This window comes from Arthrobacter sp. DualSoilB13, assembly GCF_055389195.1.
This window is the reverse complement of the sequence record NZ_AP035865.1, coordinates 3485156-3938614: the sequence shown is the minus strand read 5'-3', so window position 1 is coordinate 3938614 and position 453459 is coordinate 3485156. Positions and strand designations below refer to the sequence as shown.

422 protein-coding genes, 1 tRNA gene, 6 rRNA genes, 2 pseudogenes and 3 riboswitches (1 of these 434 running past the window's edge) are annotated in these 453459 nt (G+C 62.6%); of the genes and pseudogenes, 205 read left to right on the top strand and 226 right to left on the bottom strand.

From position 1 onward, the window contains the following. Positions 1–34 precede the first annotated feature (34 nt). Together ACZ5J0_RS18155 and ACZ5J0_RS18150 are read left to right on the top strand one after the other, a co-directional pair. Positions 35–1225, top strand: a complete 1191-nt coding sequence (locus tag ACZ5J0_RS18155) for an NAD(P)-dependent malic enzyme (RefSeq protein WP_166842475.1) — start codon at positions 35–37, stop codon at positions 1223–1225. A gap of 120 nt (positions 1226–1345) precedes the next feature. Beyond that, complete coding sequence (locus ACZ5J0_RS18150; RefSeq protein WP_142937605.1) at positions 1346–1855, top strand: DUF456 domain-containing protein; 510 nt, start codon at positions 1346–1348, stop codon at positions 1853–1855. A 62-nt stretch (positions 1856–1917) separates the two neighbouring features. Here the strand turns inward: ACZ5J0_RS18150 and ACZ5J0_RS18145 are convergent, their stop codons facing one another. Beyond that, positions 1918–2865, bottom strand: coding sequence for a polysaccharide deacetylase family protein (locus ACZ5J0_RS18145; protein ID WP_464093731.1), 948 nt, complete (start codon positions 2863–2865; stop codon positions 1918–1920). Continuing rightward, a complete protein-coding gene (locus ACZ5J0_RS18140) occupies positions 2862–4421 on the bottom strand; it encodes a purine-cytosine permease family protein (RefSeq protein ID WP_464093730.1) in 1560 nt (519 codons plus the stop codon). The genes ACZ5J0_RS18145 and ACZ5J0_RS18140 overlap by 4 nt, the downstream gene beginning before the upstream one ends. A 108-nt stretch (positions 4422–4529) precedes the next feature. On the opposite strand from ACZ5J0_RS18140, the gene ACZ5J0_RS18135 reads away from it, so the two are divergent. Beyond that, entirely contained in the window at positions 4530–5990 is a 1461-nt protein-coding gene (locus ACZ5J0_RS18135) for a PucR family transcriptional regulator (RefSeq protein ID WP_250821416.1), read from the top strand. A 93-nt stretch (positions 5991–6083) separates the two neighbouring features. On the opposite strand, the gene purU is transcribed toward ACZ5J0_RS18135, so the two are convergent. Genes purU through glyA form a run of 7 tightly spaced genes read right to left on the bottom strand, consistent with a single transcriptional unit; the run spans position 6084 to position 15009 of the window. Further along, complete coding sequence (gene purU / locus ACZ5J0_RS18130) at positions 6084–6983, bottom strand: formyltetrahydrofolate deformylase (RefSeq protein ID WP_250821415.1); 900 nt, start codon at positions 6981–6983, stop codon at positions 6084–6086. Positions 6984–6985: 2 nt separating this feature from the next. Next, positions 6986–8377, bottom strand: coding sequence for an L-serine ammonia-lyase (locus ACZ5J0_RS18125; protein WP_464097206.1), 1392 nt, complete (start codon positions 8375–8377; stop codon positions 6986–6988). Next, on the bottom strand, positions 8377–9015 hold the full coding sequence (locus tag ACZ5J0_RS18120; RefSeq protein WP_464093729.1) for a sarcosine oxidase subunit gamma: 639 nt from the start codon (positions 9013–9015) through the stop codon (positions 8377–8379). Before ACZ5J0_RS18120 ends, ACZ5J0_RS18125 begins: the two co-directional genes overlap by 1 nt. Continuing rightward, positions 9008–11953, bottom strand: coding sequence for an FAD-dependent oxidoreductase (locus ACZ5J0_RS18115; protein WP_142937612.1), 2946 nt, complete (start codon positions 11951–11953; stop codon positions 9008–9010). The genes ACZ5J0_RS18120 and ACZ5J0_RS18115 overlap by 8 nt, the downstream gene beginning before the upstream one ends. A gap of 2 nt (positions 11954–11955) precedes the next feature. Then, positions 11956–12372: a sarcosine oxidase subunit delta gene (locus tag ACZ5J0_RS18110; protein ID WP_142937613.1), complete on the bottom strand. Its 417-nt coding sequence runs from the start codon at positions 12370–12372 to the stop codon at positions 11956–11958. A gap of 22 nt (positions 12373–12394) precedes the next feature. After that, entirely contained in the window at positions 12395–13615 is a 1221-nt protein-coding gene (locus ACZ5J0_RS18105; RefSeq protein WP_142937614.1) for a sarcosine oxidase subunit beta family protein, read from the bottom strand. Next, positions 13612–15009: a serine hydroxymethyltransferase gene (glyA, locus tag ACZ5J0_RS18100; RefSeq protein ID WP_223941144.1), complete on the bottom strand. Its 1398-nt coding sequence runs from the start codon at positions 15007–15009 to the stop codon at positions 13612–13614. The genes ACZ5J0_RS18105 and glyA overlap by 4 nt, the downstream gene beginning before the upstream one ends. Positions 15010–15159: 150 nt before the next feature. On the opposite strand from glyA, the gene ACZ5J0_RS18095 reads away from it, so the two are divergent. The 4 genes from ACZ5J0_RS18095 (at position 15160) to ACZ5J0_RS18080 (ending at position 20132) form a co-directional block, all read left to right on the top strand. Beyond that, on the top strand, positions 15160–15831 hold the full coding sequence (locus ACZ5J0_RS18095; RefSeq protein WP_011776428.1) for a GntR family transcriptional regulator: 672 nt from the start codon (positions 15160–15162) through the stop codon (positions 15829–15831). 755 nt (positions 15832–16586) lie between these two features. Beyond that, a complete protein-coding gene (locus tag ACZ5J0_RS18090) occupies positions 16587–17939 on the top strand; it encodes an MFS transporter (RefSeq protein WP_142937627.1) in 1353 nt (450 codons plus the stop codon). A 28-nt stretch (positions 17940–17967) separates the two neighbouring features. After that, positions 17968–19224: an aminopeptidase P family protein gene (locus tag ACZ5J0_RS18085; protein WP_250821412.1), complete on the top strand. Its 1257-nt coding sequence runs from the start codon at positions 17968–17970 to the stop codon at positions 19222–19224. Between the two features lie 92 nt (positions 19225–19316). Continuing rightward, positions 19317–20132 (top strand): IclR family transcriptional regulator, encoded by an 816-nt coding sequence (locus ACZ5J0_RS18080; protein ID WP_142937629.1) that lies wholly within the window; start codon positions 19317–19319, stop codon positions 20130–20132. A 106-nt stretch (positions 20133–20238) separates the two neighbouring features. Here ACZ5J0_RS18080 and ACZ5J0_RS18075 read toward each other — a convergent pair whose 3' ends face one another. Then, on the bottom strand, positions 20239–20718 hold the full coding sequence (locus ACZ5J0_RS18075) for a DUF4383 domain-containing protein (RefSeq protein ID WP_142937630.1): 480 nt from the start codon (positions 20716–20718) through the stop codon (positions 20239–20241). A gap of 157 nt (positions 20719–20875) precedes the next feature. Between ACZ5J0_RS18075 and ACZ5J0_RS18070 the strand changes: the two genes are divergently transcribed. The 3 genes and pseudogenes from ACZ5J0_RS18070 to ACZ5J0_RS18060 all read left to right on the top strand — a co-directional run bounded on the left by ACZ5J0_RS18070 (position 20876) and on the right by ACZ5J0_RS18060 (position 22783). Further along, entirely contained in the window at positions 20876–21847 is a 972-nt protein-coding gene (locus ACZ5J0_RS18070) for a hypothetical protein (RefSeq protein ID WP_223941140.1), read from the top strand. 135 nt (positions 21848–21982) lie between these two features. Next, positions 21983–22300 (top strand): annotated as a pseudogene (locus tag ACZ5J0_RS18065) (ArsR/SmtB family transcription factor); the annotation flags it as partial. A gap of 15 nt (positions 22301–22315) precedes the next feature. Then, positions 22316–22783, top strand: coding sequence for an SRPBCC family protein (locus ACZ5J0_RS18060; RefSeq protein WP_464094748.1), 468 nt, complete (start codon positions 22316–22318; stop codon positions 22781–22783). An 11-nt stretch (positions 22784–22794) separates the two neighbouring features. Here ACZ5J0_RS18060 and ACZ5J0_RS18055 read toward each other — a convergent pair whose 3' ends face one another. After that, positions 22795–23436: a LysE family translocator gene (locus ACZ5J0_RS18055; RefSeq protein WP_464093728.1), complete on the bottom strand. Its 642-nt coding sequence runs from the start codon at positions 23434–23436 to the stop codon at positions 22795–22797. A gap of 103 nt (positions 23437–23539) precedes the next feature. Here ACZ5J0_RS18055 and ACZ5J0_RS18050 point away from each other — a divergent pair, with 103 nt between their 5' ends. Continuing rightward, the gene (locus ACZ5J0_RS18050) at positions 23540–23995 is read left to right on the top strand and encodes an Lrp/AsnC family transcriptional regulator (protein ID WP_011776419.1); all 456 of its coding nucleotides are present in this window, start codon (positions 23540–23542) and stop codon (positions 23993–23995) included. Between the two features lie 4 nt (positions 23996–23999). On the opposite strand, the gene ACZ5J0_RS18045 is transcribed toward ACZ5J0_RS18050, so the two are convergent. After that, positions 24000–24458 (bottom strand): Lrp/AsnC family transcriptional regulator, encoded by a 459-nt coding sequence (locus ACZ5J0_RS18045; protein WP_024818488.1) that lies wholly within the window; start codon positions 24456–24458, stop codon positions 24000–24002. 324 nt (positions 24459–24782) lie between these two features. Here ACZ5J0_RS18045 and gluQRS point away from each other — a divergent pair, with 324 nt between their 5' ends. Then, positions 24783–25670, top strand: coding sequence for a tRNA glutamyl-Q(34) synthetase GluQRS (gene gluQRS / locus ACZ5J0_RS18040; RefSeq protein WP_464093727.1), 888 nt, complete (start codon positions 24783–24785; stop codon positions 25668–25670). Between the two features lie 25 nt (positions 25671–25695). After that, complete coding sequence (locus ACZ5J0_RS18035) at positions 25696–26814, top strand: serine hydrolase domain-containing protein (RefSeq protein WP_464093726.1); 1119 nt, start codon at positions 25696–25698, stop codon at positions 26812–26814. A 14-nt stretch (positions 26815–26828) separates the two neighbouring features. On the opposite strand, the gene ACZ5J0_RS18030 is transcribed toward ACZ5J0_RS18035, so the two are convergent. Continuing rightward, a complete protein-coding gene (locus ACZ5J0_RS18030; protein ID WP_142937636.1) occupies positions 26829–27440 on the bottom strand; it encodes a TetR/AcrR family transcriptional regulator in 612 nt (203 codons plus the stop codon). A 103-nt stretch (positions 27441–27543) separates the two neighbouring features. Between ACZ5J0_RS18030 and ACZ5J0_RS18025 the strand changes: the two genes are divergently transcribed. After that, on the top strand, positions 27544–28335 hold the full coding sequence (locus tag ACZ5J0_RS18025) for an SDR family NAD(P)-dependent oxidoreductase (protein WP_464093725.1): 792 nt from the start codon (positions 27544–27546) through the stop codon (positions 28333–28335). Between the two features lie 110 nt (positions 28336–28445). Next, positions 28446–28982, top strand: coding sequence for an HD domain-containing protein (locus tag ACZ5J0_RS18020; RefSeq protein WP_464093724.1), 537 nt, complete (start codon positions 28446–28448; stop codon positions 28980–28982). A gap of 88 nt (positions 28983–29070) precedes the next feature. On the opposite strand, the gene ACZ5J0_RS18015 is transcribed toward ACZ5J0_RS18020, so the two are convergent. The 4 genes from ACZ5J0_RS18015 to ACZ5J0_RS18000 all read right to left on the bottom strand — a co-directional run bounded on the left by ACZ5J0_RS18015 (position 29071) and on the right by ACZ5J0_RS18000 (position 33616). Then, positions 29071–30315, bottom strand: a complete 1245-nt coding sequence (locus tag ACZ5J0_RS18015; RefSeq protein WP_142937639.1) for a low temperature requirement protein A — start codon at positions 30313–30315, stop codon at positions 29071–29073. Positions 30316–30448: 133 nt separating this feature from the next. After that, positions 30449–31774 (bottom strand): ATP-binding protein, encoded by a 1326-nt coding sequence (locus ACZ5J0_RS18010; RefSeq protein ID WP_464093723.1) that lies wholly within the window; start codon positions 31772–31774, stop codon positions 30449–30451. Positions 31775–31935: 161 nt separating this feature from the next. Further along, positions 31936–32703: an SDR family NAD(P)-dependent oxidoreductase gene (locus ACZ5J0_RS18005; RefSeq protein ID WP_464093722.1), complete on the bottom strand. Its 768-nt coding sequence runs from the start codon at positions 32701–32703 to the stop codon at positions 31936–31938. 4 nt (positions 32704–32707) lie between these two features. Continuing rightward, positions 32708–33616, bottom strand: a complete 909-nt coding sequence (locus ACZ5J0_RS18000) for a fumarylacetoacetate hydrolase family protein (protein WP_464093721.1) — start codon at positions 33614–33616, stop codon at positions 32708–32710. Positions 33617–33758: 142 nt separating this feature from the next. Between ACZ5J0_RS18000 and ACZ5J0_RS17995 the strand changes: the two genes are divergently transcribed. Genes ACZ5J0_RS17995 through ACZ5J0_RS17975 form a run of 5 tightly spaced genes read left to right on the top strand, consistent with a single transcriptional unit; the run spans position 33759 to position 38481 of the window. Then, on the top strand, positions 33759–35063 hold the full coding sequence (locus tag ACZ5J0_RS17995) for an L-fuconate dehydratase (protein WP_464093720.1): 1305 nt from the start codon (positions 33759–33761) through the stop codon (positions 35061–35063). Continuing rightward, positions 35060–36367: an alpha-L-fucosidase gene (locus ACZ5J0_RS17990; RefSeq protein ID WP_142937644.1), complete on the top strand. Its 1308-nt coding sequence runs from the start codon at positions 35060–35062 to the stop codon at positions 36365–36367. The genes ACZ5J0_RS17995 and ACZ5J0_RS17990 overlap by 4 nt, the downstream gene beginning before the upstream one ends. Continuing rightward, positions 36360–36674, top strand: a complete 315-nt coding sequence (locus tag ACZ5J0_RS17985) for an L-rhamnose mutarotase (protein WP_464093719.1) — start codon at positions 36360–36362, stop codon at positions 36672–36674. The genes ACZ5J0_RS17990 and ACZ5J0_RS17985 overlap by 8 nt, the downstream gene beginning before the upstream one ends. Next, complete coding sequence (locus ACZ5J0_RS17980; RefSeq protein WP_166842456.1) at positions 36671–37615, top strand: aldo/keto reductase; 945 nt, start codon at positions 36671–36673, stop codon at positions 37613–37615. The genes ACZ5J0_RS17985 and ACZ5J0_RS17980 overlap by 4 nt, the downstream gene beginning before the upstream one ends. Then, positions 37612–38481, top strand: coding sequence for an amidohydrolase family protein (locus tag ACZ5J0_RS17975; protein WP_464093718.1), 870 nt, complete (start codon positions 37612–37614; stop codon positions 38479–38481). The genes ACZ5J0_RS17980 and ACZ5J0_RS17975 overlap by 4 nt, the downstream gene beginning before the upstream one ends. Here the strand turns inward: ACZ5J0_RS17975 and ACZ5J0_RS17970 are convergent. The 6 genes from ACZ5J0_RS17970 to ACZ5J0_RS17945 all read right to left on the bottom strand — a co-directional run bounded on the left by ACZ5J0_RS17970 (position 38478) and on the right by ACZ5J0_RS17945 (position 44465). Then, positions 38478–39149 (bottom strand): FadR/GntR family transcriptional regulator, encoded by a 672-nt coding sequence (locus ACZ5J0_RS17970; RefSeq protein ID WP_142937648.1) that lies wholly within the window; start codon positions 39147–39149, stop codon positions 38478–38480. The two genes, ACZ5J0_RS17975 and ACZ5J0_RS17970, sit on opposite strands and share 4 nt — an antisense overlap. A 141-nt stretch (positions 39150–39290) precedes the next feature. Further along, positions 39291–40799, bottom strand: coding sequence for an amino acid permease (locus tag ACZ5J0_RS17965; protein WP_142937649.1), 1509 nt, complete (start codon positions 40797–40799; stop codon positions 39291–39293). A gap of 138 nt (positions 40800–40937) precedes the next feature. Then, positions 40938–42353 (bottom strand): aspartate ammonia-lyase, encoded by a 1416-nt coding sequence (aspA, locus tag ACZ5J0_RS17960; RefSeq protein ID WP_142937650.1) that lies wholly within the window; start codon positions 42351–42353, stop codon positions 40938–40940. A 13-nt stretch (positions 42354–42366) separates the two neighbouring features. Beyond that, positions 42367–43395 carry an asparaginase gene (locus ACZ5J0_RS17955; protein WP_374207001.1) on the bottom strand — a complete coding sequence of 343 codons (1029 nt, stop codon included), beginning with the start codon at positions 43393–43395 and terminating at the stop codon, positions 42367–42369. Further along, positions 43392–44111: a FadR/GntR family transcriptional regulator gene (locus ACZ5J0_RS17950; RefSeq protein ID WP_142937651.1), complete on the bottom strand. Its 720-nt coding sequence runs from the start codon at positions 44109–44111 to the stop codon at positions 43392–43394. Before ACZ5J0_RS17950 ends, ACZ5J0_RS17955 begins: the two co-directional genes overlap by 4 nt. Before the next feature lie 129 nt (positions 44112–44240). Beyond that, entirely contained in the window at positions 44241–44465 is a 225-nt protein-coding gene (locus ACZ5J0_RS17945; RefSeq protein WP_464093717.1) for a helix-turn-helix domain-containing protein, read from the bottom strand. Positions 44466–44637: 172 nt separating this feature from the next. Between ACZ5J0_RS17945 and ACZ5J0_RS17940 the strand changes: the two genes are divergently transcribed. From ACZ5J0_RS17940 to ACZ5J0_RS17930, 3 genes are all read left to right on the top strand, one after another. After that, complete coding sequence (locus ACZ5J0_RS17940) at positions 44638–45144, top strand: hypothetical protein (protein ID WP_142937652.1); 507 nt, start codon at positions 44638–44640, stop codon at positions 45142–45144. Between the two features lie 93 nt (positions 45145–45237). After that, positions 45238–45846 carry a hypothetical protein gene (locus ACZ5J0_RS17935; protein ID WP_223941127.1) on the top strand — a complete coding sequence of 203 codons (609 nt, stop codon included), beginning with the start codon at positions 45238–45240 and terminating at the stop codon, positions 45844–45846. 86 nt (positions 45847–45932) lie between these two features. Further along, positions 45933–46394 (top strand): DUF3817 domain-containing protein, encoded by a 462-nt coding sequence (locus tag ACZ5J0_RS17930; RefSeq protein ID WP_250821398.1) that lies wholly within the window; start codon positions 45933–45935, stop codon positions 46392–46394. Positions 46395–46521: 127 nt separating this feature from the next. Here ACZ5J0_RS17930 and ACZ5J0_RS17925 read toward each other — a convergent pair whose 3' ends face one another. The 3 genes from ACZ5J0_RS17925 to ACZ5J0_RS17915 form a co-directional block, all read right to left on the bottom strand. Then, positions 46522–47304, bottom strand: a complete 783-nt coding sequence (locus ACZ5J0_RS17925) for a PKD domain-containing protein (RefSeq protein WP_223941125.1) — start codon at positions 47302–47304, stop codon at positions 46522–46524. Positions 47305–47465: 161 nt separating this feature from the next. Beyond that, positions 47466–47894: a DUF6318 family protein gene (locus ACZ5J0_RS17920; protein ID WP_464093716.1), complete on the bottom strand. Its 429-nt coding sequence runs from the start codon at positions 47892–47894 to the stop codon at positions 47466–47468. Between the two features lie 350 nt (positions 47895–48244). Further along, the gene (locus ACZ5J0_RS17915) at positions 48245–48625 is read right to left on the bottom strand and encodes an RNA-binding S4 domain-containing protein (RefSeq protein ID WP_250821396.1); all 381 of its coding nucleotides are present in this window, start codon (positions 48623–48625) and stop codon (positions 48245–48247) included. 320 nt (positions 48626–48945) lie between these two features. Between ACZ5J0_RS17915 and ACZ5J0_RS17910 the strand changes: the two genes are divergently transcribed. Next, positions 48946–50337 carry an MATE family efflux transporter gene (locus ACZ5J0_RS17910; RefSeq protein WP_223941123.1) on the top strand — a complete coding sequence of 464 codons (1392 nt, stop codon included), beginning with the start codon at positions 48946–48948 and terminating at the stop codon, positions 50335–50337. A 70-nt stretch (positions 50338–50407) separates the two neighbouring features. On the opposite strand, the gene ACZ5J0_RS17905 is transcribed toward ACZ5J0_RS17910, so the two are convergent. Together ACZ5J0_RS17905 and ACZ5J0_RS17900 are read right to left on the bottom strand one after the other, a co-directional pair. Continuing rightward, a complete protein-coding gene (locus ACZ5J0_RS17905) occupies positions 50408–51511 on the bottom strand; it encodes a sulfite oxidase (RefSeq protein ID WP_223941122.1) in 1104 nt (367 codons plus the stop codon). Positions 51512–51675: 164 nt separating this feature from the next. Continuing rightward, complete coding sequence (locus ACZ5J0_RS17900; RefSeq protein WP_464093715.1) at positions 51676–52710, bottom strand: aldo/keto reductase; 1035 nt, start codon at positions 52708–52710, stop codon at positions 51676–51678. A 247-nt stretch (positions 52711–52957) separates the two neighbouring features. Here ACZ5J0_RS17900 and ACZ5J0_RS17895 point away from each other — a divergent pair, with 247 nt between their 5' ends. Then, entirely contained in the window at positions 52958–53449 is a 492-nt protein-coding gene (locus ACZ5J0_RS17895) for a flavin reductase family protein (protein ID WP_464093714.1), read from the top strand. A gap of 4 nt (positions 53450–53453) precedes the next feature. On the opposite strand, the gene ACZ5J0_RS17890 is transcribed toward ACZ5J0_RS17895, so the two are convergent. Beyond that, positions 53454–54302: a hypothetical protein gene (locus ACZ5J0_RS17890; protein WP_464093713.1), complete on the bottom strand. Its 849-nt coding sequence runs from the start codon at positions 54300–54302 to the stop codon at positions 53454–53456. A gap of 187 nt (positions 54303–54489) precedes the next feature. On the opposite strand from ACZ5J0_RS17890, the gene ACZ5J0_RS17885 reads away from it, so the two are divergent. Further along, positions 54490–54894 carry a YchJ family protein gene (locus ACZ5J0_RS17885; RefSeq protein WP_464093712.1) on the top strand — a complete coding sequence of 135 codons (405 nt, stop codon included), beginning with the start codon at positions 54490–54492 and terminating at the stop codon, positions 54892–54894. A gap of 120 nt (positions 54895–55014) precedes the next feature. On the opposite strand, the gene ACZ5J0_RS17880 is transcribed toward ACZ5J0_RS17885, so the two are convergent. Together ACZ5J0_RS17880 and ACZ5J0_RS17875 are read right to left on the bottom strand one after the other, a co-directional pair. After that, positions 55015–56979: an acyl-CoA dehydrogenase family protein gene (locus tag ACZ5J0_RS17880; RefSeq protein ID WP_464093711.1), complete on the bottom strand. Its 1965-nt coding sequence runs from the start codon at positions 56977–56979 to the stop codon at positions 55015–55017. A gap of 62 nt (positions 56980–57041) precedes the next feature. After that, on the bottom strand, positions 57042–57476 hold the full coding sequence (locus tag ACZ5J0_RS17875) for a hypothetical protein (RefSeq protein WP_464093710.1): 435 nt from the start codon (positions 57474–57476) through the stop codon (positions 57042–57044). Between the two features lie 160 nt (positions 57477–57636). Here ACZ5J0_RS17875 and ACZ5J0_RS17870 point away from each other — a divergent pair, with 160 nt between their 5' ends. From ACZ5J0_RS17870 to ACZ5J0_RS17860, 3 genes are read left to right on the top strand one after another with little or no spacing between them, the layout of a single operon-like run. Then, positions 57637–59094 (top strand): DUF3375 family protein, encoded by a 1458-nt coding sequence (locus ACZ5J0_RS17870; RefSeq protein ID WP_464093709.1) that lies wholly within the window; start codon positions 57637–57639, stop codon positions 59092–59094. Continuing rightward, positions 59087–60022, top strand: a complete 936-nt coding sequence (locus tag ACZ5J0_RS17865; protein WP_464093708.1) for a DUF4194 domain-containing protein — start codon at positions 59087–59089, stop codon at positions 60020–60022. The genes ACZ5J0_RS17870 and ACZ5J0_RS17865 overlap by 8 nt, the downstream gene beginning before the upstream one ends. Next, positions 60019–63483, top strand: coding sequence for an ATP-binding protein (locus tag ACZ5J0_RS17860; protein ID WP_464093707.1), 3465 nt, complete (start codon positions 60019–60021; stop codon positions 63481–63483). Before ACZ5J0_RS17865 ends, ACZ5J0_RS17860 begins: the two co-directional genes overlap by 4 nt. A 99-nt stretch (positions 63484–63582) precedes the next feature. Here the strand turns inward: ACZ5J0_RS17860 and ACZ5J0_RS17855 are convergent, their stop codons facing one another. Continuing rightward, positions 63583–64077 (bottom strand): FBP domain-containing protein, encoded by a 495-nt coding sequence (locus ACZ5J0_RS17855; protein WP_142937666.1) that lies wholly within the window; start codon positions 64075–64077, stop codon positions 63583–63585. 491 nt (positions 64078–64568) lie between these two features. On the opposite strand from ACZ5J0_RS17855, the gene ACZ5J0_RS17850 reads away from it, so the two are divergent. From ACZ5J0_RS17850 to ACZ5J0_RS17825, 6 genes are all read left to right on the top strand, one after another. Then, on the top strand, positions 64569–65639 hold the full coding sequence (locus ACZ5J0_RS17850) for an iron-siderophore ABC transporter substrate-binding protein (protein ID WP_166843161.1): 1071 nt from the start codon (positions 64569–64571) through the stop codon (positions 65637–65639). A gap of 5 nt (positions 65640–65644) precedes the next feature. Beyond that, complete coding sequence (locus ACZ5J0_RS17845) at positions 65645–66775, top strand: FecCD family ABC transporter permease (RefSeq protein ID WP_223941114.1); 1131 nt, start codon at positions 65645–65647, stop codon at positions 66773–66775. A gap of 95 nt (positions 66776–66870) precedes the next feature. Beyond that, on the top strand, positions 66871–67854 hold the full coding sequence (locus ACZ5J0_RS17840; RefSeq protein ID WP_142937678.1) for a FecCD family ABC transporter permease: 984 nt from the start codon (positions 66871–66873) through the stop codon (positions 67852–67854). A 1-nt stretch (position 67855) separates the two neighbouring features. Further along, positions 67856–68680, top strand: a complete 825-nt coding sequence (locus ACZ5J0_RS17835; RefSeq protein WP_142937669.1) for an ABC transporter ATP-binding protein — start codon at positions 67856–67858, stop codon at positions 68678–68680. Beyond that, complete coding sequence (locus ACZ5J0_RS17830; protein WP_464093706.1) at positions 68677–69732, top strand: siderophore-interacting protein; 1056 nt, start codon at positions 68677–68679, stop codon at positions 69730–69732. The genes ACZ5J0_RS17835 and ACZ5J0_RS17830 overlap by 4 nt, the downstream gene beginning before the upstream one ends. Positions 69733–70003: 271 nt before the next feature. Beyond that, positions 70004–70870, top strand: coding sequence for an SGNH/GDSL hydrolase family protein (locus ACZ5J0_RS17825; protein WP_464093705.1), 867 nt, complete (start codon positions 70004–70006; stop codon positions 70868–70870). Between the two features lie 18 nt (positions 70871–70888). On the opposite strand, the gene ACZ5J0_RS17820 is transcribed toward ACZ5J0_RS17825, so the two are convergent. Then, positions 70889–71176 carry a YciI family protein gene (locus ACZ5J0_RS17820; RefSeq protein WP_464093704.1) on the bottom strand — a complete coding sequence of 96 codons (288 nt, stop codon included), beginning with the start codon at positions 71174–71176 and terminating at the stop codon, positions 70889–70891. 67 nt (positions 71177–71243) lie between these two features. Here ACZ5J0_RS17820 and ACZ5J0_RS17815 point away from each other — a divergent pair, with 67 nt between their 5' ends. After that, positions 71244–71723 carry a MarR family winged helix-turn-helix transcriptional regulator gene (locus tag ACZ5J0_RS17815; protein ID WP_017198795.1) on the top strand — a complete coding sequence of 160 codons (480 nt, stop codon included), beginning with the start codon at positions 71244–71246 and terminating at the stop codon, positions 71721–71723. 53 nt (positions 71724–71776) lie between these two features. Beyond that, positions 71777–72541: an SGNH/GDSL hydrolase family protein gene (locus ACZ5J0_RS17810; protein ID WP_166843157.1), complete on the top strand. Its 765-nt coding sequence runs from the start codon at positions 71777–71779 to the stop codon at positions 72539–72541. On the opposite strand, the gene ACZ5J0_RS17805 is transcribed toward ACZ5J0_RS17810, so the two are convergent. From ACZ5J0_RS17805 to ACZ5J0_RS17795, 3 genes are read right to left on the bottom strand one after another with little or no spacing between them, the layout of a single operon-like run. Further along, positions 72538–73326, bottom strand: a complete 789-nt coding sequence (locus ACZ5J0_RS17805; RefSeq protein ID WP_464093703.1) for an FAD:protein FMN transferase — start codon at positions 73324–73326, stop codon at positions 72538–72540. The two genes, ACZ5J0_RS17810 and ACZ5J0_RS17805, sit on opposite strands and share 4 nt — an antisense overlap. Next, entirely contained in the window at positions 73310–73849 is a 540-nt protein-coding gene (locus tag ACZ5J0_RS17800) for an FMN-binding protein (RefSeq protein ID WP_250821387.1), read from the bottom strand. The genes ACZ5J0_RS17805 and ACZ5J0_RS17800 overlap by 17 nt, the downstream gene beginning before the upstream one ends. Continuing rightward, complete coding sequence (locus ACZ5J0_RS17795) at positions 73846–75306, bottom strand: ferredoxin reductase family protein (RefSeq protein ID WP_464093702.1); 1461 nt, start codon at positions 75304–75306, stop codon at positions 73846–73848. Before ACZ5J0_RS17795 ends, ACZ5J0_RS17800 begins: the two co-directional genes overlap by 4 nt. 395 nt (positions 75307–75701) lie before the next feature. Between ACZ5J0_RS17795 and rpmB the strand changes: the two genes are divergently transcribed. From rpmB to rrf (ACZ5J0_RS17765), 6 genes are all read left to right on the top strand, one after another. After that, entirely contained in the window at positions 75702–75938 is a 237-nt protein-coding gene (gene rpmB, locus ACZ5J0_RS17790; protein WP_011776361.1) for a 50S ribosomal protein L28, read from the top strand. Continuing rightward, entirely contained in the window at positions 75938–76105 is a 168-nt protein-coding gene (gene rpmG, locus ACZ5J0_RS17785) for a 50S ribosomal protein L33 (protein ID WP_003798558.1), read from the top strand. Before rpmB ends, rpmG begins: the two co-directional genes overlap by 1 nt. A gap of 4 nt (positions 76106–76109) precedes the next feature. After that, positions 76110–76415, top strand: coding sequence for a 30S ribosomal protein S14 (rpsN, locus tag ACZ5J0_RS17780; RefSeq protein ID WP_011776360.1), 306 nt, complete (start codon positions 76110–76112; stop codon positions 76413–76415). A 1041-nt stretch (positions 76416–77456) separates the two neighbouring features. Continuing rightward, positions 77457–78977: ribosomal RNA gene (locus ACZ5J0_RS17775) — 16S ribosomal RNA — on the top strand. Positions 78978–79540: 563 nt separating this feature from the next. After that, positions 79541–82682: ribosomal RNA gene (locus tag ACZ5J0_RS17770) — 23S ribosomal RNA — on the top strand. Positions 82683–82838: 156 nt separating this feature from the next. Then, positions 82839–82955, top strand: a 5S ribosomal RNA gene (gene rrf, locus ACZ5J0_RS17765). Between the two features lie 69 nt (positions 82956–83024). Here the strand turns inward: rrf (ACZ5J0_RS17765) and ACZ5J0_RS17760 are convergent. After that, the gene (locus ACZ5J0_RS17760) at positions 83025–83402 is read right to left on the bottom strand and encodes a nuclear transport factor 2 family protein (protein WP_166843163.1); all 378 of its coding nucleotides are present in this window, start codon (positions 83400–83402) and stop codon (positions 83025–83027) included. 92 nt (positions 83403–83494) lie between these two features. Between ACZ5J0_RS17760 and ACZ5J0_RS17755 the strand changes: the two genes are divergently transcribed. The 4 genes from ACZ5J0_RS17755 (at position 83495) to rrf (ACZ5J0_RS17740) (ending at position 90412) form a co-directional block, all read left to right on the top strand. Beyond that, positions 83495–84451 (top strand): RNA polymerase subunit sigma-70, encoded by a 957-nt coding sequence (locus ACZ5J0_RS17755; protein WP_166843164.1) that lies wholly within the window; start codon positions 83495–83497, stop codon positions 84449–84451. A gap of 459 nt (positions 84452–84910) precedes the next feature. Next, a 16S ribosomal RNA gene (locus ACZ5J0_RS17750) occupies positions 84911–86431 on the top strand. A 563-nt stretch (positions 86432–86994) separates the two neighbouring features. Next, positions 86995–90135, top strand: a 23S ribosomal RNA gene (locus ACZ5J0_RS17745). Positions 90136–90295: 160 nt separating this feature from the next. Then, positions 90296–90412: ribosomal RNA gene (gene rrf, locus ACZ5J0_RS17740) — 5S ribosomal RNA — on the top strand. Together the 16S, 23S and 5S rRNA genes form the textbook arrangement of a ribosomal RNA operon. 137 nt (positions 90413–90549) lie before the next feature. On the opposite strand, the gene ACZ5J0_RS17735 is transcribed toward rrf (ACZ5J0_RS17740), so the two are convergent. Continuing rightward, entirely contained in the window at positions 90550–91578 is a 1029-nt protein-coding gene (locus tag ACZ5J0_RS17735; protein WP_464093701.1) for a patatin-like phospholipase family protein, read from the bottom strand. A 200-nt stretch (positions 91579–91778) separates the two neighbouring features. Between ACZ5J0_RS17735 and ACZ5J0_RS17730 the strand changes: the two genes are divergently transcribed. From ACZ5J0_RS17730 to ACZ5J0_RS17710, 5 genes are all read left to right on the top strand, one after another. Continuing rightward, positions 91779–92342 (top strand): GNAT family N-acetyltransferase, encoded by a 564-nt coding sequence (locus tag ACZ5J0_RS17730; RefSeq protein ID WP_142937681.1) that lies wholly within the window; start codon positions 91779–91781, stop codon positions 92340–92342. Between the two features lie 229 nt (positions 92343–92571). Next, positions 92572–92859, top strand: a complete 288-nt coding sequence (locus tag ACZ5J0_RS17725) for an HU family DNA-binding protein (protein WP_011776355.1) — start codon at positions 92572–92574, stop codon at positions 92857–92859. Between the two features lie 124 nt (positions 92860–92983). Next, a complete protein-coding gene (locus ACZ5J0_RS17720) occupies positions 92984–95293 on the top strand; it encodes a bifunctional copper resistance protein CopD/cytochrome c oxidase assembly protein (protein ID WP_464093700.1) in 2310 nt (769 codons plus the stop codon). Beyond that, complete coding sequence (locus tag ACZ5J0_RS17715; RefSeq protein ID WP_464093699.1) at positions 95293–97266, top strand: NHL domain-containing thioredoxin family protein; 1974 nt, start codon at positions 95293–95295, stop codon at positions 97264–97266. Before ACZ5J0_RS17720 ends, ACZ5J0_RS17715 begins: the two co-directional genes overlap by 1 nt. A 164-nt stretch (positions 97267–97430) precedes the next feature. Then, the gene (locus tag ACZ5J0_RS17710) at positions 97431–98270 is read left to right on the top strand and encodes a DUF559 domain-containing protein (protein WP_464093698.1); all 840 of its coding nucleotides are present in this window, start codon (positions 97431–97433) and stop codon (positions 98268–98270) included. 126 nt (positions 98271–98396) lie between these two features. On the opposite strand, the gene ACZ5J0_RS17705 is transcribed toward ACZ5J0_RS17710, so the two are convergent. The 4 genes from ACZ5J0_RS17705 to ACZ5J0_RS17690 all read right to left on the bottom strand — a co-directional run bounded on the left by ACZ5J0_RS17705 (position 98397) and on the right by ACZ5J0_RS17690 (position 103792). Next, positions 98397–99425, bottom strand: a complete 1029-nt coding sequence (locus ACZ5J0_RS17705) for a hypothetical protein (RefSeq protein WP_142937684.1) — start codon at positions 99423–99425, stop codon at positions 98397–98399. 115 nt (positions 99426–99540) lie between these two features. Continuing rightward, complete coding sequence (locus tag ACZ5J0_RS17700; protein WP_464093697.1) at positions 99541–101250, bottom strand: helicase HerA-like domain-containing protein; 1710 nt, start codon at positions 101248–101250, stop codon at positions 99541–99543. 9 nt (positions 101251–101259) lie between these two features. Next, positions 101260–101778, bottom strand: a complete 519-nt coding sequence (locus ACZ5J0_RS17695) for a GNAT family N-acetyltransferase (RefSeq protein ID WP_464093696.1) — start codon at positions 101776–101778, stop codon at positions 101260–101262. Between the two features lie 43 nt (positions 101779–101821). Continuing rightward, a complete protein-coding gene (locus ACZ5J0_RS17690) occupies positions 101822–103792 on the bottom strand; it encodes an FAD/NAD(P)-binding protein (RefSeq protein ID WP_464093695.1) in 1971 nt (656 codons plus the stop codon). A 288-nt stretch (positions 103793–104080) separates the two neighbouring features. Here ACZ5J0_RS17690 and ACZ5J0_RS17685 point away from each other — a divergent pair, with 288 nt between their 5' ends. The 8 genes from ACZ5J0_RS17685 to ACZ5J0_RS17650 are packed head-to-tail and all read left to right on the top strand — an operon-like array spanning position 104081 to position 111508. Further along, positions 104081–105046, top strand: a complete 966-nt coding sequence (locus ACZ5J0_RS17685; protein ID WP_187697092.1) for an amino acid ABC transporter permease — start codon at positions 104081–104083, stop codon at positions 105044–105046. Further along, positions 105043–105954: an amino acid ABC transporter ATP-binding protein gene (locus ACZ5J0_RS17680; protein WP_464093694.1), complete on the top strand. Its 912-nt coding sequence runs from the start codon at positions 105043–105045 to the stop codon at positions 105952–105954. The genes ACZ5J0_RS17685 and ACZ5J0_RS17680 overlap by 4 nt, the downstream gene beginning before the upstream one ends. A gap of 9 nt (positions 105955–105963) precedes the next feature. After that, positions 105964–106956 (top strand): ABC transporter substrate-binding protein, encoded by a 993-nt coding sequence (locus ACZ5J0_RS17675; RefSeq protein WP_142937689.1) that lies wholly within the window; start codon positions 105964–105966, stop codon positions 106954–106956. After that, positions 106953–108119, top strand: coding sequence for an LLM class flavin-dependent oxidoreductase (locus tag ACZ5J0_RS17670; RefSeq protein WP_464093693.1), 1167 nt, complete (start codon positions 106953–106955; stop codon positions 108117–108119). Before ACZ5J0_RS17675 ends, ACZ5J0_RS17670 begins: the two co-directional genes overlap by 4 nt. Further along, positions 108103–108930 carry a DUF1684 domain-containing protein gene (locus ACZ5J0_RS17665; RefSeq protein ID WP_142937691.1) on the top strand — a complete coding sequence of 276 codons (828 nt, stop codon included), beginning with the start codon at positions 108103–108105 and terminating at the stop codon, positions 108928–108930. The genes ACZ5J0_RS17670 and ACZ5J0_RS17665 overlap by 17 nt, the downstream gene beginning before the upstream one ends. Next, complete coding sequence (locus ACZ5J0_RS17660) at positions 108927–109994, top strand: LLM class flavin-dependent oxidoreductase (RefSeq protein WP_464093692.1); 1068 nt, start codon at positions 108927–108929, stop codon at positions 109992–109994. The genes ACZ5J0_RS17665 and ACZ5J0_RS17660 overlap by 4 nt, the downstream gene beginning before the upstream one ends. A 9-nt stretch (positions 109995–110003) precedes the next feature. Then, positions 110004–111347, top strand: coding sequence for an NtaA/DmoA family FMN-dependent monooxygenase (locus tag ACZ5J0_RS17655; protein WP_464093691.1), 1344 nt, complete (start codon positions 110004–110006; stop codon positions 111345–111347). Beyond that, the gene (locus tag ACZ5J0_RS17650; protein ID WP_464093690.1) at positions 111347–111508 is read left to right on the top strand and encodes a hypothetical protein; all 162 of its coding nucleotides are present in this window, start codon (positions 111347–111349) and stop codon (positions 111506–111508) included. Before ACZ5J0_RS17655 ends, ACZ5J0_RS17650 begins: the two co-directional genes overlap by 1 nt. A 14-nt stretch (positions 111509–111522) precedes the next feature. Here the strand turns inward: ACZ5J0_RS17650 and ACZ5J0_RS17645 are convergent, their stop codons facing one another. The 3 genes from ACZ5J0_RS17645 to ACZ5J0_RS17635 form a co-directional block, all read right to left on the bottom strand. Beyond that, positions 111523–112728: an FG-GAP repeat domain-containing protein gene (locus ACZ5J0_RS17645; protein ID WP_464093689.1), complete on the bottom strand. Its 1206-nt coding sequence runs from the start codon at positions 112726–112728 to the stop codon at positions 111523–111525. A 131-nt stretch (positions 112729–112859) separates the two neighbouring features. Then, positions 112860–113303 carry a GNAT family N-acetyltransferase gene (locus ACZ5J0_RS17640; RefSeq protein ID WP_464093688.1) on the bottom strand — a complete coding sequence of 148 codons (444 nt, stop codon included), beginning with the start codon at positions 113301–113303 and terminating at the stop codon, positions 112860–112862. Between the two features lie 36 nt (positions 113304–113339). Further along, the gene (locus ACZ5J0_RS17635; protein WP_166842153.1) at positions 113340–113678 is read right to left on the bottom strand and encodes a ribbon-helix-helix protein, CopG family; all 339 of its coding nucleotides are present in this window, start codon (positions 113676–113678) and stop codon (positions 113340–113342) included. 395 nt (positions 113679–114073) lie between these two features. On the opposite strand from ACZ5J0_RS17635, the gene ACZ5J0_RS17630 reads away from it, so the two are divergent. Then, positions 114074–115003, top strand: coding sequence for a threonine/serine dehydratase (locus tag ACZ5J0_RS17630; RefSeq protein ID WP_166842154.1), 930 nt, complete (start codon positions 114074–114076; stop codon positions 115001–115003). 97 nt (positions 115004–115100) lie between these two features. Here ACZ5J0_RS17630 and ACZ5J0_RS17625 read toward each other — a convergent pair whose 3' ends face one another. Beyond that, on the bottom strand, positions 115101–116093 hold the full coding sequence (locus tag ACZ5J0_RS17625; RefSeq protein WP_464093687.1) for an ABC transporter substrate-binding protein: 993 nt from the start codon (positions 116091–116093) through the stop codon (positions 115101–115103). Between the two features lie 280 nt (positions 116094–116373). On the opposite strand from ACZ5J0_RS17625, the gene ACZ5J0_RS17620 reads away from it, so the two are divergent. Beyond that, a complete protein-coding gene (locus ACZ5J0_RS17620) occupies positions 116374–117363 on the top strand; it encodes an LLM class flavin-dependent oxidoreductase (protein WP_142937697.1) in 990 nt (329 codons plus the stop codon). 10 nt (positions 117364–117373) lie between these two features. Here ACZ5J0_RS17620 and ACZ5J0_RS17615 read toward each other — a convergent pair whose 3' ends face one another. Genes ACZ5J0_RS17615 through ACZ5J0_RS17605 form a run of 3 tightly spaced genes read right to left on the bottom strand, consistent with a single transcriptional unit; the run spans position 117374 to position 121427 of the window. Next, positions 117374–118810 (bottom strand): amidase, encoded by a 1437-nt coding sequence (locus ACZ5J0_RS17615; protein WP_464093686.1) that lies wholly within the window; start codon positions 118808–118810, stop codon positions 117374–117376. After that, positions 118807–120039: a M20 family metallo-hydrolase gene (locus ACZ5J0_RS17610; RefSeq protein ID WP_142937699.1), complete on the bottom strand. Its 1233-nt coding sequence runs from the start codon at positions 120037–120039 to the stop codon at positions 118807–118809. The genes ACZ5J0_RS17615 and ACZ5J0_RS17610 overlap by 4 nt, the downstream gene beginning before the upstream one ends. Positions 120040–120083: 44 nt before the next feature. Next, entirely contained in the window at positions 120084–121427 is a 1344-nt protein-coding gene (locus tag ACZ5J0_RS17605; protein WP_142937700.1) for an MFS transporter, read from the bottom strand. A gap of 53 nt (positions 121428–121480) precedes the next feature. Between ACZ5J0_RS17605 and ACZ5J0_RS17600 the strand changes: the two genes are divergently transcribed. Continuing rightward, the gene (locus tag ACZ5J0_RS17600; protein WP_208096876.1) at positions 121481–121693 is read left to right on the top strand and encodes a hypothetical protein; all 213 of its coding nucleotides are present in this window, start codon (positions 121481–121483) and stop codon (positions 121691–121693) included. A 73-nt stretch (positions 121694–121766) separates the two neighbouring features. On the opposite strand, the gene ACZ5J0_RS17595 is transcribed toward ACZ5J0_RS17600, so the two are convergent. Together ACZ5J0_RS17595 and ACZ5J0_RS17590 are read right to left on the bottom strand one after the other, a co-directional pair. Continuing rightward, positions 121767–122684, bottom strand: a complete 918-nt coding sequence (locus ACZ5J0_RS17595) for a LysR family transcriptional regulator (RefSeq protein WP_166842158.1) — start codon at positions 122682–122684, stop codon at positions 121767–121769. A gap of 29 nt (positions 122685–122713) precedes the next feature. Then, entirely contained in the window at positions 122714–124354 is a 1641-nt protein-coding gene (locus tag ACZ5J0_RS17590) for a PucR family transcriptional regulator (RefSeq protein ID WP_464093685.1), read from the bottom strand. A 113-nt stretch (positions 124355–124467) separates the two neighbouring features. On the opposite strand from ACZ5J0_RS17590, the gene ACZ5J0_RS17585 reads away from it, so the two are divergent. The 3 genes from ACZ5J0_RS17585 (at position 124468) to ACZ5J0_RS17575 (ending at position 130163) form a co-directional block, all read left to right on the top strand. Then, on the top strand, positions 124468–125955 hold the full coding sequence (locus tag ACZ5J0_RS17585) for a CoA-acylating methylmalonate-semialdehyde dehydrogenase (RefSeq protein WP_142937704.1): 1488 nt from the start codon (positions 124468–124470) through the stop codon (positions 125953–125955). A 43-nt stretch (positions 125956–125998) separates the two neighbouring features. Continuing rightward, entirely contained in the window at positions 125999–127360 is a 1362-nt protein-coding gene (locus ACZ5J0_RS17580) for an aspartate aminotransferase family protein (protein WP_166842161.1), read from the top strand. Between the two features lie 166 nt (positions 127361–127526). Next, positions 127527–130163 (top strand): trehalase-like domain-containing protein, encoded by a 2637-nt coding sequence (locus tag ACZ5J0_RS17575; protein ID WP_464093684.1) that lies wholly within the window; start codon positions 127527–127529, stop codon positions 130161–130163. Between the two features lie 20 nt (positions 130164–130183). Here the strand turns inward: ACZ5J0_RS17575 and ACZ5J0_RS17570 are convergent, their stop codons facing one another. From ACZ5J0_RS17570 to ACZ5J0_RS17545, 6 genes are all read right to left on the bottom strand, one after another. Further along, positions 130184–131110, bottom strand: coding sequence for an AEC family transporter (locus ACZ5J0_RS17570; protein WP_464093683.1), 927 nt, complete (start codon positions 131108–131110; stop codon positions 130184–130186). 160 nt (positions 131111–131270) lie between these two features. Further along, complete coding sequence (gene panD / locus ACZ5J0_RS17565; RefSeq protein WP_178995752.1) at positions 131271–131702, bottom strand: aspartate 1-decarboxylase; 432 nt, start codon at positions 131700–131702, stop codon at positions 131271–131273. 155 nt (positions 131703–131857) lie between these two features. Further along, positions 131858–133369 (bottom strand): rhamnulokinase, encoded by a 1512-nt coding sequence (locus tag ACZ5J0_RS17560; RefSeq protein ID WP_464093682.1) that lies wholly within the window; start codon positions 133367–133369, stop codon positions 131858–131860. A 9-nt stretch (positions 133370–133378) separates the two neighbouring features. Next, positions 133379–135415: a bifunctional aldolase/short-chain dehydrogenase gene (locus tag ACZ5J0_RS17555; RefSeq protein ID WP_464093681.1), complete on the bottom strand. Its 2037-nt coding sequence runs from the start codon at positions 135413–135415 to the stop codon at positions 133379–133381. 2 nt (positions 135416–135417) lie between these two features. Then, the gene (rhaI, locus tag ACZ5J0_RS17550; protein ID WP_142937712.1) at positions 135418–136584 is read right to left on the bottom strand and encodes an L-rhamnose isomerase; all 1167 of its coding nucleotides are present in this window, start codon (positions 136582–136584) and stop codon (positions 135418–135420) included. After that, positions 136581–136985, bottom strand: a complete 405-nt coding sequence (locus ACZ5J0_RS17545) for an L-rhamnose mutarotase (protein ID WP_464093680.1) — start codon at positions 136983–136985, stop codon at positions 136581–136583. The genes rhaI and ACZ5J0_RS17545 overlap by 4 nt, the downstream gene beginning before the upstream one ends. Before the next feature lie 126 nt (positions 136986–137111). Between ACZ5J0_RS17545 and ACZ5J0_RS17540 the strand changes: the two genes are divergently transcribed. Then, a complete protein-coding gene (locus ACZ5J0_RS17540; RefSeq protein ID WP_166842166.1) occupies positions 137112–138122 on the top strand; it encodes a LacI family DNA-binding transcriptional regulator in 1011 nt (336 codons plus the stop codon). A gap of 108 nt (positions 138123–138230) precedes the next feature. On the opposite strand, the gene ACZ5J0_RS17535 is transcribed toward ACZ5J0_RS17540, so the two are convergent. The 7 genes from ACZ5J0_RS17535 to xylA form a co-directional block, all read right to left on the bottom strand. Next, entirely contained in the window at positions 138231–139127 is an 897-nt protein-coding gene (locus ACZ5J0_RS17535) for an aldose 1-epimerase family protein (protein ID WP_166842167.1), read from the bottom strand. Next, on the bottom strand, positions 139124–140659 hold the full coding sequence (gene araA / locus ACZ5J0_RS17530) for an L-arabinose isomerase (RefSeq protein ID WP_464093679.1): 1536 nt from the start codon (positions 140657–140659) through the stop codon (positions 139124–139126). Before araA ends, ACZ5J0_RS17535 begins: the two co-directional genes overlap by 4 nt. Positions 140660–140773: 114 nt before the next feature. Then, positions 140774–141481 carry an L-ribulose-5-phosphate 4-epimerase gene (locus tag ACZ5J0_RS17525; protein ID WP_142937718.1) on the bottom strand — a complete coding sequence of 236 codons (708 nt, stop codon included), beginning with the start codon at positions 141479–141481 and terminating at the stop codon, positions 140774–140776. After that, the gene (gene araB, locus ACZ5J0_RS17520) at positions 141478–143208 is read right to left on the bottom strand and encodes a ribulokinase (protein ID WP_464093678.1); all 1731 of its coding nucleotides are present in this window, start codon (positions 143206–143208) and stop codon (positions 141478–141480) included. The genes ACZ5J0_RS17525 and araB overlap by 4 nt, the downstream gene beginning before the upstream one ends. Before the next feature lie 227 nt (positions 143209–143435). After that, on the bottom strand, positions 143436–144419 hold the full coding sequence (locus tag ACZ5J0_RS17515) for a LacI family DNA-binding transcriptional regulator (RefSeq protein WP_464094747.1): 984 nt from the start codon (positions 144417–144419) through the stop codon (positions 143436–143438). Between the two features lie 67 nt (positions 144420–144486). Beyond that, positions 144487–145917, bottom strand: a complete 1431-nt coding sequence (locus ACZ5J0_RS17510) for a xylulokinase (RefSeq protein ID WP_142937720.1) — start codon at positions 145915–145917, stop codon at positions 144487–144489. Between the two features lie 90 nt (positions 145918–146007). Then, the gene (gene xylA, locus ACZ5J0_RS17505) at positions 146008–147195 is read right to left on the bottom strand and encodes a xylose isomerase (RefSeq protein ID WP_142937721.1); all 1188 of its coding nucleotides are present in this window, start codon (positions 147193–147195) and stop codon (positions 146008–146010) included. Positions 147196–147277: 82 nt separating this feature from the next. Between xylA and ACZ5J0_RS17500 the strand changes: the two genes are divergently transcribed. From ACZ5J0_RS17500 to ACZ5J0_RS17490, 3 genes are all read left to right on the top strand, one after another. Continuing rightward, positions 147278–148546 (top strand): ROK family transcriptional regulator, encoded by a 1269-nt coding sequence (locus ACZ5J0_RS17500; protein WP_166842171.1) that lies wholly within the window; start codon positions 147278–147280, stop codon positions 148544–148546. Between the two features lie 132 nt (positions 148547–148678). After that, positions 148679–149758, top strand: coding sequence for a YihY/virulence factor BrkB family protein (locus tag ACZ5J0_RS17495; RefSeq protein ID WP_464093677.1), 1080 nt, complete (start codon positions 148679–148681; stop codon positions 149756–149758). Positions 149759–149779: 21 nt separating this feature from the next. Then, positions 149780–149989, top strand: coding sequence for a hypothetical protein (locus tag ACZ5J0_RS17490; protein WP_464093676.1), 210 nt, complete (start codon positions 149780–149782; stop codon positions 149987–149989). A gap of 4 nt (positions 149990–149993) precedes the next feature. Here ACZ5J0_RS17490 and ACZ5J0_RS17485 read toward each other — a convergent pair whose 3' ends face one another. From ACZ5J0_RS17485 to ACZ5J0_RS17470, 4 genes are all read right to left on the bottom strand, one after another. Then, entirely contained in the window at positions 149994–150167 is a 174-nt protein-coding gene (locus ACZ5J0_RS17485) for a hypothetical protein (protein WP_165450167.1), read from the bottom strand. Positions 150168–150403: 236 nt separating this feature from the next. Further along, complete coding sequence (locus ACZ5J0_RS17480) at positions 150404–151246, bottom strand: sugar phosphate isomerase/epimerase family protein (protein WP_166842174.1); 843 nt, start codon at positions 151244–151246, stop codon at positions 150404–150406. After that, positions 151243–152457, bottom strand: coding sequence for a dihydrodipicolinate synthase family protein (locus tag ACZ5J0_RS17475; protein ID WP_464093675.1), 1215 nt, complete (start codon positions 152455–152457; stop codon positions 151243–151245). The genes ACZ5J0_RS17480 and ACZ5J0_RS17475 overlap by 4 nt, the downstream gene beginning before the upstream one ends. Further along, positions 152457–153626 carry a Gfo/Idh/MocA family protein gene (locus ACZ5J0_RS17470; RefSeq protein ID WP_166842176.1) on the bottom strand — a complete coding sequence of 390 codons (1170 nt, stop codon included), beginning with the start codon at positions 153624–153626 and terminating at the stop codon, positions 152457–152459. Before ACZ5J0_RS17470 ends, ACZ5J0_RS17475 begins: the two co-directional genes overlap by 1 nt. A 195-nt stretch (positions 153627–153821) precedes the next feature. On the opposite strand from ACZ5J0_RS17470, the gene ACZ5J0_RS17465 reads away from it, so the two are divergent. Next, entirely contained in the window at positions 153822–154859 is a 1038-nt protein-coding gene (locus ACZ5J0_RS17465) for a LacI family DNA-binding transcriptional regulator (protein ID WP_223941078.1), read from the top strand. Then, on the top strand, positions 154856–155608 hold the full coding sequence (locus ACZ5J0_RS17460) for an alpha/beta hydrolase (RefSeq protein ID WP_464093674.1): 753 nt from the start codon (positions 154856–154858) through the stop codon (positions 155606–155608). The genes ACZ5J0_RS17465 and ACZ5J0_RS17460 overlap by 4 nt, the downstream gene beginning before the upstream one ends. 11 nt (positions 155609–155619) lie before the next feature. Here ACZ5J0_RS17460 and ACZ5J0_RS17455 read toward each other — a convergent pair whose 3' ends face one another. Next, positions 155620–156393 carry a sugar phosphate isomerase/epimerase family protein gene (locus ACZ5J0_RS17455; protein ID WP_142937732.1) on the bottom strand — a complete coding sequence of 258 codons (774 nt, stop codon included), beginning with the start codon at positions 156391–156393 and terminating at the stop codon, positions 155620–155622. A 276-nt stretch (positions 156394–156669) separates the two neighbouring features. Then, positions 156670–157524, bottom strand: a complete 855-nt coding sequence (locus ACZ5J0_RS17450; protein ID WP_142937733.1) for a LysR substrate-binding domain-containing protein — start codon at positions 157522–157524, stop codon at positions 156670–156672. 166 nt (positions 157525–157690) lie between these two features. Here ACZ5J0_RS17450 and ACZ5J0_RS17445 point away from each other — a divergent pair, with 166 nt between their 5' ends. Then, positions 157691–159076, top strand: a complete 1386-nt coding sequence (locus ACZ5J0_RS17445) for an MFS transporter (RefSeq protein ID WP_142937734.1) — start codon at positions 157691–157693, stop codon at positions 159074–159076. A gap of 48 nt (positions 159077–159124) precedes the next feature. On the opposite strand, the gene ACZ5J0_RS17440 is transcribed toward ACZ5J0_RS17445, so the two are convergent. From ACZ5J0_RS17440 to ACZ5J0_RS17425, 4 genes are all read right to left on the bottom strand, one after another. Continuing rightward, positions 159125–160282 (bottom strand): N(5)-(carboxyethyl)ornithine synthase, encoded by a 1158-nt coding sequence (locus ACZ5J0_RS17440; protein WP_464093673.1) that lies wholly within the window; start codon positions 160280–160282, stop codon positions 159125–159127. Continuing rightward, on the bottom strand, positions 160279–160413 hold the full coding sequence (locus tag ACZ5J0_RS17435; protein WP_011776304.1) for a hypothetical protein: 135 nt from the start codon (positions 160411–160413) through the stop codon (positions 160279–160281). Before ACZ5J0_RS17435 ends, ACZ5J0_RS17440 begins: the two co-directional genes overlap by 4 nt. Positions 160414–160557: 144 nt before the next feature. Continuing rightward, positions 160558–160631 (bottom strand) — tRNA-Gly (locus ACZ5J0_RS17430). 111 nt (positions 160632–160742) lie between these two features. Further along, complete coding sequence (locus ACZ5J0_RS17425) at positions 160743–162251, bottom strand: M15 family metallopeptidase (RefSeq protein ID WP_464093672.1); 1509 nt, start codon at positions 162249–162251, stop codon at positions 160743–160745. Positions 162252–162466: 215 nt separating this feature from the next. Between ACZ5J0_RS17425 and ACZ5J0_RS17420 the strand changes: the two genes are divergently transcribed. Then, positions 162467–162910 (top strand): SRPBCC family protein, encoded by a 444-nt coding sequence (locus ACZ5J0_RS17420; RefSeq protein WP_142937738.1) that lies wholly within the window; start codon positions 162467–162469, stop codon positions 162908–162910. 55 nt (positions 162911–162965) lie between these two features. Here ACZ5J0_RS17420 and ACZ5J0_RS17415 read toward each other — a convergent pair whose 3' ends face one another. Then, positions 162966–165008, bottom strand: a complete 2043-nt coding sequence (locus ACZ5J0_RS17415) for a CAP domain-containing protein (RefSeq protein WP_464093671.1) — start codon at positions 165006–165008, stop codon at positions 162966–162968. Between the two features lie 109 nt (positions 165009–165117). Here ACZ5J0_RS17415 and dcd point away from each other — a divergent pair, with 109 nt between their 5' ends. Continuing rightward, a complete protein-coding gene (gene dcd / locus ACZ5J0_RS17410; RefSeq protein WP_142937771.1) occupies positions 165118–165693 on the top strand; it encodes a dCTP deaminase in 576 nt (191 codons plus the stop codon). Between the two features lie 95 nt (positions 165694–165788). Here the strand turns inward: dcd and ACZ5J0_RS17405 are convergent, their stop codons facing one another. From ACZ5J0_RS17405 to ACZ5J0_RS17395, 3 genes are all read right to left on the bottom strand, one after another. After that, on the bottom strand, positions 165789–166988 hold the full coding sequence (locus ACZ5J0_RS17405) for a cation:proton antiporter (protein ID WP_464093670.1): 1200 nt from the start codon (positions 166986–166988) through the stop codon (positions 165789–165791). A gap of 5 nt (positions 166989–166993) precedes the next feature. Beyond that, positions 166994–167476, bottom strand: coding sequence for a cation:proton antiporter regulatory subunit (locus tag ACZ5J0_RS17400; protein ID WP_142937740.1), 483 nt, complete (start codon positions 167474–167476; stop codon positions 166994–166996). A gap of 64 nt (positions 167477–167540) precedes the next feature. Continuing rightward, complete coding sequence (locus ACZ5J0_RS17395; RefSeq protein ID WP_142937741.1) at positions 167541–168944, bottom strand: MFS transporter; 1404 nt, start codon at positions 168942–168944, stop codon at positions 167541–167543. Positions 168945–169147: 203 nt separating this feature from the next. Between ACZ5J0_RS17395 and ACZ5J0_RS17390 the strand changes: the two genes are divergently transcribed. Genes ACZ5J0_RS17390 through mnhG form a run of 6 tightly spaced genes read left to right on the top strand, consistent with a single transcriptional unit; the run spans position 169148 to position 175462 of the window. Further along, the gene (locus ACZ5J0_RS17390) at positions 169148–172165 is read left to right on the top strand and encodes a Na+/H+ antiporter subunit A (protein ID WP_166842183.1); all 3018 of its coding nucleotides are present in this window, start codon (positions 169148–169150) and stop codon (positions 172163–172165) included. After that, positions 172162–172662, top strand: coding sequence for a Na(+)/H(+) antiporter subunit C (locus tag ACZ5J0_RS17385; protein WP_142937743.1), 501 nt, complete (start codon positions 172162–172164; stop codon positions 172660–172662). Before ACZ5J0_RS17390 ends, ACZ5J0_RS17385 begins: the two co-directional genes overlap by 4 nt. After that, a complete protein-coding gene (locus ACZ5J0_RS17380; RefSeq protein WP_223941070.1) occupies positions 172659–174242 on the top strand; it encodes a Na+/H+ antiporter subunit D in 1584 nt (527 codons plus the stop codon). Before ACZ5J0_RS17385 ends, ACZ5J0_RS17380 begins: the two co-directional genes overlap by 4 nt. Then, on the top strand, positions 174239–174805 hold the full coding sequence (locus ACZ5J0_RS17375; RefSeq protein ID WP_142937745.1) for a Na+/H+ antiporter subunit E: 567 nt from the start codon (positions 174239–174241) through the stop codon (positions 174803–174805). Before ACZ5J0_RS17380 ends, ACZ5J0_RS17375 begins: the two co-directional genes overlap by 4 nt. Next, entirely contained in the window at positions 174802–175080 is a 279-nt protein-coding gene (locus ACZ5J0_RS17370) for an MrpF/PhaF family protein (RefSeq protein WP_142937746.1), read from the top strand. The genes ACZ5J0_RS17375 and ACZ5J0_RS17370 overlap by 4 nt, the downstream gene beginning before the upstream one ends. Next, positions 175070–175462, top strand: a complete 393-nt coding sequence (gene mnhG, locus ACZ5J0_RS17365) for a monovalent cation/H(+) antiporter subunit G (protein ID WP_142937747.1) — start codon at positions 175070–175072, stop codon at positions 175460–175462. Before ACZ5J0_RS17370 ends, mnhG begins: the two co-directional genes overlap by 11 nt. Positions 175463–175523: 61 nt before the next feature. Here the strand turns inward: mnhG and ACZ5J0_RS17360 are convergent, their stop codons facing one another. Next, positions 175524–175784 (bottom strand): DUF4235 domain-containing protein, encoded by a 261-nt coding sequence (locus ACZ5J0_RS17360; protein ID WP_142937748.1) that lies wholly within the window; start codon positions 175782–175784, stop codon positions 175524–175526. Between the two features lie 35 nt (positions 175785–175819). Continuing rightward, positions 175820–176497 (bottom strand): NUDIX hydrolase, encoded by a 678-nt coding sequence (locus ACZ5J0_RS17355; protein WP_464093669.1) that lies wholly within the window; start codon positions 176495–176497, stop codon positions 175820–175822. A 230-nt stretch (positions 176498–176727) separates the two neighbouring features. Next, positions 176728–176864: riboswitch (TPP riboswitch) on the top strand. A 75-nt stretch (positions 176865–176939) separates the two neighbouring features. On the opposite strand from ACZ5J0_RS17355, the gene ACZ5J0_RS17350 reads away from it, so the two are divergent. From ACZ5J0_RS17350 to ACZ5J0_RS17340, 3 genes are read left to right on the top strand one after another with little or no spacing between them, the layout of a single operon-like run. Next, the gene (locus tag ACZ5J0_RS17350) at positions 176940–177560 is read left to right on the top strand and encodes an ECF transporter S component (protein WP_142937750.1); all 621 of its coding nucleotides are present in this window, start codon (positions 176940–176942) and stop codon (positions 177558–177560) included. Next, the gene (locus ACZ5J0_RS17345; protein ID WP_464093668.1) at positions 177560–179167 is read left to right on the top strand and encodes an ABC transporter ATP-binding protein; all 1608 of its coding nucleotides are present in this window, start codon (positions 177560–177562) and stop codon (positions 179165–179167) included. Before ACZ5J0_RS17350 ends, ACZ5J0_RS17345 begins: the two co-directional genes overlap by 1 nt. Further along, positions 179164–179958, top strand: a complete 795-nt coding sequence (locus ACZ5J0_RS17340) for an energy-coupling factor transporter transmembrane component T family protein (protein ID WP_166842189.1) — start codon at positions 179164–179166, stop codon at positions 179956–179958. Before ACZ5J0_RS17345 ends, ACZ5J0_RS17340 begins: the two co-directional genes overlap by 4 nt. 89 nt (positions 179959–180047) lie before the next feature. Here ACZ5J0_RS17340 and ACZ5J0_RS17335 read toward each other — a convergent pair whose 3' ends face one another. Continuing rightward, positions 180048–180647: a GNAT family N-acetyltransferase gene (locus ACZ5J0_RS17335; protein WP_166842190.1), complete on the bottom strand. Its 600-nt coding sequence runs from the start codon at positions 180645–180647 to the stop codon at positions 180048–180050. A gap of 76 nt (positions 180648–180723) precedes the next feature. After that, complete coding sequence (locus ACZ5J0_RS17330) at positions 180724–182844, bottom strand: penicillin acylase family protein (protein ID WP_464093667.1); 2121 nt, start codon at positions 182842–182844, stop codon at positions 180724–180726. A 101-nt stretch (positions 182845–182945) separates the two neighbouring features. On the opposite strand from ACZ5J0_RS17330, the gene ACZ5J0_RS17325 reads away from it, so the two are divergent. Beyond that, entirely contained in the window at positions 182946–183680 is a 735-nt protein-coding gene (locus ACZ5J0_RS17325; RefSeq protein ID WP_464093666.1) for a siderophore-interacting protein, read from the top strand. Between the two features lie 27 nt (positions 183681–183707). Here the strand turns inward: ACZ5J0_RS17325 and ACZ5J0_RS17320 are convergent, their stop codons facing one another. Further along, entirely contained in the window at positions 183708–184187 is a 480-nt protein-coding gene (locus tag ACZ5J0_RS17320; protein ID WP_464093665.1) for a hypothetical protein, read from the bottom strand. Continuing rightward, positions 184184–185167: a WXG100 family type VII secretion target gene (locus tag ACZ5J0_RS17315; RefSeq protein WP_464093664.1), complete on the bottom strand. Its 984-nt coding sequence runs from the start codon at positions 185165–185167 to the stop codon at positions 184184–184186. The genes ACZ5J0_RS17320 and ACZ5J0_RS17315 overlap by 4 nt, the downstream gene beginning before the upstream one ends. Before the next feature lie 212 nt (positions 185168–185379). On the opposite strand from ACZ5J0_RS17315, the gene ACZ5J0_RS17310 reads away from it, so the two are divergent. After that, positions 185380–186903 (top strand): UDP-N-acetylglucosamine 1-carboxyvinyltransferase, encoded by a 1524-nt coding sequence (locus ACZ5J0_RS17310; protein WP_142937758.1) that lies wholly within the window; start codon positions 185380–185382, stop codon positions 186901–186903. A 315-nt stretch (positions 186904–187218) separates the two neighbouring features. Here the strand turns inward: ACZ5J0_RS17310 and ACZ5J0_RS17305 are convergent, their stop codons facing one another. From ACZ5J0_RS17305 to ACZ5J0_RS17285, 5 genes are all read right to left on the bottom strand, one after another. Next, entirely contained in the window at positions 187219–187845 is a 627-nt protein-coding gene (locus tag ACZ5J0_RS17305) for a hypothetical protein (RefSeq protein ID WP_464093663.1), read from the bottom strand. Between the two features lie 10 nt (positions 187846–187855). Continuing rightward, positions 187856–189064, bottom strand: coding sequence for an O-succinylhomoserine sulfhydrylase (locus ACZ5J0_RS17300; protein ID WP_464093662.1), 1209 nt, complete (start codon positions 189062–189064; stop codon positions 187856–187858). Continuing rightward, positions 189065–189475 carry a rhodanese-like domain-containing protein gene (locus ACZ5J0_RS17295; protein ID WP_142937761.1) on the bottom strand — a complete coding sequence of 137 codons (411 nt, stop codon included), beginning with the start codon at positions 189473–189475 and terminating at the stop codon, positions 189065–189067. Beyond that, complete coding sequence (locus tag ACZ5J0_RS17290) at positions 189472–189735, bottom strand: DUF1737 domain-containing protein (protein WP_250820490.1); 264 nt, start codon at positions 189733–189735, stop codon at positions 189472–189474. The genes ACZ5J0_RS17295 and ACZ5J0_RS17290 overlap by 4 nt, the downstream gene beginning before the upstream one ends. Positions 189736–189748: 13 nt before the next feature. Next, positions 189749–189860: riboswitch (SAM riboswitch) on the bottom strand. 86 nt (positions 189861–189946) lie between these two features. Beyond that, positions 189947–191647 carry a SulP family inorganic anion transporter gene (locus tag ACZ5J0_RS17285; RefSeq protein WP_464093661.1) on the bottom strand — a complete coding sequence of 567 codons (1701 nt, stop codon included), beginning with the start codon at positions 191645–191647 and terminating at the stop codon, positions 189947–189949. A gap of 153 nt (positions 191648–191800) precedes the next feature. Here ACZ5J0_RS17285 and ACZ5J0_RS17280 point away from each other — a divergent pair, with 153 nt between their 5' ends. The 5 genes from ACZ5J0_RS17280 (at position 191801) to ACZ5J0_RS17260 (ending at position 196594) form a co-directional block, all read left to right on the top strand. Beyond that, positions 191801–193129 (top strand): NtaA/DmoA family FMN-dependent monooxygenase, encoded by a 1329-nt coding sequence (locus ACZ5J0_RS17280; protein ID WP_464093660.1) that lies wholly within the window; start codon positions 191801–191803, stop codon positions 193127–193129. Then, complete coding sequence (locus tag ACZ5J0_RS17275) at positions 193129–194694, top strand: aromatic amino acid ammonia-lyase (RefSeq protein ID WP_464093659.1); 1566 nt, start codon at positions 193129–193131, stop codon at positions 194692–194694. The genes ACZ5J0_RS17280 and ACZ5J0_RS17275 overlap by 1 nt, the downstream gene beginning before the upstream one ends. Then, positions 194688–195770, top strand: coding sequence for a PLP-dependent cysteine synthase family protein (locus tag ACZ5J0_RS17270; RefSeq protein WP_464094746.1), 1083 nt, complete (start codon positions 194688–194690; stop codon positions 195768–195770). Before ACZ5J0_RS17275 ends, ACZ5J0_RS17270 begins: the two co-directional genes overlap by 7 nt. 188 nt (positions 195771–195958) lie before the next feature. Continuing rightward, the gene (locus ACZ5J0_RS17265; protein ID WP_165450169.1) at positions 195959–196102 is read left to right on the top strand and encodes a hypothetical protein; all 144 of its coding nucleotides are present in this window, start codon (positions 195959–195961) and stop codon (positions 196100–196102) included. 9 nt (positions 196103–196111) lie between these two features. Beyond that, on the top strand, positions 196112–196594 hold the full coding sequence (locus ACZ5J0_RS17260; RefSeq protein ID WP_142937772.1) for a carboxymuconolactone decarboxylase family protein: 483 nt from the start codon (positions 196112–196114) through the stop codon (positions 196592–196594). A gap of 403 nt (positions 196595–196997) precedes the next feature. On the opposite strand, the gene ACZ5J0_RS17255 is transcribed toward ACZ5J0_RS17260, so the two are convergent. Further along, a complete protein-coding gene (locus ACZ5J0_RS17255; RefSeq protein WP_464093658.1) occupies positions 196998–198452 on the bottom strand; it encodes an amino acid permease in 1455 nt (484 codons plus the stop codon). A 255-nt stretch (positions 198453–198707) separates the two neighbouring features. Continuing rightward, on the bottom strand, positions 198708–199649 hold the full coding sequence (locus ACZ5J0_RS17250; protein ID WP_166842202.1) for an aminodeoxychorismate lyase: 942 nt from the start codon (positions 199647–199649) through the stop codon (positions 198708–198710). Between the two features lie 98 nt (positions 199650–199747). Here ACZ5J0_RS17250 and cls point away from each other — a divergent pair, with 98 nt between their 5' ends. Then, entirely contained in the window at positions 199748–201220 is a 1473-nt protein-coding gene (cls, locus tag ACZ5J0_RS17245) for a cardiolipin synthase (protein ID WP_142937775.1), read from the top strand. Positions 201221–201277: 57 nt separating this feature from the next. Here the strand turns inward: cls and pabB are convergent, their stop codons facing one another. From pabB to ACZ5J0_RS17230, 3 genes are all read right to left on the bottom strand, one after another. Beyond that, positions 201278–203317 (bottom strand): aminodeoxychorismate synthase component I, encoded by a 2040-nt coding sequence (gene pabB / locus ACZ5J0_RS17240; RefSeq protein WP_464093657.1) that lies wholly within the window; start codon positions 203315–203317, stop codon positions 201278–201280. Then, positions 203314–203874, bottom strand: coding sequence for a low molecular weight protein-tyrosine-phosphatase (locus tag ACZ5J0_RS17235; protein WP_142937777.1), 561 nt, complete (start codon positions 203872–203874; stop codon positions 203314–203316). The genes pabB and ACZ5J0_RS17235 overlap by 4 nt, the downstream gene beginning before the upstream one ends. Before the next feature lie 110 nt (positions 203875–203984). After that, positions 203985–204590 (bottom strand): TetR/AcrR family transcriptional regulator, encoded by a 606-nt coding sequence (locus ACZ5J0_RS17230; RefSeq protein ID WP_166842205.1) that lies wholly within the window; start codon positions 204588–204590, stop codon positions 203985–203987. 100 nt (positions 204591–204690) lie between these two features. Between ACZ5J0_RS17230 and ACZ5J0_RS17225 the strand changes: the two genes are divergently transcribed. Then, positions 204691–205011 (top strand): hypothetical protein, encoded by a 321-nt coding sequence (locus tag ACZ5J0_RS17225; RefSeq protein WP_464093656.1) that lies wholly within the window; start codon positions 204691–204693, stop codon positions 205009–205011. A gap of 79 nt (positions 205012–205090) precedes the next feature. On the opposite strand, the gene ACZ5J0_RS17220 is transcribed toward ACZ5J0_RS17225, so the two are convergent. The 3 genes from ACZ5J0_RS17220 to uriH are packed head-to-tail and all read right to left on the bottom strand — an operon-like array spanning position 205091 to position 208502. Further along, positions 205091–206047, bottom strand: a complete 957-nt coding sequence (locus tag ACZ5J0_RS17220) for a ribokinase (protein ID WP_464093655.1) — start codon at positions 206045–206047, stop codon at positions 205091–205093. Then, positions 206044–207489, bottom strand: a complete 1446-nt coding sequence (gene uriT, locus ACZ5J0_RS17215; protein ID WP_464093654.1) for a uridine transporter UriT — start codon at positions 207487–207489, stop codon at positions 206044–206046. The genes ACZ5J0_RS17220 and uriT overlap by 4 nt, the downstream gene beginning before the upstream one ends. Beyond that, positions 207489–208502 carry a uridine-preferring nucleoside hydrolase UriH gene (gene uriH, locus ACZ5J0_RS17210; protein WP_223942686.1) on the bottom strand — a complete coding sequence of 338 codons (1014 nt, stop codon included), beginning with the start codon at positions 208500–208502 and terminating at the stop codon, positions 207489–207491. Before uriH ends, uriT begins: the two co-directional genes overlap by 1 nt. A gap of 199 nt (positions 208503–208701) precedes the next feature. On the opposite strand from uriH, the gene ACZ5J0_RS17205 reads away from it, so the two are divergent. Continuing rightward, entirely contained in the window at positions 208702–209745 is a 1044-nt protein-coding gene (locus tag ACZ5J0_RS17205) for a LacI family DNA-binding transcriptional regulator (protein WP_464093653.1), read from the top strand. Here ACZ5J0_RS17205 and ACZ5J0_RS17200 read toward each other — a convergent pair. Continuing rightward, positions 209729–210094, bottom strand: coding sequence for a hypothetical protein (locus tag ACZ5J0_RS17200; RefSeq protein WP_142937783.1), 366 nt, complete (start codon positions 210092–210094; stop codon positions 209729–209731). The two genes, ACZ5J0_RS17205 and ACZ5J0_RS17200, sit on opposite strands and share 17 nt — an antisense overlap. 42 nt (positions 210095–210136) lie before the next feature. Then, positions 210137–210760: a LysE family transporter gene (locus ACZ5J0_RS17195; protein WP_142937784.1), complete on the bottom strand. Its 624-nt coding sequence runs from the start codon at positions 210758–210760 to the stop codon at positions 210137–210139. Positions 210761–210929: 169 nt separating this feature from the next. On the opposite strand from ACZ5J0_RS17195, the gene ACZ5J0_RS17190 reads away from it, so the two are divergent. Next, positions 210930–212003: a DNA polymerase IV gene (locus tag ACZ5J0_RS17190; RefSeq protein WP_464093652.1), complete on the top strand. Its 1074-nt coding sequence runs from the start codon at positions 210930–210932 to the stop codon at positions 212001–212003. A 37-nt stretch (positions 212004–212040) separates the two neighbouring features. On the opposite strand, the gene ACZ5J0_RS17185 is transcribed toward ACZ5J0_RS17190, so the two are convergent. The 5 genes from ACZ5J0_RS17185 to ACZ5J0_RS17165 all read right to left on the bottom strand — a co-directional run bounded on the left by ACZ5J0_RS17185 (position 212041) and on the right by ACZ5J0_RS17165 (position 216123). Then, a complete protein-coding gene (locus tag ACZ5J0_RS17185; protein WP_166842211.1) occupies positions 212041–213024 on the bottom strand; it encodes an aldo/keto reductase in 984 nt (327 codons plus the stop codon). 18 nt (positions 213025–213042) lie between these two features. Continuing rightward, positions 213043–214200 carry an RNA polymerase sigma factor gene (locus tag ACZ5J0_RS17180; RefSeq protein ID WP_464093651.1) on the bottom strand — a complete coding sequence of 386 codons (1158 nt, stop codon included), beginning with the start codon at positions 214198–214200 and terminating at the stop codon, positions 213043–213045. A 66-nt stretch (positions 214201–214266) separates the two neighbouring features. Then, positions 214267–214626 carry a YciI family protein gene (locus ACZ5J0_RS17175; protein WP_062068338.1) on the bottom strand — a complete coding sequence of 120 codons (360 nt, stop codon included), beginning with the start codon at positions 214624–214626 and terminating at the stop codon, positions 214267–214269. Between the two features lie 100 nt (positions 214627–214726). Next, a complete protein-coding gene (locus tag ACZ5J0_RS17170) occupies positions 214727–215542 on the bottom strand; it encodes a methyltransferase domain-containing protein (protein ID WP_250820479.1) in 816 nt (271 codons plus the stop codon). Between the two features lie 68 nt (positions 215543–215610). Beyond that, positions 215611–216123 carry a MarR family winged helix-turn-helix transcriptional regulator gene (locus ACZ5J0_RS17165; protein WP_166842213.1) on the bottom strand — a complete coding sequence of 171 codons (513 nt, stop codon included), beginning with the start codon at positions 216121–216123 and terminating at the stop codon, positions 215611–215613. 166 nt (positions 216124–216289) lie between these two features. On the opposite strand from ACZ5J0_RS17165, the gene ACZ5J0_RS17160 reads away from it, so the two are divergent. Further along, complete coding sequence (locus ACZ5J0_RS17160) at positions 216290–218464, top strand: MMPL family transporter (protein WP_142937790.1); 2175 nt, start codon at positions 216290–216292, stop codon at positions 218462–218464. A gap of 3 nt (positions 218465–218467) precedes the next feature. Here ACZ5J0_RS17160 and ACZ5J0_RS17155 read toward each other — a convergent pair whose 3' ends face one another. The 3 genes from ACZ5J0_RS17155 to ACZ5J0_RS17145 form a co-directional block, all read right to left on the bottom strand. Next, the gene (locus ACZ5J0_RS17155) at positions 218468–218956 is read right to left on the bottom strand and encodes a GNAT family N-acetyltransferase (protein ID WP_286198866.1); all 489 of its coding nucleotides are present in this window, start codon (positions 218954–218956) and stop codon (positions 218468–218470) included. A 17-nt stretch (positions 218957–218973) separates the two neighbouring features. After that, positions 218974–219324 carry an ArsR/SmtB family transcription factor gene (locus tag ACZ5J0_RS17150; protein WP_223941043.1) on the bottom strand — a complete coding sequence of 117 codons (351 nt, stop codon included), beginning with the start codon at positions 219322–219324 and terminating at the stop codon, positions 218974–218976. Positions 219325–219398: 74 nt separating this feature from the next. Further along, positions 219399–220136 carry an aquaporin gene (locus ACZ5J0_RS17145; RefSeq protein WP_223941042.1) on the bottom strand — a complete coding sequence of 246 codons (738 nt, stop codon included), beginning with the start codon at positions 220134–220136 and terminating at the stop codon, positions 219399–219401. Positions 220137–220181: 45 nt separating this feature from the next. On the opposite strand from ACZ5J0_RS17145, the gene ACZ5J0_RS17140 reads away from it, so the two are divergent. The 4 genes from ACZ5J0_RS17140 to ACZ5J0_RS17125 all read left to right on the top strand — a co-directional run bounded on the left by ACZ5J0_RS17140 (position 220182) and on the right by ACZ5J0_RS17125 (position 223846). Continuing rightward, positions 220182–220874, top strand: a complete 693-nt coding sequence (locus tag ACZ5J0_RS17140) for an arsenate reductase/protein-tyrosine-phosphatase family protein (protein ID WP_464093650.1) — start codon at positions 220182–220184, stop codon at positions 220872–220874. A 135-nt stretch (positions 220875–221009) separates the two neighbouring features. Continuing rightward, positions 221010–221432: an arsenate reductase ArsC gene (locus ACZ5J0_RS17135; protein ID WP_142937795.1), complete on the top strand. Its 423-nt coding sequence runs from the start codon at positions 221010–221012 to the stop codon at positions 221430–221432. Positions 221433–221456: 24 nt separating this feature from the next. After that, on the top strand, positions 221457–222434 hold the full coding sequence (trxB, locus tag ACZ5J0_RS17130; protein WP_142937796.1) for a thioredoxin-disulfide reductase: 978 nt from the start codon (positions 221457–221459) through the stop codon (positions 222432–222434). A gap of 29 nt (positions 222435–222463) precedes the next feature. Beyond that, positions 222464–223846, top strand: a complete 1383-nt coding sequence (locus ACZ5J0_RS17125; RefSeq protein ID WP_223941040.1) for an NAD(P)-binding domain-containing protein — start codon at positions 222464–222466, stop codon at positions 223844–223846. Here ACZ5J0_RS17125 and ACZ5J0_RS17120 read toward each other — a convergent pair. Next, positions 223843–224700 carry a prephenate dehydratase gene (locus tag ACZ5J0_RS17120; RefSeq protein ID WP_166842221.1) on the bottom strand — a complete coding sequence of 286 codons (858 nt, stop codon included), beginning with the start codon at positions 224698–224700 and terminating at the stop codon, positions 223843–223845. The two genes, ACZ5J0_RS17125 and ACZ5J0_RS17120, sit on opposite strands and share 4 nt — an antisense overlap. Before the next feature lie 144 nt (positions 224701–224844). After that, a complete protein-coding gene (locus ACZ5J0_RS17115) occupies positions 224845–226257 on the bottom strand; it encodes an aldehyde dehydrogenase family protein (RefSeq protein WP_223942683.1) in 1413 nt (470 codons plus the stop codon). Positions 226258–226418: 161 nt separating this feature from the next. On the opposite strand from ACZ5J0_RS17115, the gene ACZ5J0_RS17110 reads away from it, so the two are divergent. Further along, positions 226419–227060: a LysE family transporter gene (locus ACZ5J0_RS17110; protein ID WP_166842222.1), complete on the top strand. Its 642-nt coding sequence runs from the start codon at positions 226419–226421 to the stop codon at positions 227058–227060. 2 nt (positions 227061–227062) lie between these two features. On the opposite strand, the gene ACZ5J0_RS17105 is transcribed toward ACZ5J0_RS17110, so the two are convergent. Next, a complete protein-coding gene (locus ACZ5J0_RS17105; protein ID WP_223941038.1) occupies positions 227063–227689 on the bottom strand; it encodes a DUF4230 domain-containing protein in 627 nt (208 codons plus the stop codon). Between the two features lie 171 nt (positions 227690–227860). Beyond that, on the bottom strand, positions 227861–228451 hold the full coding sequence (locus tag ACZ5J0_RS17100) for a TetR family transcriptional regulator C-terminal domain-containing protein (RefSeq protein ID WP_166842223.1): 591 nt from the start codon (positions 228449–228451) through the stop codon (positions 227861–227863). A 123-nt stretch (positions 228452–228574) separates the two neighbouring features. Between ACZ5J0_RS17100 and ACZ5J0_RS17095 the strand changes: the two genes are divergently transcribed. The 3 genes from ACZ5J0_RS17095 (at position 228575) to ACZ5J0_RS17085 (ending at position 232231) form a co-directional block, all read left to right on the top strand. Continuing rightward, positions 228575–230557, top strand: coding sequence for a primary-amine oxidase (locus ACZ5J0_RS17095; RefSeq protein ID WP_464093649.1), 1983 nt, complete (start codon positions 228575–228577; stop codon positions 230555–230557). A 19-nt stretch (positions 230558–230576) separates the two neighbouring features. Further along, positions 230577–231008 carry a hypothetical protein gene (locus ACZ5J0_RS17090; protein ID WP_166842225.1) on the top strand — a complete coding sequence of 144 codons (432 nt, stop codon included), beginning with the start codon at positions 230577–230579 and terminating at the stop codon, positions 231006–231008. Between the two features lie 185 nt (positions 231009–231193). After that, the gene (locus tag ACZ5J0_RS17085) at positions 231194–232231 is read left to right on the top strand and encodes a zinc-dependent alcohol dehydrogenase family protein (protein ID WP_464093648.1); all 1038 of its coding nucleotides are present in this window, start codon (positions 231194–231196) and stop codon (positions 232229–232231) included. Between the two features lie 70 nt (positions 232232–232301). On the opposite strand, the gene ACZ5J0_RS17080 is transcribed toward ACZ5J0_RS17085, so the two are convergent. From ACZ5J0_RS17080 to ACZ5J0_RS17070, 3 genes are all read right to left on the bottom strand, one after another. Then, positions 232302–233537: a pyridoxal phosphate-dependent aminotransferase gene (locus ACZ5J0_RS17080; protein ID WP_464093647.1), complete on the bottom strand. Its 1236-nt coding sequence runs from the start codon at positions 233535–233537 to the stop codon at positions 232302–232304. A 48-nt stretch (positions 233538–233585) separates the two neighbouring features. Continuing rightward, positions 233586–234245, bottom strand: a complete 660-nt coding sequence (locus ACZ5J0_RS17075; RefSeq protein WP_464093646.1) for a hypothetical protein — start codon at positions 234243–234245, stop codon at positions 233586–233588. Positions 234246–234391: 146 nt separating this feature from the next. Further along, entirely contained in the window at positions 234392–235987 is a 1596-nt protein-coding gene (locus ACZ5J0_RS17070) for an alkaline phosphatase D family protein (protein ID WP_464093645.1), read from the bottom strand. Positions 235988–236109: 122 nt separating this feature from the next. Here ACZ5J0_RS17070 and ACZ5J0_RS17065 point away from each other — a divergent pair, with 122 nt between their 5' ends. After that, positions 236110–236520: a hypothetical protein gene (locus tag ACZ5J0_RS17065; RefSeq protein WP_250820465.1), complete on the top strand. Its 411-nt coding sequence runs from the start codon at positions 236110–236112 to the stop codon at positions 236518–236520. On the opposite strand, the gene ACZ5J0_RS17060 is transcribed toward ACZ5J0_RS17065, so the two are convergent. Continuing rightward, positions 236502–238925 carry an HAD-IC family P-type ATPase gene (locus ACZ5J0_RS17060; protein WP_464093644.1) on the bottom strand — a complete coding sequence of 808 codons (2424 nt, stop codon included), beginning with the start codon at positions 238923–238925 and terminating at the stop codon, positions 236502–236504. The two genes, ACZ5J0_RS17065 and ACZ5J0_RS17060, sit on opposite strands and share 19 nt — an antisense overlap. Before the next feature lie 345 nt (positions 238926–239270). Between ACZ5J0_RS17060 and ACZ5J0_RS17055 the strand changes: the two genes are divergently transcribed. After that, positions 239271–239879 carry a dihydrofolate reductase family protein gene (locus ACZ5J0_RS17055; RefSeq protein WP_166842230.1) on the top strand — a complete coding sequence of 203 codons (609 nt, stop codon included), beginning with the start codon at positions 239271–239273 and terminating at the stop codon, positions 239877–239879. A gap of 94 nt (positions 239880–239973) precedes the next feature. Here the strand turns inward: ACZ5J0_RS17055 and ACZ5J0_RS17050 are convergent, their stop codons facing one another. Genes ACZ5J0_RS17050 through ACZ5J0_RS17030 form a run of 5 tightly spaced genes read right to left on the bottom strand, consistent with a single transcriptional unit; the run spans position 239974 to position 244023 of the window. Then, positions 239974–240960 carry a sensor histidine kinase gene (locus ACZ5J0_RS17050; protein ID WP_166842231.1) on the bottom strand — a complete coding sequence of 329 codons (987 nt, stop codon included), beginning with the start codon at positions 240958–240960 and terminating at the stop codon, positions 239974–239976. Beyond that, a complete protein-coding gene (locus ACZ5J0_RS17045; protein ID WP_166842232.1) occupies positions 240953–241627 on the bottom strand; it encodes a response regulator transcription factor in 675 nt (224 codons plus the stop codon). Before ACZ5J0_RS17045 ends, ACZ5J0_RS17050 begins: the two co-directional genes overlap by 8 nt. A 4-nt stretch (positions 241628–241631) precedes the next feature. Continuing rightward, positions 241632–242300, bottom strand: a complete 669-nt coding sequence (locus ACZ5J0_RS17040) for a DedA family protein (protein ID WP_166842233.1) — start codon at positions 242298–242300, stop codon at positions 241632–241634. 10 nt (positions 242301–242310) lie between these two features. Then, positions 242311–243030: a phosphatase PAP2 family protein gene (locus ACZ5J0_RS17035; RefSeq protein ID WP_464093643.1), complete on the bottom strand. Its 720-nt coding sequence runs from the start codon at positions 243028–243030 to the stop codon at positions 242311–242313. A gap of 60 nt (positions 243031–243090) precedes the next feature. After that, a complete protein-coding gene (locus ACZ5J0_RS17030; protein ID WP_464093642.1) occupies positions 243091–244023 on the bottom strand; it encodes an NAD-dependent epimerase/dehydratase family protein in 933 nt (310 codons plus the stop codon). 134 nt (positions 244024–244157) lie between these two features. Here ACZ5J0_RS17030 and ACZ5J0_RS17025 point away from each other — a divergent pair, with 134 nt between their 5' ends. The 7 genes from ACZ5J0_RS17025 to ACZ5J0_RS16995 all read left to right on the top strand — a co-directional run bounded on the left by ACZ5J0_RS17025 (position 244158) and on the right by ACZ5J0_RS16995 (position 251012). Next, positions 244158–244892, top strand: coding sequence for a TetR/AcrR family transcriptional regulator (locus tag ACZ5J0_RS17025; protein WP_464093641.1), 735 nt, complete (start codon positions 244158–244160; stop codon positions 244890–244892). A 17-nt stretch (positions 244893–244909) separates the two neighbouring features. Continuing rightward, positions 244910–245701, top strand: a complete 792-nt coding sequence (locus ACZ5J0_RS17020) for an oxygenase MpaB family protein (protein ID WP_464093640.1) — start codon at positions 244910–244912, stop codon at positions 245699–245701. Continuing rightward, complete coding sequence (locus ACZ5J0_RS17015; protein WP_464093639.1) at positions 245694–246581, top strand: DUF817 domain-containing protein; 888 nt, start codon at positions 245694–245696, stop codon at positions 246579–246581. Before ACZ5J0_RS17020 ends, ACZ5J0_RS17015 begins: the two co-directional genes overlap by 8 nt. 304 nt (positions 246582–246885) lie before the next feature. Beyond that, on the top strand, positions 246886–248748 hold the full coding sequence (gene dnaK, locus ACZ5J0_RS17010) for a molecular chaperone DnaK (protein WP_142937825.1): 1863 nt from the start codon (positions 246886–246888) through the stop codon (positions 248746–248748). A 2-nt stretch (positions 248749–248750) separates the two neighbouring features. Then, positions 248751–249410 (top strand): nucleotide exchange factor GrpE, encoded by a 660-nt coding sequence (locus tag ACZ5J0_RS17005; protein WP_142937826.1) that lies wholly within the window; start codon positions 248751–248753, stop codon positions 249408–249410. A gap of 188 nt (positions 249411–249598) precedes the next feature. Continuing rightward, positions 249599–250579: a DnaJ C-terminal domain-containing protein gene (locus ACZ5J0_RS17000; protein WP_464093638.1), complete on the top strand. Its 981-nt coding sequence runs from the start codon at positions 249599–249601 to the stop codon at positions 250577–250579. A gap of 10 nt (positions 250580–250589) precedes the next feature. Then, the gene (locus ACZ5J0_RS16995) at positions 250590–251012 is read left to right on the top strand and encodes a heat shock protein transcriptional repressor HspR (protein WP_166842240.1); all 423 of its coding nucleotides are present in this window, start codon (positions 250590–250592) and stop codon (positions 251010–251012) included. Positions 251013–251018: 6 nt separating this feature from the next. Here ACZ5J0_RS16995 and ACZ5J0_RS16990 read toward each other — a convergent pair whose 3' ends face one another. Continuing rightward, positions 251019–251486 carry a hypothetical protein gene (locus ACZ5J0_RS16990; RefSeq protein ID WP_464093637.1) on the bottom strand — a complete coding sequence of 156 codons (468 nt, stop codon included), beginning with the start codon at positions 251484–251486 and terminating at the stop codon, positions 251019–251021. 194 nt (positions 251487–251680) lie between these two features. Here ACZ5J0_RS16990 and ACZ5J0_RS16985 point away from each other — a divergent pair. Further along, positions 251681–251746 (top strand): annotated as a pseudogene (locus ACZ5J0_RS16985) (DUF3040 domain-containing protein); the annotation flags it as partial. A 37-nt stretch (positions 251747–251783) separates the two neighbouring features. Further along, positions 251784–251984: a hypothetical protein gene (locus ACZ5J0_RS16980; protein ID WP_464094761.1), complete on the top strand. Its 201-nt coding sequence runs from the start codon at positions 251784–251786 to the stop codon at positions 251982–251984. A gap of 99 nt (positions 251985–252083) precedes the next feature. Here the strand turns inward: ACZ5J0_RS16980 and ACZ5J0_RS16975 are convergent, their stop codons facing one another. The 3 genes from ACZ5J0_RS16975 to ACZ5J0_RS16965 form a co-directional block, all read right to left on the bottom strand. Further along, positions 252084–252506 (bottom strand): hypothetical protein, encoded by a 423-nt coding sequence (locus tag ACZ5J0_RS16975; protein WP_223941013.1) that lies wholly within the window; start codon positions 252504–252506, stop codon positions 252084–252086. A gap of 203 nt (positions 252507–252709) precedes the next feature. Next, complete coding sequence (locus tag ACZ5J0_RS16970) at positions 252710–253360, bottom strand: CG0192-related protein (protein WP_464093636.1); 651 nt, start codon at positions 253358–253360, stop codon at positions 252710–252712. A 59-nt stretch (positions 253361–253419) separates the two neighbouring features. Beyond that, complete coding sequence (locus tag ACZ5J0_RS16965) at positions 253420–254055, bottom strand: TetR/AcrR family transcriptional regulator (protein WP_464093635.1); 636 nt, start codon at positions 254053–254055, stop codon at positions 253420–253422. 81 nt (positions 254056–254136) lie between these two features. Here ACZ5J0_RS16965 and ACZ5J0_RS16960 point away from each other — a divergent pair, with 81 nt between their 5' ends. The 3 genes from ACZ5J0_RS16960 to ACZ5J0_RS16950 all read left to right on the top strand — a co-directional run bounded on the left by ACZ5J0_RS16960 (position 254137) and on the right by ACZ5J0_RS16950 (position 257441). After that, the gene (locus tag ACZ5J0_RS16960; RefSeq protein WP_223941010.1) at positions 254137–255180 is read left to right on the top strand and encodes an agmatine deiminase family protein; all 1044 of its coding nucleotides are present in this window, start codon (positions 254137–254139) and stop codon (positions 255178–255180) included. Further along, positions 255177–256898: an amidase gene (locus ACZ5J0_RS16955; RefSeq protein WP_464093634.1), complete on the top strand. Its 1722-nt coding sequence runs from the start codon at positions 255177–255179 to the stop codon at positions 256896–256898. Before ACZ5J0_RS16960 ends, ACZ5J0_RS16955 begins: the two co-directional genes overlap by 4 nt. A gap of 201 nt (positions 256899–257099) precedes the next feature. Beyond that, positions 257100–257441: a hypothetical protein gene (locus ACZ5J0_RS16950; protein WP_142937835.1), complete on the top strand. Its 342-nt coding sequence runs from the start codon at positions 257100–257102 to the stop codon at positions 257439–257441. Positions 257442–257683: 242 nt separating this feature from the next. On the opposite strand, the gene ACZ5J0_RS16945 is transcribed toward ACZ5J0_RS16950, so the two are convergent. From ACZ5J0_RS16945 to ACZ5J0_RS16920, 6 genes are all read right to left on the bottom strand, one after another. Beyond that, on the bottom strand, positions 257684–259438 hold the full coding sequence (locus tag ACZ5J0_RS16945) for a glycoside hydrolase family 35 protein (RefSeq protein WP_223941008.1): 1755 nt from the start codon (positions 259436–259438) through the stop codon (positions 257684–257686). A 16-nt stretch (positions 259439–259454) separates the two neighbouring features. Then, positions 259455–260162 carry a hypothetical protein gene (locus ACZ5J0_RS16940; RefSeq protein ID WP_223941007.1) on the bottom strand — a complete coding sequence of 236 codons (708 nt, stop codon included), beginning with the start codon at positions 260160–260162 and terminating at the stop codon, positions 259455–259457. 5 nt (positions 260163–260167) lie between these two features. Further along, positions 260168–261109: a carbohydrate ABC transporter permease gene (locus tag ACZ5J0_RS16935; RefSeq protein WP_142937843.1), complete on the bottom strand. Its 942-nt coding sequence runs from the start codon at positions 261107–261109 to the stop codon at positions 260168–260170. Further along, complete coding sequence (locus ACZ5J0_RS16930) at positions 261109–262035, bottom strand: carbohydrate ABC transporter permease (RefSeq protein WP_142937844.1); 927 nt, start codon at positions 262033–262035, stop codon at positions 261109–261111. The genes ACZ5J0_RS16935 and ACZ5J0_RS16930 overlap by 1 nt, the downstream gene beginning before the upstream one ends. Before the next feature lie 117 nt (positions 262036–262152). Further along, the gene (locus ACZ5J0_RS16925; RefSeq protein WP_142937845.1) at positions 262153–263433 is read right to left on the bottom strand and encodes an ABC transporter substrate-binding protein; all 1281 of its coding nucleotides are present in this window, start codon (positions 263431–263433) and stop codon (positions 262153–262155) included. Between the two features lie 78 nt (positions 263434–263511). Next, on the bottom strand, positions 263512–264525 hold the full coding sequence (locus tag ACZ5J0_RS16920; RefSeq protein ID WP_250820450.1) for a hydroxyacid dehydrogenase: 1014 nt from the start codon (positions 264523–264525) through the stop codon (positions 263512–263514). A 163-nt stretch (positions 264526–264688) separates the two neighbouring features. Between ACZ5J0_RS16920 and ACZ5J0_RS16915 the strand changes: the two genes are divergently transcribed. The 4 genes from ACZ5J0_RS16915 (at position 264689) to ACZ5J0_RS16900 (ending at position 270549) form a co-directional block, all read left to right on the top strand. After that, positions 264689–266635: a heparinase II/III family protein gene (locus ACZ5J0_RS16915; RefSeq protein ID WP_464093633.1), complete on the top strand. Its 1947-nt coding sequence runs from the start codon at positions 264689–264691 to the stop codon at positions 266633–266635. Further along, positions 266632–267783, top strand: a complete 1152-nt coding sequence (locus tag ACZ5J0_RS16910) for a LacI family DNA-binding transcriptional regulator (RefSeq protein ID WP_250820448.1) — start codon at positions 266632–266634, stop codon at positions 267781–267783. Before ACZ5J0_RS16915 ends, ACZ5J0_RS16910 begins: the two co-directional genes overlap by 4 nt. Continuing rightward, positions 267783–269666 carry a DUF2264 domain-containing protein gene (locus tag ACZ5J0_RS16905; protein WP_464093632.1) on the top strand — a complete coding sequence of 628 codons (1884 nt, stop codon included), beginning with the start codon at positions 267783–267785 and terminating at the stop codon, positions 269664–269666. The genes ACZ5J0_RS16910 and ACZ5J0_RS16905 overlap by 1 nt, the downstream gene beginning before the upstream one ends. 82 nt (positions 269667–269748) lie before the next feature. Continuing rightward, positions 269749–270549 carry a GNAT family N-acetyltransferase gene (locus tag ACZ5J0_RS16900; RefSeq protein WP_464093631.1) on the top strand — a complete coding sequence of 267 codons (801 nt, stop codon included), beginning with the start codon at positions 269749–269751 and terminating at the stop codon, positions 270547–270549. A gap of 4 nt (positions 270550–270553) precedes the next feature. On the opposite strand, the gene ACZ5J0_RS16895 is transcribed toward ACZ5J0_RS16900, so the two are convergent. Both ACZ5J0_RS16895 and ACZ5J0_RS16890 read right to left on the bottom strand, forming a co-directional pair. Next, positions 270554–271588, bottom strand: a complete 1035-nt coding sequence (locus tag ACZ5J0_RS16895) for a Fic family protein (RefSeq protein WP_464093630.1) — start codon at positions 271586–271588, stop codon at positions 270554–270556. Positions 271589–271906: 318 nt separating this feature from the next. Further along, positions 271907–275422 (bottom strand): Ig-like domain-containing protein, encoded by a 3516-nt coding sequence (locus ACZ5J0_RS16890; protein WP_464093629.1) that lies wholly within the window; start codon positions 275420–275422, stop codon positions 271907–271909. Between the two features lie 217 nt (positions 275423–275639). Here ACZ5J0_RS16890 and ACZ5J0_RS16885 point away from each other — a divergent pair, with 217 nt between their 5' ends. Both ACZ5J0_RS16885 and ACZ5J0_RS16880 read left to right on the top strand, forming a co-directional pair. After that, positions 275640–276305: a GntR family transcriptional regulator gene (locus ACZ5J0_RS16885; protein ID WP_464093628.1), complete on the top strand. Its 666-nt coding sequence runs from the start codon at positions 275640–275642 to the stop codon at positions 276303–276305. Between the two features lie 10 nt (positions 276306–276315). Beyond that, positions 276316–277488 (top strand): MFS transporter, encoded by a 1173-nt coding sequence (locus ACZ5J0_RS16880; RefSeq protein WP_464093627.1) that lies wholly within the window; start codon positions 276316–276318, stop codon positions 277486–277488. Positions 277489–277561: 73 nt separating this feature from the next. On the opposite strand, the gene ACZ5J0_RS16875 is transcribed toward ACZ5J0_RS16880, so the two are convergent. Further along, positions 277562–281029, bottom strand: a complete 3468-nt coding sequence (locus ACZ5J0_RS16875) for a DEAD/DEAH box helicase (protein ID WP_464093626.1) — start codon at positions 281027–281029, stop codon at positions 277562–277564. Positions 281030–281194: 165 nt separating this feature from the next. On the opposite strand from ACZ5J0_RS16875, the gene ACZ5J0_RS16870 reads away from it, so the two are divergent. Continuing rightward, positions 281195–282043, top strand: a complete 849-nt coding sequence (locus ACZ5J0_RS16870) for a DMP19 family protein (protein WP_464093625.1) — start codon at positions 281195–281197, stop codon at positions 282041–282043. 87 nt (positions 282044–282130) lie between these two features. On the opposite strand, the gene ACZ5J0_RS16865 is transcribed toward ACZ5J0_RS16870, so the two are convergent. Next, positions 282131–282334, bottom strand: coding sequence for a hypothetical protein (locus ACZ5J0_RS16865; RefSeq protein WP_464093624.1), 204 nt, complete (start codon positions 282332–282334; stop codon positions 282131–282133). Between the two features lie 206 nt (positions 282335–282540). On the opposite strand from ACZ5J0_RS16865, the gene ACZ5J0_RS16860 reads away from it, so the two are divergent. Further along, positions 282541–283491 carry a type IV toxin-antitoxin system AbiEi family antitoxin domain-containing protein gene (locus tag ACZ5J0_RS16860; protein ID WP_464093623.1) on the top strand — a complete coding sequence of 317 codons (951 nt, stop codon included), beginning with the start codon at positions 282541–282543 and terminating at the stop codon, positions 283489–283491. Between the two features lie 101 nt (positions 283492–283592). On the opposite strand, the gene ACZ5J0_RS16855 is transcribed toward ACZ5J0_RS16860, so the two are convergent. Continuing rightward, on the bottom strand, positions 283593–284105 hold the full coding sequence (locus ACZ5J0_RS16855) for a COG4315 family predicted lipoprotein (protein ID WP_464093622.1): 513 nt from the start codon (positions 284103–284105) through the stop codon (positions 283593–283595). Between the two features lie 145 nt (positions 284106–284250). On the opposite strand from ACZ5J0_RS16855, the gene ACZ5J0_RS16850 reads away from it, so the two are divergent. After that, a complete protein-coding gene (locus tag ACZ5J0_RS16850) occupies positions 284251–284748 on the top strand; it encodes a sigma-70 family RNA polymerase sigma factor (RefSeq protein WP_142937857.1) in 498 nt (165 codons plus the stop codon). Beyond that, positions 284745–285419 (top strand): anti-sigma factor family protein, encoded by a 675-nt coding sequence (locus tag ACZ5J0_RS16845; protein ID WP_464093621.1) that lies wholly within the window; start codon positions 284745–284747, stop codon positions 285417–285419. Before ACZ5J0_RS16850 ends, ACZ5J0_RS16845 begins: the two co-directional genes overlap by 4 nt. Positions 285420–285422: 3 nt before the next feature. Here the strand turns inward: ACZ5J0_RS16845 and ACZ5J0_RS16840 are convergent, their stop codons facing one another. From ACZ5J0_RS16840 to trmB, 3 genes are read right to left on the bottom strand one after another with little or no spacing between them, the layout of a single operon-like run. Beyond that, complete coding sequence (locus ACZ5J0_RS16840; protein WP_464093620.1) at positions 285423–285917, bottom strand: type II toxin-antitoxin system RatA family toxin; 495 nt, start codon at positions 285915–285917, stop codon at positions 285423–285425. Then, a complete protein-coding gene (locus tag ACZ5J0_RS16835) occupies positions 285918–286310 on the bottom strand; it encodes a hypothetical protein (RefSeq protein ID WP_464093619.1) in 393 nt (130 codons plus the stop codon). Positions 286311–286331: 21 nt separating this feature from the next. Beyond that, complete coding sequence (gene trmB / locus ACZ5J0_RS16830) at positions 286332–287237, bottom strand: tRNA (guanosine(46)-N7)-methyltransferase TrmB (protein WP_166842262.1); 906 nt, start codon at positions 287235–287237, stop codon at positions 286332–286334. A gap of 116 nt (positions 287238–287353) precedes the next feature. Here trmB and ACZ5J0_RS16825 point away from each other — a divergent pair, with 116 nt between their 5' ends. From ACZ5J0_RS16825 to ACZ5J0_RS16815, 3 genes are all read left to right on the top strand, one after another. Then, complete coding sequence (locus ACZ5J0_RS16825) at positions 287354–287593, top strand: DUF1272 domain-containing protein (RefSeq protein WP_166842263.1); 240 nt, start codon at positions 287354–287356, stop codon at positions 287591–287593. Then, a complete protein-coding gene (locus ACZ5J0_RS16820; protein WP_166842264.1) occupies positions 287590–288150 on the top strand; it encodes a pyridoxamine 5'-phosphate oxidase family protein in 561 nt (186 codons plus the stop codon). The genes ACZ5J0_RS16825 and ACZ5J0_RS16820 overlap by 4 nt, the downstream gene beginning before the upstream one ends. A gap of 71 nt (positions 288151–288221) precedes the next feature. After that, positions 288222–289499, top strand: coding sequence for a CynX/NimT family MFS transporter (locus ACZ5J0_RS16815; protein ID WP_464093618.1), 1278 nt, complete (start codon positions 288222–288224; stop codon positions 289497–289499). Positions 289500–289575: 76 nt separating this feature from the next. Here the strand turns inward: ACZ5J0_RS16815 and ACZ5J0_RS16810 are convergent, their stop codons facing one another. Beyond that, entirely contained in the window at positions 289576–290868 is a 1293-nt protein-coding gene (locus tag ACZ5J0_RS16810; RefSeq protein WP_464093617.1) for an MFS transporter, read from the bottom strand. Positions 290869–290898: 30 nt separating this feature from the next. Then, entirely contained in the window at positions 290899–292116 is a 1218-nt protein-coding gene (locus ACZ5J0_RS16805; protein ID WP_464093616.1) for a M20 metallopeptidase family protein, read from the bottom strand. Positions 292117–292256: 140 nt separating this feature from the next. On the opposite strand from ACZ5J0_RS16805, the gene ACZ5J0_RS16800 reads away from it, so the two are divergent. After that, on the top strand, positions 292257–293288 hold the full coding sequence (locus ACZ5J0_RS16800; RefSeq protein ID WP_464093615.1) for an Lrp/AsnC family transcriptional regulator: 1032 nt from the start codon (positions 292257–292259) through the stop codon (positions 293286–293288). Between the two features lie 12 nt (positions 293289–293300). On the opposite strand, the gene ACZ5J0_RS16795 is transcribed toward ACZ5J0_RS16800, so the two are convergent. Further along, the gene (locus ACZ5J0_RS16795; protein WP_464093614.1) at positions 293301–294035 is read right to left on the bottom strand and encodes an SAM-dependent methyltransferase; all 735 of its coding nucleotides are present in this window, start codon (positions 294033–294035) and stop codon (positions 293301–293303) included. Positions 294036–294080: 45 nt separating this feature from the next. Beyond that, positions 294081–294536: a redox-sensitive transcriptional activator SoxR gene (gene soxR / locus ACZ5J0_RS16790; protein ID WP_142937869.1), complete on the bottom strand. Its 456-nt coding sequence runs from the start codon at positions 294534–294536 to the stop codon at positions 294081–294083. A gap of 65 nt (positions 294537–294601) precedes the next feature. Between soxR and ACZ5J0_RS16785 the strand changes: the two genes are divergently transcribed. Beyond that, positions 294602–295993: an MFS transporter gene (locus tag ACZ5J0_RS16785; RefSeq protein WP_464093613.1), complete on the top strand. Its 1392-nt coding sequence runs from the start codon at positions 294602–294604 to the stop codon at positions 295991–295993. Positions 295994–296414: 421 nt separating this feature from the next. After that, entirely contained in the window at positions 296415–298136 is a 1722-nt protein-coding gene (locus ACZ5J0_RS16780) for a DEAD/DEAH box helicase (RefSeq protein ID WP_464093612.1), read from the top strand. A gap of 68 nt (positions 298137–298204) precedes the next feature. Here the strand turns inward: ACZ5J0_RS16780 and ACZ5J0_RS16775 are convergent, their stop codons facing one another. The 5 genes from ACZ5J0_RS16775 to ACZ5J0_RS16755 form a co-directional block, all read right to left on the bottom strand. Continuing rightward, a complete protein-coding gene (locus ACZ5J0_RS16775) occupies positions 298205–298855 on the bottom strand; it encodes an MBL fold metallo-hydrolase (protein ID WP_223940988.1) in 651 nt (216 codons plus the stop codon). Positions 298856–298859: 4 nt separating this feature from the next. Next, positions 298860–299864: an aldo/keto reductase gene (locus ACZ5J0_RS16770; protein WP_464093611.1), complete on the bottom strand. Its 1005-nt coding sequence runs from the start codon at positions 299862–299864 to the stop codon at positions 298860–298862. A 207-nt stretch (positions 299865–300071) separates the two neighbouring features. Continuing rightward, the gene (locus ACZ5J0_RS16765; protein WP_464093610.1) at positions 300072–300455 is read right to left on the bottom strand and encodes a DMT family transporter; all 384 of its coding nucleotides are present in this window, start codon (positions 300453–300455) and stop codon (positions 300072–300074) included. A 2-nt stretch (positions 300456–300457) separates the two neighbouring features. Further along, a complete protein-coding gene (locus tag ACZ5J0_RS16760; RefSeq protein ID WP_166842273.1) occupies positions 300458–300772 on the bottom strand; it encodes a DMT family transporter in 315 nt (104 codons plus the stop codon). Between the two features lie 10 nt (positions 300773–300782). Further along, positions 300783–300848: riboswitch (guanidine-III (ykkC-III) riboswitch) on the bottom strand. A 57-nt stretch (positions 300849–300905) separates the two neighbouring features. Then, positions 300906–301553, bottom strand: a complete 648-nt coding sequence (locus tag ACZ5J0_RS16755) for a HutD/Ves family protein (protein ID WP_464093609.1) — start codon at positions 301551–301553, stop codon at positions 300906–300908. 97 nt (positions 301554–301650) lie between these two features. Between ACZ5J0_RS16755 and ACZ5J0_RS16750 the strand changes: the two genes are divergently transcribed. The 3 genes from ACZ5J0_RS16750 to ACZ5J0_RS16740 all read left to right on the top strand — a co-directional run bounded on the left by ACZ5J0_RS16750 (position 301651) and on the right by ACZ5J0_RS16740 (position 303457). Continuing rightward, positions 301651–302247: a phosphoribosylanthranilate isomerase gene (locus tag ACZ5J0_RS16750; RefSeq protein ID WP_464094745.1), complete on the top strand. Its 597-nt coding sequence runs from the start codon at positions 301651–301653 to the stop codon at positions 302245–302247. A gap of 260 nt (positions 302248–302507) precedes the next feature. Then, a complete protein-coding gene (locus tag ACZ5J0_RS16745) occupies positions 302508–302960 on the top strand; it encodes an SRPBCC family protein (RefSeq protein ID WP_142937877.1) in 453 nt (150 codons plus the stop codon). A gap of 95 nt (positions 302961–303055) precedes the next feature. Continuing rightward, a complete protein-coding gene (locus ACZ5J0_RS16740; protein WP_062068115.1) occupies positions 303056–303457 on the top strand; it encodes a YccF domain-containing protein in 402 nt (133 codons plus the stop codon). A 13-nt stretch (positions 303458–303470) separates the two neighbouring features. On the opposite strand, the gene ACZ5J0_RS16735 is transcribed toward ACZ5J0_RS16740, so the two are convergent. Then, positions 303471–305132, bottom strand: a complete 1662-nt coding sequence (locus ACZ5J0_RS16735; protein ID WP_464093608.1) for a sialidase family protein — start codon at positions 305130–305132, stop codon at positions 303471–303473. 60 nt (positions 305133–305192) lie between these two features. Between ACZ5J0_RS16735 and ACZ5J0_RS16730 the strand changes: the two genes are divergently transcribed. Beyond that, the gene (locus ACZ5J0_RS16730; protein WP_142937879.1) at positions 305193–305699 is read left to right on the top strand and encodes a hypothetical protein; all 507 of its coding nucleotides are present in this window, start codon (positions 305193–305195) and stop codon (positions 305697–305699) included. 35 nt (positions 305700–305734) lie between these two features. On the opposite strand, the gene ACZ5J0_RS16725 is transcribed toward ACZ5J0_RS16730, so the two are convergent. Together ACZ5J0_RS16725 and ACZ5J0_RS16720 are read right to left on the bottom strand one after the other, a co-directional pair. Further along, positions 305735–306604, bottom strand: coding sequence for a DUF4031 domain-containing protein (locus ACZ5J0_RS16725; protein ID WP_250820262.1), 870 nt, complete (start codon positions 306602–306604; stop codon positions 305735–305737). A gap of 132 nt (positions 306605–306736) precedes the next feature. Further along, positions 306737–308071, bottom strand: coding sequence for an FAD-binding oxidoreductase (locus tag ACZ5J0_RS16720; protein WP_464093607.1), 1335 nt, complete (start codon positions 308069–308071; stop codon positions 306737–306739). A 286-nt stretch (positions 308072–308357) separates the two neighbouring features. On the opposite strand from ACZ5J0_RS16720, the gene ACZ5J0_RS16715 reads away from it, so the two are divergent. Genes ACZ5J0_RS16715 through ACZ5J0_RS16700 form a run of 4 tightly spaced genes read left to right on the top strand, consistent with a single transcriptional unit; the run spans position 308358 to position 311457 of the window. Beyond that, positions 308358–308768: a TOBE domain-containing protein gene (locus tag ACZ5J0_RS16715; protein WP_142937882.1), complete on the top strand. Its 411-nt coding sequence runs from the start codon at positions 308358–308360 to the stop codon at positions 308766–308768. Next, positions 308765–309565, top strand: coding sequence for a molybdate ABC transporter substrate-binding protein (gene modA / locus ACZ5J0_RS16710; protein ID WP_464093606.1), 801 nt, complete (start codon positions 308765–308767; stop codon positions 309563–309565). Before ACZ5J0_RS16715 ends, modA begins: the two co-directional genes overlap by 4 nt. A gap of 15 nt (positions 309566–309580) precedes the next feature. Next, complete coding sequence (locus ACZ5J0_RS16705; RefSeq protein ID WP_464093605.1) at positions 309581–310393, top strand: ABC transporter permease; 813 nt, start codon at positions 309581–309583, stop codon at positions 310391–310393. Then, positions 310390–311457: a sulfate/molybdate ABC transporter ATP-binding protein gene (locus ACZ5J0_RS16700; RefSeq protein WP_464093604.1), complete on the top strand. Its 1068-nt coding sequence runs from the start codon at positions 310390–310392 to the stop codon at positions 311455–311457. Before ACZ5J0_RS16705 ends, ACZ5J0_RS16700 begins: the two co-directional genes overlap by 4 nt. A 9-nt stretch (positions 311458–311466) precedes the next feature. Here the strand turns inward: ACZ5J0_RS16700 and ACZ5J0_RS16695 are convergent, their stop codons facing one another. Next, positions 311467–312084 (bottom strand): pyridoxamine 5'-phosphate oxidase family protein, encoded by a 618-nt coding sequence (locus ACZ5J0_RS16695; protein ID WP_223940978.1) that lies wholly within the window; start codon positions 312082–312084, stop codon positions 311467–311469. 147 nt (positions 312085–312231) lie between these two features. Here ACZ5J0_RS16695 and clpB point away from each other — a divergent pair, with 147 nt between their 5' ends. Next, positions 312232–314895 (top strand): ATP-dependent chaperone ClpB, encoded by a 2664-nt coding sequence (gene clpB / locus ACZ5J0_RS16690; protein ID WP_166842299.1) that lies wholly within the window; start codon positions 312232–312234, stop codon positions 314893–314895. 4 nt (positions 314896–314899) lie between these two features. Here the strand turns inward: clpB and ACZ5J0_RS16685 are convergent, their stop codons facing one another. Continuing rightward, positions 314900–315796, bottom strand: coding sequence for a septum formation family protein (locus ACZ5J0_RS16685; RefSeq protein WP_464093603.1), 897 nt, complete (start codon positions 315794–315796; stop codon positions 314900–314902). A gap of 243 nt (positions 315797–316039) precedes the next feature. Here ACZ5J0_RS16685 and ACZ5J0_RS16680 point away from each other — a divergent pair, with 243 nt between their 5' ends. The 3 genes from ACZ5J0_RS16680 (at position 316040) to ACZ5J0_RS16670 (ending at position 317998) form a co-directional block, all read left to right on the top strand. Beyond that, a complete protein-coding gene (locus ACZ5J0_RS16680) occupies positions 316040–316264 on the top strand; it encodes a DUF3073 domain-containing protein (RefSeq protein WP_011776148.1) in 225 nt (74 codons plus the stop codon). 184 nt (positions 316265–316448) lie between these two features. Continuing rightward, a complete protein-coding gene (locus ACZ5J0_RS16675) occupies positions 316449–317231 on the top strand; it encodes a VOC family protein (protein ID WP_464093602.1) in 783 nt (260 codons plus the stop codon). After that, positions 317228–317998 (top strand): VOC family protein, encoded by a 771-nt coding sequence (locus ACZ5J0_RS16670; protein WP_464093601.1) that lies wholly within the window; start codon positions 317228–317230, stop codon positions 317996–317998. The genes ACZ5J0_RS16675 and ACZ5J0_RS16670 overlap by 4 nt, the downstream gene beginning before the upstream one ends. A 60-nt stretch (positions 317999–318058) precedes the next feature. On the opposite strand, the gene purM is transcribed toward ACZ5J0_RS16670, so the two are convergent. From purM to ACZ5J0_RS16640, 6 genes are all read right to left on the bottom strand, one after another. Next, positions 318059–319207, bottom strand: coding sequence for a phosphoribosylformylglycinamidine cyclo-ligase (gene purM, locus ACZ5J0_RS16665; RefSeq protein ID WP_464093600.1), 1149 nt, complete (start codon positions 319205–319207; stop codon positions 318059–318061). Next, entirely contained in the window at positions 319204–320835 is a 1632-nt protein-coding gene (purF, locus tag ACZ5J0_RS16660; protein WP_142937892.1) for an amidophosphoribosyltransferase, read from the bottom strand. Before purF ends, purM begins: the two co-directional genes overlap by 4 nt. A gap of 136 nt (positions 320836–320971) precedes the next feature. Then, positions 320972–321304 (bottom strand): hypothetical protein, encoded by a 333-nt coding sequence (locus tag ACZ5J0_RS16655; protein ID WP_142937893.1) that lies wholly within the window; start codon positions 321302–321304, stop codon positions 320972–320974. Positions 321305–321393: 89 nt separating this feature from the next. After that, the gene (uraH, locus tag ACZ5J0_RS16650; protein ID WP_017199951.1) at positions 321394–321735 is read right to left on the bottom strand and encodes a hydroxyisourate hydrolase; all 342 of its coding nucleotides are present in this window, start codon (positions 321733–321735) and stop codon (positions 321394–321396) included. Further along, positions 321732–322241: a 2-oxo-4-hydroxy-4-carboxy-5-ureidoimidazoline decarboxylase gene (uraD, locus tag ACZ5J0_RS16645; protein ID WP_250820274.1), complete on the bottom strand. Its 510-nt coding sequence runs from the start codon at positions 322239–322241 to the stop codon at positions 321732–321734. The genes uraH and uraD overlap by 4 nt, the downstream gene beginning before the upstream one ends. Before the next feature lie 155 nt (positions 322242–322396). Then, positions 322397–323239: a phosphatase PAP2 family protein gene (locus ACZ5J0_RS16640; RefSeq protein WP_223940971.1), complete on the bottom strand. Its 843-nt coding sequence runs from the start codon at positions 323237–323239 to the stop codon at positions 322397–322399. A 195-nt stretch (positions 323240–323434) separates the two neighbouring features. Here ACZ5J0_RS16640 and ACZ5J0_RS16635 point away from each other — a divergent pair, with 195 nt between their 5' ends. Further along, the gene (locus ACZ5J0_RS16635) at positions 323435–324529 is read left to right on the top strand and encodes a pyridoxal-phosphate-dependent aminotransferase family protein (protein WP_464093599.1); all 1095 of its coding nucleotides are present in this window, start codon (positions 323435–323437) and stop codon (positions 324527–324529) included. 93 nt (positions 324530–324622) lie between these two features. Here ACZ5J0_RS16635 and ACZ5J0_RS16630 read toward each other — a convergent pair whose 3' ends face one another. From ACZ5J0_RS16630 to ACZ5J0_RS16560, 15 genes are all read right to left on the bottom strand, one after another. Further along, positions 324623–324895 (bottom strand): hypothetical protein, encoded by a 273-nt coding sequence (locus ACZ5J0_RS16630; RefSeq protein ID WP_223940969.1) that lies wholly within the window; start codon positions 324893–324895, stop codon positions 324623–324625. 8 nt (positions 324896–324903) lie between these two features. Further along, complete coding sequence (locus tag ACZ5J0_RS16625) at positions 324904–325989, bottom strand: C2 family cysteine protease (protein ID WP_464093598.1); 1086 nt, start codon at positions 325987–325989, stop codon at positions 324904–324906. Further along, positions 325990–326601: a hypothetical protein gene (locus tag ACZ5J0_RS16620; protein WP_464097205.1), complete on the bottom strand. Its 612-nt coding sequence runs from the start codon at positions 326599–326601 to the stop codon at positions 325990–325992. 126 nt (positions 326602–326727) lie between these two features. Then, positions 326728–327944 (bottom strand): IS3 family transposase gene (locus tag ACZ5J0_RS16615; RefSeq protein WP_464093596.1). Its coding sequence is split into 2 segments (ribosomal slippage): positions 326728–327680 and positions 327680–327944, totalling 1218 coding nucleotides; the frame shifts between segments, so codons are not numbered across the junction. 146 nt (positions 327945–328090) lie between these two features. Next, entirely contained in the window at positions 328091–328510 is a 420-nt protein-coding gene (locus ACZ5J0_RS16610; RefSeq protein ID WP_142937900.1) for an ATP-binding protein, read from the bottom strand. Then, entirely contained in the window at positions 328503–328835 is a 333-nt protein-coding gene (locus ACZ5J0_RS16605) for an STAS domain-containing protein (protein ID WP_142938005.1), read from the bottom strand. Before ACZ5J0_RS16605 ends, ACZ5J0_RS16610 begins: the two co-directional genes overlap by 8 nt. Further along, positions 328825–330759: a glycosyltransferase family 2 protein gene (locus ACZ5J0_RS16600; RefSeq protein WP_464093595.1), complete on the bottom strand. Its 1935-nt coding sequence runs from the start codon at positions 330757–330759 to the stop codon at positions 328825–328827. Before ACZ5J0_RS16600 ends, ACZ5J0_RS16605 begins: the two co-directional genes overlap by 11 nt. Before the next feature lie 19 nt (positions 330760–330778). Further along, on the bottom strand, positions 330779–331897 hold the full coding sequence (locus ACZ5J0_RS16595) for a PP2C family protein-serine/threonine phosphatase (protein WP_464093594.1): 1119 nt from the start codon (positions 331895–331897) through the stop codon (positions 330779–330781). Positions 331898–332043: 146 nt separating this feature from the next. Continuing rightward, the gene (gene bcp, locus ACZ5J0_RS16590) at positions 332044–332511 is read right to left on the bottom strand and encodes a thioredoxin-dependent thiol peroxidase (protein ID WP_142937903.1); all 468 of its coding nucleotides are present in this window, start codon (positions 332509–332511) and stop codon (positions 332044–332046) included. Positions 332512–332592: 81 nt separating this feature from the next. Then, positions 332593–333459 carry a winged helix-turn-helix domain-containing protein gene (locus tag ACZ5J0_RS16585; RefSeq protein ID WP_464093593.1) on the bottom strand — a complete coding sequence of 289 codons (867 nt, stop codon included), beginning with the start codon at positions 333457–333459 and terminating at the stop codon, positions 332593–332595. Positions 333460–333469: 10 nt separating this feature from the next. After that, entirely contained in the window at positions 333470–334819 is a 1350-nt protein-coding gene (allB, locus tag ACZ5J0_RS16580; RefSeq protein ID WP_464093592.1) for an allantoinase AllB, read from the bottom strand. Continuing rightward, positions 334812–335981, bottom strand: coding sequence for a glycerate kinase (locus ACZ5J0_RS16575; RefSeq protein ID WP_464093591.1), 1170 nt, complete (start codon positions 335979–335981; stop codon positions 334812–334814). The genes allB and ACZ5J0_RS16575 overlap by 8 nt, the downstream gene beginning before the upstream one ends. 24 nt (positions 335982–336005) lie before the next feature. Further along, the gene (gene gcl / locus ACZ5J0_RS16570) at positions 336006–337793 is read right to left on the bottom strand and encodes a glyoxylate carboligase (RefSeq protein ID WP_464093590.1); all 1788 of its coding nucleotides are present in this window, start codon (positions 337791–337793) and stop codon (positions 336006–336008) included. A 132-nt stretch (positions 337794–337925) separates the two neighbouring features. Then, positions 337926–338804, bottom strand: coding sequence for a 2-hydroxy-3-oxopropionate reductase (locus ACZ5J0_RS16565; protein WP_039242966.1), 879 nt, complete (start codon positions 338802–338804; stop codon positions 337926–337928). A gap of 84 nt (positions 338805–338888) precedes the next feature. Continuing rightward, entirely contained in the window at positions 338889–339692 is an 804-nt protein-coding gene (locus ACZ5J0_RS16560; RefSeq protein WP_089596273.1) for a hydroxypyruvate isomerase family protein, read from the bottom strand. A 671-nt stretch (positions 339693–340363) separates the two neighbouring features. Between ACZ5J0_RS16560 and ACZ5J0_RS16555 the strand changes: the two genes are divergently transcribed. After that, positions 340364–341692, top strand: coding sequence for a hypothetical protein (locus ACZ5J0_RS16555; protein WP_464093589.1), 1329 nt, complete (start codon positions 340364–340366; stop codon positions 341690–341692). Positions 341693–342048: 356 nt separating this feature from the next. On the opposite strand, the gene ACZ5J0_RS16550 is transcribed toward ACZ5J0_RS16555, so the two are convergent. Beyond that, positions 342049–342690 (bottom strand): HNH endonuclease, encoded by a 642-nt coding sequence (locus tag ACZ5J0_RS16550; RefSeq protein WP_464093588.1) that lies wholly within the window; start codon positions 342688–342690, stop codon positions 342049–342051. After that, positions 342687–344162: an AAA family ATPase gene (locus tag ACZ5J0_RS16545; protein WP_464093587.1), complete on the bottom strand. Its 1476-nt coding sequence runs from the start codon at positions 344160–344162 to the stop codon at positions 342687–342689. The genes ACZ5J0_RS16550 and ACZ5J0_RS16545 overlap by 4 nt, the downstream gene beginning before the upstream one ends. Before the next feature lie 697 nt (positions 344163–344859). Here ACZ5J0_RS16545 and ACZ5J0_RS16540 point away from each other — a divergent pair. From ACZ5J0_RS16540 to ACZ5J0_RS16490, 11 genes are all read left to right on the top strand, one after another. Next, complete coding sequence (locus ACZ5J0_RS16540; protein WP_464093586.1) at positions 344860–345882, top strand: hypothetical protein; 1023 nt, start codon at positions 344860–344862, stop codon at positions 345880–345882. Beyond that, positions 345879–346484 (top strand): hypothetical protein, encoded by a 606-nt coding sequence (locus ACZ5J0_RS16535; protein ID WP_464093585.1) that lies wholly within the window; start codon positions 345879–345881, stop codon positions 346482–346484. Before ACZ5J0_RS16540 ends, ACZ5J0_RS16535 begins: the two co-directional genes overlap by 4 nt. Before the next feature lie 14 nt (positions 346485–346498). Continuing rightward, entirely contained in the window at positions 346499–348565 is a 2067-nt protein-coding gene (locus tag ACZ5J0_RS16530) for a hypothetical protein (RefSeq protein WP_464093584.1), read from the top strand. A gap of 464 nt (positions 348566–349029) precedes the next feature. Continuing rightward, positions 349030–350025 carry a LacI family DNA-binding transcriptional regulator gene (locus ACZ5J0_RS16525; RefSeq protein ID WP_464093583.1) on the top strand — a complete coding sequence of 332 codons (996 nt, stop codon included), beginning with the start codon at positions 349030–349032 and terminating at the stop codon, positions 350023–350025. Positions 350026–350226: 201 nt separating this feature from the next. Then, positions 350227–351537 (top strand): ABC transporter substrate-binding protein, encoded by a 1311-nt coding sequence (locus ACZ5J0_RS16520; RefSeq protein ID WP_464093582.1) that lies wholly within the window; start codon positions 350227–350229, stop codon positions 351535–351537. 2 nt (positions 351538–351539) lie between these two features. After that, positions 351540–352499 carry a carbohydrate ABC transporter permease gene (locus tag ACZ5J0_RS16515; protein ID WP_464093581.1) on the top strand — a complete coding sequence of 320 codons (960 nt, stop codon included), beginning with the start codon at positions 351540–351542 and terminating at the stop codon, positions 352497–352499. Then, positions 352496–353395, top strand: coding sequence for a carbohydrate ABC transporter permease (locus ACZ5J0_RS16510; RefSeq protein ID WP_011776118.1), 900 nt, complete (start codon positions 352496–352498; stop codon positions 353393–353395). Before ACZ5J0_RS16515 ends, ACZ5J0_RS16510 begins: the two co-directional genes overlap by 4 nt. Before the next feature lie 38 nt (positions 353396–353433). Next, positions 353434–354537 carry a Gfo/Idh/MocA family protein gene (locus tag ACZ5J0_RS16505; protein WP_464093580.1) on the top strand — a complete coding sequence of 368 codons (1104 nt, stop codon included), beginning with the start codon at positions 353434–353436 and terminating at the stop codon, positions 354535–354537. 1 nt (position 354538) lies between these two features. After that, the gene (locus ACZ5J0_RS16500; protein WP_142937918.1) at positions 354539–355288 is read left to right on the top strand and encodes a ThuA domain-containing protein; all 750 of its coding nucleotides are present in this window, start codon (positions 354539–354541) and stop codon (positions 355286–355288) included. Positions 355289–355384: 96 nt separating this feature from the next. Continuing rightward, positions 355385–355795 carry a hypothetical protein gene (locus ACZ5J0_RS16495; RefSeq protein ID WP_464093579.1) on the top strand — a complete coding sequence of 137 codons (411 nt, stop codon included), beginning with the start codon at positions 355385–355387 and terminating at the stop codon, positions 355793–355795. A 168-nt stretch (positions 355796–355963) separates the two neighbouring features. Next, positions 355964–356209: a hypothetical protein gene (locus tag ACZ5J0_RS16490; protein WP_464094744.1), complete on the top strand. Its 246-nt coding sequence runs from the start codon at positions 355964–355966 to the stop codon at positions 356207–356209. On the opposite strand, the gene ACZ5J0_RS16485 is transcribed toward ACZ5J0_RS16490, so the two are convergent. The 3 genes from ACZ5J0_RS16485 to ACZ5J0_RS16475 form a co-directional block, all read right to left on the bottom strand. Further along, the gene (locus ACZ5J0_RS16485; protein WP_464093578.1) at positions 356190–356996 is read right to left on the bottom strand and encodes a DMT family transporter; all 807 of its coding nucleotides are present in this window, start codon (positions 356994–356996) and stop codon (positions 356190–356192) included. The two genes, ACZ5J0_RS16490 and ACZ5J0_RS16485, sit on opposite strands and share 20 nt — an antisense overlap. 329 nt (positions 356997–357325) lie before the next feature. Continuing rightward, positions 357326–357910, bottom strand: coding sequence for a hypothetical protein (locus ACZ5J0_RS16480; RefSeq protein WP_243753320.1), 585 nt, complete (start codon positions 357908–357910; stop codon positions 357326–357328). Between the two features lie 47 nt (positions 357911–357957). Further along, positions 357958–358359 carry a hypothetical protein gene (locus ACZ5J0_RS16475; RefSeq protein WP_238703337.1) on the bottom strand — a complete coding sequence of 134 codons (402 nt, stop codon included), beginning with the start codon at positions 358357–358359 and terminating at the stop codon, positions 357958–357960. Positions 358360–358627: 268 nt separating this feature from the next. On the opposite strand from ACZ5J0_RS16475, the gene mpaB reads away from it, so the two are divergent. The 13 genes from mpaB (at position 358628) to ACZ5J0_RS16410 (ending at position 368840) form a co-directional block, all read left to right on the top strand. Continuing rightward, complete coding sequence (gene mpaB / locus ACZ5J0_RS16470) at positions 358628–359653, top strand: daptide biosynthesis RiPP recognition protein (RefSeq protein ID WP_464093577.1); 1026 nt, start codon at positions 358628–358630, stop codon at positions 359651–359653. Continuing rightward, the gene (mpaD, locus tag ACZ5J0_RS16465) at positions 359650–360939 is read left to right on the top strand and encodes a daptide-type RiPP biosynthesis aminotransferase (protein ID WP_464093576.1); all 1290 of its coding nucleotides are present in this window, start codon (positions 359650–359652) and stop codon (positions 360937–360939) included. Before mpaB ends, mpaD begins: the two co-directional genes overlap by 4 nt. Beyond that, positions 360936–362120, top strand: coding sequence for a daptide-type RiPP biosynthesis dehydogenase (mpaC, locus tag ACZ5J0_RS16460; protein WP_464093575.1), 1185 nt, complete (start codon positions 360936–360938; stop codon positions 362118–362120). The genes mpaD and mpaC overlap by 4 nt, the downstream gene beginning before the upstream one ends. A gap of 32 nt (positions 362121–362152) precedes the next feature. Beyond that, entirely contained in the window at positions 362153–362293 is a 141-nt protein-coding gene (locus ACZ5J0_RS16455; protein WP_160147628.1) for a daptide-type RiPP, read from the top strand. A 45-nt stretch (positions 362294–362338) separates the two neighbouring features. Then, positions 362339–362464, top strand: coding sequence for a daptide-type RiPP (locus ACZ5J0_RS16450; protein ID WP_274595832.1), 126 nt, complete (start codon positions 362339–362341; stop codon positions 362462–362464). Between the two features lie 59 nt (positions 362465–362523). After that, positions 362524–362661 carry a daptide-type RiPP gene (locus ACZ5J0_RS16445; RefSeq protein WP_160147629.1) on the top strand — a complete coding sequence of 46 codons (138 nt, stop codon included), beginning with the start codon at positions 362524–362526 and terminating at the stop codon, positions 362659–362661. Between the two features lie 83 nt (positions 362662–362744). Next, on the top strand, positions 362745–363563 hold the full coding sequence (gene mpaM, locus ACZ5J0_RS16440) for a daptide-type RiPP biosynthesis methyltransferase (RefSeq protein ID WP_464093574.1): 819 nt from the start codon (positions 362745–362747) through the stop codon (positions 363561–363563). Beyond that, entirely contained in the window at positions 363560–364807 is a 1248-nt protein-coding gene (locus ACZ5J0_RS16435; RefSeq protein ID WP_464093573.1) for a YcaO-like family protein, read from the top strand. Before mpaM ends, ACZ5J0_RS16435 begins: the two co-directional genes overlap by 4 nt. Further along, positions 364804–366477, top strand: coding sequence for a daptide biosynthesis intramembrane metalloprotease (gene mpaP / locus ACZ5J0_RS16430; RefSeq protein ID WP_464093572.1), 1674 nt, complete (start codon positions 364804–364806; stop codon positions 366475–366477). The genes ACZ5J0_RS16435 and mpaP overlap by 4 nt, the downstream gene beginning before the upstream one ends. Further along, positions 366474–367184 (top strand): ABC transporter ATP-binding protein, encoded by a 711-nt coding sequence (locus tag ACZ5J0_RS16425; RefSeq protein WP_166842337.1) that lies wholly within the window; start codon positions 366474–366476, stop codon positions 367182–367184. Before mpaP ends, ACZ5J0_RS16425 begins: the two co-directional genes overlap by 4 nt. A 209-nt stretch (positions 367185–367393) precedes the next feature. Continuing rightward, positions 367394–367930, top strand: a complete 537-nt coding sequence (locus ACZ5J0_RS16420) for a hypothetical protein (protein ID WP_243753322.1) — start codon at positions 367394–367396, stop codon at positions 367928–367930. Next, complete coding sequence (locus ACZ5J0_RS16415) at positions 367931–368623, top strand: hypothetical protein (RefSeq protein WP_464093571.1); 693 nt, start codon at positions 367931–367933, stop codon at positions 368621–368623. It begins immediately after the preceding gene. Positions 368624–368654: 31 nt separating this feature from the next. Then, positions 368655–368840 carry a SoxR reducing system RseC family protein gene (locus tag ACZ5J0_RS16410; protein WP_142937930.1) on the top strand — a complete coding sequence of 62 codons (186 nt, stop codon included), beginning with the start codon at positions 368655–368657 and terminating at the stop codon, positions 368838–368840. A 21-nt stretch (positions 368841–368861) separates the two neighbouring features. Here ACZ5J0_RS16410 and ggt read toward each other — a convergent pair whose 3' ends face one another. The 7 genes from ggt to ACZ5J0_RS16375 form a co-directional block, all read right to left on the bottom strand. Further along, positions 368862–370703 (bottom strand): gamma-glutamyltransferase, encoded by a 1842-nt coding sequence (ggt, locus tag ACZ5J0_RS16405; protein ID WP_464093570.1) that lies wholly within the window; start codon positions 370701–370703, stop codon positions 368862–368864. Between the two features lie 785 nt (positions 370704–371488). Next, positions 371489–372088 (bottom strand): hypothetical protein, encoded by a 600-nt coding sequence (locus ACZ5J0_RS16400; protein WP_464093569.1) that lies wholly within the window; start codon positions 372086–372088, stop codon positions 371489–371491. Between the two features lie 684 nt (positions 372089–372772). Beyond that, on the bottom strand, positions 372773–374173 hold the full coding sequence (locus tag ACZ5J0_RS16395; RefSeq protein ID WP_464093568.1) for an ApeA N-terminal domain 1-containing protein: 1401 nt from the start codon (positions 374171–374173) through the stop codon (positions 372773–372775). Positions 374174–374307: 134 nt separating this feature from the next. Beyond that, positions 374308–375171, bottom strand: coding sequence for a hypothetical protein (locus tag ACZ5J0_RS16390; RefSeq protein ID WP_464093567.1), 864 nt, complete (start codon positions 375169–375171; stop codon positions 374308–374310). A gap of 220 nt (positions 375172–375391) precedes the next feature. Continuing rightward, a complete protein-coding gene (locus tag ACZ5J0_RS16385; protein ID WP_464093566.1) occupies positions 375392–376480 on the bottom strand; it encodes a type I restriction endonuclease in 1089 nt (362 codons plus the stop codon). Between the two features lie 124 nt (positions 376481–376604). After that, complete coding sequence (locus tag ACZ5J0_RS16380) at positions 376605–377507, bottom strand: diacylglycerol kinase catalytic domain-containing protein (RefSeq protein WP_464093565.1); 903 nt, start codon at positions 377505–377507, stop codon at positions 376605–376607. Between the two features lie 9 nt (positions 377508–377516). Beyond that, on the bottom strand, positions 377517–378536 hold the full coding sequence (locus tag ACZ5J0_RS16375) for an SPFH domain-containing protein (RefSeq protein WP_464093564.1): 1020 nt from the start codon (positions 378534–378536) through the stop codon (positions 377517–377519). 104 nt (positions 378537–378640) lie between these two features. On the opposite strand from ACZ5J0_RS16375, the gene ACZ5J0_RS16370 reads away from it, so the two are divergent. Next, on the top strand, positions 378641–379375 hold the full coding sequence (locus ACZ5J0_RS16370) for an NUDIX hydrolase (protein WP_464093563.1): 735 nt from the start codon (positions 378641–378643) through the stop codon (positions 379373–379375). Between the two features lie 58 nt (positions 379376–379433). Here the strand turns inward: ACZ5J0_RS16370 and ACZ5J0_RS16365 are convergent, their stop codons facing one another. The 4 genes from ACZ5J0_RS16365 to ACZ5J0_RS16350 all read right to left on the bottom strand — a co-directional run bounded on the left by ACZ5J0_RS16365 (position 379434) and on the right by ACZ5J0_RS16350 (position 382898). Beyond that, complete coding sequence (locus tag ACZ5J0_RS16365; protein ID WP_464093562.1) at positions 379434–379928, bottom strand: hypothetical protein; 495 nt, start codon at positions 379926–379928, stop codon at positions 379434–379436. Between the two features lie 248 nt (positions 379929–380176). Next, a complete protein-coding gene (locus ACZ5J0_RS16360; protein WP_464093561.1) occupies positions 380177–380785 on the bottom strand; it encodes a nucleoside/nucleotide kinase family protein in 609 nt (202 codons plus the stop codon). 80 nt (positions 380786–380865) lie between these two features. After that, positions 380866–381684, bottom strand: a complete 819-nt coding sequence (locus ACZ5J0_RS16355) for an enoyl-CoA hydratase/isomerase family protein (RefSeq protein WP_464093560.1) — start codon at positions 381682–381684, stop codon at positions 380866–380868. Next, entirely contained in the window at positions 381681–382898 is a 1218-nt protein-coding gene (locus ACZ5J0_RS16350; protein ID WP_464093559.1) for a CaiB/BaiF CoA transferase family protein, read from the bottom strand. The genes ACZ5J0_RS16355 and ACZ5J0_RS16350 overlap by 4 nt, the downstream gene beginning before the upstream one ends. Before the next feature lie 128 nt (positions 382899–383026). Here ACZ5J0_RS16350 and ACZ5J0_RS16345 point away from each other — a divergent pair, with 128 nt between their 5' ends. The 7 genes from ACZ5J0_RS16345 to ACZ5J0_RS16315 all read left to right on the top strand — a co-directional run bounded on the left by ACZ5J0_RS16345 (position 383027) and on the right by ACZ5J0_RS16315 (position 387772). Continuing rightward, positions 383027–383791 (top strand): IclR family transcriptional regulator, encoded by a 765-nt coding sequence (locus ACZ5J0_RS16345; protein WP_464093558.1) that lies wholly within the window; start codon positions 383027–383029, stop codon positions 383789–383791. A 232-nt stretch (positions 383792–384023) separates the two neighbouring features. Continuing rightward, the gene (locus tag ACZ5J0_RS16340; protein ID WP_018778776.1) at positions 384024–384182 is read left to right on the top strand and encodes a hypothetical protein; all 159 of its coding nucleotides are present in this window, start codon (positions 384024–384026) and stop codon (positions 384180–384182) included. Beyond that, entirely contained in the window at positions 384179–384442 is a 264-nt protein-coding gene (locus tag ACZ5J0_RS16335) for a hypothetical protein (RefSeq protein ID WP_142937947.1), read from the top strand. Before ACZ5J0_RS16340 ends, ACZ5J0_RS16335 begins: the two co-directional genes overlap by 4 nt. A gap of 118 nt (positions 384443–384560) precedes the next feature. Further along, a complete protein-coding gene (locus ACZ5J0_RS16330) occupies positions 384561–384764 on the top strand; it encodes a hypothetical protein (protein ID WP_142937948.1) in 204 nt (67 codons plus the stop codon). A gap of 281 nt (positions 384765–385045) precedes the next feature. Next, entirely contained in the window at positions 385046–385399 is a 354-nt protein-coding gene (locus tag ACZ5J0_RS16325; protein ID WP_166842351.1) for a hypothetical protein, read from the top strand. 115 nt (positions 385400–385514) lie between these two features. Beyond that, positions 385515–386108: an SRPBCC family protein gene (locus ACZ5J0_RS16320; protein WP_464093557.1), complete on the top strand. Its 594-nt coding sequence runs from the start codon at positions 385515–385517 to the stop codon at positions 386106–386108. A gap of 134 nt (positions 386109–386242) precedes the next feature. Continuing rightward, entirely contained in the window at positions 386243–387772 is a 1530-nt protein-coding gene (locus ACZ5J0_RS16315) for a CYTH and CHAD domain-containing protein (protein WP_464093556.1), read from the top strand. Between the two features lie 69 nt (positions 387773–387841). On the opposite strand, the gene ACZ5J0_RS16310 is transcribed toward ACZ5J0_RS16315, so the two are convergent. Further along, positions 387842–388678 carry an alpha/beta fold hydrolase gene (locus tag ACZ5J0_RS16310; RefSeq protein ID WP_464093555.1) on the bottom strand — a complete coding sequence of 279 codons (837 nt, stop codon included), beginning with the start codon at positions 388676–388678 and terminating at the stop codon, positions 387842–387844. A 74-nt stretch (positions 388679–388752) separates the two neighbouring features. Beyond that, entirely contained in the window at positions 388753–389751 is a 999-nt protein-coding gene (locus ACZ5J0_RS16305; protein WP_464093554.1) for an aldo/keto reductase, read from the bottom strand. 160 nt (positions 389752–389911) lie between these two features. Between ACZ5J0_RS16305 and ACZ5J0_RS16300 the strand changes: the two genes are divergently transcribed. Next, positions 389912–391645, top strand: coding sequence for an ABC transporter ATP-binding protein (locus ACZ5J0_RS16300; protein ID WP_464093553.1), 1734 nt, complete (start codon positions 389912–389914; stop codon positions 391643–391645). After that, positions 391642–393609 carry an ABC transporter ATP-binding protein gene (locus ACZ5J0_RS16295; RefSeq protein ID WP_464093552.1) on the top strand — a complete coding sequence of 656 codons (1968 nt, stop codon included), beginning with the start codon at positions 391642–391644 and terminating at the stop codon, positions 393607–393609. The genes ACZ5J0_RS16300 and ACZ5J0_RS16295 overlap by 4 nt, the downstream gene beginning before the upstream one ends. A 125-nt stretch (positions 393610–393734) precedes the next feature. Here the strand turns inward: ACZ5J0_RS16295 and ACZ5J0_RS16290 are convergent, their stop codons facing one another. Further along, positions 393735–394307, bottom strand: a complete 573-nt coding sequence (locus ACZ5J0_RS16290) for an MOSC domain-containing protein (protein ID WP_464097204.1) — start codon at positions 394305–394307, stop codon at positions 393735–393737. Positions 394308–394371: 64 nt separating this feature from the next. Between ACZ5J0_RS16290 and ACZ5J0_RS16285 the strand changes: the two genes are divergently transcribed. The 3 genes from ACZ5J0_RS16285 to ACZ5J0_RS16275 are packed head-to-tail and all read left to right on the top strand — an operon-like array spanning position 394372 to position 395831. After that, positions 394372–394809, top strand: a complete 438-nt coding sequence (locus ACZ5J0_RS16285) for a hypothetical protein (protein WP_464093551.1) — start codon at positions 394372–394374, stop codon at positions 394807–394809. Then, positions 394806–394997 (top strand): helix-turn-helix domain-containing protein, encoded by a 192-nt coding sequence (locus ACZ5J0_RS16280; protein WP_166842360.1) that lies wholly within the window; start codon positions 394806–394808, stop codon positions 394995–394997. Before ACZ5J0_RS16285 ends, ACZ5J0_RS16280 begins: the two co-directional genes overlap by 4 nt. A 54-nt stretch (positions 394998–395051) precedes the next feature. Continuing rightward, a complete protein-coding gene (locus ACZ5J0_RS16275) occupies positions 395052–395831 on the top strand; it encodes an alpha/beta fold hydrolase (RefSeq protein ID WP_464093550.1) in 780 nt (259 codons plus the stop codon). Here ACZ5J0_RS16275 and ACZ5J0_RS16270 read toward each other — a convergent pair. Further along, positions 395828–396427, bottom strand: coding sequence for a TetR family transcriptional regulator (locus ACZ5J0_RS16270; protein ID WP_464093549.1), 600 nt, complete (start codon positions 396425–396427; stop codon positions 395828–395830). The genes ACZ5J0_RS16275 and ACZ5J0_RS16270 overlap by 4 nt on opposite strands. An 80-nt stretch (positions 396428–396507) precedes the next feature. Here ACZ5J0_RS16270 and ACZ5J0_RS16265 point away from each other — a divergent pair, with 80 nt between their 5' ends. Beyond that, the gene (locus tag ACZ5J0_RS16265) at positions 396508–397287 is read left to right on the top strand and encodes an SDR family NAD(P)-dependent oxidoreductase (RefSeq protein WP_464094743.1); all 780 of its coding nucleotides are present in this window, start codon (positions 396508–396510) and stop codon (positions 397285–397287) included. On the opposite strand, the gene ACZ5J0_RS16260 is transcribed toward ACZ5J0_RS16265, so the two are convergent. Then, on the bottom strand, positions 397282–397761 hold the full coding sequence (locus ACZ5J0_RS16260; RefSeq protein ID WP_166842430.1) for an NUDIX domain-containing protein: 480 nt from the start codon (positions 397759–397761) through the stop codon (positions 397282–397284). The two genes, ACZ5J0_RS16265 and ACZ5J0_RS16260, sit on opposite strands and share 6 nt — an antisense overlap. A 365-nt stretch (positions 397762–398126) precedes the next feature. Between ACZ5J0_RS16260 and ACZ5J0_RS16255 the strand changes: the two genes are divergently transcribed. After that, entirely contained in the window at positions 398127–399377 is a 1251-nt protein-coding gene (locus ACZ5J0_RS16255) for a hypothetical protein (RefSeq protein ID WP_464093548.1), read from the top strand. A gap of 92 nt (positions 399378–399469) precedes the next feature. Here ACZ5J0_RS16255 and ACZ5J0_RS16250 read toward each other — a convergent pair whose 3' ends face one another. The 6 genes from ACZ5J0_RS16250 to ACZ5J0_RS16225 all read right to left on the bottom strand — a co-directional run bounded on the left by ACZ5J0_RS16250 (position 399470) and on the right by ACZ5J0_RS16225 (position 404304). Next, positions 399470–399646 (bottom strand): hypothetical protein, encoded by a 177-nt coding sequence (locus ACZ5J0_RS16250; RefSeq protein WP_165450171.1) that lies wholly within the window; start codon positions 399644–399646, stop codon positions 399470–399472. A gap of 7 nt (positions 399647–399653) precedes the next feature. Continuing rightward, a complete protein-coding gene (locus ACZ5J0_RS16245; protein ID WP_464093547.1) occupies positions 399654–400793 on the bottom strand; it encodes a glycosyltransferase family 2 protein in 1140 nt (379 codons plus the stop codon). 273 nt (positions 400794–401066) lie between these two features. Beyond that, positions 401067–401237 (bottom strand): hypothetical protein, encoded by a 171-nt coding sequence (locus ACZ5J0_RS16240; protein ID WP_178994140.1) that lies wholly within the window; start codon positions 401235–401237, stop codon positions 401067–401069. Positions 401238–401442: 205 nt separating this feature from the next. Next, a complete protein-coding gene (locus tag ACZ5J0_RS16235; RefSeq protein ID WP_464093546.1) occupies positions 401443–401985 on the bottom strand; it encodes an N-acetyltransferase family protein in 543 nt (180 codons plus the stop codon). Then, positions 401982–403331 (bottom strand): LLM class flavin-dependent oxidoreductase, encoded by a 1350-nt coding sequence (locus ACZ5J0_RS16230; protein WP_464093545.1) that lies wholly within the window; start codon positions 403329–403331, stop codon positions 401982–401984. Before ACZ5J0_RS16230 ends, ACZ5J0_RS16235 begins: the two co-directional genes overlap by 4 nt. 88 nt (positions 403332–403419) lie before the next feature. Next, positions 403420–404304 (bottom strand): MetQ/NlpA family ABC transporter substrate-binding protein, encoded by an 885-nt coding sequence (locus ACZ5J0_RS16225; protein ID WP_464093544.1) that lies wholly within the window; start codon positions 404302–404304, stop codon positions 403420–403422. A gap of 221 nt (positions 404305–404525) precedes the next feature. Between ACZ5J0_RS16225 and ACZ5J0_RS16220 the strand changes: the two genes are divergently transcribed. From ACZ5J0_RS16220 to ACZ5J0_RS16205, 4 genes are all read left to right on the top strand, one after another. Next, on the top strand, positions 404526–405629 hold the full coding sequence (locus tag ACZ5J0_RS16220; protein ID WP_464093543.1) for a methionine ABC transporter ATP-binding protein: 1104 nt from the start codon (positions 404526–404528) through the stop codon (positions 405627–405629). Between the two features lie 2 nt (positions 405630–405631). Further along, positions 405632–406291, top strand: coding sequence for a methionine ABC transporter permease (locus tag ACZ5J0_RS16215; protein ID WP_011776065.1), 660 nt, complete (start codon positions 405632–405634; stop codon positions 406289–406291). Between the two features lie 19 nt (positions 406292–406310). Then, positions 406311–407471 (top strand): LLM class flavin-dependent oxidoreductase, encoded by a 1161-nt coding sequence (locus tag ACZ5J0_RS16210; protein ID WP_464093542.1) that lies wholly within the window; start codon positions 406311–406313, stop codon positions 407469–407471. A 291-nt stretch (positions 407472–407762) separates the two neighbouring features. After that, positions 407763–407963, top strand: coding sequence for a hypothetical protein (locus ACZ5J0_RS16205; RefSeq protein WP_464093541.1), 201 nt, complete (start codon positions 407763–407765; stop codon positions 407961–407963). Here the strand turns inward: ACZ5J0_RS16205 and ACZ5J0_RS16200 are convergent. From ACZ5J0_RS16200 to ACZ5J0_RS16190, 3 genes are all read right to left on the bottom strand, one after another. Continuing rightward, positions 407927–408391, bottom strand: coding sequence for a rhodanese-like domain-containing protein (locus ACZ5J0_RS16200; RefSeq protein WP_223940912.1), 465 nt, complete (start codon positions 408389–408391; stop codon positions 407927–407929). The genes ACZ5J0_RS16205 and ACZ5J0_RS16200 overlap by 37 nt on opposite strands. Positions 408392–408432: 41 nt before the next feature. After that, positions 408433–409572 carry an LLM class flavin-dependent oxidoreductase gene (locus ACZ5J0_RS16195; RefSeq protein ID WP_464093540.1) on the bottom strand — a complete coding sequence of 380 codons (1140 nt, stop codon included), beginning with the start codon at positions 409570–409572 and terminating at the stop codon, positions 408433–408435. Positions 409573–409683: 111 nt separating this feature from the next. Continuing rightward, a complete protein-coding gene (locus tag ACZ5J0_RS16190) occupies positions 409684–410358 on the bottom strand; it encodes an SRPBCC family protein (RefSeq protein ID WP_142937961.1) in 675 nt (224 codons plus the stop codon). 325 nt (positions 410359–410683) lie between these two features. Between ACZ5J0_RS16190 and ACZ5J0_RS16185 the strand changes: the two genes are divergently transcribed. From ACZ5J0_RS16185 to ACZ5J0_RS16175, 3 genes are all read left to right on the top strand, one after another. Continuing rightward, positions 410684–411046 carry an ArsR/SmtB family transcription factor gene (locus ACZ5J0_RS16185; RefSeq protein WP_166842373.1) on the top strand — a complete coding sequence of 121 codons (363 nt, stop codon included), beginning with the start codon at positions 410684–410686 and terminating at the stop codon, positions 411044–411046. Further along, positions 411043–411531: an SRPBCC family protein gene (locus ACZ5J0_RS16180; RefSeq protein WP_166842374.1), complete on the top strand. Its 489-nt coding sequence runs from the start codon at positions 411043–411045 to the stop codon at positions 411529–411531. Before ACZ5J0_RS16185 ends, ACZ5J0_RS16180 begins: the two co-directional genes overlap by 4 nt. A gap of 101 nt (positions 411532–411632) precedes the next feature. Beyond that, the gene (locus tag ACZ5J0_RS16175) at positions 411633–412211 is read left to right on the top strand and encodes an adenylate kinase (protein ID WP_464093539.1); all 579 of its coding nucleotides are present in this window, start codon (positions 411633–411635) and stop codon (positions 412209–412211) included. Positions 412212–412221: 10 nt separating this feature from the next. On the opposite strand, the gene ACZ5J0_RS16170 is transcribed toward ACZ5J0_RS16175, so the two are convergent. The 4 genes from ACZ5J0_RS16170 to ACZ5J0_RS16155 form a co-directional block, all read right to left on the bottom strand. Then, positions 412222–412965, bottom strand: coding sequence for a glycosyltransferase family 2 protein (locus tag ACZ5J0_RS16170; RefSeq protein WP_464093538.1), 744 nt, complete (start codon positions 412963–412965; stop codon positions 412222–412224). Between the two features lie 2 nt (positions 412966–412967). Further along, positions 412968–414326, bottom strand: coding sequence for a PIG-L family deacetylase (locus tag ACZ5J0_RS16165; RefSeq protein ID WP_464093537.1), 1359 nt, complete (start codon positions 414324–414326; stop codon positions 412968–412970). Then, positions 414320–415393, bottom strand: coding sequence for an acyl-CoA dehydrogenase family protein (locus tag ACZ5J0_RS16160; RefSeq protein WP_464093536.1), 1074 nt, complete (start codon positions 415391–415393; stop codon positions 414320–414322). Before ACZ5J0_RS16160 ends, ACZ5J0_RS16165 begins: the two co-directional genes overlap by 7 nt. Positions 415394–415496: 103 nt before the next feature. After that, entirely contained in the window at positions 415497–417509 is a 2013-nt protein-coding gene (locus ACZ5J0_RS16155; RefSeq protein ID WP_464093535.1) for an FG-GAP-like repeat-containing protein, read from the bottom strand. A 431-nt stretch (positions 417510–417940) separates the two neighbouring features. On the opposite strand from ACZ5J0_RS16155, the gene ACZ5J0_RS16150 reads away from it, so the two are divergent. Together ACZ5J0_RS16150 and ACZ5J0_RS16145 are read left to right on the top strand one after the other, a co-directional pair. Further along, positions 417941–420223 carry a SulP family inorganic anion transporter gene (locus ACZ5J0_RS16150; protein WP_464093534.1) on the top strand — a complete coding sequence of 761 codons (2283 nt, stop codon included), beginning with the start codon at positions 417941–417943 and terminating at the stop codon, positions 420221–420223. 202 nt (positions 420224–420425) lie between these two features. After that, the gene (locus tag ACZ5J0_RS16145) at positions 420426–421022 is read left to right on the top strand and encodes a DnaJ family domain-containing protein (RefSeq protein ID WP_464093533.1); all 597 of its coding nucleotides are present in this window, start codon (positions 420426–420428) and stop codon (positions 421020–421022) included. A gap of 70 nt (positions 421023–421092) precedes the next feature. Here the strand turns inward: ACZ5J0_RS16145 and ACZ5J0_RS16140 are convergent, their stop codons facing one another. Both ACZ5J0_RS16140 and ACZ5J0_RS16135 read right to left on the bottom strand, forming a co-directional pair. Continuing rightward, on the bottom strand, positions 421093–422418 hold the full coding sequence (locus ACZ5J0_RS16140; RefSeq protein ID WP_464093532.1) for an ammonium transporter: 1326 nt from the start codon (positions 422416–422418) through the stop codon (positions 421093–421095). A 140-nt stretch (positions 422419–422558) separates the two neighbouring features. Next, the gene (locus ACZ5J0_RS16135) at positions 422559–423800 is read right to left on the bottom strand and encodes an MFS transporter (protein WP_464093531.1); all 1242 of its coding nucleotides are present in this window, start codon (positions 423798–423800) and stop codon (positions 422559–422561) included. A 151-nt stretch (positions 423801–423951) separates the two neighbouring features. On the opposite strand from ACZ5J0_RS16135, the gene ACZ5J0_RS16130 reads away from it, so the two are divergent. Continuing rightward, on the top strand, positions 423952–424683 hold the full coding sequence (locus tag ACZ5J0_RS16130; RefSeq protein ID WP_166842383.1) for a glutamine amidotransferase: 732 nt from the start codon (positions 423952–423954) through the stop codon (positions 424681–424683). Between the two features lie 140 nt (positions 424684–424823). On the opposite strand, the gene ACZ5J0_RS16125 is transcribed toward ACZ5J0_RS16130, so the two are convergent. From ACZ5J0_RS16125 to ACZ5J0_RS16110, 4 genes are all read right to left on the bottom strand, one after another. Beyond that, positions 424824–426449, bottom strand: coding sequence for an FAD-dependent oxidoreductase (locus ACZ5J0_RS16125; protein WP_464093530.1), 1626 nt, complete (start codon positions 426447–426449; stop codon positions 424824–424826). Continuing rightward, positions 426446–427507, bottom strand: a complete 1062-nt coding sequence (locus ACZ5J0_RS16120; RefSeq protein ID WP_464093529.1) for an alcohol dehydrogenase catalytic domain-containing protein — start codon at positions 427505–427507, stop codon at positions 426446–426448. Before ACZ5J0_RS16120 ends, ACZ5J0_RS16125 begins: the two co-directional genes overlap by 4 nt. 9 nt (positions 427508–427516) lie before the next feature. Then, positions 427517–427834, bottom strand: a complete 318-nt coding sequence (locus tag ACZ5J0_RS16115) for a YciI family protein (RefSeq protein ID WP_464093528.1) — start codon at positions 427832–427834, stop codon at positions 427517–427519. Positions 427835–427946: 112 nt separating this feature from the next. Continuing rightward, positions 427947–428843 carry a LysR family transcriptional regulator gene (locus ACZ5J0_RS16110; RefSeq protein ID WP_464093527.1) on the bottom strand — a complete coding sequence of 299 codons (897 nt, stop codon included), beginning with the start codon at positions 428841–428843 and terminating at the stop codon, positions 427947–427949. Between the two features lie 100 nt (positions 428844–428943). On the opposite strand from ACZ5J0_RS16110, the gene ACZ5J0_RS16105 reads away from it, so the two are divergent. The 6 genes from ACZ5J0_RS16105 to ACZ5J0_RS16080 all read left to right on the top strand — a co-directional run bounded on the left by ACZ5J0_RS16105 (position 428944) and on the right by ACZ5J0_RS16080 (position 437535). Beyond that, positions 428944–429744, top strand: a complete 801-nt coding sequence (locus ACZ5J0_RS16105) for an IclR family transcriptional regulator (protein ID WP_464097203.1) — start codon at positions 428944–428946, stop codon at positions 429742–429744. Between the two features lie 242 nt (positions 429745–429986). Next, positions 429987–431348 (top strand): MFS transporter, encoded by a 1362-nt coding sequence (locus ACZ5J0_RS16100; protein ID WP_250820347.1) that lies wholly within the window; start codon positions 429987–429989, stop codon positions 431346–431348. A 133-nt stretch (positions 431349–431481) separates the two neighbouring features. Then, a complete protein-coding gene (locus ACZ5J0_RS16095) occupies positions 431482–432621 on the top strand; it encodes a Gfo/Idh/MocA family protein (RefSeq protein WP_166842390.1) in 1140 nt (379 codons plus the stop codon). A 2-nt stretch (positions 432622–432623) separates the two neighbouring features. After that, on the top strand, positions 432624–434876 hold the full coding sequence (locus ACZ5J0_RS16090) for an FAD-dependent oxidoreductase (protein WP_464093524.1): 2253 nt from the start codon (positions 432624–432626) through the stop codon (positions 434874–434876). Beyond that, on the top strand, positions 434873–435778 hold the full coding sequence (locus ACZ5J0_RS16085) for a sugar phosphate isomerase/epimerase family protein (protein WP_464093523.1): 906 nt from the start codon (positions 434873–434875) through the stop codon (positions 435776–435778). The genes ACZ5J0_RS16090 and ACZ5J0_RS16085 overlap by 4 nt, the downstream gene beginning before the upstream one ends. Continuing rightward, a complete protein-coding gene (locus ACZ5J0_RS16080) occupies positions 435775–437535 on the top strand; it encodes an FAD-dependent oxidoreductase (protein WP_464093522.1) in 1761 nt (586 codons plus the stop codon). Before ACZ5J0_RS16085 ends, ACZ5J0_RS16080 begins: the two co-directional genes overlap by 4 nt. Before the next feature lie 96 nt (positions 437536–437631). On the opposite strand, the gene ACZ5J0_RS16075 is transcribed toward ACZ5J0_RS16080, so the two are convergent. The 9 genes from ACZ5J0_RS16075 to ACZ5J0_RS16035 all read right to left on the bottom strand — a co-directional run bounded on the left by ACZ5J0_RS16075 (position 437632) and on the right by ACZ5J0_RS16035 (position 447646). Next, positions 437632–439812, bottom strand: a complete 2181-nt coding sequence (locus ACZ5J0_RS16075; RefSeq protein ID WP_464093521.1) for a transglycosylase domain-containing protein — start codon at positions 439810–439812, stop codon at positions 437632–437634. 108 nt (positions 439813–439920) lie between these two features. Continuing rightward, complete coding sequence (locus tag ACZ5J0_RS16070; RefSeq protein ID WP_464093520.1) at positions 439921–440421, bottom strand: sensor histidine kinase; 501 nt, start codon at positions 440419–440421, stop codon at positions 439921–439923. A gap of 192 nt (positions 440422–440613) precedes the next feature. Continuing rightward, positions 440614–441579: a family 43 glycosylhydrolase gene (locus ACZ5J0_RS16065; RefSeq protein WP_202979307.1), complete on the bottom strand. Its 966-nt coding sequence runs from the start codon at positions 441577–441579 to the stop codon at positions 440614–440616. Between the two features lie 109 nt (positions 441580–441688). Continuing rightward, positions 441689–443272 (bottom strand): carbohydrate-binding domain-containing protein, encoded by a 1584-nt coding sequence (locus tag ACZ5J0_RS16060; protein WP_464093519.1) that lies wholly within the window; start codon positions 443270–443272, stop codon positions 441689–441691. A 44-nt stretch (positions 443273–443316) separates the two neighbouring features. Then, on the bottom strand, positions 443317–444105 hold the full coding sequence (locus ACZ5J0_RS16055; protein WP_464093518.1) for a polyphosphate polymerase domain-containing protein: 789 nt from the start codon (positions 444103–444105) through the stop codon (positions 443317–443319). Beyond that, positions 444102–444830 (bottom strand): DUF4956 domain-containing protein, encoded by a 729-nt coding sequence (locus ACZ5J0_RS16050; protein WP_166842397.1) that lies wholly within the window; start codon positions 444828–444830, stop codon positions 444102–444104. Before ACZ5J0_RS16050 ends, ACZ5J0_RS16055 begins: the two co-directional genes overlap by 4 nt. Continuing rightward, positions 444827–446011, bottom strand: coding sequence for a GtrA family protein (locus ACZ5J0_RS16045; RefSeq protein ID WP_464093517.1), 1185 nt, complete (start codon positions 446009–446011; stop codon positions 444827–444829). The genes ACZ5J0_RS16050 and ACZ5J0_RS16045 overlap by 4 nt, the downstream gene beginning before the upstream one ends. Continuing rightward, complete coding sequence (locus ACZ5J0_RS16040) at positions 446008–446994, bottom strand: phosphodiester glycosidase family protein (protein WP_464093516.1); 987 nt, start codon at positions 446992–446994, stop codon at positions 446008–446010. Before ACZ5J0_RS16040 ends, ACZ5J0_RS16045 begins: the two co-directional genes overlap by 4 nt. A 22-nt stretch (positions 446995–447016) precedes the next feature. Continuing rightward, on the bottom strand, positions 447017–447646 hold the full coding sequence (locus ACZ5J0_RS16035) for a DinB family protein (RefSeq protein WP_464093515.1): 630 nt from the start codon (positions 447644–447646) through the stop codon (positions 447017–447019). A 170-nt stretch (positions 447647–447816) separates the two neighbouring features. Between ACZ5J0_RS16035 and ACZ5J0_RS16030 the strand changes: the two genes are divergently transcribed. Together ACZ5J0_RS16030 and ACZ5J0_RS16025 are read left to right on the top strand one after the other, a co-directional pair. Beyond that, positions 447817–448137, top strand: coding sequence for an MmcQ/YjbR family DNA-binding protein (locus tag ACZ5J0_RS16030; RefSeq protein WP_464093514.1), 321 nt, complete (start codon positions 447817–447819; stop codon positions 448135–448137). A 10-nt stretch (positions 448138–448147) separates the two neighbouring features. After that, complete coding sequence (locus ACZ5J0_RS16025) at positions 448148–448456, top strand: hypothetical protein (protein ID WP_464093512.1); 309 nt, start codon at positions 448148–448150, stop codon at positions 448454–448456. Positions 448457–448528: 72 nt separating this feature from the next. Here the strand turns inward: ACZ5J0_RS16025 and ACZ5J0_RS16020 are convergent, their stop codons facing one another. The 4 genes in view from ACZ5J0_RS16020 to ACZ5J0_RS16005 are tightly spaced (at most 34 nt apart) and all read right to left on the bottom strand, a layout consistent with a single transcriptional unit that may run on beyond the window. Next, entirely contained in the window at positions 448529–449341 is an 813-nt protein-coding gene (locus ACZ5J0_RS16020; protein ID WP_062071654.1) for a bifunctional allantoicase/(S)-ureidoglycine aminohydrolase, read from the bottom strand. A gap of 14 nt (positions 449342–449355) precedes the next feature. Continuing rightward, complete coding sequence (locus ACZ5J0_RS16015) at positions 449356–450618, bottom strand: DUF6986 family protein (protein ID WP_464093511.1); 1263 nt, start codon at positions 450616–450618, stop codon at positions 449356–449358. After that, positions 450618–452216, bottom strand: coding sequence for a malate synthase A (aceB, locus tag ACZ5J0_RS16010; protein WP_223940883.1), 1599 nt, complete (start codon positions 452214–452216; stop codon positions 450618–450620). Before aceB ends, ACZ5J0_RS16015 begins: the two co-directional genes overlap by 1 nt. 34 nt (positions 452217–452250) lie before the next feature. After that, positions 452251–453459, bottom strand: partial view of an NAD-dependent malic enzyme gene (locus tag ACZ5J0_RS16005; protein ID WP_142937992.1) — the 3' portion only. The gene runs 192 nt beyond the window's last position; only the last 1209 of its 1401 coding nucleotides appear in the window; its start codon lies off the right edge, out of view; the stop codon is at positions 452251–452253.

Sequence of the window (453459 nt, the reverse complement as noted above, 5' to 3'; positions counted from 1 at the left end):
CGTGGGTCCACGGCTAGCCTGAGGAGACAAAGACGTGTCCATTGAGACAATTGCAACTGATAACGACGCCCTGGTACTGAGTGAAGAAGAGATCTTCACCGCCCACGAAGGCGGCAAGCTGACCATTTCCAGCACCGTCCCGCTCAACAACAAGCGCGACCTCTCCATCGCATACACCCCTGGCGTTGCCCAGGTCAGCCGCGCAATCCACGCCAACCCTGAACTTGCCCGCACCCACACCTGGGCCGAACGCCTGGTTGTTGTGGTCAGCGATGGCACCGCCGTTCTGGGTCTGGGCAACATTGGCCCCAGCGCTTCCTTGCCGGTCATGGAGGGCAAGTCGGCCCTCTTCAAGTCCTTCGGCGACCTCGACTCCATCCCGCTGGTCCTCAACACCACCAATGTGGACGAGATCATCGAAACCCTGGTCCGCCTCCGCCCGAGCTTCGGCGCAGTAAACCTCGAGGACATCTCGGCTCCGCGCTGCTTCGAACTCGAAGAGCGCCTCATCGAAGCCCTGGACTGCCCGGTCATGCACGACGACCAGCACGGTACCGCCGTGGTGGTTCTTGCCGCCCTGACCAACGCCGCCAAGGTGACCCAGCGCGAGCTCGCCGGGCTCAAGGTAGTCGTCTCCGGTGCCGGTGCCGCTGGCATCGCCATTGCTGAGATCCTTCTGGCTGTTGGCATCAAGGACGTCATCCTGCTCGACTCCAAGGGCGTGGTCAACGCGGACCGCGCAGATCTCGTAGCCGATCCCGGCAGCGTCAAAGCCCGCATGGCCCAGCGCACCAACCCCCGCGGCATCAGCGGCGGTCCGGGCGAAGGACTGACCGGCGCCGACGTCTTTGTGGGTGTCTCCTCTTCCAAGCTGGATGAAGAACACCTGAAGCTCATGAACGATCAGTCGATCGTGTTCGCCCTGTCCAACCCGGACCCTGAAGTTCTGCCCGAGGTTGCCCAGAAGTACGCAGCAGTTGTAGCCACCGGCCGCAGCGATTTCCCGAACCAGATCAACAACGTTCTGGCCTTCCCGGGCATCTTCCGCGGAGCGCTCGATGCCAAAGCCCGCCGCATCACGCCCGCCATGAAGATCGCTGCGGCCAACGCCATTGCTGAGCTCGCCGCAGAGGACCTCTCCGCGGACTACATCGTGCCGAGCCCGCTGGACGCCCGCGTGGCACCGGCGGTCACCGCGGCAGTTGCCGCAGCCGTCACCGAGTAGCGGTTACCAACGCAAGACCGACGACGGCGACGCCTCCCGTGCTGGGGAGCGTCGCCGTCGTTTGTGCTTAAGCGGCCGGCCGCGACGCCGGCTAACTCAGTGGCCCATAGACTTGGGGCCATGAACGCCGAACTCATCGTGACCATCCTGTGTGGCCTGGCCATTGCGGTAGGCGTGGCCGGGACCATCATTCCTGTACTGCCCGGCAGTATCCTCATCGGCGCGAGCCTCTTGGCCTGGGCTATCTGGGGAGGTGCCGGTGGCATGGGCTGGGTGATCTTTGCTGTGGGCATGGTGTTTGTGGTCTCTGGAATGGCGGCCAGCGCCGTGTTGACGGGGCGCAAAATGAAGCAGCACGGGATCCCCAACAGATCGGTGCTGATTGGTGTGGTCCTAGGCGTGGTGGGCATGTTCGTTATCCCCGTGGTGGGTCTATTTGTGGGGTTCGCGCTGGGGCTCCTCCTCAGCGAAGTACAGCGCACGCGGAACTTCCAGGCTGCGCTGCGGTCCAGCGGGGCTGCGCTGAAGGCGACCGGCATAGGGATGCTGGTGGAGTTTGCCTTGGCCTGCGCCGCCGCGAGCACCTGGATCATCGGTGTATGGACAGAAGCGGTGTACGGGGGCCCTTAAACACCGTCGCCGGGATGGCGTGCGATACAGAGTTGTCATCACATGCCATCCCGGCGGAAGAATTACCGGAGGGTGGGAATCTTGACCTGCGCCGGGCGGAAGCTTGCTCCAGCACCGGGGAACAACGGGACGTCGATCCGTGCGTGGGTGTGGATTTCCTGCACGGTGTCCTTGGTGTGCTGTGCGATCTCCGCCAGGGTGGTGACCCACATGCCGTCCAGGTCCTTGACCCGCTCCATCAATTGCTCCAAGGCGACGGCACGGGACGGCCTGCCGGAGATGAACGGGTGGTTGGTCAGGACGAAGCAGCTTCCCTGTGAATGATGTGCCTGGGCCTCGAGCGTCCACATTTCCAAAGCCTTGGCCGGGCTCTCGATCACCCCGCTGCCCGTGACTCCGGGGTAGAACCCGTACTGCTCCCAGTCATCAAGCGCCCAGTCCACTGGGATCTCCACAATGTCCCGGGAGTCGCCCTCGGCGACGGCCATGCGGTAGGGGGCATCGCCGTCGAGCAGGCTTGAATCGTAAAGGAAGCCGCGGTCTGCCAGCAGTGCTGGGGACTGCCAGTTCAGCTCCCACCACGGTGCCCGGTAACCAACCGGCCGGATTCCTGCCACGTTGGCCAGTGCTTCGAGGCCGCGGTCCAAATAACTCGCTTCAGCCGCGGCGTCGATCCCCTGCATGGGCTCGTGAAGGTATCCGTGGTGCGCGATCTCATGCCCGCCATCGGCGATCCTGCGTACTACGTCCGGGTAGCTCTCCGCCGTGAAGCCGGGAATGAAGAACGTTGCCTTGATGTCCTGTCGGTCCAAGAGTTGAAGTAAGCGCGGCACGGCGATTTTGGGGCCGTATGACTGGTGGCTCATGAGGGACATCCGGCGGGTGCTGGAAGGATCATGGGCGATGGTGCAGGACTCGGCGTCGACGTCGAAAGTGAAGGACGCTGCGGCCCGGTAGCCCTCGGGCCATGTGATCGGGTGGAGCGAATCAGCGAAAGCGGGCTGGATCATGCTGTAGTCCTTTCGGGAACTGCGGGAGTGACTGGCTGTGTCACTGACACGTGGTTTGAGTCCGCCAGAAGGTACTTCTTGTGGGCCCGTGGCCCGAGGAGTGCGTAGCTCACCGCGCTGGTCAGTCCTCCCGCCAGCCAGGAGAGGTCCCAGCCGCCCAGGGCTACGGCGATGGGACCCTGCATGGCGGGTACCAGGCCGTACATGAACAACCAGGTGGAGAAGATGCCCACCAGCAGCGAGACGATTCCGGCCCAGTTGATGACGGGCAAACGGTGTGTTCCTACGGGATCGAAGAGGCGGTCAACCTTGGCCGGCCAACGCTTCTCAAGCCAGAAGTAGTGCACCAGCATGACCCCGCCCCAAGCGGCCACCCAGGCGACCAGGCCGATCAGCCAGGCATCGAGAACCGCTGCGAAGTCCTCCTGGAAGATGAAGAACACCACGGCGATGAGTGAGAAGACGCCGACGAACAGGTTCAGCTTGCGGCGGCTGATCTTGATGTCCAGGGCCTGCGTGGCCACGGAGAAGGTGTAGATGTTCAGGATGTTGGTGGCGATGGGACCATGCAGGACCATGAGGAGGACCGGGAGGGCCAGGACGCCGAAGTTCTGGACAATGAGTTTTCCGGGGTCGATTTCGCCGCTGTTGGTGGCCAGGCTTGCTCCGAGGACGCCGAGCCACACCACAGGGATGAACTGGCCGAGGACAGAGGCAAGATACACCTTGCGTTTGGGGACCGAGGTGCTGACGAAACGGGAATAGTCCGCAGCGTAGGTGAACCAGGTGATGCCCCAGCCGATGCCGATCGCCGTCATCACAGCGCTCATGGCGGCGATGCGCTCGGAACCTTCAAGGATGTTGCCGGCCGGGCCTGCATAGCCCCAGTCGATCTTCATGCCGAACCACGCCACGCATGACATGACGGCCAGGATGATGATGGTGGGCGGAACCGTCCACTTTTCGAAGGCTGCAATAGCCTTGTAGCCGAACCAGGCGATGGCTACCTGGGCCGCCATGATGGCCGTGGCGACGCCGATCTTCCAGGCGTAGTTCTTGGCCTCCGGGTCAACCCAGCCAAGGGTGCCGAAGAGCGCCATGACCAGATCCAGGATGATCCAGGTGTTGACGGCGCACCAGCCGATCACCAGCAGGGCTTGGATGGCGGCGGGGAGGTAGTTGCCCCTCCGGCCGAACGCTGCGCGGGCCAACACCATTCCGGTGGCGCCGGTCTTCTGGCCAAGGAGGACAAAGCAGCCGAACAGCAGCATGCCGATCAGGTTTCCCAGGACCAGGACGATCACGGTGTCAGCGAAGCCAAGGCCAAGGTGGATGCCGAGGGCGCCGAGCACCCAGTTGATAGGTGCGAGGTTGGCGCCTGCCCAGATCCAGAACTGTCCGGAAACTTTGCGGGTGCGGTCTGATTCGGGGATGGGTTGAAGCCAGGCTTCGCTGTCGTGGCCCGGCGCCGTTGCCGGTCCTGACAGCGTTGAGCCCGGCTGGGAAGAGACTGTTTGCGCTGAACTCGAACGCGAAGAAGAGAGGTTGTCTTGCATGGGGAGAGCCTCCGTGTATGAAAGGGACCCTTTCAGCGTATGTGCCCCGGATCACAGCAACAAGATACGATGTGTCTAAGCAAATAGCTCACCACCGTACGGAGTGTCATGTCCATAGCCCTGGGCTCGGCTTTGAAGTCTCAGAGCCTCAAATCCGCAGAACCCCGCTTCCTCAACAATGTCCCTGAGGCGTTGAGCCGGGGCGTCCGTTGGGTCCACTCCAGTGAAGTCCTGGACATCGCTCCGCTGCTCAGCGGCGGTGAGCTGTTACTCAGTGGCGGCCAAGCCCTGGCCGGCGTCACAGCCGAACGGCAAGCCGACTACGTCCGTGAGCTCGCCGCCCGGGGCATTGCTGCCTTGGCCCTGGAAACTGGTCCAGCCCTGCCCGAAGTTCCTGCAGGCATGCTGGAGATCGCCGAGGCGGCAGGATTGCCCGTGATCGAGCTGCGCCACGTGGTTCCGTTTGTGGCAGTCATGCAGGAGATCAATTCGCTCCTGGTCAGCGAATCCGTGGAGCACCTTCAGCGCGGCGACCAAGCCAGCCACGCCATGGCAGCAGAGCTTGCCCACGGCGGCGGGCTCGATCAACTCCTGGCGGTGCTGTCCGAAAAAACGGGGGCAAGTGCGCGGCTGCTCTCACCATCGGGCGTCACCCTCAGTTCTGCAGGCTCGTTCGAAGTCGCCGGCAGCGTCACCATCGTGGACGTGCCGGTCCGCGGCGTCCTTGCCGCGCGGCTTGAACTGCACATGCCCGACGACGGCGACGGCGGCCTCGCACGGGTGGCCGGCGAACGTTCCGTGGACATTCTGGGCTTGGCACTGTTGCAGCGTATGCCGCCGGGTCTGAAGGAATTGGCGGGCATCGAACTCATGCGTGCCATTAATTCGGGTGGCCAACACTGGCAACTTCAGCAACTGGGTCCGGCATCGGGGTTCCCTGCTCAGGGCGCGGTGGCCGCAGTGGTGATTCGATCAACCGGCGCCGGGCATTTGCGTCCGGCGGTGGACGCGTTGCTCCGGCTCTCTGTGCCGCATAGTGCGAGCTACGCCGATAACGCTGAGCTGATTGCAGTCGCTGCTTTGGGGGAGGGGGACGCCACCAGGCGTGCGCTGGTGGAAGCCTTGCGAGGGCTGGAAGTACCCACCGGATCCTTGGTGGCTGTGGGGCCGTTGGGCAACGGGATTGCTGAGGCGCCCTGGTCCTTGGCGGAGGCCCGCCGAGCCTTTGATCTGGCCTCGCCAGGCAAAGGCGTTGTGGATGCCGACACCTTGGCCGTGGAGCTCCTGGCTCAGGAAACACTTGACCCGGCCACACGTGAAGGGTTCGTCCAGCGGCAGCTGGGTGCCGTCGTCGAGCATGATCGTCTGAAGAAGTCCCAACTCATGAGGACGCTGAGTGTGTGGCTGGATACGGGCTGCAACACGGCCCAGGCCGCCCGCGAGCTGCACTTGGAAAGGCAGTCCCTGCATCACCGGCTGCAACGGATCTTCGAGCTGTGCGGCGGTGACCCACGCGGGAACGGCCGGCTGGCTGCGCTGCATCTGGCAACTCGGCTGGCTCGGGTGTAACCCCGGTCTAACGCGAAATCGCGGGTCCGCTGCGAATTCGCCCGTCAGCAACAGCGAATTCACAGCTGACCCGCGATCTCGGCGGGGCAAGCCCTACTTCAACACGATCGTCCTGTTCCCATTCAGGATGATCCGCCCCTCGCAGTGCCAGCGAACGGCGTTGCTGAGGGCCTTGCATTCGGTGTCCCGACCGGCGGCCACCAGATCGTCCGGTCCGAACGTGTGGTCCACTTCCACTACCTGCTGGGCGATGATGGGACCTTCGTCCAACTCGCCGTTGACGTAGTGGGCGGTGGCACCCACAGTTTTCACACCACGCGCGTACGCCTGGTGGTAGGGCTTGGCACCCTTGAAGCTCGGCAGGAACGAGTGGTGGATGTTGATGGCGCGGCCATCGAGCTTCCGGGCGAGGTCGTCGCTGAGGACCTGCATGTAGCGGGCCAGGACAATGAGTTCCACGTCCAGCTCATCGATGATCTCCAGCAAACGTCCCTCGGCCGCGGGCTTGGTGGCAGCCGTGACGGGGACGTGGAAGAACGGGATCCCGTGCCACTCCGCCAAGCCCTGATGGTCGGTGTGGTTGGACACTACGCCCACCACGTCGATGGGCAGCTCGCCGATCCGTGCCCGGAACAAGAGGTCGTTCAGGCAGTGCCCGAACTTGGAGACCATGATCAGCACGCGTCGCTTGTACCCCTGACGCTTAAGCTGCCAGTTCATGCTGTACTTATCGCCCACAGGGGCAAAAGCGTTCCGCAGCTGATCAACAGTGGAGTCATCGCCGTCGGACGCGAAATGCACGCGCATGAAGAAGTGGCCCTCTGCGCGGTCGCCGAACTGCTTGTTGTCGATGATGTCGCAGCCGTGGTCCAGCAGGAATCCGGACACGGCATGCACGATCCCGGGACCTTCGGGGCAGTCCAGGGTGAGGACGTGTTCCACCGTGGTCTCCGCGGAGGAGGCGGCAGTGGTTTCGGTTTGGATGGCAGTCATGGCTAGCACTCCACTACGTTGACGGCGAGGCCCCCACGGGAGGTCTCTTTGTACTTGGATTTCATGTCCGCGCCTGTCTCGCGCATGGTTTTGATGGCCTTGTCCAGGGACACTTTGTGGCTGCCATCGCCGTGCAAGGCAAGGCGGGCCGCGTTGATGGCTTTGACGCTGGCGATCGCATTGCGTTCGATGCAGGGGATCTGCACCAGCCCGCCCACGGGATCGCAGGTAAGGCCTAGGTTGTGTTCGATGCCCACTTCGGCGGCATTTTCCACTTGCTCGGGCGTCCCGCCAAGGACTTCGCAGAGCCCGGCGGCGGCCATGGAGCAGGCCGAGCCTACCTCGCCCTGGCAGCCAACCTCGGCGCCGGAGATGGAGGCGTTGATCTTGAACAGGATTCCGACGGCGGCCGCCGCCAGCAGGAACCGCACGACGCCGTCGTCGTCGGCTCCCGGAACAAACCTCGTGTAATAGTGCAGCACTGCCGGGACGATCCCGGCGGCACCGTTGGTGGGTGCAGTAACAATCCTGCCGCCCGCGGCGTTTTCCTCGTTCACAGCCAAGGCGAAGAGATTGACCCATTCCATGGCGAGGAGCGGGTCCGCTGAAGCACTACCGTTCAGGTCCGCGTCAGTTTCGGAAAGCTTCTTGAACAACGACGGCGCCCGTCGCCTGACGTTCAGGCCTCCCGGCAGGATTCCCTCGGCAGAGCAGCCGTTGTCCACGCATTCCCGCATGACGGCCCAAATGCCCAGCAGCCGCTCACGAAGTTCTTCCTCGGAACGCCACACCAGTTCGTTGGCCAACATGACGTCCGAGATGGACATGCCCTCGCGCTCGCAGATCGCCAGGAGTTGGTCCGCCGTGGTGAAGGGATAGGGGAGAACGGTGTCATCGGCTACCACTTTGTCGGTGCCGGTTGCGTCCCCGTCCACCACGAAGCCGCCACCGATGGAGTAGTAGCTGCGTTCCCGGAGCACGCCGCCCGTGTGGTCCAACGCGCGGAACGTCATGCCGTTGGGGTGTGCAGGCAGCGACTTGCGGCGGTGCAGGACCACGTCCTCGTCCCAGTTGAAGTCCACCCGGTGGTTGTCGCCCAGACGCAGTTCCGCCTCGAGTGCCGCCGCCGCGACCTGGTCGTCGGCCGTATGGGTGTTCACGGTTTCGGGGGAGTGGCCTTGCAGCCCCAGCACCACGGCTTTGTCTGAGCCGTGGCCTCGGCCGGTGGCGCCCAGGGAGCCGAAAAGCTCAGCCTGGACGCGCACCGTGGCCGGAAGCTGGCCGGACGATTCGAGACCGTCCGTGAACTGCTTTGCCGCGCGCATGGGGCCAACCGTGTGTGAAGACGACGGCCCGATGCCAACAGAAAACAGGTCAAGCACACTCAGTGCCATCAGGGGACCTCAGGGGAGGCGTATTCCCTCATGGCGTCCAGCAGCCAGCGGCCCAGGAAGTCGGCAAACGAGGCCCGGGGAAAGATCCGGTAGGAGTCCTCGGAAGTCTTCCACAGCATCACCGGGATGTGTGCAAGTTCCGTGGAAACGGCCGTGCCCGGCTTGAAGACACGCGGGTGCAAGTCCAGCGCGCAGGTCTTTTCCAACACTGCCCGGGCGTGGCTGCCGGAGAGCTCGAACGTGGTTCGGTTGGCGGACAGGTCCACCACCTGGCCGGCGTCGTTGCCCAGTGCACTGGTCAGATCGCTGACCAAGGATCCGCCCAGGGAGTCGTGGACTTCCTCCGGTGCAACCACCAGGAACTCGGTGGGGCCGAGCCACAGGGTGTTGACGGAATCCGTCCCCGTCACTTCACCGCAAGCGGCAGGCAAGCCGCCGGTCACGGACGCAACGCGGGCGCCGGCGTTGGACGTCCGGTCAACCCGGATGCCCACCATGGCCTGGTACGGGATCTCGGTGAGTGTCACTATGCCCGGAACTGAGCCGGACGTGAACGCCTCAGCCAGGTGCTGGGCCGGGCTGCGCCGTGCCCCACGAACACTGTTCACGGTTTCTGCGGGGGTTGCTGTTTCAGCCATCTTTGCGGGTCCCTTCAGCATCGAAAAGTACGGTTTCGCCAACAACCACGTCCACCAATTGGTCTCCCAGCGAGGCCACCAAGGTCTCGCCGATGCGGTTGCGGCCGTTCTGGATAAGTGCCAGGCCGAAGGAACGGCCCAGCGCGGCGCTGTGGTAGCTGGAGGTCACGAAGCCCTCCATGGGGACGGGTCCGTTGGCCGGGTTGACGGGGATGCCCTTCTCCACCAGCTGCGTGCCTTCCGGCAACCGCAGCGAGTGGTCTACGGGAAGAACGCTCACCAGGTGCTTGCGGTCTTCGCGGCTTGCGTCCTGCCGGAGGTAGGAGCGCTTGCCGATGAAGTCCTTGGCCTTGGAAACGATCCAGTCCATGCCCGCGTCCTGCGGGGTGACCGTACCGTCGGTGTCCTGCCCCACGATCGGGTAGCCCTTCTCGGCGCGGAGCACGTGCATGGTCTCCGTACCGTAGGGGGTGATGTTGAACTCGGCACCCGCGGCAGCAACAGCTTCCCAGGTGTTGAGTCCGTACCAAGACGGGATGTTGATTTCGTAGGCGAGTTCGCCGGAGAAGGAGATGCGGCAAACGCGTGCCTGCACTCCGGACGCCAACGTGGTTTCGCGGAAGGTCATGAACGGGAAGTTCTCGGCCTCCAGGCCACCGTTTTCGGCGAGCTGGGGTGCAACCTTGGCGATCACGGCGCGGGATTTCGGGCCAACCACGGCAATGGTGCTCCACTGTTCCGTGACGGAAGTGCAGACCACGTCGAGTTCCGGCCACTCTGTCTGGTGCCACTCTTCCAGCCAGTCCAGCACCTTGGCTGCGCCGCCGGTGGTGGTGGTCATGAAGTAGCGGTCATCATCCAGGCGCAGGGTCACGCCGTCGTCGAAGATCATGCCGTCCAGGGTGCACATCACGCCGTAGCGTGCGGATCCCGGTGCGAGCTTCTTGAAGGCGTTGGTGTACACGCGGTTCAGGAATTCACCCGCGTCCTTGCCGCGGATCTCGATCTTGCCCAGCGTGGTGGCGTCCATGAAGCCCACGGAATCGCGGACGGCGGCGCATTCACGCAGGACTGCCGTGTCCATGTCCTCACTGCCCTGCGGGTAGTACCAGGGGCGCTTCCACTGTCCAACATCTTCGAACAGTGCGCCTTGGGCCACGTGCCACGGGTGGATGGAGGTGACTCGGGCGGGGTCGAACAACTCGCCGCGCTGGCGGCCTGCCAGGGCTGCGAAGGCGACAGGGGTGAACGGTGCACGGTACGCCGTGGTTCCGATCTCGCCGACGCCGGGGATGCTCTCTGCGCCACCGAACTTCAGTGCTGCGGCGATGACACCGATCGCGTTAACGCCGGACGTCTTGCCCTGATCGTTGGCCGTGCTGATGGAGGTGTACCGCTTCACGTGCTCCACGGACCGCATGCCCGCACCGGTGGAGCGGAGGACATCGGCCACGGACTGGTCGCGCTGGAAGTCCACAAAGTGGTGGTGCCACTCGCCGGGCTCGCCGGTCTGGCCGGGAACCAGCCAGAGCTGACGGCTCGGTGCACTTGCCACGGGAGCCTGCAGTTCCATCGGGGTTGTTGCGGATTCGAACCCGGCAGCGATGGATGCTGCTGCTCCGGCCGAGATACCTTCTGCCAGGCAGTCCTGGAGTTCGTAGCTGCCCCGGCCTGCGCCCACCACTTGCTGGTCCCTTACGGGAGCGGTGGGGATGAACGCTGCGAGCTCGTCATCCCAACGCAGTTTGCCTTGACGCTGGCTGTGGAGGTGAACCACCGGGCTCCAACCACCAGAAACTGCAAGAAGATCGGCAGCCAGCTCTTCGACGCCCGAGGTGAGTTCGCCGTCGTCGTTAATACTGCGGACGGTGACCCCGTTCAGGCGGCCACTCTCATCCGCGGAGGTGTCAGCCACGGCGCTGCCGATGAGGACCCGGGTGCCGGACTCGACGGCGGCGGCGGCCTTCGCGCTGATCTGCGGACGGGCGTCGACGACGGCGGCAACCGCCACGCCTGCTGCCTTCAGATCCGCGGCAAGAGCGTAAGCGGAATCGTTGGTGGTGCTGATGACCACGCGCGATCCGGCGGCCACGGCGTAACGGTTCAGGTAAGTGCGGGCTGCCGAGGCGAGCATGATGCCCGGGCGGTCGTTGTTCTCGAAGACCAGGGGACGCTCATGGGCGCCCGGAGCCAGGACAACCTGCTTGGCACGGATGTGCCAAATACGCTGGCGGGAGACACCCGAGGCTGCCGGGACGCTCAGGTGGTCCGTGCGGTTCTGGGCTGCAATGAAGTAGTTGGAGTCGTAGGAGCCGAATGCGGTGGTGCGGTTCAGCACCGTGCATTCAGCGGCAGAAACCAGCTCGGCCTCCACGTCCGCAACCCACTCCAGGGCCGGCTTGCCCTCGATTTCTTCCGCCAGATCCGGGGCTGTGGAACCGGAGAGCAGTGAGCCGCCGAGCTCGGGCTGGTCGTCGATGAGGATGACGCGGGCGCCGGTGCGGACAGCTTCGCGGGCCGCTGCCAGGCCGGCGATGCCGCCGCCGACAACCAGTACATCCGTGTGGACGTACTTCTTGTCGTACTCGGCCTTGTCCTCGTTCGGGTCAAGCTTGCCCAGACCGGACAGGAGCTCAACGTTCATGCCGTCCACCAAGGAAACTGCGGTGGCGGGAAGCATGGACTCGGCAACGTGGCCCGGGAAGCGGGGAGCGATCTTGACCAAGGCGTTGGACTCTTCTACGCCGGCTGCCATGATGCCGCGGGGGCGGTCCTCATAAAGGGAGTTGCCGGCGTTGATGTGGCCATTGGCCAGCAGTGCCGAAGCGATGGTGTCCCCCGGGTGGCCGGTGAATTCCTGGCCGTCCACGGTGAAGCGCCAGGAGATGCTGCGATCGATGCGTCCGCCGGTGGCGAGGCGTGCGTTCTTGCTGGTCACTTCTAGACTCCTTCCGAAGAGATGGGGGTGGTAGCTGTGGGGGAGGCGGCGCCGGGGGAGAGGCCCGGTTCGCCGGCTTGGCCGAACTCACCGGCCTGGGTGAACTCGCCCGGCTGTTCCGGTGCTTTCTTTGGACTCGTCACCTTGATGTCCGGCCGGGGCTGGCCCATGCCGTAGATGGAGTGAATCTCGTAGCTCACGGTGTCGCGGAGCATGTTGAACCACTGGCGGCAGCCTGTGCTGTGGACCCAGCGTTCTGCGAAAGTTCCCTTGGTGTTCTCGCGGTAGAACAGGTATTCAGCCCATTCGCGGTCCGTGAGGTCGTTGGGGCTCTCCGGGTAGGCGACGTGTGCTTGGCCGCCGTAGTGGAATTCGGTTTCGTCGCGTGGCCCGCAGTTGGGGCATGAAATGAGGAGCATGTCTTTTCCTGTCCTGTCCTGGCTAGTGGGCTACGGCTGCGGCGCCGTGTTCGTCGATCAAGGCGCCGGTCTCGAAGCGTTCCAGCGCGAAGGGCTTGTTCAGCTGGTGCGGAGCGCCGGTGGCGATGGTGTGCGCGAAAGTCAGGCCCGCCGCCGGAGTGCCCTTGAAGCCGCCGGTTCCCCAGCCACAGTTGACGAACATGTTCTCCACCGGGGAGAGGCCAACAATCGGGGAAGCATCCAAGGTGGTGTCCACAATGCCGCCCCAGGTCCGGAGCACGTGGGCCCTGGCGAAGATCGGGAAGAGCTCCACGGCTGCTGCCATCTGCTCCTCGATCACGTGGAACGAGCCGCGCTGGCCGTAGCCGTTGTAGGAGTCCACACCGGCGCCCATTACCAGTTCGCCCTTGTGGGCTTGGGACACGTACACGTGGACGTGGTTGGACATGACCACGGTGGGGTGGACCGGCTCGTGGAGTTCAGACACCAGCGCCTGGAGCGGGTGGCTCTGGATCGGCAGGCGGAAGCCCGCCATTTCCGCCAGGACCGAGCTGTGGCCTGCGGCGCAGAGGCCCACCTTTTCGGTGTTGATGGTGCCGCGCGTGGTCTGGACACCGGTGACCTTGTTGCCGTCCTTGATGAAGCCGGTAACTTCGCAGTTCTGGATGATGTCCACACCGAGTTCATCGCACTTGCGGGCAAAGGCCCACGCCACATGGTCGTGCTTGGCGATGCCTGCACGCGGCTGGTACGTGGCACCCATGACGGGGTAGCGGATGTTGTCGCTGATGTTCAGGATGGGGCAGAGTTCCTTGACCTGCTGCGGGTCCAGCCATTCGGCGTCTACACCGTTGAGGCGGTTGGCACCCACCCGGCGAACGCTTTCGCGAACATCGCCCAAGGTGTGGGCCAGGTTCATGACACCGCGCTGGCTGAAGAGGAAGTCGTACTCCAGCTCTTCCGGGAGGATTTCCCAGAGCTTGAGGGCGTGCTCGTAGATGGCTGCGCTCTCGTCCCAAAGGTAATTGGAACGGATGATGGTGGTGTTGCGGGCCATGTTGCCACCGGCCAGCCAGCCCTTTTCAAGGATGGCGATATTCGTCATCCCGTGGTTCTTCGCCAGGAAGTATGCGGTGGCCAGGCCATGCCCGCCGCCGCCCACAATCACGGCGTCGTAGCTTTTCTTCGGGTCCGGGTTGCGCCAGAGGAAGTCCGGGTGTTCGGGGAGGTGGTCTGCACTCACTTGGCTGCTCCAATCAGTTCTGCTTCGGTTACGGCGCCATTGCCGTTGTGGTTTAGGTGCGGGTAGAGGGGGAACTTGTTCGCCAGGGCGGTCACGCGGTTGCGGAGTTCGACGGCGGTGGTCTCGTCCAGGGTGACGTCACCTTCGGCGGTGGCTGCTTCGGCGCCTGCCTGGGTGCCTGCTTGGGTGCCGCTGTTCGCTGCGGCGATCAACGCCGTCGCAATGATGTCCGAAACTTCGGTGAAGTCCTCGGCGCCGAAGCCGCGGGCGGCTAGGGCTGGGGTGCCGATGCGCAGGCCGGACGACACCATGGGTGGGCGGGGGTCGAACGGGACGGCGTTGCGGTTGACGGTGATGCCGATCCGGTGCAGCGTGTCCTCGGCCTGCTGGCCGTTGAGGACCGAGTGGCGGAGGTCGGCGAGGACAAGGTGGACATCGGTTCCGCCGCTGACAACGGAGATGCCGGCTGCGGCAACGTCGTCCTGCAGGAGGCGCTGGGCCAGGATCTTGGAACCCTCAAGGACGCGGAGCTGGCGTTCCTGGAACTCGGGCTCGGAGGCCATCTTGAAGGCAACGGCCTTGGCTGCGATGACGTGTTCCAGCGGACCACCCTGCTGGCCGGGGAAGACTGCCGAGTTAACCTTCTTGGCGATGTCGGCGTCGTTGGTCAGGATCACGCCACCGCGCGGACCGCCGAGGGTCTTGTGGGTGGTGCTGGTGACAATGTGGGCGTGCGGCACGGGGCTGGGGTGCAGGCCTGCTGCGACGAGGCCGGCAAAGTGGGCCATGTCCACCATGAGGTAGGCGCCCACCAGGTCAGCGATGCGGCGGAACTCAGCGAAGTCCAGCTGGCGGGAATACGCCGACCAGCCGGCGACGATCAGCTGCGGCTTGCTCTCCAGTGCCAAGCGCTCAACTTCGGCCATGTCCACGGTGTGGGTGTCTTCGCGAACTCCGTAAGGAACAACCTTGTACAGCTTGCCGGAGAAGTTGATGCGCATGCCGTGGGTCAGGTGCCCGCCGTGGGCGAGGTTCAGGCCCATGATGGTGTCGCCCGGGGTGATCAGTGCATGCATGGCCGAGGCGTTGGCCTGGGCGCCGGAGTGTGGCTGGACGTTGGCGAACTCTGCGCCGAACAGGGCCTTCAGGCGGTCAATGGCGAGCTGTTCAATCACATCAACGTGTTCGCAGCCGCCGTAGTAGCGCTTGCCGGGATAGCCCTCGGCGTATTTGTTGGTCAGCACCGAGCCCTGGGCTTCCATGACGGCCGTAGGAGCGAAGTTCTCAGAGGCGATCATTTCCAGCGTGGACTGCTGGCGGATGAGTTCCTGGGCGATCGCCTGATCGACCTCCGGGTCCGCCTGTGCAAGCGGGCGGATCAGCGGTTCAACCATGGTGTTCTCCTTCAAAAGCTTGTCTAGTGGCCGACTGTTAGGCAACTGATATATTAGAACTATTGCCATAGTATGTTGAAGATCACATGGTCGTCAACAGGTCCGGGAAACTCATCCGTGGGACCGTGGTTGTGACAACGGGAGAGAGCAATGAGCGCAGCACTGGAAGCACTGGAGTCAGCTCCGCAGGGCACGTCCCTCGCAGAGAACGCCTACCTGCTGCTGCGCGACAGGCTCATCATGCTGGACGTCAAACCCGGCGACCCCATCAACGACGGCCAGATAGCAGCCGAACTCGGCATCGGACGCACCCCCGTCCGTGAGGCCATCAAGCGCCTCGAGAGCGACCACCTCGTGGTGTCCTACCCGCGGCGCGGCACCTTCGCCACGGGCGTTGACATCACCCAGCTCGCCGAAGTCTCCGAAATCCGCGAGCTCTTGGAACCCCTGGCCTCCCGGAAAGCTGCCCGCATGGCCAGCCCCGCCATGCGCTCAGAGCTCCGAGCCGTCGCAGCCGCAATCCGCGATCTTGAAGGCCAGGACAATTCCTCCCAGGACCTCATGCGCTACGACATCCAGGTCCACAGGCTGATCTACAAGGCTTCGGCCAATGCCCACCTGGAAGACGTCCTCATTCGCTACGACAACCTCGCCACCCGCATCTGGTGCCACATGCTCGAGAAGATGCCCTCCGTTTCCGGCCACATCTCCGAGCACGTCGACCTCCTCACGGCCATTGCCGACGGCGACGAAGACCGTGCCGCAGAGCTCGCCCTGCACCACGTAGTCAGCTTCGAAGAGACCATCCGCAAGGTCCTCTAGCTTTCCTGCCCTGCCGTGCTCCCGCCTTCCGGCGGCGGGCTCATCCTCTGCGCGCTAGGTCGTCACTCCCTTAGACGCGCGCTGCCGGATAACCCCACCCCCTCCCGATCCTCTCTCACGTCCCGCGGGTTTTTTGGCGTCGCTCTCTCACGTCCCGCGGGTTTGAGCGGATCGCTCTCTCACGTCTTTCGGTTTTGAGGGGGTCGTTCTCTCACGTCCCGCGGTATTGAGCTGATCGCTCTCTCACGTCTTTCGGTTTTGAGCGGGTCGCTCTCTCACATCCCGCGGTTTTGAGCTGATCGCTCTCTCACGTCCCACTGGGAGTTGCTGGATGCAATCTCCAGTGGGCCTATGGGGCCGACTTGCCCTAGGTTGCAAGCCTCGCCGCCCGGCCCGCGGGAACGTGGACAGCGGCCAGGAACGAAAGGCTCGACGTCGATGTGGACTTGAGTGCCGACGACGCCTCCTCTTCGCCCTAATGAGAGAGCGATCGGGTTTTGGGGGTGGGATGTGAGAGAGCGATTGGGTTTTGGGGGTGGGATGTGAGAGAGCGTCGTTAGGGGCAACTGCGTTGGGTTAGATGCAACAAACGCCTTTTGCGCCATCAGCCCACTCCAGTCAGCGGTTTAGTCCGGCCGGCCAGATTGAGCTGATGCTTATCCGTCACAACTAACCCTTGACCGTGGCGCCGCTCACACATATTCTGGTGCAACAGCGTTGCGCTGAATGCAACCCAAATCAATTTTGGTGGACACATGAGCAATGAATCATCTGTGGCAGCCGCTCCAGGCAGCCCCTCCCACATCTCCCACGCACCAGGTTCCCAACCGGAAGTCAGCAAGGACACTCGACGGCGAGTGGTCACCGCAAGCTTCATCGGGAACTTTGTTGAGTGGTTCGACTACGCCGTGTACGGATACCTGGCCGGCGTCATCTCTACTGTTTTCTTCCCCGAGTCAGACCGCCAGACGGCCCTGCTCGCAACCTTCGGCGTGTTTGCCATCAGCTTCTTCGTCCGGCCCTTGGGTGGTTTCATCTGGGGCCACATCGGGGACAAGCTGGGCCGCAAGCAAGCGCTGAGCCTGTCAATCGTCCTGATGTCCGTGGCGACGTTCTGCATCGCACTCATCCCCGGCTACGCCACGATCGGCGTGATGGCGCCCATCCTGCTCCTCCTGGTAAGAGTCGTCCAAGGCTTCTCCGCAGCCGGCGAGTACGCCGGGGCGTCTGCCTTCCTGGTGGAGTATGCGCCGGCGAATCGGCGCGGACTGTATGCCGCCGTCGTGCCCGCCAGTACTGCAGCGGGTCTGCTGCTGGGGTCCTTGCTGGCAGCCCTGCTGAGTTCAGTCCTGACCGCGGAGCAGCTCAACGAATGGGGTTGGCGATTGCCGTTCCTGTTGGCTGCGCCCATGGGATTGATCGGCCGGTATATCCGGACCAAGCTCGAGGACACGCCGGCTTTCCGGGAGCTCGCTGCCAAGGACAATGCGGTCAAAGCCCCTGCCTTCGCCATGTTCAGGACGTACCGGAAGCAACTCATCATTGCCACCGGCGCGGTGTTGCTGAACGCTGTGGGCTTCTACGTGATCCTCAGCTATATGCCCACTTACCTGTCGGAAGAGCTGGGCTTTGGCGCAACGGAATCATTCCTGGCCACCACCATCGCCCTGGCCAGTTACATCGGCTTCATCTTCCTAACCGGCATGGCGTCGGACAGGTTCGGCCGCAAGCGGATGCTCATCACGGCATCAGTGCTTTTCATGCTGCTAACGGTGCCGGCTTTCATGCTCCTGGATACCCGCAACTTCCTGGTGATCGTGCTGGTGCAGATTCTGCTGGGCGGAATGCTGACCCTCAACGACGGAACCTTGCCGAGCTTCCTGGCCGAGCTCTTTCCCACGAAGGTCCGGTACACCGGATTCGCCGTCAGCTTCAATCTCTCCAATGCCCTGTTCGGCGGCACCGCGCCGTTCATGGCCACCCTTCTTATCGGCATGACCCACAACCAGCTGGCCCCCGGTTGGTACCTCGTGGCTGCCGCTCTGGTTTCCCTCATCGCAGTCCTGTTCGCCACCGAGACTTCCAAAAAGCCTCTGCTGCAGGACTAGTACAACCCACCCATTGAAAGGAACAACCATGACCATCACCCAGAACGAGGCCGTCAACGATGTGGCCAAGCTCGAGCGCACCAAGGTCCTCAACAACGGCGAAAAAGTATCGCTGACCTTCTCCGACGCCGAGTTCGAGCGTCGCCTCTCCGGACTCCGCCGCATCATGGCCGAGAAAGACCTCGACGCCGTCATCCTCACCAGCTACCACTCCATCAAGTACTACTCCGACTTCCTCTTCACCTACTTTGGCCGCTCCTACGGCATGGTGGTCACCAAGGATGACACGGTCACCATCACGGCAAATATCGACGCCGGGATGCCTTGGCGCCGCAGCTACGGCGAGAACCTGGTGTACACGGACTGGCGCCGGGACAACTACATCCACGCCATCCAGGAAGTCCTGCGGACCCGCGGCATCAACCCGCGCCGCATCGGCGTCGAGGATGACTCGCTGCCGCTGGACAACCGCAACAAGATCCAGGCCGCGTTCTCCGGAGCGACGCTAGTTGACGTAGCCCAGGCAGCAATGCGTCAGCGCATGATCAAGTCGGACGAGGAAATCGCGGTCATCAAGCACGGCGCCCGGATCGGTGACCTGGGCGGCGAGGCCATCCGCAACGCCATCACGGCCGGGATCACCGAGTACGAGGTGGCGCTGATCGGTACCGAGGCCATGGTTCACGAGATCGCCCGGACCTTCCCGGACTCTGAAATCCGCGACACCTGGGTGTGGTTCCAGTCCGGCATCAACACAGATGGTGCACATAACTGGGCCACCACCCGCAAGATCCAGGAACACGACATCCTGTCCCTGAACTGTTTCCCCATGACCAGCGGCTACTACACGGCACTGGAGCGCACCCTGTTCTACGGCGAACCGGACGCCCGCTCTCTGGAACTGTGGAACATCAACGTTGAGGTCCACAAGCGTGGTCTGGAGCTCATCAAGCCCGGTGCTGTGTGCAAGGACATCGCGGCAGAGCTCAACGAGATCTACGTCAGCCACGGCTTGTTGGCCAACCGGACCTTTGGCTACGGCCACTCCTTCGGTGTGTTGAGCCACTACTACGGACGCGAGGCAGGCCTTGAACTCCGCGAGGACATTGACACCGTCCTGGAGCCGGGCATGGTGGTGTCCATGGAGCCGATGATCACGGTGATGGACGGCCAGCCGGGTGCTGGCGGCTACCGCGAGCACGACATCCTGGTGGTGGGCGAAGACGGCGCGGAGAACATCACTAAGTTCCCGTTCGGCCCCGAGTACAACATCATCGGAGCCTAGTGACCCGGCCGGTGGACACAGCGTGGTGTCCACCGGCCGAATCCGGTGGGGCGTCCGCCGTCGAAATATCTCCAGCGAAATATAGTGAACCCATGACTCCCACCGAATCCAGCGACACTCTTGAGAACAGCAACAGCACTGGTGACAGCAAAAACACCTCGGTGATCGTCAACGCCATCGCCGTCTTGAGGAGCTTCACTGCTGACGAGCCGCTCCTGGGAGTCACCGAAATCGCCGGCCGCATTGGCCTGCACAAGAGCACCGTCTCCCGGATCCTCGCGACGCTGGAACAGGAGAATCTTGTAGAGCGCGACGTCGATTCGCGCAGGTTCCGCTTGGGGCTGGGCATGATCGCCATGGCGGGCCCCCTCCTGGCGGAACTCGAAGAGCGTCGCGTTGCCTACCCTGTGCTGCGCGAACTTACTGAGCGGACGGGGGAGACCAGCGCGCTGATGGTGTGGAACGGCAACGAGTCCATGTGTGTGGAGCAGATCCCCAGCCGTCACCAGGTCAAGCATCTCGCTCCGTTGGGTGCCCGCTACAACGAGGCCCTGAGTTCATCGGTGCAGGTCTTCCTTGCTTCGGAGAACGAGGACCGGGTGCGCCAGTTGCTGCGCAGCGGATCGATCACGCTGACCGGCGTGGACGAGGACGCGGTGGAGGCTTATTTGCTTCGCCTGAAGGAATCGATGGAGCGTGGGTGGGCAGTGAACTTCGGTGAGACATCCATCGAAGAAGTGGGCGTGGCCTCACCCGTGTACGACCACCGCGGCAACATGGTGGCCTCCGTCCTGATCCCGGCCCCGAAGTTCCGTGTTTCGCAGGACACCCTCAACAGTCTCGGCGAAGCCTGCGCCGCAGCAGCGGCTAAGGTGACCACGCGGTTGGGTGGCCGCGCCCCGCGCTAAGCCGGGTACCGCCGTCGGTCCCTCAAGCGGTGGGCGCAAAAAAACGGCGGCCGTCCCGCTTAAGGGGACTGCCGCCGTCGTTAATCTGCAAGACGTGCGGAAGGGGCTACATCTTCCGTCGCGCTGTGGTTGTTTCGTCCATGGCGTCCCTACCGAGCCAGGCTCCCAGACCGATCATGGCAACGCCGAGGATCAGGTGCAGCCAGTTGTCAGCGGTGTTGAAGGGGACAAAGTTGGCGCCTGTTTCCTGGTTGATGACCAGGCCATAGATCCAAAGAACGATGTACACGGCGCCGCCGCCCAAGAGGAACAGGCGGGCCATGCGTGCGTTCCTTGCCATGGCCAAGCCGGCCACGCCAAACAGCAGATGAACGATGTTGTGGAGTACGGACACTTGGAAGACTCCAAGCAGCATGGCGCCGGATTCATGTCCCGCAAAGGTCATGGCGCCGAAATTGGTGGTGATCCCGGGGATGAAGCCCAGGACGCCTACCAGCAGAAATACAATGCCAACGCCCATGGCGGTGTTGCGTAGCGTCAACCCCATCATGTGGTGGTGTTCGGCGGGGTGCGAAGCGGTGGTCATCAAGTCCTCCCTTTCACGCTGTTACCCGGCTCTTCTCATGGAGAGCCGACCTGCGGCAAGGGCTGTGGCAAAAACCTTGCCGACGCCGCCATAATACTCCTGAAATGCCTCCGATAGCAGGGGATGTGCCCAGTTCAGCGGCGGTTAGCATGGAATTATGAGCCAAGCTCCCAACGGACGCGTGCACACGATTTTCCACGACACCCGCGATCTCACTCCTTTCCGCGAGGGCTACGTCCGCACCTCTGTGCGGGGGCTCGCTGACGGCGTGAATGATGTGCTCTCCGGTGTCCTGAGCGGCCGCGATCATGCACGGTTGACGGTAGCCGGCAACGTACCGCGGCTGAGGATGTTGTCCTCCAAGACGGCGAAGGCCATGCACGAGGCCGTTTTCACCTCCACGGAGCCGGATCGGCTTCTGGCCTTCGGCCGCATGTATCCCGGGTGGGCGGGCCTGTGCCATGTGATGGCTGGGTTGCTCGCGTACAAACATGGCGGGTTTTTGAGGGCGTCCGAGCTTCTGCAACGCGGTTTAACAACAAGGATCGACGACGACGCCAGCCAGTTCTCGGCAATGTACCTTGGGCAGGTGGTCACCAAGGTTGAGGTGGCCGAACGGATTGAGGTTCCGGTCCTGTTCAGTGAGGAGTCCGTGTTTTTGGCGCTGTCCCATTGCCTTCGGGAAATGGGGATGACCGAGGCGGCGTTGGAAGCAGTGGTGACGTTGCCGCCGTCGTTGCCTTCGGCGTTGGCGCGCTGCACAGCGGCGTACTCGTTGGAACGGCACCGTGATGTGGTCCTGTGGACTGAGGGTTTGCTGAACACGGACGACCTCTCGGCGGCGCTTTTGCTGATCCGGGCGCGGTCGCAACGGGCCAGGGGTGACTTCGAGTCGGCTCAGGTGGCCCTCAAAGAAGTGCTCCGGCGTCGTAAGACCAATTTGGCGCTGAAGAATGATGCGTTGACTGACAGGGCCCTGCTCGCTCTTGACCAGGGCCGGCGGACGTTGACTCCGTGGTCCAAACGGCCGGCCCCGCCTGCGGAGCTGGAGACTTTGGAAGTGATCCGGAAGGATGCCGAGATGCGGCGTCTATGGGAGAACGACTTCAGGCAGCTGGGCGGCGAATAACAACCATTGTGCCTTCCCTGGGAAAGGCGTAATCTCTTAATCAATCAAACGGTTGATCAATTATTCAGTTGATCAAAGAGTCGATGACGAGAGGTTGATGCGGCCGTGGAGGAAGAAGCTCTGGACAGGGCCTTCATGGCTTTGGCGGATCCGGTGAGGCGGGCCATGGTGGCACGCCTGTCCCGGGGAGACGCCACCGTCAACGAGCTCGCTGAACCGTTCGCCATCACCAAGCAGGCGGTTTCCAAACACATACAAGTCCTGGAGCACGCAGGATTGGTAACCCGCTCACGCGATGCCCAGCGCAGGCCTGTCCACTTGGATGCTGCCGCCTTGGAGCGGCTGACCGCATGGATTGACCAGTACCGGCTGATCGCCGAATCGCGCTTCCGGCAGCTGGACGAGCTGCTGGGTGCCGGTGACTCCACCCAACAACAAGAAACAAACCAGCAAAAAAAAGGAACTGAAATGAGCAATCCAACAACAATCACCGCTGACCCTGGCGTCCCGTTCGTTGACACGGTCCGCGAATTCGATGCCCCGGTCAGTGCGGTCTTCATAGCCCACGTTGACCCGGATCTCTTGGCTAAGTGGCTGGGCCCGCGCAGTACTCAAACGAAAATTACCGAGTACAACGCCACCACTGGCGGCAGCTGGCGCTACGAGAGCGGCGACGATAACGGAATGGCCGGATTCCGCGGCGTTTTCCACACGGTCGAACCCGACGCTTTGATCATCCAGACCGTCGAGTTCGAGGGCGCGCCCAACCAAGTGGTCATCAGCACCACCACTTTCGAAGATATCGATGGCAGGACGCGGATGTCCGCGCACGAGGTCTACCCCTCGGTTGAAGCAAGGGACATGGCTTTGGCTACCGGGATGGACTACGGCGTGATCGAAGGATACGAGCGCCTGGATGAGCTGCTTGCGGCCTAGCGGCGTGCCGGCTATATCTGCTGTAGAAGCGGAAGGAGTTGCTCGGATAGCAGCACTGTCCCCAGCCCGATCATGATGATTCCGCTGATCAGGGTCACAACGCGGGCGGCGCCGGGCCGGGAAGCCAGCAGCTTCCTGGAGGTCAGTGCGACTGCGGTGTACACCATGCCGGCCAGGATCACGAAGGTCAGGCCCAGCAAGCCGGACTGGACCGGAACCGGCAGTGCCGCCTCGGGGCTGACGAACTGTGGCACCAGCGCCACGAAGAAGAGCAGGCCTTTGGGATTTATACCGCTGGTGCCCATGCCCTGAAGGAAGGTGCGGAGCTGGTTTCCGGACTGCACGACGCCGCCTTCCGCACTGAAGCTCGCGCCTCGCCACGAGCGGATGGTAGTCACGCCGAGCCACAGCAGGTAGGCAGCTCCTGCGATGGTCAGCCACCCCAGTAGTCCCGGGACTCCCGCCAAGAGGGCTGCCAACCCTGCCGTCATCAGCGCGGTGTGGACGACATATCCGCTGCACAGGCCGGCGACGGCGGGGACGAAGCTGCGTTGCTTGAGTCCGGCCGAAATCGAGTAAGCCCAGTCGACGCCGGGCGTGCACGCCAAGCTGACGGCGACGATCATGAAGGCCATAAACAGCTGCGGGTTCACGTTTTCTCTCCAGGGCTAGGTGGTAGGAAAACTCTAGGGAAAAACCGACCATAAGTGTTCCTCTTTTTAGCCCCACCCCCGCCGTTCCCGGTAAGATTATTGCGTGATTGACGGGATCGATAGAAGTATTTTGCGCCACCTCCAAGATGACGGCCGGATGACTGCCACAGCCCTTGCTTCGAAGGTGGGTTTGACGGTGGCTCCCTGCCACCGGCGGCTCCGCGATTTGGAATCCTCAGGGGTGATCCGCGGCTACCGTGCAGACATCGACCCTGCCGCAGTGGGCCTGGGTTTCGAAGCGATTGTTTTTGTGACCCTCAAGCAGGTGGAACGCACCATCATGGCGGAGTTTGAAGAGCGCGTCACCGCCAGTCCCAACATCGTGGAGGCGCAGCGGCTCTTCGGATCGCCGGACTATCTGCTCAAGGTCATTGCCGCGGACCTCCCCGCGTATCAGCGGTTCTACGACGACGAACTGGCGGCCCTTCCCGCGGTTGAACGGCTGACCTCAACGCTGGTGATGAAGAACCTGAAAACCAACATCGGACCCCCGGTCTAAGGCCCTACTCCGCGAGCAAGCCAGTGGTCCGGTAGGGGATCACTTCCCGGAGGAACATGCTGGTTGACGTGCGCACTATGCCAGGGCACAGGCGAATCTCTTCCGATACCCGGTAGAGATCGTCCGGACTCTTGGCAACCACCCTGATGATGAGGTCGGTATCGCCGGCCGGGGCGTGGCATTCCAGGACTTCCGGGATCTCCCGCAGCGCAGCGATGGCCTCATTCAGGTGACTTTGATCGAGTTCGGCACTCACGGCAGCTGCCACGCCACGGCCTAAAGCCGAGGGCAGGACGCGGCTGCTGTTGGGGCGGAGGGCGCCGGACGCCGTCATTCGCTCAAGGCGTGACTGAACTGTTCCGCGAGCGAGGTGCAACTTCTGGGCCAACACCATGATGGGCACGCGGGGATCTTCATCCAAAGCGGCGAGGATCCGGCGGTCCGTGGCGTCGAGTTCCTGCAAAGTGACCACTCCCTGACTAAGTTTTCACGTAAGACTGGTCAGATCGACTAATCGTTCTGATGTCCGTTGCACCAACTGTATGTCTTCTGCTCAAATGATGACAACGAAGCAGGACGAGGCTACCGCCAAAACCCGCAGGCACCAGGACCCCGGAACACCACCCGGAGCCCTGCACAGGTTTCCCGCAAGGAAGCAGCCGCTGATTGACTCTTGTTCACAGCATTGTCATTCTGCACCCGCCCCTTCACCCGGGCGTCACAGCAAGAGCCCCTGAGCTACCGGATCGTTGCGGTAGCTGAGGGGCTCTTGTGGTTGGCTTGGATCATGACTTCCGCTGGCCGCTTCGCCCCGAGCCCCTCCGGCGAACTGCACGTCGGCAACCTTCGCACCGCAATTCTCGCCTGGCTATTCGCCAAGTCCAGCGGCCGGGATTTCCTGCTGCGCGTCGAGGATCTGGACCGCGCCCGCTCCGGTGCCGAGGCTGAGCAGCTCCGCGACCTGCAGGCCGTCGGCGTCAGGTGGGACGCCGCCGTCGTGCGCCAGACCGAGCGCGCGGAACTGTATGACCACGCAATCGAGCGGCTGACTGCCGAAGGCCGGACCTATGAGTGTTTCTGCACGCGGCGCGAGATCCAGGAAGCGCCGTCAGCGCCGCATGCCCCGCAAGGCGCCTACCCCGGGACGTGCCGGCGGCTTTCGAAGGCTGAGCGCGAGATCCGGCGATCGACGCGTCCGGCTTCCATCCGCTTGCGCTCAGAGGTTTCGGAGTGGGCTGTTGAGGACCAGTTGCACGGCACCTACGTGGGAGTGGTGGATGACTTTGTGCTTCGCCGGAACGACGGCGTCACCGCCTACAACCTCGCGGTAGTTGTTGACGATGCTGCCCAAGGAATTGACCAGGTGGTGCGCGGCGATGACCTCCTCCCGTCCACCCCGCGGCAAGCCTACCTGGCGACGCTGCTGGGGCTGCAGGTCCCTGAATACGCCCACGTTCCGCTGGTGGTGAATCACGACGGCGTCAGGCTGGCAAAGCGCGACGGTGCCGTGACGCTGGGCGACCTCGCCGCCGTCGGAATTCCCGTCCAACGCGTGCGTGACCTGATCCTTGGGTCCCTGGATTTGCCTGCCGGAAGCGTCCAGGATGCGCTCCAGCACTTCACCCCGCAAAATGTGCCAAAAACGCCTTGGGTGTGGAAAACTCCCCAGGCCTGAATCGGCCGCCGCGTAGGCTGTCTGAATGCAGTCACAGCTGATCGCCCCAGGTTTCGAACCCGTCGCCGAGCTCTTTGGCCGTTTTCTCGAGCAGGATCCTGACTATTCTGCGCAAGTGGCGGCGTACCATCGCGGCGTCAAGGTGCTGGACCTCAGCGGCGGCCCGCACATCCGCCCTGATTCCGTCACGGGCGTCTTCTCGTGTTCCAAAGGCATGGCCGGCCTGGTCATCGCGTTGCTCGTCCAGGACGGCCAGTTGGATCTTGAAGCCGAAGTGGTCAAGTACTGGCCCGAGTTCGGCGCTGAGGGCAAGTCCTCAGTGACGGTGGCGCAGCTACTTTCGCATCAGGCCGGGCTCCTTGGACTGGAAGGTGGCCTGACCCTCCACGAGGTCAACAACTCAGAGCTCGCAGCCGCTAAGCTCGCACAGCTGCCGCCCCTGTGGAAGCCCGGCGCGGCATTCGGATATCACGCGCTGACCATTGGCATCTTCATGGAAGAGCTGTGCCGGCGCATCACCGGTTCCACGCTGCAGCAGGTTTTCGAGCAGCGCATCCGCGCAGTCACGGGCGCGCATTTCTACCTTGGCCTCCCGGAGTCCCAGGAAGCCCGCTTTGCACCTTTCCGTTGGGCGGCCGACCCGTCGTGGCCATGGGTGGACCCGGCCAGTCACTTCGGCCTGGCTGCCAACTCGGCAGTCGGTGACATCCTGGACCTGCCCAACATCCGTGAAGTCAGGGCCGCGGGGCTGAGCTCGGCGGCCGGCGTGGCCAGCGCGGAAGGCATGGCGAGGATCTATGCTGCGGCGCTGACCGGGCTGGAAGGCGAAGCCGCCACGCCACCTCTCCTGACAGAGGAAACCATCCGGACAGTCTCCGCTGAACAGGTCTTCGGGATCGACCGCGTGTTTGGCGAGACGGGCTGCTTCGGCACCGTTTTCATGAAATCCCATACGCGGATGCCGTTCGGCAGCTACCGTGCGTTCGGGCACGACGGCGCCAGCGCATCTTTGGGGTTCGCGGACCCTGTGTATGAACTCGGCTTTGGGTACGTGCCGCAGACGGCCGAGCCCGGGGGAGTGGGCTGCCGCAACTTCCTCCTGAGCTCGGCGGTGCGGGAAGTGATTGCCGGGATCGCGGCTTAGTGGACTTGCGAGGCTTAGTTGACTTGCGCGGCCGGGACTCCGGCCGTCATTCCTGCCCATAAAGTGTCCGTGGTGGCAATGACCACGTCTTCCACTGAATTTCCGTCCAACTGCCCGCCAGCCGCGAGAAGGGCTGTGCCATGGAGGCTGACGAAGCACACCATAGCCAGTGTCTCGGGGTTGCCGGGAGCCAGGACGCCGGCCTCCTGCGCTTCAGCGATCATGGCCTGAGCGAGGTGTATGCCTTGGGCGCCGGTGCTTCGAAGTTCATCGCTGGAATCGGGGTGGTGCTTGGTGGAGTACATCACCGTCAGCAGTGCGGGGTGCTCAACGGCGAAGTCGACGTACGCCTTCCCAACGCTGACGAAACGTCCCCGGAGGTTTTCATAGGACTGGGCGGCATCCCGAATGCGGCGGTTCATCGACTCAAAGCCGGCCATGGCCACGGCGTCGATCAGGGCCTGCTTGTCGCGGAAGTGTTTGGCCGGGGCTCCGTGGCTGACGTTCACGTCGCGGGCCAGCTGCCGCAGGGAGAGTCCGTCCACGCCAGCTTCTTCGATGGTTTCCATGGCACGCTCCAAAAGTGCTTCCCGGAGTTTGCCGTGGTGGTAGGGCTGGTCAGTCATGGGTCAAGTCTAGGCCAATGTAGTCATTGACAACAATGTAGACACTGCCTACCATGTAGACAGCGACTACATTAGTCTTCGACTCAACCGACGGGATCCAGCCATGACCATGACCTACGCAGGTACCACCGCACTCATCACCGGTGCCAGCTCCGGACTCGGCGCCGAATTCGCCGGGCAATTTGCTGCCCGGGGTTCCAACCTCGTCCTGGTGGCCAGGCGCGCAGACCGTCTTGAGGAGTTGGCCCAGGACCTGCGCTCCCGGCACGGTGTCACCGTTACTGTGCTCCCCATGGACCTCGGCCGGGCAGGAGTTGGACGCGAGCTCCTCGGCGAACTGTCCGGCCGCGGAATCACCGTGGACACGTTGATCAACAACGCGGGTTTCGGTACCCATGGTCCGTTGGTGGAGGAGGACCCGGACACCATTGCGTCCGAGATCTCCTTGAATGTGGCCGCCCTCGTGGACATTACCCGTGCCTTCCTGCCCGGACTGCTCGCCTCGGGGAAGGGTGCCCTGTTGAATGTTGCAAGCACGGCCGCTTTCCAGCCCATTCCCGGCATGGCCGTTTACGGCGCCACCAAGGCCTTCGTCCTGAGCTTCACCGAAGCCGTGGCCCACGAAACTAAAAACTCCGGTCTCAACGTCCTGGCCCTTTGCCCGGGTGCCACGCGCACCGAGTTCTTCGACGTCCTTGGCGGCGACTCAGCCGCCGTGGGCAAGATGCAGACCTCTGCGCAAGTTGTGGGAACAGCGCTCAAGGCGTTGGATCGCAAGGACACCCCCGGCAGCGTGGTCTCCGGTTGGGTCAACCGCGTCGCTGCAGGCTTCGCGCAGCGTTTGCCCAGGGCCGTCACCGTTGCCATCGCTGCTCGCGCAGTTCAGGACTGGTAGAGCGGGCAGAGCCGGTAGGCCGGGTAGCTCGGTGTTTCGGGGCCCGAACAGCGGATAGCCTGAAGGGAAGGACCGATCCCCGTCGGTCCCTCTTCAAGCCGGAGGCCAGCATGACTGAACCACGCTTTACCGTAGAGACAGCCCAGGTTTTGGCCGAGGTGGCTCACAACCGGCAGAAGGACAAGCTCAAACGGCCGTATCGGGAGCACGTTCTGGCCGTGGGCGACGCGCTCGCCGACTTCGATGAAGATATCCAGATCGCCGGATACCTTCATGACATCGCCGAAGATACGCCCATCACCCGCCAAGCCCTGCTGGATATGGGAGTTTCCCAGCGTGCGGTGGACATCATCGAGCGAGTCACCCGCCGCTTCCATGAAGACCCGGATGATTACGACGCCGGTATTCGTTTCGTCGCGGAGGACCACGACGCAACGTTGGTGAAGATCGCGGACAACGCCCACAACTCCTTGCCAGAGAGGGTCAAAGCACTTGCCGAAAAGTGGCCGGATAAGCCGCCGGTAACGCGTTACGCCGACGCCCGCCCTGTGCTGTACACGGCCGTTCCACGCGAAGAGGTCCGGATGATTCTGGAGCGAATCAACCCGTACTTGCTCCGGGAACTGGACGAGATCGTCCCCGAGTAACCCCAAATCCACCCGTTGTGGGGCCTACTCTGCATGGTTTCGAGGCGATATTGCGTGCAGAGCGGGCCTCGCAACGCACCGGAATGCCCTAGCCAGCGGCGGATTCGAGCCGACGGAGTGCTGCCGCCCTGCCTTTGTGCCCGCGCCGTTCGTCGTACGCGATGGACAGGCCCAGCACCAGCATCATTGCCAGCATGCAGATGGGCACGGATGCACCGGCCGCGGCCAGGGCAATACTGGACGCCAGACCCAGGACCACCAGCGCGGAACTCCAGATGAGGTCGCGATCCGGACCCAGCATGATGCAGTAAAGGGTGGTGAGTGAGGCCTTGAAGAGGATCACCGGGATGGCGATGGAGGCCACGGCAGCAGCCGCCGGGATGTGTGTCTCGTGATCGATGAAGTACGCAGCGACGTGGAGTCCCGCGCCTGTAGCCGCAATGGCTGCGAAGACCGGCATGTGCCCATAGCCAAACACCCATGAGCGATGCCGCTGGACGTGAAGTGCAGGGCCTGATGGCAGGATGAAGTAGATCCACCACATGGCGAAGGCCAGCCCGGTTCCACTCAAGCCCACCAAGGCGGCATCCATGGACCAACTGTGTGTGGCAACGATTGCCCGCAGGGTTTCAATGGCGCCAATCAAACATTCACCCAGGGCGATGATGGCAAGCAGGCCGTATCTTTCAGCAATGTGGTGAGCATGCCAGGGCGTACGGATCTTGCGTTCTGCGAAGTACGGTGTCGCCATCTCCAGGACAAACAAAGGGGCCGCCAGGAGGAACGTGGTGAGCACATCCGTCTCAATCACCAAGGCGATGACCCAGCCAACTTGCACGATTGCCAGATACTTCGCGTAACGGAGGCATGTCTCGCGGCGTTCCGGGTCTTGGCGGGCAGCGCGCAGCCACTGGAAGATCAAAGCTACGCGCATGATGATGTAACCGATGAGGATGGCCACGTTGTTGACATGATCCCCTTCCACAATCGAGTGGAACATCGGCTCAATGCCCATGGCCAGGATGAGGACGCCAACCATCTGGATCATGGTGACCACCCTGAACACCCAGTCATCGGTGTCGTAGGCGCTGGCGAACCACGTGAAGTTGATCCAAGCCCAGATCACCGCGAACATAGCGAAGCTAAAGCCCAAAAGGCCCGCCCCGAAATGCGCTTCGGCCACCGCGTGCGCGAACTGGCTGCCGGCAACACCGAAGGCAATAACAAAGGTCAGGTCGAAGAACAGCTCAAGCGGGGTGGCGGTGCGGTGTTTTTCGTGGGGATCGCGGCCGCCCATGCGGGAGAGCGCATGGCGAAGGGGATTCGAGGACATGGCTCAAAGATTACCGCCACCCATGGGCCCCTCGCCGAGATCGCTGGAATGCGTCCAGATCGCCGGATAGACCCGGCGATCTCACACCATTCCGGCGGCCCGGCAGCGTTCCGGCGATCTCGCCGCCGGAAACCTACACCCGCCCCAGCACGTCGATGTCTTCCAGGAAGTCCTGATGCACCTCGGGGCTCACGGTGGTCCGGGTATCCGCAATCGCGTCGAGGTAGTCCTGCGTCTCGGGTCCCTTGCGCCCGGTGGACCCGGCCCCGGACGCAAGGCCGGCTGAACCGCCCGAGGCAGCATCGTCGTCGTACACTGCTTTCTCCAAAGCCCGCTGGGAGGCGCTGCGGGCAGCGAACTCGATGTCCGCCGGTGAGAAGCCTTCGGTTCGTTCCACCAGCTGGGCAATATCGACTGAGTCCACCACGGTTGCGGGGATGAACCGCTGCCACATGGCCTCGCGGGCATGGACGTCCGGGAGACCGATGGGGATGACGTAATCGAACCGGCCGTGGCGCAGGAACGCGGTGTCCAGGGCGCGGATGAAGTTGGTAGCGCACACCAGCAGCCGGCCGGGTTGTTCGCGGAAAGCCGGGATGATTTTGAGGAGTTCGTTGGTGACGCCCTGCAGTGGCGACGGCGGATCGCCGGCCCGCTGCGACGCGATCTCTTCCACTTCGTCGATGAACACCACGGCGTGTTCCAGTTCGGCAATTTCCAGGAACGTCTCGCGCAGAGCACCGGCCAGGCCCTTGGGATCGGAGGCGAGGCGAGACGGGAACACCTCCACAAACGGCCACTCAAGCCGGGACGCAATGGCTTTTGCGAACGTGGTTTTGCCGGTGCCTGGAGGACCGAAAAGTACCACGGCCCGGGGCGGAACAACGCCGTATTCATCGGCCAGATCAGCCTCAGCCAATGGCAGAACCAGCCGGCGTTCCAGGAGTTCCTTCTCGCGGCGCATGCCGGCCACGTTCTCCCAGAGATCCCGCGCCAGGATTCGCCCGCCCAAGAGCCCCAACGCCCCGAGTTCCTGCCGCTGCACGGGGATGGTCCGCTCGAAGTAGCGCAGGTTCTTCTTCACCACAAAGCCGCGGCCCAGGAATGCTTCCACCCGCGTTTCCGTTTCCGGCATCAGCGCGGAGAGTTTGTTGAGCCCGTGCGGGGCCATGCGGTTCTCGACGGCGGACAGCAGTGAGGTGCCGATGCCGCGTCCGCGGAACTCCGTCAGCGTTGCCAGGAAAACGATCCAGCCTTGGTCGTGGGCGGCGCGTCCGACGGCGGCTCCCACCACCTGCTCACCCTGCACCGCCACCACGGCATGGTCCTTTTCACAGGACGCCAGAACCTCGGACAGTGCGTATACGGGTTCCACGCCGTCGGCTTTGAGTGACTCCCAGAGGTGCAGGATGCCGTCCAAATCGGACGAGTGGAAGTCCCTGATGCGCCAGTTGCTCATGGCTGTATCTCCTGAGTCTGCTAAGTGAGTCGCCGTTGATCTCTTGGAGTTGAGCATAGGCGAATCACCGCTGCCGGAGGTTGCGGGACCGTTGCGTTACGAAGCAACGCACGACGGCGGCCTGTCGGCGCGCGCGTTCGCTCCGGCGTCGTACCTCCCACCTAAGAAGACTGAACCGGCCGCAACCGCAGTCCCTGCATGCCGCCGTCCACCGCCAGGGAGGTTCCCGACGTCGATCCGGATAGCGGGCTCGCCAGGTAAGCGACGGCACCGGCCACCTCAGCAGGGTCCACCATCCGGCCATGCGGTTGGCGGGCATTGAGGGCGGCGCGCTCGCCGGCGGGGTCAGCGGCTGAATCGAGCAACCGGCCAACCCACGGGGTGTCTACTGTGCCGGGGTTCACGCAGTTCACGCGGATGCCCTCCCGAACGTGATCCGCGGCCATGGCGAGCGTCAGCGCCAAGACGGCGCCCTTCGACGCCGAGTACAGGGCACGCTGCGGGAGTCCGGCCGTCGCGGCGATGGAACAGGTGTTCACGATCGCAGCCGCCGGGGATTTGCGCAGGTACGGGAGTGCTGCCCGGCTGACGCGCGCTATGCCCACCACGTTGACGTTAAGGACTCGCAGCCATTCGTCGTCATCGTTGGCCGAGATGTCACCTTGCGCGCCGATGCCGGCGTTGTTGATCACGATGTCCAGGCGGCCGAACTGCTGTACAACGCGCTCGACGGCGGTACGCACCGAGGCGTCATCGGCGACGTTGCACTGCACTCCACAGTGCGGGCTGGCTTCGGGGGCCAGGTCCAGAACGGCTACCTGCGCGCCCCCTGCCGCCAGGCGGTCCGCGATGGCTGCCCCGATGCCCGAGGCGCCGCCGGTTACGAGTGCTGTGAGGCCTTCGAAGTCGTTGCCCACCGAGGTTGCCATGGCCTTAGGCGTAGATGTGGGTGGTCGCGCCGGACTGCGCGCCGGCCTGCGCACGGAAATACTCCTGGCGCTGGCGTCCGAGTCCTTCAATTTCCAGTTCCACCGCGTCGCCGGGCTGGATGAAGGGGAAACGGCCGGACAGTGCCACACCCTCCGGCGTGCCCGTGATGATCACGTCGCCCGGTTCCAGGACCATGTACTGGCTGAGGTGGTGCACGATCGCTGCGGGGTGGAAGATCATGTCCGAGGTACTGGAATCCTGGCGGGCCTCGCCGTTGACCAGGGTCTGCAGGCGGAGGTTGCCGGCATCGATGTCCGAGGCTGGAACCAGCCACGGGCCCAGGGGAGTGGAGCCGGGAAGGGATTTGCCTTTGGTCCACTGTCCTGCGGCGCCGGGGATTTGGTAGTCGCGCTCCGAGAGGTCGTTGGCCACGGCGTAGCCGGCGATGCATGCTTCGGCGTCGGATAGGGAGGAAAGGTATGACGCTTCCTTGCCGATCACGATTGCCAGTTCCACTTCCCAGTCGTACTTTTCCGACGACGGCGGGATGGGGGCGGCGTCGAACGGCCCGGCGATGGTGTTGGTGGGCTTGAGGAAAACTACGGGAACCTCGGGCGGCGTAGCACCGGATTCGGCAGCATGCGCGGTGTAATTGAGGCCGATGGCGACGACGGCGCCCGGGCGGGCAATGGGTGCACCGATGCGCAGGCCCTCCGCTGAGATCTCGGGAAGTTCCCCATTGTTCAGGGCTTCCCGGGTGCGTTCGATGCCGTCCGAGGCGAGGAAACCGCCGTCGATGTCTTGGGTCAGGGCCGTAAGGCTGAAGTACTTTTCAACACCGGCGGCGTCCTGGGCGATGACGGCCGGTTGTTCGTTTCCGGCCGTACCCAGCCTGGCGAATTTCAAGGTCATGGCTTCCTCCGTGCGTTCGGGACTAACATCCGAACTCTAGTGTGGTGTTGTTACCCATAATACGGAAATGTGACCCATTGACAAGGTATACATCCGATGTTTAGTGTCGGGTAAAGATAGAGCAACGCACTTCAGGAGCCGTATGAGCACCATCACCGCAGTGGAAACGTTCGATGTCCGCTTCCCAACGTCCTTGGAACTTGATGGTTCCGATGCCATGAATCCGGACCCGGACTATTCAGCGGCGTACCTCATCATCCGCACGGATGCCGGGGATGGGCACGAGGGCCACGGGTTTGTGTTCACGATTGGGCGCGGGAACGAGGTTGAAACGGCGGCGCTTGATGCCCTCCGCGGGCACATCCTCGGCCGGTCCGTTGAGGAACTGCTCGCTGACATGGGCGCCACCTGGAAACTGTTGGCCCATGATTCCCAACTCAGGTGGCTGGGGCCGGAGAAGGGCGTTATGCACATGGCTATCGGTGCGGTGGTCAATGCTCTGTGGGACCTGAAAGCCAAACGTGCAGGTCTGCCCCTGTGGGAGTTGCTCGCAGGTATGACGCCCGAAGAACTCGTAGCGCTCGTGGACTTCCGGTACCTCACGGACGCGCTCACTCCGGACGAGGCGCTGAGCATACTTCGCGCCGCCGAACCCGGACGCGAAGCCCGCAAAGCGGCACTTCGCGCTGAGGGTTACCCCGCGTACACCACGACGCCGGGTTGGCTGGGTTACAGCGACGAGAAACTGACGCGGCTGGCCAAGGAAGCCGTGGCTGACGGATTCGCCCAGATCAAGTTGAAGGTGGGCGCCTCCTTGGAGGACGACATCCGCCGCGTGAGGACTGCGCGCGCTGCTGTGGGCCCCGACATCAAGATCGCCGTGGACGCCAACCAGCGTTGGGACGTGCAGGAAGCCATCGACTGGATGGCCCACCTCGCTCCCTACGACATCGCCTGGATTGAGGAGCCCACCAGCCCGGACGACATCCTGGGCCACGCAGCAATCTCCCGTGGAGTTGCGCCCATCCCCGTTGCCACCGGTGAACATGTCCAGAACCGTGTGGTGTTCAAACAGATGCTTCAGGCAGGGTCACTTCAGGTCCTGCAGATTGACGCCGCCAGGGTAGCGGGCGTGAACGAGAACATCGCGATACTACTTCTTGCTGCCAAGTTCGGTGTGCCGGTATGTCCGCACGCCGGCGGGGTTGGCCTTTGCGAAGCCGTGCAGCACCTGTCCATGTTCGACTTCGTAGCTGTCTCCGGTACCAGGGAGAACAGGACCATCGAGTTCGTGGACCACCTCCATGAACACTTCATCACTCCCGTGGTGGTCCACGACGGCGCCTACTGGCCGCCCGCTGGGCCGGGTGCAGGAAACGAAATGCTCCGTGAAACACTGGCCGCCTACAGTTTTCCGAACGGCCCCATCTGGAAGGAATCCCGTTGATTCAGCACGCACCTTGGTTTGAAGAGGCACGCTTTGGGATGTTCGTGCACTGGGGCATCTACGCCCTGCCTGCCCGGCACGAGTGGGTGATGAACCAGGAAGAAATCACCGTGGAGGAGTACTCAAAGTATTTCCAACGCTTCGACCCGGACCTCTACGATCCCAGGGAATGGGCCCGCGCCGCCCGGAATGCGGGGATGAAGTACGTGGTCCTCACCACCAAGCACCATGACGGCTTCTGCCTGTGGGACTCAGCCTTGACTGATTACAAAGCCACCAACACGCCGGCCGGCCGCGACCTGATCACACCGTATGTGGAAGCACTCAAGGCTGAGGGGCTGAAGGTCGGCTTCTACCACTCGCTCGTTGACTGGCACCACCCCGACTTCACCGTTGACGGGGTACACCCGCAACGCAACGCTGCCGACGTCGAAAGCTTGAACGCCGGACGCGACATGGCCCGTTACCGCGAGTACCTGCACGGTCAGGTGCGTGAGCTCCTGAGCAACTACGGAACCATCGACTACCTGTTCTTCGACTTCTCCTACACAGGTGGACATGAAGAGGAATTCTGGGGCGGCAAGGGGCGAAAGGATTGGGATTCTGAGGCGTTGCTCGCCATGGTGCGGGAGCTGCAACCCGGCATTATTGTCAACGACCGGCTGGAAATCCCGGGAGACTTCGTCACGCCGGAACAGTACCAGCCCGCCGGCCCCATGATGCTCGACGGCGAACCGGTCACCTGGGAGGCATGCCAGACACTGAACGGAAGCTGGGGCTACGACAGGGACAACCTGAACTACAAATCCGTGGACCTGCTCATCCGCATGCTGGTAGACGGTGTTTCCAAGGGCGGCAACTTGCTGCTCAACGTCGGCCCTACCGGAAGGGGAAACCTCGATCCTCGGGCCCTGGCATCCTTGGAAGGCATTGGCGGCTGGATGAAGCTGCACTCGCGCGCCATCTACGGGGCGGGGGCCTCGCAGTTCACGGCCCCGGCAGATACGCGATACACGCAGCGCGGTGACAGGCTTTACGTCCACCTGTTCGCTTGGCCGTTCGAGTACGTCCACCTCCCGGACCTTGCCGGGAAGGTCGAGTACGCGCAGTTGCTGAACGACGCGTCCGAGGTGTTCCTCAAAGAAGTAAACCCCGGACAGCAGGCCATGAACATGACCCAGGGAGGCCAACCGCCAGGGACGTTAACCATCAAGCTGCCAGTGCAGCGGCCGGACGTCGCCGTACCTGTGGTGGAACTCTTCCTGAAACCGTCGGCTGCAGAGCCGGAGGCCGTGAATGGTTGAGAGCATCGCCCTCCACACACGGCTCAAACCAGGGTTGGAAGAGGCGTACGCTGACGCCCACTCGCACATTCCCCCTGAGCTGGTGACAGCGCTCAAGGAAGCCGGTGTGCGGAACTGGCGTATCTGGCGCAGCGGGCTCGACCTCTTCCACGTAGTGGACGTCGACAACTATCAAGAAATGCGGCATGCGCTCGCCCACCACCCGGCCAATGTGCCATGGCAGGCCCGAATGGCTGAACTCTTAGAGGTCCACGACGATTACTCAGGGGCGGATACGGGTATCCAAAGGGTATGGGAACTGCCATGAACTCACTCGATCTGCGAAAACTGGGCAAACTGGGCTTCGGCGGGGCGGGCATCGGTAACCTCTACCGGGCCATCCCCGACGGAGAGGCGCTCGCAACCGTCCTGGCAGCCTGGGACGCCGGCATCCGATACTTCGACACCGCGCCCCACTACGGGCTGGGCCTCTCCGAGCAGAGACTGGGTGCTGTTCTCCGGGACAAGCCCCGCGACGAATTCGTCATCTCCACCAAGGTAGGCCGGCTCCTGGAACCCAACACACGTGGGGGCCAGGACCCCGAAGGCTTCGACGTCCCCGCCACCACCCAGCGTGTGTGGGACTTCTCCGAAAAGGGCGTCCGCCGCAGCATCGAAGACTCCCTGGAACGGCTCGGCCTGGACCACGTGGACATCGCATACCTGCACGATCCCGACGTCCACGATCTCCAGGCCGGAATCACCCACGCGCTCCCGGCCCTGGAGAAACTCCGCTCCGAGGGTGTAGTCCGGGCGATCGGAGTGGGCATCAACTCTGCCGAAGCGGCGTTGGAATGCGTCGAAGCCGCGGACCTGGACCTTGTGATGCTCGCCGGTAGGTACACCCTGCTTGAGCAGCCCGGCGTCCCGCTACTTGAACGCTGTGCCGAGCGCAGCACCGGCGTCGTCAGCGTTGGTGCCTACAACTCGGGCCTCCTGGCCCGGCCCGAAGTCCCCGAGGACGCCCACTACAACTACAGTCAGGCACCACCGGATGTGCTGGAACGGGCGCGTGCGCTCGCAGCCGTTTGCCGCGATTTCGGCGTGGAACTTCCGACGGCGGCACTCCAGTTTCCGCTGCGGCACCCGGCAGTGGTGAACGTGACAGCCGGGGCGACTTCTCCTGAACAAGTCTCCATCAACGCTGCCCGTATGGAGGCGACCGTGCCGGAGGAGCTGTGGGAGGCTTTGGAGGGCGTTGGGCGGTGATTGATTCGCACCTGCATTTGTGGACCCTGGACACCTTCGTCACCGGCGGTGCGCGCCACTATCCGTGGCTGGGCCCGCAGCATGGTGAACTCTTCCGCAGCTTCGGCGAAGATGAGGCGCGCCAGACGTTGGACGCTGCCGGAGTCAGGGGAGCCGTGCTGGTGCAGGCCGACGATTCCGTTGCCGATACCGAAAGCATGTTGGCCGTCGCCGCGAGGAATCCCTGGGTGTTCGGAGTGGTGGGCTGGATCAGGTTGGACGCGCCGGCTGACGCCGCTGAGCAGTTGCACCGATTCACGGCTCAAGCGGTTTTCAGGGGAGTGCGGCATCTGGTGCATGACGATCCCCGGGATGATTTCCTGGATCTTCCGCCTGTTCGGGAGTCGCTGGCGCTGGTGGCGCGGCGCGGCCTCACCTTGGACATCCCCGATGCTTTTCCGCGGCACCTGAGTTCTGCGGTTCGGCTCGCCCGTGAGATGCCGGAACTGACCGTTGTGCTGGATCATTTGGGTAAGCCGCCGCTGGCTGATCCTTCGCTCATGGACCTATGGCGCGCAGACTTCCTGGCGCTGGGACGGGAGCCGAACACAGTGGCCAAACTTTCCGGCTTACATTTGCCCGGAGTCGACTACACCGCGGATGCGTTGCGGCCGCTGTTTGAAACAGCATTGGAGGCATTCGGGCCGGGGCGTTTGATGATTGGCGGTGACTGGCCAGTGAGTACTGTGGGTGCACCGTACGGCCGGACGCTGGATGTCCTGCTGGAACTGGTGTCTTCCTTGAGTCCCTCGGAGCAGGACCTTGTGCTGGAGGAGACGGCGGTGCGGACCTACGGCTTGGCAGTCACCCCTTTGCCGGACAATTAGAGCGCCTGCCGCAACCAGTTCTCTACGCCGCTGATATGCACGGTGACCAGGGCTCGCACCAGTTCAGCGTCGCCGCGTTCCAAGGCGTCAGCAATTGCGTGGTGCTCCGCCAGGGTGTGCGCCACAGCTTTTTCCTGCGTCAGTCCACGCCAGATCCGGGCCCGCACGGTGCTGCTGGACAGTGCTTCCAAGAGGCTCCCGAGGTAGTCGTTTCCCGCGGCCTCGGTAATGATGCTGTGAAATTGCAGGTCATGCGCGACGAGTTCCTCGACGTCCGTGTTCTCGTCGATGCCGTCCATGGTGCTTCGCAGGGCTTGCAGCTCGGCCGGCGTGATTTTAGCGGCCGCCAGGTGTGCGGTTGCGGGCTCCAGGATTCGTCGGACCTCAAAGAGTTCCAGGATGGACCGGTCCTGGTGCAGGTCAACGACGAACCCAACGGCTTCGTTGAGCAGCTTCGCGTCGAGGCTTGTCACGTAGGTGCCATCGCCGCGGCGAACATCCAGCACACGGATCAGCTCCAGAGCCTTCACAGCCTCACGCAATGAACTCCTTGAAAGGCCGAGCCGTTCGCTCAGTTCTTTTTCCGGCGGGAGTCGGTCGCCGGCCTTGAGTTCGCCGCGGATCAGCATGTCTTTGATCTTGCTGATCGCCTCGTCTGTGACAGCCATGGACCAATAGTAGCCACGAATGATCGGATGTCTGTGTCCGCCCCCTTCTCAGTTGAGTGCGTTAACGTACGACGGCGGCACCTGGGTTCCGATTGGTACGGAACCCGGGTGCCGCCGTCGTGAACTAGCGGTAGTTGCCTGTTACTTGTCGCCGCCGGGAAGAGGGCGGTTGGCGATGACGGGGGCGCTGCCCGTGTAGCCGTCACGGGTGGCAGCAAGCTCATGGATTTGCTTGCGGCACAGGAACCAGCCCCAGACCATGAGTCCACAGGCAATCGCGGTGACCAGCATGGTCAACGGGGATTCGATGAACACCATGATCAGCACGGCCGCCAGGAAGATCAAGGACAACCAGCCGGTGTAGGGGGCACCAAACATCCGGAAGGACGGGCGCTTGAGCCACCCCTTGTCGGCCCATCGTTTGAGCTGCATCTGGCACAGGACGATGGTGGCCCACGTGACGATGATGCCCACGGATGCGACGTTGAGGACGATCTCGAAAGCATCGGACGGGACCAGGTAGTTCAGAGGAACGCCGAGCAGGGAAACGCCGGCCGTGATGGCAATGCCACCGTACGGGACGCCAGCCTTATTCATGCGCTGGGCGAACTTCGGGGCCGAACCGGCCACGGACATGGAGCGGAGGATGCGGCCCGTGGAGTAAAGCCCGGCGTTGAGTGAGGACAAGGCTGCGGTGAGCACCACGAGGTTCATGATGACGTCCACGCCCTCAACACCAATGGAGCCGAAGAACGTCACGAAGGGGCTGACACCCTTCTCGTAAGCGGTGAACGGGAGCAACAGGGCCAGGAGGATGACGGAACCAACGTAGAAGAGGGCGATGCGGATGACCACGGAGTTGATGGCCTTGGGCATGATCTTTTCCGGGTTGGCAGTTTCGCCGGCTGCAGTGCCGATGAGCTCAATCGATGCGTAGGCGAACAGCACGCCCTGCATGAGGATGATCATGGGAAGGACGCCGTTGGGGAAGACGCCGCCGTTGTCTGCGATGAGGCTGAAGCCGACTTCCTGGCCTTCCACGGGTGTGCCGAAGATGACGAAGTAGGTGCCCACCAGGAGGAAGGCCACCAGTGCTGCCACCTTGATCAGCGCGAACCAGAACTCCATTTCGCCGAAGACCTTCACGGACACCAGGTTGAGGCAAAGGACTACCACCAGGGCAATCAGCGCCCAGGCCCATTGCGGAACCGCACCAATCCACGCGACGTATTTTCCGAAGAAGTTCATGTACAGCGCCGCGGCGGTGATGTCCACAATGGTGGTGGTGGCCCAGTTGATCCAGTAGAACCACCCAGAAACGAAGGCGGCCTTCTCGCCGTAGAACTCACGGGCGTAGGAAACGAAGGAACCCGACGACGGGCGGTGCAGAACCAGTTCACCGAGTGCGCGGAGGATCAGGAAAGCGAAGAAACCACAGATTGCGTACGCGATGACAAGGGAAGGGCCAGCTGCGTTGAGTCGGCCGCCGGCACCCAGGAACAGCCCGGTGCCGATCGCGCCGCCGATCGCGATCATCTGGATCTGGCGGGGCTTGAGGTCCTTGTGGTAGCCGGAGTCCTCCTGGTGGAGGGCTTTCTCGCTGGCGTGCGCTTGGGCCGGGACCGTGTGGTCCGTGATGGGGTTGGTCATTGGAATCCTTAGGGGTGTCCTGTTGGGGGTGTCCTGGGCGCGCCCGGGGAGGGATTCGGGCACGCAGAACAAAGCCTCGTGGGGGTATGCCTCATGGGGCGGGACGGCTGGTCGGAGCGCTTACAGGCCAGTTTCGGCCTATTTGCTGAGATTTGCCAGACGCTCGGGGCTCAGCAGTTCCTCCAGCTGGGCAGCGGTCAGGAGACCGTGCTCCAACACGAGTTCTGCAACGCCCTTGCCCGTTGCCAACGCTTCCTGGGCGATAGCGGTGGCGGAGGCGTAGCCGATATGGGGGTTCAATGCCGTGACGAGACCGATCGACTGCTCCACGGTAAGCCGTAGCCGTTCGGTGTTTGCAGTGATGCCCCGGACGCAGCGCGCCGTAAGGGTGCGGCACGCTGCTTCCAGGTGGGAGATGCTCTTGTGCAGGCTGTGCACAATGATCGGTTCGAAGGCGTTCAGCTGGAGCTGGCCGGCCTCCGCGGCCATGGTGACTGTGACATCGTTGCCGATGACCTCATACGCCACCTGGCTGACCACTTCCGGGATCACCGGATTGATCTTGCCGGGCATGATCGACGAACCGGACTGCACGGCCGGAAGGTTGATCTCGCCCAAACCCGCACGCGGTCCGGAAGACAGCAAGCGGAGATCGTTACAAATCTTGGAGAGTTTCACGGCCACGCGCTTCAGCACGCCGGACAGGTGGACGAACGCACCCACGTCCTGCGTGGCCTCAATGAGGTCAGCAGCAGTAATGAGGGGAAGGCCAGTGATGTCGGCCAGATGGCGGCACGCGGCATCCGCGTAACCGGCCGGGGCATTCAACCCCGTGCCGATTGCCGTGGCACCGAGGTTGATCTCGTGGATCAGCATGTGGGATTCGTCCAGGCGCGCCCGGTCCTCGCCGATGGTCACGGCGTACCCGCCGAACTCCTGGCCAAGTGTCATGGGAACCGCGTCCTGCAACTGCGTGCGACCCATCTTCACCACGGTCCGGAACTCCCGGCCCTTCTCGGCGAAGGCCAACTCGAGTTCCTCGAGGGCCTCCAGGAGTTCCTTCACGGAGAAGATCGTGGCGAGGTTCACGGCCGTCGGGTAAACGTCGTTGGTGGACTGGCTCAGGTTCACGTGGTCATTGGGGTGAAGCTTGGAGTACTCGCCCTTGGGGTGGCCCAGGATCTCTAACGCCCGGTTGGCGATGACCTCATTGGCGTTCATGTTGGAACTGGTTCCCGCACCGCCCTGGATCACGTCCACCATGAACTGCTCGTGCAGCATGCCGTCAAGGATGTCCTGGCATGCCTGCTCGATGGCGCCTGCCTTCTCGGCATCCAGCAGGCCAAGCTCATGGTTGGTGCGTGCGGCTGCCTGCTTTACGGCCGCCAGGCCCCTAACCAGGTGCTTGTTGGTGGAGAGGGGTTGCCCGGTGATGGGGAAGTTCTCGATAGCGCGGAGGGTGTGCACGCCCCAGTAGGCATCCGCGGGGACATTGCGGTCGCCCAAAAGGTCGTGTTCGGAACGGAGGGGGATCGCCTGATCGACGGTGGTCATAGCTGTCCTTGGTTTAGTTGCTGAAAATTTGGGCTGCGCGGAGCTCGCCGACCGGAAGGCCGCCGCCCAGCACAGGGGGGCTTTGAAGCGTGTCCAGGCTGCCGCCGTCGACGCCCAACCGGCGAAGAACCTCGACGGTGACGGGCATGCGGGCGCGATCGCCGCCGTCGGAAATCTTCACTGCGACGCCGGTGCCGTCCGGGAGGCCAACCAGCTGGAGGCCTTCAAAACCATCCTTCGCGAGCAAGCCGGGAACGGCCCGCATGAGGGCTGTAACGTCACGGCTCTCACCAGCCACCATCTCCGGGAACCGGCGCATGGCGTGGGCAACCTTGCCCTCGTCTGTGCTTTCATCGGCAGCGGCGAGGCGGCCGTAAGCGCGCGCCATGCCGTGCAGCGAGTGCGCGAAGAGCGGGGTACCACAGCCGTCCGTGCTGACCGCAGCGGCTTCTTCGCCAGTGAGCTCTGTGATGGTGTCGCGGACCAGGACCTGCAAGGGGTGCCCGGGGTGCAAGTAGCCCTCCACAGGCCAGCCGTTGATGACGCAGACGGCGGTCATGGAGGCGTGCTTGCCGGAGCAGTTCTGCGCGAGCTGGGTGGGGCCGTTGCCGGCGCGGAGCCACTCTTCACGTTCAGGGACACCGAAGGGGAGGTCCTGGCTGTTACCCAAGGCCGCCTCGGTGAGGCCGTGCAGCTTCAGGATCTCAACGGCGCCGTCGCGGTGCATCTGCGCGCCGGAGTGGCTGGCCGCCGTAAGGGCCAAGAGGTGCTGGGGGATGTCCAACCCGGCCTTGAGCAAGGCAACAGCCTGTAATGGCTTCAGGCTGGAACGCGGGTACATGGGGGCGGCCGGCTCGCCAGCCTCGACGGCGGTGCTGCCGCCCGCTGTGAGGGCGATCAACGAGCCGTAGTGGATGCTCTCCACCAAGCCGTCACGTGTTACCTCTACGAGCGGGACGTGGTGGGGCGGCTTTATGTTCAGTGCCGCGGCCTGGTGGGCCGGTGCTGCAGGGGCGGGCATAGTGTCCTTCGGATGTGTCATTTGCTGAGGATCGTGTCCAGTGCCACGCTGACGGCCTGCAGATGAGCGGCCATCGCGTTGCTCGCGGCTTCGGAGTCGCCGGCTTCGATTGCGTTGAGTACTGCGACGTGTTCCTCGTCCGAGCGGTGTTGCCGGTCTGCGACGAGGTTCAAGGTTTCGGACTGGTGGGCCAGGGCTTCACGAATGTCCGAGACGACGCTGGCAAACACACGGTTCCCGCTGGCGCGGGCAACGGCTGAATGGAAGCTGGCGTCCAGGTTCACCCACGCTTCGGGATCGTTCTCGGTGAGCATCTCCTGGACGATTTCCTTGAGGTGTTCCAGTTCTTCCTCGGTCCTTCTTTGAGCCGCCAGTCCCGCTGCCGGGATCTCGATGTGAGGACGTGCTTCGTTAAGATCCCGCGCACTGTACTGACCCAAGGTAAGGTCGTTAGCAACCTTGTTGGCCACAATGAACGTGCCCTTGCCGGTCTTGGTCACCGTGAGGCCCAAGGTGTTGCAGGACCTCAAAGCTTCCCTGATGACTGAGCGGCTCACGCCGTACTGGCCTGCCAACGTTGCCTCGGAACTCAGCTTGGTGCCGATATCGAACTGGCCGCCCTCAATGGCGCGGCGGAGTGCCGCAAAGACCGCCTCGGCTGCGGAGATGCGTGAGATGGGCGTATGCCCACCCTGAGGTCCTTGCTGTCCGGCTGTCCGGCTGTCTGACAGGTTCACGCTCTGAATATGGCACGGGTCACAAGGGCGTGTCAACGCTGAAAGAGTCGCTTCACGGTTTGGGGACTTTCTTGTGGACCCCGGCGTCCCCTCGGGGCAACGTGGGATACGTTCTATCTGCGCGTTCGTTTACCATCGGACATTGCCCGTCTCGCTGTTGCGAATGGCAATTTCGAATCCCAGAGCTTGGAAGACGTCCATGAATTTCGATGTCTCCACGGTGGCTTTGCCGGACTCCACATCGATCACGAAGGTTCGCGACACGTTCGCCCGGCGGGCGAGTTCCTTCTGTGACCAGCCACACTCGTCGCGAAGCTCACGCACCAGCGGACCAGCCTCTCGAACCGTACGCAATTCCACTCCTGTCGCCGTACGGCAACTTTGGAGGATGTCGCCGTACGCCGACTTTAGCTTTTGTTGCCGTATGGCGACAGTGCATCTTCTGCCTCCTTGAAAAGCCCTGGTCCAAATTGACGGACGCCGGGCTGGCAGCAGAGGTTATGACGTGGGCTTGACACAATGAACCATGATCTTCACCAAAAAGTCCCTCACCGAGAACGGGTTCACCGGCTTCCGGCCGATCGACGAACTCGATCTTATGAGGATTCCGCAGGGCCCGGGCATTTTCGTGATCCTCCGCCCCGCGGACTTCGAGCCCTTATTCCTCGGTAAGAGCACTGCAGGCACGTTCAAGAAGAAAGACCCCAATCTCAAGCGTGACGAACTGGAAGCCGAATGGGTGCCCGACGCTTCTGTGCTCTACATCGGCAAAGCCAGCGCCGGGAGCCAAGGTAATCGCGGGCTCCGCAAGCAGATCCAAGAGTTTCTGGACTACGGCCGTGGACGGCCAACCGTCGTTTGGGACGCACGGCTCATCTGGCAACTCCGCGACGCCTTGGACCTGATCATCGCGTGGAAGGAACTCCCGGCTTCCGAGGTCAATGCAGCCGAGGCCGCCTTCCACGCAGGCTTCGTGGCCGCTCATGGGCGCCTGCCGTTCGCCAACCTGGTTCAGGCTCGCCCCAAGAAGTGAAACCCTGCCACCCGCCAACAGCACCACGACGGCGGAACTTGAGATCCGCCGTCGGCCTCCCGCTCGCAGGCCTTACGGCGCATAATGGCAACCATGACGGGCAGTCATCATCCCGCTGCAGGCAAACCGCATGGACCTCGCATCACAGTTGAGGTGCCTGTCCTTCGGGTGGGCGCAGGAGCGTCGGACTACGACGGGCTGAACCGGTTCGTTGAGGCCCTCCGCAAACCGCAGGGCCTGCATATGACGTTGCTCCATGTTGGCATCCTGGATGAACTGGGCCGCGACATTGCTGCCTGGACCAAAGGGTTGTCAGCTCCAGAGAAGACGCTTCCGGAGATCGCCAGTTGGTTGACGGAGTTGCCGGTATTGCAGGGCTTTCTGGGGAAGTCGGACAAACTGATCCCTTTGGGCGGGGGCCGTCTGATGGGGCTCGAAGTCGAAGTGCCTCAAGAAGTGCACGACTATCAGGCACTTTTGGTGCAAGGGCTACACGTACTTTTCGACGACCTGGGCCTGGACAACATCGACGACTTCATCCTCAGCTCGCCCGCCCTTGGTTACAAGTCGCCGCGGTGGTTGCCCCACATCGCTGTTGGCAAAGCCCGCTCACGCCACGAGCCGGAGGTGGAGATAGCTCCCGTGGCTATTGAGTTGGGCGACTCGCAGATCCGGAATCGGAAGGCGCTGCCTTTGCCGTAACGCTGCGAGGCCCATGCCGTGACGTGGGGGCAGTTCTACAGCCGGTAAAATAGCGCGTGTCTCCCGTTTCCGACCTGAGGACTTCAATGCAGCCCCGCACCTTGTTCCGTACCGTTGCTTTTGCCGAGGCCGTGACATGGACGTTGCTGTTGATCGGGCTGTTCCTTAAGTACGTCACGCGCACCACTGAGGTTGGGGTGAGCATTGCCGGAGGCATCCACGGCTTCGTTTTCCTTTGCTACGCTGCGACGGCGGCATTCACGTGGATCAACCAAAAGTGGTCTACCCGAACGGGTCTGCTCGCGATCGGTTCAGCCGTTATCCCCTACGCCACCATCCCAACGGAGAAGTCGCTGGATCGTCGCGGCCTTCTCGACGGCGGCTGGCGCTTGGCCGCTGGCGGCGACGCACCCCGAGGCGGATTTGAGAAAGCCCAGGCCTGGGTTCTCCGGAACCCGATTCTCGCCGTAGTTGTTACTCTCGTCGCCGTGGGGGCCGTCTTTAGCTTCCTGCTGTTCATGGGTCCTCCAGGTACCTGGTTCTCCTAGAGCTTGGCAGGCTAGAAGCATCAGTTCTTAGGAACTGATGCTTCTCTTCACTTAAGGCGAAGGATCCCTGAATTCCTGGGCCGCAACCACCCACTTTGAATCGTGGGTGGTACGCGGCGTCGTCCGTTTACTTGGAAACTGCCCCGGGGCAGCCCCAGGAGTTGGGGTTTTCCTGGCAGGTGTCGGCGACGAGTGCTCTTTCTGTTTTCCAGACGTGGATGGTTTTGGTGGGTGTGGTGATGTCCAGGGTGCCGTTGATGGGTAGTGGTGGGCCGTTGTTGACGGAGTAGGTTCCGGTGAAGCTGGTGGTGACTGCTGCTTGGTAGTTGCCGGTTTCTGTGTAGATGTGGCTGGTGCGGGTCTGGTTGTTGAGCCATTCGGTTTCGGGGATGGAGTAGCCGGCGGCTGGTGTGGGGCCGAGGGTGGTGCCGTCGCCGAAGGTGTAGGTGTAGTTGGTGGGTGTGGCGGTGAGGTGGACTGTTTGGCCGAGGATGGTGAGGTCGAAGGTTTGGTCGTTGGTGGTGGTGTAGAAGTTGGTGGGGCCGCCTTTGAGGGTGTGGGGGAAGGGTTGGGCTTGGAGGTTTCCGGGGTTGACGGGTAGTTGGCGGAAATCGGCAAGGATCCGGGCGGCGATATCTTCCATGACATTTTCGGGCTCGGCGTCATACAAACATGCGGGCTTGCCGTCGACTGGCTGCCAATCAGTGAAGGTCGGATTGGTGATCCCCTTGGGAGCCTTCAACCAAATAACAGGCGAGCCCTTCTCGCCGCCGGATGTAGTAGGCGGGCATTCAAGAGTTAGGCAGCCCATTTCGCGGGAGCCCGGACCGCCAACGCGGCAGCGGAAGTCCGCCTTGTATTGGTATGGATCCTCCCCGGCGGCGTCTGATCCCATGTTTGTGGATGGCACGCCAGTAACTGGATCGATGATGAACTTGGAGCCGACCTCAATTGAGCGATCAGTGAAGCCGGTTCCCGGGCTTGGTGTGTTCGCCGCCCAAGAAGGCGCCGAAGAAAGCGTTGCCGAAACAAGTAGAACGGTGACAGCCACGAAACGGGCAGAGATGGATCTCATCGAATCACGCCGAGATCCGCTGTAGACCAAGAATTATTGGCGAACTTGCCAAAGAAGGCCGCTGCATCATTTATTGCAGCCGTCGGCTCCCTGCCATTAGACCCATCCGGGTTCATATACAGGATCTGGTCTTGCAGCACTTGGACCTTTGCAGGTTGCGATGGTGCCGACGGCTCCCAAAGGACTTCGATTACAGGCGTCTGATATTTTCCGCCGACCAGCCACCGGCCCTCCGTGTAGTTTGTTGCGACGTTGGACAGGAGGTCTGTGCAAAGCACGCAACTTTCATTGGACAACTCTTTTGCCTTGGCTGTGTCGCCGGTTTCGTACGCGTAGCTAAGCAACTGGAACCAGTACCCAATGAACGCTTCCAGCCCGGCCTTCGAGTTCTCCTTCGCCAGCTCTGGCATCACGGGAACGGGCACGTTCTGCGCCTTTCCGTGGGCGTCTGCAGGCTTGTATACGGGGGAGGCCGTCGCAGTAGCCGAAGCCGCCGGAGCCGAAACGCTCAAGCTGGGCGACGCCGTCGTCGAGATGCTCTCTGAGGGTGACGCGCCTGGTGCGGAGCCGCCCTGGCAACCGCTCAAAAGCACCACAGCGGCGAGTCCCGCGACCCACGTTCGGACGTGAACAAAAGGAAAAGTGGCAAACGAAAGGCGTGACATGACAGGCTCCCCAGCAGCTGTTTGGCGGTGTGCCGGTCAGTCTAGGCCGGGGACGGGCATCCATTCATGTCAGAAAACGCAGCCTGTGGATAACGTCCGCGAGGGCCCGCCTAGCCCCGCAGCTTCTCCATGTCCCGTCGGTCCTTCTTGGTGGGCCGGCCGGTTCCGCGGTCACGCTGGGGTAGGCCTAGCTTAGGGGCTACGGGACGCGGGGGAGTATGGTCCGTGAAGCAGTGGGAAGCGGCTTCGGCTCCGACGCGTTTGGCGATAAGTCGCCGTACCTCAAGGATGCGTTCCCAGCCTGACTCCCGGACCCGGATGGTGTCTCCAATGATCACGCTCTGCGACGCCTTGACCGGGTTCCCGTTGATCCGGATGTGCCCTGCGCGGCAGGCAGCCGTGGCAGCGGAACGGGTCTTATAGGCGCGGATCGCCCACAGCCAAGCATCGACTCGGACGTTGGCCGGGGACGAGGACGGGATGCTCATCATTGAATTGTCGCCGATAACCGGGGTGTGTGCACGGCAGACCCAGTTTCGAGGCGTCAAAGGGGCCCGAGCGAGCCGGTGTGGAACGGACCCAATGAATGTGACTTGCAGCAATTCTGCATTTCCTGTATTCCTGCCGTAATCCCACGAAGCGTCATTCTGGCGCAATTTCCAATGCACTAAGAACTCCGATCAAAGTAAATTTAGGAAACCCTCGGGAATCGTCAATGGGCGAATAATGTGTGTTAGCTTGTGATTCGTAATGATGAGACCCAGTGCCCGAGTTCAATCTGCAAAGGACCTGCTCGCGCGGGAATAGCGTGATGTCACAACGAATCGGTTCAACGGAGGACCCGGCGGCGTCGAGCGCTGCTACCCACACTGTCCTATCTCCTCGGACGTTTGCCTCCCTGGCCGGGACCATGTTTGCAGTCGATCTCCTGAGCGCCGGAAATGGAGCTATTGACCTGGCCTTCGTGGCCCCTTTCGGTGCCCTCATGGTGGCCGGCATAGGTTTGGGCGATCTCGTGACGGCGCTCTTCATGGCCTTCTTCGCGGGAATCATCGATGTTTTTGCTGTGAAATTGGCTCGCGCCGAAGGGCGGAATGATGCCAGCAGGTTATTGCCCAAATTATTTGCCGCGCTGTTGATCGTTGCTGCCGTCTGGACTGCAGCCGGGATGGTGGTCACCCGGGTTGTTCCCCTGATCTTTGCCGTTGTAGGCTCCGAGCCTGCTGTGGCTGCCATAGCCACCGATTACTTGACCGTACGCATGATGGGCATTCCCTTCACGTTGGCTCTGGCCGCCGTCTCGGTCACCCTCCGCATCGTGGGGAGACAACGCGCTTCCATTGTCCTCATTGCCACCGTGTTCGTGTTGAATGCGGCGTTCAATGCCGCCTTGGTTTACGGTCCGCTGAATGTGCTGGCAGCCAACCCGGTGATTGCTGTAGCCATTGCTACGGTGATCGCTCAGGTTTTCACTGCTGCCTGCGGGGTTGTTGTCCTCGCACGGCATTTCTCCCGAGGTCACGGGGAAAGCGGAGCCGCGGCTGATCAACCCCGGATCATCCTGCTGACCCGCGAGATGTTTGTAACAAGCCTTGGAGTCGGGTTGCGGCAAATGAACAACTACGCCGCTGCCGTGGTGCCCTTCATGCTCATCAGCCGTTTGGACGTGGCCACCGTTGCTGCGGCAGCGGTGGCCACGAGGATCTGGACCCTCTACTGCCGGGTTCCGCAAGCGACCCTCAGCGCTGTTGGCGTTTTTGTTGGGTACTCCCGGGGCCGAAGCCAGCCGGACGCCCACGCTGTGGTGCAACGTTCGGGTAAGTATGTTGTCTGGCCCAGTTTCATCGCGGCGGCCGGTGTGGCAGCGGCCGTTCCCGTCTTTGCCAGGGTCTTTGGCGGCGATGAGATTGACGTTGGATTGGTGTGGATGCTGACTGCTGCCTATCTCCTCGCAGTGCCTGCCTATGTCGTGGAGAATTTGTGCGGGGAGATCTTGACGGTGGAACAGCGGGCATCGTGGCTCTCCCTACCATCAACCGTGGTTACGTATCTGGTAACCATCCCGATTGCCATCATCGGGATCCTGATGTGGGAATCGGCGATGGTCGCCGTTGCCTCCGCAGCCGTGGCGTCGCTTCTTCTTGCCCTGCGGTACAGCATGCGGACAAGGCAGCTCGGCTATCGGATAATCGGGAGGTTCTGAGTGGCGCGTCTGACCATCTGGTCGGGATCCCGCCGTCGGAAACCGCCGCTGGCAGCCCGCCGAGAGCCAACTACCGCACCGTCACCTCAACCACCTGCGCCATGTTGTTCCCGATGCCCTGGTAGTTCCACACCTGTTCAGTGGGCTGGAGCGCGCCCGACGAATCCATGGCCCGGCACCGCAGAACATGGTCCCCGGGGCTCGCGACCCACACCATGGACCACCGCCGCCACGCGAAATCACCCAGCGGCGGATCCACATGCGCGGGCATCCACTCGCCGTCGATCCCCACCTCCACGCGATCCACCTCACCGTGCCCGGACCAGGCACGCCCGTGGAGCATCACGGGACCGGCGTCCACGACGCGTCGCCGCGTGTAGAAGTCCGGGATTCCCGGCGGCACCATCAGGGAGCGGACGCGAATGTGGGACACGGGTATGCCGGGCCCGTCTGGACCTTGGAGGTAGTGGTACGCGACCGCCTGCTGGAAACCCATGAACCGCGACGTCACAGCTTCGATCGACGTCAACCACTTCACACTGGCCATGCCGTACCAACCCGGCACCAGCAACCTGAGCGGAAAGCCGTGCTGAATGGGCAGCGGGTTGCCGTTCATGGCGTAGACCAGCATGACTTCGGGATGCATGGCTTCCGCCACCGAGAGGCTGCGCGCGTAAGGCTCTTCGACGCCCCCTTGTATGCCGTTGTCGGCACCGGTAAAGACAAGTTCGACGGCGTCACTCGCCAGGCCTGCTTCCTCCAGCAAGGGTGCCAACGGGGTTCCGGTCCACTCTGCCGTGCCCACCGCGCCGAGAACCCAGGGTTGGCTGACGGGACGTGGCTGCAGAAGCGACCGTCCGTTTCCTGCGCATTCAAGGGTGACGGGCATGGTGACGGCGGGCCGGGCTTTGATGTCCTCGAGACTCAGCTCGAGGCTCCGGTCAACGGCGCCACCCAGCCGAAGCCGCCATGTCTCAGCGGAAACATGGGGGATGTCGAAGTGGATCAGCAGGTAATGCAGCCCGGCCGGCGTGATGTCGTCGTGCAGGGCCTCAAGCGGCATGGAGTGGTTCCGCCCGGAAAGTTGTAGTTCTTCGTGAGTCAGCGGACCTTGGGTTGGCTGGCCTGGGTTGGCTGCTTTCGTTGCTTTTTGTTTGACGTGGTGTTTGGACATGGGGCGGCGGCGTTCTACTGGAAGCTAAACGCTGCGGAGTGCCGCAGCACTTAGGTCAAGGATCACGCCGCGGCCGAACCCGCGTCAATAGCCTGTTGTGAGGCCTGCTTTGCGCGCTAACGCGTGCCGGGAGCGTGCAAAGCGGGCCTCACAACGGAAGGGGGCTACCGGCGTCGAAGTTCCGGGTACTCAAGGTGGGGCGCAACAGTGCCGGCGTCCCGCTCCAGGAAATTCACGGCCGGGGCCACGATGTCGTCGATCTCATCCAAAACGGACTCGCTCAGCACCACATCTGCGGCCTTCAAGTAATCGGTGAGGTGATCCTCGGTCCGCGGTCCGATGACCACGCTGGTGACCGCCGGATGGTTCAGGGCGAAGGCGACGGCGAGCTGTATCAGGGTCAACTCATGGCGTGTCGCAAGCTGCGCGAGCGCATCCGCGGCGTGCAGCTTGCCCTGGTTAAAGGGTGCGTTCACATCGAAACGGCCCGGAACCGCTGCCGATCGCGAACTCTCCGGCTGGCCCCCGCCGACGCGATAACCGCCCGCCAGCCAGCCGCCGTCGAGCGGTCCGTAACTCAAAACCCCGACGCCGTACTGCTGGGTGATGGGGAAAACGTCCCGTTCGTTGGCGCGCACCAGAAGGGAGTAAGGAACCTGGTCCACCACGGGCGGGGTCAGGTGGTTGGTGTTCGCGATCCACTGGGCCTCAACAAGTTGGGCGGGGCTGAACACGGACGTGCCGTAATAGAGGATCTTGCCCTGGCGGATGAGGTCGTTGAGGGCAGTGATGGTCTCAAGGAGATCGGTGTTGTAGTCCGGACGGTGCGCCTGGTAGAGATCGATCCTGTCCGTGTTCAGCCGCCGCAAGCTGTCCTCCACAGCCCGGACGATCCACCGTCGTGAGTTGCCGGCGTGTGCCGGGTTGGAGCCCATCTGGCCGTGGAACTTCGTGGCCAGGAAAACGTCGTCGCGCCGGCTGTGGATGGCCTGGCCAACCACGGTCTCGGCCTCGCCCTGTGAGTAGATGTCGGCGGTGTCAACGCTGGTGATACCGGCGTCGAGGGCGGCCTTGATGATGCGGATGCTCTCGGCCGGACCCGTGGGTGCGGCGCCGGTGCCGAAATTCAGGGTGCCCAGCGTGAGGGGGCTGATCAGGGCGCCAGTGCGTCCAAGCGTTCGTAGCTCGTTGAGGCTCATGTCGGCTTCCTGTGGTGGAACGGTGCGGATGTTCAATCGAGGCTACACACGGCTACCGGAGGCATAAACGCAAATGGTAGAAGTTCTTCGTTTTTCTTCTTGCGAGGTAATGGAGGAGGCCTTACTTCGCGACATTTCTTGACACGCGGCAACACAAATGTCTTTCGAATCAACAAATATTGCCGTTACCGGAAGCAGGTGAATCATGGGTAGGGAACTCAGGCATCGCACGATAGGGGACACCGGAATGACACAGACCACAGTGGAAGAAACGGCGGCCATCAAGGCAGCATTCGCGCAGTTCCCGTCCGGAGTTGCGGCGTTCAGTGCCATGGTGGACTTCACGCCGGAAGCCTTGGTTGCATCGTCCTTCACGGTGGGTGTATCGCTGGAGCCGCCATTGGTGATGTTCGCCGTGCAGAACTCCTCCACCACTTGGCCGAAGCTCCGTCAAGCGCAGCGGCTTGGCGTTTCGGTGCTCGCCGAGGGCCAGGAAGCGGCCGCCCTCCAGCTGGCCTCCAAAACGCGCGACCGTTTTGCCGGATTGGACACCAGCGTGAGCGACTCAGGTGCAGTTCTGATCGACGGCGCGGTGCTGGGTTTCGAATGCGAAATTGTGTCTGAGACGCCCGCGGGGGATCACGCGATCGTCGTTCTGGAGGTCAAGGCCACCACCATCAATTTCGAATCCAAACCATTGATCTACCACGGTGCTGCGTTTAGGCAGTTGGCAGCCTAGGCATCTAGGAGTTGCGGCTGGCGCCGCTGAGCGAACCTTTTCGGATCGGGCTCGGAGACTTTCCATCCTTGGAAGTGTCCGGGCCCGGCTTCTTTGCCCCATTGCCTGAGGCCGGGCTCTTGGTGTCGCGGCTCTGTGCGGGACCCTGCTCCGGCTTCTTGGGTGGAAAGTCGGGACGCTTGGGAGCCGGGGTTTTGCCGTTGGACGACGGCGTCGGCTCGTCAAGGTCGCGGACGGTGACCTTGATGGCCGGTGGCTGTTGCGCTTTGGCGCGTGCGGCAGCCCGCTCGTCTGCTTCTGCCACTGCGTCTGCCCAGTCCTTCGCGAGGACGGGTGGTTCCTTGGCGGCTGCAACAACGATCGGGTGGTGGGCGGTCTGGTGTTCCACCACTGATTTAACCTCAGCCGGTTTGGGCAGGTTGCGGGGGTCTACTTTTGCCTTCCACGCGCCTTCCTTGAGCGCAGAAGACGCACCCTGGAGGCGTCGTCGGGCACCGCCCAGGAGGTCTCGCTTGGGCGCTGCGGGTGGGGCCCCGGCTCCGGGCGCGGAAGCAGCTCCAACCCCGGCCGACGCGAGAGCGGGCTCCGGCGCAGCGGGAGGCACAAAATGGTGGTGTGCCTCAGCGGGATCAGGTACGCGTTCAGGGTGCTGGGGGAGGTGAACTATGGGAGTGTTGGCCTTCTTGGGAAAGATCCCCACCATGGCCAAAAGGATGATGGACAGTAGCCGTCCGATTCCGGCGATCACCAGGGTGATGATGACGATCAACATCAGACCCAGGAACATCAGGACCGCCAGTCCGAGTGTCCCCAAATACGTCAGGTTGATGGCGAGTGTTGTCGGATCCTCCACGTTAGCCTCCCCTGGCCGTCGTTTTGTGATGCGCCCAATGCCCACCCAGCTTGCATATATAGCCTAAGGTCCAGCACCGACGGAATCACGCCCCGCCCCACCCTCTGGCGGGGTTGTTTCGAAGCTGTTATAAGGCGTGGGAAAATATGTTGCCCAGCTCTCATTTTTGGTCTCAGATTGGCGCTCCATGACCCCTGATTCAACCCGTCTCCGCAACGGTGCCTGCCCGTGCCTCTCCGGCGAACAATACGAGGAATGTTGTGGGCGCTTTCATGGCAGCGCGGCGGATGCGCCAACGGCTGAGCAACTCATGCGGTCCCGCTATTCGGCGTTCGTCGTCCTGGATCCCGGCTACCTCCTGCGCACCTGGCACTCGTCCACCCGCCCCGCGTCGATGGACCTGGATCCGGACATGGAATGGCGCAGGCTGGACATTGTGTCGGCCACGGGCGGTGGCCCCCTGGACACGACGGGAACAGTGGAGTTCGCTGCGCACTACAGGCTCGACGGCGAACGCGGGGTCCAGCGCGAGCTAAGCCGCTTCGTCCGGGAAGACAAGCGTTGGTTCTATGTGGATGGGGACGTGCGCTAGTCGCGTTCCTTCCCAGTTGCCTCCATATTGCCGAGCGCCGATCACGGTGGTTCCGCGGCCTGACCCGTCAAAGTCACGGTGTCCCCCGCACTAACTGGGAAGGAACGCCGCAGGAACGCCCTACCGGTAGTTCCGGTGCAGGTTCTCCTTGGTTGAAGCGCCAGGGGAGGCATCGCCGATCCAGGGCCCGGTGCCTTCGGACTGATCCAGAACGCCGGCCTCCAACCAGGCATAGTCGCCGGCGAGGACCTTCCGCGAAAGGTCGTGATCGCCGTCGTCAGTATTCCTCCACAGCTGATCGAAGTATTCGTCCACCCGCACACGCGCCTGCTCACAGAACGCCTCAGCCAGCTCAAAAGCGGTAGCGCCCTGTTCAGGATGGGTCCGGAGCAGCATCTCCGCCCGCGAACAGCACGCAGCCATGGCGAACAGCTCAGCGCCGATGTCCACGATCCTGCCCAGGAACGCCTGCTTGTGCTCCAGCTTCGCCTGCCAACGCCCCATGCCGTAGAACGTCTGGCGGGCCAGCCGCCGCGAGGACCTCTCCACAAAGCGCAGCTGCTTGCCAAGGCGTCCAAATTCCGCATAGGACCGCGGATCCATTCCGGCGCCAGCCACCAGTTTCGGGAGCCACTTAGCGTAAAAGCCGGAAGCCCCGACGGCGGCCCGCGCCTTATCCTGCAGGCTCGCGTCCGCTGAGGCGAGGTCTCCCGCGGCGGCAAGGTGTGCATCCACGGCTTCCCGGGCGATCAGGAGTTTCATGATCTCGCTGGAGCCCTCGAAAATCCGGTTGATGCGGAGGTCGCGGAGAAGTTGCTCAGCGGCCACGGCACGTTCGCCCCGGGCTTCCAGGGAGTCGGCCGTTTCGAAGCCGCGTCCACCGCGGATCTGAACGAGTTCGTCGGCAATCCGGCAGCTCAGTTCCGTGGACCACAGCTTGGCCAGCGCGGCCTCGATGCGAACGTCCTTCTGGCCCGCGTCGGCCATCTCAGCGGAAAGCTCGAACACAGCCTCCAGCGCGAAGGTGGTGGCGGCGATGAACGCGATCTTCTTGCCCACGGCTTCGTGTTTGCCCACCGGACGGCCCCACTGCGTCCTCGCGTTGGACCATTCGCGGGAGATCTTCAGGCTCCACTTTCCGGCGGCAACACACAGGCCCGGAATGGAGAGCCGCCCCGTGTTGAGGGTGGTGAGGGCAATCTTGAGCCCTTGGCCTTCACGACCCAGCCGGTTGGCTGCAGGGACGCGGACTTGGTGGAAGCGGGTCACACCATTCTCTATTCCGCGCAGGCCCATGAACGTGTTGCGGTTTTCCACGGTGATGCCGGGGGAGTCCATTTCCACCACAAAGGCGGAGATCCCGCCCTTATGTTCCGTCCCGTCAGCATCGGTATGGGAGGGAACCCTGGCCATGACCACCACCAGTTCAGCGATCACACCGTTGGTGGTCCACAGTTTCACGCCGTCCAAAAGGTAAGAGTCGCCGTCGTCGGACAGTAAGGCAGTGGCGCCCATGCGCGCGGGGTCGCTGCCGACGTCGGGCTCTGTGAGGAGGAACGCGGTAATGGCGCCGGCGGCGCAACGCGGCAGGTATTCCTGCTTCTGCTCGGGCGTGCCGAACTCCTTCACCGGTTCCGGAACTCCGATGGATTGGTGGGCTGAAATCAGTGCGCCCAGGCTCGGATGGACCGATCCCAGCAGGGCAAGGGCGCGGCCGTAGTAGACCAAGGACAGTCCCAAGCCGCCATATTCGCGCGGGACTTTCATGCCGAAAACGCCTAAGTCCGCGAGCCCTTTCAGGTATTCGTCGGGAATTTTTGCGTCCCGCTCGATTGTGCGGCCGGACATTGTTTTGGCGAAGGGCACCAAGCGGGCCATGAATTCTTCGCCCCGCTGGACGTCTTCTGTTTTTGCTTGCGGCCAGGGGTGTATCAGGCTCAGGTCGAAGCTGCCCAGATAAAGGCCCTTGGCGAAGCTGGGCCGGTTCCATTCTGTTTCGCGCGCGGCTTCGGCGACGGCGCGGGCTTCTTCTGCGGTGGCGTCGACGCTTGCGGCGGCGAGACTGTTGTCAGTGGCGGACGTCATGGGATAACTCCTCTAGCCGGTGGTGCCGGATGGAGCCAGGGTCCGCCGTGGGTGCGAACCCTTCAGCTGTCCCTCAATGCTACCCGCGAGTAGCTACCTGTGCTAGGGGAAACCTGCGGCTGGAATTCGGCCGGAATTTCCACTTGTCCGGCGTGGTGAACCACCCGGTCCCACGCAAAGTTAATGCCATGGACCAGACCACCCAGAACGGCCTTAATGGCGTACCAGGCGATGCCCATTGCTCCGATAAGAATGATTGTTGCCAGTGCTGCGGCGGCAATGAAGGCCACCAGAATTGCAGCGAAAACCAGTGTTCCAATGAATACGTACGTGGCGGTATCAAGCGCAGAGAAGTCGAAATTCATGGTTCCCCCCGGGGCGACGGTGCGTGGGTTGACGCGGCGTGGCTGCGTCGATGCTCTGACACTAGGGGCGTCCATGGTTTCCGGCCAGTGCGGAAACGCCTCGCGGCGGCGTTGATATGGGATCGAAACCATACCAGGCGGTAGGTTACGGAATGGTTGCGACGGCGTTGCTTCCGGCAAGGCTCGACGGCGCCGCTTCCGGCGGTCGGTCGCCCCGGCGACGCTCTGCGTTAACCTTGTACGGGGCAGTTTTCGCTGCCAGCCAGGTTTCGCAGCAGCTGAAGGAGAGTAGTTGTCCCGTTCAGCCATGTCCTCCGCCGACGCCATCGGCGCCCGGCTCCGTGATCTCGAGCAGCTGACCAAAGGGCCTGCCTGGGCCCTGACGCGGTCGGCACCGTGGGTGATCGCCGTGCTGCAGGCATCCTTTACCCGAACCCGGCCGCAGCTTCCGCTCGAAGAGTTCCATGCCGACGTCGATGCTTTCCTTGAGCAGCTCCGCCGCCAGGACCCGGCGTTGGGCGGCCAACAGAACGGCAAGCTTTTCGGCGACGAGTGGACCAGGAAACAATTCCTGACCCGGCGTAACCAATCAGGTCAGATCGTTTACGAAGTCACCGAACCGGCCGCCCGTGTGTTGGCTTTCCTGGACAGCCTCTCCAGCGAGCGTTCCACGCTGAACGGTTCTCGGCTCGGCACATTGTTGGGCGACGTTGAGAAGCTCGCCAACGAGACCAACCCGGACCAGAGCGCGCGCTTGGAAGCCCTCGAAGAGGAAATCCAGGAGCGGCAGCAGTTGGTTGAGGACATCAGCTCCGGTGAGTTCGATGGACTTCTGGATGACGAAGAAGCTGTTGAAGCCGCAGGTAACATCCTGGACCTCGCAGCCAGCCTGCCTGCCGACTACAAGAAAATGCGCGACCGGATCGAAGAACTGGTGGGTGAGCTCCGGAACCAGATTATTGAGGAATCCCTGAGCAAGGGTGCCACCATGGCGCAGGTTTTGGAGGCCGACAAGCGCCTGCGGCAAAGCCCGGAAGGCCGCACGTTCCGCTCCTTCACGGCCTTCCTCGAGGATCCGCAGCAGCAACTGCGGTTCCGCTCGGCGATCGGTGAGGTGCTGAGCCGTCAATTTGCGGACGACCTATCCCATGAGGACCGCGAAACGCTGAAAAACCTGGTGGCCGAGTTGCGATATCAGCACAGCCAGATCCAGCGAATCTACGGCAAGCTCTCCGAAAGCCTGAACACCTACATTCAGAGCGACGACGTCAGGCAGTCCGTCAGCCTGCGCAAGGTGCTTGCCGAAGCCGAGCAAGCCATCCGGTCCATGCCGTACGAGCGAGACCGTCCCGGTCTGGTCCGCGGGCCCGTGCTGTTTAACGCCGGGTTCGAGTCGTTGGCCATGGTCAAACTTTTCGACCCCGACGAATTTGCCACACCCCCGCGCCTGGCCGATCCCATCGCGTTCAGCGACTCGGACCGCGTCAGGTCGGCGCGCACGGGCAAGGCCAAGCCCGCTGTCGTCCGGGCAGCCATGGCCGGTGCCGCCACCCTGGGCGACGCCTGGGAAAACCTGCCCGCCGAAGAACGCCACATCAACACCGTGCGCACCCTGCTGTCCATGGCGCTTCAGACGGGCGCAGCCTTCGACAGGGCCACCTGGGAACACATCGACTTCGAACAAATCGACGGCAGCATCCGCACGGCGTACCTGCCTGTCGTCAAGCTGAATGAGGATTCTGATGACTGAAGAAATCACGACGACGGACGTCACCGCAGCGGACAGCGTCACCGAAGCGGTGGCTGAAGTCGGTGTCGAGCCCGAGCTGGCTGCGGAGGCTGCGCTGGCTGCGGAGGCTGAGCCGGTTCCGGAAATCAGCCACTCGGACCCCTTCCGGATCACTCCGCGGGACACTTTTGTGGATGGCGCTGCTCTCTTCCCCGGCGATACCGGAGTGTTGCCCATGAAAGTTCGGCATGCGCTGGTGAAACTCCTGAAAGGGCCGTACATTGACGGTGGCCGCGACGAGAAGCTGTGGACCACGCTGCTGGACAACCAGCTGATCCTCCGCAGCCGCCTCTCCGAGCTGTTCCTCACCCTGCAGCTCGATCACGACCGCAAAATCGCAGTCCTCCGACCCGTTGACCCGGAAGTGATCGGCGCCAGCTCCCGCTCCAGCATCCTGCGCCAGCAGCGTGCCCTGAGCCGCGTGGAAACCATTGTGTTGCTGCGTCTGCGTCTCCTGCTGGACCGCCATGTCACAGCCCAAACGGACCCCACCATCACCCGCGAAGAGATCTCGGACCTCGTGGCCAACTACACGCCGTCTGGCCAACAGGACGCCCTCCGCGACTCCGACGTGGTCACCCGGACCATCACCAAACTCCTGGCCCGCCAACTCATCCTCCCCACCCCGCTGGACGACACCTACACCATCAGCAACGCCCTCCCACTGGCCCTGCCCTTCGAAAACATCGGCGACATCCCAGCCCAAATCGAGGCCCTGATAGCAGTAGCAGCCGACGAATCAGGCACGGAGCCCCTCCTGGATCTCGATCCCGATTCCAACCCAACCAGCCCTTCAGATGACGAGTTGGACGACGGGGATGGCGACGGGCCTGCGATGGTGCGTACCGCCGCGGACAGTGACCCGTCAACAGAGGAGGCAGCCAAGTGACCATCGCAAGCATGCTCCCTCTCGGCGAGCTCACGAATCCCGGCCAAATGCGCCTCGCGTTGGTGCAGGTGGTCAACTGGGGCACCTTCCATGGCGCCCACACCATGCACGTGGACCGCAAGGGCACCCTCCTGACGGGTAATTCGGGCGTCGGCAAGTCGACTCTTTTTGATGCGATGCTCCGTGTTTTCGATGCCCGCCCGCGCTCGAACGAGGCCGCCGCCCAGCGTTCCGGTGGCGCTGTAGAGGATAAGAGGACCACCTTCACTTACATGCGCGGCAAGGTTGGTGATAAGGCGGTCGGCGACAGCTCGGCGAGTGCCTTCCAGCGCCCTGGTGCCACGTGGTCCGCCGTCGCGCTGACGTTTGATAACGCAGCCGGCACGAAGGTGACGGTGTCGGCGCTGTTCGACCTTCCGAAAAACGGCACGGAGTCCAGTGTCGGGCGCTTCTATGTCATTGACAGCAAACCGCTGGACCTCGAGGCAATCGAGGGCATTGCGCAGAAGCGGTTCACCAAGGGCGCGTTGGAGTCGATTTTCCCGGATGGGCAGGTCTTCGATGTGCACAAGGCCTTCGCCGAGCGCTTCCGCAGGCTTCTGGGCATCAACTCTGACCAGGCCCTTCCGCTGCTTCGCGTGATCCAGGCCGGCAAGGGCTTGGGCGGCAGCGTGAATACGTTCTTCCGCGATCAGGTGCTTGATGCTCCTGCAACGTTGGCTGCAGCCGATGATGTGGTGGAGGAATTCAGCAACCTGATGTCCATTCGGCAACGGTTGGAGGACGTCCGGCAGCAGCGGGACCAGTTGGCTCCGGTACCGGGGTTGAACAAGGAGTACGCGCAGGCATTGCTGGACGCGAACCGTCTCCGTGAGTTGGCTGGCGAAGAGTTCGAGGCTTACAAGCAGCAACTGGCAGTCACGGTCCATGCCAAGACGTTGGCCCGGTTCAAGGAGTTGGCTCAGTCCAAGGCCCAGGAACTGGCTGCCGAGCGCACGGTGCGGGATGATTTGGCCAAGGAACTCCGCGACCTTGAGCTGGACTACAACAACCGCGGCGGCAACGCCATTTCGGCGATTGAGCAGTCGTTGGAGAACGCCAAGGTTGGCCTGAAGCTGCGTCAGCAAGTTGAGGATTCGGCGAAGAAGGCTTTGGCCGATGCCGGACTGAACCTTGAATGGTCCGCCGAAGGGTGGGATCAGGCGCATGAGCAGGCAGCCGCCCGCTCGGCCGAGTTGAAGGACGATTCGGAGGCACTCAAAGAGCTTCGCTTCGAGGCTTTTGACGGCCACGCCACTAAGAAGCGTGAGCTTGCCGCAGCTCAGCAGGAGCTGATTTCCTTGCGCACGCGCAAGTCCCTGCTGCCGCCGTCGAGCATTGAAAACCGGGCAGCCATCGCAGCGGCAACCGGGGTCCCAGAAGAGCGGATGCCGTTTGGTGGCGAGCTGATCGATCTCGCCGACGGTCAGAATCAATGGCGTCCCGCCGCCGAGCGCGCGCTTCGTGACCTGGCCACCACGTTGCTGGTACCGGGTGAGCATTTCGCGGCGGTGACCCGATATTTGAATGACAACACCGTCCGCGGTGCCCTCCGTGCTGTTGATGTGTCCAAGCCGCTCGCCGGTGGCGCCCTGGCTGTTGAGGAAGTGTCCGACGGCGACCTCTTGACTAAGTTGAGCATTCTCACCTCGGGTGCCAATGCTGACGCGGGAGAGTGGATCCGGGAGCGGATCGCCCTGGACTTCGCCTACCCGTGTGTCGAGGACCCGGACGAGCTTGCCTCGATGGACAAGGGCCTGAGCCTGGGCGGCGTGGTCAAACGCAACCGCCACACCGTGGAGAAGGACGACCGTTTCACGAGCCGCCAGGATTACGTCCTCGGTTTCGACAACGCTTCCAAGCTCGAACTTGTGGCAGCACGTGTGGGCGAGCTGGAAAACGAGCTTGTGAAGGCCGCGGAACTTGCGCAGAGCCGCGAAGATTCGCATCAGGGTATGGCGCGGCAGCTCGAAGCCCTGCGTCGCGTCGCTGAAGATGAACGGTCATGGGAACAGGTTTCCGCAGCCGTGGCCGCGGACGAGCTGGCCAGGATCGAACAGCGGCTGACAGATGCGTTGGCCGCGCAAGCGGACCTGGAACCGCTGCGGGCCAGCATCGAAACCGTCAGGGAAAAGCACCAGTCCTCCACAGGTACCGCTGCCGTTCTGCAGAGCGAATACAAGGCGCTGGATCACAAGATGACCACGGCGGACGGCCTGCTCGATGCCGCGAGGCTGAAGCTGGAGCAAGCACCGCCGTCGGCCTCTACTGTCACTGCTTTGGAGCCGTACTTCCAGGGCGTCACCGACCTCTCTGAACTGTACGAACTCGACAACCTGGCCAACAGCGTCCGCAACAAGCTGCTGGACGAACTGCATGCGGCGGAATCGCGCGGGCAGGCAACGGCCGAGCGGTTGACCCGCATGTTCGAAGCGTTCGTGCGGGACTGGGGAAGTGCCATCAGCGCCGATCATGGCACGTCGATCGGCGCCGCCGGGGACTTCGAATCCCGGTACCACGCGATCGTCAGTGATGGCTTGCCCGCCCAGGAGGCCGAGTTCCGGCTGTTCTTCAACCAGCGCACGCACGAGTCGTTCAGCACGCTCCTGCACTTGCTGGATGAGGAACGCCGCAGCATCACCAGCCGCATCCTGCCCCTCAACGGCATCCTGTCCCAGGTGAACTTCCATGAGGGCAGCTTCCTGGAACTGGACATCAAACAGACGCTCCCGGCCACAGCCAAACAGTTCAAAGATGCGATCCAGAACGCCCTGAAGGCGAAGCACACCAGGCCCTCGCGCGGAGCTGCCGCTGGTCCGGCCGAAACGGACGACGACGCCGAGCTCACCGCGCGCTATAAGTCGTTGGAGACCCTGGTCAAGCGGCTCGGATCGCAGACGCCGGAGGATCGGCGTTGGCGGGCTGAGGTGCTGGACGTCCGCGGGCACCTGTTTATTCAGTGCAAGGAGCACAGGGAAGTTGCTTCCAAAGCCGCCGCGGGCAAGGCCGGCAAGAAGAAGACCGAAGTCTTCATGCATGCCGATACCGGTTCCATGTCCGGCGGTGAGCGCCAGCGATTCACGGCGTTCATCATGGCTGCTGCGCTGAGCTACCAGTTGGGCATCGCCGAACAGGGCTTCACCACCTACGGCACCGTGATGATGGACGAAGCGTTCGTGCTGGCTTCCGAGGAATTCGCAGGCGCGGGCATCAAGGCGCTCCACGAGTTCGGTTTCCAGCTGTTGCTGGCTGCGCCGGAAAACGTCATTGATCTCTCCAGGCACCTTGGGTCCGTCACCGAGATCCTCCGCGACAAGCGAACCAACCGCTCGGGAGTGCTCACGGCTCCGGTTATCGCCGGGCCCGGCGAACCGGGAGCGTGGCGTTCCGAGGCGAACCCGGTGGATATCGTCCTGCGGTGACGTCACCTCTCCCCGGCTGGCCCAAGTAGGTAGCAGTTAAGGCCGTTTTGACGCCTCAAAACGGCACCTGCTGCTACCTACTTGGGGAATTATTCGCGGCTACTTCGCGCGGACGCGGTCAAGGAACTGTTCGGTTCTGGATTCCAGTCCCGCGATTTGTCGAACGACGACGGCGGCAGGGTCCGGGTTGATCTCATTGACGGGCGGTTCCTTGCGCACGTTGGCGCTACAACCGAACTCAGCGCAGATCAGTGTCCCCACCGTGTTCCCGTCCTTACCGGATTGTCCGGCTTTTTTGGCCACCCACAGATAAACGTCATCCTTCGAAAATACGTCCCGGCACAGTTCGCAGAGGACTACACGCCTTTTTCCGGATCCGCCTTCAGGAGCGCGGAGCATGATCCCGGTGAGCTTGCCCCGGTGCGGAAGCACAAGGTATCCGCGCTGGGGCATTTTCTCGTCGCGCCAACCCAGGAACTCCAGGTTGTCCCAGTCGAGGGTTTCGAAGTTCCGGGGGAGATTCAGCTTGGCAGCCTCTGAGCGGCTGGCATTGATGAACGACGAACGGATTTGTTGGGCAGTGATTTTCTGCATGGCAAAGCTTCTTCTTTCGGAAATGGTCGACGTCCGCGTGCCTTAGTGGGCGCGCGGGAAATGGCAGGGGTCGTCGGTCATCTCAGAAAGCGGGCGCAGCAAAAGACCCGGAAAACGGTGCCCGGCTAAGAGCCTAGGAAGATACCGACGTGCGGGGGAGTGCCAAGCAGGCCAAAGCGGCCACCTCGCCAACCGTGGCTGCAGCCACTGAAACAGTGCGCACGCTCATCCCCTCGATCGATTCCATAAGAAGCGGTAGTCCGCTGCCGCCAATACTTTCAAACCTTCCGGCAGGTGTCCACTGCGAGAGGGTCTGGCTGAAGGGCACGGGATGTGAGAGAGGGTCTGGCTGAAGGGCGCGGGATGTGAGAGAGGGTGTGATCTGCGACGCATTTAACCAGTTGAGCGGATTACGTGACGCAAACGTTTCGTAATTATCCAGAGGCTAGGCTAGCCTTACTTAGGTTCGCATCACTTACTTAAGGAGTCCCGTGGCTTCCCTTCTCCCACGCCGCGCCCTGCTCAAGACAGCAGGAACCGCGACGGCCGCTCTGGCCGCCGTCGCTCTTACCCTCACCGGCTGCTCCACTGGTCCGGCAACGTCCACTCCGGCAACTGAGCAGGCAGCATCCTCAGCTTTCCCCGTGACCATCAAAAACGTCTTCGGCGAGACCACCATCAAGGAACAGCCCAAGCGCGTAGTCACCGTTTCGTGGGTCAATGATGACGTCGCGATCGCCCTGGGTGTTGTCCCGGTTGGTGTTCCGAAGAACGAGTGGGGCAATAACGACAAGGGCTCCACCCCTTGGAAGGACGCAGCACTGGAGAAGCTCGGCGCCGGCTTTGGCACCGACAAGGCCCCGGTCCAGTTCTCCGAGGCAGATGGCATCAACTTCACCGAGATCGCCAAGCTCAACCCGGACGTCATCCTGGCCGCCTACTCCGGCCTGGAAGAAGCTGACTACAAGAAGCTCAGCGAAATCGCTCCCGTGGTGGCCCAGCCCGAGCTCGCCTACGGCACGCCTTGGCAGGAAAGCACCACCCTGATCGGCAAGGCACTGGGCAAAGAATCCGAAGCCAAGAAGCTGGTGGAAGACACCGAATCCACCGTCAAGGAGAAGGTCGCCAAGTTCCCGCAGATTAAGGACAAGACCTTCATCTACGGCAACCTCGAGCCTGCCAAGGGTGACGGCGCCAACGTATACACCGCCATCGACAACCGCCCCCGCTTCCTCTCCGAAATCGGCATGAAGCTCGCCCCCGTGGTTACTGAGAACACCAAGAGCAACACGGAATTCTTCATCCCGTGGTCTGCTGAAAAGGCCAATGAGCTCGAATCCGACGTTTTCGTCACCTGGGTTCCGGACGCGACCACTGCCGACGCCATCAAGGCTGACCCGCTGCTCGGCCAGATCCCTGCCATCAAGAAGGGTGCCCTGGTTGCTGATTCGGACCAGACCTTGACGCTCTCCATCTCCGCTTCATCGCCGCTGAGCCTGCCGTGGGCATTGGACACGTTCCTCCCGCAGCTGGGTAAAGCAGCAGACGCAGCAGGCAAGTAACTGCAATGAAACTGAGTACGACGACGACACTCCGGGGGCGGGGCGGTGGCACTTTGGTGTCGGCCGGCCCGGGAGGCATCACCCCCGATCCCGCGGAAACCGGCAGGGGAGCCGGCACCCGTGGGACAGCGGACAAGCGCACTGCACTCACGCGCACCGCTTGGCTGCTGGTGGCCGTCGTCGTACTCGCAGCAGTATCCGCCGCATCCTTGGCGATCGGCGCGCGCGGAGTTCCCCTCTCCACGGTGTGGGAAGCCCTCACTAACTTCAATGCGGCGGACGGCAACCACGCCGTGGTCATCGCCCGGATCCCCCGCACGGTCCTGGGTCTCCTGGCCGGTGCCGCGCTGGGCCTGGCAGGCGCGGCCATGCAGGGCGTGGCCCGCAACCCGTTGGCAGATCCAGGCATCCTGGGCCTCAACGCCGGAGCGGCGCTGGCGGTGGTCATCGGGATTTACGTCTTTGGCGTTGGCTCCCTGACCGGATACATCTGGTTCGCCTTCATTGGGGCCGCAGCGGCCGCCGTCGTGGTGTACGCCATTGCTTCCCGCGGACGGGACGGTGCCACCCCGGTCAAACTCGCGCTTGCGGGCGCTGCCCTCAGCGCCGGTCTTTTCTCCCTGCTGAATGTGATCCTGGTATCGAGCCAGGACACGTTTGACCGTTTCCGCTTCTGGCAAGTGGGCAGCATCGGCGGCCGCGACTGGTCCGTGCTTCTGCCCGCACTCCCGTTCCTTGCAACCGGCGCCGTGATCATCCTGGCCGGCGGCCGCGTCCTTAACAGCTTGGCGCTGGGCGACGACATTGCCCGCGGGCTGGGCCAGAACGTCGGCCTCTCCCGTGGGATCACCGGCTTGGGGATCGTCCTGCTGTGTGGCTCGGCCACCGCGTTGGCGGGTCCCATTGGCTTCCTTGGCTTGGTCATTCCGCACGCTGTCCGTTTCCTGACCGGCCCCGACTACCGCTGGATTCTGCCGTTCTCCATGGTCTCAGCTCCCATTCTGCTGATTAGCGCGGACATTATTGGCCGCGTGATCCTCCTTCCGGGCGAGGTCCCCGCTGGAATCATGACGGCCTTGGTAGGAGCACCGGTGTTCATCTGGCTCATCCGCCGCGGCAAGGGGGCAGGACTGTGAGCACTACCAAAACGGTCCCCCAGGTGTCGCCTCATTCTGTGCAACTTCGGCGGACACTGAGCCCCACTTTCTGGTTAGGCTTCGCCGTCCTGGCCATGTTTGCCGTGTACGTGCTCCTGGGCAGTTACACCGTGACCATCCCGGATTTCTTCACTATCGTCATCAACCACCTGACCGGCGGCGAGAAAATCCCCGGGGCGAGCTTCATCGTGATGGAGCACAAACTGCCCCGGGCAGTCGTTGGAACCATGATCGGCGTTGCCTTCGGCCTGGCCGGTGCACTGTTCCAAACCATGCTCCGGAACCCCTTGGCGAGCCCGGACATCATTGGCATCAGCTACGGCGCCAGTGCTGCGGCAGTGACGGCGATCGTGATATTTGGTGCCTCAGGTGCCGTGGTTTCCGGGGCCGCGTTGGGCGGCGCCTTGGGTGTTGCCGCCATTATTTACATGATTTCCCGCGGAACAGGTTCCGGTGCAGGCGGAGGTAGCCGCGGCAACGCTGCCGGCAACCGTCTCATCCTGGCGGGCGTTGGCATCGCCGCTGCCCTGCACGCAGTGGTCAACTTCCTCATGACCCGCGCCGATATCCGCACCGCAGCGGATGCCCTGATCTGGCTCAACGGTTCCCTCAATTCGGCCACGTGGGACCGTGCAGGCGTGCTGTTGGTCTCCCTGCTGGTCCTGATACCGGCCGTTATTGCCCTCGCGGGGCCTTTGCGCATCCTCGAATTGGGGGATGACACCGCCGCGGGCCTTGGCATCAAGGTCAACGCCGCCCGGCTGGGACTGGTGCTAACCGCCGTCGGACTTGCCGCCGTCGCAACTGCCGCCGCCGGTCCGGTCGCCTTCGTCGCTTTCCTCGCCGGACCCATCGCCCGGCGCATCGTCCGCAAACCCAGCCTCCCGGCGTCGGCCCTCACCGGTGCGCTGATCGTGCTCCTGGCCGACTTCTTCGCCTCCAACATTGCACCCGTCATCCTTGACGGGACCGTCCTCCCGGTCGGCGTCGTCACCGGCGCCCTCGGTGCCCCCTTCCTGTTGTGGCTGCTGGTCACGTCGAACCGAAAGGAGGCCTGAGATGGCCGTCCTTAATGCCCAGGACCTTACGCTGCAATACGAGCAGCGCAAAGTGGTGGAGGGCCTGTCCACCGAAATCCCCGAGGGTAAAGTGACCATGATCGTGGGCGCCAACGCCTGCGGAAAGTCCACTTTGCTCCGCGGCCTTTCGCGCCTGCTGAAGCCGGCCGGTGGTGCCGTCACGCTGGACGGCAAGAATATCCACAGCCGCCCCGCCAAGGAACTTGCCCGGACCCTCGGCCTGCTGCCCCAGCACCCCACCGCCCCGGACGGCATTACCGTCCGCGACCTGGTGGGCCGGGGCCGGTACCCGCACCAAGGCTTCTTCCGGAGTTGGAGCGAGTCCGACGACGCCGCGGTGCAGCGTGCGCTGGACGCCACGGACACGCTGGAGCTTGCTGAGCGGGACATCGATGAACTCTCCGGCGGGCAGCGTCAGCGCGTGTGGATCGCCATGGCCCTGGCCCAGGAAACCGACGTTCTGCTGCTGGACGAGCCCACCACCTACCTGGACCTGGCGCACCAGGTTGAGGTCCTGGACCTGATCACCGACCTCAACCGCAGCCGCGGCACCACCGTGGCGATCGTGCTGCACGATCTCAACCTTGCTGCACGCTACGCGGACCACGTCATCGCCATGAAAGGCGGGTGCATCGTGGCCGAAGGCGCCGCCACTGCAGTGGTCACGGAGGAACTTGTGTTCAACGTTTTCGGCTTGGAATCCCGGGTGGTCCCGGACCCCATTTCAGGCACACCGCTGATCGTCCCCATCGGACGCCACCACGCACGTACCGCTTCAACCAACGAACTGGAGATCGCATCATGAGTGCACAACCGACCCAGGCCAAAGCAAGCGCCGCAGTGGAACCCATGACCCTCGCCTTCGATGTCACTGTGACCGCGGTGCAGGAGCTCAGCCCCAACTTCCGCAGGATTACTTTCGGCGGATACTGCCTGCGCGACTTTGGAGTGGCCGGTGACACCCTGGACCTCCGCGTGAAGCTGATGATTCCGTCCCGCGACGCATCCGGCAACGTCATTCCTTTGCCTGTTTTCAAGATGGAAGAATCCGGGTGGTACCAGGAATGGTTGGCCATGGACCCGTCCGTCCGCGGTGACATGCGCACGTACACCGTCCGCTCCGAGCGCCTCGACGCCGTGTATCCCGAGATCGACATCGACTTCGTGATGCACTTCGACGACGCCGGCAATGGTGGACCCGCAGCCAACTGGGCCGCTGCCGCGAAGCCCGGCGATGCCCTCACCATCATTGGGCCCAACAACAGGGCCGCGCAGTGCACCACCGCCGGAGCTTACGGCGGCATCGAGTGGCGGCCGGGCCTGGCGCAGCGCATTCTCCTTGCGGGCGACGAAACTGCCGTTCCAGCCATCAGCGCCATTCTTGAGAGCCTGCCGGCTGACATGACCGGCCACGCCTTCCTCGAAGTACCCGAGGCCGGCGACTTCCAGGACATCGTCACCCCGGCCGATATCGAAATCACCTGGCTTGCCCGCGGTGCCGCGATCGGACGCTCCCGTCCCCACGGCGAACTCCTCAAGGAAGCCGTCGCCAAGGCCGTTCCCGTGCCCGGCTGGGTGGGCATCAAAGGCACCGAAACCGCCGCCGGTCCCGAGCCGGAAGACGTCAACGTGGATCAGGAAATCCTCTGGGAAACCCCGCAGCGCATGGACACTGCAGCCATCGAAGCCAGCAAGAACCCCACGCTGCCTGCCGGAGCCTTGCCCTTCTACGCTTGGATCGCCGGCGAAGCATTCGTGATCAAGGAGATGCGCCGCTACCTGGTGCGGGACGTTGGTATCGACCGCAAGCAGGTTGCCTTCATGGGCTACTGGCGGCGAGGCAAGGCGGAGGGCTAAGCCCCTGGGTGCGGGCCGGGCCGCCCGCAGCGGCGGTTTTGCCGTCGCTTAGACACGGCCCATAGGTGACGTTGCGGTCGCTGGGCGACCTTCACATCACGATGGGCCGCGATGCGCTCCTACCCAAAACCGCCGCCGCGGCCGTGAACGCCCCACCTTCCGATGCTCTCTCACTTCCCGACGGTTTTTGGGCGTTGCTCTCTCACATCCCGTTCGTTGTGTTCATTTGGGGTTGGCTCTGGTGTAACCGGGGGCGGGTAGCGTCGCTGCCGTGCGGGAGGAACTCGGGGGCGGGAACAGCGTTCGACGGCGGTATGTCGCCATCGGGGACTCCTTCACCGAAGGCGTGGGGGACCTCAGCCCGGTGTTGCCCAACGGGGTGCGCGGCTGGGCAGACAGGGTGGCCGAGAAGTTGGCCAAGGACCAGCCCGGCTGGGAGTACGCCAACTTGGCCGTGCGCAGCAAGAGGCTCCGGCACATCATCGATGAACAACTTGAGCCAGCCCTCGCCATGGAACCGACGCTCGTTACGGTCTATGCAGGGGGTAACGACATCCTCGATTTCGGTACAGACATGGATGCTCTCCTCAATGACTACGAGATGCTGGTCGCGCGCCTCAGCGAAAGCGGGGCGACGCTGGTCCTGTTCACTGGCTTCGATGTTAAAGTCTCGGCGGTCCTGGAGCCTTTCAAGAAGCGAAACACCCTGTACAACCAACGGGTCCGGGAAATTGCGGCCAAGTACGGTGCGGTGCTGGTGGATTATTGGTGCTTCGATGCCTTCAAGGACAAACGGATGTGGGCTCCTGACCGCCTGCACATGTCTAAAGCCGGGCACAAGTACTTAGCCGCGCAGGTCCTCAATCACTTGAATGTGCCGCACAAGATCAGGCCAAAGGAATGGGAACCACCGTCGCGGGTGACGCTCCGGGAGTGGGAACGAGCCCAACGCCGCTGGGTCAACGATTGGGTGGTGCCGTTGTTTGGGCGGAAACTGCGGGGAGTGACTTTGGGTGATTCCACCCGGGCCCGCTGGCCGGAGCCGGTCACTGTGCCACGCAAAGGCGGTTTAAGGAAGCTGGTTGAAAGCAAGGCGCAGGATGTGAGAGAGCGCCCGGCTGGGGAGGGTGAGATGTGAGAGAGCGTGCGGAAAGCTCTAGCTGTCCAGCAGATTCTCGTAACCCTCGGCCACACTGGTAGCCGTGAATTCAATGATCTCGAACTCCGCCACGCCATTGCTGTAGAACGGGTCCTTGGCCAGCGAAGCATCCAACGTGGCCCGGTCCACTTTGGACAGCAGCACCCCTCCCGTGGCAGGGACGCGACGTCCGGACGCAAGGAAGATGCCGCCGTCGAACGCTTCCTTCAGCCAGGCCATGTGGCCCGGGCGGTGGAAGTCGACAATTTCGTCGGGAACTTTATAGGTCAATGAGACGACAAACATGCCGCCAGCCTATCGCCTGAGCAGGGGCGGCGACCTAGGAATCAGCGAATTCTCATAAGATGGAGGCATGACTCAACCCCGCTGGCTGAATGCCGACGAACGCCGTGCTTGGCTGGCCCTGCTGAGCATCAACACCTTGCTCCCCTCGGCGTTGGACACCCAGCTTCAGTCGGCAGGCAAACTGTCCTTGTTCGACTACAACGTGCTCGCGATGCTCTCCGAGACCGAGGGCCGGTACCTGCCTATGAGTGAGCTCGCTGCGCGGACCAGTGCCTCCCTGTCACGGCTTTCGCACGTCGTCACCAAGCTGCAGAAACGCGGCTGGGTGGAACGGCAGGCGCACCCCGGCGACGCCCGTGTGACCGTTGCCCACCTGACGGACGCCGGTATGTCCACCATCGTGTCCCTCGCCCCGGGGCATGTTGAATCAGTGCGGACGCTGATGCTCGATTCGCTCAGCCCCGACGACGTCGCGGATCTTGCCCGCATCGGTGAGAAAATCGTGGCCCGCTTGGACAACAACCACTGGATCCTCCGTGACTCGTAACCCCCTTTACGGGTGCTTTGTGGCCTCGGGCGCCGAAGTGGCAGACTGACGGCATGGATTTTTCTGCCCGTTATGTTGCCTTGGGGGACTCGTTTACTGAGGGCGTCGGAGACGACGATCCCACCCGCCCCAACGGTGTTCGCGGCTGGGCCGACGTCGTCGCCGGACAGTTGGCGCACAGCAACGCCGACTTCGGCTACGCCAACCTGGCGATCCGCGGCCGGAAGCTGCGCCAGATCATGGCCGAGCAGGTTGACGCCGCCGTCGCCATGAACCCCACCTTGGTAACGCTGTACGCGGGGGCCAACGACATCCTGCGGCCGAAGATCGATATTGACTCACTTTTGGACGAGTACGACGCCGGCATTGCCAAGTTGAGCGCGTCCGGCGCCACCGTGGTCCTCTTCACGGGCTTTGACGCCAAGGGATCCAAAGTTTTCAGCGCCATGCGCGGGCGGACTGCCATCTACAACGAGCTGGTGCGGGAAATCGCGGACAATCACGGTGCGTTGCTGGTGGACTACTGGCGTTTTGATGAGTACAACGATTGGCGCCTCTGGGGTGAGGACAGGATGCACATGTCCTCGGCCGGACACGTCAACATGGCCAAACGGGTCCTGGATGTCCTGGAACACGAGCATGCGGTGGAGGTGCCGGAACTTGCCCCGATCCGCCTGGCCAACCGCGTGGAAACCCTCAAGGCCAATGCGCGCTGGGTGAAGGAATCGGCTGCACCGTGGGTATCACGGAGGCTCCGTGGAGTTTCCTCCGGTGATGGACTCAGCCCCAAGTACGCGGAACTGATCAAGCCCCTTTAGGCGCGGAAGCCTGGTGTTGCCAGCAACGACCCGTCGCGCTGGACCGCCAGGACATCCACGCCCCACTGCTCCACCGCGTGATCCAACGCCCGGGTGCCGCCAGCAACAATCGCTGTTGCCAGCACGTCCGCTGTGACGATCTCCGTCGCCGCGACCGATGCCTGGATGAATTCCGGGCGATCCGAGCCGGCTGTCCAGATATGCTCTCCGCGCTCGGCGGACCCCGAAGTAGCAAGGGCCCGGTTGGCCGCCAGCGGGTAGGCGCCAAGCAGTGACTGACGATCGCCGGGGTCCACGATGCCGGCCAACCAGGGACCCGCTGCCGCCTTGGTTTCCGGTGATCCGCTGACCAGTACGTCCCCGCCGGCATTTACGCACCAATCATGCAGCCCCAAGGCCCGGAGGGACAGCGCGGCTTCCCGGACTGCGTGCGCTTTGACGATTCCCGAAAGATCGATCCTGCCGTCCGGGCGCTCTGCCGTGAAAGCCCCATCAGTGGCCAATCGCCATTCCGAGGCCTCTGTGTACAGGTCGCGGAGAGACTCGGATGCATAAGCCAGAGCCAGCTCGCCGCTGTTGATTCTGTTTGCTTCGGACCCGGACCGGTAGAGGCTGAACGTCAGGTCGAGGCTGGCAAAGATCCCTTCCAGGACCTCGACGGCGGACTCCAGCTCGTCCACGGCGGTATCAGGTGCGGAGGTGCTCGCCACCGTCAGGCTCACCACGGTGCCCATGCTGTGGAAGGTCCGCGCACGGAGCTGCGGGCGGCTAGAAGTTTGCTGCATCGAGGGCCGCCTGGAGTGAGGTGAGGTAGGCGTCGCTGGTGATGGTTGCGCCGCCTACCGTTTGGACATTGGCCGATTGTGCCTGGAGGACTTCAGACCGCAATACGGGGGCCGCGCGACTGCTGATCTGGGCGGACTTTCGTTCCGCGTCGGTCAGCTGCAGTGGGGTGATCTCGGTGATTTTGCCGGCTTGGATGGTGACCCGGACCTGCACGGAACCGTAGCGGGTCTGGACGGTGGAACCGTCGTACGTTGCCGCCGTCGTACTTCCCGTCCCTGTGCTGCCGGTGCTGCCTGAGTTGCCGGTACTGCCGGTGTCAGAAGAGCCGGTGCTGCCGTTGGACCCGCTGCTGCCTGTCCCGGAACCTTCGCTCGCGGCGGATCCGGCGCCGCCGCCGGTGGTGTTGCTGCTGAGGCTGGTGGTGGCTGTGCCAGTCTCGGCCACGTGCGATCCCGATTGCCACCCCGCCAGCAGGATGCCTGCCGATGCAACGGCTGTTGCCAAAGCTGCCCGTATTCTCACCAGTCGAACCTTTCGTAGTGGAGTTGCTGTGCGGGGACGCCTGCCAGTTCGACGTCCCGGATGACGGACGCAGCCCAGGGGGACGGCCCGCAGACATAAACATCGGCGTCCGCGATGCCCCGAACGTAGGAATGGAGTCCAAAACCGGCCTGGACTGCGTCCTGGGGAAGCCAGGCGTGATCGCCCTGCGAACGTGGGCCCAGAAGGTGGAACAGGGTGACGCCCCGGGCTTTGCAGAGGGCCATGATCTCCTTGCCCAGGAACAACTCCGAGTCTTGGTGGCCACGGAGCAGAACGGTTGCTTCGCCGGGCTGGAACGGTGTTGTTTCGAGCAACGAGCGCAGGGGAGTAATCCCAATGCCGGCACCGATCATCACCACCTTGTTCCGGGTCCTGGCGGCCGTGCTGAACATGCCGTAGGGTCCTTCGATTGCCACTTTGGTGCCGGGCCTGATGTGCGCAAGCTTGGCCGTGCCTTTGCCAAGCGTGCGTACGGTGATGCGGAGTTTGCCGGGCTGATTGCCCCTCCCTGGAATGGGCTCTGCCGACAGGCTGAACGGATGGGGCTGCCACCAGTGCCCGGGGGCCAGGAACCTCCAGAAGAAGAACCGGCCGCCGGCCCCGGACAAGCGCTCCAGATTTCTTCCTGTCATTTCGATGCTGAAGACATCCGCCGAAACACGGACCACCCTGCTCACCGTGAGCTGGTGCTTGAAACTGGCGGCAATGGGTTGGTAGATCCGGAACCAAAGGAGGGCCGCGCCGGTTCCCACACAGAGCAGCAACCAGTACCAGCGCTGCCACGTGCCCTCCGCAAACAGGCCGCCCACGCTGAATTGGTGCGGAATGGCGGTTCCCACTGCGGCGTAGGTGAGCAGGTGGACTGCGTACCAGAATTCATAGGGGCACTTGCGCCGGACTGCCACCAGGGACGTCACCACCACGGCAAAGAACAGGGCCATGGAGACGAAAGCCAGCCACATATCCGGAACATTCACCCACAACGAGATTGATTCACTGACAGGATCCAGTCCTTCTGCGGCGCCGTACCCGATAGCCAGCAGCACGCCGTGGGCAAGCAGAAGATAGAGCGCCGGCTTGCCCAACCATTTGTGGACTTCCAGGGCGCGGTCATGGCCGATGGTGTTGTCAATGAACGGGATCCGGGCTGCCAGAAGCAGCATCAGCAAAACCACATCCATGCCGATCAGTCCTGCAATGATTCCCAGCGCCGTCATGGTTCCGGCGAACGAGGAGAACCCGCTGATACCGCCATCGGCCAGCCCCAGCGCCACCGCCGCCACGGGTGACAACCACGCAAGGAAACCCAGGACGTCGGTCCGGGCCAGCCGCCGTCGTGCCTGTCTGTGGAAACGTTCGACGGCGGCGGGCCGCTTGCGTTTCGCCCCTTCCGGGGCGCTATTCGCCGGTGCGTCGGAGGTGAGTAGCGAAGTCATGAATCAAGACTCGCCACGATTCCTTTCATTCTGCTGTGAAAGGCCTGACGGGGGCTTATGATTCCTGATTGGTCTTAATTTGGCCTGGCCCGTAGAATAGTTAGGCGCTAGGTAGTGCGGATCGTGTGCAATTGCTCCGGTTGGTGGTGAAGGTCAGTCTCACTGACGTCCCGTTGGCCGGTAGTTAGGGGCTCAAGTTGCGTGCATTCCTGTATTCGCCCGGTATCCCAGGTTCTGATCCAGTGGTTTCCACTGCCCGGACCTGAGGCCAACCCTCTTCGCCGCAGTTGCTGCGGAAACTACCGAAATGGTTTGGAACGGATGCGGACGCTGCCTGTCGCACGGTAACGCAGGAACATCTGCACGCCGTTACATTCAATCTTTGGAGGAGAGTCATGGCAGCACACTGCCAAGTGACCGGAGCCGAGCCGGGCTTTGGACACAGCATTTCGCACTCGCACCGTCGCAACAAGCGTCGGTTCGACCCGAACATTCAGAAGAAGCGCTACTGGGTTCCGTCCCTGCGCCGTAATGTCACGCTGACCCTGTCAGCCCGTGGCATCAAGACCATCGACGTACGCGGCATCGACTCAGTCGTTGCTGACATCCTGGCACGAGGAGTAAAGCTCTAATGGCAAAGGACAAGGACGTACGTCCGATCATCAAGCTGAAGTCCACTGCGGGCACCGGTTACACCTACGTAACCCGCAAGAACCGTCGTAACGATCCTGACCGCCTGGTCTTGAAGAAGTACGACCCCAAGATCCGCCAGCACGTCGAATTCCGAGAGGAGCGCTAAACACATGGCAAAGAAGTCCAAGATTGCTCGCAACGAGCAGCGCAAGGTCATTGTTGAGCGTTACGCTGCCAAGCGTCTCGAACTGAAGAAGACCCTGGTTGACCCCAACGCGACTGACGAAGCACGCGAAGCTGCACGCCTCGGCCTGCAGAAGCTGCCCCGCAACGCCTCCCCGATCCGTCTGCGTAACCGCGACCAGATCGACGGCCGTCCCCGTGGCACGCTCCAGAAGTTCGGCATCTCCCGTGTTCGCTTCCGCGACATGGCTCACCGTGGTGAGCTCCCGGGCATCACCAAGTCTTCCTGGTAATCACGAAGCTCTGAAAGGGCCGGCAACCGTTATGGTTGCCGGCCCTTTTTGCGTTTAAGCGTGCCTTCTGGTGCTGGGGCCCTCTGTCGTTGGCGCGGGCGTGGCGCGGTGAGTGTGGTTGGCGCGGTGGGTGGTTGGTGGGGTTGGCGCTGTGTCTGGTTGGTGCGGTGTCTGGTTGGTGGGGTTGGCGCGGTGTCTGGTTGGTGGGGTTGGCGGCGGTCATCCTCTGTGCGCTCGGTCATTCCTCCCTTGGACGCGTGCTGCCGGATGACCGCCTCCACCTTCCGACGCTCTCTCACGTCCCGCGGGTTTTTGTGGATCGCTCTCTCACCTATTTGCCGTTTTTGGGCGTCGCTCTCTCACTTCCCGCGGGTTTGGGGGCGTCGCTCTCTGGTTTTGCGGGTTGGGTGGGTGTTCGACGGCGGGTGGTTGTGGTGTGTTCGGGGTCTTGCCTGTGGTGGGATGGTTGGCTTGTGTGACGTGTTTCACTGACGATGCTTTCCTGGGGTTTTTGCTGGTTTGGGGTCTTGGTGAGCGTGTTGGGCCCGTGTTTGCGGGGTTTTGTGGTCGCTGGGGGTTGATTTGTGCCGGGACCCGTGGGCGTGTAATGTCTTCTGAGTCGCCGCGAGTGAGACAGCTTGGAGCTGAGAACCGCGGAGGCCAACCCCTTTGATAACAGCCTGAAAATTGGCACGCTTTTGAGTGTGCACGTGGAGGGTGGGGCCGAGGCCTGGATCGGGAATCGCGGAAACGTTGATTTGCAAAGATCTGGCTGATCGGGTAAGTTTGAAAAGTTGCTCCGGAGCGATCCCGGGCCCCTGTGGGGGTTTGGGTGGTGCCGGTTAGTGTCTGTTGTTTGAGAACTCAATAGTGTGCCAAGTTTGTTGATACCGATTGTTTTTTTGATTGGTTGAAATTATGGCTGGATCATTGCGCACCCCCGTGTGTGGTGGTCTGGTTTTCAGCTGGTTTCGAATTTTGTGCAGCCGCGTTTACCGTTATTTCCGGTGGGTGTGGTTGTGTCTGTTTGATTTGTTTTTTTCAACGGAGAGTTTGATCCTGGCTCAGGATGAACGCTGGCGGCGTGCTTAACACATGCAAGTCGAACGATGATCCCAGCTTGCTGGGGGATTAGTGGCGAACGGGTGAGTAACACGTGAGTAACCTGCCCTTGACTCTGGGATAAGCCTGGGAAACTGGGTCTAATACCGGATACGACCATTCCACGCATGTGGTGGTGGTGGAAAGCTTTTGTGGTTTTGGATGGACTCGCGGCCTATCAGCTTGTTGGTGGGGTAATGGCCTACCAAGGCGACGACGGGTAGCCGGCCTGAGAGGGTGACCGGCCACACTGGGACTGAGACACGGCCCAGACTCCTACGGGAGGCAGCAGTGGGGAATATTGCACAATGGGCGCAAGCCTGATGCAGCGACGCCGCGTGAGGGATGACGGCCTTCGGGTTGTAAACCTCTTTCAGTAGGGAAGAAGCGTAAGTGACGGTACCTGCAGAAGAAGCGCCGGCTAACTACGTGCCAGCAGCCGCGGTAATACGTAGGGCGCAAGCGTTATCCGGAATTATTGGGCGTAAAGAGCTCGTAGGCGGTTTGTCGCGTCTGCTGTGAAAGACCGGGGCTCAACTCCGGTTCTGCAGTGGGTACGGGCAGACTAGAGTGCAGTAGGGGAGACTGGAATTCCTGGTGTAGCGGTGAAATGCGCAGATATCAGGAGGAACACCGATGGCGAAGGCAGGTCTCTGGGCTGTAACTGACGCTGAGGAGCGAAAGCATGGGGAGCGAACAGGATTAGATACCCTGGTAGTCCATGCCGTAAACGTTGGGCACTAGGTGTGGGGGACATTCCACGTTTTCCGCGCCGTAGCTAACGCATTAAGTGCCCCGCCTGGGGAGTACGGCCGCAAGGCTAAAACTCAAAGGAATTGACGGGGGCCCGCACAAGCGGCGGAGCATGCGGATTAATTCGATGCAACGCGAAGAACCTTACCAAGGCTTGACATGAACCGGAAAGACCTGGAAACAGGTGCCCCGCTTGCGGTCGGTTTACAGGTGGTGCATGGTTGTCGTCAGCTCGTGTCGTGAGATGTTGGGTTAAGTCCCGCAACGAGCGCAACCCTCGTTCTATGTTGCCAGCGCGTGATGGCGGGGACTCATAGGAGACTGCCGGGGTCAACTCGGAGGAAGGTGGGGACGACGTCAAATCATCATGCCCCTTATGTCTTGGGCTTCACGCATGCTACAATGGCCGGTACAAAGGGTTGCGATACTGTGAGGTGGAGCTAATCCCAAAAAGCCGGTCTCAGTTCGGATTGGGGTCTGCAACTCGACCCCATGAAGTCGGAGTCGCTAGTAATCGCAGATCAGCAACGCTGCGGTGAATACGTTCCCGGGCCTTGTACACACCGCCCGTCAAGTCACGAAAGTTGGTAACACCCGAAGCCGGTGGCCTAACCCTTGTGGGGGGAGCCGTCGAAGGTGGGACCGGCGATTGGGACTAAGTCGTAACAAGGTAGCCGTACCGGAAGGTGCGGCTGGATCACCTCCTTTCTAAGGAGCTGCTAACAACTGGTTGCTGTGCCTGCATGGGTGTGGTGGTGGTTGTCAGTGTTGCCCATTGCGCAGGCGTCTGTTCTGCGGTGGGTGCTCATGGGTGGAATATCAACGAATCAAATTTTTTTGGCATGGCCTTTCCTGGTTGTGTCCTGGTGCTAGTACGGCGGTCTGTGTCCCTTTTGTGGGGGTGTGGGTTGTGTGGAACGTGGCTGGGGCGTGGTTGGTGTGGGGTTGTGTTTGGCGCACTGTTGGGTCCTGAGGCAACAGGACCTTTTTGCAGCAATGCATAGGGGGCACTTCTGGTGTTTCTTTTGTTCCTGCTTCCGGTACGGCCGCTCGTGTGCATGGCTCCCCTTTTTTGGTGGGGGTTGTGGTGGGTGGTGGTCTGGTTGACGGGGTTGTTGTTTGAGAACTACATAGTGGACGCGAGCATCTAGAACACACACGCTTTGGTGTGTGTGTTCTTACAGCAATTTCTTATGAATGAACCTGGCCCTTGTGGTCGTGGTTCTCTCGAATAGATGATGCATGACCGGATGAGAGTCCGGTCTTTGTGTGGTCAAGTTTTTAAGGGCACACGGTGGATGCCTTGGCATTAGGAGCCGAAGAAGGACGTAGGAATCTGCGATAAGCCTGGGGGAGTTGATAACCGAGCGTTGATCCCAGGATGTCCGAATGGGGAAACCCCGCACAACGCTGTCATGGTGATTGTGTGACCCGCATCTGAACACATAGGGTGCGTGGGGGGAACGCGGGGAAGTGAAACATCTCAGTACCCGCAGGAAGAGAAAACAATAGTGATTCCGTTAGTAGTGGCGAGCGAACGCGGATCAGGCTAAACCGTTTCATGTGTGATAGCCGGCGGGCGTTGCATGGGCGGGGTTGTGGGACTTTCCGTTCTGGTTCTGCCGGACCAGTGAGGTGAGGTGCAGGCATAGGTGAACGGTCTTGAAAGGCCGGCCAGAGAGGGTGTGAGCCCCGTAACCGTAATGTTGTGCACGGCCTGGGGAGTATCCCAAGTAGCACGGGGCCCGAGAAATCCCGTGCGAATCTGTCAGGACCACCTGATAAGCCTAAATACTTCCTAATGACCGATAGCGGACCAGTACCGTGAGGGAAAGGTGAAAAGTACCCCGGGAGGGGAGTGAAACAGTACCTGAAACCGTGTGCTTACAATCCGTCGGAGCAGTCTTGTTACTGTGACGGCGTGCCTTTTGAAGAATGAGCCTGCGAGTTAGTGTTACGTCGCGAGGTTAACCCGTGTGGGGTAGCCGTAGCGAAAGCGAGTCTGAATAGGGCGAGTGTAGTGGCGTGATCTAGACCCGAAGCGGAGTGATCTACCCATGGCCAGGTTGAAGCGACGGTAAGACGTCGTGGAGGACCGAACCCACTTCAGTTGAAAATGGAGGGGATGAGCTGTGGGTAGGGGTGAAAGGCCAATCAAACTCCGTGATAGCTGGTTCTCCCCGAAATGCATTTAGGTGCAGCGTTGCGTGTTTCTTGCCGGAGGTAGAGCTACTGGATGGCCGATGGGCCCTACAAGGTTACTGACGTCAGCCAAACTCCGAATGCCGGTAAGTCAGAGCGCAGCAGTGAGACTGTGGGGGATAAGCTTCATAGTCGAGAGGGAAACAGCCCAGACCACCAACTAAGGCCCCTAAGCGTGTGCTAAGTGGGAAAGGATGTGGAGTTGCGAAGACAACCAGGAGGTTGGCTTAGAAGCAGCCATCCTTGAAAGAGTGCGTAATAGCTCACTGGTCAAGTGATTCCGCGCCGACAATGTAGCGGGGCTCAAGTACACCGCCGAAGTTGTGGATTTCACATATTGCCCTAGCCTTCGTGGTTCAGGGGTGTGGAGTGGTAGGGGAGCGTCGTGTGGGCAGTGAAGTCGCGGTGGAAACCAGCGGTGGAGCCTACACGAGTGAGAATGCAGGCATGAGTAGCGAAAGACGGGTGAGAAACCCGTCCGCCGAATGATCAAGGGTTCCAGGGTCAAGCTAATCTGCCCTGGGTAAGTCGGGACCTAAGGCGAGGCCGACAGGCGTAGTCGATGGACAACGGGTTGATATTCCCGTACCGGCGAAAAACCGTCCATGCCAAGCGGGGGATACTAACCGCCCGGAGCCTGCCCTATCACCCTTGTGGTGTGTGGGTTTTGGCCGAGCGCGGGATCTGATCCCGGGAGGTAAGCGTATTAACAGGTGTGACGCAGGAAGGTAGCCGGGCCGGGCGATGGTTGCCCCGGTCTAAGGATGTAGGGTCAGGGATAGGCAAATCCGTTCCTGTGTGTTTCGAGCACGATCCTGAGATCTGATGGGACCCCCGTTCGGGGGGATCCGGTGATCCTATGCTGCCAAGAAAAGCATCGACGCGAGGTTTTAGCCGCCCGTACCCCAAACCGACACAGGTGATCAGGTAGAGAATACCAAGGCGATCGAGAGAATTATGGTTAAGGAACTCGGCAAAATGCCCCCGTAACTTCGGGAGAAGGGGGGCCTGCCCCGTGATGGAGACTTGCTCTCCGTGAGCGGGTGTGGGCCGCAGAGACCAGGGGGAAGCGACTGTTTACTAAAAACACAGGTCCGTGCGAAGTCGCAAGACGATGTATACGGACTGACTCCTGCCCGGTGCTGGAAGGTTAAGAGGACCGGTTAGCCCTTACGGGCGAAGCTGAGAATTTAAGCCCCAGTAAACGGCGGTGGTAACTATAACCATCCTAAGGTAGCGAAATTCCTTGTCGGGTAAGTTCCGACCTGCACGAATGGAGTAACGACTTCCCCGCTGTCTCAACCATAAACTCGGCGAAATTGCAGTACGAGTAAAGATGCTCGTTACGCGCAGCAGGACGGAAAGACCCCGAGACCTTTACTATAGTTTGGTATTGGTGTTCGGAGTGGCTTGTGTAGGATAGGTGGGAGACGTTGAAACCCGGACGCCAGTTCGGGTGGAGTCATCGTTGAAATACCACTCTGGTCACTTTGGACATCTAACTTCGGCCCGTGATCCGGGTCAGGGACAGTGCCTGATGGGTAGTTTAACTGGGGCGGTTGCCTCCTAAAAAGTAACGGAGGCGCCCAAAGGTTCCCTCAGCCTGGTTGGCAATCAGGTGTCGAGTGTAAGTGCACAAGGGAGCTTGACTGTGAGAGAGACATCTCAAGCAGGGACGAAAGTCGGGACTAGTGATCCGGCGGTACATTGTGGAATGGCCGTCGCTCAACGGATAAAAGGTACCTCGGGGATAACAGGCTGATCTTGCCCAAGAGTCCATATCGACGGCATGGTTTGGCACCTCGATGTCGGCTCGTCGCATCCTGGGGCTGGAGTAGGTCCCAAGGGTTGGGCTGTTCGCCCATTAAAGCGGTACGCGAGCTGGGTTTAGAACGTCGTGAGACAGTTCGGTCCCTATCCGCTGCGCGCGCAGGAAATTTGAGAAGGGCTGTCCTTAGTACGAGAGGACCGGGACGGACGAACCTCTGGTGTGTCAGTTGTACTGCCAAGTGCATCGCTGATTAGCTACGTTCGGATGGGATAACCGCTGAAAGCATCTAAGCGGGAAGCTCGCTTCAAGATGAGATTTCCATACACATTTATGTGTGAGAGGCCCCCAGCCAGACCACTGGGTTGATAGGCCGGATGTGGAAGCGAGGACTAAAGACTCGTGAAGCTGACCGGTACTAATAGGCCAACAACTTACACCACACAACACACACTGCACGCGTCCACTATGTGGTTCCCGAACAACAACCGTTCGAACCAGGAACCAACAACTAAATAACAACACCACAGTTGTAACCCAAAGATTTCCCACCCCCACACCAGAACAACACCTGGCACACGGGGGACGGGTAACAGAGTTACGGCGGTCATAGCGTGGGGGAAACGCCCGGTCCCATTCCGAACCCGGAAGCTAAGACCCACAGCGCCGATGGTACTGCACCCGGGAGGGTGTGGGAGAGTAGGACACCGCCGGACAACCATTCACGGAGGAGCCCTGACCACACGGTCGGGGCTCCCCGCATTTAACAACCAAACACACAGCCCTCACACCTCAACGACGTCGCCACGCGCCAACGCGAAGGGCAAGCGATCGAAGATGATGCGAATCTCAACAATCTGATCGTTCTGAATGCGGTAGAGCTCTGCGCCAGGAGCGCTCGGTACTGCCCGATTGGCTGTGTTGTACATCAGCAGTGCTTCTTCGTCCGTGCCGAAGGCAGCAAGAAGCGTGGATTGCGTGAGCGAAGCAGCGAAGGGCTCCATAAAGGCCCGGACCGCCGCTTTCCCTTCGATGAAGCCTGAAGGTGCATGGCAAATGACATCGTCGGCCAAGTGGGCGGCTGCCGCGTCCAGTCTGCCGGTAGTCCAGGCCTGGTGGTATTCCACTGCGATCTTTACGGCGGCAGCTTGAGAGTTGGACATGGTGCTGTTCCTTTCGTAGAGGGCTACTTCTGTTGAGACACCGGAAGTAGCCATATCGGAACGACTGTAGGGGTACATGCCAAGATTGAACCGTGACGTCAGCTGAGTTGGACGCAGCCCGATCCGGCGATAAGGAGGCCTTCGCCGCGCTGGTTGCGCCCTTGCGCCGGGAGCTCCATCTGCACTGTTACCGGATCATAGGCAATGTTGATGATGCTGACGATGTACTGCAGGAGGTTCTGCTCGCAGCGTGGCAGGGCTTGTCCGGATTCGCCGGCAGGTCATCGTTGCGGACCTGGCTCTACCGAATTGCGACTACCCGTTCGCTCAATGCACGAAGGGATCGTGCCCGCCGTCCTCGTCCCGCACCTCTGCCGCCGTTCGAACCGCCGGCCCCAAGCGATCGGTTCGACCACGCGCATTTGCAGCCCTACCCCGACTCTTTGGTCAACGAACTTGATCCTGCAGCCCAGGTTGTTGCCCGCGAAAGTATCGAGCTCGCCTTTGTGATTGCCCTTCAGCGAATGCCACCGCGCCAAGCTGCGGTGTTGATGCTCTGCGATGTGCTGGACTTCAGCGTTGGTGAAGCCGCGGAGATGCTCTCGATTGGTCCAACAGCAGCTAAGGGTCTGCTGCAGCGCGCCCGCTCTGCCCGGCCTACTCCATTGCCGCTCGCCAGGCGAGAAGACCATCGCGACCTCGCCCGCAAGTTTGCGGATGCCTTCTCTCGAGATGACGTCGATGCGGTCCTGGAGCTCCTTACCGATCGGTGCTGGCTGGCTATGCCCCCGGCCAGTGAATTCTACGTAGAGCGTGAGGCTGTCGGAGACTTTCTTCGTGCCAGTGCGGCTGGACGGCCAGGCGGTAGTTATGAGCTGGCCGACGTCACCGCAGGCGGGAGGCCGGCTTTCGTCTGTTACCTCGAGGGCCGGGCGCGGGGCCTGCTGGTCGTTGAGCCTTCTCAGGATGGACGCAAGATCGCATCGATCCTCCGATTCCTCGACGATGGTTTGCACCGACACTTTGGGATGCCCGATTCCCTCACGTGATGTGGCGCGACGGCAGGCTTGCTCGTGCGTCAGAGTGCAGGCGTTCGACGGCGGTTTGGTGGGGTTTTGTGGGTGTGTGGGGTTGGGTTGGGGGTGGATTTGCGTTGGGGGTGTGGGGCGTGTATTGTTTTCTGAGTCGCCGGGTGCGAAACGGAAAGCCGGAAGGTGTGTACGGTTCGGTAGGCGGCCTAAAATAACTCTTCTTTTCCAATGGCCCTGTTGGGTGTGCTGCTTTTGTGGTGTGCTGTGGGTGATGTTTTGGAGGGTCTGTTGTTTGAGAACTCAATAGTGTGCCAAGTTTGTTGATACCGATTGTTTTTTTGATTGGTTGAAATTATGGCTGGATCATTGCGCACCCCCGTGTGTGGTGGTCTGGTTTTCAGCTGGTTTCGAATTTTGTGCAGCCGCGTTTACCGTTATTTCCGGTGGGTGTGGTTGTGTCTGTTTGATTTGTTTTTTTCAACGGAGAGTTTGATCCTGGCTCAGGATGAACGCTGGCGGCGTGCTTAACACATGCAAGTCGAACGATGATCCCAGCTTGCTGGGGGATTAGTGGCGAACGGGTGAGTAACACGTGAGTAACCTGCCCTTGACTCTGGGATAAGCCTGGGAAACTGGGTCTAATACCGGATACGACCATTCCACGCATGTGGTGGTGGTGGAAAGCTTTTGTGGTTTTGGATGGACTCGCGGCCTATCAGCTTGTTGGTGGGGTAATGGCCTACCAAGGCGACGACGGGTAGCCGGCCTGAGAGGGTGACCGGCCACACTGGGACTGAGACACGGCCCAGACTCCTACGGGAGGCAGCAGTGGGGAATATTGCACAATGGGCGCAAGCCTGATGCAGCGACGCCGCGTGAGGGATGACGGCCTTCGGGTTGTAAACCTCTTTCAGTAGGGAAGAAGCGTAAGTGACGGTACCTGCAGAAGAAGCGCCGGCTAACTACGTGCCAGCAGCCGCGGTAATACGTAGGGCGCAAGCGTTATCCGGAATTATTGGGCGTAAAGAGCTCGTAGGCGGTTTGTCGCGTCTGCTGTGAAAGACCGGGGCTCAACTCCGGTTCTGCAGTGGGTACGGGCAGACTAGAGTGCAGTAGGGGAGACTGGAATTCCTGGTGTAGCGGTGAAATGCGCAGATATCAGGAGGAACACCGATGGCGAAGGCAGGTCTCTGGGCTGTAACTGACGCTGAGGAGCGAAAGCATGGGGAGCGAACAGGATTAGATACCCTGGTAGTCCATGCCGTAAACGTTGGGCACTAGGTGTGGGGGACATTCCACGTTTTCCGCGCCGTAGCTAACGCATTAAGTGCCCCGCCTGGGGAGTACGGCCGCAAGGCTAAAACTCAAAGGAATTGACGGGGGCCCGCACAAGCGGCGGAGCATGCGGATTAATTCGATGCAACGCGAAGAACCTTACCAAGGCTTGACATGAACCGGAAAGACCTGGAAACAGGTGCCCCGCTTGCGGTCGGTTTACAGGTGGTGCATGGTTGTCGTCAGCTCGTGTCGTGAGATGTTGGGTTAAGTCCCGCAACGAGCGCAACCCTCGTTCTATGTTGCCAGCGCGTGATGGCGGGGACTCATAGGAGACTGCCGGGGTCAACTCGGAGGAAGGTGGGGACGACGTCAAATCATCATGCCCCTTATGTCTTGGGCTTCACGCATGCTACAATGGCCGGTACAAAGGGTTGCGATACTGTGAGGTGGAGCTAATCCCAAAAAGCCGGTCTCAGTTCGGATTGGGGTCTGCAACTCGACCCCATGAAGTCGGAGTCGCTAGTAATCGCAGATCAGCAACGCTGCGGTGAATACGTTCCCGGGCCTTGTACACACCGCCCGTCAAGTCACGAAAGTTGGTAACACCCGAAGCCGGTGGCCTAACCCTTGTGGGGGGAGCCGTCGAAGGTGGGACCGGCGATTGGGACTAAGTCGTAACAAGGTAGCCGTACCGGAAGGTGCGGCTGGATCACCTCCTTTCTAAGGAGCTGCTAACAACTGGTTGCTGTGCCTGCATGGGTGTGGTGGTGGTTGTCAGTGTTGCCCATTGCGCAGGCGTCTGTTCTGCGGTGGGTGCTCATGGGTGGAATATCAACGAATCAAATTTTTTTGGCATGGCCTTTCCTGGTTGTGTCCTGGTGCTAGTACGGCGGTCTGTGTCCCTTTTGTGGGGGTGTGGGTTGTGTGGAACGTGGCTGGGGCGTGGTTGGTGTGGGGTTGTGTTTGGCGCACTGTTGGGTCCTGAGGCAACAGGACCTTTTTGCAGCAATGCATAGGGGGCACTTCTGGTGTTTCTTTTGTTCCTGCTTCCGGTACGGCCGCTCGTGTGCATGGCTCCCCTTTTTTGGTGGGGGTTGTGGTGGGTGGTGGTCTGGTTGACGGGGTTGTTGTTTGAGAACTACATAGTGGACGCGAGCATCTGGAACACACACGCTTTGGTGTGTGTGTTCTTACAGCAATTTCTTATGAATGAACCTGGCCCTTGTGGTCGTGGTTCTCTCGAGTAGATGATGCATGACCGGATGAGAGTCCGGTCTTTGTGTGGTCAAGTTTTTAAGGGCACACGGTGGATGCCTTGGCATTAGGAGCCGAAGAAGGACGTAGGAATCTGCGATAAGCCTGGGGGAGTTGATAACCGAGCGTTGATCCCAGGATGTCCGAATGGGGAAACCCCGCACAACGCTGTCATGGTGATTGTGTGACCCGCATCTGAACACATAGGGTGCGTGGGGGGAACGCGGGGAAGTGAAACATCTCAGTACCCGCAGGAAGAGAAAACAATAGTGATTCCGTTAGTAGTGGCGAGCGAACGCGGATCAGGCTAAACCGTTTCATGTGTGATAGCCGGCGGGCGTTGCATGGGCGGGGTTGTGGGACTTTCCGTTCTGGTTCTGCCGGACCAGTGAGGTGAGGTGCAGGCATAGGTGAACGGTCTTGAAAGGCCGGCCAGAGAGGGTGTGAGCCCCGTAACCGTAATGTTGTGCACGGCCTGGGGAGTATCCCAAGTAGCACGGGGCCCGAGAAATCCCGTGCGAATCTGTCAGGACCACCTGATAAGCCTAAATACTTCCTAATGACCGATAGCGGACCAGTACCGTGAGGGAAAGGTGAAAAGTACCCCGGGAGGGGAGTGAAACAGTACCTGAAACCGTGTGCTTACAATCCGTCGGAGCAGTCTTGTTACTGTGACGGCGTGCCTTTTGAAGAATGAGCCTGCGAGTTAGTGTTACGTCGCGAGGTTAACCCGTGTGGGGTAGCCGTAGCGAAAGCGAGTCTGAATAGGGCGAGTGTAGTGGCGTGATCTAGACCCGAAGCGGAGTGATCTACCCATGGCCAGGTTGAAGCGACGGTAAGACGTCGTGGAGGACCGAACCCACTTCAGTTGAAAATGGAGGGGATGAGCTGTGGGTAGGGGTGAAAGGCCAATCAAACTCCGTGATAGCTGGTTCTCCCCGAAATGCATTTAGGTGCAGCGTTGCGTGTTTCTTGCCGGAGGTAGAGCTACTGGATGGCCGATGGGCCCTACAAGGTTACTGACGTCAGCCAAACTCCGAATGCCGGTAAGTCAGAGCGCAGCAGTGAGACTGTGGGGGATAAGCTTCATAGTCGAGAGGGAAACAGCCCAGACCACCAACTAAGGCCCCTAAGCGTGTGCTAAGTGGGAAAGGATGTGGAGTTGCGAAGACAACCAGGAGGTTGGCTTAGAAGCAGCCATCCTTGAAAGAGTGCGTAATAGCTCACTGGTCAAGTGATTCCGCGCCGACAATGTAGCGGGGCTCAAGTACACCGCCGAAGTTGTGGATTTCACATATTGCCCTAGCCTTCGTGGTTCAGGGGTGTGGAGTGGTAGGGGAGCGTCGTGTGGGCAGTGAAGTCGCGGTGGAAACCAGCGGTGGAGCCTACACGAGTGAGAATGCAGGCATGAGTAGCGAAAGACGGGTGAGAAACCCGTCCGCCGAATGATCAAGGGTTCCAGGGTCAAGCTAATCTGCCCTGGGTAAGTCGGGACCTAAGGCGAGGCCGACAGGCGTAGTCGATGGACAACGGGTTGATATTCCCGTACCGGCGAAAAACCGTCCATGCCAAGCGGGGGATACTAACCGCCCGGAGCCTGCCCTATCACCCTTGTGGTGTGTGGGTTTTGGCCGAGCGCGGGATCTGATCCCGGGAGGTAAGCGTATTAACAGGTGTGACGCAGGAAGGTAGCCGGGCCGGGCGATGGTTGCCCCGGTCTAAGGATGTAGGGTCAGGGATAGGCAAATCCGTTCCTGTGTGTTTCGAGCACGATCCTGAGATCTGATGGGACCCCCGTTCGGGGGGATCCGGTGATCCTATGCTGCCAAGAAAAGCATCGACGCGAGGTTTTAGCCGCCCGTACCCCAAACCGACACAGGTGATCAGGTAGAGAATACCAAGGCGATCGAGAGAATTATGGTTAAGGAACTCGGCAAAATGCCCCCGTAACTTCGGGAGAAGGGGGGCCTGCCCCGTGATGGAGACTTGCTCTCCGTGAGCGGGTGTGGGCCGCAGAGACCAGGGGGAAGCGACTGTTTACTAAAAACACAGGTCCGTGCGAAGTCGCAAGACGATGTATACGGACTGACTCCTGCCCGGTGCTGGAAGGTTAAGAGGACCGGTTAGCCCTTACGGGCGAAGCTGAGAATTTAAGCCCCAGTAAACGGCGGTGGTAACTATAACCATCCTAAGGTAGCGAAATTCCTTGTCGGGTAAGTTCCGACCTGCACGAATGGAGTAACGACTTCCCCGCTGTCTCAACCATAAACTCGGCGAAATTGCAGTACGAGTAAAGATGCTCGTTACGCGCAGCAGGACGGAAAGACCCCGAGACCTTTACTATAGTTTGGTATTGGTGTTCGGAGTGGCTTGTGTAGGATAGGTGGGAGACGTTGAAACCCGGACGCCAGTTCGGGTGGAGTCATCGTTGAAATACCACTCTGGTCACTTTGGACATCTAACTTCGGCCCGTGATCCGGGTCAGGGACAGTGCCTGATGGGTAGTTTAACTGGGGCGGTTGCCTCCTAAAAAGTAACGGAGGCGCCCAAAGGTTCCCTCAGCCTGGTTGGCAATCAGGTGTCGAGTGTAAGTGCACAAGGGAGCTTGACTGTGAGAGAGACATCTCAAGCAGGGACGAAAGTCGGGACTAGTGATCCGGCGGTACATTGTGGAATGGCCGTCGCTCAACGGATAAAAGGTACCTCGGGGATAACAGGCTGATCTTGCCCAAGAGTCCATATCGACGGCATGGTTTGGCACCTCGATGTCGGCTCGTCGCATCCTGGGGCTGGAGTAGGTCCCAAGGGTTGGGCTGTTCGCCCATTAAAGCGGTACGCGAGCTGGGTTTAGAACGTCGTGAGACAGTTCGGTCCCTATCCGCTGCGCGCGCAGGAAATTTGAGAAGGGCTGTCCTTAGTACGAGAGGACCGGGACGGACGAACCTCTGGTGTGTCAGTTGTACTGCCAAGTGCATCGCTGATTAGCTACGTTCGGATGGGATAACCGCTGAAAGCATCTAAGCGGGAAGCTCGCTTCAAGATGAGATTTCCATACACATTATGTGTGAGAGGCCCCCAGCCAGACCACTGGGTTGATAGGCCGGATGTGGAAGCGAGGACTAAAGACTCGTGAAGCTGACCGGTACTAATAGGCCAACAACTTACACCACACAACACACACTGCACGCGTCCACTATGTGGTTCCCGAACAACAACCGTTCGAACCAGGAACCAACAACTAAATAACAACACCACAGTTGTAACCACAGTCTTCCCACCCGGGAAAGCAGCCCCCACAAGGGCCCGCACACCCGGGACGGGTAACAGAGTTACGGCGGTCATAGCGTGGGGGAAACGCCCGGTCCCATTCCGAACCCGGAAGCTAAGACCCACAGCGCCGATGGTACTGCACCCGGGAGGGTGTGGGAGAGTAGGACACCGCCGGACAACCATTCACGGAGGAGCCCTGACCACACGGTCGGGGCTCCCCGCATTTAACAACCAAGCCACCCACGAACACGGCCGGGAACGCAGCCGCGACTGACGGTTGAAGAACCCCCAGTCGCGGCTGACATACCGACGGGTTAGCGCCAGAATGCGCTGAGCGGGCCGGCCAAGGCTTTGCCCTGATCGAAGCCGGCCTGGGCAGCTGCCTGCCGGAGCGAGAGATCCATCGCGTTGACGCCGAACAGGTGCTCAGCCCCGCTGTCAGGGAAGAGCGTTTCAACCCGGCTGCCGCTGCGGCGGAGTTCATCTACTTGTGCGGATAAGTGCATGCCCCATTCCAGGGGAGTCCGTGTCCTCCCTCCAAAGGGTGACAGCACCAGCACACGGCTGTATCCGGCCCCGAGGTCGGCGTTATCGGCATTGGACCGGTAACCGCCGTCGATATAGCGCTTGCTGCCGATGCCATAAGCGAACCCACTGGCACAGCTGGCGGCCACAGCGTCAACCAACTCCACTCCGCTATGGCGGTCGAACACCACGGGTTCCCCGGTGCGGGCGTCAACGGCCGTGAGGAGCATTAATCGTTCCGGCCATTCCTGATGGGATAGTCGGGCAGCAACGGTTTGGCGCCAGCGTGCACTGGGGCCTTCCATCGCTTCGGCCATGTCCAGAGCCGCGGCACCCATGAGGCGTCTCATATCGGCCATGTCCGTGGAGTCCTCCAGGATTTTGGCGGTTCGTTCCATATGGTCGGTCACAGCCCGAGCTCCGTTCCTCCCGCCGGCGTGCTTGGCAGGCGCGGATTCGGCGCCAGGGATCACTCCGGGCACCGCCGCGGGCTTCGGCGGGGCCGCGGCAAGGACGGCATCAAAGAGCTCGGGTGGAGTTGCCCCCACCAACTGGGCCGCCGCCGTCGAACCGGCCGACGTGCCAACGGTGAGGTCCGGAGCGGTTACGTCCAAGCCGGCGTCGAAAAGTCCAGCGACGACGCCGATAAGCCATGCGTTGCCTGTGGACCCGCCGCCACCGAGGATCAGCGCCCGCTCTCCGGCGGGCACTCTTTGTGAGGCGTCAATAGCCGGGTGAGGCTGGTGAAACACCAGCTGATCGGAATCCTGCCGATAGGACGGTGCAGGGACGTCTAAAGAAGAAGGAGTCGTGTTCATGGGAGGCGCCTTTCGCGAATTGCCTGTTCGGCGCTCCCAGTGGCGACTAACTCAGTCGCGGGATCATGGACAGGGGAGCGCCCAGTGTGGATACTGCGTTCATGGGTCTCACCTCCTGTCGAAAAGCACGATCACGGGAAAGCTATCACTCCGCTGAATCGTGCGCAATCGCCGCGGGCGACCACCGGTAGAGTCCAGGGATGAGTCTCACGCGAAACCTGGACATTGCATCAGCGGGCGGAGACGCCGCTCAGTTCCTCCTGCGTCCGCTGGAAATTTCTGACGCGTCCTCCCTGGCCGCTGCCTACCGGCGGAACCGTGAGCACCTGGCACCCTGGGAACCAGCCCGGGATGACGAGTTCTTCAGTACCGCGGGTCAGACGGCGGTATTAAAGGGCAAGCTGGACCTCTATGAACAAGGCACGGAGGTGCCTTGGGTTTTGACCGCTGGACAGAAAATATTGGGGATGATCACCCTCTCCGGTATTGTCCGCGGGCCCTTCTTGAATGCCAACCTCGGCTACTGGGTGGATGAGTTGTGCACCGGCAAGGGCGTAGCGTCCGGTGCGGTAGCCGCCGTCGTGAGTATGGCCGCTGACGAACTCGGCCTCCATCGTATTCAGGCCGCTACGCTGGCCCACAACGCAGCCTCCCAAGCGGTGCTGAAACGGTCCGGCTTCGAGCGAATTGGGGTGGCACCGTCCTACCTCCAAATCGCCGGTGAGTGGCAGGACCATGTGTTGTTCCAACGCATTTTGTTCTAGTTGCGGAGGCCAGCGGAGTGCCTGCTTGCGCCTGACGCCAAAGCCGTAGGGTACGCCAAGGGCGTAAAGCACCCCTAAAAACCCCGAAATTCCGGTGATTTTGGTCAAAAAGGCGCGGAAACACGCGGAATTTGCTGGCCATGCCAGCCCAAGCTGGTAAGTTTTCGAACAGTGGCTTGCTCGCATTCCGCTTGAAAGCTCAAAAACGTATGAGTCCAGGAGGACGTAAATGGCTAAGAACCGTAGTGAACTCGTTGCAGAGGTAGCAGGCAAGGCTGGCACCAGCCAGGCAGCAGTCAACTCCGTGCTCGATGCACTGTTCGAAGTTTTCGAGACTTCTGTCGCCGCTGGCGAAAAGATCACCATCCCGGGCTGGCTCGCAGTTGAGCGCACCGACCGTGCAGCTCGCACCGGCCGCAACCCGCAGACCGGCGAAACCATCCAGATCGCAGCCGGCCACAGCGTCAAGCTGACCGCTGGCTCCAAGCTGAAGGCAGCTGTCGCCAAGAAGAAGTAATTACTCTTCGGCGAAAGCCTTGAAGGGACGGCAACCGCGAGGTTGCCGTCCCTTCTGCTTTGAGTTAATCCACATAGCGCCTTCCCGATTCGCAGCCCGGCGGCAGGTAGCGGACAATGGATAAGTGCCATCAGCAAGAAGCTCCGCTACTGCCCCTTCGCCTGTTCCCAAACCGGGAGCGCGGGGAGGCACTGCTGCCGCGGGCATTTCCTTGCCGTGGCAACTGGCCGGTCTGGCGGTGCTGTTCCTGGCACTCGCAGCGGCCCTCATCTTCTCCGGCGCCTCAGCTGCGCGGCAGGTTTCCGATCCCGGTGAATTGGTCCGGTGGGGCCTCCCCATCGCAAAAGCCGTCCACAACGTGTCAGTAGCAACGGTAGTTGGCGGCCTGATCTTTGCTGTGGGCATCCTGCCCAAAAACCTTGGAGGCTCGCGGGCCCGCGAAAAGGACATCGACGCGACTGAACATCCGGCCTTCGCACGGGCCTTGGCCGTTGCGGCGGCAGCAGGCGCAGCCTGGACATTATCCGCAGTGGCGGTCCTCGTCATGACGTACGCAGATGTCGCAGGACAGGGCCTCTCCGGTGATGCGGAGTTCACCCGTTCGCTGGTCTACTTCATGACGGACATTGAAACCGGCAAGGCCTGGCTAGCAGTCACCATCATCGCTGCCGTGGTCACCACTGCACTGTTTGGTGTGAGGTCCCTGACGGGCCTGGCGTTCACGCTCCTGTTGGCCCTGATCGGCCTGATTCCTACTGCCCTGATCGGGCACTCCTCCAGTTCCAGCGACCATGAGGGGGCCATCAACTCCCTGGGCCTCCACCTGGTGGGTGTGTCCACCTGGGTTGGCGGCATCATCATGCTGGCGGTCCTCTCCGGCATTCTCACGGGTTCCCGGAGCAAGGGAACGCCTGACATCACCGAGCAAACCCTGCGCCGCTTCTCATCGCTGGCCGGTTTTGCTTTTGTCCTGGTGTTCGCTTCCGGGGTGATCAACGCCGCCATCCGTGTGACTAACCCTGCTGACCTTTTCGGCTCCGCCTATGGCCAGCTCATTGTCGCCAAGTCCCTAGCCACGCTGGTGCTGGGTGGTATCGGCTTCATGCACCGCCAGTGGGTTATCCCGCAGCTTGGGAAGAGCGGTTCCCTGTCTGCCCGCCGGGTGCTGTGGCAGCTGGTTTTGGTGGAGCTGCTGGTGATGGGCGCGACGTCGGGACTCGCCGTTGCGCTCGGACGCTCAGCGCCGCCGCAGCCAACCACGTATGCACCCGACGCTTCGCCGTCGTTCATCCTTTCCGGCTACGAGCTCCCACCTGAGCTCACACCGGAACGCTGGTTGACTGAGTGGCGCTTCGACTGGTTGTGGGTGGGCGTCGCCCTGTTCGGTGCCGTTTCCTACATCCTTGGCATCGTCAAGGTGCGTAAGCGTGGCGACAAGTGGTCCTGGTTCCGGACGGTGAACTGGCTCATCGGGCTGGTGGTGCTCATGTACATCACGTCCGGTCCGCCCGCCGTTTACGGACGCGTGCTGTTCTCTGCCCACATGGTGGATCACATGGCCCTCACCATGGTGGCTCCCATCTTCCTGGTCCTGGGTTCCCCTGTAACTCTTGCCTTGCGGGCCTTGCCGGCCCGGGGTGAAGGAGCTCACGGGTCACGCGGCCTGCGCGAATGGTTGCTGTTGTTTGTGCACTCAAAGTTCTCGCAGGTGGTGACGCACCCACTGTTCGCTGCCGCCAACTTCGCGGGCTCGATCGTCCTGTTCTACTACTCGGACCTGTTCAGCCTGGCGATGCGTGAGCACGTGGGACATGAGCTCATGAATGTGCACTTCCTGCTGACCGGCTACATTTTTGTGCTGACCATGATCGGGAGCGATCCTCTTCCTCGTCGTGCCCCCTACCCCATGCGCCTGCTTCTCCTTCTGGCCACCATGGGCTTCCACGCATTCTTCGGTGTGGCCATTATGGGTGGCACCGGGCTGCTGGCCGCCGATTACTTTGGAAACCTGGGCAGGGCCTGGGGCCCGTCGGCCATTGGGGACCAGCAAATCGGTGGCGCAGTGGCCTGGGGCATCGGGGAGGTGCCCACCTTGCTGGTGGCAATTGGCGTCGCTGTGATGTGGTCCCGTTCGGACGAGCGGGAGACCCGGAGGGTGGATCGGGCGGCCGACAGGAATAACGACGCCGATCTCAGTGCTTACAACGATATGTTTGCCCGGCTCGCTGATCGCGATGCCAAGATGACTACTCGAACTACCCAGGCAGCCAGGACGCCCCAGGCAGCCAGGACCCCTCAGGTGTCCAGGACCCCTCAGGTTTCCATGGAGGCCCAAGAATCCACGCCGGCGCGGTCGGAACGCGGCAACGCCGAACACGCCACCACAGACTCTGCCGGGCAGACCGAACCGAATACCAAGCTGGAAGGACGCTGATGAGCGAAACCGTACGTACCCAACACCGGGTCCGGGCCTCCGAACTGGAGGGCCGCGGCTGGCTCAACACGGGTGGGAAATCGCTGGACCTCGAGTCCTTGCGCGGCAAGATCGTGCTGCTGGATTTCTGGACCTTCTGCTGCATCAACTGCCTGCACGTCCTGGACGAGCTGCGACCGCTCGAGGAAAAGTACTCGGACGTCCTGGTGACGGTCGGCGTGCATTCGCCCAAATTCGAACACGAAGCAGATCCAGTGGCATTGGCATCTGCCGTTGAACGCTACGAAATTCACCACCCGGTTCTGGATGACCCCGAGCTGGCAACGTGGAAGGCCTACACCGCCCGCGCATGGCCCACACTTGTGGTCATTGACCCCGAGGGCTACATCGTGGCCCACCTCTCCGGTGAGGGTCACGCAGGCGGCCTCGCTGTTCTCCTGGAGGAACTCGTAGCCGAGCACGAGGCCAAGGGGACCCTCCACCGCGGTAACGGTCCCTACGTGGCCCCGGAGCCGACGTCGGGCACTTTGCGCTTCCCCGGAAAGGCGACTCAGCTCGCCAACGGCAACTACCTCGTGGTGGACTCCGGCCACCACCGGCTGGTGGAACTACGCCCCGATCTTGAAACCGTGGAGCGCATCATTGGCTCCGGCACCAAGGGATTCCTGGACGGACAGTCGGAGATCGCCCAGTTCAACGAACCCCAGGGCGTGACCGTCCTGCCGTCGGAATTGGCGTGGAAGCTCGGCTACGACGCCGTGGTTGCGGACACTGTCAACCATCGCCTGCGTGGCGTCACGTTGAGCTCAGGCTACGTGCAGACCCTCGCCGGCAACGGTGTTCAGCGCCTGCTCGACGCCGGTCCCGCGCGAGTGACGGACACCGGTGCCGGAACGTGGTCTGAACACCACGACGGCGGCCCTGCTGACTTCGCTGCCGACGCAATCGATGTTGGGGCGTTGGGCTTGGGCACCGAGGTCTCACTGTCCTCACCGTGGGACGTGGTTTGGAGCGAAAAGCTGCAGCGCGTAGTCATCGCCATGGCGGGAACTCACCAGATCTTCGCCTTCGACCCCCTGGCCAACGAGGTTTCCATCCTCGCCGGTTCCGGGCTTGAAGGCCTGCTTGACGGCAAAGCGGAGGAAGCCTGGTTCGCCCAGTCGTCCGGTTTGGCCATTGATGGTGACGACAACATCTGGGTTGCCGACTCGGAGACGTCGTCCTTGCGCCGCCTGGTGGTGGGTGATTCCGGTGTGACCGTGGAAACCGCCGTAGGCAAGGGCCTGTTCGACTTCGGGTTCCGCGACGGCGGTGCCGATGATGCACGTCTGCAGCACCCGCTGGGCGTGACTGTCCTACCGGACAATTCCGTGGCCATCGCAGACACCTACAACGGTGCCGTGCGTCGCTACGATCCCGCCACCAAGTCCGTTTCCACCTTGGCGAGGGGCCTAGCGGAGCCGAGCGACGTCGTCGTGGTCCAGGTGGAAGGCAGCGATCCTCTCCTTGTTGTAGTGGAGTCAAACAAGCACCAACTGGTCCTGGTTCCCATTCCCAAGGAAGCTCTGCAGGTAGATGAGGGAGCATCGCAAACGCACCGTCCCAAGAGCCCGGTGACCCCCGGTAACCTTGAGCTCGCGGTACGTTTCAAGGCTCCCACCGGCCAGAAGCTGGACGACCGCTGGGGCGACCCCACGCAGCTGAAGATTTCCTCTACCCCGCCTGAACTGCTGGTCTCCGGCGGTGGGACCTCGGTGGGCTTGCTGCGAACCTTGGAACTTTCTGCCGATGTTCCTGAGGGCATCCTTCACATCACGGCCCGCGCGGCTGCATGCGATGGTCCCGAGACTGAGGACGGCGAAATTCCGGACCACGCTGCCTGTCACCTTTACCAGCAGGACTGGGGCATTCCCGTGGTGCTTCAGGCCGACGGTGAATCCGAGCTGGTGCTGGACCTGCGCGGCATGGACTAAGCGGTACCTATCGAGAATGGCCCGGGTTTGACCTCTCAAGAGGTTGCCCGGGCCATTCTTATGCCGTCGGACCGTCCAAAAGTGGGCCGCTCCGGAGCCTCGGACTATCTACATAGCCGGATTCGGCCCTGCCGGCCCCTTAGCTGGAGCTGCAGGCTGGAGGGATGGAACCCGAGGAAGCCTTGCGACGATTGGGTGGCGTTGCCATGACCCGGCAGGTGCAGGCTCAGGGCGCCAGCGAAGCGGCGATTCGATCCGCTGTGCGGAAGGGAAGCGTTCAGCGCGTCGAACGTGGAGTGTTGAGTCTTCCGGGCGCAGATACGGCATTGGTTGCCGCAGTCAAAGCGAGGTCGCTGCTCACCTGTGCTTCAGCTGCGAGCCGCTATGGCCTATGGTTGCTGCACGAACCCGCTGAGCCCCATTACTGGCAAAGCAACGGCCGGCGCACGGCTAAGTGCATCAGCCACCGCCTGTCCCTGTCTCAACCTAGACCTAACGAGCCGTACGTCGCTCTGCCGGATGTTCTTCTGCACGCACTTCTCTGTCTGCCACCGTTGGAATCGCTGGTGATGGTAGAGAGCGCCTATATCCGCGGCGATATCGGGCTCGGGTATCTGCGACGCCATCTACTGGGCAACCGGGGTGGTCAAGCCCGTGAAGTTCTGGCCAGAGTGGACCGGGGTGCAGGGTCCTTGTTGGAAACCCTGGCACGGGTGCTTTTCCGTGATGCAGGCATCCGCACCGAGACGCAGGTCTGGATCGACGGCGTAGGAACCGTGGACTTTCTTCTTGAAGGCTTCCTCATAGTTGAACTCGATGGCATTGCTTTCCATCTGGAGCTACGTCAGTTCAAGAAAGACCGCCGGCGGGATAACGAAGCAACCAGGCAAGGAATGCTGGTGCTGAGGTTCTTCTATGACGATGTGGTGTACGCGCCGGAGAAGATGCTCCGGCATGTGCGCGAAGTTCTTCTTCGTGGGCCAGCTCGGTTGTGGTCGAAGTAGCCCATTTCTGGGCGCTCTCATGCCTCGGTGGGCAGTGATTGCGGGACCTAGGGGGTAGAAACTGGGCCATTCCGGCGAGGCCAGCCCGGCGGGACCAGACCCAGAGAAGGAGAGGGCGCCGAAGACTCAGAATGTCAGCATGGGTGTGACCGTCACAGTGTCTGCGCCCACATCCAATTGGGTGGTGAAGCTGAAATCGTGTTCCACATTGAGGTCGTTGACGAACCCGGTGAAGAGGTTGATCTCCCGGGCGGTCAGTGTGGCCTTGCCGTTGAGGGGAGCCACCACCCATTTTCCACCGAACGGCTCAATGGTGATCTTGGGGTACTCGGTGATGGCCCACTTGATGGTTCCGTCCACCACACGGGCATTGCTGGCGTGGTAGAACGGGCAATCGGGTTGCAGTCGCTGCTGCTCGGTGGCTTGGGCGGCACAGGTGTCCAGGAATTCCCGGACCTTACCCGCGACGGCCTCATTCATGGCCTTGGTGGAACGGGTCTGCAGGTTCAGGGGCGCCTGGCCGCCGTCGCGTGTTGTGACAAGGGCCGAGGCTGCCGGGGCTTCGAAATAGGTGCCGTTCAGGCTTGCCTCGTACTTGCCGGGGAAGAACACGGCAAAGTTGTTGCGCCCGTTGGGCATGTTCACGGGTACGCCGTTGAGGGTGGCCTCGCTGGCGTTGACCACGGTGACTTCTATGGTGGGAAGCGTCGTGGGAACGAAGGCCCACTTAGCGAAGAACAGCCACTGGGTCCCGGTGCGTTCCATCAGGAATTCCGTGTGAAGCCGGCTTCCGTCAAGGGTGTAGTCCACTGGCACAGCGACGCGGTTGCTGCCCCGGGTTTCAGGGTTTCCAACCTTGATATCGGACATCTTGGAGGCGGCCGTTTGGAGCGCTGTACCGTCCAGCATGGCGGGGTTCGCGCTGGGGACTTTGGCACGGAGCAAGCCGAGCGCTGCTTCTCCTTCGCCGTGCTGCAAAGCTGCTAAATACTCCTTGACGGGCTGTTGCGGACTGGCAACAGAGGAGCTCACCAGGTTGATGCACACTATGGCTCCGGCGGCAGCAAGCATCAGACCGAGCAGCCATCCGGCTGCGGTCTTGACCAATGCTTGACTCAACTGCACGCCCTTTACGTTACCTGCCGCGGCAGCCAACGCCGTGCAGGAAGGCCTCGGAACGACTTATATCCACCGTCTGGAGAAGGCTCGACGCCGGGTGGCAGCTGGCGTTGCAGCCGCCCGGCGTCGTGGTTCCGGCCGTCAAACAGGACTAGCGGCGACGCCGCGAGGAGGTGCCGAAGACCCCGCGCATGAGGTCGCGCCCAAGCTGCGTTCCCATGGATCGGACCATGCTCTTGAGCCCGCCACCCAGGGCTCCTCCGAGGGCGCCGGCGATGTCACCGAACATACCGTCCTGCTGTGAGGACTGCGGTGCCGGAGCGGGAGGCGCCGGCGGTGCGGGGAAAGGCTCTGGCGACGAGGACCGTGAGCTGGGACGGCCCAGGATTTCCTCCTCGATCCGGCGCGCTTCGGCGTCGATGTCCGCTTGCGAACCCCCCGAACCTCCCGAAGACCCCGAAGAGGGCACTGGCGGCAAACCCGGCGCGGCAGCCCCGGTAGCGGCCGCGGCCTTGCCATTGAGCTTCTCGTAAGCGGAGAGGTTGTCCACAGCGGTGCCGTATTTCCCCAGCAAGGGAGATGCGGCCACGGTGCTCTTGATAAGTTCGTCAGAGCTGGGCCCCATCACGGATTCCGGAGCGCGGAGCCGGGTCAAGGCCACGGGGGTGGGTGCGCCTTTTTCATTCATGACGGTGATGACGGCCTCGCCGATGCCTGCGGAGGTGAGTGTCTCTTCGAGGTCGTAGTCGCTGACCGGGAACGTGGAGACGGTGGCCTTCAATGCCTTGGCATCCTCGGGTGTGAAGGCGCGGAGGGCGTGCTGGACGCGGTTTGCCAGCTGGCCTAGGACGTCCGCAGGAACATCCTTGGGTGTTTGGGTGACGAAGAAGATGCCCACCCCCTTGGAACGGATGAGCCGAACGGTAGTGGTGATGGCTTCAAGGAAGGCCTTGGATGCACCGTTGAACAGCAGGTGCGCTTCATCCAGAAAGAAGACCAGCTTGGGCTTGTCCAGGTCGCCGGCCTCGGGCAGGTCTTCGAAGAGGTCCGCGAGGAGCCACATGAGGAACGTGGAGAACAACAACGGCTTGGTCTGCAAGGTGGGCAGTTCAAGGCAGCTGATCACACCGCGGCCGTCCGGTGCAGTGCGGAGGAGCTCTGCGGTGTCGAACTCCGGCTCCCCAAAGAACTTCTCCATGCCTTGCGCTTCCAAACCCACCAGTTCGCGGAGGATCACACCGGCCGTGGCCTTGGACAGCCCGCCTAGGTTTGCGAGTTCGGCTTTCCCCTCATCCGAGGTGAGGAACTGGATGACGGCCCGGAGGTCCTTGAGGTCCACCAGTTCCAGGTTGTTCTTGTCCGCAAAGTGGAAGATCAGCTGGAGGCTGGATTCCTGAGTGTCGTTGAGGTCCATGATGCGGGAAAGCAGGATGGGCCCAAACGACGTAATGGTGGCGCGGACTGGAATGCCGTAACCATCCCCACCGAGCGAGAGGAACTCAACCGGAAAGTTCTTCGCAGACCATTCCTGCCCCAGCGCAGACGTACGGGCGGTCAACTTCTCACTGCCCGTTGCCGGCGTGGCCAATCCTGACAGATCACCTTTGATGTCCGCGAGGAAAACCGGAACGCCCGCCGTGGACAATTGCTCGGCAATCATGTGCAGCGTGACCGTCTTGCCGGTGCCCGTGGCGCCGGCCACCAGCCCATGCCGGTTCATCATGGCGAGCGGGAGCCGGACCTGGGCTTCCTTGTGGATTTCACCGTCCACGATCGCGGCGCCCAGCTCGATCGTGGCACCTTCCAGGGTGTACCCCTGTTGGATGGTGGCGAGTTTTTCGGCAGTCGTTTTGTTGGCCATGCGGATAGCTTAGCCCTGCTCGGCAAGATCCTTGCTGAAGGCCAAATGCTTGATTTCCTCGGGGTCTGCGGCGAGATCGAACAGTGCTTTGTAGCCGGTGGCGAGGTAGAGGTTTTTGGCCTCCGGCTGTCGCGGCCCGGTGGTGAGGTAGAGCTTTCGGTAGCCCCGGCGTCGAGCCTCATTTTCCAGTTCGGTCAGCACCAGCCGTGCCAAACCGCGACGGCGATGGGCTGAGTGCGTCCAGATCCGTTTCAGTTCGGCGGTGTGGGAGTCGTAGCGGCGGAACGCGCCGCCAGCCACGGACTCGCCGTTTTCCTGAATGATGATCAGGGCGCCGTGCGGGGCGACGAACTCTTCAGCCGGGTAGCGGTTCAGTTCCTCGGCCGCTCCTTCGCTGCTGAACAGGTCCCCGTAGCGGGTGTTGTATTCGACGGCGAGCTCGTCCAGGAGCGGGCGTACCCGGGGGTCGCGCATGGACAGGCTGAGGACGGTCAGGCCTGACGTCGGCAGGGTGGGCGTGGTGGTCATGTCAGGCCTTTCGTAGGTGGATCCCAAGCAGGTGGCAGCTGTGTCAAAACGCGCTCAACTGCGACTCAGTTGGGTGACTGGTGGCGGCGACCGTGGACAGGATCCGGCGTGCCAGGGCGTCGTTTTCCCTGAAGGGTGCTGCGTTGGTGTTGGGACGGGCAAACGCCCCCGCACCCCAACCGGACGTCCACGGTCCCACCGCGAACAAACCCTCCTGTGGAGTTCCAACAGGGGACAGGACCTGGTGATTCCCGGAGACCAGGAGCTTGCCTGTGGAGTGGGCGCCCTCGGAGGTGAGGAGCCTTTGCTCGGTACCCCATCCGGAGTGGTGCAGGTCAGCCAAGGCGGGATTCGCTGAACGTTCTACGGACGCGGAAGGCAGCCGAGCCTCAATGTATGCAGAAGCATCCACCACCACGGGCGACTGGAACGTCCCGGCAACGAACCTGCCAACGGATTCGTCGGCGCGGACCCACATGCCGGGGCCCAGGAACTTCAAGAGCCCGGCCCTGTGTAGCGCGAGCATTTCGCGGAGCCGGTGCGCGGGCGGCCCCGAGTCCACGAAACTGAAGAAGCCGTGCCACCAACCGTGGATGGTCTGCTGGGAGCGCGCGTTGAGCCGGTCTTGCGGAACCAAACGCCCCAAGTCCATGTACACGTACAACAACGCCGTGAACAGGGCGAGGGTTTCGGAGTGATCCGGGCTGGTCCTGAGGTTCAGGTCGTTCTGGATGTAGGCGGCCACGGAGCGCTGGACGGTTTCATGATCGGCGAAAGCGCAGCCGCTCAGGGGGTGGTCCAGCTCTTCGAGGTCCAGGCGCAGTGCAGGGTCAGGCACGGAGTAGGCCGCCAGCTCTTCCCTGGCAGCGCTGTACCAATCAACAGCGTCGAGGCGCGACTCAAAGTCGGCCCACGTTCCCAGCACCCGCGAGGGATAGCCTGTGAACAGCTCGCGGTAGTACGCATAACCGGCGTCCTTGGCGATCAACGGCCACAGGTGGGTGCGGAAATCGAGTTCCTGATGCGTGGCCAGCAAAGCGTCAATGGCCTCGTCGGTGAAGTATCGCGGACGGGATACCGGCTCCCCGCGCAGAGCGGAGGAGATCTTGGAGTGGTACGGCACTCCGCGTCGTGACCCGGCCCAAACCCGCGGCTCGGCGCCGGAGGGCACATAGTCCAGCTCGCCGTCGGGCCTTTCTTCAAAGCGGCCGCCACGGCCCTCAAACAACAGCACCAGCAGGTCCACGAAGGCGAGTCCCATGCCGGAGACAATCACGTCCTGCCCGGCTTCAATCGTGGAGTAGTCCACGTCCGTGGTGTACGACGGCGGCGCATGGAACCCGCCGTGCCGGGCAGCGAACTCGCTGTGGCGGGCAGATTCGGGATCAGTCAGGGAATCGGTGTGGCCCAGCGCGTAAACCACGACGTCGGCAACCACCTTGTCGCCGGAAGCCAGCCGCACGCGGTGCGCACCGTCGCGGTGCGCACCGTCGTGGTGCGGGCCGGAAGCAGCCTGGCCGTCCGAGAAGCGCTCGACGCCGGTGGCTGTGCTGCGGTGAACGGTCACCGTGACCTCGGGGCCAAGATTGCTCACGGCCCGGCGGAAGAACCACTCAAGGTACTTGCTCTGCAGTTGCCGGGTAGGAAAGGACGAAGGGGTTAGCGAGCGGAGCTGGTCCAGCAGGTGCGACTCCAGCGCCGGAACATCGCGGATGGTGCCATCCAGCACGCCTGCCGCCCAGGTGGAAAGCCCGGGCCCGTCAACGGAAGGCCCATCGCAGGCCACCGAGGCATCGGTGAACATGGTGACATCCGCAGCCGTGGAGTTCAGCAGCAGCCCGGGATCCTGGTCATAGCGCCAGATCCTCCCGGAACCCGGTTCATGGGGGTCGATCACATGGATGTGCAGGGGACGGTCGAACAGTTCGGGACGGTTTGCAGCTAGCCGTTCCAGGACACCGGCAGTGCGTGGGCCGCCGCCGATGAAGGCGATGGCGGGTACTCGTGACGGCATGGGATCTCCTGAAAAACAGTGGTTGGTGATGCCCAATCTAAGGACCAGGCAGGCTGCGGGTCGAGGCGCCGGTAACCGCCGTTCACCACACGTCACGCAGCGTTATGGCGCGCAAAATCAGGACGCATATGGCGCTTCATGACGAGGATTGTGACGCTGTGCGAACCCCGGCGAAGCCGCGCGAAGTCCAGTGAAGAAGTGCAAATTCCCGCCTTGCTGCCGGGTTTCGCGCGGCCCTAGATTGGCAGCCATCCGATAGACAACAACCGATCTGAAATGAGGTGGCGCATGAGTGCAATCGCACCGCCTGCCACGGCGGAAACTGCACCGCCCACCCCGGATTACTCCGACTACCAGCTGGTACCGGCCCGGCATCCCTGGCGTTGGGTGGGCACCGTGCTGGTGGCTGCCGGCGTCGCAGCCATCGCGTGGTCGCTGGTCACCAACCCTCGCTGGGAGTGGGGAGTGGTGGCCGAATGGTTCACCGCGCAGTCCGTGGTCAATGGACTGATCGAAACCCTCAAGCTCACGGCCATTTCCGGCGTCCTGGGTTTCGTCCTCGGATTCATTCTGGCCCTCATGCGCTTGTCCGCCTCACCGCTGCTGGTCTCGGTGTCATGGACGTTCTCCTGGATTTTCCGCTCCACTCCACTGTTGGTCCAGCTCCTGCTCTGGTACAACCTGGGCTACCTCTACGAGAAGATCAGCCTGGGCATCCCCTTCACGGACGTCCGCTTCTTCGAGGCCCAGACCACCACGCTCATCAGCCAGTTCGCCGCAGCTGTCCTGGGACTCACGCTGAACCAGGCGGCCTACTCTGCCGAAATCATCCGTGGTGGCATCCTCTCCGTGGACCAGGGCCAGCTCGAAGCTGCCTCAGCCTTGGGCATCCCGGCGTGGAAGCGTTCCACCAGGATCGTGCTTCCCCAGGCGATGCGCGCCATCCTGCCCAACGCGTTCAACGAGATCATCGGCCTGGTCAAGGGAACGTCGATCGTTTACGTACTGGCCTACTCGGAGCTCTTCTACACGGTGCAGGTCATCTACAACCGGACCCAGCAAGTGCTTCCGCTGCTGCTGGTGGCCACGCTCTGGTACGTGGTGATCACCTCGGTGCTGAGCGTTTTCCAGTACTACATCGAACGCCACTTCTCCAAGGGCGCCCTGCGGACCCTTCCGCTCACTCCCTTGCAGAAGGCCCGTAAGTTCTTCACCACCCACGTTGCTGCCTCTCCCACGAAGGACGCCCGATGAGCATTATTGCTGCACGCAAAGAATCCGCAACGGCGGCAAAGGTCGCAGAGGAAAAGCAGGCTGCCGCTTCGGCCGCTTCTGCTGAAGGCACGACGGCGGCCCAGCCCGCCACGGTGAAGAGGGCAGCAACCCGTGGGCAGGTGGACATCACGAATGTCCGGAAGTCCTTTGGCGCCACCGAGGTCCTCAAGGGTGTTTCCTTATCCGTCCCGCCGGGTGGTGTGGCCGTGATTGTTGGCCCGTCAGGCTCCGGCAAGTCCACCCTGCTGCGCACCATCAACCACTTGGAAAAAGTCGACGGCGGTTACATCACCATCGACGGCGAACTGGTGGGCTACGAGGTCCGCGGCAACAAGCTCCACGAGCTGCGTGAAAAGGACATCCTCAAGCAGCGCACCCACATTGGCATGGTGTTCCAGAGTTTCAACCTGTTTCCGCACCTCACGGCGCTGGAGAACGTGATCGAGGCGCCGATTGTGGCCCAGAAGCGTTCCAAGGCCGAGGCCCGGAAGCGCGGCTTGGAACTCCTGGACCGCGTGGGTCTGAAGGATCGCGCTGATGCGTACCCCCGCCAGCTTTCCGGCGGCCAGCAGCAGCGAGTCGCGATTGCCCGGGCTCTTGCATTGGACCCCAAGATTCTCCTGTTTGATGAGCCCACGTCCGCGCTGGACCCTGAGCTCGTCAACGAGGTTCTGGACGTTATCCGCGAACTCGCCAAGTCCGGCACCACGCTGATTGTGGTGACCCATGAGATGGGTTTCGCCCGGGATGTGGCGGACACCGTGGTGTTCATGGACCAGGGCCAGATTGTGGAGTCCGGCACACCGCAGGACATCTTCGCCAACCCCCGCGAGGAACGCACCCGCAGCTTCTTCTCCAAAGTCATCGAACCAGCTTTCAACATCTAGGACACCCCTATGCTTCGCACCACCAGCTCCACCAAGAAACACAAGATCCTGGCACTCGCTGTACTTCCCGCCGTCGTGCTTCCCGTGCTGGCCGGGTGCTCCGATCCTGGAGCGTCGGCAGCCCAGCCGGAGTCCGAAGCTGCCAAGAACGGGATTGTTTACAACACGTCCGTGGATCAGAACCGGATCCGCGGCGAGAAAGACGCGGCCGCAGCCGCCACTGTTCCTGCGGCCATCGCCAAGGACGGCAAGCTGACGGTAGCCACCACCGCGGGTTCCATCCCGCTGTCCTTCCATGCCACGGACGACAAGACTCCGATCGGCGTTGAGGTGGACATTGCCCAACTTGTGGCGGACAAGCTCGGGCTGGAACTGGACCTTCAAGTGACGTCCTGGGAGAACTGGCCGCTCAAGACACAGTCCGGTGATTTTGAAGCCGTTTTCTCCAACGTGGGCATCAACGCAGCTCGAGTGAAGCTGTTTGATTTCTCCACCTACCGGGCGGCGTACATGGGCTTCGAAGCGAAGAAGAGCTCCACGTACGACATCAAGGGCTCGGATGACATTTCCGGACTGAAGATCTCCGTGGGCTCCGGCACCAACCAGGAGAAGATCCTGTTGGCCTGGAACAAGGAGCTCGAAGCCAAGGGCAAGGCACCGGCCACCTTGCAGTACTACTCCTCCGACGCCGACACCATCCTGGCGCTGTCCTCGGGCCGCACCGACCTGAACCTGGCACCGTACCCGTCGGTGACCTACCGCGAGAACACCCGTGATGACCTCAAAGTTGTGGGCAAGGTCAACGCCGGCTGGCCCGCGGAAACACTCGTTGCCGCCACCACCCTCAAGGGCAACGGTCTGGCTCCGGCCATCACGGACGCCCTGAACTCCACCGTCAAGGACGGCTCCTACGGCAAGGTCCTGGAGCGCTGGGGCCTCTCCGAGGAAGCCATCCCCGAATCCAAGACAGTCACCGAAGCTACTTTTGGTACGGGCAAATGAAGTTCCAAGTCCTGGACATCATTCCCCACCTGAAGAACCCGGTGACGGGGGAGATCGTCTCCACCGCTGACCGCTTGAACCAGGTTGTTGAGTCGGCGAAACGGGCCGAGGAACTGGGTTTCGACAGTTTCTCCGTGGGGGAACGCCACGCCGGTGAGTTTGTCTCGTCCTCCCCGACGACGGTCCTCGCCGCGATCGCCGCCGTCACCAACCGCATCCGCCTCCAAACGGGCGTCACAGTGCTCTCCGTACTGGACCCCGTACGTGTGGCGGAGGACTATGCCACCATCGACCAATTGAGCCGTGGCCGCTTGGAACTGGTGATCGGCAAAGGCAACGAGGTTCTTCAGTACCCGTTGTTTGGCCTGTCCCTGGATGACCAGTGGGACCTGCTCGCTGAGAAGTACGCGCTGCTGCGCACGCTGTGGCGCAAGGAAAGCGTCACCTGGTCCGGCCGCTTCAGGCCCGCGCTCACCGAGCCAACGACGACGACGCCACGCCCCTTCGCGGGGTCGCCCCGGATTTGGCACGGCTCGGCTACAACCCTGACGTCCGCTGCGCTCGCCGCCAAGTGGGGAGACCCGTTGTTCACGGCCAACGCGATCCAGCCCCGCGAGAACTACAAGGTCCTGATCGACCACTACCGCGAAGAGTACGAGCGTCACGGCCATGATCCCCGGCACCATTACCTTGGCTCGGGGAGCGGCGCCGGCGGTGTCTTCATCGCGGACACCACGCAGGAAGCCATCCGCCAGTACGGCCCGGTCTATGAAGGACTCACCGCCAGCCGTAACGTCCCCGGCAACAACTCACCCTTCCGCGACATCCAGCACGCCGTGGCAGAGGGGCCCGCCCTGGTAGGCAGCCCGGAGCAGGTCATCGACAAGATCCTCAGCTACCACTCGTTGTACGCCCACGATCTCCAGTCGATCTCCTTGCCCACTACACTGCCCTTCGAGCAGCAGCTGGAGATCCTGGAACGTTTCGCCCTGGAGGTCATCCCGGCCGTCCGTGCCGCTGCACCCACCACGCTGTGGGAAGCCGGGGATCCTTTCGCGGGCCGACCCGAATTTGCCGGGGCCACCGAACCCGACGCCGCAGCAGCAGTCACCGCAGACCACGCCTTCAACAGGACGGACAACGCCCATGTCTTTGCACACTGATACAGCACTCGAATCCTTCGGCGAGGAATGGCAGGAGTGGCACGCCGCCCACGAACGCCAGCGCGCCCACCCGCACGGCTTCCTCGCCGTCACGCACCTGCACTGGCTCGGCAGCGAGGCGACCCGCCTGGAAGGCGCGCCGGGAACCTGGAGTGTGGAGTCCGACGTCGTGCGCGTTGTCCTGGAACCTGGCGAAAGCCTGCAGCTGGACGGCGTGGAACTCAACGCCGGAGAGCCGCTGGAATTCGGTCCCATCGAGGAACGCGGCGGGATCAACCTGGTCTCCGGCGGCACCGTGATTGAGGTGGCCAAGCGGGGCGGCGAGTACATCGTCCGGCCGCGAAACCCGGACAATCAACTCTTGCAGGACTACCAGGGGACGCCCGCCTACACACCCAACGCGGCGTTTGCCGTGGCTGGAACTTTTGTCCCGTTTGAAGCGCCGCGCGCCACCACGGTGGGTGCCGCCGTCGAAGGTATCCAGCACGTCTACGAAGCCCCGGGCGAGATCCGTTTCAAGCTGGCCGGCGAGGAATTGGCGCTGACGGCATTCAACGGGCACGCACCGGGCTCGTTGTCCGTGCTGTTCACCGACCAGACCTCCGGCAAAACCACCTACGCAGCCAACCGCTCGCTGTCCGTGGTTCCCGCCCCTGATGGCTCCGTGCAGCTCGACTTCAACCGGGCCGTGAACCTGCCGTGCGCCTACACAGACCTCGCCACCTGCCCTTTGCCGCCAGCTGAAAACCGGCTCCCGGTGGCGATCGAAGCCGGCGAAAAGATCCCCTACGAACGTCAGGACCAGAAGTGAGTACCTTCGAAGAACGCAAGGCCGGGTTCCTGGCCATTGAACTCGACGGCGCCGGGTACCAGAACCTCGCCACCGCCGTCCTCGCAGCCGAGTCCGCTGGTTTCCATGCGGCAACCTTCAAGGACACGCCGGAAGCCGGACGGACCAACGCCCTGCAGCGCGCCGCCTTTGCCGGGCCGGTCACCCGGACCATCGCTGTGGTCCCTGAGGTGGACACCGTCTACACGGAGCCTTTCCACGTTTCTACGCAACTGGCCAGCCTGGACTACGTGTCCGGCGGCCGGGCTGGCTGGATCGCTACCGCAGCGGTGTCACCCGAGGCCGCAGCCGCCGTCGGACGTTCGTTTGTTGAGGGCGACGCGCTGGCGCAAGAGGCTGCCGCGTCCATCGAGGTGAGCCGCCGTTTGTGGGATTCCTGGGAGGATGACGCCGTGATCCGCGACGTCGCCACCGGGCGGTACATCGACGTGGACAAGCTGCACTACGCGGAGTTCGAAACGCCCGCTGACTTTGCCGGCACCGCCTATTCGGTGAAGGGACCATCCATCATTCCAAGGCCCCTCCAAGGGCAGCTGCCGGTGCTCGCCGCGGTGTCGCTGGTGGGCGAGGGCCTGGTTCCGGTAGACGCCGTGGACGCCGTGCTCGTTTCCGCTCCGACCCCGGAGCTGCTGGCTGCCGAGGTCCGCGACGCGAGGGCCCGGCTTGGTTCTTCGGTGGCGATTATTGCCGAGCTCGACGTCCTTCTTGACTCGCGTGGACAGGCTGCGGCTTCCCGCGTCGTGACGTCCCACGACAGCGGCATCGCGCGGTTTGTCGGCACGGCAGCGGTCCTCACCGAGCTCCTCGCCCCACTGCTCCAGGAAGCCGACGGCGTTCGGCTCCATCCGGCCGTCCTTGACGTGGAGCTGGAGGAACTGTCCAGGCTGGTCCTCCCGGAGCTGCGTCGCCGCGGCTTGTTGCGGGCACCGATCCAGGACGGCACCTTCCGCGACGTCCTCGGACTGGCTCCGGCAGAGAACCGCTATTCGACCACTGCCGCGGCTCCTGTTGCCGCCGGAAAGTAGGGGAACACCATGACACGCGACATTTTCCAGCCAAGCGGGCAGATCCAGTTCGGGATCTTCTTCCAAGGCGTCAACTCCGGGACCATCTGGAAGGCGCCCCAAGCGGGTTCGCAGACGGACTTCGAATCCTTCCGCCACATCGCCCAAACTGCCGAGCGCGGTAAGTTTGCCGCCTTCTTCCTGGGCGAAGGGCTGCGCCTGCGCGAACACCTCGGCCGCCCCCATGCCCTCGATGTGGTGGGCCGGCCTGACGCTCAGACCATGCTTGCCGCGCTCGCCGCAGTGACCAGCAACATCGGCCTTGTGGCGACGCAGAACACCACGTACAACGACCCCGCTGACCTGGCACACCGCTTGCAGTCCTTGGACCTGATCTCCGGGGGCCGGGCCGCGTGGAACATCGTCACCACGGACAATGCTTGGACCGGTGCGAACTTCCGCCGCGGTGGCTATCTGGACCACGCCGACCGCTACAAGCATGCCGAAGCGTTCGTGGAGACCGCCAAGAGGATCTGGGACTCGTGGGAAACCCCCACCGGACCCGCCCGGCCAGTCCTTCACGAAGGCCAGCACTACACCGTTGATGTGACCCCGCGCCTGCCGCGCAGCGCCCAGTACCGCCCCGTGCTCTTCCAAGCCGGCGATTCCCCGGACGGGCGTGACTTCGCAGCCCGCCAAGCCGACGTGATCTTCTCCGCCCACCCCAAGTTCGATGACGCCGTGGAGTTCCGCCGGGACATCGTGGCACGTTCCATCGCCGCGGGCCGCGGTGCCAACGCCGTGCAGATCATGCCGGCCAGTGAATTCATCCTGGGTGCCACCGATCAGGAAGCACAGGAGAAGAAGGCATGGGTACGGAGCCTGCAGATCGGACCGCAGCAGGCCATCGCCTACCTGGAACAGTTCTGGGGGCGGGAGCTCTCCTCCTACGACCCCGACGGCCCACTCCCCGAGATTGACCCCGTGGTGGAGGAAACCTCTGAGACGCGCGGCAGCGGCTTCCACGGCGCCAAGGCCCGTCAGCTTGCGGATCAGTGGAGGGCCGAGGCGAAAGACAAGGGCCTGTCCATCCGCCAGTTCGTCACCTCCAAGACGGCACGCATCGACTCCACGTTTACCGGCTCCTACACCGCGGTGGCGGACCACCTCGCCGAGTATGCCCGGGTTGGGGCGGTGGATGGCTTCAACATCTCACCATGGCTCATTCCCACAGGCTTGGACGAGATCGTGAACCACCTGGTCCCCGAACTCCAGGAACGCGGCGTCTACCCCACCGAATACCGGGGCGCTACCCTCCGCGAAAACCTGGGTCTGGAGACGCCGGTGCGGACCGAAGAGCCGGCGCACGCCTGATGAAGGCTGAACACCTGCTGAAAAACGTGCTGCGGCGGCTCGGCTTCCAGCCGCGCCCCGGAGCAACAGCGCCCGACGACGGCGGCGTGAGTGCCGCCGTCGTCGACGTTTCGCGCGGGACAGTCAGCTTGCAACTGACGGTGGGCAGCCAGTCGCTATAGTTTCTCCCCAGAATCTAAAGGAGTTCGCGGAACACGTTCCATCCGTTTCCAATAGGCCCGTAAGGGCCGTAGAGGCCTGTAGTGGCGGCGCCGGTGGAGTACGTGACGAGGTCGCCGTTGCCGTTGATGGCGACAAGATTGTTGTACTTCTGATGAGCGAAACTGCCAAGGCCCGCCACATCCAGGAACTCATTCCAGCCACCACCCATGAAGGCCTGGGCGCCCCAGCCGCCCTGGCCGTTGGCTGAGTAGAGCTGGAGGCCGCCGTTGATGTCCCGGCCGAAGACCTCCACGGTGCCGTCACCGTTCATGTCGCCCCCGGGGATGATCTTGTTCATGACCTGCCAGCCCCAACCCACCTTGGACGGGGTGAGCCAGCCACCGTTGCCGTCGCCGGGGTAGAGGAACAGCTCGCCGGCCGGGTTTCTTGCCAGGACGTCGTTGGTGCCGTCGCCAGTGAAATCCCCGGGACCCACGATCGAGTCGAAAATGTTCCACCCTGCACCAACCTGACGGGTGGGGAGCCAGCCGCCGTTGCCGTCGCCGGGATACAGGAACAACTGACCTGACGCGTTCCGCGCCAATAGGTCGTTGAACCCGTCGCCGTCAAAATCTCCGGGGGAGAAGACGATGTTGAACATGTTCCAGCCGGCACCCACCTGCCGGGGTTCATCCCAAGAGCCGAAGTAGGCCGGGCAAGGGCCCTCGCACATGCCTTTGTAATAGGTGTACGTGCGCGGATACAGGACCAGCCTGCCGTCATGGGTGCGGGCAAGAGGTTCAAAATTGCCGCGCCCAGTCCAGCCCATGGCTCGGCTGGAAGCCTTGATGGGTGTGGTCTCGGCGCTGACTTGCGTTCCAGTGGGGCAGCCTTGTTCACCAGGAGTGAGCGGGTAGACCCTCAAGGAGATGCGGCTGCCTTGGTCTTCAGGGAGGACACGCAGAGTTTCACCCTGACGCTCCGCCGGGAGTGGTTCGCCGTCCCTTAACCACTCCAAGGTGATCGCATCCCCGGAGCCATCCGGGTTCCGGCAGCCCCAGTAGTCGTAGTTGTACTGCCGCCTCATCTCGGAGCCCACATAAGGGACGCCGTCGATGAACGGCGTAGGCTGTGATGCCGCAGTGGCCGGACCAGCGGCGACTAGCCCTGAGCCCAGTAGTCCCATTGCGAGTGCGGTGGTGGCGGCGCTCTTGAATAGGCGCGCCTTAAAGATCCCCATGTTTCCCCCCGGAAAGTATCGCGTGGTAGCCGCGTGGTGTGTGCTGAGGGTACCGCACTTCCGACCACGTAGTCAGGGGGTGGTGGTTAGGGGGGGTGGCGGTCAGGGGGTTGGTGGTTAGGGGGTGGCGGTCACGGCTTGGCGGGCGTCATCATGAAGACATCAACGGGGTCCTCGGATTCCAGCACGAAGCCGTGGCGTTCATACAGGCGACGGGCCGGGCTTCCCTGCAACACGTCCAGACGAAACGGGCGCTCGTCCACCGTTGCCGACATCACGTGGCGAAGCACGGCACCGCCCAGCCCTTTGCCCTGATGCGCCGGAGCCACATAGAAATGTTCAATCCACCGGCTGTCCGGCTCGGGGCGGATAGCGATCACACCCGCGTCAACGCCGTCCGAATGGATGATGTACGTGTGCTCGGGCTGGAAGCCTTTCAGAAAGCGCTCGCGGACCCTCACTGGATCAAAGCGCTGCAGCCGTTCGAGATCCGGGCGCATCACCACGGCGCGCAGTTCGGCAATCCAGGAAGCGTCGGTGGCAACGGTGGGGCGGAGGACGAAGTCAACGGACATGGGTTCAAGCCTATGTCCACCCCCATATCGTTTTGTTCAGGACGCCTTGGCCAGGTACTCGGCCAATGCATCACGCATGATGGCTGAGGGCTTTCTCTGCTCAGCAGCGGCGCGGGCCACCAGTTGTGCGTCCATTTCCTCCGGAAGCCGGAGGGAACGAGACGGCGAGGTGCCCCGGGCACTCAATGACGGCTTTCCAACGGCGCGTCGTACAGCTTCCGCTGAACCCAGCGCAGCCTCAAGAATCGATCGTCCAGCTTCGGGACCGCTAGCCTTCGTGATGTGAGCATCAGGTCCGATGTCCGCTATCTCAGCCCAGTCGGCGAGACCCGCGTAGCGGTCCTCCTCTTTTGCTTCCATTCCAGCGTCACTCATAGCGCACTGCCCCTTTCTGCAATATCAAGAATCTTACGTCTGGCTTCCATGACGTGAAAGACAAAGATGTCGTCTGGCGGTGTAATAGACGCCATCACCTCTAAGGTCATCCGGTTGTCCCTACTGGGTCCGATAAAAAGATCAGGCCTGGTGGTTGTGTCCACGCGAGGCTCATCAAATTGTTGGATGCGGTAGGTGTAATTGAGGATTGCGTTCAGGGCATCTTCCCGCGTTACGCCATGTTTACCTGAGCTGCTAGCCCATCTAATCCCCATGGATTATTGTCACACAATAATGGTTAATATTGCAAGACAATACAAGTGGATGCTGGAACCGGCAGGACGTCGCGCGCCCACGCGAACCATAGGATGACATGGACGAAAGGTGCAGCCAGGATGGTCACACGTGAAGAGGTAGAAGCAGCGTACTCAAGGACGGCAGGTTGGGTTCGTCATACTCCGCTGGCTGAGAGCGGCGACCAAGAGGCCTATCAGCTGTGGTTCAAATGCGAGTACATGCAGCACACTGGATCCTTCAAGGCACGCGGCGCCTTCAACAGGCTCCTCACGGCGCAGGAAAGCGGCGAGCTAAACCCGGAGGTGGGCATCGTGGTGGCGTCCGGTGGCAATGCCGGCTTGGCCAATGCCTACGCCGCGGCCAGGATGGGGGTCCCGGCGACTGTATTCGTCCCGGAGTCTGCTCCGGCAAACAAAGTGCACAAGCTCTACGCGATTGGTGCCACTGTGGTCCAGGGCGGCGCGGAGTATGCGGACGCTTATGCCGCTGCGATCCGTTACGCGGAGGAAAAGGGCGCGGTCTACTGCCACGCTTATGATCAGCCCGAGATCGTAGCCGGTGCCGGTGGTGTTGGGCTTGAGCTCCTGGATGAACTGCCCGACGTCGACACCATTCTTGTTGCTGTAGGCGGCGGCGGGTTAATGGGTGGCATTGCTGCGGCCGCCGAGGGCAGGGCGCAGGTGGTGGGCGTCGAACCCGAGACAGTCCCCACGCTGCACACCGCGTTGGCCCAAGGTGAGCCGGTGGATGTGGCCGTGTCCGGAATCGCTGCGGACTCCCTTGGCGCCCGGCGGATTGGCGAAATCGGCTTTGGAGTGGCCCGGCGTACCGGTGTCCGGAGCGTCCTCGTCAGCGATGAAGACATTGTGACCGCCCGCAGGGCTCTCTGGGAAAATTACAGGATTGTGGTGGAGCACGGTGCAGCAGCGGCCTACGCGGCGTTGCTCTCAGGCGCCTACGCTCCACGGGCGGGCGAAACCGTTGCAGTGATCCTCTGCGGAGCCAACACCGATCCCGCCCACTTCTAACCGCACCCAACTGAGTAACAGCAGCACACAAAGAATCCCCGCCGGTTGATGTCCGGCGGGGATTCGTCGTCGGCAGGTGGCCCTGCCATAGCGGTTCCTACTTCTTGGGCAGGCCTGCCGGGTTCAGCTCGGACGCAGGAATCGCCTCGGATGAGAGGCCCCAACGGTCCAGGATCTTCGCGTAGCTTCCGTCCTTGATGAGGGTGTTCAGTGCAGCCTGAGCAGCCACCGCAAGGCCGTTGCCTTTCTGGGTGGTGAAAGCAATCTCAGCCTTCAGCGGCCAACCGCCTTCCAGAGTGCCCACTTCCTTGGTCTTGCCATCCTTCGCAGCTTTGTACGCCGCGGATGCGTTGGGTCCGAACGTCAGGTCCGCACGGCCCGACTGGAGGGCCAGCTGGGAGGCGGAGTCGTCGTCGTAATACTGGAACTCAACCGGCTTCAAGCCGTTCTTCTTGTTCTCCTCGTCCCAGCGCACCAGGATGGCTTCCTGGTTGGTGCCCGAGCCAACGATGATTCGCTTGCCGGCAACATCCTTGGCTTCCTTGATGGGTGCGATGTCCGAATCAGTCTTGGCGTAGAAGCCCAACAGGTCATTGCGGTACGTGGCGAAGTCGAACTTCTCCTTGCGCGCCTCGGTGACCGTGACATTGGATAGGACTGCCTCGTACTTGCCGGACTCGACACCCAGCGGCCAGTCTGCCCACGCCACCGGGAGCACTTCGACCTGCAGGCCCAGGCTCTCGCCCACCGCGTAGGCAATGTCCACTTCGCTGCCGATGAGGGTCTTGTTGTCCGTGGCGAAGGTGCTCAACGGGGGAGTGCCGCCTGTGGTCACCACGGTTAGCTTGCCATCGGCCTTGATGGCATCGGGAACCAGGGCAGCCGCGGCAGAGTCCACCGTCACCTTGATGCGGTCCTGCTGCGGGGTCAGGTTGAACTCTTTGGTGGAGGAGTTGGAAGAAACGTTCGACGCCGGAGCTGACGCCCCGGTTGCGGCGGTCGCCCCAGGATCGGAGCAGGCAGCCAGCCCCAGTATCGCCGTAGCGGCCAGCGCCGCGGTGGCCCCGGTCTTGAGAGCAAAGCGTGCCATGTGTTTCTCCTTGGGTTCCCCTAATCATCACGATAGGGAGGTCTGATGCGTACTTGTGGCTGCAACTATCCGGCAGCTTCCGGGAGCGGGTCAAAGCGTTCTGAAACGCTGGGATACAGGGGTTCACGGCAGTTAATCGGGCGTCGAAATGGGTCACAAAACACGGGCCAGGACACCGCGCGACGCAACTCACAGAAATAAGCCGGGGGCCGTCGTCGTTGTCCATAGAGTGCCCGGCAATCAACCGTGCGGGCACCACAACGTACCGAAAGGCTTTCCTGTGACTGTTCCTCTTTCCATCCTCGACCTGGCAACCATCGGGAAGGGCCAGACGGTGGCGGAGAGCTTGGCGGGCAGTGTTGCCATGGCGCAGAAAGCCGAAGAGGTTGGGTACCGCCGTGTTTGGTACGCCGAGCACCACAACATGTCTGCGATTGCCTCCTCCGCTACCAGCGTGCTGATCGCTCACGTCGCCGCCCACACCAACACCATCCGCCTCGGGGCCGGTGGTGTGATGCTGCCCAACCACTCGCCGCTGACCATCGCTGAGCAGTTCGGCACGCTGGAAACACTGCACCCGGGGCGAATCGACCTCGGACTGGGCCGTGCCCCCGGCAGCGACCAGAACACCATGCGCGCGTTGCGTAGGGACCATACTTCCTCGGACCGCTTCCCGCAGGACGTGTTGGAACTGCAGGGCTACCTCACCGGTCCCACCCGCATTCAAGGTGTTGAAGCGACGCCGGGCAAGGGCACCAACGTGCCGCTGTACATCCTGGGATCCTCGCTGTTCGGCGCCCAGCTGGCAGCCCAGTTGGGTCTTCCGTACGCGTTCGCTTCACACTTTGCCCCCGCCGCGCTTCAGGACGCTGTTGCCGTTTACCGCCGCGAATTCAAGCCCTCGGATCAGTTGTCCGAGCCGTACGTGATCGCCGGCGTGAACGTTACTGCCGCGGACTCCAACGCCGAGGCACAGGCCATCCACCTCGCTGTGAAGCGCGCCCGCGTCTCACTGTTCTTCGGTGGCGGCCGCGAGTTCACCGACGACGAAGCAGACATGGTGCTTGATTCCCCGCAAGGCCAGCACATTGCCCAAATGATGAAGTTCTCCGCTGTGGGAACCAAAGATGTGGTGCGTGACTACCTCGACGAGTTTGCGGCATTCGCTGATGCTGATGAACTGATCGTGGCCCACCAGAGCATCGGCACCGAAGAGCGCCTGCGGTCGGTGGAACTTGTGGCTGAGGTCGCGGGGCTTGTGGCCGCGTAGGCTGACTCCGCTAGCCCCCATGCCCCGCGAATTCGGGAGCCACGGGATGGCGACCAGCCCACGGAAGTGTGGATTCCACGGCCGCCCCGAGGTGGAAAACGGTGGCGTCATCAAATGGGTGTCCCACAATCTGCACTCCTGTGGGAATACCGCAGTCAGCCATTCCACTGGGAATGGCCAGGACCGGGCAACGGTTGGCGATATTGAACGGTGCCGTCATGTGTGCCTGCCAATAATGGCTGAGGTGCTGGCCGTTGACGTCGATTCCGTTGAGATAGTGGGCGTCTGCGTCCAAAGCCGGAGTAGCCGACGCAGGACACAGCAGCGCATCGAACCCGGTCATGGCCTCTGCCAGCTGTCCCTGCAGGAGGGTTTCGGCCCTGAGCCCGTCCACAAAACGGTTTTCTTCGGCGGCCGCGCGGGCATCAGCCATAAAACGCCTGGTGTAAGCGGCGAGCTGGGGCTCAGTCCCGGCCGTGTCGTCCTCCATGGCGGGACCCAGCAGGTATCCGAAATGCGTGAACATGGTTTTGCTGATCTTCTGGACGGTCCACGGGAGGGTGATCTCTTCCACCACGGCCCCCGCCGCCGTGAGGGCTTGCGCCACTCGCCGCGTGTTGGCCTCAACATCGGGAGCTACGGGGTAATCGCCCAAGCGTATGCACAGCGCAACCCGTAAACCGGCCACAAATGCAGGATCGGGAGTTATGGACGCCGCATCCGCCACAGTGGTGTGATCGCCGGGGTGTCGCCCGGACATGATATTCGCCAGCAACGCGGTATCTGCCACGGTACGTGCCATGGGCCCATCGCCGCGGTAGTGGTCCGCTGACAGAGGGGCTAATCCCGGGATCCTTCCGTAGGGAGCCTTATAGCCCACGGTTCCTGTGAACGACGCCGGCAGCCGGGTTGATCCCGCAATGTCTGATGCCGTGGCCAGGGGTGCGAAGCCTGCAGCCAATGCCGCACCGGAACCTCCCGAAGACCCGCCGGGGGAGAACCGCAGATTCCAGGGGTTTCGGGTGACACCCCAGAGCGGGCTGTGCGTCACCGTGGCGCAGCTCAATTCCGGGGTGGTGGTCCGGGCATGAATGATTCCGCCGGCGCGTTGAATTCTCTCGATCACAGGATGGTCCGCCGCTGCAATGGTGTCCCTCCGCGCCACCAGGCCTTGGGAGAGTGTGCGCCCTTGAATCCCGTGCTTTTCTTTTGCAGCCACCGGCAACCCCAGAAGGGGAGTGATATCGCGTCCGCGGGCGTACCGCGTGGCGGCTTTTTGCGCAGCCGGCAGAGCGTCGTCGAAGAGCGTCTCCGTCAACGCATTGATGCCGCCGTTCACTTCCTCGATGCGGCTGATCAGCGATTGCAGGAGCTCCACAGGCGAGAGCTCACGGCGTCGGAACAAGCCCAGGGCAGTACTGGCGTCCAAGTAGTGCAATTCGGTCATGCCAGTTCTCCCTGCACCAGAGCCCGGGTAACACCCGTCAGCATCTCCACGCCGGTCACCATATCCTCGTCCGTGGTGAACTCGCGCTCGCAATGGGATACGCCGTCCACACTAGGTACAAACAGCATCACCGAGGGAACAGCAGTGTTCATGGCCACGGAATCATGCCCGGCCATGGTCTGGATGCGGCGGGAAGACAGCCCAAGGTTGGCAGCGACCTTGGCGGAGAGCTCCAGTCCAGCTTCCGGAAACCGGCGGATGGGGCGGATATCGAAGTCTTTGACGTTGACCTTGATGTCATGCTCAGCGGCCAGCTCCTGGATATCTGCCAGTAACTTGGCCCGGGCCGACTTCACGATGTCCGGTTCACCGGATCTCAGGTCCGCCACCAAGTGCACACGACGTGCCACGACGATTGGCGAGTTGGGCTCCAGCGTCAGTTGGCCCACGGAGGAGACCAGGGCCTCTTCTGCGAATTCCTCGGTGACTTGATGGACCATCAGGATGATTTTCGATGCAGCTACCAGCGCATCGTGGCGGTCTGCCATGGCCGTTGCACCGGTGTGGGACTGTTCGCCCAGCACTTCAATATCCAACTTCTGCGTGTACCAGCTGCTATCAACGAGCCCGATGCTGATCCCTTCCCGCTCCAGGATCCGGCCCTGCTCGATGTGGATTTCTGCGTACCCCGCCGCTTTCGGTCCCGTATCTGTGCCGAGGTAGCCGATGCCTTCCAAGGCTTCACGGACTGAGACGCCTTGGAGATCTTTCACGGACAGCATCTCTTCGCGGTCAAACAGCCCCGTGAAAACAGAGCTTCCCATGACCGAAGGTGCGAACCTGCCGCCTTCCTCGTTGAACCAGTTGACCACGGCCAGGTTGAAGCGGGGCGCGTCGCCGGTGGTCTTGACGTCCAGGTCGATGGCCCGGGCAGCATGCAGAGCGGCAATGACGCCATAGGCGCCGTCAAACCGCCCACCCAGGGGTTGGCTGTCCAGGTGGGAACCGATCAGGATGAAGGGCGCCCCGGGCGTCCACTCAACCAGCCCGAACATATTGCCGATGCCGTCTACCTGAAGCTGCCATCCGGCGTCGTGAATCCACTGCCCAAACCAGGCGCGGGTTTCGGCATCTTCCGGCGTTGCGGCCTGGCGGTCTACGCCGTTGTTGGCTGTGGCACCGATGGTGGCCACGTGGTGGAAGTCCTGAAGAAAAGCTGAGGAAGTCATGGAGGTCCTTAGGGTGCTGTGGAATGCGGTGGGTGCGGTGTGCGTCAGCCCATTCGGCCGCGGGTCTCGGGCACCTTGGTGAAGAGGATCAGGAGAAGCACGACGGCGGCAGCTGCCGCCATGTAGAGGCCCGGCGCGTGCGGTACTCCAGTAGCGCCTACCAAAGCCGTGCCGATGAGTGGAGCGGTGCCGCCGAAGATCGCATAGGCGCCGTTATAACTAACCGCGGCCGAGGTGAAGCGTGTTTTTGTGGTGAAGATCTCGACGAAGAACGTGTAGCAGCCGCCGCCGTAGATGCACAGGGCCACCACGAAGATGGACTGGCCGAGCAATGCCAGGGGCAGGCTGCCGCTGGTGACGAGCATGAAGCTCGGTATGGACAGCAAAGCCAAGGCAGCGGAACCAGCAATCAACATTGGCTTGCGGCCGAAACGATCCCCGATTCGTCCGCCGATCGGCAGGAGTACGGCATACAGTGCCAGTGCTGCGGCGTTGACCATCAGCGACTGCTCGCGGCTGAGCTTTCCTGTGGTCTGGACATATGAAACGAAGTAGGCAGAGAGGAAGTAGAATCCCATGGCTGTCAGGCCCATGACGAAGATGACCTGCACCATGCGGAGCTTGTTCTCGCGGAAAGCCTCGCGGATGGGGCTGAATTCCTTGGTCTGACCGGATTGTGCCTCTTTGAAGACATCGCTTTCTTCGGTACGGCTGCGAATCCACACTCCAAACAAGGCAAGGGGGAGGGCCAGCAGGAACGGAAGGCGCCATCCCCATTCCATGAATGCTGAGTTGGGCATGGACTGGCTGAGGATCAGGATCATGGAACCTGCCACCACAGAGGGCAGCGCTGTTGCCGCGATGGTGATGTTGAGCCAGAAGCCACGTTTGCTCACGGGCGCGTGTTCGAACACGAAGGACGGGGCGCCAACAGATTCGCCACCCGCGGAGAATCCTTGGATAAGCCGGCAGAGCACCAGGAGGGCCGGTGCCCAAGCTCCGATTTGAGCGTAGGTGGGGAGCAGTCCCATGAGGGCAGTGGCTCCGCCGATCGCTATGAGGGTGATGGTGAGGACGCGCCGCCGACCGATCCGATCACCCAGTGCACCGAAGAACAGGCCGCCGAGGGGGCGGACCACGAAAGCCACGCCGAACGTCGCGAACGTAGCGAGCATGGCTGTCAGCGGGTTGCTGCCCGGGAAGAAGAGTTGGGAGAACACCACAGCTGTGAGGCCGTAGAGGGTGAAGTCGTAGAATTCGATGAACTGACCGACGCTGCCGCCTGCCAGAACACGCTTCTGCATGGTTGTGGACTTGTCACTGGTGGAGGGCGCCGAGGCCGCTGGATCTTTGGCCGATTCGTGTGCGGCGAGCTTGTTGAGGGTCATGACTGCCACGCTAGGTTGCTCAGGTTTCCTGTTGCCGATTCAGTGTTTCGGCTATGGGAAATGATGTGGGCGATTATTGCCTGGTTATTGCTGACGGGGCCATGCGGGGAAACCGCGCGGACATTTTCGACGCTGTTCTGCACCATCGAATCTCCTCTGATCAGGATGGCAAACCGGGGTCCGGCCAAGGCGACTTTCCTGCAGTGGCGGGGACCTGGGGGTCTTCCGCGCTGATGTCGATGCCGGACTTGTTCAACCATCGGTGACCCGCGTCACATCTGTCCAATTGATTGTTTTTGATTCTGCGATCGATTTATTTGATAGAAGCTGGAGCGAAACCTAGTCGCGCGCAGCTCCGTACAAGGTCAGGCAGGTCTCTTCGAAAGCGAGGACGCGCTTGGTGGCCTGGACACCCTCGGGCCTGACCAGCATCACCTCGATCGGGGGAAACGCATCCGTTAATGCCAACGGGACCACCTTGCCGCCCGAGTAGGTCACGTCGCTGTGCAGGCGCTGGTTGAGGATGGCATAGCCGTGACCCTTGGCAACAAACGAGCGGACCGTCTCGTAGCCGGCAAATCGATGGCGGACATTCTGGACTACCCCTGCTGTGGCATACAACTGCTCGTAGTACTCCCGGCTGTGCGGGAGGTCCAACACCACGGAAGGCTCGCCGTCGAGCTCTTTCAGGGCAATTTCGCGTTCCGGGCGCCCCGCCGCCGGATGACCCTGGTGGACCAGGATGTGCGGCGGAACCCGCTCCACCACCTTGTAGGCGAACCCCTTGCCAAGACCCAGCCCGTAAGTGAGGGCAACATCGCAGCGGCCATCCATCAGCGCGTCCTGCAACGTGGCCAGGTCCGCCTCCAGAATGGAAACTTCGACGCCGGGATGCCGGGTTTCGAAGGTCTGCAGGATGGCGGGAAGACGGAAAGGCGCCAAGGGGGCAAAAACGCCCACTTTCAACTCACCTACCAGCGTGGTGGAAAGTCCCCGCGCCGACTCATACAGCGAATCTGCCTGCTCCAGGAAGGACTTGATGTCCTGGGCGAATTGGCGGCCGCTCTGCGTCAACCGCAAACCGCGGGACTTGTGGCGCACGAACAACTGCGTAGCCAGGCTTGCTTCCAGCTGAGCCATGGCAGCCGACAGGGCAGACTGCGTCACCATGAGCCGCTGGGCGGCAGCTGTCATATTCTCGAGTTCGGCCACCACGGCGAAGTACCGAAGTTGCGTCAGGGTGAAGGGCTTGGCCATCTGTCCATGGTGCCATCAACAGCGAGACGTCACTGCCCCCGGATGAGGTGTGCCAGGAGCGCCACGTGCAGTGAGGTCCGCGATTCCGCGTCCTCCAAATCCACCCCCAGCAGATCCTCGAGTTTCCTGAGCCTGGCGTAAAGAGTGGGCCGGCTCAGGTAGCCACTGCGTGCCATGGCGGCCTTGTTGCCACCGGATCCGAGGTACCGTCCCAGCAGGTCCAGGTATTCGCCTTTGCCTTCGGCGTCCGCTCGGAGGACGGCGGACAACTCCGACTCCACGAACTGCTGAACGCGGGGATCCTTGCGCAAGAGAGCCAGCAGCCCGCGGAGGCGCACGTCGGTAGCCCGGAAGTAGGGCTTGCCCGTATCCCGGAGCGTGGCGGCGCTTTCGGCCACATGCGCTGCTTCGTCGATGCCCGCTGCGGCCTCCAAGAGCGTTGGCTGCAGACGGCCAACTCCGATGATCCAGCCGGGGGGTGTGGCCTCAGCCGGACCGGCGGCTGCCTCCGCGAGGATGTGGAGCGTCGGTTCCTCCTGCTGCCGGGCGGGGAGGGAAAGGATCATTCCTACTGAACCGGACTGGATGCTTGCCGCCAACGCTGTGCCGGCGCTGGACTTCAATGCTTTGGCCAGCCTCTCCAAGAGTTCGCGCTCGTCCTGCTGGCCGGCGAAGGGGTCGCCGGAAAGGATGGGCGAACCCCATGCTGTGAGGGCAGTCCTGAATACGAGCGGCACATAGTAGGAGGATCGCTTCAACCCCAAGGAACCGGCGCGTGCCAATGCTTCTGCTTCGCTGAGCCCACGGGGTTGGCGGAGTGCGTTCAGGAGTCCGGCTTGCGCATGGTGGCTGAGCTCGCGCTGATCGCGATCCGCCAATCGGTTGATGGCCAGGGTCTGGGCCGCCCGTTCCAGAACCATGATGGCCATGTCCTGATCAGCGTCCAAATCGGCGGGTGGCATAGGCACTACCAACCTGCCCCACACTTGTTGCCGTACTCCCACTGCCGCCTGGAGCCACTGTTCCGGTCCGGATCGTGCGGTGTGGGCAGGGAAGGGGGTGGTCCGGGATCGCCGCTCCCAGTCGTTCAGAAGATCCGTGGTGGATACGCGCTGCCCGGCATAGGCAAGAACCAGGTGTGAGAGGTCCTCCAGCACTACCGATGCACCGATCATGGAGGCCGCTTGCTCCACCACACGTTGGGTGTCGGCACTTTCCAAGCTCAGCACGGTGAAGGCCTCATGGACGTCGCGGGCACGTTCCACACGCTCCAGTTGTTCAGCCACGATCATCCTGTGCACAATCTCCGTGACCTGGACAAAGCGCACCCGATGCTCCACCACAACCACGGGCATGGAGGCGGAGCGGGCCGCTTTCTCCAGGGCCCTGCGGCTGCGGGGGCGCTGGCCAATGAGTTCCACAATCAGTCCGGCCGCTCCGGCGGCCTCCAGCGAAGAGATGAACGACGCCGACTCTTCCGGGGACTTCTCCAACTCCAGTCCTGTGGTCAGCACCAATTCTCCGCCGGACAGCAGGCCGCCGACGTCGAGAATTTCGCTGACGTGCACCCAGCGAACGGGCGCCTCCAAGCGGTCAGTACCGCCAAGAACGGTGGGTACGGCGGCCCGCAACACGGGAAGCTCAAGGACGGCGCGAACAGTGGGCAGCATTTACACAGTGTAAGGCTCTCAAGGAATTCTCTTACACATAGGCCCTACTGCGGCTGCTGAACGCCGGACAGACTGAATCCAGCCTTCACATCACCCCGCACCAAGGAGAACTCTTGAACACCATCGAGCACTGGATCAACGGCAGCTACGTCCCGGCCGGAGACCGCACCGCTCCCGTTACCAACCCGGCCACGGGTAAGGTCACCGGGCAGGTTGCCCTGGCCAGCGTGGAGGACGGAAACACCGCAGTCGCCGCCGCCAAAGCGGCCTTCCCGGCGTGGCGCGATACCTCCCTGGCCCGCCGAACCCAGGTTCTTTTCGCTTTCCGTGAGCTCCTCAACTCCCGCAAGGACGAGCTCGCCGCGATCATCACCTCCGAGCATGGCAAGGTCCTGGACGACGCCCTGGGCGAAGTAAGCCGCGGCCAGGAAGTGGTGGAGTTCGCCTGCGGTATTCCGCACCTGCTCAAGGGCAGCTACACCGAAAACGCCTCCACCAAGGTGGACATCCACTCCATCCGGCAAGCGCTGGGTCCCGTGGCAATCATCAGCCCGTTCAACTTCCCGGCAATGGTCCCCATGTGGTTCTTCCCCATCGCCATCGCGGCAGGCAACACCGTGATCATCAAGCCCAGCGAGAAGGACCCCACGGCCGTCAACTGGGTGGCCGAGCTCTGGAAGGAAGCCGGCCTTCCCGACGGCGTCTTCAACGTCCTTCACGGTGACAAAGTAGCGGTGGATACCCTGCTGACACACCCCGACGTCAAGGCCGTTTCCTTTGTGGGATCCACCCCGATTGCCAAGTACGTCTACGAGACCGCCACCGCCCACGGCAAGCGGGTCCAAGCCTTGGGCGGCGCGAAGAACCACATGATTGTCCTGCCCGACGCCGATCTTGACCTCGCCGCCGACGCCGCCGTCAACGCCGGGTTCGGTTCGGCCGGTGAACGGTGCATGGCTGTCTCGGCGCTGCTGGCCGTCGGCGACATCGCTGATGCTTTGGTGGATAAAATCGCTGACCGTGCCCGCTCGCTGCGCACCGGCGATGGACTGCGAGGTTGCGATATGGGCCCGCTGGTGACCTCCCAGCACAGGGACAAGGTGTCCGGATACGTCGACGCCGGTGAAGCGGCAGGTGCCACGCTCGTCGTCGACGGTCGCAGCGTAGTTCCCGACTCCGAAGGCGACGGCTTCTTCGTAGGCCCCACCCTGTTCGATCACGTCACCACGGACATGTCCATCTACCAGGAAGAGATCTTCGGCCCGGTGCTCTCAGTGGTGCGGGTGGACAGCTACGACGACGCCCTGGCCACCATCAACGCCAACCCGTACGGCAACGGCACCGCGATTTTCACGAACGACGGCGGTGCCGCCCGCCGCTTCGAAAATGAGGTTGAGGTGGGAATGGTTGGCATCAACGTCCCCGTCCCGGTGCCCATGGCCTACTACTCGTTTGGCGGATGGAAGAACTCCCTGTTCGGAGACACCCACGCCCACGGTTCTGAAGGAGTGGGCTTCTTCACCCGGGGCAAAGCCGTCACCACCCGCTGGCTGGATCCCAGCCACGGCGGGATCAACCTCGGTTTCCCGCAAAACTCCTAAGCGTTCCCCCGAACTACTCAGAGACGACGTCAGGAAAACCATCATGACCGCCATTCTTGAACCGCAGCAGACGGACCGTGAGGCAGCCCAGCGCGCCTACGATCTTGACCGTCAACACGTCTTCCACTCCTGGTCCGCACAGGACACGCTGGATCCCATGGTCATCACAGCCGCAGAGGGCTCACACGTTTGGGACGGTGAGGGCAACAAGTACCTGGACTTCTCTTCCCAGCTGGTCAACACCAACATCGGGCACCAGCACCCTGCCGTCGTCGCAGCAATCGCCGCACAGGCAGCCAAGCTGTGCACTATTGCTCCCAGCTACGTCAACGACGCCCGATCCGAAGCCGCACGGTTGATCGCCGAGCGAACCCCGGGGGAGCTGGACAGGATCTTCTTCACCAACGGCGGAGCGGACGCCAACGAGCACGCCGTCCGGATGGCCCGCTTGCACACGGGCCGCCACAAGGTCCTCTCCGCCTACCGCTCGTACCATGGCGGAACGCACTTAGCCGTTAACATCACCGGAGACCCACGGCGGTGGGCCAGCGACAACGGCTCCACGGGAACCCTGCATTTCTTCCCGCCGTACCTCTACCGCACGGCCTTCCACTCCACCACCGAGGAGCAGGAAGCTCAACGGGCCCTGGAGCACCTGGAACAGCTCATCGAGCTCGAAGGTCCCACCAGCATCGCTGCGATCATGCTGGAAAGTATCCCTGGAACGGCCGGGATCTATGTTCCGCCGGTTGACTACATGCGGGGCGTGCGGGAACTATGCACCAAACACGGCATCGTCCTGATCGCCGACGAGGTCATGGCCGGCTTCGGACGCACCGGCAAGTGGTTCGCCGTCGAGCATTTTGACGTTGTCCCGGACCTCATCACCTTCGCGAAAGGAGTGAACTCCGGCTACGTACCGCTTGGTGGCGTTGCCATTAGCCCGGAAATCGCAGCCACTTTCGGTACACGCGCCTATCCCGGCGGGCTGACCTACTCAGGCCACCCCCTGGCTACCGCGGCCGCAGTGGCCACCATCAACGCCATGGAACGCGAAGGCATGGTGCAGCATGCGGCAAACCTGGGCACCGAGGTGATCGGCCCGGCGCTCGCCGGATTCGCCCAACGCCACCGCTCCGTGGGCGAAGTGCGGGGCCGGGGTGTTTTCTGGGCCATCGAGCTGGTCAAGGACCGCGCCACCCGCGAACCACTGGCTCCTTATGGTTCTTCCAGCCCCGAAATGAACCAACTCGTGGCGGCCTGCAAGTCACGCGGTCTCATCCCCTTCGCCAACTTCAACCGCATCCACGTGGTTCCGCCCTGCAACATCAGTGCTGAGGATGCCCGTGCGGGTCTGGCGATCCTGGACGACGTCCTGGACATCGCGGACACGTTCGCGGAGTAGCCGTGCTGCAGCATGTCCCGTTTCCCGAGCCGGTGGTGGCGTTCGGGGAGCGGGACCTGCCGGGGGATAAATCCAAGGAAAAGCTTTACGCATTTGCAACTTACTAGGTAGTCAAGCGAAACCGGAAGGGCGGAAACTGTAGCTATCCGCCCCGGAAGGATCCGCCATGCCTACGCACCTGAACCAAGCAGTAGCCGACTCTGCTCTGCTCATGAAGTCTCTCCCGCTTGGCCTCCTCCGCACCGTTCTCCAGTCTGACGCGGAGAGCGGAATTACGCCGCAGCTGTTCGCCGAACTCAGGGCACTCGCCCGCGTCCCCGGACTACTGGTGGCGTGCAATTACGGTGGGACTCTCTGCTCCGCTGAGGGCGTGTCCACCGAGACCTTGCCACTGGATAGCGCTGCGGTGGCACTCCGTGCGCTCGCCGCCTTGCCCAACACGCACACAGCCATCATTTCCGGGCGCTCGTTGCGGGACCTGGCCGCCGTTTCCCGGCTTCCGGCTGAGGTTCATCTGGTGGGTTCCCACGGTGTGGAATTCGACATGGGCTATGCCTACACCTTGTCCCTGGCCACGGAACAGCTCCTCCAACAGGTGGCTACGGCGTTGACCGAGGCTGTGGGCTTTGAGAAGGGCATCAGCATTGTCCGCAAACCCGTGGGCGTGGCCGTGCATACCCGGCCGGCTACCCCCGAGGTGGTGGATCGGGTGATTTTCCTTTCGCAGAAGATCGCCATTGAGTTCGGTCTGTACTTCATCATCGATGGCACCGTTTTGGACCTCACCGTGGAAGAGCCTGCCAAAGGCCAGGCGCTTGAGCAGCTACGTGCACGGCTCGGGGTAAGTGCCGCGCTGTACGCCGGTGACGCCGAGAGCGACGAAAAAGCAATCGCCACCCTGCGCGGACCGGACCTCGGCCTTCATGTGGGCCCCGGGGATACGACGGCGGCGCACACCATCGCTGACCCGGAAGCCTTTGCGCGCGTACTGGCGTTGCTGTTCGAACTCCGGCGGGCGTGGCTGTTTGGCGAAGATGCGGTGGGGCTGGAACGGCATTCCATGATCGGCAACGGGAGCTCCACAGCATTGCTGACCCCGGACGCCAAAGTCTGCTGGATGAGTCACCCCCTTCCGGATTCCGGATCCATTTTTGCGCACATTCTTGGCGGTGAACCCGCCGGTCACTTCAGCATAGAACCGGTGAAGCCATCGCAGGTGCTGGCTCAGCGGTATGTGGATAACACCATGATCGTGGAGACGCGCTGGGCTGACGTGACGGTGACCGACTACTTGGAACCTGCACCCGAAGGGATCACCAGCCTGGTGCGGGTGCTCTCCGGGACGGGCTCTGCACGCGTGGTGTTCGCGCCCAGGCCGGACTACGCCAACGCGCCGTTCAGCATGGAGGTCCGGGGCGACGAGGTCCATATCATGGGTACTTCGGATCCGATCATCCTCTCCGCACCCGGGGTTTCGTTCCGGATTACCAGCGACGGCAAATACGCCACGGCCACCGCAGAGGTTCCACTCAACCAGGGCCCCGTGGTGTTGAACCTTCGCTGCGGTGACACCGAGCCGCCACCCGCGGACCCGGGCGGCGAACCAAACCGGCGCACCGCCGTCGGGCAGTCCTCCCGTGACTGGATCAAGGCACTGCAGCTGCCCACCATCAAAACATCATTGGTGCGCCGCTCCGCGTTGGTGCTGAAGTCGCTTGTTCATGAGCCCACCGGCGCCGTGTTGGCCGCGCCCACCACCTCACTGCCTGAGGGCATCGGCGGGACCCGGAACTGGGATTACCGCTACTGCTGGCTGCGTGACGGTTCCATGACCGTGAATGCCCTGGTGTCGTTGGGCTCCACGCAGGAGGCCGACGGTTTCCTGACCTGGCTGGACCGCATCCTCCAGAATGCGCCGGGGCCCGAGTGGCTGCATCCGCTCTACTCGGTGACCGGGGCGCCACTCTCCACGGAGGCAATTGTGGAGAGCCTGCCCGGCTACGCGGGCTCGCGGCCGGTGCGCATTGGCAACGCGGCAGACCATCAGGTGCAGCTGGACGTGTTCGGACCCATCGCCGAGTTGATACATGACCTTGCCGAGCGCCGCGGATTCCTGCCCGATGAACACTGGTTCCTGATGGAGCAGATGGCCCATGCGGTGCTGGCCCGCTGGTACGAACCTGATCACGGGATTTGGGAAGCGCGGAGGGCCCCAAGGCACCACGTTTACACCAAGGTGATGTGCTGGGTCACGCTGGACCGGGCCCTCCGGGCTGCCGCTTTGCACGGGCGCACACCCCACGCCGACTGGGAGCCCACTGCCCGGACAATCCGGGAGGAAGTCCTTCGCGAGGGCTGGGATGAGTCCGCAGCTTCTTACACTGTGGCCTACGACAGCCCTGACCTGGATGCCGCGGTCCTGCACATCGGGCTCTCGGGCCTGCTGGATGTCCAGGACCAGCGCTTCCTGGATACCGTCACGGCGGTTGAACGCGAGTTGCGCGTGGGACCCACCGTTTTCCGATACAGGTACGACGACGGGCTGCCGGGTTTGGAGGGTGGCTTCCACATTTGCACCACTTGGCTGATCGAGGCGTACCTGGCTGTTGGCCGCTTGGATGATGCCTTGGAGTTGTTCAATCAGTTGGTGGCACTGTTCGGACCCACTGGCCTGTTGCCGGAGGAGTACGATCCCGGCACGGAAACACATCTGGGCAACCATCCTCAGGCATACTCGCATCTGGGCTTCATCCGCTGCGCCCAGCTCTTGGACTACTACCTGGCCAGCGCGGACGTGGAGTAACCCTCGCTTGGGCGGCACAGCTAGGCGAGCAGGAGCGCTACGGCGATCATGGCCGGCACAGCCACGATGGTGGTGATCAGCACTGTGTCCTTGGCAACCGTGATACCCGCTTGGTAACGGTTCGCAGCAACGAAAACATTCTGGGCCGTGGGCAGGGCCGAAGTGACCACCACGGCAAAGAGCGCGTGCCCGTCCATTCCCAAGGCGAAGCGGGCGAACAAGTAGGCGATCAGGGGATGGACAACCAGCTTGAATCCGCTGGCCAACAAGGTATCCAACCTCCGGCCTGCGGCTTTTTGCAGTGGCTTGGACCCGTTCAGGCTCATGCCGAAGGACATCAGCATGGCCGGAATCGCTGCGCCGCCAATGAGGTGGATGGGTTCCAAAATCAGTGTGGGGACCTGGAAGCCCGTACCCGCCACCAGAAGCCCCAGCGCTGAGCCCACAATCATGGGGTTCTTCACGATCATCAGCAGGAAACGCGCGGGAGTGGTGCGGTGCGAGCTGGTGCTGGCGTCCAGGGCCATCAGGTACATCGGCGTGAAGAACGCCAACTGGAAGATCAGCAGGGGAGCCACATAGCTGGCGTCACCCAGGACGAACACGGCGATGGGGATGCCAAGGTTGGCGGAGTTGGCCAAGGACGAGCTCATGGAGGACATCAGGGCTTCGGGCATGGCCCGCTTCAGCCAGAACTTCGCTATCAGGAAGAACAGCAAGCCCGTCACCACAGCGCCCACGGCTGTGACCAGCAACGGGGCGGCGAAGACGTCATGCAGTTTGGCTTTGCTCAAGGTCTCGAACAAGAGCGCCGGACTCGCCACGAAGAAGGTCAGCGAGCTTAGGACGGACCGGGCATTCTCGCCAAGGATGTTCCGGCGTCCAACGAACATGCCCACCAGGATGATGGCCCACACCACGAAGAACCCGGAAAGGACGCCGATCATGGCGCTGTGCGGGTGGGGGTTTGCTGGGTCACGGTTCCCAGCCTAGCCAGAACCGCCGTTCGAGTAAGCGTTTTCTGCCCAGAGTTCCGTCATACGGACTCACAACGCGCTCGACGTCGGCCCTCCGGTGAGTGCCGACGTCGAGCGTTGCTGTGGAGCCTTAGCTGAGGTGCGCGGCGTTGCTGAGCGCGTGCGGCGGGCGCATCAGCCCGGGAGTGTGGCCCTCGGCTGGGTCATTGCCCAGCTGCAGGATCTTGTTGTCCTTGCCCACGTGGACCACCCGCGGCTCGTACGTCCGGGCTTCTTCCGTGGTCATCTCAGCGTAGGTAATGAGAATGACGGTGTCTCCAACGTGGACCATATGGGCGGCCGCCCCGTTGATCCCGATCACGCCGGAACCGCGCTCGCCGGCAATGGTGTACGTCTCCAGCCGGGCACCGTTGGTGACGTCCACAATGGAGACGAGCTCGCCGGGAAGGATGTCGGCCGCGTCCAGGAGGTCCAGGTCGACAGTGACCGAGCCGACGTAGTGGAGGTCGGCGTGCGTCACCGTTGCGCGGTGAATCTTGGACTTGAACATTGTGCGGATCATAATGCGATCAGTTTAGCGCGGCACCCTCATCCGGCGCTGTGACGTACCAGACGTTCGGCCGATGGCGGTGTGGCTTCCTGACCTTGATTGAACGATGGATGGCCGCAAAGCAACCCCTGCGGGTTGTTTCGCGGCCATCCTCTTGCCAATGAGGGTCAGAAGGCCACGCCGCTGACCTCAGGGGCCGGCTCGTAGCGCGCCAGCTCCGTTCCGGCGGCAGCCAGCTTACGCAGCTGGTCCAGTCCGCCATCCACCACACCGGCAGCACGCGCCTGCACCAGCACGTTGCCCAGCGCGGTGGCTTCGACAGGTCCTGAAACCACAGGCTTTCCGGTGGCATTCGCGGTGAGCTGGCACAGAAGCCGGTTCTGCGAACCGCCGCCCACAATGTGCACCACGTCCACGCTGCGGCCGGTGAGCCGTTCGGCGTCGGCCAGTGTGCGAGCGTAGCCGGCCGCGAGGCTGTCCATGATGCAACGCACGACGGCGGCAGGACGGTCTGCGAGCAGCGCACCTGTGTTGCGCACGGCTGCGCGGATGCGGTCCGGCATGTTGTCCGGGGCGGTGAAGGCGGGGTCGTCGGCGTTGATCTGTGGGCCGCCCTCAGGCAGCGCCGCAGCTGAGTCCAACAATGCCGGCAGTGATTGGCTGAACCCCTGCGCAGCCCAAGCCCTCTGACATTCGCTGAGCAGCCACAGGCCGCCTACGTTTCGCAGGTACCGGATGGTGCCGTCCACGCCGCGTTCGTTGGTGAAGTTGGCCTTGCGGCTTGTTTCAGTCAGCACAGGCTTGTTCAGTTCCACTCCTACCAGCGACCACGTGCCGGAGGAGATGTAAGCGAAGTCCTGTTCCCGGGCGGGAACGGCTGCGACGGCCGAGGCTGTGTCGTGCGAGCCGACAGCCACCACTGTGGTCTCAGCGGGCAGGCCGGTCCGCTCCAGGATCCCCGGAAGCAGTGTGCCCACAGTTTCTCCGGGCTGGACCAGTGGAGGGAAGCCGTTCCGGGGCAGGCCCAGCGCGTCCAGGAATTCTGTTGCCCACTCACCTTTCACGGCATCGAAGAGTCCCGTGGTGGACGCGTTGGTGGCCTCGGTCCTGCGCTCACCTGTCAGCAGGAAAGCGATCAGGTCCGGGATCAGCAGAGCCTGCAGCCCTTCCAAATGCGGTTCGGCAGCGAGCTGGTAGATCGTGTTGAACTGCAGATATTGCAAGCCGGTGGTGGCGTACAACTTTTCCGGCGGAACGGCTGCATGCACCCGCTGCACCGTGGCCCGGCTGCGCTCGTCCCGGTAGCTGAACGGAACCGAGGTGAGTTCACCGGCGTCGTTCACCAATCCGTAGTCCACAGCCCAGGTGTCGATGCCGATGCTGGTGATGTGCTCGCCGTTCGTGGCCGCCACGCAAGCGGCGGCCGTCAGTCCCTTGAGTACCTCTGCGAAGAGGGCGTCGAAGTCCCAGTGGAGGCCGCCGTCGAGCTCCACTACTCCGTTGGGGAAGCGGTGGATGGTCTCGAGCGAAACGCCTGTGGAGGAGGAGACGCGGCCGAGCATGACGCGGCCGGACGAGGCCCCGATGTCGACGGCGGCGAACACTGTGTTGGGGGCTGCGGGAGCGGACACCGCCCCGGCATGTGCCGGGGCGGTGTCCGTGGTGGTTCCGTTGGTCACTGTCCGGTCCTAGCGGAGGAAGGCTGCTGCCACGCCGGCGTCCACGGGGATGTGGAGGCCGGTGGTGTGGGAGAGCTCGTTGCTGGTGAGCACGGACGCGGCGTTGGCCACGTGTTCGGGGAGGACTTCGCGCTTGAGGAGGGTGCGCTGGGCGTAGTACTTGCCCAGTTCCTGCTCGTCCACGCCGTAGACCGCTGCACGCTTGGCGCCCCAGCCGCCGGCGAAGATGCCGGAGCCGCGGACCACGCCGTCGGGGTTGATGCCGTTGACGCGGATGCCGTGATCGCCCAGTTCAGCGGCGAGCAGGCGGACCTGGTGGGCCTGGTCCGCCTTGGTGGCGGAGTAGGCGATGTTGTTGGGGCCGGCGAACACGGAGTTCTTGGAGGAGATGTAGATGATGTCTCCGCCCAGGCCCTGCTCGATCATGACCTTGGCCGCGGCCTTGGACACCAGGAACGAGCCCTTGGCCATGACGTTGTGCTGGAGGTCCCAGTCCTTTTCGGTGGTTTCCAGCAGCGGCTTGGAGATGGACAGGCCGGCGTTGTTGACCACCAGGTCCAGGCCACCGAACGCGAGCACGGCTTCCTGGATGGCGGCGGCGATCTGGGCTTCGTCGGTCACGTCGGCCTGGACGCCGATGGCGACGTCGGAACCGCCTAGTTCCTCGGCGACCCTTTGCGCATTCTCAAGGTTGAGGTCGGCAATAACCACGCACGCGCCGTCGGACGCCAAACGGGTGGCGATCGCCTTGCCAATACCCGACGCCGCACCGGTCACCAGGGCGATGCGGGTGGCGTGGGACTTGGGCTTGGGCATGCGGGCGAGCTTGGCTTCTTCCAAGGCCCAGTACTCGATGCGGAATTTCTCGGATTCCTCGATCGGAGCGTAGGTGGAGATGGCCTCGGCGCCGCGCATCACGTTGATGGCGTTGATGTAGAACTCGCCAGCCACGCGTGCGGTCTGCTTGTCCTTGCCGAAGGAGAACATGCCCACGCCGGGGACCAGCACGATTGCCGGGTCCGCACCGCGGAGGGCCGGGCTGTCCTGGTCAGCATGACGGTCGTAGTACGCCTGGTAGTCCTCGCGGTACGCGGCGTGCAGTTCCTTGAGGCGGTTGGTTGACTCCTCGATGGTGGCGTCGGCCGGCAGGTCCAGGACCAGCGGTTTGACCTTGGTGCGTAGGAAGTGGTCCGGGCAGGAGGTGCCCAGCGCGCCGAGGCGCGGGTGCTCTGCGGACTCAAGGAATTCAAGCACGACGGCGTCATCACTGAAGTGCCCCAGCTGCGGTTTGTCCGTGGAAGCCAGGCCGCGGATCACCGGTGCGAGGGCGGCTGCCTTGGCACGGCGCTCAGCTTCGGGGAGGGCGCCGTAGCCGGGAAGCTGGGCGCCGAAGGGCTCAGTCTTGCCGTTGTCCTTGATGTAGTTCTCGGCAGTATCGATGATCCAGAGCGAGTTGGCCTCGGCTTCTTCGCTGGTGGCACCCCACGCGGTGATGCCGTGGCCGCCCAGGATGGTGCCGATGGCCTGCGGGTTGGCATCCTTGATCGCCGCGATGTCCAGGCCCAGTTGGAAACCGGGCCGACGCCACGGAACCCACACCACTTTGTCGCCGAAGACCTTGGAGGTCAGTGCCTCGCCGTCAACCGCGGTAGCGATCGCGATGCCCGAGTCCGGGTGCAGATGGTCAACATGGGCAGCATCAACCAGGCCATGCATGGCGGTGTCGATCGACGGCGCGGCGCCGCCCTTTCCGTGCAGGCAGTAATCAAAGGCGGCCACCATTTCGTCTTCTCGCTCGACGCCGGGGTAAACAGACTTGAGTGCCTGCAGGCGGTCCAGCCGGAGTACTGCAAGGTTCTCGGCCTTCAGGGTGCCGAGGTCGCCGCCGGAGCCCTTGACCCAGAGGAGCTCAACGTCCTGGCCAGTGACAGGGTCCTTCTCGGTGCCCTTGGCGGAGGTGTTGCCGCCGGCGAAGTTGGTGTTCCGCTTGTCCGCGCCGAGGCGGTTGGAACGGGAAATCAGCTCTTCAACAGTCTTGCTGGTCATGCTTATGCGCCCCATCCGGCTTGCTGGCCGCCTGCGCGGTCCTCGTTGATCTTCTTCTGGTATCCGCTGGCCTTGTAAGCGGCCATCGGGTCGGCGGGCAGGCCGCGGGATTCGCGCCACTCAGCCAGGACCGGGCGGACGTCGGTGTAGAAGGCATCGTTGAAGATGCCGTTGGCGGCCAGGACATCGCCGGCACGCTGCGCTTCGGAGAGTGCTGCGGTGTCCACGAGCAGGGCGCGGGCGGTCATTTCCTGGACGTTCAGGACCGAGCGGATCTGGCCCGGGATTTTCTCTTCGAGGTTGTGGCACTGGTCCAACATCAGCGCGACACCGGAGTCCTTGCCGAACCCGCCACCGCGGATGACCTCGTGCATGATGCGGAACAGTTGGAAAGGATCAGCCGCGCCAACAATCAGGTCATCGTCGGCGTAGAAGCGGGAGTTGAAGTCGAATGAACCCAGTTTGCCCAGGCGCAGGAGCTGCATGACGATGAACTCGATGTTGGTGCCCGGGGCGTGGTGGCCGGTGTCCAGGCAGACGAAAGCCTTCTCGCCCAGGGCAAGGGTCTGCGCGTAGGAGGTTCCCCAGTCCGGAACATCGGTGTGATAGAAAGCCGGCTCGAAGAACTTGTACTCCAACACCAGGCGCTGCTCGTCACCGAGGCCCGCGTAGATCTCCTGCAGGGACTCGGCCAGGCGGTCCTGGCGGCCGCGGATGTCATCCTGGCCCGGGTAGTTGGTGCCGTCCGCCAGCCAGATCTTCAGGTCCCTGGACCCGGTAGCGTGCATGATCTCGATGCATTCCAAATGATGATCGATCGCACGGCGGCGGACGGACTCGTTGGAAGAAGTCAGGGAGCCGAACTTGTACTCGTCATCCTGGAAAGTGTTGGAGTTGATGGTGCCCAGTCCAACGCCCAAACCTGCGGCGTATTCGCGCAGCGCTGCGTAGTCATCCACCTTGTCCCACGGGATGTGCAATGCCACAGTAGGTGCCAGCCCGGTGAGCTCGTGCACCTTGGCGGCGTCGGCGATCTTTTCCTGAACGGTGCGTGGAGTACCGGGGGTGCCGAAGACCTTGAACCGGGTCCCGGAATTTCCGTAGGCCCAGGACGGCACTTCAATGGCCAGTTCCCCTAGACGGCCCAGGGCCGATTCTGTGGTGTTCATGCTTGTTCCTTTTGGTACTCGTGGGCGGGGTCTTTATCTATGTGTGTGACGCCGGCGGCTATGACGTCGTCCGCGGCGGCAAGCTGGTCTTCAAGGTTGAAAACTTCTTCAATGACTTCGAAGCCCTGGTCCGGAGGGACATCGCTGTTCGCGAAGAGGGTGGCCATCTCGGCCTGCCAGCGGGCATTGATCTCCGTGACAGCCATGCGAGCTTGGGCGGCCTCGTAGTCTTCGCATTCCAGGTAGCCGATCAATTGGCCATCCGGAGCGAGGAACAGGGAGTAGTTGTTCCACCCTGCGTTTTTCAGTGCGGACAGCATCTCCGGCCATACGGCGGCGTGGCGCTGCTTGTACTCGGCCATCAGTTCCGGCTGGACTGAAGAGCGGAAACAAACCCTCATGTGCGGATCTCCAGGGTTACTCGTCTTTGAATCGTTTCATTTGTTACGATTCAAATTACCCTCGTAAACGGGAGGGTGTCAAGACGTTTCCAACACATTGACGTCAGCCAGCGGAGATCGGAAAGCATGTCCCAGACAGCCAGCATCAAAGACGTTGCCACTCACGCCCAGGTAGCAGTGGGAACTGTTTCCAATGTGCTGAACTATCCGGACAGGGTTTCGCAGAGGACCAAGGAACGTGTCCTCAAATCCATTGCTGAACTCGGCTTCGTCCGCAACGACGCCGCCCGTCAGCTCCGCGCCGGCCAAAGCCGCACCATTGGCCTGATCGTGTTGGACGTTGGAAACCCCTTCTTCTCCTCAGTGGCTCGCGCGGCGGAAGATGCTGCGGCGGCCCTGGGCAGTGTCGTGCTGGTGGGGGACAGCGGTCAGGACTCCTCCCGCGAAGCGCACTACATGGACCTTTTCCAAGAGCAACGCGTCCAAGGCCTGCTGATTTCTCCGGTAGGAGATGTGGGGGAGCGGATCGATACCCTCCGCGAACGCGGCGTGCCCACTGTTCTGGTGGACGAACTCGCGGACACCGATCGCTGCAGCTCGGTCTCCGTGGATGACCAAGAAGGTGGCTACTTGGCCGCCAAGCACCTGCTGGACCAGGGCCGCCGTCGTTTAGCTTTTGTTGGTACGCCGTCCATACGACAGGTGGCCAGCCGACTCAAGGGCGCGCAGCGTGCCGTCAGCGAAGTGGCGGATGCCAGCATTGAAGTGCTCGACTCCGCCGGACAGACCGTTCTTGCGGGCCGACAAGTAGGCAATAGCCTGGTGGAGCGCTCGCCGGAAAAGCGTCCCGAAGCCGTGTTCTGCTCCAACGACCTCCTGGCACTCGGCGTCATGCAGTCGTTGACCATGCTGCGGACCGTCCGGATACCCGAGGACATCGCGCTCATTGGCTATGACGACATCGATTTCGCCATTTCCGCAGTGGTCCCGTTGTCCTCCATCCGCCAGCCCACGGAAGCGCTGGGCCGCACGGCGATCGAGCTGCTCGCGGAAGAACAGGAGAGCGGCGGCGCCAAGCACCGGGCGGTGGTGTTCACGCCCGAGCTGGTGGTCCGCCAAAGCACCGCCGGCGCTTAGCTGCGCTCCTGCCCAGTTAGTCCCCGAAAAGCCCGGATTCCCGCGAGCAGTTTCGCGGAAAGCCGGGCTTGTGCCCCCCGTTGCCTCGGCTAACTGGGCAGGAACGCGCTACAGGGTGTAGATGCTCCACGACGCCGTGTGCTCGGCCCCGGGTTCCAGTCGGATCAGGTCTGTTCCGCTGTTGAAGGCATCCGGCGGACACGTCATGGGCTCCACGGCAAGGCCGATTCGCCCAGGGATCGGTGCCGGCTTGTCTGCCGTATGGATCTGCAGCCAAGGGCAGCTTTCGTCCCAGGACATTCCGACGCCGGTGCCCGCCGGGTCGCGGACGGACAGCCGCGCCAGCCCGCCGTCGAACGTTATGTCCGTAAAGGCGTGGTCGATTTCGGTGGTGCCGATGGCGCGCGGGGAACGGAAGTCGAAAGCGTGCCCCTCCACGCCCACCACCTCAACGGGCAGCAGCCTGTCCGGGGTGACTTCCAAGAATGAATCCGCAGCGAACTCAAGCACCCACTCATCCAGGGGCGACGAGCCGGCCACCAGGTACGGGTGCGGGCACACGCCGTAGGGAGCTGCGATGTCAGCGGCGTTCCGGGCAGTCACCGTGGTGTGCAATCCGTCAGCGTCCAGCACGAACCGAGCCGACAGCTCCAGCACGAACGGGTAGCCCGCGGTGGGACCCACAGTGCATGTCAAGGTGAGCGACCCGGCGTCGGACTCTTTCGGAGTCCAATCGAGCGGGAAGGCCAGGCCGTGCAGGGCAGTGCCCCGCTCAGGTTCGTTGACAGGCAACTGGTGATCGACGCCGTCGGACGTGTATTTGCCGTCGGCGATCCTGTTGGGCCACGGCGCAGCAATGATGCCGCGGTAATCCGGGATCGGACCGCCCTCCGGAAACGGCACAACCAGGTCCCTGCCCTGAAACTGCAGAACGCGCAGTGCGGCCGCCCGGGCGGTCACAACTGCCGTGTAACCGCCAGCGCTCAGCGTGAATTCAGTGCTCACAGGCCGCCGGCCAGCTTGTAGTACGCGGCGTTCCAGTTGAGTTCCTTTTTGAACTGTTTGATGGTGGTGTCCTCATCAATGGTGAGAAGTTCGGTTTTGGCGATGTCGGCGAAGTCCTCGAATACTTCGAGGCCCACCTGTGTGGACAATACCGTGTGGTGCGCGGCGCCGGCGGTGAGCCACGCGGCGGCCGATGTGGCGAAGTTGGGCTTCGGTTCCCAGAGCGCGCGGGCTACGGGCAGGTTGGGCAGCGGCTGGTCAAGGTCGACGACGTCAACCACGTTCGCCACCAGGCGGAACCGATCGCGCATATCGGACAGCGCTACGACGATGCCGGGGCCGGCGTCCGTGTCAAACACCATGCGGACGGGGTCTTCCTTGCCGCCAATTCCCAGCGGGTGGATCTCCACCCGCGGCTTGGTGGCCGTCAGCGAGGGGCAGACTTCCAGCATGTGGGCACCCAGGATCTTCTCCGAGCCGGGCTCCAAGTGGTAGGTGTAGTCCTCCATGAGCGACGCGCCTCCGGGCAGGTCGCCGCCCATCACCTTGGCCGCGCGGACCAGGATGGCGGTCTTCCAGTCACCTTCGGCGCCGAAGCCGTAGCCGTCGGCCATGAGGCGTTGGACGGCCATACCGGGGAGTTGGCGCAGTTCCCCCAAATCCTCGAAGGACGTGGTGAACGCTGCCGATCCGTTGGCTTCAAGGAAACTGCGGAGACCCAGCTCGATCTTGGCGCTGTAGCGCAGCGACTCGTGGCGGGCAGCGCCCTTTTTTAGTTCGTCGGCCACCTCGTAAAGTCGCTCATACTCGGCAACCAGGGCGTCGACGTCGGACTCTGCAGTTGCGTGGACAGCGTCAGCGAGCTCGTTGACGGACCAGGTGTTGACCGAGACGCCGAAGCGAAGCTCGGCTTCTGTCTTGTCACCTTCTGTGACGGCGACGTTACGCATGTTGTCACCAAAACGGGTCAGCTTCAAGGTTCGCACGGCGGCCCATCCGGCCGAGGCGCGCTGCCACGCACCCACCTGGCGGGCCACCTCAGGGTTGCTGACATGCCCGACGACGGTCTTCCGCGGCACGCCGAGGCGCGACTGGATGTACCCAAATTCGCGGTCGCCGTGGGCAGCCTGGTTGAGGTTCATGAAGTCGAAATCGATGTCAGCCCAGGGCAGGTCGCGGTTGGCCTGGGTGTGCAGGTGCAGCAGCGGTTTGCGGAGCAGGTCCAGGCCCTGGATCCACATCTTGGCGGGGCTGAACGTGTGCATCCAAGCGGTCACGCCAATGACGGAATCGTCTGAGTTGGCTTCCAATGCGGTACGGCGGATGGCATCGGAATCGGTGAGGACCGGCTTCCACACGAGCTTGACGGGAACATCGCTGTTGGCGTTGAGGGCGTTGGCAATCTCCTGCGACTGCGCTGCCACCTGCTTGAGGACGTCCTCGCCGTAGAGGTGCTGGCTACCGGTGAGGAACCAGACCTCGTACTGGCCCAGGGACGTACTGTTGGCGGAAGTGTTGTTGGCGCTGGGCATTTAGTGGCTCCTGAGGTGCTTTTGAGTTTCGAGTGGCTTGGGTGGTCCGCAATGGCGGCCGGGCTGTCCGCGGCGGCAGCCGGGTTGTCCGCTTTAGCGGCCCGGTTGTCCGCGTTAGCGGCCGTAAACGTTCTGGTATCGGTTGTAGAGGGAGTCGATCTTGTCCTGATCAATGGGCAACGGCTCGCCCAGCTGGCGGGAGATGTGGACCGTCCTGGCCACTTCCTCGCACATCACTGCTGCCTTGACTGCATCGCGGGCGGACTTGCCGATAGTGAAGGGACCGTGGTTCTGCATGAGCACCGCGGGGGAGCTGGAGTTCTTCAGAGTCTCCACGATTCCCTGGCCAATGGAGTCGTCGCCGATCAGCGCGAACGGTCCCACCGGAATCGATCCGCCGAATTCGTCGCCCATCATGGTCAGTACGCAGGGGATTGCCTCACCGCGTGCAGCCCAGGCCGTGGCGTAGGTCGAGTGCGTGTGGACCACGCCGCCTACCTCAGGCATGTGCCGGTAGACGTACGCGTGCGCGGCGGTATCGGAGGACGGGGAGAGGTCCGGGTTGCCCCAATCCACGGTCCCCGCGCTGCCGGTGTTCATTCCCCGCACAGGTGTGCCATAAAGGTCGGTGACCACCATGAGCTCGGGTGCGAGGTCATCGTAGGAAACGCCCGACGGTTTGATCACCATGAGATCGTGCCCGGGGATGCGGCCCGAGACGTTGCCAGCGGTCCATACCACCAGTTCGTAGCGGGTCAGTTCGGCGTGCAGATCGCAGACTTCCTTGCGGACTTTGGCAATGGACTCCAAGAGCGTGCTCATGCCGAGGCTCCTTCCAGGGTGGCGGGCTGGCCGGCGTGTTGTCCGGAGCCTTGGATTGCCGCGCGCTGGATGGCCTTGAGGCGGTGCATGACGTTGTTGGTGCCGCGGCCGAAGTAATCGTGCAGAGCCTTGTATTCCTGGAAAAGGACCTCGTAGGCGGCAACGTTTTCCGGGATGGGGGTGTAGACCGCGCCAGGAGCGGCAGCCATGGACGCTGCGGCGTCGAGGATGTCCTTGTATTTCCCTGCGGCCACGGCGGCGTGGATTGCCGAGCCCAGCGCAGGACCCTGCTCCGATCCGATGGTGGAGAGCTGCAGGCCGCTTATGTCCGCGTACACCTGCATCAGGAACTTGTTCTTCAGGAGCCCGCCGGCCACGATGAACTCCTTGACCGGGACGCCGGAATCGCGGAACGCGTCCACAATGGTGCGTGTGCCGAAGGCTGTGGCTTCCAGGAGTGCCCGGTAGGTGTCCTCCGGTTTGGTGGCCAAGGTCTGGCCTACCACTACGCCGGAAAGTTCATGGTCCACCAGCACTGAGCGGTTGCCCGAGTGCCAGTCCAAGGCGATCAGTCCATGCTCGCCGATTGCCTGCTTTTCCGCGAGTTCGGTGAGGTATTCGTGGATGCCCAGGCCCTTGTCCTTGGCGGCTTGGTGGTATTCCGGCGGGACGCCGTTCTTGGTGAACCAACCGAAGATGTCGCCTACGCCGGACTGGCCTGCTTCGTAACCCCAGAGGCCATCCACAATGCCGCCGTCCACTACTCCGCACATGCCCGGGACTTCGCGGAGAACGTCGCCATTCATGACGTGGCAGGTGGAGGTGCCCATGATCGCGACGAGCTGCCCTGGTTCAACGGCGTTTGCGGCGGGTGCGCTGACGTGGGCATCAACATTTCCCACAGCCACTGCGATTCCCGCAGGAAGCCCGGTCCAGGCCGCTGCTTCTTCCGTGAGGTAGCCGGCGGCATCTCCCAAGCGGCCGATGGTGTGTTCAAGCTTTTGGGACACAAAGTCTTTGAAGTCCGGGTTAAGCGCAGCCAGGAAGTCCCGGGAGGGGTACTTTCCGTCCTGGTAGATGCCCTTGTACCCGGCGGTGCAGGCGTTGCGGACGTAGCTGCCGCAGAGCTGCCAAACGATCCAGTCGGCGGCCTCAACCCAGTGGTCCATGGCGCCGTAGACTTCCGGATCTTCCTCGAGGAGCTGCAGCCCCTTGGCGAACTCCCATTCGGAGGAGATCAGGCCGCCGTAGCGGGGAAGCCATGATTCGCGCCGTTCTTCGGCGAGCTGGTTGATGCGGTCGGCCTGTGGCTGGGCTGCGTGGTGGCGCCACAGTTTGACGAAGGCGTGCGGGCGATCCGCGAAGCGTTCCAGTTCGTTCAGCGGCGTGCCGTCCGCCGTCGTCGGAACCATGGTGCAAGCGGTGAAGTCGGTGGCGATGCCCACCACATTTTCCGGGTTGATTCCGGCGTCGGCGACGGCGGACGGGACAGCGTTGCGCAGGACGTCGCGGTAGTCGTTGGGTACTTGGAGGGCCCAGTCGGCAGGGAGTCGCTGTCCGCTGCCGGGGAGTGTTTCCGACACGACAGCGTGCGGGTATTCAAAGACGCCGCTGCCGATCTCGGCGCCGTCAGAAACGCGCACCACGACGGCGCGGCCGGACAGGGTTCCATAGTCCACGCCAATGACGAACTGCTCGTCCAGCGGGAGGTTTTCAGAGGTATTCATGGGGTCTCCATCCGGCTGGCCTGGGCCTCATTGCCGGGGGTAGGGGTGGAAAACTGAAGAAGGTCTGATGCAATTGTTAGCGCTCACAACTTTGATGTCAAGAGCGGGCCGCGCGGAATGGGTCCTTCTGAAGAAGTCAGTGGCTGGCGCACCCAAGTACGTAGCAGCTGAGCACGTTTAGAGTCCTCAAAACGTGCTCAGCTGCTATTTAGTTGGGTGGGGGATGCCTAGTGGGCTGCTTGGGCCGTGGTGGATCTGACCACCAGCCGCGGCACCACTGTTGCAGGCGTGCCCGTGGCGCCGCTCTCCAGCCGATCCAACAGCAAGCCGATGCATCGCCGGCCGAGTTCCTCGAAATCTTGCGCCACGGTGGTCAGTGGAGGTATGAAATATGCCGACTCCGGTTGGTCGTCAAAGCCCACTACGCTGATGTCCTCCGGCACCCGGACGCCAACTTCATTGAATGCCCGGAGAACGCCAAGAGCCATCTGGTCATTAGCCACAAAGAGAGCCGTCACGGATCGATCCGCGGCGATCTTCAAGCCTTCCCGGTACCCGCACTCAGCGCTCCAGTCGCCCTCGATAAGGGTCTCCGCCTCGATCCCGGCCACGCCCAGCGCATCCCGCCAACCCTCGATCCGGGCAGCGGCATCAATCCAATCGGACGGCCCGGACAAGTGGCCGATCTGAGTGTGGCCGAGGTCCAAAAGGTGCTGGACCGCGAGCCGTGCCCCCTGCTTCTGATCGACCGTGGCGCCGCTGAGGTGTTCGTCGCCCACTGACCCCACGGCCACCAGCGGAACCTGGGCGGTGACATCGCGGAGGACGTCGAACGTACCCGGGTGGGGAACAGTGACCACGATGCCATCTACGCCTTGGTCCATGAAGTGGGCAATAGCGTCCTTGATGGTCTCCGGGGTGACTTCCCGCAAACCGGCGACGCTCACAAAATAGCCCGCATCCCGGGCGGCTTGCTGCACACCAAGGAGGGTGTGAGACGGCCCGTACTGTGCCATTTCGCTGCCGAGCACGCCAATGGTCTGGGAACGCCGCGTCACCAGGCTGCGAGCAGCCGTGTTTCGTCGGTAGCCCAGCTCGGTGATTGCCTGTTCCACGCGCTCGCGGGTCTTGGAACTCACGTTGGGGTGGTTGTTCAGAACGCGCGACACGGTTTGATGCGAGACGCCTGCCACGCGGGCCACATCCTCCATGACAGGAGGTCGCTGATGTGCAGATTGTTCAATGCTCACCCTGTCACGATAGAGCACCGGTGTGGGATCAGCCTTTCGCGGCCCCCGCGGCGTAAAGCCGGTACCGGGCCAGGAACCCAGGAACTCCGGAAGCACTCTGCGGTGTCAGCTCCCGCCCTTCAAGCTTCCAGCCCGGGAGCTGACCGGTGAGAACGCCTGCGGCCTGCCTGGCAGCGCCATCGGCCACGTACTCGCCGGGCCTTGGGACGAAGACAGGCAAGCCGAAAGTTGAGGCTGCAATCTGTTGGACGGCGTCTGATTGCGCTCCGCCGCCAATCAGAATGATGCGCTGGGCAGAGACACTCTGCGCCTGCAGAGCAGCCAGCCCGTCGGCCAAGGAACACAGCACACCCTCAATGGCTGCCCGGGCCATGTTGGCTGGAGTGTAGTTGGAGACGGTGATGCCGTGGAGCGATCCCGTGGCATCGGGCAGGTTGGGTGTCCGCTCCCCGTCGAAGTACGGGACGAGGGTCAGCCCGTCGGCGCCTTCCGGAGCTGACAGGGCCAGGTTGCCGAGTTCCGTTAGGGTCACTCCCAGAAGTGCAGCTGTCGCGTCGAAGATCCGGGTCGCATTGAGCGTGCAGGCCAGCGGAAGGTAGTTGCCGGTCGCATCCGCGAAGCTTGCCACGAGTCCGCTGGCATCATGAGAGGGAACATCTGATACCGCGAACACCGTCCCCGATGTTCCGATCGAAATGACAACGTCCCCGACGGCGGCGTTGACGCCCAGCCCTGCTGCGGCGTTGTCTCCCGCACCCGGGCCGATCAACGCGCCCGTGGGAGTCTTGCCCGCCGCTTCCAAAGGCCCGACGACGGTTGGCAGCACCGGGACGTGGCCCAGCGTGCGTTCCAGGACTGCGGGTAAGTACTCCCCAGTGGTTGCCGAAAAGTAGCCTGTGCCGGAGGCGTCGGAACGGTCGGTGCGGAGGAGCTCCAACGATGCCGGGCCGGTTCCGGGTCCGTGACCCGCCAAACGCCAAGACAGCCAATCATGCGGAAGGCACACCGCAGCCGTACGTTGGGCATTGGCGGGTTCGTTCCCTGCGAGCCAGCGAAGCTTGGTGGCGGTCAGGGATGCTACGGGAACTGTGCCTGTGGTGGATGCCCAATATGCTGCCCCGGCGGCGGCATCGCCACCACCGGCCTCAAGGATTAATTCCTCTGCGTCGGGCGCCGAACGGGTATCGTTCCACAGCAAGGCCGGTCGGACGACGTTGCCGTAGTCGTCCAAGCACACCATGCCGTGCTGTTGTCCACCGATGGAGACGGCATCGACGTCGTCAAGGCCGCCTGCCTGGCTGATCGCGTCCTGCAGGGCTGTCCACCAGTGATCCGGGTGGACTTCGGTGCCGTCAGGGTGGGAGGCCCTGCCCTGGCGCACCAAGGTACCGGTGACGGAGTCCCGGATGATCACTTTGCAGGACTGGGTTGAGCTATCGATCCCGGCTACGAGAGGCATGCGTTAATCCTTTTGGGGTCCGCCGCCAAGCCGTTCCGTGAGTGAATTCCGGAACGACCTGGCGGCGGGATATCAGTGTGGTGGTCTGATTTAGCGGGCGCCGAGCAGGTGCTCGATGGCCAGCTGGTTGAGGCGGACGAAAGCGAACGAGCGTTCGGCGGCCTTGTCGGCGTCGAACGTTTCGAAGGCGCTGGCGTCAGCGAGCAGGTCCGCCGTGGTTTCGCCGGCGTTCAACGTCGGCTCACCCAGCTCGAACACGCCCGACGTAGCAAGTGCCTCCTGAACGTCTGGATCAGCGCGGAAGGCCAAAGCGCGTTCCTTCAGCAAGAGGTACATGGACATGTTGGACTTGGCCGATTCCCACACGCCGTCGTAGCCGTCGGTACGTGAGGGCTTGTAATCAAAGTGGCGGGGGCCATCGTATTTTGGTCCGCCGTTGGGGAAGCCGTTCTCCAGCAGGTCCACCGTGAAGAAGGCGCTGGTGAGGTCGCCGTGGCCGAAAACGAGGTCTTGGTCGTACTTGATGCCGCGCTGGCCATTGAGGTCAATGTGGAAGAGCTTGCCCGCCCACAGGGCCTGGGCGATGCCGTGGGTGAAGTTCAGCCCGGCCATCTGTTCGTGGCCGGTCTCCGGGTTGAGGCCCACGATGTCGCCATGCTCGAGCTGCGCGATGAACGCCAGGCCGTGGCCGACCGTGGGGAGGAAGATGTCGCCGCGGGGTTCGTTCGGCTTGGGCTCGAGCGCGATCCGGAGGCCGTAGCCCTTTTCCTTGATATACCCGGCTGCGGTGTCCACGCCTTCCTTCATGCGGTCCAGCGCTGCGGAGAGGTCCTTGGAGCCGTCGTATTCGCTGCCTTCACGGCCGCCCCACATCACGAAAGTTTCTGCGCCAAGCTCTGCGGCGAGGTCAATGTTCCGGAGGATCTTGCTGAGGGCAAAGCGGCGGATGGAGCGATCGTTCGACGTGAAACCGCCGTCCTTAAATACCGGGTGGCTGAAGAGGTTGGTGGTCACCATGGGCGTCTTCAGCCCGGTCTCTGCCAAGGCTGCCTTGAAGTTCTTCAGAATGAGGTCGCGCTCGGAGGCAGTGGCGTCAAAGGGGATCAGATCATTGTCGTGGAAAGTGATGCCGTAAGCGCCCAGCTCGCTGAGTTTATGCACGGCTTCCACAGGGTCCAGTGCCGGACGGGTGGCCACGCCGAAGGGATCGGCGCCGGTCCATCCGACAGTCCAGAGGCCAAAGGTGAAGCGGTCCTGCGGGGTGGGCTGCGGGGTCATATTTGCTCCTTTGCAAAGCACTGGGGAAGAACTTGGAGAAGTGCATTCCAATTAGTTTTCAATCTGAACTATATGGGGGATAATGGATCATGGTCAATGGAAGCCGGAAAAAAGTTCTTTGAATCTGCAGGGAGGTCCCACGCCAGTGAATGAAGCAGCCGCGCCCGGGCGTGTAGGGGACGTCCGCCGTCGAAATCTTTCGCTCGTCTTGGACTCCATCGCCCGAACCGGGGACGCCAAACCCAGCCGCGCGCAGCTCGCGGCCGGAACCGGACTCACTAAAGCCGCCGTATCCAGTCTTGTTGCCGACCTCGTGGAATCCGGGCTGGTTTCCGAGGTGGGTCTCTATCGTGACGGCGAGCGGGGTCGGCCGGGGCAGGGGCTCGAACTCAGCTCGCGCCGCGGCGTGGTGGGAATGGAAATCAACGTTGACTACCTGGCTGTTGGGCTGGTGGACCTTGGCGGAAACCTTCGGTTCCACTCAACCGTGGAGTCGCGGAACCGCGGTCTGGCTCCGGCCAAGGTTATGGAACGCCTAGGCCTCTTGACGGCTGAGGTGAAAGCCGAGGCCGCCGCCGCCAACATCGCCATCCTGGGTGGTGGCCTCGCGGTCCCGGGGCTGGTGGATGAGCAGCGCAACCTTGTCCTTTCCGCGCCTAACCTGCACTGGGAGCAAGAGGAGCTGAATCCCCGGGCCCTGCTGGAGGGCGCCCCGCTGGGTGTCAGGTTGTCCAACGAGGCCAATAGTGCTGCTCTCGGTGAGCTTTGGTATGGCACTGGCCAGCCGGACTTCCTCTACGTTTCCGGCGAAGTCGGCGTGGGCGGTGGCGTGATCATCGGCTCCGAGCTTTACACCGGGCCGGGCGGCTCTGCGGGTGAGCTCGGCCACATCGTAGTCCACCCGGATGGGCCGGGCTGCTCCTGCGGAGGCACGGGCTGCCTGGAAACGTTCGCTGGCCAGGAAGCCATTTTCGAGGCCGCCGGCATTCCTGAGGGCTCGCTCGGTGCGCGTACGGAACTGCTGCTGGCGGCCTTGGCTGCCCAGGAGCCGCAGGCCACTCGGGCGGTACACGACGCCGGAAAGTATTTGGGCGTCGCGCTCGCTTCTTCTGCCCGGTTGATGGACATAGAGGCAGTAGTTCTCGGCGGACACTTTGCGGTCCTGGCGGAATGGCTCAAACCGGCGCTGCTGACCAGCTTGGACCGTTATGCGCCCGGCCTGCTTGATCCGGGCAACCTGACGGTTTCGGCCCTGGAGCACTCCGGAACCCTTCTTGGTGCTGCGGGCCAGGTGATCCGGTCCGTTATTGAGTCGCCGTTCGAGTTCCTGCTGGCGAGCAAGCTAGCCTGAGCGGGGGCGCCCGGGTCCGCGTTTGCGTTCGCTGGCGATAAAACGGCGTGGGTCCTTCCGAATGAATCATCAGCATGCTTACTATTGATGGATCAGTTGTTCGCGCAAACTACCCCCACGGACGAGTGCCCCATGACTTCACAAGACTCAGCCCACACCAGTACCGCCAAGGCGCAGACCGCTCCCTCTCCGGAGGATTCGCGTAAGCCGGACAGTCCCAACGATCTCGCCAAGCCCACATGGATGTACATCGCCAAGCGGACGCTCCGGGAGTTCACCAAGGATCAATGCCCTGACGCGGCGGCCGGCCTAACGTACTACGCCGTCCTCTCCTTGTTTCCAGCGCTCTTGGCGCTGGTTTCCCTCATTGGCATCTTCGGAGACGCCGGCAAGACAACGTCATCACTGTTGGATATTGTGCAGCAGTTCGCGCCGGGGCCGGGCGTTGACGCCATGCGCCAGCCGATCGAGGAACTGACTCAGTCCAACACGGCCGGGCTCGCCCTGGTTTTCGGTATCTTGGTGGCGCTCTGGTCCGCCTCGGGCTACGTCACCGCCTTCAGTCGAGCGATGAACCGGGTTTACGAAGTGGACGAAGGCCGCGGCTTCATCAAGCTGCGGGGCACCATGCTCGCCGTCACCGTCGTCGCCGTCGTGGGTGCAGCGCTCGCCGCTGCCATGCTGGTCCTGAGTGGTCCCGTGGCGGAGGCCATCGGTGGCGCCATCGGATTGTCGGAGACCTTCCTGACCGTCTGGAACATTGCCAAATGGCCGGTCCTCATAGTTATTGTGGTCGCGATCATTGCCGTGCTCTACTACTTCACGCCCAACGTCAAGCAGCCCAAGTTTCGCTGGATGAGCATGGGCTCTCTCATTGCCTTGGTGATTTTCGCCCTTGCCTCGCTGGGCTTCGGTTTCTACGTTGCCAACTTCAGCAACTACAACAAGACGTACGGTGCCCTCGCGGGCGTCATCATCATGCTGCTGTGGCTCTGGATCCTCAACATGTCCTTGCTGTTCGGCGCCGAGTTCGACGCCGAAATGGAGCGCGGCCGCCAACTCCAGGGCGGCATTGAGGCCGAGGAGAGCATTCAACTCCCGCCGCGCGATACCAAGAAGAGCGACAAAATGCAGGAAAAGGAAGACGAAGTAATTCGGGACGGCGAAGAAATCCGCGAAACGCACGGTGACGAGCCCAAGAAGAACAAGTAGCCGGACGAGGAGACACCCGCAGTGAGAACTGAAACGCACAACGCCAAGCTCAAAGCCATCCGTAACGGCGACAGCGTCCGGATCAGCGGTAAGGTTTTCCACGTCGACTCAATCGAACCCCAAGCGGGCTCGCGGAACATCAGGTTGGAATTGACAGCGCCCGACGGCGGCTCGGTCACCTTGATCGGCCGGCCGAAAGCCCGCATGCAGCTGACTGCTCGAGCTTCATGAGCCATCAGGCCTCGGCAGGGAAACCCTGATCGGCGTCATCCCACCAGCCCTCCCAGGCGCTGGAGGTCAGGCGTTCGGTGGCGACAGCAGGGGCGTGTTCGCTGGCGGAATCGCCGGACGGCCCGCTGTGGCTGCCGCTGGCGTCGAGGAAAAAGGTCAGTGTCTTCAAGAGCATCATGGTGGTGTCCTTTCAGGGGTTTCGTGGACGTCTTTGTCCAGGTAAAACCAGCGTAGGTGCCCATTGTTTCCTCCCATCGACGCCATGTTTCAGCTGTGTACCACTTATCTCACCTGCGCGTTCGAGGACTTTTAGCTGACACAAAAGCGGGCCCCTGCCGTGACCTTGGCAGGAGCCCGCTGGCTTTGGAGCGATCCTCCCGCGGAACTTAGGGCATCCGCGGGAGGACCACGTTGTTAGGCGAACGGGAGGACGAGCTCCGCGTAGCGCTGCTTCATGGTTTCCAGGACTGCGTCGCCATCGGCGTCCCAGATTTCCTGGTTGAAGATCTCTACCTCGATGTCGCCCTTGTACCCGGCGTCCCTGACCCAGGTGCCGATGGTGGCGAAGTCGATGACGCCGTCGCCCATCATGCCGCGGGACAACAGCGCGTCCGCAGCGATGGGCAGGTTGAAGTCGCACACCTGGTACGAGGCAATGCGGTTCTCGCGGCCGGCACGTTCGATCTGCGCCTTCAGTTCCGGGTCCCACCAGACGTGGAAGGTGTCGACGGCGACGCCAACAGCCTTTGCGTCGTACGGCGCGGCGAGATCCAAGGCCTGGCCAAGGGTGGAGATGAGTGCGCGGTCCGCTGCGTACATCGGGTGCAAGGGTTCCAGCACCAGGCGGACGCCGTTTTCGGAGGCGAAGGGAACAAGTTCCTGGAGCCGGTCCGCCACGCGCTGGCGTGCAGCGACGACGTCCTTCTCTCCGGGAGCAAGCCCGCCAACCACCAGGAACAGTTCCTGGGTGTCCAGCGCTACTGCTTCGCGGACGGCTTCGAAATTGTCAGCCAGAGCTGCGGCCTGTCCCTCGGCATCGGCTGCGGTGAGGAAGCCACCGCGGCAGAGCGAGGAAACACGCAGACCGGCGTCCTTGATGAGCTTGGCGGCCTTGTCCAGTCCGGCCTCGGCCACGCGGTCGCGCCACGGCCCGATCGCGGGGATGCCGGCGCGGGCGCAACCGTCAACGGCTTCGGCCAGGGTCCATTTTTTGGTGGTGGCGCTGTTCAGGGAGAGTCGCGAGAAATCGGAGCTCATGCGCCCACCCCGTTGATCCGCAGGAAGTCAGACATCCGGAACGCGGCCAGCGACGGATCCTTCAGCAAGCCGGCTTGGTCTGCCAGTTCGAAGGTCTTGGCCAAGTGCAGCACCGAACGGCCGGAGTGCAGGCCGCCCACCATCTGGAAGCCGGGCTGCTTGCCGCTGAGCCAGGACATGAAGGCGATGCCCGTCTTGTAGTAGAACGTGGGGGCGCTGAAGATGTGCTTTCCGAGCTCACGGGTGGAGTCCAGGATGGCGCGCCCTTCGGCGCCCTGACCGGCGTCGTACTTCTGCAACGCTACCGAAGCGGCCGGGTAGATCGCCGCGAAGATGCCCAGAAGGGCGTCCGAGTGGTGCGTTTGGTCGCCGTCGATCAGTTCCGGGTAGTTGAAGTCGTCGCCGGTGTAGAGGCGGACGCCTTCCGGCAGGTTGGCGCGGAGGGCGACCTCGTGTGAGGCGTCCAGCAGCGAAACCTTCACGCCGTCAACCTTGTCCGAGTGTTCGCGGATCAGGCTGAGGAACGTTTCGGTGGCAACGGAGACGTCATCGGAGCCCCAGTAGCCTGCCAGCGCGGGGTCGAACATGGTGCCCAGCCAGTGCAGGATGACGGGCTGGTCCACTTCCTGCAGGAGTGTCGAGTAGACGTGCAGGTAGTCGTCGGCGCCGTTGGCAACCTTGGCCAGGGCGCGGGATGCCATGAGGATGACCTTGGGACCGGCCTCACTGACCACCGCGATCTGCTCGCGGTAAGCATCAATGACGGCCTGGATACCCGCTGCACCCTCGGGAAGGGCGGTGATGTCCAGCTGGTCGGTGCCGGCGCCGCAGGAAACGAGGTCCCGGACGGACTTGCCGGCGATGGCGGCGTTGCCCGCTGCCACGGCGGAAGCGGCCTCGGTGCCGGTGCGCTTGATGAGCTGCTGGGTCGCGGCCCAATCCAGGCCCATGCCGCGCTGTGCGGTGTCCATGGCATCGGCAACGCCCAAGCCATAGGACCACAGCTCGTGCCGGTACGCCAGGGTGGCGTCCCAGTCAAGCTGGGCCGGGGCGCCGGGAGTGTTGTCCGCGGAGACCTCAGGGATGACGTGTGCTGCGGCGTAGGCGCGGCGGGCCGTCAAAGGAGCAGTCGGTTTGGTCCACGATGTGGCCGCCTGAAGGCGGTACTCGCGGGTGCCGCCGTCGTCGGTGGGAAGAATCAGTGACGTCATTAGAGGGTGATCTCCGGGATGTCGATGGTGCGGCGCTCAGCCGAGGACTGCAGGCCGAGTTCGGCCAGCTGCACACCGCGTGCTGCGGAAAGCAGGCCGAAGCGGTGCTCGCGACCGGCGACGACGTCGCGCAGGAATTCTTCCCACTGCAGCTTGAAGCCGTTGTCCAGTTCAGCGTTGGCGGGGACTTCCTGCCACTGGCTGCGGAAGGATTCCGTGACGGGCAGGTCCGGGTTCCAGACCGGCTTGGGGGTGTGGGCGCGCTGCTGCGCAACGCACTTGTTCAAACCGGCGACGGCGGAACCGTGCGTGCCGTCGATCTGGAACTCAACCAGTTCGTCGCGGTAGACGCGAACGGCCCAGGACGAGTTGATCTGGCCGATGACGTCGTCGCCACCCGGGGTTTCGAGTTCGAAGATGCCGTAGGAGGCGTCGTCGGCGGTGGCCTTGTATTCCTTGCCGGCCTCGTCCCAACGTGCGGGGATGTGCGTTGCGGTCTTGGCGTTGACGCTCTTGACCTTGCCGATGATGCCTTCAAGGACGTAGTTCCAGTGGCAGAACATGTCCGTGGTCATTCCGCCGCCGTCTTCCTTGCGGTAGTTCCAGGACGGGCGCTGGGCAGCCTGGACGTCGCCTTCGAAGACCCAGTAACCGAATTCGCCACGGATGGAAAGGATGCGGCCGAAGAAGCCTTCATCCACCAGGCGGCGGAGCTTGACCAGGCCGGGGAGGTACAGCTTGTCGTGCACTACGCCTGCGGTGACGCCGGCTTCCTTGCCGATCTGTGCCAGCTCGATTGCTTCTTCCAGGGTCTCGGCCGTGGGCTTCTCGGTGAAGATGTGCTTGCCGGCGCGCATTGCCTTCTTCAGGGTGGCGGCGCGGAGGCTGGTCATGGACGCGTCGAAGATGATGTCAACGGTGGGGTCGGCAATGACGGCGTCCAGGTCGGTGGTCCACTCGGAGACCTTGTGGAGTTCGGCGAGCTCGCGGATCTTGGCTTCGTTGCGGCCAACCAGGATCGGCTCCACCTGAACCTTGGTGCCGTCTTCCAAGGTGAAGCCGCCGGCATCGCGGATGGGGAGGATGGACCGCAGCAGGTGCTGGCGGTAGCCCATACGGCCGGTGATGCCGTTCATGGCGATACGGATCGTCTTTGTTTCGAAGCCCATGTTTTCTCCAGTGCCTTGTGTGCCGGCCGCTGAGCGTTGCCGGTGCTTACTTATGTCATGTGGGAAAGCGCATTCCCGCTGCAATCGATCATGCACCATGGCGCGCCGTATTGGCAAGCGCTTTCCCAAAATTCCAAGAGAACTGCCATAATTTCCTTAGCGCCAGTCCCGACGCTTGCAGAAAAGGAGTTCCCCGTGGCCGCCAGCACACTGAGTGAAGTTGCCCGTTTGGCCGGGGTCTCCCTCGCTACGGCATCCCGGGTCCTCAACGGCTCGTCCCGCAAACCAGCAGAAGATATCGCGCAACGCGTCCGCGAAGCCGCCGACAAACTGGGTTATGTTCCCAATGCGCAGGCGCAGGCGCTCGCAAAGTCCAGTTCAGGGTTGATCGGCCTTATTGTCCACGACATCGCCGATCCCTACTTCTCTGCCATCGCCCGCGGCGTCCAGGAAGCGGCCCGCCAACAGAACCGCATGGTCCTGCTGGCCAGCACATCAGGCACCCCGCACGACGAGAAGGAAGCAGTAGCTGCATTCGCTGCCCGCCGTGCCGACTCCATCGTGATCGCCGGATCGCGCTCAGTCCGCGCCGAGGACAAGCAAGGAAACAGTGAACTCGCTGCCGAACTGGACCGCTACTGCCGCAACGGCGGGCACGTGGGAGTGGTGGGTCACCCCGTAGTTGGAGCGTCCACCACCGAGGGCTACCACGTGGTGAAGGTCCCCAATGAAGAGCTCGCCGCCGGCCTGGCCGCCGAACTGGCCGCTACCCACGACGGCGAATTCCTGATCGTTGCCGGCCCCGAAGGGCTCTACACCTCCGACGACAGGGTCCGCGGATTCCAGCGAGGACTCGAAGACGCCGGCAGGCCCACAGCGGAAATCATCCGCACCGGATTCAACCGCGCCGGGGGATATGAAGCCGGCCTGGCGCTCGCGGACCGGATCAAGGCGTCCCAAGAACGGCTCTGCATCTTCGCCGTGAACGACGTCATGGCTATCGGAGTCACTGCGGCCCTACGGCCCGAAGGGGTGTGGATTCCCCGTGATGCCACCATCGCCGGCTTTGACGACATCGAAACCCTCCGCGACTTCCGGCCCGCTCTTTCAACGGTGCATTTACCGCTCGAGGACATTGGACGCCTCGCCGCAGGAGATCCTGACACTCCGCCTGTCAGCGGGGCGGTCAAGCTCCGCCGCAGCACCGAAACCCCGGTGGAATCGCAGGTATGACCGCAGCGGAGGCCCAGGCGCCCCGAGCGCTCACGGTGATTCCCGCCGTCGGGCCTTCCGGTCTGGCGGCGCCCGCAGTTCTGGTTCTGCCCGGGGGCGGCTACGCGAAAACGGCAGACCATGAAGCCGAACCTGTGGCAGAGTGGCTCGCTTCGCTGGGGATTCACGCGTTTGTGTTGCGATACCCGGTGGCGCCGGAGCGGCATCCTGCGCCTCTGATGGCCGCCAAGGAAGCCATGCTGTGGATCCGGAGCGGGGCGCACGGGTTGACCGTTGATCCCTCACGTGTGGGGGTTCTCGGGTTTTCGGCGGGTGGGCATCTTGCCGCTACTTTGTCGGTAGGCGTGCTCGCCGGAAATCCCGGGCTGGATCGTGCTGCGTCAGTGCCGGACCTCAGCATCCTCTGCTATCCGGTGATTTCCTTCGTCGATTCCGCGCATCAGGGGTCCGTGGAGAATCTCGCCGGAGTTGGTGCCCCTGCGGATGTCCTGCGGCAGCTCTCCGCCGAGCTGCACGTCACCCCGGCAACACCGCCGGCGTTCCTCTGGCACACGGCAGACGACGAATCCGTTCCCGTCAGCCACAGCCTGGCCTACGCAGGAGCGCTCAGCCGAGCCGGAGTTGCCACGGAGCTGCACGTTTTTCCCAACGGTATCCACGGCATCGGCCTGGCAGCCGGAACGCCCGGTGCCGAGCAATGGACCGGGCTCTGCGCCGCGTGGCTTCGCCGGATGGGTTGGACTGCGTAGCGGTCTCCGGGCTAGTCCTCACCCAGAGTGATGGTGTGCAGGAACGCGGCGTCGTTGAGCACGTTGTCCGGGAGGTCGTCCTCCACGAATTCCAGCATGATGTCCATGTCCTTGCCGTTGCCCCGGAGGACATCGGTGACGGTCTGCCACAGCAACTTCCGATTCCGAAGCGGGAAACGCTCAGCTTCGGGGCCCCACGAGAAACAGTGCACGCCCACCAGATGCGGCAAGACTTCGTGGAGGGACTCAAGGGCCTGCTTGTCTGAAAGCCCGACGGCGGGCTGCCAGTAGGTGCCGACGTTGGCGTGGTTGACCCGGTCCAGTAGGTCGAGGGTGGTGGCGGGGGAGTCGGTGAGAGTGTTGCCGTGGTACTCGAAAGCGATGGCGACTCCGCGCGCCGCGGCAAGATCGGCAATGCGCCGGGTGTCCTTCACAACTGCGTCCCAGTGTTCTTGGCTGGCGTTCGCGGAACCGAGTTCCCCTGCCCAGACGCGGATCCTTGGCGCGCCTAAGGAGGCGGCGAGGTCCAGTGCCCGGCCGAAGTCTCCAAAGGCCCCGCAGCGGTAGTACGAGCCGAGCGATAGGACTGTCAGTCCGGCAGCCGCCGTGGCGTCCTTCGCGTGCGCGGCTGATTCTGCGTCACTGACATGGACGTCAGTACCCCACTCGATGCCGGCCAGGCCCGCATTCGAGGAAATTCGGACCACCTCGTCGATTCCGTGTGCGCGGAGGGTGACGGAACAAATGCCAGGCGTGAGGTCAGCCAGCGTGGTGAGGTCGATCATCGTCTTAGGATACCGGGAATGCGCTTACCCAGTAATGGCGTATCGCATGTCGAACACATCCGCACCCGTTTCCGCCGCGCGCACCCCTTGAGCGCCGGCGGCGCACCCAGTCCCGCCGTGCGCGCCCGTTTTCGACCCGTGCACCCGTTTTCGACCCGTGCACCCCTTGAACGCCGGCGTCGCACCCGTTTCCGGCGTGCGCAGCAGCGGTTATGGGTGCATTCGGCGTTAAGGGGTGCGCAGGTGGAACCCAGCCCGGCCAAGCCGCCCGGTCCACTAGTTCGACTTGCTCAGCGTCCGGCCCATGATCGCCTGGGTGAGGGCATCGATCACTTCGGCGTTGGCCAGCGGGTTCCGGATCAGGGTGAAGTCGACGTCCCCCACTGGCGGGAGGCCGAACCGCTGGGTGATCACTTTCAGGTCCTCGGGCACCAGCGAGGCGGGCATGACCGCAACTCCAATGCCCGCGCGTACCGCAGCCAACACTCCGCTGATCTGCTTGGTGCTGCACGTGATCCGCCAGGTCCGCCCCTCGGCTTCCAAGGCATCGATGGCGAGCTTTCGGCTGAGGCTGGGTGCCGGGTAGGCGATGAGCGGGACCGGCGCCCCGGGCTCAAGAATGGTTTGCTCGACGCCCACCCACGCAAAGTTGTCGTGCCGGACTACAGTGCCTTCCTTGGCTCCGGCCACCCATTTCACGAACACCAGGTCCAGTTGCCCGGCATTGAGCCGCTTGTAGAGCTGGTCACTTTGGCTGACGGTGAGCTCCAGGTTGATTTGCGGGTACAGCTGCCGGAACTCGCGAAGGATCCGGGGAAGGCCGGTGATGGCGAGGTCGTCTGCGGTGCCAAAGCGGAGCCGCCCGCGCATGGCTGAACCGGAGAAGTAGCGGGCGGCGGAGTCGTGGGCGGCAAGGATGCTGCGGGCAAATCCGGCCATTGCGTCGCCGTTATCAGTGAGCCGGACCTCGCGCGTATCGCGGGCAACCAACACCCGTTTGGCGGAGGCCTCGAGCTTGCGGACGTGCTGGCTTACGGTTGGTTGCGCGAGTCCCAGGCGTTCTGCAGCCTTGGTGAAACTCAGCGTCTCTGCGACGGCCAAAAAGGAACGGAGCTGGACAGGTTCGAACACGTAACTCCTCAAGCGCAGGTCAGCGCCGGGCCGGAGTACTGCGCCATTGGAGAGGGCTCATTGCATTCCGCAATGCTAGTTATAGGCGCAATACGCTTCCATAATTGCTGCTGGCAACCATAGCGTTAAACGTATCCCACCGAAACTCTCGATCCGAGGACTACTTTTGGCACCCCCACCGCCTTCAGCGGCAAACGTCAGCCAGCCCGTCATCGATTCCCTCTCCGCGCCTCAGCCGCCGGACACCGTCACCCAGCCGCTCGCCGTCGTGAGTGAAAAGCTGCCCTGGCGGCATACTTTCATCTCCCTGAAGGTCCCCAACTTCAGGATCTTCGCGATTGGCCACTTTATAGCCGTGATCGCCATCTGGATGCAGCGCATTGCCCAGGACTGGATGGTGCTTCAACTCTCCGGGTCCGTCACCGCGGTCGGAATTACGGTGGCGTTGCAGTTCATGCCGTCACTTTTCCTTGGCCCTTGGGGTGGCATGATTGCCGACCGTTTTGCCAAGCGCAAGATCCTCATCATCTGCCAATCGGCGGCCGCGGTACTGGCCGCCCTCCTCGCGGTGCTGTCCCTGAGTGGCCGCGTCGAAGTATGGCACGTCTACGTGATCGCCCTTGCCTTGGGCTTCGTGACTGTTCTGGACCAGCCAGCCAGGCAGGTGTTCGTCAACGAGCTCGTCGGACCCAAGTACCTGCGCAACGCCATCAGTGTGAACTCCACGACCTTCCAGCTCGGCGGGCTGATCGGTCCCGCCCTGGCCGGTGTGCTGCTCACAGCAGTTGGTGCCGGCTGGGCCTTCGCCGCCAACGCCGTGGCATGCTGCTCCACGGTGGCCATGCTGCTGATCCTCCGCAAGGACCAGCTGCACCTCAGCCAACCGACGCCGCGCAAGAAGGGCATGCTGCGCGAAGGCCTCAACTACGCGCTCAGCAAGCCAACCATCTACTGGCCATGGTTGATGGCCGGCTTCGTAGCAGTTTTCGCCATGAGCCTGCCGGTACTGCTGGCCGCCTTCGCGGACCACGTGTACGACGCCGGTGCCGGAGGCTACGGCCTGCTGAACGCTATGGTTGCGCTCGGTGCACTCGCGGGAGCGGTGGCGTCCACCCGGCGTCGTCAGTTGCGGTTGCGCTCGGTGGTGACCTCCGCCGGGTTGTACGGTTTGATGCTCTGCGTGTCCTCACTGATGCCAACCATGGTGTGGTTCAGCGTCACTATGGTCCTGGCCGGATTCTGGTGCCTGATGTTCCTCACTGCAGCCAACCAAATGGTGCAGACCAGCTCCAACATGAGCATCCGCGGCCGCGTCATGAGCCTGTACCTGGTGGTGCTGATCGGCGGCCAGGCAATCGGCGGTCCCATGATGGGTTGGCTCGCCGAGCACCTCGGTCCGCACCTGGCCGTCCTGATCTCCGGTGGGGTGCCGGCCATCGCAGCTGCGGTAGTCGCCGTCGTACTGGCCAGGAAGTCATCCCTGCACATCAAGGTGGACCTGCGTGATCGGCGTCGGGTGCTGCGGATCGTGCGGGAGCCGCAGACCGCCTAAACAGGTGAAGCGCCCCAGCCGAACCGGGGCGCTTCATGTGGCGTGGCGCTAGGCCGCAGGTATGTGCGGATACTCCGCTGAGCGTCTCTGGAACTCCAGGACGTCCGGGTTCCGGATCACGCCGTCACGGATTTCGATGGCGCGGGAGATGGTCTCGTTGGCATCCCACCCGTCCGGTCCCGCCACCACGGTGTCCAGGAACGGCAGCAGGGCCTCGCTGATTTCCCAGCTGGCCGAGTTCCACAGGTAGGACGGGCTGTGGTCCACTGCGTAGTAATTGACGTGCCCACCAACGCGGAACATGGGCTCGTCGAACGTGGTGGTCCGTGCCCAGCTGAAGCCCATGCCTTCGTCGCACGAAACATCCACGATGAGGCTGTCCGGCTGGAATTCGGCCAGGTCCTCCGTGCGCAGATATGTCAGCGGCGCATTGGGGTCCTGCAGGGTGCAGTTCACCACGATGTCCGCCGCTGCAAGGAACGGCGCAAGGGGTTTGCGGCCCTTGTCCGTGATGACTTCGCTCAGGAAAGGCGCCTTGCTGTCATGGTCGAACTGCACGATCCGCACTGAGTGGATCGGAGACCCGACGGCGGCGACGCCACGGTTTGTCAGGACCTGGACGTCGTGGATGCCATGGGCATTGAGCGCCGTGACAGCACCGCGGGCGGTGGCACCGAAGCCAATGACGACGGCGCTGAGCCGGCGGCCGTAGTCGCCGGTGGAACCCGTCAGGGCCAGGGCGTGCAGCACGGAGCAGTACCCGGCGAGCTCATTGTTCTTGTGGAAGACGTGGAGGCCGAAGCCACCATCGCCCGCCCAGTGGTTCATCGCTTCAAAAGCAATGAGCGTGAGCTTCTTGTCGATTGCCAACTGGGTGATCGCCCGGTCCTGCACGCAGTGCGGCCAGCCCCACAACGTTTGACCGTCACGGAGTTCAGCCAGATCCTGGGCCTGCGGCTTAGGGAGGAGGATGACGTCGCTGTTGGCAATCAATTCCTCACGCGTTCCGAGCCCGCCTACCAAAGACTCAAGTTTGCTGTCCGGAACGCCGAACCGCTCGCCGTAGCCATGCTCGAAGCGAAGTTGCCCGCGAACTTCAGGGGCAATCCGCTCCAAATGCTGCGGGTGGATCGGTAGACGGCGCTCATTGGGCTTCAGCGAGGAAGCCAGGACGCCTATGCTGAGCTGGCCGGTTGGCGCGGTCACTTCTTGTTGCCGGTGGAAGGCTTCGCGGCCTCGGTGGCGGAAGACTCGGAAGCCCGCTTATCCGCACGTTTTTCCTTGATGGATTTACTGGATTTCTTTGATGCGGTTTGGCGCGGTGATTTGTCGCCCATGATGGCTCCCTTAGAGCGGAGCCGCGATGGCTCCTGACTCCTGACGATACACCTTCCCCGGACCGGGTTGTGGCCGGAGTCACGAGGGCTGGGCGGCAGCCTGGAGACAAAAGAAACCCCGGATCGTTGGATCCGGGGTTTTCTTGGAGCGGGCGACGGGAATCGAACCCGCGTATCGAGCTTGGGAAGCTAGCGCTCTACCATTGAGCTACGCCCGCGTTGCCCGGGAAAAATCCCCTGAGCGAGTCCTAGCTTAGCGCAGTTGCGGGACTCCTCATGACCGGCGCACCGTAGACCGCTGCGGGCCGTCACCGCGGCCCACCCCGGCCCTATTTGAACAGCTTCATGCCATTCCAGCCGTTGCCCACCTGGCGCTGGGCACCCCAGACCCCCGCACCCAGGGCGTAGTCCACAAGATAGCCGTCCACGGTATGGGCAGTGATGCTGCGCGTTCCCGGGCCCGACAAACCGAAGCTCGGAACCAGCGCCTTCATGGTGCCCCAGCCGGAACCAATGGTGGTGGGCAGTCCCGCGAAGCCGCCACTGCCGTTGCCGGGGTAGCTGAGCAGGTGCCCGGAGGTTGTGGTGGCCAGGATGTCGTTGGCGCCGTCGGCATTCCAGTCGGCCATGGTCAGGCCCATTCCAGCCCAGCCGCTTCCAATGTCCACGCGGTAGATCAATGCCCTGCCCATGGTATTGGGGTAGTAGCGCAGCCCGCCATCCGGGAAGTAGCCAACGACCCCCGGGAAGCGTTCCGCGGCGGACCATTTGCCCACGGTGATGTTCATCTTGTCCCAGTCACCGGTTCCCACCACGATCTGAGTGGAGAAAGCACCGCCAGGCCAGCCCGTAAACAAGCCCAGAGTGCCGTTGTCCCATTGAGCCAGGATGTCGTACACGCCATCAGAATCCCAGTCCACTACGAAGGCCTGCTTCAAGCCATGCCAGTTGGAGCCGATCACCGTGGGAACGCCGTAGCCGCCACCGCCGTGCGCAGGGTAGCGAAGGAGCCGGCCGGAAGAGTCTGCGGCCACCAAGTCCGCTCCGGAGGTGATGCTCGCATAAGCGGTGGGATTGCCCGCAAAGTACTGTTCCATGGTGGGAAAGCCCCGGCGTTTCATATCGGTGGCCAGATCCACGCCGACGTAACGCAGGTGCCACGGCTCATAGCTGTAGCCCGTGATGTTCGTATAACCGTTGGGATAGCGGACTATGAAGCCGTACTTGTGGGCATTCGCGGCCACCCAGATGCCGGCGGCCGTGTCACCGAAACACGTACTAAGCCCGCACGATCCGTTGGCGTTCCCCACATCCACAGCCAATCCGGTCTGATGCTCGCTGTGTCCTGGGCGTGCCGAAATGAGATCCGCCTGGGCCTGGCCGTAGATGCTGACGTAGTAGGAGTAAACCTGCTGCTGCTGCGCGTAGGAACGGTAGCCGCTCACCACTGCAAGCCCGCCCGTGCCGGCATCGGCCGCACCTTGGAACAAACCGTTGAGCCATGCCGCAGCTTCGGCGCGCAGGTACTGCCCGGAGCCGCGGGCATTAACAAGGTCGCCCGGAGCGTAGCTCACAGGATTCAGGGGCCTGGATTTATTGACCAAAACAGAGTAGCTCGCGGGGTTTCCCACAGGATCGACGCTCGGCAGCGGATTCGCTGCGGTTGGCACCGCTGCTTGAACGACGGCGGCCTGTGCTGCCGTGCCAGGGACCGGCGCTGCCGTGGCAGGCGCCCCAGCCATGACCCCGCCAGCTACCGCCAGGCTGAAGATCGCAGCGCAAGCTGCCAGTCGTCGTCGTGCGTTCCCCACGGAACCCGAATGATTTTTCCCTCGCATAACGCCCCCAATTTTTTTGTAACCAGCCGCAGGCACTCTACCCGGCCCGCGGTCGCCTGTCAGCAGTTACCCGCAATAATCGGCAGATAACCATTCGGTCAAGGCTCGGCAGTCTTGTGTCGTGGGCGCCCCGCCCCTGACTATTCTGAAGGTGTTAGCTGCAGCGTATGGGGAACCGGGCTACGAATATTCGACCGTACGCCGAAAGAGGTTCCGTGGCATTCGCAGCCCATGAAGTGGTGATCAATAGGGACGCCATGACCGTCTACGGATTCCTCATGGACGGGATGAACAACTCCCTCTGGCGTTCCGGAGTGCGCAGCATCGCGCTTCGGTCCGGCGTTCGCGGCCAAAAAGGTGCCCTGTACCAGCAGACGATAACCGGCCCCGGCGGCCGCCCCGTCGCCGCCGACTTCAGGATCACCGACGCCCGCCCAGGAGCCGAAGTCCGCTATTCCGTGGTGACAGGGCCAGCACGGTCCACCGGCGGTTTCTACCTCAGCACCGAAGGCAACACCACCCGGCTCCGGTTCGCCCTTGAATACCACCCCAAGGGCCTGCGTAAGCTCATGAACGGCGTGATCCAGAAAGCGTTAGAGGGCGAAGTGGCGCAGCTGGAACAGCTCAAGATTGCCATCGAAGCCCACCCTGAGGGGTAGTCGCCGCTGTTGACGTACGACGCCGACGCCCGGGTTAGGCGTTGAGGCGCAGCTTCTACTGGGCGAACTTCAGCCCGCCCCAACCGATGCCTATAGTCACCGGAGTTGTGAGGCGTCCGGTATTGAGATCCCAATACTCAACAACACCGTTGCGGTTCAGCCCGGCAACACCCGTCGAGTCGGGACCGGTCACACCTCGCAGCGTTCGCAGCCCGATGTAATCCGTCCATTCAGCACCCACTACCGGACGCGATTCCTGCTTGGGCGTGCCCAGTCCGCTGCCCCGATACAAGCGGAGGGTGCCGTTGGCCTCAGTGGTGAGCAAATCCTGGAATCCGTCGGCGTTGTAATCCACCATGTTCAGTCTGATGGCCGGGAAACCCGTTCCAATCGCCGCCTGCGCACGAATATAGGCCAGGCCCGCGTTCTTGTAGAGGTACAGGTTACCGCCCGAGTCCATGGCTACGATCTGGGGAAGCCGGTTGTTGGCGCACCACGTGCCCACGGCAATGTTTAGCGTCCCCCAGCCCTGGCCCAGTGCAACGGGATCCTTGAAACCTCCTGCCTGAAGACCGGGATACACCAAGAGGGCGCCGTCGAGTCTTTGGGCGATCAGGTCAAACACCCCGTCGCGGTCCCAGTCCGTAATGAAGAGGTCCTTCAGCCCGGTGAACCCGAGTCCGATTCTCTTGCCACCGCCGTACCGGCCGCCACCCCACGAAGGGTAGGCCACCACGGAACCGTCGCCGGCGATTGATACCAGGTCTGCAGCGCTGCTGATCGATGCCGCGCTGAGGTTAAGGGTGGGTGGTTGGTGCTTGCTGCCAGGTTCGCAGACACCTACAGGATCCGTTGGTGGCGGGACGGTGCCGCCCGGGCTGGTGGTGGTCCCTGCCGGCAAGGTGGTGTAGCCGAAGAAATTCACCACACCCCAGAGCGTGAATCGATTCGGGGTGGTCTGCCAATTTCCATCCGTGTACGTGATGCCGATGCCCATGACATTGAACCGAGGATCACGGAGAAGCGCATCGTGCCCCGGCGATCCCTTCCACCACTCCACAAGCTGCGCCGCGTCCCGGTCCCAGCGGACAGCGATCACCTCACCCGCGCCGTTGTTGGGGTTCAGCGCTCGAGGATCCGTCCAGAAATTGGCGCGGTGCTGGATCACCTCACGCGTTGCAATGTTGTTGGACCAATCCTGCGCCAGGCTGGCCACAGTTGCGTGGTACTTCACGGGGGCCAGGCCGAGCGATGCGCGGTAACTGTTGATCGCGTTGAAAACCGTCAGGATCGCTGCCGTGTTGCTGTCAGGGAGGAGGGCCAGGGCGCCGTTGTCAGGATTAATGTCGCCGCTGGGGGCCTTTCCCGGGAACGGCGCGGGGGCGGTGGGTGAGGGTGCCGGGTTTTGGGTTACTGCAGGGGGCGGAGGCGGAGCTGATCCAGATGGTGCGGTGTCGACTGCTGGGGGTTCGGTTGCCGGAGGTTCGGTCGCCGGGGGTGGAGAGGCGGTGTCAGTGGGCGACGGGCTCGGAGAGCCCGTCGGTTCCGTCGGTTCGGTGGGTGAGGCTGGTTCGGTGGGTGAGGCTGGTTCGGTGGGTAAGGAGTCCGCGGGGTTCGGTCCTGCGGCCGGGGCCGTCGGCGGTGCCTCACTGGGGACGGTGCCGGCGGTCACTGGTGGCGCCGGTTCAGTTGCCGGCGGTCCGGAGACACCAGGGTCCGAGGGGTTGTCCGGACCCCACGAGGGCCCGATGCTGGGCAACGGCGGCGGAGTTTCAAAGACGGGATCCACGGCGACGGGACCACCGTTTGAGTCGGCTCCCGTCGTGATGCCTGGTGTCGGCGTCGAAGTCCCTGCGTCCGGGGCGGGCGCCGTGGACGGCTGGGATACGTTGCCGGCTGCCGGGAGGGGCGCGGAAGGTGCGGGCTCCGCCGTCGTGCTTTCCGTCGGTCCCGTCAGTCCTGACGGGACCTCTGCCGAAGGGGTGGACGTGGGGCCGGGGTTGGTCTGCGTTGAGGGAAAAATCTGGCTGGAAGCAACCACCCCGAGAGCCAGGGTGCAGGCCAGCACAATGGCGGCAGGCGCAGCCAGTTTTCTCACAATTACCCCGCGAATGCTCGTTGCCCCCAAGTACGGGCGCGGTTGTACATGTCCGGGAACTATAGTCCCATGGGGCGGCGTGGACAATGCATGGGGTATTTTTGATGCTGTGCTGATCTCTGACCGCGATATTCGTGCCGAAATAGAATCCCAACGGATTGTTCTTGAACCGTACGACCCCGCGATGGTTCAGCCGTCTTCCGTGGACGTGCGGATTGACCGGTTCTTCCGGCTCTTCGACAACCATAAATACGCCCACATCGACCCCGCCGAGGAACAACCAGAACTCACCCGGTTGGTGGAAGTGGAGGGCGACGAGCCATTCATTCTTCACCCAGGGGAGTTCGTGCTCGGTTCCACCTACGAAACTGTCAGCTTGGCCGACGACATTGCCGCGCGCCTCGAGGGGAAGTCATCCCTGGGGCGGCTTGGGCTGCTGACGCACTCTACGGCCGGCTTCATTGACCCCGGTTTCTCGGGTCACGTGACCTTGGAGCTCTCCAACGTTGCCACGTTGCCCATCAAACTGTGGCCGGGCATGAAGATCGGCCAGCTGTGCTTCTTCCGTCTGACGTCCTCCGCTGAGCACCCCTACGGTTCCGGTGAGTACGGCAACCGCTACCAAGGCCAGCGTGGACCCACCGCCAGCCGCAGCCACCAGAACTTCCACCGGACGTCCATTTAGCGTCTTCTGGCGTGCCGCCGAGGGGTTAGCCCCCTGGCTTTGGGTGTGTCTTTGGGGTGAGATCCCGCCCCCTCGGCGGAGGGGGGACACGCTCGCTACGCGGGTGCGCGTTCCGGCGTGCGGGGTGGTGTTCCCGGAGTTTTTCGGATGGCCTTGACCACTGGCTCCACGAAGCGGGCCGCAAGCGGGCCGAGGATGGCCATGATGAGTACGTAAGCGGTAGCGAGGGCTGCAAGTTCATCGGGCACGGCCCCGGAAGCAACAGCCAGCCCTGCGATGACAATGGAGAACTCACCGCGGGCGATCAACGCAGCTCCTGCGCGGAAGCGGCCCGGCACAGCGATGCCCGCGCGCTTGGCGGCCCAAATTCCTGTGAGCATCTTGGTTGCGGCGGTGACGAATGCCAGCACCAGCGCCCATCCAAGGACCGGGGGAATGGAGGTGGGGTCCGTGTTGAGTCCAAACGCCACGAAGAAGATGGCAGCAAAAAGATCCCGCAAAGGTTCGAGGATCCTGGTGGCGTTGTGGGCCGTCGCACCGGAGATAGCGATGCCCAACATGAACGCACCCACTGCGGCGGAGACTTGCAGGGCAGATGCAATGCCTGCCACGAGGAGAGCCAGGCCAAGCACGTTGAGGAGGAAGACCTCCGAGTTCTCGCTGTGCACTGCCTGCGAGACACGGTGGCCGTGCTTGAGTGCAATCACCAGAACCACCGTGACCACGGCCAGGGCAATTCCCACCGTTTGCAGTCCGCCAAGGAATCCCACACCGGCAAGGATGGCGGTCAGGATGGGCAGGTAAATGGCCATGGCCAGGTCTTCAAAGACCAGGATGGAAAGCACAACGGGCGTCTCGCGGTTACCGATTCGGCCGAGGTCGGTGATCACCTTCGCGGCGATGCCGGACGATGAGATATAGGTGACGCCACCCATGACGATTGCACCCACGAGTCCCCATCCCAAAAGCACGGCCAATCCGGCGCCCGGCAGGAAGTTGAGGACAAAGTCCATGACGCCGGCCTGCCACGATCTTCGAAGACCTGTAACAAGCTCCGACGCCGTATATTCCAGTCCGAGCATCAGCAGCAGGAGGATGACGCCGATTTCTCCCGAGAGATGGGCGAACTCGTGCATGCCATCGAGTTTGACGAACCCGCCGGCTCCGAAAGCCAAGCCCCCCACCAAGTAGAGGGGTATGGGGGACATGCCTATTCGGCCCGCTAGTCGAGCCAGGAGACCGAGGCAGAAGACGACGGCCCCCAGTTCAACGAGGGCTAATGCAAGCGGATCCATACCGGTCAACCGTTGCGGAGGATGTCGGCTGCCGAGTCAAGACCTTCCTGCGTGCCGACCGCTACGAGCAAATCGCCGGTGTGAAGTACGACGTCGGGAGCCGGCGACGGGACCACCTCGCCTTCGCGCATGATCGCCACGATGGAGACACCGCTGCGTGTGCGGATCTGCGCTTTGCCCATGGGTTGGTTCACGAAGGGCGATTCCGGTGTGATGGAGAACTGGCGGGTGACGATGCCCGGTATCTCGCGATGCTCCTCGGCCAATCGCATGGCAATGTGTTGCCCGCCCAGGAGGTTACCTAATGTGGACGCCTCGTCGGCTGTCAAAGGGATGGATGCCTGGCAGGTGTCAGGATCATCCCAGGTGGACACGAAAAGCTCTGTCTCGCCCTCTCGAAGTTCCACGACACCGATGCGACGGCCCGAGGCCGTGACGAAATCCTTACGGACCCCGAGGCCTGGGAGTTCAGTCTCATCCACGTTCATAGCTTCACCCTAACTCTGTTGTACGGGTCCGGTACGGCGTTCATGCCCAACCGGCCCTATGTAGTTAACGCTCGGGGACCACGGCTATTTCCACTTGGGCCGGCGGCTTCACCGGGAGGATCACCAAGAGGCCCGCGAGCAGCACCACCATGATTCCCAGGATGCCCCAGCGTTGGGCTTCACCTTCTGCAACAAGCGGCGAGGCAATGGTGATGCACAGGGTGAAAAGTGTGGGGGCGAGGAAGCTGACTGCCCTGCCAGTTGTGGCGTAAAGCCCGAACAGTTCACCGGATTCCCCGGCCGGGGCCAGCCTTGCCAGGTACGCCCGTGATGACGATTGGGCTGGTCCCACGAATAAGCAGAGCATCAGACCGAAGACCCAGAACGTGGTGGTCCCGGGCCAATCATTTCCGAAGAAGACGTAGTCCCCATTGCCGAGAACCAGGATGGCTGTGCCCGCGATGAGGAGGCCAACCAAGGAAAGGATAATGACTGACTTGGGTCCGATCCTGTCATCCAGGAAGCCTCCGACGATGGCACCGACAGCCGCTACAACGTTGCCGAAGATGGCGAAGAAGATGACGTCCTTGAGTTCAAATCCGAAAGTACCGGCGGCGATGACGCCGCCGAAGGTAAACACGGCCGCGAGGCCGTCGCGGAAGATGGCGCTGGATAGCAGGAAGTAGATGGTGTGGGGACTGGTCTTGTAGATCGCGCTGATGCGGCGGAACAGAAGTTTGTAGGAGTCCACAAAACCCAGGGACGTGGTGTTTCGCCTCGCGGAAACTTCCGGAACCGCGAACATCACGGGAAGTGCAAAGATGAAGAACCAGAGGGCGGAGAAGATGGCAACGAGCCGGATGTTCAGTGAGTCCTGCGTTGACGAGCCGAACCAGTCGAAGGAAGGCTGGACAAACAACTGCAGGACAAGGAGGAGCGCCACGATTCCTCCGAGGTACCCCATGGCCCAGCCAAAGCCACTGACCCTGCCAATGTTCTTGGGGGTTGAGATCTGGGCCAGCATGGCGTTGTAGTTCACGCCTGCAAACTCGAAGAAGATGTTGCCCAGAGCGATCAGGCAGACGCCGAGGAGCAGGAATTCCGGCCTCGGGAAAACGAAGAAGCACAGCGCAGTCAGGACGGCTGTGGCGGTCGTGTTGACTCCAAGCCAGAGCTTGCGGCGCCCTCCGGCATCTGAACGTTGGCCCGTGACGGGAGCAAACAGTGCAATAGCCAGGCCCGCAATTGCCAGCGCGGCACCGAGGGCTGCCGAGGCAGCGTCCTCACCTCCGAAGGCATTAGACGTCAAATACACGGTGAAAACGAAGGTGGTCATGACCGCTTGAAAGGCAGCTGATCCCCAGTCCCAGGATGCCCAAGCGAGGATTTGTGCCTTTTTGGAGGCTACAGGTCCCGAGGCAAGCTCGGACGTCGGATGGGAGGCTTCGGGAACTGCGGCCGCGTTCATAGCTTGAATGCTATAGGGGGTAGGGATATCGGTGGGCACATGACAGACCGGTATGTGGACAACGCGGCTTTAAGCCGTCCGCGCAGACGGGTTCCCATGCCGAAAACTGTCGGTCCGCCTTGATAAACTGAGTAAGCCGAACCCAACGTATGACCGCCTGCTCCAACTTTTGACAATATGTTCCTGACTTTGCGGAGATAACAGTGATCACAGTTCTCGCCATCACCTTTGTAGCGGCAACTGTGGCGCCCTTGATCTTCCGCAAACTGGGCAGAAATGCGTTCTACGCCCTCGCGGCTGTTCCTGCGGGCGCCTTTGTTTGGCTGGTCTTCCAGTACGAGGCCGCATATTCCGGTGGAGGAATGGAAGAAATCCTTCCATGGATCCCCACCCTTAAGCTCGAGCTCGCTTTCCGTATGGATCCCCTGGCGTGGGTGATGTCGCTCCTGATCCTCGGCGTTGGATCTTTGGTGCTGATTTATTGCGCCCGCTACTTCAAAAACAAGGACGCGGATCTGGGCGGATTCGGAGCTCAACTCCTGGCCTTTGCCGGCGCGATGTTCGGTTTGGTGACCTCCGATGACCTGCTGATGCTCTTCATCTTCTGGGAACTCACCACCATCCTGTCCTACCTGCTGATCGGCTATGCGCGCACCCGTTTGGCTGCACGCCGTTCGGCGCTCCAGGCACTCATGGTCACCACAGCTGGTGGTTTGGCAATGCTCGTGGGCCTCATCGTCTTGGGCCAGGCTGCAGGAACATACCGGATTTCAGAGATTTTGGACCAAGCCGGGACGCTCATGAGCGGACCGATGCAAGGAGCGGTGGCTGCCGCCGTCGTACTTGTCCTTGCCGGTGCGGTGACTAAATCGGCGCTTGTTCCGTTCCACTTCTGGCTGCCGGGCGCCATGGCGGCTCCCACACCTGTCAGCGCGTACTTGCACGCGGCAGCGATGGTCAAGGCCGGCATCTATATTGTGGCGCGTCTGGCTCCGGGATTTTCGACGTCGGAGTTCTGGCTTCCCGTGGTTCTCGGCCTGGGCCTGGCCACCATGCTGGTAGGTGGCTACCGTGCGCTTCGCCAAACCGACATCAAACTCATTCTCGCCTATGGCACCGTCAGCCAGCTCGGGTTCCTCACCATGGTGGTAGGCCTGGGCCGACCGGATGCTGCCCTCGCGGGACTGGGTCTGCTGCTGGCCCACGGCCTGTTCAAAGCGGCTCTCTTCTTGGTGGTGGGCATCATTGACCACCAATCCGGAACGCGCGATATCCGCAAGCTTTCCGGGGTTTTCCGTTCTTCGCGTGCCCTCGGAGTGGTGGCCGGTATTGCTGCCGCGTCCATGGCCGGCGTGCCGCCGTTAGCTGGTTTCGTGGCCAAGGAATCGGTATTTGAGGCCTTCGTCCACTACGGCACCGGCGATCATGCTCCGGTGTGGGGCATCTGGATCCTGGTTGGGCTGGTCATCGGTTCCATCCTCACTTTCGCCTACAGCGCCCGCTTCATGTGGGGTGCGTTCGCCGTCAAGCCCGGCGTGGAGCCCACGCCTTTCAAGCCCATCAAGCCCGCCTTCCTGGCCGCACCGGCGATCTTGAGCCTCCTGACCATCGCTTACGGTGTATGGCCGGCACCCGTGGACACATGGATCCAGCCTTACGCAGCGCTATTCGCTGATGGCGCGGACGCGGTCGACGCCGGACACTTGGCTTTGTGGCATGGCATCACTCCAGCTTTGGGGCTGACAGCGATAACCTTCGCGGCAGGCGCCGCGATGTTCTACGGACGCAACCTCGTCTCCCGGGCACAAAGCGTGGTTCCGGACTGGGTGGATGGCGACCGCGCGTACCAGAACACCATTGGCGCCTTGGACGATATTGCCGTCTGGGTTACCGGCCGCACACAGCGTGGTTCGTTGTACTTCTATCTGGCAGTAATTCTGACGGTAGCGTTCGCTGTGCCGGCCACCGCCTTGATCATGGCCAACAAGCCCCTGCCGGACGGCATCTACCTCATTGACCCGAACTCCCCGCTGCAGATCGTGGCCGGAATCGGGATCGTGGTGGGTGCCCTGGCTGCGGTCCGGGCCAACAAGCGCTTCCTTGCGGTCCTCATGGTGTCAGTAACCGGCTACGGCATCGCCCTCATGTTCGCGTTGCAAGGTGCTCCGGACCTTGCCTTGACCCAGATGCTCGTGGAAACCATCGTGCTGGTGGCCTTTGTGCTCGCCATGCGCAGCCTGCCCGCTGAGCTAAGGGACCGGACCGGTGGCAGGCTCCGGGTGATCCGAGTGATCATCGGCGCAGCCTTCGGTATCACCATGATCTTCGTGGCCATCTACGCCATGGGCGCGCGCGTTGCCACCCCCATCTCACTCGATTTCCCGCGACTGGCCTATGAAGGTGGCGGGGGTCTGAACGTGGTCAACGTGACCCTCGTGGACATTCGGGCCTGGGACACCTTCGGGGAAATCTCCGTGTTGGCCATTGCCGCCACGGGCGTTGCCAGCCTGATCTTCGTCCGCAGCCGCGGCGATCGCATCAAGACCTCCGAAGCCGTGCCTGAAGGCAGTGTGGGGCGCCGCACCGGTGTCGACCGTGATTCGCACGACGGAGCCGCCCTGGCCGTCGCCAAGAAGTTCACCGACGTCACGCGCGATGCCTGGCTGGTGGCGGGACGCACGCTGGCGCCGGAGCGACGCTCGATCATCTTTGAAGTAGTGACCAGGCTGATTTTCCACTCGATGATCGTCTTTTCCATCTACCTTCTCCTGGCCGGACACAACTTACCGGGCGGCGGCTTCGCGGGCGGTCTCACCGCCGGCCTAGCCCTCACCATCCGGTACTTGGCCGGTGGCCGGTTCGAGTTGAGCGAGGCAGCGACCATCAGTGCCGGCACCCTTCTGGGGACGGGACTTGCCACCGCGGCAGCCTCCGGTGTGGTTCCACTCTTCCTGGGAGGACAGGTGTTCCAGAGCGCGATCATCGAGTTCTGGCTGCCCGTCTTTGGTGACGTCAAGTTCGTCACGTCCACGATCTTCGACATCGGCGTGTACATCGTGGTGGTGGGGTTGGCGCTGGATGTCCTCCGCAGCCTCGGCGCCGAAATCGACGAGCACTTCGAAGGCAAAGGCGCGCCGCTCGCGGATGAAGATGCCGCCGAGCATCCCGAACTTGCCCACGAAGCCGCTGAATCCGCTGCGCTCGGGAAGGGTAACGCATGAGCATCAACCTGACCCTGCTGATCGTCATGGGCGTGCTGTACGCCTGCGGTATCTACCTAATCCTGGAACGCAGTCTGACCCGAGTGCTGTTGGGTTTGATGCTGCTGGCCAACGCCACCAACATTCTCATCCTGAGCACCGGAGGGTATGCAGGCCTTGCGCCGCTGTTCAGCAAGGAAACGGCCCCGGAGGCATACAGTGATCCTCTGCCGCAGGCACTGATCCTGACGTCGATTGTCATTTCCTTCGCGGTGACGGCCTTCATGTTGGGCATTATTTACCGCACGTGGGTCCTGGCTCGTCAGGATGAGATCCAGGATGACCTTGAAGACGTTCGCGTGGCGAAGACGCCGAGCTTCGATGCCGAGGACGATGCCATCGTGCCGCTGGAAACCTCGGAATTCGCGGTCACTCCTGCCAGCCCGGCGGATCGTGACAAACCGGACGCCACAGAGACCCCCAACACGGCAACAACCCGGGAAGGAGGCAGCGCGTGAATCTCGCGAACCTGTCGCCGCTAGCTGTCCTCCTACCAATTCTGGGTGCTGCCCTGGCGTTCTTGCTGATCCGCCATCAAAGCGCGCAGCGGGTGGTGAGCATTGGCATTCTCAGTGCAACCCTTCTGCTCGAGTGCCTGCTCCTGATCTCCGTATGGGATGGGGGCACCACCTCGGTCACTTTGGGCGGATGGCTGCCCCCGTGGGGTGTGGTCCTGGTAGTGGACCAGTTCTCCTCGCTCATGCTGGTGGTCTCTACCGTGGTGAGCCTTGCGGTGCTCATCTACGCAACGGGTCAGGGTATGGCCGACGGTGACCAGGAAGCCCCGGTCTCAATCTTCCACCCCACCTATCTGATCCTGGTGGCTGGCGTGTCCAACGCCTTCCTCACCGGTGACCTCTTCAACCTCTATGTCGGTTTCGAGATCCTGCTGACAGCAAGCTACGTGCTGATGACGCTGGGCGGAACGGGGCCGCGTATCCGGGCCGGTGTTACGTATGTGGTGGTTTCCGTGGTCTCGTCCGTACTGTTCCTCATTGCGATCGCCATGATCTACGGAGCCACGGGAACCATCACCATGGCGGACCTGGCCATCAAGCTGGCCGAGCTGGACCAGGGCACCCAGAACCTCCTGCATGTGATGCTGTTGGTGGCGTTCGGCATCAAGGCTGCAGTCTTCCCACTGTCTTTCTGGCTTCCTGACTCCTATCCAACTGCTCCCGCCCCAGTCACCGCCGTGTTCGCAGGATTGCTGACAAAGGTGGGTGTCTACGCGATGGTCCGGACAGAGACGCTCTTATTCCCAGGGGACACGCTGAACGTCCCACTGATGGTGGTGGCGCTATTGACCATGATTGTCGGAATTCTGGGTGCCTTGGCCCAGAGCGACATTAAACGTCTGCTGTCCTTTACCTTGGTGAGCCACATCGGTTACATGGTGTTTGGCCTGGCCATGAGCTCAGTGGCAGGTTTGGGCGCCGCGGTCTTCTACGTAGCCCACCACATCACCGTCCAGACCAGTTTGTTCCTGGTCACCGGCCTCATTGAGCGGCGTGGTGGCAGCTCGTCCATAGACCGCTTGGGTGGCTTGGCCAAGCTCTCCCCGCTGCTGGCCTTGTTGTTCTTTATCCCCGCGATGAACCTGGCGGGGATTCCGCCGTTCTCCGGTTTCCTTGGAAAGCTGGGGTTGTTGCAAGCAGGTGTGGAGCTGGGGACGCCGTTGGCGATCACGTTGGTGGTGGGCGGCGTGGTCACCAGCCTGCTGACACTGCTGGCGATCGCCCGTGTCTGGAACAGGGCGTTCTGGCGCAGGCCCGAGGACGCTGAGTATCCGGACCCCGTGCTAAAAACGCCCGGGAACGTGGGAGTACTTCCACGGACCATGGTGGGATCCACAGCTGGACTGGTGGTGTTCGGCGTGGCACTGACCGTCTTTGCAGGCCCGTTGTTCAAGGTCGCTGACGGCTCCGCAGGAATCATGCTGGACCGTTCGGCCTATATTCACTCGGTCCTCGGAGATTCGGTTGTGGTGCCGCCGCTGGTTCGAAGGGATGACGTGCAGACGGGGGATGCCAAATGAGCCGTAAACCGATCTCGTTCCGCACGGAGCTGCCGCTGCTCATCTGGTTGGTGATCGTATGGGGTGCCCTGTGGCGGGACTTCAGCCCCGGGAATCTCCTGTTTGGCGCCTTGATTGCCGTGCTGGTGGCCAAGTTCTTCTACCTTCCGCCCGTCGAGCTCAGCGGCAGGTTCAACATTCTTCGCGCCATTCCCTTTGCGCTGATGTTCCTCGCCAAAGTGGTGGCAGCGAGCTTCCTGGTGCTGTACCTGGCTGTAGCAAAAGGGCCCAAGGTCCGCAGCGCCGTCGTCGCCGTTCCGTTGCGGAGCCATTCCGACCTCATGGTGACGGCCACCGGCCACGTGATCTCGTTGATCCCAGGCTCCCTGGTGGTGGAGGTGGACCGCTCCACTTCCACGCTGTACCTGCACGCACTGAACATTTATGAAGAGGCGGATATCGACAAAATTCGTCAGGAAACCCAAGACATCGAAGCAGGATTGATCCGCATTATGGGTACACGCGAAGAAGTCGAGGCGCTCAAGGCCGAAGAACGGCCAGGGCTGGAAGGGGCGGCGCTGTGAAGGAAGTAGTTCTGGTGGTTACCGCCGTCATCCTCAGCCTGGCGGCCGCAGGTGCGATTGTCCGCATCGCCGTCGGTCCGTCCCTTCTGGACCGTGTTCTGGCATCAGATGTTTTGCTGGCCATCCTGGGCGCTGCCTTGGCGATCGATATGGCGCTGAACAAGCACCTGAACAACCTGATGCTGCTGGTGGCTCTGGCAGTGATCGGGTTTATTGGCTCGGTGACCGTTGCCCGGTTTGTGGCCGAGCGAAGGGAACAGAGCAATGAATCCTGACGCTTCGGGCCTTGACTTCGTCGTTGATGCTGTCACCGCCGTGTTCCTGGTGGTGGGCGCGCTGATGTCCCTGGGCGCAGCCATTGGCTTGTTGAGGTTCCCGGACCTCATGAGCCGCATGCACGCAGCCACCAAACCGCAGGTCCTGGGTCTGTTCCTCATGCTGGCCGCGATCGGACTTCAGATGCGGACATGGTGGGTGTGGCCGGTTCTGTTGGTGGCATGGATCTTCCAGCTCCTCACAGCACCAGTGTCAGCGCACATGGTTGGCCGTTCCGCCTACCGCACCAAACATGGACACCGGGAGAAGCTCACCAAGGATGAACTGGAGGCCGTGGTCCAAAGGGCGGCTGCCGGCCAGGAACCGCGGAGCGACAGCTAGCAGCAGCAACAACGAACGCCGGGATCACCTGCAGGTGATCCCGGCGTCGTGGTTTGGATGCTTAGACGATGTCGTGGCTCTTGGCGAAGCGCGCGATGGCCCGCTGGGTGCCCCGGCTCGCCAGGACTTGGATGAGCGTGCTGACAAAGGCGGAGATCAAAGCGAAGGTCAAGGCCGAGCGCAGGCTGGTTTCTGCGTCGTCATGACCCAGGGGCGGCTTGTTGCCTGTCGCTTTTTCCCACCCTTTGTTGACGAGTTTGGTGCCCACAAAGCCTGCCCCGAGGCTCACTCCGGCACCGATCAGCTTAAAGAAGAGGTTCATGTCCCCAGCCTAGCTGGCTACACCCATCGCACGCGTTAGCGACGGTTTTCCCGCTCCTTAAGGAACGCTGCCATGGAGCCCACCGGCGCCAGCACCGGGACGACGCTGTGCTCGGCCGTCCAAACCTGGTCAACTGTTCCGAACCCGGCAAGTTCCTTGAGGAGGTAATAGGTTGGCGGCATCAACTTCAAAGTGCCGGCCGCTTCCGCTGCAAGAATCTCCGCCACAGGCATCCACAATGATTGCCAAGCCTCGGTTGTTTGGTGCTGGGGCTTAGCACCAGCTGTTGGCTTGGCGATGTAGAAGAAGGTGTCGAAGCGCTTGGGCATGTCCGCGGGCGTGATCCAGTTGGCCCACGGGCGGAGGTGTCCGGCTTCGATGGTGAGCCCGGCCTCCTCCTGAACTTCGCGGATGGCCGCAGTGAGTATTCTCCCGGCGTTCCTCACGGCTTCGGCAGAATCCGCGCCCACGGAGCTCTGGTTCCATTCTGACGCGTGGCGTTGAAGCAATTCCTCCGGGTAGTCCCACCCGGACCCGTCCGCGGAGTCCACACGTCCTCCCGGGAAGACCACCATTCCGGCCGCGAAGTCCATGGTGCTGACCCTGTGTTGGACGAAGGCTTCGAGCCCGGCAGGGGCATCACGGAGCAGGATGACGCTTGCGGCCAGACGTGGTTGGGACACAGCGCTATGGGTGGTGGGAAGGTCCGTCATGAAGTGTGCCCCTTTGCCGCGGTGAAGTCTGCTGGTTCATTCTCTCAGGTCCCGTTGTATGGCCCGGTGTGCAGGGAATGGTGTGGGTTTAGGGTGCAGAGTGGGCCTCGCAACGCACGCGGGGGTCCGCACTGGGCTCTACCGCGGCTGATTGTGACTGAATGCCGGCCAACGGACCAGCGCCCGCCGCGGACACAGGTGTAAACTGAACCAGCCCATCAGGGCAGATTTGATAACGACAGGGGAGCGCCGCCGTCGGACTCTGCAGAGATGCAGGAGACGCGAGGGCGCTGAGAGTGCGGATAGCCGCAGACCCTCGAACCTGATCCGGTTAGTACCGGCGCAAGGGAGTCGAGCTTCTCAGAGTGTCCGGATCCGGGCGGCGCAGGCCAGCTGGATGACGGGTAGCACTTTCCCCTCCTGTAACCTCAGGAGGCAGAAAATGACCACGGTAAACGTGAAGAAGACCAGTTATAACTGGCGTGTTGTAGACATTGTTGTGGCGGCTTTGATCGCCATTGCCGGCGGCGTGATTTTCTGGGCATGGTCCCAGGGCGCCGCACTGGTCTCCATCCCCATGAATGCGACGTATCCGCCGCTCACCGGTCTGATCGCCGGCGGCTGGATGATCCCCGCGGTCCTGGGCATGCTCATTATCCGCAAGCCGGGTGCAGCGCTATTCTGCGAGGCTGTTGCCGCCACGGGTGAGCTCATCATGGGTTCGCAGTACGGCACCACGGTGCTCATCTCCGGCATTTTGCAGGGCCTGGGCGCCGAACTCATCTTCGCGGCGTTCCGGTACAAGAAGTTCAACCTGCCCACTGCTCTCCTTGCGGGCGCCGGCGCGGGCCTGTTCTGCGGCTTGAACGACTCCTTCCTGCCCTGGGGCTGGAACATCGCTTACGAGGCCATCGACAAGCTGGCCTACATCACCTTCACCACGATCTCCGGGGCGATCATCGCGGGCGCACTCTCGTGGATTGCGACGCGCGGACTGGCCAAGACCGGGGTGCTGAGCTCCTTTGCCTCGCGCAAGGCCGCTTCGGAGCCAGTCTTCAACTGATGTCCGCCACACTTAGCGGCGCGGTGCAGCCTGCTGCCATCTCCGCCGAGGGCTGGGGGTGGCGGCATGCAGGCCGGGCCCAAGCTGCCATTGAGGGCCTGGACCTTCGGATTGAACCGGGGGAGCGCGTGCTGCTGCTGGGTCCTTCGGGTGCGGGCAAGTCCACGCTCCTGCATGCCCTTGCCGGGGTTCTGGGGGACGAGGAAGACGACTCGGATGAGACCGGCTCCCTGCTGATTGACGGCGTCGCGCCCCGCGAGCAGCGTGGCCGTGCCGGGCTGATGCAGCAGGACCCTGAGACGCAGGTGGTGCTCTCGCGGGTGGGTGACGACGTCGCCTTCGGCGCGGAGAACCTCGCCGTCCCACGGGACGAGATCTGGGAACGCGTCCATGAAGCGCTCGACGACGTGGGGTTGCGTACCGCGGCAGGCGGCGGTTTGGCGTTGGATCACCCGACGGCGGCACTCTCCGGTGGACAGAAGCAGCGCCTGGCGCTGGCCGGCATTTTGGCGATGCGACCCGGCCTGATCCTGCTGGACGAACCAACAGCAAACTTGGACCCGGCGGGCGTTCTGGAGGTCCGGGATGCGGTAGGGCGGTGCCTGGACAAGACCGGCGCCACCCTTGTTGTGGTGGAACACCGAGTGTCCGTGTGGAAGGACCTGGTGGACCGGATTGTGGTCCTGCAGCCAGGGTCAACAAAGGCGGCGGGCTCGGACGGCTTGGGAGCGGGCCGGGCTACAGGGGGCGTCCTCTTGGACGGGCCGCCGGACCAGGTACTTTCTGAAGCCCGCACCATGCTGATGTCAGCCGGCGTCTGGGTGCCGGGATATGTTCCGGCGACCCGGGAACGGCGGAATGATCCCCACGCCGAACCCCACACCGCGCAGCTCCTCCTCGCGGCGCAGGACCTCGCAGTTTCCCGAGAAAAGCCACGACGCAAGAGGTTCAAGACCATCCCACCCGTGCCGGTTCAAACGGGCATCAGTGCACAGGTCAGGGCAGGCCAAGCGCTGACCATCACGGGTCCGAACGGTGCCGGCAAATCCACTTTCGCGCTCACGTTGGCCGGCCTTCTTGCGCCGGTGGACGGCAAGGTCAGTGCCGCCGTCGACCTTTCCCAGGGTGCCGGTATTGACCCGTACAAGTGGAAAGCCGAGCAGTTGATCTCCCGCATTGGGACGGTTTTCCAGGAACCTGAGCACCAGTTCGTCACAGGCAACGTCCTGGATGAGCTCATGTTTGGTCCAAAGCATCTTGGCCACGGCGAGGAACGCGTGGATGAACTGCTGGAGCGGTTGCGGTTGACGCACTTGGTGGATGCCAACCCGTACACGTTGTCCGGCGGGGAGAAGCGGCGGCTCTCGGTGGCCACGGTGCTCGCGGCCCATCCGAAAGTGCTTGTCCTGGACGAGCCCACGTTCGGTCAGGACGCCAACACCTGGGCAGAACTGGCGTCGTTCCTTTCCGAGCTGCTGGACGCTGGAACCGCGGTGGTCTCCGTGACCCACGATCAGGAATTCAGTGCCGTACTCGGCGGAACGGAATTGCGGCTCGGCCCGATCCAACAGGGTGAAGCCACACGTCAGGAAGCGGGTGCAGCATGAGGGACGCCTTGAACCTGCGCGGGAACCATGCCCTCCTGACCAAAGCCAACCCGTTGGCCAAGTTCGTATCCGTTTTCCTGATTTCCTTGGTGCTGGCCCTGTCCATCGACTGGGTCTCGGCCTCCACAGCACTGGTTGCGGAACTGGCGCTCTTTCCACTGGCCGGACTCACCCTCAGGCTTCTGTGGCAGCGGGCCTGGCCCCTGATCATCGCGGCGGCGATCGGCGGCTGGAGTACCGCGATTGTGGCGGCGGACAGCGGAGCTGTGCTGCTCGACGTCGGACTCTGGTCCATCAGTGAAGGTTCCCTGGAGCTGGGGCTGGGTTTCATGCTGCGCGGTTTGGCGATTGCGTTGCCGGCCATTCTCCTGATGACCTGCACCGATCCCACCGACTTGGCTGATGCCTTGGCGCAGAAAGCAAAGCTGCCACACCGCTTTGTCCTGGGGTCCCTCGCGGCGATGAGGCTGGTGGGGCTCATGGCCGAGGAATGGCAGACCATTGGCATGGCCCGCCGCGCCCGTGGGGTGGGTTCACAAGGCAGCCCGTTCCAACGCCTGAAAGCAACCCTCGGCCAGAGCTTCGGGCTCCTGGTCCAAGCTGTTCGCAGGGCTTCCCGGCTGGCTGTGACCATGGAAGCGCGCGGTTTCGGCGGGGGCCGGCGGACGTGGGCGCGCGAATCTACGTACTCGCTGTTGGATGCGTGGGTGGTCCTTGGCGGACTGGTGATCGCCGCCGGTGCGGTGCTGACGGCCGTTGGAGCGGGAACTTGGAGTTTCGTCTGGCGTTAGCGCTGGAGGCGTTGGTGAGCTGGGCACCAAGCGTGCCGCCGGTAGCGTTGGGGGCCGCCGGCGGCACTTTTTGTCCTCTCTACGCGGGCTCAGAGAGCCTGCTGCTCCTGGATTTCATCGAAGCCTGCGCGGGTCAGGAACCCCAACTGGGCTTCCTTCTCAGCGAGCTGAATGATGGGACCCAACTCAAAGCACGTCGCTTCCAGGCGGCGGAGGGCCTTGGCGTTGCGGGAGTCCGGTTCCACCACAATCCGGTCCTTGCCCGGCAGGGAGAACATGTACTTGATCAAGGACGTGCCCAGCTTCGGGGTGAAATGCGGGATAGGCCGTGTGGCGGGGGCCAGAAGCAGGTGCATGCCGATGTCCGCCTCGCGGGCGGGGTATGCCTCACCCACGGGATCGTGCAGGGGCTCGTAGGTCTGGAAGAGGGCCAGTGGCTCCCCGTCAAGGAGGGCCAGGAAGGCGTGGTGGGTCTCCAAGGAGTCCAGGAACTCGTAGATCCCTTGGACTTCGTCCCTGGAGTTTTCCGTCATGCCCCAGAACTTGGCGCGGGGTTGGGTGACCCATTCGAAGATGAAGTGGATGTCCTCGGCAGGAACCAGCGGGACAAGCCGCAATGCGCCCCATCCCTCGAGGTCTTCAGCGTAAACGGTGGTGCGGACAGAGAAGTCCTGGGTGGTGGTGGTCATGGCTTCCTTCGGGGCTGATGCGTTCTGATGCGGATGCTGGCGGATGTGGGGTCACGAGAGGGACGGAACGGGCTGGTCAGGGATGATCTTTGGCCAACGAAGGCCAGTCAGTGACCACCAGGGCGAGTTGACCCGCGGTCCAGAGCGGCAGCTGATCGGCGAAGTGCCGGTGACCTGGCGAGCCGGAAGCACCGAAAGGCACAATCCAACGGCTGTTACGCCGATCAGCCAGGTCCCAGACGTAGCGGGCCACGGGCCCACGGAAGCTTCGGTCTTCGACACCTGGGAGACTCTCGGTGCACAGGACGCACCCGGTGTCTCCGCTGAGCTCTGAGGTGGGCGCCGATGACGCGAGGGGGCCGGGGAGGACGTTGACGGCCAGAAGTTTGTGCCGGTCACCCCAGGCGGCTCCGTCCAGCAAAGCCTCCTCCAAAGCAGCAACCTCGAGCGCTGCCGCAGCTTCCACTCCAACGTTGATGCCCAGTTCGGAGCCACGCGCCAGCAGGGTCTCCAAGGCGAATCCAATGCGGGATGCCACGGATAACCAAGGCCCGAACAATGCTGAGTAACCAGTGGGCTCATTCAGGGGTGCCAACGCGGAATGCCGTGCCAGTCGCTGGACGATAGCTCCGCGCCACGCTGCAAAGACCGCAGCTTGGTGGCTGCCGGCATCCATCAGTCCATCCCACGTCAACAACAGCGCACGCAGTTCCTTGGCCTCCCTGGACAGGTCCTGGGTGTCAAGGCCGGAGAGCGTTGACCGGAACAACGGCCACGGACCCAGCAGAGTGTCCGTGTGGATGGCCTGCATGGCGTCCACTGATAACGGACCGGCGGTCGACTCCAGCAACTGCCGGATGCGGAGGGCCCGATGCGCGGGCGCGAACTCCATGGCCACGACGTCACCGCCGCCAGCTTCGCGGTCGTTCGCGCTGACGGTAAACCTCTGGACCTCGGTGCGGGGCAGGACCACGTACTGTCCCTCCCACTCGTGACGGGCCGAGAGGGCCGGGACGGGCAAGCGCCGGTTGGCCGGATTCCGTTGCGGAACCAACCCGGCGACGAAATGCCGTACGGACCCGGAAACGTCGGCGGCCACTACGCTGTTGACGGGCTCCACCCACGCATCGAAGGCGGCTTCCACGTCGGAAACGCTCCGGCTCCGCAGCAGCGGCAGGAGGGCCTCGAAACCCAACCGCCCCTCGACCCTGGCCGGGAAACGCAAACTCAGTGCGCCGCCGTCGGGCGTTTCAGAGATGACCGGGCCGCGCGCGGTTTCAATAATTTCAACGGCCACTGTCTCACCGTCGCGGACGGTGATGGTTTCGGAACTCACGACGACGGGCTCCCAGCCTTCCGCTCCGCGCGCCTCGATGCGATCACCGGATCTGTCGCTGATCCGGCGCAATTCCTCCACGAAGAGGTCCTGGTAATCGGCCATGGCGTTGGTGATCGCCCAGGCGGTGTTGCCGGTGTGGGCGAAATGGGGGAGGCCGGGAACTCCGGGGAACGCGAATCCGATCGCGTCGAACTCGGGGCAGGCCAGCCGTACCTGTTGGTAGACGCCGGGGAGTTCCATGAGGCGGTGGGGGTCGCCGGCTATCAGCGGCAGGCCGCTGGCCGTCGTCGAGCCGTGGGCCGCCCACGCGTTACTGCCTGACCAGACGGGTGCCTCGATGCTGAACAGGCTGACGGCGTGGTCGCCGAGTGTCCGCGCGACGTGTGCCCGGAACAGTTTGTTGGGGAAGGTGGAGAAGAGGATGTGGTGCACCAGGAAGACGCCCAGCGGGGTCCATGGATTCCACGGCTCGGGTTCGCTGCCGGACTCGTCAAACTCGGCTCCGCCCCGATGCCCGTCCGTCAGTGCTTGATTGATGCCTGCCACGTACTGTCCGCACCAGCGTTGAGTGCCTGCGTCGAGGTTTTCGAAGCAGCGGCGCGCGGTGACATCCAGCCGCGCCTGCCGGGCAAAACGGTCCCAGAGCACCGCGTCTGGGCCCAATACTTCGGCTGTGCGGCCTTCCGAACGCCACCGTTCCAGCTCGATCTGCCAAGAGCGGTCCGTGGCCGCATTCTGACCTTGCAGAAAGGCGAGTTCGTCTGGGGAATCAGCCCATAAATGCGGGATTCCCCACTGATCCCGGTATGTTCCGGAGCCGCCTGCCGGGGCGGGATGGTGCGTCGGGGCAGACGTCATAATCTCTGGCCGCTTTCAAGCTTAGGTTAGGCTTACTTAAGCTCAAGATAAAGGGCTTTGGCCCCGTTCACAAATCGTGGACATTCGTGAAGGAGTGTTGCTTGAAGCGCAATTGGGAAGGCGTCGTCCTCAAAGTCATGGGCGCCAAGGACTTCACCCTGGAGGTCACAGGAAGTGAAGAAATCACCCCGGACTTCCTCCGTGTGCACGTGCGGGACGGCGGACTACTGGAGCGCAGCGGCCTGCATCCCACCATGTGGATCCGGCTCTGGTTCAACGACTCCGGCAAGGCCCACCAGCGCGCCTACACCTTGGTCAACGCCTCCCCTGCGGACGGTACGTTCAGCATGGACTTCGCGATGCATCACGGCGTTGCTGCGGATTGGGCGCGCTCAGTGCAGCCCGGCGACACCATTGATGCCACCGTCCAAGGCAGCTCCTTCACGTTCCCGCAGCCCGCCCCGCGGCGGACGTGGATTGTGGGAGATCCCGCTTCCATCCCGGCCATTAATTCGCTGCTGGACGAGCGCGGGCGTGTAGCTGCCGGCGCAGCTCCCGTGACGGCGTGGCTTGAATACCAACACGACGCCGACCCCTCGCTTGAGGTGCGTACCGTCGATTCCGACGTCGTCACCTGGGTTCCGCGCAAACGTGACGGTGCCGCTCTGGTGGAGGAAGTCTGCGCTGCGCTCACGGCAGACGCTGTTTCCGTGGGAGACGACTTTTTCTGGATCAGCTGCGAAGCATCAAGTACGCGGGCAATCGTCAAGCACCTGAGGAAAGAACTCGGAGTGGACAAGCACCGGATTGATGCGTTGGGGTACTGGCGGGCCTAACGATTGACGGGTTCCTCGCGGTGGGCGTTACTCGCGCCAGGTGAGGTAGCCCTTCTGCCCCTCCGGCGGAGTGAGGACCACATCGCGGCCGTACTTCTTCCTGGCATCGGCCCCCGAGAAGGCGTCCGGGACAATACTGACCGCTTTGGTAACTTTGCCGTCTTTCAGGAAAACGAAAAGTGCCGGTGAGGCGGTGTAGCGGCTCTCCTTGGTGAGCGGTTCCCCAAAGGCTTCCTCGATGTCCTTGGCCGGGGTTCCAGACGTGACAAAACCTGCTTGGTCCCAGTCGAAATCCGTGGCATCGGACAGCTTGAGCGCCGTGCCGTTCGTGGCGGACTCCAGGACCTGATTGTTGAGGTGGTCGTTCGTTTCGGGCATGACGGATCCTCCGAGGGAACAGGCGGCCAAGGCGCAGGCCAGAACTAAGGTGAGCAGGCTGGTCATGGTGACGCGGGGCACCGCAGTCCTGGTGCGGCGTCGTGCGTTTGGGGTGGCAGGACGACTCACGACGTAGTCCTGGACTCGTCGTTGAACTCAGGATCTTCACCAGGGGCTGGCTCGGCGTTGCCGGCGTCACCCGTCTGATCAGCGGGGATCTGGTTTGACGGATGCGGCAAAAGGTCAGGTCCCACCACCACGGTGTCTCCGTTATTGACGGCTTCCTCGATCAAGTCTGCAAGCTCCTCAGCACTGGCGTCCGGATTGGCGATGGCCACGTTGCGTCCAACCTCATTGTTGTACAGATCCATTGCTTCGCGTGGAGCAGGGTTTCCCGGGAGCTGTTCGTGGGCGGTGGCGTAGTCCTCGGCCCAGTCTGCGCCGAACTCCTTCACCATGAGGGCGTTCCAGTAGGCGTGGCGGAAGGCGTCGTTCTGGTCATCGTTGCGATCTTCGCTGGGGAAGCGCTCATCGGCAACACTGAAGGCGTCGTCGTGAATGCCCTTGAAAGCGTTCAGCTCAAAAGGTCCAAGGCCGTTCAGCAGTTCCGCTTCCTTCTCGGTAACCACCCTCTGATCCGTCACGAATCGCAGCGGATCCCAGTCGCCGGGCCAGTTGGTGGTCTCGGCGTCGCTGACCTGGTACTGGTCCAGGATCTCCTGGGGCGTGGGCTGGGTGGGATTGGAGGTCTTTGTTGTGGCGTCCTTCGCCGGTTTGGCGGAGTCGTTCCCGGTCCCGCTTCCGCCGGAGCCGCCTGGGCCGCTGTTGCCTGCGCTGGCGCCCTCAGTGGAGGCACCCGACTGCTGGTCCGCGTTGGTGAGCACAGACTTGGACGCTTCTTCTATCCCACGCGAGGTCCTTTCAAGCAGCGGCCGTAAGTGGCCCTGCCACTCGGAGGCGAAGCGTTTGGCATCCTGTCCCTGCCAATAGCCGCCCTGCGCGATCAGGGAATCGAGTTCCCGGGCGCGGGTGGTCAGCAGCGAGGCCCCGCTGGCAAGGGTTTTCGATAGTGCTTTGAGCTGATCGACGTCGGCGCCGTAGAAAGGCATATTTCCCCCTGAGCTTTCCTGTACATCCTTCGCCAACTCCCGTTGGGGCACAATGGGGAGCTCTACCCTTGAAGAAGCTGAGGGAAAGCGTTCACCCAAGGCGAGCCGCCGACGTCGTGCCCTATATCGCACAGGGCGGGTATGGTGTGATGTTTACCGCTGAATTGGCATGTTGCACTGAACTCCTAGCTCACTTGTGATATTTATTGGTTATGACGCAACCTACCGCCGAACATGTAGGCCTCCTGCTCCGCGACGCCCGTGGCGAAAAAGGCTGGACGCAGGGGCAGCTGGCTACTGAATTGGGAACCAGCCAGAGCGCAATCGCCCGGATGGAACAGGGCAAACAAAACCTCAGCCTCCGCATGATTGAACGCCTCGAAGCCATTTTTGGGCGGTCCATCGTCAAAGTGGCCAAGCCGCAGATGACCCACCTCCGCGTGGAGGGCGGCCGGACCCTCTCCGGTGAAGTGGACGTCAACAGCAGCAAAAACGCCGGCGTAGCCCTCTTGTGCGCGAGTCTCATTAACCGCGGCACCACCACGCTGCGACGGCTCGCCCGGATCGAGGAAGTCAACAGGATCGTTGAGGTGCTGACCTCCATCGGCATGGAATGTACATGGCTCAACGGCAGCGATCTCCGCATCCGGCGCCCCGAGGTACTGGATCTCGAGTCCATGGATGTTGACGCCGCCCGGCGTACCCGCAGCGTCATCATGCTGCTGGGTCCCCTCCTGGACGAAACCAGCGAATATCTTCTTCCCTACGCCGGTGGCTGTGACCTCGGAACCCGCACGGTGGAACCTCACATGCAGGCGCTTCGCCAGTTCGGCCTCGAAGTGGAGGCGAAGTCCGGTTTCTACTCCGTGACCGCTCCTCCCGCCGACGACCTCGATCGCTCCTTCGTCCTGACCGAACGCGGCGACACCGTCACGGAGAATGCCATCATGGCGGCCGCCCACCGTGAAGGCACCACCATCATCCGCAACGCCAGCCCTAACTACATGGTGCAGGACCTTTGCTTCTACTTGCAGGGCCTCGGTGTGGAAATTGACGGCGTGGGAACCACAACGCTGAAGATCACCGGGCGTTCCGCCATTGATGTGGACATTGAGTACTTCCCGTCCGAAGACCCGATTGAGGCCATGAGCCTGATCACCGCAGGCATCGTGACCAACTCAGAGGTCACCATCCGCAGGGTGCCCATCGAGTTCATGGAAATTGAGCTTGCCACCCTGGAACAGATGGGCCAGAACCTCGAGGTATCCGGGGAATACATGGCACGCAACGGACGCACCAGGCTGGTGGACGTCACCACCAAGCCGTCGGAGCTTCACGCCCCACAGGACAAGATCCACCCCATGCCGTTCCCCGGCCTGAATATCGACAACCTGCCGTTCTTCGCAGTGATCGCAGGCAACGCCGAGGGCCAGACCATGATCCACGACTGGGTGTACGAGAACCGAGCCATCTACCTGACGGAACTCAACAAATTGGGCGCACAGGTGCAGTTGCTGGATCCGCACCGAATCTACGTCAACGGACCCACCAAATGGCGTGCCGCGGAAATCGGCTGCCCGCCGGCCCTCCGCCCGGCCGCTTGCCTGCTCCTTGCCATGTTGGCAGCCAGGGGCACCTCCGAACTTCGCAACATCTACGTGATTGAGCGCGGCTATGAGGACCTTGCAGAGCGACTGAACACCATTGGCGCGAAAATCGAGTACTTCCAGGACTGACGCTGGCGCTGCCGGGACATCCGGGGGCACCCGTTAGTGCTTTTGGCGCTCCCGTTCGCGCCGGCGGCACCCGTAAGTGTTTTTGGCGCTCCCGTTTCCGCCGTTTGCGCCAGATACCTCTGGTGCGGATGGCGGGAACTGGTGCGGAACGGATGGGTGGCCGGCCCCAGCCCTGTCCCCACCCGGCCTCCTGACGCAGAATGGAGCACACACGGACTTTCGGGGTTGCGGATGAGCTACTCTCATGACGCCAAAGTGACCGTGCGGGGTACTGCCCCCGCGCGCATCAGGAACGACCTCTCATGCTGACCCGGGTCAGGAGGCCTTTGCGTCCTGTTCTTCCCACGTCATCAGGTAGGCGCCGACGAGTCCCTCCACCAGATAGAAGCAGAACGGCGGGATGTCCTTTTTGGCTGCCAGGATGGCACCGTAAACGGGTGCGCTGGCCGCAGCCGTGATACCAATCCAGCGGCTTGCGGGCAAGGAAAGAAGGCTCCCGCCGAGCGCGGCCAACGCCACAACATGCAGCCCGGAGTACGCCAGGAACGGCGCGTTGGATCCCCTGCGGTAGGCGAACCCTTCAAGGTCGGATGCTCGCCGGGCGAGGCTTGAGACGAAGAACGGGGCGCCCGCGAGTAAGGCGGTGGCTGCACCGAAAGCCCACTTCCTCGCCCTCCGATGCGATGCGTTTCCTTGAACGGCATCTTGGTCCTGAACAGCGCGGGCAAAGGCGGCGAATCCCACCGGCACTGCAACTGTTCCCGCGGCGGTTAGGTGCTGACCCACGATCCAGCCGCGCTGTCCGGCTGTGAGCATGCGCAGCCGCTCGGCGTTGTCGGGGGTGATGTAAACGCGTGAGACTGGAGAGATTCCTACGAACCACACCACCGTGCCGGCAACGATGACCGCTCCGGCACGGCGATAGGGATGGTTCCCGCTCATGGCAGCAAGGTTAGACCTGTTTGAGGGCCTTCTCCAGATCCAGGATGAGGTCGTTTACATCTTCAAGCCCTACGGACAGGCGGACAACACCATCCGAAAGCCCGATCGCCGCCCGCCCCTCCGGTCCCATGGCCCGGTGGGTGGTGGTGGCAGGGTGGGTGATGAGGGATTTGGAGTCGCCCAGGTTGTTGGAGATGTCAATGACGGAGAGACCGTCGAGCAAGGCGAAGGCAGCCTCTTTGGCTGATCGTCCGGCCGAAGGAGATAGCTCAAAGGTCAGGACGGTGCCGCCCGCCTTCATCTGCTTCGCCGCAAGTTCGTACTGCGGGTGAGACTTTAACAGCGGGTACTTAACCCAGCTGATGTCGGGTTGCTGCTCGAGCCACTCTGCGATCTTCAACGCGGATGCCGAGCTGTGGTTTACACGCAGTCCGATGGTCTCCAAGCCCTTGGTCAGCACCCAGGCGTTGAACGCGGATAGTGAAGGGCCGGTGTGCCGCATGAGTTGCTTGACGGGGCCGTCGATGAGTTCTTTGGTGCCCAGGATCGCGCCGCCAAGGACGCGTCCCTGGCCGTCGATGTGCTTGGTGCCGGAGTAAACAATGACGTCCGCTCCCAGCTCACCGCAGCGTTGTAGCAGGGGCGTGGCAAAGACGTTGTCCACCACCACGGTGGCCCCGGCAGCATGCGCCAGTTCGCTGACCGCAGCGATGTCCACGATCTCCTGCATGGGGTTGGACGGAGATTCGAAGAAGACCGCGGTAGTGGGCTCGGAGAGGGCTTCGCGCCACTGCTCCAAGTCCGGGCCGTCTACGAAGACCGTGTGAACGCCCCACCGTGGCAGGATCTCATTGAGGATCACAAAGCAGGAACCGAACAGGGAACGGGCGGCAACCACGCGGTCACCGGCAGCCAGCAGGGCACCCAAGGCAGTGAAGACCGCGGACATACCTGACGCAGTCGCAAAGCAGGCTTCGGTTCCTTCGAGCAGGCGCAGCCGCTCCTGGAACGTTGCAACGGAAGGGTTGCCGTAGCGGGAGTAAACGAAACGTTCGTCCTCACCGGTGAAGGCGCGCTCGGCGGCAGCAGCGGATTCGTAGACGAAACCGGAGTTCAGAAAAACGGGCTCGGACGTTTCCTGGAAGTTGGTACGGTCAAGGCCACCGCGGACGGCCTGGGTATCAGGGCTCCACCCGGCGGCATCGGGATTAAAAGTCACTTACTCAGTCCCCAGATTCGTCGGCAGGCCACGGTTCTTCCAACCGTTGACGGTGCGCTCACCATAGCGGTCCGGTTCACCTTCAAAGCCCTCCAAGACGTTGTAGGCAGTGAAACCGGCTTGCGTGGCGGCGATGGCTGCGGAGATGGAGCGCTGGCCGGAACGGCATAGGAACACCAGCTCAACGCCGTGGTCCTCGGGTGCCTGCTGACGCAAGTCCTCGATGAAGCGGGAGTTGGGGATGCCGCCGGCGAGGTTCCACTGGATGAACAGGGGATCGTTTTCCGTGGCTTTGGTGTCGGGGATACCGATGTGGGCCCACTCGCCCTCGGTGCGGACGTCCACCAGGATGGCACCTTCTTCGAGTTTGGCCCACGCATCCTGCGGGGTCAGGTCACCTGCGTAGCTCATGCGTGTCCCTCGAATGCTTCGTCGTCGTCGCTCTCAAGCTGGTCAACGGCACTGGCAACGGCGGCATCGGCATTGGCGATCGCGGCGGGCAGCACCACTGCTTGGGCAACGATGACGTCGGTGCCGTTGAACGTGGCAGCCGGGCTGCCATGGAGCACATAGCCCTCCGCGAGGGCGCTGTGGATCCGCTCGCAGAAATCACGGGTGTCCGGGCCAGTAATCAGGCGATAGGAAAGTTTTTCTTCAGTAGGTTCAGGCATAGCTGGTGCTCCTCAGTCACGCTTGCAGTTCGAGTTGTCGATACGCCGAGTAGTCACCTGAGGCACCCCGCCGGAGAGAGGGTTGCCGACCAGCAAGTCAGGGCTTCGCGCTGGTACTCATTACTCAAGAAAAACGTAACATCCGCGGGCCTCGGGCTGCACTTGCGGGCTGGTGTCCGGCCGTCATGTTGCGTAATCGGCGGTGCTTCCCTTATGCGTTTTTCAGTGCGCGCACGGCTGCGCCCACAGTGGGGAAGAAGTGCTCGGGCGTAAAACGGGCTGCAGTGCCCAGGCGGAGTAGTTTGTCTTTGACAGGCCCCTTCAGTTCGGCGAACACTAAATCCACGCCTTTGCGGGCCAGCCATTCGTCCAATGTGACCAGGTCATCCAGCGCCGTAGTGTCGATCCCGGTGATGGGCTCCGCGGCGAGGATGACATGGGTAACCGGATCCGCGGTCTCCTCCGGGGCTTCGTCCAGTTGCTCCCGGACAAAGGCAGCTAGGACCTGCCCATTACCGAAGAACAGGGGCGCATCAAAGCGGAGGATGAGGAGTCCGGGGATGCGCTCGCCTTCGGGGTGCCGCTCCAGATCGTGATAGCCAGGGAGCCCTTCTTCGGCGCCGAGTTCTGTCCGGTACGGATCCCAGGCCCGCCGAACAAAGTCCAAAAGCGCCAAGGCAATGGCCACCACGATTCCCTGCAGTACCCCAACGGTGAGGACGCCCAGGAACGCAGCCAGCATGACCACGGATTCGCTTCGGCTCAGGCTGAAGAGCCGCCTAACACCGGCGGGGTCGGCCAAGGCAATTGCCGCAGCGATGACGACGGCCGCCAGGGTGGCCGAAGGCAGGTACCCGGTCACTCCGGGAGCCAGCAGCATGAAAGCCAGAACCAGCACCGCACCAACCACCCCGGTCATCTGGGATTTGGCGCCGGCGTCCACAGCCACGGGCGTCCGCGAGGTACTGCCGGATATAGGGAACCCGCCCAGCAAGCCGGTGGCTGCGTTGGCTGCCCCCAACGCCGCCATCTCCCGGTTGCCCGAGACTCTCTTTCCCTCCTTCGCTGCCAATGTCTGGGACAGGACGCCAGTGTCTGCGAAAGCCATGAGGGCAATACCGGCCGCAGCGGGAAGCAGCATCAGAGCGTCAGCCCAGCCAATGCCGCCGAGCGCGGGCATCGGCAGCCCCTGCGGCAAAACCCCGGTGACCTTGACGTCGTCGTTCAGGCCCCAAACAGCCGTTGCAACGCACGAGCCGACCACCGCCAGCAGGACGCCGGGTACCTTCCACTTCAGCAGCCGCGGGATCCAAATGAGGGCCAGGGAACCGACGCCTAGCAGCAGCGCGGTGACATTGACCCCGCCGCCCAGCAACCCGGTGGTGACCTTCGCGAGCTTTTGCCAGATGTCGCCGTCGGCCTCTATCCCCAGGAACGCCGGAAGCTGCGATAACGCCACCAGCAAGGCGATTCCGTTCAGGTATCCGAGCCTGATGGGTTTGGACAGCAGCCCGGTGATGGCACCGAGATTCAGGGCGGAGCCCGCGAGCATGATCACCCCGATCAACACAGCCAACAGCCCGGCGAGTGCCACCGATCTCTCACTACTGCCGGCTGCGAGCGGAACAATAGCTGCGGCAATCATGGGGGCAAGGGATGAATCGGGTCCCAGGACCAAAATGCGCGAAGGCCCCACCACGGCGTAAACCAGCAACGGAATCACCGTGGCGTAGAGCCCTGTGACGGGTGGCAAACCGGCCGCCTGCGCGTAGGCCATGCCCGCAGGCACCAGCAGGGCAAAGAGCGCAGCACCCGCCACGGCGTCGTGCCGCAGCCATTCACGTTTGTACCCCTTGAGTGCCCAGACGCCCCAAAGGCGGTCCTTGGCGGAAGTGCGGGTGGCTGAACTCATACAGCGATCATTCCGGACGCATGGTGTTTGCGGAACAAGGCGAACGCCGTATGTGGAAATCCATACCGTCATGGGCGGGGCCCAAATGTGACGTCCCGGGAGCATAATTGACCCAGTACGACCCCCTGTAACTTCGCATGAAATCAGGTCGCGGTGAACGGACAAAGCAGTTCTACACTCAAGCCCATGCTGCACTTTGGATGGTTCGTGGGCCACGGTTTCGGTGTCCAGGGTTGGGGGACTCCCGGCTATGGCCTGGGCTACGACTGGAAGAAACCCGCCCTCTATCAGGAGGCCGTCCGGGCGTTTGAGCGATCCGGCTTGGACCTGTTCATCATTGAAGATTCCCTCACCGTTCCGGACACCTATGGGGGTACGGCCGAGGTTTCCTTGGCCCACGCCTCGTTTGCACCTAAGCACGATCCCCTTGCCTTGGTCCCGTACCTTCTCTCCGCCACGGAGCACCTCGGAATCGTGCCCACGGTCAGCGCTTCCTTCTACCCGCCCTTCACCGCCGCCAGGCTCCTGGCCACGCTGCAACACTTTTCAGAAGGACAGCTCGGCTGGAACGTCGTCACCTCCGGCAGCGACCTCGCCGCACAGAACTATGGGCTGGACCAGCAGATTGAACACGATCTCCGCTATGAGAAAGCGGAGGAGTTCGTGGACGTCGTTAGGCGCCTTTGGCGGAGTTGGGAACCTGGGGCCGTGCTTGAGGATGTTGAAGCCGGGGTGTTCGCGGACCATAACAAAGTGCACCCCATCAACCACCAAGGAGACTTTTTCAAGGTCAGAGGCCCGTTGAACACGGCGCCCCTGCCTGAGGAACCTGTGCTGGTTCAGGCTGGTGCCTCGCCCCGGGGCAAGGCATTCGCGGGCGGCCATGCCGACGTCGCCATTGCCCTCGCTCGTGGGGTTGACGGGATGAAGTCCTACCGTGACTCCATCCGCGCGGAAGCTGCGAAGGCCGGCCGAAATCCCGATGACGTCAAGGTACTTTTCGTCCTGAAGCCCACCGTTGTTGGTTCTACAGCCGAGGCACAGGAGCTGCGGGCGCAGCGGCGTGAACTCACCCAGAGAGACATCGACAGCCAGCTCAACTCGATCTCCTACCTCTCCGTCATCGACTTCAAGCAGTTCGACCTCGACGCTCCGTTGCCCGAGCTGAGCACCAACAGCAACCAAGGCACATTGGAACACTTCGCCAAGGCTGCCCCTCCAGGTTCCACCCTTCGCCAGATCCTCGAGGCACGCAGCGGCGGAGCAGGCGACTCGATCATCGGCACGGCTGGCGAAATCGCTGACTACCTGGAGGAAACAGGCTCCGCCGTGGGCGGCGATGGGTTCCTGTTCTCCGGCTTCGTGGACCCGGTAACAGTGCACAGCGTGCTGGACAAGCTGACGCCGGAACTGAGGCGTCGCGGGCTGTTGAGGAAGAGTTACGGCAACGGCGGGTTTCGGCAAAACCTCCTGGACTTCTGATGGTGCCCGGAAAGCCGCAGACCCTGGTGATCGGATCGTCTCCGGTGCTGGCTGCGGACGTGGCCCGGGCGGCGGCAGACCCGAGGTTTCATGTGAAACTCAACCAAGATGCGTTGTCTTTGCTAGGCCGCTCGCGGGAAATCGTGGAGTATACCGCCGCCTCCGGCGAACGGGTCTACGGACTGAATACCTTGCTCGGTTCCGGCCGGGATACCGCTGTGGAGGAGAAGTCGCTCCTTTCGTACCAGATCCAGGTGGTCAGGTATCACAACAGCGGGGTTGGCTCATATCTGGACCGCGCGGCATCCAGATCCGTGATCCTGGCCCGGCTCATCGGTTTCAGCAGAGGCGGTTCCGGCGTACGCCCTGGAACCGCCGAGTTCTATGCCGAAATGCTCAACCGCGGGGTCTTTCCCGCCATCCCGCGTGAGGGCTCGGTGGGTTCATCGGACCTGACCCAGCTTGCCGCCGTCGCCGCCGTTGCCATCGGAGAAGGTGAAGCGTTCAATGCGGACGGCGCACTGGTCCCCGGCGCCAAAGCGCTTGCCGACGCCGGTCTCCAACCCCTTGTCCTCGCCCCGGGGGAGGCCCTCGCCTTGGTAAGTGCCAACGCGTATTCGGTGGGTGTTGGAACCCTCGCATTGCTGCGGCTGCAGCAGCTGGCCGAGCTGGCCGACGTCGCGCTTTCCCTCTCGCTGGAGACGATCGCAAGGTACGACGGCGGCGGGAACCTCAGCCCCTTTTCGCCGGCGATCCAAGCGGCCAAGGCGGTGGACGGGCAGCGGGACTCGGCTGCTGCTGTGCGTCGCCTGCTGAGCGGTGGGTGGTTGGAAGATGTTCGGCCGGAGGTGTCGGTGCAGGACGCGTTGTCGTTCCGGGCCGCACCGCAGACGCACGGAGCCTTTCGATCGCTTGTTGCGCAGCTTGCCTCGGCTTTGGACGTGGAGCTGAACGGCCGTGGTGACAATCCGCTGGTCGATGTCGAATCCGGGCGCATGATCTCCGGCGGGAACTTCCAGCCGATGCAGCTGGCGCTCGCCTTTGAGGGTTTGCGGCTGGCCTTGGCGCACGTAGGGATTTCCTGTGAGCGGCGTATCGCCAAGTTGTATCCGCCGCAACGGGCCATCAGGGCGCGCCATTTGCAGGCTGCAGCATCCGGGGAAGCTCTGGCCCAAGAGGAACTTCCCGGGTTGCTCTGGTACTCGGCGGCGGGACTGCTGGCCGAGCTCAAGGCCCTGGCCGCTCCGGCGACGCTCGGCGCACCAACCCTCTCGGCCGACGTCGAAGACCATTCAACGCTGGCCCCGCTCGCGTTGCAGCAACTCGAAAAATCGTTGGACGCAGCGGAGAAGCTCTTGGCGATCGAAGCGCTGACGGCGTCGTACCTGCTGCTCGAAGCGGGAGCCGCGCAACCGCTCGGGAAGGGGACCGGCGCCGTCGTGGGTCGCTTGGCTGACGTACTGGCCCGCCGGCCATCGGCGCCCGACTTGGTGGAACTGGCGCGGACCGAGCTGCGGGACCTCGTTGACCAGGAACTTTCTGAGGAAGGGGAGAAGACCTGGTGAGTACAGAGATTCGCAAACATGGTGTTCACGCCGCTTCCGGGCCTCCTGACGGCTTGGATGCTTCGGTCTTGGAGAGGGTCGGAAACACGCCGTTGGTGAGATTGGAGTCGCTGGGCCGCGGCCTGGGCAGCACCATCCACATCAAGCTCGAGTCCGAAAACCCTGGCGGCTCCATCAAGGACCGGACCGCGCTGAGCATGGTTAGGGCGGCCGAGAAATCCGGGGAACTGCAGCCCGGCGCCACAATTGTGGAGAGCACGTCCGGCAATACCGGGATCGGGCTGGCCCTCATAGGACACCTGACAGGCCACCCGGTGGTGGTGGTTACGGGCGACACGATTTCCGAGGAGAAGCTCGCCGCGCTGCACAACTATGGCGCCCGCGTGATCCTCACCGACTGGAACGCGCCGTCGGAGTCGCCTGAGAACGCACGCGCTGTAGCTGCGCGGATAACCGCTGAGACACCCGGCGCGTGGCGGCCCATGCAGTTTGATAACCCTGCCAATCCCGCCGCGCACTACCAAACCACCGGCCCGGAAATCTGGGAACAAACGGGTGGTTTGGTGACCCACCTTGTCGCAGGTATCGGAACCGGGGGGACCATCAGTGGGAACGGCAGGTTCTTGAAGGAACGCGTGGCAGCTTCGCTGCCGGGCGGGCACCTGGAGGTTGTTGGTGCCGATCCCTATGGCTCGGCCTACAGTGGTGGACATCCAGGCGAGATCCTGGTGGACGGGGTGGGCAACTCCTGGCCCGAGCCTGAATGGCCCAAAGCCTTCGATCGCTCCATCGTGGACCGTTTCCTGCGCATTCCCAACGACGAGGTCTACACCACCGTCCACCGGCTCCTTGACGAGGAAGGTCTTGCACTCGGTCCGTCGTCCGGGCTGGCTGTGGCTGCGGCCATTCGCGTGGCTCGCGCTGCGCCCCACGGTTCCGTTGTGGTGGCCATAGCGCCCGACGCCGGTACCAACTATATGAGCAAGGCCTTCAACCCGGTGTGGCTGGCCGAGCACGGCATCCGCCTTGCTGCGGACACCCCTGCAGCCCGGGACGCCCGCGACGCCCGCGAGTAGGATCCTCTCTCACGTCCCGCGGGTTTTGGGCGGTCCCTCTCTCACGTCCCGCGGGTTTTGGGCGGTCCCTCTCTCACGTCCCGCGGGTTTTGGGCGGATCCTTTCTCACGTCCCGCGGGTTTTCATGGGGGCTGCTAGCATCTGATACTTCGGTCCGGCACCCTGCCGCCGCAAAATTGGGGGTTTTCTTGTTTTCACTTGTTGGTATTCTCTACACCCTGCTGATGGTGGCTGTCGCGGCTCTGGTGATTTACGCCTTGGTGCTCGCTATCATCTTCTTGCGCCTGCGCATTCAGGAGCTGAAGCGTGGGCAGGAACCCCCGTTGCGCTAGGCTCCAAGCATGCCCGAACAGGAAACAAAACCACGTCTGGCCGGCTATCTGGATAAGCAGCAGCCGGATCTTTACGCGACACTGAGCCACTATTCCCAGCAGCTGGTAGATGAAGCCGACCGGCTTGGCATCCCGCGACGCACCCTTGAACTCATCAACTACTTGTGCTCGCAGATCAATGGCTGTGCCTTTTGCCTTGACCTTCACCACCGGAGGGCCCTGAAATTCGGGGAAACGGAACAACGGCTGTCCCTCGTTGCCGTGTACAAGGAAGTGCAGTTGTTTGAGCCGGCTGAGGCCGTGGCCATGGAGATTGCTGAGCAGATCACCCGCATGAGTTCGTCGAGGCCTAGCCCTCAACTTTTCGAGCAAGCACGCCAGCACTATAGCGACGAGCAGATCAGCGTCCTGTGCATGGCGGCGATCGGGATCAATGCCTTCAACCGCCTTTCAATTTTGAGTGAGCACCCCGTGCGGGTCGCCAAGAAATAGATCGGCAGCCTTTCTTCCAAACCGCGGGCCGCCACCACCTACTTTGGGCGTAAAAGCCGTCCGACATGCCACTTGCAGGGCGTGTCCGGGGTGCCGCGGGTTCAATGTGGGTGGTGAAGGCCCGCAGCCCGGCGCGCGTCCTGGCCCTCTTTCACACCAGATCAGCCCTTGGGCAACCGCAACAGGTTGCCCAAGGGCTGATCTGCTTCTAAACAAGGTCGGGAAGCCGCCGCCGTAGCGTTGGCAGGTAAGGCGTGTGCCGCCGTCGTGAGTTCTTCAAACCGCGGGCCGCCACCACCTACTTTGGGGCGGAAAAATCGTCCGACACGCCACTTGCACGGTGTGTCGGGGTGCCGCGGGTTCAATGTGGGTGGTGAAGGCCCGCAGCCCACTACATGGAGGCCTAAGCGTCAACCGCCTTTTTGAGCGAACGCCGCCGCCCGTACTTGAAGTAGAAGATGGCGTAGCAGGCGCCCACGAACGGAACCCCAAAGAAGAGTGCCGCCACCTGGTTGGGGTCGAACGCGATGCCGATCAACGACACCAAACAGAGCGCGAACGCGAGGAGCGGAACCAGCGGAAACAGTGGAGCCTTGTAAGGGAGCGTTGAAAGGTCGCCACCGTTTTTGATGAACGTTCGGCGGTAGACGAAGTGTGAAGCGACAATGGACATCCACACACCAACGGTGGCGAAACCGGCTACGGAGACCAGTACCAAGTAAACTGTTTCAGCCGCCACTACGCTGCTGATCAGTGAAGCAAGGCCACCCAGCATGCTGACGCAGAGGGCCACCATGGGGATCCCGCGCTTGGTCAACTTCCGGAATGCCTTGGGTGCGTGGCCTTCATCGGCCAGCGAGAAGAGCATGCGGGCACAGGAGAAGAGCCCGCAGTTGCCGGCGGACAGCAGTGCCGTGATGATCACGAAGTTCATGATGTCCGCCGCATAGGGGATGCCCAGCATGGAGAAGACTGTGACGAACGGGCTCTCGTCCACGCTGACTTGTTCGTACGGGATGGTAGCTGCGATGACCACGATCGCTCCAACGAAGAAGATCATGAGTCTGATGACTGTGGTGCGCATTGCTTTGGGGATGTTCGCGCCCGGGTTGGCTGTCTCTCCTGCGGCGACACCGATCAATTCGGAACCCGAGAACGCGTAGAAAACCGCCAGGCAGGTGACGAAGACGCCGGTGAATCCGTTCGGGAACAACCCGTCAGGCGTGGTGAAGTTCTCGCCGAAGGAGGGAAACTCGCCGGGGGCCAAGGGGTGGAATCCCGCCAAGGCGGCCCCGCCCAGGATGATCAGGCCGACGACGGCGGCGACCTTGATGAGCGCGAACCAGAACTCTGATTCACCAAAGACGCGCGATGAAATGGCGTTCAGTGTGAACAGGACGGTGGCGAAGACGAAGCACCAGATCCAGACGTCGACGCCCGGAAACCACCGTTGCATGAGTAAGCCTGCCGCGGTGAACTCGGAACCTAGAGCCACTGCCCAGCAGAGCCAGTACAGCCAAGCGGTGGCAAAGCCAGTGGCCGGGCCGATGGTCCGGGCGGCATAAATGTGGAAGGCACCAGAGACGGGGAACGCAACAGCGAGCTCCCCGAGGCATGCCATCACCAAATAGACGACTACTGCGCCAATGAGGAAGGCGAGGACCGCACCCAAGGGGCCGGCGGTGGCGATGGTGTATCCGGAACTAACGAACAGGCCTGAGCCGATGACGCCGCCCATGGCGATCATGACCAGGTGCCGGGCCTCCATGGACCGGCGGAGTCCTGTTTGGGAGGCATCAGTCTGAGACTGCGCCTCGGTTGCCGATGCTTCGGCTTCTGTGGGGGAGCTGAGTCCCATATTCCCTCCGGGAAGTTTAGCCAGCAAAGTCAGAAGTAGTACCAGCCGGACGTGATCCAACTAACACGATTACAAGATTCATCACATGACGAATCACCATTTCAAGGAGCCTAAGAAACGCGATTCAAGGCGCGGACCACTCACAGTCGAGGGCAAGAAGTTCTAATCATTAAGTCATGCGAGCGATTACTCTACTTGCCATCTGCTAGGTTCCTAGCGGAGCTCCGTCAACGAAAACTCTCGACGTCCGGTGGCTTACTCGATGCCCGCAAACAACGCGTTGAGCTCGGCGGTCAGTTGCTTCCGAACAGCCGGTGTACCGATTTCCTTGCCGTTAATGTGATTCACGGGAGCAATCAAACGGATGCTCGAGATCAGCCACACGGCGTCGGCGTCAAAAAGGTCCTGCGGGACCAGCGGCCCGTAGCCGAGCTCCCAGCCAGCTGATTTCGCCGCTGCGAACAGCGCCCCCTGCGAGGTGCCGGGCAGGATTCCACTGTCATGCTGCGGGGTGATGAGGCGACGGACAGTCCTGACGGAACCTTCGCCGTCGTCCACTGTTTCAAGGTGAGCCAGCAACACCGTGGAGGTGGGGCCTTCCAGGACGCGGCCGTCCGTTGAGGTGAAAATTGCGTCATCTGCGCCTTGCTTATGCGCAAAACGAAGCGCAGCCATGTTGACCGCATAGGACAGCGTCTTGGCGCCCAGCAACAGCCACGGCGCGCGCTCGCCGGCTTCGGTGTCGAAGCCGCGGTCCAAAAGGACGACGTCGATGCCCGTCTCGCGCTGCCGCCGACTGCCCGCCGGTGAAGGGGAAGCCTGCACCCAGCATGTGGGGCTGGCTGCGCCTTCGACGCCTCGGGTCACGATCAGCTTGACGACTACTTCGTCTTCCTCCGGAGTGGGCGCCGGGTGGACCTCGCGGAACTCGCTGATGGCGGTATCAATCGCCTTGCGCCAGGCATCCTGCTCCGGAAGCACCAGGTCCAATGCAGCGGCCGAACCGCTCAAGCGGTTCAGGTGGGCCTGCACCTTACGGGGGCGTCCCTGGACGGCGAGGAGTGATTCGAACACGCCATCGCCGCGGGTGGCGCCAAGGTCCGTAGCCATGAGCTGGGGCTGGCTGGAGTCGGCAATGCGTCCGTTTTCGAAGGCCGGGTCCAGGAAAACAAGGACCGTCGGGGCAGAGGAAGTCATGGTCCCAGCTTAGTGCGGTGCCGTTGCGGATGACTTTGCGCAAGACTTTGCCGGATAGGCTGAGGTTACTGTTGTTCTTGGAGCGTGGGGGTTTGTAGGTGCTCTTTCCTTTTCCGTTCGGCCAGGAGTGGACTTGGCTATTGGGCGCGTGGGCTATTGCGGAAGTGGTCATGCGGATCGTCCTTCTGGGCATCATTCCCGGTAACAGGCGTCCCACCACGGCCATGGCCTGGCTTTTGGCGGTGTTCCTCATCCCCTCGGTGGGCTTCGTCCTCTTCCTCCTTTTCGGCAATTTCAAGCTGTCCAAGCGGCGGCGTGAGCAGCAGGAAGAAGTTAACCGGCGTGTCCGGGCGGTGACGTCCGATCTTGCGGATCCGGTGAGCGTCTACTCGGGTCCGGAATGGGTGAAGTCGGCCGGTGAGCTGAACCATCGCCTGGGATCCCTGCCCATGGTTGATGGCAATAAGGTTGAACTGATCCCCGGCTACCATGAATCCATCGCAGCCATGGCTCAAGCGGTGAAGGGTGCCAAGACCTACATCAACGCCGAGTTCTACATCATGAGCAGCGACTCCGTGACGGACGAACTGCTCACTGAGCTGGAGAAAGCTGCTGAGCGGGGTGTCACCGTCAGGCTGCTCTTCGACCACATTGGGACGCTGCGGGTCAAGGGATACCGTCGCCTGATCCGCCGGCTCAAGGCAGGCAAGATCCAATGGAAGCGAATGCTTCCGCTGCTGCCTATCCATGGTCAGTGGAGGCGTCCGGACCTCAGGAACCACCGCAAGATCATGGTGATCGACGGCGAGATTGCTTTCACCGGCTCCCAGAACCTGATTGAACCGTCCTACAACAATCCCAAACACCACAAAGTGGGCCGTAAATGGGTTGAGCTCATGTCCCGGCTCGAGGGGCCAATCGTGGCAACCCTCAATGTAGTGTTCGCCACGGACTGGCTCAGCGAGACCGATGAGTCGCTTGAGGACCAGTTGCGCCTTCCAAGCCGGCCGTCTCCAGGGCACGTCACCGCCCAAGTAGTGCCGAGCGGTCCGGGGTTCGCCACAGAGAACAACCTTCGCTTGTTCAATACACTGATCTATTCAGCGCAGCACAGAATCTCCATTTGCAGCCCGTACTTCGTTCCTGATGACTCCTTGCTTTACGCCATCACCACCGCTGCGCAGCGGGGTGTGGATGTGGAGCTCTTTGTGTCCGAAAAAGGCGACCAGTTCCTGGTCCACCACGCCCAGCGCTCCTACTACGAAGCCTTGTTGGACGCAGGAGTGCGGATCTACCTGTACCGGGCGCCGTATGTCCTCCATGCCAAGCACTTCACCATCGATGACGAAGTGGCCGTTCTCGGTTCCAGCAACATGGACATGCGCTCCTTCTCCCTGAACATGGAGGTTTCGGTGATGCTCTTGGGCGCCGAAACCGTGGACCTCATGCGGACGGTTGAATCCACGTATCGCGAGGTTTCCAAGGAGCTTACGTTGGACGACTGGATGGATAGACCCCCAATTGCCAAGTATGTGGATAACGTGGCCAGATTGACCGCCACGCTCCAGTAGTTGTGTACAGCTAACGCCCTTTAGAGACGTTCTTGAGGGCATTAGCTGTACAAAAACTCAGGCGGGGAAGTCAGCACCCAGCGTGGACAGCACACCGTATGCCTTGGTCCGGATTTCCTCGTACTCGTCATCAGCCACGGAATCCGCAGTAATGGCCCCACCCACGCCGAGGGACAGGGTTCGCCCGCCAGTGCCGTCAGGATTGACCACCAGAGTGCGGATCACCACCGCGAGGTCCGTTGCGGCGTTCAGTGAGAAGTAGCCGATTGCGCCGGAGTAGATCCCCCTGGGCCCGGATTCGAGCTGGTCAAGGATGTCCATGGTGCTGATCTTCGGGGCACCTGTCATGGACCCTGCGGGAAAGGCTGCAGCCAGGGCTTCCGCCCGCGGAGCACCCGGACGAAGGTGTGCGTCTATGGTGCTCACCATTTGGTGGACGGTGGCGTAGCTTTCTATGGCGCACAGCCGGCTGACCGTCACGGAACCCGGGATGGCGAAGTGGCTGAGGTCGTTGCGCAGCAGGTCCACAATCATGATGTTCTCCGCGCGGTCCTTCAGCGACGTCTCAAGGTCGTGCCGCAAAGCAGCGTCCTCAGAAGGGTCAGCAGAACGGCCGCGGGTGCCCTTGATCGGCTCGGCGCGCATACCGCCGTCGGACATGATGCGGAGGAACCGCTCAGGTGATGTACTTGCCACCACCAAGTCGCCGAACCGAAGGTAACTGGCGAAGGGTGCAGGGTTCCGGCGCCTCAGTGCCAGGTAGCTCGCCCACGGGTCCAGGCCGCCGGCAGGGGCTTCCAGCGTGGTGGTAAGGCAGATCTCGTAGGAGTTACCTTCGCTGATTTGGTGCTGCGAGTCCGCGATTTTGCGCTTGTAGTCAGTGGCAGAGTCGCGGCTGACGAACTCAAGGCCGGCAGGCTCCGGATTGAAAGAGACCGCGAGGCCGGCAGCCGGGGAGACTGAAGCCTCGACGGCGGTGCGGGCCGCACGCAACCATTCCTCGGCATCGGGCGCTTCCAAGGCGAGCAGCCAGACAGCCTGTTCGCGATGATCTACCACCACAGCCCGGCAGGCGAAGAGCAAAGCGGCGTCGGGGGTGTCGGAGGGGATGTGGTTCCCGCCGGTTTCGCGCTTGAGTTCGTAGCCGAGGTATCCGAGCCAGCCGAGTGTGAACTGGCCGTCGTAACCTCGGGGTGCGCGGACGGCCCGGCGGCCCCAGACGGAATCGAGCCAGCGGAAGAACGGCCCGGAGGTGCTGACGGAGGCGGAACCTGCGGTCACTTGGGTGGTTCCGGAGCGGTGCAGTACCGACTGGCCGAACGTGCCGCCGTCGTCAGCCAGGATGCTGAAGCGGCTGCGCGCGGCGGCTTGGGAACGGCCGGCGACGGCGGAGGCATTGGAAGAATCCAGCCACACAGCGTTGGTGGACTTGCCGTAGAGGGAGGCGAAGAGCAGCTCAGCGTCGGGCGTCGCGTCCAGGCGCTCGGATCGCAGCTGAAGTCCCCGCCGCGCACTGAGTTCCGGCGACAAAATCGAAGCAACCGAAGGAAGGTACATCAGGGTTCGGAGGACATCGTCCGGAGCGCTGCCGTCGGCAAGGTTCTGCACCCGAATGTCAGCGGCACTGATCACCTGGTCGCTTGAAAGCCACTCATCCTCCTGGGCGGCCCAGCTGTCCCAGTACGGTTCGTAGGTACTTCCGTCACGAGTCAAAGCCCGACGACGGCGCTCGTCGCCGGAGGCTTGCACCCACACCACGGCGTCCAGCATGGGACGGGCGGCGTCCGCCGCCGCGCCTACCCCTTCAACGATCACGATCTCAGCTGGCAGCGTAACGTTCAGGCCGCCGTCGTAGTGTTTGTCCCAATCCCAGCTGGTCCACTCTGCCGCCATGCCTTCGCTGAGCGGCTTCAGGACCGTGCCCACGTAGCGCTCAATGCCGGGCATGAGGCCGTTCCAGCCGGGGTAGATGTCTTCCAGGTGGAACAGCGAAACCTTATGGTGTTGCCGCAATCGGGCCGCCAGCTCAACGGCCAGCGTGGTCTTTCCTGCGCCGGACCTGCCGTCAACTGCGATGATCACGGGTGCAGGGGTCATGTCATAGAGGTTACCTGCTGGGGCTCGGGGGCTTTCGCGTCATGAGACGCTGCGATGGCTGCTTTGACGTGCTGCACGATCCCTGGGATGGCGGCGTTGATGAGCGTCCACGTGTTGTCGAAGTCCGTGTGGCCGCCGTACCAAGGGTCTTCGATGCCGAGGTCAAGGGAGCTGCGGCCTGCCATGTGGGGATCGAAGCTGCGGAGCATCCGGACTTTTCCGAGGGAGGCGTGATCCGGGGCCCCTTCCTGAAGCCAGCCGAAATGGTCAACATCCAGTGCCAGGATCAGGTCCCGTTCGGCGTACCATTCACGCCGCCACTCGCGGGCAACGTGGTCCTCGGACGCGAGGTGCTGGGCCGTTAGAACCCGTGCGGCGCGGGGGTCGATGGGGTGTCCAACTTCGTAGCCCGTAGTGCCCGCGGAGTCCACCGCCACGAGTTCGCCGAGCCCTTCCGCGCCGAAGGCTTCGGTGAGCATGAGCGCTGCCATGGGCGAGCGGCAGATGTTTCCAGTGCAGACCGTGATGATGCGGTATGGGCTCGTCGTTGAGTACATTCAGCAAGCATGGTTCATGGCGCCCCCTCTTGGCTAGGGGTAACTTCACAACTAAGTCACTTTTCGTGTCAAAGTTGTCACGATGGGCCGTGCGGGCAAGCGGGTTGCGCTTAGGTGCGGGCCGGTTCCTGCGCCTCGGCGGCAAGCGCTGCAGCCGCCAAGTAGACGGTACGTACGACGGCGGCGCGTCGCCTTTGTGCGCGGCCGGGGTCGTTGCCGGCCATCAGTCCATCGAGTGCCGGGAGTACCGGGGCGGCGTCGCACAGGCTCACGATGGTGATGAGGAGATCCCCTGCATCTTCCCTGGAGACGCCGGGGAGGGCGGCGATGGTGCTGTTGACCTTGGATGCGCAGTTGGCCATCCGCTTTGGCAGCCCCACCACTTCCGTGCCCCGTTCCAGTCCTTCCCAGAACAGGAGGCGTGGGGCCGTGGCATCTTGCTGATGGTGGTCGAAGAGCCTGCCGGCGTAGTCCGCCATGGCTTCGGGTCCGCTGCCTTCGATGGGTACTTCGTCCATGAGGGAGCTGAGGGCGGCGACGATCACGGCGTCGAAGAGCGCGTTCTTATTGCCGAAGTACTGGTAGATCCGCTCCTTGTTGACCCCGGCCTCCGCCGCGATGCGATCAATGCGGGCGCCGGCCAATCCGCGGGTGCAAAACTCACTGGTAGCTGCCTCTAGAAGCAGCGCCTTGGTTCGCTCTGTGTCCCATGCCATAGGAGTCATATTACCAGTTTCCAACTGGATGGTTGTATTTGTTGGAGAGTGGGGTTATTGTAATTCCAAGCCAAAAGCAACCGTTTAGTTGGAGAATGCCATGACGACACAAACAAGCTCCCACATCGCCGTTGAAACCCCAGCCGCCCCGGCCGCCCCTGCCCGTCCGAAAGCGCCGTCCGTTCACATGCGGGCCCTCATCACCTGGCTGGCCATCTTCCCGCTGGTGTCCATCGGCATGCTGCTCCTTGGTCCCATCATGGAGCCGCTCCACCCGGTCCTCCGGGCGCTGCTGCTCACGGCCCTGGTGGTTCCCGCCGCTGTGTATGTTGTGGTTCCCCGCCTCATGGCCGGCCACGGAACCCTGTCCCGCAAGGCAGTAGAGCGGGCGGCCCAACGAGCAGCCCGCAAGTCCGCTTAACCCAAGTAGGTCGCACTTAAGCGCGTTTTGACGGCTCAAAACGCGCTTAAGTGCGACCCAGTTGGGTGCGAGGCTGGTACTAAGCGCCCCGCAGCTGTTCTACGTCGGTGATGGTTGGGTAGGCGGCCTGCGTACCCTTCTTCGTGGCAGCCAAGGCCGCAGCCACCGAGGCGAAAGATGCAGCATCTGCGAGGGATTCACCAGCTGCCAAGCGAGCAGCCACAGCACCAGTGAAGGCATCACCGGCACCCGTGGTGTCCACTGCGGAAACACGCGTAGGGGCGATACGGGTGATCTGGTCTTCAGTGCCACGGGCCAAGGAATCCAGAACCACGGATCCGTGTGCGCCCAGGGTCACCAGCACCCGCTGCAACCCACGGTCGGCGAACTGGCTCCTGACCGGCTCCCACGCCTCCGCCTCTGCAGCGGCGTCCGGAATGTCCGCTTCCGAGCCCAGGAACAACGACGCCTCGTGCGCGTTCACCAGCAGCACATCGCTCAACCCGGCCAAAGCCTCCGGCACCTCCGCGTAAGGCGAGAGGTTTAGCAGAACGGTCGCACCGGCGTCGTGCCCTGCTTGGGCAGCGGCAATCACGGTATCCGTCTCCACCTCCAGGCAGAGGCACACCACGGCTGCATCCTGGAAGGCGTCGGGCGTGACATCCGAAGGCCGTAGGGTCCCATTGGCGCCTGCGGAAATGATGATGCTGTTCTCGCCGCCGGCGTCTACGGAAATGACCGCAACACCAGTAGCGACGTCGGAGCGTCGGACGCGGGACACGTCCACTCCCGCGCTGGCCGTAGAGTCGAGGAGCATGGTGCCGTTGGGGTCGTCTCCCACGGCACCGATCAGGCTGACCTGACCGCCGAGCTTGCTGGCAGCCACGGCCTGGTTGGCGCTCTTGCCGCCGGGATTGACGGCGAAACCGTTGCCGTGGACCGTCTCGCCGGGTTGAGGGAGGCGGTCGCAGTAGATGGTGAGGTCGGCGTTCAGGGAGCCGACGACGACGATTCCCGCCTTGGGTGCGCTGGTCATGCGGTCACCTTTTCGGTTTCGGTCACTTCTGCGTCCACCGGCTTGGGGATCAGGAGTGAGGCTGCGAAGGCTGCCAGGGTGATGGCGAGTCCCACCACAACAACGGTCAGGTAGGACGCCTTGGCATCATTGAGCGAAGCGGTGGCCACGAGGACCGCGGGCAGGACAAGGAAGCTCAGCCCGGCACCGAGGTTGAAGGCGCCGGCGTTCATGCCAGGCAGGAAGCCTGGGTTGCCCTGCGGGGAGAGAACCACGCCCAGTCCGTTGAGCATGATGTTGACGGTACCGGCGTACATGATGCCCAGCAAGGCCGTTCCCACAATCATCATGGGCAGGTTGTTGAGGCCGAAGAACGCGATGATCGCCAGCGCCACCAAGCTGCCAAGCAGGCCGATGCGCAGGACCTTGGTGTAGCCGAGCACGGGTGCCAGTCGGCCGCTGATCGGACCAAAGAGCCAGCCCAGCAGCGCGTATGGAGTCAGGATGATGAGCGACATCTCTGTGGGACCAACGCCGAAGCCCGGATCCGCTGCTTGCACGTAGGCCGGGACGATGCCGTTGATGACCGCGAAGATGCCGGTCATGGTGAGCGTGGTGGTCAGCAGCGGCGCCCACGTGGAGCGCTGGCGCAGATGCACAGTTTCCACCATGGGCTGCTTGGCCCGCTTTTCAACGGTCCAGAACGCGTAGAACGCGACGGTGGCGATCACGGTGAGGACCACCGCGAGGGTCAGGGTGCCGGAGTCGAAGGCGGAGGCAAGCTTGGCGCCCTCGTTCAAGGCTGTCAGCAAAGCGCCCACGGCAATCACAATGCAGAACACACCCAGCCAGTCCATGGTGGTACCCGCAGCAGGCTTGCTTTCACCGGCCAGGACGGCAATCAGCACGGTGGCAACGAGGGCCAGGGCGACCATGAGCCAGAAAATGCTGCGGAAGCCGAAGTTCTCAGCGAAGTAGCCACCCACGAAGGAGTCCACGCCGGCCACGCCACCGTTGACCGCGGTGATGAGGCCCATGAGGGTGCCGTACTTGCGGGGGTTGCTGACCGCGGAGCGGAGCATGATCAGGCACAACGGAACCGTGGGGCCGCTGACGCCCTGGATGATGCGGCCCACGAAGAGCCAGGTAACGTCCGGGGCCAGCGCGGCAATGACCGAGCCCACTGCCATCAGGAGCATCATGCCCACAAGGATCTTCTTGCGGCCCACGATGTCGCTCAGGCGCGGGAGGAAGAGGGAGAACAGGGCGGCAGCCGTGAAGAACCAGGTCTGGGACAGGCCGATGGTGGCCTGGTCAGTGTTGAGTTCGTTGCCCATGGTCACCAGGGCCGGGCTGAGCATGGAGGCGTTGAGCTGGAAGGCCACGCAGGCTGCCAGCAGGGCCACCATGAGCGCGGTGACGTTGCCGCGGGTGGATGTGGATTCGGTTGCGGGGGAGGACATTACTTTGCCTCTCCAGCCAGAACGGTCTCAGCAGCAGCGGTGGCGTCAGCGCCGCCGTCGAGCGTTGGTTCGCCGATCCGTTCGATCGCGTCGGTGACCAGATCCCAGAACTTCTTGTGGTCCAGGTCCACGGCCACGGAGGTGTGGCAGTCCTCCGGCGCAGGCGCGCGGAAGTCGGCCACGGTCATGCCGAGAGTGAGCTTGCCTTGGAGCTCGATGTCCACGGGGACCTTGCGGGTTGTCATGACCGAGGGGTCGATCACGTAGGCAACGGCGCAGGGATCGTGCACCGGCGGGAAGTCGAAGCCCTGGGCGTCCTTGTAGGTCTTCTGGAAGAAGTCCATGAGTTCCATGACGAACTTAGCCGGCTTGGTGCCGATGGCCGCGATGCGGTCCACCACCTCGTCGGTGGCCAGGGCCTGGTGCGTGAGATCGAGGCCCACCATCACCACGGGCCACTTCTCATTGAAGACGATGTGCGCGGCTTCAGGGTCAATGATGATGTTGAACTCCGCTACGGCGCTCCAGTTGCCCACGTGGTAGCCGCCGCCCATGAGGACAACTTCCTTGACGCGCTCAACGATGCGGGGCTCTTTGCGGGCAGCCATGGCGATGTTGGTGAGGCCCGCTGTGGGGACCAGAGTGACGGTGCCCGGCTCATGTGCCATGACGGTTTCAATGATGAGATCGACGGCGTGGCGCGGGTCCAGCTCGATGGCGGACTCAGGCTGTTCCGGTCCGTCCATGCCGGAGTCGCCATGGATGCTGGGGGCCGTTTCGATGGTGCGCACCAAGGGGCGGTCACAGCCGGCGGCGAAGGGGACTCCCGTGATGCCGGCAATGGTGGCCACGGAGAGGGCATTCCGGGTGACCTTTTCCAAGGTCTGGTTGCCCACCACGGTGGTGACCGCCAGCAGTTCGATGTCCGGGTTGCCGTGCGCCAGCAGCAATGCCACTGCGTCGTCATGGCCAGGGTCGCAGTCAAGAATGATCTTCCTGGGTGCGGGCGTCATGGTGTTGGGGTCCACGTTTTTCTCCACGTCATTGGGGCCTGCCTGGAACTTTCCCGGGCAGGGCAGTATGCATTCAGGGAGATTCTGGCACTGCTTGGCTACTTACGTCAAACGCTTAACGTGACCTTTGAACCTTCAACGTCAAGCGCTTGATGCCTTCTCGCAGGTCAGGGCTGGTTGGAGCCGCTACGATCGATGCATGGAATCCCTGGAACGGCCCCACGGCCGCGCGCCCCGCTCGCAACGCGTGACGGCCGCGATGGTGGCCGCCCGCGCAGGCGTTTCCACGGCCACCGTGTCCTTGGTGGCGAACGGCAAAACCCAGGGCCGGGTATCCGATGACAACATCTCCCGGGTCCGCTCGGCGATTGCCGAGCTCGGCTACGTGGTGGACAGCATCGGCAGCTCGCTGGCCCGCGGGGTCAGCTCAATCGTCATACTTGTGACGCCGGATGTGTCCAACCCCTTCTTTGCCAACGTCATCGCGGGGGTGCGCGATTCATTGGGTTCCGAGTATCAGTTGCTGCTCTCCGTGACCGACGCCGGTGAATCACCGCAGGCTGATGACGTCCGCAAGTTGCTGGCTCTCCGCCCTGCTGGACTGCTGGTGGGCGCACCCAGCGCGGAATTCCTGGAAGACCTGTCTGCAGCCCCGCCCCTTGTCTTGCTGGATGCCCCGGGGCTCGAGTCCTATGCACCGTCCGTGAACCTTGATGTCGCCCAGGGCGCCCGCGAGCTTGCCCGGCACCTCGCTGCTTCCGGGCACACCCGGGCCGCCTACGTGGACGGCATCACCGGCACGGCCACGTTCCAACTGCGCCGTGAAGCCTTCTTGGCGGAGGCTGCAGCCTGTGGGCTTTTAGTGGCCGACGGGCATGTCATCAGCACCCCGATCGACGTCGGTGCTGCCGCTGCCGCGTTCGCCGAGGCCTGGCCGGAGTGGCAGCGTGAGGGAGTTACCGCCGTCGTTTGCGGTACCGATACGCATGCCTACGGCGTGCTGCAGGAAGCGCGCGTGGAGGGTGTCCGGATCCCTGAGGAGTTGGCCGTGGCGGGCTTCGATGACCTGCCGTACTCAGCCACCAGCAACCCCAGCCTCACCACCGTCCACTTGCCGGCCACACCGCTAGGGCGCAAGGCCGGGGAACAACTGCGGGGACTCATGGAAGGCCTACCGCTGGCAGAGCCACATGTGACGCTAGAAAGTTCGTTGGTAGTGCGGGGATCTACGTCTCTTGGCTAGGTGACAGCGGGCGAAGCTGGTCCTCCGTGATGGGTAGCGACACCGTGAAGTAAATCTGCGGCGCTGTCATATCGCCCCAGTCTTCCTTTTTCACGCGGACAGCGGAGGGCGTAACCTCGGCGATCCGCACGCGAAGCCAACCGCCGTCGTCGAGCAGTAATTCGTGAGGGTCGGCCAGGTAGCGCAGCCCGAGTTCATCAAGAGTTTCCTCGGCGCTCAACCAGTCCACCGTCTCCGTCCTGGGGCGTCCCAGAAGGTCAATGGCAACGAATCCATCGTCTACCGGCTTCATCCAGCCCACGTGCTCGCCATCGTCAGCTCGTCGGTGTTCGATCCAATCGGATTCCATGGCTTCGACGGTAGCACCGCGTTTTGCTATGACGCGCCGTGGCTAGTGGATAACTGCCAGCAGGATGCCGACCAACACGAACAAGCAGCCAAAGACGCGGTTGAGGACTTTCTGGCCCTTTTGGTCATGGGTGAATCTTTGGAAGGACCGGGCTGCGAGGGCGAAGAAGAACCACATCACCATGATGTCAATGACAATCACCGTGGCAGAGAGCACCACATACTGCTGAAGCAGGGGTTCGTTTGGCCTAATGAACTGGGGCATGAAGGCCAGGAAGAACACAATGGCTTTAGGGTTCAGCAGGTTCACCCAGATGCCGCGTTGGAACATGGACAGGGCGGACTCGTTCTTCTTGTCCTCAACCTCTTCCTTGTCCAGGTCCGGCTTGTGCAGGAACTGCCGGATGCCCAGGTACACCAGGTATGCGGCGCCGGCGTAGCGGATCACATTGAAGATCACCGGCGAGTTGGACACCAGCACGCCAACGCCCAGAGCGACGATCACAATGTGGATGACCAAGGCCACCTGTTGACCAAGGATGCCCCAGATGGAGCGTCGGAAGCCGGAATTGAGCGAGTTGCTCATGGTGAAAATGGCACCGGCGCCGGGAGTGAAACTGATCAGGGTGCCGGCGCCAACCAGGGCCAGCCAGAGTGAAAACTGCACATCTCAGCTTATGCCCGTGAAGTGGGTGGTTTGGACGCGTTGCTTCCTGACCCTGTTTGGCTGCGCTGACCACGGAATGCACCCGGAATGGGTTGATTATGGCGCTCCAGGACCTCAAAGTGGGTCAGGAAGCTACAGCCCAAGCCGCGGCTTAGGGCAAACTGGTGCCGTGAGCGGAATCCCGTGGGTGCTGCACGTCGATCTGGACCAGTTCATTGCCGCTGTCGAGATACTCCGGCGGCCCGAGCTCGCGGGCAAACCGATCATCGTGGGAGGCCGGGGGGACCCCACGGAGCGGGCTGTGGTGTCCACCGCGTCCTATGAAGCCAGGGCGTTCGGCGTCGGTTCCGGGATGCCCCTCAGGATCGCAGCCCGGAAAGTGCCGGACGCCATCATCCTGCCGGTTGATCAGGAGGCGTACTTGGCGGCCTCGCACGTGGTGATGACCACGCTGCGCGCGCAGCCGGGAGCCACGGTTCAAGTGCTCGGCTGGGACGAGGCTTTTGTGGGCATCCAAACGGAGGATCCGGACGCCTACGCCAAGCAGATCCAGGCCGCCGTCCTGGAGCAAACGCAGCTGCACTGCAGCGTAGGCATCGGCGACACGTTGGTCCGTGCCAAGAACGCCACGGATTTCGGCAAACCGGCAGGCATCTTTCGGCTGACCAAGGAGAACTGGCTGGACGTTATGGGCGACAAGCCCACCAAGGAATTGTGGGGCATTGGAAGCAAAGTGTCCCAGCGCTTGGCGAAGCACAAGATCACTACAGTCGCTGAACTCGCGGCGGTCGATCCCCAGGACTTAGTCTCCGAGTTCGGCCCCAAGATGGGTCCTTGGTACGCGCAGTTGGGACGCGGTGAGGGTTCCAGCGAGGTGGATGATACTCCGTGGGTGGCCCGGGCGCATGGCCGCGAGACCACCTTCCAACAGGACCTCACCGCGCCCGCCCAGATCAGCGACGCCATCAAGGAACTGACCGCCCGCGTCCTGGAAGACGTCGCGGCGGAAGGACGCCCGGTGATCGGGCTAACTCTGAAAGTCCGCTACGCTCCGTTCGTCACCAAGACCTACGCCAGGAAGATTCCCGAGACTTTCGACCGCGGGGAAGTCCTTGCGCAGGCCTTGGAGCTCAGCGGAAAAATCGAGCCGGACCGTCCCATCCGGCTCCTCGGATTGCGGGCAGAGATGCCGATGCCTGAAGAAGCCCGAAAGGGACATACGCCCACGCGCGGCGGCTGGTGACGCCGTCGTACGTTTACGCCCGACGGCGGCCCGGCAGCTACCAGCGCGGGTGAATCGCTGCGCGGAAGTAACGGTCGTAGATGTCCTGGACCCCGTCCGTGAGCCCGGCGCCTACAGACTGCAGGCCACCTGCCTCGGCATTTGCCGCTGCCTGCGAAGCGGATCGTGCACCGGGAATGACCGAGGTGACACCGTCCTGCGCGATGACCCAGGCGAGGGCCGCTTGGGCGGTGCTGACGCCGTCGGGCACTAATCCGCTGAACTCCTGCGCGGCCTTGACGCCGGTTGCGAAATCGACGCCTGAGAACGTCTCGCCGACGTCGAAGGAAGACCCGTCGCGGTTGTAATTGCGGTGATCGTTTTCAGGGAACTCGGTGTCCGGCGTGTACTTCCCGGACAGCAAACCGGACGCCAGCGGCACCCTCGCAATAATGCCTACGCCCGCTTCCTTGGCTGCGGGCAGAACCTCATCCAAGGGCTTGAGGCGGAAGGCGTTGAGGATGATCTGCACGGATGCAGTATTCCCGCGCTTGATGGCTTCGAGGGCCTCATCGGTGCGCTCAACGCTGACGCCGTAGTTGCGGATGGCCCCTTCGCTGACGAGGGTGTCCAGTGCGTCGTAGATTTCGTCGCTGCTGTAGACGGACGTGGGAGGGCAGTGCAGTTGAACGAGGTCCAAGGTGTCCTGCTGCAGGTTGCGCCGGGAGCGGTCGGTCCACGCCCGGAAGTTCTCCAAGGTGTAATTTTCGGGGACCTGATCCACGCGGCGGCCCATCTTGGTGGCAACCGTGATGTCCGTGTCCGGGTTGGCGCGGAGGAAGCGGCCGATGAACTGCTCGCTCCTCCCGTCGCCGTAGACGTCTGCGGTGTCGAAGAAATTGACGCCGCCTTCCACCGAGGTTTCAAGGACGGCAAAGGCGTCCTCTTCGGTGACGGAACCCCAATCGGCTCCCAGTTGCCACGTTCCCAGTCCGACGGTGGAGACGGACCGGCCGGTCTTGCCAAGTATGCGTTGTTCCATGGTTCCGACTATATGGGGTTACTGCTGGTCCATCCGCGCGACTTTTTCCATGAGGTACTTTCGTTCGGGCAGGCTTCCGGTCTTCTTGGCCGCCAAGAGGTACGCTGCGCGGGCCTCCACATAGGCGCCCGACATCTCCAGCAGGTGGCCCCGCACGGCGTCCAAACGGTGTGTGCGGCCCAGCGCCGTATCCAGTCCCGCCAGCAGTTCAAGCCCGGCGGCCGGACCATGCACCATGGCCACGGCAACCGCGCGATTCAGCGTGACCACGGGGCTGGGTGCCACCGCTTCAAGCACTGTGTACAGCGCCAGAATTTGAGGCCAGTCGGTCTGATCGCTGGAGGCGGCCTCTGCATGAACGGCAGCGATGGCCGCTTGGAGCTGATAGGGCCCCGCGGCACCGCGACCCAGCACGGCGGACAGCAGAGTGATGCCTTCCTCGATCTGGTCCCGGTTCCAGAGGCGCCGGTCCTGCTCCGCCAACGGCACAGGCGTTCCGTCTGCCAACGCACGGGCTGCGCGCCGGGAATCGGTGAGCAGCATCAGCGCCAGCAGGCCAGTCGCCTCCGGCTCTCGCGGCGCAACGGCTACGAGCAGACGCACCACCCGGATGGCTTCAGTGGTGAGTTCCTCACGCTGCAACGACGGACCCGAGCTGGCCGCGTAGCCTTCGTTGAAGATCAGGTACAGCACGTGAAGTACGACGCCGAGCCTTGCCTTGCGCTCGGAAGGCGGCGGCATGGTGAACGTGGCTCCTGCCTTCTGGATCCCCTGTTTCGCACGGCTGATGCGCTGACCCATGGTCGCTTCGGGGACCAGGAAAGCTGAGGCGATTTCCGCCGTCGTGAGTCCGCCAACGGCCCGGAGCGTTAGGGCGAGTTGCGATGGTGCGGACAACGCGGGGTGGCAGCAGAGGAACATCAGGGTGAGGGTGTCGTCGGCTTCCGAAACTGAGCTGTAGTGGAAGTCGGCGTCTATGGCCGCAACACGTTCCTCGCGTGCGCGGCGGGCGCTTTCGCTTCGCCAGTAATCAACCAGCCGGCGTGACGCGACCGCCATCAGCCATGCCTTCGGGTTGTCCGGGAGTCCGGAAGGCCACTGCAGGGAGGCCTCAAGGAGTGCCTCCTGGACGGCATCCTCGCAGGCATCGAACTGGCCGTGTGTCCGTGCCAGCACGCCGAGGACCTGCGGCGCCAGAGTGCGCAGCAGGTCCTCGATTCGTGCGTCCGGCGGGGAACCCAGTTAGACCTCCGGCGGCGCTTCCTGAACTGCGCGGAGTTCGACTACCTGCGCGTACTTCACAATGCTGGAACAGATCTCCACCGCGCGTTCTTCGCTGGCAACATCGACCACCCAATACCCAACAAGCGACTCCTTGGATTCGGCATAGGGTCCGTCGGTGGTGATGACGCCGTCGGGGGTCTGCTTGACGAGCTTCGCGGTGCTGCCATCGGCGAGGCCCGCGTTGAACACCATCTCACCGGATTCGGTCAGGTCCTTGTCGATCTGGATCATGAATCCGATCATTTCCTGAATCCATGCAGGGTCAGCGGTCTCCATCATGCCCTCGGCAGAACCGAACATCATGATCATGTATTTCATCTCAAACTCCTTGTGAGGGGCGCCCTTTGTAGGTGCTTTCACTCATGGGTCGGAACTGCGGCGGGCTTTTCTACATGGTTCGGCAAACTTTCTCCGGAGATTATGCCCGAGCGATCACCTCGCCGTTGGGAATGAGGAAGAAGCCGTCGTCGGAGGCTCCCCAGCGGTGCCAGCCTGCAGCAATCCGGGCGAGGTCGGCCTCGTTGGCGAAACCGTACTCCAAGGCTTGCTCGGCGAACGCTGAGTGCAGCACCCGTTCGCTCCAGACCCGGGACTGCCACGCGCGTTGTTGGGCGGTGGCGTAGAGCCAGTTGCTGCTGGTGGGCGCTACCTGAGTGAATCCTGCTTGCTGGGCCCACGAAACAAGGCGACGGCCGGCGTCGGGTTCTGCTCCGTTGCGGCGGGCGATCTTCTGGTAGAGCTCCATCCAGTCGTCCAGCTCGGGGACTTCCGGGTACCAGCTCATGCCGTGGAAATCGGCGTCGCGGACCGCAACTATGGCGCCGGGTTTCGCCACCCGGCGCATTTCACGGAGGGCGGCGACGGGGTCTGTCAGGTGCTGGAGGACCTGGTGTGCGTGAACGAGGTCGAAGGACTCGTCCTCAAAATCGAGATCGTAGATGTTGCCGGTCTGGAAGGAAACATTGTCCACGCCGCGCTCGGTTGCCAGTTCGGTGGCCTGTGCCACGATGTCGGCGGACCGGTCCAAGCCGATCACTTGCCCGGGCGCAACCAGCCCCGCGAAGTCGCAGGTGATGCTGCCGGGTCCGCACCCGACGTCGAGAACTGACGTTCCGGGGGTGAGATGGGGAATCACAAACGCGGCCGAATTCTGGACCGTCCGTGAGGCGTGGGCCCGGACAACCGACTCGTGGTGCCCGTGGGTATAGACATCTTCAGGCTGCTGCGCGTTCATAGGGAAACGCTACCCAACTGGGTCGCATTTTGCGCGTTTTGGACCCTCAAAACGCGCACAAATGCGACTCAGTTGGGTTCGGATTGGGCCGCTTCTTCGCGGGCGGCGAGGGTGGCCTCCACCATGTCAGTCATGAACCGGGTCACCAGCGCCAGCTCCGAAGGGCTGTAAGCGGCCATTGCCTTACCCATGCGTATGGCGAGCGGCATGAACATGGCGCTTCCGTCCTGGTACGCCTTGGGGGTCATCTGCAACTGGACCTGCCGGCGGTCCGTCCCGAGTCGTTCGCGCACCACATGTCCGGAGGCGTGCAGGCGATCAACCAATGCGGTAGTGGCAGGGGAGCTGAGCCGGAGTTCGGCGCGGAGAACACCCGGGGTGACCACCTTGCCCGCTGCGGAGTGGCGCATAATGACGGCCAGCGCGTTGAGGTCCGTGCGGTGCATGTCGTTCCGGCCGCCTGCGGCGTCTACATAGTGGTTGGCCTCGAGGGTGAAGTCCTGGAGGAGCCGCACAAGTTCTTGGGGAGCCGCGTTCTCGGGGCGCCCCTCGCCGGGGCGCGGGTCTGTGGGGTTCGACATGTCCGCCCTCCTGCCAGCGTTGTCATGTGATTACTGCCTTCCGGATATTACTCCCAGCCATAGGGGATTCCGTCATTAGCAGTGATGAGGCCTTGGAATAGTTCCATCATAGAGATAATCTATGATGGAATAAAGCCCTCAAGCACTCCCACCAAAAGAAGGACTCATGAACTCGCAGAAGATACCGTTCTGGCTGCGCTGGCTGATACCAGTGGTGCTGGTCATCACCTGGCTGGGCATCGCAGGAATCGGCGGCCCCACGTTCGGCCGGCTGGAAGAGGTCTCATCCAACGACCAAGCTTCCTTCCTTCCCGCTGGCGCCGAAGCCACGGAAGCCGCTGACTGGCAGGCCAAATTCCGGGACTCCGAAGAGATCCCGGCAATTGTCATCATCGAGAGCGACGCTTCCTTCACCCCCGCGCAGCTGGGCGAAGCAGCCCAGCTGAAAGCCGACATTGAGGCGCTCAAGCTGGGGAGCGCCGTCGTTGGGCCCATCCCGTCGCAAGACGGCAAGGCAGTTCAGTTCGTTGTCCCCATGGCGTCCTCGGATGAGCTGCGGGAGAAAGTCCAGGAGCTGCGTGACGTCGTGCAGCCCGGCGCGCCGGACGGCATGAAGGCATTTGTCACTGGTCCGGCAGGCCTGACCGCCGACCTCGTCAACGCTTTTGGTGGAATTGATGGCATCCTGCTGCTGGTTGCCCTGGGTGCCGTGTTCGTAATCCTGCTGCTGGTCTACCGCTCGGTGGTGCTGCCAATCGCAGTGCTGCTCACCTCCGTGTTTGCCCTGTGCGCCGCGATCCTTCTGGTGTTTGGAATGGCGAAGGCCGGCTGGATTCAGTTGAACGGGCAGAGCCAAGGCATCCTGTCCATTCTGGTCATTGGCGCCGCGACGGACTACGCGCTGCTGTTCGTGGCGCGGTTCCGGGAGGCGCTCACGCACACCACCAACCGCACCCAAGCGGTGATCACGGCATGGAAGGCCTCCTTCGAGCCCATCCTCGCTTCCGGGGCCACTGTCATCATTGCGCTGCTCTGCCTGCTGTTCTCCGATCTGAATTCCAACAAGGCGCTGGGACCTGTAGCCGCCGCAGGTATTCTTTGCTCCTTGTTCGCTGCGCTCACGCTGCTGCCCGCGCTCATGGCGTTGCTGGGCCGTTCGGCTTTCTGGCCCTTCCGGCCCAAGCTGCTGCCCGACGACGAACGCGAACCGGAGATTGTCACCGGCCTTGAGGGGCAAAAGGGTCTGTGGCGAGCCACGGGTCGTCTGGTCTCCAAGCGCCCGCGGGTTGTGTGGGTGGCTTCGGTCCTTCTCCTCCTGGTCGCTTCCACAGGCTTGTTGCAGTTGAAAGCCAATGGGGTTCCGCAAACGGATGTCATACTTTCAGCGTCCGACGCCGTGGACGGGCAGGAAGCGCTGGCGCGCCACTTCGACGCCGGTAGCGGCAGCCCCGCCGTCGTGGTCGCCTCACAAGGTTCCGCGCAGCAGGTCCTGGACAAGGTCAAAGCAGCCGACGGCGTGGGTGACGCCTACCTGCTGGCTGACGGAAATGTTCCCATCACCGGTGCCCCCGGTGCTCCTGCTGAGCCGGCAGTTCGCGACGGCAGGGTCCTCATCAATGCCACGTTGAACTCGGCGGCAGACTCGATTGAGGCTGAAGAGGCCGTGAAGTCGTTGCGTGTGGCTGTTCGCGAGGTTGATTCCGCAGCATTGGTGGGCGGCGTGACAGCAACTGCGCTGGATACCAACACCACAGCCCAGCGCGACCTGGTGGTCATCATCCCGATCGTGCTGGTGGTCATCCTCTTCATCCTGATGCTCCTGCTGCGCTCCGTGGTAGCACCGGTGTTGCTGGTGCTGTCCGTGGTGCTCTCCTATGGCGCCGCCATGGGAGTTTCCGCCTGGGTCTTCAATGGAGTGTTCGGCTTCTCCGGTGCCGACGCCACTGTGCCGTTGTTCGGTTTCGTGTTCCTGGTGGCCCTCGGCGTGGACTACAACATCTTCCTCATGAGTCGGGTCCGGGAAGAGTCCTTGAAACATGGGACGCGTCCGGGAATCCTGCGCGGACTGGCCGTCACTGGTGGTGTGATCACCTCTGCCGGCGTGGTCCTGGCGGCCACGTTCGCAGCCCTCGGTGTCATTCCCATCATGTTCCTGGTCCAGCTCGCCTTCATCGTGGCATTCGGCGTGCTACTGGACACGGTGCTGGTCCGATCCCTGCTGGTGCCAGCGCTGGCTTACGACATCGGCAGCAAGATCTGGTGGCCGAGCAAGCTTGCGCGTGAGTCTTCCACGGACGTTGTGGGTCCTCGTGAGGAGGAGCAGGCGTCGGTGGGGCGGTAAGCGTCAGTCAATGACGGGCGAGCGGCGCTCTAGCAGCAGGGTGTCGCGCCATTGTCCGGCGGCGGGTCCGGTGCTCACGCGAGCAATACGGTTCCGCCGCCCGACAATGGCAAACCCATTGGCTTGATGGAGTCGAAGGCTGGTCTCGTTCTCCGGGAAAATGCTGGACTGGATGGTCCAGATTCCCTGCGCCTCGGTGGAAGCAGCCAGGGCCTGCAGAAGGAGTTTCCCAACGCCGTGGCCGCGTGCAGCGCCCGCAACGTAGATGGAATGCTCAACGACGCCGGCGTAGGCCGGACGCGAGGAAACCGGTGAGACTGCGGTCCAGCCGAGGATCACCCCAGTCTCGTTGACCGCTACCAGCCGGTGGTCCGGAAGCCTGGAGTTGTTGAAGGCGGGCCATTCGGGGGCATTTGTTTCGAAAGTGGCGTAGCCGGTGTCGATTCCTTCTTGGAAGATCTCCCTGACCGCCCGCCAGTCTTTGGGCTCCATAGCCCTCAGCGCTACCGTCACAGCGCGGCCAGGGCGCCGGCTACACTGTCCAATGCGCCCGGGACCATGGAGTAATACGCCCACGTGCCGCGCTTCTCCCGGTGAAGCAGGCCTGCATCCACAAGGATCTTCAGGTGGTGCGACACCGTCGGCTGTCCCAGGCCCAGTGGCTCAGTGAGGTCGCAGACGCAGGATTCTCCTGACGGTTCAGCCTTGACCATGGACAGAAGCCGCAGCCGGTTAGGGTCTGCGAGGGCTTTGAAAACCGTTGCCTTCTGCTTGGCTTCATCCGCATTCAGGGCAGGGTGACCCGTTGCTTCGCAGCAGTCTTGCTCCGAGGCGGCTTGCAGTATTGGTAAGGCGGTCATGAACCCATTATGCGCCTACATTGACGGCCATCAATGTCCTTTACTTGGGCATTACCCCCGAGTGCAAGGGTGGATCATGCGTGCTTGTCCGCTGGGTGCGGTACTACGACGTCCTCTGGTGCGCGCGATTCCGTGGGGAACAGAACCGCCAGAAATCCCAGTCCTATGGCAGCGCCAACCAACTGCGCCAGAACAAATCCAGGCGCGGAGGCGGGTGCGATCCCTGCGAAGGTGTCGCTGAAGACCCGTCCTACCGTGACTGCGGGGTTCGCGAAGGACGTCGAGGAAGTGAACCAATAAGCCGCCCCGATGTAGGCGCCAACAGCTGGGGCTGCCAAGAAGCCCCGTTTGGTTGCGGCGAGGGAGAAAATCAGCAGAATAAGTCCGGCCGTGGCCACGATTTCGCCCAACAGGTGGCCCGGAGTTGTGCGCTCCTTGCTGGAGATTGACGTACCCACCTCAAACATGGCGTTCGCCAGCACGCTGCCGCAGATGGCACCCGCAGTCTGCGACGCAATGTACGCGCCTAATTCCCCTAGCGACAGCCCGCCGCCGGTTCGCCTGGCCAGGACCCAGTCCACCAGTGACACCGCAGGATTGAAGTGCGCGCCACTAATGGGTCCAAGGATCAGTATGAGGACGGTCAGCCCGAGCACGGTGGCGGTGCTGTTCTGCAGTAACTGCAGGCCGACGTCATGCGGCGAGAGCTGCTGGGCCGCGATGCCGGAACCGACAACGATGGCTACCAGCAGGCAGGTACCCAGTGCTTCGGCGAGGGCGCGCCGCCAGAGGGCGGTCGGGGAAGAAGTCATGAAGACAGCTTGACTGATGAAAGTAGTTCAGTCAAAATTGAATCAATGGATATTGATCAAAGCTCAAGCCCTCTGGAGAGGGCAGCTCTTCTGGAGAGAGCCGCCAAGTACGCGGCCCTGAGTGACCCTGCGCGGCTCCGCATCGTAGACCTGCTCACCTTGGGGGACCTGTCGCCCACGGAGCTGCAATCGGAATTGGGGATGCCGGCGAATCTGCTGTCGCACCATCTGCGATCCATGGAGCTCGCGGGGCTGGCGGTGCGGCATCGTTCCGAAGCTGACAAGCGCCGAAGCTATGTTCGTCTGGCGCCCGGCGCCCTGGAAGGCCTCACTCCCGGCCGCGAGCACGGGGCGCGGCGCGTCTTATTTGTGTGCACCCGCAATAGCGCCCGCTCGCAACTGGCTACCGCTCTGTGGCGAACGGCTAGTGACATCCCAGCGGTTTCGGCGGGAACGCATCCGGCCGAACATGTGGCACCCGGTGCCGTGGATGTGGCCCGCCGCCACGGCTTGGACCTTGAGGGCGCCAAGCCCCGCTTGATCGACCACGTGGCGGGTGCCGAAGACCTGGTGATCACCGTCTGCGATAACGCCCACGAGGAGCTGCCGGGGCTCCAGGGCATCCACTGGTCCATTCCGGATCCGGTGCGACTTGATAGCGAGCAAGCGTTTGAGGACGCGTTCGCCGACATTTCACGCCGAGTCCACGATCTCGCCCCCCGGCTGCGTGCCGCCTAGCTCTGCAGCCCTCAATATATTGACAATCATCAATCTATGGACCGATACTCAATGCATCGATGATTATCGATATGACACATCGCGGCATTGGTGCGGATCGATCCCGACCAGACCCAACTGACACAGGAGAACACCGTGAGCACCGAAACCGCTAAGAAGCCGTCCGTTCTGTTCGTCTGCGTTCACAACGCAGGGCGCTCACAGATGGCCGCAGCTTTTCTCACCACCCTTTCCAAGGGTGCCATTGAGGTCCGTTCAGCCGGCTCGCAGCCCGCAGACAAGGTGAACCCCGCCGCGGTGGAAGCCATGTCTGAGCTTGGTATCGACATGTCGGCCGAGATCCCCAAAGTCCTCACCACTGAAGCCGTCAAAGAATCAGACGTCGTGATCACCATGGGCTGCGGAGACGAGTGCCCGTACTTCCCCGGCAAGCGCTACGAGGACTGGGTTCTTGAGGACCCCGCCGGGCAAGGTGTGGACGCGGTCCGGCCGATCCGCGACGATATCAAGACCCGCATCGAAGGCCTTATCGCGTCACTGATCCCCGCGGCCAAGTAACCCCGACTACCAGGAGCAACTCCCGTGAGCAACGAACAACTCATCATTATCGGGTCCGGCCCTGCTGGCTACACAGCGGCGATCTACGCAGCCCGAGCCGGCTTGAATCCCCTGGTGCTGGCAGGTTCCGTCACCGCCGGCGGCGCCCTCATGAACACCACCGAAGTGGAAAACTTCCCCGGCTTCCCCGGCGGTATTCAGGGACCCGAACTCATGGATGGACTCCAGGAGCAAGCGGAAAAGTTCGGCGCCCGGATAGTGTTCGACGACGTCACTGAGGTTGATCTCAAGGCTCACCTCAAGCGCGTAGTCACCGGAGCCGGTGAGACCCACGAGGCACCTGCCGTCATTCTGGCTACGGGCTCGGCGTATAAGGAGCTCGGTCTTCCGGAGGAAAAGAAGCTCAGCGGCCACGGAGTATCCTGGTGCGCCACATGCGACGGCTTCTTCTTCCGTGAGCAAGACATCATCGTTGTTGGTGGTGGTGACTCCGCCATGGAGGAAGCGACGTTCCTGACGCGCTTTGGGAAGTCCGTCACGGTAGTGGTCCGGAAGGGTGAGCTGCGGGCATCCCGGATCATGGCGCAGCGTGCCAAGGACAATCCCAAGATCACCTTCGCTTGGAACTCGGCTATCACGGCCATCCATGGAGACACGAAGGTCACGGGAGTGACGCTCAAGGACACGCGTACCGGTGAAACCCGAGAGCAGGCCGCCACAGGAATCTTCGTAGCCATCGGTCATCTGCCGCGAACAGAACTGGTGGAGGGACAAGTGGACCTCGACGCCGAGGGCTACATCAAGGTGGCCTCGCCAACCACCATGACCAACCTCACCGGTGTGTTCGCGTGTGGCGACGCCGTGGATCACCGCTATCGCCAGGCCATCACTGCGGCGGGCACAGGATGCGCTGCCGCCCTCGACGCTGAGCGTTACCTCGCTGCCCTGGACGACGCCGACAGCATTGCAACAGCACTGGTCGAAGAGCCCACCCACTTCTGAGCTTTACCCAACGGAGGTATGAGTTACCCATGGTTGAGAACCTTCCTGTCGCCGTGATCGGCGCCGGCCCCATCGGCTTGGCTGCAGCGGCCCACCTGCTGGAGCGGGGTCTGGAACCGATAATCTTCGAGGCCGGGCCGTCAGCGGGTTCAGCGATTGAGCAGTGGCGGCACATACGGTTGTTCTCCCCGTGGCGATTCAACCTCGACGCAGCGGCAGTTCGGTTGCTGGAGCCCACGGGCTGGGAGTCGCCTCGGCTGACCGCCCTGCCCTACGGCGGCGAACTTGTTGATAAGTACCTCAGTCCGTTGGCAGCACACCCGGCCCTTGCCTCCCGTTTGCAGACCGGCGCACGCGTCACCGCGGTTACCCGCGCCGGCCTCGATAAAACCCACGTGCGCGACCGCGACACCACCCCGTTTATGGTCCGAGTGGAACACGCTGATGGGGAGGTGCGCGACTATACCGTTTCGGCTGTCATCGACGCCTCCGGCACCTGGTCCACCCGCAATCCCCTTGGTACGTCAGGGTTACCTGCTATCGGTGAGGTCCGCGCATCAGACCGGATCTCCTCACCCCTTCCCGATGTTTCCGGACGCGATCGGGCATCGTTCGCTGGCCGACGTGCCTTGGTGGTCGGAGCAGGCCACTCCGCAGCGAACACGCTGATCAACCTCGCGGAACTGGCCAGGACAGAGCCCGAAACACGCATTCTCTGGGCCATCCGCGGTGCATCCCCGGAGAAGGTCTACGGCGGCGGTGATGCCGACGGCCTGCCCGCACGCGGACAGCTCGGCTCCCGGCTTCGCCGTCTGGTGGATGCCGGCACGATCGAACTGCACACAAGCTTCGGCATCAACTCGCTGGTCGATTCGGAGAACGGCGTGACCGTAACCTCCGGTGACGGTCGCAGTGTGGTGACGGACGTCGTCGTGCCTTGTACCGGCTTCCGCCCCGATCTGGACATGCTCCGGGAACTGCGCCTGAACCTGGACTCTGCTGTTGAAGCCCCTACGGAACTGGGCCCGCTGATCGATCCCGAGTTCCACTCCTGCGGCACTGTCCCGCCGCACGGCGCGAAGGTTCTCGCCCACCCGGAGAAAGACTTCTACATCGTGGGCATGAAGTCGTACGGCCGTGCACCCACCTTCCTGTTGGCCACCGGCTACGAGCAGGTCCGTTCCGTGGCTGCCGCGCTGGGCGGGGATCAGGCGGCGGCTGACACGGTGCACCTGGAGCTACCCGAAACCGGTGTCTGCTCATCCGACGCCGGTACCAGCTGCGACGTGCCTGCCGCAGTTCAGTCCTCGGAGGGCGAGCAGTCCGGCGGTTGCTGCTCCGCTCCGGAACCGGTGCTCATTGGCATCCCCACGGGATTGGCTCACGGCCGCTCCGGGGCCAACCTGGACTAGGCGCTGACGGTGTTCCGTTCGCGGTAACCATCGGCGGCGTAAACACCAAGGACCCGAACCTCGGTGGTGAAGAACTCGAGTTCCTCCAGTGCACGGCGGAGACGAGCATCCGCAGGGTGCCCCTCGACGTCGGAAAGGAACATGGTGGCGGCGAATTCGTCGCCCACCATGTAGCTTTCCAGCCGCGTCATGTTGAGGCCGTTGGTCGCAAAACCGCCTAGTGCCTTATAAAGGGCCGACGGAACGTTTCGGACTCGGAAAACAAAACTGGTGATCGCTGGACCGGGCAGTTCTTCCTTGGTGGGAAGCTCGCGTTCACGGGCCAGAACAACAAAGCGTGTGGTGTTGGTGGGATCGTCCTCCACACCGGAGGCCAACACCTCAAGCCCGTAGAGGCCAGCGGCGAGCGGCGGAGCGAGGGACAGCTTCCGGGGATCGTTCCAGTCCCGGACTTCGCGGGCTGAGCCTGCGGTGTCACCAGCGATGACGGGCTTGAGGCCGGCTTCCCGGATGATCCTGCGGCACTGCCCCAAGGCGTGAATGTGGCTGTGGACCTCCGTGGCGCCTTCAATGGTGCTGCCCGGGATTCCCAAAAGGTCGAAGCGGATGGGCAAGAAGTACTCGCCGACGATCTGCAGCTTGGACTGGGGGAGAAGGACGTGGATATCGGCCACACGCCCGGCGATGGAGTTCTCGATCGGGATCATGGCCAGATCCACTTCGCCAGTGGACACCAGCTCAAATGCGTCCTCAAAGCTCGCACATGGAACGCTTTGGAGGTCGGGGAACATTTCCTTGCACGCGAGATCCGAGTTGGCTCCCGGCTCACCTTGGTACGCAATTTTCTGGGCCATGATGCTCATGGTTACACGCAGAGCGCCCGGCCTCCCAACCGCGTCCACCCTGTGACTGGACACCCTAAGACCCCATCTATGTAGCAGCAGAGCGCGTTTTGGGTGCTCAAAACGCGCTCTGCTGCGACTCAGTTGGGTGGAAGGTTAGCCGTTGATGACCTGCGGGACGCCCAGGGCCTTGAGGCCCTCGGCGCCGAACTCCAGGCCGTAGCCGGACTGCTTGGCACCGCCGAACGGGACGCGGGGGTCCACGGCGCCGTGCTTGTTGATCCACACGGTGCCGGCCTGGATTCGTGAAGCCACTTCCCGTGCGGCACCCAAGTCGGAGGACCAGACTGAGGCGCCCAAGCCGACGTCGAGCGCGTTCGCTTTGGCGACTGCCTCGTCAACGGTGCTGTATTTGATGATCGGCAGGGCGGGTCCGAATTGTTCCTCGGCCACCAGCGGGTTGTCGTTGTCGATGTCGGCCACCAGGGTGGTGGGGTAGAAGTTGCCGGGTGCGTCGGCGTCGGGGTTTCCGCCCACCAGGATACGCGCGCCGGAGTCACGGGCGGCCTCCACCAGCCGGGCGACGATGTCGAATTGCTGCCGGTTTTGCAGCGGGCCAAGGACGTTGTTCTCATCGAGCCCAACACCCATGGGCATCGCAGCAGCAACAGCGGTGAGCTCGTTGCAGACGGCCTCGTACTGGGATTCGTGGACGTACAGGCGCTTAAGGGCGGCGCATGTCTGGCCTGTGTTGATGAACGCACCCCAGAACAGGCCTTCGGCGATGGCTTTGGGGTCCGAGTCCGGCAGGACGATGCCGGCGTCGTTGCCACCAAGTTCCAGTGTGAGCCGCTTGACGGTGTCAGCGGACGAGCGGATGATCGCCTTGCCTGTGGCGGTGGAGCCGGTGAACATGACCTTGCCAATGGCATCGTGCGAGGCCAGCGCTTCGCCGACATCGCGCCCGCCAGAGACAACGGACAGCAGGCCTTCGGGCAGCTCTTCGTTGATGATCGAAGCCAGTGCCAGCACGGACAAGGGAGTGTATTCCGAGGGCTTGACCACTACGGCGTTGCCCATGCGCAGGGCCGGGGCGATCTGCCAGACGGTGATCATCATGGGCCAGTTCCACGGGCCGATGGCACCTACGACGCCGATGGGCCGGTAGTGCAGTTCGGCGCGGGTTTCGCCGTCGTCCACTACGGTTTCGGGGTCCAACGGGGTGGCGGCCGTGGCGCGGAGCCACGCTGCGCAGGCGCCGACTTCGAAGCGCGCGTTCGGGCCGTTCAGCGGCTTGCCTTGCTCGCGGGAGAGGAGCTGGGCAAGTTCTTCGGCGGAACGTTCGACGGCGTCGGCGGCTTTCATGAGCGCGGCGGACCGGGCGTCGTGGCCCAGAGCAGCCCACGCGGGTTGGGCAGCGGCGGCCGCGGTGATGGCGGATTCGAGGTCCTCGACAGTGTGAACCGGTGCTTCGCCGACGGCCTCGCCCGTCGCCGGGTCAAAAATGGTGCGGCTGTTCTGGCCGGGGGCCGGGGTGATCGAGGCCAGCAGGGCGTCGTAAGTCTCCATTGGTACTCCGCTCATGTAGTAATTCTTGGCGGCCAGTGAGGCACGCGGCGATGTTTCCAGTGTGGTGGGAGCCACGTGCGTAAACCTTGTCTATGCACGAACAGCCCTTGACCGGAAGCGAACGCTTTCCGAAGCGGGGTCTGTGCCTGATAATCGAGCTTGTGACTCTTGCTTCCCTCGCTGCCTTTGCCGGCCTATGCCTCGTCCTTTCCGTGACGCCAGGGCCGGACACATTCCTTGTCCTGCGCATCGCGTTGAACCGTCCCAGTGCGGGCATTGCTGCGGCGGCAGGGTCTGCGGTTGGCGCCATAGCCTGGGCTGCATTGGTGGGAGTGGGCCTAGCCGCCATCCTTGAGCAATCCGCGGAACTGTTCCGCTGGGTCAAGATCGCGGGCGGCTTGTACTTGCTGTATTTGGGCGTTTCGTCATTCATCAAATCCCGCAAGGCAGCCAAAGCCGGCGCCGACGGAACAAGCGCGGACGCGCCCCTCCCTTACAGTCGGCTTTCGGCCATGGGGGCGGGGGCGCTGTCTACGCTGCTCAACCCGAAGGTGGGCCTGTTCTACTTGGCTGTGGTCCCGCAGTTCATCCCGCACGGTGGCGACACCATGGGAACCTCCCTCATCCTGGGTGTAGTGGTGGCTGTCATCGCCTTCGCCTATCTGTCGATGATCGCCGTCGTCGCGTTCAAGGCGATGAGGTGGCTCAAGCGCCCCAAGGTGAGTACCGTCGTCGAGCGTGTCAGTAGCGGTGTGATCGCCGGGCTGGGCGTGGGCGTGGTGGCGTCCGGCGCGACCAGCTGAATTTACTGTGCGAATTCAAATTCAAGCTGTATTTTTGGATCCACGCTCGCGATGACTCCAGAGTAAAAAGCCTGGGCCTGCTCCCGGAGAGCACCGTCATTTTGAGAGATGTACTTCTGCTTGTTGTCGTCGCTGAGAATGTTGGTGATCATGCGGGTTTGGACCGCTGCCGGTGTTAGCCAGCTGAGCGCTTCACTGCTTTCCAGCGGATCTTCGAACACGGGATCTTCGTAACCAATCCCGATGAATTCGGGGATGGTCACCCGGTATGAGTCTTTACCGGTGGGTTCGATTTTCACCTTTGACCCGTCGATGCCAAGTTTTGCGTCGAACTTGTACTGGATCAGCGTGGTCTTCTCGCTGGCAGGTACAACCACTCCGAGGATTTCGCCTGAACTTTCGTGCCGTGCCACCCCCTCAATGTGCAGGCTGACCAAAGCAACCTCTTGCACGCGGGTGACGGACTGTTGCACCTGGGAATCGCGTTCGCTCGAGTTGCTGCCGAAGAGAGAATTGAGTGCCAGGGCATTGAGGGCGCCGGAAGCGAATATGGCGACCAATCCTGCAATAACCAAAGGGGTGACCAGGACGAGTGGCCAGAGCAGAACCCTTGCTTTGAAGAACTTCATTACTTTTTCATTCCCCGGTCTTTGATGTCGAAATGTCTTCGAAGGTGCGCGGCGGTCGACGGCAGCAACAGAGCACCGTTTCAGTCCTTTCGAACCATACAAAGGCGGACAGGTGCAGTTCGACTGTTACGTGCTCCAGAGTGCGGCGTAATGCAGTGACGCGAGTCGGGGCTACGCCGCGAGTAGCGCCAGATAGTCATCCAACTGCCCCGCAAGATCCTGCGAAAAATGTTCAGCCGGGGACAATGCCACCACGATCTGTGCGCCGAGCATCATGTTGAGCAGGTGGTCGGCGACGGCGGCGTCCCCGATAGGGGTGCTGATCTCACCGGCCGCCCGGGCTGCTGCGCAATGAGCCGTGATGGTGGCATGCCACTGGCTCATGGAATCGCTGTGGAGTGCTGCCATGTCAGCGTCGTTCAGCGCCTTCTGCCAGAACGGAATCACGATGCGGGCTTCGTTGACGCGTTCTTCATCCAGCGGCAGGACTTCGGCGCAGAACGCGCGGAGTGCCGCCACTCCTGAGAGTCCATCCGTCATGGTGGCGATGCGCTGGTTGGTGCGGTTGAAGACGTGCGCGAACGCCGACGTCAGCAGGAGGTCCTTGGTGGGGAAGTAGGGCTTGAGGGCGCCGTTGGCGAAGCCTGCTTCCTCGGCGATTTCGCGCATGGTTGCACCTTCCATGCCCAGCCTCGCGATGATCCGCCAAGTCGCGTCCACTAGTTCGAGGCGTCGTTGATCGTGGTCAACAATCTTTGGCACTGGGCGGGCTCCCGAAAAAAATAAAGGCTGGACAGGTCTTGTGACCCATCTTACGTTTTGGTTATTCTCTACACCTATAGAAAATAAATCCCGACCGTTCCAGGTCCCGGACAAGAGGCAGCCATGACGCTTACATCATCTGAGACAGCAACAGACGCCGTCGCCATTGTGGAAACGCAGAACGCCCTGGCAACGGGCGCCGAGATCTCTGAGGTCCAGGGAATCCTGCAGGCCGCCGGACACCTAGGCGCCGAGAAGCGCATCGCCTATCTGGGACTGGTGGACCCGGCCCGAGGCCAGTCAGAGCAGGACCGCCGTTTCCGCGTCTTCCTCCACGACATCTCCGGAGGCGCCCCCACTGACGTCCTCGTCTCCGTGACCCGCGGCGAGATCCTCTCCTCCATAGAGCTCGACACCAAGGTCTCCGGCGAACTCCCTGTCCTGGAGGAGGAATTCGAAGTGGTGGAGACACTCCTCGCCACCGATGAGCGGTGGCTCGCCGCCCTCGATGCCCGGGACCTGGACGTCACCAAGGTCCGTGTTGCTCCGCTGTCCGCTGGCGTCTTTGAGTATGAAGAAGAACGCGGCCGTCGCATCCTGCGTGGCCTCGCCTTCGTTCAGGATTTCCCGGAGGACAGTGCTTGGGCACACCCCGTGGATGGACTCGTAGCCTACGTGGACGTGGTCAACAAGGAAGTCACCCAGGTCATCGATCTGGGCGTCATGCCGATCCCGGCAGAGCACGGAAACTACACGGATCCTGAACTGACTGGACCGCTCCGCACCACGCAAAAGCCCATCAGCATCACCCAGCCGGAGGGCCCCAGTTTCACCGTCACAGGTGGCAACCACGTCGAATGGGAAAAGTGGAGCGTGGACGTCGGCTTCGATGTCCGCGAAGGTGTTGTCCTCCACAACCTTGCCTTCCAGGACGGTGACCGGCTCAGGCCCATCATCAACCGCGCCTCCATCGCCGAAATGGTGGTTCCCTACGGCGATCCTTCGCCCATCAGGTCCTGGCAGAACTACTTCGACACCGGCGAGTACCTGGTGGGCCAGTACGCCAACTCTTTGGAACTGGGCTGCGACTGCCTGGGCGACATCACCTACCTCAGTCCTGTCATCAGCGACGCCTTCGGCAACCCCCGCGAAATCCGCAACGGCATCTGCATGCACGAGGAAGACTGGGGCATCCTCTCCAAGCACTCAGACCTGTGGACCGGCATCAATTACACCCGCCGCAACCGCCGCCTGGTGATCTCCTTCTTCACCACTATCGGCAACTACGACTACGGCTTCTACTGGTACCTCTACTTGGACGGCACCATCGAATTCGAAGCCAAGGCCACCGGCGTCGTCTTCACCAGCGCGTTCCCGGAAGGCGGCTCGGACAACATCTCCCAACTCGCCCCGGGCCTCGGTGCCCCCTTCCACCAGCACCTCTTCAGCGCGCGCCTGGACATGGCCATTGACGGCTTCACCAACCGCGTGGAGGAAGAAGACGTAGTCCGCCAGGCCATGGGCGCAGGCAACGAGCGCGGCAACGCGTTCTCCCGCAAGCGCACACTCCTGACCAAAGAATCCGAAGGCGTCCGGGAAGCCGACGCCCGTGCAGGCCGCACCTGGATCATCTCCAACCCGGAATCAAAAAACCGTCTGGGTGAGCCGGTCGGCTACAAACTCCATGCCCAGAACCAGCCCACGCTGCTGGCCGATCCCGGTTCGTCCATCGCCAAGCGCGCAGCGTTCGCCACCAAGGACGTGTGGGTCACCCGCTACGCCGACGAGGAACGCTACCCCACGGGCGACTTCGTGAACCAACACTCCGGCGGCGCCGGCTTGCCGGCTTACATTGCCCAGGACCGCGACATCGACGGTCAGGACATCGTCCTCTGGCACACCTTCGGCCTCACGCATTTCCCGCGCGTGGAGGACTGGCCCATCATGCCCGTGGATACCGTCGGCTTCAAACTCCGGCCGGAAGGCTTCTTTGACCGCAGCCCGGTTCTGGACGTGCCGGCCAGCGCCTCGGGTTCGAGCTGCCACAGCACAGGCGCGGCAGCCGAATCAGAAGATCACAGCCAGCCCGCCGGGCACTGCCACTAGAACCGCTCCGGGACACACAATGACCACGACGGCGGGACGGGTCCGGTCAGCCGGGCCCGTCCTGCACCCCCGGATCTGCGCAGCGCTCACGGCAGTCTCGTGCCTGGTGCACCTGTGGCTCGCCGCTTCAGGACACCACGACGTCTGGCTGGGCATCCTCATGATCGCGTTGGCCGCCGTCTGCGTCCCCTGCACGGTCCACATATGGCGCCACAGCCGGGTGGGCGCACTCCATCAAGTGACCATCTCCGCATTGGCAATGGTGGGACTCCATGCCGTCCTGCTGCTTGGAGCGGGAGGTGCCGGACACATCCATGGCGGCAGGCCGACGTCGAACGCTGTTGATACCTCCGGCGCGGCCGGATTGTTGCTGGTGATCGGGCTGGAAATCACGACGGCGTTACTCGCCGCCACGCTGGTGGCGCGCCTGAGGCGTCGGGTGGCAGGCTGACCCACACCTGCCGCCGAAGTGGCCCATCTTTGCAGGAGCAAAGCCCGGTTTTCGGGGTCGAGGACCATGCCGGAGAACCAAAGAAGGGCCAAAGGGGCCAGGTCTTGTTGCTGCGGCCGATGTTGATGCGGGGCATGGTGGGCACCGAAAGTGTGACAGCGGCCGCCAATTGTTAGAGTCGGTCAGTGCGCGCAGTAGTTTTTGATGAAGTCCGGACCCAGCCCGACGTAAGGGATGTTGCCAAACCCCAGGCTCCCGCGGGAGGTGTGGTGGTAAAAGTGCTGGCAACAGGAATGTGCCGCAGCGACTGGCATGCCTGGGCCGGCCACGATGATATCGCCATGCCCCATGTGCCAGGTCACGAGCTCGCCGGGGTGATCGACGCCGTCGGAGAAGGCGTTCAGCGCTGGAAGGTGGGCGACCGCGTCACCGTCCCCTTCGTCTGCGGGTGCGGCGCCTGCGAATGGTGCCTGGCCGGCGAGGCGCAGGTCTGCCCGGACCAGCAGCAGCCCGGCTTCACCCACTGGGGATCGTTCGCCGAGTTTGTGGCCCTGCATGCTGCGGACAGCAACTTGGTTGCCATTCCTGACGGTGTTGAGTTCACGACGGCGGCAAGCCTCGGCTGCCGCTTCGCCACGGCATACCGTGCGCTGGCAGCCCGTGCTCAGGTGAAGCCCGGCGAATGGGTGACCGTAGTGGGCGCCGGCGGCGTGGGGCTGAGCGCTGTGATGATCGCTAAGGCCATGGGAGCAAAGGTCATTGCCGTGGACCGAAACCCTCAGGCCCTGGCTGTGGCCGCACGGTTGGGCGCCGACCATACGGTGCTCGCTGATGGTGCGGATATCCCGGCCGCAGTCAACGCCCTCTCCGGCGGAGGCACCCATGTGGCGGTGGACGCCGTCGGAAGTGAACAGACCTGCGCCGATGCGATCCTGAGCCTTCGACGGCGCGGCCGGCACGTCCAGATCGGTTTGCTGCCGTCAGTCGACGGTAACCCGCAAGTACCCATGGCGCGTGTGATCGGCTGGGAGTTGGACCTCTTGGGCAGTCACGGTATGGCCGCCGTGGACTATCCGGGCATGATGGCGCTCATTGAACAGGGCGCGCTCCAGCCACAGCTGCTGATCGAACGCACCATTGGCTTGGAAGACGCCGCTGCACTGTTGCCCGGGTTCGACCAAGCCAACCCCGCTGGCATGACCATGATTGACCCTGCGCTGTAACTGCTCGCGGGCACCCAACTAAGTAGCAGCAGAGCGCGTTTTGAGCGCTCAAAACGCGCACAAATGCGACCTACTTGGGTGCGTCCGCGGGGCGGTTCCGGTACGCGGCGAGGAAAAGGTCGATCCGGCGCACCGCTTCCTCAATGTCCTCCGTCGCCGGCAGGATCACAAACCGGAAATGGTCAGGCGTGGGCCAATTGAAGGCGGTTCCGTGCGAGACCAGGATTTTCTGCTCCTGCAGGAGTTGGAGGACGAACTTCTCGTCTGAGGCAATCGGGTAGATCTCGGGATCCAAGCGAGGAAACAGGTACATGGCACCCGCTGCGGGAACGCAACTGACGCCCGGGATCGCGGTGAGGAGCTTCCACGCCAGGTCCCGCTGGTCGCGGAGCCTTCCGCCAGGACGGATGAGCGCTTCGATGCTTTGGTACCCACCCAGGCAGGTCTGGATTGCGTGCTGGGCCGGAACGTTCGCACACAACCGCAATGAGGCCAGCAGTTCCAAGGACTCCCGGTAAGCAGCGGTTGCCGTCCGGGGGCCGGTAACAGCAACCCAACCTGCCCGGTATCCGGGCATGCGATACGCCTTGGACAACCCGCTGAAGGTCAAGACGCAGACGTCCTCCGCAACCGAGGCCGTGTGAATATGGGGGGCATCGACGTAGCGGATCTTCTCGTAAATCTCATCGGAGAACAGAACGAGGTCATGCTTACGGGCCAGGTCCGCGAACTGTTCCAGAATGTGCCGGGGGTAGACGGCGCCGGTGGGGTTGTTCGGGTTGATGATCACAATGCCCTTGGTGCGCGGGGTGATCTTGGCTTCGACATCGGCCATGTCCGGCCACCAGTTCTCCTCCTCATCGCACAAATAGTGCACCGGGTTTCCGCCAGTCAGGGTCACCGCTGCGGTCCACAGAGGGTAATCGGGCGCCGGGATGAGGATTTCGTCGCCGTTCTCCATGAACGCCTGCAGGGTCATGGAGATGAGCTCGCTGACGCCGTTGCCAACAAAGACATCTTCGACGCCGATCGTCATCAGTCCGCGCGTCTGGTAGTACTGCGAGATGGCGGTGCGGGCGGAGAAAATGCCCTTGGAGTCGCTGTAACCCTGTGCGCCGCGAAGGTGATGGATCATATCCACCACAACAGACTCCGGTGCCTCCAGTCCAAACGGTGCCGTGTCACCCAGATTCATTTTGAGAATGCGGTGCCCCTCGGCCTCCATGGCCTTGGCCGCTTGGAGGATGGGCCCACGGAGTTCGTAGCGGACATTCTGAAGTTTGCTGGAGTGCTGCATCGGACGCATGGTTGATCTTTTCATGGCAGCGGCCCGGGTGAGCAAACTGTTCCGGAATCAGACCCAGCGTAAGACCACGGGAAGGCGCCGGGTGCTTGCCGAAACTTCCCGTTCAGTGCCGTCCACAGCAACAGCGAAGTGCTGAATATCGTCCGCTGAAGCCAGGACCTCAAAGTGCCCGGTCGCGTCACTGACGGCGGCAGTAGCCGATGAATGCGCGTGGATGTAGGCGTCGGAGATGCCCTTGTTGTGGCCATCCACCAGTCGTCCCCGGATGCGGCGTCCGGCAGCCGCGTTGCCCACTGCCGCCTGTGCGGGCGGATCCGACGGTTCCTCGAAGCGGAGGGATACAGGGATGCAGACCAGAAAACCCAGCCCTTGCCCGATTGCGCCGTCATACTCCGCAGGTCGGAACTCGCCGTTGGACACCACTGAGTACTGGCCATGGAGTTCCACAGCCAGAAGCAGTTGCTCCATGTTGTCCAACTGCTCAGGGCCGTGGCATTCAACGGCCACCTTCAGCTCCAGATCCAGTGCCGGGCCGTCGCGGCGTGACCGCCCAACCCTGTTGAGGGTTACGGCGCGCACGGTGACCGGAGCGTCGGGTGGCGGAACGACGGCGGTGGGGGACCCGTCGTCGAACCTTACGTGTTGAGGGGCGACGGCGTCGGAAAGTACCCCCAGGAGGTCGGACAGCGACGATTGCACATGGCCCACGAAGAACCCCAGCCGGACGGAGATCCACTAATTCAACTGGAACAAGGCTACTCCCGGAGATGCCCGTAGCGCACGGCGCATGCCCGGGTTTTTGTACAGATAATGCCCCTAAAGCCGCCGCAGGAGGGCATTATCTGTACAAAAATTCAGGAGAGTCCCGGTACTCCGTCGTTGATGGTGAATGACTTCTTGGTGCTGACCGGGGCGCCCGGCGTGGTGACGTAGTCCAGTACACGGAAGTCGGCGGTCATGGCCTCCTTGGTAATGCGAGTGTTCACGTAGCCGCGGTTGTCGTTGTAGAACTTCAGGTGCGGGTTCCAGGCCATGGTGGAGTCGGTGGTGGATCCTGTGCCGTCACCCGTGGAGGTAATGGACGAGCACACCAGTTCTGTTCCCACCACCGCTGCCGCAGGGTCTTTGTAGTCCACTTTGAGGTTGGTGGCCCAGTGGCGGTGAACGTCGCCGGTGAGTACGACGGCGTTGCGCACCTTGGCGTCCAACCAGCCTTGGGTGATCCTGCGGCGGGAAGCGGCATAGCCGTCCCAGCCGTCCATGGAGACGTCGTCGATGTTCGGCGCCTTGTCGCGGTCCCGTTCGGCGAAGAAGACCTGCTGGCCCAGGATGTCCCAGCGTTGCGTGGAGTTCTTGAATCCGTCCAGCAGCCACTTTTCCTGCTCAGCACCGGTGATGGTGCGGTTCTCGTCCAGACGCTCGGCCACGTTCTTCTTCCAGCCGTCCCCGGCGAGCTGGTCGTCCCGGTACTGGCGGGTGTCCATCATGTGGAAGTTGGCCAGCTGGCCCCACTGGATGCTGCGGTAGATCTTCATGTCGAATCCAGCCGGAACCGATGACGCGCGCAGCGGCATGTTTTCGTAGTACGCCTGGAAGGCTGCGGAGCGGCGCTGCCGGAAGTGCTCCGTGGTGTCGTTGAGCTGGCCGGGGTCGCTGTTCTCGGGGATCTCGTCCGCCCAGTTGTTGTCCACCTCGTGGTCATCCCAAACCACCAGCCAAGGCGCGATTGCGTGCGCAGCCTGCAGATCGGCGTCGGCCTTGTATTGGGCGTGCCGCTGGCGGTAACCCGCCAGACTGACTGTCTCCGGGCCCTCATGATCACGGGGGTTGCCGCCGCCGATCACGTAGCTGTCCTTTTTGTACTCGTAGAGGTAGTCGCCGAGGTGCAGCACCAGGTCCGGGTGGTCTTCGGCCAGCCGCTTGTACGCGGTGAAGTAGCCGTGCTCGTACTGTGCGCAACTTGCGAATGCCATGGCCAGCGCAGCAGGGGTCTCGCCGGGTGCGGGGCTTGTCAAGGTGCGGCCAACTTCGCTCAGGTGCCGTCCTGTCCGGAAGCGGTAGAAGTACTCCCGGCCGGGTCGGAGACCTTTGAGTTCTACGTGCACCGAGTGGGCGGTTTCGATTCTGGCATGTTCGACGCCGCGGGCTACTACCCGGCGCATCGCCGGATCTTCTGCGACTTCCCAGGCGACGGCGACGTTGCGGGAGGGCATGCCGCCCAAGCCATCTTCGGCCACGGGGTTCACTGCCAGCCGGGTCCAGATCACAAAGCCGTCGGGCCACGGCTCGCCCGATGCGATGCCAAGCGTGAACGGATGGGTGCGGAGACCGGCGTCGTCCGCTGTTGAAACCGCTACGGCGGGACTGGCGACGGCGGTGCCAGGCAGGGCGGCGACGAGTCCGGCCCCGAGGCTGGCGGTGATGAGGGATCGGCGGGAGATGTTTTCCATACGACCGAGCCTAGGAAGCCCGGGTTGACTGGATTCAAGGGAGACGTGAATGAGTGGTTAATTGTGTGACAAAAGGTGTAACTCCGGGTTGGGGTGGAGGAAGGCTCGTCTATGCTCAGTTCATGACTACGGGGGAGAGCCGTCAGCGGCCCGGAGTGGTGACGTTCTCAGTGGTGCTGATGTACATCGGCGGCATCGCGCAAATCCTCTTGGGAATCCTGACGATTTTCCTGCGCTACGCCCCGGAAGCCCAATCCGGCGGCATTGCTTTGCCTATCACGTTGCTGGGCGCAGGCATGATTCTGTTCGGCTTGTTGGTGATCGGGCTGGCCTCCGGAGTGGCGCGGGGAAGCGAAGCAGCCCGCCGCGGCGCCACAGCAGTCATGCTGCTCGGACTGGCTTTTGCCGTGCTGGACCTCATTATTGCCGCGGACGGAGATTGGTCCGCTGTGATCTCACAATCCATCGCAACGGTGGCTGTGCTGGTGCCGCTGTGGGCAGGCCGGGGACGCCGCTACTTCGAGACGCGCTGATGTAGTGCTTCCTGGGCATCCCGGTAGGCAACACGGCGGTGAACGAAGCGGACAACCTCGATCAGTGCGATGCAGGCAACGGATGTTCCCAGGATCAGAACTGCCGTGGGCAGCGTCGGATCCGTGAATTGCAGGAAGTCACGGGCAATCGGTACCGAATAGACCAGTACAAGCCCGATCATCATGGCGCCGATGACCATGCCCTTGAAACGGGTGACGGGACGCGAGAGCACCACCAGAATCCAGATGCCGATGATCGCCAGGATGAGTGTGGACCCGGTCCGGATCTCCGCTTCCGGAATTTGCATGTTCGCTGCGAGCCGGGCGTAGGAGGCAAGCCCCAAAGTCACGGAGACTCCGGCAGGTACGGCGAAAGTGAGTGAGCGCCGCAGGAAACCGGGAACGTAGCGCTGAGCATTGGGCAGCAGCGCCAGGAAGAAGGCAGGAATGCCGATGGTCAGGCCGTCAGTCACGCTCAGCTGACGGGGAAGGAACGGGAACGGCAGCAGCAGGATTCCGAACGCGATGGCAAGGAAGGTGGCGTACGCGGTTTTAGTCAGGAACAGCATGGAGACGCGCTCAATGTTGGCAATGACCTGACGGCCCTCGGCAACCACGCTGGGCAGGTGCGAGAACTTGCCGTCAAGGAGCACCAGCCGGGCCACCGCTTTGGTGGCGGCGGCACCGGAATTCATGGCCACACCGATGTCGGCTTCCTTGATGGCCAAGGCATCGTTGACGCCGTCGCCGGTCATGGCAACCGTGCGGCCCGCACCCTTCAGCGCAACGACGATCCTTTTCTTCTGGTCTGGAGTCACCCGGCCAAAGACCACGTTGTTGTTGATGACTTCCAGCAAATCGTGGTCGTCGTCGGGCAATTCGCGGGCATCAAAGCCGTGAGGTGCATCCAGCCCCACTTCCCGGGCGATCGCGGCCACCGTTTGTGGGTTGTCACCGGAAATGATCCGGACATCCACATCTTGTGCTGCGAAATACGTGAGTGTCCCCGCAGCGTCGGGACGGATATTCTCCTTGAACGTCAGGAGGACCACAGGGACAGCATCTGGCGGAACAGTCTCGTCGTCGGTGGGCGTGCCGTGGGCTAAGACCAGCGTGCGCCGGCCGGTGGTTGCCAACTCCGCGGCTTGGGTGGCAAGTTGCCGCTTCACGGGATCGCTGGAGTCGCGGTCCGGGAACACCATTTCCGGGCCGCCCAGGATCCACATCCCGTCCTCGAAAATCACCGCGCTCCATTTGCGGGCGGACGAGAATGGCACCCGGTCAAGTGGGAGGCTGGCTGGCTCGTTGAAGTGGCCGGCGAGGCTGCGGGCCGTTGCGTTCGCATCTTTCTGCACGCCATACCAGGACAGCACCGACTCCCAACCAGGACGGGCGGTGAGCGGGTGCGCGTCGTCGAAAACGATGTCGCCCTGGGTGAGAGTTCCGGTCTTGTCGAGGCAAATGATATCCACCCGGGCAAGGCCTTCCACTGCGGGCAGCTCCTGCACCAGCACCTGTTGGCGGGCCAGCTTTACCGCCCCCACAGCGAAGGTGATGCTGGTCATCAGCACCAGCCCCAGTGGGACCATGGCGACGACGGCGGCAATAGTCGCCGTCGCTGCGTCCCGCCACGCTCCACTTGCCGAGGCCTCTGCCCACCCGCCCTGGGCAATCATCTGTGCGTTCAGAACCAATAACGCCACGGGACCGACGAACCAGGTGACCCATTTCAGGACGCGGTCGATCGAGGAGCGGAGCTCGGACGCTACAAGGGAGAATCGTTTGGCTTCCGCGGCGAGCGAGTTGGCGAAGGAATCTGCGCCCACCCGATCCACCACCGCTGACCCTTCACCGGCGACCACCACAGAGCCGGACAACACGCGATCCCCGATTTCCTTCTCCACGGCATCGGATTCGCCTGTCAGCATGGATTCGTCCACTTGGAGTCCGCGTGATCCAGACACCAAACCGTCCGCCGGCACCTGGTCTCCGGCCCTCAGGACGAGGGTGTCGTCCAGCACAACGTCATCGAGGGCGATCTCTGCCTCTGATCCATCACGCATTACCCGGGCATGCGGGGCGTTCAGCAAGGCCAGTCGGTCCAAAGCCCGCTTGGCCCGGTACTCCTGGACACTGCCGATCACGGCGTTGGCGATGGCGCTGAAACCGAAGAGGGCATCCTGCCAGCGGCCGATCGCGAACAGAACAATGAAGCAGGCCAGGATGATGCCGTTGAACAGGGTGAGCACGTTGGCGCGGACGATGCTCCAGACGCTGCGGCTGGTGTCTTGGACGAACGCGTTGGTTTGCCCTGCGGCCACCCTCTCGGCAACGTCTGCCGCGCCCAGCCCCTGCGTCGATGACACCGTCTGCCGGACGGCGGCCCCTTGAAGATCCTTCTCCATGCCAATCACACCTCCGTTGGCCGCCACGGGGTGAGCCGGGGCCACCATCCCGGGACATTTTGCCGGTAATCCAAGTACTGCCCACCTTATGTCCTGGTGAGGGTTGGTTCCTCGTAGCCCTTCACGAAGGCGACCTCCGCGGCGAAGACGATCGTCCCGATCCACGCACGTGCTGGCGAGGTTGCCTGGGCCATGCGCGCCACAATAGTCCCATTGCTCCGTGTGCGCGAGGGTTGGTGGCCGGTCGGCGGACCCTGATTCCGAACGCCCTCCCGCTTGCCGCCCGGCGGGACTAGGATGGCCCGCATCCAAGGGCAGCTCGGACTTTCACCGAAGGAACACACTATGGGCACTCTTTCTGTTGACCTTTTCCTCACCCTCGACGGCGTCTACCAAGCACCGGGTGGACCCGACGAGGACACTTCCGACGGCTTCACGTTCGGCGGCTGGCAGGCGGCGTATTCAGACGAAGAAGCCGGTGCCGCGATCGTCGCCGGGATTGACCGCATGGACGCGCTCCTCCTGGGACGCAGGACCTACGACATCTTCGCGGGCTACTGGCCAAAGCAAAGCGACCACATTGGCGACACCTTGAACGCACTGCCCAAGTTCGTCGTATCGCGGACCCTGACCGAACCCAGGTGGGAGGAAACGACGGCCCTGACGGATGTGAAGGAGGTGGCTGCGGTGAAGGAGCGGTTCAATGACGTCCACGTCATAGGCAGCGGCGTCCTGGCACGCTCGCTCCTCGAAGCCGACCTTGTGGACCGGCTCAACCTGTACCTGTACCCACTGACGTTCGGAACGGGTAAGCGGTTGTTCCCGGACGGTGCAGGCGTGCCCGCAGCCTTCCGATTGGCCCAGCCACCCCAGGCATTCCCCAATGGCGCCATCCTGCTCGCCTACGACCGCGCCGGCGACCCCGTTACGGGCATTGATATCAGCCAGTCGTAGCCGGTCATCTTCCAACAGAAGCGTTCGACGGCGGGTGCGCACCCGCCGTCGAACGCTTCTGTTTTCTGGTTCTTACGGTGGGCGCCCGCCACCGTCAATTCCCCGCCAGGGGCAGCGTAATCCGCATGCAGGTGCCTTCCGGGCCGGTGTATGCGACGTCCGCGGAGCCGCCCGCGGCGACGGCTATATCGCGGACCAGGGACAGTCCGATCCCGAAGCTACGCTGCTGTTGGCCGGGATGGGGGTCGGGTGTCCTGGCGAAACGGTCGAAGATCCGGTCCTGGTCGATACCTGTAATACCGTGGCCGGTATCAGTGACAGTGATGACCGCCTGGTTAGCGGCCACGGTGCTGGCAACCGTGATGAGGCCGCCCGCTGGCGTGTGGACGAGTGCGTTCTCGGCCAAACCGAGGATGGCGCGGTGAAGTCGCTGCGGGGTGATCATGGCCCGGGGGTGCCCAGTGCTCGAACAGTGCAGGGTGATGCCCCGGTCCGCGGCCAATTGCTGGAGGCTGTCCACGACCTCCTGTGTGATGTCGGGGATATTCGTTGCCGTGGCGGCGGGTTCTTGGAGCGTGCCGGTAGCGGATTCGAGGAGTTCGTTGACTATTCCGGTGAGGGCGGCTGTGTCGTCCCGGATCCGTGTCAGTTGCCGGCCGACGGGCGATTCCGGAGCGGTGCTGCGTTGTGCCACTTGGATGCGGGCATCAAGGATGGCCAAGGGCGTCCGCATTTCATGGCTGGCGTCCTGGATGAAACGTCGTTGCAGGATCAGGGCTTCGCCGAGGGGGCGGATGGCACTGCGCGCGCTGAGCCAGCCAACACCGCCCGCCAGCAGGATGCCCGCTGCCCCGGCGATGACCATGGCTTTGATCAGGTCTTTGGTGTCGAGATAGGCATAGACGGCCCCAGGTTCGGTTGGTTCCGGATTGCCGGCCTGGCTCAGCAGGTACATGGTGGCCGCGGTCAGGAGGCATAGGACCAGCAGGGCGCAGACTGCACTGATTCGTAGCGCGATCTTCAAGGAGGCCTTGCGAAGGATTGCCTGATCCTGGGCCGGGGCCATGGACTGATCAGTCATGGGCTTCGCCTATCTGGTAACCCACACCGTGGACGGTCCGGATGACCGATCGGGCGACTTTTCGGCGAAGGTGGTGAACATGGGTGTCGATGACTCCGGGCAGGTCACCTTGGCTATCGGTGGCGACAATCAGCTCCTCCCTGGTGAACACCCGGTCCGGCTCGGCAGCAAGAACCGACAGCAACTCCGATTCGGTCGCGGTCAACGAGGCAAGGAACCCGTGAATGGAGCGCATGGATCTGGTGGTGGAGTCCAGTTCCCAGTCGCCGATGACGGTGATCCGGGGTGCCTGGTGGTAGCTGCGGGTCAAAGCCCTCAGGCGTGCCCCCAATTCCATGGCGTCGAAGGGCTTGGTCATGTAGTCGTTCGCGCCGGCGTCGAGCCCCCGAACCTTCTCGTCCACAGAACCAATGGCGGTGAGGATGAGGATTGGGGTGGCGATCCCCTTGGAACGTAGCGCGGCGATCAGCGCGATGCCATCCAGGCCCGGAAGCCCCCGGTCAATCACCATCGCATCCCACGTTCCCACCAGGGCCTGGCTCAAGCCTTCATGGCCGTCGACGGCGATGTGCACCTGATAGTCGGGCTCAAGGAGCTCCGCGATCAGTGGCCCCAGGGCAGGATCGTCTTCCACCAGCAGGACGGACAGCTTGGAGTCAGTGGTCACGGATCTATTCTTGCGCGGAGGAGGACTCCGCCGCGCGGCTACGCCTGCGTTTGAGGTATTCGATACCCCACGGCAGCACGGAGGCCAGCACCATCACCACGGCTATGACGTCGATGTTCTTTGCGATGATCTCGAAATGGCCCAACCAGGAGCCAAGGAGCGTAACGGAGCTCGCCCAAAGGATCGCCCCAGTGATGTTCCAGAGGGCAAAGGACTTGTAGTGATACCGGGCGATGCCGGCACTGAGGGGCGCGAAGGTGCGCACCACCGGCACGAAACGGGCGAGGATCAGCGCGGGCCCGCCCCGGCGTCGGAAGAAGTCTTCGGCCTTTGCCAGATGGGACGTTTTCAGGACCCTGGCGTCGTCGGAGAACCATCGGCGTCCGAAGCGGCGCCCCAGCAGATAGCCCACCTGATCACCCGCGATGGCGGCCACAGTCACCACTGTTATCAGCACAGGAAGTGTCAGGTTCAGTTGCTGGTGAAGGAGCCCGGCAGTGAAGAGCAAGGAGTCACCGGGCAGGAAGGGGAACAGAACACCTGATTCAATGAAGATCATCAGGGCCACCACCCCGAGGGTCGCGGGTCCCAATCCCTGCAGAAGGCTGGCCGGGTCCAGGAGGGGGAGGAGCTCGGTAGGGTTCAGTGCAGGCACCAAGGCAAGGGCTTCCATAGAGTCTCTTTCATTTGGGAGAGCGTGGGGACGTGGCCCGGGAATGAATCGCGGCCATGACAGCTGGTGCAAAGCGGTTCCAGGTTCCGGCCATGATCAGGACCGCCGCGATCGTTGCCGGGAACGAGGCAACAACGTCCAACGGATAATGGGCGCCGATGTACACCCGGGACCAAGCGACCACCACGGCCATGACCGTCCCTGCCCAGAGGACCGGTTTCGCCCACCGTGTTTCACGAACCAGAAGGAACGTCGCCAGTGTGAGCGCGACGGCCAAGGACGTGTGGCCGCTGGGGAAGCTGTTGGACACGGGCTCCGGCACCAGGGGATCGAACAGCAAGGCAGGATCCGGCCTGATCCGGCCGGTAACCACCTTGAACAATTGGCACGTCAGCCATCCACACGCCACCGTAAGGGAAAAGAGCGCTGCATTCTGCGGAGAACGTCGGATCAGTGCCAGATACAAACTGACAGCGATCACGATCAGCGTTCCCGCCACCGGACCGAAAAGCGCGTTCAACACCAGGGCCAGCCCGGTCAGCACGGGTGTGTGATGGCGGCTGAAGTCATCGTCCACCGCCAGTTCAGCCAAGGTCAGGCCAGGGACCACCTGAATCGCCCACCCCGCCAAGACAACGGCGGCCGCAAGTACCAGCCCGATGATCAGCCAGTGCTTGGGTGCGGGCAGGGGGTTGAAGCGCACGGGATGCGGCGCGGAATGCGGAAACATGGAACCCCTCGACAGGACGACTCGTTTCTTGGATTCTCCGCCGCGGGTTTTAAGAACTCGTTAAGAACTGCGCTGGTCCGCCCCGCGCCACCACGCCATGGTCGCGGCAGCGGCCTCCGGCAGGGGAGTCGGGTCCAGGTCCAGTATCCGCTGGCTTTCGGAGGAATCCATCACGAATGGGCGCTCAAACTGGTACAGCAACTCAGCCAATTCGCGCATATCGGTCGAGACCAGTCCGGCGGCCCGCAGCACCCAGCCGGGAACAGCGCTCACCTTTGGTTCCGTCAGACCAGCCGCTTGGGCATGTGCTACTGCGATGTCCCGCTGGGTCACGGCCGCGCCGGTGGGTGCATGCAGCACGCTGTTCCAGAGTGCGGGCTTCCCTGCGGCGGCGATCATGGCCGCAGCAAGATCCGGCACATAGGTGAAGGAATGCGGCTGGCTGGCGCTGCCAATGAACTGCAGCCGTTTGCCCGCCAGTATTGGCGTGACCATGCGCTCGCCGGCATGTGCCATCTTCACGCGCGGTCCAAAGAAATCGCCGGCCACTACGCTCACGGTGTTGGCCGCATGCGCCCGCCGCGCCTTCAACAGCGCCGTTCGGATGCCACGTTTTCCGCCCGCAGCTTCGCGGGGGCTCGATTCGGTCATGATGCGTGCGGGCTCACTGTACGAGTACAGGCTTTCGGGAAATACGACGACGGCGCCCGCGGCTGCGGCTGCGTCCATCACCGCTTGTTCGGCCCGGGGGAGTTCCGCGGCCCAAGCTGCAGCGCTGTACGCCGATCCGTGGATGCAGTGGAAGGTGGCCGCTGATCCCGCGACGGCTTCCTTGAGCTGTTCAGGATCGGATGCATCTACGCGCATCTTCTCCACCAGTGGGTGGTCCGGGCCGCTGCCCGAGCGCGTCAGTACGCGTACCGGGTGCCCCAGCCCTGCGAGTTGTTCGGCGATGGTGTGGCCCACCGGTCCTGCTCCTGTGACGACGTACATGATGGTCCTCTTTCTTTGTGTAGGTGAGGTGCAAAGCAAGAGCAGTGCTCTCTGAATCCAGAATGACTGTCCTTTGGCGTGAAGTCAAGAGCAGTGCTCTTGTTTGTTGACGCCGCTCTCCTTTGTGGCAAGCTATGGGCATGACTTCAGCTGCAACCAAGGCCAAGCCGACTACTCCCAGGGAGCGGGCACGTGCACAAACCATCGCCGACATCATCCGGCTGGGCCGTCAGCATCTGGCCCTCCACGGCGCGGCAGCCCTGTCCCTTCGCGCGGTAGCCAGGGACCTCGGCGTCGTGTCCTCGGCCGTGTATCGCTACGTGGAGAGCCGCGACGAGCTCCTCACCCTCCTGCTCATCGACGCGTACAACGAGCTGGGCGACCATGTGGAGGCAGCCGTGGAGGCCGTTCCCGACAACGACTTCGCCGGGCAATTCCGGGCGCTTGGCACTGCCGTCCGGTCGTGGGCGCTCCGCGAACCGGCAAGCTACGCCCTGCTGTTCGGTAGTCCCGTCCCCGGCTACCAGGCGCCGGGCGAGCGCACCACCGTCCCCGGAACCCGCGTCATCGTCCGCCTCGTGGGCATTTTTGACGCCGCATTCCGCGCCGGAGCCATGCGCGCAGACGTGAGTCCCGCCGTCGTGATTCCCCCGGCGTTGGCCGAAGACCTGTCGGCCATTCGCGCCGAAATGAATCTCGCGGCACCAGACGCGTCGTTAGCGCGTGGTGTTCTGGTGTGGACGTCGGTGTTCGGGGCCATCAGCTTCGAGGTTTTTGGGCAGTACGGGCCGGAGACTTTCAAGGCCCGCGACGAGCTTTTTGAGCATCAGCTGGGCGTGCTTCAGGGCGTCGTGGGGCTCCAAGGCTAGGGCGCTACAGTATTCAGATGGTTCGTGGACTGGCTGACATTGGTGCGGAGGGTGTCCTCCTTGCCGGCGCGGGCCGCGCAATTCTCCTGCAAATCGCGGACCCCAAAGTGGGCCACGGCGTGGCCGAGCACAGCAATTTCGCGGAGCGCCCCATGGATCGGCTCCGCGCCACCATGACCTACGTGTATGCGGTGGTTTACGGCTCGGAGGAACAGCTGAAGGCCGTTCGCCGCGCCGTCAACCGAGCCCATGCCCCGGTCCGCCGCGGACCCGATGGTGCTTCACACGGCTACAGCGCTTTCGACGCCGACTCCCAACTCTGGGTGGTCGCCACCCTCTACGACACCGCCGTCACCGTCTATCAGCAGGTCCATGGAATGCTCGACGACGATACCGCCGACCGTATCTACCGCGAGTATGCGCGGATCGGGACAGCCCTGCAGCTTCCGGCGGATAAATGGCCGGCTGACCGGGCAGCCTTTGCAAGGTACTGGGAATCCCAGGTGCGCGGACTTCGCCCGGATGACAAGGCGCTCAAGGTAGCCAGGGACCTTCTCTACCCGGCTGGAGGACCACGGTTGCTGCGCCTGGCCATGCCGACGGCGCGGTTCCTCACCGCAGGCCTGCTGCCGGATCACGTGCGCGAGGGATTCGGCTTCACCTGGGGCGAAAGCCAGGCGCGGCGGTTCGAGCGGACCATGCGGATGGTGGGTCGCGTGTATCCGCGCTTGCCCCAGCGGATCCGGCACTGGCCCCGCGACCATTATTTGGGCCAGCTTGTGGTGGATTCCGCGGTGCCCCATGCGTAACTCCACGTCGGTGGAAGAGTCCATCGACGCCCTTGCGCACCGCTACCTTGACCGCACTCGCGGTGGCCGTGTGCGGGCCGGGCTGACCGAGTTTGTGGTGTTCGGGCTGAAGCAGGCGTGGGCGTGTGTGTTCGGGGCGGCTTTGCTCGCGGTGATCATCGCTGCCCGGCTTTGGTACCCGGACAACGCGGCGCTTGCCCGCAACGATTTCCTGACCCTTGCCGCCGTCGTTATCCAAGTTCTGATGATCTCTTTCAGGCTGGAGACGCTGCGGGAATTGCGGGTCATCCTGCTCTTCCATGTGGTGGGGACGGTGATGGAGCTGTTCAAGACGGACGTCGGCTCCTGGGCGTACGAGGCCGAAGGCGTCCTTCGGATCGGGGCCGTTCCACTGTTCAGCGGCTTCATGTATGCCGCAGTGGGGTCCTATATGGTGCGGGTGTTCCGGCTGTTCGACCTCCGCTTCGAACGGTACCCGCGGCGGTGGATCACGGCACTTGTTGCGGCCGCGATCTACATCAACTTCTTCTCGCACCACTACATCTTTGACGCGCGCTGGGTGCTGCTGGCCGCCGTCGTGCTTGTCTATGGCCGGTGCGTGATGCACTTCCGGGTGTTCCGGCGTCGCTTCCGTATGCCCATCCTGGTCTCGTTCCTGCTGGTGGCGCTGTTCATTTGGTTCGCGGAGAATATCGGCACGTGGTCCCGTGCGTGGCTGTATCCCAACCAGCTGAACGGCTGGCAGGCGGTCTCCATCGACAAGCTCCTGGCATGGTTCCTGCTGATGATCATCTCCGTGGTGCTGGTGGCGTGGGTCTATAAGCCGGAACCGCTTGACGCTCCTGCTGAGGTGGCTAGGCTTCGCCGCGTATCGCCTTGAGTGCCGCGCGGCGTGCCTGAAGCAAGGGTTCGACGTCGGACACCCGGCTCAGGCGGACGGCTTGCCAGTTCACCGTGGGCGAAACCACCCCCTGAGCCGCGTGATTCCGGGGCTTTCCTAGGCCCTCAGATCAAAGTTGAGCGAACTCGACTCAACTTTGGATTGACATCTTTCCGAGGCTGAGTACAGTTGAGTGCAGAACGCTCAACTAGCCGATTGTTGAGCAGGCTTCCGGCACGTAGACCGCCCAGCGGACCGCTGTCAGGTGCAATCTCCAACATCGGCCATTGAAAGGAAACAAGATATGTCACGTGCAGTAGGTATCGACCTCGGAACCACCAACTCCGTGGTCTCTGTTCTCGAAGGTGGCGAGCCCACCGTTATCGCCAACGCAGAAGGCGGCCGCACCACGCCGTCCGTCGTTGCGTTCTCCAAGTCCGGCGAAGTCCTGGTCGGCGAAATCGCCAAGCGCCAGGCCGTCAACAACATCGACCGCACCATCGCTTCCGTCAAGCGCCACATGGGCACCGACTGGAACGTCGCCGTCGATGACAAGAAGTACACGCCGCAGGAAATCTCCGCGCGTATCCTCATGAAGCTTAAGAACGACGCCGAGAGCTACCTGGGTGAAAAGGTCACTGACGCTGTGATCACCGTTCCGGCCTACTTCAATGACGCCGAGCGCCAGTCCACCAAGGAAGCTGGCGAAATCGCAGGCCTCAACGTCCTCCGTATTGTCAACGAGCCCACCGCTGCTGCACTGGCCTACGGCTTGGACAAGGGCAAGGAAGACGAACTCATCCTGGTCTTCGACCTCGGTGGCGGAACCTTCGACGTCTCCCTCCTCGAGGTTGGCAAGGACGAAGACAACTTCTCCACCATCCAGGTCCGTGCAACCGCCGGTGACAACCGCCTCGGTGGCGACGACTGGGACAACCGCGTTGTCGAGTGGCTCCTGAGCCAGCTCAAGGTCAAGGGCATCGACCTCTCCAAGGACAAGATCGCCCTCCAGCGTTTGCGTGAAGCTGCCGAGCAGGCCAAGAAGGAACTGTCCTCCTCCACCAGCACCAACATCTCCCTCCAGTACCTGTCCGTCACCCCCGACGGCCCGGTTCACCTGGACGAGCAGCTGACCCGTGCCAAGTTCCAGGACCTCACCAAGGACCTGCTGGACCGCACCAAGAAGCCGTTCCAGGACGTCATCGCTGAAGCCGGCATCAAGGTTTCCGACATCGACCACATCGTGCTCGTCGGTGGCTCCACCCGTATGCCTGCTGTCTCCGAGCTCGTCAAGGAACTCGCCGGCGGCAAGGAGCCCAACAAGGGCGTCAACCCGGACGAAGTTGTGGCCGTTGGTGCCGCACTCCAGGCCGGTGTCCTGAAGGGCGAGCGCAAGGACGTCCTCCTCATCGACGTCACCCCGCTGTCCCTCGGCATCGAAACCAAGGGTGGCGTCATGACGCACCTCATCGAGCGCAACACCGCTATCCCCACCAAGCGTTCGGAGACCTTCACCACCGCTGACGACAACCAGCCGTCCGTGGCCATCCAGGTCTTCCAGGGCGAACGTGAATTCACCCGCGACAACAAGCCGCTGGGCACGTTCGAACTGACCGGCATCGCCCCGGCACCTCGTGGCGTTCCGCAGGTTGAGGTCACCTTCGACATCGACGCCAACGGCATCGTCCACGTGTCCGCCAAGGACAAGGGCACGGGCAAGGAACAGTCCATGACCATCACCGGTGGCACGGCACTGTCCAAGGACGACATCGACCGCATGGTCCGTGAAGCCGAAGAGCACGCTGCAGAGGACAAGGCACGCCGCGAAGCTACGGACACCCGTAACTCCGCAGAGCAGCTTGCTTACTCAGTGGACAAGCTGATCGCCGACAACGACGACAAGCTTCCCGAGGAAGTCAAGACCGAGGTCAAGGCCGACGTCGACGCCCTCAAGTCCGCGTTGGAAGGCACCGACGACGCCGCCGTGAAGACTGCGTTCGAGAAGCTCCAGGCCTCACAGACCAAGCTCGGCGAAGCCATCTACTCCCAGGCCTCCGCAGCTGACGCTCCGGGTGCCGGTGCAGAAGGCGCTCCTGCCGGTGACAAGGCTGCCGACGAGGACATCGTCGACGCCGAAATCATCGACGAAGACGAAGCGAAGAAGTAGCCATGCCTCACCACGGCAACGAAGCAGAGCACTCAGAAAGCGGCGAGCCGCGCAAGCCCGTTATCCGGGACAACCGCAAGGTTGACCCGGAGACCGGGGCAGCCCGTCACCCCGATAGCGAAGCTGCAGCTCCCACCGAAGGCAACGCCGCTCCTACAGACGGCGACGCCCTCTCCCAGGCTGAGGAAATCCTCAACGGGGTAGAGGTGCCGGCCGAGGAATCGGTAGCCTCCGGTGCCGCGGCTGAAGCCCAGGCAGCGGAGCTCCGCAACGACCTCCTCCGCCTCCAGGCTGAGTACGTCAACTACCGCAAGCGCGTCGAACGCGACCGCGCCGTAGCAGGAGAGATGGCCGTCATCGGCGTCCTGAACTCACTGCTCCCGGTGCTGGACGACGTCGATGCCGCCCGCCAGCACGGTGACCTCGAAGACGGCCCCTTCGCCGCCATCGCCACCAAACTGGAGAACGCGCTGAAGACGTACGGACTGGAACGCATCGCGGATACCGGAGTCGAATTCGACCCCACCATCCACGAGGCACTCATCCAGCAGCCCGGCGAGGACATCGAGGTTGACACGGTCAGCCAGGTGCTGCGCTCCGGATACCGCTCAGGTGAGCGGGTCCTGCGTGCAGCCCAAGTGATCGTCGCGGTTCCCGCTTAGTCCCACCGCGAAGCGAGACAAGGGGCCCCGCCCCTACGCGTGGCGGCTTTAGTCCTACGGACTTAGCCGCCACGCTCCGGTAGGCCCGAAGCCACTCCCGGGCCCCTTGTCTCGCTCCGCTCCGGCGGTCGGCTCGCCTAAGGTGGGTGGACGCAGGTGCTTGTTTATTGATTTGAAAGGAAACGCTCTTGGCCAGCCAGGACTGGGTTGAAAAGGATTTTTACGCGATCCTTGGTATTGCCAAGGATGCGTCCGATGCGGATATTAAGAAGGCCTACCGCAAGCTAGCGCGGGAGCATCACCCTGATACGAACTCTGGGGATGCTGCTGCGGAGAAGAAGTTCAAGGACATTTCCGAGGCTTACTCGGTGTTGTCGAACCCTGAGGACCGGCAGCAGTACGACGCCATCCGTGCCATGGGCGGTGCCCGGTTTGCTCCGGGTGCCGGTGCCGGACGCGGTGGTGCCGGAGCTAACGGTGGGTTTGAGGACCTGTTCGGCGGCCTGTTTGGCGGTGGGCCTGGTGCCCGTCAGCCTGCGGGCGGTGGCATCCCTCCGGAGTTCGCTGACCTGTTTGGTGGTGGGTTTGGAGGTGCCGGCCCCACCGGGTTCCAACGGGCTCCGCAGAAGGGCGCGGACCGGACGGCTACAACGTCCATCTCCTTTGCCGGATCCATCAAGGGCACCACGGTGAGCCTGCGTGAGAGCAACGGCAACGTGATCGACGTCAAGATCCCGGCCGGCATCAAGGACGGGCAGAAGGTCCGCCAGCGTGGCAAGGGCAACGCTGGCCCTGCCGGCAACGGCGACCTCATCATCACGGTGAGCGTCAAGCCTCACGACTTTTTCCACCGCGACGGCGACAACATCCGCATCCACGTGCCCGTCACGTTTGCGGAGGCGGCGCTCGGCGCCACCATTGAAGTTCCAACGCTCGACGGCGACACCGTCAAGGTGCGCGTTCCGGCCGGGACTCCGTCGGGCCGTACCCTCCGGGTGAAAGGTCGTGGCGTGAAGACGTCCAAGTCCACCGGCGACCTGCTGGTGACAATCGACGTCGCGGTCCCGCTGAACCTCAACAAAGAAGCAGAGGAAGCCGTGAAGGCTTTCGCGGCGGCCACCACTGATGCCAACCCGCGCAGCGACTTGGCCGCGAAGGCCCGGTTGTAAGGAGGCGGTCATGGCAATCGACGTCAACCAGCCGATCTTTGTCATCTCCGTGGCTGCGGAGCTTGCCGATATGCATCCGCAGACGTTGCGCCAGTACGACCGTTTGGGCATCGTTTCGCCCAGCCGCGCTCCCGGCAAGTCCCGCCGCTATTCGCAGAACGACGTCAATAAACTGCGGGAGGTCCAGCGCCTCTCGCAGTCCGGCGTCTCGCTCGAGGGCATCAAACGCATCCTCGACCTCGAAAACCAGGTTGCTGCCTTGCAGTACCGGGTTACTGAGCTGACCGAGGAGTTGTCGCGCCGCCGCTCACCCGTGGATGCACGGATCTTCGCGGCAGGTGCCGCGGGCGACGTCGTTAGCTTGGCCCGCGGGCAGCGTCCACGAGCGCGGTCGCAGGCCGTAGTGGTGTGGCGGCCGCGGTCGGGGGACTAGCTCGGGCTACGCCCGGCTGCGGTCCCAGCTGACCACTACCCGGGCAGCGCCGGCTTCGGTCCGCTCTACGTCCACCACGATCTGCGACTCTTTGGCTCCCATGTCCCGGATCTGCTGCTTGTACTCCTCAAGGTGCTCCTGCAGGGACTCCTCGGTCCACTCGCCCGGGCGCATCCTGGTGGAGATTTCCACAGGCTCCTCCCTGACCAGAATCTCCTCCGGTTGACGCCGCGGTGTCTTGGCCGGCTCAGATTCGCTGGACGGTACCAGCATGCGGAAGCCGAAAACTCCGCCAGCTATGCCAGCGACGAGGCCCGCGGCAATAAGCCAAATGGCCTTTCGGGGTCCGCGGCGCCCAGGAACCGCTTCAGTGATGCTCTGTGCTTTTCTAGCGCTTCGTCGTGCCATGGGGAGTTCAACTTTCCAGTCGGCGGTGGGGGTTCCATGCTGGTGGTGCGTCTGAATCCTGCCCATCCATCGTAAGCATGCTTAGAACCTTTGGTAAGTCGATACCTGGACCTGCCGCCGGTGATGAAGGGGGACCGTCATATGGCTAGAACACCTCAACGGGAAGATAATGAAGGCATAGCACGGCAAGCAGCGCTCGTGCAGGTGTTCTGAGCATTGACGCAGCCTCGGCGGCCCTGCTCGTGTGGTGAGGAATTCCGATGTCGTTGTCGGATGAAGAACGCAGGAGCTTGGAAGAGCTGGAGCGGGATCTCGCTTCAACGGATCCCGGCCTCGCCTATGAGCTGAAGTCCGGTCGCCCACGTGGCGCTCTGGCGCGCAAACGTTCTTGGCAGCCTGGCCGTTCTGGTCGGCTTCATCATGGTGATCGCCGGGATCGTCACCCAGCTGGTCATCCTGGGCGTCGCGGGGTTCCTGCTGGCCAGTGGCGGAGCCTATTGGCTCGTGACCGGGACATCGCTACGGAGACTGTTCGGACGGCACGACGACCACGCGGCACCTTAGCAGGTTCGGCACCTGAGTCGCCCCGCACCACCCTGCCGGCGCGATGGGAAGCGGCGGCTAGGGACGACGTTCGGGGGAGACCTTCCGGGAAGACGTTACCTAGGGAACCGGTGGGACCGGCGGCTGGACCGGGGTTTCCGGCCGCTGGACAGGCTCGGGTTCGCCCGGAGGCATCATCATTCGCCAAGCAAACACTGCGCCCGCTCCCACGACGGCAGCAGCAATGGCGGTGAACCATACTGCACGGCCGGAGCTGCGCTGCGTGGTCTTCCGGCTGAGCGCCCGGGTGGCCTTCTTTACTGCCTTGGCGGCAGTGCGTTTAGCTTCCTTGGCGGCCTTTTTGTTGCCGGTCAAAGTGAGCATCACACCCTGGACCACGGACGGCACGTCGGCGTGGTTGATCCGGGACAAAGCCCACCTCACCACTGCGTCTGTTTGTGCGGTTGTGCCCTCTGTCGCATGCGTTACCCATTCCCGGGCAAGATCCTGGGCGGCGGGAATGATGCTTTGCGCTTTGTACATGCTGAGCCCCTCACGTGGTTAGACGACCTGCTTGCCAGCCTACGCTTGAGCACCTGTGATCAACAGATGCCCCCCGGCGCGCGCTCCTTCCCAGTTGCCCAGTGCCACCCCGCATATAACGCGGGCCTGGGGGCCGACACGCCGTGGCTTACAGGCGGCGAGGCAGGGCAACCGGGAAGGAGCGGCGCGAAGTATCCGGGTGATTAGGTCCGCACTACCGAGGCCAGCTCCACCGGCTCCTCCAGTCCGGCCCACTGTCCGTTGAGAATCAACTCCCCGTGAAGCTCCTGGGCCGCTGCGGTGCTGGCCGAAGCATCTGCGGCTACATCCAGAACCCGGGTAACTTTCAACCTCAGGGCACCCGCATCAATGATGGTCACGCCGCTGCCGGATACCGGCGCCGAGGCACTCAACGCGGGGACGCCGTCGTCGAGCTTTCCGCTGCCCTTCACCGTGACCGTGCTGGGCCGGGGCTCAGGCTCGCCGTCGACGATCAGTTCGGCCTCGTTCTGGCCGGTCAGGATGGCGGTGGCCAGGACTTTGACGTATACGGGATCAGCGCAGGCGTCGTACACCCAGCGCTTTCCCAGGACCGAGTGGTCCATGGTGCCGATGAGCCACTCCTCGGCGCCGGCAAGCTCGTAGCCGCGGTAGCTGAGCGGCACCTGGTAGATGCGCTCGCCGGCCGCGACCACGTGTGTTTCGAGCCCCACCTCGCCGGTGGGATCGTCAAAGCGGTAGGCGCCGATGAGCTCCGGGGTGCCGTCCTGGATGAACCAGGGCTGCTTCGGTAGGTAGTCAGCGATGAGTTCGAGCTTGGACGGGGACAGGGTTGCCTTGTGAATGATCGCCATGCTCCCAAGCCTAGGGCAGGGCAGGACTGGCTCCCGAAGGCGGCCCCGGGTGGGGCGGCCTACGCTCCCGGTTTGGGCACCAGCGAACCTCGGGCGGCGCCCACCATTCCCTCGACGGCGCGTGCAAGGTGCGTGCCGCGGTCGTTGACGCCGTCCCATCGGACCAAGGCCTGCGCGTTCAGGCCATCAACCATGCCGAGGATCTGCCAGGCGACGGCGGCGGCGTCGGAAACGTTGAACACTCCTGTGGCGTTCCCGTCCTCCACCACGTCCTGGAAGACCTTCTGCCAGGCATCCATCTGCTCCCGGACGGCGGCGGCAAGGGTTTCATTGCGGCGCCCCAAGGTCCAGGCTTCCACCCAGATTGCGGTGACGTCGAGCCTGCTGTTGTCCAGAAGGGTTTCCACCAGCAGGGCCAGGCGTTCAGATGGTCCTGGGCACTGGCTCAGCAAGGCGGCGACTTCCTGTGTTTCCGCTGCCACGATGGTGGCGAAGGTGTTCGAAACGAGGGCATCCATAGTGGGCTGATAGTGCGCCACCAGACCGGAAGCAACGCCAATTCGCGCGGCGACGTTGCGCAGCGTGAGCGCCGTGAGGCCTGCCTCGAGGGCGATCTCGCGGGCGGCTTCGGTGATTTCTGCGGCGCGCTCAGCCGGTGACTTACGGACTGCGCGCTTCTGTTGAGTGCTTGACATTACAGACCAGTCTAGATTAGGTTTTCTGCATTGTTGATCATGCGATCAACAAGAGAATGTCTGAAGACGAAGGAGTCACCCATGGCTTGGAGAATGCCGGCCGAAACCGCACCGCATGAGCGCACTTGGATGGCGTTCCCCCGCACCGGCCTGACGCTTGGCGACGACGCCGCCTCTGCCGAAGAGGCCTACGGGGCCTGGACCGCCGTCGCCCATGCTGTAGCCGAATTCGAGCCGGTCACCATGGTGGTGGACCCCAGCGAACGCGAGCGCGCCGCCCGGATGCTGGGTAACGGCATCGAACAGATCGAGGCGCCGCTGGATGAGTTCTGGATGCGCGACGTCGGACCCACCTTTGTGCTGGACGACGAACGCCCCGGCGTGCTTGGCGCCGTGGACTGGATCTTCAACGGCTGGGGTGCTCCGGCATGGTCCGAATGGCAGAAGAGCGCCGGAATGGGCTGTTTCGTTGCGGAGAAGTCCGGTGCCGAACTTGTCAGCTCTTTGCTGGTCAATGAAGGCGGTGCCATCCACGTAGACGGCAAAGGAACGGTGCTGGTAACAGAAACAGTCCAGTTGGATCCAAACCGGAACCCTTACGCCAACAAGGCAGCAGTTGAAGCCGAACTGGCCCGCACCATCAGCGCCACCAAGGTCATTTGGGTACCCCGCGGACTGACCCGCGACTACGAGGACCTGGGCACGCGAGGCCACATCGACATGGTGGCCACGCTGCCCGCACCCGGCCAAATCCTGCTGCATTCCCAGACCAACCCGGAGCACCCGGACTACGAGGTCAGCCGCACACTTCGGGCATTCCTTGAAACGCAAACAGATGCGGCGGGCAAGCCGTTCGAGATCGTGCCGCTGCCGGCGCCGGAAACGCTGCGCGACGAAGACGGCTTTGTGGACTGGAGCTACGTCAACCACTTGGTGGTCAACGGCGGGGTCATCGCTTGTGGATACGGGGAAGAACATGCCGACTCCCTCGCCGCTGAAATCCTGGCCGAGGCCTACCCCGGCCGCCGTGTTGTCACGGTGGATGCCCGGCCCATCCTCGCCCGCGGCGGCGGCATCCACTGCATCACGCAGCAGCAGCCCAAACTTGCAGGAGGTGCAGCGTGACGGCTCCATTCGACGTCGTTGAGGCCTCCATCGCAGAGCTGCGCGAGGCCCTGGAAACAGGGGAGGTGACCAGTGAGGAACTGACCCAGGCGTACCTTGACCGCATCGAGGCCTACGATCACAACGGCATCAGACTCAACGCACTGGTGGTCATGAACCCCGATGCTTTGGCGGACGCCCGGGCCTCGGACGAACGCCGGACGGAGGGCGCGCTGCTTGGGCCACTGGATGGCATCCCCTACACCGCCAAGGATAGCTACCTGGCCAAAGGGCTCACCGCGGCGGCGGGTTCGCCCGCCTTCGAGCACCTGATTGCGCAGCGCGACGCCTTCACCATCGAGCGGCTCCGCGATGCCGGTGCGGTGCTGATCGGGCTGACCAACATGCCGCCCATGGCCAACGGCGGCATGCAGCGCGGCGTGTACGGTCGCGCCGAAAGCCCGTATAACGCCGGCTTCCTCACTGCGGCGTTCGGCTCCGGTTCCTCCAACGGTTCCGGGACCGCGACGGCGGCCAGTTTCGCTGCCTTCGGCCTTGGTGAGGAAACCTGGTCAAGTGGCCGCGCACCGGCGTCGAACAATGCTCTGTGCGCCTACACGCCCTCCCGCGGCGTCATCTCCGTACGGGGCAATTGGCCGTTGGTCCCCACCATGGACGTCGTGGTCCCGCACACCCGCAGCATGGCCGACATGCTCGAGCTGCTGGACGTCATTGTGGCCGACGACGCCGAGACCCGCGGCGACTTCTGGCGGGCGCAGCCCTGGGTTCAGATACCCAAAGCTTCAGAGGTGCGGCCGGAGTCATACACGGCGCTGGCTTCGGAAACGCTCGACGGCGGACGGTCGGCTCTGCGGGGCAAGCGCCTTGGAGTGCCGCGCATGTACGTCAACGCAGATCCGGACGCCGGGACCAGTGCGCAGCCGGGCATCGGCGGGCCGACCGGGCAGCGCATCCAGACGAGGGCTTCCGTGATTGATCTGTGGGAGGCCGCCAAACAGGACCTTGAAGCAGCCGGGGCCGAGGTTGTTCTGGTGGACTTCCCGGTGGTCTCCAACTATGAAGGGGACCGTCCGGGCGCACCCACCATCGCCACGCGGGGCCTTGTCACCCCTGGATACCTCAAGCGTGAAATCGTGGACCTGTCAGCCTGGGCGTGGGACGACTTTCTGCGTGCAAACGGCGACCCCGCACTAAGCGGCCTTGCTGAGGTGGACGGTTCCAGGATTTTCCCGCACCCTGAATGCGCCCTGCCGGACCGCTACACCGGGTTCGACGACGACATTGCTGAGTATCCGGGACACGTCCGTGAACGCGGAGTTTCCCGGTTCACGGATATCCCCGAGCTGGAAAACGGGGTGCGTGGCTTGGAGGAGACCCGGCGGGTGGACTTGGAGGACTGGATGGACAGGCTCGGACTGGACGCAGTCCTGTTCCCGGCAGCGGCCGACGTCGGGCCCGCCGATATGGACGTCAACCCGGCCTCGGCTGACCTGGGCTGGCGCAACGGCGTATGGGTGTCCAACGGAAACCTCGTCCCGCGCCACCTCGGCATCCCCACGGTCACTGTGCCGATGGGAACCATGGCAGACATTGGCATGCCCGTGGGCCTCACGTTCGCGGGCCGCGCCTACGATGACACAGCACTGCTGACCCTGGCTGCCGCCTTTGAAGCAACAGGTTCTCGTCGGACCGTGCCACCGCGCACGCCGGCGCTGTAGTTTCGCCGCCAGCCCTGCGCTCCTGCCCGGTTGCTTTCCCGCTGTCACCGTAGATAGGCTCCGACACCGGTGAGTCGACCTAGTTTGCTGCCCGACCGGGGGTCTAACTGGGAAGGAGCGCGGGCAAGCGGCCTGGCGCCGATGCGTGGACGGGCCCCGGCACTGATTACAATCAAAGGGACGTCGACCACTGAGGGAATCATGAAGAAACTCACCACTGTCCTGATCGCTGCCGGGCTCATCGCCTCGGCATCCGCCTGTTCCGCCCAGCAGCAGCTGACTACCGCGGAAACGTGTGACCGCGTGGGCGTCGCCGCATCCGGCATTCCCCAAAACGCTAGCAAGACCGCCACCAACCGCGTGGCCAACGCCATCCGGCCCATCGAAGTCGTTGCATCGGACGAAATGAAGCCGGTTGTCACCGCCATCCTGGAGTACATGGATGAGCAGTCCAAGGAAACCCCGGACGAGGCGAAGCTTGGCGAGCTCGGCCAGGCCTACCAGGAAGCCGGCACCAAGTACGGCGAGCTCTGCCGCGGCTAATGACGCCCGCGCGCTGAACACACAGACGTGCTGAACACGAGAGGGACCGGTTGAAGGACCGGTCCCTTTCGCGTCCCAACCATCTCTCACATTCTGGCCCTTAAACCGGAACCGTCTCTCACTTCGTAGCCGTTATGGCGCGACGCTCTATCACTCCTCTGAGAAGAGCGAGAGAGGGTTGCCGGGAAGGGCGTGGGATGTGAGAGACGGTTGGGTTCAAGCAGGTGGGATGTGAGAGAGGGTTACTTTTCGTCGGGGCCCAGGTCAGGCCCGACGGCGAAACTCACCTCACGCGTCGCGCTTCCGTGGAGTTCCAGGATGGCGAGCTCATTGGCGCCTTCCCGAATGAGCGGACCGGGAACATAGAGCGTGCGCTGGGGCCCGCGGCTCCAGTACCGTCCGAGGTTGAAGCCATTGATGAAGGCGTTGCCCTTGGTCCAACCGTCCAGGCGGAGGAACCTGTCTCCGGGGCCGTCGGCGTCGAAGGTCGCGAACGAAACAGATGGCCCAGCCACCCCGGCAGACGCGAAACCGCGGGGAAGCGTAACCGCTGCGGACCGGTAGGCCTCCAGCGAGTTCACATCAACAGCGCCCACTTCCCAGTCGAAAAGCTCCACACCGTTCAGCATCGCGGGACCGATCAAGCCCTTGGCCTCGCCGATCCGTTGGCCGTAGTTCACCCGGCCCTGGTCCTCCAGAAGAACCTGCAGACGGCCGCCGCCCGGGATGACAACAGCGCGTTCGCCCAATTCCCGGCTCAGGACGCCCACGGGCACGCCATCCAGGAAGAACTGTGCCCGGTCCCGTATTTCCGAGAAGGACAGCACTCCGCCGGAAGGCAGCGATGCCTCGTACAGGTAGAAGCCCCGGTATTGGCCGGTCACTTCCACCGGCGGTACCGGCCCGGGAACCAGCTGCGCAGCGGTCGGAACGGAGAGCAGCGGGACGGAGGACGTGACGGACAGGACAGAGGATTCCGGAACAGGCGTCCGCCGATGCGGCACCTCGGAAGGAACCGGGAAGTGCTTGGCAATGACGTCCCGGAAGGCGAAGTACTTGGCCGTGGGTTGTCCGTCCTCGGAGAGCGGAGCGTCGTAGTCGTACGAGGTAATGGTGGGCTCGTAAATACCCTTGTCGTTTGCCCCGTTGCTGAACCCGAAGTTGGTCCCGCCGTGGAACATGTAGATGTTCACCGAAGCCCCGGCAGTCAGCAGCGCATCCAGTTCGGCGGCGGAAGCAGCGGCGTCGGTGGTGTGGTGGTGCGTGCCCCAGTTGTCGAACCAGCCGTTCCAGAACTCTGCGCACATCAGAGGGCCGGTAGGCTGACGCTCCCGCAGGAACGCCAGCCGCTCATCCGCGCGTGATCCAAACGTTCCTGTCTTGTGAAGTTCGGGCAGCGAGCCGTCCTCGATCATGGTCTCGAATGGTTGGTCGCAGGTGAACAGCGGAACATCAACACCCAACCGTTTGGACAGGTCAACCAAGTGCTGCAGGTAGGCCTTGTCGCTGCCGTATGCGCCGTACTCGTTCTCGATCTGGAACATGATCACGGGCCCGCCTTGGGTGATTTGCCGCGGCACCACAATCTCCAGCACGGACTCCATGTAGGAGGAGACGGCGGCGAGGTAGCCGGCTTCGCTGCTGCGCACTCCCACGGTGGGATCGGTGAAAAGCCAGGCAGGGAGTCCACCGTTGTCCCATTCGGCGCAGATATACGGGCCGGGCCGCACGATGGCCTGCATCCCGGCATCGGCCACCAGGTCCAGGAACCGGCCAAGATCCAGGCCGCCGTCGCACACAAAAGCGCCGGGAACGGGGGAATGCTCATTCCAGGGCACATAGGTTTCGATGGTGTTCAGACCCATCAGCCGGGCCTTCTCAATCCGGTCCGCCCACTGGTCCGGATGGACCCGGAAGTAGTGGATGGCTCCGGACAGGATACGGAAAGGCTGATCGTTCAGGAGGAAATCCTGACGGCCGATTGCGAAGGTCTGCAACTAAAAATCCTAAAAATCAGGCCGAACGGAGAACGGCATGGAAAGCGAACGACGCATTGCTCCAGATCACGAACAGCAGCGGCGCCGGTGCCAAGGCAACGCCGAGAACGGGCTGTAGCACGGCAGCGGACACGATGATTCCCAGCAGGATCAGCATGGCGGCGCTGAGGTACCAGCGCTGCACCACCAGATACAGCGAGGCCTTCAGCACGCTCTTGAGCTTCGCATCGGGCAACAGCACGACGCCGGCAATCGCCGTGACGGTGAGGCTCACCGTCACGGCGGCTGCTACGACGATCAGAGGCACCAAAACTGCGGCGCCGGGGATGGCCTGGTTCTGGACGACGGCCAGGTCCACGCCGAGGAACATCAGGAGGCCCACCGCCCCGACGCCCAACAGCGCGGCCTTGCCGAAACTGCGTTTGTATCCCCGAAGGAAAGCGGCAACCGGCTTGACCGCACCGCCGTCGTCGTTCAAGGCCTTGAAGGCGGCGAAGATGCCGGCGAGCGACGGTGCGACGGTGACGGAGAGAGCCAGGAAGAAGGGCCAGGCCGCCGCCGGATCTGCAACCAGTGACAAGGAAAGTACCAACGGGGCATTGGCCACCGCCATCAGCACATTCCCGGCAAGGAAGGTGTAGATGAAACCGAAGATGCTGCCAAAAGCCTCGAACCCCGGGCTGGGGATTCGTCCTGCCAGGCCGCGCCGTTTTGTTCCACCCACAACACTCATCCTTTCATCCCGCTGGTGGCGATGCCCTGGATGAAGTAGCGCTGCCCGATCAGGAAGATGATGAGGATGGGGATTACGGAGATCACCGAGCCGGTCATGATCATGGCGTATTCGGCGTCGAACTGGCCCACGAAGGACCGCAGGCCCAACTGGACGGTCCAGAGACGGTTGGACGTGAGGTAGATGAACGGACCCATGTAATCGTTCCATGTGTTCACGAACGTCAGCAGCGCCAGGCTGGCCAGGGCCGGCTTGGACAGGGGCAGGATCACCCGCGCCCAGATGCCATACTCGCTCAGGCCATCGATCCGGGCGGCCTCGCAGAGCTCATCCGGGATGGTCATGTAGTACTGGCGCATCAGGAACACGCCGAACGCACCGAACGCCTGCAGGAGGATCAAGGCGTTGAAGCTGTTGGTGAGGCCCAGGTTCTGCATCATGATGTACTGCGGCACCATGTAGGCCTGCCACGGAACGGCGATGGTGCCGATGTAGGCGAGGAACAGGACATCACGGCCCGGGAATCGGACCTTGGAGAACCCGTATGCGGCCAGCGAGCCCGTGAGGACCTGCAGGCAGGTGATGATCACCGCGAGGTAGAGCGAGTTCTGCAGGTAGCCCATCATGGGGATACGGGTCCAGATGTCCGTGTAGTTGCTCCACACGAACTCCTGCGGAATCCATTGGATGGGAACGGTCAGGACCTGGTTGTTTTCCTTCAGCGAGGAGGACAGCATCCAGATGAACGGCACCATGAGCGCCACCACCAGGACCACCAGGACGCCGTAAATAATGACGTTCGCGGTCCGCTTCTTTTGCTCCCGCGGGGAGCGCTTGCGGTCAGTACGACGGCGGTCTTCCGCAGTGGGTGCGCCGTTCGGCAGCGGCGATGCGTCCGTCACATGAGTGGCTTTGAGGTCTTCGGCCATGTTGGTCATCAGCGTTCCCTCCGCTGTTGGATCTTGAACTGCAGGACGGTAACCGTCAGCACGATGATGAACAGGACCAGTGAAATGGCCGAGGAGTAGCCGAACTTACCTTCGCCGATGCCCTCCTGGTAGATCAGCTGGGACAGCACCGTGGTGGAGCGGCCCGGGCCACCGTTGGTCATGACCACAATGAGGTCGAACACCTTGAAGCTGGAGACCGTCAGCATGACCACCACAAAGAACGTGGTGGGACGCAGGGACGGGATGGTGACGTTCCAGAAACGCTGCCAGGCGCTGGCACCGTCAACTTCGGCGGCTTCGTACAGCTCGGTGGGGATCGCCTGCAGGCCGGCCAAGTACAGCACCATGTAGTAGCCCATATCGCGCCACACACTGGTGATGATCACAGCCGGCATGGCCCAGTCCGAACTGGAGGTCCAGCCCGGCGGGTTGGCGATGCCGATTGCGCCAAGGAACTGGTTGATGGGGCCGCTGTCCGGGCTGAACAGCATGTTCCACACGACGGCGACAGCAACCAAAGAGGTGATGTACGGGAAGAAGATGGCCACCCGGAAGAAGCCGATGCCCTTGAGCTTACGGTTCAGCAGCATGGCCAGTAGCAGTGCCAGGGCCATGGTCAGCGGGACGTGCCCCAAGGCGTAAACAACAGTGTTTCGCAGCGCGATCCAGAAGGAGTCGGACGCGAACATGCGCTCAAAGTTGGCCAGGCCAATCCATTTTGGAGCGCTGAACGAGGTCCATTCCATGAAGGAGAGCGCGAATGCGGCCACGACTGGAATGAGGGTGAAGGCCAGGAAGCCAAGGAAGTTCGGAAGGATGAACGTCCAGCCGATCAGCGTGTTGCGCCTGGCTTGCTTCCTGTTGCCGCGGCTCTGCACGGGGGCAGGTGCCTGGGTGATTGTTTCTGTAGTCATGATGACCGCTCCCGGGGCGGGGGCGTTCCTCCATTTCAGGATCCGGAGAGTTCAGATCCGGTGCTGGTGCTGCGCCTGACGGACGCAGCACCAGGACCGGGGGAGTGTTACTGGGAGCTACTTGCCCAGAACTTCGCTCGTGACGCGCTTGCCCATCTCGGCGATGCCATCAGTGACGGAGCGCTCGCCCACCATGATCAGATCATGTTCCTGGTTGAGGATCTTGTCCGTGGCGGCCGACTTGTCGCTGACAGGCATTTCCAGCTCGGTGGTGTCCGGCGTGAAGGCCTTCTTGGACAGCTCATCCGTGGGCATGCCATCGAGCTTGAAGTACTCAGCGGTGATGGAGTCGTTCTGCAGCGCCGGAACTACGCCGATCTTTGAGATCGCCTTGGCGCCTTCTTCGCCTGCTGCCCACTCGATGAACTTCTTGGCTTCATCGGAGTGCGTGGCGTTCTTGTTCACGGCGAAGGCCGTGGGCGAACCGAACGTGGTGACCTTGCCGTCGTCGTTCTTCTGCGGCATGGGAGCCAAGCCCCAGTTGACGTTGGTCTTGCCGTCCTTCTTGGCCTGCAGGATGCCGGCGATGTACCAGGTACCCATGGGCATCATGGCTGCCTGGCCTGACTCGAACATGGTGCGGTAGCTGGTCTTCTGGCTCTTGGCGGTGCCGAAGTCCAAGGTGGCGCCGGACTTCTGCAGGTCCAGAGCGGTGTTGTACTGGTCCTGCATGAAGCCGTAGTCGCCGCTGTTCTGGTCAGCGCCGTTCTGTGCTGCCGCGATGGCCTGGACCACCGAACGCCAGATGTGGTGGTAGGTGCCGTAGGTCTTCTTGCCGCCAGCCTCGGTGGAGAGCTTCTTGGCGATCTCCGTGTACTTCTCCCATGTCAGATCCTTGGGATCTTCAATTCCGGCAGCCTTGAACAGATCCTTGTTGTAGTACAGGAGCCAGAAGTCCTGGCGGTAGGGAGCTGCGTAGTACTTTCCGTCAATGTTGAAGGCATCCGTGCCGGCCAGGTTGTCCTTGCCCAGCTTGTCCACCACGCTGTTGATCTCCTGGAGCTGGCCGTTGTTGGCGTAGCGGGAGTAGTCAATGACGTTCTTCATGGTGAGGACGTCAGTGGTGTCGCCGCCGGCAAGCATGGTGGTGACTTTCTGGGGGTAGTCATCGGCCAGGATGTCCACGGGTTCAATGTCAACGTTGGGGTTGGCGGCCTCGTAGCTGTCAAAGAGGGCCTTGAACTCCGGGGTGCCCTCGTAGTTCCACACCGAGACGGTCAGCCGGGTCTTGCCTTCGGCCGCCTGCGGTTCGGCGGGACCGGCAGCGCCGGCACAGCCGGTGAGTCCGAGCCCTGCAGTCACCGCAAGGGCGATTGCGGCGAGGGTTGTGCGCTTCATTGCGTTCTCCTTTAGTACTGGTTCTTAAGTTTGCCGTAGGTGCGGCTTTGTTTTAGTGCCGAGGTGTTCTTGAGGAAGCTAGGCGCTGAGGCCGAGGTCCGCGTGGACCACTTGGGCCAGGAGGTCCTTGCCGGCGAGGTACCGTTCAAGGTCATCCAGTGCGGCATCGGACATCCGCCTGGTTTCGGTCCCAAGCGAACCTGCGATGTGCGGGGTGAGGATCACGTTGGGGAGACTGTACAGGGTGGAATTTGCGGGCAGTGGCTCGGGTTCCGTGACATCCAACAGGGCGGTGATACGTCCGGTGGCGCATTCTTTCTCGAGGGCTTCAGTGTCAACGAGCGAACCGCGGGCGGTGTTGATAAGCGTCGCATGGTCCTTCATGGACTGCAGCTCCGCGGTGCTGATCATGTTGCGGGTTTCCGGAAGTGCGGGCGCATGAATGGTGACGACGTCGGACACTGGCAGGAGTTCCTGAAGGCTGACCAGCGTGCCGCCTGCTGCCGCAACTTCAAGCGGATCTGCATAAGGATCGCTCACCAGGCAGGTGACGTCCTGGAGCTGCTGAACCAGCTGGACTACCCGGCGGCCAATACGGGAGAACCCGATGACGCCGATGACCCGGCCGATGTTCCCCAGCTCCCCGCGGTCGCCGATGTAGCTCCAGTCGTCCCGGTACATGCGGGCGTCGTTGGCCAGGACGTGTGCTTTCTTGCCTGCCAGGACTATGGAAGCGAACGTGAACTCGGCTACGGGGATTGCATTGGCGTCGGCGCCGTTGGTGACGGTGATGCCGCGATCCCAGAGTTCCTCGCTGACAAAGCTGCGCACCGTTCCTGCACAGTGGAAAACTGCCCGGAGTTTGGGCATGCGCTCCAGACGCTCTGCGTTGAGCTGCGGAACTCCCCAACTGGTGAGGAGAATTTCCACTTCTTCCAGGCGGCCCGTCAGCTCCGGTGCGTCCAACGTATCCGTCCACGGCTGGTCGCCGAGATCCACCATTCCCGCCAGCCGCTCCAGTCGCGTGGAATCGAACTGATCAGCAAAGGTTCCGCTATTCATGACCAGCAGTGCCTGGGGCTTGAGCGACATTGAGGGGATCCTCCTTTCGAAACTAACAGCGGTCTGTTCGACCGTGATTTATGTGTTGCATCACATCTAATAATCAGTACATACTCATAAACAAGACAGTTCATTCAACTCAATCGAGCTTGATCTAAAACATTCAAACTCGAACAAGTGAGAGAGAATTCCTATGGCAACCGGCACGGCCGCCGTTCAAGCGCCTCCCCTCCTGAGTGCATGGGGTTCCAGCGCCAATGCCTCCGCCTTGATGGAGTCACTCCGCGGCGCCCGTGATCGCCTTACCGTTCGTCCAGCGTCCGACGCCGGGTGGCGGCTCACTGCCGACCGCCCCCTTGTGGAGCTACGCGCCCAAGCGGAAGCGGAGAAGGGGAGCCCCTGGCCGCAGCCGCTCGTTTCGCACTATTCGCGCTACTTCCGCGACGGGAACCGCACGGCGTACGAGGGACTCGTGGCGAGCCGACAGCAGCGCCTGACCCGCGCCGTCGTGATGGTCTTGGTCAATGACGGACCCGGCAGTGACTGGCTCGACGAGGTGATCGACGGCGCCTACCTCCTCTGCGAACAGAGCTCATGGAGCTGGGCTGCCCACGATGACGTGTTTACACGCAACGGCGACGTTGTTCCGGACCGTTCCCGCCCGTACCTGGACCTGGGTGCAGGGGAAGTGGTGGCGCAGCTGGCGTGGCTTGACCACGTCGTGGGTGCTCAGCTTGATGAACGGGCCCCCGGGTTGCGGAAACGTCTTCGCGAGGAGGCTAACGAGCGAGTCATCCGCCCGTTTCTGGACCGTCTCGACTGGCACTGGCTTGGGTTGGACGGCGATGTCCACAACTGGAACCCGTGGATCCACTCGAACATACTTGTGGCAGCGCTGGTGCTGGTGGACGATCCGCAGTTGCAGGCGAGGGTCGTTGCCCGCTGCATCGAGGGGTTGGATCGCTTCCTCGCCTCCATCCCGGCAGACGGCGCCATCGACGAAGGGTTCGCCTATTGGTGGAACGGTGCAGGCCGTGCACTTGAGGGCCTTGCAGTGTTGGAGGAGGCCAGCAACGGTGTCCTGAACCCGGACCTGCCCGTAATCCGTGCACTGGTTGCTTTCCCGCACCGGATGCACTTGGGGCACCGTTGGTTCCTTAACGTCGCCGACGGCCCGGCTCGCGCCCACGAAGGACTGCCGTGGGGCATGCTGCACCGTTGGGCTGTGAGGCTTGGGGATTCCGAGGCCGCCGCGCATGCCGCAACCTTTGCCGCCGTCGAGCCTGAACCTCAAGCAGCCGCCGGCCTGGGCCGCGTCCTCACCCAACTAAGTAGCAGCACAGCGCGTTTTGAGCCCTCAAAACGCGCTCAGCTGCGACCTGGTTGGGGGACGTACCTGCCGTCTGTGCAGATCATGGTGGCGCGGCAAACCCCGGGCTCCTCCGCCGGGCTGACCCTAGCGGCCAAGGGCGGGCACAACGGTGAACACCACAACCACCGGGATGTTGGCTCCGTGGTGGTCGCCGTGGACGGCGTGCCCTTGTTGGTGGACGCCGGCCAGCCCACGTACACCGCCCAAACGTTCGGACCTGATCGGTATCAGATTCGGGCCATGCAGAGCGCCTGGCATAGCGTGCCCGCGCCGTTCGGGCTGGAACAGGGGACGGGGTCCTCGTTTGCGGCAACCGTTGTGCAGGAGCCCACCCCGGAGGAACCGACCCTCGCCCTTGGTCTCGGAGCTGCTTACGGCCTGGACCACGCCGAACAGTGGATTCGCACCTCGCTCATGAACCGCGAGTTGGGCAACGTGGTCATTGATGACCGCTGGAACCTCGCAGCGACTCCGCCCGAAGGAACGCCCGACGTCGACATCACCTATCTGGTTGCCGGCGCCGTCCGCGTCGGTACAGACGCGACCGCGACCATCACCTCTGTCGGAATTCCGACAGTCAGTAGCCCCGTGGGATTGCGCTTGCGATGGAAGCCGGCCACCGCCGTCGTACTGGTGGATGAATGGCTCCTGGACGATCCGCTCCTCAGCGATATCTGGGGCGCAAAACTGACCCGGCTCCGTTTTCGCATGCCGGCCGAAAACCGCGCTTCCGGCGCATTCACCCTCACCGTGGAGGCAACATCTTGAGTTCCGAACAGACCCCCGAAGTGGGCGGAAAGTCGCTGTTTTCGCTGCAACGTCGTGAGCGGCTCATGGAGGAGCTGCGTGCCCACGGGGCCATCACAGTGCGCGACATCGCCGCGAAGCTGGGCGTCAGCGAGCTGACCATTCGGCGCGACGTGAACACGCTCGCCGACGAAGGCCTGGTGTCACGTGTTCACGGCGGTGCCACGTTGCCCAGCCCGTTGGATCGATCGGCGGCTGTGGGGAGGCCGTCGGCGCACAGTTACTCCATTGGCATGGTGGTCCCGTCATTGGACTACTACTGGCCGCAGGTGATTTCGGGGGCACGCGGGGAGGCCGAGGTGCAAAATCTCCGTATCCTGGTGCGCGGCTCGGCTTACGATGCCGCAGATAACCGCCGCCAGGTCCAGGCGCTCCTTGATACGCAGAACATTGACGGCTTGATCGTGGCCCCGGATATGGGTGGTGAACATGGCAAGGAGCTGCTCCGCTGGCTGAACGCCCTGCCCATCCCGGTGATCATGGCTGAGCGTCGGGCGCCATCGGAGATTCCCTCACACCGCCTCGAGTGGGTCGCGACGGATCACTCCTTCGGTGCGGGCATGGCCGTGCGGCACCTGTGGCAGGAGGGGCACCGGATGATCGGCTGCCTCACTGATTCCACGAGCCCCACCAGTCCCCACGTGGTCCGCGGTTGGAAGCAGGCCCTTGCTGCCTTGAAGATTCCGCTGGAAAAGTCCATCCATGAGGACTCGGCCAAGCTGGACAACGGTGACCGGGCCAAGCACTTTGATCGGGTCTTGGAGCTCTGCCGATCCACGGGAACAACGGCCATGCTGGTGCACTCGGATACCCAGGCCGTGGCGTTCGTGCAGCACTGCGTGGACCGCGGCGTGGATGTGCCCGGCAGCATGGCGATCGTGGGATACGACGACGAAGTTGCCTACCTTGCCGAGCCCGCGATCTCCGCGGTTCGGCCACCCAAGAGCTACGTGGGCAAGGTGGCGGTGCAGTTGATGGCCGCACGCCTGGCCGAAGGAAGGATGCGCCCTGTGCACCGGATCGACCTGAACCCTGAGTTGATAGTCCGCGATTCGTCATTGGGGGCGCCGCGGGGGCTCGCCGGAGTTGTGCAGGAGGATTCGCTCTGATGCTTTTGCCCCCTCTTGACCACAAGCTTTCCCCTCTCACCGGCCTGACCCGCGAGCACTGGTGCGCGTATGCGGATCACCTCCTCCGTTCCGCCCACCGTTTTGGGACCGAGGACCACGCCAATATCCACCTCCCCGGGGCCAACAGCCGGTACGGCCCACGGAGTGATTCGTTGGAAGCCTTCGCCCGGACGTTCCTGCTGGCCTCGTTCCGGATTGCCGGCGATCCCGCCAACACGGGCTGGATCGCCGAGTGGTATGCCTCCGGCCTCGACGCCGGGACCAACCCAGCGAACCCTGACCGCTGGCCGACGCCAGGTGAGCTGGGGCAGGCGAAGGTTGAGGCGGCGTCGTTGGCTGTTGGCCTGGCGTTGACCCGCGATGTGCTGTGGGACAAGCTGCCGGAGCGCGTCCAGGAGCAGCTCATTGCCTGGTTCGAGACGGTGATCGGCGAGGAGTACCCGCCCATCAACTGGGTGTGGTTCCAAATTGTGGTGGAGACGTTCCTGGCTTCGGTTGGTGGCCGGTATTCCGACGAGGACATCGATGCCGGGCTCGCCATCCACGACTCCCTGTACCGGGGCGGTGGCTGGTTCGCGGACGGGCCAGAGCGCGCCTACGACCATTACGTCGGCTGGGCCTTTCAGGTGTATCCGCAGCTCTGGGCGTTGATGGCGCCTTCTGATCCCCGGGTTACCGCGCGGAAAACGCTCGACGGCGACCGGCTGGCTGACTTCCTGGACGACGCCGCCTACCTTGTTGGCGCCAACGGAGCACCGCTCATCCAGGGCCGGAGCTTGATCTACCGGTTCGCTGCCGCGGCGCCATTCTGGGTAGGGGAGTTGTCCGGGCACACGCGGTTGGCGCCTGGTCTTTCCCGGCGCGCGGCGTCCGGGATGCTCCACTACTTTGCCCGGCATGGATCGATCACCGAGGACGGGCTTCTGTCCATTGGCTGGCACGGAGAATTTGCAGGCATGAAGCAGGCCTACTCCGGATTTGGCTCGCCCTATTGGGCCGCGAAGGGGATGCTCGGATTGGCAATGCCCGCCGATCACCGGGTGTGGACTTCCGTTGAAGAGCCCTTGCCCGTTGAAGTTGCTGACACTCAGCGGCTGATCGCGGCACCGGGCTGGCAGGTTGATGGAACTCGTGCCGACGGTGTGGTCCGGATCCGGAACCACGCCACGGATCACGCTGTTGTTGGAGCCGTGGTGGCTGATTCGCCCCTCTACGCACGGCTTGGCTATTCGACGCACACGTTCCCTGACTTGGTACCGGAGTCCGTGGACAACGCAGTGACGTTTGTTGATTCCTCAGGCCGACTGACGCATCGGACGGGTTTCGAGCACCTCGGCTCGTTCTCCGAAGGCGGTTTCCAGATGGGGGCGTCCCGGTTCACGGCTCATTGGATTGAACCCGATCCCGACGCCGGTCCGGATCACGGCAGCGGCGTCGCCGGCACTGCGACTCCTGGGCCGTCGGTGACGGTGGTTTCGGTGACGCGCGGGGCCGTGGAGCTTCGACTGGTACGTGTTTCCGGTGCTGGGGATTCGGGTGGCTCCCTCCGGATAGGCGGCTGGCCGGTGGATGCTGCTTCGTCCGTGGTCAGCTCGGTGCTTCCCGCGCCGGGCTTCGGCATGGCGTTGGATTCGTCCGGGACGTTTGCCCGCTCCGGCGCCCACCCCATGGGTTCGGAACTCACCATTCCATGGTTGGGAACCTCGGGCACCGCGCACGACGGCGACTACGCCGCCGTCGTGATCCTCGCCGGCGAAGGAGGTGCTTCGCCGGATGCAGGTGTCACGTATGCCGATGGCCACTTCGAATTCCCGGACGGCAAGCGCCTCACTGGTGATCTGCTTGCCCGATTCGATGCCTAGCTGCCGAACGTGCCGTGCGCACGGCACAGTGCGCAGCAAGCCATCGAATTGGGTTCCTCCCGGGCTGCAGTAGGCTCGCGGGATGACGGATTCCGACACCAAAGCACGGCTTCTCGCTGCCTACGATCAGCAACTGCGCACCGACGCCGAGACTCCAAGCGCTGTGGCGGTCAAAGAACTTGGCCCGCTCCGCTTGGTGAAGTTCCTGGGCGGCCGTGGTTTCATCACCTACCAGGACCTGGCCGGCGCGGATGAGCAGGGTATCCGCGGCCTTGTGGAAGCGGCGGTTTCCCACTTCGAGGGCCAGCCGGACATCACCAAGGTCGAGTGGAAGACCCGCGGGCATGACCACGCACCCGGCCTCCACGAAGCCCTCATCGCCAACGGCTTCACGGAGGATGAGCCGGAATCGATCATGATCGGCGAGGCCCAGGCTTTGAGCGCAGCTGTGCCACTTCCTGACGGCGTGACCCTCCGGCAGGTGACGGAGGAAGCCGACGTGCGGGCCATGAGCGCCATGCAGGACGAGGTCTTCGGCGAGCCGGTCTCAGATGAGATGGCTGATGCCTTGTTGCATCGGCTCTCGCTAGGTGACGGAATGCAGCTGTGGGTGGCCGAGGCTGACGGGCAAATTGTCAGCGCAGGACGCTTGGAGCCAGTGCCCGGCACAGCCTTCGCCGGGATCTGGGGTGGTGCCACCAGAGCAGAGTGGCGCGGCAAGGGGATCTACCGGGCATTGACGGCCCGCCGCGCTCAGGCCGCCCTCGACATGGGAAAGACCCTCATCCACAGCGACTCCACGGAATTCTCTCGACCAATCCTCGAGCGTTCGGGACTGCTCAAGGTCTCGACGACGACGCCGTACCGCTGGGCGCGGAGCTGAAAGCTTAGACGGCTTTGGCGGCCAACCGCCTGTTCAGTCGATCTACCTCATCCAAGACTTCCATCGCTGCCCAAGCGCGATTCCGCTGCGATAGCGAGACGAGGGACAGTACACCGGCTTCGGTCATTCGGTTCAGGGTTTTGTATATGGACGTTTCCTCAACACCAGCGATGTATGCTGCCCGGTGCGCTTCGAAAACGGGCTGTTCCAGCAGCCAAGGGATGAGCTTTGCTTCCGCAGAGTTTTTCCTGGGGCGGAGCAAGTCGGTCCACAATGCCGGGAGCTCATCGAGAGCCGCGACCGATTCACTGGCGGCTTGGGAAGCACGCATCGCTGACTTTGCCAGATAGAGGACGAATGGATCCACGTCACCGTTGCGGTAATTGTTGAGTAAGGAAAAGTAGGTCTCCACGTCCGCTACCATCGCAGAGGCTATGGGAGTGACCGTGTTCTTGGTCAGTCTTCTACGACGTGAAATTGAACCGATCAGAGCACGTCCTATGCGGCCATTACCGTCGGTAAAAGGGTGGATGGACTCGAAGTGGGCATGGGCAATGGCCGCCTGCGCCACGATGGGGATGTCCTTCCGGGCACAGAATGCCATGAGGTCGTCCATGAGTTCGGGTACCAGCGCCGGGGGAGGGGGAACGTGGATGGCTCCTCGAGGTGAATAGTCACTTCCGCCGATCCAATTTTGCACATCCCGGAATGAACCAGCGTTGTGCCCGTCCATTGGGTCATCTTTCATCAGGGCCTTGTGGGCCTTAAGCAGAGCCTCCACACGGACCTCGCCAGTGTCCCCCGCATCGCTGATCATGCTCTGCACGGCCTCCGCTGCTGCGACCATGGATCTCGCTTGATCGGTGGCCTTCAGCCCGATCATGGCACGGGCGTAGTCGTTTCGATTGGCGTCGACGTGTTCGATCTTTGAAGAGGAGACCGCTTCGCTTCGCAGCAGAAAGCCGCTGATGGCAGCCATGCGAGAACCCGCCGACACGTCCAACGATGCGACGGCAACAGCGGCCTCTTCGAGTGCCACGATCGTTTCCCGGCTGGGTTCGAACCAAAGCCCCGCAATTTTGGGGGGAAGTGAAACTTCGACTTCGGTGAACAAGCGGTCCTCCCGTGGGGGACGACCTGACGATTTCCAGGGCATGACCTTGTTTCCATGCGCCGGCCAAGCTGCCAAGAGGTGCTCCAAAGCCTAGTAGGGTGTCCTTTACTGTTATTTTAGCCTTTAAATAACAGTAAAGGACACGTAGCTGTTCATTTGCCCGTCTGCATCCCACTTGTGTGAAGGCACAGTGAGGCCCCTCAGGATCAGAATCCCAAGGGGCCTCACTAGCTCAGAATTTTCTTATTTCCCTGCCGCGAAGCTGCTCACGCACTGCCCCTGATTGGCGAACACGGGCTGAGGGCTCGTCTTCCAGCCGTCGCTCTTGCACGCGTCCTTCCCCGTGGAGACCGTCACGCGGTAGACCTTCGTGGTGCCGTCCGGCGCCGTCACGGTGACTACCGCCGTCGGGTTCTCAGCGGTGGGCTGCTCGACCGTCACCTTCGCGTTAGTGTCCAACGGGTAGCCGACGACGGCGGGAGTCGCCGTCGCGGTCAGTGCCCGGTAGTCGGTGCTCGCCGGGGCGAAGCCCACTACCGAGGACTGGTTCACGAGGAGTCGGCCAAGATCGGCAAGCCCTGCGTCGGCCAGGCGGGAACCGGCGATGGCCACTTCAGCGATCTTCGTGTAGGACGCCGTGGTCACGAACGAAACCCTGATCCCGCGTGTGGTGACGGGATCGAAGCGGACGGTGGCCGGTGATGAGAGCGAGAGTCCCGTGATGGTTCCCGCGGAGGTGTCCTTCCACGCTCCGGAAGCATCCTGGTACTGGACCTTGAGGCTCTGCGCTGCCTTCTCCGCGGAGGTAACGGTCACCGAGGAGACGGTGTAATCGCGGGTAAAGGTGTAGCTCAGGTTGTCGCCGGCCCGGCCGCCGCTCACCCAGTTGGACCAGCGCGTGGAGGCGTTGGCGTCGCAGGTGTTCTTGGCGATGTAGGAGCCCTCGGTGTAGCTTGCGGTGGCCGTGGTGGTGGGGTCGTCCTTGCAGATGTTGGCGACGGGCACACGGTCAACCACGATCACGGTCAGTGTTGCCGGGAGTCCGTTGGCGTTTCCCTGCACCGTAACGGTTCCCGGAGTTTGCAATGAGGAATCGGAGACTGAGGACCAGTCCCAGGTCACCGCGAGTGGGTTCCGGGCTGGGCCGTCCGCTATCTGGCCAGGAACTGTGGCCGGCGCCGCAGCTTGCGCGGAAGCCAACGACGATCCAACCCCAACGGTCACTGAAGTCGGATCCGTGGCGATGTAGGAGCCGACCGTGACGGTCAGGACGGCCTCGAACGTTTGGCCGTAGGGGTCCACTCCGGAGCCGTACACGGTGACTTTGCCGGCCTTTTGCCAGGAGGCGGGATCCACGGGTGTCCACGTAACAGCCAGTGGTTTGCCGGGACCGTCCTCGTAAACGGGGGTGACAGTTGCGGGCAGGGCAGGTGCCGTACCTACGGGTGTGCTCATTTCAACGGGCGAGACTCCCAGGAGCTTCAAGTCCTCGATGTCCGTGAAAGCCCACGCCTGATGAGGGTTGGCCGATGCGGTGGCTGTGGTTCCGGTGGATGATGCCAGTGCCACGGATGTCCCTGCGGCAGTCTGGTTGCCGGAAACCTGCAGGGCAATCGCCGCCCCGGCGTTCACCAGGGACCACTGCTTGCCGTTCTCCGTGGTCACAATCCACTGTGCAGAAGGAGTGGCCTTGGCTTGCTCAAGAGTTATGGAAGCCAGGGAAGCAGCACCGCTTTGGCTGCCATTCAGCACTCCACCGTTGCCTGTAAGGACCCGTCCGTCTGCGCTGGAAACAACCCAGCGGCGATCGTTGGCGAAGTCATTCCCGCCAACGGCGTTGAACGTCCACATCTGCGGTGCCACGCCGGCAGCGTCCATACCCAGCTCCTCGATCGACGCTGTTCCGTTAGCACGCCCGGTCAGGTACTTGCCGCTCGCCTCACCGCTGAGGTGGTAGCTGTGGCCGTCCTGCACAGGCGTGGCATCCTCTGAAACTCCACTGACGCCGTCGACGACGAACGTCACCACTGATGCGGCAGGAACCTCCAGCGTGGCGGACTTAGCCGCGGTGTCCACGGCCACCGGCGTACCCTTCACCAGGGCGTTCTTCTCAATGTCATCCAGCGGCGACTTGGTGGTGACCACGGGAGTGACCTTTGCACCGGGTGCGATTGCACCGAAGCGGCTGAGGTCTATGGTGACCTTTTCCGGCGTCGGGGTGTCATTGAAGTGGACCAGTGTGGCGCCGTTGCCGTCGGCGCGGAGGGCGCTGGCGGTCTTGGCGTTGTCATTTTGGATGAGGAAGTCGCCGGGCCGGATGTAGTGCGTGAAGTTCCGGGTGGTGTTGTACTTCTGGTTGGTCAATACCTTGCATTTGGCGTTGTCCAGGGTGGCGCCATCGTTGATGCGGCGGTTGGAGAATCCTTCGCGGCCCTCGTAGTTGCAGTCGAAGTCCACGTAGATAGAGCCCCAGCCTTTGTCGGCCTTCTCTTGCTTGTACGTGTCCTCCACGGGCTGCCAGAACACCCAGGCGTCGGGCTCGAGTTCGCGGAGGTCGTTGACCATGCGGCCTGCGATGCCCAATCCGTTGGTGATGTTGGAGCGGTCCCAGCCGCTGGTGGAATCGCCCAGCGCCGGGTTTCCCGTCCAGAAGCCACCCACCTCACTCATCCACAGTGGCTTGTCCGTGGAGCTGGCGAGGTCCCGGACCCGGCGGCGATCATTGGTGCCGTAGGTGTGGACGTTGAGCTGCGCAACTGCGTCCTTGGCCTCCTGGCTGTAACCGTTCCAGTTGGTCATGAATTTGCTGGGATCCGTCTCGTCCATCGCAGAGATGACGGCGTCCGTGCTGCCCTTTTCCAGTTCTGCGGCCAGCAGCTTGGTCACGCGGTCCTGGGCAGCCGGGTAAATCAGGGCGCCCTCCTGCTTCTGCGTGTACGAGGTGGGTGGTTTGCCGGTAGCGGCGTCAATGTCCGTACCCCAGTAGCCCGAGTTCGGCTCGTTGAACGGATCGATGGTGTCCACGGTGATGCCGCTGCCTTTTTCGAGGAGCTCGACGGCGTTCCTCATGTAGGCGGCGAACTTGGCCTCCGCTTCGGGCAGCAGATTCTCGCCCTTGGCGGTGTTCACCTGGCCGGACACGTAGCCGCTCTTGGTCATGAACCAGGGCGGGGAGTTGCTGAAGGCTTCCCAGTGGGTGATCTGCTGGTCCGCGGCGAGGCGTTCCACCCACCAGCGCTGGTTCTGATCGGCGTCGGGGTTGTAAGAGGCGGGGTCGTCCGGGTCCCACTCGTTCAGGAACGCGAGCTTGTTGGCCTGCGTTTTGTCCACGGTTCCGTCGGGGTTGTAAAGGTTCGACGCCGGCTGGCCGGGTTGCGCTTGGGTCACCGGCTTCCACCATCCCTCCACAGCGCTGCCGTCATTGAGGTAGTTGGCAACGTCCGAGGCGTTGCCACCGCCCACGTTGTAACGGGCGATGTTGAGGTTCAGCCCGTTCTCGCCGAAGACCTTCTGGTACAGCTCCTCGCGCAGCTCGGGGGAGTAGCCCGCCGTCGCATTCGCGAACCAGACCAAGCTTGTGCCCCAACCTTCGAAGGCCTCGCTACGGCTTGCCGGGTTGGGAGTGATGGTGACGGCGGTTGCGTCGGCTGCGTGTGCTTGCGGTGCAGTTGCCGGGCTGAGCGCAAGGCCGGCCGCTGCAGTAACGGCTGCCACCAGCACTGCCACAGGCCTTCGGATTCTTCGAGCGGTAAACGCCATGGGTGGACCTCATCTTTGGGGTTTCAACGGGTGCTGCCCGGTTTTGCGGGAAGCCCGGGCAAGCCGAGACTATGAGGCTCTTGGGGCCACAACAAGGCATTCGAACAGGCTCGTTCGTGGTCAGTCAGAAGTGGTCGCAGGTGTAACCCTTTGCGTGGTCCTCCAAGCTGGGTGTATAGATGTATACAAGTACACTTCCGAGCCGAGGCAGCGATATATGGCGGATCCACAACCACGAAACACAGGGGCACACGTCGTCTACGGCGAGCTGAAACGCCAGATCCTCAGTTTGGAACTCAAACCTGGTGCGCGAATCTACGAGCCCGCCATGGCCGCGTCCCTCCAAGTCAGCCGAACGCCACTGCGGGAGGCCATCCGGCGGCTTATTTCTGAGAGCCTGCTCGAGCAGCAGGCAACCGGGGGAGTTGTTGTTCCGACGCTGGAAAGGAGGGCGATTTCCGAGCTGTACGACGTCCGTGCCGCCCTGGAGTCGCTGATGGCTCGGGAAGCGTGCGCCAACGCCAGTGCCGCGGACCTTGAAGAGCTTCGGGGAATCGTGGCCCGCAATGCCGCGATGGTGGAGTTCGCCGATGAAGCCATGAAGTACGGGGTGGCCCTCCACGCAGCCATCGCCAGGATCGCCGGTAACTTCTGGGCCCAGCGCTTCCATGGGCAGATCAGCAGTCAGGTTGAACGCTACAGATACTTCACCAACAACGCTCCCGAACGCCGCGATGAGGCTCTCGCCAATCACCGGCTCCTGGTCGAGGCCATTGCATCCAAGGATCCGGAAAGGGCCGCAAAGATTGCCTTCGATCACGTGATCGGCGCACGTGATGAGACCTTGCGCGTCATCTCAAGCACCGGCCTGGTGGTCGAATGATCGGCGTCGAATGATCGGCGAACTTGGACGGCGTTCCTCCACCGCACTCCTGATTCACTCGGCACTCATCCAGGCCGTCACGTTCCTGGTCCGGCCCGCCACCACGTACCGCGCGCTTGAATTGGACGTTCCAGGGTTCGCTTTGGGTCTTCTTGCCGCGAGCTACGCGGTGTTCCCCCTGCTGCTTGCCTTGCCCATCGGCGGACTGGTGGACCGCCTGGGTGAGCGCAGGCTCATGGCCATCGGGGCCGCCGTCGTGCTGGGCTGTTCTGCGTTTCTGTTGTTCTGGGGGTCCTCGGTTCCGGCGCTCGTGGCCGGGACAGCGCTTCTGGGTGCGGGGCAACTGGCCTGCGTGGTGGGGCAGCAAGCGGTGGTGGCGAACAATGCTGCGTCCTCGCGCCTGGACTCTGCCTTCGGATATCTGACCTTCGCCGCATCGCTGGGCCAGGCATTGGGGCCGTTGGCCATTTCCGTGGTGGGCGGCGCGTCCGTTCGGCCGAATACGCAGGCCATCTTCGTGCTCGCCACGGCCATGAGCTTGGTGCTGTTTCTGACTACGTTCGTGATTTCGTCAAAGGTCAGCAAAGGGAGGCGCACCGGCAAGGGCGGACCAAAGGGCAGTGCGGTCGCACTTCTCAGGACTCCCGGCGTCGTCCGTGCGCTGGCAACCAGCGCCACAGTCCTGGCAGTAGTGGATCTGACCGTTGTCTATCTGCCGGCACTCGGTGCTGAACGGGGCCTGACCGCAGCAACCGTGGGCCTCATGCTGACTGTTCGCGCCCTGTTTTCCATGGTTTCCCGGCTGGGTCTGGGCAGCATGTCCCGCAAACTGGGCCGGATGAAGCTGCTGGTCCTGAGCCTGGCCATCTCCACCGTTGCCTTGGGTGTCGCAGCCATTCCGATGCCGGAGTGGTTGCTGTTCATCGTCATGGCATTCCTTGGCTTAGGGCTCGGAATCGGCCAACCACTGACCATGTCCTGGCTCTCGGCCCAAGCCCCCGAAGGCCAGCGCGGGCGTGCGCTAGCCCTGCGGTTGGCTGGAAACAGGATTGGACAAGTGGTGCTGCCCAGCGCAATCGGCGTGGTGGCGGTAGGCCTCGGTGCGGCGGGCGTGTTCCTGGCATCCGCCGTTGCCGTGGGCGGAACCATGCTCCTGCTGCGGGGTGTGAGGCTGGACGACTGAACCCCTGCCGAGTTTTTGTACAGATAACGCGCTTATGGGGTGGCCTTAGGGGCATCAACTGTACAAAAACCAACTACTCCGCGAACAGCGCCGCGAGGTCGTCCGCCGTCAACGAGCCACCGGCCAAGGCATCGCCTTCCATCACGTCCGCGAACAGTTGTGATTTCTTGGCCTTCAGCGCCATGACCTTCTCCTCGATGGTGTCCTTCGCCACCAGCCGGTAGACCATCACGTTCCTGGCCTGCCCAATACGGTGCGTGCGGTCCACGGCCTGGGCCTCTGACGCCGGGTTCCACCAAGGGTCCAGCAGGAACACATAGTCTGCCTCCGTCAGGTTGAGCCCGAAGCCACCGGCCTTCAGCGAAATCAGGAACACCGGAGCGGCACCGTTCTTGAATTCGCTGACAACATCTCCACGGTTGCGGGTGGAGCCGTCGAGGTAGCAGTACTCCACGCCTTCGTCGTCCAGGCGTTCGCGGACCTTGCCCAGGAAGCCCGTGAACTGGCTGAAGATCAGGGCGCGGTGGCCCTCGGAGATGAGGTCTTCCAGCTGCTCGAACAGCACGTCCAGTTTGGACGAGCGAACACCGGACAACGAGGAATCCACCAACGAGGCATCCAGACTGAGCTGACGCAGCAACGTCAAGGACTGGAAGATGGTGAACCGGTTCTTGTTCACATCATCAATCAAGCCCAGGATCTTCTGCCGTTCGCGCTGCAGGTGCGTCTGGTAAACCTTCTGGTGCCGCGGGTTCAGCACCACGTCAAGGATCTGCTCCTGCTTGGGCGGCAGGTCCTTGATGACTTGCTCTTTGGTGCGGCGCATCATGAGCGGACGCACACGACGCCGGAGCTTGCCCAGCTGGGCGGAGTCGCCGTTCTTTTCCACCGGCTTTTGGTAGTTCTCCGCGAACCGTTTGGGGCTCGGGAACAGTCCCGGCGCCACAATGGAGGTCAGCGCCCAGAACTCCATGAGGTTGTTCTCCAGGGGCGTGCCCGTTATCGCCAGCTTGAACCGCGCCGGCAGCTTGCGAGCGCACTGGTAGGCCTTGGACTGGTGGTTCTTCACGAACTGCGCTTCGTCCAGCATCAGCCCGGCCCACTGGAAGGACGCGTAGGCATCGTAATCAATGCGGAACAGTGCGTACGAGGTAATGACGACGTCGGCACCTGCCAACGCTTCGGCCGGCGACAACCCGCTCTTGGCGAAGGTTTCACCGACGGTCCGCACTACCAATCCCGGGGCAAAACGCTGTGCTTCAGCCGCCCAGTTGCTCACCACGCTGGTGGGCGCAACCACTAGGAAAGGAGCCCTCGGGGTTACCTCGGAAGAGTCGCCCTGAGCGGCAGCAGTAGTTTCCGCGGCCAAGTCCTTCGCCGCGCAGATCAGAGCAATGGCCTGCACGGTCTTACCCAGGCCCATGTCGTCAGCCAGCACGCCGCCCAGGCTGTGCTTGTACAGGAAGCTGAGCCAGTTGAAGCCTTCAAGCTGATACGGACGAAGATCGGCGTTAAGTCCCGCCGGGAGGGGAAGTCCGGTCACGCCGTCGTCGAGCAGCCCGCCAACGGCTTCGCGCCACGCGGCGGCCTGTTCGTCCACGATTCCCAACTGCGCCAGCTCGTCCCAGAGGCCGGCCTGGAAGCGGCTGATCTGCAGGGTGCCGTCCTTGTTGTCGGGGTTGTCCTGCAGGGACCGGGCTTCGTCGATCAGCGCGCGGAGCTGGTGCAACTCCGGAAGGTCCAGCGAGAAGTAGGCACCGCTGGGCAGCAGCATGCGGCTCATTCCGGCGGCGAGCGCGGAGAAGACTGCGGCGAAAGAGACGGGTTCGCCTTCGAGGGTGATCACGATTCCGAGGTCGAACCAGTCGCCGCTTGCCGTTTCCTTGGTGGAAATGGACACCACGGGTGCTTCGGCGGCCTCACGGTAATCGGCGATGGCGCCGGAGGTTTCGACCACGACGTCGGGCAGGTCCTGAAGCGCGGGCAGTACCTCCTCGGTGAACGCCAACGTGTCCAGGCCACTGAGCTCAGCCGAGGCAGCGATGCGGGGAGCACCCCAGCCGCCTGTTGCCGATTCGGCCAGTGCGGGCACCACGTCCCACGGCCGTCCGAGTGACTCCAGAATCCGTGCTTCTTCGACGTCGTCCCGGTAGCCGCGATCGTCCGGGTGCCGCCACAACGGCTGGGCGGTGACCAGCGTGCCGGATTTGTAGTGCCACTCCCAGTGCAGCCGGACCTTGTGATCGTTGCCGTAGTTGGCCAGCAGGGACAGTGTGGGGACGGCCAGCGTGGGCAGCTCCACCGATTCGTCCGCGGCCTGCACGGGCGTTGACTGCCGCAGCTTCGGGTAGAACGAGGTCAGGAACCGGCTCTCGTCCTCGGCCGGGATCTGCAGCGTTTGGCCATCCATGACGAACTCCAGCAGCTCGTCCGTGATGCCGCCCTCGATGGGGGCAAGGGTGATGAGGTTCTTCTGCTGGGGCACGCCGGGCAGGGTTTCCCCGGAGTGCGTGAAGAAGATTCCGTTGGCCGGTTTGCCCAGGAAACCCACGGATCCGGGATCCACGGCTTCCCCGCCCAGGGTGACTGACGGCGCAAGCTGCAGGCCGCCGTCGGGCGCTTCGTGCTTTGCGGTGTCCGGGGCAGCGTCCGGATCGGCACCAAGACGCGCCAAACTGAGTCCGACGACGGCGGGTTGCGTCTCCACGCGGACAGGCTCGCTACCAGCGGAGTGGATGAGAGGGATGCCGGCCTTGTTGGCATCGGCAAGGAGGGTCCACAGGTTCTTGGCAGCGAAATCGTTCAGGCTCAACCACATGGCACCGGATGGTTGCTGCCGGCCGTTGCTGGAACCGTGCGCAGCCAAGAAAGTCTGAAGCCATTCGACGTGGACCTCGTTGAACTCACGCCGGAAACTGACGTAGCTCAGGTTGTTCCAGGAGACGTCGCCGCGGATCCATTTGCCCTTGGCACCCATCATCACCGGGCGGGCCTTGAGCTGGCGGACGCTGCGCATAGGATCGCGGCGGCCTGTGTAGGAGAAGTGGGCCGCCGGCTCCTCCACCTCGAACTGCAGCGCCAGCTGGATGCCCGCGGCGCTCGGAGCTGTGCCGGGCTTGGCGATCAGCCTGTTGAGGGCTTGTTCCCAGGCAGGACGTGCCGAGCCGCCCTGCTGACCCGAACCAACCCGGGAGGTCTGAATTCCGGGCGCTTGGGAGAGGAGCTGGGCGCGGATGGTGGGGTGGTCTTCGGCAGTGAAGAGCAACGCGGCCACGTGTTTGCAGTCTTTACGGACCGGGCAGCTGCAAATACCCACCGTGCAACTCCAGCCGCTGGGCTTGCGGACCAGTTTGGCCGACGTCGAATATGGCTGCGGACCGGTGCCGCGGACCTTGCCCATCAGGAGGCCCGTAGCCGCGTCAAAAGTAATCCCGTTCACGCGGCTGCCCATGGCATAAGCCAGTCCGGCCGCGAGCGAGCGGTCCGTGATGGCAGGAGTCTGAATGGCCAGTTCCCAGTTTTCGTCTGTGTGGGACGGCATGCGTAGGGCTACTTTCGGCAGGAGGATATCTGTTCAATCTTAGTCAGCAGAAAACGGCTCCCAAACTTCGCCCTCCGTTAACCTCATCCTCGATTGCCGCGCTGCTCCCGCGCGTACGTTGAAAGTGTCCGGAGCACCATCAGCTTTCAGCAGTGAGGATTTCCCATGACTACCAACGAGTACCCCGTTGTCCTGAGCAAGAGCAGCTTCGAAGCCGGCAACGCGGATGTGGTGGATTCCAATGTCAACGTGGTGAACCACATGTACCAAGAGCTCCTCAACAGCGACGAAATTGCCACCGCTGCGCTCAACAGCTACTTTGTGGACTTCTACCTCACCCAGGCGTTGGCCGGCGGCTTCGCCCAGTACGTCTTCACAGCACCGGAGCGTGAAGAAGTGGACGCTTTTGTGCGGTCAGGGCTTGCGGAAATGGGCGCCGTACGCCACCTTGAGTTGTTCAACCGGACCGCGGCTGCCTTTGACGCACTGACCGAGAACGAAGCCGAGGCCTACCTTGACGGCGAGCTGGACGAGTCCGAAACTCCGCCGGCTTCCGTGGTCACCTTGGACGAGCTGGACGGGGAGTTTGAGGCTCTGCTGGAAGAAGAGGACATCATCGAGCTCAACGGCGCGTTCCTCCGCGATCAGTCGGGGCTGCTGGTTCTCTCCGACGAAGAAATCGAAGAGCACATCGCACATCGTGTGGCCCAGATCCCGGACCTCGCCGAGCGCCAAGCCGAAGCCGACGAAGAAGCCCTGGCCAACGCCCCCGAGTTCGAGGTCATCATCCGCGAACTGTGCGACGTTGCCGGCTACGCCCTGGAAAAGATCACCATGGGCGACCCCAACTACGAGCACGACGGCGTCAAGACCCTCGCCTGGCACTTCTCCACCGACCACGGCGACTACCTCATGATCGAGGACGACGACGAGGCCTTCATGATCCACCCGGAGACCAAGGAAATCATCGCGGCCGTAGAGTTCGAAGAGTCCGAGGAGTTCGCCGACGCCTAAGCCCTTGCCGCCTCGAGACCGCCGGAACGCTGCGAGAACTCCGTAGCGTTCCGGTGGTCTCGACGCGTTTCCGGCGAATTCGGCGCTCTAGCGTGGTCTGGCTTGGCGGAACTTAAGGAAGCCCCACACGATGGATGCCTGCCAGCAGACCAACAGGCCCACCCAGATCCAGTCCAGGCCACGCTCAGAGGCATTGATGATCATGGCCACGAGCCCCAAAGTCCACGCGAGTTCCTGCACCCCCAGGAACGTCAAGGTTGGCGCCTTTTTTCTGCTGATGTCCTGTGTCATGCCCTCTCCCCAGTGAGTAGCCTGCAGTCTAGCGGACCCGTTACCGGCCTTTCTTGCGGCTTGGACCATCGAGTTCGCCCCAAAGCTGCGGCGGCGTGCGCAAAACTCCCGCGAATTCACCGCATTCCCGGAGTTTCGGCGCGGCACTTTCCACATAGCCGGAAATGCCCGTTCCGGCCACGGTCCGCGGTGGCCAAGCTGAACCGATGAACACACCTTCAACGCGCAAAGGCGACACCCCGGCGGCCTCGGCACTACCTTCGCGGGGCCACATGTGGAGAACAGACGAGTTACTCCGTTTCGGTCTCAACAGTCGAAATATCAAGGCCTTGGTGGACTCCGGCGAACTGCTTCGCTTGAGATATGGCTGCTATATCAGGAGTGATACATGGAACGCCTTGGGCCCCAGGCGGCAGGCTTTGGAGCGGATTCTGGCGCACGCTCATGGGACTCTGACGTCGTCAACGGGAGGTTTCGTCTACAGCCATCTGTCGGCGGCACGACTCCACGGTCTCTTCGTATGGGGTGTTGATGACAAGGTTCATATCCTTCACTCCGCCCGGCCTTCCTCTGACCGTTCGGGGAAGGACGTTAGAGGACACACGCAAAGCTTTACCGAAGACGATGTTGTGGTGGTTCAGGGTTTGCGGGTGACTACGCTTGAGCGCACGATGTCTGACTGCGCCAGGATGCTGAGTTATCCGAAAGCGCTGGTGATCCTGGACCATGGATTGCGTGTGGGCGCAGACCACAGGGTACTTTCCCAGCTGGCGGCAGTTTCGGCCGGAAAACGCGGTGTCCGCACACTGCGCAAGGCCTTGGACAACGCGGATCCACGCTCCGAGTCTGCGGGAGAAACGCTAACCCGTGAGTTGATGCAGCGGCTGCGCATCAGGCCTCCACAGCCGCAGTTTGAGGTGCAGTCCCGCCTGGGTCGACATCGCATGGATTTCGCTTGGGAAGAGGAGAAACTAGCTCTGGAGTTTGACGGGCGGACAAAGTACTTCGACTTCGCGCCCACCAACGAGGTCATCTTCCAAGAGCGGCGTCGGGAAAAGGCGCTCGTCGAGGAGGGGTGGCGGTTTATCCGGGTCGAGTGGAAGGACTTGTTTCAAGAGCGTGCTTTCAAAGATCGCATCCTTCGTGCACTCGGGTGATGGGCCGTACCCCCAGTTCGCGGGAATCCTGCGTGCTCGCACGGAAACTTCCGGTGACGTGGCAGGCTTCCCGCGACCTCGGCGCGCTTCCAATGGCAGGCCTACTTGATCATCTCACCGGCAGGGCTGACCAGATACCAGACACCGCCCACGCCCTGACCTGTGACATCGCCGGGAGCTTTGTCCTTGACGTAGTAGTAGAGCGGCATGCCGTTGATTGTCACGTGCTTCTTCCCGTCAGGTGACGCGATGGTTCCCACGGTGCCCGTGACGCCCTCAACAGTGGGGGACTCCGACGTCGTAGTGAAAATAGGCCACGCGTCCAGGCAGGCCGCTGTGCAAGCACTGGTTCCCGAGTCCTTCACGTCTTTGGTGAAGAAGTAGAGGCTCATGCCTTTGCTGTCCACCACGATCTGGCCGGCGCTTGAAGACGCAACCTTCATCTCAGCACCGGCTGCAGCGCTGGCTGCCGGAGCGCTGGAGGTAGGTGCTGCGGGGGAGGTAGTGGCGGGCGGTGGTGCGGAGGTTGTGGTGGTTCCCGGACCTCCACCACATCCGGCCAGAGCGGCGGTCAGGATCAACGCACCGATTCCAAAAACCCATGGCTTCTTCATATCTAGCTCCTTTGACGAGCCGGCCGGGATGGGCCGGCGCTAACCACTACGACGCCGGTGGGGGAAGAATGGTTCATGAAGCTGAACCTTTTCCTTGCATGCATCGTCGTATAAGCGAAGGGGCAGCGGAGAGAAGGAGGTGGCTATGCCGTTGGATGAAGACGTGGTGGCTGCGATCTACCGCGAGCACGGCACGGCGCTGAAGCGCTTCGTTCTGAGTTGCACCTCGGACACCCACCAGGCCGATGACGTCGTTCAGGAAACCATCCTCAAGGTGTGGCAGCACGCTCCGCAGATCACGGGGAGTTTGCGCAGCTACCTCTTCCGGACGGCCCGCAACGTGATCATCGACAACTACAGGAAGGCTCAGCGCCGGCCCTCCGAGGCAGGCGAACAAGACCTCCCGGACCATCCTGCGACGGAACGCGTTGATGAACTCCTGAACCGAGTCCTCATGGAGGAGGCGCTGATCCGGCTCAGCCACGAACACCGCCAGGTTTTGGTGGCCCTTCACTACCAGCGGTTCACCGTCACCGAGGCAGCATTGCAGCTGAACATCCCGGCGGGAACCGTGAAATCCCGGGCTTTCTACGCCGTGAAAGCTCTCCGAACAATCCTTGATGAAATGGGGGTGGAACGATGAACGGCAACTCCGTCCACCACTTGCTGGGTGCCTACCTGCTGGGTGGCCTCGAGCCACAGGAAGCGCGCTTGTTTGAAGACCACCTCGCCGCATGCGCTCAATGCCGCCAAGAGTTGGAGCAACTGGAGAGCGTGCCCGCATTGCTTGACGCCGTTCCCGCAGCCGACGCCGTGGCACTGACCGTCGCCGGTGGCGCGAACGTACTCTCGCCATTGGAACCGAAACCCGAGATGCTTCCAGAGAAGGTCCTGGTTGACTTGTCGGTCCGTAGACGCAAATCACGACGCCGGTGGGCGGCTCTGGTGGGTGCCGTTGCCGCTGCCTGCCTTGCGGTTGGTTTTCTCGCCGGGCCGCTGCTGAATCAGCCGCCGAAACCGGACGCCAGCTATTCGGTTCAGTCAGACGACGGGCTGCAGTTGACCGTGGGCATGGTGAAGAAGAACTGGGGGACCGAGCTCGAGGTGGAGGGACGCAGCATGCCGCTTGAAGGGACCCTGTACTTGTGGGTGAAGGGCCGGGACGGTGCCGAGGAACGTACCTGCGGATGGACGGCCACGGCCAGCGGCCGGATCAAGATCACAGGTGCCACACCGGTGCAGTTGGCTGGCATCGCTGGTGTTGAGCTTCGCGACGAAGCCCAGAAAACGGTGGCCTCGATTTCGGTGCCGTGAGCCTTACCGGTCCGTAACCTCGTTGGCCTGGGCGCGGAGCTCTGCCACCAAGGCGTGGTCTTCGCAGGCCCGGGCAAACGCCTCGATCCGACGCTCAATTTCCCGGCCGAGCACCCAGCTGCCGATCCTCTCGGCTACGGGCTTCAGGAATGCGGGGCGGCAGGAAAAAGTGTACTTCCAGACTGCCCGTGTGCCGTCGCCGTCCGGGGCGAACCGCCAACCGCCTCCGAAGTTCTCAAAGAACCAAGGCCCGGAAACCATGGTCATACCAACATTCCGTGGAGGTGTGTAAGAGACGTATTCGCTGACCATTTTCAGGCCCATGCGCGAGACGGTCCGCGTCCGGACGCCTTTACCGGCTGCCGTGGCTCCGTCCAGAAAAGCCTGGGCTGAGATGAACGGATCCCATTTGAGCCTGAACTCACCGGTGGTCTGGGACAGTGCGAAGGCCATTTCCGGATCCAACCGAATGAACCGCTCGGCGCGTACCTGCGGCATTTAGAACCCCTGACCCGAGCCGAGCACCAGGAACACCATGAGGACAATGCCAAAGATGTTGACCGCCATGATGGCCAATCCGATGATGCCCGTAATGCGTCCTGCGTTCATGCGGCCGGCACGGAAGACGGCGATCAGCCCGCTCACCACAGCAACCAGGGCCAGTAGGACGGCGACACCCGCCAGGATGAGCGCACCAAACCACCAAGCGTCGTTGCCCTGGTTGTAGCGGCTAATTGATGAAGCAATGGCTGCAATGCCCAACGGAATGCTGACTACTGCCGCGATCGGCGAGAGCACGGCTGCGACGATGCTCGTGATCCCGGCGCCCAGCCCCCGGTTCCCGGAACGTTGCGGTTGCTGGTAGTAATCGATCGGTGGCTGGTAGCTCATGATTCCCCCAAAGTCCTGCGGTTAGATTTTGCGGTAGGTGAGATCAAAGATCATGCGCCCGGCCTCGTGGGCTTTGTTCTCGAAGCTTGTCCGGATCCGGCCATCGAACCGGGGAGCCCAGCCGCCTTCAACATCCACGCCCTCGTTCGGTCCGGTGTGCTCGGTGCTAACGGGCGCGCGACCTTCCCTGACCGGTGCACCGCCCACCACAGACTCGACGCCGGACTGCCACACCTGCGTTAGCGGGCTCTCTTCGCCGCTGCGCTCGCCTTCGTGCATATTCTCGAACTCTGTGGACCCTGCCAGCACTTCGCGAACGTGGACTGCGTAGTTGGACCAGTCGGTTGCGATGCGCCAGTAGCCGCCCGTGACCAGTGCCTTGGCAGCTACGGAAGCGAAGGCAGGCTGGATGAGCCGGCGCTTGTGGTGCCGTGCCTTGTGCCAAGGGTCCGGAAAGAACACCCAAAGCTCGCTGACCGACCCCTCCGGGAGCATCGACTCCAAGACCTCGGGAGCGTTGGCTTCCACCACGCGCACGTTGGTCAGCCCGCGGCTGTTGATCTTGATGATGGTGTTGGCCAGCCCCGGCGTGTAGACCTCTACGGCAAGGAAGTCCTTGTCCGGGTTCTGCTCCGCGGCGTGAACCACGGCGTCACCCAGGCCGGACCCGATCTCCACGATCAGGGGTGCCTTGCGTCCAAAGACTGCCTCGGCGTCGAAGGTGTAATCAGGGTGAACGGACGTATTGGCTACGTGGCGCGGCACCTGAATGGCCCAGCGCTCGGCGTGCTCTTCCCACGCGGCCTGCCTGCGGCCCTGCAAACGGGTGCCACGGCGCACGAAGCTGACCGGGCGGCCACCGTAGGTTCCGAAGGAGGCCTGGGTGCCGGGCGTGACGGGTCGCGGGGAATCTGGGGTTTCACTCATCACTTCCAGAATACTTGGGTTCGGATGCGAGTCTCCTCTGCGTTCCGGATCAGACGATCAGCGCCGGTCCACGGCCGTGGCAGGGAGAGTTGTGACCCTGTGGGTAGAGTTGCCTGATGCTTGAGATCCGCCCGAACTGTGAATGCTGCAACCGTGACATCCCGCCCTCTGGAGAGGCCTACATTTGTACGTTTGAGTGCACGTGGTGCCCGGACTGTGTTGACCGGTTCCCTCATCGGTCTTGCCCGAACTGCGGTGGAAACCTTCAGCTACGCCCTGTCCGGCCCGCTGCCGCCTTGGTCAACAATCCTGCCAGCACCACGCGGGTTGTTTCTCCCCGCTGTCTCGGGCAATGAATACAAGCGAGGAGACGCTGGAGCGGGTTCTGGGATCTCTGGTGGCGGCCACCAAAGGGCGCACCCCTTTTACGCTCGGTTTCCTGGGCACCACGGGAACGGACGGAGGAGCGCGGGTCCGTGCGGTCATCATCCGGGAGGTGGACCGCGCCGCTTACCGGGTCATGGTGGCCACCAACTCCTTGTCCCGTAAGGTCTCGGAGATTGGCCACCAGCCACGGGTGGCACTGACCTTGTACGACGACGAGCGCGGGGTTCAGCTGCGCATCAGAGGTGACGCTGCGGTGGTCGACGATGAGAAGGAACGACGCCGGGCATGGGAGCGGTTCAGCCCGAACAGCCGGCACCTTTATGCGTCCCGGCTGGTTCCGGGGACTCCCTGCCCGGATGAGCGTGTTGATGGCCCGGGTGATGTTGAGACGGCCATGGAGCGTTTTGCCTGGATCAGAATCGACATGACGGATCTGGACTGGTTGGACCTGTCGGGCGATGCCCACATCCGCTGGCAGTTCACCCGCGACGACGACGGCTGGCACGGACAGGAAATTGTTGCCTGAGATCCGGTCACATCCCGGGCAATGACTGCCAGCTGGGGGCTTAGGAATCACTGGCTGACAGAATAGGGCGGGTGACCTCCTCCAAGACCCCCGGCTACCCAGAGAAGTCTGTCCTCCCTGAGATCGCGGTGGACGCGGAGATCGACGAAGAGCCGGCACCCGATCCCACCCAGCTCCGAGGCAAGAGGGGCCTGGTTTACCTGGGCATCTGCCTGGTCCTGATCGGTCTAAACCTGCGGACGGTCTTCTCCAGCTTCTCCGCCGTCCTGCCGGAAATAACCTCCGACGCCGGTCTGCCGGGCTGGTCGCTGGTGGTCCTCACCACCGTGCCGGTGACGTTGCTGGGCGTCTTCGCCCCGCTCGCCCCCATTCTGGCCCGCAGGTTCGGCGCAGAACGGGTGCTCCTCGGGGCCATGGCTCTGCTTACCGCGGGGCTGGTGATCAGGCCCCTGGAGATCCCCGGCGCCGGACACCTCCCCGCACTCCTCGCCGGAACCGCCGCCTGCGGTGCTGCAATCGCCTTGTGCAATGTCCTTCTTCCCGGCGTCGTCAAAAGGGATTTCCCACACCGGCTTGGCCTGATGGGCGGCCTCTACACGACGGCGATCTGCGCTTCGGCCGCCCTTGGAGCGGGCTTCACGTATCCGGTGTTTACGGCAACCGGCCACTGGACTTCGGCGCTGTGGTTCTGGGCGGTGCCCGCCGCCGTCGTGCTTTTGCTCTTTCTGCCGCTGGCAATCCGGCAACCTTCCGTGAAGCACCAGGCAGTCCACGGCGGCGTGAACGTGTGGCGGTCAGCCGTGGCGTGGCAGGTGACGATGTTCATGGTGCTGCAGGCCATGATGTCGTTCAGCGTATTTGCGTGGATGGCGCCCATACTCCGCGACCGGGGGATCGACGGGGGAACGGCGGGGCTGATCGTGTCGGTGTCGATTGTGCTTCAGATGCTGGGCTCACTGTTTGCCCCTGCGCTGGCTACGCGTTTCAAGGACCAGCGGATCATCAACATGGTGGTGGCTCTGATGACGGGTGGCGGTTTTGCGCTCACGATCTTTGGCCCCACGGAACTCATCTGGATCTGGACCGGGCTCAACGGCCTGGGCCAGGGGTCGTTGACCGCCGTGGCCCTCACTATGATCATGGTCCGTACCCGCGACGCCCACACTGCCGCGCACCTGTCCGGAATGATGCAGGGCGTCGGCTACGGAGTGGGTTCCCTTGGCACGTTGATGGTGGGCCAGCTGCACCAAGCCACAGGAGGGTTCGCGGCCGCCGGAATCCTGTTCCTGGTGGTCGGTTCCCTGGCGGCCTTCTTCGGATACCGGGCCGGCCGCGACCGCTTCGTTTAACGTTGTGAGGCCCACTCTGCATCCCAAAAGCCCAGGGAAGAGCGCAGAGCGGGCCTCGCAACGAAATCCGGAGTAGTTAGACGGTGAGGTCCTTGCCCTTGGTCTCCGGGATAGAGAAGGCAAACGCGATGCCCACCAGAAGCAGGATCACTGCGTACACGTTGAACAGTTGAGCTTGCCCGATGGTGCCGAGCCACGTCTGCAGGTACGGAGCCGTGCCACCGAACACGGCGACGCAGATGGAGTACGGGACGCCGACGCCGATGGTGCGGATGTGCGTGGGGAAGAGCTCTGCGTAGACGGCCGGGACGATCGCAGCGCTGCCGGCGATGAAGAACAGCATCACGGACATGGACACTGCCAGCTGCCAGGGTGAGTCTTTGAGGAGCCACGTCATGGGGAAGTGCATGAGCGCGGCACCTGCGGAGGAAGCGATGATCACCGGTTTACGGCCGATGCGATCGGACAGTTTGCCCCAGAACGGCAGGGCGGCAATGAACACCACGTTGGCGATCACACCTGCCCAGAGCGCCTCTCCGCGGTCCATCTTCAGGGAGGTTGCAGCGTAGCTGGGTGCCACCACGCCCCAGATGTAGTACACAACGGTCAGGCCAACAGTGAGGCCGATGACCTGCATCGCCTGCTTGCGGTACTTCACGATCTGCGGCCAGATGGGCAAGCGCTTCTCGTTGGGAGTCTCAGCCTCAAAAGCCTCGGTTTCCTTCATCTTGGCCCGCATGAACAGGGCATAGATGCCCAGTGCGCCACCGATCAGGAACGGGATACGCCAACCCCATGCGCTCATGTCCTCCTTGCTCAGCACGTTGCTCAGGATCGCTCCCAGCAGCGTTCCGGCGAGGATGCCGGCAGTGCCGGAGGTGTAGATGAGGGTGGCCCAGAAGCCGCGGTGTTCCTTGGGCGCCATCTCGGACAAATACGTTTGCGACGACGGCAACTCGCCACCGTGCGCCAGGCCCTGGATGAGCCGGGCCACCAGAAGCGTCACCGAAGCGAAGGCTCCAACAGCAGCGAACGTTGGGGCGATGCCGATGAGGAGGCTGCCCACCGCGCCCAATGCCACAGCCACAGTCATGGATGTCTTGCGGCCAATCCTGTCGCCGATCCAGCCGAACACGAACCCACCGAACGGACGGGCAACGAACCCGACGGCGAAGATCGCCAAGGTGGACAGCACGGCTGAGGTGGGGTCGGCTTGGCTGAAGAGAGCACTCGCGATGAACGGCGAGAACGTGGCGTAGATTGCCCAGTCGTACCATTCAACGGCGTTGCCGATGCCGGTGCCACCCAGCGTGCGCATGTGGGATTTGTGGACCTTGACGTCGGGGGACGTTCCTACGGTGGTGCTCATGTGGTTCTCCAAGATCAGGCGGGCAGGGAGTTAGTTGCCGGCGAGGGCAGCGATGCGGGATACGGCAAGTTCGGCATACAGCGCCGCGCCGTCGGTGAGGACGCCGTCGTCGAACAGTGCGTACGGCGAGTGGTTGAACGGCGACGTCGTGTGGTCGGCGCCGGGGGCAACGGCGCTGAGCCCCACAAAGGTGCCCGGGACTTCGGCGAGGACGCGGGAGAAGTCCTCGGAACCGCTCAGGGGAGTTGCCATGCGGGTGTGGCGGGATTCGCCGAACATTCCGGCGATCACCTTCTCCGCGGTGGTGGTTTGGTCCTCGTCGTTGATGGTGAGGGGGTATTCCTCTTGGTAGTGCACGTCTGCCTCCAAACCGTGGGCTGCCGCGATGCCATGCAGAAGCCTGGGCACTGCTTCCATCATCTTGCGGCGGGACTCTTCGGAGAAGGTCCTGATGGTGGCTTCGATGCGGGCGGTCTCGGGGATGACGTTGCGCTTGGTTCCTGCATGCAGGACGCCGACGGTCAGGACTACGGGATCGAACATGTTGAACTGGCGCGTGACCATGACCTGGAGTGCGGTGACCATCTCGGCAGCGGCGGTGACGGGGTCCTTGGCGGAGTGGGGGGCGGAGCCGTGGCCGCCCGCGCCAAGCACGGTGACAACGAGTCCGTCGGAGGAGCTGAGCATGACGCCGGGCTTGGTGACGAACTGGCCATGCGGTTCGAGCGCGGAGAACACGTGCATTCCGTAGGCGGTGTCGGCGCGACGACCGGCAGCATCCAAAACGCCTTCCTTGATCATGTAGCTCGCACCGTCAAAGCCTTCTTCGCCGGGCTGGAACATGAGGATGACATCGCCGGCCAGCTGATCGCGACGCTCCGCGAGCAGGGTGGCCGCGCCGGCAAGCATTGAGGTGTGAAGATCATGGCCGCAAGCGTGCATCGCGTTGTCCACACGGGAGGTGTAGTCCACGCCGGTCCTCTCCTGCACAGGGAGTCCGTCCATGTCGGCGCGCAACAGCACCACCGGCTTCTCGGCTGAAGCGTGAGCTGCACCGCCGCGCAGAACCGCAGTGACCGACGTCGTCTCCTTGCCGAGGGTGATCTCATACGGAAGTCCGTCCAGCGCCTTGAGTACCTTCTCCTGCGTGCGGGGGAGCTGCAGCCCAATCTCCGGTTCGCGGTGGAGGTCGTGGCGGAGGCGGACGATGTCGTCCCGCAGTTCCTTGGCTTCGGAAGCAATGGTCATGAGTTCTCCTGTGGTGCTCGGGGATAGGTTCCTTATGCAATTCTGAGGTGATGTGATTCACATGCTGTGAAACATCTGGAAATATGCATATTCTCTACCCAAGCCGCAGGATTCATGCAGACATCTGGGACAATTAGCTCATGGAGCTCAGTGAAGAAGATCTTCGACTCATCAACGCCTTGCAGATATCGCCCCGGATCAGTTGGTCCGACGCCGGCGACGTCCTCGGCGTCCACGCCACCACCCTTGCGTCCCGGTGGGAGCGCATGCGGGCGTCAGGCGCAGCTTGGACCACCGCGCACCTGATGGGCGATCCAAAAGATATGTGCCTGGCCATGGTGGACATCGACTGCGAAATGCACCTCAGGCCGGACGTTACCTCGGCCGTCGCTCAGCTTCCCGAGGTGATCACCGTGGAAGAAGCTGCCAGCAACCGTGACCTCATGCTGACGGTGATCACCCAGGACCTGGGGCAATTCAGCACTCAGGTAGTGCCCAGGCTCAAGGAAATTCGAGGACTCACCAAGTACCACACAGCTCTCTGTACGCGGATTCATACCAGCGGCTACGCGTGGCGGCTCAACGTCCTCAGCAAAGCGGAACAACAAGCGCTCAAGGCGCTCGCCGGACCCGAATCAGCAAACCCGTACGACGCCACGGTGGCCCCACTCCCGGACACCCACTTGGCTCTCATCCCGTTCCTGGCTCGCGACGGACGGGCCACGGCAGCAGAAATCGCCCGTGCCCTGAACAGAAACCCCGCCACCGTCCAGCGGCAACTGGGCAGGGTCCTGAGCAGCCGGACGCTGTCCTTCCGCTGCGAAATCGCCCAACAATTCTCCGGCTTCCCTATCACGGTCCAGTGGTTCGCGAACGTGCCCGCAGGCGAGCACGAGGCCGCCGCAACGGAACTCAGGGCCATCCGTAACATCCGCTTCTCCGCATCCACCACGGGCCGCACCAACTTCACCATGATCATGTGGCTGCGATCCCTGGCGGACGTCATGGAAATGGAGCTCACCATCCAGCAACGGATCCCGGGCATCGAACTGGTGGAGAGCGTGGTCATGCTGAACACGGCCAAGCGCGTCGGCTGGATGCTGAACCCGGACTCCACCGCCACCGGAACAGTGGTGCCGCCCTACGGTGAGCTACTTCCGTCCGGTATTTAGACGCGCCGGTGTTTAGGCGTGCTTCCTTGCTCTCAGGACCGTGTCCAACGTGGTGCCGGACTCACCGTTAGGTCCTTCAATAGTCCGCGCCCTGTCCGTGAGGACCTCAACAAACCACGGCTCGCGGTCCAGCCGCAGGGCACCTGCCAATTGCTCCGGTGTGAAGAACATGCCGGACTCGTGATGGTGACTCCATGGAGGGAGCCCGTGCGGGTGATGACCCACGATCAGCAAGGTGCCACCGGGTGCGACGGCCGCAGCCGCTTTTGACGCCGAGTCCCGCCACGGCAACAAGGGGGAGTGCAGGAACTGTGCCGAGACCAAATCAAACACCGGCTCCGGCTCCCACTCGGTGAGGTCCTGCTGCTGCCACGTGATCCGGTCCGCGTGATCGGTCTCCGCTGCATGGGCTGCTGCCCGTTCAAGCGCGACGGCGGACACGTCCAGTGCGGTGACAGTCCAGCCCTGCTGTGCCAACCAGATAGCGTCGCCGCCTTCCCCGGAGCCCAGATCCAGCGCCTTCCCCGGCTTCAGTCCGGTAACCTCGGCAACCAGCTGCGGGTTGGGGTTCCCGCTCCAAATCTTGGCGCGCTCCCGGTACATGCCGTCCCACATGTCCACGGCATTGTCAGCGTCCTCGTGGAGGTTCAGGCCGCCCTGCTGAGAGCCATCATGGGTGTGCTGCGCCCCTTCATGGGCGTGCTGACCGTGGTGGTGAGTGCCGGCGTCGTGCGTTTGTTCAGTCATAACCCAAGCGTGCCGCGACGCTGCGCTCAAAGGCAATGCCTGTTGCTATTCCGGCAAAGTCCAACGCTGCGCGCCCGCACCGGAGGCTCCGAGCTCGTCCGACGGATTCTGCAGCGTGCACGACTTCAGGCTCAAGCAGCCGCAGCCGATGCACCCGTCCAGGTCATTGCGAAGGTGCTGGAGGGCTGCGATGCGCTGGTCCAGTTCCTCGCGCCACCGCTGGGAGAGCCTGGCCCAGTCGCGTTTGGTGGGTGTCCGGCCGTCAGGCAGGGAATCCAGCGCCTCGCGGATGTCCTTCAGGGGCAGGCCCACCCGTTGGGAGGTCTTGATGAACGCGACCCGCCGCAGCGTTTCGCGGCGGTAGCGCCGTTGGTTGCCGGCCGTCCGGTCTGCTTCGATGAGCCCGTTCCGCTCGTAAAAATGAAGGGCCGACGCCGACACTCCACTCCGCTCGGACAACTCACCGATAGTGAGGGGCCGGTGCGTTGTGGCTTGTTGCATGGGTTCGCTTTCCTGGCGGGCGGTGGATTGACCTCAACATTAGTTGAGGTTCTAGGCTGGCGTCCATGACCTCTGACACCTCAACGGCCGGGATACTGCGCCGCCCATACCTGCTGGCCACCGTGGGGGCGTGCGCGCTCGTGTTCCTGAGCGCGTTCGAGTCCCTCGCGGTGACCACCATCATGCCGCTCGTCAGCCGCGACCTGGACGGAGCCAGCCTCTACGCGCTGGCCTTCGCCGGCCCGCTTGCTACGGGCGTGATGGGCATGGTGGCCGCGGGTAACTGGTCGGATCGTCGTGGTCCCGCGGCGCCGCTGTACACCTCCGTAGCATTGTTCGTGGCTGGCCTGTTGATCGCCGGAATGGCCGGAACCATGGAAATGCTGGTGCTCGGACGCTTGGTCCAGGGACTTGGTGGCGGCGCAATGACCGTGGCCCTCTACGTCCTGGTGGCCCGCGTATACCCGCCTGTACTGCACCCTAAAATCTTTGCCGCCTTCGCCGCCTCCTGGGTGGTACCGTCCCTGATTGGTCCCTTTGCCGCGGGTGTGGTGGCCCAGCTCAGCAGTTGGCACTGGGTGTTCCTCGGGGTTGTGGGCCTGGTCATTCCTGCGCTGCTGATGGTGGTTCCGGCAGTGCGCGGGATGGATACGCGGCCTCCCGAGGAGCCTGTCCCCTGGGCCTTCGGCCGGATGGGGTGGGCGGCGCTCGCAGCCGCCGCCGTCCTCGGACTGAACCTGTCCGCAGAGGTTCCGGGCGTGGGTGGGGCGATTGCCGTCGTCGCTCTTGTCCTTGCTCTGGTGGCTGTCCGCCCGTTGGTTCCGCGGGGGACCCTCACTGCCCGGCGCGGCCTGCCCAGTGTGATCCTGGTGCGCGGTTTGGCATCGGCGGCGTTCTTCGGGGCCGAGGTGTATTTGCCGTATTTGCTGACTGAGCGCTACGCGTTCACCCCCACCTTCGCCGGGCTGACGCTGACTGGTGCCGCGTTGGCATGGGCCGGGGCGTCGGCCATTCAGGGGCGGCTCGGTGCCCGGCTGGCGGACGATCTCGCAGTGAAGATCGGAGCTCTCTTGGTACTGATAGCCATCATTTCGACACTGGTGACTGCGGCGTTTGCCCTGCCCGCGGCTGTGGCCATTGCCGGCTGGATCCTGGCCGGCGGCGGGATGGGGCTCATGTACCCGAGGCTCTCCGTGATGACGTTGGCGCTGTCCACAGAGGAGAACCAAGGCTTCAACAGTGCGGCCATGTCCATCTCCGATTCCCTCGGCGGGGCCCTGTCCCTTGCGGCAACGGGGCTCGTTTTCGCGGCTTTTGCGGCCAGCCCGTTCGCTGCGGTCTTTGCGCTTACCGCAGTGATCGCCGTCGTCGGGGTGGTCATTGCACCCAGGGTTGCCGCCCGCTCTGCCGCGCCCGTGCCTCGTGACTCCGAACCGGAGCTCACGCGCCACTCCTGACCCGTTGTGAGGCCTGCTCTGCATGGTTTGGGGGCCGTGAGCCATGCAAAGCGGGCCTCGCAACGCGGAGGGCGTGCGTTGTGAGGCCTACTCTGCATGGTTTGGGGGCCGTGAGCCATGCAAAGGCCCCGCAACGCGAGCCTGAACAGCCCCGATGCGGGCCCGCCGTGGAATCACTGCTAAGCTAGGAACACTTGATGTGCGGTGACGCCCTGAAGCAGGTGGCCGGAAAGGCTACGCGGCGGGGCATTTTTCATGTGAGAGGCACATCCTGCGTCGATGAACGCGTTCTATTTGGTCCCGGCCACCGCTGCTAAAGCGAATCGGTAGACCACCTGACTTTTCCTCGGCGAACCCCTGGCCCAACCGGCGTCGGGGGCCGATGTCCGCACCTGGACACCGCCCGAAAGACATGAAGTTTATGACTACTTTTGCTGCCCTTGGCACGCCCAAGCCCATTGCTGAATCCCTCGCCGCAGATGGCATCGAAGAGGCATTCCCCATCCAGGTCAAGACCCTCCCGGATACGCTCGCAGGCCGCGACGTCCTGGGCCGTGGCCGCACCGGTTCCGGTAAGACCATCGCCTTCGCCATCCCGCTCGTGGCCCGCTTGGCCGAGCGCGAAGCAAAGCACTTCCGCAAGCCCGGCCGCCCCATGGGCCTCGTCCTTGCACCGACCCGCGAACTGGCAACCCAGATCAACGCCACCATTGAGCCGCTGGCCAAGGCCATGGGCCTGAACACCACGGTCATCTACGGCGGCATCTCCCAGGCACGCCAGGAAAAGGCGCTGCGCGCCGGCGTCGACATCGTCATCGCCTGCCCGGGCCGCCTCGAAGACCTGATCCGCCAGCGCATCCTGACCCTCGAAGCTGTTGAGGTCACCGTGCTGGACGAGGCAGACCACATGGCTGACCTCGGCTTCCTCCCGGTAGTCAAGAAGCTCATGGACATGACCCCCACCCAGGGTCAGCGCCTGCTCTTCTCCGCGACGTTGGACAACGGTGTTGACAAGCTGGTCAACCGTTACCTCTCCAACCCGCTGACGCACTCCGTGGACGATCCCCAGGCCGCTGTCACCACCATGGAACACCACGTCCTGGTGGTCAACGATCAGACCGTCAAGAAGCAGCTCATTGTTGAACTGGCCTCCGGCGCCGGCCGCCGCGTCCTCTTCATGCGGACCAAGCACCACGCCCGCAAGCTCGCAAAGACCCTCACGGATGCCGGCATCCCCGCCGTCGACCTTCACGGCAACCTGTCGCAGAACGCCCGCGACCGTAACCTTGCCGAGTTCTCCAACGGTGACGTCCGCGTCCTGGTGGCCACCGACGTCGCAGCCCGCGGCGTGCACGTTGACGACGTCGAACTCGTCATCCACGTGGACCCGCCCACAGAGCACAAGGCTTACCTGCACCGCTCCGGCCGTACGGCCCGCGCCGGTTCCGATGGCACTGTGGTCACTCTGACGCTCCCCGAGCAGCAGAGCGACGTCAAGAAGCTCATGAAGGCTGCCGGCGTTGACGTTAGCTTCGAGCGCGTCACGGCGAACTCACCGCTGGTTTCCAAGCTCGTGGGCGACATCGCTGACAAGGTTGATCCCCGCACCCGTGCGGCCCTCCTTGCTGCGAAAACCCAGCAGGGTGGGGGCACCTCCACCGGCGCCAACGCCCAGCGCAAGCGCGCACGCCGCTCCGCGCAGGCGGCTCCCACCGCTGGTGGCCGCGGCGGTCGCAACGGTCGCGGCAAGGTTGGGGCTGAGCCGGTTCGTACGGACACCAACCGTGCAGATCGTCGCGCAGCAATGAACGACGACGTCGCACGCAGCCCCCGCGGTCGCGGCAAGGCCGGCGCTACTCACCGCAATGACGTTCCCGGCTCGCAGGGCCAGAACGGCCGCAGCGGACGTCCGGCTACCGGACAGCGCTCAGCTTCGGCTCCGCGCACGGCATCCACCACGAGCACCCGTACCGGCGGAAACAAGGCCGTTTGGTCTTCCGCAACGGGCGCTACGTCCGGCGGATCCTACGGTTCAGGTGCTTCCGGCAACTCCGGTCGCGGTGGCTCGGGCGCAGGTCGTCCGGCACGCAGCGGCCCGCGTCGTGCATCGGCTCCCGCGTCCAACGAGCGTCGCGGCCGCTAAGTCTCGCGTTGTGAGGCCCGCTCTGCACCCTATTCCTTGGGTTTAGGACGCAGAGCAGGCCCCGCAAGTTACCAGCCTCGGGCGCGCCACTCCTCAAGGTGTGGCCGCTCGGCACCCAGTGTCGTGGGCAATCCATGGCCCGGGTGAACCAGGGTTTCGTCCGGATAAGCGTCGAACAGTCGCTCCTGCACGTCGTTCAACAGAGAAGTGAAGCGTGCGGAATCGTTCTGTGTGTTGCCGACGCCACCCGGAAACAACGAGTCGCCACTGAAAATGTGGGCCGGCCCGTCCGGATCCTGGTAAACGAAAGCGATCGAGCCCGGGGTGTGTCCACGCAGGTGGACCGCCGTGAGCTCAACATCGTCAAACCGCTCAACGTCGCCGTGACCAAGGCGGACATCCACCGGAACCGGCAACGCATCGGCGTCGTCTGCTCCAGCTGAGGTGCTTGCGCTGGTGACGGCGACCAACTCAGGCAGCGCACGGACGTGGTCCCAGTGCTGGTGGGTGGTGGCAATCCTGGCCAGTTTGGGCTGCGCGGCCGTGTCAGCGGCACTGTCCATCAGAAGCTGCTGAATGGCAGGGAGGTCGTCGGCGGCATCGATCAGCACCTGCGTACCCGTGGACTTGGAAGTCAACAGATACACGTTGTTGTTCATCTCGCTGACAGAAATGCGGCGGATAGTGACGTCACGCAGTGAGTGAATAAGTGAATCCATTCGTTCAGCCTACGTTCTTGGCTTCGCGGCCCTGTGACACCCAGTTGGGGTCGGCGGATCGTGAACCCACGACGGCGGCCGCTGCTTGGTCGAGTACCTCAAGATGTGCTGTCCCCAGTTGCAGGGACAGTGCCCCCAGGTTCTCGTCGATCCGGTGCGTCTTGCGCGTGCCGGGGATGGGAACCACCGAAATCCCGAGGCGCTGACCTTGGGTGAACAGCCAAGCCAGGGCTACCTGGGCCGGAGTTGCATCCAGCCCGCTGGCTACCTCGCGAACCGCGGCCACGACGGCCTGGTTCGCATCAAGTGCCTCATCACCAAAACGGGGGATCTTATGGCGGAAGTCATTTTCCCCAAGGTCGCCCGCGCTGACGGTTCCCGTGAGGAACCCGCGGCCAAGCGGCGAATAAGGCACAAACCCGACGCCAAGTTCCTTGGCTGCAGGAACAACGTTGAATTCAACATCCCTGCTCCAGATTGACCATTCACTCTGGACCGCGGCAATGGGATGGACAGCGTTGGCCTGCCTGAGCTCCTCGGCTGTCACTTCAGACAGTCCCAGGTGCCGGACCTTGCCCTCTCGGACCAGCTCCGCCATGGCCTCCACGGTTTCCACTATCGGAACGCGGAGGTCACGGCGGTGCATGTAGTAGAGGTCAATAACGTCAGTGCCCAGACGGCGGAGGCTCGCTTCCGCCGCTTGCCTGATGTAGGGCGCATCCCCGCGGACTCCCGTGTACCCGTCCGCGGGGTTGCCCTCAATTCCAAACTTTGTGGCTACTTGGATGTCGTCGCGCCGCTCCTTCAAGAGCCTGCCTACGAGTTCCTCGTTGCTGCCTGCGCCGTATACATCTGCGGTGTCGATGAACGTAATACCGGCGTCCACCGCGTGCCGCAGCGTTTTGAGCCCTTCATCAGGCTCGATTCCGCCATAGACCGGGGTCAGGGCCATTCCGCCGAAACCGAGCTGGCTTACAGTGAGGCCATCGCCGAGTTGAACTTCAGTCATGAACTTCTCCAATACGCGTAGGTGTTCCAGAGTGCCCTTTGATGGCGTGAACCCGGCTACGGGCGCGGGTATTCCTGCGCTCCTTCCCAGTTGGTCCGGTGTTGCCCGGTTTGTTGGCTCGACGGGTCCCGTATTTCCGGGGTTTCCGTTTGCTGGTGGAGGGGTGCTGGGGGAAGCAACCGGGATGGAGCGCTGCGGTGTAGGAGACTACTCGGCCTTGGCGGTTGCTTTCTCAGCAGGCAACGCCTTCAAACCAGCAGCACAGCCCACGATTCCCGCGATGAACAGCAACTTGAGCGGGCTGGCAGATTCAACACCCGTGATCATGGCCCAGCCAACGGTCAGTGCCGCACCAACACCCACCCACACTGCATAAGCAGTGCCGAGGGGGATGCGTTTGACGGCAATGCCCAGCCCCAGCATGCTGAGGACGGCAGTGACGGCGAAAACCACCGTTGGCGTGAGTTGCGTAAAGCCGCTGGACAGGCCCAAAGCGGTGGCCCATACGGCTTCGAGCAGAGCTGAAGCCAAGAGGATGATCCAGAAGATTCCGTTGCCGGTGTTCTTAGTGCTTCCAGTGTTCTCAGTCATGGCTACGCCACCACCTTCAGGCCAATGACACATGCGCCGATGCCCGCAAGCAAAAGCAGCCGGGCCGTCGTCGCGCGTTCAACTTTGGTGACCATGGCGTACGTGGCGGTCAGGACCACGCCCACGCCAACCCACACTGCATAAGCCGTGCCCGTGGGAATGGATTGCATCGCAATGGCGAGTCCGGCCATGCTGGCTACAACGGACACCAGGAATACAACGGTGGGGACAGGTTTGCGGAAGCCTTTGGAACGGTGAAGAGCCGCAGCCCACACGGCTTCGAGTGCTCCGGAGAGAATCAGAATTATCCACGACATGACATTTTCCTTTGGCCAGTCTTGTCGCATGCCGGGTACTGAACCGTCGTCCGGAGGTTCCAGAGGGGAACCTTCATTTCAGGCTAGCAACTCCCATGCGGGGTGGCCACTTCTGGTGGTTAACCTCACCGGTTCAGGAATGCGACGGCTCCACGTGATCGATCGAGATCACCGCTACGAAGCCCCGGCCTGAGATCTCGGGACTGCGGATATCCGAGCCAACCACGGCGTCGTATCTGGACAACTCGACAGGTTCGCTGACGCTGGGTGCCCCACCGTCGTCGTCGGACTTTCCCTCCACAGCGATGTGTTCCTCCACAGCCGCGCCGGGCGCCACCGTGGCCTTGCCCTCAAGCAGGACGGCCAACTGGCCCTCGAAGACCGGGTGCGCGCGTTTCTTGGAGATCTCCACAATGGAGGTGTAGCCCTTGAAAGCGCCGGCGCGTGCGATGACGTTCAAGTCCCGGATGTCACCGGTGGGGAGGGCGGCCGATGAAGCGGCTTCCCCCGAGAAGCGGAACGGACGGTATCTCTCCAAGGGGTGCTCAGCGCCGTCCACGGTGAGGAGCAGCAGTTCACCGTCGATGATGGTGATGACCCGCTCCATGCCCGGAAAGACAGAAAATTCGCCCGCCTTGGAAACGTCCGCGATGCTGACGCGCCAATCCCAGGCGCCGTCCTGTGCGGAGGCAGCCTTCGGATGGCTGGCGAGTTCGCGCGTCACCCCGCCCCCATTACGCCACGGTTCGGGACGGATGTCGGCAAAGCGGATAATCTCCATTCGACCAGCCTAGTGGTGGACGCGGCTTCTGCGTTGGCTTTGCAGCTTGCTAACGTCATATGTGGAAAACGTTCTGACTACGGCTGGAGGCATGGGAATGTTCGTCAAAGTGTGCGGCTTGAGCACGCCCGAATCCGTCCGTGAAGCGGTGGACTCCGGTGCCGACGCGGTCGGTTTCGTGCTCACCTCCAGCCCCCGCGAAGTCAGCCCGGACCAAGTGCGCATTTTGCTGCCGCTGGTGCCGGAGGGTGTCCATGCTGTGGGTGTTTTCCGGCATGAGGAAGCCGATGCGGCGGTGGCTACGGCTCGTGCCGCCGGCCTCGAATGGGTGCAATTGCACGGTCACCGGACAGCCAACGACGTCACAACAGTGCACGACGGCGGGATGCGGCTCATCCGGGCCGTCACCATGGGTGCCTCGCAGGATGAGTTCGCTGATCTGGGCGAGGACATTTTCTTGATCGATGCCGCTCTTCCCGGCTCAGGGGAGTCGTGGGACTACGCCTCCGTGCGCGCAAAAGAGCTCGATGGGCGCGAGTGGCTCCTTGCCGGCGGTCTCGAATCCGGAAACGTAGCTTTCGCCGCCGCCGCAGCCGGCGCATGGGGAGTGGACGTGTCTTCCGGCGTCGAGGAATCCCGCGGTGTGAAGGACCTGGCCAAGATCCGCGCTTTCGTCGAAGCAGCCAAGGCCTGACGCTCTCTCACTTCTCGTTGGCTTTTCGCGGACGTTCTCGCACTTCCCGTTGGCTTTTCGCTGACGCTCTCGCAGTTCCCGTTCTTCCTGGTGGTGATGTGAGAAGGATCGGTGGAAACCCGCGATTTAGTGAGAGAGGATCGGTGGAAACCCGCGATTTAGTGAGAGAGGGTCTGCCTGTCGCGGGCACCCCCTAGACTCACTTCCAAGAGCACGATTAACCTCGAAACTTCGAACCCACGGAAGCCAGGAGTCACGCAATGAGCACGGAACAGTACACCCTGACCATGAGCCGCGAATTCGATGCTCCCCGCGAGAAGGTTTTCGAGGCCTGGATGGAGCCGGACAAGCTCACCCAGTGGTTCGGGCCCGTGGAAGTGGAGGCTCCCCGCGATCAGATCATCGTCGAGCCCCGGGTTGGCGGGGTTTGGCAGGTAGTGATGGTGTGGTCGGATGAGAACGGCGAGCAATCTGCCCCGATCGAAGCCACTATCTCCGAGCTGAACAGCCCGGCTCTTTTGGTGGCACAGGCCAAAGCCGCCCCGGACGCGGACCACGAGTACGAGGAAATGCACCTTGAATTCGAGGACCTCAACGGCCGAACCAAGATGAATCTCATACAGGGTCCGTTCGCTTCCGAAGAGTGGGTGGAAATGACGCGCGACGGCTGGGGCACCTCGTTCGACAAGCTGGATGCGCTCCTGGCTAGTTGAGGAACTGACCTGGGCCTGGGCGCCGCTGGAAGTCAGGGAAGATTCAGGGCAGACCCCTAGGCTTTTTGTCGGGCCTGCAGGGGAGAATGAAGACTATGAAAACGCTCCTTAACATCATCTGGCTTGTCTTCGGTGGGTTCTGGCTGGCCTTGGGTTACTTCGCGGCAGGCATCATTTGCTGCGTGCTCATCGTCACTATCCCGTGGGGCATCGCTTCGTTCCGGATCGGTGCTTACTGCCTGTGGCCCTTCGGCCAAATGGTGGTTGAGAAGCCGGGCGGTTCCGGGGTGTTTGCGCTCTTGGGCAACGTGATTTGGCTTCTGGTTGCAGGTATCTGGATTGCGATCGGTCACGTGGTCACGGCAGTTGCCATGGCCATCACCATCATCGGAATCCCGCTAGCCATCGCCAACCTGAAACTGATCCCGGTATCGCTGATGCCCCTCGGTAAGCAGATTGTGCCCACCAGCCAGCCGTTCGTGAGCACCTACCGCTAAGCAGCACCTACCGCTAAGACGCAACCACTGCGCCGGTGAGCAGGTCGAACCGGAAGGTGCGCTCCGAACGCACCCTTCCGGCGTCGGCCTCTGCCGTGAAAGTGAGGTCCAGCGTTTTCCGGGCCAGATCGGTCTCCGTGATGGTGTACGTCGGGGTGAAGTACAGCGCGTATTCGCCGGGTTGCAGGTCCGATGGCGGGAAACTGTCGGGGTTGTTGTGCGGTCCGAGAAGCACGACGCCGGCAGCCGGCTCGGTGCCGCGGTTGCGGATGCGTCCGGTGAAAGCCAAGATGTCCCCGGCCTTGTAGCCAGCGATGATGGGGCCGTAGTTGAGGTCTTGGGCTTCGCGGGTGCCAAGGACCTGGTTACCGGCGTAGCCTTGGCCGATTTCCTTCCAGGTCTGCACGTCCCATTCGCCATCGCTGTTGGCCGGAATCACGTGGTAGTCACCCGCGTTTTGCCATTCCGCAGGCCTGCCCGGAGTGATGGACCGCAGCTCCATGTCGAAGACGAGCCCCGCAGTGTCCGAAGAGTCCTGAACCTCTGCAGCTCGGTGAAGCTGCCCCGTCAGTTGCCGGGCAGGGATCGACGCGAACACGATCTCGCGGTAGCCGTGCCGCTCGTACAGCACCCCGATGTTTCCATTTGGCAGCCGCGTAACCGTCGAGTAAGCGGAACTGCCCTCGCACAGCAACAGCTTGGCCGGCCAGGTGGCGCCGTTGTCGGGGGAGAGGCTCAGGACCGTGTTCCGACGAAGATGAGGGTCCTGATTGTTGCTGGCGATCAGCCACTTGGAGGTCGCAGGTGTCGCGTAGGAATCAACGCTGGGAAGGCCGTCGAAGCGCGCCACGGAGCCGTTGTCACTGGGGTCGGGTAGTTCCGGGATGGCCTGCAGCGGGCTCCATGTTTGACCGCCGTCCTCGGACACAGCAGACAACCTGCACGGCGTTGCCCGCGAATGCAGGAGCAGCCGGCCATCGTCCAAGCACACAACCTTGTTTTCGTTGGGCCCAATGCCGCCGGGACCGGTTCCGATCATGTCTCCGAGGGACCAGGTCCCGCCGTGGTCGTCGCTGTATGCGGACGCCGCCATGATGGCTCCGTCTGCCAACAGCACATACTGTTGCACCAGCCGGCCTGCAAAAGGGCCGGTGTGTATCTGGATTCCCTGACCAGCCGCGGCGAACAGGCCAGTGACGGCACCGTGCTTGAGCTGTCCGGTGAGCCGGCGGTGTTGCCAGGTGTCGCCGTCGTCGTCTGAGAAGCTGACGTCCGCATGCTGCACTTCGTCCTCGGGCTCCAAGCCGGTGACGGCTTCGAAGAAGCCCGCATGCGTGCCTGCGGCGTGGAACATGAAAATCCGCCCGGTTTCCGTGTCGACCAGCAAGCTTGGATCGCCGAAGCCGTGGAGCCCCGAGCCCGTGCGCACAAGCTGCTGAGGCTCCCAGGTAATTCCGTTGTCGTAGCTGCGGCGCAGGAGAAGATCTATGGGATTGGGGAGGTCGTCCAAGTTGGGTCGGCCGTCGTAGGCAGCCAGCACGGTTCCCCGAGTACTGACGGCGAGGGCCGGGATGCGGTACTGGCGGTAGCCGCCCACGCCGCGGACAGCCAGGACGTGTTCGACGTCGGGTATAGCCAGCGGGAGTTTGGGGGAATCCAGGAGGTAGGAGGTCACACCTCCATGGTAGCCCCGGCCGCAAAGACCACCAGAAACGTTGACGAGTAATCTTGGCGGGTGACCACCAAAGCCCAGCCCAGCGCCCAGCACCGAGCCGAAGCACTCAAGGAGCGGGTCTATGTGACCTTCACCGGGCTGGCGGTTGTCCTCGCCCTGCAGTCGCACGCGGAGACACTCACTCCAGGGGAAGCCGCTTCGACGCTGGCCATCACAGTGGTGGGAACATTGCTGGCGGTGTTCGTGGCCGACTTCGTCTCGCACCTGGCCGTGCATGCGAAGACCCCCAGCCGTTCTGAGCTGGCGCATATGGCGCGGACCAGCTTTGGCGCCTTCGGGGCGATTGTTCTCCCATTGATCTTTATCGCGGTGGCTGCCATGGGCCGGTGGAGCGTCGAAACCTCATTGCGCGCATCAACGGTCGCCCTGATTACTGCCCTGGTCCTCATCGGCTATCTGGCGGTTCGCCGGGTGAAGATGTCTTGGTGGAAGAAGGTGATTGTGCTCGGTGCGGAGTTCCTCCTGGGCTTGGCAGTGGTAGGACTGGAACTCCTCGCGCACGGCTGAAGCGCGGAACTCGCGCGGGGCGTCGAGCGAACCGCTCACCCGAGTTCGCCGGTGAGGTTCCGTCGCGCGGCCGTCAACCAGAGTGCCTTGGCGCGTTCGCTGTGGAACAGGGGATCCAGCCTCAGGAGGTCACGTACGACGGCGGCGCGCCCCTTCGCGAAGTCGTCGTCACTGACGTGGGCGTAGTCTTCGCGGACGGCGGCACGATAGCGGGCATAGGACTGCTGGTCGCTGCCGAGCACCGAGAGGTCTGCGTCGCACAACATTGCACCCGCGTAGTCGCCTGTCTTTGGACTGTGTGTGGCGGTGAGCCGGACCAAGCGTGCCACCTCGGCCACCTCGTGCGGAGCCAAACCAGTGGACGTTAGCCGGTCCTCTGCCAAGCGAGCGGACTCTTCTTCGTCCTGCCCGGCCACACCTTCATAGACGGCATCGTGAAACCATGCTGCCAGCAGGACGGTTCGGGCAGGCTGGTCCGGTTCGGCCAGCACATCCAAGGCCTCAAGGACTGCCAGGAGATGTGTCCGGCTGTGGTACTTCCTGCGGTCCTCTCCCCAGCGTTCCAGCAACTCAAGGCCCAGCTCCTCGTGGCCGGGATAGGTGCTGTTCCATCGTTCCATTAAAGGTATTGTCAAGGCCTTGCTCCGTTCACGAGCGGGGATGCGGAGTCCGCTGGCTATGAGTTTGCGGACCAGGATGCGGGCCTCCACAGGGATGGCGCCCGCGGATACGAGGTCGTCGTATCGTCGTTCGGGGACGTCGTAGTGGTCTCCGTCGAAGGCTCGTTCGGGAACGCCGGCGGAGGCTGCGAACGAGTGCAGCTCTTCCAGCGACGTGTCCGAAACCAGGTGTGAAAAAACGGTTCCGTGCGCTGGCCACAAGGGCGGATCCACGTAGATGGCCATGGCCAAAGTGTAGTCCCGGACGATCCTTCCCAGTTGCCGGCCATCGGGACGTCTACCGCCGTGCTACCGTCCCGGAAGTACAGGCTTCACTGCCCGCGCTGATCACGGCAACTGGGAAGGAGTGCAGGAAACTCAGCGCTCGGCCGGCAGGATGTTCTGGTTGCCGCGGAACACGTTGTCGGGGTCGAACTCGCCCTTCACCAAGGACAGCCGGCGGTAGTTCTGTTCGCCGTAGGCCGCCATGATCCGGTCTTGACCCTCGTCACCAATGAAGTTCAGCCATACGCCGCCCGTGGTGTGGGGAGCGATGTCCTGCCGGAACTGTTTGACCCAAGCCTTGGCTTCCTGCCCGCCCTCACGGGTCTCGGACAGGCCGAACGGGTGGCTGACCCACGAGGCTCCGCGGTGTTGCAATGGTGTGTTCGCGGCAGCCGGTCCGCCCACGGCTCCGCCCCAACGAGCCACCAGCTGCTGCGAGTGCGGGCCTGGAAGGCGCTGTGCCGAGTCCACCAGGAGGTCCAGGGCAGCATCGGACAGTTCGTCGTGGTAGTCGGCGCTCCAGTAGTTGTAGAGGTCCGGAGGGTCATCGATCATGCATTGGAAGTCCGCGTATCCCATGGGTGAAACCAGGTCCACCGAGGGGCCGAGGTCCTTGAACGGCTTTGCATGCTCCTCGCCGGCCTCAAGATCGCCCGCGTAGATGTATGCCATCCCGACGGCGAGCTTGCCCACCATCTCTTCGGGGACGAACTCTTCCGGCGGGGCGGTGAGGTACACCAGTGCTGTCCCCACGGCGTCGGGTGCCTCCAAAGCAATCTGCCTGTAGGCGCGCGACAGATCCGGTGCGTCGTCCCCGGGGAACAGCATGAGGCCGGCCACCACCGAAGGTCCGAGGTCGTGGAGTTGGAACGTCAAGGACGTAGCCACGCCAAAGTTTCCGCCGCCTCCGTGGAGGGCCCAGAACAGCTCCGGATTCTCGTCCCGGCTGGCGGTCACGCGATCGCCGGAGGCTGTGACGAGGTCTACCGAGAGCAGGTTGTCGCACGCGAATCCGTATGAGCGCTCCAGCCATCCGGAACCACCGCCAAGTGTGAAGCCCGAAACTCCCGTGGTGGACGCGCGTCCGCCCGTCACGGCCAGCCCGTATTGCTGGGTTGCGCGGTCGAACTCGCCCCATGTGAGTCCGGCGCCGGCCGTGGCGGTCTTGGAATCGGGGTCCACGCTGATGGACTTCATGGGGCGGACGTCAATGACCAATCCGTTGTCGTTGGTAGACATGCCGGCCACCGAGTGCCCGCCCGAGCGCACGGCAACATCCAGATTGTGGTTGTGCGCATAGCGCAGCGCCTCGGCAACCTCGCCGGAATCCGAGCATTTGGCGATGACAGCCGGCCTGCGGTCGATCATCGCGTTGAAGAGTTTTCGGGCGTCGTCGTAGTCCGGGCTGTCCGGCCGAATCCATTCCATGGGACGTTCCTTTGAATATGAAACTCTCCCCTAGAACAGGGTACGGCGGCCGGTCCCCGTGGACCATGGGTAACGCAAAGAAGTACGACGACGGCGGCGCACCACTTTCCGCCATGCGCACCAGAGCTTAAGGGAGCGTCGGGCGGCATCGGATGCGCCAAGAATGCAAAAGGGTGCGGGCGACGGAAAAGGGTGCAGCCAACGGGCGGCCCGCTGTCCGCGGTCATCTTTTGTTTGCGGGTCATCAGGTGCCCCAGATCCGCAAATACGGCACTATGATGCATTTATGCCGCACATACGAATTTCCGAAGCCGCGCGTTTCCTAGGTGTCAGCGACGACACCGTGAGGCGCTGGACGGAAAATGGAACTCTCACTGCGCTCAAGGACTCAGCCGGGCGGCTCGCGGTGGATGGACTGGAACTGGCCACCCTTGCCCGCGGGCAGTCCCATCTCCCTGATGATCCCTCCCGCGCGGCAAGCTCAGCACGAAACCGCTTCGTGGGCCTGGTCACCGGCATCACCGCGGACAAGGTGATGGCCCAGGTCGAGCTTCAGTGCGGTCCGTTCCGCGTGGTGTCGCTGATGAGTAGCGAAGCCGTCCGGGAACTCGGGTTGGAGCTCGGCTCGGTAGCCACAGCCGTAGTGAAGGCCACCACTGTCATCATCGAAACACCGCAGGGAAAGAGCGTTATATGAGCATCCTCCGCAAGCCTCTTGCCGCACTAATGGTTGCAGGTGCGGTCGCGGCAAGCTTGGCGGCCTGCGCCTCGGGCACCACACGTCCGTCCACAGGCTCGGCCAACCCGGGGTCGTCCATGTCCGGAGAGATCACCGTTTTTGCTGCGGCATCCCTGAAAACCACGTTTACCCAGTTGGCCAAGGACTTCGAAGTTCAGCACCCGGGCACCAAAGTGACTCTCAGCTTTGCGGGCTCCTCAGATCTGGTCACGCAGATTACCCAAGGCGCTCCCGCGGATATTCTCGCTTCGGCCGATACCAGGAACATGACCAAGCTTGACGACCAAGGGCTCGTGGAAGGCACCGCAACCAACTTCGCTACCAACGTCCTGGAGATCGCCGTCCCACCCGGCAATCCGGCGTCGATCTCTTCTTTTGCGGACCTTGCCAAGCCGGGCGTCAAAGTGGTGACCTGCGCCAGCCAGGTTCCCTGCGGAGCTGCAACGGAGGCCGTTGAAAAGGCCGCGGGAACAACGTTGAGCCCGGTGAGCGAGGAATCGTCAGTGACCGATGTCCTGGGCAAAGTCACCTCGGGCGAAGCTGACGCTGGCTTGGTGTATGTCACAGACGTCAGGGGCGCCGGCGACAAGGTCAAGGGCATAGCATTCCCGGAATCGGACAAGGCCGTCAACACTTACCCGATTGCCACGGTTGGCACTAGTAAGAACAAGGAACTCGCAGCCGCCTTCATCGCAAACATCACCAGTGAAGCAGGCAAGAAGGTCCTCAGGGATGCCGGCTTTGGAACGCCGTAGCGGAGGCCACGGGGAATGATCAGGCATAGCGGCTACCACGGCGTCCCGCGCTGGACTTATGTGGTCGCGGCCGGGGGCGGACTTTTGGTGGTCCTTCCCTTGGTGGCGATGGTGGCGAAGGTCAACTGGCCGCAGTTCATTCCGCTCATCACTTCGGATTCCTCCGTAGCTGCGCTGGGTCTGAGTTTGAGGACCTCCGCAGCCAGCACAGTGCTCTGCATCGTGTTGGGTGTTCCCTTGGCGTTGGTCCTGGCGCGTGGCGATTTTCCGGGCCAGCGGTTACTGAGGGCGTTCGTCCTCTTGCCGCTGGTACTGCCACCGGTGGTGGGGGGCATTGCGCTCCTGTACACCTTCGGCCGGCAGGGTCTCCTCGGCAAATCCCTGGAGCTGGTGGGAATCCAGATCGCGTTCACTACTACCGCAGTTGTTCTGGCTCAGACGTTCGTGGCCTTGCCGTTCCTTGTGGTGAGCCTGGAGGGGGCGCTGCGATCGGCGGGGAACAAGTACGAAGCCGTTGCGGCCACCCTGGGCGCTAAACCCACCACGGTCCTTCGCCGGGTTACCCTGCCGCTGGTTCTGCCCGGGCTCGCGTCCGGGGCCGTGTTGTCGTTCGCGCGTAGCTTGGGCGAGTTCGGCGCTACCCTGACCTTCGCGGGCAGCCTGGAGGGGGTAACCCGTACGCTGCCGTTGGAAATTTACTTGCAGCGCGAGACCGACGCCGATGCCGCCGTCGCACTTTCCTTGGTGCTGGTGGCGGTGGCAGTGGCGGTGGTTGGGCTGAGCTACGGTCGCCGACGAAACAATAGTCACGTGGAGGTGCAGCCATGACTTTTGAACTGCAAGCCAGCCTCCACTCCAGAAATTTCGAGATGTCCCTCAGCCTTAAAGATGGCGAAACCGTGGCCGTCCTGGGCCCCAATGGCGCGGGCAAGTCGACGCTGCTGGGGGTCATTGCCGGATTGCTGCGGCCGGACACCGGTTCGGCACGCATCGGGGATAGGGAGCTCTTCAGGCTCGACGGCGGAACCCGCCTGTGGAGCCCGCCGCACCTTCGCGGGACTGCGCTTTTGGCCCAGGAAGCTTTGCTGTTTCCGCATTTGACCGCGGTGGATAACGTGGCTTTTGGGCCGCGCAGCTCTGGGATTCCGAAGGCAGCGGCCAGGGAAACTGCGCGCCACTGGCTTGCTGAGGTGGACGCCCTCCCGTTGGCTGACCGCAAGCCGGCCCAGCTGTCTGGTGGGCAGGCTCAGCGGGTGGCGGTTGCCCGGGCCTTGGCCGCCGATCCCGAACTCCTGCTGCTTGACGAACCGATGGCCGCGCTGGACATCCATGCTGCCCCGTTGCTGCGCCGTGTGCTCAAGCGGGTCCTCAGGGATCGCAAGGCCATTGTTGTCACGCACGATGTCCTGGACGCCTACATGCTGGCCGACCGCGTGGTGGTGGTGGAGGGTGGCTGCATCACCGAAGAAGGGCCCACGCGCCAAGTGCTTGAACGGCCACGAAGCCACTTCGCCGCCGGACTCGCAGGGCTGAACCTCGTCACCGGGATCATCACCGAGGAAGGAATCACAACGCCGGATGGCCGGGTTTTCGCTGGCCAGCACGATCCTGACTGGTCACCCCTGCCCGGCCAGGCAGGCGTGGCAGCGTTCCCGCCGTCGAGCGTTTCCGTTTTCCTGGGTGACGTCCACGGAAGCCCCCGCAATTCGTTCCCGGTGACCATCACGGATTTGGAACCCTACGGGGATCAGATCCGCGTCCGTGCGGGAGACTCGGCCCAGGCCCTGTCCGCGGACATCACTCCGGCAGCGTCCGCTGACCTGGGCCTTGCGCCGGGCATGGAGGTGCGGTTCGTGGTGAAGTCCGCGCTGGTGTCCGTCTACCCGGCCTAAGCCCAAGGATTATTCCCGGTACATCCTCTCGGCGTAGGACGGCCCGTAGTAGGTCTCGAGCTCTTCCAAGGGAGTTTCGGGCTGGGTGTAAGTCTTTGCGAGCGCCGCGATGCTCGGCAGGCCGTCGGCATCCCAGGTTTCGGGCTGCCACAGGCCACTGCGCATGAACGCCTTGCCGCAGTGCGTGAACACTTCCTCCACCGAAACTACGACGGCGGCGCGCGGCCGGTGCCCTTTGACCACCATGAGATCAAAGAAGTCGGCATCGCGGACAATCTGTGCGGTCCCGTTGATCCGGAGGGTGTCGGTGCGGCCCGGGACGACGGAAAGGATGCCGACGTTCGGGTTTTCAAGGATGTTGTGGAAGCCGAACACCAGCTTGTTGCCGGGCCGCTCCGGGATGGCGATAGTGTGCTCGTCCAGGACCTGAATGAAGCCCGCGGGATCGCCCTTGGGTGAGGCATCCACGCGACCCTGCGCGTCCGTCGTCGAGATCACGCAGAAGGGGCTGGCTGCCAGCCATTGGCGGTCGAAATCGCTGAGGACTGTGCGCACCTTTTGGCGCACGCGATCGAGGGGCAATCCGATGAGTTCTTCAAGTTCGGCCGCGGTTGAAATGGTCTCCATGGCCCCAGCCTACCCACACGATTCCCGCGGACTCTGGACACTGGTTTCGCCGTGGGCAAACATGGAACACAATGGGCCAAAATCAAAGTTGAGCGTAGTAGACTCAACTTTGAAAGTATTGGTTCAACTCCAGAAAGGGAGCACTCTTTGGACGTCAAATTCACCACCAAAAGCCAGGAGGCCCTTTCTGCGGCCGCCATGAACGCCTCGACTGCGGGCAACCCGCAGCTCGAGCCCGCCCACCTGCTGAAGGCCCTCATGGACCAGCGCGAGGGCGTCGCTGTGGCACTGCTGCGTGCTACCGGTGCAGACCCTGATGCAGTGAGCGTGCAGGCCAGCTCGGCCATCAAAGCGCTTCCGTCCTCCTCGGGTAGTTCGGTCCAGCAGGCGCAGTTGTCCCGCCAGTCCATGCAGGCCATCCAGGCGGCCCAAGCCGAGGCCGACAAACTCGGTGACTCCTTCGTGTCCACCGAGCACTTACTGCTGGGGCTCTCGGCCGGAAGCGACGCCGTCGGGAAGTTAATGCGCGACGCCGGTGCCTCCCATGAGGCGCTGCTCGCCGCCCTGCCGGGTGTCCGGGGCGACAGGAATGTGAACTCGCCCGATCCGGAGAACACCTTCCAGGCCTTGGAGAAGTTCGGGACAGACCTCACTGCTGTGGCCCGTTCCGGCAAGCTGGATCCCGTCATCGGGCGTGACAGCGAGATCCGACGCGTCGTCCAGGTCTTGAGCCGCCGCACCAAGAACAACCCCGTGCTGATTGGTGAGCCGGGCGTTGGCAAGACGGCCGTCGTCGAAGGACTAGCCCAGCGCATGGTGGCCGGAGACGTGCCGGAAAGCCTGCGTGGCAAGACCCTCATCGCCTTGGACCTCGCCTCCATGGTGGCTGGCGCCAAATACCGTGGCGAGTTCGAGGAACGACTCAAGGCTGTCCTTGAGGAAATCAAGAACTCCAACGGTCAGATCGTCACGTTCATTGATGAGATCCACACGGTGGTGGGGGCTGGCGCCACAGGTGAGAGCGCCATGGATGCCGGCAACATGCTCAAGCCCATGTTGGCCCGCGGCGAGCTGCGCCTCATCGGTGCCACTACTTTGGACGAGTACCGCGAGAACATCGAGAAGGACCCTGCGCTGGAGCGCCGCTTCCAGCAGGTCTATGTTGGCGAGCCCAGTGTTGAGGACACCATCGGTATCCTCCGCGGCCTGAAGGAACGCTACGAGGCACACCACAAGGTAGCTATTGCTGACTCCGCCCTTGTGGCCGCGGCGACTCTGTCCAACCGGTACATCTCTGGCAGGCAGCTTCCGGACAAGGCAATCGACCTCGTTGATGAGGCCGCGTCAAGGCTCCGCATGGAAATCGATTCGGCGCCGGAGGAGATCGACCAGCTTCGCCGTGCCGTGGACCGTCTGACCATGGAGGAACTGGCCCTCCAAGGCGAGACCGATCCTGCCTCGGTGGAACGATTGGCGGCGCTCCGTGCGGACAAAGCCGACAAGAACGAAGAACTGAGTGCCTTGAATGCGCGCTGGGAAGCCGAGAAGGCCGGGCTCAACCGAGTTGGTGATCTTAAAGCGAAGATCGACGAACTGCGTTCCGTCGCGGACAAAGCCCAGCGTGAAGGCGACCTCGAATCGGCGTCGCGGATCCTTTACGGCGAACTGCCCGCCTTGGAGCGGGAGCTGAGCGCCGCTGCTGAGGAGGAGTCGGCACGGAGCGATTCAAAACCGGAACTGATGGTTGCCGAGGACGTGACGGCGGACGACATCGCTGAAGTCATTTCGGCGTGGACCGGGATCCCGGCCGGTCGCATGCTCCAAGGTGAGTCGCAGAAACTGCTGCACATGGAAGAGGAACTCGGCAAGCGGCTCATCGGACAGACCAAAGCCGTCCAAGCTGTGTCCGACGCCGTGCGCCGTGCCCGTGCCGGCATCAGCGACCCCAACCGTCCCACAGGTTCTTTCCTGTTCCTTGGGCCCACCGGTGTGGGTAAGACCGAGCTGGCCAAGGCACTGGCGGACTTCCTCTTTGACGACGAACGCGCCATGATCCGGATTGACATGTCCGAGTACAGCGAGAAGCACTCGGTGGCCCGCCTGGTGGGTGCCCCTCCGGGATACGTGGGCTACGAGGAAGGTGGCCAGCTGACCGAGGCTGTCCGCCGCAGGCCGTACTCCGTAGTGCTGCTGGACGAGGTGGAAAAGGCCCACCCGGAGGTCTTCGACATCCTCCTGCAGGTTCTCGACGACGGACGACTCACCGACGGCCAGGGCCGCACAGTGGACTTCCGCAACACCATCCTGGTGCTGACGTCCAACTCCGGTAGCCAGTTCCTGGTGGACCCCACCATGGATGCCAAAGCAAAGCGTGAGGCTGTCATGGCGGTAGTGCAGGCATCGTTCAAGCCCGAGTTCCTGAACCGCCTGGACGAGATCGTGCTGTTTGATCCCCTGTCCGTGGAGGAACTGGCCCGGATTGTTGAGTTGCATGTGGCCGAGTTGGGCAACCGGCTCCGTGAGCGCCGCCTGAGCCTGGAAGTCTCTGATGGCGCACGTGCGTGGTTGGCCATGTCCGGCTTCGATCCCGCCTACGGTGCACGGCCACTACGCAGACTGGTGCAACGGGAGATCGGCGACCGCCTCGCCAAGGAGATTCTTGCAGGCGAAATCAGCGACGGCGACACCGTGCTGGTGGACACCGCCGCTGACCTGAACGAACTCACCGTTGAGGGCTTCGAAGCGCTGACGGGTCCCGACGGCGGCACTCCCGCCGGTACGGGCCTCACGGTCCGCAGGAAGCAGGGATAGCGGGCTACTTCTTGAGGAGATCCTCCTTGATGGTGTTGCCTGAATCCACCACGATGAAGCAATCAACGCGGCGGTCGCCCCGATCCCAACTAGTGGTGCTCGGGTAGACGTTCTGCTGGAGCAGTACGTAGTTGTCGGCCGCCTCGTTGAGCTTCACGTCCTTGCAAACCTCGCGTCCTTTGTCCCTCAGGGCGTTGGTTCCCGGGAAGGACTCATCAGCCGCGTAGCTAAAGACGGCACCCAGTTGGGCGGAGTGCTCCGTGTCGCAGGCAACGGTTCTGGCTTTTGAAGAGTTGGCATCAAAGTCTGAGAAGCAGTCGCCCACTTGGAAGTCCTTGGCCTCTGCGTCGCGGGGGAGCGGCCCGGCTGTGGGGGCTGGGCTGGGCGTAGACACGGCCGCTTCAGGGCGCGTCCCCAGCAGGTTGAGCAAAACCCAGATGACAACACCAATAAGTATGAGAACGCCCACGACGATCCCGCCGATCACCAAACGTTGGCGCTTGATGGGGTCTCCGTGAGGTTCCGGCTGCCCATCCGGGGCCGGCCATTGCTGGCCTGGATAAGGTTGCTCGCTGGTGTACGGCTGCTGGCCCTGGTAAGCCTGTGAGCCCGGCTGCTGGCCCTGGTAAGGCTGTGAGCCCGCGTAAATGGGTGCGGCGCCGTCTTTGCCTGAGTCTGCACCCGCGGGTGGCAGCGCGGGGTCGGGCTGCTCTGCCGGGTTGGGCACAAAATCCGGGTCAAGCTCAGGGGCGGGATCCGGTTGAAGGCCTGACGGCGGCGCCCAAGGAGCTGCTGGCGGTTGTTGGCCTGGTGACGGCGGCGTTTGGGGCGCGGAAGGTACTCCATCCTCGCCTTGATCGCGTGGTGAACCATCGCGGGGTGAAGTGTTGTCCTGGCTCATATTCCGGGGTGTGCCTTCCTGCTGTGGAGCCGCATTGAGGCCGACTCTACCCAATTTTCGCCTCTCTTGGAGGTGCATCGGCGTGGTTTCGACTGTAGTCGGCCCGGGCGCGGGCTCCCGGTGGCGCGCAGGCACCCTCGAAAGCATGTAATCTAGACATACGACAAATTGACCAAACATTCCGGGGCCTCACCGATAGCCAAGGTGACCACCTCCGGTCCAAGTACAAAAGGGGGTCACGCCATGGGGCGCGGCCGTCAAAAGGCAAAAGCTACCAAGCAGGCTCGGGATATTAAGTACTACTCCCCGAACACTGACTATTCGGCACTTGAGCGGGAGCTCACGGGTCCGTCCAGTCGTGTAAAGAGCCACTTCCCCGACGATCCCCCGGAGCCGGACTACTCGGCCTACGAGGATAAGTACGCGGAAGATGACGACGACGAGGTTGACACCCGCCGGATCGGATAGCTGTCGCAACCAACAGGTGCCTTTGGCGCTGAGTTGCGGACCGCCGTCGTACATTACGGTCATCGCGCATTTTCGAATGCCGTATTTCTTTTAAAAAGGGCCCTCAGGCCACGCCGATCATAGGCGTACCCTGAGGGTCCTTTTTTGCGTAGGCTGGAGTCCGGGCGCGTTGAAAGGGTAATCCATGCCGGAGGTCCAGAGTTATCAGCAGGGAACACCGTGTTGGGTGGACCTGTCCTCCACCGATATTGATGTCTCCAAGGCGTTTTACGGGGACCTCTTCGGCTGGGAGTTGGACGCCATGGATGCCGGAAATGGCATGACCTATTACATGGCCAAACTCCAAAATCGCTACGTCGCCGGAATGATGCAGCAGCAGCCTGATGCTCCAGAGGGAATGCCCTCATATTGGGCAAATTACCTTGCTGTTGATTCCGCGGACGAGGCAGCCCGGAGAGTAGAGGCAGCTGGCGGCACCCTTCTTTCTCCTCCGGATTCGGTTCCTAACGGCAGCGGCCGTATGTTCTTCGCCACAGATCCCACCGGTGCCCAGATCGGTTTCTGGGAGGCGGGCAGCCATCCCGGGTCGGGTCTGGTCAACGAGCCGGGAGCCATGATTTGGAATGAACTGCAGACAAATGATGTCCCCAAAGCCGTAGCCTTCTATGAAGCTGTGACTGGGTGCAGCAGCGAAACCGGGCCAGCCGGAGACCTGCAGGAGTACACCAGCCTGCTGGTGAACGGGAGACGTATTGCCGGTGCGCTCAAGCTGCCCATTGAGGGGCTGTCACCGTTCTGGATGACGTACTTCAACGTGGTGGATATTGACTCCACGGTGGAGCAGGCCGTTGAGTTGGGGAGCCACGTGATCGCCCCGGCCTTTGACGTAGCGGGAGTTGGACGAATGGCAGTTCTCATGGACCCTGCGGGCGCAGCGTTCAGCATCATGACAGGTTTGACGGCATGAGCTCCCGCAAGCATTACGCCAGTGGTGAGCCGTGCTGGGCCGACCTTCAGACGAGGGACGTCGCGGCAGCCAAGACCTTCTACGGGCAGGTGTTCGGCTGGACCTTCAAGGACCTGCCCACCCCGGACGGCCGCAGCTATGCGCAGGCGTTCGTCAAGGATCAGCTGGTGGCCGTCATTGCGCCGCAAAATCCGAGGCAGGAGGCCGCTGGCACGCATGGCCAGTGGAACATCTATATCTCGGCCACTGACACCGAGGAAATTGCCGAGGACGCGGTCCATGCGGGCGGGACGCTTCAGTTCGGTCCCGAGCCCGTTGCGGACACGGGAGTCCTGGCGTTCATTGAACCTCCGGGCGGTGGGACCACCGGGATCTGGCAAGCCGGAACCCACACAGGTAGTCATTTGTTCAACGAGCCAGGGGCGTTGGCGTGGGCTGAACTATTGACGCCTGAGCCGCAGGCCGCCGTCGCGTTTTTCCAGCAGCTTTTCAAGCACGAAGTCACTGAATATCCCCAGGACGACGGCGGCAGCTACAGCACGTTGATGGTCAACGGTGACGAAGTGGCCGGCGTTGTTCCTGCCGATGAGGGCGATGACGCCGGCTGGCAGATTTACTTTGGCGTAGCGGATCTGCGCGCAGCAGCTGAGGCGGCCGTGGAAGCCGGGGGAGAGCTTCTGGTGGAGCCGGAAGACAAGCCTGAGACGGGCTCCCTCGCTACCATCCGGGATCCGCAAGGCGGGGTACTGAGCCTGATTCAGGTCTAGGAAGAGCAAAAGAGCGGCCGGGCACTGCCCGGCCGCTCTCTTTACAAAGCCATAACGCGCTTAGGCGTAGGCGTTCACCAAACGGACAGCGCCGCCGTCGACGCCCTTGGCACCCTGGACGTAGTCCGGATCGGTCTTGTCGATCGAGTCAGAGTCCGCGGAAACGGTGCCCATCACCCAGGACGGCAGGCCGCGGTCGTTGAGGCGGGCCACTGCGGCGTCTGCTGCTTCGGCCGAAACAATGGCAACCATGCCCACGCCAAGGTTCAGCGTGCGCTCCAGGTCGGCCAGCGGAACGTTGCCCAGCTCGGAAACCAGTTTGAAGATGGCGGGCAGTTCCCAGGTGTTGCGGTCAACCGTGGCCACCAGGCCCTGCGGGAGGACGCGTGCGAGGTTGGCTGCCAGGCCGCCGCCGGTGACGTGGCTGAAGCCGTGAACGGCGTTGGCCGAGTGCACCGGGAAGGCGCGGGCCAGGTCCAGGCAGTCGGCTGCGTAAACGCGGGTGGGCTCCAGGAGTTCTTCGCCCAAGGTGCGTCCGAGTTCGGACACCTGGCGGTCCAGGGCCCAACCGGCGTGGTTGATGACGCGGCGGACCAGGGAGTAACCGTTGGAGTGCAGTCCGGAGGAGGCCATGCCGATCACCACGTCGCCGGCGCGGACGCGGTCCGGGCCCAGCAGGGCGTCGGCCTCGACGATGCCGGTGGCGGCACCTGCCACATCGTATTCGTGCTCGCCCAGAAGGCCGGGGTGCTCGGCGGTTTCGCCGCCAACCAGTGCGGTGCCGGCAACGGAGCACGCCGCTGCGATACCGCGCACAATGTCAGCGATGCGCTCCGGGACAACCTTGCCGCAGGCGATGTAGTCGGTCATGTAGAGCGGCTCAGCACCCACCACCACGATGTCGTCCACCACCATGCCCACCAGGTCGAAACCGATGGTGTCGTGGATGTCCATGGCCTGGGCAATGGCCACCTTGGTGCCAACACCGTCCGTGGAGGTTGCCAGCAGCGGCTTCTTGTAGGTCAGCAGCTTTGAGACGTCGTACAGGCCAGCGAAACCGCCGACGCCGCCAATCACCGAGGTGTTGTGGGTCGCCTTGATGGCGCCCTTCATGAGTTCGACGGCGCGGTCTCCCGCTTCGACGTCGACACCCGCGGAGGCGTAGGTGATACCGGAGTTGTTCTCAGCGGCGGGTGTTGCGGAGCTCATACAGACTCTTTCTTGTCGGCGTCGGTCAAACGATCAGCGTCGGTAAGCAGGTTTTCGAATTCAGCGTCAGGTCCGGGATCGCAACCCGTGGCACCCGGCTTGTCGGCAGGGTCCTCGGTATCGTCCACGGACTCGGTCTGGGCGGCCGGTTCCAGGCCACCAAGATCGGTGCGCTCCAGCAGGTTCTTGCCCAACTTGTCCGCGTGCGGCAGCTCGATGGGGTATTTGCCGGTGAAACAGGCCGTGCAGAGGCGCTCGCGCGGCTGCTGGGTAGCGCCGATCATGCCGTCCTCGGAGATGTAGGCCAGCGAGTCAGCGCCGATAGCCTGGGAGATCTCCTCGATGGTGGCGCCGTTGGCGATGAGTTCCGCGCGGGACGCGAAGTCGATGCCGTAGAAGCAAGGCCACTGAACCGGGGGTGAGGAAATCTTGACGTGCACTGCTGCGGCACCGGCTTCGCGGAGCATCCGAACAATGGCACGCTGCGTGTTGCCGCGGACGATCGAGTCATCAACTACAACAATGCGCTTGCCACGGATCACGGATTCCAAGGCGTTGAGCTTGAGCCGGATACCCAGCTGGCGCAGCGTCTGCGAGGGCTGGATGAAGGTGCGGCCCACGTACGCGTTCTTGACGAAGCCGTGCGCGAACGGGATGCCGGACTGCTCAGCGTAACCAACAGCCGCGGGGGTGCCGGACTCGGGAACCGGAATGACGAGGTCTGCCTCATGCGTGTTTTCGCGGGCCAACTGGCGGCCCATCTCAACACGGGCCTCGTACACGGAGCGGCCGGCAATGGCAGCATCCGGGCGGGCGAGGTAAACGTACTCGAAGACACAGCCGGCGGGAGTTGCCTCGGCGAAGCGCTGCGAGCGGACGCCGTCCTCATCGATGGCAATGAATTCGCCGGGCTCGATCTCACGGATGAAGCTGGCGCCAACAGTAGCCAAGCCGGCTTGCTCAGAGGCGACAACCCAGCCGCGCTCCAGGCGGCCCAGACACAGCGGGCGGATGCCGTATGTATCGCGGGCTGCGTAGAGGGTTCCCTCATCCATGAAGACGAAGCAGAAGCCACCTTTGATCTTGGGCAGCAGCTCCAGGGCAGTCTGCTCCAGGGTCTTTCCCTCTTCGCCCTCAAGGAGAGCGGTCACCAGTGCGGTGTCCGAGGTGTTGCCCTGCTTCATTTCACCAGTCAGCTGGCCGTCGTTGCGCTCCAGGATCATTTCCCGGAGTTCAGCGGTGTTGGTCAGGTTGCCGTTGTGGGCCAGGGCAACAGTGCCTGTTGCGGTAGCGCCCAGGGTGGGCTGCGCATTGGCCCAGTGGCTTGCACCGGTGGTGGAGTACCGGCAGTGGCCAACGGCCAGGTGCCCGGTCAGGGTGTTCAGGGTTGTCTCATCGAAGACCTGGGACACAAGGCCCATGTCCTTATAGACATTAATGCGCTTGCCGTCACTGGTAGCAATACCAGCCGATTCTTGTCCGCGGTGCTGCAGCGCATACAGCCCGTAATAGGTGAGTTTTGCTACTTCTTCACCGGGAGCCCAAACCCCAAAGACGCCACAAGCGTCCTGAGGGCCTTTTTCGCCGGGGAGAAGATCATGAGAAAGTTTTCCGTCGCCACGTGCCACTGGTCGATTGTCTCATGATGTAGGCGTGGTACGTTCCCCCGCGGGCTATGTGACCCCGCGAACTGGCGTGTTCCCAAGAAAATGCGGTGTGTCTCACATCCGACGAGCCTCCGAAGGGGCGGGTCAAGCGCCTGACTCAGCGGCCGTCGTCGTGCTCTGGCCCTTCATCCGGAACCGAGTCCGGAACGGGCTCAACCACGGCGCGCTGGGTGCGCTTGACGCTGATGCGGTCCAGGATCAAGGCGAGAATCGAGAACAGGATGACGCCGCCGCCCGCGCAGACGATCAGGAAGAAGCCGAACACTGTGCCGGCGTCGAAAGCGGGATCGGCCTGGCGGCCATAGGCGATAATTGCGGCCACGATCGCACCAACCACGGCCCCCAAAATCATGAAGGGTACAAACTTGGGTGCCCGGCGAACCGTGATCTCGCGTCGGGCGGAGTTGGGGGTGGTGTCCTCTGAAGCCATGCCTTCAAGCGTACCGTTCCGCGTTTGGGTACAGATAATGCCCCTAAGGAGACTCCTTAGGGGCATTATCTGTACACAAACTTCCGGGGTTAGCTGCCGCGGTACGTCGAGAACGCGAACGGGCTCAGCAGCAGGGGCACGTGGTAGTGCTCGCCGGCGTCGGAGACTGTGAAGTTCAAGTCCACTTCCGGGAAGAATGTTTCCGTGCCCAGGCCTTCGTAGTAAGCACCCGTGGCGAAGTTCAGGCGGTAGGCGCCGCCCGGAATCCGTTCCGGGCCGAGCGTTTTGATGCGGCCGTCGGCGTCGGTTTCGCCCTTCGCCACCAGGGTCCAGTCGTCACCTTCGCGGACGTAGAGTACGACGGCGACACCCGCCGCCGGGCGTCCGGAACCGGTGTCGAGAATATGGGTTGTTACTTGTGAAACGCTCATGCGTTGGCTCCTTCGCTGATCAGTCCGGAGAGGCGCAGCAGTGCGATCTCCCGCAACTGGCCAGCCACGATCGTGTCTTCTTCTTCAGGGGTGTGGGTGATGCGCTCCTGCAGGGTGCTGAGGATTTCCTCGGCGCTGCGACCGGCAGCACGAATCAGGAAGACCCTGCCGAACTTCTCCTCGTACGCCCGGTTGCCCTCGGCGAGTGCGGCTGTTGTGTGATTGTCGCCGGGATCAACTCCTGCCTGCTCCGAACGCGACATGGCCGCCTCGGTGGTCTGGGCTTTGGGGCGTTCGCCAATCCTGGGGTGGTGCGCCATGGCGGACTCCACCTCGGCCGCTGTGAATGGCTCGGCGGCACGCTGGGCCTGCCCCAGCAGTTCGTCGACGCTGGCGTAGGGGCGCGCGTCCACGATGGTCTCCACCCAACGGCTGATATCCAGGCAGGGGGTGAGGGTCCTGATGGCCTGGTCCCGGTCAACACTGTTGAATACTGCAAGCTCCATGCTTGTGTCATCCTCATGCAAAATGCTGGCATCCATGGTGTGGGCTATGCGGAACCCCTGCTGGTGCAGGAGGAAGCCCGGGCTTCAAGCTTCCGCATCATGGAACTGTTATTTCAGCATACGTAATTCAGTTAAGCCGAGTTGGCGGGTCGGTGTCAAGAGGCTACCGCGCTGTGACGGCGCGTTCGCGCCGTGAGGTAGAGGCGATGCGCCGTGATGACCAACGCCAGCCAAGCGATGCCAATAGCCCACGCCGCCAAGACATCCGTCAGCCAGTGGTGGCCAAGGTAAACCCGACTCAGGCCCATGGTGAAGGCGAACACCGACGCGACCAGCACGGTGATAACCCTCGCTTTGGTGGTCTTGAGCCTCAGGATGATCAAGTAAGCCACGATTCCGGCAATCACAATCGAGTTGAGCGAATGGCCGCTGGGGAATGATGCCGAGTGTTCGTAGGGTGGAATTGCGTCGGCGATGTCCGGGCGGCTGCGGCCGAAGATGGGCTTGCCCAGGAGGGTGATGACCAGAGAACCCAGCCCCGCTGCGAGCATCAGGATCACAGGAGTCCACGACCTCCGTTTGGTGGCGAGGAATATCATGATGCCCACGGCGATGAGGGGCATGCCTACCGTTCCGCCAATGTTCGTATATGCCGTGGCAGCCACGTCCAAGGCGGGGGAGCGCACGCTCTTGGCTGCTGCCAGCACGGGATCATCCAGCCCGGCGACGCCGTCCGCCTCCGTCACGGACTCATAGACCTCACCAAACACCAATGCCAGGGACAAGGCAACGGCAAGTCCAGCAACAAGGGTGATGATCAGCGCTGCGTAGGGGCCCAGTAGGGAGGTGACCTTCTCAGCGCCTCCGGCCAGTATCCGTCCAGCAGGGGATTTCCAGCGCGTCAGGTCCTGGCCGGCGACGAACCGGTCCTGGCTGACTTCGCCCGTGACGCCTTGCTCGGGCGCCCCGTTGCCTTCGGTTTTTCCTTCAGTCGTCACTCTCGTCCCCTATCCGTGGCGGCCTCAGTATTGGTGAGTAACCTTAGCAGTTAGGCCTTGGAGGATCGGTTATAGCCCTCTCCCAGAACGTTGCGAGGCCCACTCTGCGCGCTATGGGGGCGTTTTAGCGTGCAGAGCGGGCCCCGCAACGTTGGGTGGGGCAGAATGACCTCAAGCAGCTGAAGGAGTTCGCACATGCCCGAGATTCTGACGTCCAGGTTCCTGTTTGGTCCCGGCCCGAGCAATTGCTACCCCGAAGCCATGGCCGCCCTGGCCTACCCCGTGCTGGGCCACCTCGATCCCGTGTTCATCGAGCGGCTGGACCGCACCTGCGAGGGCCTCCGCACCGTCTGGGGTACGGCCAACGCACGGACCCTGCCGTTGAGCGCCACCGGTTCCGGCGGCATGGAAGCGGCCTTCGTGAACACAGTGTCCGACGGCGACGTGGCAGTGATCGCCGTCAACGGACTTTTTGGGGTGCGGATGTGCGAAGTTGCGCGACGCTGTGGAGCCACAGTGGTCCGGGTTGATCACGAATGGGGCCAGCCCGTGGATGCCGAGCGGGTACTCGCAGCGCACCCTAATCCAAAGGTGATCGCTGCCGTCCATGCCGAGACGTCGGTGGGGGTGCTCTCCAACATAGCCGCGCTCGGCGCAGGCAAGGGTGACGCGCTGCTGATAACGGACGCTGTCACCTCCATCGGCGGATTGGAACTCCAGGCAGACCACTGGGGGATCGACGTCGGATACGCCGGAACGCAGAAATGCCTGGGCGTGCCGCCGGGACTCTCGCCCTTCACTGTTTCTGACCAGGCCTTCGAGCGTCGCATCAAGGACCCACGGTCCTGGTACCTCGATATCGGACTGCTCGGCGGGTACGTGGGCGCGGCCAGTGGCGCCCGGACCTACCACCACACCGCACCTGTCACCATGATCGCCGGCCTCGAAGCTGCCTTGGACCGCATCCTCGCCGAAGGGCTGGACGTTGTGCAGGCCCGGCACCGCGCTGCTGGCGCTGCGTTGCAGGATGGCCTGCAGGACATGGGCTTGGAGCTGTTCGCCGCCGAAGGTGCCCGGTTGCCGAGCCTCACCACCGTGAAAGTGCCCGACGGCGTCAACTCGGCTGCCGTCCGCGCATACCTTTTAGAGAACTTCAGTATGGAAATCGGCTCGGGTGTGGGGGAGTTCGCGGACACTGTGTGGCGCATCGGGATGATGGGCCCCAACGCCAACCCCGCTTCCGTAACCCTGGTGCTGGGCGCGCTGAAAGAGGCCCTCGCCAAAGCCTGATCCTCTCTCACATCCCGGCCGTTTAACCGGATCGCTCTCTCACGTTCCGGGCGTTTAACCGGATCGCTCTCTCACCCCGTCCGGCGCCGACGCTCAATCGGTGACGTTACCGGCGTCGTACGTTAAGGTCGCCGATGCGGCGGTGCTGCCTTCCGCGGGTTGGATCGACGTGACCGTCAGGAGGCCAGCGCCCGGGAGGGTGATCGACTGGCCCTCCCGGAAGGCCTGCTTGCGCTGCTGTTCGGCGGTCCGGATCCAAAACTGGATAGCAGGAGCACCGTCAGCTACCCCGATCTTGACTACTCCCACTTTGACGCCGTCGAAGGTGGGCTGCATGCCTTGCTTGACTGTTACCAGCTGTTCCACGGCCATCCTTACTTCACGTCCACGGAGTACACGGAGTCAAAGTTTTCCTTGTACTCATCCTCGGTCAGTTCCAGGGTGCCGGACTTGAGGTCGTCGTCGCCTTCCATGTAACCGCCGGAGGGTCCCCACGGGTTGGCCAAGACGATCACTTTTTCGCCGTCGTCGTTGGTTTTCACATCAACCACAACGTACGCATGGTTGGGCACGACGTCGGTTCGGTTGACTTCGTCGGACTCCCAGACCCAGTCGAAGTCGTCGTCCTTGACGTCCTCGGTGCCCACGGAAATGGCCTGGCCGTCCGAGAGTTTGTCCTCAATGGCATCAAAGTTCAGTTCGCCATCCTTGTCAGCGGACTGCCCGGTCATCAGCTCCATGGCTTCGTTGCTGAAGCCGCCGTCGATGTCGTCATAGGACCCGCCGCGGTGCTCGGCTGCCGCGCGTTCGTAGATGGAGAGCCAGTTGGGTTCGCCGTCGGCGCCGCGGACTCCGCCGTCAACCGACTTGGCCTCCACAGTGACCTCCACGGGTTCGCCGTCCTCGTAGAGGGTGACCACCCAGTGTGTGGGCGGGTCGCCCACTGGACGCATGTGTTCTTCGAGGAATTCGTCGAGTTTGCCTTCGCGCTCCAGCACCTGGGCCACCGAACCGATTCCTGCCAACAGCCAGCAGTCGCCAATCTGTCCTTGATTGATATCGCTGGGGTCCCCCGCATCAGGGTCATTGCGCACATCGCCGGGCACATCGACGTCGGGTTTGTCCGGGTCCAGCGGACCCGGGTCGCCGGGAGGGTTCGAATCTCCCCGCCCGGAACGATCGGAGCCCGAGGAACCCGAGCTGGACTTGTCCTGCTCGTCCGCATTGCGGATCAGCTCGTTGGCTTGGTTCTGCAGTTCGCTGGAGATCTTCTTCAGCATGGGACGGTGCTGGGAGTCCCACGAGGCGCGGAACATCACGGCGTCACGGCCGTCCCACGGAGCGTTGTTGATGAGGTTGCCCAGTTCCATGGACAGCGAGGTCATCCGTTCGGACTGCCTCGACATCGTTTTGGCGAGTGCCCGCAATTGGGCAATATCAGCACCGTAGAATCCCGCCATTTATCTGTCCCCCTGAGGAATTTCGTTGGAATCGCAGTTCTCGGACTGAACCGGAACCGATATTCGCAGGTACGCCGGGCTCTTGGATTCGATGGTCACCGTGGCCCCGGAGCCATTCGTGCTGCGCGTGACCACCCAGCCGCCCGGGACTGGATCTGTGCCGTCGAAGGCAGGGAATCCGTGCTTTTCCAGGACGGGATCGGCCGCGGCGAAGACGTCCTTAAAGTTTTTGGAGGGCTCCACGATGTCTGCGCTGCTTTTCATGCTCCGCGGCGAGAGCATGCACCTGCCGTCTTGGGTGCGGCTCATCCTTGCCGGATCATCCACGGTCCAGGTGATGGCCGGCATCTTCGCTTCCAAGGCTGCAATGAGGTCAGCGGTCAGTGCGTTGTACCTGGCGGCGCTTTCGGCCACGGGCGCGGGCTCCACAGATACGGCCGGAGCGTTGCTGGGTTCCCGTTTTGGGTCGTTAGGGGTGTTGCTGCAGCCAGCAGTAACGGTCACCACCGCCAGGGCAGCAACCAGCGCCCAAGGTTTGCAGTGAATGCGGCGGTTCATTTCTTCCCCGGTTTCAATAAGTGCTCGACGGCGGATCTCACCGAATGCTGTCACGCTGCGTTGCGCTTGGCTATGGGTAGAACAACCCGTTGCCCTTCAATGTTCGGCTCAAGCGGGTGGGATGTGAGAGAGGGTTTGCGGTCGTCAAGTTTTTGAGACAGGTCTCGTTGTTGTTTTTGGTTAGGCGGCCAGGGGTTGCTGGGCGCGGGTTTGGTAGTTGGTGTGGGCTTTGGCTGGTGGTATGCCGCCGGCTCGGCGGTTGGGCCGGCGGCGGTTGTACCAGCCCTCGATGTATTCCATGACACCGGTTCGGGCGGCGAGTCGGGAGCCGTAGCGTTGGTGGTGGTAGAACTCGGTTTTGAGGTGGGAGAAGAAGTTCTCCGCGACGGCGTTGTCCCAGCAGACCCCGACTTTCCCCATGGACTGCGTCACCGAGTTATCGCCGCACCATTTCTGGAATTCATCCGAGGTGTATTGGGTGCCCCGGTCCGAATGGAACACCACCGAGGCCCCGGTCAGGTGGCCGTGGTTGCGGGCCATTTGCAGCGCCGCGGTGCACAGGCTCGCGCGCATGTGCCCGGCCATGGACCAGCCGATGACCATGCCGGAGAAAAGATCGATCACCGTAGCCAGGTAGAGCCAGCCCTCACCCGTGCGCAGGTAGGTGATGTCACCGACCAGGCGGGTTCCGGGCACTGTTGAGGTGAAGTCCCGCTTGCCCTCTGCATCGAGCATGTGGTTCTCGATGTGGGCTGTTTTGGCCTGCGGATCCTGGACGGTAGTTGCCTTCCAGGCCTGGGTGCGGACGGCCCGCAGCCCGTGCTCACGCATGATCGCCCCGACAGTGGGGGCCGAGACCCGCACTCCCTTCTCGTTCAAAAGCAGGGTCAGTTGGTCCCGGCCGGCACGGCCCTTCTCCTCCTTATACAGCTCGGTAACCGCGGCGGCGAGATCCTGATGCCGTACTGCCCGCGGGGATGGCCCGGCCGGGTTGCGCCATCGGTAGAACGAGGCCCTGGAAACCTTCAACGCCCGGCATAGCCAGGCCACGGAATGGTTGGCCTTCTCCGCTTCGATGAACTCGTAGAAGTCCTCTACTTTTGCTTCGCGGCAAAGAAGGCGCTGACTTTTCCCAAGAACTCGACCTCGGCCTTCAATCTCTCGTTCTCAGCCAAGGCCTTCCGGTGTTCATCCCAGGACACCGGGCCCCGGTCCACAGGCTCTAGAGCAGGACCGTCCTGATGTTTTCCCCGGTGCCGATGAAGCCAGTTCCCCAACGTGCTCTCCTTCACCCCGAGCTCGTCAGCGACTTGCTTCACTGAACGATCCGAGGACAACACCAGCTGCACAGCTTCCTCACGGAAAGCCGCATCATATTTTCTTCTAGGACCAGTCATTCTGAAGTCGATCTCCCATCAACCTGTCTCAGAAAACCATACGTCCGCAGTTCGGCTCAAGCCGGTGGGATGTGAGAGAGCGTGCGGTTATGACCCGTGGGATGTGAGAGAGCGTGCGGTTATGACCGGTGGGATGTGAGAGAGGGTCAGGTGTTGCGGGTCAGGATCCAGGTGTTGGTGCCGTCCTGGCGTTCGAAGGTCACCGTGGTCACCAAGGCTTCGATGAGCGCCAACCCACGCCCGGACTCCGCCTCCGCATCCGGCATGGACGCCTGCATGTCATCCGCGAAGGGCTCCCGGGCGTTGTGGGCGCTGACCCGGGCAATCAGCCGGGAGGGCTGGACGCTGATGTCGACGTCGATCTCTACGGGCTTCTCCGCCACAGGCTCCGCATGCTGCACGATGTTTGCGGCGGCCTCGATCACGGCCGTAGCGAACGTCATCCGGTCCATGTCCGGCACGAAGGAGGCGTCGTCCCAGAGGGCATCAAGCTCGTTGTGGATGGCTTCGATTGCTTCCTCATTGGACGGCCCGTGGAATCCCCGGCGGGCAATGACCTCAGTCATCGCCGAACGCCTCCTCGGCTGAAGGGTAGGCCGTGAGTACCCTGTCCATGTTGGTCAGTTCCAGGACCATCTTGACCTGTGGCTGAACGCCGGCGATCCGGAGGTCCCCGCCGGCTTGTCGGGCGGCTTTAAGGCAGCCGATCAGGGCGCCGAGCCCGGAGGAATCCATGAAGTCGGTTTCTGCCAGGTTCACCACAACACGGCTGGACCCACCGGCCACCACCTCGTTCACTACCTCGCGCAGCTTGGGGGCAGCAACCATGTTCAGCCGGCCCACGCTCTTCACCTCCGCGTAGGAGTCTTTGACCTCGTAGCTAAACTGCATCTGCATTCCTCTCCTCGGGGCGCTCCGGCCCAACATCTTCAGGCTCAAAACCCTTGTACAAAACTGCCTTGACCAGAACGCTCAGGACCACCAGGTCGAACGCAACCCATGCCACGTTCACCAGTGTGCCCAAGGGCTCGGACATTCCGGCAAGAAGCCGGATAAGGCCAACTACCAGCGCTATGGCAAGCAGCACCGCCACAATGATCTGGGGACGGATGAGGCTCCAACTGGGTCCACCGCTCTGGCGGGCCTTGGGGGTGACCGCGAACCCGAGGGGACGTCCGAACCAAACGTTCCGCGCCGCCGTCGTGCAGGCCTTGATCCAGGTGGGGAACAGCGCAAGGCTGTACTGCTGCCCGCGCCAGGTGGGGATGCCGTGCCCGGCCACAAGGAACAAGAGTTGGTTCACCACCATGAACGGGATGAAGCGGATGAAGAAGTCGTAGCTGAGGCTGCTCACCGGGAGGATGCCGAGCGTCAGGTAGATGATGGGCGCGGCGAAGTAGACGACAGCCGCGAATCCGCTCAGGTAGCTCCACATGGTGGAGAAGTACATCAGCCTCTGGCCCCACGTGAGCCGGCGTTGCACCAGCGGATTCTCGCGGAGCAGCACCTGCATGGTGCCTTGGGCCCAACGGAGGCGCTGGGTGAGCATGGTTTTGAGGTCCTCGGGCGCCAGACCGTTGGCCAGGATTTCGTGGTGGTACACGCTCTTCCACCCCAGGCCGTGCAGGCGCATGGCGGTGGCCATGTCCTCCGTGACGGAGATGGTGGCCAGCGGCATGATGGGCTGGGCTTCGTCGGTGCGTTCCACTGAGATGGCGTCAAGGACGGCGTGTACGGATTCGAGCGCACCCAAGGGGGACCAGTCGCGTCCGGACTCGCCCACGTGGGCCAGTTCCATGGCCGCGATCTCTTCGAGGTCGGATTGGAGTGCGGAGAAGTCGGCGGCCACGAGGGTGCGCACAGCGTCATCCACTTGGCGGCGGACCCGGTAGGTGATTTCGCTGAGGGATGCCCCGGCTTCGAGTTCTTTCTGGGCGGATTCCGTAGCAGCCTCAACCTCGTTGAGCATCTGCTCCACCAACGGGTTCTCCGCCTCGGGCGACCGCCGGGCCTTCTTGATGGCGGTACGTGATGCGGCGAGGGCACGCCGGATACTCTTCTCCGTGGCTTTGACGTAGCCCACCAACCCCAGCTGCATGAGGGCTTCCCGGCGGAGGATCGCGTTGGAGCCGCAGAAGAACGCGGCGTTCCACCCGTCCTTGCCCTGCTGGATGGGACCGTAGAACAGGGGTGCCTGGCTGCCCAGGGGATCGTCGGCGGGGACGTTGATGAAGTATTGCGGGGTCTGGACCAGTGCCACTTTGTCGTCGTTGAAGTAGCCCAGCGTCTTGTCCAGGATGTCCGGCTCGGGGATCTGGTCGGCGTCGAGGATCAACAGGTACTCGCCCGAGGTGAGCATCAGCGCGTTGTTCAGGTTGCCCGCCTTGGCGTGCCGCGGCATGTCCGGCGTCCAATCGGCGGTTCGCGTCACGTAACCGATCCCGTTCGACTCGGCGAGTTCGCGCATCTCCGGGCGGTTGCCGTCGTCCAGGATCCAGGTGCTGTGGGGCCAGCGAATGTCCTTGGCGGCCAGGGCGGTGGTCATCACCAGGTCAAGGGGCTCGTTGTAGGTGGTGATGAAAACGTCCACGGTGGCGTCGGCCGGGGCAGGGGGCGGAGGTTTCCGGAATTTGATGTTCCACACGGTGAGGCCGAACAGCATGACGTCAATCAGGCTGTACGTCTCGGCAAGCACCAGCGGGACCGCGATCCACCACGCGTCCCAGTTCAGCGAGGCCATCCAGCGCCACGCAACATAGTTGACGCCCAAAATGACTGTGAGAAGAACGATCAGCCGAGTCCAGAAACGTGTCACAAATCCCCCCTTTTGTTATCTACAGTTCTGCGTGTGGTTTTCGGCGTACGACGACGGCAGTTACGTCATCTTCAGCGGTTGACGCCGGTGCCAACTCCAGCAGGGCGGCGCACACGTCGTCCGACGTAGGCCCGGTGCGCGCCACCTTCTCCACGTTCCGTTGGAACTCCTCCAGGGAATCGTGCGCGTCCAACACTCCATCGCTGACGATCACCAAGGAATCGCCCGGCTCCAGTTGCAGCTCCGAAGCAGGCCACTGTTGGTCGTCCAGGATGCCGACAGGCGGGCCCGCGGAAACCAACCTCCGCGCCGCCCCCTCAGCAGGAACGTGCAGTGCGAGGCCGTGACCGGCGTCGATGTAACTGAGTTTTCCGCTGGCGCTGTCCAGCCGCGCGTGGAACATGGTGACGAAGGACCCCGAATGGTCCAAGTCAGAGGTGATGGTGGCGCTGGCTGAGCCAAAAGCGGCGTCAATGGCCGGGGTGTCAGTTACCGAGCGCATCACTGCACGGACCGTTGCTGCGATGAGGGCGGCTCCCATTCCTTTGCCCATGGCGTCGGCGAAGGTGAGGTGCATGCCGTCGCGGGTCTGGTACCAGTCGTAGAAGTCCCCGCCCACGCTGCGCGAAGGGCGGAAGGCGCCCGCGACGTCGTAGCCGTTGAGGCGGACCGTTTCGCGCGGCAGGAGGCTCTGCTGCACCACTGCTGCGCGGGCGAGCTCGTCCGTTTGGCGCTGGTCCTCGGCGGGTGCGGCAGGCGTGCGGGCCCGGCGGAACAAGGCGCGGATACGGGCCTGAAGTTCCTTGGGGCTGAACGGTTTGTTGATGTAGTCGTCCGCACCGGTGTCCAGGCCGTTGAGCCGGTCAATCTCATCGGCTCGGGCCGTGAGCATCAGGATGTATGCGTCCGAGAATTCGCGGAGGCGGCGGCAGACTTCCATGCCATCGATGTCCGGAAGGTTGATGTCCAGCGTCACCAATTCGGCGTTGGTTCTGCGGACAGCCTCGACGCCGGAGAGACCGTCAGGTGCCTCTGTCACCACGAAGTCGAGCTGCTCCAGGACGAGAACAAGAAGTCCGCGAATGTCAGCGTCGTCTTCGACAACGACAGCGTGGCGCACGGGCGTGGGAGAGACCATGGCTCCATTAACTAATGCTGCTGGGTATTTGTCACGTTTAGTCACGACACATGAAACGCCCGCTCACAAAAGTGGGCGGGCGTTACACGATTTGTGCAGTTATGTGAGAGAGGGATTCGCTCAAGCACGCGGGATGTGAGAGAGGGTTAGACGCCCAGCTCTTCCTTGAGCGCCTGGACGTGGCCCTGGGCGGCAACCTGGTACTGGGTGAGCTTCACGGTGCCTTCGCCGTCCACCACGACGGTGGAGCGGACCAGGCCTTCGTGGATTTCGCCGTCAACCAGCTTCTCGCCCCAGGCGCCATATGCCAGGGCAACCTTGTGGTCTTCGTCGGAGAGCAGCGGGAAGGTCAGCGCAAAGTCACCCGTGAACTTGGACAATGCCTCAGGGGCGTCCGGGGAGATCCCGATGACTTCGTAGCCTTTGCCCTGCAGGCTGGCAAGGTTGTCGCGGAAATCGCAAGCTTCGGTGGTGCAACCGGGGGTGGCTGCCTTCGGGTAGAAGTACACAATGACGTTGCGTCCGCGGTAATCGGACAGCGAGACCTTGGTGCCGTCGGCGTCGAGAAGCGCGAAATCAGGTGCTTGCGTTCCGACGAGGAGTTTCTGGGTCATGGCGATCCTTTACGTTTCACCGGCAAACAGCCGGCATTCATCATTCAAAAAACGGATTGTCTATAGGACAGAACAGCGAACTTAGATGCTGTATTCCGCAGGTCCGCGCACTGTGGCATAAGGGCCTGGCACGAACTGGTAGCCGCCACCACGGACGGTGGCGACGGTGTGTCGGGCGGAGCCGAGCTTCCGCCGCACCCTTCCAACATAAACGTCGATCGAGCGAAATGCCGCGCCGGGGAGGTCAAATGACTCCAGGAAGCGTTGCAATTCTTCACGTGCAATGGCGCGGGAGCAGTTCACCACGAGGTAGCGAAGCAGCTTGTATTCCATGCCAGTAAAGGCAACAGGCTCGCCGTCCAGGAGGACTACTTCAGCGGCGAGGTCTACCGCAAGTTGGCTGCGGCGGCTCGCCAACGTTACGGGCTCGACGGCGGTGCTGTCACCCGTTTCGGTGCGTCCCCCTCTTCCGGTTTCGGTGCGTCCCCCTCTTCCGGACAAATCACCCTCGCGTGCGCTGGTGAATTGTCCGTTGGAGGGTGAATTTCCGGCAGCGCGGGCGTCCGAACGGGCGTCCGCGAGGGCATCGGCGAGCGTTACCGTACTCGAAGAGCGCCCGTTGGTACCGGCGTCGGCGGCTTCCTGCGGAGTGCCGCCCCAGGAAGTGTCGCCGACGCCGGAGTGCTCTGCCCCGGTGGCGGGCCAGATGCGGACTTCCGCCTCCGGGGCAAGTTTCATGGCGCGGGCCAGCACAAGTCGTGCTGCCCGCTCCCAGACTTCAGGATCGATCTCGTCGCCCTCGGCGGGGTTGACCCAGAGCGCCAGGCCGTGTGCTGTCAGGCTGTTGCGATCGTTGAGGTTCCGAGGATTCAAGCCAGCCCGTCGTCCCGAGACGCCGCGTGCTGCGGGTCCTCGCGACGGCGGTGGCCCGTAGGCATTGACTGCCATGACGGTTGACCTAAACGTTGCCGCGGCGGAGCAGCTTGCCGCCGGGGTTCTGGCCGTCGATCGGGGTGCCGCGCAGGTAGGTCTTGCGGACGACGCCGGCCAGGGGACGGCCGTCGTACGGTGTGATCGGGTTCTTGTGCTTGAGCTTGCTGACGTCCACCACGAAGGCTTCGTCCTGGGCGAAGATGGAGAAATCGGCGTCGTAGCCCAGGGCCAGCTGGCCCTTGTTGTGCAGGCGGGCCAGGGCAGCGGGCTTTTCAGCCATCCAGGAGACAACTTGTTCCAGCGGGATGCCGCGGTGGCGGGCTTCGGTCCAGATCAGGGACAGGCCCAGCTGGAGCGAGGAAACGCCGCCCCAGGCCACGGCGAAGTCGCCGTTTTCCAGGTCCTTCAAATCCAGCGTGGAGGGGGAGTGGTCCGAGACGATGCAGTCGATGGTGCCGTCCTGCAGGCCCTTCCAGAGGAGCTCCCGGTTGGAGGCCTCACGGATCGGCGGGCAGCACTTGTACGCCGTGGCGCCGTCGGGGATTTCTTCGGCCATGAGCGTCAGGTAGTGCGGGCAGGTCTCAACGGTGAGGTTGACGCCGTCGCGCTTTGCCGAAGCGATCATCGGCAGCGCGTCGGAGGAGGAGAGGTGCAGGATGTGGGCGCGGGCGCCGGTCCAGCGGGCACGTTCGATGACCTCGGCGATTGCCTTGTTCTCGGCGCCGCGGGGACGGGATGCCAGGAAGGTCTCGTAGTGGTCGCCGCCGGGATGCGGGGCGCGGTCGATCGCGTGGGAGTCCTCGGCGTGCACGATCATGAGGGAGTCGAAGGACTTGAGTTCCTTCATGTCCTCTTCCATCTCGTCAGCATCGAGGTGGGGGAACTCGTCCACGCCGGAGTGCAGGAGGAAGCACTTGAAGCCGAAGACGCCTTCGTCGTGCAGCGGGCGGAGGTCGGCCTTGTTGCCCGGGATGGCACCGCCCCAGAATCCGACGTCCACGAATGCCTGGTCCTTGGCGACCACGCGCTTCTGCTCCAGGCCGTCCACGGTGGTGGTGGGCGGGATGCTGTTCAGCGGCATGTCGATGATGGTGGTCACGCCACCGGCAGCTGCGGCACGCGTGGCGGAGGCGAAGCCTTCCCACTCGGTGCGGCCGGGCTCGTTGACGTGGACGTGGGTGTCCACCAGGCCGGGGAGGAGCGTTTCGTCGTCTGCGAGTTCGATGACCTCGTTGCCGGTCAGGCCGTTACCGAGGGGTTCGATCGCGACGATGACGCCATCGCGGATGCCAACTTCGCGGGCTGCGATGCCTGCGGTGGTGAGGATGCGCTGTCCCCGGATAACGAGGTCATAGGCGCCGATTGCTTCAGACATTGAGGTACTCCTTGTTTTCGGTCCGTTCCGCCAGGTACACGCCTATGTGCTTACCTAATTGTTCAAGCAACGGACCTGCTTCTGCGATACATTTTTGGACATCTTTTTCCAGATCGGTCAGGGCATGGACCGTGTGGAAGCCGGCGTCCGTGAGTTGTTCCCGGCTCAGGGTACTCCGGCCGCAGACTGCGATCACGGGAACCCCGTTCCGCTGCGCTGCACGCGAGACGCCCATGGGGGTCTTGCCTAGCAGGCTTTGCTCGTCCAGGCTGCCTTCTCCGGTGATCACCAGATCGGCGCCCTTCAGGCGTTCTTCCAGTTCAGTGAATTCAAGCACGACGTCGATGCCCGGCCGCCGCTCTGCCTTCAGCGCCGCGATGGCAATGTAGCCAACGCCGCCTGCTGCTCCTGCGCCTTCTGCCTTGGCCGCGAACTTGGCATGTTGCCCGGTAGTGGCTGCAAGGACGTCGACGAAGTGGCTCAGTGCCGCATCCAGTTCGGTGACGTCGTCCGGCGTCGCGCCCTTCTGCGGACCGAAGATGGCTGGTGCTCCGCTGGCCCCCAAAAGGGGATTGTCGACGTCGGACGCCAACACGAACTCCGTGGCCTCAACGCGGACGTCGAAGTTGGAGAAGTCGATGCTGTTCAGCTGTGCCAAGGCGGCACCGCCGCCGGGGAGCTCGTTGCCGTTCTCGTCCAGGAAGACGGCGCCGAGGCCTTGCAGGACTCCCGCGCCGGCGTCGGTGTTAGCGCTGCCGCCGACACCCAGGATGATCTTGCGGCAGCCGAGGTCCAGCGCGGCGCGGATGAGTTCGCCCGTGCCGATGCTGGTTGCTGTCTTGGCCGTTTCCGACGTGGGGCCGTCCGGGAGGAGGGCGAGACCGGAAGCTGCCGCCATTTCGATGACAGCTTCCTGGTCCCGCACCGCGAAGTCGGCCTTCACTGGCTCGCCGATCGGGCCGGTGACGGTGGTGGTCCGGCGGGTGAAGCCGGAGCCGATGGCGGCGTCGATGGTTCCTTCGCCGCCGTCGGCCACCGGAATGCGTGTTGCTTCAAAGCCGTTGTGCCCGTAGCCCGCCAGCAGCCCTGTTGCCAGGTGCTCGGCGACGTCGGGCGCGGACAGCGAGCCCTTGAATTTGTCCGGGGCGATGACAACACGCATTCCGGTGCCTCCTTACTGTTTTCTCTAGGCCTTGGTCAGGATCGCGGTGGGTGCGTCCGCCGCGGTCTCTGCCAACTCTTCGAACTCGTTCACGCCGTTGATCTCAACGCCCATGGAGATGTTGGTGATCTTTTCCAGGATCACTTCAACAACCACGGGAACCTTGAACTCGCCCATCAGTGCCTTGGCCTTGTCGAAAGCGGCAGGCAGATCGTTCGGGTCCTCAACGCGGATGGCTTTGACGCCCAAGCCCTCGGCAACCTTGATGTGGTCCACGCCGTAGCCCGCTGCGTTCGCAGAGAGCCCAGTCGAGTTGATGTTCTCGAAGGCCAGGGAAACGTTCTGTTCCATGTTGAAGCCGCGCTGGCTCTGACGGATCAGGCCCAGGTAGCTGTTGTTCACTACAACGTGGATGTACGGCAGGTTGAACTGTGCGCCTACAGCCAGTTCCTCGATCATGAACTGGAAGTCGTAGTCACCGGACAGGGCAACAACGGTGGCATCCGGGGTTCCCCTCACTACACCGAGTGCTGCCGGAGCGGTCCAACCCAGCGGGCCGGCCTGGCCTGCGTTGATCCACTTGCGGGCACCGAACACGTGCAGCATCTGTGCGCCGGCGATCTGCGAGAGGCCGATGGTGGACACGTAGGTGGTGTCGCGGCCGAAGGCCTTGTTCATCTCCTGGTACACGCGCTGCGGCTTGATGGGCACGTTGTCGAAGTTGGTCTTGCGGTGCAGGGAGCCCTTGCGCTCCTGGCACTCGGCAACCCAACCCGAGTAGTCCGGCAGGGTCTTTGCAGCCTGGCGTTCGCGAGCCAGCTCCAACAGACCGTCCAGCGCCGCACCGGCGTCGGATGCAATGCCCAAATCCGGGGAGAAAACGCGACCGATCTGGGTCGGCTCGATGTCGATGTGCACGAACTTACGGCCAGCCATGTAGGTGTCCAGGCCACCGGTGTGGCGGTTGGCCCAACGGTTGCCGATGCCGATCACGAAGTCGCTCTGCAGGAACGTCTCGTTGCCGTAGCGGTGCGAGGTCTGCAGGCCAACCATGCCAGCCATCAGCTGGTGGTCGTCCGGAATGGCGCCCCAGCCCATCAGGGTGGGGATCACAGGAACGTTCAGGATCTCGGCCAGCTCAACCAGCTGGGCCGAAGCGCCGGCGTTGATGATGCCGCCACCGGCGACGATCAGCGGGTGCTTGGCTGCGGTCAGCAGGTCCAGTGCCTTTTCCAGCTGCTTGCGGGAAGCCTTGGGCTTCTCGATGGGCAGGGGCTCGTAGGCGTCGATGTCGAACTCGATCTCGGCCATCTGAACGTCGATGGGCAGGTCCAAAAGAACCGGACCCGGACGACCCGAACGCATCAGCTGGAAGGCCTTCTGGAACGCACCGGGAACCTGGCCCGGCTCCAAGATGGTCATGGCGAACTTGGTCAACGGCTTGGCGATGGACTCGATGTCCACAGCCTGGAAGTCTTCCTTGTGCAGCTTGGCAACCGGAGCCTGGCCGGTGATGCAGAGCATGGGGATCGAGTCTGCCTGGGCTGCGTACAGGCCCGTGATCATGTCCGTGCCAGCGGGGCCCGAGGTGCCGATGCAGATGCCGATGTTGCCATCAGCTGCGCGGCTGTAGCCGTCAGCCATGTGGCTGGCGCCTTCAACGTGGCGGGCCAGCGTGTGGCGGATGCCGCCGTGGGCACGCATTGCTGAGTAGAAGGGGTTGATCGCTGCGCCGGGCAGACCGAAAGCTTCGGTTGCGCCTTCCTTTTCCAGGATGGCTACGGCCGCATCAACGGTGCGCATCTTTGCCATGGTGTACTCCTTGTTTTTTGCCCTGACGGGCGAAGTCTGTGGTGTTTTTGGGTGTGGTGAGGGAGCCGCCGTCGTTTAAGTACGACGGCGGGTTCCCTGCTTTTCGTTTCTGTCCGGCTTTTGCCGGGGTGCTTACTTCCGGCCGCTGAGCTGGAGGACCTGCTTGAAGAGGCCCGAGTGGTCCAGGCCGCCGTCGCCCTGGTTGACGGTTGCGGCGACGAGCTGGGCGACGACGGCGCCGAGCGGGACAGCGACGTTGGCTTCGCGGGCTGCGGAGGTGACGATGCCGAGGTCCTTATGGTGGAGGGCCAGGCGGAAGCCGGGGTCGAAGTTGCGGTCGAGCATCTTCTGACCCTTCTGGTCGAGGACCTTGGAGCCGGCCAAGCCGCCGCCCAGGACCTTCAGTGCTGCGTCGGTGTCTACGCCGTAGGCCTCGAGGAAGGCGATGGCCTCGCCGAGGACCTGGATGTTGACGGCTACGATCAGCTGGTTGGCTGCTTTGACGGTCTGGCCGGAGCCGGACGGGCCGACGTGGACGATGGTCTTGCCCACTGCGTTGAGGACATCCTGTGCTGCCTCGAAGTCTGCAGCTTCGCCGCCGACCATGATGGACAGGACGGCGTCGATGGCGCCCTGTTCACCACCGGACACAGGAGCGTCGAGCGGGCGGATGCCTGCTGCTACTGCGTCGTCGGAGAGGCGCTTGGCGACGTCCGGGCGGATGCTGGATGCGTCGATCCAGATGGTGCCCTTCTTCGCGTTGGCGAAGACGCCGTCCTTGCCGCTGACAACACCCTCAACATCGGGGGAGTCCGGGACCATGGTGATGACGACGTCGGCGTCCTTGACAGCGTCCGCGATGCTCGTAGCACCCTGGCCGCCCTCAGAGACGAGCTTGTCGATCTTGTCCTGGCTGCGGTTGAAACCGGTGACCGTGTGGCCGGCCTTGACGAGGTTGATGGCCATGGGGAGGCCCATGATTCCGAGTCCGATGACTGCAACGTTGCTCATTGTGGTTCTCTTTCTGAAAGTCTGTTTTAGCTCAGGTGTGCTGTTTGGTGAGTCAGCCGCTTTTGGCGAGTGCCGCCGTCGTTGTTAGTTGGCGTTGGCGCGCTGGCGGATGGCCCAGCTGAAGGCCGATTCCTGCGGTTCCTTGTACTCGAGGCCGATGTAGCCGTCGTAGCCGAGTTCGCGGCTGCGGGCGATCCATTCGCCGAGGGGGAGGGTGCCGGTTCCGGGAGCGCCGCGGCCGGGGTTGTCGGCGATCTGGATGTGGCCGAAGTCCTTGGCGTGGTTCTCGATGACGGATTCGACGTCGTCGCCGTTGACTGCCAGGTGGTAGAAGTCGGCGAGGAGCTTGATGTTCTGGGCGCCGGATTCTGCCTTGACTCGGGCGATGACCTTGAGGGCGTCTTCGGCGGTGAGGAGCGGGTACTTGGGTGCGCCGCTGACCGGTTCGAGGAGGACGGTGCCGCCGATGCGGGCGACGCCTTCCGCTGCCGCAGCGAGGTTCTTTGCCGCGAGTTCGTCCTGCTCTTCAGGGGTGAACTCATCCTGGCGGTTGCCGTAGAGGGCGTTGAAGGCCTTGCAGCCGAGGCGCTCACCGATGCCGGCTACGACGTCGATGTTGTCCTTGAACTCGGAGCAACGTCCCTTCCAGGAAACCAGGCCACGGTCGCCGCCAGGCATGTTGCCGGCGTTGAAGTTCAAGCCCGTGAGCTGTACGCCGGCGTCCTTGATGGCGGTTTCAAACTCGGTTACTTGTGCGTCGGTGGGGACGGAGGTTTCGAAGGGCCACCAGAACTCGACGGCGTCAAAACCGGCTGCCTTCGCGGCGGCGGGGCGCTCGAGCAAGGGCAGCTCCGTCAGGAGGATGGAGCAGTTCACTGTGTACGTCATCGTAGGTCCTTCCGAGGAGGGGCTTGGATCTATCTTCCGTTGCTTGGCTGCTGCCTTGGTGCTTGGCTTCAGTTTCCGCTTTGTGGAATTTAGATTCTGCTTTATGAAAAGTTTAGGGAAGGTGGGGGTGGGAGTCAAGGGGGTGGGTGGGGAGATTGGGGGTTTGGGATACCAGGCGCGTTCTCCAGATTTGGTTAGCTCGGGGGAAGAGGTCAGGTCGATGCTTGTGCAGCCGGTGGGGTGGAGCCAGCGGTCTAAAGATCACGTGCTGTGCCGTCTATTCAGGGTGTGCTGAGGGGCCAAATGCGTCGCTTTACTTGCGCGCGCGAGGCGTTTCGCCGAGTCTTTGCCGTAGTGCATGTTGACTGCGGCAGTGGCACTGCACCGCCGGATCTGCGACGACGCTCAAGCGGACGATCTGGTTCTATTTGGGATGCACAGAACGGACTCATTCCGAAGGCGCGAGTCAGAGCCCGACCTCGTCTAGTGGGGTTTTATGACACGCTGAACAATCGCATTTAGGCGCATAGCTCGTTCGTGGTTCTAATTCAAAAGTGACTTCATGCCAGAATCGGAGTCTTTCCGATCGAGTCTTCAGGCGGAGTCCTGACTCGCAATGTATGAGGGCTTCCGATTAGGAACACAAGGAGGCTGTCAGCTATATTTCATTCATGGTAAACCCGATTAGCATAGAATCGCAAGAAAGTCACGGCGAAGGCGACGTCTTTGAAGAACTAGTTGAAAAGGCTACCGCTGCAAATATTCAAGCAAAGTTTGTTCCGCGAGAACAGTCAGATGATGAAGATGATGATGACCTCGGGTATATAGAAATCCATCTCCCGGCTGGCCGAGACACTCAGCGATTCTACCTATTTCGACACAGTGTCAAAACACTAGTTAGATATGATCTCTCTTGCATTCGTGCTTTGGGCGAATATTCCGGCCTTGTTGATACTTCGCAGGGTTCGATTGAGGTATTGCTAATGAGCGGAGATGCGCGCAACGGTCCCCTCTTTAGGACTGCTATTTGGGACTTGCCTGGAGCGGAAGTTCTCGATTCAGAGTCCGAGAGTACTCTGGATGTTGATGATGACGTCGAGATTTCTCCTCCGCGTCGGCCGACCAATTGGCGCCTTCGCGTAGAGTCCGGTAACCAGAGCGTAGAGATCTCACCGCCCTCCGAGCTTTCTGCGGCCGTCTTTGGTGGGAGGCATTACACGCTCAAAATTCAAGGCTATGATGTACACCGTCACGAGAGGGCTCTTTCTGTTCTAACAAGCGTTGGCAATGCCTTCATATTTGATCTAGATGTGCGTTATGGAATAGCTCTCTCTCTTTCGCGCAGGCGAAATAGAACCCGGACCAGGAGGCAGAAGCCGGTTGAGCATGGTCCTGATTTTCCTCAGAATGAATACTCCCAAGAGGCCCTAGCTCTTTACCAATACGGGAGGAGCGCCAGTGGACTTCCACTCTTGCAGTTTCTTGCCTATTATCAGTGCCTAGAGTATTTCTTTCCTGTTTTTGCGAGAGAAGCCACTGTGAACTCTATGAGATCTGCATTGCTGAACCCTCGATTTAGCCCGACCAGTGAGGCTGACATCAACCGGCTCATCAATCTGGCTGCCCCCGCAGTAAAGGCTGGCATCGGGGAGCGTGAGCAACTTCGAGCGACTCTTCGTGCGTCAATCGATTCGGCTGACCTGCGCGCCTTCATCGAGTCAGAAGAGACGTACCCGGAACACTTTTCTGCAAGCAAACAGAAGATTCGTGGTGCAACGCCGATAAAACTCAAGGATGAGCACGCAGATCTTAGGGATCAGGTGTCTGAGCGGTTGTACAAAATCCGTTGCAGAGTGGTTCACACTAAGCAGGACGGGTCCGGGCAGGGCGAGGAGCTGCTTCTACCTTCCAGTTCGGAAGTCGAAGCTTTGGGCCCGGACATTGACCTCCTCCGACTAATCGCCCAGCATGCACTGGTAGCACGGGCAAGGCGTCCCTAGTTGCATTTGATGAAGGGATGGGGTGGGAATGTCCGGAGCGGGCACGATCCCGACAACTGCTTACCGGACTGCTCTCGTGTCATGAATTTATGAACGAATCTCTCTCCATTTGCGAAGGAGTCCCCTGGGAATTGACTCTCTGCTTCAACACGAACGATGGGGCGGTTTCACTCGTCTGAGGCTCACGTTCTACACCCAATGCCCTAGCCGTCCCATGAATCGATCACTTGGGGCTGATTCTGTAGATTAAAGAGCTAGCGTCGTGATTACGATGACAATGAAGGCTTGTTCTCGACGGCAGGAGCCAGACTATGCAACGTCGACTCATCGTCTGTACGAAAGCTAGTATCCCGTCGCTACGGAAGTGTTGTTCCCGCAACAGCAGCCAGGTAGGCCTGGATCCGTCCAATAGCCGCCTGCGCTGTGACGTGATTTCCAGTGAGGGCATCGATAGCCGACTCAAATCTTCGATCGTATGGGTCTGTTTCGTCCATTGGATCGATATACTTCATGGCAAAGCGTCCAAGTTTACAGTGCTTCACCGTCCAAGTGCCCTTTTCACTGATTGGGCTATACACGAGCCCATTTTTCTCAAGATGATCTTCCCAACGATCAAAGTGGGGGTGGACTATTACATATGAAGTAGGAGACGTTGGGTAGTCGGTAACCGTCGGGTCGGTCAAAGTATCTGCATTTAATTTGGCAATATTGCAGTCTGGGCAGGCGACGGCAAGGTTACGCGACTCGAACATGAAGTGCGGATGTACTGCCTTCGGTACGACGTGTTCCAGATCCCACACGCGGCCGTTCTCCGTTAGCCATTGCTCAGCGCAGTAGCAGCACCGGTTTTTCTGCTCCTTAATATAATGCTTCTTTGCCCGCGCTTTCAGATCGGCGACACGGGTATCAGCCCAGGCGCCCGTTGTAAGTGGGCCACCCGATACTGCTCGGATAGCATCTAAATCCTCTGGGGAAAACGGTGCAGGCTGGGCGATCATGCGATGGCACCGTTACGTGTGGGACGTGCGTGACTTAGGTCCGCCACTAACTGTCGCACCGGACTCGTGGATGGCAGAGTGCCCGCTATGCCCTGAAGTTCTGTCAGGATATCCACGAACCGCTTCTCATTGGTATCCCGATCGGCGACGAGCCGCAGTGCTTCGACCAGAAGCTGACGAAGATAAAGGTTGCCATCTTGGGCAACGCCAAAGGTGCGAACCAGTACCTCGTCAGCCGACTTGCCAGACATGACCTCCCCACCACCTCCACTCGTTTCGATATCAACAACGCTTGACTGCTCGGGAGGGGCACCCGAGACGAGTGTTGCTGAATGGGTCGCGAGAACGAAGTGACAGCCATGAAAAGCCCCCAGAATATCTGACAGGTGCCGCAGGTAGTCCGCCTGCCACGCGGGATGGAGGCTGATTTCGGGCTCATCGATCAGGATAAGGCTGTGGTCGTCAATGGATGACGCGATTCCAAGCATCGCCGTAGCGAGCGCAAGCTCACCCGAGCTTGCATCCTCGATGTTGATAATCGCGCCAGTCAGTTTCTTCCGCAACCTTACTTCCTGCATTTCGATGAGGCGGGCGCGAGAGAGCTGTTGAGCTTGTTGAAAAGTAGGATCTTCCGACCACTGCTGAGTTGAAAACTCAGCCATTAGGGCAAGAGTCTTGCCGTCGCCCAAACCCATGAGATAGTCGGCCGCCCGTCCCAGTTGGCTGATGGCCGACGGCTCCTCAAAGAAGTAATTACCCAGGATGGGCCGCAAATCACTAGATCGCTCAGCGCGTTCATTCTCCAGAAACATGCGGTAACCGGTTGGTCCCTTATTGGCGCCTGCTTCCAAGAACGCCCGGCCACGCTTGGTCCATCGGTAGAGGACCTCTACCTGCGGCTTATAGCCAAGGTATTCGAACACGCGAGCTATGCGCCCTCTACGTTGAGCGTTGAGTCTGGTGGCCTCGAAAAGATTATCAAGTGCACGAAATACGCCGGACTTCGTCGATACTCGCCCGCGAGGATCCTTTAGTCCGAGGTAGCGGTACAACCCCGTGCGCTGGCGGGACGGGTCAAACAAGCTCTGGGAGATCGGAAGATGAAACTTATCGAAGGCGCCTGCGGTAATCGCCGCTACCGCCCGTGGCCGTGGCAACAGGTCAAGCGGGACTTCCCTACCGTCGAGGAAGCCGGAAGCCATTTTCCGTTCGATGTGAATCGCGCATAGGTGACCGTTGAGCATGTACTCGACGGACGCATTCACAGTGCGTCGTGGCTTGTTCCCGTCGAGAGCGTCGAACGCTAAGGCTATGGCGGATAAGAGCCGCGACTTCCCTGAGCCATTTCGGCCGGTTATGAGCGTAGTCCACGACTCAGGGCCAGGCTCCGACGCAAAATCGACGTCGACAATGGTGCCGTCATCCTCGATGATTTCTGCGCGCAGGAGCCGCAGAGCAGACGTTGTGATCATGAATAGCACCCCAAATTGTACTTCCCCAACAATCCGTTATAAACCGTGTCGAAACCGTCTCGGATAGTCAATCTTAATCTGAAGAGATTAGTCCCTCGACCAGCAAAAACCAGAGCTGCTTATCACTTTGCCGGTTCAGGACTGCAAGCAGCTTTGCATGAGGGAAGAGCTGCAGCCCAGCTTGATCCGATCAGTTGCTTGTGTCCTTTTGGACAGGATCGTAGGAAAACTGAATCCATAGGATTGAAGCTCCACAGCGCGAGAGGTTCGCCGTCGTGGCCGTCGCACGTCTTTTGGCTCAAACGAGACAGGTTGCACGAGCCACGCGGACCAATCAAAGAGTGCACACGGGTGCACGTTCTGCGGCCGTCAGGTGCTCGTTAGACGATCTTTCACCTGGCAGGGAGTTCAACCGCCCCCTCCGCAGGTGATTTCATCCAGTCAGGGCGCGTTCGAAGTCGAGCCTCGGCTCGCAGATGGCCGTGCCGACCCTCTTGGAGTTGTCGTTCACCGTGCTGATCGAAAGCCCCGCCTGAGCGGCCACTCATTCTGCGGTTACGTTCGAAACGTCGATTGAAGTGTGGGTTCGACCGCAACGCGAGGGGGTACGTGCACCCGGAATATGCGGTCAAACACATAGTGGATATGCTGATGCTACCGAACGGGGATTGGGGGCTGATTGTCAGAGCAAATAGTTGTGGTGGGCTCCGGCGATATCGACTTCCGCTTCCTTGAAACGCGATTCGCCGGCCCTGCAGGTGCTCGCGAAGCCTTTGAACGACTTATTGCAGACATTGTTGGGATAGTTCACCCCGATGTCCAAGAGGTTCAAGCTAACCCAGGCGATTGGGGCATCGACGCCTACATCGGCGATCTCGGAAAACAAGGTGAAGTCCACATCTGGCAGTCGAAGTACTTTATCGACGGGTTCGGCAGCACACAGCAGGGCGACGTTCGAGAATCGTACAAGTCGGCACAAAAGGCTGCCACCGATAACGGCTACAGGATCGCTTCCTGGACGCTCTGCGTCCCTTGCGAATTGGATGGTCCGATGCTTACGTGGTGGGAAGGATGGAAAAAGCGAACTTCAAAAACAGACACCCTCACGCTGGACCTCCAGACTGCAGGGCGGCTGCGGCGACTACTCCAGGCTACGGCCGCGGCGGACGTTCGGAACCACTACTTCTCGCCTTTGTTTCCGCTGCCGCAGAAAACCTCTGACGTTGAGGAGCCGCGCGGACTCGAAGAACTAGTCGACGACACCAAGTATGATGGCGCCCTCTTTGTGCGGCAGATGGACGAAGCCGGATTGCCGGAGACTTTTGCTGCTCGAGAGGCGTTCTTCAATGCGGAGATATTAGAGCGCGAGGTCGTGGACAAGGGTGTCCGGCCCGAAGTCGCGGCACTCTCGACATGGCGTGTGCGGGTTTCATCCACCTGGTCGACAGCCTTCAACACGGCATGTCAGATGTCGACGGACCGGCATTTCCCGCAACTGTATGGCGATGTAATTGGAGCCATCGAAACAAGCCACTCGCAGGAGGCCGCCAGCCTCCGTGCGCACGTCCTTCACGGCGTCGGCCTTCTGCATCAAGCTGTAGACAATGGCCGCGCTGGTTGGGTTAGGGACTGGCGTGATGTGGCCAAGGACCACCGTTCGAGGATCCCGAGCACCGCTTTCGAGCCAAACAACGAGGAAGGAACAGAGGAGGAAACGTGAGCGCCCAGGCTGAGCCCACCGAGCAAGCAGCTTCCACTCTTCGCGCCGAGTCCATACCCGCATTTCGGATGGCGCAGATCATCCTCGTTCTGGTGGGCGCAAAGGCTAAGGATAGCAAGCTGGATCTCGAGCGGCTTTCGGTGATTGAGTTTCTGTCGGCGAATCCGTTCCTCGTGTTGGGCGCAGATTCTCCCGCTTCTAATCAGCTACGGTTGCAAGGATTCGGCCGCCACTCCATCACCTACGCCTCGCCGAGTCAGCGTTTCGTTTCGCGGAGGGAACGAGTGGTATCGGACGTCGCGCAGCTGGTTGCCTTCGGGCTTGTGCAACTCACAGTCCACGAGGGGCAGAGGGTCTTCACCGTTACCGAATTGGGGAAGCAATCAGCGGACAGTCTGTGCTCCGTCTACGCCGACGCATTCCGGCTCAGTGTTGCGACCGTTACTCCAATCGTGATGAAGCTTTCTTCAGCGAAGATGCGCGAGCACCTTCAAACATGGCTTCGCGTGGACCCAGTACTCTTCGACCTCATTGACAGTCCAACAATGGACGAGTTCGAGGCTGAGGCCTCCGGGCTCGCCTCGCGCGACATGCTCTTCTAGGAAACGACGACCCAATGACGAATCATCCCGCCTTCAACCTACGAGCCCTCCGCTTGGTCGGCCCAAACCACTCGTACCGCGTTGACTTCACAGACCAACACGAGGAGGGTCGGGTCCGGCCCCTGTCGGTTATAGCTGGTGAGATCAGCACTGGTAAGACCACCGTGCTGGAGTTTGTCGACTGGTGTCTTGGCGCGAAAGAGCATCCCGAACATGATGAGGTGATGGCGAACGTACGATCCGCTCAGCTTGCAATTGATGTCACGGGACCGGGCGATGCTAACACAGCACAGTACGTTATCGAGCGGTCACTTGGCTCGAAGGCAACGAGTGCCTACCTTTACACCGGCAACCTTGACACGATGTCTGGCACGCCGGTGCGGTCCTTCACTTCCGACCCCGCCGACGCCGACTCACTGTCCCATTATCTCCTGCAGTTGTGCGGTCTCAGCGGACTACGCCTGGACCAGTCGCCGTCTCAAGCGGACTCGAAAACCAGCGCACTGAGCTTCAGGGACCTGCAGCCTCTTTGGTTTCTCACGAACCGGCGACTCGACAACGGGGACCTTGCGTACGAAAGGCAACCGCACCGATCCATCAAGCTCAACCAAGTCGTAAATATTCTCTTCGGTGTCTCGGACAATGAGCAGTCGACGCTGTCCAGGGCCGTCGAAGAACTCGGCGCAGAGGAGCGGGAGCTCGCACGTGCTGTCCAGACGCTTCGGACGTTCATGACCGATGCGGGATTCACCACCATCGAGGAGATAGACTCCGAATCGGACAGGCTCAGAATCCGGGTAGCAGAGCTCAACGCACAGAAGCGGGCCATAGACGACAACATATCCGCCCGCGGAGACTTCACCGCCGAGCTACGTGCAAACTACTCCAGGAGCGAGAAGCACGCGCAGCTCCTCCAGGCCGAGTTGCGAGACCGGGACACCCTTTCACAGCGGCTTGAACCCCTCCGTGCTCAGTATGCGGACGAGATCCGACGGCTCGATCTTGTCGCTGAATCGCTGAACCTCTTCGACTCGCTGAATGTGGTGACCTGCCCGGCCTGCCAGAGTAAGCTCCAATCGCTGCCCAGCGTCGTCGAGAACGAATGTTCGCTGTGCCACTCGCACCTGACCGCAGACCTCACCAATGGCCAGAGTGTTCCCGACCTGAGCACGGAACGACGCAGTCTTGTGCGTCGCTTGAATCAGCTCCTTGAGTTCGCTCAAGAAGTGCGAGCCGAGGGCGACAAGCTGCGGAGGAACCTGAGCGTCGCCAACGCAGCTGTACGAGAGGCGCAATCAGCCCTAGACCGGGTCTCCGGCGATATTATCTCGCCATTCCTGATGGAACGCGACGAAATTCAGCAGTCTGTGGCAGACACCCGCGTCGAGCTTAAGACGATGCTCCGAGCACGGCAGATGCTGTTGCAACTTCAGCAAAAGGAAGTGGAGCTTCTGCAGACGTCAGCCGCCCTCAAAGAAGCGCGAACACGCAAGGGGCGATATCTCCAGAACGCGACGCCTCGCGACACGACACTCGCCCGTATCGGTAAACGCTTGTACGACATCCTCGAAGACTTCGGCTATCCAAAAGTTGATCTCGTGCGTGTTGAAAGGAACCTCGTGCCGTTCGTTCGGGGGCGCCGATATGACAAGGTCGGTTCTTCTGGGGCTATGACGCTGATCGCACTCGCCTGGGAGCTCGCACTTTTCGAGCTGGCATTCGAGGAGGGTTCTGGACATCCCGGATTCCTCATCGTTGATAGCCCCCAAAAGAACCTCGTACCTGGATCTATCACTGTCCCGACTACGCAGGATCCACGGGCCGACGATGACGGTGTCCAAATCGGCCTGCTCATCACCGCTCGTAGCCGCAACATCGTAGAGAACATCTACCGCCATGTCGCAAGCTGGCTCGCCACACATCCAGGGGCCCAGATTGTCTTCGTCGACAACCAACCACCGACGGTGGCTGATCGGCACATCGTGGTTCGCTACTCGCAGAACCCTGACGACCCGCCCTACGGTCTTATCGAGAACGAAGACGGGCGCGCTTCGGAGACTCAGAATCGAGAGAGTCGCTGAGGCAATCCTGACGCTCAAGGGTCCATTCACAGGTGGAGGTGCCCGAAGATGTCTTGGTGAAGCCTTTAGCCATTCAAAGGACAGTGATCTTGCTCAAAGCTCGGTCTGCTCGAGGAGGAAGACAAATCCGTCGCCCTGCCGCCTACGTATCCAGAAGTCCAGCTGCCCACTCACACTCGGTAGCCGAACGCCGCTCACGTGGCAGCGGGATCGTGAGGAGATGATCATGGAGTGCAAAGGGCGCCTACACCGTGACGGTAGATTAAGGCGCTACCCCCGCGTTAGGTCAATATCGGCGCTCACCTTGTAGTCGGGTCCGCCTTGATTCTTGTCATTGGTAGGGCGAACGACTGGCCCGTCGTCCGTGAGCGTCCTCCAACCCCAGCTATGCTGGGGAACGCCGGTGGGTACGGCGGTGACGTGGCGGCTAGGACCATCGTCGCTGCTCGCGGAAGGACAAACTAATGGCTCGGCCGACAGTTCAAGACGTCGCCAAAACGGCGGGGGTGTCCGTGGGGACGGTGTCTCGTGTCTTGAACGGCAGCCCTGCTGTCAGTGCGGCGGCCAAGGAGAAGGTCAACGCAGCGATTCGGGAGCTCAGCTATCGTCCTCTTGCCTCGGCAAGGGATCTCCGAAGAGACCGCACGATGCGCGTCCTGGCCCTCGCCAAGAACCTGGACTCGCTGGTGATCAGCGAAGTTTTCCGCGGTGTCGGTGACGCAGCAGCGGATAGCGGCTATGTCAGCCTCATCGCAGCCACCGACGGAGACCTCGATCGCGAGCAGCAGCTCGTGGACATGCTGAGGAACGGCTCCGTGGACGGTCTGGTGATCTTTTCGCCGACGATGCCAGACGATGACGTCAACATAGTCGCCGAGCAACTCAGCGTGATCCAGGTCTGTGAAATCGTGGACGCCGAGGCGGCCTTCGGGGTGTCCATTGATGACCGCCAAGCCGCCTACGACATCACCAAGCACCTGATCGACACGGGTGCCAAGAAGCTGGCCATGCTCGCTCATAGGGGTGCCCGCTCGGGCCGACTGCGTGAGGAAGGCTTCCGCCAGGCACTCGCGGAAGAGGGCCTGGAACCAGACCAGATCCTATTCGGCGAAGGCAACTTCGGCTTCCACGCCGGCCGCAATCTCACGAAGAAACTCCTGGAAGCAAAGAACCTCCCCGACGCCGTTTTCTGCGGCACCGACGTAGTCGCAGCGGGTTGCGTCCGTGAACTGACCGACGCCGGTCTCCGCGTTCCACAAGACATCGCCGTGGCAGGTTTCGATGACTCTGCTCAGGCAGAAATGTGCGTCCCGGAGCTGACCACCGTCCGCCAGCCGGCCTATGAAATGGGTCGAGTCGCGTTCGCTGAACTCCTGGAGCGGATGACCGTCGAGGGTTCACATCGCACGGGGAGAACTTTCCTCCCGCACGAACTCGTCATCCGGGACTCCACCAAATAGAGAGGGTTGACAGCCCTTAGTGGTCCCTGTCACACTACTTTGGAATCGATTCCACGGCCGCAAGGCCGATTCTTTTGGAAACATTTGGAATCGATTCCATGGATCACACTGCACCACCGGCAAAGAAGCCACCCTCAGCACGCGGGACAGCCAGAACGCGCACTGAACGCCACTCACCCACAGCCACCAAAGGAGCCACTTGTGGACTTGAACCGACCTGCTCTCCCGCTCCAGAACAAAGCCCCCCGAAACCGAAAAGCCCTAGCGGCGACCGCCATAGCAGCAGCCCTCCTCCTCAGCGCATGCGGCGGGGGAGCCGCACCCCAAGGTGCCGAGCAAGCGGCAGCTGCCGACCCGGCGTCGGGCGCTAATGCGAGCGGTGCCGTGAACATCTGCGGCGTCAAGGACGCGAGCGGTATCTACAAGGGCACCGCGGAGGCGTTCACCAAGGCGAACGGCAAGGTCACGGCCAAGTACACCGAGATCGGCGCCACCACGGATGAAGCCCGCACGCAGATCGTACAGCGGCTCGAAGGCAAGTCCACTGAGTGCGACCTCTTCGTCACGGACGTCATCTGGACCTCGGAGTTCGCGTCCCAAGGTTGGCTGCTGGACCAGACCAAGCTGGTGGAAGCCAACAAGGATCGGCTCATTCCCTCCACTGTGGAAACCACCAAGTACCAGGACAAGTACTGGGGCTCGCCGTTCTTCACCAACGCCGGGTTAATCTACTACCAGAAGGACAAGGTGGCCAAGCCCGAGTCCTGGCAGCAGCTCTACGCAGAAGCCGCCAAGGCTCCCGGCAACGGATATGTCTACCAGGGCAAGCAGTACGAGGGCCTCACAGTGAACTTCCTCGAAATGCTCTACAGCGCAGGCGGCGAAGTCCTCAACGATCAGGGCGAGGTCACCATCGACTCCAAGGAAACCCGCGACGTTCTCAACTTCATGAGCGACGGACTCAAGAAGGGTTCAGCCGACCGCGCCGTCCTCACCTACAACGAAGACCCGGCTCGCCTCGCCTACGAGTCCGGCGACTTCGGGTACCAGCGCAACTGGCCGCACGTGTACCGCCTGCTCAACGCGACACCTCTGGCGTCCAGCTTCGGCGTCGCGCCGCTGCCGGCATGGGAAGGCGGCAAGGCCTCCGGCGTGCTCGGCGGCTGGAACCTCGCGATCTCGGCCCACTCCACCAACCAGGCCGGGGCTGTCGCGTTCATCGACTTCGCCACCACCCCGGACTGGCAGAAGCACGTGGCTATGGACTACTCCCAGGCACCCGTCAACGAAGCTGCCTACTCTGACGCCGCGGTACTGCAGAAGATGCCGTTCGCCACCGAACTCCTCGCCTCGGTGAAGGGTGCCAAGCCGCGCCCCATCTCGCCGGTCTACCCGCAGATCTCGCAGGCAATCTACAAGAACGTCTACGCCGTCCTCTCCGGCACCGCCTCCACCGAGGAAGCGGTGCAGAAGATGGCCGAGGAAATCACCACCGCCAAGGCGAGCTTCTGATCATGGCCATCAAGACACTCCTACCGGGCCGCAGCGCGCCGAACCGCCGCGGCCCAGCGAAGACAAGCGGCCGCGACCGCGCCGAACGCAAACTCGCGTTCCGCATGACCGCCCCTTCGCTGGTCATCATGGCGCTGGTCGCGGCAGTCCCCATCGGCTACGCGATCTGGCTCTCGCTGAACCAGTACAGCGTCCGCACCGCCGGCCTGTCTCGTTTCGTCGGCCTGGAAAACTACATCAACGCCCTGGCAAGCCAAGAGTGGTGGGCGGCGTTCGGCCAGACGTTCCTCTTCGCAGGTTTGTCGGTCAGCTTGGAACTCGTCCTCGGCACGGCCATGGCGCTCCTGCTCAACCTCGCGTTCAAGGGCCGGGCCGTCCTGCGCACCGTGGTTCTGCTGCCGTACGCGATCATCACCGTGGTCAGCGCCATCACCTGGCAGACGATGTTCCAGCCCAACATGGGCCTGGTCACCAACGTCCTCTCCGCACTGGGGCTGCCGGGCGGCGACGTCGTCTGGCTCGGTGAGCACGGCTATGCGATGGCCGTGATCGTCATGGCCGACGTCTGGAAGACCACGCCCTTCGCGGCGCTCATCATCCTGGCCGGACTGCAGGTCATCTCCGCCGAAACGTACGAGGCCGCGGAACTCGACGGCGCCAGCAAATGGCAGACCTTCGTCAACATCACCCTGCCGCTGTTGCGTCCGGCGATCGTCCTCGCCGCGATCTTCCGCACCATGGATGCCCTCCGCGTCTTCGACCTGCCGTTCGTGCTCACCCGCGGCGCCAACGGCACCGAATCCATGTCCATGCTCGCCTACACCCAACTGCGCGAAAACCGGCTGGTGGGCGAAGGCTCGGCGCTGTCCATCCTGACCTTCCTTACCGTCATGGTGGTCTCGGTCATCTACGTCCGCTTCGCCGGCGGCAACATCCGCGACGTCGCGAAGGAGGAACAATGAGCACGCTGATTGCAGAACGCCCGACGGCGGAACTCACCACCGGGCGCAAGGCGCCGAAGCGTCGCTTGCGTGGGGAATCGAAACTGCATCCCCTGGTGTGGGTGTTCGTGGTGGCCGTCATGGCTTTCTCGCTCATCCCGTTCTACTGGCTCGTCAACACCTCCCTTAAGAAGGGTGCGAGCCTGTCCCAAGGCGAGCTCTTCCCGAGCCAGCCGACCCTCGAGAACTATCTGGTGGTCTTCCAGAACCCCGAGTTCCTCCTGGCCTTGCGCAACTCGGTGATTATCGCCGTCGTGACTACAACGGTGGCGCTGGTGTTCGCGTCCTTCGCCGCCTATGCGCTGGCGAGGCTGAAGATGCGCCGCAAGGCGATGATCCTGACGCTGATCCTCTCGGTCACCACGTTCCCGGCCATCGCCATCGCGGCCCCGATGTTCTCCATCTGGCGCGAGATCGGGCTGTACGACACTCTGCTCGGCCTCATCATCCCGAAACTGACGTTCGCGTTGCCGCTGGCGATCTACACGCTGACGTCCTTCTTCAAGGAGATCCCGCGTGAGCTGGAGGAATCCGCGTACATGGATGGCGCCACACCGTTCGTCGCCTTCCGCAAGGTGATCCTGCCGCTGGCGGTCCCCGGCTTGGCGACCACGGCGATCCTGGTGTTCATCTCGGTTTGGAATGAATTCCTCCTGGCCGTCACGCTGACCACCTCGCCCGAAGCCCGACCCGTGCCGGTCGCGATTGCGTTCTTCAGCGGCACCAGCGAGTTCGACCAACCCCTCGGCACCATTAGCGCAGCGTCGGTGATCATCACCGTCCCGCTCGTGATCCTGGTGCTCGTGTGCCAGAAGCGAATTGTCTCCGGCATGACGGCCGGCGCCGTCAAGGGCTAACCCCAAAACCTAGTAACCACAGAAAGAACAGGAACAACGTGAGCATTCAGCAGCAGGCCCCGTCCACAACCCTCAAAGTGGGAGTTGTGGGCATCGGTTGGGCCGGCCAGCAGCACCTTAAGGCGTACAGCAACATCGACGGCGTCGAGATTGTCGCCGTCGCAGGCATGGAAGCTGATCTTCTTGCCCAGCTGAAGGAGGAATACAGCATTCCCCACGCCTTCGCCCGCTGGGAAGACATGATCGAGCTCGAAGGTCTCGACGCCGTCAGCGTCGCCGTGCCGACGTTCCTGCACGCGCCGATTGCGATTGCCTCGCTCGAGCGCGGACTGCATGTGTTGAGCGAAAAGCCTTTGGCGCGTAACGCCGTCGAGGGTCAGCAGATGGTGGACGCCGCCCGTAAGGCAGGCCGCGTGCTGGACGTCGCGTTCAACCACCGCCGCCGCGGCGACATCCAGGCGCTCAAGGAAGTGATCGATGCCGGCACGCTCGGTCGCCCGTACTACGCCAAGGCATCGTGGCTCCGGCGCCAAGGCATTCCGATGCTGGGCAGCTGGTTCACCAACCCGGAACTCGCCGGCGGCGGTCCGCTGGCTGACATCGGCGTGCACGTCCTGGACTACTCGCTGCACCTCCTGGGCGAGCCCAAGGTTCTGGCCGTCTCGGCGTCCACCCATTCCGAACTCGGCCCGCGCGGCCTCGGCGGCAACGCCCGGTACACGGCGTCGAACTCCAGCCACAAGTTTGAAGTGGAAGACTTCGCCTCCGCGTTCCTCCGGCTGGAAGGCGGCGGGACCCTGATACTGGAAGCGGGATGGGCCACGTACCGCGACGAGCGGGACCTGATGGACTTCACCGTTTACGGGACCGACGGCGGAGCGGACTTGCGCTCTGTGGGCGCCTCCGAGAACCCGGTGGCGGACGTTCACGTCTTCACGGAGAAGGACGGCGAGAACGCCGACTTTGAGGTGGTGGCCGAACCCGGGCGAGCCCACCAGGCCGTCGTCGACGATTTCATTGCTGCCGTGCGCGGCGGCGAAACTGTATGGGGAAGCCATGATGGTTCACTGGCCCTCAGCCGGGCCCTGGTGCTCGATGCCTGCTACAAATCCGCCCTCGAACAACGTGAAGTGGTGCTCTGAAATGTCTGATGCGAAATTGAAGATTGTCGTCTGGAACGAAGCTGTTCACGAGGCCCGCAACGAGCCTGCGACCATCGGCGAGATGTACCCCGAAGGGATCCACGGTGCCATCGCCGCCGGACTGCGCGGCTTCTACCCGGACTCGGAAATCACGACGGCGACACTCGCCGATCCCGAGCACGGACTCTCCGAAGAGGTGCTGGAGCAGACCGACGTTCTGCTGTGGTGGGGGCATATCGCCCATGGGGAAGTCGCTGAGGAAGTAGTGGAGCGCGTGCAGCGGCATGTCCTCGGCGGCATGGGCCTCGTGGTCCTGCACTCCGGGCATTTCGCCAAGATCTTCACTCGATTGTTGGGGACCACGTGCTCGCTGAAGTGGCGCAACGAGGGCGAACGCGAGCTGGTGTGGACGGTGAAGCCTTCGCACCCGATCGCGGCCGGCATTGAGAGCCCTATCGTGATTCCGCAGCAGGAAATGTACGGCGAACTGTTCGACATTCCAGAACCCGATGACCTGATCTTCATCAGCTCGTTTACTGGGGGAGAGGTGTTCCGCTCCGGCGTGACGTTCTCCCGCGGCAAGGGCCGGATTTTCTACTTCAGCCCCGGAGACCAGGAATACCCCGTGTACCACCAGCCGCAGATCCAGAAGGTCATCGCCAACGGGGTTGGCTGGGTGGCGCAGCCCGGCGTTTTCCGGGAAGCGCCCGAGGTCTCCAACCCGGCGCGGGGCTGGTTCGAGGAAGCCTAGCGCAGAGGGCTTCCACTCGTGAATCCTCTGTTCCACACTGGATTAATCTGCTTGTACTGAGCGGTGGATCGGGGAGGGCCGAATCGAGGGAAGGCTATGCAGAAAGCGCGTGTGGCGGCCGTGCTGACCTGGATTTACGCGGCGGCGTTCGGGATTCCTGCGATTCCAGTCAGCATCTACCTCCTCCAAAACGGGTATCTACCAATGTTCATGGACCTGTTCCCGATGTACGCGGGACCGTGGGACGGCCTGGACGGCTGGGTCTTCGTGACGCTGCTGATGGCATTCCTGATTGTGGTGTTGGTGGCGTCGTGGGCTGCTTGGCTCGCATGGAAGGGACGCCGGTCTGGGCTTATTCTCGGGCTGGCACTCCTACCTGTCGAAGCAGTGTTCTGGCTAGGCTTTGATCTGCCGTTCCCGTGGTTGTTCGGTGTGGCCCGGGGGCTGCTGTACGCGCTCGTTGTGATGTCCTTGCGTCAACGTCCGGAGGGGCGGCTGGTGGCGTAAGTGCGTTCACTCATGCTCTCCCGCGATTAGCCGTTGCCTTCGGCGCAACCCAATAAATCGATCTACTGCGACAGCAATGGCCATCACGACGAGTCCTATTCCGAAGGCGGTCATCGGGCCATATATTGGCCAGAATATAGCGAACGTGAAAGTGATTTATACGCACTCATGAATCGATTGAGGCCCCAAGGATTAGCCACCTATAAGTGGGAAATATCACCTACCGGTCCGCTGCGAAAATGTTATCAACTGACAAATGCGGGGTTTGAAGAATTGGAGCACCGGCACGCAACGTGGAACCCACAGCAGCCACAAACGCATCCCTCTCAGTCCCGGCACGTGTGGAGGAACGAGTCAGACAAGGTGGGTGCCACAGCAATTCATTGGTTTCAACTTATGCTCCTCGTTTTTTAGATTTCAGTTGTCTGCTTGTTTGGGCGCGAGCATCCGTCCAGACGCTAAGTACGGCACACCCGGTGAGAACGATCAGCCCCGTGATCTGTCGGCCGTCCAAGTACTGGTTAAGGCCTAGTACGCCGACGATCGCAGCCAACGCGGCTATGGTCAGCAGTGCCACGACAAGCGCCTGGCCCACCCACCGGTCTGCTGTCTGCAAGTCAGGAACTGGGGTTAGGATCTGCCCTGCTAGAACAACTAGGAACGCGAACCACAAAGCCTTGGATAACACTGCCAGCGGATGGGACGCAGTCGGCATAGTCGTCCCCACCTTGATATAAACGCTCAACAGAATCCCGGTAGCCACGGCCCACAGGATTCCCGCGGGATCCGGTCGGCTGGCGAAGTCCACGATGAGGAAAAGTCCTGCCACGGCGCCCAAAACCGCAAGCCGGACCGCCCGAGGGCGCGTACGCAGACAGCCGAGTACCAAGGGGACAATGAATTCAATGGAAACCGCTAGAGACAGCGAAATATGGGAAATTGCTTGATAGAAGCAAAGCTGCATCAATCCCAAAACGACACCGTAGCCGACGATGCGGCGCAGGGATACCACAGCGGAGTATCTTACAAACCAGAGGGCAGGAAGGAGCGCCAAAGCTCCGATTCCTACTCTCAGGCACGTCGCAATTCCTGCGCCAGCAGCTCCAATGAGCCCAACGGCCATACCGTTACCGAGCTGAAGCGCGGCCAGGCTTACGGCCACGGCAGCCACACCCGCCGAGGAAGCCCTTGGCTTCCTCATGTAAACCGCGCGAACGACAAAACCACGGCTGCTGTCCCCCATGCCGCCATAGGCCTATATCCCCCAATACGTCGTACCATCTGCCTGCGTACAAGGGAGCCGCTGCTGTATCAGCACAGAAGTGCTGCGCCGACGGTCCGCCTGTAAACCGAACCCAAGATGCCTGAATGCGCTTACAGGGGCGCGTCGATGCTCCCACTATCGAGTGCGTGCAGCTTGGAGTTCGTGACGCAGCTATCCATGCAAACATGCGAGGACACCGAAGCGTACAAGCTTCTAGGCCGTTTAGGTTTCATCTGACGGGACAACCACTGGCGTCGGCCGCGCAGTTATGTAGTAGAGGGCAGCCCCGCCGCAAACGCCTCTATCCGATCGAACACCTCGGTTTGAGCTAGCTGGGAGGCCCGCCAGTCTTCCGGGATTTGCAGGGAATGATCGGCCCCGGGCACCTCAAAGAACGTCCCGGCACTCTCAGACTTACGTCCGCCGTCCCACAGCTTGTCCAATGAACCGCCGATAAAGAGATCGTCCTTTGAAGACATGCTGATAGTACTTCTGACCCTCTCGTCTGTGAGCAGCGGCGTCAGCCAGATACCCGGGATGCGCTCTTCCTCGGCCCAAGGGATACACAGGGTGCTGAAGGACTTGGCGACAATCAATCGTTGATCGGCGTCTGGTGCGGCCGCGAAAGCCGTCTTAGCGGCAGCCGCCGCGAACTCTTGAGGGCCAGCACCGGGCAAATCGTCAGGAGTCCACCGGACAGCCTGAACATGCCAGCCCAGTGCTCCCAGCATTTCACCAACCCAGAAGAGGACTGGGCCCTCAACCGGGTACCCGGAACCGGGAAGCAGGACGGCTACCTTGGTTCGTGCCGAGTGATCAGTGGAGGGTTTAGCCCAGGTGAAGGATTCCATAAGGCATGCTAACCGGCGACCGATGACGCGAGCCTGACCGCCGGAGATCAGCCTGCGTGCTCCCTTTCCTGATTGAGCGAAAACTCGGGGGCACTCCGATGGAAGTGACCATAACGGCGTAGGCAAAGGTACGTGCCGACGAAGGTGGCAAAGCCCAGAAGTGGCCCGGCCCAGGCGACGATGGGTGAGCCGCGCAGGAACATCGCCACGATGGCAAATGCCGTGGCTGTGATGACGATCGCCGGTTTTTCCGGGGCGAGGTGGTACTGGACCTTCCGGCCGATCTGGCCGTAAAAGAACCCCACGATCAAGGGGAAGACGATGAAAACGCCGCCCACAATCAAAAGCCACGGCATCGCTGCCATGGTGGCGGCGCCGATGGTCAGCCCGTAACAGCCAGCCAGCGTCAGCCAATAGCTGTTGGCACTTTTACCGTGTTTCTTCTTCATGTTCAGACGTCCCCAAATCGGCGAGGGCCCAGCATAGCGGCTCCCAAGCCGAGCCCGAAGTCATGCAATCAGACGCTGGCTCCGCACACCTAGGCCATCCCAAAACGCCACCTAGTTGCTCCAAATTGACCCCTAATTTCGGCCAAATCACCACCTAGTTTCGCCTTTCCGCCCTGTGGGCCCTGAACCCGCCCATAGTGTCCTTCTCAGAACGCAGCCCCGGATTAAATGCGGAGCTGCCGGTGAAGACAACTATGGGGTTGGGGAAATGAAGCTGAGTCAGCAACAGAGCATTGCCGCCGCTGTGGATCAGTGGATCACAGGGGTACCCGGACGGATACCGGGTCACGTTATTTTTGTTGAGAATCCCGAGCACGCCGATTACGCGAAGACTCTCGCCGGCGAAGGCTCTACGGTTCTGGTTCTGAACGGCGACAAAGCCGATGACGGCATCGTCACGGCATCGGGGTCATTCGACGCCGCGGGGGAAGAGCTCCTGGTGGACGGCACCCTCAGCTTGGAGATTCAGGACTATGTGGCTATCCCGTTCGTCAATCTGGTGGGTGTGACGGTAGTCAGGATCACCACCAAGGAGGACTGGCAAGCCTTTTTCGACGATGCAGAAGAAGCTGTCCGCTCCGGTCATTTTGTCCAGCAACTCACTGAGGTCAACGCCGTTCTGGCGGAGCGCGGGTTGTTGAGCGGGGCCGCGAAGGACACCCTGTTGCTGACGCGGCTTCACATCACCTGGGATGGTTCCGTCAGGTCCGGTCCCTATGGAACCAAAATCGGCAAGGTAGGTGACTCGCTTCCGGACATCAGGGTCCGGGCCGTTTCTCTGAGGCCGGAGTCCGCCGTTGCCGCTGTCTACTACCCCTGGGACATTCAGGACTCCCTTGAGGCCAGGACCTGGATCCCGCGCTACCTGGCCGCCTTGGATGCTTGGAAGTTCATTCCCCGTGAAGACCGGGCCACCACAAGTCTGGTCGGATTCGGCACCAGTCTTTACGGCGCCACTCTCAATGACGGCCTCCCGTCAGCGGACGCTCCTTTTATCCTCAAGCGGGCTGCCGAATACACTCTGCTGGACCCTAAGACAGGCCGGCTCTTCAAGATCGGCACGGACGCCGCCGCCATTATTGAGGCCGTCTCCACCATGCGAGACATCAAGGTTGCTGCCAGGGTGGTGGCACCCGCACTCAAGGTTTCAGCTGGTGTGGCTGAGAGTGCCGCCAGAGCGGTGGTCACGCATTTTGAACAGCTGGGCATCGACATCATGGGTGCGGGCCGATGACTGTTGAGCCGGTCCTGCCAACCCCGCGGACACAACTTCCCCTCTGGGTTCCGCTAACCACCCAGCATGACTTCGACGAGGCCGGCTACACGGCGGTCAGCGCCAACGGCGTGCATGTCACCTTCGAGGACGGCCAGCAACGGATCTGCGCAAAGAGCGGCCTGTGGAACACCAATCTCGGTTACGGAAACCAGCAAATAGCTGAAGCCGTGGCTACGGAACTTCACGCCGCCTCCTACCTTCCGCTGTTCCGCACGTCCCACCGGAAAGCGATCGAGGCTTCAAGGGCCCTCCTGAGTCTGCCTGCACATGACTTCCAACGAGTGGTGTTTTCCACCTCTGGCGGTGCGGCCAATGACGCAGCGATGAAGCTCGCCCGCCAGTATTTTGTTTTGAACGGCCAGCCCGAGAGGAAGCTCATTGTTGGCCTGAGTGGCAGCTACCACGGGCTGACCTATGGAAGCCAGGCCCTCAGCGGTGATGAACTCGGACAGGCAGTTTACGGCGTGGACCGGCGCAATATCCGCCACATCAGATTCGACGACGACGGCGCGGAACTCACCCGGCTGATGCACAGGGAAGGGCACAGGATCGCGGCCGTCATCATGGAACCGGTCCTGGGTTCAGGCGCGGAATCAGTGCCGGACGGCTTCATTGAGGAGGTCATCAAACACCGGGACCACCACGGCTACCTGGTGGTCGCCGACGAGGTTGCCACCGGCTTCGGCAGGGTGAACGGTTGGTTCGCCTCGGATGCATGGCCTCAACAGCCGGACATTATTATCACGTCAAAGGGCCTGACCAATGGCACCAGCGCTTGCGCCGCCCTCTTGATAGCCCACCGCGTAACCCAACTCTTTGACGCATCAGAGTCCATCTTTGTTCACGGGGAAACCCAAGCTGGAACTCCGGCAACATGTGCCGCGATCCTCAGCACCATCGCTGAGATGAAGCGCTTGGACCACCACACCCTGAACAAGCAGGTGGCTGAGGGTCTCAACACAGTCATTGAAGACCTTCAACACACCCCGGGAGTAGGTAACTCAACGGGTCGCGGCTGTATGCGCGGCCTCAAGCTTCACGCGAAAAACGGCATGCCGCTCTCTTCGGACGGCGTCCTGACTGTAGTGAGGAACATTCATCAAGCCGGTGCCATAGTCCAGCCGGGGCCTGGGCGGATCCAACTGCTGCCTGCCCTGACTTACACGGAGGACAACTTTGCAGAGCTCCGGGCCGCGGTAAAGGCAGGCCTGTTCAGTGCCGAACGCGACGGAGTTTTCGAGTGATTGCCGATCACGGCTTGAGGACCCGTTGCGTCATTGCCGACGACGGGACGGCACCAAAGTACGTGGGCGGCCTCACTCGCGGCAGAACGGGCTTGGTAGTCGATCGGGACCTCAAAGTGCACCGAGACAAACTTCTTGAAGGTGACCTCAAAGGTTCAGCTGTCCTGGAATTGACTGCGGAGCCCGTCACCGTGGAAACGCTGAGGACCGTGGGCCGCTTCATCCGCGAAAACGGACTTCAGACGGTGGTGGGACTCGGCGGCGGTTCAGTCCTTGACGCGGTAAAGCTCGCCGCAATCTTTACCGCTGATCCCGCTTTGACCATATTCGCTGAGCGCCACGCCAAGCGCTCCGGACTGTTGGTGTTGCCGCCGATCACTAACCCCAACGATCGTCCGAAGACCATTCTCATGCCGTCCACGGTGGGTACCGGCGCTGAAGTCAGCGCTGTAGCGTGCCTGGACACCGCCGTCGGACGCCGCTTGATTGCCACGCGCAATTTGGTGGGTGACGTGGCAATGCTCGACGCCGGGCACCTGGCCACCCTGCCCAAGTATCTGGTTTTCGAAGGTCTGCTTGAAGCTCTGCTGAGAGTGGCGGGGACCATGGTTGGCAGCCAGCACAGCATCTTTGACGACGACGGCCATGTCCTCATCCAACGGATGGTCCGGTTGGGAGAGCGGCTGACTCTTTACGATACGGCGGAACTCCGCCTAACTGCGGCCCGCCTCAGCATGGAGACGCACACCGGATGGGCACTCATGGGCCGCAACCCCTATGGGGCAAGGCACTGGTACCTCGCAAACGAGCTCGCGTACGTGACAGGGGCGAGAAAAATGACGGCGACAGCGTCTGTGATCGGGCCTATCTGGGCCGAAATTACCAACGGTGCAGCAGCCTGGGGTGACCGCCGGAGGCTCCAACAACTGTGGTCCGTGGTCACCGAGGCGGTCCCTGAGCTGGACCCGGACCCGGCTCAGGGTATCAACCACCTGATGCGGCGGTGGGGTATCGCCGGACTCGAGAACATCGGCGGCGAAACGCTTCTCCGAACCACGGAAGCTGCTATCCGAAATTGGGGCGGATCACTGCCCATGCTTCGCGGCATTGACGCCGCGCAGATTCAGTACGTCCTCCATAGCGCGGCGAGGACACACAGTCTTGTCCGCCCAATCGGGTGATCTACGAGCGACAAGAGGAAGGAGGTGAGTACATGAACAGCACAGCACTCAAAGCCTTGGACCTCAACATCCAAGAGCTGGAGGCCATGGACGTTCCGGACGACTGGGACGAACGCATCAAGGGCATCACGGCGGGACTGGCATTGGTGGGCATCGCGGTGGCCATCACCTGATCGCGCAGCTAACTCAAAACGCGCACTGAAGGGAGGTGAAAACGAATGCAAAATCAGCTCAACATCTCCGTCCAGGAGATCGAGTCGATGGATACCCCGGACTTCAACAACTGGTTCATCGGTGTGTCCCAAGGAGTTGCCATCGGCCTGATCGCCGTCAGCATCACCTAATCAGGGGTCCGCTACACAAGCTCCGCTCCGTATCCAGAGACCTAAGAAAGGAGAATTCAATGATCGCAGCCTCGAACCTTCAGCTGACCATCGAAGAGCTGGAAAACCTCGACACCCCGGACGATACACCGTGGTACATCCGCGTTGGTGACGTCATCATCATTGCCGGCGTCGTCGTCGGCCTCGCCGCTACCTAAGCAAGTCCACGCGGGTGGTGCCATCTTGGCCACCACCCGCGTGCACCCACACCACCACACCGACTCCCGGAGAGCACGAGCTGATGAACACCGCACCAGATGAGACCGCCGACGCCATTTTGCGGATCCTTGGACACGTCGATCCTCCTGAGGATTTGTATAGCGTTTCGGGATCGAGACTCTACGACCAGATCACCGCCAACGACCTCACCGAGCTTCCCGAGATCCTGGCCGCTGCGCGGAAAACCTCCGGGCCTATCTTGGAACTTGCGGCAGGATCCGGACGGATCACGCGACCCCTCCTTGCCTTGGGGCGTCCGCTCACCGCAGTCGATTCGTCACCGGAAATGTTGGCCATGCTGAAGGAGAAGACAGACACCAAGGCCTTCAACCCCCGCGATGTAAAGGTTGAACTGGTGGAGGCGGACATGTCCCGCTTTGAGATCGACGGCGGTTTCGGTTGTGTGGTTCTCGGTGCCAGTTCCATCACGCTCCTTGATCCGGCGGGGCGCTGGGAGCTGTTCCGCAGAGTGCGCGAATGTTTAACGCCGGACGGTCAATTCCTACTGACGGTCCTGAACGCGGACAACCACCAAGCCCCACTAGGCAGTGTAGGCCGCTGCACGGTTTCAGCTCTGGGGGACGATTCGTTCCTGATCACTGCGGAAGGCCGGGACGCTGCCAACGGAGCGCGTCACGTGACCATGATCCATGTCAGTTTTGGCTTGGACGGGACATATGGATCCTCCGCCTACGCAAGCGACGTCGCCTTCCTGAGCAACAGCCTCCTCGAGGAGGAGATCGCTGCAGAAGGACTCAAGATTATTGAGCGCCGCCCGGTACGGATAGCGTCGCCAAGCCCGGGTTTGAATGATGTGGAGCTATGGGTTTGCGGCAAATGAGCGTAGATCCCGTACGGACGCTGCACCCTTCCCTGGGGCTGGTGTCTGAAGCCTCCATCTATGTGCCCAATGACGTGGGGCTGTGGCGAACCGTGGGGCGATTAGCCAACAGCACACCGGGTGCTCGGATCGCCTCTGCAGTAGGGGCCTTTGATGTCACAAAGCGGGCGTCTCTGACGAGAGGTGCCGGCGAAGCGGTTGAACGATTCGCCCTGGTTCCCGTGCCGGAAGATTCCGAGTATCTGCTGGCCGGGAACGGCAGCCCCGGCACCAGGATTGACTTTGTCGGCGCCGGCCTGGGATGCGCCTCCGCCTTGCACTGGGACTTCCCTTGGTACCGTGCCATCGACTTGCTGACTGGCGAGCCCACGCTAGTTCCCGCCCCTGTTGTGGATTACTCCCCTGGATGCGGACAGACGAAACCGTGGGAAAGGTACTTCGATCCCTCGCCCAACGGTGCGGCGTCCGGACCCTCGGAATCCTTCGCCCAGCGCTCCGGGATCGCAGAAGTCATGGAACGCGACGCCTTTCTTACAGCGTGGCGTCAGAGGATCCCACTGGAAAAGTTCGACGCAGAGAGCATGCCCGTGATGGTGCGCCAGTCATCTGAAACCAGAGGACTTAGTCTGCTCCTTGTGGCTGCCCGGGCAGCCGGTGTTGAGCCCATCCTCGCCTTCATTCCGAGCAACGATGCTCCGCTGTTGACCGCCGTGTGCATCATTACTGAGGAAAACGGTTCAGCCGGATTCGGCGCTGTGGGACTCAAATCTGCCTCGGACCCAGTGGTGGCGTTGAGGGGAGCGCTTCAAGAAGGGCTCCAAATCCGGGAGTTGTTCCATACACGCATGCCTTCTGCCGGGCGGGTCCCAACCGGTTCGGATTCCGGCCGCTCGCCCACCGCAGGGACGTATGCACCCGTGACCGACGACGATTCCCGCGCTGACTTCTGGACGACTGCACCGGCGGTAACCGAATTGCGGCAGTGGGTTGGGTCCTTCATACCATCCAGCTTTCCTGGATGCCGGCCCATGCCCGACGTGGATGGTCTGGTGCAGTACCTGGCCGGACGAAACATTCGCACCCACTGGGTCAACCTCACGCATAGGCTTCCTCGAGCTATCCAAGAGCTGGGTTGGACGGCCGGCAAGACCATCTGCCCGGGGGCTGTTCCCTTGACCATGGACGAGACCAAGGAGCTGTTCGTGATGCCGGGCTGCCCTGCAACGCCTCATCCGTTGATATGAGCAGGCCCGGGAAGGCTGTACATGGCGGGCTCGAGTGGCCGGTGCAGCTCGCGTCGGCAGCTTCCATCGACCGGCCGTTGCAGGAAGGCGGGCCGTGGATTGTCGCCATCAATGGCGTGCCGAAAGCGCGGGTCTCCTCCGACGTCGCCGATGTCTTGAAAGCGGTGGACGGCTCCATGCAACCGGCCCAGATCGCCCAGCTACTGGGACCACTTTGGACGCCTGCGGACGTGGAAGGGATTGTGCGCCAGCTGGCGCACACGGGAATTTTCGACGACGGCGCGGGGCCGGCTGAGACTCGACGGATTCAGTTCAGGCCGCCCTTCACAGTGCAGTTCACCCTTTTCAATCCGGCACAGCTGTTGGAGAGTTTCCGCCCGGCAGTCACAGCCATGATCAGACCTGCAGGCGCCGTCACAGCGTTGCTTCTCCTGCTCAGCGGATTGATCGGTGCGTCTTTTGCGGGGCACAGCATGTGGCGTGTCCTGTCTACCCCTCTTCCTATGGAGGCCTATCTGTACGTGGTGGCAGCGATGTTCGCGTCGACGTTGCTGCACGAACTGGGCCATGGCATGGCGCTTACCTACTTTGGGGGCACACCGCGGCGGATCGGGATCATGCTGTTCTACCTCTCACCAGCCTTCTTCTGCGATGTTACCGATGGGTGGCGGCTAAGTTCGCGCAGGCAGCGGGTGCTCGTCGCCCTTGCCGGTCCTTTGGTGCACGTTGCCTTGGGGAGCATTGTGATGGCGGTGCAAGTGTTCCTCCCGGAGTCATCAGTGAAGGACGCAGCTGTTCTCTACGGATTGATTTGCTACGCCGTGGCGGTGCTGAACCTCTTTCCCTTCATCAAACTGGACGGTTACGTGGCTTTGATGTCCGCCGTAGACCTTCCCCATCTCCGGAAGAAATCGATCGATGCGCTGGCCGACGTCGTCAGCTCCCGCGTTCTCGGATCCCGGCGCTGTATTCCGAACCAAGGTCTCTTGCCCTGGTTCGGTCTAGCAAGCTTCCTGTCAGGGATTGCCTTCATGGTGATCGGCTACCAAAGGCTTGTGCCCATCTTCCTGCAACTTGGATATGCAGGGCACCTGGTTGTTTTCGGTGTTCTTTGCCTGCTGATGGTGATGGCCGCCAAGGGTGTCGTCGCCTTTTTCCGTGCAGCAACCAAGAATGGAAGCCCAGCGTGGAGGCAGGTTCTGGTTGTCGGTTTGGGTGTTGTGGCCGCCGGAGCACTCATAGCCTCCATTCCAGTAAGACCCGTGACCGTAGCCGGCTACACCTACGTAAACGGCGAACTGAATATCGTGGCACCGCTGCAAGGTTCCGGCGCCGCGTTCGAACCCGGCGATCACGTCACGCTCCAATCGCAGGGAATGATCATCCACGAGAACCTGGGCCGGGCCACCATTGGTGACCCGCCGCCGTCGAACGCCATGGCAGCGCTGGACACCATCGCCCCGGTTGCACTGGCCGGGAACAACCTGCCGGTACTTGCCTACCCAAGCGAGTTGGAATCAGGCATGAACCTGTCCTCGTCTGGTCGTGCTGAAGTGACAAGCCAGCGGGAGATGAGCTTGGGGGAGTGGCTGCTGGACACGGCCATGAATTCGCCGCTGTGGCCAGTGCAGTCCGGGCAAACCACCGAATCCAAGGGAGGGCACTCATGATTGTCCACGCCAGCTTCGAGGCGTTTAGTAAGAAGAGAGGCCCGCGGTTTGCTGTTGAAGACCTAACTTTCGATGTCCCGGCCGGGCGGGTGGTGGGCCTGATTGGACCCAACGGGGCGGGAAAGAGCACAGCGCTCGCAGGGCTGACCGGCCTTGTGGAGGCCACGTCGGGAAGTGCAACCGTCTTCGGGCGTAACTACCGGACACTGCCCCGGCCCGCCACCAAAGTTGGCGTGAACCTGGACGGAATGGACGTGGAGCCCGGGCTGACAGGACGCCGGCACCTGCAGATCTGCCGGCTGGCCGTGGGGGCTGAGCCGGAGACTGTGGAGCGCGTACTGGAATTGGTGGATCTCGCAGCTGAAGGAAACAAGAAGGTACGGGACTACTCGCTGGGAATGCGGCAACGTCTGGGGATTGCTTCCGCATTGGTGGGCAGTCCGGAGATGCTTGTTCTTGATGAGCCCGCTAACGGCCTGGACCCTGAGGGTGTCCAGTGGCTCCGGAGGTTCCTCCGGGAATTCGCCGCATCCGGCGGGAGCGCCCTCGTTTCCAGCCATCAACTCATGGAGTTGGAACAAGTTGCGGACGAGGTTGTGGTTCTCAGGCAAAGGACCCTGTTTCGAGGAACCCTCAAGGAGGCCAAAGCGCTCGGTGGGGGCAGCCTGGAATCCGCGTACTTCAAGATTCTGGAGGGCAACCGGTGAATGGAACGGCAGTAAGTTCCATGGGCAGTGGACTCCGTTCAGAGCTCCTGCGGTATGTCAGCGGTTATTCAGTGCTCGGCATTCTGGCTTTTACCGCATTGGTCCCTTGGTTCGTTGCAAACTTCCTGGGCTGGCCAGATAACTCAGAAGGGCTATCCGCCGCGGACAACGTCCGGACATTTTGGACTCTTTCAGCAAGCATTGCACCCGTGGCTACGTTCGCAGGAAGCTATGTGGTCACCCGGGAATCCTATTACGGAACACTCCGGCGCAGTGTGGTGTTGTCAGGGCTGAAGCAGGTGCTGATATCCAAATACTTGGCCGCAGCGATTGTTGGCCTCGCTACGGTCACCACAGGAACAGTGCTTTGGGGCGTAAGTGCGGCGTTTTCACTGCCCCCAGGTGTTCTGGGCAAACTGCTGGCGGCAGAGTCCTGGAACCAGATGCCGGGTGTGGTGCTGGCCGCGACCATGGGTTCATTGTGGGGATGTTCGCTGGGTTGGATCATCCGGCACTACTACGCGACCACCATACTCACCCTGCTGATTCCGCTGGCCGTCGAGGTGCCACTCATGGCAAGTGCACCGGAAGTAGCGCGCTGGCTTCCCTCCGGAGCTTTGGCGGGAATTGCGTCCCTGCCCTTCGACGGACTTCTGGCACCATTTCCTGCTCTCCTTGTATCCCTTGGCTGGCTCATGGCGGCAGGTCTATGTGCCGTGCGTCTTCTCCTAGGGAAGGAGTTCTAGATGGTGTCAGCCTTTCTCTCTGACGTCAGAAGGCCCTGGTTGTGGCTGGGATCAGCCCTATGCGCCCTCTTGGTGGTAGGGCTCGTGGGCGTACTCATTGGCATGGCGCGACTGGAATCTCAAACATCACCGGGGTTCGACCTTGTTCTCCGTCAAGCCGGCACGTCGCTCATGCTCACAGTGGCTGCGGTGATGGGGTCGTTCTCCTTTACCTCGGACTATAGGGCGGGCTGTTTCACGCGCAGGGTCTTGCTGTTTCAGCGCGCACCGGCGTTCACTGCCAGGTTAGTCAGCACCGTCCTGGCGGCGCTCCTTGCGGGAACAACCGTAGGAGTGCTGTTCGGAGTTTCCGGAGAACTTATGGACAGCGCTTGGGGAATTACACCTAATGCAGTTCTGGCTTTCACGGGCACGGCCGCTATGGGATCGATGTGGGGCTTTGCGCTGGGATCCCTCATCCGGAGCCACATGGTGAGCCTCTTCGCGGTGCCGTTGAGCCTGGTACTTCCTGACCTCCTATCAGCCACCTCAAGGAACGTCGAACAATTCCTCTTCCCAGTCTTGGCCGCTGACTGGGCTGACCACGTAGCAATCCACATACCAGCTACAGGTTCTTTTGCAGGGGCCATGATTTGGCTTGTAGTGGTTACAGCGGTTGCGTTCGGGATGTTCCTGAAGCGGGATCTGGCATGACATTTCATCTACTTCAACAAAGGAATTCGCAATGAACCGCAGTCCGTTGGTATGGCTCTTTCTGGCATTGGTCCTGGGCGCCTATGCCGTGACCGTTTTCGTCTCCGATTCAGAGCAAACGTGGTGGTCCATCCTTTCCGGGATCTTCATAGCGGCCGCGTCATTGGTGACACTGTGGAGGTTTAACCGGGAGGTCAGGAAAAACCGCCAACCGTGAATGGATCCACTGCGCCAAGGTTTACTTTCCAGGCTTTGCCGGTTTTACCACCATCGCCGAACCTCCGCCACGGCGTTGGGGCTCGGCTGCCGCGGTCAACGATCCGTCCGGATTGAACTCGACGGCGGTTGCCGCCCCGATTTCAGCCGCGGACGTAAAAGCGTCCCCGGCCGGAACCAGATCGTGCCCCAACGACTCCAGCGCAGGGCCGTACGCGTCAATGAAGGCTGGCTCCGAGCTGATGGTTGCACCATTCCGGGGTGCAGCCCGCGGGGCAGCCAAGGCCTCCGAAACCGTCATGCCCAAGTCCACGCGGTTCAGGATGGTCTGCAGCACAGTGGTGATAATGGTCGATCCGCCGGGGGAGCCCAGTGCCAGGAACGGCTTCTGGTCCTTCAAGATGATGGTGGGCGACATCGAGGACCGCGGCCGCTTGTTCGGTTCGATCCGGTTGGGGTCCTTGGGGTCATAGACGGTGCTGAAATCAGTCAGCTCGTTGTTCAGCAGGAAGCCCCGGCCTGGAACAACGATTCCCGAACCGCCCGTCTGCTCGATCGTCAGCGTGTATTCCACCACGTTTCCCCACTTGTCGGCGACCGTCAGGTTGGTGGTGGAAATGTTCTCTGTATCCGTCTCATTGGCGAGCGGTGCAGCAGCAGCCGGGCACGCGCCGTCGTACGTTTCTACGTTGCCGGGGGCTACTGGCTTGGGAGCTGCCGCCGCCGGATCTATTTCGCAGGAGCGTTCCTTGGCGAAGACGTCGTCCAGCAGCGTGCTGGTGGGGACCTTCACGAAAGCAGGATCACCAACGTAAGCGCCGCGGTCCGCGAAGGCCAACGAGCTGGCCTCGAAGTAGTGGTGCAGGGCATCCACTGGCGTCATGCCCTTGAGGTCGTAGTTTTCCAGGATGTTCAGGGACTCACCCACCGTGGTGCCGCCGCTGCTGGAAGGAGCCATGCCGTAGACGTCGTACCCCCGGTACTCAACCTTTGTGGGATCTTGGTCCACCACCTTGTAGTTGGCCAGGTCCTGGGTGGTCATGGAACCAACGGGGACAGGCAGCTCTGTTGTTGCCGTCTTGGGTGGAGCTTGCACGGTTTTGACGATTTCCTCGGCGAGAGGGCCGCCGTAGAAGGCGTCAGTGCCCTCCTTGGCCAGTTGCCTGTACGTCGCCGCAAGATCGTGGTTCTTGAAGACACTTCCGACGGCGGGAGCGTCACCACCGGGCAGGAACAGGTCCCGTGTGGAGGTGAAAGCGTCGAAGCGGAGTTTGTTGTCCAACGTTTGCTGGCGGAAGGTCTGGTCCACAACAAAACCGCGGTTTGCCACCTTGATGGCTGGTTTCAGCGCGTCTCCCAAGTCCATGCTTCCCCAGCGTTCCAGCGCGCGCTCCCACGTGGCGGGCGTGCCGGGGACGCCCACGGAGACTCCGCTGGTGACCAGGTCCGGTGTGAATTTGTAGGGCTTGCCGTCGGGGTCCGCGGGGTTGATGAAGGCGTCCGGCTTGATACCCGCCGGAGCGGTTTCACGCCCGTCAATAGTTCCCACCTGCTTGGTCTTCGCGTCATAGAAGACGAAGTAGCCACCGCCTCCAATGCCGGCGCTGTAGGGCTCGGTAACACCCAGGGTTGCTGCTGCGGCCACGGCGGCGTCGGCAGCATTGCCGCCCTTTCGTAGTACTTCGATTGCGGCTGCGGAGGCTTCGGGATCCACGGTGCTCACGGCGCCGCCATAGCCAGTGGCCGTGGCCGTCTTGTCAGTTTCGCGAGGATCGGCGAAGGCCGGACTGGTCATCGCGCCGCTCGTCGCGGTCAATGCCAAGGCTGCCGTGACCGCAGCCAATTGACGTCTCACATGTGTCATGGTGTCTCCCAGAGTTGTTCCAGACGTTGATGTGGGTGGACGGTCCGGTCACCCTACCCCGAGGCTCTGCAAGGGGACAACGGTTGATATTCGGGTCTGGTGGGAGTACGGCACCGGGCTAGGCGCCAGGATTCCGACGTTGTGAAACCGGCCGGTTACGGCTCATTCCGGGCCGAATAGCGAGCACGCATGAGCGGACTGGCTGCCGAGCTCGGTGCAATCGGATCAGCCGATCATTTGACGGACCTGAGGACGATCGAGTCGAAAACGGCGTATGCCTCTCTCATCAGCTCCGGATTGATCGATTCGTCGATTTGGCAGGAACTCGAACGGGCAAGGTCCGAAAAGGGCGCTGCTTCCGCGTTGCTCGATATTGCCCACGGCCTCCTCATGAAGTCTCACGTCAGCATGGGCGAGTTCGCCGCAATGAAGGAAACGGTCCTCGCACGCTTCGACGAGCTAGACCTCGACAAGCAGCGCGAGATAGTACGAGCACTCCTCTACATCGAAGTTCGTTCTGGTCGCGACATTTCGCGAGTATGGATCGAGAATAAATTGGCGACGCGCCTGAACCCCGACGCCCCCGAAAGGAGCTATGACGACTATCGAACGAAACCATGCCGGCGACCATCTACGGCGGCGAACAGACATTCGAACTCAGCTAGCAGCCCGGCGCCGAGGACTGGAGGCGATGGCTACTCGCGGACGCCGAGCGCACCGTCCGCGCCGAGCAGGAGCGCTTACAAGACCCACCCGACGACGACTAATCCGAGAGAGGCCCCAGGCTACGACTGGAGGGCCTCTTTCCCTTTGTCCTCGTCCTTTGCGTCGGCAGTACCAAGTTCCTCACGAACAAGGTTCACAAACTCAGTTGTAGCTGCCGTGGCCTTTTCCAGCTTAGCCTTCCACCTAAGCGCAGCTTCCCTCTCCCGCTCTTTGTCCGATGCAAGGTCCTCCGTGGTCTGTTTAATCACTCGGGCATACACATTGCGTGCTATGACCGTTTGGCCAACGAGAAGATGAACCTCGCGCGACTGCACACGTAGCTGGTCAGTTCCAATGAGCCGGATTCGACCTCGTAGCGACGCCACAGCATCCAATTCCGACAAGGGAATATGCTCTGTATCCCCTTTTCGAAGGCGTGTTGTCATCTTCTCCACCTCGTCGAAGAACGCCACATAAGATTCCTGGCGATTATCGCGCAACCAGATTTGATGCTCTCGCTTTTGGGTGCGCTGCCACTGATCGTCAGTGGTCTTCCTTGCTGCGGCGAGCGTGTCTGTCGTGTTTTTGCGGTTGAAATATCCAGACAGAGTGGCGCTGCCTAGACCAGCGACAATGGCGACGCCACCGGTGATCAGAGGCGGAATGATTGCGGGGTCCATACCCCAAACCTAAACTTAAAGACACCGTCAAGAAGTAAGGCAATGGTGCGCGGAAACGGGACAATCGTCCGCGCCACGATGGCCATCGGCAACCAGTTTGTTACAGGACCGTTATACCCATTTTGTATTACTACAAAGCCCTAGACTCAGAGACTTTTGCAGTACGTGTACCCCTAACCTGGCCGATTAAGAGTGTGAGGGGAATGAGGATCCCCTCAATCTCCCGGCCCCGTCACTGCGGTCCTAGCGCAGCCTCAGGCGGGGCTCATGCTTGGGCACTCTGGCCGACTATATGAGTGAGGGGAAGACAAACCCTCCCGCCTTCAAACTTCAGGCAGGCTCCACGAGGAGTTTCTTGGTTGTGGTCCGTTTCCGCTCCCGCGTCGTAGTCGCCTGAATGTTTTCACAAATAGAAGCGATCCCCTTGGGGGTCGCCCTTTTTTGTGCCCATTCAACCGAACGCAACGAGAACGATTTCTCTACGAGCCGGACGACTGCCCTGGCCACGGTCGCGGCTCGAATAGCGGAATTCTTTGCCGCCGTTGCGGCATCGAGCTTGACGACGACGAGCAGCCCATCGGCAAGAAGCCCTGTAACATAAGGCCCCTCTCAAAGCCCAAGGAACCCCTTCCTAGGCCGCGAGAGAACCCTTATGCGTTAATCAGAGCAGCATCACGCGCCCATTTACGCTTCTTCGAGCTCGTTCTGTTCCTGCGGACGCGGGCCGAACTTGCCTCCGGGGTAGGCGTAAACGTTCATGTCGATTATCTGTTGCTTGAACCTGCCGAACTTCCACTCCTCGCCGAAGGCTCTAATCAAGCTCATAGTCGGCTCCATGAGCCGCAAAGCCAACAGCCGCACAACAAGAAGCGCAACTTTCCCGGCGACATACGTATGCTCGGCAGGAGGCATTGGGCCTCGGTTCGCGTGCTTGACGTCGTTGTAGTTGTTCGCGATCGCCCTAGCGAGCGCTAGCGGGGACTCTGATATATCGGACCAATCGAGATTCACGGTGGAGAGACTGCGAAAGACATACGTGGCAGTCGTGGGCTGAGGCCGCCGCCCCTTCGACCACGAATCACGCTCACCCTCGACCTCGCCGATTATGTGACCTGCTGCCTCGAGACTCACGGAGGCGTTCACAATATGATCCTCGACGTAAGACTCCGGCCGCCGCAGTGTTCCAGCGCCGGGCTGAATTAAACGCTCCCATTCGTCGAACGCATCCAACCAACGCTGTAGGCCCTCAATTCCGACTTCCGAGGCTGTGGCTAGTGGATCCTTCAGTTTCCCCGGCACGGGGCGCCGGTAATCGGAGACGGTATTCTCGGACACCATTTCAAAGAACGGCACGTCGACGACCTTCCCGGTGAGAACTTTGGCGTTAAATCGGGAGTCCCGTAGCTCATGACGCCTGAATGCTATGGGTTGGCCGTACATAAGAGTCAGAAGCGCGACAAGCTTGCGTTGTTCTTCCAAGTGGTCGGCGCACGGACGCGACGTCTCGTACTTCGTCGTCAGACAAACCCACTCACGTACACGGAAACCCGGCTCCTCTTGATCCGTCCTCCAGCCAGTGCTCAACTCAAAAGTCACGTCTCCGTGACTCCAGATCCAAGCTGGCGGTGACTCCACCTCGACGCTTATCTTCTGAGCGCGATTTTTCTCGTCAGCAACGACGGAGTACGAAGTGGCACCCATACTCGTCCACTCAGTAAGGCCGTCGAGTTGCGAGCGAAGTTCAGTAACCTCCAAGGCATCTTCAAAGTCTCCATCGCGGTCCTTAAAGACGATTTCTTGCGGGGTCACCCTCACTGTCGAGAACCCCTGTCCTCCAAAGTTCAGCGACGATCCGGAGGTGCGGCAACCATACAAAGTGAACCGGCCAGTGCTCGTAAGCAACTGGAGGTTTGACGGCGGTCGACCCTCGCGCACCCACCCTCTCACCGCCTTGAACTGAGGAGTGTTATTTAGGAACGGGACTAAAAGACTGATCCCTTTCAGTTCATCAAAACTCAGGATCCCCGTCACGTACGGGCTGTTCTCAACATTGTCGATGATGAGCCCCGGCACGGTATCCCCCATTGTGAAACCCTGCTTGTTCAGTGCACTCCCCCATGTGTAGGCCGATGAGACGGAGTCTATCGAGCGGTTCTGGCAATCCCCATCGCAATACATATATTTGCATCTTCCGCTGCCAAGATTCCATTCCCGTACGGCTAATGGTTGGTCCGCTGTCCGGGACCCCTGCGCGATATGGCAGCGTGGACTCCGACTCCCGCCAGCCCGATAGCCAGAGCCAGCAAAATCGTTGGCAAAGCCCCTCCGTCGGGACCCAGGGCTGCCGTCAGAACTTGCCTGCCCATCGACAGCATTTCAGGAATATCCCCTGCCAGCACTCGGGTTCCAAGGACGGCTTGGACGGCGGTAAACAGCGCCGGAAGTAGCCACAGGAAGACGAGGTTGAGCACCCAGGCAATCGCCCTCTTGGCGGGCCTGAGACCACACCAAGCCAGCGCACAACCTACCAGGACGGCGGGGATCCATCGTGCGATGGTCGGCACGGCAGTGGGTACATTGAGGAATCCCACCACGCTCACTACCCAAACCACCGCCCAGGAAGTGAAGGGAACAGCCATGAGCCCGAATCCGATGGTGGCTTTGACATGGGAGGGTGAAGCGATGAGCAGCATGGCAACAAATGCCGCGATCACGGAACCGACGACGCCCGCCAGGAGACCGCCGAAGTAAAGGCTGGCCAAGGTGCCTGTGGCGAGGCCCTGGTGAAGTGCAGAAAATGATTGAACGGTGGCCGTGAAGTGCACCGCGAAAACACCGGCAGCCGCGCACCCCATGACGAGTCGACGGCGGGCGGGTGACCAAGTGCGAACAGCAAGCCCGGCCAATGCTCCGCCAACCGTCAGCAGCGCGACAATGGTCGTCGCTTCGTACTGACTCAGGGGTAGGAGAGCGGGAGGCATCTGAGCTGGCATCACTTGTGTGGCCCACAAGTTCTGGAGTGGCAGTGTGCCGCCCGTGATCCACCATGGCACCAGACCAAGAATGCCGGCAAGGAGTCCCACCAAACATCCCCATAGAGCGTCTCGGCCGGGCTTTCCAGAAGGGTTCGGGGCCGGGGTAGAAGTCTGGGCAGTGTTCTCAGGGTGGCTCACGAGGCTCCTCGTATGAGTCTGAACGGAGTGCCGGAGCCTAATTTAGGCGGGCAAGCCACCCATGCTACACCGAATGGATTAACTGGTGTGAAAGCATGGTGGGAGGTGATCAGTCACCTCCCACCAGAGATCAGAGGTAGCTCTTTACGGTTGCCCGGAGAAGTTCTGTGTGCTCGTAGATTTCCTCTAAGGAAGCGATTGGCATGCGAGTCTCTTCCTTGTTGGTGTCAAACAAGCCGAGGTACTTCTGAGTTCTATTGAAATGGAGCCGAGCGATTGGCTTACGGTTGTTGTCATCAAGTAGCACTGCGAAGTATGACTTGGCGTCACGTTGGACGACCCGGTTTGGTTTGACTTCGCTGCAAACGATAGCGCGAACGATTTGGTACCCCTCAATTTCCTCAAGAGTGGTTTCCAAGGCGTCTGCCTCTGCTAGATCGGCCTCAGCAACAGGCTTGCTCGACACTGCGGCGGCAGCTATATCGTCACTGGGCGCATACGCCTGGGCCCCAAGTGCTTTCTTCAGACGTTCATTGACCTGATCATTCAGAAACTGCTTTGTCGCCTTAGCTACAAGTGCTGTGAACTGCTCGCGAACACGCTGCGTATACGCGCCCGTATAGACGCGTGAAGTGAGGAATTTGACCCATTCATCTTCGGGCTCCCGGAACTGTGCCGCGAGGGTCCTTTTGAGTTCACCGATATATTTCAGTTCGCCTGCTGCACTGATAATGGAATCGAGGTCGAAGACATCTTTGGAAAGCTTCTGTAGCTCGGGCAACAGGGTTTCATCGATGTCGTTCAGATCCAGCACCAGGAACGGCTTCGCATCCATCCTGTTGGGAGCATCGAGATCGGTGAAAAACTGATAGGTTTCCCCGTTAGTGAGAATAGCTATTCTGGCGTTCGTCACCGCGAAATAGCGAAAGAGCTGAGAAGCGTGTTCGATCTTCACGGGCTCAACCGATTTTTTGCACTCAATGAGAATCTGAACTTCGCCATCCTTGACGATGGCATAGTCAATTTTCTCACCCTTTTTCACGCCCACATCCGCGGTGAACTCGGGAACTACCTCCAGCGGGTTGAAAACATCGTAGCCAAGGATTGAGGAGATGAAAGGCATGACGAAGGCATTCTTCGTTGCTTCCTCTGTCTCAATAATGCCTCGCTGTTGACGGACTTTTGCTGCTAGTGCCGACAGCCGTTCTGCAAATTCCATGTGACCCCCATTGGTCTCAATTTCGACAGGTGTGCCTACCCTAGCGGAGCTTTAGACCATTGAGACGCAAGAAACCGGTGCTTCCTTGTTGTCACACTCGCCAACTCATGACCGCACGGTTCATTCAAACGACCAGCCGCAGCGGCTTCTGCCCCAACTGCACCGTGATCTCCTGCCCCCACGATGCCGTGAGCCGGTCATCTTCCATGCCGTCGCCGAAGACCACCAGCTGATCGGAAGCGACGGTAATCCGCAGAACCTCGCCGCTTTCCAGGACGCCCTCGGTCAGTGAAGCTCCAGTGACGGGGGAGGGCCATGCTTCACGGACGAACCACGCCAGCCGCGGATCGGTGGGCGCCGGGAGGGCCCGTCCGCCGCGTTCCAAGGCGATCGAGGCGCACCAGCCCGTGGCGCCGGTGCCCGTGGAAACGATAAGGCCCGACGACGACTGCCGCTCGTTCTGCCCGCCTGGAACCGTGAAGCTCGGAACCGTGATGGAGTACTTGGCGGATTGGTGTGAGGCGTGCCCGATGAAAACTTCGTTGAGCGCCGAAAGCTGCTGACCGTCGTCGAGGGTTGCCGTCACGGTGGTGAGATTTTGGCAGCGAAGGCGGGCAGCGTCGCCACTAGCCATAAGTGCTGCGGCCGCTGCGGGGGTGTGCCGGACCAGTACGCCGGGGTTGGCGCCTGGCTCAGGATCGATGCCGATCACCGGCTGGCCATTCAGGTACTTGGCAACGTTCGCCACGAGTCCGTCCTGACCTACCACGGCGATAATGTCCTCGGCGGTGAGCAGGAACCGGCTGAGGTCTGCGCGTTCCACCTCGGCTTGCCGCCAATCAGATGGTACGGAAGCCCTGATGGTTGCCAGCGCGTCAGTCAGGCGGTCGTGCCGGTCCTGTACGTCCTGGATGCTGCGGCCACGGGTGCGGAGGAAAAACTCGGCCTGGCCCCGGGTGGCATGCCGGTCCAGGAGTTCCTGGAGTTCGGTCCGCCGGTGGACGATGACGATGCGCGGGGTTGCCATGACGTGTCCTTACTTGGTGGCTTCTACAGTAGCGGCGGGTTCCTTGAACAGTCCGGCAAGTGCTCCGCTGAGCAGGTCCGGGGTGATGGTGAGGTTCCCGATGTTCGGCAGGCTGCCGGCTGCGTCCTTGAGTGCCAAAGCGAGCAGCGTGGCCTGTTCCATGCCGCGGTAGACCTCCATGGTTGCTGCTTCGCGGGCCGCTGCTGCTTCGCCCACCAACCGGATCTGGTGTGCTTCAGCCTCGGCGCCAATACCTTTTCGTTCAGCTGAACCCTGTGCCTCAATCAGACCGGCGGCAGCTTTCTCTTCGGCGGCGCGGCGGGCGTTGGCACCCTCTTGGGCCACCAGGTTCTCCCGCCGGACGGCGAGTTCAATCTGGCTCGCCATCTCGTTCTCGGAAATAGTGCGTTCACGTTCGACGGCGACTGCCCGCCTCTCGTACACAGCCCGGTCCGCTTCGGCTTGGAGTTGTTCGCGCACTGGAGTCTGCAGCGCACGTTCGACGTCGGCCTCGGGTCGGATGGCCAGTACCTGCACGCCGAGGATTTCGATGCCGGTGGACTGGAGCCTCGCGTCGGCACGGAGTGCGTCGGTCAGCACCAGCCGGAGTTGGCTGACTCCGCGTGCCAATGCTTCGGCCAGTGTGGTGGTGGCGATCTGGTCGATCGCGTGGCTCTGGCAGAGCTGGCCGATGATGGTGGACACCTGCTCGCGTCCGGTTGCAGGTGCTTTGCCGGCGGTCTGGAGTCCAAAGTCGAGGCGGGTGGAGACGGCTACGGGATCAATGAAGCGGTAGGTCACGTTGGCCTGAACGCTCACGTCCTGGTGGTCGCGGGTGATGGCGTGGAAGAGGGTGGGCAGTTCCTGATCGTCCACGGGGACCTCACTCAGCACGGAGTTCGCGGGGCGGAAGAAGAATGCCTGACCCACGCCCTCGTGCCTGACCGTCCCCTTCTGGAGGTGTACGACGTAACCGGTGGGGCTGCCAAGGAAGTGGCTGATCCAGGGGTAGCGCTTGATGATTGCCATGATGTTCGCCTCTTTCGTTTGGTTCTCGTCAAGTTGACGATAATTAAACAATAGAGTCACCAAGCTTTATTGTCAACATGACGATAACTATCTAGAATTGACGTATGCCTGCATCCCATCCAGCGCCCGAACGCTTCCCGGTGACGGTCGACGTCGTCGCTCTGACTGTGCGCGACGGCGAGTTGAACGTCCTTCTCATCACCCGCCTCATCGACCCCTTCAAGGGCAAGCCTGCGCTCCCCGGCGGTTTCGTTCTCGCTGGCGAGGAACTGCTTGAGGCAGCCGGCCGGGAGCTCGCGGAGGAAACCGGCGTCGAGCATCTTCCGGGACACATGGAACAGTTGGGTAGTTACGGCCCGAAGGGGCGCGACCCCCGCGGTGACGTCCTCACGGTGGCGCACCTGCTCCTGGCACCGGACTTTCCGGTGTTGTCGGCGGGCAGCGACGCCGAACACGCCGCCTGGTATCCGGTGCGGGACATCCTTGACGGGAAGCTTGAGCTGGCCTTCGATCACGCACGCATCCTTGACGACGCCTTGGAGCGGGCAAAGTCCAAACTCGAATACTCACCCCTGGGCGCCGCATTCTGCGACGAGGAATTCACCATCGCCCAGCTCCGCGCAGTGTACGAGGCAGTGTGGGGGACGCGCCTTGACCCGCGGAACTTCCACAGAAAAGCCACCGGAACGCCGGGCTTCCTGGAGGACACAGGACGAATGACAACGGGCGACGCCGGTCGGCCAGCTGCCCTGTTCAGGCTCGCCCCCGAGGCGCGTCCGACGCCGGGCCAGCCCACCCGCGCGGTACTGAACCCGCCGCTGATGCGGCCGAGGGAATAACGTACCTGCGCACCCACCTGGGTAACAGCAAACGCTCTACTGAGGGCTTAATAGGCCGTCATCTGTCCCTCAGTTTGCCAGCATGGGTCAGGATGGACGCTGCTGTGGACTCGGGGTCCTGCGTGGAGATGAGCCACGTGCGGCTGGGGGTCTCCAGGACGATGGCCGGACCGCCGACCAGCAGCCCCCACGTTCGCTGGCCCAAGTACCGGACGCCGAAGCCTTCGATCATGGAACTGGATGGCGCAGGGGAGGCATCAACGATGTCCTGCAGCGGAATTGTCTTGGAGTAGAACGGCCGACATTTGACCGTCAGGTTCTGGCCTGTCGCTTCGATGGTCACGCTTATTCGGAGTACCGAAACTGTCAGGAGCGCAATCGCCGCAACCAGCGCTGCGCTCATCATCAGAACTCCGCTGGGAATGGCCGTTGCAATGATGAAGAAACAGAGCAGGCCCACCACGCTAGCGATGACCTTCTGAGAGCCGCGACTGATTCGGGCCTCTGAAATCACTATTTTCGCCTTATCGCCGCTCACGTTCGTGCGATTCACGGTTTTCCGTCCTACTTATCCGTTTCGATTGCACCAATTGATCTACAGACAGAACCACCGCTACAAGAACAAAGCCGATCAGCATCGCGTAGACAAAGCCCAATGGCCGCACCAATAGTGCGTAGGTCCCGAATCCGCACACGAACATCAGAAGACTGCGTCTGGTTTTCGCGCTCATGGCCTCCCCCCAAGAATATTGCCCCGTTTGAGCATGGGGTGAGCCTACCCGGCAAGCGACGGGGCGCAAGTCAAGCCAGGTTTAGGGGCGGGGGTACGGCCGCGTCTTTGCTGGCGGACGAGGTGATGACCCGGTTCAGCTGGGCCAGGGCGTCGCCGGGTTTGCCGTTGGCGTCCACCACAACAAAGTTTTCATACTCGGGTAGCGAACGGTATGCCTCCCGGAACGCCCGCAGATCCGCCACTGTTTCCTTGTCCGTGCCGCGTGCCATGACCCGCGCGTGGGCAACGGTGGGATCTGCGTCGAAGTGAACGTGAACGTCGGCTGCGGGCAGCTTCTCCAGCAGCCACGGAAGCAGCCGCCCACGCCGCAAGCCGTACGCTTCCCGGAGTGCCAGCTGGCAGTGGAGATGGCGGTCCATCACCACCAAGCCATCAAACTGCCGGGCCCGCGCATGATTGACCAGCACATTGAACAATCGAACGCCGGTTTCAATGACGTCCAATACGCGCGGTGGCAGCTGCCAACCGAAACGTTCAGACCACAGCGATAGTCGGCGGCGGGCAGCGTGATTACTAAGCAGCAGGGCGTTTCGTCCTTCAGCGCGAGCCGAATCGACCAAGGCACGGGCCGCCGTCGTTTTTCCTGAGCCGTCAATTCCCGTCAGAACAATCAGCATGAGCCCTCCCTTCGTCTTCTGTACAACTCGTTCCATGTACAACGCGGGGAGGGCGCTACTTGTGCCGGTTGAGGTGCAGATCACACCCCAGGGTGGGGCTCAGCCGCTGGTCGCCAGGTGAACTCAGGCTGCTCGCGGTTCAGGAATGCTCTGATGCCGATCCCCATATCCGGGCTGTCCGGCATCGCCGACCAAGCCTCAGCCCATTCCCGATCAACATCCGATGGGGCGGCGTCCATCAGTCTTTTCATGGCGTGCATGGAGAACCGGGAGCGGCTCCGCAGCGTGCTGACAAGTGCTGCGCACTTCTCCTCAAAGAATTCGGAAGGCACGACGTCGGCCGTCAGCCCGAGCGTCCGGGCTTCGGTTGCGCTGAACGTCAGTCCGCTGAGGAGGATGTACTTGGCGTTGGCATGTCCCACAAGCCGGACGAGCCGTTCAATGCCCGGGCGGGGGTAGATAATCCCGATCTTGGCCGGGGTCAAGCCGATCACGGCACGCTCGTTGGCGATAATGAAGTCGCAAGCCGAAGCGATCTGCCAGCCGCCGCCCATGCAGGCGCCATCCACCAAAGCGACAGAAGGCTTGGACAGGGAAGCGATGGCTGCATCGGCCCCACTGAGATGATCCACTGAGGTGCCGTCCGGTTGAGGATCCATCAGCACCGACGAAAGTTCACTGATGGAAGCCCCGGCGCAGAACGTGTCCCCGGCACCCCTCAGCACCACCACCGCAACATCCGGATCGGCGTCCAGTCGTGGCATGAGTTCCTGGATTTCCAAGCACATATCCCGGGTCAGGGCGTTCCGCTGTGCCAGGTTGCAGATCTCCATGGTGGCCACGCCATCAATGATCGAGACGGACATACGGCCCGCCCTGACGTCGGAAACCGTGGTCATCGCTGTGCTCCAATCTTTGCCGACCCGCACATAATGCGGCCTTCGCGCTCAAGCCGGGTGACGTCGTCGTGCGTCATTCCAAACTCCATCAGTACATCCGCGGTGTGCTCGCCCAGAAGCGGTGGGGGCGAGAGGATTTCGCTGGCCTCGCTATCCAAGCTGAGGGGCCCGCGCAGCAGGGGGAGCTCGGATCCGTCCAAGCGCTCGCGGCGTTGCACCAGTCCCAAAGCGGCAACCTGCTCCGAGGCGAGGGCTTGCGTGTAGTCATAAATCGGTCCGCAGGGGATCCCGGCCTGGCTGATCAGCGGAACCCAATCGGCGGCGGATTTGGCCGCGAGGGCTGTTTCGATGAGTTCCGATAACTGATCCCTGTTGGCTGATCTGTCCGCCCCGGTAATGAACCGGGGGTCCTCCACAGCCCCGGGAACACCGATCAAGCCGCAAAATGCCCGCCATTGCTTGTCGCTTCCCACGGCAATATTGATGGACTCCGTGGCCGTGGCGAACATGCCGTAGGGGGCGATCACCGGGTGGTTGTTGCCCTGCGGTGTGGGTGCTTCGCCGAGGCTAAGTGCCTTCTGTCCTTGGAAAGCGGACAAATTCAGCGCAGTTTCCAACAGGGAAGTGGACACCCGGCTGGGACGCTCGCCGTTCCGTGCACCCATGAGCGAGGCCACGATTCCAAAAGCACAAATCATTCCTGAGGTGATGTCCACAATGGGCACACCTACGCGGTAGGCCGAGCCCGGTCCGGGGCCTGTCACTGACATCAGCCCGGACATTCCTTGGATGACCTGGTCCAGGCCGGCGTCGTCCTTGAGGGGACCGGTGTTGCCAAATCCGGTCACGGACCCCACTACGAGCGCCGGGTTCAGCTCTTCCAGCCGGGCAGGAGTGAAACTCATTTTCTCCAGTGTGCCGGGCTTGAAGTTTTCCACCAGGACGTCCGCGTCGGCGATCAAGCCTGAGAGGATTCCGCGTCCCTCTTCAGAGTAGAAGTCGATGCACACGGAGACTTTGTTGCGGTTAACGGAGTCGAAGTACAAGCTATGGCCGTCCTGGAACGGGGGCCACTGGCGGGCCGTGTCACCGCCGTTGACGCTTTCCACTTTGATGATCCTGGCACCCATGTCGGCCAGGAGCGCGGTGCAGTAGGGGCCGGCGAGGGCACGGCTGAGGTCGATAACGGTTATCCCGCGGAGTGGTTTGAGCATGGTGTGCACCTTTCGTGCCTGCAAAACTTGCGCTTGCTTTATCGGTTCACTGGATGAACCGTTGGTTCATTTTGGGAAGTCGCCTGTAATGTAGGGCACTGAGGGAAGTCGGTCAAGCGGGAGTGTGGATGAGTACGCAGAGCGTGGTCACGGCGATTCGTGTGTTGGAAGCGGTCTCGGACAACCAGCCGGCCGGCCTGTCTGAGCTAAGCCGCGAGGTGGACGTTCCCAAGGCCACCGTGCTCCGCATGCTGAGGACGTTGGCCGAGCTGGGCTGGGTTGCGCAGTCAGAAGCGCAGGCCGGTAAATGGGTGCTGACCAACCACGCCTTTGCTGTGGCAAGCCGCGGAAGCAGTGGCTCGGTGATTCGGGACGCGGCCATGGGACCGCTGAACGCGCTTCAGCTGGACACTACCGAGACCGTTCACTTAGCCGTGCCGGACCGCGGATACATGCTAATCATCGAGCGCCTCGACACCCCGCACGTTCTCCGGGCGTTCCTGCCCTTGGGTTCGCGGCTCCCCATGCACGCGTCCTCCACGGGGATGGCCTACCTTTCGGCAGCGGACGACGCATTTGTGGATGAATATCTGGCCGGTCCGCTGGAAGCTTTGACGCCCCAGACCGTAGTAGATCCTGCCCGGCTTCGGGCTATGATCGCAGACACCAGGGCTCGGGGGTACTCCATCAACGAGCAAGGCCTCAGCACAGGAATCACATCAATCGGTGTTCCTTTGTTGGGCTCGGGCGGTGTCGCGGCGGGCTCGATCTCCATTTCCGGACCGTCAAGCAGAATTGTTCCGGCCAAGTACCAGGAGTACGGCGAGGCGGCGGCGGGGACTGCTTTGGAGATCAGCCGCGCCTTGGGAGCGTTCTCCACAAAGGGCTACTAAGTTTCCTCTCTGAATACTTCGTTCCGGCCTAATGCGCGCCTATCATGATGCTATGTACGTACCCCTTCACGGGCAGAGGGTCCGTTTGAACTAATTCCGTGGGGGTACGTAAGCGATATAGGGAAGAAATTCTCTCATCGGTGCCCGTTGGCATGGGTGGCGCTTCAGTAATGGAGTACCAGCGGACGCCTTCCTGAATAGACAACAGTTATTGAAAGGGATGCGTAGCTCAATGAACACTCTCTTAATAATCGCCGGTGTTATAGCGATCATCTTGCTCTTGGTAGGCGGATTCAATCAGGCCCTCAGCTTCCTGCTGTGGGTGGGAATCATCCTGCTGGTGCTGGCACTGATTGGCTGGGTAGTAGGCCGAGGCCGGTCGCGCGTATGACAACAGACCCAAGCGAAGTTGCAGGTTTTGCCCAAGTTCGCGATGGGACCACCACCCCCGGCAACCCTATTCCCAGGGATCCGGGGACGCCCGGCCAGAGCAGCCAAGTGCCTGCAGGTGATGCTTCGTCGGAAAGTCCGGACGACGCCGTCGATACCGGTCCCAGCGAATCGGCCAGTCCGCCCGGACCAGCCGAAGAAAAGGACGAGAAGACCGCGGACCCGCGTGGTCTGACTACCGAAACAAATCCTACGGATTGATCGGCACCAGCGCGGCCGCGAGCAGGAGATATCCCGTCCGCGGCCGCGTTCTCGTGGCAAACCAGGATCTGTGGTTTGCTGCTAATTGCCGGGCCTTGTCTTAGCGATTGGGAAAAAGATGCGAATCGGTTCAATCATCGGGTTGTTGGTGGTGGTGTGGCTCATTATTGGAGCTATTGCTGCCGGTCAGCGGGGATATTTCACATCACCGCCCGCGCAGTGTTCGCAGTTTGCCACCATAGCGCTGAATATCGTTGCCGGCCCGCTGAATTACACAGGCTTGGATCCTCAGGGTGGCTGTGAGATTCCACAGCCGTCATAAGTAGATCCGCAGGACACCTCGTTGGCGCGTTGGCGCCCGCGCGCACTCAAGCCCGCCCGCACTCAAGCCCGCGCCCGCTCAAGCCCGCCCGCTCACGCCGCGCGCGCTGATGGCGCCTGCCGTGATGGCATCCAACCCGCGGCGGCATCCTAGCCCCCGAATAGCCTTTTACTAAGTTTGCTGACTATTATCGTCAAAGGCATGGACATGCCACCAAGGGGCCTTATAGGTTCGAAGTGTTCCATTAACACGTTCCACCGCTCAGGGAAAGGACAGTTCACATGGACAAGCAGAATGCCACACCGGAAGAGGAAGTGGGAGGCTACGGCACTCCTACCGCGGAGCAGGAAGCCGGCGGAGGGCAGGCACAGCCCCGCGTGGAAGAAGACATCGAGGAGGCTTCCCTCGGAGAGGGCACTGGCGCGCCAAACCTCAGCCACCTGAATCCTGAGGACTCAGACAGTGCGGGCGAGCCCGGTGCCGGCCGATTCGGCGGTACCGAGGAGCAGGCCCACGCGGAGCAGTCCTCGTTGCCTGACGGCAATGACGGCAACCTTCCGGACGGAAGCGGCAACGACCTTCCTGAGGAAGAGTCTCCCAACGACGATGACGAAGAAAGTTTCGACGCCGGCTAAGAGCTTTGGCTGGCGCGCTTTAGACAGGCGCGCCACTGGTTAAGCAGCCAGCTGGCTGGCGCGCCACCAGCAGTACAGCATGAGCACCCGAGACGAGATCGAAGGAGCAAAATCTATGGCTACCGTCCATAAATCAGTCGAAGTGGATGTCCCCGTATCTGTCGCCTACAACCAGTGGACACAGTTTGAGGCGTTCCCCCAGTTCATGAATGGAGTGGAGGCCGTACAGCAGATTGACGAGACCGGCCTGCACTTTTCAACCAATGTGGGTGGAGTGAAGCGCGAGTACAACGCGCAGATCATCGAGCAAGTCCCGGATACTTTGGTGAGTTGGGCCAGCGTTGACGGGCCCCGCAACGGCGGCACCGTAAGCTTTGAGCCCCTCGACGCCAGCCGCACGCGGGTGAACGTTGAGATTGTCTGGGAACCCGAGGGCCTTGCTGAGAAGGCGGGTTCAGCCCTTGGTGCGGACAGCCTCCGGGTTGGCGCGGATTTGGACAAGTTCAAGAAGTTCATTGAAGCCCAAGGCCATGAAACGGGTGCTTGGCGCGGCACGGTGTCCGGGGGCGATGTTGATGACACCGGTGAACCTTTTGGTAGCGAGGGAGTGGCAACAGCCGAATTCCCGTCCGTCGACCCGGATCTCTCAGCCCCCGCGGCCAATGAGGGGCCTGCGGAGCCGCCCCAGCCGCGTGCTCCTGGTCTCTAGGCACTCTGGCGCCAGGCTGAGGACTGGTTCAAACTGGATATCGAATCATCAGTAGCACTAGCGAGGGCCGGCCACCACAAGGGCCGGCCCTCGCGGCATAGCTAAGACCAGCGGCAGAAGGAGTTCTGACAGCGATGGCAACGTCTTGGAGCGTGGAAGCTGAGCAGAAATTCGACGCCGAAGCGTCCACGCCGCTGCCACGCCTTGACGCGATTGACGGGGTAAGCCGTGTGGGCGAGCCTGGCACGTACAACCTGGAAGCCGTCTACTTCGATACACGGCATTTGGCCCTCGCCGCCCGCGGGATCACGCTGCGCCGCCGCACGGGCGGACCCGATGCAGGCTGGCACTTGAAGCTCCCACATAGCGCGGGACGGCGAACGGAGATTCAGGCACCTTTGGGTACTGCCGATACCGTCCCGGTTGAACTCATGGACCGCATACTGGCCTACACCCGGGGTCATGCAGTGGCCGCCATCGCAACTCTGAACACGGAACGTACCAGCTACTCCTTGTACGGCAAGGATGGCCACCGCATGGCCGACTTTGTGGATGACCGCGTCCGCGCCCGGTCGATGCTCGGCGAACCGCGCGATATGACTTGGCGGGAATGGGAGGTGGAGCTGGCACCGGATGGAACTGACGACGGTGACGACACCCTGCTGGGCACACTGACACAGCAACTTTCCCATGCCGGAGCAAAGCCGAGCGAGCGTACCTCCAAGCTGGCTACTGCGTTGGGCGACGCTTGGCCTACGTCGGAACAGACAGAACGTGAAGCGCCCAGCGGTAGTGGTCCTGCAGTGACACCAGTGCTCCGTTATCTGGAGGAGCAGGTGGCTGAGATGCTCCTCCAGGACTCCCACGTACGCCTCGCCCGGGACGATTCAGTCCACCAAATGAGGTCCCAGATTCGCCGAATCCGTGCAGTGCTGCATGGTTATAGCGAGCTTTTTGCGCAGGCCGCGGTGAAGGATCTGGAAAGGGAGCTGAAATCGCTTGCAAAGACACTTGGCCGGTACCGCGATGTGGAGGTTTTGCACGAACGGTTGAAGGTCAGCCTCGATCAATTGCCGGGGAAGCTTGTTCTGGGTCAGCTCGGGGACGAGTTGGAAGAGCGAATGACCCTGAGGGCCCGGAATGCGATGTCTGCCGTGAAGAACCGGTTGAACAGCCCGCGCTACTTCACGTTGCTGGACAATCTGGAGTCCTTTCTTAATCATCCGCCGCTGACATCAGAGGCTTCCGCGCCGGCGAAGAAGGCCACGGCAAGGCTCGTCAACAAAGCCGGCAAAAGGCTCCGCAAACGGCATGACGCAGCGGTGGGAGCCGCCGTCGGGCCTCAACGCGACACGGCGTTCCACGAAGTTCGGAAGGCTGCCAAAAAGTTGCGTTTTGCCGCAGCGGCAGTGGAGGCCATCCACGGCAAACCCGCGGTGAAGCTGGAGGATGCCGCCCACAGGATTCAATCGATCCTTGGCGACCATCAGGACAGCGTCATGGCCCAAACGGAACTGCTGAAGCTGGGGTCCGCGCCAGGCGTCAGCAACGGCGCTTTCACCTATGGAGTGCTCCATGCGATGGAAAGCACCGCCGCTGAAGCGACGCTGGACGAGTACCTGCGGAAGGGAAAGAAGGCGCGAAAGCTTCGCCTTAAGAAGTAGGAGTTTGTGTACAGCAAATGCCCTTAAAACGCCTTCTAAAGGTCATCTGCTGTACACAAACTCCGCGCTTTACTTCTTGAGGAACGCCAGCAGGGCCTCATTGACTTCGGCGCCGTGCGTCCACAGCAAGCCGTGCGGCGCGCCTTCGATTTCCAGGTACTCGGCGCTGGGCAGGGCGTCCTTGAAACGCCGGCCGGTGACGTCGATCGGCAGGATGTTGTCCGCAGTGCCGTGAACAATCAAGGCAGGCACGTCAATCTTGGGGATGTCGGCACGGAAGTCGGTGAGCCACGTGGGCTGGGCGGCCACCGAGGCGAAAGCACCCGACTTGCTGGCCAGGTTCCAGCTCGCATTCACGGCTTCCTGGCTGAGACGATCCGTGCCCAGGAAGGTGTCGCTGTTGTAGAAGTTCTTGAAGAACTCGGTGAAGAAGGCGTAGCGGTCAGCCTTGACGCCGGCGGCGAGGCCATCGAAGACTTCCTGCGGCACGCCGTCCGGGTTGTCGTCGGTTTGCAGCAGGAACGGTTCCAACGAACCGAGGAACACGGCCTTGGCGACACGGGCCGAACCGTAGGTGCTGATGTAGCGCGCAACTTCGCCTGTGCCCATGGAGAATCCCACCAGAACGGCGTCGTTCACGTCCAGAGTGTCCAGCAAGGTCTTCAAGTCAGCGGCGAAGGTGTCGTAGTCGTAACCCTCCGTGGGCTGGCTGGACTTACCGAACCCGCGGCGATCGTAGGTGATGACGCGGTAGCCGGCGTCCAGCAGCGCGGCTGTCTGCTTCTCCCAGGAGGACCCATCCAAGGGGTAGCCGTGAATCAGGACCACTGCCTGGCCGGTCCCATGGTCCTCGTAGTAAAGCTCAATCTCAGTGCTGTTTTCGTTTCCGACGGTGATGTAAGCCAAAACTCAAGTCCCTTCGATGCGGTTCAACACGAACGCTTTCCAGCCTACTGTCCGGCTGCGGCGCCGGCACGGGTTTACAGGTTGGTCATCCGCTCGCCAGCCTCGTTGTAGCGGCCACCCTCCACGGTGATTTTCGCCGCGGCCGCCTCGATTTCGTCCAGATCAGCAGATGAAAGTTCGACGTCGGCCGCGGCCAGGTTTTCTTCCAGGCGGTGCAGTTTCCGTGTACCGGGAATGGGAACAATCCAAGGCTTCTGTGCCAGCAGCCATGCCAAGGCGATCTGGCCCGGCGTCGCGCCTTTTCGTTCAGCGATTCCGGCGAGGAGGTCCACCACGGCCTGGTTGTTCTGCATGGCCTCGGGCGTGAACCGGGGGATGGTGCTGCGGATGTCGTTGCCGGATTCGAAGCTGGTGGAAGCGTTGATGGTTCCGGTCAGGAACCCTTTGCCCAGTGGACTGAAGGGTACAAAACCAATCCCCAGCTCTTCGCACACGTCCAGGACTTCTTCCTCGGGGCGGCGCCACCACAACGAGTACTCGCTCTGAACCGCAGCCACGGGGAGAACTGCGTGGGCTCGCCGGATGGTGCCTGCGGCTGCCTCCGACATACCGAAGTGCTTCACCTTTCCGGCGTCTACCAACTCCTTGACGGCTCCTGCCACGTCCTCGATTGGCACCTCCGGATCGACGCGGTGCTGGTAGTAGAGGTCCAGTGCGTCCACGCCGAGCCGCCGCAGGGATCCCTCAACTACTTCTTTGATGACCTCGGGCCTGCTGGTGACCTTGCCGCTTGGCTTCCGCTCAGCGGGGTCGATGTCCCAGCCGAACTTGGTGGCGATGACCACCCGATCCTTGAACGGTGCCAATGCTTCGCCAACAAGTTCCTCATTAGCGTAGGGCCCGTAGATCTCGGCGGTATCGAAGAACGTCACGCCGCGTTCCACGCCTGTGCGGATGAGGGAGATCATTTCGTCGCGATCCGGCCGCTCGCTGTAGCCGCCGCTCATGCTCATGCATCCCATGCCAATCGCGGAAACCTCCAGGCCGCCGGTGCCGAGTGTGCGCTTCTCCATGGTTGTTCTCCTCTGCTGTTCGGGCTGATGACTACTTCGACGTTATGGGGCCGGACCGGTGTGAGGGAGTCCCTGACATTACCCCTCACATCCCTCTAGTTGCCCACAGCAACCAGACGTAAACTGGCCTTCGGTTTACATCGATCTGGCTGGGAGTCCCATGCTGTGGAAGGTACTTGTTCGGTTCCTGCGGCCGCATCAGCGGCTGCTGATCGCCGTCGTTCTCTTCCAACTGGCGCAGTCCATTGCGTCCCTTTACCTTCCGACGCTGAATGCCGACATCATCGATAACGGCGTCGCCACCGGGGACACGGACTACATCCTGCGCATGGGCGGACTCATGCTCCTCATTACCCTGGTGCAGATCGCGTGTGCGGTGGTGGCCGTGTATTTCGGCGCGAAGGCCGCCATGGGCATGGGCCGGGATCTTCGCGACGCGATTTTCAGCAGGGTGGGGGAGTTCTCCGAGCAGGAGGTCACCAAATTCGGGGCGCCGTCCTTAATCACGCGCTCCACCAATGACGTGCAGCAGGTGCAACAACTGGTGCTCATGTCCTGCACGCTCATGGTGGCGGCACCCATGCTCAGCATTGGCGGCGTGATCATGGCCGTGCGGCAGGACGCCCAACTCTCCTGGCTGATCGCCGTCTGCGTGCCGGTGCTGCTGGTGGCCGTCGGTTTGATCGTGACGCGCATGGTGCCGCTCTTCCGCAAGATGCAGGTCCGGATCGACGCCGTGAACCGGGTCCTCCGTGAGCAGCTCACCGGTATCCGTGTGGTGCGGGCCTTCGTCCGGGAGGACATGGAAGCCGCCCGTTTTGCCAAAGCGAACGACGACGTCACTGACGTTGCGCTGCGGGCCGGCCGTCTGATGGCTCTCATGTTCCCTGTGGTCATGCTGGTGATGAACGTTTCCTCCGTGGCGGTGATCTGGTTCGGATCCTTCAGGATCGAGGACGGCTCCATGCAGGTTGGCACCCTGATCGCGTTCCTGAGTTACCTCATGCAAATCCTTATGTCGGTCATGATGGCCACGTTCATGGCTGTGATGATCCCGCGTGCGTCCGTTTCTGCCGACCGGATCGGCGAGGTTCTGGACACCGCATCCAGTGTCCAGCCGCCGTCGAACCCTGTCACCGGCGGTATCCGCCGCGGCGAACTGGAGATGCGCGACGTCGGATTCGCCTACCCGGGTGCCGAACAGCCGGTGCTGAGCGGGCTTTCTTTCACCGCCCGAGCGGGGGAGACCACCGCAATCATCGGCAGCACCGGCGCCGGCAAAACCACGCTCGTGAACCTCATGCCTCGGCTGTTCGACGCCACCTCCGGGTCGGTTCGGATGGACGGCGTGGACGTCCGCGAACTGCACCCGGATCTGCTCTGGGGCCACATCGGGCTGGTGCCGCAGCGGCCCTACCTCTTCTCCGGAACAGTCCGCAGCAACCTTCAGTACGGCAAACCCGATGCCACTGAGGACGAGCTGTGGCAGGTGCTGTCCGTGGCCCAGGCCCGGGATTTTGTGGAAGAGATGGAAGGCGGACTGGATGCGGTCATTTCGCAAGGAGGCATCAACGTTTCCGGCGGTCAACGGCAGCGGCTTGCGATCGCCCGGGCACTGGTGAAACAACCGGAGCTCTACATCTTTGACGACTCCTTCTCATCCTTGGACACCGCCACCGATGCCCGGCTCCGGCAGGCCCTCAAACGCCACACCAACGGAGCCACGCTGGTGATCGTGGCGCAGCGGGTCTCCAGCATCGCGGATGCGGACCAGATCTTAGTGCTCGACGACGGCAGGATTGTTGGGCGCGGAACGCACCATGAGTTGCTGGAGACCTCCGAAACCTACAGGGAAATCGTGTCCTCCCAGCTCGCGGCGGAGGAGGCAGCATGAGTGCGGTATCAGCCGGGCCACGCGGTCCTCAACGGCCAGCCATGGGACCGGGCCGCGGAGGACCCTTCGCTGGGATGAACATTCCGGCTGAGAAAGCATCGAACTTCAGTGCTTCAGCCCGGCGGCTATTGGGGACCTTGCGGCCGGAGCGGTTCTGGCTGACGCTGGTGCTGGTGTTCGCCGTGGCCAGTGTTGCCTTGTCTGTCATTGGTCCGAGGCTATTGGGCGAAGGCACCAACCTGATCTTCGCCGGCGTCGTCTCAAAACAGCTTCCCGCCGGCGCCTCCAAAGCCGACGTGATCGCGGGCTTGCGCGCTTCTGGCGACGACAGCAAGGCCGACATGCTAAGCGCCATGACGCTCACTCCCGGCGTCGGAATCGACTTCACAGCGCTGGCCTCTGTGCTGCTATGGGCGCTGGCGCTGTATGTCCTGGCTTCAGCGTTCGGTTGGATGCAGGCGTACGTGCTCAACGGCGTTGTCCAACGCACCGTGTACCGCTTGCGTGAACGGATCGAAGCGAAAATACACCGGCTGCCCCTGAGCTACTTCGACAAAATCCAGCGTGGAGAACTGCTCAGCCGCGTCACCAATGATGTGGACAACATCTCCCAAAGCCTCCAGCAATCCATCAGCCAAGTGGTCTCCTCCCTTCTGACCGTGCTGGGTGTGCTGGTGATGATGTTCCTGCTCTCACCGCTGCTGGCCCTGATCGCCTTGGTAACCATTCCGCTGACGCTGGGAACCACACTGCTGATCGCCAAACGCTCGCAGAAATTGTTCGTGGCGCAGTGGAAGAACACCGGTGAACTCAACGGCCAGATCGAGGAGACCTACACCGGGCATGCGCTGGTGAAAGTCTTCGGACGGCAGAGCGAGGTGCAGGAGAAGTTCCGGGCCAAGAACGCCGAGCTGTATCAGGCAAGCTTCGGAGCACAATTTGTGAGCGGGCTGATCATGCCCGCCATGACGTTCATCGGGAACCTGGTGTATGTGGGGATTGCAGTGGTGGGCGGGCTGCAAGTAGCCTCCGGCGCCATGCAATTGGGCGATGTGCAGGCTTTCATCCAGTACTCGCGGCAGTTCACCATGCCCTTGGCGCAGCTGGGGTCCATGGCCAACATGCTGCAATCCGGGGTGGCCTCGGCCGAGCGTGTGTTCGATCTGTTGGATGAGGAGGAAGAATCGGAGGAGCCTCCTGCTTCTGCTTCCGGTCCTTCGCGGGGGCGGCTCGTGTTCGAGAATGTGTCCTTCCGGTACTCACCGGACAAGCCGCTCATCACGGATCTCAGCTTGGTAGCCGAGCCCGGACAGAGCATCGCGATTGTGGGTCCCACAGGAGCGGGAAAAACCACCCTGGTGAACCTCATGATGCGGTTCTACGAGCTGGACTCCGGGCGCATCACCCTGGACGGCGTGGATATTGCGTCTCTCTCGCGGCAGGAACTGCGCTCGCGGATGGGGATGGTTCTCCAAGACACTTGGCTGTTCGGCGGGACCATCCGGGACAACATCGCCTACGGCCGTCCCACGGCTTCGGAATCTGAAATTCAGGAGGCTGCGAAGGCAACCTATGTGGATCGCTTTGTTCGGTCCTTGCCCGAGGGCTACGACACCCTGCTGGACGACGAAGGCGGGAATGTCTCCGCTGGCGAAAAGCAGTTGCTGACCATAGCCCGGGCGTTTTTGTCCAGGCCATCGGTGCTGATCCTGGATGAAGCCACCAGCTCCGTGGACACCCGGACAGAGGTGCTGGTGCAGAAAGCCATGAACGCGTTGAGGTCCGACAGAACCAGCTTCGTGATCGCCCACCGGCTCTCCACCATCCGGGACGCCGATCTCATTCTGGTGATGGAGGCCGGGCAGATCGTGGAGCAGGGGACACACTCGGAGCTGCTGGCCGCGGGTGGGGCGTACTCGCGACTGTACGAGGCCCAGTTCGCGGCGCCCGTCTCTGAGGTGTGAGGCGCGGCGTACGCTTCTGGCCTGTCGCTTCTGGCCCAACTTTCGACGCCGATGGGCCGCTTTGCAACTAGTATAGGTTGATTTTGGGGTACTGATGGCTCAAAGAAGGGCTGGAAGCGACGGGATTATGGCAACCTCGATGGCCTCAGCACGTTGGCGTCCCCGGCCTTAGCGGGGTCGAGCGGCACGGGGCTCACGAGTACTGCCGGGCCTCGATGCAGCACGCCGCCTGTGATCACCTGGCACCGGACGCCACCACGCCCCCGCATCGCCTTGTGGGCGCCGGGAGCGAGCATTTCATCCATCCAGGCGCAGGGGTGGGCGGGTCGCCCGGCCTTGAGCCGCACGGTGTCTCCGCCGGACTCAAGGGTGAACTCGTGTCCGAGCAGGGGAGCCAGCTCAACGCCTCGCAGCACCACATTTCGACGGGTCAGGAGAGGGTCAAACGGTCCAGCCCCAAGCTCGGCTGCCATGGACTCAAGTGCCTCCACCGCGAACAGCGTCACGGCAGCATCCATGTGTGCGGCCTTGCCGTAGAATCGGTCGCCAACGATGCCTTTGCCCGCTACCAATTCCGCGTGGTCCGCGTCGGTGGTGGGGACATCTGCAGCTCCCTCCCGGGCGCGGCCGAAGTAGGCGTGTGCCGGCGACACCAAAAGGTGCAGCACCTCGACGTCGTACCTGTAGTCAGCGCTCATCCCCCAACGCTAGCCCCGATGCGCAACCATTGCCTCCACATGTAAAGGGTGCTTTACTTTGAAGATGAGTAAAGCTTCCTTTACATCCAGGCGGGCGCCGTTCCATCACTACGTGTTGGCGGTGACGCTCGGCATCATCCTGACCATGGCGGTTTCTGTTCTGGTGGGTGCATCAAACCCGGATGACTTCTGGCTAGCTGCGGGGATCGGAGCCCTTTGTGCCGTTTACCCGGCTATGTCGCTGGGTGCCAAGGTTTTCGTGTCGAACCACACGGTGGCCCGCGATGCCCACGGCGAACAGAGCGTGGAGCTGCAGTGGATGCGCCAAGCCGGCGCCGGAGCTTTCATCGACGTCCTCGTCGCCACCATCGCGGCTGCTATGGTGCTGGTCATCGGACGCATCGCTGTGGATGCCCTTCCGATCCTTTTGGCCCTGGTCGGCTTGAGCGCGGTGGACGCCGGAGCGCGCTACCTTGTCATCCGCTACCGGGCTCTGAAGTGAAGAACAACCTCGCGGAGCGTCGCGCGGAACGGCGCTGGACGCAAGCGGATCTGGCTGCCGCGCTCGGAGTGTCCCGCCAGACGGTGATTTCTATCGAGCGGGAGAAGTTCGATCCCTCGCTCCCGTTGGCGTTCCAGATTGCCAGGACCTTCGACTGCGCCATCGAGGACATCTTCACTGCTGATTGACACACTGTGTCCTGCGCCGCAGCGCTTTGAGGGCGGCCCGGATACTGTGGCACGGTGAACTTTGCTGAGGCCGCCGACGGCGCTGAACTCGCATGGACGTCCGAAGGCGAGGGTGAACCAATGCTCCTGATCGCAGGACAGGCCACGTCCATGGACGGTTGGGGTCCGACGGCGGAACTTCTGTCCCGCACATACCGCGTCATTCGCTTCGATCACCGCGGGATTGGTCGGAGTGGGAAGGGTGACGCCGAGCGCTACACGACGCGGCTTCTCGCCGAGGATGCCGTAGCCGTCCTTGACGCCGCGGGCGTGGATTTAGCACACGTGTACGGTCATTCGATGGGCGGGCGCATGGCCCAGTGGTTGGCCATCGACTACCCGAAGAGAGTCCGTACGCTGGTTCTTGCCGCAACGAGCGGTGGAAAATGGCCCGACGCTGTGACCCAGCCGGATCGAGAGGCTTTGGACGCCTTGACCAGTGGAGATATGTCCCGGCTGGAGCCGCTCTTCTTCGACGCCGAATGGGCGCAAAGCAATCCTGCGGAGGTTCACACGTTCTTCAACTCCCAAGCGTCGGCATGGGCCAAGGCACGACACTTTAACGCCAGCCGCGAGCACGACGCCTGGAGTCATCTCGGTTTCATCCAAGCCCCCACGCTCTTACTCCATGGAACTGAGGACGTGCTCACGCCCTTGCCCAATGCACTGCTGATGCGCCAGCACATCCGTGGCTCCGTACTGGTGCGGGTTCCTGGTGCAGGGCACGGCCTCCACTTGGACCACCCCGAGACAGTTGAGTGGATCCGGCAATTCATCGCCAGAAAGAGCCGCTAGCCAGCGGGAACCTTCAACACCTCCAGGGCAGCCAGCAGGTACGGGGTCGGATCTGGATCCGCGCCGGCCGCCCACTGCATCCATGCTTCGAAGGTGGCTGCGAGGTACGCGGCGCTCAGGTAGCGTGCCGCCGTTTCGGAAAGGCCACTCTCAGCAAGGAAAGCCAGGGCCCTTTCGCGCTGGGGGGCCAGGGTCTCGTAGCTGCGGCTGGTCAGTTCAGGGTGCTCGGCAATCAGGCGGAGCCGGCCGCGGGTGACGGACAGGTCCGGGATGACGGCTACTCCGGCGATCGCCGCCGCGCGCAACCCGGCCAACACGCCGCCGTCGGACTTTCCGGGACTGTGGAACGAGCCGAAGGCGAGCGTCGAGGCTTCCACCACCGGTTTGCTTCCGCCCCACACGAGGTCGGCTTTGCTGGCGAAGTAGCGGTAGAGGCTCTTGCGCCCGATTCCGGCCGCCTTGGCGATGTCCTCCATGGAGGTGTTCTCGTAGCCGTGTTCAGCGAAGAGGTCCAAAGCCAGTCCGGCCACGGCGTCGGGGTCAATGGTCGCTGGCCTGCCGCTGGGACGCGGGGGTTTGGCATCGTCCGAAGTCATTTCTCCAGTATTCACTCTTACATAATGACACAGAGTGTCATAAGATGGGCGGACCACTCAGCAATCATCGGAAGGACATCATGGGCAACGACGCTTCATGGCAGGAGACCATTACCTCCGGCCGTTTTGCCGGCAAGACCATCATCGTCACGGGCGCAGCCTCGGGAATCGGCCAGGCGACCGCGCTTCGGATTGCGAAGGAGGGCGGTAGGGTCATTGCTGCGGACATCAGCCAGGAGCGCCTTGACGCTCTTGTGGAGGAGAACGCCGGCCTGGACCTGATACCGGTGGCTGGCGACATTTCCACTGAAGAGACGGTGGCCTCTGTCCTCGCCGCTGCGGGCGGACGCGTGGATGCACTGGCTAACGTTGCCGGCATCATGGACAATTTTGCACCCATTCACGAGGTTGATGACGAACTCTGGGAGCGCGTGTTCCGCATCAACGTCACGGCACTTATGCGACTGACCCGCGCAGTGGTGCCGCTCATGCTGGAAGCCGGATCCGGCTCCGTAGTCAACGTCGCGTCGGAGGCTGGCCTGCGCGGCTCGGCCGCCGGAGCTGCTTACACGGCGTCCAAGCATGCGGTGGTGGGCCTGACCAAGAATTCTGCAGTGCTGTATGGTCCCAAGGGTTTGCGGTTCAACGCCGTGGCTCCCGGTCCCACCATCACCAACATTGTGGCTAACTGGGGATCGCAACTCGCGGCCGAACGCCTCGGTCCGCTGATGCAGGCAACGGTTCCCACCCCCGCAACCGCAGCACAATTGGCTGCTTCCATCACCTTCCTGCTCAGTGACGACGGCACCAACGTCAACGGCGCCATTCTGGCGTCCGACGGCGGCTGGTCGGCCTTATAGGGTTTTCTCACCAAGGTGCCGGACCAGTGCGTCCACAATGGGCAATTGCCCTTTGACGAGCTTGGTCCGGGCCACTGTTTCCTCAAACCACCTGGCGTCGTCGATCTCCGGGAAATCCTTGATGGCACCCGAGCCCTTGGGCCATTCCATGGGGAAGGTGTTGCTGACAATCTTTTCCGGTTGAAAGTCGCTGGCTTCTGCTGTGAACGCGGTGATCAGCTTTCCGGAGGGCTGTTTAAAAACGCCCAAAAGTTCGTAATCCGCCAACGGTGGCGGTGTTCCTATTTCTTCAGTGAATTCCCGCTGGGCGGCATCCAATGCGTCTTCGTCCTCAGGGAATTCTCCCTTGGGAATGGACCAAGCGTGTTCATCTTTGCGGGCCCAAAAGGGTCCGCCCATATGGGCTATCCAAAGCTCCAATTGCCCGGCCATGTTTCGCCGGTGAAGGAGGATGCCAGCGCTGCGGATTGTGATGTTCCCTCCAGGGTTCGGCGATGCGGCAAAAGTCTCTCGGACACGTCAAGGCTACTCGCGGATTTGGCGCCGTTATCCAATTGATGTCGGGCCAATGATTATTGCTTGTTCATTTTCCTTCCGACAGGGCCCTTGCTACTTGATAATCGAGGACAGGCGTTCCTCGGGGGTGGAACGTCGTTGCGGTCACCGGCATCAGCCGTTGACGGGTCTGGGCGCATCAGCAGGAGGAAACAGCTATGGCATTGTCAGTGAGGCTCCTTCCACATGGGGGAAGAAAAGCAATGGGGTTGGCCGTCATCGTTGCGGTCGGTTTATCGATGTTCACAGGAATAGGTCCATCACATGCGGCGGACACCACGCCCATGGCTGAGGATCCCGGCCCGGTGGGAAGTTTTGCCTGGAAAGGTTTCAACTGGCAGAAGCGTTTTTGGGGCGGGGCGCCCATGTATAACGCCAGTTGGGATGCGAATAATGTGAGTAACCCGGATGCCAACGGGTACGTCAAGCTCTCCATCAGCAACCCCACCGGCTCGGCTCCGAAGGGTGCTGAGTTCCAGTCCACGCGTGAAGGTTTCGGGTACGGAACGTACAGCACTACCGTGGAAAAAGACGTCAGTTCCCTGCAGAAGGAAGTGGTGTGGGGTTGCCTGTTCACGTACGATCCCAATGCCGAGCCCGGATACACGGAGATTGACCTTTGTGAGGCCTCGGCCTGGGGCGGGGGCGCCGCGTACGGTGAGGATTGGCCGGTGACCCAAGGGCATGGATATTGGTTTGACGCCACCTTGCCGCCCGGACAGGGAAACAACACTGTCACCTTCGATGTCACCAATGTTCCGATTCTCACTCACAGGATGGTGTGGGAACCGGGCAAGCTGACGTATGAGACGTTTGCAGGCGAGGGCTACGACGGAACCCTCCTGAAGCGGACTGTCCTTGAAGGTTCTACTGTCCCGCTTCCGGCAAAGGAGCAAATTCACTTCAACCTGTGGGTCACCGGTGGTGGCGGAGGGGACGCCGCACACGTTTCTCCTGAAACGGTGACCATCCGTGACTTCTCCTTCGTGCCTGCAGATCAAGGTCAGCTCACCGCACCAACGCCCACCGTCTCAGGCACGGCCGCTGTGGGCTCAACGCTGACAGCAGCACCGGGAACCTGGACCACAGGAACCGCCCTGAGCTACCAATGGTTCCGGAACGGCACAGCAATTGCCGGCGCAACCGGTGCCGCCCGGGTCCTTGCAGCAGCCGACCAAGGTAGCACTCTGACGGTTCGTGTAACGGGAACCAAAGCCGGATATGCCACAGCCATCAAGGAGTCCGCACCCACGGCAACCGTGGTGGCAGGGACGCTGGTAGCCCCAACCCCCGTCATCACCGGAACGCTCGCCGTGGGTTCTACGCTCACGGCCAACCCCGGAACGTGGACGTCCGGGAGCACCCTGACGTATCAGTGGTACCGGTCGGGTGCGGCAATCGCCGGAGCTACCTCCAGGAGCTACAAGCTGGTGAGCGCTGACCAGGCTGATTCCATGAGTGTGCGGGTAACAGGTTCCAAGGCCGGCTACACCACGGTGGCTAAATTCTCGGCCGGCACGGCACTGGTTCTGTAGGCCGTTATTCCGCATGCACTCAGCCCGCAGTCGTGTCGCGCTGGGGGTAGCGACACAACTGCGGGCTAAGTGGCCGGCCTGGATGCTCCGGCCTAGCCCTTTTGGGCCCGGACAGGGACGATCCTCTTGATGGCAAGGCCGAGTGCCAGCATGGCAAAGGCTGCCAGTGCGAACCAGAAGAGGTCCCCTGCACCGGTCAATGCGAGCGTTCCGGAACCCATTCCGGCTGCTGCTGCCCCTGTCACTGGGGCTACTGGGTTGTTGTACATGAGTCGGTTACCAAACTTTCTTTCTGTTGAGTGCTGCATCCAGGTACGCCTTGGCGTGGACAGCCTGGAGGAAGATGTCGATCACGGTTTCGTACATGGTTGCGGCCAGGAGCATGTACCTCCAGCCCCGGAAGCGCACAGTAACTATGCGTTCCAGGATGAAAATGCCGGTGACGGTGATCCAGAAAGGCTGAAGGTTCAGGCCCATTCCGGATATCAGCGCGAACAGGAGGGAACCAAAGTAAGCCAGCGTCACTACGACGCCGATCATGGAGAGGAACTGGCGTCCCCAGTACGGCCGAGTCACTTTGGTCCATCCGTATTGCACGCAGTTCTCCACCGCGCCGCGCTTCCACCGGAGCCGCTGGGACCACAGTTCACGCCACGTGGGCATGACCTCTGTGACCAGCGTGCAGTTCGAGGGAGATGCTATGCGGTAGCCCAGGGTCAACAGGGCAAAGGAGAGTTCGTTATCTTCGGTCAAAACCGACGTATCGTAGACGCCGCCCTTGCCGTTGCCGGGAGGGAGTGTGCCCTTCAACCGGGCGGCTACGACGTCGCGCAATGTCTTGACACGGAAAAGGGCTGCAGTGCCGGTGACCACCAGGCACTTGCCGTGAAGCCGCTTCACGTCCCGGGCGTAGCGGGCGTATTCGTTGCGCTGGAGGTGGCCCACAAAGCCGCCGCCGGGGCCGCCGCTGAACACTCCGCCAACGGCGCCGAGCAGTTCGTCGGCCAGCAGGTTCTTGGTGGCGTTTTCAATGAAGTCCAGGGCCAGTTGTGAGTCGGCATCCTGTACCAGGACCAAGTCCTCGGGGTCGGCATCAGGAAGGAGCTGGCTGAGGGCGAAGTTCAGGGCACCGGCTTTTTTGTCCTTGTTCCCCACGGTGCGGATCACCTCGGCACCCTGGGCCAGTGCAAGTTCCTCAGTATCGTCAGTGCAGTTGTCTGCCACCACAATGACGCGATCCGGGCGATGGGTCTGGTTGTTCAGGGAGTGGAGCGTCTCGGTGATGCCGGCGGACTCGTTGTGCGCCGGAACCAGGACGGTGACTACCCCGCCGGCCGCACGGTGGGATCGGCGACGCCTGGTGGCAGTGTCCGGGGCGCTTGCCGGGGCAGGTGCCGCTGTTGTTTCCGTGAGCATTGTGATCCCTCCGTTCGTGCCTTGAAGCGTTGACTCACTTAGAGTTCCAACGCGAACGCAAGATCAGGGGAGGGAAACCATCAAGGAAGTCTCAAGGTTTGCTCAGGACTTTCTGAGCGCCGTCACGTTTCGGGGTAGGGGCCCACTTGTACTGACTTTGGGATGGCTGTACTCATTTGGGGTGGGTGTACTGACGTGGCGTGGCGCGCTTTAACGCAAGAGGACGACGTCGGGGCGTCCCGGCGTCGTCCTCTTTCGTGGAGCTTGAGCTGCTTAGCGGTTCAGGCTGACCGTGAAGGTCTTGGGGCCGCTAAGGGTTACCGCGATTCCGCAGTTTTCGGCGGCAGCGCGGTGGGAGAGGGATTCAATGGCGGCATCGATCGTGTGGTCGATTGCCGACTTGTCCCAGATTTTCAGCGTGATGGAGTCAGTATGTGTCGTCATTGTCAGTACTTTCACTCAGGCCGGTGACAGCCCCAAGCTTCTTCGCCCGGGGCCCGCATCCTCGTCGGTGAGGATTGCTGATTCAGCTTGTGCGGGAACGAATTCCCTCATTCATGGTTCATGCTGCCCGGCGCCGTTGACAAGTCAATCCGGCTAAGTGTGACCGATTACACGTCGCTCGTGACGCCGTGTATCGCCGCTGGAGTCACCTCGATGCAGCCAGTTCCAGCGTGTAAACAACCAGTTGGACCTTCGGCGCAGGGCGCTCCTTTTCACGCTCCAGCCGGCGGACGTAGCCAAGGCGGCGGTAGAGCCGCTGGGACGGTTCATTATCGACGGCGGTGTCCAGGACTACGCGGTCTGCGCCCCGGGCGGCGGCAATACGGGCGGATTCATCCAGGAGCCGCTGGCCAAGCCCCGCGCGGCGGGCCTCCGGGAGCACGGCCAGCAGCCTGAGCTCCACTTCACCTTCTTCGGCCTGCCGGCTCAGGTACGAACCGAACGGCAGGAGGCTGGCAGTGCCCACAAGTCGTCCGGTGTCAGTGTCCTCGGCCACCAGCAGCACGCCCTCGCGGGCGCGGGCTTCAGCGTCCAACAACAGAGCGAGCCGCTCGCCGTCGGGCTGACGCGAGCCGGGAAGATGATGACCGAAACCTTGGTACGTCAGCCGCCCTACGGCGTCGTACTCCTCGTGGCGGGCCTCGCGAATCACGTAGGTGCCGGTGGCAACGGTTGCTTGGGTGGTCATGATTGTCCTTTCGGCTGCGGATGAAGTCCCAGGTGCGATTTCAGGGTGGTGCCCGCATATTCGGTGCGCGCAAGGCCGCGTTCCTGAAGCAGGGGAATAACGCCGGTGGCGAAACGCTCCAGGTCCTGGGGGAGAAGGGAGAACATGAGGTTGAAGCCGTCCGCGGCGCCTTCGGCGTGCCAGCGTTCCAAGGAGTCGGCCACATGTTGCGGGGTCCCGATGAAGTCGTGATTCCGTTTGTCGCCGGTGAGGATCGAGTAGAGGTCCTTGAGCGTCACCTCATCCTCCCGGCCGCGAATCTGTTCGCCAGCGGAGCGGAAATCGGTCCTAGGCTGCGTGATGCCGGGGATGCCGGACTGGGCCACGGTGGCATCCGCTCCGAGCCCGGTGAAGTCGAGCTGCCCGGCGAAGTATTCCTGCAGGAAATCCAGCACCTGCTGATCGGCTATGAGGCTGTCCAGCTCCCGGATGCGTTCCAGAGCTTCTTCCCGGCTGTCAGCCACAACCGGCGAGATGGCCTGGTAGACGTAGAGCTCGTCGGGATTCCGGCCGAACGCCTTCGCCTGGGCCCGGATGGATTCCCTGTACTGACGTGCTTGAGAAACGTCGGGGTGGCTCGCGAAGAGGGCGCTGGCGAAGCGTGCCCCTAGCTTCTGGCCCGGCACGGAAGTGCCTGCTTGGGCCAGCAAAGGGGAGTGCTGCGGAGAGGGCCCGATGTTCAGGGGGCCGGCGACCTGGAAGAACTCGCCTTGGTAGTCCAGCCGGCTGAGTTTGCGGCGATCAAAGAAGCGTCCTTGCGCTTTGTTGTAGAGGAAAGCGTCCGCGTCCCAGGAATTCCAGAGCCCTTGGGTGACCTCCACGAATTCTTCAGCGCGGCGGTAGCGGAGGCTGTGGTCGAAGTGCTCAACGGCGCTGAAGTTGCTGGCTGTGCTATTGGTGAGGTCCCGCGTGGTGACGATGTTCCAGCCAACACGGCCGCCGCTGATGTGGTCAGCTGTGAGTGCCGCCCGGGCAAAGTTGAAGGGCTCGTCATAGGACGTGGAGGACGTGGCGATGAGGCCGATGTTACTGGTGACCGCGCCAAGGGCCGTGACCAGGCCGATGGGGTCGAACCTGTTGAGGATGCCCGGATTGGAGGTCTCGTCAATCGCGAGGGAATCCCCCAGAAAGATCGCGTCGAATCTGGCGGCCTCGGCAGTTTTGGCGAGCTGTACCTGGTGGGCGAAATCGATGCTGGCCTGGGGAAAGGCTGTCTCGTGGCGCCATGAAGCCAGATGGATGCCTGTGCCCACAAGGTAGGCGAAGAAGTGAATCTGTTGGCGTTCACGGATGAGTGTCTGGTTCATGGGCCTGTTTCGGTGCTGTTGCTTTTTGGGGTCAGGAAGGTTGAGGGGCGGCGGCACTCTGTGGCGCAGGGCCGCCGCCCCTCAAGTGCTATTTGCTCTTCTTGATGGCTGCTTCTTCAGCAGTGAGGACTTCCTGCAGCTTCGCAGCGGTCCAGTCAGCCTTGAACTGCAGGTTGCCGTCGTTGAGCTTGGTCACCGAGGCCTCAACTTCGGGGGAGTGGTAGGCATCAACGATCTTCTTCCACGTGGCGTCGTCCTTACGGTCGGCCTTCACCACGAAGCCGTTGATGTACGGGGCCAGGGACTCGGAGTTCAGGTCTTCCTTGAAGATGATCTTCTCGTCACCCAGTCCACCCTTCTGGGCTTGGGTGTTGTTCACGACGGCGGCGTCCGTGGTTCCCTTGAGCGCGTTCACCGTTTGGTTGCTGTCAACGGGGACAACCTTGATCTTGCTCGAGGTGATCTCAGCCGGAGTGGACAGCGAGTTGCCGCCATCCTTGAGCTGCAGCAAGCCGGCGGTCTGCAGGTTCAGCAGTGCGCGGGCCTGGTTTGTGGGGTTGTTCGGAATCGCAACCTCGGCGTCCGCCGGCAGCTCACCAACGGATTTGAATTTCTCCGAGTACAGAGCCAGCGGGTAAACGGCGGTAGCGCCTACCGGGACCAGCGTGCCATTGCTGTTGACGTTGAACTGGGACAGGTACTTCAGGTGCTGGAAGAGGTTGATGTCCACCTGGCCCTGCTGGGTTGCCGTATTGATCTGCGCGCCATCTGTGAAGTTCTTGACCTCAAGATCAACGCCCTGATCTTTGAGCTTGTTCTTCAGGATGGTCCAGTGCTCCTCGGCACCGTCGTCCACGCCGATGACCACCTTGGTGTTCGCAGAGGTTGTGGAACCACTTGACGGACCCCCGCATGCCGAGAGCGATAGGGCGGCGATCAGGCCGACGGCGGCGACTAACAGGCGGTTCTTCATGATGCTTCTCCGTACAAAGGGTCTTGATGCGAATGGAAGGTGCAGGGTGTTCCCCTCGGCTCACGCTAGGCACGGTGGATGGTGTGAATCGAATGCCTGCGCAACACTCCGTCGCGGGCCGTCAAGGGAAGAAACCGCAGGTCACAGGGCTTCACGCGGTTCGGTCACCCGGTGACCGCGCTGCTGGAATGGGCATTCAATCAACCCCGAAGGAGGCTCCGGTGAGCGCGATCGTTTCCCTGCGCGGAGTCAGCAAGCTGTTCCCGATCCAAGGAAGCAAGCGCAGCCAACGCACCGAAGCAGTGCGGGCCGTAGACGAGGTCACCTTGGACATTGAAGAGGGCACTGTAGTAGGCATCGTGGGATATTCCGGTGCCGGAAAATCCACGCTGGTCCGCCTGCTCAACGGCTTGGAACGTCCCACCGAGGGCCACGTTTACGTCAAAGGCCAGGACATCTCGTCGCTCCCCGAAAGCCAGTTGCGCACAGTCCGTGCCGGCATCGGCATGATCTTCCAACAATTCAATCTCCTGAAGTCCCGCACCGTGTTCGGGAACGTCGCGTATCCGTTGAAGGTGGCAGGGTGGCCCAAAGAGAAGATCAAGCCGCGCGTGGAGGAGCTTCTTGAGTTCGTGGGTATCGCGGACAAGGCAGGCTCCTACCCACGCCGGCTCTCCGGAGGGCAGCAGCAACGCGTAGGCATTGCCCGTGCGCTGGCAAACGCCCCGGACATCCTCCTCGCTGACGAAGCAACCAGCGCACTGGACCCGGAAACCACCCGCGACGTCCTGCGCCTTCTACGCCGCATCAACAAAGAACTCGGCACCACCGTTGTGGTGATCACCCACGAGATGCACGTTGTCCGGGAAATCTGCGACACCGTAGTGATGATGGAATCCGGCCGGGTAGTGGAATCCGGGCCTACATACTCCGTATTCGCCGACCCCCGCAGCGACTCCACCCAACGCTTCGTTTCCACGGCCGTCCACGGCACCCCGGGACCGGACACCGTCAGCCGCCTCGCCGCGGCACACCCCGGCCAGCTTGTCTCCATTGGCATCTCCGAGGCAGCGCCTACTCCTCTGGTTGCGGCCACCTTTGAGCGCCACGGCGTGGGCTCCAGCGTAGTGTTCGGGGGCGTCACCGAGATCCAGAACAAGATCCTGGGCACACTCACGTACGAGCTCACAGGCAGCGACGCCGCGATTGACGCCGCGCTCGCCGACCTGGGCGACGTCACCGCCGTCGAACGTGAATTCCCGACGGCGGCCCCCGCCGATAGTGCCGTTCCGCACCTTCCCGTCCCCGCGAACGCAGGAGAATAGCCATGACCGACTGGACAACCCTCCTGCCCGTCCTGGGCGAATCCTTCCAACAGACCATCTACATGGTGGTCATCACCGTCCTGCTCAGCGGCATCGCCGGACTGGCGTTGGGCGTCACCCTTTACGCCACCAGGCCCGGAAACTTGTTCGCCAATAAGGCCGTGTTCTCGTTCCTGAACTTCCTGGTGAACATCATCCGGCCCATCCCGTTCATCATCTTCATCACGGCCATCGCGCCGCTGACCTTGATCATCATGGGCACCACTATTGGCACTACTGCCGCGATCCTGCCCATGGCGTTGATGGCCGGTGTGGTGATTGGGCGGGTAGTGGAGCAAAACCTGGTGGCGTCAGATCCCGGCGTGGTTGAGGCCGCTCGGGCCATGGGAGACAGCAGGCTGCACATCCTGTGGTCCGTGGTGATTCCAGAGTCGCTCGCGCCGCTGATTCTGGGCTACACGTTCATGATCATCGCGATTGTGGACATGTCTGCCATGGCCGGGTACATCGGCGGCGGTGGGCTGGGCAACTTCGCCATCATGTACGGCTACCAGCAGTTCAACTGGGAAGTCACCCTGGTGACAGTCCTGATCATCATCGTCATGGTCCAGGCCGCGCAGTTGCTGGGTAATTTCCTGGCCCAGCGCATCCTTCGCCGCTAAGTCTTTTTGGAGAATTATTATGCCTATCGAGTTTCTCGGCATGGGCGCCGGCAACGACTCCACGGAGACGTCGCCTGCCACCACGTCTTTCTTCGACACTCAGTACGCGGCCCGCATTGCGCGGATCCACGAGGACAACAACTGGGACCACGTACTTTTTGCGTACAACTCCACCACACAGGATCCCTCTGTCCACGCGGCGTGGGTCGCTGCGAACACGGAGCGAATCCAGCTGCGGTTGGCGCACCGGCCCAACGTCTCCCATCCGACGTTCGCCGCCCGTTCCTTCCTGACGCTGGACCACATCGCGCAAGGGCGGCTGACCGTGCACTTCATCACCGGCGGAAGCCAAGCGGACCAGGCCCGCGAGGGTGATTTCCTGGCCAAGGATGCCCGGTACGGCCGGACGCAGGAGTACATGCAGATCGTTCGGCGGTCGTGGTCCGGGGAGTCGTTCAGCTGGGACAGCGAGCACTATCGCTTTGAGGACTTTGCCTCTGGTTTGGGGCCCTTTGCCGGCAAGAGGCCGGGTATTTCCTTTGGCGGCTCCTCCGAGGCTGCGTGGTCTGTGGGCGCCGCTGAAGCAGACATCTATGCGCTCTTCGGCGAGCCGCTGGCCGACGCCGCTTCGCAGCAAGAGCAGATCCTTGCGCGGGCCGCCGCGGTGGGGCGGATTGAGCCGTTGCGCTGGCAGATCGCGTTCCGGCCCATAGTTGCAGCGACTGATGAGCTCGCCTGGGAGAAGGCACACGCCATCCTTGGAACGTTCGAGGCGCGGCGCTCCGCCGGCGAGGTGATTGATCCCGTCCGCCACTACAACCAGAAGCCTGAAGCTGCCGGCACCCAAAGGCTGCTCGCCGCCGCGGAACGTGGCGACCTTCACGACCGCGCCCTCTGGACGGCACTCGCCAAAGCAGCGGGCGGCGGGGGCGGAAGCGCGACGGCGTTGGTCGGCTCCTACGACACCGTCACCCAAGCGATCCTGGACTACCACGACCTCGGATTCGAGATCTTCGGCCTCCGAGGTTACGACTTCGTCCCGGACGCACTGGAGTTTGGCCAGCACGTCATCCCGCAGTTGAAGCAGGAAGTGGCACATCGGGAGCAGGGCCGGACCGCCGAGGAGCTCCGGGCAGGCCAAGCCGCCGCCCGAGCGCGGGTGCTGGCCCACACTTCCTGACCCTCTCTCACATCCCGCGGGTTTTTTGGCGTCCCTCTCTCACATCCCGCGGGTTTTTGGGCGTCCCTCTCTCACGAACCGCTTTCCCTTCAGGTGCAATGCCGCCCGTCGTTCCCCGCCGACGCTATGATCCGCCGACAAACGGCACTCCGGATGCTCCATTCGGGAGTGTCCGTTTATCGGTGGGGCCGGGCCTTGGGTGCTGATTCACACACGGTCATGCGGTTCCTGCAGGCACACGGCGCCGCCACCGGCCAAGCTTCCTAGGACGCCTTCCACCAGGGCATCGTCATGTGCCGCATTCTTCTGGGAGTCGCCCCGCTCGCCGCTGGAATCGACTGGCTTGGTGAGGCGCGGGATCGCGCAAAGACGAGTGCCGCCGTCGTGACTTCCGGAAAGGAAGCCGCGACGACGGCGGTGGTGCTGACGCCGGAAGGCCCGACGGCGGCAGGTACTCAGCGCTCGGAGGCCACCGAATCGGTGGACGCCTGAGTGGTGGCTGCGGGCGGAGTCGCTTCGACGGGCGGGGCGGTGGGCCCGGTGGTGGGGACGCCGGCATCGCGGAGGGCCGGGAAGCCGCCGTCCACGTGGACAGCGTTGGTGTAGCCGAGGACCTTGAGTTTTTGCGCGACGGGTCGTGAACCGTTCACGGAGCCGCAGAACACCACGATTTTCTGGTCGGTGCCGCTGAGCTGGGCGAGGCGGTGTGCGGATTCAGGGCTGAAGTCTTCGTCCACGTGCTCGCGGTTCACCACCACAGCGCCGGGGACTGCGCCGGTGCTGGCGCGGCCGCCTTCGCTGCGGACATCGATCAGCAGGGCACCTTCTTTGATGAGCTTGGCCGCGGCATCGGCGGTGATCAGTTGGGTGTCCTGGACTGATTCCTGGACGGGTTCCTGGACGGCGGTTTCGTTGGACATGGTGCTCCCTTGCTAGGTGGTGGTTGGAAAATCGGAAAAGGCTAGAGGCCCCAGGCTTCGGCCAGCAGCTGGTAGGAGTTCTGACGGTCGGCGGGGTCATGGGCAATGGTGGTGATGAGCAGTTCCTGGGCGCCGGTGGCTCGCTGCAAGGTACGGAGACCTTCGCTGACCTGGTGGGGATCGCCCACGAACCGTGTGTCCAAGCGGTCCTTGATGAGGTCCTTGGCTTCCGCATCCAGGGTGAGCTCCAACGCATCGTCTGGTGACGGGTACGGGATGGCGCCGTGGCCGCTGCGGATGCCGTGCACCCAGTGTTCGTAGCCGCGGGCCAAGCGCTGGGCCTGGCGTTCGTCCGGAGCTACCAGCACGTCCGCGGAGACGATCACATGCGGTTCCCGCAAGGCTGCGGAGGGTTCGAAGTGGGCCCTGTACTCGGCAATGGAGTCCAGAACCCCCGCCGGTGCCACGTGGTAGTTCGCGCCGAAGGGGAGGCCCAACTTGCCGGCCAGCCGTGCACTGGGTCCGGCTGTTGAGCCGTGGACCCAGAACTGCGGCGCGTGGCCGAGGGCGGGTGTAGCAGTGACTTCCTCGCCGTGTTTGGTCCTGTACTCGCCGGTGAAAAATCCGATGATGTCCTGGATGTCATTCTCAAAGTTGTCCGCGTCTCCCGGGAAGCGGCCCAGCAGTTCACCCTGCAGCCGGAACTTCCTGGGCAGGACAGCGCCGAAGATGGGGCGCGGCGCGGGGATCAGCAGTCCGTCAACCACTCGATCGGTGGGCTTCGAAGAGTCAGCGGCCACCACTCCCGGTGCGGGCTCGCTGGGCGACTTGGGCGGGCCGGAGCGGCCAAAGCCCAAGTCCACGCGGTCCGGGAAAACGGCGGCGAGCGTTCCAATGCTCTCGGCAATCTGGAGAGGCCGGTAGTTCCCCAGCAACGTTGCCGCGGTGCCCACCCTGATGGTCTTGGTGGCGGAGGCAACCAACCCGGCCAGAATATGCGGGGCTGACCCGGCAACGCCGGTGTTGAGGTGGTGCTCGGCCAGCCAATACCGCGAGTAGCCGGAAGCCTCGGCAGCGGCGGCAAGGGCAAGGGTGCTCCGCAGGGCATCGCCGGGAGTCTGACCGGCCGATACCGGGCTCAGATCGAGGACGGAGAGCGGAGTGGCTGAAGGCTTCGGCATGGCTCGACACTACGGAGCGAGGTGCCTGCGCCCAAGCCGGTCTGTCACCCCGCTCAACCGTGCTAAATCCTACGAAACGCAGCGAAACGGCTCGTCACAAGGGAGGAGCGATTAGTGCTGTCCCGGCAGGAAGCCGCTCTGTGGCGGTATGAAGCCCGGTCCGCGGTCCTCGTCCTGCTTCCGTTCTGCGGCACTGCGCGTGTCGCTCTCGGCGGTTTCGTCGGAGTCGCCATCCACGTCGGCCAGGCCGTTGGTCTGATCGAACGGGTGGGTGATGGGATCCACGATCGGTGTCGAGTCCGAGGCGGGGGTAGCCGACGCCCCGGCAGCGGCAGTCCCTGGCCTGGGGTTCTCGTCGCCGGTCTCCGGTGCCTGCTTTTCGATGTACTCCTTGAACTTCTTCAAGTCTGACTCAGCCTGCCTTTCAACAATGTGCAACTTGTCGCCCAGGAACTCGAGGACGCCGTGCGGTTCGTATTCCAAGGACAGATGCAGTGACGTCTGGCTTGGGCCTGCTTCTTTGAAATCAACCCAACCTGCGTTCTTGGCACCCTCAACGGCGGCCCATGCCACCGCTCGGTCCAGGTCCTGTTGGACGATTTTGGCTTCCCAGCGGCGATGGACGCCGGCGATTTGGGCCACCCATTCCAGCCGGTCGTCGCTGAGCCGTGTCACGCGCTCAACGCCGCCCATGAAGTGTGGAAACTCCTCGAACTTGGTCCACTGCCTGTAGGCCGTACTGACCGGGACATTGACCATGATTGTCTTGTTCACTTTCGTGGTCACTGTGTCCTCCTCTTAGTCTTGCCCGATAATAATCAGCATACTTACATTGTCGGTCTTTGAGGAGGGAAATAACAGGCCCGGTCAGCCCAGACGCTCTCTCACATAACAGCCCCTTCCGCCCAACGCTCTATCACCCGGTGATAGAGCGTCGGCGGAAATGGCGCGTTATGTGAGAGAGCGCCGGGAAGGCGATTGGTGGCGCGGGTGGGTGGCCCTGGTGAATGTGCGTGTCGCCGGCGAACTGGCGCCGGCGAACTGTCGCCGGCCAGTTGTCGCGTCGGTAACCCGTTGACACCATTGCGAGTCGGCGATATCGTACAACCAAATGGTTGTAGATCAGCTCCGTACACACCTCTCCGACGCCGAGATCGACCGGATCTTTCAGGCTTTGGCCGATGCCACCCGTAGGGACATCGTGGCCCGGGTGACCGAGGGGGAGTACTCGGTCTCCGGGCTTGCTGCGCTCTACACCATGAGTTTCGCGGCCGTACAAAAACATGTTGCGGTCCTGGAACGGGCCTCCCTGGTGACCAAGGAGAAGCGTGGGAGGGAACAGATCGTGCGGGGAAACCATGAAGGACTACAGAAAGCCCGCCATCTGCTGGATCAACTGGAAATGATCTGGAGGCAACGAGCCGACCGGATTGCGGACATACTCGCCGAAGATGATGAAAGGGATCTGCCATGACTGTTGTCAGCGTAAACAAGGATGTTGAGGCCCTGAGCTTCAGCATTGTTTCTGAATTCGATGCCGACGTGAAGCGCGTCTGGCAGGTTTGGGAAGACCCCCGGCAGCTTGAGCGTTGGTGGGGACCGCCCACCTGGCCGGCCACTTTTGAGACGCACGAATTCACCGTTGGCGGGAAGGCCGCGTACTACATGACCGGTCCGGACGGCACCAAAGCGCGGGGCTGGTGGAAGTTCACCGCCATCAACTCCCCGGACCACCTTGAGTTCGACGACGGATTCGCCGACGAACAAGGCGAGCCGGTAGATGACCTGGGTATCACCCACGCCACCGTGAAACTTGAGCCCCTGGAAAACCGCACCCGCATGACCATCACGTCCACCTTCGACTCCGAAGAACAGATGCAGAAGATGGTCGAGATGGGCATGGATGAGGGAATGCGGGAAGCAGTCGGGCAGATCGACGCCATGCTTGCCAATGCCTGATCACTGAACCCAAAGCAAAAAGATGCCGACGACGGCGGGCGCCTCCCGCCGTCGCCGGCGTATGGTTAAGTCCCTGTTGCCTCTCGAAACGGACCAGTGTCATGGCGCGAATGATCATCATGGGTCCTCCCGGTTCCGGTAAAGGTACGCAGGCAGAGCACATTGCCCGGCATTTTGGGATCCCCGCCATTTCCACTGGTGAGCTGTTCCGCGACCACGTCCGCGACAAAACGGAATTGGGGGCAGAAGCCAGCGGCCATATGGATCGCGGGGAGTTTGTGCCGGATCACGTCACCACGGCCATGCTGAGGGTGCGGCTCGAAGAGGCAGATGCGGCGGCCGGGTTCCTGTTGGACGGCTACCCACGGACGGTCATCCAGATCGGCGCCCTGGACGAGATCCTGGCCGACCGTCAGCAAACCCTTGAAGTAGTTCTTGAGTTGACCGCATCAGACGACGAATTGCTTTCCCGGATGCTCCGCAGGGCGCAGGAACAGGGACGCGCCGACGATACCGAACCCGTGATTCAGCGGCGGCTTGAGCTGTATCGGGACCAAACGCAGCCAGTGCTGACGGCGTACTCGAACCGGGGGATTCTGCTCAGCGTTGACGGAACGGGCGAACGCCGAACGATCACGAAGGCTGCGATTGCCGCGTTGGAGGGGGCGTTGGCGGTTTAGCCGCTGGCTGTCAGCCGCTGGCGGGAGTCGGAAGCTCGGCTGCGAGCGACCGCAGGTACGCGGCGAACCCTTCCGGCGCGCGGGAATGTGTCCGCCCAGAGGTTACAACGCGGATGGTGTCCGTGGCTGACACTGCGAAACCTCGGTGACGGAGCCGTTCCACCAGAACGCGGTCCTCGTGGGAGCGCAGCCCGGGGAAGCCTCCCGCACTGATATAGGCCGAGGCCCGGATTCCCAAGTTGGCGCCGTAGATGTGCTGGTGGTCCTCCCGGAACGGATGGAGTTCCATCCAACGACGATGGATGGCCGGGTCCATGTCCGCCGGGTCGGGTTCCACGGACCCAAGGAGGGCGTCCGCTCCGGCGTTGGCCAATTCCACTTGCCGCGTCAGCCAGTGCCGGGGAACAACGGAATCGGCGTCCGTGGTGGCCAGCCAGATACCGGCGGTGTCATTAGCTCGCAGGCTTTCCAAGGCAGCGCGGAAGCCAAAGCCCCGGCTCGCGCCCGTGCTGCGCAGGTTCACGTTGACCACGCTGAAGCGGTTGTCGCCGGAGGTGTGCGCCGCGGCAATCTCCGCAGAGCGGTCGGTGCAGTGATCCAGGACCACCACCATCCTGGCCTCCACGCCTGGGCAATCACGGTTGAGTGCGTCCGCGGCGGCCTTTAGTGCCACCAGTGCCTTCCCGATGTGTTGGTCCTCGTTGTGGGCGGGCATGACCACTGCCACGCTCTTGATCTCCAAAGGCCCGGTCATGGTTATGGCGTCCTCTCAGGTGCCAGAAGGATCTCCAACATGAAGTCTTTCTCACGGTAGAGGCCGTGCGTGGGCCAGCCGAGTTTCTTACGAGCCATGGCATGGACCGCTTCGGCGTCCAGTTGCCAGCCCGAAATCGGGTGCCGCCAATGGCACAACACCAAGGTCCCGCAGGGCCGCGTGGACGCTTCAATCCGCGCCAGGAGTTCCGTGAGTTCATCCGGCGAAAGGTAGTAGCCCGTCTCGGACAGCACCACAAGATCGAAAGTGCCCTCGGGCCACTCGCCGGGCATGGTCAGGTGCCGGGTCTCTGCCGAGGGGAACCGTGAGAGCCGCTTAGCTGCCTGGGCAAGGGCTCCGCTGCTGGCGTCCACTCCAAGGAACTGTTGGCAGCGCTGGGCGAGTTCCTCGCTGAGAGTGCCAATGGAGCAACCCAGTTCCAGCCCGGATTCATATGATTCCTCCGGCAGCGCGGCCAAGGTCAGTGACCGTTTGCGCCGTTCGTACCAGCTGGTGGTGTAACTCCAGGGATCTTCCTCCCTGGAGTGGACCTCGTCGAAGATCCGCTCGGCGTCTGCGGCACTGTTGCTCCCGGCCGTGGAAGGATGCCAAGCGAAGGCCTCCCATGGCCTTCTGAAGTGTTCAAGGAACGTATCTGAAAGGAGCGTCTCATCTCCGGGTTGATCGGACAGCGGCTTCGTTTGGGAGAGGTGGGCACCCATTGCCCGTTGTTTGGCGCGCTGATCCTGATCCGCTAACGGCACCCGCACCCACGAGTTCCATGTGGAGTCATCCGGACCAGCCCACAACCAGTACCAGATGGGATACTCCAGCAGGCCATGGCCGCCCTGTGCCGCGACGTCCGCGGCGATGCTGCCAAGGGTGTCATGGTCGATGTGCCCGTCATGGCGATAGGGGGCAATAATCGTGACGCTGTCTGCCGGCCTTCCCGCAACCGCTGCCCGAAGAGAGTCCGCGATCCTCTCCGTACTGGCCGCGAGCTGCCCATCGGCAAGTTCCAGGAACCGCCACGTGGCGCTCGGATTCAACCCGGACACTGCCGAGTCGAACTCCGTGAGCCTGACAGCGGCAAGCTGTTCCGGCGTCGTGGTTTGCGAGTCAGGATGCGAAGCTTCGCCGGCGGTGCACAGCAGAACCTCCACTGCAGCTCCGGCTTCATGAAGTTTGGCAAGGAAACCGCCTGCGCCCAGTGTTTCGTCGTCCGGGTGGGCCGCGAGAACTACGAACGTCATGTCAGCCAGTTCGTCTGCGCTCAGGGGCAGTTCGGGCAAGGCAGCAACCCCGCTGGCAGCCCATTCAGACTCCGACGTGCCGGTGTCCGTGTGCGAGAAAGCTACCAACTGCGGTCCCCTTTCAGAGCCAGGGCGCCCAACTGGGCGTCGTCCCGCATGGCGTGATGCTGCCTGATGTACAGCGACAGGTCCGCCATGCGCTTGCCATAAGCTTCGTCGAAAGCCAGCGGGCCGGGGCCCAGGTTCTGCGTCACCAAGGTTTGCACACGCTCGACGGCGGTGGCAACAGTTCCGCGGATACGGAGGGCTTCTGGCCAGGGGCTTGGGCCGTCAGGATCTGAGCCTTCCAAATCACCGGCGTCGATGCGTTCCGCGGTCTGGGCGAGGTGGCTCGTGGTGGTGGCAAGGATACGGTCGATCTCGCCCAGGGAAGCCAGCGCAATCTGGTCCGGTTCGCGGCCGTTGGCTGCGGCCTTGGTCAACGCATCCGTGTAGTCTCGCGCTACGGCGACGGCTCCGCCTAACCAACACGCAGCCACACCCATGCCGCCCCAAGCGAAACCCGGGCGCTGGAAATACCAGTTTCCGTGGTTGACGGGCCGTGCTTCCACTTGGTCAAAGTGGACTGTTCCGCTGGGGATTTCCTGCAGGCCGCGACTGGTCCACGCAGGTGTCTCCGCTGTCACGCCTTGGTGCTTTAAGTCAACGGCGAAGGCCGCTCTGGTGTTGTCTTCCGTGTGGGCGGTGATCACTGCGCCGTCCAGCTGCGCGGCCAGTGAGCACCACGGCTTGGATCCGTTGAGGACGTAGCTGCCGTTTGCGGTTCGCCTGGCCTCGAGCTTTGTTTCGGGGCCTTCCGCTGCGAAGACTCCCCATGTTCCCTCTTGCGGTTCTTCTGCCCCCGCTTGAGAGAGGATTGCCAAGGCATCAAGGTGTGGTTCGAGCACTCGCCCGGCCGCGACATCCACGGCTGTGACGGAGGCCAACAATTCCCACAGCTTGGCGGTGTTTCCCTCGCCGGGCTTCGGGGCGGTCCGGCCGATGTCCTCGGCAATGGTGAGCAATGCCGGCACGTCGCCCACTGCTGCCCGCACTTTTTCGAGCACAGGACCCAGTGCTTGCAACTGCGCGGGTTCGGAACTGATGCGGACTGGCTGGGCTTCGGAATAGCTCATGATGCCAAGCCTAAACTAAGGAACCTTAGGTTATGGGTTCGGAAAGCAAGCGGACGACGGCGGGAGGTTCCCGCCGTCGTCCGCTTTGCTTTGTTTTTGGTTGCTAGATGATCAGGTTCATGGCGTTCCAGCCGGAGCCGACCAGGCCTCGGGGGTGCCAGCCTCCCTGGCCGTTGCTCGGGTAGAGCCAGAGGGCCCCGCCTGCGTCGCGGGCCAGGAGGTCCACGTTGCCGTCGCCGTTGAAGTCACCGGGGCCCACGATTGCGGTCATGGCGTTCCAGCCGTTGCCTACGGTGGTGGGGCCGGTGAAGTACGAATGCACTCCCCACTCATACCGTGTCTGGTGACCTCTGTATTCCTGCAATGCTCCGGGGCCGTCAGTAGCCAGAAGATCGGGAACGCCGTCCTTGGTGAAATCGCCGGGCCCCATCATCGCAGTCAATACCTGCCACCCGTTCCCCATCCGGCTCGGCGGAAGCCAGCCACCTTTTCCGTTCCCTCGATAGAGCCAGAGGTAGCTGTCCGCGTCCCTGGCTACCAAGTCGGCACTTCCGTCAAGGTCGAGGTCTCCGACTGCTGTGACAGCGCTCATCGAATTCCATCCCTGTCCCACTTGGACTCGAGCAAACCAACCGCCTCCGCCGTTGCCTGGGTAAAGCCAGAGTGCGCCGCCGCCATCACGCGCCAGAACGTCGGCATTGCCGTCCCCATTGAAGTCTCCGGGGGCAACCATGGACGTCATCACGTTCCAGCCTTGGCCAACCTGAATCCGCGGAAGCCAGCCACCGTTGCCCTGACCGGGGTAAAGCCACAAGTTCCCGTTTCCATCGCGGGAAAGGACATCGGGCTTTCGGTCTCCGTTGAAGTCGTGCCCCACGCTAGCCGCTTTGATCGTGATGGTCAGGAGTGCGCTGATCGCATCTGAACCGTAGCCATTAGTGGACGCGACGCGGAACGTGTAAGTGCCTGGTGTGGTGGGAACGCCGGTTAGCACCCCGCCAGGATTTAGTGATTGCAGAGTGAGGCCGGGCGGTAATGAGCCGCTTGCAACCTTGAACTGGGGTACCAGCGAGCCGCTAGCCGTGAAGTAGTGCTGGTACCGGACCCCGACAGTCCCTGCGTTTGGCGGGTTACCGGAGGTGAAGACCGGCGCAACGTTCTTCCCGTCAATGATCCGGATTTCAGCGGCACCTGAGTCGAGGACATAGATCTTGTTCGTGGCCTCGTTCACGGCCAGGTCAGCCGGATTATTGAAGTCCCTGACATCACCCAGCAGGTTTGCCTGCGAATCAAATACCGTTACACGGTAGTTGTAAAGATCAGATGCATAGACCTTATTGGTGGTTTCGTTGACTGCCATGCTCTGATAATTGGTGTCGTCCACCGGGGTATTAGTAACTTTCAGGGTGGCACCGTCGAGCGCCGTCAGGTACTGGCCGCCTTCATCTGAGGCATAGACCATGTTGGCTTTGCGGTTGATGGCCATGACCCCGGGACGCGCATCTGTTCCAGTTGGAGCAACAGTCACAGCATTGGTTTGTCCATCGAGAACCGCAAATGCCTTGGCGGCCGGGCAGGCAAAGAAAATCTTTTGGGCAGCGCTATTCAAGACCATGGACTGGGCGACACATCCAAGGTCAATGGTGCTGAAAGTGTGGTTAGCTCCGTCGAGAACCGCAGTCTTCTTACCGACCCAATCCGTGACAAAGATCCGGTTCGTTGTCTCATCAACGGCCATTGATTCAACAGCCAAGGGCGAAGGCAAAAGAGTAGCTGTCCGAGTGGACCCGTCGATAACTGAGAGTCCTGCGCCCCTGTGGCTAACGTAGATCTTGTTGGTTTTGCTGTTGACGGCGAGAACCGATGGGCGTGCCGCGAGAGCGATGGTCGTCGTCACTTCAGATGCGCCGTCGATTACTGTGACCACTTTGCTGCCAGCATGGGAGACGTAAATCTTGTTGGTAATTTCATTGACGGCAATTTCCTCGGGAAATTCGGTAACGGCGATCGATTTCGAGGTCATGGTGTTTCCATCAACGACCATCACCGACTTGGCGGTGTAGTTCGTTACGTAGATCTTGTTGGTCTTGGCATTCAACACTTCGTCTATAGGCATGCTGCCTTTGAACTTTTGGTCAGTCAGAATGTCAGCCTGCGCCGACCCGGCTCCCACTCCGACCAGGATGCTCGCCGCCGTGAGCAGCACAAGAAGCCCGGCAGCAAGACGCCTCCCCGCGGCACCGACAAAAGACCTGGATATACCCCGAGCAGCCAAGGCTCAACCCCCAATAAATTCGATGAGCGACTATCGCTTCAACCAGCGAAGTTTACAGCCGGCCGAGCATTGGATGTGATCCGGGTCCCAATGTTTCGTCCAGCGGCCAAAGCTTCGGACCCCCAACGCGCTCAACCCCCGCCAAAGTTCCCATTGGTCCCAACATGAAGCGCATCTTCACAGCTTTTGTCACGCTTGTCACATCTTGTTGTCATTAACGGTGACAAGTTCCGTAGCTTGGAAAGGTCAGCAGTCCAGAGCTAGGAGTTCCCATGCCGCAGTCCAACGAATCCGCCACCGTTCCCGCCGACTCACACAGCCCGCCAGGCCCCAAGGCCCGTAAGACCAGCCTCCTGAGCAACCTGGGAGCAGACCTACCCGCATCGCTCGTCGTCTTCCTCGTAGCACTCCCGCTTTCCCTCGGCATCGCCGCCGCCTCAGGTGCTCCGATCATGGCGGGCCTCATTGCCGCAGCCGTCGGCGGCATTGTTGCAGGCAGCCTGGGCGGCTCCCCACTGCAGGTGAGCGGCCCAGCCGCCGGTCTGACCGTCGTCGTTGCCGGTCTGGTAGACGAGTTCGGCTGGCAGGTGACATGCGCAATCACCGCTGCTGCAGGCGTCGTGCAGCTCCTCATGGGTGTCAGCCGCATCGGGCGTGCTGCGCTGGCAGTCTCGCCGGTGGTAGTCAAGGCGATGCTCGCGGGCATCGGCATCACCATCATCCTGCAGCAACTACACGTACTTCTTGGCGGTCAGGCCGCTGGATCTGCCATCGAAAACCTCACAGCGCTCCCCGCAGCCATCACCAACGTCGAGCTGCACTCGGCGTTGCTGGGCGTGGCCGTCGTCGCGATTCTACTGACGTGGAAGTTCCTCCCCGCCGCAGTCCGGAAGATCCCCGGGCCGCTTGCCGCCGTCGTCGCCGTGACGGCGCTGTCCGTCGCAGTTGCGCCAAGCGTGGAGCGCATTAGCTTCAGCGGATCCATCTTCGACGCCATCGCCCTCCCAAGCCTGCCCGACGGAAACTGGCGCGCCGCGGCCATGGCCGTCATCACGGTGGCTCTGATCGCTAGCATCGAGTCGCTCCTGTCAGCCGTCGCCGTAGACAAAATGGGCGGCTCGCGCACCAACCTCAACCGGGAACTCGTGGGCCAAGGCTCCGCGAACGTCGTTTCCGGCATGCTCGGCGGGCTGCCCGTCACCGGTGTGATTGTCCGTAGTGCCACCAACGTAGAAGCCGGAGCGAAGAGCCGTACCTCCGCAATCCTGCACGGCGTGTGGGTTCTGGTGTTTTCGGCCCTCTTCGCCGGACTCATCCAACTGATTCCGTTGTCCGTGCTCGCCGGGCTCCTGCTGGTGATCGGCGCCAAGCTCATCAAAGTCGCGGACATCCGCACCAGCCTCCGCACGGGAGACCTCCTCGTCTACAGCGTCACCCTGGTCTGCGTGGTGGCCCTCAACCTCCTTGAAGGCGTCATCATCGGCCTCGCACTGGCCGCCCTCTGCGTCCTGTGGCGCGTGCTCCGGGCACAGATCCATGCGCACGCTCCCTCTGCAGAAGCACTGCCGTGGCGCGTGACCATCGCCGGCTCCTGCAGCTTCTTCGCGCTGCCCCGGCTCAACCGCGTCCTCCATTCCGTGCCAGAAGGCCAGGATGTGGTGGTGGAACTCAACGCCGACTACCTTGACCACGCCTTCCGCGAAGCACTGGTCGCTTGGCAGAAGCAGCAGCGCAACACCGGCGCCTCCGTGATCCTCGAAGAGCACGGAACCACTGCATTCAGCGACGCCGCGGACAACACCCCGCAGCGCCAAGACCCGCGCGAATTCCCGCTGCCGCCCCGTACGTCCTGGTTGCCTGCCGGTGTCACCCCAGCTCACGACGACGACGGCGGGCGGCTGCCGCTGCGGTCAATCCTCCTGGGCATCGATAAGTATCACCGGCGGCACGCAGACAAGGTCCGTCCCCTGGTTCAGGACCTCACCGAAGGGCAGAATCCGGACACGCTCTTTGTTGCCTGTGTGGACTCCAGGGTCAATCCCAACCTGATCACCAGCAGCGGGCCCGGCGACCTCCTCACTCTCCGGAACATTGGCAACGTGGTGTGCAATGACGGCAGCGATGCTTCGATCGACTCTGCCCTGTCCTTCGCCGTCAAGGGCTTGTCCGTGGACTCGATTGTGGTCTGTGGGCACTCCAACTGCGGTGCGATGAAAGCTGTCATTGCCGATGCTGAGGGGGCTGCGCCGGCCATGGGCAAAGGCTTTGATACGTGGCTGGAGCACGCCCGGCCGAGCTACTCTGCCCTGATGACCGGCCACCCTGTAGCGATTGCTGCAGCGGCTGAGGGTTACAGCCGGCTGGACCAATTGAGCATGGTGAACGTGGCCCTCCAACTCCGGAAGCTGGAAGAACACCCGGTCACCGGGCCAGCCTTGGCGTCCGGTCAACTTGAGGCCACTGGCTTGTTCTACGACATTTGCACGGCCCGGGTTGTCCTGGTGACGCCGGAGGGCATCGAGCAACTGGACCCGAGCATGGCGGTTCGCGCGTAGCTCCACGTGCCCCAGACTGGCCCCATCCACCCACTTTGGGAGGACAACAGCCCCGACACTCCGCTTCGGCGGCGTGTCGGGGCTGTTTCAGTTTTAATGTGGGTGGTGGAGGCCCGGGCCACCCACAGCGTGCGCAATACTGGACTCAGAGACCACGATTTCCGGCAGGCGAGGGCTGCCGTGTGAGGAGGTGGCGGGGAACGTGAATGCCGAGAACAACGCCTTCAGACGGAAGCTCGAGCGGGGCGCGGAACTGCGGGCAGTACGGTCTTGGGGCGGGAATGCCGAAGAAGACGCAGAGCTTGAGGCCGCGGATGCCGAAGAACGCGAGAAACGCCGCAAGGTGGATGGCGCTGCACGGGTTGAATACCTCATCCGCGATGCCATGAACCAGGGCAAGTTCGACAACCTGAAGTACGCCGGCAAACCAATCCCCGGTTTGGGGGAGCACTACGACCCCGACTGGTGGGTCAAGGGGCTCATCCAGCGTGAACGGCTCAGCGGCATCGGGCCGCCCGCCATCTTACTGCGGATTGAGGACTCGGAACTCGACGCCAAGGTGGACCTGCAATATACCGAGAAACAAGTCCGGGATCTGCTGGAGGACTTCAACAAACGCGTGGTGGAGGCGCGGCGGCAATTACAAGGCGGCCCGCCAGTGATCACTAAGCTCCGCGACGTGGAGGCTGAAATTGTAAGGTGGCGGGAGCGCAGGGCCGCAGCAGCCCCACCCGAGCCGGAGCCTGACCCGCCCGGCAAACGAACGTGGTGGCAGCGACTCTGGAACGGCCCCGGGTGAGGGGCACACAACAGCAGCCGACGGCGAAACCTGAGTTCCGCCGTCGGCTGCTGTTCTGCGTGTGAGGACTTTAGGCGAAGCTGTCTTCCTTGGCCTCCGGGGCAGCTGGAGCCGGTTTCCGGCCGATCAGGGCTGAGAGGTGAGCCTGCTGCTGGCGGAAGTGGCCGTGGGCGGTGAGGCCGAACTCGTACGCGGACTCTGCGTGCTGGGTGAGATCCACGCCGGTGACTTCGTGCTCCAGGGGAACCCGGAATCCGATGGTCTTGTGGATGATTCGGCCGATCACCAGTGTGCCCAAACCGGACAGGACGATGGTGATCAGTACGGCAACTGTTTGGGCAATCAGCTGCTGCGGGCCGCCGCCGTAGAAGAGGCCGCCGGCCGTGCCCTCGGTGGGGAACGCGATGAAGCCCAGGGAGAGGGTGCCGATGACGCCCGCACCGAAGTGCACGCCCACCACGTCCAGGGAGTCGTCGAACCCGAACTTGTACTTCAGGTCCACGAACACGGCGCAGGCGGCGCCGGCAACCAGGCCAAGGCCCAGTGCGGCAAGCGGACTGATGTTGGCGCAGGAAGGCGTGATGGCCACCAGGCCGGCCACGACCCCGGACGCCGCACCCAGCGATGTCGGGTGACCGTGACGGACTTTTTCTACAATGAGCCAGCTGAGCATTGCTGCTGCCGGTGTGACCAGGGTGTTGATCCAGATGAGGCCGGCTTGCTCGGCGGTGGTTGCTGCGCCGCCGTTGAATCCGAACCAGCCGAACCAGAGAATGGCCGCGCCGATCATGATGAACGGCACGTTGTGCGGGCGGTGGTTGGGGTCTTTGGCGAATCCGTGACGCTTTCCCACGATCAATGCGAGGACGAAAGCGGCGGTTCCGGAGCTGACCTCAACCACTGCGCCACCGGCGAAGTCGATGACCTGACCGAAGATTTGCGTCACGGCACCGCCGGCGCTCATGAGACCGCCGCCCCAGATCATGTAGGCCAGCGGGCAGTAGACCACGGTGATCCAGATCGGTACGAACAGCGCCCAGGCGCCGAACTTGGCACGGTCGGCAATTGCTCCGCTGATCAGGGCCACGGTGATGATGGCGAAGGTGGCTGCAAAGCCGGCCTTGATGAGGTCAGGCGACCCGATCAGGTCCTGCAAGCCGAAGTGCGCGAAAGGGTTGCCGAACAGGCCGAGGAAGCCGTCACCCGTGGTCATGGAGTAGCCCCACAGGACCCACACCACGCCAACAATTCCCGCCGAGATGAAGCTCATCATGATCATGTTGAGCGCTGCCTTGGCGCGGGTCATGCCGCCGTAGAACAGGCCGAGGCCGGGCGTCATGAACAGCACCATTGCCGCCGACAACATCATCCAGACGTGTTGCGCAGAGATCTCCACCTGCGTTCCCTTCTCATTGAGTCCAACCCCCCGATCAATATTCGGTGAGCTATGTTTCCGACTCAGAAGAGCTAAGTTGCAGCTAAGTTACAGAAATACCCCGTTCGTGAAGATCACGTCACTGGCATGTTTCGGAAATGTTAACGGCGCTTCTCCCGGGGTCCGGCGGGGTAGCCTCCGCGACGGCTGGCGATGATGATCACCAAGGCGATAGCCGTGGGCAGGGCCGCGGCCAGAGGCACCAACTGTGCCCCCACCGAGGTGAGGGCGAAGGCGCCATAGACAGCCCCAACGGCGATACCCAGCTGAATGGTCACCACGGTGAGGCCGTTGGCAGCATCCTTATGCTCACCACCGGCACGGAGAATCGCGGCCTGGTTGTAGATACCCACCGCGCCAAAGGCGATGCCCCACAGCGTCATCAGTCCGAACGCGCCCACCCAGGTGCCGCCCAGCGCCGGCAGCAGGGCAAATGCCAACGTCAAGAGCCCGACGGCGGCAATCACCGAAGTGCGCGGGCGGGAGTCAGCGGTCATGCCGGCAATCCAGATACCCACGAGGCTTGCCACGCCCACCACCGAGAGGGAGAGGCTGGTGGCGGACTCCGGCAGTCCTGATGCGAGGAGGAAGGGCGCAACGTAGGTGAACAGCGTGAAATGGGCCAGCAACAAGAGTGGCCATGCGATGGCGATTGCGACCACGCCAGGCAGCTTCATGGCCGCCCGGAGAGAGGGAGTTTTCTGGCTGGCTTGGTCGTGGGCGCCGGGGAGGAGCCAGAAAGCCAATACGGCCAGCAGGACGCCCACCCCGGCCAACACCAGGAACGAGGCACGCCACGTCATAAGTGAACCCATGAGCGTTCCGATGGGAGCACCCACGGCCAGTGCAATGCTGTTGCCGCTGAACACCACAGCCATGGCCTTGCCTACTGAATGGGCGGGAACGATGCGGGCCACATACGGGGCCATGCTGGACCACAACATGCCGTGGGCTATGCCGCCAAGGAGCCTCGCTCCGATAGCCCAACCCAGTGTCGGGCTGAAGGCCAGGAGGACGTTACTGAGGGCAAACGCCAGCACGGTGGCTATCAGCAGCGTCTTGCGGGGAAACCGTCCAGCGAGGAACCGGGATAGAGGCAGGGCAGTGAAAACGATAATCGCAGCGTAGACAGCAGTCAGGGAACCCACGGCCGATTCGTCCACGCCCAGATCACGGCTGATTTGGGGGAGCAGGCCGGAGGGCAGGAGCTCGGTGGTCACGGCGGTGAAACCTGCAGCCGCCAAGACCAACAGCCCGCCCCACGGGATCTTCTTCGGTTGCTGCGTTGCAGCACGTGACGCCTCGGCAGATGGCGTTCCGACAACCGTGGGGTCCTGCTTCAAAAGGTGGCTCCTCTGGGATGAGTCATGAGTTATGTCATGGGGTTCCTACAACGTTATGCAGCCACGGCGATGCGAGGGAGTCTCTGTCAGAAACCCCCTCCGGTTAGCAACACACTTTGTCCGTCAGTCATTCCTCGCGCAGACTGGGCCTGTGAAGCCCTTTCTCTTGCTGGCCACCCGAGCCGAAGACGCCGCAGCCGATGACGAGTACCAGGCCTACCTCCGGTACTGCGGTCTGGAACCGGAGGAATTGGTCCGGATTCGGCTGGAATCAGGGCCTTTGCCGGCTCTTGAACTGTCCGACTATTCCGGCGTGATCGTGGGCGGCAGCCCTTACACCTCCAGCGATCCTGTGGAGGAGAAGAGTGCAGCCCAGATCCGGGTTGAGGCGGAACTTTCATCCTTGCTGGATCGGATCGTGGCCGAGGACTTCCCGTTCCTGGGCGCCTGCTACGGCGTCGGTACACTTGGCGTGCATCAGGGCGCTGTCATTGATCGTCGGTTTGGTGAGCTCGTGGGGGCGACTCAGATCACGCTCAGTGCAGAGGGCAAAGGAGACCCGCTTCTGCGCGGAGTCCCGCAGTCGTTCGAAGCCTTCGTAGGACATAAGGAGGCGTGCAGCGAACTTCCCGAACATGCAGTGTTGTTGGCCAGTTCGGCGGCCTGCCCGGTGCACATGTTCCGGATCAAGAACAACCTTTACGCCACGCAGTTCCACCCCGAACTCGACGCCGACGGGCTGATCACGCGCATCGACATCTACAAGAACGCTGGCTACTTCCCGCCTCACACGGCCGACGAGCTCATCCAGTCGGCGCGCCAATCATCCGTGACGGAGCCGATGCGGGTGCTCAGGAACTTCGCGGAGCGCTACGCCCGCTAGCCCGTGCGTTGTGGGGCCTGCTTTGCGCCCCTTGCGCACGAAATAGGGCGCAGAGCGGGCCTCGCAACGCCCAACGCTCGACGGCGGTAGTCGCCGTCGAGCGTTCGTCCCCCAAAACGTAGGTGTCCCCTAAGATGCGGCTACGTGAGCCGGGCCGCCAGGTCCTCCCCAACAGCAAAGGCACGCGTGATCGCCGAGCCCAGTGTGGCGCCCCCGCCGGGGTAATTGTTTCGGAACACGCCGGCCGAGACGTTGCCTGCCGCGTAGAGCCCCGGAATGGGCGATTGCCGATGGTCGAGCACTCGCCCGTTGGCGTCCGTGGCAAGCCCGCCGGAAGTGCCCAATACCCCGGCGTGGATGGGAACGGCGTAGAACGGTGCCGCAAGTAGAGGCGCAAGGCAGGGGTTGGGAGTGTTGCCGGCGTCGCCCAGGAATCGGTCCTGCGGGGTGGCGCCGCGTCCGAACTCCGTGTCCACCCCAAGGGCAGCGTCAGCGTTGAACCGGGCAACCGTAGCGTCCAGCCCGGCCGGGTTGATGCCCAGATCCAGTGCCAACAATTCAAGGCTCGGCGCAGACACCATCCACTCGGCTGCCAAGCCCGGAGTGGAACCCGCCACGGGGTACTTGGCTAAGTAGGTGGAGTCGAACACCAGCCATGCGGGGTTGTTCTGTTGCCTGCCCGTATGCGGGTTGATGGACGCGAAAACCCGGCTGGCATCGTGATAGTTGAGGGCTTCGTTAACGAAACGCTTGCCGTCGCTGTTCACGGTGATCGACCCCGGGAGTGTCATCTCGACGTTCCCCATTCGGCCGGAACGCTGCCCAGCGTACTGATGCGCCGCCGTCGATATGACAGGAACGCCCCACACAGCGGACATGTCCTCCACAGCCGCTCCGGCTTTAAATCCCAGTTCCAACCCGTCGCCCTCGTTGGACGGTGCGCTGATGGGCGTCACCGGATACGGCAGGAAGGCGTTGCGGAGTCGCGGGTTCCATTCGAACCCTCCGGAGGCGAGTACGACGGCGGTCGCGGCCACGTGCGCTCCGGCGCCGCCGCCGAGACGCACGTTCCATCCGGTGCCGGACGGCGACAAGTCCTCCACAGGACTGGAGGCAACGATGTGAACACCACGATCCAAAGCGCTCGCCACAAGGCTGCCCACCAGTGCACCGCCCATGGTCCGGATCCCTGAGGAGGCCCGGCGCGACAGGAGCGCCGGATCGGCCGCACGGCCATTGAGTTCATCGCGCTCGGTCATAGTGAGCAGCGGGAAATAGGAGGACGGCCGGATCAGTTCCGAAAGGCCTGGATAATCTTGGGGATCGAACGCGTTGTTATCCAGGCCCCGGCCCCCATCTGCGGATCCCTTCCACTCCATGTGGTAATCCGGACGGGCGATCGGAACCATGGAAACCTTCGTGTTCCGGTTGAGGAATTCCACGGCCCGCGGCGCAGTGGACACGTACCATTCGATCTCCTCGGCCGTCATCACGTGCCCGGCCGCCTCGGAAAGGTACGCGACGCCGTCGGCATGGCTGTCCTGGTATCCCGCAGCCTTGGCGAGATGGTTGTTGGGCGCCCACATCACGCCACCCCCAGCCGCCGTGGTGCCTCCCAGCAGGTCAGCCTTTTCCACAACCAGGACGCTGAGGCCGGCGTCGGCCGAGCGGACGGCAGCCACCAGCCCGGCGGCGCCACTGCCCATGATGACGACGTCGTAGCTTGCGTTGAGTTGCTCGGGTGCGGTGAGGATGGGGGTGCTCATGCGGTGGTTCCTGCTGGCATCTCGATGAGGATTTTGCCGATCTTTTCCGTGCGTCCCTGCATCAGGCGGTATGCCTGTTCCAAGTCCGCGAAGGCGAAGCGGTGGGTCATGAGGGCACTGGCCTGCTTTGGGTGTCTGGCCAGGAGGGCCAGACCGTCAGGGATGAGGTTGAGACTCATGCGGCTTCCCATGATGTCCAGTTCCTTATAAGGGATGTCCTTCATGGACACGTTGGCCTGTCTGGGCGAAATGCCTACTTGGACGATTCTCCCGGCACTTGCCACAAGCCTGATGGCGTTCTCCAAAGACGAAGGGACGCCTGTGGCCTCGATGACCAGCTGGGGCCCGTAGCCATCGGTGAGTGCATCCAACCGAGGTCCCTGATGTCTGTCCGGGAAGTCTGTACCGGGTGTGACCAGCAGCGTGTCCGTGGCGCCGAACTCCATGGCAAGGTCCAGACGGTGCTGCTCGGTATCAGCGCAGACCACGGTGACTCCCAACTCTGTCAGGTACAACGTTGCCAACAAACCGATGGGACCACTGCCCAGCACCAGCGCGGTTTCCCCGGCCTCAGGCCGGCCCCGGTTGACTGCCTGCATGGCGATGGATGCTGGTTCTCCCATGGCAGCGATATCCAACGGGAGCTCGTCCGGCACCGGGCAGAGCTTGTCCAGTGGGACGCTGATCAACTCGCTGAGTGCCCCGTCCGAGTAGCAGCCCAGGCAGCCTACGTTGTGGCAGACGTTGTAGCGGCCCGTCAGGCATGGGCGGCACTTGCCGCAGTAGATGATGGGATTGACGGCCACGCGATCGCCGATGGCGATGGCAGCGTCGTCGTTCGACACCTCGCCGGGCGTCAAGGCCTCCACGATCCCGGAGAATTCGTGACCTTGGATGAGCGGCAAATCTGTGGGGTAGTCGTCTTCCCAGATATGGAGGTCGGTGCCGCACAGAGTGACGTTGTGGACCCGGACAAGGGCGTGGCCTGATTGAAGGGTGGGCTCCGGGGAGTCCCGGAATTCAATGGTTTCCTGGGAGACGGTGACAGCGGAGAGCATTCCCGGACCTCAGTTCTGAACGGCCGGCGCTGCGGAAACATCGGTGTCAGAGCCAAAGAAGATGTTCCACTGGCGCACGGTCCGTTCCTGGATGAGTCCGGCCTGCTGGAATGGATCCTGGTCCATGAGGGCTTCGACGTCGGCCTTGGAATCGCCGGAAATGATCAGCAATGCGCCGGGAGTTTCCTCGGGACCGAAGGGTCCGCTCTTCAGGAGGCGACCGCCGTCGAACTGGGCTTTGAGGAACTCGACATGAGACGGACGGATCGTATCCCGGCTGGCGGATGTTGTGGGGGAGTAAGCGTAGGTAACGGCGAAAGTGGCCATGAGGGTGTCCTCTTCATTGAGTGAGTGGGGGCTTTCCTCAATGCTGGGCAAACTATTAGCTCTTGTCCAATACTTAATTGCTCTCTCACTATGTGCTAAAAACACATAGTGATCAGGGTGCCGGTGTGGGGAGCACTTCTTCGGCCAACCGCAGGGCTGCACGGATGGCTGGCGACGTTGTTGCCGGGTTCCACGCGAGACCTGAAAACAGCAGGACATCCTCCCCCGCCAAGGAGAGGAAGATGGTGCCCGCCGGCATGATTCCTTGGATGGATTCGGGCATCAGGCTGATTCCCACGCCGCCTGCTACCAAGGAAAGGGCTGTGTACGGATCGGCCACTTCCTGGCTGATACGGGGCCGGAATCCAGCAGCGGCGCAGGCTGCGAAAGTGACGTCCCGGAGTGTGGACCCTTGAGCGGCAGGCATGGTGATGAACGGGTCGCTTGCGAGTTCGGCCATCTCCACCGACGTCTGCCCGGCCAAAGGATGGTCCGCGGGAACTGTGACCCCCAGACGCTCCGTGGCAATCCGGCGGGTGGCTAACGACGGCGAGTCGATGGGGAGGCCGATGAAGGCCAGATCCAACACGTTGTTGCCCAACTGATGGAGTGCTTCCTGGGTCAGTAGCCCGCCATGCAATGTCACCTCCAGTTGCGGGTAATGCTGGCGAAGAGCGCGTGCCAGAGGGGGAAGCGTGGTGTGGTTCAACGCCCCGGAAAAGCCAATGGCAAGCTTGCCGTAAACGGTCCCGGTTCCGGCGTTCACTGCACGGCGGGCCAAGTCCACTTCGTCGAGGATTTTCCGGGCGTGCGGAAGCAGTGAATGCCCCGCTGCCGTTAGCGTGACAGACCTGGTGTTGCGTTCGAACAGCGCCGACCCCAAGTCCTTTTCGAGCTTTTTGATGGTTTGGCTCAGTGGTGACTGCGCCATCCGGAGCCGCTCCGCCGCGCGGCCGAAGTGAAGTTCCTCGGCCACCGCCAGGAAGGCCTCAATTTGCCGCAGTTCCACGTTGCCTCCCACATTTTCAAGGTCAAGTGCAAGGCTATATTGGGTTCACGTCCGGGACGTCCGGGGTGGCCGGATTGCCGGGAAGCTAACGGGAGGCATCATGGCTAACTCAGCGTCGGGGGAGTCCGTCATTGAGCGTGTTGTGAAAATCATGGATGCGTTCTCCAAGGGCCAACCGTGGCTTCCACTCAAGGAGCTGGTCCGGATTACCGGGATGTCCAGCAGTACCGTGCATCGGCTGGCCATGGACTTGGCCTCCAGTGGACTCCTGGAACGTAATGCTTCAGGGGAGTTTGGGGTCGGCATGAAGATGTGGGAGCTGGCCTCCCGCAGCAACCCCTTGGAGGAGTTCCGCCGTCGGGGTTTGCCGTTTTTGGAAGGCGTTCATGCGGCCGTCCGGGAGCATGTGGCGTTGTCCATACCTGACGTGGAGAACAACAGCGTGCTCTACCTGGAGCGTCTGGACCGGCATGGAACGGTCATGAACCTGGCCGAGGTGGCGGGCCGACTGGACATCCACACCACATCCTCCGGGATGGCCATGATGGCGCACATGCCGGGCTGGGTGCAGGACCGATTCCTGGCCGGGGCGTTGGAGAAGACCACTCCGGCTACGGAAACAGATCCTGCAAGAGTCAGGGCCAACCTCGCGCTGATCCGGGAGCGCGGCTACGCCCGGTTGGTCGGCGTCCTTGTGGAGGAGAACACCGCCTACTCCGTTCCCGTATTCGGCCAGGGCCATGCGGTCATAGGTGCGATTTCCGTCGTCGTGCCCTCCGTTGACGAGGACGCCGGGCTGATTCTTCCGGTGCTGGTGGCCGCTGGCCGTGGCCTGTCACGGACCATGGGTGCTGAGCGTCGGCCCTACGGATCCCGGCCCTGGTTGTCTGCCACTGACTAAGCCAGGCATGCCTGTGTCCCGTTCAACGGGAAGTTTCCCCTCGGCCTGTGACCTGGGTCCTACAGTCGATCCCAGAGGAACTATCGCCAGTGACCTGGACCACACATCCTGAATTCGTTATCAACGGCCACAGGATGGACTGCCCAACAAATCGGCAGCCGGCGATTCGTGACTCATCTAATTCTTTGCCGGGCAAGGCACCATGGCGGTGCCACTTCCCGCGCACTCAATGAGGAGACAGTATGGGAAACGTGCAGCAGCACTCGCCCTCGGACGTCAACCCGGCAGCGCCGGTTGAGCACGTCAAAATGCCCAAGAAGGCGGCCCTCGCCTCCTTCCTGGGATCCACCCTGGAGTACTACGACTTCTTCATCTACGGCACCGCCGCCGCCCTGATCTTCCCCAAGATCTTCTTCCCGGGCGGCGACCCCGTAGTGGCACTCCTTGGAGCGATGGCTACGTTCGGCGTCGGGTATCTGGCCAGGCCGCTGGGTGGCTTGGTGATGAGCCACTACGGCGACAAGATCGGCCGCAAACAAGCGCTGATGATCACGCTGGTGATCATGGGCGTGGCCTCCATTGGCATAGGATTCCTGCCCACGTACGGGCAGATCGGGTACTGGGCAACGGCGCTGTTGCTGGTAGGCCGTTTGGCCCAAGGATTCTCCGCCGGCGCCGAAGCCGCAGGTGCGTCAACACTCACCATGGAGCACTCGCCGGAAGGCCGCCGCGCGTTCTTCACCAGCTTCGTGATGACCGGCTACGCCTCGGGAATGGTGCTGTCCACCATCGTCTTCATCCCGTTGGCAGCACTGCCTGAGGATCAGCTCCTCAGCTGGGGTTGGCGTGTGCCGTTCTGGCTTTCGGTAGTGGTTCTAGCTGTGGCTTACTGGATCCGGACCCGCCTGGATGAGCCGCCTGTGTTCGAAGAGATCGTGGAGCACAACAAACCCAAGGCGATCCCCGCCGTCGCGGTTTTCAAAACGCAGTGGCGCGACGTCCTGCGCGTGGGTGTGGTGATGCTGTTCTCCGTTATGCAGACCACCTTCACCGTGTACGCCCTGGCCTACGCCACCGGACCGGCCGTGGGCATCGACCGCACCCTCATGCTCACCGTGAACGCTGTAACTATCGGGCTCTCCATGGTGACCATTCCCATCTCCGCCATGATCTCGGACCGCATCGGCAGGAAGAAGGTCCTGCTGGTGGGAGCACTCGGCTGCGCACTGACCACCATTGGCTACTTCTGGGCCATCAGCGGGCAGAACATCCCCCTGATCTTCCTGTTCGGCCTCCTGAACATGACCGTCTTCTACTCCTGCTGGAACGGTGTGTGGACGGTCTTCTTCCCGGAGATGTTCCCGGCAGCTGTTCGCTACTCCGGCATGGCGATCGGCAGCCAGATTGGCCTCATCCTCGCCGGGTTCGCACCCGCCATCGCAACGCTCCTTGCGCAACCCGGCCCCAACGGTTGGTGGCCTGTAGCGGGCTTCACTATTCTTTGCCTGGCAGCCTCGGCCATCGCCATCATGACGGCCCGCGAGACTTACAACGTCCCGCTCGAGGACCTCGGCAAACCCCGCGGCGCGCAGGTAAGCAGATAAAGCACGACGCCGGGCGGCGGCACCCAGCCGCCCGGCACCCGTTCGCCTCCGGGCAACCCGCCGCGCCCCTGACTCCGGCGCTCGCCACATCAGCACAAACCCCTACGACTCATGCCCTGAAAGTTGGATACCCATGACTTCGTCAGCAACCGCACCCCGTACCTTCCGCGTTGGAATCGCGGGTTGCGGCGCCATTTCCCGAAACCACCTGGAAGCGTTCCGTGCCCTGGACAACGTGGAGATCGTGGGCGTCTGCGATGTGGATGCGGACCGGGCAAAGGCCACAGCGGAAGCGTGGGACATACCGAACGCTGTAGCAAGTGTGGAGGAACTCCTCACCCTGGGACTGGACGTCGTCTCCGTTTGCACACCCCACCCCACCCACGAGGAAGTGGTGCTCCAAGCTGCGGCGGCCGGGGTGAACGTCCTTTGCGAGAAGCCCATCGCCACCAGGCTGGAGTCTGCTGAGCGCATGGTGGAGGCCTGCGAGAACGCCGGGGTCCAACTAGGGGTTTTGTTCCAGCGCCGCTTCTGGCCGGCCTCTCAGAAGATCCGCGCCGCGATCGACGACGGCACGTTGGGCAAGGCAATCCTGGCCCAGTGTTCGGTCATGCTGCACCGTGCCCCGGACTACTACAACCGCGACGCGTGGCGCGGCACGTGGGAGAGCGACGGCGGTGGAGTCCTCATGTCACAGGCGGTCCACCAGATCGACCTCCTCCAGTGGTATCTGGGAGACGTGGCCGAGGTTTACGGCAAGGTCAACACCTACCGTCACGCCGACTATATAGAGGTAGAGGATTCCGCAACGGCGGTAATCACCTTCACCTCCGGAGCCATGGCCACGCTGGAAGCCTCCACGGCAGTGTCTCCCAACCTCGGAATCCAGCTCCGCATCACCGGCGAAACAGGGGCTTCGGCTTCCCTCACCGAGTTTCCGGAAGGCAGCGACGGCCGGCTGGACCTGTGGGCGGTAGGCGAGCAAATCGTCGTCGAGCCTGTCCACCCGGAAGGCGTGGAGCCGAACGTCGATCTGTCCGTCATCAACGGCCAGCTGATCCCGTTCCACAAACTGCAGGTGCAGGACTTTGTCCAGGCACTGGAAAACGGGACGGAACCGGCAATTACCGGCAAAGACGCCCTGAAATCCTTGCGGATACTCCTCGCCGTTTACGAATCTTCACGCACCGGCCAACCCGTCCGCTTCGCACCAGCCCAGCCCTCCCACGCAGCCATTCCCGAGCTGCGCGGCCGCGAAAAGGTGGCTCGCTGACCATGCCTCCCACCACGCCCGCAGCGGGAATGCCCCTGACCCTGGGTCGCAACGGCCGCACCCCCAAGACCCTTCGCAACCGCCTGGCCTCCGCACCCATGGAACGCAACTATGGCACCACGGATGGCTTCATCACCGAGCAATACATCGACTACCTCGTGACCCGTGCCAAGGCCGGCCTCGGCATGGTCACCACGGAGGCCACCTACGTCCGCGCTGACGGTAAGGGCCGCATCCACCAACTCGGCCTGCACACCGATGACATGATTCCGGGGCTTCGCCGCCTCACCGACGCCCTGCACGCCGAAGGTGCGTTGGCCGCCGTCGAACTTAATCACGGTGGCCGCACCGCCCAAGCGGCAGTCTCGGGCTTCAAGAACCTCGCGCCGTCGCCGGTTCCCTGCCCGACGGCGGGTGGTGAAATTCCGCGGGAGCTCACCGCCGCTGAGTGCTACGAACTTGTGGAAGCTTATGGGGCTGCGGCCCGCCGCGCGGTGGCCGCCGGGTTCGACGTGATCAACCTGCACGGCGCCCACGGCTACCTCATCCATCAGTTCATGTCGCCCATTTCCAACCACCGAACTGACGAGTTCGCAGCACCGGAGTTCTTCATGAACCTGGTGATCGACGCCGTGCGGCAGGCCGTGCCGGACACGATTGTGGGAATGCGTGTCTCGGTAGTGGAAGGTCCGGCCGACGGTATCAGCGCCGAGCAGCAAGTGGCCATCATCGCCAATGCCCACTTGGACAAGCTCGATTTCCTGGACATCTCTGCGGGTAGCTACGACGCCGGTGAGTGGATCGTCCAGTCGGGGGAGTGGAAGCCCGGGATACTGGCCGAGTACGCCAAGGCCTACCGTCAGTTCGGACTTCCACTGGGTATGGCCGGGCGACTCAACAGCCCGGAAATCATCGAGGAAGTCCTATCCCAGGGAACTTGCGACTTTGTGAGCCTTGCCCGCGCCCTCCACGCCGATCCCGCGTTCGTGGGCGGGGTGCTGCGGGGCGAACGCTACCGGCCATGCATCGCGTGCAATGTGTGCATAGATAACCTTGGCCTCGGTCAGGTCACCTGTACGGTCAATCCGGCAGTTGGCCGCTCACGTGTTCCCGTTCCCACGCCCGTTGTTCGCCCGGGCTCCCGGGTGCTGGTGGTCGGCGCCGGGCCTGCGGGCCTCACCGCTGCCCGCGAACTCGCCGAAGCCGGTGCCAGCGTGACATTGATGGACGACGGCGTGCGGCCGGGTGGGCAATTCGCGCTCGCTGAGCGGATGAAATCGACGCCGGATTTCCACCGCTTTGCAGATTGGTCCAGCGCGGAAAGCGAGCGGCTGGGCGTTGAGGTTTGCCAGGGAGTCCACGTGGACACGTTCGACGTCGGCTCGCTGGCCCGCGACTTCGGCGCAGACGCAGTGGTGGTGGCCACGGGCGGGGTGCGCCCTGCTCCCGGGTTCATCGGCGGCGACTCGCCCCGTGTTTCTGACATCCGGGATTGGCTAGCCGCGCATCCTGAGGTCCTTGACGGCAGCGTGTCCAGGCCCTCAGGAAGCGGGTCCGGTCCCGTGGGGAGCTCGTCCGGGTTGTTGGTCAGTGCGGACGATTCTGTGGGCAGTGCGCCGGAAGCGGTGACAATTTGGGGTGCGGATTCTGTTGCCATGAGCGTGGCCGACACCCTTGCAGCACTTGGTACTGCCGTGCTGATCATTGGGCCGCAGGAAGCCCTGGCTCCTGAATCCGGCCGTCGAGCCAAGATCCTCGCAGTACCCCGGCTTGAAGCCAATCCGAAGGTGCGGATCTTCCTGTCCAGCACTATCGAGGAGTTTGACGGTACTGGTGAGCCTGGCGTCAATAGGGTTCGGATCAGGCGCTCGGGTGTGGAGGACGAGTGGATTGATGCCCCGGGCGATCTTTTGGTTTCGCGTTCGGTGCTGCCGCTGGACGGGCCGCCCATGCTGGAGCAACCGCTGACATTGGAGCGACGGGAAGCCGAGCTCAGCTTTGCGGCTTCGCTCCCCATTGCCCTCGCCGGAACGGTCGTGGACAAGGCACCGGCCATTGTGTCCAACGCGGTCAAGAGCGGTTACGACGCAGCCCAGCGCATTGCCGCGGCACTGGCCACCCCCTCCGCCGACACCCCCTTCGCCGAGATCGCTGGAACAGCGCCGGATCGCCGGAGAGTTCCGGCGAATTCGCAGCATTCCAGCGACCTCGCCGACACCCAGCATGACTTCACCCTGAACGGAGCCCGAAAGTGACCACACCTACGCGCCGGCTGGGAATCGCCCAGCTCTCCCTCGTCGGAACCGCACCGCCGGATTTGGTGAGCATCGCGGCACAGGCGGGCTTCGACTTCATCGGAGCCAGAGTCCGTCCAGTCACCGCCACGGAGCGGCCATACGATCTCCAGCCCGGTTCCCACCTGCTCAAGGAGACGCTGCAACGGATGGCGGATACAGGGATCACGGTTGAGGATGTTGAGTTTCTCCTCTTGGACGGAACTGGCCTGCAGGGCGGGCAGGATCAACGCGAAGCCTGGCTGCGAATGATGGAGGCCGGCCAAGCCCTCGGGGCATCAACACTGACGGTGGCCTGCGCAGACCCGGACCTTGACCGTTTCGGTGACCACCTCGCGCAGATGACCCAGGACGGTAAGTCCTACGGAATCATGCCGACGCTGGAACCCATCGCCTACCAAACCGTTCGTTCCCTTCCCCAGGCAGTGAAGCTGTCCCGGCGGGCGGGCTGCAAGATTGTTGTTGACGCACTCCACGTCAACCGCTTCGGCGCAACTACGGCTGAGCTCGAGGCGGCCACGGATCTGGTTCCTTTGGTCCAACTCTGCGATGGTCCTGCTGCTGCGCCGGAAAACAGGGAAGCCCTGATTGTCGAGTCGCGCTCGGAGCGAGGCGTACCCGGCGACGGTGAATTCCACCTAGCGAGCATACTCGCGACCTTCGCCGCAGGAACCCCGGTCAGCATCGAAACGCCATCGGACAAAAGGGCGGCCGAGATGGGCGAACTGGCATGGGCCAAACATCTCAAAGCGGCGGCAGATTCCGTCCTCACCGCCACAGCAGTCAACAGCCCAGCAGTCACCACCACAGCAGTCAACAGCCCAGCACACAACATCTCAGCACTTACCGGGAGCAACAAATGATGGACAGTACACCTAGCCCCGTGGACTGCGACGTCCTGGTTATCGGCTCAGGCGCCGGTGGCATGTCTGCAGCTGTCACAGCAGCCTTCCACGGAATGAAGGTGATTGTGGTGGAGAAGGCAGAGGTTTGCGGCGGTGCAACCTCCTGGTCCGGAGGTTGGGCTTGGGCACCGGGCAACCCATTGGCGAAGGCTGAAGGGGTCAATGAGGACAAGGAAACCTTCCGCACATACCTCCGGGAGGTTCTCGGGGACGACTACCAAGCAGAAAAAGTGGATGCCTTCCTTGAAGCTGCCCCGCACATGGTGGGCTTCTTCCACCAAAAGACCTCCCTGGAATTCGTTCCCGGCAGCAAAATCAACGACATCTACGGTGACCTTCCAGGTGCAGGAACTGGCAATCGTTCCGTCGGGCCTAAGCCTCTGAACGCCCGCACGTTCAAGCCCGGACTGAGGGCGAAGATGCGTCATCAGCTCTACGAAACCTCGTTCCTAGGCATGGGCATCATGGCCGGTCCGGACCTTGGTAAGTTCCTGTCAGCCTCCCGGGGCAACCCCAAGGGCCTGTTCCACGCAGGCTGGCGCTTCGGATTCCACCTCCTGGACCTGCTGACGCACCGGAGGAACATGCAACTGGTCAACGGCACAGCGTTGACCGGAAGGCTCATGAAATCCGCTGACGATCTCGGAGTGGACATCCGGGTCGCCACGCCGGCCACAGCGCTGCTCAGCGATGAAAACGGCAAGGTGACCGGCGCCGTCGTGCGTTCTACCGAAGGTGAGGTGCAGATCAACGCGAGACGCGGCGTCGTGCTGGCAACCGGCGGCTTCCCCAACGATGTGCAGCGGCGCAAGGAGCTGTTCCCCAAGACGCCCACCGGCCGGGAGCACTGGACGCTGTCCCCGGGCGAAACCACGGGTGATGGCATCAACCTGGCGCAGGCTATGGGTGCACGCTTTACCACCGCAGTGAAGTCGCCGGCCGCCTGGTGCCCGGTGTCTTTGGTGCCGTACCGCAACGGCAGGACCGGGGTTTTCCCGCACATCATGGACCGCGCGAAGCCGGGCAGCATCGGCGTCCGTGCGGATGGGAAGAGGTTCGTCAACGAGGCAAACGGCTACTACGACTATGTTGAGGCACTCCTGGCAGCCACACCTGAGGGTGAAACCGTGGAGTCGTGGCAGATTGCGGACAGCCGCTTTGTCCGCAAGTTCCCCTTGGGAATGGCCAAGCCGCTGCCCGTGCCGCTCTTTCCCTACCTGCGCTCCGGCTACCTCATCAAGGGCCGGACGCTGGAGGAACTGGCGACGAAATGCGGTATTGACCCCGCGGAGTTGCGCCGGACGGTGGCGCGCTTCAACGCGAATGCCCGTTCCGGCGTCGACCCGGACTTCGGACGCGGCGAATCCGCGTTCAACCGCTACGGCGGCGACGCCACGCACCGGCCGAATCCGTCATTGGGGCCTATCGAGAAGGGGCCGTTCTATGCGGTGCGGGTTGTGCCAGGGAGCTTCGGGACATTCGCGGGCGTGGAAACTGACGGCCGAGGGCGGGCGCTCAACAACCAAGGCCACCCCATAGATGGCCTCTACGTAGCCGGCAACGATCAAGCAAGTGTCATGGGCGGGCATTACCCCGCCGGCGGCATCAACCTGGGACCCGCACTGACCTTTGGCTACATCGCCGGACGGGACCTCGCCGGCGTCACTGCATATGAGGACGACGGCACGCAGGCGGAGATGGAGCTCGCACTGTAGAAGTTCGTTGTGAGGCCTGCTCTGCAGGGTTTGGCCTTGGAATTGTGTGGAGAGCGGGCCTCGCAACGCGAGGCAAGGTGGGTGCAACGCGTGGGGTCAGCGGCGCGTGGGCTGCGGTGTCGACGGGGTGGGCGTTGGGGGAGGGGCCGGTGCCGGGAAAGGCCCGCTCGGGTATAGGGACGTGGCTGTCATCATGTAGTTGGCCCACTGTGGGCCGGCGATCATGTAGCCATCCAAGGACTTGTAGAACTTGCCGTTGATGGTGACGTTTTGCCCGGCTCGCTGCTGGCCCGCCGTCGTGTCCCCGAAGAACGACGCCGTTGCAAGAGTTGTGGTGTAGCCGGCAACCCAGGTGGCGCCGTTGTTATTGGACGTGCCTGTTTTTGCCGCCACCGGAGCCTGACTCTGGACCTTGGGTTCGATGTAAACGCCCGAGCCCATCTTGAGAACATCCTGCAGGACGGCATTGACGCCCCGCGCCACGGCTGGCTTCACTGCCTCCCTGCACTCAGGGGTCTGGGCTTGGAACTGGCGTCCTTGGGCATCGCTGATCTCGGTGATGGCAATGGGCTTGCAGTAGGTGCCGTCGTTGGCGAAGGTGGCGTAGGCGCTCGCCAGGACCACAGGGGCCACTCCAATGGAGCCAAGGAGATTGCCGATCTGGTGCATGTTGACCGGTGCGTTGTCCAAGCCGCTGTGCAGGCCCACGGTGTCCACCATTTTTTGGATCCCGCAGAAATCCAACTGGGCTGCGGTGGCGAAAGTGGCCGTGTTGATGGAGTTGTAAAGGCCGTAGTTGATGGGCATTGGCCGGTAGTAGCCGGCGTCGTTGTTTTGCAGGTCGTCATCGGCGCCAAGGTTCTGGGCTTTCTGCGCGGTGCTGTAACCCCCAAGGACCCTGCCGCAGCTTGAGCGCCACGGGAAACCGACTGGATAGACCCGGCGGGAAGCGTCAACAACTGCAGTGGGATTCTTGCCTTCATTGAGCCATTCGGCGTAAATGAACGGTTTCATGGTGGAACCGGGCTGGAAGCCGCCTGCGCCATTGAGGTCGTAGCCGTTCTCGTCTTTGGCATCGACGTTGAAGTTCAGTTGGGTATCGTATTTTCCTTCCTGGGGAACGAACACCGTGTTTTGGGCCATCGCAAGGATCTTGCCTGTGCCCGGCTGGACGGTGCTCATCGCGGCGCCCCATTTATCCGGGTTGTCGCCGGCGGAGGCGTCAACTTGCTCCTGCGCGGCGTTCTGGAGCCGGCTGTCCAAGGTGGTGGTGATGGTCAATCCGCCACGGTAGAGGAAGCGTTCACGTTCCTCCACGGTGTCACCGTAGGCCTCGTCGTTAAGGATGAGGTGGGAGACGTAGTCACAGAAGTAGGTGGCAAACGAGGTACCCGCGCAACCTTGCAGGGACGGGGTGATGTCGAGCTCAAGGGGAGAGGCTACAGCGACGCCGTGATCCACAGCCGTGATCTTGCCCTGTGCCAGCATCCGGTCCAGCACCAGGTTGCGCCGGTTGAGTGCAGCCTGAGGATCCACAATGGGGTCGTAAATGCTGGGGCCATTGACCAGACCAGCCAGGAGGGCTGCTTGCGGCAAGGTCAGGTCCATCGCGGAGGTGCTGAAGAAATAGCGGGATGCAGCCTCGATGCCGTAGGCGTTCCGGTTGAAGAACACGATGTTCAGGTATCCCTCAAGAATCTGATCCTTGCTGAACCGCTTTTCCAGCTCAAGTGCGAGCTTCACTTCGCGCAGTTTGTCACCCACGGTCTTCTGCCCGCTGAGCACCACATCCTCCGGACGCCCCTCGGATAAGCGGGACTCGTTGAGCACATTGGTGACGTACTGCTGCGTCAAGGTGGAGGCGCCTTGCCGGGTGCCCTGTGTCAGGTTGGAACTCAGCGCCCGCATGATGCCTTGGGCGTCCACGCCCGCGTGCTCGTAGAAGCGGTTGTCCTCAATGGCGATGATCGCTTCGCGGATGAACGGGGACATCTCCTCCAGCGGGACCTTTACCCGGTTCTCCGCATAGAAGGTGGCAATGAGCTGCCCGTCCGCGGAGACCACGGTGCTGGAAAGCGAAGGTGAATCAACGTTCAGCTCGCTCGGCAAACTTTGATAGAACCCCAGGGAACCGCCCACGGTGGTGCTGGTGAAAGCAACCACGGGTGCCAGGAATCCTGTGATCAGAACTCCGCAGAGGGTGCTCACGAAGAAGAACCCGAAGACCCTCAAAAGGACCTTGCCAAGACCTATCTTTGGACCCTTGTTCCGCGCCATTTTCGTGCCAATCCGTAGGGATAACCCGGCTGAAAAGTAGCTATAGAATACGTCCGGCAAAGCTGCGCGGCTACGGGTTGGGCGCCCGAATATGGTCCCAAATAGGACTCAATCCAGCGGCAGAGTAACCCTCACACTGGTGCCCCGCCCAACCGCGGAGTCGATGTCTACTGTCCCGCCGGCGTCGTGTACTGCTATTGACATCAGAAGCAATCCGAATCCGTGCCTGCGGCCGCTGGGCGCGGCGTGGATTTCGAAACCGCAGCCGTCGTCCGTGATGGTGAGCTGGATGCCGTGGTAGACGGCGTTGAGCCGGACCGTGAGCTCGCTGGCATTGGCGTAATTGAGGGTGTTGCTGAAGGTCTCCTGAGCCACGTGATACAGGAGGGCGGCGGCTGAGGAGGAGATCTCGATGCCGTGGTGCGGGGTGTGCCAATGGACGGTGACGCCCTCGCGCCGGAGAGGTGCGGCAAGCCGGTCGATGCATCCGGCGACACCCAGCGCATAGAAATCCACGGGGTGCTGGTCCTGGATGATGCCTTTGATGGCTATCACCTCGGTGAGTGCTGATGCCTGTTCCATTGCTTCCCCCATATCGTTGTGTTTCATATCTGGAATTCGTTGCCGAAACCCCTTGGTATTGGTGCTTCGTGCTTCCAGCGTGGCGCTGCTATATCAAGGAAGCTTTTCGATTGGCTCAAGTTCGCATCAAGTTTGCGGGGAGCCTTAAGGGGGACGGCCTGCCCGTGTGGAGGCTCGACGGCGGCACGTCGCTTACCGTCGTCGAGCCCTGTTGCGAAGCTACGCGCTCTCGGGCTGCTTCAGTACCAGCAGGCTGTCCGCGTTCCGATCGCACTGCAGCACGCCCTCATGGACGGTGAGTTCGGCAACGAGCACCGATGACCGCCGGCTCTCGACAGTCGGGTGGCTCGCACCGGCGCGGCTGGGGTGCGTGAAGTAGAAGATCCATCCGCGGCCATGGTTGACAACCACGTCTGCGTGGAGGCCCGGCCCCACATCATCGGTCCGTGCGAAGGTGTCGCCGATGGCTGCGTCCAGGATGACCCCTTGTTTCTCCCATGAATCGAGATCGTCAGAGCGGTACACTTCCTGGCCGGACCACGTGTCCACGATCATCCAGTACCAGCCGCCCAGGCGGAAAACGTTGGCCCCTTCGTGGCCCGAGGGTGTGGTCAGTACGTGGCCCCGGACCTTCCAATCGAAGAGGTTGTCGCTGTCCGCCGCCCAGGTTTCCGAGCCTTGCACCTCGTCCTTAAACCACATGCGGAATCCGCCGCCGGGGTGTGGGTGCACGCAGGCGTCGATGACCCGGTTGGAGCTCAGCGGAACTAATCCGTGGTGGGTCCATGCCAGAAGGTCCGGGCTGGTGTAGTGGTGGATTTCCATGGAATGCGGATTGCCGTGGGCGGGGATGCCGCGGATGTAGCTGACGTACATGTGGAAAGTGCCCGCGTGCTCGAAGACTTCGGGTGCCCAGAAAGTGTTGTGGCCCCATTCGAAGTCAAGGCCCTCAAGGGTTCCGCGGTAGTCCCAGTGTGTGCCGTCCGTGGATGATGCAACTCCGAGCTTGGAACCGTAGAGCCAGCTGAGTCCGTCCTCGAACGGGACCGTGGTGCGGCGGTTGGTGTAGATCATCCACCAGGCCTGCTCGCGCGGGTTGTAGATGACGGTGGGATCTGCGGCACCGTCCTCGATGGGGTCCCTGAAGAGTGGTGACTTCACCGGGGATTGGGTTTGGTTGCTCACGTAGTTCCTTGCTGATGGGCTGTGTTAGCGCTAACAAATTAAACCTAAGCAACACTCTGAAACACGTCAATGGGGGACTGGTCCGAAATCCAGTCCCCCATTGTCTGACTTACCAGCGGCCGCCGCCACCACCGGGACCTTGGGCCTGCGTGTACTGGCCCGCGGTCGCGGTGCCTTGTTCTTCTGCGCCGTCGATGGAGCCTGTGGTGACGCCGGCTTCCGTGTCAGCACTGCCTCCCGTGTACACCGTGTACGTCGCACCGTCGGTGATCGCGGCGGAGGAGAACACCAGGGATGCGATGGTTTTGGTGGTCACGAATGTCGCCACCACCGCTCCCGTGGCGTCGACGATGTGCACAGGCGTGCCGGAAGACACCGAAGAGTCGAAGGTCAACTGCACACCGGACTGCGTGGAAGAGGTACCCGGGGTCACCGCCATTCCGGCACTGCCTGCCGCTGCTACGGTGCCGCCGGTCACGGTCAGTTCACCGTTCACATCCAAGGCCCCGTTGCCGTCGTTGGTGGGGCCGTTGACCACCACGGTCCCGCCGGAAATGCTGGCGTTGCCGTTGGAGTCCAGGCCGTCACCTTCTGAGTTGATGGTGAGGTTTCCGCCGGAGACGTCCACGGTGTAGTCGCCAACGGTCTCCCCGCCGCCCATACCGCCACCCATTGGACCTCCGCCGCCTGCCGTGCCCGCATCGGTACTGGTCGAAGAGCCACCCGAGGCGTTCACGCCGTCGTCGTTCGCTGTGACGGTGACGTCGCCGCCGGAGACCACAATGTGCTGCGCTTCCAGTCCTTCCTCCGACTCGGCCACGGTGACTGTTCCGCCGGAAACGGTGAGGGTGTTGAACGCCTTCACGCCGTCGTCGCCCGCGTTGACTGTCAACGAGCCGCCGCTGACCAACAGCCACCCCCGCCCCTCGTCGGTGTCGTTGTCTGCCTTCACGCCGTCACCGCCTGCGGTCACCTGGTACGCGCCGTCCAGCAGCACTGTGTAGTCCTTGCCGCGAATGCCGTCGTCCACGGCGTCCACGGTGACCTTGCCGGCAGCCATCACCAGGCCGTCCTTGGAAACGATGCCGTCGTTGGATTTCCCGTTGACGGTGAGGGCACCGGTCCCGGCGATGGTCAGGTCCGCCATGGAGTAGAGGGCTGCGTTGGGGGAGTCCTCGCCCTGGTCGGCGTAGGTGGTGGCATCCGTTAACGTGTTGGTGCTGCCCTCGTCCAAGTACACGATCGCTTCGTCGGCGCTCTGCACTACAAACGGCGAGCCGGTGGAGTTGCCCAGTTCCACGCCGTCCAGAATGATGCGAACCGTATCCTCCTCACCGGCTGCAACCACGATCTGCCCGTCGCTCAGCGAGCCGCTGAGGCGGTACGTTCCCGCGGCGCTGATGGTGACGGTGTTGCCGTCTACAGCCACGCCGGTGGAGGACGACGACGTCACTTTACTGCCGCCGTCGGACAGGCTGATTGCCACTTCCGTTGCGGCGTCCCACGTGAGGTCGTCGCTGTCGTAGTGGGTGTCTTCTTCAATGGTCCCGGCCGTTACGGCCTGCTGGGTGGTGCTGGTTGACGTGCCGGTGGTGCCGGTGGACGTTGAGCTGGTGGCGGCCGTGGAGCAGCCGGCCAAGGAAATGGCCAGGGCGACGGCGGCAACGGAAAGGGAAGTGCGGAAGGAGCGCATAGTGGATTCCTAAGTCTGTGGAGGGAAAGTCTGTGGAGGGAATGTCAGTGGAGGGGGCGCAGGGGCATCCTGCGTCGAAGGGTTTGATTCCAGCGGTTGGCCGGAAGCTCGGGGTGGAGTGCGGCCATGCCGGTGGCGAACTTGGAGATGCGGCAAGGCCGGACGCCGTGTGCCCACAGGTGCTTGTCCAAAGGGCCGGGCGCTGAGCCGGACTTCGTCTCCACCACCACCGCGTTGTCCAACACCCAGGGATGGCCGTCTGGGCTTTGCCACGTGACGTCGGAGTCGATGGTCGCGCGGCTTCCGGACTCGGGGAGGAAGAGTGTGGTGCGGTCGTAGCGGGTGGAAAGCACCGGCTCCAGCGGTCCGATGCTCATGTCACCGATGGCCGCGGCCAGCGTCTCATTCACGTAGGCCAGGCCCTCTTCCGTGAGCCGGTCGCGGTCGCCCATCTCATAGGGGATGCGCTCCTTGACGGTGGCCTCGCGAGCGCCTTCGGTCTTCACTTCCAGGAAGCTGACCGCGCTGTCCAGGTAGGTGCGGGTACGGATCTTGAACCGCCTTCGCCTGCCGTGCGCGGCGAGCATGTAGCTGTCCAACTCGGCGGTGTCGAAGTACACGGAGTCGTAAGCGAACGTGCGGTTCCCGTCCATGTCCAAGACCCGGGCCTCGGAGCTGAAGGTGCTCAGGACCTTGCGTGCCGTTGCCGAAGGAACCAGATACTTTCGGTCCACCCGGGTCAGCAGGGCGGCTTCGGTAGTGAGCTCTTCAATCCCGACGGCGGGAAGCTGGCTCAGTTGCGGGATGATCGGTTCGGCGTCGATGCGGCTCATGCGACACCGGCCGAGGTGGGTACGGATTGCTGGGTGTGCTGGGGTGCTGGCTGAGCGGAGTGAGCCGGCTGAACCGGCTGCGCGGACTGGGCCGGGAGTTCCTCCGGAGCCGGGGTCAACGCACCGGCTGGTTGGTTGAAGCCAAGCTGGGCGTGCCGCGGCTGGGATAGGTCCTCATGGAGGGGCCGCACCGCGTATCGTACGTCCACGATCGTTTTGTCGTTCACCAGGTCCAGTTCCTGAATGGTGGCCGAGTGGACAGTGCCGTGGAGGACTTCTTCCAGCCGGGCGTAGAGCTCGGGTTCGTTGTTGATGGCCCGGTCCAGCACCACCACCTGGTGGCGGTAGGCCGGGAGGACCCGGGGGTTGTCGCCGACGAACATCACCAGCAGGACCAACGCCATGAGGGACAGCGTCAGCCAGAGAGGTTCGACGCCGATGCCTGCGATCAAGCCCAGCGCCAACGCCGAGAAGTAGTAGGCCACCTCGTGCTGGGCCAGTTCCGTGGACCGGAGCCGAATGATGGAGAGAACACCAAACAAACCCAGCCCCAAGCCAACGCCTGCGGCCGAACCGGACAATGCCGTGGCGACTGCCAGGACGCCGACGTTCATGCCCAGGTAAGAAACAACCAGGTCGCGGCGCCTGTGCCGGCGGAGGTAGAGGGCAAGCGTCAAAATGGTGATGGCGGCCAGGTCTGCCGCGATGAGGATGATGGTGTTCATCGGTTACTCCGGAATCTCTTGGGGGATTGATCTCCACTTTTCCCGGCCATGCTGTGCTGAAACTGTGCCGGGACCAAGGCTGGGATATGTGTTTCGACCACGGTCGGTTCCAATGGTTTGGGCCCTGTTGTTTGGGCGGCGTGAACCGTTGACGCGGCATGTCCCTTGCGCGCAAACAGGAAGCGCTGTTGTACTGCATAGCTGACTCCCAGCAGCGTCATCTCGGTGGCAAGCTTGGCCAGCACGTCTGGAACGGCGAGGGAGGTGAGGGTCCACATAGCGGCGTAGTTTGCGGACAGGAGGACCACAACCAGCGCAACGTATCCTGTGGCGGCGGCGCGGAACGAGGTGTCCCTGCCGTGCTCAAAGACCATCCGGCGGTTGATGAGGAAATTCACCGTGGCACTGACCAGACGGGCTCCCACCACCGCCAGAAGCAGCGAGTCCGTGAACGCGCTGAAGATCAGGAACATCACCAGGTCCACCACGAATGCGGACAGCGAGGACCCCAGGAACTTCAGCAGCGGGGCGTAGATCCTGATGGAGTCGGCGATGGGCCGGAAATGCGAGCCCGAATTGTGGTCCAGGTAGACGGTTGCGATCTCCACTGTGACGATGCCGTAGCCGGCTTGCTTCGACTCGAGCAGCAGGTTCAGCTCGTACTCGTAGCGTTCGCCGCGCACGGTCAGCAACCACGGGAGCATGTCAGCCCGGTACCCGCGGAGGCCGGTTTGCGTGTCCGTGATCCCTTGGCCGGTGGCGAGCCTGAACAGACCCCGGGTCACTGTATTGCCGAATCGGCTCCGGGCCGGGACGTTACCTGTGAAGTTCCGGCAACCGAGCACCATGGCCCCCGCTACGTCGCGAACCCGGTCCGCCACAGCCAGGATGTCGGCCACGCCGTGTTGGCCGTCGCTGTCCGCGCACACCACGTTGTGGCCGGGAAAACGCTCTGCGATGAAGGCAAAGCCACTCTTGAGCGCGTGGCCTTTTCCGCCGTTCACGTCGTAACTGAGCAGGTGGCACCCAAGCCGCGAAACGGCGTCGAACGTTTCCTGATAGTCCGGCCCTGAACCGTCATCCACCACCACCATGGTGAGCCACGGGTCAGCCGTCTGGAGGTTCCGCACAAGCGTGATGAGCTGGTGGTCCGGCTCGTAGGCCGGTATCAGGATGATCATGACTGGGCGATGTAGAGGATGTCCGAGGTGCCGCGCTCTTTGTTTTCGCCGAGCGGGTTGTTCACCAGGGAGCCGTTGAAGTACATGGTGGAGGAGCCGCCGCCGTCCACGTTGTACGCGGTGGTGGCGCCCAGGTCCTTCATGATCTGGGCCAGGCCGGACATGGTGACGCCGGAGCTGTAGCCGGGGCTGCGGCCATCCACCACCACGAACACCAGGTGGTTCTCATCGATGACACCTACAGCGGTGCGCGGCTGTTCGCCCTGGATGGAGTGGTTGCCGAAGTTCGTATCAACCTCCACGTCCTCGATGCCGGACGCGATCTGACCGTTGTCCAGCAGCGACGGCCCGAACGAGAGCGTGTTCCACACGCCGTCCGCGATGAGCTGATCAGCGGTAATTGTGGTCTCGTCGTAAACCTTGACCGTGCCGTCCTTGTAGAACGCCAAGCCCTGCCGCGCGCCCTCGTCCCGGTACACCACGCCGTTACGGATCACGATGCCGGTGTCCCGGAAGCCGTAATAGTCGCCGTTGATCGCGAAAATGGCGTTATGGTCCTCGGCGATCGCGGATGTAGTTTCGGTGATGTTCTCGCCGTACGTGTCCTCGGCAAACGCCGACTTCAGCGTGGTGGCATCATCAAGCACGACGTCGGCAACGTAGTACGTCACGGTGTCGTCACCGGTGCCTGTGGTCACCGTGGAGATGGTGACCCCCGTGTCCCCGGAGGCGTAGGACGTATCGGTGACCACGGCGCTCGCCGACGTTTCTGCGGAAGCCTCATCCGCCGTCGTTGTTGTTGTGGTGCCGGCCTGGCTCGCCTCGTATTCGGAGACGTTGGTGATCTCAGCGTGTGGGACCACAAACCGGTCCAGGGCCCAGGCGGCGGCACCCCCGGCAGAGAGAGTGATCGCCAGAACGGCGGAGATCACGGCGCGCCGTGTCCGGCCGCCCTTACGGTGTTCAGTCTGTGGAGAAGTCATGCCTCATTTCTACGGAGCGAGGCTACGCCGGAGGTTTGCCCAAGATATGCGGGGGCTGTGAAGTTTCAGGTTTGCTGTGGCCCGCCTCCAGGGCTGCCTGTTCAATGCGTGCACGGTGGGCTGCCCATTCTTCCGTGGTCCGGCTGGGGATGTTCGGATCCCCAGGCCTCTGCCCCATGGAGCCGTCAATGAGTTCGCGGATGATGTCCGCGTGCCCAGCGTGCCGGGCTGTCTCAACACACATGTGAACCAGAATCTGGTGCAGCGTCACGTTCTTCTTCTCCTCCGACCACCATGGCACCGCACCCGGCGCATCCAAGGGGAGGGATCTGATGGTTTCATCGCTGTGTTTGGCGGAGAAATGATGGAGATCCAGGATTTCCTCGCGGCTCTCCGTTGCCGGAACCCACATGTCCGAATCCGGTTCGGCATCATCGGCCAACCAGGGCAGGTCGCGCCCGCTTGGCCGGCCGAAGACCTCCCCGAAATACCCCAACTCCACACTGGCTACGTGCTTCACGAGCCCCAGCAGATTGGTCCCCGTGGGGGTCATGGGTCTCCGGGCATCGTATTCACTGAGGCCATCCAATTTCCCCAGCAGGTCCGCCCTGCGGAGTCGCAAATAAGTGAGCAGCGTCGCTTTGTCATCCATGGCTGCACTCTACCCATGGCCCACACCCGCCCCCCGCGCCCCCCGCGCGACTTCGCCGGAGCAGTGCGACTTCGCCGGAGAGCTCCAGCGGTCTCGCACACCTCCAGCGGTCAAGCACGTTTCCGGCGAAGTCGCTTGCGGCAGCATGAACGCCAATGCCACAGTGAACCATGGCCACAGAAGAGGATGTCAGGAGAATCTGCCTGGACATGCCGGGCGTCAGCGAACGCCTGAGTTGGGGGCAGCCGGCATGGTTTGCCAAGTCCCTCATGGCACGGATCTGGGAAGAGGGGGTTGTCACGGTCAAGACTGATGAACGCGAGGCGCTCGCAGCCATGGAACCGGATACCTTCTTCTGGACCCCGCATCACGAGCAATCCCCGAAGCTCCTGTTGATCCGGCTGGAGCGAATCGAGACGGACGAGCTCGACGAACTGCTTCAAGAGTCGTACAGAATCGCCGGCGCCCCGTCGGGTCGGCACGCAGACTAGACTCGGCCGCATGGGGGAACATAACAAACTGGGGGAACACAACAAACCGAAGCCAACGCGCGGAGTCTCTGCCGTCGTCGTGCCTTTGCTGGGCTTGATCGCCGTGATCGTGGGGGTGGTGGTGGCGTGGAACAACCAGAGCACGGACTTCGGCTGGTTCGCCTATGCGCCGCTGAGCGAGACAGTGTTCATCGGGAACGGCGCGGCCATGGTCAGCCAAGGGACGCAGCTCGGGCTCGCCGTGACAGTCCTGGGCCTGTTGGTCCTCGCGTTCTGGGCCGGGCTCGCTGTGGGCCGCCGCCGTCACCAGAATCGCTGAGTTCGCCGGAGAAACGCGAAATCGCCGGATAGCTCCAGCGAACTGGCAGCTTTCCGGCGATCTCGGCGCACATCAGGTGAGTTTCACCTGGCGGTTCATGTCCTTGTACAGCAGGTAACGGAACTCGCCCGGACCACCGGCGTAGCAAGCCTGCGGGCAGAACGCGCGCAGCCACATGAAGTCGCCGGCTTCCACCTCAACCCAGTCGTTGTTGAGCAAGTACATGGCCTTGCCCTCCAGGACGTACAGGCCGTGCTCCATGACGTGGGTCTCCGGGAAGGGGATCACACCGCCGGGCTGGAAGGTGACGATGTTGACCTGCATGTCGTGGGCGAGGTCGCTGGAGTCCGTGAAGCGCGTGGTCTTCCAGACGTCGTCGGTGTCCGGCATGGAGGTGGGCTCCACGTCCTTCTCGTTGGTGACGAAGGACTTGGCCTCGAAGCCTTCAAGGCGTTCGTAGGCCTTGCGGATCCAGTGGAAGGAAACGATGTCGTCGGACACGTTCTCCAGGCCCCACTCTGCTCCGGCGGCAAGGTAGGCGTACCCGCCCTCCTCAAGGTGGTGCAGCTCGCCGTCGAGGGTGAGGTTGACCTGGCCCTTGGTCACGAAGATGACGCCTTCAACGCCGGACTCGAACTCGGCCTTCGGTGCGCCGCCACCCGGAGCGATCTCCACGATCAGCTGGGAGAACGTGGTGGCGAAGCCGGAGATTGGCCGTGCGATGATCCACGAGCGCGTGTTGGAGAAGCCCGGCAGGTTGCTGGTGACGATGTCCGTCATGACGCCCTTGGGGATCACCGTGTAAGCCTCGGTGACGATGGCCCGTTCGGTGGTCAGTTGGGTCTGCGGCGGCAGGCCGCCCTGCGGGTAGTAGTACTTGCCCATTCGAGTTGCTCCTATCAGTGGGAAGTCGGTTGTGCGAGCCGCGGGTGCGCCAGCGCGGTCAGCTGTGAAAGTTCGACGCCGGCAAGCGCCTTGACCTCGTCGGTCCCCACCGCGCCACACTGGACACCGCGGAGGACGAAGCCGGCCAACGCGCGGGCCGTGGCGGGCTCGTCCATGACGCCGCCTTCTGTGCGCTCCACGTAGTTGCGGAGGCGCAGGGCCGCGGCGGGCAAGCCTTCGCGGTAGAAAGCGTACGACGCCGAGAAGCGGCTGGGCAGCTGCGCGGCGTGGAGGTCCCAGCCCTGGTAGTAGCCGTTTTCCAGTGAGCGGCGGACCAAGCGGCCATGCAGCTTCCAGGCGTCTTCAACAGCGTCACCCACGGGGATGATGTTGGTGGAACCGTCGGACAGGCGGATGCCCGTGCCGGCGACAGCGAGCTGCATGACCTGCTTGGCGAAGTCGGCCACTGGGTGCTCCATGGACTGGTATTCCGCGGAAATTCCGAGCGAAGCGCTGTAGTCGTAGGTCCCGTAGTGCAGGGCGCTGATGCGGCCCGGAACCACGTGGGGGAGCTGTGCCACAGGGGAGGTTCCGTCAGCGCCGATGATGAGCTGGGGTGTTTCCACCTGCACCTCAAAACGGAGCCGGCCGGCGGGAAGCCCGTGGACTTCCTCAAGGCGGGACACTGCGAAGTCCATGGCCTGCACCTGGGCCACCGTGGTGACCTTAGGCAGGGTAAGGATCAGCCCTGCGGGGAGCTCCCCGGCTTCAACCAACGTGGAGACGAACAGATCCAACGTCTTCAGGCCGCGGGCCCGAGTGGGGGCTTCGAAGCACTTGAAGCGGATGCCGATGAACGGCGGAGCTGTTCCGGCCGCAACTGCAGCGGCAACAGCCTGGGCGGCAGCAACGGCGTCGGCGTCTTCTGCCTCATCGCCGCGGTCACCGTAGCCGTCCTCGAAGTCCAAACGCAGGTCCTCGATCGGTTCGGCCGAAAGCTTCGCAGCTACACGCTCCGCAACCGCGGAAGCCAGGTGAGACTCCTGGCCCAACAGCTGACCGAGCTTTTCCAGACCACCGTGGGCCTCCGCCGTCGTCAGCGCCTGGGCGCCCCAGTCCGCCACGAAGGTGGGCGTGAAGCGATCGGCCGGGATGTAGACGGTGTGGATGGGCTGGCGCGAGCCGTCGTCGCCGGGGTAGTTGCGGTCCAGCAACTGGTCGGTCGCTTCAAGCTGCGACTCGATGTGGGCCAGGTCTGCGGGCGTCAAGGAACTCATCAGCCCACCAACTCATACGCCGGAGTGGTGAGGAAGTCCGTGTAATCGTCGGACAAGCAGATGTCCTCGATCAGCTTGGACGCAGGCTCGTAGTACTTTGCGAAGTTCTCGTCGCCGAATTCAATGCGCAGGCGTTCGGTTTCCTCGCCCAGGATCCTGGTCACCAGTTCGCGGGTAACAGTGTTGCCCGTGTCCGCCAGGATGGACTTGTTCCGCAACTGCTGCCAGACCTGCGAGCGGGAGATCTCCGCCGTCGCGGCGTCTTCCATCAGGTTATGGATGGCAACGGCGCCGCTGCCGGAAATCCACACACCGGTGTAGGCGACCGCGACGTACAGGTTCAGGCGCAGGCCTGCCTCGGTGACGGTGCCGCCAGCGGAGGCGACGTCGATCAGCTGCTCAGCGGTGACGTTCACCTCGGGGCGCTGCTTGTCCAGCTGATTGGGTCGGTCGCCCAGCACGGAGTCGAAGACTTCGCGACAAGTGGGAACCAGGTCCGGGTGGGCAACCCAGGAGCCGTCGAAGCCATCGTTCGCTTCGCGGGTCTTGTCGGCGCGGACCTTGTCGAAGGCTGCGGCGGTGACATCCGGCTGCTTGCGGTTGGGGATGACGGCGGCCATGCCACCCATGGCGAAGGCGCCGCGCTTGTGGCAGGTCTTGACCAGGAGTTCGGTGTAGGCGCGCATGAACGGTGCCGTCATGGCCACGGTGGCGCGATCCGGGAGCACGAACTCTTCGCCGGCATCACGGAAGTACTTGATGATGCTGAAGAGGTAGTCCCAGCGGCCGGCGTTCAGGCCGCTTGCGTGGTCACGCAGTTCGTACAGGATCTCGTCCATTTCGAACGCTGCCGGGATGGTCTCGATCAGCACGGTGGCGCGGACGCTGCCCTGGGGAACGCCGAGGTAGTCCTGTGCGAACACGAAGACGTCATTCCACAAGCGGGCCTCAAGGTGGCTCTCCATCTTGGGGAGGTAGTAGTACGGGCCGTGACCGTTTTCGAGCAACTGCTTGGCGATGTGGAAGAAGTGCAGGCCGAAGTCCACCAGCGCACCCACGGCGGGGGCGCCGTCGAGCAGTACATGGCTTTCCTCCATGTGCCAGCCGCGGGGGCGGGCCACCACAACTGCCAGGGGAGCGTCCGTGCGGAGACGGTATTCCTTGCCCTCGGGGGAGGTAAAGCTCAAAGTGCCCCGGGCGGCGTCGCGGAGGTTGAGGATCGCGTCAACAACGTTGGACCAGGTGGGCGTGCTGGCGTCTTCGAGGTCAGCCAGCCACACCTTGGCGCCGGAGTTCAGCGCGTTGATGGCCATCTTGGCCGGGGTGGCCGGTCCCGTCATCTCAACACGGCGGTCCTGCAAAGCTGCCGGTGCTTCGGCAACCTTCCAGTCGCCGTCGCGGATGTCCTGGGTCTCCGGGAGGAAATCAAGGCGGGAGGTGTCCGCGACCTGCTGGCGCTTGGCCTTGCGGGCCTGCAGAAGGTCATTGCGGGTGCCGGCAAAGCGGGTGTGCAGTTCTTCGATGAAGGCCAGTGCCTCCGGGGTGAGGATCTCCTCGGCGCGATCGATCGGCCGGGGATCAGTGACTGTAATAGCCATGTGAGCGGATTCCTTTTTCTAGGGTGCGCTGGTGCTACAGCGCGCTGGCGGCGTTTGCGTGCGCGGCGGCTGCCACCGCAGCAGCAACATCGGCAGCAACATGGGGATCGAAGACGCTGGGGATAATGTAACTCGCGTTGAGCTCATCGTCAGCCACCCGGTTGGCAATTGCTTCGGCGGCGGCCACCAGCATGTTCGGGGTGATGTCCGAGGCCCCTGCGTCCAGCAGCCCGCGGAAGAAGCCAGGGAATGCCAGCACGTTGTTGATCTGGTTGGGGAAGTCGCTGCGGCCGGTAGCAACCACGGCTGCATGCTTGGACGCTACAACGGGGTCAATTTCCGGGGTCGGGTTGGCCATGGCGAACACAATTGCGTCCTCGGCCATGGAAGCAACCTGCTCTTCGCCGATCACGTGCGGGGCGCTGACGCCGATGAACACGTCCGCACCCTTGAGGGCGTCGTGCAGGCTTCCGGAGAAGCCTTCTTCGTTGGTGTTCGCGGCGATCCAGCTGCGGTGCTCGTCGCCGTATTCCTCGCCGGAGTGGATGGCGCCGGAACGGCCGGCGGCGATGATGTGTTGCGCGCCCTGGGCCTTGAGGAGCTGGATGATGGCCGAGCCGGCAGCGCCGACGCCCGAGACCACGATCTTGACCTCGGAGAGCTTCTTGTCCACAACGCGGAGGGCATTGACCAGGGCAGCGAGGGTGACAATCGCGGTGCCGTGCTGGTCATCGTGGAACACCGGGATGTCCAGTTCTTCGCGGAGGCGGTTCTCGATCTCAAAGCAGCGCGGTGCGGCGATGTCTTCGAGGTTGATGCCACCGTAGACCGGGGCCATGGCCTTGGCGATCATGATGATTTCCTCGGTGTCCTGGGTGTCCAGGCAGACCGGCCAGGCGTCAACGTTGGCGAACTGCTTGAACAGTGCGGCCTTGCCTTCCATCACGGGAAGGGCTGCGGCGGGGCCGATGTTGCCCAGGCCCAGGACGGCCGAACCGTCGGTGAGGACGGCGATGGTGTTGCGCTTGACCGTCAGGTTACGGGCGGCGGCCGGGTCTTCTGCGATCGCCATGCAAACGCGGGCGACGCCGGGAGTGTAGGCACGCGAGAGGTCGTCGCGGTTGCGCAGGGCTACTTTGGGGACGACCTCGAGCTTGCCGCCGAGGTGCATGAGGAAGGTGCGGTCCGAAACGTGCTGGACCGTGACGCCGTCGAGGGCGTTCAAAGCGTCCTTCACGCGGGC

Excerpts from the sequence above, each read along its gene's own strand:
- ACZ5J0_RS18150 (WP_142937605.1), top strand. The coding sequence starts at position 1,346 with ATGAACGCCGAACTCATCGTGACCATCCTGTGTGGCCTGGCCATTGCG.
- ACZ5J0_RS18145 (WP_464093731.1), bottom strand. The coding sequence starts at position 2,865 with ATGATCCAGCCCGCTTTCGCTGATTCGCTCCACCCGATCACATGGCCC.
- ACZ5J0_RS18140 (WP_464093730.1), bottom strand. The coding sequence starts at position 4,421 with ATGCAAGACAACCTCTCTTCTTCGCGTTCGAGTTCAGCGCAAACAGTC.
- ACZ5J0_RS18135 (WP_250821416.1), top strand. The coding sequence starts at position 4,530 with ATGTCCATAGCCCTGGGCTCGGCTTTGAAGTCTCAGAGCCTCAAATCC.
- purU (WP_250821415.1), bottom strand. The coding sequence starts at position 6,983 with ATGACTGCCATCCAAACCGAAACCACTGCCGCCTCCTCCGCGGAGACC.
- ACZ5J0_RS18125 (WP_464097206.1), bottom strand. The coding sequence starts at position 8,377 with ATGGCACTGAGTGTGCTTGACCTGTTTTCTGTTGGCATCGGGCCGTCG.
- ACZ5J0_RS18120 (WP_464093729.1), bottom strand. The coding sequence starts at position 9,015 with ATGGCTGAAACAGCAACCCCCGCAGAAACCGTGAACAGTGTTCGTGGG.
- ACZ5J0_RS18110 (WP_142937613.1), bottom strand. The coding sequence starts at position 12,372 with ATGCTCCTCATTTCATGCCCCAACTGCGGGCCACGCGACGAAACCGAA.
- glyA (WP_223941144.1), bottom strand. The coding sequence starts at position 15,009 with ATGGTTGAACCGCTGATCCGCCCGCTTGCACAGGCGGACCCGGAGGTC.
- ACZ5J0_RS18095 (WP_011776428.1), top strand. The coding sequence starts at position 15,160 with ATGAGCGCAGCACTGGAAGCACTGGAGTCAGCTCCGCAGGGCACGTCC.
- ACZ5J0_RS18090 (WP_142937627.1), top strand. The coding sequence starts at position 16,587 with ATGAGCAATGAATCATCTGTGGCAGCCGCTCCAGGCAGCCCCTCCCAC.
- ACZ5J0_RS18085 (WP_250821412.1), top strand. The coding sequence starts at position 17,968 with ATGACCATCACCCAGAACGAGGCCGTCAACGATGTGGCCAAGCTCGAG.
- ACZ5J0_RS18080 (WP_142937629.1), top strand. The coding sequence starts at position 19,317 with ATGACTCCCACCGAATCCAGCGACACTCTTGAGAACAGCAACAGCACT.
- ACZ5J0_RS18075 (WP_142937630.1), bottom strand. The coding sequence starts at position 20,718 with ATGACCACCGCTTCGCACCCCGCCGAACACCACCACATGATGGGGTTG.
- ACZ5J0_RS18070 (WP_223941140.1), top strand. The coding sequence starts at position 20,876 with ATGAGCCAAGCTCCCAACGGACGCGTGCACACGATTTTCCACGACACC.
- ACZ5J0_RS18060 (WP_464094748.1), top strand. The coding sequence starts at position 22,316 with ATGAGCAATCCAACAACAATCACCGCTGACCCTGGCGTCCCGTTCGTT.
- gluQRS (WP_464093727.1), top strand. The coding sequence starts at position 24,783 with ATGACTTCCGCTGGCCGCTTCGCCCCGAGCCCCTCCGGCGAACTGCAC.
- ACZ5J0_RS18035 (WP_464093726.1), top strand. The coding sequence starts at position 25,696 with ATGCAGTCACAGCTGATCGCCCCAGGTTTCGAACCCGTCGCCGAGCTC.
- ACZ5J0_RS18030 (WP_142937636.1), bottom strand. The coding sequence starts at position 27,440 with ATGACTGACCAGCCCTACCACCACGGCAAACTCCGGGAAGCACTTTTG.
- ACZ5J0_RS18025 (WP_464093725.1), top strand. The coding sequence starts at position 27,544 with ATGACCATGACCTACGCAGGTACCACCGCACTCATCACCGGTGCCAGC.
- ACZ5J0_RS18020 (WP_464093724.1), top strand. The coding sequence starts at position 28,446 with ATGACTGAACCACGCTTTACCGTAGAGACAGCCCAGGTTTTGGCCGAG.
- ACZ5J0_RS18015 (WP_142937639.1), bottom strand. The coding sequence starts at position 30,315 with ATGTCCTCGAATCCCCTTCGCCATGCGCTCTCCCGCATGGGCGGCCGC.
- ACZ5J0_RS18010 (WP_464093723.1), bottom strand. The coding sequence starts at position 31,774 with ATGAGCAACTGGCGCATCAGGGACTTCCACTCGTCCGATTTGGACGGC.
- ACZ5J0_RS18005 (WP_464093722.1), bottom strand. The coding sequence starts at position 32,703 with ATGGCAACCTCGGTGGGCAACGACTTCGAAGGCCTCACAGCACTCGTA.
- ACZ5J0_RS18000 (WP_464093721.1), bottom strand. The coding sequence starts at position 33,616 with ATGACCTTGAAATTCGCCAGGCTGGGTACGGCCGGAAACGAACAACCG.
- ACZ5J0_RS17995 (WP_464093720.1), top strand. The coding sequence starts at position 33,759 with ATGAGCACCATCACCGCAGTGGAAACGTTCGATGTCCGCTTCCCAACG.
- ACZ5J0_RS17985 (WP_464093719.1), top strand. The coding sequence starts at position 36,360 with ATGGTTGAGAGCATCGCCCTCCACACACGGCTCAAACCAGGGTTGGAA.
- ACZ5J0_RS17980 (WP_166842456.1), top strand. The coding sequence starts at position 36,671 with ATGAACTCACTCGATCTGCGAAAACTGGGCAAACTGGGCTTCGGCGGG.
- ACZ5J0_RS17970 (WP_142937648.1), bottom strand. The coding sequence starts at position 39,149 with ATGGCTGTCACAGACGAGGCGATCAGCAAGATCAAAGACATGCTGATC.
- ACZ5J0_RS17965 (WP_142937649.1), bottom strand. The coding sequence starts at position 40,799 with ATGACCAACCCCATCACGGACCACACGGTCCCGGCCCAAGCGCACGCC.
- aspA (WP_142937650.1), bottom strand. The coding sequence starts at position 42,353 with ATGACCACCGTCGATCAGGCGATCCCCCTCCGTTCCGAACACGACCTT.
- ACZ5J0_RS17955 (WP_374207001.1), bottom strand. The coding sequence starts at position 43,395 with ATGACACATCCGAAGGACACTATGCCCGCCCCTGCAGCACCGGCCCAC.
- ACZ5J0_RS17940 (WP_142937652.1), top strand. The coding sequence starts at position 44,638 with ATGATCTTCACCAAAAAGTCCCTCACCGAGAACGGGTTCACCGGCTTC.
- ACZ5J0_RS17935 (WP_223941127.1), top strand. The coding sequence starts at position 45,238 with ATGACGGGCAGTCATCATCCCGCTGCAGGCAAACCGCATGGACCTCGC.
- ACZ5J0_RS17930 (WP_250821398.1), top strand. The coding sequence starts at position 45,933 with ATGCAGCCCCGCACCTTGTTCCGTACCGTTGCTTTTGCCGAGGCCGTG.
- ACZ5J0_RS17915 (WP_250821396.1), bottom strand. The coding sequence starts at position 48,625 with ATGATGAGCATCCCGTCCTCGTCCCCGGCCAACGTCCGAGTCGATGCT.
- ACZ5J0_RS17910 (WP_223941123.1), top strand. The coding sequence starts at position 48,946 with ATGTCACAACGAATCGGTTCAACGGAGGACCCGGCGGCGTCGAGCGCT.
- ACZ5J0_RS17905 (WP_223941122.1), bottom strand. The coding sequence starts at position 51,511 with ATGTCCAAACACCACGTCAAACAAAAAGCAACGAAAGCAGCCAACCCA.
- ACZ5J0_RS17900 (WP_464093715.1), bottom strand. The coding sequence starts at position 52,710 with ATGAGCCTCAACGAGCTACGAACGCTTGGACGCACTGGCGCCCTGATC.
- ACZ5J0_RS17895 (WP_464093714.1), top strand. The coding sequence starts at position 52,958 with ATGACACAGACCACAGTGGAAGAAACGGCGGCCATCAAGGCAGCATTC.
- ACZ5J0_RS17885 (WP_464093712.1), top strand. The coding sequence starts at position 54,490 with ATGACCCCTGATTCAACCCGTCTCCGCAACGGTGCCTGCCCGTGCCTC.
- ACZ5J0_RS17880 (WP_464093711.1), bottom strand. The coding sequence starts at position 56,979 with ATGACGTCCGCCACTGACAACAGTCTCGCCGCCGCAAGCGTCGACGCC.
- ACZ5J0_RS17875 (WP_464093710.1), bottom strand. The coding sequence starts at position 57,476 with ATGGTTTCGATCCCATATCAACGCCGCCGCGAGGCGTTTCCGCACTGG.
- ACZ5J0_RS17865 (WP_464093708.1), top strand. The coding sequence starts at position 59,087 with ATGACTGAAGAAATCACGACGACGGACGTCACCGCAGCGGACAGCGTC.
- ACZ5J0_RS17855 (WP_142937666.1), bottom strand. The coding sequence starts at position 64,077 with ATGCAGAAAATCACTGCCCAACAAATCCGTTCGTCGTTCATCAATGCC.
- ACZ5J0_RS17845 (WP_223941114.1), top strand. The coding sequence starts at position 65,645 with ATGAAACTGAGTACGACGACGACACTCCGGGGGCGGGGCGGTGGCACT.
- ACZ5J0_RS17840 (WP_142937678.1), top strand. The coding sequence starts at position 66,871 with ATGTTTGCCGTGTACGTGCTCCTGGGCAGTTACACCGTGACCATCCCG.
- ACZ5J0_RS17835 (WP_142937669.1), top strand. The coding sequence starts at position 67,856 with ATGGCCGTCCTTAATGCCCAGGACCTTACGCTGCAATACGAGCAGCGC.
- ACZ5J0_RS17830 (WP_464093706.1), top strand. The coding sequence starts at position 68,677 with ATGAGTGCACAACCGACCCAGGCCAAAGCAAGCGCCGCAGTGGAACCC.
- ACZ5J0_RS17820 (WP_464093704.1), bottom strand. The coding sequence starts at position 71,176 with ATGTTTGTCGTCTCATTGACCTATAAAGTTCCCGACGAAATTGTCGAC.
- ACZ5J0_RS17815 (WP_017198795.1), top strand. The coding sequence starts at position 71,244 with ATGACTCAACCCCGCTGGCTGAATGCCGACGAACGCCGTGCTTGGCTG.
- ACZ5J0_RS17810 (WP_166843157.1), top strand. The coding sequence starts at position 71,777 with ATGGATTTTTCTGCCCGTTATGTTGCCTTGGGGGACTCGTTTACTGAG.
- ACZ5J0_RS17805 (WP_464093703.1), bottom strand. The coding sequence starts at position 73,326 with ATGCAGCAAACTTCTAGCCGCCCGCAGCTCCGTGCGCGGACCTTCCAC.
- ACZ5J0_RS17795 (WP_464093702.1), bottom strand. The coding sequence starts at position 75,306 with ATGACTTCGCTACTCACCTCCGACGCACCGGCGAATAGCGCCCCGGAA.
- rpmB (WP_011776361.1), top strand. The coding sequence starts at position 75,702 with ATGGCAGCACACTGCCAAGTGACCGGAGCCGAGCCGGGCTTTGGACAC.
- rpmG (WP_003798558.1), top strand. The coding sequence starts at position 75,938 with ATGGCAAAGGACAAGGACGTACGTCCGATCATCAAGCTGAAGTCCACT.
- rpsN (WP_011776360.1), top strand. The coding sequence starts at position 76,110 with ATGGCAAAGAAGTCCAAGATTGCTCGCAACGAGCAGCGCAAGGTCATT.
- ACZ5J0_RS17760 (WP_166843163.1), bottom strand. The coding sequence starts at position 83,402 with ATGTCCAACTCTCAAGCTGCCGCCGTAAAGATCGCAGTGGAATACCAC.
- ACZ5J0_RS17735 (WP_464093701.1), bottom strand. The coding sequence starts at position 91,578 with ATGAACACGACTCCTTCTTCTTTAGACGTCCCTGCACCGTCCTATCGG.
- ACZ5J0_RS17730 (WP_142937681.1), top strand. The coding sequence starts at position 91,779 with ATGAGTCTCACGCGAAACCTGGACATTGCATCAGCGGGCGGAGACGCC.
- ACZ5J0_RS17725 (WP_011776355.1), top strand. The coding sequence starts at position 92,572 with ATGGCTAAGAACCGTAGTGAACTCGTTGCAGAGGTAGCAGGCAAGGCT.
- ACZ5J0_RS17715 (WP_464093699.1), top strand. The coding sequence starts at position 95,293 with ATGAGCGAAACCGTACGTACCCAACACCGGGTCCGGGCCTCCGAACTG.
- ACZ5J0_RS17710 (WP_464093698.1), top strand. The coding sequence starts at position 97,431 with ATGGAACCCGAGGAAGCCTTGCGACGATTGGGTGGCGTTGCCATGACC.
- ACZ5J0_RS17700 (WP_464093697.1), bottom strand. The coding sequence starts at position 101,250 with ATGGCCAACAAAACGACTGCCGAAAAACTCGCCACCATCCAACAGGGG.
- ACZ5J0_RS17695 (WP_464093696.1), bottom strand. The coding sequence starts at position 101,778 with ATGACCACCACGCCCACCCTGCCGACGTCAGGCCTGACCGTCCTCAGC.
- ACZ5J0_RS17690 (WP_464093695.1), bottom strand. The coding sequence starts at position 103,792 with ATGCCGTCACGAGTACCCGCCATCGCCTTCATCGGCGGCGGCCCACGC.
- ACZ5J0_RS17685 (WP_187697092.1), top strand. The coding sequence starts at position 104,081 with ATGAGTGCAATCGCACCGCCTGCCACGGCGGAAACTGCACCGCCCACC.
- ACZ5J0_RS17680 (WP_464093694.1), top strand. The coding sequence starts at position 105,043 with ATGAGCATTATTGCTGCACGCAAAGAATCCGCAACGGCGGCAAAGGTC.
- ACZ5J0_RS17675 (WP_142937689.1), top strand. The coding sequence starts at position 105,964 with ATGCTTCGCACCACCAGCTCCACCAAGAAACACAAGATCCTGGCACTC.
- ACZ5J0_RS17670 (WP_464093693.1), top strand. The coding sequence starts at position 106,953 with ATGAAGTTCCAAGTCCTGGACATCATTCCCCACCTGAAGAACCCGGTG.
- ACZ5J0_RS17665 (WP_142937691.1), top strand. The coding sequence starts at position 108,103 with ATGTCTTTGCACACTGATACAGCACTCGAATCCTTCGGCGAGGAATGG.
- ACZ5J0_RS17655 (WP_464093691.1), top strand. The coding sequence starts at position 110,004 with ATGACACGCGACATTTTCCAGCCAAGCGGGCAGATCCAGTTCGGGATC.
- ACZ5J0_RS17650 (WP_464093690.1), top strand. The coding sequence starts at position 111,347 with ATGAAGGCTGAACACCTGCTGAAAAACGTGCTGCGGCGGCTCGGCTTC.
- ACZ5J0_RS17645 (WP_464093689.1), bottom strand. The coding sequence starts at position 112,728 with ATGGGGATCTTTAAGGCGCGCCTATTCAAGAGCGCCGCCACCACCGCA.
- ACZ5J0_RS17640 (WP_464093688.1), bottom strand. The coding sequence starts at position 113,303 with ATGTCCGTTGACTTCGTCCTCCGCCCCACCGTTGCCACCGACGCTTCC.
- ACZ5J0_RS17635 (WP_166842153.1), bottom strand. The coding sequence starts at position 113,678 with ATGAGTGACGCTGGAATGGAAGCAAAAGAGGAGGACCGCTACGCGGGT.
- ACZ5J0_RS17630 (WP_166842154.1), top strand. The coding sequence starts at position 114,074 with ATGGTCACACGTGAAGAGGTAGAAGCAGCGTACTCAAGGACGGCAGGT.
- ACZ5J0_RS17625 (WP_464093687.1), bottom strand. The coding sequence starts at position 116,093 with ATGGCACGCTTTGCTCTCAAGACCGGGGCCACCGCGGCGCTGGCCGCT.
- ACZ5J0_RS17615 (WP_464093686.1), bottom strand. The coding sequence starts at position 118,810 with ATGACCGAATTGCACTACTTGGACGCCAGTACTGCCCTGGGCTTGTTC.
- ACZ5J0_RS17610 (WP_142937699.1), bottom strand. The coding sequence starts at position 120,039 with ATGACTTCCTCAGCTTTTCTTCAGGACTTCCACCACGTGGCCACCATC.
- ACZ5J0_RS17605 (WP_142937700.1), bottom strand. The coding sequence starts at position 121,427 with ATGACCCTCAACAAGCTCGCCGCACACGAATCGGCCAAAGATCCAGCG.
- ACZ5J0_RS17600 (WP_208096876.1), top strand. The coding sequence starts at position 121,481 with ATGGGAAATGATGTGGGCGATTATTGCCTGGTTATTGCTGACGGGGCC.
- ACZ5J0_RS17595 (WP_166842158.1), bottom strand. The coding sequence starts at position 122,684 with ATGGCCAAGCCCTTCACCCTGACGCAACTTCGGTACTTCGCCGTGGTG.
- ACZ5J0_RS17590 (WP_464093685.1), bottom strand. The coding sequence starts at position 124,354 with ATGCTGCCCACTGTTCGCGCCGTCCTTGAGCTTCCCGTGTTGCGGGCC.
- ACZ5J0_RS17580 (WP_166842161.1), top strand. The coding sequence starts at position 125,999 with ATGACCGCCATTCTTGAACCGCAGCAGACGGACCGTGAGGCAGCCCAG.
- ACZ5J0_RS17575 (WP_464093684.1), top strand. The coding sequence starts at position 127,527 with ATGCCTACGCACCTGAACCAAGCAGTAGCCGACTCTGCTCTGCTCATG.
- ACZ5J0_RS17570 (WP_464093683.1), bottom strand. The coding sequence starts at position 131,110 with ATGATCGGCGTCCTTTCCGGGTTCTTCGTGGTGTGGGCCATCATCCTG.
- panD (WP_178995752.1), bottom strand. The coding sequence starts at position 131,702 with ATGATCCGCACAATGTTCAAGTCCAAGATTCACCGCGCAACGGTGACG.
- ACZ5J0_RS17555 (WP_464093681.1), bottom strand. The coding sequence starts at position 135,415 with ATGACCAGCAAGACTGTTGAAGAGCTGATTTCCCGTTCCAACCGCCTC.
- rhaI (WP_142937712.1), bottom strand. The coding sequence starts at position 136,584 with ATGAACACCACAGAATCGGCCCTGGGCCGTCTAGGGGAACTGGCCATT.
- ACZ5J0_RS17545 (WP_464093680.1), bottom strand. The coding sequence starts at position 136,985 with ATGAGGGTTTGTTTCCGCTCTTCAGTCCAGCCGGAACTGATGGCCGAG.
- ACZ5J0_RS17540 (WP_166842166.1), top strand. The coding sequence starts at position 137,112 with ATGTCCCAGACAGCCAGCATCAAAGACGTTGCCACTCACGCCCAGGTA.
- araA (WP_464093679.1), bottom strand. The coding sequence starts at position 140,659 with ATGCCCAGCGCCAACAACACTTCCGCCAACAGTACGTCCCTGGGCCAG.
- ACZ5J0_RS17525 (WP_142937718.1), bottom strand. The coding sequence starts at position 141,481 with ATGAGCACGCTCTTGGAGTCCATTGCCAAAGTCCGCAAGGAAGTCTGC.
- araB (WP_464093678.1), bottom strand. The coding sequence starts at position 143,208 with ATGAATACCTCTGAAAACCTCCCGCTGGACGAGCAGTTCGTCATTGGC.
- ACZ5J0_RS17515 (WP_464094747.1), bottom strand. The coding sequence starts at position 144,419 with ATGGAGGATGTGGCCCGCGTGGCAGGCGTCTCGCATCAAACCGTGTCG.
- ACZ5J0_RS17510 (WP_142937720.1), bottom strand. The coding sequence starts at position 145,917 with ATGCCTCTCGTAGCCGGGATCGATAGCTCAACCCAGTCCTGCAAAGTG.
- xylA (WP_142937721.1), bottom strand. The coding sequence starts at position 147,195 with ATGACCCCGCAGCCCACCCCGCAGGACCGCTTCACCTTTGGCCTCTGG.
- ACZ5J0_RS17500 (WP_166842171.1), top strand. The coding sequence starts at position 147,278 with ATGGATCATGGTCAATGGAAGCCGGAAAAAAGTTCTTTGAATCTGCAG.
- ACZ5J0_RS17495 (WP_464093677.1), top strand. The coding sequence starts at position 148,679 with ATGACTTCACAAGACTCAGCCCACACCAGTACCGCCAAGGCGCAGACC.
- ACZ5J0_RS17485 (WP_165450167.1), bottom strand. The coding sequence starts at position 150,167 with ATGATGCTCTTGAAGACACTGACCTTTTTCCTCGACGCCAGCGGCAGC.
- ACZ5J0_RS17480 (WP_166842174.1), bottom strand. The coding sequence starts at position 151,246 with ATGAGCTCCGATTTCTCGCGACTCTCCCTGAACAGCGCCACCACCAAA.
- ACZ5J0_RS17475 (WP_464093675.1), bottom strand. The coding sequence starts at position 152,457 with ATGACGTCACTGATTCTTCCCACCGACGACGGCGGCACCCGCGAGTAC.
- ACZ5J0_RS17470 (WP_166842176.1), bottom strand. The coding sequence starts at position 153,626 with ATGGGCTTCGAAACAAAGACGATCCGTATCGCCATGAACGGCATCACC.
- ACZ5J0_RS17460 (WP_464093674.1), top strand. The coding sequence starts at position 154,856 with ATGACCGCAGCGGAGGCCCAGGCGCCCCGAGCGCTCACGGTGATTCCC.
- ACZ5J0_RS17455 (WP_142937732.1), bottom strand. The coding sequence starts at position 156,393 with ATGATCGACCTCACCACGCTGGCTGACCTCACGCCTGGCATTTGTTCC.
- ACZ5J0_RS17435 (WP_011776304.1), bottom strand. The coding sequence starts at position 160,413 with ATGGGCGACAAATCACCGCGCCAAACCGCATCAAAGAAATCCAGTAAA.
- ACZ5J0_RS17425 (WP_464093672.1), bottom strand. The coding sequence starts at position 162,251 with ATGCGAGGGAAAAATCATTCGGGTTCCGTGGGGAACGCACGACGACGA.
- ACZ5J0_RS17405 (WP_464093670.1), bottom strand. The coding sequence starts at position 166,988 with ATGGATCCGCTTGCATTAGCCCTCGTTGAACTGGGGGCCGTCGTCTTC.
- ACZ5J0_RS17400 (WP_142937740.1), bottom strand. The coding sequence starts at position 167,476 with ATGAACGTGGATGAGACTGAACTCCCAGGCCTCGGGGTCCGTAAGGAT.
- ACZ5J0_RS17395 (WP_142937741.1), bottom strand. The coding sequence starts at position 168,944 with ATGAACGCGGCCGCAGTTCCCGAAGCCTCCCATCCGACGTCCGAGCTT.
- ACZ5J0_RS17385 (WP_142937743.1), top strand. The coding sequence starts at position 172,162 with ATGAGCATCAACCTGACCCTGCTGATCGTCATGGGCGTGCTGTACGCC.
- ACZ5J0_RS17375 (WP_142937745.1), top strand. The coding sequence starts at position 174,239 with ATGAGCCGTAAACCGATCTCGTTCCGCACGGAGCTGCCGCTGCTCATC.
- mnhG (WP_142937747.1), top strand. The coding sequence starts at position 175,070 with ATGAATCCTGACGCTTCGGGCCTTGACTTCGTCGTTGATGCTGTCACC.
- ACZ5J0_RS17360 (WP_142937748.1), bottom strand. The coding sequence starts at position 175,784 with ATGAACCTCTTCTTTAAGCTGATCGGTGCCGGAGTGAGCCTCGGGGCA.
- ACZ5J0_RS17355 (WP_464093669.1), bottom strand. The coding sequence starts at position 176,497 with ATGACGGACCTTCCCACCACCCATAGCGCTGTGTCCCAACCACGTCTG.
- ACZ5J0_RS17350 (WP_142937750.1), top strand. The coding sequence starts at position 176,940 with ATGACCACGGTAAACGTGAAGAAGACCAGTTATAACTGGCGTGTTGTA.
- ACZ5J0_RS17345 (WP_464093668.1), top strand. The coding sequence starts at position 177,560 with ATGTCCGCCACACTTAGCGGCGCGGTGCAGCCTGCTGCCATCTCCGCC.
- ACZ5J0_RS17340 (WP_166842189.1), top strand. The coding sequence starts at position 179,164 with ATGAGGGACGCCTTGAACCTGCGCGGGAACCATGCCCTCCTGACCAAA.
- ACZ5J0_RS17335 (WP_166842190.1), bottom strand. The coding sequence starts at position 180,647 with ATGACCACCACCACCCAGGACTTCTCTGTCCGCACCACCGTTTACGCT.
- ACZ5J0_RS17330 (WP_464093667.1), bottom strand. The coding sequence starts at position 182,844 with ATGACGTCTGCCCCGACGCACCATCCCGCCCCGGCAGGCGGCTCCGGA.
- ACZ5J0_RS17315 (WP_464093664.1), bottom strand. The coding sequence starts at position 185,167 with ATGCCTTTCTACGGCGCCGACGTCGATCAGCTCAAAGCACTATCGAAA.
- ACZ5J0_RS17310 (WP_142937758.1), top strand. The coding sequence starts at position 185,380 with ATGACGCAACCTACCGCCGAACATGTAGGCCTCCTGCTCCGCGACGCC.
- ACZ5J0_RS17305 (WP_464093663.1), bottom strand. The coding sequence starts at position 187,845 with ATGAGCGGGAACCATCCCTATCGCCGTGCCGGAGCGGTCATCGTTGCC.
- ACZ5J0_RS17295 (WP_142937761.1), bottom strand. The coding sequence starts at position 189,475 with ATGAGCTACGCAGGTGACCTGACCCCGCAGGATGCGTGGGCCAAACTC.
- ACZ5J0_RS17290 (WP_250820490.1), bottom strand. The coding sequence starts at position 189,735 with ATGCCTGAACCTACTGAAGAAAAACTTTCCTATCGCCTGATTACTGGC.
- ACZ5J0_RS17285 (WP_464093661.1), bottom strand. The coding sequence starts at position 191,647 with ATGAGTTCAGCCACCCGCACTTCCGCCAAGGACCGCCTTTGGGGCGTC.
- ACZ5J0_RS17275 (WP_464093659.1), top strand. The coding sequence starts at position 193,129 with ATGGTGCCCGGAAAGCCGCAGACCCTGGTGATCGGATCGTCTCCGGTG.
- ACZ5J0_RS17260 (WP_142937772.1), top strand. The coding sequence starts at position 196,112 with ATGCCCGAACAGGAAACAAAACCACGTCTGGCCGGCTATCTGGATAAG.
- ACZ5J0_RS17255 (WP_464093658.1), bottom strand. The coding sequence starts at position 198,452 with ATGGGACTCAGCTCCCCCACAGAAGCCGAAGCATCGGCAACCGAGGCG.
- ACZ5J0_RS17250 (WP_166842202.1), bottom strand. The coding sequence starts at position 199,649 with ATGACTTCCTCTGCCCCGACGGTCCTTGTTTTCCTGGACCCGGCCTTC.
- pabB (WP_464093657.1), bottom strand. The coding sequence starts at position 203,317 with ATGACCCCTGCACCCGTGATCATCGCAGTTGACGGCAGGTCCGGCGCA.
- ACZ5J0_RS17235 (WP_142937777.1), bottom strand. The coding sequence starts at position 203,874 with ATGTACTCAACGACGAGCCCATACCGCATCATCACGGTCTGCACTGGA.
- ACZ5J0_RS17230 (WP_166842205.1), bottom strand. The coding sequence starts at position 204,590 with ATGGCATGGGACACAGAGCGAACCAAGGCGCTGCTTCTAGAGGCAGCT.
- ACZ5J0_RS17225 (WP_464093656.1), top strand. The coding sequence starts at position 204,691 with ATGACGACACAAACAAGCTCCCACATCGCCGTTGAAACCCCAGCCGCC.
- ACZ5J0_RS17220 (WP_464093655.1), bottom strand. The coding sequence starts at position 206,047 with ATGACCAGCGCACCCAAGGCGGGAATCGTCGTCGTCGGCTCCCTGAAC.
- uriT (WP_464093654.1), bottom strand. The coding sequence starts at position 207,489 with ATGTCCTCCCCCGCAACCGAATCCACATCCACCCGCGGCAACGTCACC.
- uriH (WP_223942686.1), bottom strand. The coding sequence starts at position 208,502 with ATGACGCCCGCACCCAGGAAGATCATTCTTGACTGCGACCCTGGCCAT.
- ACZ5J0_RS17205 (WP_464093653.1), top strand. The coding sequence starts at position 208,702 with ATGGAATCCCTGGAACGGCCCCACGGCCGCGCGCCCCGCTCGCAACGC.
- ACZ5J0_RS17200 (WP_142937783.1), bottom strand. The coding sequence starts at position 210,094 with ATGGAATCCGATTGGATCGAACACCGACGAGCTGACGATGGCGAGCAC.
- ACZ5J0_RS17185 (WP_166842211.1), bottom strand. The coding sequence starts at position 213,024 with ATGGAACAACGCATACTTGGCAAGACCGGCCGGTCCGTCTCCACCGTC.
- ACZ5J0_RS17175 (WP_062068338.1), bottom strand. The coding sequence starts at position 214,626 with ATGAAATACATGATCATGATGTTCGGTTCTGCCGAGGGCATGATGGAG.
- ACZ5J0_RS17170 (WP_250820479.1), bottom strand. The coding sequence starts at position 215,542 with ATGAACGCGCAGCAGCCTGAAGATGTCTATACCCACGGGCACCACGAG.
- ACZ5J0_RS17165 (WP_166842213.1), bottom strand. The coding sequence starts at position 216,123 with ATGTCGAACCCCACAGACCCGCGCCCCGGCGAGGGGCGCCCCGAGAAC.
- ACZ5J0_RS17160 (WP_142937790.1), top strand. The coding sequence starts at position 216,290 with ATGAACTCGCAGAAGATACCGTTCTGGCTGCGCTGGCTGATACCAGTG.
- ACZ5J0_RS17155 (WP_286198866.1), bottom strand. The coding sequence starts at position 218,956 with ATGGAGCCCAAAGACTGGCGGGCGGTCAGGGAGATCTTCCAAGAAGGA.
- ACZ5J0_RS17150 (WP_223941043.1), bottom strand. The coding sequence starts at position 219,324 with ATGACCGCCTTACCAATACTGCAAGCCGCCTCGGAGCAAGACTGCTGC.
- ACZ5J0_RS17145 (WP_223941042.1), bottom strand. The coding sequence starts at position 220,136 with ATGACTTCTTCCCCGACCGCCCTCTGGCGGCGCGCCCTCGCCGAAGCA.
- ACZ5J0_RS17140 (WP_464093650.1), top strand. The coding sequence starts at position 220,182 with ATGGATATTGATCAAAGCTCAAGCCCTCTGGAGAGGGCAGCTCTTCTG.
- ACZ5J0_RS17125 (WP_223941040.1), top strand. The coding sequence starts at position 222,464 with ATGGTTGAGAACCTTCCTGTCGCCGTGATCGGCGCCGGCCCCATCGGC.
- ACZ5J0_RS17120 (WP_166842221.1), bottom strand. The coding sequence starts at position 224,700 with ATGGCCCAGAAAATTGCGTACCAAGGTGAGCCGGGAGCCAACTCGGAT.
- ACZ5J0_RS17115 (WP_223942683.1), bottom strand. The coding sequence starts at position 226,257 with ATGGAGACTTACGACGCCCTGCTGGCCTCGATCACCCCGGCCCCCGGC.
- ACZ5J0_RS17105 (WP_223941038.1), bottom strand. The coding sequence starts at position 227,689 with ATGAAGTTCTTCAAAGCAAGGGTTCTGCTCTGGCCACTCGTCCTGGTC.
- ACZ5J0_RS17095 (WP_464093649.1), top strand. The coding sequence starts at position 228,575 with ATGACGCTTACATCATCTGAGACAGCAACAGACGCCGTCGCCATTGTG.
- ACZ5J0_RS17090 (WP_166842225.1), top strand. The coding sequence starts at position 230,577 with ATGACCACGACGGCGGGACGGGTCCGGTCAGCCGGGCCCGTCCTGCAC.
- ACZ5J0_RS17080 (WP_464093647.1), bottom strand. The coding sequence starts at position 233,537 with ATGCGTCCGATGCAGCACTCCAGCAAACTTCAGAATGTCCGCTACGAA.
- ACZ5J0_RS17070 (WP_464093645.1), bottom strand. The coding sequence starts at position 235,987 with ATGGAAAACATCTCCCGCCGATCCCTCATCACCGCCAGCCTCGGGGCC.
- ACZ5J0_RS17065 (WP_250820465.1), top strand. The coding sequence starts at position 236,110 with ATGACTACGGGGGAGAGCCGTCAGCGGCCCGGAGTGGTGACGTTCTCA.
- ACZ5J0_RS17060 (WP_464093644.1), bottom strand. The coding sequence starts at position 238,925 with ATGGAGAAGGATCTTCAAGGGGCCGCCGTCCGGCAGACGGTGTCATCG.
- ACZ5J0_RS17055 (WP_166842230.1), top strand. The coding sequence starts at position 239,271 with ATGGGCACTCTTTCTGTTGACCTTTTCCTCACCCTCGACGGCGTCTAC.
- ACZ5J0_RS17050 (WP_166842231.1), bottom strand. The coding sequence starts at position 240,960 with ATGACTGATCAGTCCATGGCCCCGGCCCAGGATCAGGCAATCCTTCGC.
- ACZ5J0_RS17040 (WP_166842233.1), bottom strand. The coding sequence starts at position 242,300 with ATGGAAGCCCTTGCCTTGGTGCCTGCACTGAACCCTACCGAGCTCCTC.
- ACZ5J0_RS17035 (WP_464093643.1), bottom strand. The coding sequence starts at position 243,030 with ATGTTTCCGCATTCCGCGCCGCATCCCGTGCGCTTCAACCCCCTGCCC.
- ACZ5J0_RS17030 (WP_464093642.1), bottom strand. The coding sequence starts at position 244,023 with ATGTACGTCGTCACAGGAGCAGGACCGGTGGGCCACACCATCGCCGAA.
- ACZ5J0_RS17025 (WP_464093641.1), top strand. The coding sequence starts at position 244,158 with ATGGGCATGACTTCAGCTGCAACCAAGGCCAAGCCGACTACTCCCAGG.
- ACZ5J0_RS17020 (WP_464093640.1), top strand. The coding sequence starts at position 244,910 with ATGGTTCGTGGACTGGCTGACATTGGTGCGGAGGGTGTCCTCCTTGCC.
- ACZ5J0_RS17015 (WP_464093639.1), top strand. The coding sequence starts at position 245,694 with ATGCGTAACTCCACGTCGGTGGAAGAGTCCATCGACGCCCTTGCGCAC.
- dnaK (WP_142937825.1), top strand. The coding sequence starts at position 246,886 with ATGTCACGTGCAGTAGGTATCGACCTCGGAACCACCAACTCCGTGGTC.
- ACZ5J0_RS17005 (WP_142937826.1), top strand. The coding sequence starts at position 248,751 with ATGCCTCACCACGGCAACGAAGCAGAGCACTCAGAAAGCGGCGAGCCG.
- ACZ5J0_RS16995 (WP_166842240.1), top strand. The coding sequence starts at position 250,590 with ATGGCAATCGACGTCAACCAGCCGATCTTTGTCATCTCCGTGGCTGCG.
- ACZ5J0_RS16990 (WP_464093637.1), bottom strand. The coding sequence starts at position 251,486 with ATGGGCAGGATTCAGACGCACCACCAGCATGGAACCCCCACCGCCGAC.
- ACZ5J0_RS16975 (WP_223941013.1), bottom strand. The coding sequence starts at position 252,506 with ATGTACAAAGCGCAAAGCATCATTCCCGCCGCCCAGGATCTTGCCCGG.
- ACZ5J0_RS16970 (WP_464093636.1), bottom strand. The coding sequence starts at position 253,360 with ATGGCGATCATTCACAAGGCAACCCTGTCCCCGTCCAAGCTCGAACTC.
- ACZ5J0_RS16965 (WP_464093635.1), bottom strand. The coding sequence starts at position 254,055 with ATGTCAAGCACTCAACAGAAGCGCGCAGTCCGTAAGTCACCGGCTGAG.
- ACZ5J0_RS16960 (WP_223941010.1), top strand. The coding sequence starts at position 254,137 with ATGGCTTGGAGAATGCCGGCCGAAACCGCACCGCATGAGCGCACTTGG.
- ACZ5J0_RS16950 (WP_142937835.1), top strand. The coding sequence starts at position 257,100 with ATGAAGAAACTCACCACTGTCCTGATCGCTGCCGGGCTCATCGCCTCG.
- ACZ5J0_RS16935 (WP_142937843.1), bottom strand. The coding sequence starts at position 261,109 with ATGACCAACATGGCCGAAGACCTCAAAGCCACTCATGTGACGGACGCA.
- ACZ5J0_RS16930 (WP_142937844.1), bottom strand. The coding sequence starts at position 262,035 with ATGACTACAGAAACAATCACCCAGGCACCTGCCCCCGTGCAGAGCCGC.
- ACZ5J0_RS16925 (WP_142937845.1), bottom strand. The coding sequence starts at position 263,433 with ATGAAGCGCACAACCCTCGCCGCAATCGCCCTTGCGGTGACTGCAGGG.
- ACZ5J0_RS16920 (WP_250820450.1), bottom strand. The coding sequence starts at position 264,525 with ATGTCGCTCAAGCCCCAGGCACTGCTGGTCATGAATAGCGGAACCTTT.
- ACZ5J0_RS16915 (WP_464093633.1), top strand. The coding sequence starts at position 264,689 with ATGGCAACCGGCACGGCCGCCGTTCAAGCGCCTCCCCTCCTGAGTGCA.
- ACZ5J0_RS16905 (WP_464093632.1), top strand. The coding sequence starts at position 267,783 with ATGCTTTTGCCCCCTCTTGACCACAAGCTTTCCCCTCTCACCGGCCTG.
- ACZ5J0_RS16900 (WP_464093631.1), top strand. The coding sequence starts at position 269,749 with ATGACGGATTCCGACACCAAAGCACGGCTTCTCGCTGCCTACGATCAG.
- ACZ5J0_RS16890 (WP_464093629.1), bottom strand. The coding sequence starts at position 275,422 with ATGGCGTTTACCGCTCGAAGAATCCGAAGGCCTGTGGCAGTGCTGGTG.
- ACZ5J0_RS16885 (WP_464093628.1), top strand. The coding sequence starts at position 275,640 with ATGGCGGATCCACAACCACGAAACACAGGGGCACACGTCGTCTACGGC.
- ACZ5J0_RS16880 (WP_464093627.1), top strand. The coding sequence starts at position 276,316 with ATGATCGGCGAACTTGGACGGCGTTCCTCCACCGCACTCCTGATTCAC.
- ACZ5J0_RS16875 (WP_464093626.1), bottom strand. The coding sequence starts at position 281,029 with ATGCCGTCCCACACAGACGAAAACTGGGAACTGGCCATTCAGACTCCT.
- ACZ5J0_RS16870 (WP_464093625.1), top strand. The coding sequence starts at position 281,195 with ATGACTACCAACGAGTACCCCGTTGTCCTGAGCAAGAGCAGCTTCGAA.
- ACZ5J0_RS16865 (WP_464093624.1), bottom strand. The coding sequence starts at position 282,334 with ATGACACAGGACATCAGCAGAAAAAAGGCGCCAACCTTGACGTTCCTG.
- ACZ5J0_RS16860 (WP_464093623.1), top strand. The coding sequence starts at position 282,541 with ATGAACACACCTTCAACGCGCAAAGGCGACACCCCGGCGGCCTCGGCA.
- ACZ5J0_RS16855 (WP_464093622.1), bottom strand. The coding sequence starts at position 284,105 with ATGAAGAAGCCATGGGTTTTTGGAATCGGTGCGTTGATCCTGACCGCC.
- ACZ5J0_RS16850 (WP_142937857.1), top strand. The coding sequence starts at position 284,251 with ATGCCGTTGGATGAAGACGTGGTGGCTGCGATCTACCGCGAGCACGGC.
- ACZ5J0_RS16845 (WP_464093621.1), top strand. The coding sequence starts at position 284,745 with ATGAACGGCAACTCCGTCCACCACTTGCTGGGTGCCTACCTGCTGGGT.
- ACZ5J0_RS16840 (WP_464093620.1), bottom strand. The coding sequence starts at position 285,917 with ATGCCGCAGGTACGCGCCGAGCGGTTCATTCGGTTGGATCCGGAAATG.
- ACZ5J0_RS16835 (WP_464093619.1), bottom strand. The coding sequence starts at position 286,310 with ATGAGCTACCAGCCACCGATCGATTACTACCAGCAACCGCAACGTTCC.
- trmB (WP_166842262.1), bottom strand. The coding sequence starts at position 287,237 with ATGAGTGAAACCCCAGATTCCCCGCGACCCGTCACGCCCGGCACCCAG.
- ACZ5J0_RS16825 (WP_166842263.1), top strand. The coding sequence starts at position 287,354 with ATGCTTGAGATCCGCCCGAACTGTGAATGCTGCAACCGTGACATCCCG.
- ACZ5J0_RS16820 (WP_166842264.1), top strand. The coding sequence starts at position 287,590 with ATGAATACAAGCGAGGAGACGCTGGAGCGGGTTCTGGGATCTCTGGTG.
- ACZ5J0_RS16810 (WP_464093617.1), bottom strand. The coding sequence starts at position 290,868 with ATGAGCACCACCGTAGGAACGTCCCCCGACGTCAAGGTCCACAAATCC.
- ACZ5J0_RS16805 (WP_464093616.1), bottom strand. The coding sequence starts at position 292,116 with ATGACCATTGCTTCCGAAGCCAAGGAACTGCGGGACGACATCGTCCGC.
- ACZ5J0_RS16800 (WP_464093615.1), top strand. The coding sequence starts at position 292,257 with ATGGAGCTCAGTGAAGAAGATCTTCGACTCATCAACGCCTTGCAGATA.
- ACZ5J0_RS16795 (WP_464093614.1), bottom strand. The coding sequence starts at position 294,035 with ATGACTGAACAAACGCACGACGCCGGCACTCACCACCACGGTCAGCAC.
- soxR (WP_142937869.1), bottom strand. The coding sequence starts at position 294,536 with ATGCAACAAGCCACAACGCACCGGCCCCTCACTATCGGTGAGTTGTCC.
- ACZ5J0_RS16785 (WP_464093613.1), top strand. The coding sequence starts at position 294,602 with ATGACCTCTGACACCTCAACGGCCGGGATACTGCGCCGCCCATACCTG.
- ACZ5J0_RS16780 (WP_464093612.1), top strand. The coding sequence starts at position 296,415 with ATGACTACTTTTGCTGCCCTTGGCACGCCCAAGCCCATTGCTGAATCC.
- ACZ5J0_RS16775 (WP_223940988.1), bottom strand. The coding sequence starts at position 298,855 with ATGGATTCACTTATTCACTCACTGCGTGACGTCACTATCCGCCGCATT.
- ACZ5J0_RS16770 (WP_464093611.1), bottom strand. The coding sequence starts at position 299,864 with ATGACTGAAGTTCAACTCGGCGATGGCCTCACTGTAAGCCAGCTCGGT.
- ACZ5J0_RS16765 (WP_464093610.1), bottom strand. The coding sequence starts at position 300,455 with ATGACTGAGAACACTGGAAGCACTAAGAACACCGGCAACGGAATCTTC.
- ACZ5J0_RS16760 (WP_166842273.1), bottom strand. The coding sequence starts at position 300,772 with ATGTCGTGGATAATTCTGATTCTCTCCGGAGCACTCGAAGCCGTGTGG.
- ACZ5J0_RS16755 (WP_464093609.1), bottom strand. The coding sequence starts at position 301,553 with ATGGAGATTATCCGCTTTGCCGACATCCGTCCCGAACCGTGGCGTAAT.
- ACZ5J0_RS16750 (WP_464094745.1), top strand. The coding sequence starts at position 301,651 with ATGTTCGTCAAAGTGTGCGGCTTGAGCACGCCCGAATCCGTCCGTGAA.
- ACZ5J0_RS16745 (WP_142937877.1), top strand. The coding sequence starts at position 302,508 with ATGAGCACGGAACAGTACACCCTGACCATGAGCCGCGAATTCGATGCT.
- ACZ5J0_RS16740 (WP_062068115.1), top strand. The coding sequence starts at position 303,056 with ATGAAAACGCTCCTTAACATCATCTGGCTTGTCTTCGGTGGGTTCTGG.
- ACZ5J0_RS16725 (WP_250820262.1), bottom strand. The coding sequence starts at position 306,604 with ATGGCCATCTACGTGGATCCGCCCTTGTGGCCAGCGCACGGAACCGTT.
- ACZ5J0_RS16720 (WP_464093607.1), bottom strand. The coding sequence starts at position 308,071 with ATGGAATGGATTCGGCCGGACAGCCCGGACTACGACGACGCCCGAAAA.
- ACZ5J0_RS16715 (WP_142937882.1), top strand. The coding sequence starts at position 308,358 with ATGCCGCACATACGAATTTCCGAAGCCGCGCGTTTCCTAGGTGTCAGC.
- modA (WP_464093606.1), top strand. The coding sequence starts at position 308,765 with ATGAGCATCCTCCGCAAGCCTCTTGCCGCACTAATGGTTGCAGGTGCG.
- ACZ5J0_RS16705 (WP_464093605.1), top strand. The coding sequence starts at position 309,581 with ATGATCAGGCATAGCGGCTACCACGGCGTCCCGCGCTGGACTTATGTG.
- ACZ5J0_RS16700 (WP_464093604.1), top strand. The coding sequence starts at position 310,390 with ATGACTTTTGAACTGCAAGCCAGCCTCCACTCCAGAAATTTCGAGATG.
- ACZ5J0_RS16695 (WP_223940978.1), bottom strand. The coding sequence starts at position 312,084 with ATGGAGACCATTTCAACCGCGGCCGAACTTGAAGAACTCATCGGATTG.
- ACZ5J0_RS16685 (WP_464093603.1), bottom strand. The coding sequence starts at position 315,796 with ATGAGCCAGGACAACACTTCACCCCGCGATGGTTCACCACGCGATCAA.
- ACZ5J0_RS16680 (WP_011776148.1), top strand. The coding sequence starts at position 316,040 with ATGGGGCGCGGCCGTCAAAAGGCAAAAGCTACCAAGCAGGCTCGGGAT.
- ACZ5J0_RS16675 (WP_464093602.1), top strand. The coding sequence starts at position 316,449 with ATGCCGGAGGTCCAGAGTTATCAGCAGGGAACACCGTGTTGGGTGGAC.
- ACZ5J0_RS16670 (WP_464093601.1), top strand. The coding sequence starts at position 317,228 with ATGAGCTCCCGCAAGCATTACGCCAGTGGTGAGCCGTGCTGGGCCGAC.
- purM (WP_464093600.1), bottom strand. The coding sequence starts at position 319,207 with ATGAGCTCCGCAACACCCGCCGCTGAGAACAACTCCGGTATCACCTAC.
- ACZ5J0_RS16655 (WP_142937893.1), bottom strand. The coding sequence starts at position 321,304 with ATGGCTTCAGAGGACACCACCCCCAACTCCGCCCGACGCGAGATCACG.
- uraH (WP_017199951.1), bottom strand. The coding sequence starts at position 321,735 with ATGAGCGTTTCACAAGTAACAACCCATATTCTCGACACCGGTTCCGGA.
- uraD (WP_250820274.1), bottom strand. The coding sequence starts at position 322,241 with ATGGAGCTTGCAGTATTCAACAGTGTTGACCGGGACCAGGCCATCAGG.
- ACZ5J0_RS16635 (WP_464093599.1), top strand. The coding sequence starts at position 323,435 with ATGCCCGAGATTCTGACGTCCAGGTTCCTGTTTGGTCCCGGCCCGAGC.
- ACZ5J0_RS16625 (WP_464093598.1), bottom strand. The coding sequence starts at position 325,989 with ATGGCGGGATTCTACGGTGCTGATATTGCCCAATTGCGGGCACTCGCC.
- ACZ5J0_RS16610 (WP_142937900.1), bottom strand. The coding sequence starts at position 328,510 with ATGACTGAGGTCATTGCCCGCCGGGGATTCCACGGGCCGTCCAATGAG.
- ACZ5J0_RS16605 (WP_142938005.1), bottom strand. The coding sequence starts at position 328,835 with ATGCAGTTTAGCTACGAGGTCAAAGACTCCTACGCGGAGGTGAAGAGC.
- ACZ5J0_RS16595 (WP_464093594.1), bottom strand. The coding sequence starts at position 331,897 with ATGGTCTCTCCCACGCCCGTGCGCCACGCTGTCGTTGTCGAAGACGAC.
- bcp (WP_142937903.1), bottom strand. The coding sequence starts at position 332,511 with ATGACCCAGAAACTCCTCGTCGGAACGCAAGCACCTGATTTCGCGCTT.
- ACZ5J0_RS16585 (WP_464093593.1), bottom strand. The coding sequence starts at position 333,459 with ATGGCAGTCAATGCCTACGGGCCACCGCCGTCGCGAGGACCCGCAGCA.
- allB (WP_464093592.1), bottom strand. The coding sequence starts at position 334,819 with ATGTCTGAAGCAATCGGCGCCTATGACCTCGTTATCCGGGGACAGCGC.
- ACZ5J0_RS16575 (WP_464093591.1), bottom strand. The coding sequence starts at position 335,981 with ATGCGTGTTGTCATCGCCCCGGACAAATTCAAGGGCTCGCTGTCCGCG.
- gcl (WP_464093590.1), bottom strand. The coding sequence starts at position 337,793 with ATGGCAAAGATGCGCACCGTTGATGCGGCCGTAGCCATCCTGGAAAAG.
- ACZ5J0_RS16565 (WP_039242966.1), bottom strand. The coding sequence starts at position 338,804 with ATGAGCAACGTTGCAGTCATCGGACTCGGAATCATGGGCCTCCCCATG.
- ACZ5J0_RS16560 (WP_089596273.1), bottom strand. The coding sequence starts at position 339,692 with ATGACGTACACAGTGAACTGCTCCATCCTCCTGACGGAGCTGCCCTTG.
- ACZ5J0_RS16555 (WP_464093589.1), top strand. The coding sequence starts at position 340,364 with ATGGTAAACCCGATTAGCATAGAATCGCAAGAAAGTCACGGCGAAGGC.
- ACZ5J0_RS16550 (WP_464093588.1), bottom strand. The coding sequence starts at position 342,690 with ATGATCGCCCAGCCTGCACCGTTTTCCCCAGAGGATTTAGATGCTATC.
- ACZ5J0_RS16545 (WP_464093587.1), bottom strand. The coding sequence starts at position 344,162 with ATGATCACAACGTCTGCTCTGCGGCTCCTGCGCGCAGAAATCATCGAG.
- ACZ5J0_RS16530 (WP_464093584.1), top strand. The coding sequence starts at position 346,499 with ATGACGAATCATCCCGCCTTCAACCTACGAGCCCTCCGCTTGGTCGGC.
- ACZ5J0_RS16525 (WP_464093583.1), top strand. The coding sequence starts at position 349,030 with ATGGCTCGGCCGACAGTTCAAGACGTCGCCAAAACGGCGGGGGTGTCC.
- ACZ5J0_RS16515 (WP_464093581.1), top strand. The coding sequence starts at position 351,540 with ATGGCCATCAAGACACTCCTACCGGGCCGCAGCGCGCCGAACCGCCGC.
- ACZ5J0_RS16510 (WP_011776118.1), top strand. The coding sequence starts at position 352,496 with ATGAGCACGCTGATTGCAGAACGCCCGACGGCGGAACTCACCACCGGG.
- ACZ5J0_RS16500 (WP_142937918.1), top strand. The coding sequence starts at position 354,539 with ATGTCTGATGCGAAATTGAAGATTGTCGTCTGGAACGAAGCTGTTCAC.
- ACZ5J0_RS16495 (WP_464093579.1), top strand. The coding sequence starts at position 355,385 with ATGCAGAAAGCGCGTGTGGCGGCCGTGCTGACCTGGATTTACGCGGCG.
- ACZ5J0_RS16490 (WP_464094744.1), top strand. The coding sequence starts at position 355,964 with ATGAATCGATTGAGGCCCCAAGGATTAGCCACCTATAAGTGGGAAATA.
- ACZ5J0_RS16485 (WP_464093578.1), bottom strand. The coding sequence starts at position 356,996 with ATGAGGAAGCCAAGGGCTTCCTCGGCGGGTGTGGCTGCCGTGGCCGTA.
- ACZ5J0_RS16480 (WP_243753320.1), bottom strand. The coding sequence starts at position 357,910 with ATGGAATCCTTCACCTGGGCTAAACCCTCCACTGATCACTCGGCACGA.
- ACZ5J0_RS16475 (WP_238703337.1), bottom strand. The coding sequence starts at position 358,359 with ATGAAGAAGAAACACGGTAAAAGTGCCAACAGCTATTGGCTGACGCTG.
- mpaB (WP_464093577.1), top strand. The coding sequence starts at position 358,628 with ATGAAGCTGAGTCAGCAACAGAGCATTGCCGCCGCTGTGGATCAGTGG.
- mpaD (WP_464093576.1), top strand. The coding sequence starts at position 359,650 with ATGACTGTTGAGCCGGTCCTGCCAACCCCGCGGACACAACTTCCCCTC.
- ACZ5J0_RS16455 (WP_160147628.1), top strand. The coding sequence starts at position 362,153 with ATGAACAGCACAGCACTCAAAGCCTTGGACCTCAACATCCAAGAGCTG.
- ACZ5J0_RS16450 (WP_274595832.1), top strand. The coding sequence starts at position 362,339 with ATGCAAAATCAGCTCAACATCTCCGTCCAGGAGATCGAGTCGATGGAT.
- ACZ5J0_RS16445 (WP_160147629.1), top strand. The coding sequence starts at position 362,524 with ATGATCGCAGCCTCGAACCTTCAGCTGACCATCGAAGAGCTGGAAAAC.
- mpaM (WP_464093574.1), top strand. The coding sequence starts at position 362,745 with ATGAACACCGCACCAGATGAGACCGCCGACGCCATTTTGCGGATCCTT.
- ACZ5J0_RS16435 (WP_464093573.1), top strand. The coding sequence starts at position 363,560 with ATGAGCGTAGATCCCGTACGGACGCTGCACCCTTCCCTGGGGCTGGTG.
- mpaP (WP_464093572.1), top strand. The coding sequence starts at position 364,804 with ATGAGCAGGCCCGGGAAGGCTGTACATGGCGGGCTCGAGTGGCCGGTG.
- ACZ5J0_RS16425 (WP_166842337.1), top strand. The coding sequence starts at position 366,474 with ATGATTGTCCACGCCAGCTTCGAGGCGTTTAGTAAGAAGAGAGGCCCG.
- ACZ5J0_RS16415 (WP_464093571.1), top strand. The coding sequence starts at position 367,931 with ATGGTGTCAGCCTTTCTCTCTGACGTCAGAAGGCCCTGGTTGTGGCTG.
- ACZ5J0_RS16410 (WP_142937930.1), top strand. The coding sequence starts at position 368,655 with ATGAACCGCAGTCCGTTGGTATGGCTCTTTCTGGCATTGGTCCTGGGC.
- ggt (WP_464093570.1), bottom strand. The coding sequence starts at position 370,703 with ATGACACATGTGAGACGTCAATTGGCTGCGGTCACGGCAGCCTTGGCA.
- ACZ5J0_RS16400 (WP_464093569.1), bottom strand. The coding sequence starts at position 372,088 with ATGGACCCCGCAATCATTCCGCCTCTGATCACCGGTGGCGTCGCCATT.
- ACZ5J0_RS16395 (WP_464093568.1), bottom strand. The coding sequence starts at position 374,173 with ATGGGGGATACCGTGCCGGGGCTCATCATCGACAATGTTGAGAACAGC.
- ACZ5J0_RS16385 (WP_464093566.1), bottom strand. The coding sequence starts at position 376,480 with ATGGAATTTGCAGAACGGCTGTCGGCACTAGCAGCAAAAGTCCGTCAA.
- ACZ5J0_RS16380 (WP_464093565.1), bottom strand. The coding sequence starts at position 377,507 with ATGGCAACCCCGCGCATCGTCATCGTCCACCGGCGGACCGAACTCCAG.
- ACZ5J0_RS16375 (WP_464093564.1), bottom strand. The coding sequence starts at position 378,536 with ATGGCAATCATCAAGCGCTACCCCTGGATCAGCCACTTCCTTGGCAGC.
- ACZ5J0_RS16370 (WP_464093563.1), top strand. The coding sequence starts at position 378,641 with ATGCCTGCATCCCATCCAGCGCCCGAACGCTTCCCGGTGACGGTCGAC.
- ACZ5J0_RS16360 (WP_464093561.1), bottom strand. The coding sequence starts at position 380,785 with ATGCTGATTGTTCTGACGGGAATTGACGGCTCAGGAAAAACGACGGCG.
- ACZ5J0_RS16355 (WP_464093560.1), bottom strand. The coding sequence starts at position 381,684 with ATGACCACGGTTTCCGACGTCAGGGCGGGCCGTATGTCCGTCTCGATC.
- ACZ5J0_RS16350 (WP_464093559.1), bottom strand. The coding sequence starts at position 382,898 with ATGCTCAAACCACTCCGCGGGATAACCGTTATCGACCTCAGCCGTGCC.
- ACZ5J0_RS16345 (WP_464093558.1), top strand. The coding sequence starts at position 383,027 with ATGAGTACGCAGAGCGTGGTCACGGCGATTCGTGTGTTGGAAGCGGTC.
- ACZ5J0_RS16340 (WP_018778776.1), top strand. The coding sequence starts at position 384,024 with ATGAACACTCTCTTAATAATCGCCGGTGTTATAGCGATCATCTTGCTC.
- ACZ5J0_RS16335 (WP_142937947.1), top strand. The coding sequence starts at position 384,179 with ATGACAACAGACCCAAGCGAAGTTGCAGGTTTTGCCCAAGTTCGCGAT.
- ACZ5J0_RS16330 (WP_142937948.1), top strand. The coding sequence starts at position 384,561 with ATGCGAATCGGTTCAATCATCGGGTTGTTGGTGGTGGTGTGGCTCATT.
- ACZ5J0_RS16325 (WP_166842351.1), top strand. The coding sequence starts at position 385,046 with ATGGACAAGCAGAATGCCACACCGGAAGAGGAAGTGGGAGGCTACGGC.
- ACZ5J0_RS16320 (WP_464093557.1), top strand. The coding sequence starts at position 385,515 with ATGGCTACCGTCCATAAATCAGTCGAAGTGGATGTCCCCGTATCTGTC.
- ACZ5J0_RS16315 (WP_464093556.1), top strand. The coding sequence starts at position 386,243 with ATGGCAACGTCTTGGAGCGTGGAAGCTGAGCAGAAATTCGACGCCGAA.
- ACZ5J0_RS16305 (WP_464093554.1), bottom strand. The coding sequence starts at position 389,751 with ATGGAGAAGCGCACACTCGGCACCGGCGGCCTGGAGGTTTCCGCGATT.
- ACZ5J0_RS16300 (WP_464093553.1), top strand. The coding sequence starts at position 389,912 with ATGCTGTGGAAGGTACTTGTTCGGTTCCTGCGGCCGCATCAGCGGCTG.
- ACZ5J0_RS16295 (WP_464093552.1), top strand. The coding sequence starts at position 391,642 with ATGAGTGCGGTATCAGCCGGGCCACGCGGTCCTCAACGGCCAGCCATG.
- ACZ5J0_RS16290 (WP_464097204.1), bottom strand. The coding sequence starts at position 394,307 with ATGAGCGCTGACTACAGGTACGACGTCGAGGTGCTGCACCTTTTGGTG.
- ACZ5J0_RS16285 (WP_464093551.1), top strand. The coding sequence starts at position 394,372 with ATGAGTAAAGCTTCCTTTACATCCAGGCGGGCGCCGTTCCATCACTAC.
- ACZ5J0_RS16270 (WP_464093549.1), bottom strand. The coding sequence starts at position 396,427 with ATGACTTCGGACGATGCCAAACCCCCGCGTCCCAGCGGCAGGCCAGCG.
- ACZ5J0_RS16265 (WP_464094743.1), top strand. The coding sequence starts at position 396,508 with ATGGGCAACGACGCTTCATGGCAGGAGACCATTACCTCCGGCCGTTTT.
- ACZ5J0_RS16255 (WP_464093548.1), top strand. The coding sequence starts at position 398,127 with ATGGCTGAGGATCCCGGCCCGGTGGGAAGTTTTGCCTGGAAAGGTTTC.
- ACZ5J0_RS16250 (WP_165450171.1), bottom strand. The coding sequence starts at position 399,646 with ATGTACAACAACCCAGTAGCCCCAGTGACAGGGGCAGCAGCAGCCGGA.
- ACZ5J0_RS16245 (WP_464093547.1), bottom strand. The coding sequence starts at position 400,793 with ATGCTCACGGAAACAACAGCGGCACCTGCCCCGGCAAGCGCCCCGGAC.
- ACZ5J0_RS16240 (WP_178994140.1), bottom strand. The coding sequence starts at position 401,237 with ATGACGACACATACTGACTCCATCACGCTGAAAATCTGGGACAAGTCG.
- ACZ5J0_RS16235 (WP_464093546.1), bottom strand. The coding sequence starts at position 401,985 with ATGACCACCCAAGCAACCGTTGCCACCGGCACCTACGTGATTCGCGAG.
- ACZ5J0_RS16230 (WP_464093545.1), bottom strand. The coding sequence starts at position 403,331 with ATGAACCAGACACTCATCCGTGAACGCCAACAGATTCACTTCTTCGCC.
- ACZ5J0_RS16225 (WP_464093544.1), bottom strand. The coding sequence starts at position 404,304 with ATGAAGAACCGCCTGTTAGTCGCCGCCGTCGGCCTGATCGCCGCCCTA.
- ACZ5J0_RS16215 (WP_011776065.1), top strand. The coding sequence starts at position 405,632 with ATGACCGACTGGACAACCCTCCTGCCCGTCCTGGGCGAATCCTTCCAA.
- ACZ5J0_RS16210 (WP_464093542.1), top strand. The coding sequence starts at position 406,311 with ATGCCTATCGAGTTTCTCGGCATGGGCGCCGGCAACGACTCCACGGAG.
- ACZ5J0_RS16205 (WP_464093541.1), top strand. The coding sequence starts at position 407,763 with ATGTGCCGCATTCTTCTGGGAGTCGCCCCGCTCGCCGCTGGAATCGAC.
- ACZ5J0_RS16200 (WP_223940912.1), bottom strand. The coding sequence starts at position 408,391 with ATGTCCAACGAAACCGCCGTCCAGGAACCCGTCCAGGAATCAGTCCAG.
- ACZ5J0_RS16195 (WP_464093540.1), bottom strand. The coding sequence starts at position 409,572 with ATGCCGAAGCCTTCAGCCACTCCGCTCTCCGTCCTCGATCTGAGCCCG.
- ACZ5J0_RS16185 (WP_166842373.1), top strand. The coding sequence starts at position 410,684 with ATGGTTGTAGATCAGCTCCGTACACACCTCTCCGACGCCGAGATCGAC.
- ACZ5J0_RS16180 (WP_166842374.1), top strand. The coding sequence starts at position 411,043 with ATGACTGTTGTCAGCGTAAACAAGGATGTTGAGGCCCTGAGCTTCAGC.
- ACZ5J0_RS16175 (WP_464093539.1), top strand. The coding sequence starts at position 411,633 with ATGGCGCGAATGATCATCATGGGTCCTCCCGGTTCCGGTAAAGGTACG.
- ACZ5J0_RS16170 (WP_464093538.1), bottom strand. The coding sequence starts at position 412,965 with ATGACCGGGCCTTTGGAGATCAAGAGCGTGGCAGTGGTCATGCCCGCC.
- ACZ5J0_RS16160 (WP_464093536.1), bottom strand. The coding sequence starts at position 415,393 with ATGAGCTATTCCGAAGCCCAGCCAGTCCGCATCAGTTCCGAACCCGCG.
- ACZ5J0_RS16155 (WP_464093535.1), bottom strand. The coding sequence starts at position 417,509 with ATGCCTATAGACGAAGTGTTGAATGCCAAGACCAACAAGATCTACGTA.
- ACZ5J0_RS16150 (WP_464093534.1), top strand. The coding sequence starts at position 417,941 with ATGCCGCAGTCCAACGAATCCGCCACCGTTCCCGCCGACTCACACAGC.
- ACZ5J0_RS16125 (WP_464093530.1), bottom strand. The coding sequence starts at position 426,449 with ATGAGCACCCCCATCCTCACCGCACCCGAGCAACTCAACGCAAGCTAC.
- ACZ5J0_RS16120 (WP_464093529.1), bottom strand. The coding sequence starts at position 427,507 with ATGCTCTCCGCTGTCACCGTCTCCCAGGAAACCATTGAATTCCGGGAC.
- ACZ5J0_RS16115 (WP_464093528.1), bottom strand. The coding sequence starts at position 427,834 with ATGGCCACTTTCGCCGTTACCTACGCTTACTCCCCCACAACATCCGCC.
- ACZ5J0_RS16105 (WP_464097203.1), top strand. The coding sequence starts at position 428,944 with ATGGCTAACTCAGCGTCGGGGGAGTCCGTCATTGAGCGTGTTGTGAAA.
- ACZ5J0_RS16100 (WP_250820347.1), top strand. The coding sequence starts at position 429,987 with ATGGGAAACGTGCAGCAGCACTCGCCCTCGGACGTCAACCCGGCAGCG.
- ACZ5J0_RS16095 (WP_166842390.1), top strand. The coding sequence starts at position 431,482 with ATGACTTCGTCAGCAACCGCACCCCGTACCTTCCGCGTTGGAATCGCG.
- ACZ5J0_RS16090 (WP_464093524.1), top strand. The coding sequence starts at position 432,624 with ATGCCTCCCACCACGCCCGCAGCGGGAATGCCCCTGACCCTGGGTCGC.
- ACZ5J0_RS16080 (WP_464093522.1), top strand. The coding sequence starts at position 435,775 with ATGATGGACAGTACACCTAGCCCCGTGGACTGCGACGTCCTGGTTATC.
- ACZ5J0_RS16075 (WP_464093521.1), bottom strand. The coding sequence starts at position 439,812 with ATGGCGCGGAACAAGGGTCCAAAGATAGGTCTTGGCAAGGTCCTTTTG.
- ACZ5J0_RS16070 (WP_464093520.1), bottom strand. The coding sequence starts at position 440,421 with ATGAAACACAACGATATGGGGGAAGCAATGGAACAGGCATCAGCACTC.
- ACZ5J0_RS16060 (WP_464093519.1), bottom strand. The coding sequence starts at position 443,272 with ATGCGCTCCTTCCGCACTTCCCTTTCCGTTGCCGCCGTCGCCCTGGCC.
- ACZ5J0_RS16055 (WP_464093518.1), bottom strand. The coding sequence starts at position 444,105 with ATGAGCCGCATCGACGCCGAACCGATCATCCCGCAACTGAGCCAGCTT.
- ACZ5J0_RS16050 (WP_166842397.1), bottom strand. The coding sequence starts at position 444,830 with ATGAACACCATCATCCTCATCGCGGCAGACCTGGCCGCCATCACCATT.
- ACZ5J0_RS16045 (WP_464093517.1), bottom strand. The coding sequence starts at position 446,011 with ATGATCATCCTGATACCGGCCTACGAGCCGGACCACCAGCTCATCACG.
- ACZ5J0_RS16040 (WP_464093516.1), bottom strand. The coding sequence starts at position 446,994 with ATGACTTCTCCACAGACTGAACACCGTAAGGGCGGCCGGACACGGCGC.
- ACZ5J0_RS16035 (WP_464093515.1), bottom strand. The coding sequence starts at position 447,646 with ATGGATGACAAAGCGACGCTGCTCACTTATTTGCGACTCCGCAGGGCG.
- ACZ5J0_RS16030 (WP_464093514.1), top strand. The coding sequence starts at position 447,817 with ATGGCCACAGAAGAGGATGTCAGGAGAATCTGCCTGGACATGCCGGGC.
- ACZ5J0_RS16025 (WP_464093512.1), top strand. The coding sequence starts at position 448,148 with ATGGGGGAACATAACAAACTGGGGGAACACAACAAACCGAAGCCAACG.
- ACZ5J0_RS16020 (WP_062071654.1), bottom strand. The coding sequence starts at position 449,341 with ATGGGCAAGTACTACTACCCGCAGGGCGGCCTGCCGCCGCAGACCCAA.
- ACZ5J0_RS16015 (WP_464093511.1), bottom strand. The coding sequence starts at position 450,618 with ATGAGTTCCTTGACGCCCGCAGACCTGGCCCACATCGAGTCGCAGCTT.
- aceB (WP_223940883.1), bottom strand. The coding sequence starts at position 452,216 with ATGGCTATTACAGTCACTGATCCCCGGCCGATCGATCGCGCCGAGGAG.